The organism is Erythrobacter sp. SN6-5, from assembly GCF_057364945.1.
The window spans coordinates 1,251,208-1,712,580 of the sequence record NZ_CP200282.1; the positions used below are offsets into that span (position 1 = coordinate 1,251,208).

At 56.2% G+C, this 461,373-nt stretch carries 415 protein-coding genes, 4 tRNA genes, 30 pseudogenes and 3 riboswitches (1 of these 452 only partly in view); of the genes and pseudogenes, 246 read left to right on the forward strand and 203 right to left on the reverse strand.

The features are described from left to right. From AC0V6Z_RS06245 to AC0V6Z_RS06255, 3 genes are all read right to left on the reverse strand, one after another. On the reverse strand, positions 1-629 hold the 5' portion of the coding sequence (locus tag AC0V6Z_RS06245; protein ID WP_472640491.1) for a dCTP deaminase. The gene continues 145 nt to the left of window position 1, outside the view; only the first 629 of its 774 coding nucleotides appear in the window; it begins with the start codon at positions 627-629; its stop codon lies off the left edge, out of view. Between the two features lie 181 nt (positions 630-810). Continuing rightward, positions 811-1,347 (reverse strand): hypothetical protein, encoded by a 537-nt coding sequence (locus tag AC0V6Z_RS06250; RefSeq protein ID WP_472640492.1) that lies wholly within the window; start codon positions 1,345-1,347, stop codon positions 811-813. A 1,488-nt stretch (positions 1,348-2,835) separates the two neighbouring features. Continuing rightward, entirely contained in the window at positions 2,836-4,050 is a 1,215-nt protein-coding gene (locus AC0V6Z_RS06255; RefSeq protein ID WP_472640493.1) for an N-6 DNA methylase, read from the reverse strand. 207 nt (positions 4,051-4,257) lie between these two features. Between AC0V6Z_RS06255 and AC0V6Z_RS06260 the strand changes: the two genes are divergently transcribed. Genes AC0V6Z_RS06260 through AC0V6Z_RS06275 form a run of 4 tightly spaced genes read left to right on the forward strand, consistent with a single transcriptional unit; the run spans position 4,258 to position 7,981 of the window. Next, positions 4,258-5,010 carry a phosphoribosyltransferase-like protein gene (locus AC0V6Z_RS06260; protein ID WP_472640860.1) on the forward strand — a complete coding sequence of 251 codons (753 nt, stop codon included), beginning with the start codon at positions 4,258-4,260 and terminating at the stop codon, positions 5,008-5,010. Next, positions 4,982-5,170, forward strand: a complete 189-nt coding sequence (locus tag AC0V6Z_RS06265; RefSeq protein WP_472640494.1) for a phosphoribosyltransferase-like protein — start codon at positions 4,982-4,984, stop codon at positions 5,168-5,170. The genes AC0V6Z_RS06260 and AC0V6Z_RS06265 overlap by 29 nt, the downstream gene beginning before the upstream one ends. Beyond that, entirely contained in the window at positions 5,167-7,023 is a 1,857-nt protein-coding gene (locus AC0V6Z_RS06270) for an ORC-CDC6 family AAA ATPase (protein WP_472640495.1), read from the forward strand. The genes AC0V6Z_RS06265 and AC0V6Z_RS06270 overlap by 4 nt, the downstream gene beginning before the upstream one ends. After that, entirely contained in the window at positions 7,010-7,981 is a 972-nt protein-coding gene (locus AC0V6Z_RS06275; RefSeq protein ID WP_472640496.1) for a hypothetical protein, read from the forward strand. Before AC0V6Z_RS06270 ends, AC0V6Z_RS06275 begins: the two co-directional genes overlap by 14 nt. 971 nt (positions 7,982-8,952) lie before the next feature. On the opposite strand, the gene AC0V6Z_RS06280 is transcribed toward AC0V6Z_RS06275, so the two are convergent. Then, on the reverse strand, positions 8,953-9,519 hold the full coding sequence (locus AC0V6Z_RS06280) for a helix-turn-helix domain-containing protein (protein WP_472640497.1): 567 nt from the start codon (positions 9,517-9,519) through the stop codon (positions 8,953-8,955). Positions 9,520-9,593: 74 nt separating this feature from the next. Between AC0V6Z_RS06280 and tdh the strand changes: the two genes are divergently transcribed. The 6 genes and pseudogenes from tdh (at position 9,594) to AC0V6Z_RS06310 (ending at position 12,944) form a co-directional block, all read left to right on the forward strand. After that, complete coding sequence (gene tdh / locus AC0V6Z_RS06285) at positions 9,594-10,622, forward strand: L-threonine 3-dehydrogenase (protein ID WP_472640498.1); 1,029 nt, start codon at positions 9,594-9,596, stop codon at positions 10,620-10,622. Positions 10,623-10,632: 10 nt separating this feature from the next. After that, a complete protein-coding gene (locus AC0V6Z_RS06290; protein WP_472640499.1) occupies positions 10,633-11,847 on the forward strand; it encodes a glycine C-acetyltransferase in 1,215 nt (404 codons plus the stop codon). 107 nt (positions 11,848-11,954) lie between these two features. Next, a pseudogene (locus AC0V6Z_RS06295) lies at positions 11,955-12,109 on the forward strand (serine dehydratase beta chain); the annotation flags it as partial. 196 nt (positions 12,110-12,305) lie between these two features. Continuing rightward, on the forward strand, positions 12,306-12,494 hold the full coding sequence (locus AC0V6Z_RS06300; RefSeq protein ID WP_472640500.1) for a hypothetical protein: 189 nt from the start codon (positions 12,306-12,308) through the stop codon (positions 12,492-12,494). A 10-nt stretch (positions 12,495-12,504) separates the two neighbouring features. Continuing rightward, positions 12,505-12,645, forward strand: coding sequence for an L-serine ammonia-lyase, iron-sulfur-dependent, subunit alpha (locus AC0V6Z_RS06305; RefSeq protein WP_486176447.1), 141 nt, complete (start codon positions 12,505-12,507; stop codon positions 12,643-12,645). After that, positions 12,630-12,944, forward strand: a pseudogene (locus tag AC0V6Z_RS06310) (L-serine ammonia-lyase, iron-sulfur-dependent, subunit alpha). Before AC0V6Z_RS06305 ends, AC0V6Z_RS06310 begins: the two are co-directional and overlap by 16 nt. Positions 12,945-12,953: 9 nt before the next feature. On the opposite strand, the gene AC0V6Z_RS06315 reads toward AC0V6Z_RS06310, so the two are convergent. Beyond that, complete coding sequence (locus AC0V6Z_RS06315) at positions 12,954-13,193, reverse strand: hypothetical protein (RefSeq protein ID WP_472640501.1); 240 nt, start codon at positions 13,191-13,193, stop codon at positions 12,954-12,956. A gap of 90 nt (positions 13,194-13,283) precedes the next feature. On the opposite strand from AC0V6Z_RS06315, the gene AC0V6Z_RS06320 reads away from it, so the two are divergent. The 3 genes from AC0V6Z_RS06320 (at position 13,284) to AC0V6Z_RS06330 (ending at position 14,556) form a co-directional block, all read left to right on the forward strand. Further along, positions 13,284-13,439 (forward strand): hypothetical protein, encoded by a 156-nt coding sequence (locus AC0V6Z_RS06320; RefSeq protein WP_472640502.1) that lies wholly within the window; start codon positions 13,284-13,286, stop codon positions 13,437-13,439. 192 nt (positions 13,440-13,631) lie between these two features. Beyond that, the gene (locus AC0V6Z_RS06325) at positions 13,632-14,330 is read left to right on the forward strand and encodes a sensor histidine kinase (protein WP_472640503.1); all 699 of its coding nucleotides are present in this window, start codon (positions 13,632-13,634) and stop codon (positions 14,328-14,330) included. Continuing rightward, positions 14,299-14,556, forward strand: a complete 258-nt coding sequence (locus AC0V6Z_RS06330; RefSeq protein WP_472640504.1) for a sensor histidine kinase — start codon at positions 14,299-14,301, stop codon at positions 14,554-14,556. Before AC0V6Z_RS06325 ends, AC0V6Z_RS06330 begins: the two co-directional genes overlap by 32 nt. Before the next feature lie 39 nt (positions 14,557-14,595). Here AC0V6Z_RS06330 and AC0V6Z_RS06335 read toward each other — a convergent pair. After that, positions 14,596-15,275, reverse strand: a pseudogene (locus AC0V6Z_RS06335) (IS5 family transposase). A 2,124-nt stretch (positions 15,276-17,399) separates the two neighbouring features. On the opposite strand from AC0V6Z_RS06335, the gene AC0V6Z_RS06340 reads away from it, so the two are divergent. From AC0V6Z_RS06340 to AC0V6Z_RS06380, 9 genes are all read left to right on the forward strand, one after another. Then, complete coding sequence (locus AC0V6Z_RS06340) at positions 17,400-20,480, forward strand: RHS repeat-associated core domain-containing protein (protein WP_486176448.1); 3,081 nt, start codon at positions 17,400-17,402, stop codon at positions 20,478-20,480. A 17-nt stretch (positions 20,481-20,497) separates the two neighbouring features. Next, positions 20,498-21,079, forward strand: coding sequence for a hypothetical protein (locus AC0V6Z_RS06345; protein WP_472640506.1), 582 nt, complete (start codon positions 20,498-20,500; stop codon positions 21,077-21,079). A 17-nt stretch (positions 21,080-21,096) separates the two neighbouring features. Further along, a complete protein-coding gene (locus AC0V6Z_RS06350) occupies positions 21,097-21,639 on the forward strand; it encodes a hypothetical protein (protein WP_472640507.1) in 543 nt (180 codons plus the stop codon). A 26-nt stretch (positions 21,640-21,665) separates the two neighbouring features. Further along, positions 21,666-22,154: an RHS repeat-associated core domain-containing protein gene (locus AC0V6Z_RS06355; RefSeq protein ID WP_472640508.1), complete on the forward strand. Its 489-nt coding sequence runs from the start codon at positions 21,666-21,668 to the stop codon at positions 22,152-22,154. Positions 22,155-22,236: 82 nt separating this feature from the next. Then, on the forward strand, positions 22,237-22,740 hold the full coding sequence (locus AC0V6Z_RS06360) for an HNH endonuclease (protein WP_472640862.1): 504 nt from the start codon (positions 22,237-22,239) through the stop codon (positions 22,738-22,740). A gap of 2 nt (positions 22,741-22,742) precedes the next feature. Beyond that, positions 22,743-23,225 (forward strand): DUF4265 domain-containing protein, encoded by a 483-nt coding sequence (locus tag AC0V6Z_RS06365; RefSeq protein ID WP_472640863.1) that lies wholly within the window; start codon positions 22,743-22,745, stop codon positions 23,223-23,225. 16 nt (positions 23,226-23,241) lie between these two features. Then, on the forward strand, positions 23,242-23,889 hold the full coding sequence (locus tag AC0V6Z_RS06370; RefSeq protein WP_472640509.1) for an RHS repeat-associated core domain-containing protein: 648 nt from the start codon (positions 23,242-23,244) through the stop codon (positions 23,887-23,889). Positions 23,890-23,914: 25 nt separating this feature from the next. Beyond that, on the forward strand, positions 23,915-24,232 hold the full coding sequence (locus tag AC0V6Z_RS06375; RefSeq protein ID WP_472640510.1) for a TrbC/VirB2 family protein: 318 nt from the start codon (positions 23,915-23,917) through the stop codon (positions 24,230-24,232). A gap of 64 nt (positions 24,233-24,296) precedes the next feature. Further along, a complete protein-coding gene (locus AC0V6Z_RS06380; protein ID WP_472640511.1) occupies positions 24,297-25,211 on the forward strand; it encodes a hypothetical protein in 915 nt (304 codons plus the stop codon). 1 nt (position 25,212) lies between these two features. Here the strand turns inward: AC0V6Z_RS06380 and virB11 are convergent, their stop codons facing one another. From virB11 to AC0V6Z_RS06415, 7 genes and pseudogenes are all read right to left on the reverse strand, one after another. Next, on the reverse strand, positions 25,213-26,190 hold the full coding sequence (virB11, locus tag AC0V6Z_RS06385) for a P-type DNA transfer ATPase VirB11 (RefSeq protein ID WP_472640512.1): 978 nt from the start codon (positions 26,188-26,190) through the stop codon (positions 25,213-25,215). Continuing rightward, positions 26,187-27,224: a TraB/TrbI/VirB10 family type IV secretion system protein gene (locus AC0V6Z_RS06390; protein ID WP_472640513.1), complete on the reverse strand. Its 1,038-nt coding sequence runs from the start codon at positions 27,222-27,224 to the stop codon at positions 26,187-26,189. The genes virB11 and AC0V6Z_RS06390 overlap by 4 nt, the downstream gene beginning before the upstream one ends. After that, on the reverse strand, positions 27,221-27,919 hold the full coding sequence (locus tag AC0V6Z_RS06395) for a TrbG/VirB9 family P-type conjugative transfer protein (protein WP_472640514.1): 699 nt from the start codon (positions 27,917-27,919) through the stop codon (positions 27,221-27,223). The genes AC0V6Z_RS06390 and AC0V6Z_RS06395 overlap by 4 nt, the downstream gene beginning before the upstream one ends. Then, positions 27,916-28,650, reverse strand: coding sequence for a VirB8 family type IV secretion system protein (locus AC0V6Z_RS06400; protein ID WP_472640515.1), 735 nt, complete (start codon positions 28,648-28,650; stop codon positions 27,916-27,918). The genes AC0V6Z_RS06395 and AC0V6Z_RS06400 overlap by 4 nt, the downstream gene beginning before the upstream one ends. Positions 28,651-29,505: 855 nt before the next feature. Beyond that, a complete protein-coding gene (locus tag AC0V6Z_RS06405) occupies positions 29,506-30,696 on the reverse strand; it encodes a type IV secretion system protein (protein ID WP_472640516.1) in 1,191 nt (396 codons plus the stop codon). Continuing rightward, positions 30,696-33,072 (reverse strand): annotated as a pseudogene (locus AC0V6Z_RS06410) (VirB4 family type IV secretion/conjugal transfer ATPase). Before AC0V6Z_RS06410 ends, AC0V6Z_RS06405 begins: the two are co-directional and overlap by 1 nt. Then, entirely contained in the window at positions 33,051-33,338 is a 288-nt protein-coding gene (locus AC0V6Z_RS06415; RefSeq protein ID WP_472640517.1) for a VirB3 family type IV secretion system protein, read from the reverse strand. Before AC0V6Z_RS06415 ends, AC0V6Z_RS06410 begins: the two are co-directional and overlap by 22 nt. Positions 33,339-33,908: 570 nt before the next feature. On the opposite strand from AC0V6Z_RS06415, the gene AC0V6Z_RS06420 reads away from it, so the two are divergent. The 4 genes from AC0V6Z_RS06420 (at position 33,909) to AC0V6Z_RS06435 (ending at position 35,974) form a co-directional block, all read left to right on the forward strand. Continuing rightward, entirely contained in the window at positions 33,909-34,073 is a 165-nt protein-coding gene (locus tag AC0V6Z_RS06420) for a hypothetical protein (protein WP_472640518.1), read from the forward strand. A 571-nt stretch (positions 34,074-34,644) separates the two neighbouring features. Continuing rightward, entirely contained in the window at positions 34,645-35,088 is a 444-nt protein-coding gene (locus tag AC0V6Z_RS06425; RefSeq protein WP_472640519.1) for a hypothetical protein, read from the forward strand. After that, positions 35,089-35,457, forward strand: a complete 369-nt coding sequence (locus tag AC0V6Z_RS06430) for a hypothetical protein (RefSeq protein ID WP_472640520.1) — start codon at positions 35,089-35,091, stop codon at positions 35,455-35,457. Beyond that, positions 35,441-35,974 carry a hypothetical protein gene (locus tag AC0V6Z_RS06435; RefSeq protein WP_472640521.1) on the forward strand — a complete coding sequence of 178 codons (534 nt, stop codon included), beginning with the start codon at positions 35,441-35,443 and terminating at the stop codon, positions 35,972-35,974. Before AC0V6Z_RS06430 ends, AC0V6Z_RS06435 begins: the two co-directional genes overlap by 17 nt. A gap of 151 nt (positions 35,975-36,125) precedes the next feature. On the opposite strand, the gene AC0V6Z_RS06440 is transcribed toward AC0V6Z_RS06435, so the two are convergent. Together AC0V6Z_RS06440 and AC0V6Z_RS06445 are read right to left on the reverse strand one after the other, a co-directional pair. Then, positions 36,126-36,521 (reverse strand): hypothetical protein, encoded by a 396-nt coding sequence (locus AC0V6Z_RS06440; protein WP_472640522.1) that lies wholly within the window; start codon positions 36,519-36,521, stop codon positions 36,126-36,128. 4 nt (positions 36,522-36,525) lie between these two features. After that, positions 36,526-37,011 (reverse strand): hypothetical protein, encoded by a 486-nt coding sequence (locus AC0V6Z_RS06445; RefSeq protein ID WP_486176449.1) that lies wholly within the window; start codon positions 37,009-37,011, stop codon positions 36,526-36,528. 130 nt (positions 37,012-37,141) lie between these two features. On the opposite strand from AC0V6Z_RS06445, the gene AC0V6Z_RS06450 reads away from it, so the two are divergent. The 4 genes from AC0V6Z_RS06450 to AC0V6Z_RS06465 all read left to right on the forward strand — a co-directional run bounded on the left by AC0V6Z_RS06450 (position 37,142) and on the right by AC0V6Z_RS06465 (position 41,704). Further along, positions 37,142-38,302 carry a GNAT family N-acetyltransferase gene (locus AC0V6Z_RS06450; RefSeq protein ID WP_472640524.1) on the forward strand — a complete coding sequence of 387 codons (1,161 nt, stop codon included), beginning with the start codon at positions 37,142-37,144 and terminating at the stop codon, positions 38,300-38,302. Then, positions 38,295-38,840: a GNAT family N-acetyltransferase gene (locus tag AC0V6Z_RS06455; protein WP_472640525.1), complete on the forward strand. Its 546-nt coding sequence runs from the start codon at positions 38,295-38,297 to the stop codon at positions 38,838-38,840. Before AC0V6Z_RS06450 ends, AC0V6Z_RS06455 begins: the two co-directional genes overlap by 8 nt. A 101-nt stretch (positions 38,841-38,941) precedes the next feature. Then, positions 38,942-40,162 (forward strand): hypothetical protein, encoded by a 1,221-nt coding sequence (locus AC0V6Z_RS06460; RefSeq protein ID WP_472640526.1) that lies wholly within the window; start codon positions 38,942-38,944, stop codon positions 40,160-40,162. A 36-nt stretch (positions 40,163-40,198) separates the two neighbouring features. Then, on the forward strand, positions 40,199-41,704 hold the full coding sequence (locus tag AC0V6Z_RS06465; RefSeq protein ID WP_472640527.1) for a lipopolysaccharide biosynthesis protein: 1,506 nt from the start codon (positions 40,199-40,201) through the stop codon (positions 41,702-41,704). A 165-nt stretch (positions 41,705-41,869) separates the two neighbouring features. On the opposite strand, the gene AC0V6Z_RS06470 is transcribed toward AC0V6Z_RS06465, so the two are convergent. From AC0V6Z_RS06470 to AC0V6Z_RS06525, 12 genes are all read right to left on the reverse strand, one after another. After that, a complete protein-coding gene (locus AC0V6Z_RS06470) occupies positions 41,870-42,826 on the reverse strand; it encodes a radical SAM protein (RefSeq protein WP_472640528.1) in 957 nt (318 codons plus the stop codon). A 23-nt stretch (positions 42,827-42,849) separates the two neighbouring features. Next, positions 42,850-43,485 carry a TIGR04282 family arsenosugar biosynthesis glycosyltransferase gene (locus AC0V6Z_RS06475; protein ID WP_472640529.1) on the reverse strand — a complete coding sequence of 212 codons (636 nt, stop codon included), beginning with the start codon at positions 43,483-43,485 and terminating at the stop codon, positions 42,850-42,852. Between the two features lie 51 nt (positions 43,486-43,536). Beyond that, entirely contained in the window at positions 43,537-44,379 is an 843-nt protein-coding gene (locus AC0V6Z_RS06480; RefSeq protein ID WP_472640530.1) for a DUF547 domain-containing protein, read from the reverse strand. Positions 44,380-44,449: 70 nt separating this feature from the next. Then, complete coding sequence (locus AC0V6Z_RS06485; protein WP_486176511.1) at positions 44,450-46,285, reverse strand: glycosyltransferase family 2 protein; 1,836 nt, start codon at positions 46,283-46,285, stop codon at positions 44,450-44,452. Further along, positions 46,167-46,517 carry a hypothetical protein gene (locus tag AC0V6Z_RS06490; RefSeq protein WP_472640532.1) on the reverse strand — a complete coding sequence of 117 codons (351 nt, stop codon included), beginning with the start codon at positions 46,515-46,517 and terminating at the stop codon, positions 46,167-46,169. The genes AC0V6Z_RS06485 and AC0V6Z_RS06490 overlap by 119 nt, the downstream gene beginning before the upstream one ends. A 33-nt stretch (positions 46,518-46,550) precedes the next feature. Next, entirely contained in the window at positions 46,551-46,889 is a 339-nt protein-coding gene (locus AC0V6Z_RS06495; RefSeq protein WP_472640533.1) for a hypothetical protein, read from the reverse strand. A gap of 79 nt (positions 46,890-46,968) precedes the next feature. Further along, entirely contained in the window at positions 46,969-47,532 is a 564-nt protein-coding gene (locus AC0V6Z_RS06500; RefSeq protein WP_472640534.1) for a rhodanese-like domain-containing protein, read from the reverse strand. Beyond that, entirely contained in the window at positions 47,529-48,494 is a 966-nt protein-coding gene (locus AC0V6Z_RS06505; protein ID WP_472640535.1) for a sterol desaturase family protein, read from the reverse strand. The genes AC0V6Z_RS06500 and AC0V6Z_RS06505 overlap by 4 nt, the downstream gene beginning before the upstream one ends. A gap of 204 nt (positions 48,495-48,698) precedes the next feature. Beyond that, positions 48,699-49,415, reverse strand: a complete 717-nt coding sequence (locus AC0V6Z_RS06510) for a hypothetical protein (protein WP_472640536.1) — start codon at positions 49,413-49,415, stop codon at positions 48,699-48,701. Positions 49,416-49,417: 2 nt separating this feature from the next. Then, positions 49,418-50,491, reverse strand: coding sequence for an O-antigen ligase family protein (locus AC0V6Z_RS06515; protein WP_472640537.1), 1,074 nt, complete (start codon positions 50,489-50,491; stop codon positions 49,418-49,420). 293 nt (positions 50,492-50,784) lie between these two features. Further along, the gene (locus AC0V6Z_RS06520; protein WP_472640538.1) at positions 50,785-51,096 is read right to left on the reverse strand and encodes a hypothetical protein; all 312 of its coding nucleotides are present in this window, start codon (positions 51,094-51,096) and stop codon (positions 50,785-50,787) included. Positions 51,097-51,188: 92 nt separating this feature from the next. Next, positions 51,189-51,659, reverse strand: a complete 471-nt coding sequence (locus AC0V6Z_RS06525; protein WP_472640539.1) for a lasso peptide biosynthesis B2 protein — start codon at positions 51,657-51,659, stop codon at positions 51,189-51,191. Between the two features lie 120 nt (positions 51,660-51,779). On the opposite strand from AC0V6Z_RS06525, the gene AC0V6Z_RS06530 reads away from it, so the two are divergent. The 8 genes from AC0V6Z_RS06530 (at position 51,780) to AC0V6Z_RS06565 (ending at position 57,104) form a co-directional block, all read left to right on the forward strand. Beyond that, positions 51,780-52,661, forward strand: coding sequence for a hypothetical protein (locus tag AC0V6Z_RS06530; RefSeq protein WP_486176450.1), 882 nt, complete (start codon positions 51,780-51,782; stop codon positions 52,659-52,661). A 43-nt stretch (positions 52,662-52,704) separates the two neighbouring features. Continuing rightward, the gene (locus AC0V6Z_RS06535; RefSeq protein ID WP_472640541.1) at positions 52,705-53,448 is read left to right on the forward strand and encodes an asparagine synthetase B family protein; all 744 of its coding nucleotides are present in this window, start codon (positions 52,705-52,707) and stop codon (positions 53,446-53,448) included. 31 nt (positions 53,449-53,479) lie between these two features. After that, positions 53,480-54,616, forward strand: coding sequence for an asparagine synthase-related protein (locus AC0V6Z_RS06540; RefSeq protein WP_472640542.1), 1,137 nt, complete (start codon positions 53,480-53,482; stop codon positions 54,614-54,616). Then, positions 54,586-54,792 carry a lasso RiPP family leader peptide-containing protein gene (locus tag AC0V6Z_RS06545; RefSeq protein WP_472640543.1) on the forward strand — a complete coding sequence of 69 codons (207 nt, stop codon included), beginning with the start codon at positions 54,586-54,588 and terminating at the stop codon, positions 54,790-54,792. Before AC0V6Z_RS06540 ends, AC0V6Z_RS06545 begins: the two co-directional genes overlap by 31 nt. 61 nt (positions 54,793-54,853) lie before the next feature. Next, on the forward strand, positions 54,854-55,417 hold the full coding sequence (locus AC0V6Z_RS06550; RefSeq protein ID WP_472640544.1) for a 50S ribosomal protein L11 methyltransferase: 564 nt from the start codon (positions 54,854-54,856) through the stop codon (positions 55,415-55,417). A gap of 286 nt (positions 55,418-55,703) precedes the next feature. Further along, positions 55,704-55,982, forward strand: coding sequence for a hypothetical protein (locus AC0V6Z_RS06555; protein WP_472640545.1), 279 nt, complete (start codon positions 55,704-55,706; stop codon positions 55,980-55,982). Next, positions 55,979-56,818: a hypothetical protein gene (locus AC0V6Z_RS06560; RefSeq protein ID WP_472640546.1), complete on the forward strand. Its 840-nt coding sequence runs from the start codon at positions 55,979-55,981 to the stop codon at positions 56,816-56,818. The genes AC0V6Z_RS06555 and AC0V6Z_RS06560 overlap by 4 nt, the downstream gene beginning before the upstream one ends. A gap of 10 nt (positions 56,819-56,828) precedes the next feature. Continuing rightward, positions 56,829-57,104: a PqqD family protein gene (locus AC0V6Z_RS06565; protein WP_472640547.1), complete on the forward strand. Its 276-nt coding sequence runs from the start codon at positions 56,829-56,831 to the stop codon at positions 57,102-57,104. Here the strand turns inward: AC0V6Z_RS06565 and AC0V6Z_RS06570 are convergent. Together AC0V6Z_RS06570 and AC0V6Z_RS06575 are read right to left on the reverse strand one after the other, a co-directional pair. Further along, positions 57,091-58,746 carry an ABC transporter ATP-binding protein gene (locus tag AC0V6Z_RS06570; protein WP_472640548.1) on the reverse strand — a complete coding sequence of 552 codons (1,656 nt, stop codon included), beginning with the start codon at positions 58,744-58,746 and terminating at the stop codon, positions 57,091-57,093. The two genes, AC0V6Z_RS06565 and AC0V6Z_RS06570, sit on opposite strands and share 14 nt — an antisense overlap. Before the next feature lie 100 nt (positions 58,747-58,846). Further along, positions 58,847-59,914, reverse strand: coding sequence for a nucleotidyltransferase family protein (locus AC0V6Z_RS06575; RefSeq protein ID WP_472640549.1), 1,068 nt, complete (start codon positions 59,912-59,914; stop codon positions 58,847-58,849). A 209-nt stretch (positions 59,915-60,123) separates the two neighbouring features. On the opposite strand from AC0V6Z_RS06575, the gene AC0V6Z_RS06580 reads away from it, so the two are divergent. The 5 genes from AC0V6Z_RS06580 to AC0V6Z_RS06600 all read left to right on the forward strand — a co-directional run bounded on the left by AC0V6Z_RS06580 (position 60,124) and on the right by AC0V6Z_RS06600 (position 63,164). Beyond that, positions 60,124-60,207, forward strand: coding sequence for a sugar phosphate nucleotidyltransferase (locus tag AC0V6Z_RS06580; RefSeq protein ID WP_472640864.1), 84 nt, complete (start codon positions 60,124-60,126; stop codon positions 60,205-60,207). A gap of 31 nt (positions 60,208-60,238) precedes the next feature. Then, the gene (locus AC0V6Z_RS06585) at positions 60,239-61,066 is read left to right on the forward strand and encodes a hypothetical protein (RefSeq protein WP_486176451.1); all 828 of its coding nucleotides are present in this window, start codon (positions 60,239-60,241) and stop codon (positions 61,064-61,066) included. A gap of 63 nt (positions 61,067-61,129) precedes the next feature. After that, entirely contained in the window at positions 61,130-61,948 is an 819-nt protein-coding gene (locus AC0V6Z_RS06590) for a hypothetical protein (protein ID WP_472640551.1), read from the forward strand. Beyond that, positions 61,938-62,324 (forward strand): hypothetical protein, encoded by a 387-nt coding sequence (locus AC0V6Z_RS06595; RefSeq protein ID WP_472640552.1) that lies wholly within the window; start codon positions 61,938-61,940, stop codon positions 62,322-62,324. The genes AC0V6Z_RS06590 and AC0V6Z_RS06595 overlap by 11 nt, the downstream gene beginning before the upstream one ends. 195 nt (positions 62,325-62,519) lie before the next feature. Next, the gene (locus tag AC0V6Z_RS06600; protein ID WP_472640553.1) at positions 62,520-63,164 is read left to right on the forward strand and encodes a lipopolysaccharide biosynthesis protein; all 645 of its coding nucleotides are present in this window, start codon (positions 62,520-62,522) and stop codon (positions 63,162-63,164) included. A gap of 57 nt (positions 63,165-63,221) precedes the next feature. Here the strand turns inward: AC0V6Z_RS06600 and AC0V6Z_RS06605 are convergent, their stop codons facing one another. Both AC0V6Z_RS06605 and AC0V6Z_RS06610 read right to left on the reverse strand, forming a co-directional pair. Beyond that, positions 63,222-65,252, reverse strand: coding sequence for a hypothetical protein (locus AC0V6Z_RS06605; protein ID WP_472640554.1), 2,031 nt, complete (start codon positions 65,250-65,252; stop codon positions 63,222-63,224). Beyond that, positions 65,252-65,521, reverse strand: coding sequence for a spike base protein, RCAP_Rcc01079 family (locus AC0V6Z_RS06610; RefSeq protein WP_472640555.1), 270 nt, complete (start codon positions 65,519-65,521; stop codon positions 65,252-65,254). The genes AC0V6Z_RS06605 and AC0V6Z_RS06610 overlap by 1 nt, the downstream gene beginning before the upstream one ends. A 333-nt stretch (positions 65,522-65,854) precedes the next feature. On the opposite strand from AC0V6Z_RS06610, the gene AC0V6Z_RS06615 reads away from it, so the two are divergent. Then, entirely contained in the window at positions 65,855-66,991 is a 1,137-nt protein-coding gene (locus tag AC0V6Z_RS06615) for an O-antigen ligase family protein (RefSeq protein WP_472640556.1), read from the forward strand. Positions 66,992-66,993: 2 nt separating this feature from the next. Here the strand turns inward: AC0V6Z_RS06615 and AC0V6Z_RS06620 are convergent, their stop codons facing one another. The 5 genes from AC0V6Z_RS06620 to AC0V6Z_RS06640 are packed head-to-tail and all read right to left on the reverse strand — an operon-like array spanning position 66,994 to position 72,603. Beyond that, positions 66,994-67,800 (reverse strand): glycosyltransferase, encoded by an 807-nt coding sequence (locus AC0V6Z_RS06620; protein WP_472640557.1) that lies wholly within the window; start codon positions 67,798-67,800, stop codon positions 66,994-66,996. Then, on the reverse strand, positions 67,797-68,783 hold the full coding sequence (locus AC0V6Z_RS06625; RefSeq protein WP_472640558.1) for a glycosyltransferase family 2 protein: 987 nt from the start codon (positions 68,781-68,783) through the stop codon (positions 67,797-67,799). The genes AC0V6Z_RS06620 and AC0V6Z_RS06625 overlap by 4 nt, the downstream gene beginning before the upstream one ends. Before the next feature lie 2 nt (positions 68,784-68,785). Next, positions 68,786-69,658, reverse strand: a complete 873-nt coding sequence (locus tag AC0V6Z_RS06630) for a glycosyltransferase family 2 protein (protein WP_472640559.1) — start codon at positions 69,656-69,658, stop codon at positions 68,786-68,788. A gap of 16 nt (positions 69,659-69,674) precedes the next feature. Continuing rightward, complete coding sequence (locus AC0V6Z_RS06635) at positions 69,675-71,873, reverse strand: GumC family protein (RefSeq protein WP_472640560.1); 2,199 nt, start codon at positions 71,871-71,873, stop codon at positions 69,675-69,677. Between the two features lie 7 nt (positions 71,874-71,880). Next, positions 71,881-72,603: a polysaccharide biosynthesis/export family protein gene (locus AC0V6Z_RS06640; protein WP_472640561.1), complete on the reverse strand. Its 723-nt coding sequence runs from the start codon at positions 72,601-72,603 to the stop codon at positions 71,881-71,883. A gap of 347 nt (positions 72,604-72,950) precedes the next feature. Between AC0V6Z_RS06640 and AC0V6Z_RS06645 the strand changes: the two genes are divergently transcribed. Further along, the gene (locus AC0V6Z_RS06645; protein WP_486176452.1) at positions 72,951-73,415 is read left to right on the forward strand and encodes a hypothetical protein; all 465 of its coding nucleotides are present in this window, start codon (positions 72,951-72,953) and stop codon (positions 73,413-73,415) included. A gap of 2 nt (positions 73,416-73,417) precedes the next feature. Here AC0V6Z_RS06645 and AC0V6Z_RS06650 read toward each other — a convergent pair whose 3' ends face one another. The 3 genes from AC0V6Z_RS06650 to AC0V6Z_RS06660 are packed head-to-tail and all read right to left on the reverse strand — an operon-like array spanning position 73,418 to position 74,344. Further along, positions 73,418-73,900, reverse strand: a complete 483-nt coding sequence (locus AC0V6Z_RS06650; protein WP_472640563.1) for a glycosyltransferase — start codon at positions 73,898-73,900, stop codon at positions 73,418-73,420. After that, the gene (locus AC0V6Z_RS06655) at positions 73,897-74,106 is read right to left on the reverse strand and encodes a hypothetical protein (protein WP_472640564.1); all 210 of its coding nucleotides are present in this window, start codon (positions 74,104-74,106) and stop codon (positions 73,897-73,899) included. Before AC0V6Z_RS06655 ends, AC0V6Z_RS06650 begins: the two co-directional genes overlap by 4 nt. Then, positions 74,027-74,344 (reverse strand): hypothetical protein, encoded by a 318-nt coding sequence (locus tag AC0V6Z_RS06660; RefSeq protein WP_472640953.1) that lies wholly within the window; start codon positions 74,342-74,344, stop codon positions 74,027-74,029. Before AC0V6Z_RS06660 ends, AC0V6Z_RS06655 begins: the two co-directional genes overlap by 80 nt. Positions 74,345-74,486: 142 nt before the next feature. Here AC0V6Z_RS06660 and AC0V6Z_RS06665 point away from each other — a divergent pair, with 142 nt between their 5' ends. The 7 genes from AC0V6Z_RS06665 (at position 74,487) to AC0V6Z_RS06695 (ending at position 81,668) form a co-directional block, all read left to right on the forward strand. Then, positions 74,487-75,569, forward strand: coding sequence for a CaiB/BaiF CoA transferase family protein (locus tag AC0V6Z_RS06665; protein ID WP_472640565.1), 1,083 nt, complete (start codon positions 74,487-74,489; stop codon positions 75,567-75,569). A 5-nt stretch (positions 75,570-75,574) separates the two neighbouring features. After that, a complete protein-coding gene (locus AC0V6Z_RS06670) occupies positions 75,575-76,024 on the forward strand; it encodes a MaoC family dehydratase (protein ID WP_472640566.1) in 450 nt (149 codons plus the stop codon). A 78-nt stretch (positions 76,025-76,102) separates the two neighbouring features. Next, positions 76,103-78,052: a DUF3604 domain-containing protein gene (locus AC0V6Z_RS06675; protein WP_472640567.1), complete on the forward strand. Its 1,950-nt coding sequence runs from the start codon at positions 76,103-76,105 to the stop codon at positions 78,050-78,052. Next, positions 78,049-78,882, forward strand: a complete 834-nt coding sequence (locus AC0V6Z_RS06680; protein WP_472640568.1) for a peptidyl-prolyl cis-trans isomerase — start codon at positions 78,049-78,051, stop codon at positions 78,880-78,882. Before AC0V6Z_RS06675 ends, AC0V6Z_RS06680 begins: the two co-directional genes overlap by 4 nt. A gap of 47 nt (positions 78,883-78,929) precedes the next feature. After that, the gene (locus AC0V6Z_RS06685) at positions 78,930-79,877 is read left to right on the forward strand and encodes a HupE/UreJ family protein (protein WP_486176453.1); all 948 of its coding nucleotides are present in this window, start codon (positions 78,930-78,932) and stop codon (positions 79,875-79,877) included. A 764-nt stretch (positions 79,878-80,641) separates the two neighbouring features. Next, complete coding sequence (locus AC0V6Z_RS06690) at positions 80,642-80,983, forward strand: hypothetical protein (RefSeq protein ID WP_472640570.1); 342 nt, start codon at positions 80,642-80,644, stop codon at positions 80,981-80,983. Positions 80,984-81,242: 259 nt separating this feature from the next. Further along, positions 81,243-81,668: a phage tail protein gene (locus tag AC0V6Z_RS06695; protein WP_472640571.1), complete on the forward strand. Its 426-nt coding sequence runs from the start codon at positions 81,243-81,245 to the stop codon at positions 81,666-81,668. A 406-nt stretch (positions 81,669-82,074) separates the two neighbouring features. Here AC0V6Z_RS06695 and AC0V6Z_RS06700 read toward each other — a convergent pair whose 3' ends face one another. The 3 genes from AC0V6Z_RS06700 to AC0V6Z_RS06710 form a co-directional block, all read right to left on the reverse strand. Further along, positions 82,075-83,502 carry an H-type lectin domain-containing protein gene (locus tag AC0V6Z_RS06700; protein ID WP_472640572.1) on the reverse strand — a complete coding sequence of 476 codons (1,428 nt, stop codon included), beginning with the start codon at positions 83,500-83,502 and terminating at the stop codon, positions 82,075-82,077. Between the two features lie 107 nt (positions 83,503-83,609). Beyond that, complete coding sequence (locus AC0V6Z_RS06705; protein ID WP_472640573.1) at positions 83,610-87,107, reverse strand: LPS-assembly protein LptD; 3,498 nt, start codon at positions 87,105-87,107, stop codon at positions 83,610-83,612. Next, positions 87,082-87,492 (reverse strand): SdrD B-like domain-containing protein, encoded by a 411-nt coding sequence (locus AC0V6Z_RS06710; RefSeq protein ID WP_472640574.1) that lies wholly within the window; start codon positions 87,490-87,492, stop codon positions 87,082-87,084. The genes AC0V6Z_RS06705 and AC0V6Z_RS06710 overlap by 26 nt, the downstream gene beginning before the upstream one ends. 26 nt (positions 87,493-87,518) lie before the next feature. Between AC0V6Z_RS06710 and AC0V6Z_RS06715 the strand changes: the two genes are divergently transcribed. Both AC0V6Z_RS06715 and AC0V6Z_RS06720 read left to right on the forward strand, forming a co-directional pair. Next, entirely contained in the window at positions 87,519-87,821 is a 303-nt protein-coding gene (locus AC0V6Z_RS06715) for a DUF2924 domain-containing protein (RefSeq protein ID WP_486176512.1), read from the forward strand. Further along, positions 87,814-89,514, forward strand: a complete 1,701-nt coding sequence (locus AC0V6Z_RS06720) for a recombinase family protein (protein WP_472640576.1) — start codon at positions 87,814-87,816, stop codon at positions 89,512-89,514. The genes AC0V6Z_RS06715 and AC0V6Z_RS06720 overlap by 8 nt, the downstream gene beginning before the upstream one ends. Positions 89,515-89,765: 251 nt before the next feature. Here AC0V6Z_RS06720 and AC0V6Z_RS06725 read toward each other — a convergent pair whose 3' ends face one another. Continuing rightward, entirely contained in the window at positions 89,766-90,404 is a 639-nt protein-coding gene (locus tag AC0V6Z_RS06725) for a TetR/AcrR family transcriptional regulator (protein ID WP_472640577.1), read from the reverse strand. 67 nt (positions 90,405-90,471) lie between these two features. Here AC0V6Z_RS06725 and AC0V6Z_RS06730 point away from each other — a divergent pair, with 67 nt between their 5' ends. The 5 genes and pseudogenes from AC0V6Z_RS06730 (at position 90,472) to AC0V6Z_RS06750 (ending at position 95,240) form a co-directional block, all read left to right on the forward strand. Next, complete coding sequence (locus AC0V6Z_RS06730; protein WP_472640578.1) at positions 90,472-91,521, forward strand: phosphotransferase family protein; 1,050 nt, start codon at positions 90,472-90,474, stop codon at positions 91,519-91,521. 13 nt (positions 91,522-91,534) lie between these two features. Continuing rightward, positions 91,535-92,269, forward strand: coding sequence for an SDR family NAD(P)-dependent oxidoreductase (locus tag AC0V6Z_RS06735; RefSeq protein WP_472640579.1), 735 nt, complete (start codon positions 91,535-91,537; stop codon positions 92,267-92,269). 50 nt (positions 92,270-92,319) lie between these two features. Further along, positions 92,320-93,568, forward strand: a pseudogene (locus AC0V6Z_RS06740) (acyl-CoA dehydrogenase family protein). Between the two features lie 27 nt (positions 93,569-93,595). Further along, positions 93,596-94,618, forward strand: a complete 1,023-nt coding sequence (locus AC0V6Z_RS06745) for an NADPH:quinone oxidoreductase family protein (RefSeq protein ID WP_472640580.1) — start codon at positions 93,596-93,598, stop codon at positions 94,616-94,618. A 7-nt stretch (positions 94,619-94,625) separates the two neighbouring features. Further along, positions 94,626-95,240 carry a glutathione S-transferase family protein gene (locus tag AC0V6Z_RS06750; protein WP_472640581.1) on the forward strand — a complete coding sequence of 205 codons (615 nt, stop codon included), beginning with the start codon at positions 94,626-94,628 and terminating at the stop codon, positions 95,238-95,240. A gap of 152 nt (positions 95,241-95,392) precedes the next feature. Here the strand turns inward: AC0V6Z_RS06750 and AC0V6Z_RS06755 are convergent, their stop codons facing one another. From AC0V6Z_RS06755 to AC0V6Z_RS06765, 3 genes are all read right to left on the reverse strand, one after another. Next, positions 95,393-96,025 carry a tyrosine-type recombinase/integrase gene (locus tag AC0V6Z_RS06755; RefSeq protein ID WP_472640582.1) on the reverse strand — a complete coding sequence of 211 codons (633 nt, stop codon included), beginning with the start codon at positions 96,023-96,025 and terminating at the stop codon, positions 95,393-95,395. 520 nt (positions 96,026-96,545) lie between these two features. Then, positions 96,546-96,632, reverse strand: a tRNA-Leu gene (locus AC0V6Z_RS06760). A 118-nt stretch (positions 96,633-96,750) separates the two neighbouring features. Next, entirely contained in the window at positions 96,751-97,752 is a 1,002-nt protein-coding gene (locus AC0V6Z_RS06765) for a zinc-ribbon domain-containing protein (RefSeq protein WP_472640583.1), read from the reverse strand. Positions 97,753-97,906: 154 nt separating this feature from the next. Between AC0V6Z_RS06765 and ftsE the strand changes: the two genes are divergently transcribed. From ftsE to AC0V6Z_RS06785, 4 genes are read left to right on the forward strand one after another with little or no spacing between them, the layout of a single operon-like run. Next, a complete protein-coding gene (ftsE, locus tag AC0V6Z_RS06770; protein ID WP_472640584.1) occupies positions 97,907-98,641 on the forward strand; it encodes a cell division ATP-binding protein FtsE in 735 nt (244 codons plus the stop codon). Continuing rightward, complete coding sequence (locus tag AC0V6Z_RS06775) at positions 98,638-99,582, forward strand: cell division protein FtsX (protein WP_472640585.1); 945 nt, start codon at positions 98,638-98,640, stop codon at positions 99,580-99,582. Before ftsE ends, AC0V6Z_RS06775 begins: the two co-directional genes overlap by 4 nt. Continuing rightward, entirely contained in the window at positions 99,579-100,124 is a 546-nt protein-coding gene (locus tag AC0V6Z_RS06780) for a YdcF family protein (protein WP_472640586.1), read from the forward strand. The genes AC0V6Z_RS06775 and AC0V6Z_RS06780 overlap by 4 nt, the downstream gene beginning before the upstream one ends. 11 nt (positions 100,125-100,135) lie before the next feature. Next, positions 100,136-100,873 carry a lysophospholipid acyltransferase family protein gene (locus AC0V6Z_RS06785; RefSeq protein WP_472640587.1) on the forward strand — a complete coding sequence of 246 codons (738 nt, stop codon included), beginning with the start codon at positions 100,136-100,138 and terminating at the stop codon, positions 100,871-100,873. On the opposite strand, the gene AC0V6Z_RS06790 is transcribed toward AC0V6Z_RS06785, so the two are convergent. Continuing rightward, complete coding sequence (locus tag AC0V6Z_RS06790) at positions 100,821-101,723, reverse strand: prephenate/arogenate dehydrogenase family protein (RefSeq protein WP_472640588.1); 903 nt, start codon at positions 101,721-101,723, stop codon at positions 100,821-100,823. The two genes, AC0V6Z_RS06785 and AC0V6Z_RS06790, sit on opposite strands and share 53 nt — an antisense overlap. Beyond that, a complete protein-coding gene (hisC, locus tag AC0V6Z_RS06795) occupies positions 101,720-102,820 on the reverse strand; it encodes a histidinol-phosphate transaminase (RefSeq protein ID WP_472640589.1) in 1,101 nt (366 codons plus the stop codon). Before hisC ends, AC0V6Z_RS06790 begins: the two co-directional genes overlap by 4 nt. Before the next feature lie 84 nt (positions 102,821-102,904). Here hisC and metX point away from each other — a divergent pair, with 84 nt between their 5' ends. Continuing rightward, the gene (metX, locus tag AC0V6Z_RS06800; RefSeq protein ID WP_472640590.1) at positions 102,905-104,017 is read left to right on the forward strand and encodes a homoserine O-acetyltransferase MetX; all 1,113 of its coding nucleotides are present in this window, start codon (positions 102,905-102,907) and stop codon (positions 104,015-104,017) included. Continuing rightward, complete coding sequence (gene metW / locus AC0V6Z_RS06805; protein ID WP_472640591.1) at positions 104,014-104,601, forward strand: methionine biosynthesis protein MetW; 588 nt, start codon at positions 104,014-104,016, stop codon at positions 104,599-104,601. The genes metX and metW overlap by 4 nt, the downstream gene beginning before the upstream one ends. 16 nt (positions 104,602-104,617) lie before the next feature. Here the strand turns inward: metW and AC0V6Z_RS06810 are convergent, their stop codons facing one another. Further along, positions 104,618-105,307 carry a hypothetical protein gene (locus AC0V6Z_RS06810; RefSeq protein ID WP_486176454.1) on the reverse strand — a complete coding sequence of 230 codons (690 nt, stop codon included), beginning with the start codon at positions 105,305-105,307 and terminating at the stop codon, positions 104,618-104,620. Positions 105,308-105,493: 186 nt separating this feature from the next. Continuing rightward, positions 105,494-105,886: a VOC family protein gene (locus tag AC0V6Z_RS06815; RefSeq protein ID WP_472640593.1), complete on the reverse strand. Its 393-nt coding sequence runs from the start codon at positions 105,884-105,886 to the stop codon at positions 105,494-105,496. Between the two features lie 75 nt (positions 105,887-105,961). Between AC0V6Z_RS06815 and AC0V6Z_RS06820 the strand changes: the two genes are divergently transcribed. From AC0V6Z_RS06820 to AC0V6Z_RS06840, 5 genes are all read left to right on the forward strand, one after another. Further along, positions 105,962-106,345, forward strand: coding sequence for a hypothetical protein (locus AC0V6Z_RS06820; RefSeq protein ID WP_472640594.1), 384 nt, complete (start codon positions 105,962-105,964; stop codon positions 106,343-106,345). 95 nt (positions 106,346-106,440) lie between these two features. After that, on the forward strand, positions 106,441-106,890 hold the full coding sequence (locus AC0V6Z_RS06825) for a hypothetical protein (protein ID WP_472640595.1): 450 nt from the start codon (positions 106,441-106,443) through the stop codon (positions 106,888-106,890). 105 nt (positions 106,891-106,995) lie between these two features. Beyond that, the gene (locus tag AC0V6Z_RS06830) at positions 106,996-107,667 is read left to right on the forward strand and encodes a glutathione S-transferase family protein (protein ID WP_472640865.1); all 672 of its coding nucleotides are present in this window, start codon (positions 106,996-106,998) and stop codon (positions 107,665-107,667) included. A 149-nt stretch (positions 107,668-107,816) separates the two neighbouring features. After that, positions 107,817-108,233, forward strand: coding sequence for a peptide-methionine (R)-S-oxide reductase MsrB (gene msrB / locus AC0V6Z_RS06835; RefSeq protein ID WP_472640596.1), 417 nt, complete (start codon positions 107,817-107,819; stop codon positions 108,231-108,233). Between the two features lie 128 nt (positions 108,234-108,361). Further along, complete coding sequence (locus tag AC0V6Z_RS06840) at positions 108,362-110,602, forward strand: transglycosylase domain-containing protein (protein WP_472640597.1); 2,241 nt, start codon at positions 108,362-108,364, stop codon at positions 110,600-110,602. 158 nt (positions 110,603-110,760) lie between these two features. Here the strand turns inward: AC0V6Z_RS06840 and AC0V6Z_RS06845 are convergent, their stop codons facing one another. From AC0V6Z_RS06845 to hflK, 3 genes are all read right to left on the reverse strand, one after another. Beyond that, positions 110,761-112,305 (reverse strand): Do family serine endopeptidase, encoded by a 1,545-nt coding sequence (locus AC0V6Z_RS06845; RefSeq protein WP_472640598.1) that lies wholly within the window; start codon positions 112,303-112,305, stop codon positions 110,761-110,763. Positions 112,306-112,511: 206 nt separating this feature from the next. Further along, complete coding sequence (gene hflC / locus AC0V6Z_RS06850; RefSeq protein WP_472640599.1) at positions 112,512-113,297, reverse strand: protease modulator HflC; 786 nt, start codon at positions 113,295-113,297, stop codon at positions 112,512-112,514. Further along, positions 113,230-114,450: a protease modulator HflK gene (gene hflK, locus AC0V6Z_RS06855; RefSeq protein WP_472640866.1), complete on the reverse strand. Its 1,221-nt coding sequence runs from the start codon at positions 114,448-114,450 to the stop codon at positions 113,230-113,232. The genes hflC and hflK overlap by 68 nt, the downstream gene beginning before the upstream one ends. Before the next feature lie 178 nt (positions 114,451-114,628). On the opposite strand from hflK, the gene AC0V6Z_RS06860 reads away from it, so the two are divergent. The 4 genes and pseudogenes from AC0V6Z_RS06860 to AC0V6Z_RS06875 all read left to right on the forward strand — a co-directional run bounded on the left by AC0V6Z_RS06860 (position 114,629) and on the right by AC0V6Z_RS06875 (position 120,487). Beyond that, on the forward strand, positions 114,629-115,534 hold the full coding sequence (locus AC0V6Z_RS06860; RefSeq protein WP_472640600.1) for an Mrp/NBP35 family ATP-binding protein: 906 nt from the start codon (positions 114,629-114,631) through the stop codon (positions 115,532-115,534). A gap of 101 nt (positions 115,535-115,635) precedes the next feature. Continuing rightward, positions 115,636-117,912, forward strand: coding sequence for a molybdopterin cofactor-binding domain-containing protein (locus tag AC0V6Z_RS06865; protein WP_472640601.1), 2,277 nt, complete (start codon positions 115,636-115,638; stop codon positions 117,910-117,912). A 34-nt stretch (positions 117,913-117,946) separates the two neighbouring features. Then, positions 117,947-118,983, forward strand: a pseudogene (gene hemH, locus AC0V6Z_RS06870) (ferrochelatase). An 89-nt stretch (positions 118,984-119,072) separates the two neighbouring features. After that, positions 119,073-120,487 (forward strand): annotated as a pseudogene (locus AC0V6Z_RS06875) (cytochrome P450). Positions 120,488-120,614: 127 nt separating this feature from the next. Here the strand turns inward: AC0V6Z_RS06875 and AC0V6Z_RS06880 are convergent. Beyond that, positions 120,615-120,785 carry a DUF1674 domain-containing protein gene (locus AC0V6Z_RS06880; protein ID WP_472640602.1) on the reverse strand — a complete coding sequence of 57 codons (171 nt, stop codon included), beginning with the start codon at positions 120,783-120,785 and terminating at the stop codon, positions 120,615-120,617. A gap of 59 nt (positions 120,786-120,844) precedes the next feature. Between AC0V6Z_RS06880 and AC0V6Z_RS06885 the strand changes: the two are divergent. Beyond that, positions 120,845-122,096: pseudogene (locus tag AC0V6Z_RS06885) on the forward strand (RsmB/NOP family class I SAM-dependent RNA methyltransferase). On the opposite strand, the gene AC0V6Z_RS06890 reads toward AC0V6Z_RS06885, so the two are convergent. Both AC0V6Z_RS06890 and msrA read right to left on the reverse strand, forming a co-directional pair. Next, positions 122,097-122,927 carry a hypothetical protein gene (locus tag AC0V6Z_RS06890; protein WP_472640603.1) on the reverse strand — a complete coding sequence of 277 codons (831 nt, stop codon included), beginning with the start codon at positions 122,925-122,927 and terminating at the stop codon, positions 122,097-122,099. A gap of 14 nt (positions 122,928-122,941) precedes the next feature. Then, the gene (gene msrA / locus AC0V6Z_RS06895; protein WP_472640604.1) at positions 122,942-123,469 is read right to left on the reverse strand and encodes a peptide-methionine (S)-S-oxide reductase MsrA; all 528 of its coding nucleotides are present in this window, start codon (positions 123,467-123,469) and stop codon (positions 122,942-122,944) included. A 155-nt stretch (positions 123,470-123,624) separates the two neighbouring features. Here msrA and AC0V6Z_RS06900 point away from each other — a divergent pair, with 155 nt between their 5' ends. The 12 genes and pseudogenes from AC0V6Z_RS06900 to AC0V6Z_RS06955 all read left to right on the forward strand — a co-directional run bounded on the left by AC0V6Z_RS06900 (position 123,625) and on the right by AC0V6Z_RS06955 (position 139,108). Next, on the forward strand, positions 123,625-124,479 hold the full coding sequence (locus AC0V6Z_RS06900; RefSeq protein WP_472640605.1) for a class I SAM-dependent methyltransferase: 855 nt from the start codon (positions 123,625-123,627) through the stop codon (positions 124,477-124,479). A gap of 23 nt (positions 124,480-124,502) precedes the next feature. Then, a complete protein-coding gene (locus AC0V6Z_RS06905) occupies positions 124,503-125,357 on the forward strand; it encodes a class I SAM-dependent methyltransferase (RefSeq protein WP_472640606.1) in 855 nt (284 codons plus the stop codon). Between the two features lie 44 nt (positions 125,358-125,401). After that, positions 125,402-126,279: pseudogene (gene aguB, locus AC0V6Z_RS06910) on the forward strand (N-carbamoylputrescine amidase). A gap of 49 nt (positions 126,280-126,328) precedes the next feature. Further along, on the forward strand, positions 126,329-126,784 hold the full coding sequence (gene folK / locus AC0V6Z_RS06915) for a 2-amino-4-hydroxy-6-hydroxymethyldihydropteridine diphosphokinase (protein WP_472640867.1): 456 nt from the start codon (positions 126,329-126,331) through the stop codon (positions 126,782-126,784). Positions 126,785-126,828: 44 nt separating this feature from the next. Next, a tRNA-Lys gene (locus tag AC0V6Z_RS06920) sits at positions 126,829-126,904 on the forward strand. Positions 126,905-127,253: 349 nt separating this feature from the next. Next, positions 127,254-129,290 carry an ATP-dependent nuclease gene (locus tag AC0V6Z_RS06925; RefSeq protein WP_472640607.1) on the forward strand — a complete coding sequence of 679 codons (2,037 nt, stop codon included), beginning with the start codon at positions 127,254-127,256 and terminating at the stop codon, positions 129,288-129,290. Beyond that, the gene (locus AC0V6Z_RS06930; RefSeq protein WP_486176455.1) at positions 129,283-131,019 is read left to right on the forward strand and encodes a UvrD-helicase domain-containing protein; all 1,737 of its coding nucleotides are present in this window, start codon (positions 129,283-129,285) and stop codon (positions 131,017-131,019) included. The genes AC0V6Z_RS06925 and AC0V6Z_RS06930 overlap by 8 nt, the downstream gene beginning before the upstream one ends. Positions 131,020-131,327: 308 nt before the next feature. Next, the gene (locus AC0V6Z_RS06935) at positions 131,328-132,752 is read left to right on the forward strand and encodes a 3' terminal RNA ribose 2'-O-methyltransferase Hen1 (protein ID WP_472640609.1); all 1,425 of its coding nucleotides are present in this window, start codon (positions 131,328-131,330) and stop codon (positions 132,750-132,752) included. Then, complete coding sequence (locus AC0V6Z_RS06940) at positions 132,749-133,561, forward strand: nucleotidyltransferase domain-containing protein (RefSeq protein ID WP_472640610.1); 813 nt, start codon at positions 132,749-132,751, stop codon at positions 133,559-133,561. The genes AC0V6Z_RS06935 and AC0V6Z_RS06940 overlap by 4 nt, the downstream gene beginning before the upstream one ends. Beyond that, positions 133,554-136,190 (forward strand): polynucleotide kinase-phosphatase, encoded by a 2,637-nt coding sequence (locus tag AC0V6Z_RS06945; protein WP_472640611.1) that lies wholly within the window; start codon positions 133,554-133,556, stop codon positions 136,188-136,190. Before AC0V6Z_RS06940 ends, AC0V6Z_RS06945 begins: the two co-directional genes overlap by 8 nt. Before the next feature lie 665 nt (positions 136,191-136,855). Further along, positions 136,856-137,770 (forward strand): IS1595 family transposase, encoded by a 915-nt coding sequence (locus AC0V6Z_RS06950; RefSeq protein ID WP_486176456.1) that lies wholly within the window; start codon positions 136,856-136,858, stop codon positions 137,768-137,770. A gap of 600 nt (positions 137,771-138,370) precedes the next feature. After that, entirely contained in the window at positions 138,371-139,108 is a 738-nt protein-coding gene (locus AC0V6Z_RS06955; protein WP_472640613.1) for a hypothetical protein, read from the forward strand. A 43-nt stretch (positions 139,109-139,151) separates the two neighbouring features. Here the strand turns inward: AC0V6Z_RS06955 and AC0V6Z_RS06960 are convergent, their stop codons facing one another. The 7 genes from AC0V6Z_RS06960 to AC0V6Z_RS06990 all read right to left on the reverse strand — a co-directional run bounded on the left by AC0V6Z_RS06960 (position 139,152) and on the right by AC0V6Z_RS06990 (position 145,632). Continuing rightward, positions 139,152-139,496 carry a DUF5681 domain-containing protein gene (locus tag AC0V6Z_RS06960; RefSeq protein WP_472640614.1) on the reverse strand — a complete coding sequence of 115 codons (345 nt, stop codon included), beginning with the start codon at positions 139,494-139,496 and terminating at the stop codon, positions 139,152-139,154. Between the two features lie 3 nt (positions 139,497-139,499). Continuing rightward, the gene (locus AC0V6Z_RS06965) at positions 139,500-140,045 is read right to left on the reverse strand and encodes a ParB/Srx family N-terminal domain-containing protein (RefSeq protein WP_472640615.1); all 546 of its coding nucleotides are present in this window, start codon (positions 140,043-140,045) and stop codon (positions 139,500-139,502) included. An 86-nt stretch (positions 140,046-140,131) separates the two neighbouring features. Further along, entirely contained in the window at positions 140,132-140,335 is a 204-nt protein-coding gene (locus AC0V6Z_RS06970; protein WP_472640616.1) for a hypothetical protein, read from the reverse strand. A gap of 838 nt (positions 140,336-141,173) precedes the next feature. Beyond that, entirely contained in the window at positions 141,174-142,196 is a 1,023-nt protein-coding gene (locus AC0V6Z_RS06975) for a phenylacetaldoxime dehydratase family protein (protein ID WP_472640617.1), read from the reverse strand. Beyond that, on the reverse strand, positions 142,193-143,209 hold the full coding sequence (locus tag AC0V6Z_RS06980) for a carbon-nitrogen hydrolase family protein (protein WP_472640618.1): 1,017 nt from the start codon (positions 143,207-143,209) through the stop codon (positions 142,193-142,195). Before AC0V6Z_RS06980 ends, AC0V6Z_RS06975 begins: the two co-directional genes overlap by 4 nt. A gap of 91 nt (positions 143,210-143,300) precedes the next feature. Continuing rightward, positions 143,301-145,412: a TonB-dependent receptor gene (locus AC0V6Z_RS06985; RefSeq protein WP_472640619.1), complete on the reverse strand. Its 2,112-nt coding sequence runs from the start codon at positions 145,410-145,412 to the stop codon at positions 143,301-143,303. Beyond that, positions 145,402-145,632: a hypothetical protein gene (locus AC0V6Z_RS06990; protein ID WP_472640620.1), complete on the reverse strand. Its 231-nt coding sequence runs from the start codon at positions 145,630-145,632 to the stop codon at positions 145,402-145,404. The genes AC0V6Z_RS06985 and AC0V6Z_RS06990 overlap by 11 nt, the downstream gene beginning before the upstream one ends. 201 nt (positions 145,633-145,833) lie before the next feature. Here AC0V6Z_RS06990 and AC0V6Z_RS06995 point away from each other — a divergent pair, with 201 nt between their 5' ends. Beyond that, a complete protein-coding gene (locus tag AC0V6Z_RS06995) occupies positions 145,834-146,835 on the forward strand; it encodes an AraC-like ligand-binding domain-containing protein (protein ID WP_472640621.1) in 1,002 nt (333 codons plus the stop codon). Between the two features lie 37 nt (positions 146,836-146,872). Here AC0V6Z_RS06995 and AC0V6Z_RS07000 read toward each other — a convergent pair whose 3' ends face one another. The 3 genes from AC0V6Z_RS07000 to AC0V6Z_RS07010 all read right to left on the reverse strand — a co-directional run bounded on the left by AC0V6Z_RS07000 (position 146,873) and on the right by AC0V6Z_RS07010 (position 148,830). Continuing rightward, positions 146,873-147,382 (reverse strand): MarR family winged helix-turn-helix transcriptional regulator, encoded by a 510-nt coding sequence (locus AC0V6Z_RS07000; RefSeq protein WP_472640622.1) that lies wholly within the window; start codon positions 147,380-147,382, stop codon positions 146,873-146,875. Between the two features lie 90 nt (positions 147,383-147,472). Next, positions 147,473-148,123, reverse strand: coding sequence for a 3-oxoacid CoA-transferase subunit B (locus AC0V6Z_RS07005; protein ID WP_472640623.1), 651 nt, complete (start codon positions 148,121-148,123; stop codon positions 147,473-147,475). Beyond that, complete coding sequence (locus AC0V6Z_RS07010) at positions 148,120-148,830, reverse strand: CoA transferase subunit A (protein ID WP_472640624.1); 711 nt, start codon at positions 148,828-148,830, stop codon at positions 148,120-148,122. Before AC0V6Z_RS07010 ends, AC0V6Z_RS07005 begins: the two co-directional genes overlap by 4 nt. Before the next feature lie 93 nt (positions 148,831-148,923). Between AC0V6Z_RS07010 and AC0V6Z_RS07015 the strand changes: the two genes are divergently transcribed. The 19 genes from AC0V6Z_RS07015 to AC0V6Z_RS07105 all read left to right on the forward strand — a co-directional run bounded on the left by AC0V6Z_RS07015 (position 148,924) and on the right by AC0V6Z_RS07105 (position 162,411). After that, positions 148,924-149,775 carry an amidase family protein gene (locus AC0V6Z_RS07015; RefSeq protein ID WP_486176457.1) on the forward strand — a complete coding sequence of 284 codons (852 nt, stop codon included), beginning with the start codon at positions 148,924-148,926 and terminating at the stop codon, positions 149,773-149,775. Continuing rightward, entirely contained in the window at positions 149,711-150,118 is a 408-nt protein-coding gene (locus AC0V6Z_RS07020; protein ID WP_486176458.1) for an amidase family protein, read from the forward strand. Before AC0V6Z_RS07015 ends, AC0V6Z_RS07020 begins: the two co-directional genes overlap by 65 nt. Positions 150,119-150,129: 11 nt before the next feature. After that, positions 150,130-150,588, forward strand: a complete 459-nt coding sequence (locus tag AC0V6Z_RS07025) for an acyl-CoA dehydrogenase family protein (protein WP_472640626.1) — start codon at positions 150,130-150,132, stop codon at positions 150,586-150,588. Positions 150,589-150,697: 109 nt separating this feature from the next. Further along, the gene (locus AC0V6Z_RS07030; RefSeq protein WP_472640627.1) at positions 150,698-151,294 is read left to right on the forward strand and encodes an acyl-CoA dehydrogenase family protein; all 597 of its coding nucleotides are present in this window, start codon (positions 150,698-150,700) and stop codon (positions 151,292-151,294) included. Between the two features lie 30 nt (positions 151,295-151,324). Continuing rightward, positions 151,325-151,699, forward strand: a complete 375-nt coding sequence (locus AC0V6Z_RS07035; protein WP_472640628.1) for a hypothetical protein — start codon at positions 151,325-151,327, stop codon at positions 151,697-151,699. Between the two features lie 11 nt (positions 151,700-151,710). Then, entirely contained in the window at positions 151,711-152,271 is a 561-nt protein-coding gene (locus tag AC0V6Z_RS07040) for a nuclear transport factor 2 family protein (protein ID WP_472640629.1), read from the forward strand. Position 152,272: 1 nt separating this feature from the next. Then, positions 152,273-152,986: an aromatic ring-hydroxylating oxygenase subunit alpha gene (locus AC0V6Z_RS07045; protein WP_472640630.1), complete on the forward strand. Its 714-nt coding sequence runs from the start codon at positions 152,273-152,275 to the stop codon at positions 152,984-152,986. Then, entirely contained in the window at positions 152,970-153,551 is a 582-nt protein-coding gene (locus AC0V6Z_RS07050; protein WP_472640631.1) for an SRPBCC family protein, read from the forward strand. Before AC0V6Z_RS07045 ends, AC0V6Z_RS07050 begins: the two co-directional genes overlap by 17 nt. Next, positions 153,548-154,027 carry an aromatic-ring-hydroxylating dioxygenase subunit beta gene (locus tag AC0V6Z_RS07055; protein ID WP_472640632.1) on the forward strand — a complete coding sequence of 160 codons (480 nt, stop codon included), beginning with the start codon at positions 153,548-153,550 and terminating at the stop codon, positions 154,025-154,027. Before AC0V6Z_RS07050 ends, AC0V6Z_RS07055 begins: the two co-directional genes overlap by 4 nt. Further along, positions 154,024-154,779 carry an SDR family NAD(P)-dependent oxidoreductase gene (locus tag AC0V6Z_RS07060; RefSeq protein ID WP_472640633.1) on the forward strand — a complete coding sequence of 252 codons (756 nt, stop codon included), beginning with the start codon at positions 154,024-154,026 and terminating at the stop codon, positions 154,777-154,779. Before AC0V6Z_RS07055 ends, AC0V6Z_RS07060 begins: the two co-directional genes overlap by 4 nt. Further along, positions 154,769-155,728 (forward strand): PDR/VanB family oxidoreductase, encoded by a 960-nt coding sequence (locus tag AC0V6Z_RS07065; RefSeq protein WP_472640634.1) that lies wholly within the window; start codon positions 154,769-154,771, stop codon positions 155,726-155,728. The genes AC0V6Z_RS07060 and AC0V6Z_RS07065 overlap by 11 nt, the downstream gene beginning before the upstream one ends. After that, complete coding sequence (locus AC0V6Z_RS07070) at positions 155,725-156,867, forward strand: muconate/chloromuconate family cycloisomerase (RefSeq protein WP_472640635.1); 1,143 nt, start codon at positions 155,725-155,727, stop codon at positions 156,865-156,867. The genes AC0V6Z_RS07065 and AC0V6Z_RS07070 overlap by 4 nt, the downstream gene beginning before the upstream one ends. 29 nt (positions 156,868-156,896) lie before the next feature. Beyond that, the gene (gene catC / locus AC0V6Z_RS07075; RefSeq protein WP_472640636.1) at positions 156,897-157,187 is read left to right on the forward strand and encodes a muconolactone Delta-isomerase; all 291 of its coding nucleotides are present in this window, start codon (positions 156,897-156,899) and stop codon (positions 157,185-157,187) included. Between the two features lie 21 nt (positions 157,188-157,208). After that, a complete protein-coding gene (locus AC0V6Z_RS07080) occupies positions 157,209-158,093 on the forward strand; it encodes a dioxygenase family protein (RefSeq protein WP_472640637.1) in 885 nt (294 codons plus the stop codon). A gap of 22 nt (positions 158,094-158,115) precedes the next feature. Next, the gene (pcaD, locus tag AC0V6Z_RS07085) at positions 158,116-158,913 is read left to right on the forward strand and encodes a 3-oxoadipate enol-lactonase (protein ID WP_472640638.1); all 798 of its coding nucleotides are present in this window, start codon (positions 158,116-158,118) and stop codon (positions 158,911-158,913) included. An 11-nt stretch (positions 158,914-158,924) separates the two neighbouring features. Further along, complete coding sequence (locus AC0V6Z_RS07090; RefSeq protein ID WP_472640639.1) at positions 158,925-159,266, forward strand: 5-carboxymethyl-2-hydroxymuconate Delta-isomerase; 342 nt, start codon at positions 158,925-158,927, stop codon at positions 159,264-159,266. A 38-nt stretch (positions 159,267-159,304) separates the two neighbouring features. Beyond that, positions 159,305-159,607, forward strand: coding sequence for a flavin reductase family protein (locus AC0V6Z_RS07095; protein ID WP_472640640.1), 303 nt, complete (start codon positions 159,305-159,307; stop codon positions 159,605-159,607). Further along, positions 159,576-160,478, forward strand: a complete 903-nt coding sequence (locus tag AC0V6Z_RS07100; RefSeq protein ID WP_472640868.1) for a LysR substrate-binding domain-containing protein — start codon at positions 159,576-159,578, stop codon at positions 160,476-160,478. Before AC0V6Z_RS07095 ends, AC0V6Z_RS07100 begins: the two co-directional genes overlap by 32 nt. Positions 160,479-160,710: 232 nt before the next feature. Next, positions 160,711-162,411, forward strand: coding sequence for a solute:sodium symporter family transporter (locus tag AC0V6Z_RS07105; RefSeq protein WP_472640641.1), 1,701 nt, complete (start codon positions 160,711-160,713; stop codon positions 162,409-162,411). Here AC0V6Z_RS07105 and AC0V6Z_RS07110 read toward each other — a convergent pair. The 4 genes from AC0V6Z_RS07110 to AC0V6Z_RS07125 are packed head-to-tail and all read right to left on the reverse strand — an operon-like array spanning position 162,408 to position 167,317. Then, positions 162,408-163,325 (reverse strand): TauD/TfdA family dioxygenase, encoded by a 918-nt coding sequence (locus tag AC0V6Z_RS07110; protein WP_472640642.1) that lies wholly within the window; start codon positions 163,323-163,325, stop codon positions 162,408-162,410. The genes AC0V6Z_RS07105 and AC0V6Z_RS07110 overlap by 4 nt on opposite strands. Positions 163,326-163,333: 8 nt before the next feature. Further along, positions 163,334-164,275, reverse strand: coding sequence for an aldo/keto reductase (locus tag AC0V6Z_RS07115; RefSeq protein ID WP_486176459.1), 942 nt, complete (start codon positions 164,273-164,275; stop codon positions 163,334-163,336). A gap of 15 nt (positions 164,276-164,290) precedes the next feature. Next, positions 164,291-165,370 (reverse strand): Gfo/Idh/MocA family protein, encoded by a 1,080-nt coding sequence (locus AC0V6Z_RS07120; protein WP_472640644.1) that lies wholly within the window; start codon positions 165,368-165,370, stop codon positions 164,291-164,293. A 39-nt stretch (positions 165,371-165,409) separates the two neighbouring features. Further along, positions 165,410-167,317: a beta-galactosidase gene (locus AC0V6Z_RS07125; protein ID WP_472640645.1), complete on the reverse strand. Its 1,908-nt coding sequence runs from the start codon at positions 167,315-167,317 to the stop codon at positions 165,410-165,412. Positions 167,318-167,470: 153 nt separating this feature from the next. On the opposite strand from AC0V6Z_RS07125, the gene AC0V6Z_RS07130 reads away from it, so the two are divergent. From AC0V6Z_RS07130 to gcvPB, 9 genes and pseudogenes are all read left to right on the forward strand, one after another. After that, the gene (locus AC0V6Z_RS07130; protein WP_472640646.1) at positions 167,471-168,457 is read left to right on the forward strand and encodes an ArsR/SmtB family transcription factor; all 987 of its coding nucleotides are present in this window, start codon (positions 167,471-167,473) and stop codon (positions 168,455-168,457) included. Positions 168,458-168,474: 17 nt separating this feature from the next. Next, positions 168,475-169,383 carry a methylenetetrahydrofolate reductase gene (metF, locus tag AC0V6Z_RS07135; protein ID WP_472640869.1) on the forward strand — a complete coding sequence of 303 codons (909 nt, stop codon included), beginning with the start codon at positions 168,475-168,477 and terminating at the stop codon, positions 169,381-169,383. After that, the gene (locus AC0V6Z_RS07140; protein WP_472640647.1) at positions 169,380-170,426 is read left to right on the forward strand and encodes a homocysteine S-methyltransferase family protein; all 1,047 of its coding nucleotides are present in this window, start codon (positions 169,380-169,382) and stop codon (positions 170,424-170,426) included. The genes metF and AC0V6Z_RS07140 overlap by 4 nt, the downstream gene beginning before the upstream one ends. Continuing rightward, a complete protein-coding gene (gene metH / locus AC0V6Z_RS07145) occupies positions 170,426-173,068 on the forward strand; it encodes a methionine synthase (RefSeq protein WP_472640648.1) in 2,643 nt (880 codons plus the stop codon). Before AC0V6Z_RS07140 ends, metH begins: the two co-directional genes overlap by 1 nt. Continuing rightward, positions 173,004-174,311, forward strand: a complete 1,308-nt coding sequence (locus AC0V6Z_RS07150; RefSeq protein ID WP_472640649.1) for a serine hydrolase domain-containing protein — start codon at positions 173,004-173,006, stop codon at positions 174,309-174,311. Before metH ends, AC0V6Z_RS07150 begins: the two co-directional genes overlap by 65 nt. 111 nt (positions 174,312-174,422) lie before the next feature. Next, positions 174,423-174,532, forward strand: a riboswitch (glycine riboswitch). A 2-nt stretch (positions 174,533-174,534) separates the two neighbouring features. Further along, positions 174,535-174,640, forward strand: a riboswitch (glycine riboswitch). 58 nt (positions 174,641-174,698) lie between these two features. Then, entirely contained in the window at positions 174,699-175,856 is a 1,158-nt protein-coding gene (gene gcvT, locus AC0V6Z_RS07155; protein WP_472640650.1) for a glycine cleavage system aminomethyltransferase GcvT, read from the forward strand. Positions 175,857-175,861: 5 nt separating this feature from the next. Continuing rightward, the gene (gene gcvH, locus AC0V6Z_RS07160; protein ID WP_472640651.1) at positions 175,862-176,233 is read left to right on the forward strand and encodes a glycine cleavage system protein GcvH; all 372 of its coding nucleotides are present in this window, start codon (positions 175,862-175,864) and stop codon (positions 176,231-176,233) included. An 87-nt stretch (positions 176,234-176,320) separates the two neighbouring features. Then, positions 176,321-177,686: pseudogene (gene gcvPA / locus AC0V6Z_RS07165) on the forward strand (aminomethyl-transferring glycine dehydrogenase subunit GcvPA). Continuing rightward, complete coding sequence (gene gcvPB, locus AC0V6Z_RS07170; protein ID WP_472640652.1) at positions 177,683-179,278, forward strand: aminomethyl-transferring glycine dehydrogenase subunit GcvPB; 1,596 nt, start codon at positions 177,683-177,685, stop codon at positions 179,276-179,278. Before gcvPA ends, gcvPB begins: the two are co-directional and overlap by 4 nt. Positions 179,279-179,288: 10 nt before the next feature. Here the strand turns inward: gcvPB and AC0V6Z_RS07175 are convergent, their stop codons facing one another. Together AC0V6Z_RS07175 and AC0V6Z_RS07180 are read right to left on the reverse strand one after the other, a co-directional pair. Continuing rightward, entirely contained in the window at positions 179,289-180,578 is a 1,290-nt protein-coding gene (locus AC0V6Z_RS07175; RefSeq protein WP_472640653.1) for a lipopolysaccharide biosynthesis protein, read from the reverse strand. Between the two features lie 18 nt (positions 180,579-180,596). Continuing rightward, a complete protein-coding gene (locus tag AC0V6Z_RS07180) occupies positions 180,597-181,349 on the reverse strand; it encodes an NTP transferase domain-containing protein (RefSeq protein ID WP_472640654.1) in 753 nt (250 codons plus the stop codon). A gap of 145 nt (positions 181,350-181,494) precedes the next feature. On the opposite strand from AC0V6Z_RS07180, the pseudogene AC0V6Z_RS07185 reads away from it, so the two are divergent. Continuing rightward, positions 181,495-182,231: pseudogene (locus AC0V6Z_RS07185) on the forward strand (Nmad3 family putative nucleotide modification protein). Here AC0V6Z_RS07185 and mmsB read toward each other — a convergent pair. Genes mmsB through AC0V6Z_RS07205 form a run of 4 tightly spaced genes read right to left on the reverse strand, consistent with a single transcriptional unit; the run spans position 182,206 to position 186,170 of the window. Further along, positions 182,206-183,087 carry a 3-hydroxyisobutyrate dehydrogenase gene (mmsB, locus tag AC0V6Z_RS07190; RefSeq protein ID WP_472640655.1) on the reverse strand — a complete coding sequence of 294 codons (882 nt, stop codon included), beginning with the start codon at positions 183,085-183,087 and terminating at the stop codon, positions 182,206-182,208. The pseudogene AC0V6Z_RS07185 and the gene mmsB overlap by 26 nt on opposite strands. Positions 183,088-183,134: 47 nt before the next feature. Next, positions 183,135-183,929 (reverse strand): enoyl-CoA hydratase-related protein, encoded by a 795-nt coding sequence (locus tag AC0V6Z_RS07195; protein WP_472640656.1) that lies wholly within the window; start codon positions 183,927-183,929, stop codon positions 183,135-183,137. Further along, positions 183,926-184,996, reverse strand: a complete 1,071-nt coding sequence (locus AC0V6Z_RS07200; protein WP_472640657.1) for an enoyl-CoA hydratase/isomerase family protein — start codon at positions 184,994-184,996, stop codon at positions 183,926-183,928. The genes AC0V6Z_RS07195 and AC0V6Z_RS07200 overlap by 4 nt, the downstream gene beginning before the upstream one ends. Before the next feature lie 28 nt (positions 184,997-185,024). Continuing rightward, entirely contained in the window at positions 185,025-186,170 is a 1,146-nt protein-coding gene (locus AC0V6Z_RS07205; RefSeq protein ID WP_472640658.1) for an acyl-CoA dehydrogenase family protein, read from the reverse strand. Positions 186,171-186,283: 113 nt separating this feature from the next. Between AC0V6Z_RS07205 and AC0V6Z_RS07210 the strand changes: the two genes are divergently transcribed. Further along, positions 186,284-186,676, forward strand: coding sequence for a hypothetical protein (locus AC0V6Z_RS07210; protein WP_472640659.1), 393 nt, complete (start codon positions 186,284-186,286; stop codon positions 186,674-186,676). A 42-nt stretch (positions 186,677-186,718) separates the two neighbouring features. Here AC0V6Z_RS07210 and AC0V6Z_RS07215 read toward each other — a convergent pair whose 3' ends face one another. The 7 genes and pseudogenes from AC0V6Z_RS07215 to AC0V6Z_RS07245 all read right to left on the reverse strand — a co-directional run bounded on the left by AC0V6Z_RS07215 (position 186,719) and on the right by AC0V6Z_RS07245 (position 191,229). Next, entirely contained in the window at positions 186,719-187,249 is a 531-nt protein-coding gene (locus AC0V6Z_RS07215; RefSeq protein WP_472640660.1) for a DUF1254 domain-containing protein, read from the reverse strand. After that, positions 187,246-187,875, reverse strand: coding sequence for a DUF1214 domain-containing protein (locus AC0V6Z_RS07220; protein ID WP_472640661.1), 630 nt, complete (start codon positions 187,873-187,875; stop codon positions 187,246-187,248). The genes AC0V6Z_RS07215 and AC0V6Z_RS07220 overlap by 4 nt, the downstream gene beginning before the upstream one ends. A gap of 18 nt (positions 187,876-187,893) precedes the next feature. Further along, positions 187,894-188,256, reverse strand: a complete 363-nt coding sequence (locus AC0V6Z_RS07225; RefSeq protein WP_472640662.1) for a RidA family protein — start codon at positions 188,254-188,256, stop codon at positions 187,894-187,896. Next, positions 188,253-188,780: a polysaccharide deacetylase family protein gene (locus AC0V6Z_RS07230; protein WP_472640663.1), complete on the reverse strand. Its 528-nt coding sequence runs from the start codon at positions 188,778-188,780 to the stop codon at positions 188,253-188,255. Before AC0V6Z_RS07230 ends, AC0V6Z_RS07225 begins: the two co-directional genes overlap by 4 nt. Beyond that, positions 188,747-189,259, reverse strand: a complete 513-nt coding sequence (locus tag AC0V6Z_RS07235) for a polysaccharide deacetylase family protein (RefSeq protein WP_472640664.1) — start codon at positions 189,257-189,259, stop codon at positions 188,747-188,749. Before AC0V6Z_RS07235 ends, AC0V6Z_RS07230 begins: the two co-directional genes overlap by 34 nt. Continuing rightward, on the reverse strand, positions 189,256-189,726 hold the full coding sequence (locus AC0V6Z_RS07240; protein WP_472640665.1) for a hypothetical protein: 471 nt from the start codon (positions 189,724-189,726) through the stop codon (positions 189,256-189,258). The genes AC0V6Z_RS07235 and AC0V6Z_RS07240 overlap by 4 nt, the downstream gene beginning before the upstream one ends. A gap of 5 nt (positions 189,727-189,731) precedes the next feature. Then, positions 189,732-191,229, reverse strand: a pseudogene (locus AC0V6Z_RS07245) (CoA-acylating methylmalonate-semialdehyde dehydrogenase). Between the two features lie 273 nt (positions 191,230-191,502). On the opposite strand from AC0V6Z_RS07245, the gene AC0V6Z_RS07250 reads away from it, so the two are divergent. Together AC0V6Z_RS07250 and AC0V6Z_RS07255 are read left to right on the forward strand one after the other, a co-directional pair. Beyond that, a tRNA-Gly gene (locus tag AC0V6Z_RS07250) sits at positions 191,503-191,576 on the forward strand. Between the two features lie 407 nt (positions 191,577-191,983). Further along, positions 191,984-192,097: an enoyl-CoA hydratase gene (locus tag AC0V6Z_RS07255; protein WP_472640666.1), complete on the forward strand. Its 114-nt coding sequence runs from the start codon at positions 191,984-191,986 to the stop codon at positions 192,095-192,097. A gap of 88 nt (positions 192,098-192,185) precedes the next feature. Here AC0V6Z_RS07255 and AC0V6Z_RS07260 read toward each other — a convergent pair whose 3' ends face one another. From AC0V6Z_RS07260 to AC0V6Z_RS07270, 3 genes and pseudogenes are all read right to left on the reverse strand, one after another. Then, positions 192,186-192,944, reverse strand: coding sequence for an enoyl-CoA hydratase-related protein (locus AC0V6Z_RS07260; RefSeq protein ID WP_472640667.1), 759 nt, complete (start codon positions 192,942-192,944; stop codon positions 192,186-192,188). Continuing rightward, positions 192,941-193,411, reverse strand: coding sequence for a MarR family winged helix-turn-helix transcriptional regulator (locus AC0V6Z_RS07265; RefSeq protein WP_472640668.1), 471 nt, complete (start codon positions 193,409-193,411; stop codon positions 192,941-192,943). The genes AC0V6Z_RS07260 and AC0V6Z_RS07265 overlap by 4 nt, the downstream gene beginning before the upstream one ends. A 73-nt stretch (positions 193,412-193,484) precedes the next feature. Further along, positions 193,485-194,280: pseudogene (locus tag AC0V6Z_RS07270) on the reverse strand (SDR family oxidoreductase). A gap of 274 nt (positions 194,281-194,554) precedes the next feature. Here AC0V6Z_RS07270 and AC0V6Z_RS07275 point away from each other — a divergent pair. The 4 genes from AC0V6Z_RS07275 to AC0V6Z_RS07290 all read left to right on the forward strand — a co-directional run bounded on the left by AC0V6Z_RS07275 (position 194,555) and on the right by AC0V6Z_RS07290 (position 196,805). Next, positions 194,555-194,959 (forward strand): hypothetical protein, encoded by a 405-nt coding sequence (locus AC0V6Z_RS07275; RefSeq protein ID WP_472640669.1) that lies wholly within the window; start codon positions 194,555-194,557, stop codon positions 194,957-194,959. Between the two features lie 132 nt (positions 194,960-195,091). After that, positions 195,092-195,556, forward strand: a complete 465-nt coding sequence (locus AC0V6Z_RS07280; RefSeq protein WP_472640670.1) for a Dps family protein — start codon at positions 195,092-195,094, stop codon at positions 195,554-195,556. Positions 195,557-195,675: 119 nt separating this feature from the next. Beyond that, the gene (locus AC0V6Z_RS07285) at positions 195,676-196,311 is read left to right on the forward strand and encodes a 6-phosphogluconolactonase (protein ID WP_472640671.1); all 636 of its coding nucleotides are present in this window, start codon (positions 195,676-195,678) and stop codon (positions 196,309-196,311) included. 83 nt (positions 196,312-196,394) lie between these two features. Then, a complete protein-coding gene (locus AC0V6Z_RS07290) occupies positions 196,395-196,805 on the forward strand; it encodes an NUDIX domain-containing protein (protein WP_472640672.1) in 411 nt (136 codons plus the stop codon). Here AC0V6Z_RS07290 and dinB read toward each other — a convergent pair. Beyond that, positions 196,802-197,923, reverse strand: coding sequence for a DNA polymerase IV (dinB, locus tag AC0V6Z_RS07295; protein ID WP_472640673.1), 1,122 nt, complete (start codon positions 197,921-197,923; stop codon positions 196,802-196,804). The two genes, AC0V6Z_RS07290 and dinB, sit on opposite strands and share 4 nt — an antisense overlap. Before the next feature lie 117 nt (positions 197,924-198,040). On the opposite strand from dinB, the gene AC0V6Z_RS07300 reads away from it, so the two are divergent. Together AC0V6Z_RS07300 and AC0V6Z_RS07305 are read left to right on the forward strand one after the other, a co-directional pair. Beyond that, complete coding sequence (locus tag AC0V6Z_RS07300; protein ID WP_472640674.1) at positions 198,041-199,267, forward strand: multidrug effflux MFS transporter; 1,227 nt, start codon at positions 198,041-198,043, stop codon at positions 199,265-199,267. Positions 199,268-199,444: 177 nt separating this feature from the next. Next, complete coding sequence (locus AC0V6Z_RS07305; RefSeq protein ID WP_472640675.1) at positions 199,445-200,020, forward strand: hypothetical protein; 576 nt, start codon at positions 199,445-199,447, stop codon at positions 200,018-200,020. Between the two features lie 32 nt (positions 200,021-200,052). On the opposite strand, the gene AC0V6Z_RS07310 is transcribed toward AC0V6Z_RS07305, so the two are convergent. The 8 genes and pseudogenes from AC0V6Z_RS07310 to crtY all read right to left on the reverse strand — a co-directional run bounded on the left by AC0V6Z_RS07310 (position 200,053) and on the right by crtY (position 209,033). Continuing rightward, the gene (locus AC0V6Z_RS07310; protein ID WP_472640676.1) at positions 200,053-201,627 is read right to left on the reverse strand and encodes an acyl-CoA carboxylase subunit beta; all 1,575 of its coding nucleotides are present in this window, start codon (positions 201,625-201,627) and stop codon (positions 200,053-200,055) included. A 109-nt stretch (positions 201,628-201,736) separates the two neighbouring features. Continuing rightward, a pseudogene (locus tag AC0V6Z_RS07315) lies at positions 201,737-203,639 on the reverse strand (acetyl/propionyl/methylcrotonyl-CoA carboxylase subunit alpha). After that, positions 203,636-204,130, reverse strand: a complete 495-nt coding sequence (locus AC0V6Z_RS07320; RefSeq protein ID WP_472640677.1) for a hypothetical protein — start codon at positions 204,128-204,130, stop codon at positions 203,636-203,638. Before AC0V6Z_RS07320 ends, AC0V6Z_RS07315 begins: the two are co-directional and overlap by 4 nt. Positions 204,131-204,163: 33 nt before the next feature. Beyond that, positions 204,164-205,117 carry a phytoene/squalene synthase family protein gene (locus AC0V6Z_RS07325; protein ID WP_472640678.1) on the reverse strand — a complete coding sequence of 318 codons (954 nt, stop codon included), beginning with the start codon at positions 205,115-205,117 and terminating at the stop codon, positions 204,164-204,166. A gap of 103 nt (positions 205,118-205,220) precedes the next feature. Continuing rightward, on the reverse strand, positions 205,221-205,802 hold the full coding sequence (locus AC0V6Z_RS07330; RefSeq protein WP_472640679.1) for an LOG family protein: 582 nt from the start codon (positions 205,800-205,802) through the stop codon (positions 205,221-205,223). Continuing rightward, positions 205,799-206,227, reverse strand: a complete 429-nt coding sequence (locus AC0V6Z_RS07335; protein ID WP_472640680.1) for a hypothetical protein — start codon at positions 206,225-206,227, stop codon at positions 205,799-205,801. The genes AC0V6Z_RS07330 and AC0V6Z_RS07335 overlap by 4 nt, the downstream gene beginning before the upstream one ends. Then, entirely contained in the window at positions 206,224-207,816 is a 1,593-nt protein-coding gene (locus AC0V6Z_RS07340; protein WP_472640681.1) for a phytoene desaturase, read from the reverse strand. Before AC0V6Z_RS07340 ends, AC0V6Z_RS07335 begins: the two co-directional genes overlap by 4 nt. Further along, entirely contained in the window at positions 207,813-209,033 is a 1,221-nt protein-coding gene (gene crtY / locus AC0V6Z_RS07345) for a lycopene beta-cyclase CrtY (protein WP_472640682.1), read from the reverse strand. Before crtY ends, AC0V6Z_RS07340 begins: the two co-directional genes overlap by 4 nt. 159 nt (positions 209,034-209,192) lie before the next feature. On the opposite strand from crtY, the gene AC0V6Z_RS07350 reads away from it, so the two are divergent. Both AC0V6Z_RS07350 and AC0V6Z_RS07355 read left to right on the forward strand, forming a co-directional pair. Beyond that, a complete protein-coding gene (locus AC0V6Z_RS07350; protein WP_472640683.1) occupies positions 209,193-209,786 on the forward strand; it encodes a DUF2585 family protein in 594 nt (197 codons plus the stop codon). A 54-nt stretch (positions 209,787-209,840) separates the two neighbouring features. Then, positions 209,841-210,809, forward strand: coding sequence for a MipA/OmpV family protein (locus AC0V6Z_RS07355; protein ID WP_472640684.1), 969 nt, complete (start codon positions 209,841-209,843; stop codon positions 210,807-210,809). A 177-nt stretch (positions 210,810-210,986) separates the two neighbouring features. Here AC0V6Z_RS07355 and AC0V6Z_RS07360 read toward each other — a convergent pair whose 3' ends face one another. After that, a complete protein-coding gene (locus AC0V6Z_RS07360) occupies positions 210,987-213,059 on the reverse strand; it encodes a S9 family peptidase (protein WP_472640685.1) in 2,073 nt (690 codons plus the stop codon). A gap of 155 nt (positions 213,060-213,214) precedes the next feature. Between AC0V6Z_RS07360 and AC0V6Z_RS07365 the strand changes: the two genes are divergently transcribed. From AC0V6Z_RS07365 to AC0V6Z_RS07375, 3 genes are all read left to right on the forward strand, one after another. Next, a complete protein-coding gene (locus AC0V6Z_RS07365) occupies positions 213,215-214,504 on the forward strand; it encodes a metal-dependent hydrolase family protein (protein ID WP_472640870.1) in 1,290 nt (429 codons plus the stop codon). An 11-nt stretch (positions 214,505-214,515) separates the two neighbouring features. Then, positions 214,516-215,772 (forward strand): S41 family peptidase, encoded by a 1,257-nt coding sequence (locus tag AC0V6Z_RS07370; protein WP_472640686.1) that lies wholly within the window; start codon positions 214,516-214,518, stop codon positions 215,770-215,772. A gap of 158 nt (positions 215,773-215,930) precedes the next feature. Next, a complete protein-coding gene (locus AC0V6Z_RS07375; protein ID WP_472640687.1) occupies positions 215,931-217,754 on the forward strand; it encodes a DUF885 domain-containing protein in 1,824 nt (607 codons plus the stop codon). Between the two features lie 16 nt (positions 217,755-217,770). On the opposite strand, the gene AC0V6Z_RS07380 is transcribed toward AC0V6Z_RS07375, so the two are convergent. Then, positions 217,771-219,666, reverse strand: a complete 1,896-nt coding sequence (locus AC0V6Z_RS07380; protein ID WP_472640688.1) for a CshA/CshB family fibrillar adhesin-related protein — start codon at positions 219,664-219,666, stop codon at positions 217,771-217,773. A gap of 111 nt (positions 219,667-219,777) precedes the next feature. Further along, positions 219,778-220,884 carry an NAD(P)H-dependent flavin oxidoreductase gene (locus AC0V6Z_RS07385; protein WP_472640689.1) on the reverse strand — a complete coding sequence of 369 codons (1,107 nt, stop codon included), beginning with the start codon at positions 220,882-220,884 and terminating at the stop codon, positions 219,778-219,780. 175 nt (positions 220,885-221,059) lie between these two features. Between AC0V6Z_RS07385 and AC0V6Z_RS07390 the strand changes: the two genes are divergently transcribed. Continuing rightward, positions 221,060-221,923 (forward strand): MBL fold metallo-hydrolase, encoded by an 864-nt coding sequence (locus AC0V6Z_RS07390; protein WP_472640690.1) that lies wholly within the window; start codon positions 221,060-221,062, stop codon positions 221,921-221,923. A 114-nt stretch (positions 221,924-222,037) separates the two neighbouring features. Then, positions 222,038-222,637, forward strand: a complete 600-nt coding sequence (locus tag AC0V6Z_RS07395; RefSeq protein ID WP_472640691.1) for a thiamine biosynthesis protein ThiC — start codon at positions 222,038-222,040, stop codon at positions 222,635-222,637. Between the two features lie 81 nt (positions 222,638-222,718). On the opposite strand, the gene AC0V6Z_RS07400 is transcribed toward AC0V6Z_RS07395, so the two are convergent. The 4 genes and pseudogenes from AC0V6Z_RS07400 to AC0V6Z_RS07415 form a co-directional block, all read right to left on the reverse strand. Then, on the reverse strand, positions 222,719-223,246 hold the full coding sequence (locus AC0V6Z_RS07400) for a hypothetical protein (RefSeq protein ID WP_472640692.1): 528 nt from the start codon (positions 223,244-223,246) through the stop codon (positions 222,719-222,721). Between the two features lie 10 nt (positions 223,247-223,256). Then, positions 223,257-223,775, reverse strand: a complete 519-nt coding sequence (locus AC0V6Z_RS07405) for a hypothetical protein (protein WP_472640693.1) — start codon at positions 223,773-223,775, stop codon at positions 223,257-223,259. A 127-nt stretch (positions 223,776-223,902) separates the two neighbouring features. Beyond that, a complete protein-coding gene (locus AC0V6Z_RS07410; protein ID WP_472640694.1) occupies positions 223,903-224,544 on the reverse strand; it encodes a methyl-accepting chemotaxis protein in 642 nt (213 codons plus the stop codon). A 301-nt stretch (positions 224,545-224,845) separates the two neighbouring features. After that, positions 224,846-225,286, reverse strand: a pseudogene (locus AC0V6Z_RS07415) (hypothetical protein); the annotation flags it as partial. Positions 225,287-225,817: 531 nt separating this feature from the next. Between AC0V6Z_RS07415 and AC0V6Z_RS07420 the strand changes: the two are divergent. The 3 genes from AC0V6Z_RS07420 to AC0V6Z_RS07430 all read left to right on the forward strand — a co-directional run bounded on the left by AC0V6Z_RS07420 (position 225,818) and on the right by AC0V6Z_RS07430 (position 229,323). Further along, the gene (locus AC0V6Z_RS07420) at positions 225,818-226,705 is read left to right on the forward strand and encodes a glycoside hydrolase family 5 protein (protein WP_472640695.1); all 888 of its coding nucleotides are present in this window, start codon (positions 225,818-225,820) and stop codon (positions 226,703-226,705) included. A 36-nt stretch (positions 226,706-226,741) separates the two neighbouring features. Beyond that, a riboswitch (TPP riboswitch) is annotated at positions 226,742-226,868 on the forward strand. A gap of 48 nt (positions 226,869-226,916) precedes the next feature. Further along, the gene (gene thiC / locus AC0V6Z_RS07425; protein WP_472640871.1) at positions 226,917-228,806 is read left to right on the forward strand and encodes a phosphomethylpyrimidine synthase ThiC; all 1,890 of its coding nucleotides are present in this window, start codon (positions 226,917-226,919) and stop codon (positions 228,804-228,806) included. A 13-nt stretch (positions 228,807-228,819) separates the two neighbouring features. Continuing rightward, entirely contained in the window at positions 228,820-229,323 is a 504-nt protein-coding gene (locus AC0V6Z_RS07430; RefSeq protein ID WP_472640696.1) for a RidA family protein, read from the forward strand. Between the two features lie 274 nt (positions 229,324-229,597). Here the strand turns inward: AC0V6Z_RS07430 and AC0V6Z_RS07435 are convergent, their stop codons facing one another. Then, positions 229,598-230,068, reverse strand: a complete 471-nt coding sequence (locus AC0V6Z_RS07435) for a YaiI/YqxD family protein (protein ID WP_472640697.1) — start codon at positions 230,066-230,068, stop codon at positions 229,598-229,600. Between the two features lie 195 nt (positions 230,069-230,263). Between AC0V6Z_RS07435 and AC0V6Z_RS07440 the strand changes: the two genes are divergently transcribed. Continuing rightward, the gene (locus AC0V6Z_RS07440) at positions 230,264-230,626 is read left to right on the forward strand and encodes an HPF/RaiA family ribosome-associated protein (protein WP_472640698.1); all 363 of its coding nucleotides are present in this window, start codon (positions 230,264-230,266) and stop codon (positions 230,624-230,626) included. A 114-nt stretch (positions 230,627-230,740) separates the two neighbouring features. After that, on the forward strand, positions 230,741-231,040 hold the full coding sequence (locus tag AC0V6Z_RS07445) for a GIY-YIG nuclease family protein (RefSeq protein ID WP_472640699.1): 300 nt from the start codon (positions 230,741-230,743) through the stop codon (positions 231,038-231,040). Positions 231,041-231,069: 29 nt separating this feature from the next. On the opposite strand, the gene AC0V6Z_RS07450 is transcribed toward AC0V6Z_RS07445, so the two are convergent. Next, positions 231,070-231,735 carry a lipocalin family protein gene (locus tag AC0V6Z_RS07450; RefSeq protein WP_486176460.1) on the reverse strand — a complete coding sequence of 222 codons (666 nt, stop codon included), beginning with the start codon at positions 231,733-231,735 and terminating at the stop codon, positions 231,070-231,072. A 414-nt stretch (positions 231,736-232,149) separates the two neighbouring features. Between AC0V6Z_RS07450 and AC0V6Z_RS07455 the strand changes: the two genes are divergently transcribed. From AC0V6Z_RS07455 to AC0V6Z_RS07465, 3 genes are all read left to right on the forward strand, one after another. Next, on the forward strand, positions 232,150-232,362 hold the full coding sequence (locus AC0V6Z_RS07455; RefSeq protein ID WP_472640701.1) for a cold-shock protein: 213 nt from the start codon (positions 232,150-232,152) through the stop codon (positions 232,360-232,362). Between the two features lie 305 nt (positions 232,363-232,667). After that, positions 232,668-233,591 (forward strand): hypothetical protein, encoded by a 924-nt coding sequence (locus tag AC0V6Z_RS07460; RefSeq protein ID WP_472640702.1) that lies wholly within the window; start codon positions 232,668-232,670, stop codon positions 233,589-233,591. Between the two features lie 215 nt (positions 233,592-233,806). Beyond that, on the forward strand, positions 233,807-234,034 hold the full coding sequence (locus tag AC0V6Z_RS07465) for a hypothetical protein (RefSeq protein ID WP_472640703.1): 228 nt from the start codon (positions 233,807-233,809) through the stop codon (positions 234,032-234,034). Between the two features lie 63 nt (positions 234,035-234,097). On the opposite strand, the gene AC0V6Z_RS07470 is transcribed toward AC0V6Z_RS07465, so the two are convergent. Together AC0V6Z_RS07470 and AC0V6Z_RS07475 are read right to left on the reverse strand one after the other, a co-directional pair. Then, positions 234,098-235,300: a hypothetical protein gene (locus tag AC0V6Z_RS07470; protein ID WP_472640704.1), complete on the reverse strand. Its 1,203-nt coding sequence runs from the start codon at positions 235,298-235,300 to the stop codon at positions 234,098-234,100. A gap of 121 nt (positions 235,301-235,421) precedes the next feature. Next, positions 235,422-236,654: an FAD-binding domain-containing protein gene (locus AC0V6Z_RS07475; protein WP_472640705.1), complete on the reverse strand. Its 1,233-nt coding sequence runs from the start codon at positions 236,652-236,654 to the stop codon at positions 235,422-235,424. Positions 236,655-236,852: 198 nt separating this feature from the next. On the opposite strand from AC0V6Z_RS07475, the gene AC0V6Z_RS07480 reads away from it, so the two are divergent. The 6 genes from AC0V6Z_RS07480 (at position 236,853) to AC0V6Z_RS07505 (ending at position 240,236) form a co-directional block, all read left to right on the forward strand. After that, the gene (locus AC0V6Z_RS07480) at positions 236,853-237,425 is read left to right on the forward strand and encodes a fasciclin domain-containing protein (RefSeq protein ID WP_472640706.1); all 573 of its coding nucleotides are present in this window, start codon (positions 236,853-236,855) and stop codon (positions 237,423-237,425) included. A 212-nt stretch (positions 237,426-237,637) separates the two neighbouring features. Beyond that, entirely contained in the window at positions 237,638-238,045 is a 408-nt protein-coding gene (locus AC0V6Z_RS07485) for a COG3650 family protein (RefSeq protein WP_472640707.1), read from the forward strand. Beyond that, positions 238,042-238,317, forward strand: coding sequence for a hypothetical protein (locus tag AC0V6Z_RS07490; RefSeq protein ID WP_472640708.1), 276 nt, complete (start codon positions 238,042-238,044; stop codon positions 238,315-238,317). Before AC0V6Z_RS07485 ends, AC0V6Z_RS07490 begins: the two co-directional genes overlap by 4 nt. A gap of 5 nt (positions 238,318-238,322) precedes the next feature. Then, on the forward strand, positions 238,323-238,478 hold the full coding sequence (locus AC0V6Z_RS07495) for a hypothetical protein (protein WP_472640709.1): 156 nt from the start codon (positions 238,323-238,325) through the stop codon (positions 238,476-238,478). 277 nt (positions 238,479-238,755) lie between these two features. Next, positions 238,756-239,838: a PAS domain-containing protein gene (locus AC0V6Z_RS07500; RefSeq protein WP_472640710.1), complete on the forward strand. Its 1,083-nt coding sequence runs from the start codon at positions 238,756-238,758 to the stop codon at positions 239,836-239,838. Then, positions 239,838-240,236 carry a response regulator gene (locus AC0V6Z_RS07505; protein ID WP_472640711.1) on the forward strand — a complete coding sequence of 133 codons (399 nt, stop codon included), beginning with the start codon at positions 239,838-239,840 and terminating at the stop codon, positions 240,234-240,236. The genes AC0V6Z_RS07500 and AC0V6Z_RS07505 overlap by 1 nt, the downstream gene beginning before the upstream one ends. 25 nt (positions 240,237-240,261) lie before the next feature. Here the strand turns inward: AC0V6Z_RS07505 and AC0V6Z_RS07510 are convergent, their stop codons facing one another. Then, a complete protein-coding gene (locus tag AC0V6Z_RS07510) occupies positions 240,262-241,146 on the reverse strand; it encodes a S41 family peptidase (protein WP_472640712.1) in 885 nt (294 codons plus the stop codon). Then, the gene (locus AC0V6Z_RS07515; protein ID WP_472640713.1) at positions 241,052-241,714 is read right to left on the reverse strand and encodes a hypothetical protein; all 663 of its coding nucleotides are present in this window, start codon (positions 241,712-241,714) and stop codon (positions 241,052-241,054) included. Before AC0V6Z_RS07515 ends, AC0V6Z_RS07510 begins: the two co-directional genes overlap by 95 nt. 289 nt (positions 241,715-242,003) lie before the next feature. Here AC0V6Z_RS07515 and AC0V6Z_RS07520 point away from each other — a divergent pair, with 289 nt between their 5' ends. Both AC0V6Z_RS07520 and AC0V6Z_RS07525 read left to right on the forward strand, forming a co-directional pair. Beyond that, positions 242,004-242,594, forward strand: a complete 591-nt coding sequence (locus tag AC0V6Z_RS07520) for a YbhB/YbcL family Raf kinase inhibitor-like protein (protein ID WP_472640714.1) — start codon at positions 242,004-242,006, stop codon at positions 242,592-242,594. A 56-nt stretch (positions 242,595-242,650) separates the two neighbouring features. Then, positions 242,651-242,902 carry an SWIB/MDM2 domain-containing protein gene (locus AC0V6Z_RS07525; protein ID WP_472640715.1) on the forward strand — a complete coding sequence of 84 codons (252 nt, stop codon included), beginning with the start codon at positions 242,651-242,653 and terminating at the stop codon, positions 242,900-242,902. Positions 242,903-242,931: 29 nt separating this feature from the next. On the opposite strand, the gene AC0V6Z_RS07530 is transcribed toward AC0V6Z_RS07525, so the two are convergent. Further along, positions 242,932-243,309 (reverse strand): DoxX family protein, encoded by a 378-nt coding sequence (locus AC0V6Z_RS07530; RefSeq protein ID WP_472640716.1) that lies wholly within the window; start codon positions 243,307-243,309, stop codon positions 242,932-242,934. Between the two features lie 191 nt (positions 243,310-243,500). Here AC0V6Z_RS07530 and AC0V6Z_RS07535 point away from each other — a divergent pair, with 191 nt between their 5' ends. Further along, the gene (locus AC0V6Z_RS07535) at positions 243,501-244,790 is read left to right on the forward strand and encodes a dipeptidase (protein ID WP_472640717.1); all 1,290 of its coding nucleotides are present in this window, start codon (positions 243,501-243,503) and stop codon (positions 244,788-244,790) included. A gap of 41 nt (positions 244,791-244,831) precedes the next feature. Here the strand turns inward: AC0V6Z_RS07535 and AC0V6Z_RS07540 are convergent, their stop codons facing one another. Both AC0V6Z_RS07540 and dapD read right to left on the reverse strand, forming a co-directional pair. Next, complete coding sequence (locus AC0V6Z_RS07540; protein WP_472640718.1) at positions 244,832-244,984, reverse strand: hypothetical protein; 153 nt, start codon at positions 244,982-244,984, stop codon at positions 244,832-244,834. Positions 244,985-245,072: 88 nt separating this feature from the next. Further along, positions 245,073-245,910: pseudogene (dapD, locus tag AC0V6Z_RS07545) on the reverse strand (2,3,4,5-tetrahydropyridine-2,6-dicarboxylate N-succinyltransferase). 224 nt (positions 245,911-246,134) lie between these two features. Here dapD and AC0V6Z_RS07550 point away from each other — a divergent pair. Further along, a complete protein-coding gene (locus AC0V6Z_RS07550; RefSeq protein ID WP_472640719.1) occupies positions 246,135-247,787 on the forward strand; it encodes a S8 family peptidase in 1,653 nt (550 codons plus the stop codon). After that, entirely contained in the window at positions 247,723-248,508 is a 786-nt protein-coding gene (locus AC0V6Z_RS07555; RefSeq protein ID WP_472640720.1) for a hypothetical protein, read from the forward strand. The genes AC0V6Z_RS07550 and AC0V6Z_RS07555 overlap by 65 nt, the downstream gene beginning before the upstream one ends. Positions 248,509-248,603: 95 nt before the next feature. Here AC0V6Z_RS07555 and AC0V6Z_RS07560 read toward each other — a convergent pair whose 3' ends face one another. The 4 genes and pseudogenes from AC0V6Z_RS07560 to AC0V6Z_RS07575 form a co-directional block, all read right to left on the reverse strand. After that, positions 248,604-249,695 carry a phosphotransferase family protein gene (locus AC0V6Z_RS07560; protein ID WP_472640721.1) on the reverse strand — a complete coding sequence of 364 codons (1,092 nt, stop codon included), beginning with the start codon at positions 249,693-249,695 and terminating at the stop codon, positions 248,604-248,606. After that, positions 249,695-250,786 (reverse strand): annotated as a pseudogene (locus tag AC0V6Z_RS07565) (Zn-dependent alcohol dehydrogenase). Before AC0V6Z_RS07565 ends, AC0V6Z_RS07560 begins: the two are co-directional and overlap by 1 nt. A 23-nt stretch (positions 250,787-250,809) precedes the next feature. After that, on the reverse strand, positions 250,810-252,144 hold the full coding sequence (locus AC0V6Z_RS07570) for an acyl-CoA dehydrogenase family protein (protein WP_472640722.1): 1,335 nt from the start codon (positions 252,142-252,144) through the stop codon (positions 250,810-250,812). A 98-nt stretch (positions 252,145-252,242) separates the two neighbouring features. Further along, entirely contained in the window at positions 252,243-253,679 is a 1,437-nt protein-coding gene (locus AC0V6Z_RS07575; RefSeq protein ID WP_472640723.1) for an MFS transporter, read from the reverse strand. A 259-nt stretch (positions 253,680-253,938) separates the two neighbouring features. Here AC0V6Z_RS07575 and AC0V6Z_RS07580 point away from each other — a divergent pair. The 4 genes and pseudogenes from AC0V6Z_RS07580 to AC0V6Z_RS07595 all read left to right on the forward strand — a co-directional run bounded on the left by AC0V6Z_RS07580 (position 253,939) and on the right by AC0V6Z_RS07595 (position 257,907). Then, a pseudogene (locus AC0V6Z_RS07580) lies at positions 253,939-255,119 on the forward strand (acyl-CoA dehydrogenase family protein). Between the two features lie 83 nt (positions 255,120-255,202). Then, positions 255,203-256,342, forward strand: coding sequence for an acyl-CoA dehydrogenase family protein (locus tag AC0V6Z_RS07585; protein WP_472640724.1), 1,140 nt, complete (start codon positions 255,203-255,205; stop codon positions 256,340-256,342). 26 nt (positions 256,343-256,368) lie between these two features. Continuing rightward, on the forward strand, positions 256,369-257,172 hold the full coding sequence (locus AC0V6Z_RS07590) for an SDR family oxidoreductase (protein WP_472640872.1): 804 nt from the start codon (positions 256,369-256,371) through the stop codon (positions 257,170-257,172). 90 nt (positions 257,173-257,262) lie between these two features. Further along, positions 257,263-257,907 (forward strand): hypothetical protein, encoded by a 645-nt coding sequence (locus AC0V6Z_RS07595; RefSeq protein WP_472640725.1) that lies wholly within the window; start codon positions 257,263-257,265, stop codon positions 257,905-257,907. A gap of 42 nt (positions 257,908-257,949) precedes the next feature. On the opposite strand, the gene gmk is transcribed toward AC0V6Z_RS07595, so the two are convergent. From gmk to AC0V6Z_RS07610, 3 genes are all read right to left on the reverse strand, one after another. Beyond that, a complete protein-coding gene (gene gmk / locus AC0V6Z_RS07600; RefSeq protein WP_472640726.1) occupies positions 257,950-258,609 on the reverse strand; it encodes a guanylate kinase in 660 nt (219 codons plus the stop codon). A 66-nt stretch (positions 258,610-258,675) separates the two neighbouring features. Further along, positions 258,676-259,080, reverse strand: coding sequence for a hypothetical protein (locus AC0V6Z_RS07605; protein ID WP_486176461.1), 405 nt, complete (start codon positions 259,078-259,080; stop codon positions 258,676-258,678). A 58-nt stretch (positions 259,081-259,138) separates the two neighbouring features. Then, on the reverse strand, positions 259,139-259,642 hold the full coding sequence (locus AC0V6Z_RS07610; protein WP_472640728.1) for an SspB family protein: 504 nt from the start codon (positions 259,640-259,642) through the stop codon (positions 259,139-259,141). A gap of 122 nt (positions 259,643-259,764) precedes the next feature. Here AC0V6Z_RS07610 and hisB point away from each other — a divergent pair. The 14 genes and pseudogenes from hisB to pal all read left to right on the forward strand — a co-directional run bounded on the left by hisB (position 259,765) and on the right by pal (position 268,726). Continuing rightward, a pseudogene (gene hisB, locus AC0V6Z_RS07615) lies at positions 259,765-260,371 on the forward strand (imidazoleglycerol-phosphate dehydratase HisB). After that, positions 260,364-260,741 carry a hypothetical protein gene (locus tag AC0V6Z_RS07620; protein WP_472640729.1) on the forward strand — a complete coding sequence of 126 codons (378 nt, stop codon included), beginning with the start codon at positions 260,364-260,366 and terminating at the stop codon, positions 260,739-260,741. The pseudogene hisB and the gene AC0V6Z_RS07620 overlap by 8 nt, the downstream one beginning before the upstream one ends. Next, a complete protein-coding gene (hisH, locus tag AC0V6Z_RS07625) occupies positions 260,738-261,364 on the forward strand; it encodes an imidazole glycerol phosphate synthase subunit HisH (RefSeq protein WP_472640730.1) in 627 nt (208 codons plus the stop codon). Before AC0V6Z_RS07620 ends, hisH begins: the two co-directional genes overlap by 4 nt. 142 nt (positions 261,365-261,506) lie before the next feature. Beyond that, positions 261,507-262,235, forward strand: coding sequence for a 1-(5-phosphoribosyl)-5-[(5-phosphoribosylamino)methylideneamino]imidazole-4-carboxamide isomerase (gene hisA, locus AC0V6Z_RS07630; protein ID WP_472640731.1), 729 nt, complete (start codon positions 261,507-261,509; stop codon positions 262,233-262,235). Then, a complete protein-coding gene (locus AC0V6Z_RS07635) occupies positions 262,232-262,489 on the forward strand; it encodes a hypothetical protein (protein WP_472640732.1) in 258 nt (85 codons plus the stop codon). The genes hisA and AC0V6Z_RS07635 overlap by 4 nt, the downstream gene beginning before the upstream one ends. 59 nt (positions 262,490-262,548) lie before the next feature. Further along, positions 262,549-263,332, forward strand: a pseudogene (hisF, locus tag AC0V6Z_RS07640) (imidazole glycerol phosphate synthase subunit HisF). 15 nt (positions 263,333-263,347) lie between these two features. Beyond that, on the forward strand, positions 263,348-263,668 hold the full coding sequence (locus AC0V6Z_RS07645) for a phosphoribosyl-ATP diphosphatase (RefSeq protein ID WP_472640733.1): 321 nt from the start codon (positions 263,348-263,350) through the stop codon (positions 263,666-263,668). Positions 263,669-263,672: 4 nt separating this feature from the next. After that, positions 263,673-264,050: a histidine triad nucleotide-binding protein gene (locus AC0V6Z_RS07650; RefSeq protein ID WP_472640873.1), complete on the forward strand. Its 378-nt coding sequence runs from the start codon at positions 263,673-263,675 to the stop codon at positions 264,048-264,050. A 100-nt stretch (positions 264,051-264,150) separates the two neighbouring features. Next, entirely contained in the window at positions 264,151-264,618 is a 468-nt protein-coding gene (locus AC0V6Z_RS07655; protein ID WP_472640734.1) for a YbgC/FadM family acyl-CoA thioesterase, read from the forward strand. Continuing rightward, positions 264,615-265,325, forward strand: coding sequence for a protein TolQ (tolQ, locus tag AC0V6Z_RS07660; RefSeq protein ID WP_472640735.1), 711 nt, complete (start codon positions 264,615-264,617; stop codon positions 265,323-265,325). Before AC0V6Z_RS07655 ends, tolQ begins: the two co-directional genes overlap by 4 nt. 139 nt (positions 265,326-265,464) lie before the next feature. After that, entirely contained in the window at positions 265,465-265,911 is a 447-nt protein-coding gene (locus AC0V6Z_RS07665) for an ExbD/TolR family protein (RefSeq protein WP_472640736.1), read from the forward strand. A 12-nt stretch (positions 265,912-265,923) separates the two neighbouring features. After that, positions 265,924-266,556 carry an energy transducer TonB gene (locus AC0V6Z_RS07670; RefSeq protein WP_472640737.1) on the forward strand — a complete coding sequence of 211 codons (633 nt, stop codon included), beginning with the start codon at positions 265,924-265,926 and terminating at the stop codon, positions 266,554-266,556. A gap of 174 nt (positions 266,557-266,730) precedes the next feature. Next, positions 266,731-268,137 (forward strand): Tol-Pal system beta propeller repeat protein TolB, encoded by a 1,407-nt coding sequence (tolB, locus tag AC0V6Z_RS07675; RefSeq protein WP_472640738.1) that lies wholly within the window; start codon positions 266,731-266,733, stop codon positions 268,135-268,137. A 61-nt stretch (positions 268,138-268,198) separates the two neighbouring features. Next, the gene (pal, locus tag AC0V6Z_RS07680) at positions 268,199-268,726 is read left to right on the forward strand and encodes a peptidoglycan-associated lipoprotein Pal (RefSeq protein ID WP_472640739.1); all 528 of its coding nucleotides are present in this window, start codon (positions 268,199-268,201) and stop codon (positions 268,724-268,726) included. Between the two features lie 51 nt (positions 268,727-268,777). On the opposite strand, the gene AC0V6Z_RS07685 is transcribed toward pal, so the two are convergent. Next, positions 268,778-268,948: a hypothetical protein gene (locus AC0V6Z_RS07685; RefSeq protein WP_472640740.1), complete on the reverse strand. Its 171-nt coding sequence runs from the start codon at positions 268,946-268,948 to the stop codon at positions 268,778-268,780. Positions 268,949-269,165: 217 nt separating this feature from the next. Here AC0V6Z_RS07685 and AC0V6Z_RS07690 point away from each other — a divergent pair, with 217 nt between their 5' ends. Together AC0V6Z_RS07690 and AC0V6Z_RS07695 are read left to right on the forward strand one after the other, a co-directional pair. Continuing rightward, the gene (locus AC0V6Z_RS07690; protein WP_472640741.1) at positions 269,166-269,699 is read left to right on the forward strand and encodes a J domain-containing protein; all 534 of its coding nucleotides are present in this window, start codon (positions 269,166-269,168) and stop codon (positions 269,697-269,699) included. A 3-nt stretch (positions 269,700-269,702) separates the two neighbouring features. Next, positions 269,703-271,400 carry a serine hydrolase gene (locus tag AC0V6Z_RS07695; protein ID WP_472640742.1) on the forward strand — a complete coding sequence of 566 codons (1,698 nt, stop codon included), beginning with the start codon at positions 269,703-269,705 and terminating at the stop codon, positions 271,398-271,400. A 5-nt stretch (positions 271,401-271,405) separates the two neighbouring features. Here AC0V6Z_RS07695 and AC0V6Z_RS07700 read toward each other — a convergent pair whose 3' ends face one another. The 3 genes from AC0V6Z_RS07700 to AC0V6Z_RS07710 all read right to left on the reverse strand — a co-directional run bounded on the left by AC0V6Z_RS07700 (position 271,406) and on the right by AC0V6Z_RS07710 (position 274,197). Further along, positions 271,406-272,200, reverse strand: coding sequence for an SDR family NAD(P)-dependent oxidoreductase (locus AC0V6Z_RS07700; protein WP_472640743.1), 795 nt, complete (start codon positions 272,198-272,200; stop codon positions 271,406-271,408). A 55-nt stretch (positions 272,201-272,255) separates the two neighbouring features. After that, complete coding sequence (locus AC0V6Z_RS07705) at positions 272,256-272,687, reverse strand: hypothetical protein (protein ID WP_472640744.1); 432 nt, start codon at positions 272,685-272,687, stop codon at positions 272,256-272,258. Positions 272,688-272,847: 160 nt separating this feature from the next. Further along, positions 272,848-274,197, reverse strand: a complete 1,350-nt coding sequence (locus AC0V6Z_RS07710; protein ID WP_472640745.1) for a cystathionine gamma-synthase family protein — start codon at positions 274,195-274,197, stop codon at positions 272,848-272,850. 544 nt (positions 274,198-274,741) lie between these two features. Here AC0V6Z_RS07710 and AC0V6Z_RS07715 point away from each other — a divergent pair. Together AC0V6Z_RS07715 and AC0V6Z_RS07720 are read left to right on the forward strand one after the other, a co-directional pair. Next, positions 274,742-275,482 (forward strand): DNA/RNA non-specific endonuclease, encoded by a 741-nt coding sequence (locus AC0V6Z_RS07715; protein WP_472640746.1) that lies wholly within the window; start codon positions 274,742-274,744, stop codon positions 275,480-275,482. Positions 275,483-275,841: 359 nt separating this feature from the next. Next, entirely contained in the window at positions 275,842-277,401 is a 1,560-nt protein-coding gene (locus AC0V6Z_RS07720; RefSeq protein WP_472640747.1) for an amidohydrolase family protein, read from the forward strand. A gap of 203 nt (positions 277,402-277,604) precedes the next feature. Here the strand turns inward: AC0V6Z_RS07720 and AC0V6Z_RS07725 are convergent, their stop codons facing one another. From AC0V6Z_RS07725 to pdeM, 5 genes are all read right to left on the reverse strand, one after another. Then, positions 277,605-278,543 (reverse strand): SLC13 family permease, encoded by a 939-nt coding sequence (locus AC0V6Z_RS07725; protein ID WP_472640748.1) that lies wholly within the window; start codon positions 278,541-278,543, stop codon positions 277,605-277,607. Continuing rightward, positions 278,450-279,166: an SLC13 family permease gene (locus AC0V6Z_RS07730; RefSeq protein ID WP_486176462.1), complete on the reverse strand. Its 717-nt coding sequence runs from the start codon at positions 279,164-279,166 to the stop codon at positions 278,450-278,452. The genes AC0V6Z_RS07725 and AC0V6Z_RS07730 overlap by 94 nt, the downstream gene beginning before the upstream one ends. Before the next feature lie 207 nt (positions 279,167-279,373). Further along, positions 279,374-279,892 (reverse strand): translation initiation factor IF-3, encoded by a 519-nt coding sequence (gene infC, locus AC0V6Z_RS07735; protein WP_472640750.1) that lies wholly within the window; start codon positions 279,890-279,892, stop codon positions 279,374-279,376. Positions 279,893-280,000: 108 nt separating this feature from the next. Further along, on the reverse strand, positions 280,001-280,474 hold the full coding sequence (locus tag AC0V6Z_RS07740; protein ID WP_472640751.1) for a hypothetical protein: 474 nt from the start codon (positions 280,472-280,474) through the stop codon (positions 280,001-280,003). Beyond that, entirely contained in the window at positions 280,474-281,208 is a 735-nt protein-coding gene (gene pdeM, locus AC0V6Z_RS07745) for a ligase-associated DNA damage response endonuclease PdeM (protein WP_472640874.1), read from the reverse strand. The genes AC0V6Z_RS07740 and pdeM overlap by 1 nt, the downstream gene beginning before the upstream one ends. A 151-nt stretch (positions 281,209-281,359) precedes the next feature. Between pdeM and hemF the strand changes: the two genes are divergently transcribed. Beyond that, on the forward strand, positions 281,360-282,217 hold the full coding sequence (hemF, locus tag AC0V6Z_RS07750) for an oxygen-dependent coproporphyrinogen oxidase (protein ID WP_472640752.1): 858 nt from the start codon (positions 281,360-281,362) through the stop codon (positions 282,215-282,217). Here hemF and AC0V6Z_RS07755 read toward each other — a convergent pair whose 3' ends face one another. After that, a complete protein-coding gene (locus AC0V6Z_RS07755; protein ID WP_472640753.1) occupies positions 282,218-282,796 on the reverse strand; it encodes a Crp/Fnr family transcriptional regulator in 579 nt (192 codons plus the stop codon). 70 nt (positions 282,797-282,866) lie between these two features. Between AC0V6Z_RS07755 and AC0V6Z_RS07760 the strand changes: the two genes are divergently transcribed. Then, entirely contained in the window at positions 282,867-283,613 is a 747-nt protein-coding gene (locus AC0V6Z_RS07760) for an SDR family oxidoreductase (protein WP_472640754.1), read from the forward strand. A 4-nt stretch (positions 283,614-283,617) separates the two neighbouring features. After that, positions 283,618-284,181 (forward strand): hypothetical protein, encoded by a 564-nt coding sequence (locus AC0V6Z_RS07765; protein ID WP_472640755.1) that lies wholly within the window; start codon positions 283,618-283,620, stop codon positions 284,179-284,181. 2 nt (positions 284,182-284,183) lie between these two features. Here the strand turns inward: AC0V6Z_RS07765 and AC0V6Z_RS07770 are convergent, their stop codons facing one another. Then, the gene (locus AC0V6Z_RS07770; protein WP_472640756.1) at positions 284,184-284,366 is read right to left on the reverse strand and encodes a hypothetical protein; all 183 of its coding nucleotides are present in this window, start codon (positions 284,364-284,366) and stop codon (positions 284,184-284,186) included. Next, positions 284,323-285,585 (reverse strand): patatin-like phospholipase family protein, encoded by a 1,263-nt coding sequence (locus tag AC0V6Z_RS07775; protein ID WP_472640757.1) that lies wholly within the window; start codon positions 285,583-285,585, stop codon positions 284,323-284,325. Before AC0V6Z_RS07775 ends, AC0V6Z_RS07770 begins: the two co-directional genes overlap by 44 nt. Positions 285,586-285,710: 125 nt before the next feature. Between AC0V6Z_RS07775 and AC0V6Z_RS07780 the strand changes: the two genes are divergently transcribed. The 3 genes from AC0V6Z_RS07780 (at position 285,711) to AC0V6Z_RS07790 (ending at position 290,140) form a co-directional block, all read left to right on the forward strand. After that, on the forward strand, positions 285,711-287,801 hold the full coding sequence (locus AC0V6Z_RS07780; RefSeq protein ID WP_472640758.1) for a RelA/SpoT family protein: 2,091 nt from the start codon (positions 285,711-285,713) through the stop codon (positions 287,799-287,801). Then, positions 287,801-288,160, forward strand: a complete 360-nt coding sequence (locus AC0V6Z_RS07785) for a VOC family protein (RefSeq protein WP_472640759.1) — start codon at positions 287,801-287,803, stop codon at positions 288,158-288,160. Before AC0V6Z_RS07780 ends, AC0V6Z_RS07785 begins: the two co-directional genes overlap by 1 nt. A gap of 135 nt (positions 288,161-288,295) precedes the next feature. Beyond that, positions 288,296-290,140, forward strand: coding sequence for a methyl-accepting chemotaxis protein (locus AC0V6Z_RS07790; protein WP_472640760.1), 1,845 nt, complete (start codon positions 288,296-288,298; stop codon positions 290,138-290,140). A gap of 21 nt (positions 290,141-290,161) precedes the next feature. Here the strand turns inward: AC0V6Z_RS07790 and AC0V6Z_RS07795 are convergent, their stop codons facing one another. Together AC0V6Z_RS07795 and AC0V6Z_RS07800 are read right to left on the reverse strand one after the other, a co-directional pair. Further along, positions 290,162-290,482, reverse strand: coding sequence for a DUF1905 domain-containing protein (locus AC0V6Z_RS07795; protein ID WP_472640761.1), 321 nt, complete (start codon positions 290,480-290,482; stop codon positions 290,162-290,164). After that, positions 290,479-291,553, reverse strand: a pseudogene (locus AC0V6Z_RS07800) (peptidylprolyl isomerase). Before AC0V6Z_RS07800 ends, AC0V6Z_RS07795 begins: the two are co-directional and overlap by 4 nt. 203 nt (positions 291,554-291,756) lie before the next feature. Here AC0V6Z_RS07800 and AC0V6Z_RS07805 point away from each other — a divergent pair. The 8 genes and pseudogenes from AC0V6Z_RS07805 (at position 291,757) to AC0V6Z_RS07840 (ending at position 298,901) form a co-directional block, all read left to right on the forward strand. Then, positions 291,757-291,846: transfer RNA gene (locus AC0V6Z_RS07805), tRNA-Ser, on the forward strand. A gap of 138 nt (positions 291,847-291,984) precedes the next feature. Continuing rightward, positions 291,985-293,127 carry a tyrosine-type recombinase/integrase gene (locus AC0V6Z_RS07810; protein ID WP_472640762.1) on the forward strand — a complete coding sequence of 381 codons (1,143 nt, stop codon included), beginning with the start codon at positions 291,985-291,987 and terminating at the stop codon, positions 293,125-293,127. A 431-nt stretch (positions 293,128-293,558) separates the two neighbouring features. Beyond that, positions 293,559-294,125: a hypothetical protein gene (locus AC0V6Z_RS07815; RefSeq protein WP_472640763.1), complete on the forward strand. Its 567-nt coding sequence runs from the start codon at positions 293,559-293,561 to the stop codon at positions 294,123-294,125. 76 nt (positions 294,126-294,201) lie between these two features. Then, on the forward strand, positions 294,202-294,495 hold the full coding sequence (locus tag AC0V6Z_RS07820) for a helix-turn-helix transcriptional regulator (RefSeq protein ID WP_472640875.1): 294 nt from the start codon (positions 294,202-294,204) through the stop codon (positions 294,493-294,495). Positions 294,496-295,120: 625 nt separating this feature from the next. Further along, positions 295,121-295,885: a hypothetical protein gene (locus tag AC0V6Z_RS07825; RefSeq protein ID WP_472640764.1), complete on the forward strand. Its 765-nt coding sequence runs from the start codon at positions 295,121-295,123 to the stop codon at positions 295,883-295,885. Further along, positions 295,885-296,721 (forward strand): annotated as a pseudogene (gene mobF / locus AC0V6Z_RS07830) (MobF family relaxase); the annotation flags it as partial. The gene AC0V6Z_RS07825 and the pseudogene mobF, both read left to right, overlap by 1 nt. Positions 296,722-297,283: 562 nt before the next feature. Continuing rightward, entirely contained in the window at positions 297,284-298,732 is a 1,449-nt protein-coding gene (locus AC0V6Z_RS07835) for an ATP-dependent DNA helicase (protein ID WP_472640765.1), read from the forward strand. 34 nt (positions 298,733-298,766) lie between these two features. After that, positions 298,767-298,901 carry a hypothetical protein gene (locus AC0V6Z_RS07840; RefSeq protein ID WP_472640766.1) on the forward strand — a complete coding sequence of 45 codons (135 nt, stop codon included), beginning with the start codon at positions 298,767-298,769 and terminating at the stop codon, positions 298,899-298,901. A gap of 45 nt (positions 298,902-298,946) precedes the next feature. Here AC0V6Z_RS07840 and AC0V6Z_RS07845 read toward each other — a convergent pair whose 3' ends face one another. The 11 genes and pseudogenes from AC0V6Z_RS07845 to AC0V6Z_RS07895 form a co-directional block, all read right to left on the reverse strand. After that, positions 298,947-299,477: a hypothetical protein gene (locus tag AC0V6Z_RS07845; RefSeq protein WP_472640767.1), complete on the reverse strand. Its 531-nt coding sequence runs from the start codon at positions 299,475-299,477 to the stop codon at positions 298,947-298,949. A 242-nt stretch (positions 299,478-299,719) separates the two neighbouring features. After that, positions 299,720-300,205: a hypothetical protein gene (locus AC0V6Z_RS07850; RefSeq protein WP_472640768.1), complete on the reverse strand. Its 486-nt coding sequence runs from the start codon at positions 300,203-300,205 to the stop codon at positions 299,720-299,722. Positions 300,206-300,214: 9 nt separating this feature from the next. Then, the gene (locus AC0V6Z_RS07855; RefSeq protein WP_472640769.1) at positions 300,215-300,913 is read right to left on the reverse strand and encodes an EndoU domain-containing protein; all 699 of its coding nucleotides are present in this window, start codon (positions 300,911-300,913) and stop codon (positions 300,215-300,217) included. A 113-nt stretch (positions 300,914-301,026) separates the two neighbouring features. Further along, positions 301,027-301,479, reverse strand: a complete 453-nt coding sequence (locus AC0V6Z_RS07860; RefSeq protein WP_472640770.1) for a hypothetical protein — start codon at positions 301,477-301,479, stop codon at positions 301,027-301,029. Positions 301,480-301,757: 278 nt separating this feature from the next. Beyond that, complete coding sequence (locus tag AC0V6Z_RS07865; protein WP_472640771.1) at positions 301,758-302,171, reverse strand: hypothetical protein; 414 nt, start codon at positions 302,169-302,171, stop codon at positions 301,758-301,760. 255 nt (positions 302,172-302,426) lie between these two features. Then, the gene (locus tag AC0V6Z_RS07870; RefSeq protein WP_472640772.1) at positions 302,427-302,822 is read right to left on the reverse strand and encodes a hypothetical protein; all 396 of its coding nucleotides are present in this window, start codon (positions 302,820-302,822) and stop codon (positions 302,427-302,429) included. Between the two features lie 2 nt (positions 302,823-302,824). Beyond that, on the reverse strand, positions 302,825-305,740 hold the full coding sequence (locus tag AC0V6Z_RS07875; protein WP_472640773.1) for a deaminase domain-containing protein: 2,916 nt from the start codon (positions 305,738-305,740) through the stop codon (positions 302,825-302,827). Further along, positions 305,733-306,188 carry a hemagglutinin repeat-containing protein gene (locus AC0V6Z_RS07880; RefSeq protein ID WP_472640774.1) on the reverse strand — a complete coding sequence of 152 codons (456 nt, stop codon included), beginning with the start codon at positions 306,186-306,188 and terminating at the stop codon, positions 305,733-305,735. Before AC0V6Z_RS07880 ends, AC0V6Z_RS07875 begins: the two co-directional genes overlap by 8 nt. Before the next feature lie 19 nt (positions 306,189-306,207). Further along, a pseudogene (locus AC0V6Z_RS07885) lies at positions 306,208-306,648 on the reverse strand (hypothetical protein); the annotation flags it as partial. After that, on the reverse strand, positions 306,566-320,827 hold the full coding sequence (locus AC0V6Z_RS07890) for a two-partner secretion domain-containing protein (RefSeq protein ID WP_472640775.1): 14,262 nt from the start codon (positions 320,825-320,827) through the stop codon (positions 306,566-306,568). The gene AC0V6Z_RS07890 and the pseudogene AC0V6Z_RS07885, both read right to left, overlap by 83 nt. Positions 320,828-320,843: 16 nt before the next feature. Next, positions 320,844-322,559, reverse strand: a complete 1,716-nt coding sequence (locus AC0V6Z_RS07895; RefSeq protein WP_472640776.1) for a ShlB/FhaC/HecB family hemolysin secretion/activation protein — start codon at positions 322,557-322,559, stop codon at positions 320,844-320,846. 700 nt (positions 322,560-323,259) lie between these two features. Here AC0V6Z_RS07895 and AC0V6Z_RS07900 point away from each other — a divergent pair. The 4 genes from AC0V6Z_RS07900 to AC0V6Z_RS07915 all read left to right on the forward strand — a co-directional run bounded on the left by AC0V6Z_RS07900 (position 323,260) and on the right by AC0V6Z_RS07915 (position 328,908). Next, positions 323,260-323,847, forward strand: coding sequence for an Ig-like domain-containing protein (locus AC0V6Z_RS07900; RefSeq protein ID WP_472638259.1), 588 nt, complete (start codon positions 323,260-323,262; stop codon positions 323,845-323,847). Positions 323,848-323,876: 29 nt separating this feature from the next. Beyond that, complete coding sequence (locus AC0V6Z_RS07905) at positions 323,877-325,739, forward strand: hypothetical protein (RefSeq protein ID WP_472638258.1); 1,863 nt, start codon at positions 323,877-323,879, stop codon at positions 325,737-325,739. Further along, positions 325,690-328,458, forward strand: a complete 2,769-nt coding sequence (locus tag AC0V6Z_RS07910; RefSeq protein ID WP_472640777.1) for an RHS repeat-associated core domain-containing protein — start codon at positions 325,690-325,692, stop codon at positions 328,456-328,458. The genes AC0V6Z_RS07905 and AC0V6Z_RS07910 overlap by 50 nt, the downstream gene beginning before the upstream one ends. Before the next feature lie 69 nt (positions 328,459-328,527). Then, positions 328,528-328,908, forward strand: coding sequence for a hypothetical protein (locus AC0V6Z_RS07915; RefSeq protein WP_472640778.1), 381 nt, complete (start codon positions 328,528-328,530; stop codon positions 328,906-328,908). A gap of 107 nt (positions 328,909-329,015) precedes the next feature. Here AC0V6Z_RS07915 and AC0V6Z_RS07920 read toward each other — a convergent pair. Continuing rightward, positions 329,016-329,797: pseudogene (locus tag AC0V6Z_RS07920) on the reverse strand (IS5 family transposase). 189 nt (positions 329,798-329,986) lie between these two features. Beyond that, positions 329,987-330,619, reverse strand: a complete 633-nt coding sequence (locus AC0V6Z_RS07925; protein ID WP_472640779.1) for a tyrosine-type recombinase/integrase — start codon at positions 330,617-330,619, stop codon at positions 329,987-329,989. Between the two features lie 689 nt (positions 330,620-331,308). Between AC0V6Z_RS07925 and AC0V6Z_RS07930 the strand changes: the two genes are divergently transcribed. Both AC0V6Z_RS07930 and AC0V6Z_RS07935 read left to right on the forward strand, forming a co-directional pair. Beyond that, complete coding sequence (locus AC0V6Z_RS07930) at positions 331,309-331,584, forward strand: hypothetical protein (protein WP_472640780.1); 276 nt, start codon at positions 331,309-331,311, stop codon at positions 331,582-331,584. A gap of 428 nt (positions 331,585-332,012) precedes the next feature. Beyond that, on the forward strand, positions 332,013-332,204 hold the full coding sequence (locus AC0V6Z_RS07935; protein WP_472640781.1) for a hypothetical protein: 192 nt from the start codon (positions 332,013-332,015) through the stop codon (positions 332,202-332,204). Between the two features lie 1,190 nt (positions 332,205-333,394). Here AC0V6Z_RS07935 and AC0V6Z_RS07940 read toward each other — a convergent pair. Genes AC0V6Z_RS07940 through AC0V6Z_RS07950 form a run of 3 tightly spaced genes read right to left on the reverse strand, consistent with a single transcriptional unit; the run spans position 333,395 to position 335,618 of the window. Beyond that, on the reverse strand, positions 333,395-334,984 hold the full coding sequence (locus AC0V6Z_RS07940; protein WP_472640782.1) for a recombinase family protein: 1,590 nt from the start codon (positions 334,982-334,984) through the stop codon (positions 333,395-333,397). Then, positions 334,981-335,397, reverse strand: a complete 417-nt coding sequence (locus tag AC0V6Z_RS07945; RefSeq protein WP_472640783.1) for a DUF2924 domain-containing protein — start codon at positions 335,395-335,397, stop codon at positions 334,981-334,983. Before AC0V6Z_RS07945 ends, AC0V6Z_RS07940 begins: the two co-directional genes overlap by 4 nt. Then, on the reverse strand, positions 335,394-335,618 hold the full coding sequence (locus AC0V6Z_RS07950; protein WP_472640784.1) for a DUF3489 domain-containing protein: 225 nt from the start codon (positions 335,616-335,618) through the stop codon (positions 335,394-335,396). Before AC0V6Z_RS07950 ends, AC0V6Z_RS07945 begins: the two co-directional genes overlap by 4 nt. A 169-nt stretch (positions 335,619-335,787) precedes the next feature. On the opposite strand from AC0V6Z_RS07950, the gene AC0V6Z_RS07955 reads away from it, so the two are divergent. The 4 genes and pseudogenes from AC0V6Z_RS07955 (at position 335,788) to AC0V6Z_RS07970 (ending at position 338,704) form a co-directional block, all read left to right on the forward strand. Continuing rightward, a complete protein-coding gene (locus AC0V6Z_RS07955; RefSeq protein WP_486176463.1) occupies positions 335,788-337,128 on the forward strand; it encodes a site-specific DNA-methyltransferase in 1,341 nt (446 codons plus the stop codon). Between the two features lie 46 nt (positions 337,129-337,174). Beyond that, positions 337,175-337,654: pseudogene (locus AC0V6Z_RS07960) on the forward strand (DUF5681 domain-containing protein); the annotation flags it as partial. After that, on the forward strand, positions 337,651-338,229 hold the full coding sequence (locus tag AC0V6Z_RS07965) for a DUF5681 domain-containing protein (protein WP_472640786.1): 579 nt from the start codon (positions 337,651-337,653) through the stop codon (positions 338,227-338,229). The pseudogene AC0V6Z_RS07960 and the gene AC0V6Z_RS07965, both read left to right, overlap by 4 nt. A 103-nt stretch (positions 338,230-338,332) precedes the next feature. Continuing rightward, the gene (locus tag AC0V6Z_RS07970; RefSeq protein WP_472640787.1) at positions 338,333-338,704 is read left to right on the forward strand and encodes a TrbC/VirB2 family protein; all 372 of its coding nucleotides are present in this window, start codon (positions 338,333-338,335) and stop codon (positions 338,702-338,704) included. A 428-nt stretch (positions 338,705-339,132) separates the two neighbouring features. Here AC0V6Z_RS07970 and AC0V6Z_RS07975 read toward each other — a convergent pair whose 3' ends face one another. The 6 genes from AC0V6Z_RS07975 to AC0V6Z_RS08000 form a co-directional block, all read right to left on the reverse strand. Next, positions 339,133-339,690, reverse strand: a complete 558-nt coding sequence (locus AC0V6Z_RS07975; RefSeq protein ID WP_486176464.1) for an SEL1-like repeat protein — start codon at positions 339,688-339,690, stop codon at positions 339,133-339,135. 4 nt (positions 339,691-339,694) lie between these two features. Next, positions 339,695-340,615: an RHS repeat-associated core domain-containing protein gene (locus AC0V6Z_RS07980; protein WP_472640789.1), complete on the reverse strand. Its 921-nt coding sequence runs from the start codon at positions 340,613-340,615 to the stop codon at positions 339,695-339,697. Continuing rightward, positions 340,527-341,300: a hypothetical protein gene (locus AC0V6Z_RS07985; protein WP_472640790.1), complete on the reverse strand. Its 774-nt coding sequence runs from the start codon at positions 341,298-341,300 to the stop codon at positions 340,527-340,529. The genes AC0V6Z_RS07980 and AC0V6Z_RS07985 overlap by 89 nt, the downstream gene beginning before the upstream one ends. After that, a complete protein-coding gene (locus AC0V6Z_RS07990) occupies positions 341,219-342,247 on the reverse strand; it encodes a hypothetical protein (RefSeq protein ID WP_472640791.1) in 1,029 nt (342 codons plus the stop codon). The genes AC0V6Z_RS07985 and AC0V6Z_RS07990 overlap by 82 nt, the downstream gene beginning before the upstream one ends. Before the next feature lie 8 nt (positions 342,248-342,255). After that, positions 342,256-344,139: an RHS repeat domain-containing protein gene (locus AC0V6Z_RS07995; RefSeq protein WP_472640792.1), complete on the reverse strand. Its 1,884-nt coding sequence runs from the start codon at positions 344,137-344,139 to the stop codon at positions 342,256-342,258. Between the two features lie 99 nt (positions 344,140-344,238). After that, positions 344,239-344,448 (reverse strand): hypothetical protein, encoded by a 210-nt coding sequence (locus AC0V6Z_RS08000; protein ID WP_472640793.1) that lies wholly within the window; start codon positions 344,446-344,448, stop codon positions 344,239-344,241. Positions 344,449-345,156: 708 nt separating this feature from the next. On the opposite strand from AC0V6Z_RS08000, the gene AC0V6Z_RS08005 reads away from it, so the two are divergent. After that, positions 345,157-347,931 carry a hypothetical protein gene (locus tag AC0V6Z_RS08005; protein ID WP_472640794.1) on the forward strand — a complete coding sequence of 925 codons (2,775 nt, stop codon included), beginning with the start codon at positions 345,157-345,159 and terminating at the stop codon, positions 347,929-347,931. A 257-nt stretch (positions 347,932-348,188) separates the two neighbouring features. On the opposite strand, the gene AC0V6Z_RS08010 is transcribed toward AC0V6Z_RS08005, so the two are convergent. After that, positions 348,189-348,980 carry a hypothetical protein gene (locus AC0V6Z_RS08010; protein ID WP_472640795.1) on the reverse strand — a complete coding sequence of 264 codons (792 nt, stop codon included), beginning with the start codon at positions 348,978-348,980 and terminating at the stop codon, positions 348,189-348,191. 199 nt (positions 348,981-349,179) lie between these two features. Between AC0V6Z_RS08010 and AC0V6Z_RS08015 the strand changes: the two genes are divergently transcribed. The 6 genes and pseudogenes from AC0V6Z_RS08015 to AC0V6Z_RS08040 all read left to right on the forward strand — a co-directional run bounded on the left by AC0V6Z_RS08015 (position 349,180) and on the right by AC0V6Z_RS08040 (position 357,331). After that, on the forward strand, positions 349,180-349,476 hold the full coding sequence (locus AC0V6Z_RS08015) for a hypothetical protein (protein ID WP_472640796.1): 297 nt from the start codon (positions 349,180-349,182) through the stop codon (positions 349,474-349,476). Continuing rightward, positions 349,473-351,707: an EAL domain-containing protein gene (locus AC0V6Z_RS08020; protein WP_472640797.1), complete on the forward strand. Its 2,235-nt coding sequence runs from the start codon at positions 349,473-349,475 to the stop codon at positions 351,705-351,707. Before AC0V6Z_RS08015 ends, AC0V6Z_RS08020 begins: the two co-directional genes overlap by 4 nt. A gap of 426 nt (positions 351,708-352,133) precedes the next feature. Then, positions 352,134-353,399 (forward strand): HlyD family secretion protein, encoded by a 1,266-nt coding sequence (locus AC0V6Z_RS08025; protein ID WP_472640798.1) that lies wholly within the window; start codon positions 352,134-352,136, stop codon positions 353,397-353,399. Further along, the gene (locus AC0V6Z_RS08030) at positions 353,396-355,648 is read left to right on the forward strand and encodes a peptidase domain-containing ABC transporter (protein ID WP_472640799.1); all 2,253 of its coding nucleotides are present in this window, start codon (positions 353,396-353,398) and stop codon (positions 355,646-355,648) included. Before AC0V6Z_RS08025 ends, AC0V6Z_RS08030 begins: the two co-directional genes overlap by 4 nt. A gap of 39 nt (positions 355,649-355,687) precedes the next feature. Beyond that, on the forward strand, positions 355,688-356,290 hold the full coding sequence (locus AC0V6Z_RS08035; protein WP_472640800.1) for a hypothetical protein: 603 nt from the start codon (positions 355,688-355,690) through the stop codon (positions 356,288-356,290). 326 nt (positions 356,291-356,616) lie between these two features. Beyond that, a pseudogene (locus tag AC0V6Z_RS08040) lies at positions 356,617-357,331 on the forward strand (IS6 family transposase). Between the two features lie 169 nt (positions 357,332-357,500). On the opposite strand, the gene AC0V6Z_RS08045 reads toward AC0V6Z_RS08040, so the two are convergent. The 12 genes from AC0V6Z_RS08045 to AC0V6Z_RS08100 form a co-directional block, all read right to left on the reverse strand. Then, the gene (locus AC0V6Z_RS08045) at positions 357,501-358,574 is read right to left on the reverse strand and encodes a M14 family metallopeptidase (protein WP_472640801.1); all 1,074 of its coding nucleotides are present in this window, start codon (positions 358,572-358,574) and stop codon (positions 357,501-357,503) included. A 9-nt stretch (positions 358,575-358,583) separates the two neighbouring features. Continuing rightward, positions 358,584-359,834 (reverse strand): DUF3526 domain-containing protein, encoded by a 1,251-nt coding sequence (locus AC0V6Z_RS08050; protein ID WP_472638012.1) that lies wholly within the window; start codon positions 359,832-359,834, stop codon positions 358,584-358,586. Continuing rightward, positions 359,834-361,270 carry a DUF3526 domain-containing protein gene (locus AC0V6Z_RS08055; RefSeq protein WP_472638013.1) on the reverse strand — a complete coding sequence of 479 codons (1,437 nt, stop codon included), beginning with the start codon at positions 361,268-361,270 and terminating at the stop codon, positions 359,834-359,836. Before AC0V6Z_RS08055 ends, AC0V6Z_RS08050 begins: the two co-directional genes overlap by 1 nt. Next, on the reverse strand, positions 361,267-361,848 hold the full coding sequence (locus AC0V6Z_RS08060; protein ID WP_472638014.1) for an ABC transporter ATP-binding protein: 582 nt from the start codon (positions 361,846-361,848) through the stop codon (positions 361,267-361,269). Before AC0V6Z_RS08060 ends, AC0V6Z_RS08055 begins: the two co-directional genes overlap by 4 nt. 158 nt (positions 361,849-362,006) lie before the next feature. Next, positions 362,007-362,285, reverse strand: a complete 279-nt coding sequence (locus tag AC0V6Z_RS08065) for a hypothetical protein (RefSeq protein WP_472638015.1) — start codon at positions 362,283-362,285, stop codon at positions 362,007-362,009. Next, a complete protein-coding gene (locus tag AC0V6Z_RS08070) occupies positions 362,285-364,189 on the reverse strand; it encodes a TonB-dependent siderophore receptor (protein WP_472638016.1) in 1,905 nt (634 codons plus the stop codon). The genes AC0V6Z_RS08065 and AC0V6Z_RS08070 overlap by 1 nt, the downstream gene beginning before the upstream one ends. A gap of 23 nt (positions 364,190-364,212) precedes the next feature. Further along, positions 364,213-364,569 (reverse strand): MerC domain-containing protein, encoded by a 357-nt coding sequence (locus tag AC0V6Z_RS08075; RefSeq protein ID WP_472638017.1) that lies wholly within the window; start codon positions 364,567-364,569, stop codon positions 364,213-364,215. Position 364,570: 1 nt separating this feature from the next. Next, positions 364,571-365,173: a DUF1826 domain-containing protein gene (locus AC0V6Z_RS08080; RefSeq protein WP_472638018.1), complete on the reverse strand. Its 603-nt coding sequence runs from the start codon at positions 365,171-365,173 to the stop codon at positions 364,571-364,573. Positions 365,174-365,734: 561 nt separating this feature from the next. After that, entirely contained in the window at positions 365,735-367,714 is a 1,980-nt protein-coding gene (locus AC0V6Z_RS08085; protein ID WP_472638019.1) for a hypothetical protein, read from the reverse strand. An 81-nt stretch (positions 367,715-367,795) separates the two neighbouring features. Continuing rightward, the gene (locus tag AC0V6Z_RS08090) at positions 367,796-368,443 is read right to left on the reverse strand and encodes a glutathione S-transferase family protein (RefSeq protein WP_472638020.1); all 648 of its coding nucleotides are present in this window, start codon (positions 368,441-368,443) and stop codon (positions 367,796-367,798) included. Between the two features lie 38 nt (positions 368,444-368,481). Further along, positions 368,482-368,961 (reverse strand): nuclear transport factor 2 family protein, encoded by a 480-nt coding sequence (locus AC0V6Z_RS08095; RefSeq protein WP_472638021.1) that lies wholly within the window; start codon positions 368,959-368,961, stop codon positions 368,482-368,484. An 86-nt stretch (positions 368,962-369,047) separates the two neighbouring features. Then, the gene (locus AC0V6Z_RS08100) at positions 369,048-369,599 is read right to left on the reverse strand and encodes a carboxymuconolactone decarboxylase family protein (RefSeq protein ID WP_472638022.1); all 552 of its coding nucleotides are present in this window, start codon (positions 369,597-369,599) and stop codon (positions 369,048-369,050) included. 128 nt (positions 369,600-369,727) lie between these two features. On the opposite strand from AC0V6Z_RS08100, the gene AC0V6Z_RS08105 reads away from it, so the two are divergent. After that, positions 369,728-370,624, forward strand: coding sequence for a LysR family transcriptional regulator (locus AC0V6Z_RS08105; protein ID WP_472638023.1), 897 nt, complete (start codon positions 369,728-369,730; stop codon positions 370,622-370,624). Positions 370,625-370,669: 45 nt separating this feature from the next. On the opposite strand, the gene AC0V6Z_RS08110 is transcribed toward AC0V6Z_RS08105, so the two are convergent. Genes AC0V6Z_RS08110 through AC0V6Z_RS08120 form a run of 3 tightly spaced genes read right to left on the reverse strand, consistent with a single transcriptional unit; the run spans position 370,670 to position 371,566 of the window. Continuing rightward, on the reverse strand, positions 370,670-370,921 hold the full coding sequence (locus AC0V6Z_RS08110; protein ID WP_472638024.1) for a LysR substrate-binding domain-containing protein: 252 nt from the start codon (positions 370,919-370,921) through the stop codon (positions 370,670-370,672). Continuing rightward, entirely contained in the window at positions 370,918-371,343 is a 426-nt protein-coding gene (locus AC0V6Z_RS08115; RefSeq protein ID WP_472638025.1) for a LysR substrate-binding domain-containing protein, read from the reverse strand. Before AC0V6Z_RS08115 ends, AC0V6Z_RS08110 begins: the two co-directional genes overlap by 4 nt. Next, complete coding sequence (locus AC0V6Z_RS08120) at positions 371,330-371,566, reverse strand: LysR family transcriptional regulator (RefSeq protein WP_472638026.1); 237 nt, start codon at positions 371,564-371,566, stop codon at positions 371,330-371,332. The genes AC0V6Z_RS08115 and AC0V6Z_RS08120 overlap by 14 nt, the downstream gene beginning before the upstream one ends. A 111-nt stretch (positions 371,567-371,677) precedes the next feature. Here AC0V6Z_RS08120 and AC0V6Z_RS08125 point away from each other — a divergent pair, with 111 nt between their 5' ends. The 4 genes from AC0V6Z_RS08125 (at position 371,678) to AC0V6Z_RS08140 (ending at position 373,935) form a co-directional block, all read left to right on the forward strand. Continuing rightward, positions 371,678-372,064, forward strand: a complete 387-nt coding sequence (locus AC0V6Z_RS08125; RefSeq protein WP_472638027.1) for a YybH family protein — start codon at positions 371,678-371,680, stop codon at positions 372,062-372,064. A gap of 69 nt (positions 372,065-372,133) precedes the next feature. Beyond that, positions 372,134-372,568, forward strand: a complete 435-nt coding sequence (locus tag AC0V6Z_RS08130) for a hypothetical protein (protein WP_472638028.1) — start codon at positions 372,134-372,136, stop codon at positions 372,566-372,568. Positions 372,569-372,610: 42 nt separating this feature from the next. Then, positions 372,611-373,003, forward strand: coding sequence for a YybH family protein (locus AC0V6Z_RS08135; protein ID WP_472638029.1), 393 nt, complete (start codon positions 372,611-372,613; stop codon positions 373,001-373,003). A 2-nt stretch (positions 373,004-373,005) separates the two neighbouring features. Further along, positions 373,006-373,935, forward strand: coding sequence for a hypothetical protein (locus tag AC0V6Z_RS08140; RefSeq protein WP_472638030.1), 930 nt, complete (start codon positions 373,006-373,008; stop codon positions 373,933-373,935). A gap of 22 nt (positions 373,936-373,957) precedes the next feature. On the opposite strand, the gene AC0V6Z_RS08145 is transcribed toward AC0V6Z_RS08140, so the two are convergent. The 5 genes from AC0V6Z_RS08145 to AC0V6Z_RS08165 all read right to left on the reverse strand — a co-directional run bounded on the left by AC0V6Z_RS08145 (position 373,958) and on the right by AC0V6Z_RS08165 (position 377,220). Then, on the reverse strand, positions 373,958-374,863 hold the full coding sequence (locus tag AC0V6Z_RS08145; RefSeq protein WP_472638031.1) for a LysR family transcriptional regulator: 906 nt from the start codon (positions 374,861-374,863) through the stop codon (positions 373,958-373,960). 320 nt (positions 374,864-375,183) lie between these two features. Continuing rightward, on the reverse strand, positions 375,184-375,822 hold the full coding sequence (locus tag AC0V6Z_RS08150; protein ID WP_472638032.1) for a cytochrome P460 family protein: 639 nt from the start codon (positions 375,820-375,822) through the stop codon (positions 375,184-375,186). A gap of 24 nt (positions 375,823-375,846) precedes the next feature. Next, complete coding sequence (locus AC0V6Z_RS08155) at positions 375,847-376,503, reverse strand: cytochrome P460 family protein (RefSeq protein ID WP_472638033.1); 657 nt, start codon at positions 376,501-376,503, stop codon at positions 375,847-375,849. Between the two features lie 251 nt (positions 376,504-376,754). Beyond that, entirely contained in the window at positions 376,755-377,024 is a 270-nt protein-coding gene (locus AC0V6Z_RS08160; protein WP_472638034.1) for a hypothetical protein, read from the reverse strand. Beyond that, the gene (locus tag AC0V6Z_RS08165; protein WP_472638035.1) at positions 377,017-377,220 is read right to left on the reverse strand and encodes a hypothetical protein; all 204 of its coding nucleotides are present in this window, start codon (positions 377,218-377,220) and stop codon (positions 377,017-377,019) included. Before AC0V6Z_RS08165 ends, AC0V6Z_RS08160 begins: the two co-directional genes overlap by 8 nt. 115 nt (positions 377,221-377,335) lie before the next feature. Between AC0V6Z_RS08165 and AC0V6Z_RS08170 the strand changes: the two genes are divergently transcribed. The 5 genes from AC0V6Z_RS08170 (at position 377,336) to AC0V6Z_RS08190 (ending at position 384,504) form a co-directional block, all read left to right on the forward strand. Then, positions 377,336-378,322, forward strand: coding sequence for a LysR family transcriptional regulator (locus AC0V6Z_RS08170; RefSeq protein WP_472638036.1), 987 nt, complete (start codon positions 377,336-377,338; stop codon positions 378,320-378,322). Between the two features lie 189 nt (positions 378,323-378,511). Further along, positions 378,512-380,794 carry a TonB-dependent receptor gene (locus AC0V6Z_RS08175; RefSeq protein ID WP_472638037.1) on the forward strand — a complete coding sequence of 761 codons (2,283 nt, stop codon included), beginning with the start codon at positions 378,512-378,514 and terminating at the stop codon, positions 380,792-380,794. A 37-nt stretch (positions 380,795-380,831) separates the two neighbouring features. Continuing rightward, complete coding sequence (locus tag AC0V6Z_RS08180; RefSeq protein ID WP_472638038.1) at positions 380,832-381,677, forward strand: alpha/beta fold hydrolase; 846 nt, start codon at positions 380,832-380,834, stop codon at positions 381,675-381,677. Positions 381,678-381,682: 5 nt separating this feature from the next. Beyond that, the gene (locus AC0V6Z_RS08185) at positions 381,683-382,954 is read left to right on the forward strand and encodes an MFS transporter (RefSeq protein WP_472638039.1); all 1,272 of its coding nucleotides are present in this window, start codon (positions 381,683-381,685) and stop codon (positions 382,952-382,954) included. Further along, a complete protein-coding gene (locus tag AC0V6Z_RS08190; protein ID WP_472638040.1) occupies positions 382,951-384,504 on the forward strand; it encodes an FAD-binding oxidoreductase in 1,554 nt (517 codons plus the stop codon). Before AC0V6Z_RS08185 ends, AC0V6Z_RS08190 begins: the two co-directional genes overlap by 4 nt. Before the next feature lie 158 nt (positions 384,505-384,662). On the opposite strand, the gene AC0V6Z_RS08195 is transcribed toward AC0V6Z_RS08190, so the two are convergent. The 11 genes from AC0V6Z_RS08195 to AC0V6Z_RS08245 form a co-directional block, all read right to left on the reverse strand. Beyond that, positions 384,663-387,434 (reverse strand): M16 family metallopeptidase, encoded by a 2,772-nt coding sequence (locus AC0V6Z_RS08195; RefSeq protein WP_472638041.1) that lies wholly within the window; start codon positions 387,432-387,434, stop codon positions 384,663-384,665. 50 nt (positions 387,435-387,484) lie between these two features. Then, positions 387,485-388,867 carry a sensor histidine kinase gene (locus AC0V6Z_RS08200; RefSeq protein ID WP_472638042.1) on the reverse strand — a complete coding sequence of 461 codons (1,383 nt, stop codon included), beginning with the start codon at positions 388,865-388,867 and terminating at the stop codon, positions 387,485-387,487. A 47-nt stretch (positions 388,868-388,914) separates the two neighbouring features. After that, positions 388,915-389,595 (reverse strand): response regulator transcription factor, encoded by a 681-nt coding sequence (locus tag AC0V6Z_RS08205; RefSeq protein ID WP_472638043.1) that lies wholly within the window; start codon positions 389,593-389,595, stop codon positions 388,915-388,917. A 29-nt stretch (positions 389,596-389,624) separates the two neighbouring features. After that, entirely contained in the window at positions 389,625-392,495 is a 2,871-nt protein-coding gene (locus AC0V6Z_RS08210; protein WP_472638044.1) for a TonB-dependent receptor domain-containing protein, read from the reverse strand. Between the two features lie 331 nt (positions 392,496-392,826). Beyond that, positions 392,827-393,438, reverse strand: a complete 612-nt coding sequence (locus tag AC0V6Z_RS08215; RefSeq protein ID WP_486176465.1) for a uracil-DNA glycosylase family protein — start codon at positions 393,436-393,438, stop codon at positions 392,827-392,829. Positions 393,439-393,592: 154 nt separating this feature from the next. Beyond that, positions 393,593-394,003 (reverse strand): MAPEG family protein, encoded by a 411-nt coding sequence (locus AC0V6Z_RS08220; RefSeq protein ID WP_472638046.1) that lies wholly within the window; start codon positions 394,001-394,003, stop codon positions 393,593-393,595. 97 nt (positions 394,004-394,100) lie between these two features. Continuing rightward, a complete protein-coding gene (locus AC0V6Z_RS08225; protein WP_472638047.1) occupies positions 394,101-394,583 on the reverse strand; it encodes a YHS domain-containing (seleno)protein in 483 nt (160 codons plus the stop codon). Positions 394,584-394,619: 36 nt separating this feature from the next. Beyond that, positions 394,620-395,171 carry a carboxymuconolactone decarboxylase family protein gene (locus tag AC0V6Z_RS08230; protein WP_472638048.1) on the reverse strand — a complete coding sequence of 184 codons (552 nt, stop codon included), beginning with the start codon at positions 395,169-395,171 and terminating at the stop codon, positions 394,620-394,622. A 114-nt stretch (positions 395,172-395,285) separates the two neighbouring features. Then, on the reverse strand, positions 395,286-395,543 hold the full coding sequence (locus AC0V6Z_RS08235) for a helix-turn-helix transcriptional regulator (RefSeq protein WP_472638049.1): 258 nt from the start codon (positions 395,541-395,543) through the stop codon (positions 395,286-395,288). A 22-nt stretch (positions 395,544-395,565) separates the two neighbouring features. Continuing rightward, positions 395,566-396,219 carry a cupin domain-containing protein gene (locus AC0V6Z_RS08240; RefSeq protein WP_472638050.1) on the reverse strand — a complete coding sequence of 218 codons (654 nt, stop codon included), beginning with the start codon at positions 396,217-396,219 and terminating at the stop codon, positions 395,566-395,568. A 184-nt stretch (positions 396,220-396,403) separates the two neighbouring features. Further along, on the reverse strand, positions 396,404-397,600 hold the full coding sequence (locus AC0V6Z_RS08245) for a PrnB family protein (RefSeq protein ID WP_472638051.1): 1,197 nt from the start codon (positions 397,598-397,600) through the stop codon (positions 396,404-396,406). 107 nt (positions 397,601-397,707) lie between these two features. On the opposite strand from AC0V6Z_RS08245, the gene AC0V6Z_RS08250 reads away from it, so the two are divergent. The 4 genes from AC0V6Z_RS08250 (at position 397,708) to AC0V6Z_RS08265 (ending at position 402,083) form a co-directional block, all read left to right on the forward strand. After that, positions 397,708-398,151 (forward strand): Lrp/AsnC family transcriptional regulator, encoded by a 444-nt coding sequence (locus tag AC0V6Z_RS08250; RefSeq protein WP_472638052.1) that lies wholly within the window; start codon positions 397,708-397,710, stop codon positions 398,149-398,151. A 178-nt stretch (positions 398,152-398,329) separates the two neighbouring features. Further along, positions 398,330-398,491 carry a CoA transferase gene (locus tag AC0V6Z_RS08255; RefSeq protein WP_472638053.1) on the forward strand — a complete coding sequence of 54 codons (162 nt, stop codon included), beginning with the start codon at positions 398,330-398,332 and terminating at the stop codon, positions 398,489-398,491. Positions 398,492-398,566: 75 nt separating this feature from the next. Further along, entirely contained in the window at positions 398,567-399,871 is a 1,305-nt protein-coding gene (locus AC0V6Z_RS08260) for a FecR family protein (protein ID WP_472638054.1), read from the forward strand. Positions 399,872-399,902: 31 nt separating this feature from the next. Beyond that, complete coding sequence (locus tag AC0V6Z_RS08265; protein ID WP_472638055.1) at positions 399,903-402,083, forward strand: CHASE2 domain-containing protein; 2,181 nt, start codon at positions 399,903-399,905, stop codon at positions 402,081-402,083. Here the strand turns inward: AC0V6Z_RS08265 and AC0V6Z_RS08270 are convergent. Both AC0V6Z_RS08270 and AC0V6Z_RS08275 read right to left on the reverse strand, forming a co-directional pair. Beyond that, complete coding sequence (locus tag AC0V6Z_RS08270) at positions 402,080-402,601, reverse strand: hypothetical protein (protein ID WP_472638056.1); 522 nt, start codon at positions 402,599-402,601, stop codon at positions 402,080-402,082. The genes AC0V6Z_RS08265 and AC0V6Z_RS08270 overlap by 4 nt on opposite strands. Before the next feature lie 3 nt (positions 402,602-402,604). Further along, positions 402,605-403,312 (reverse strand): response regulator transcription factor, encoded by a 708-nt coding sequence (locus tag AC0V6Z_RS08275; RefSeq protein ID WP_472638057.1) that lies wholly within the window; start codon positions 403,310-403,312, stop codon positions 402,605-402,607. Between the two features lie 308 nt (positions 403,313-403,620). On the opposite strand from AC0V6Z_RS08275, the gene AC0V6Z_RS08280 reads away from it, so the two are divergent. The 6 genes from AC0V6Z_RS08280 to yaaA all read left to right on the forward strand — a co-directional run bounded on the left by AC0V6Z_RS08280 (position 403,621) and on the right by yaaA (position 409,426). Next, complete coding sequence (locus AC0V6Z_RS08280) at positions 403,621-404,784, forward strand: aromatic amino acid transaminase (RefSeq protein ID WP_472638058.1); 1,164 nt, start codon at positions 403,621-403,623, stop codon at positions 404,782-404,784. Between the two features lie 4 nt (positions 404,785-404,788). Next, positions 404,789-405,631 (forward strand): phenylalanine 4-monooxygenase, encoded by an 843-nt coding sequence (gene phhA, locus AC0V6Z_RS08285; RefSeq protein ID WP_472638059.1) that lies wholly within the window; start codon positions 404,789-404,791, stop codon positions 405,629-405,631. After that, entirely contained in the window at positions 405,628-406,575 is a 948-nt protein-coding gene (locus AC0V6Z_RS08290) for a tryptophan 2,3-dioxygenase (RefSeq protein WP_472638060.1), read from the forward strand. Before phhA ends, AC0V6Z_RS08290 begins: the two co-directional genes overlap by 4 nt. Next, positions 406,572-407,210: an arylformamidase gene (kynB, locus tag AC0V6Z_RS08295; protein ID WP_472638061.1), complete on the forward strand. Its 639-nt coding sequence runs from the start codon at positions 406,572-406,574 to the stop codon at positions 407,208-407,210. Before AC0V6Z_RS08290 ends, kynB begins: the two co-directional genes overlap by 4 nt. After that, entirely contained in the window at positions 407,207-408,442 is a 1,236-nt protein-coding gene (gene kynU / locus AC0V6Z_RS08300) for a kynureninase (RefSeq protein ID WP_472638062.1), read from the forward strand. Before kynB ends, kynU begins: the two co-directional genes overlap by 4 nt. Positions 408,443-408,640: 198 nt before the next feature. Continuing rightward, positions 408,641-409,426, forward strand: coding sequence for a peroxide stress protein YaaA (yaaA, locus tag AC0V6Z_RS08305; protein WP_472638063.1), 786 nt, complete (start codon positions 408,641-408,643; stop codon positions 409,424-409,426). An 8-nt stretch (positions 409,427-409,434) separates the two neighbouring features. Here yaaA and AC0V6Z_RS08310 read toward each other — a convergent pair whose 3' ends face one another. Next, positions 409,435-411,096, reverse strand: coding sequence for an acyl-CoA dehydrogenase family protein (locus AC0V6Z_RS08310; RefSeq protein ID WP_472638064.1), 1,662 nt, complete (start codon positions 411,094-411,096; stop codon positions 409,435-409,437). A gap of 184 nt (positions 411,097-411,280) precedes the next feature. Between AC0V6Z_RS08310 and AC0V6Z_RS08315 the strand changes: the two genes are divergently transcribed. The 3 genes from AC0V6Z_RS08315 to AC0V6Z_RS08325 all read left to right on the forward strand — a co-directional run bounded on the left by AC0V6Z_RS08315 (position 411,281) and on the right by AC0V6Z_RS08325 (position 415,212). Then, positions 411,281-411,778: a cupin domain-containing protein gene (locus AC0V6Z_RS08315; protein WP_472638065.1), complete on the forward strand. Its 498-nt coding sequence runs from the start codon at positions 411,281-411,283 to the stop codon at positions 411,776-411,778. A gap of 6 nt (positions 411,779-411,784) precedes the next feature. Beyond that, entirely contained in the window at positions 411,785-413,653 is a 1,869-nt protein-coding gene (locus AC0V6Z_RS08320; RefSeq protein WP_472638066.1) for a DUF5060 domain-containing protein, read from the forward strand. 209 nt (positions 413,654-413,862) lie between these two features. After that, positions 413,863-415,212, forward strand: coding sequence for a GntP family permease (locus AC0V6Z_RS08325; RefSeq protein ID WP_472638067.1), 1,350 nt, complete (start codon positions 413,863-413,865; stop codon positions 415,210-415,212). On the opposite strand, the gene AC0V6Z_RS08330 is transcribed toward AC0V6Z_RS08325, so the two are convergent. Genes AC0V6Z_RS08330 through AC0V6Z_RS08345 form a run of 4 tightly spaced genes read right to left on the reverse strand, consistent with a single transcriptional unit; the run spans position 415,201 to position 418,247 of the window. Further along, on the reverse strand, positions 415,201-415,692 hold the full coding sequence (locus AC0V6Z_RS08330; RefSeq protein ID WP_472638068.1) for a gluconokinase: 492 nt from the start codon (positions 415,690-415,692) through the stop codon (positions 415,201-415,203). The two genes, AC0V6Z_RS08325 and AC0V6Z_RS08330, sit on opposite strands and share 12 nt — an antisense overlap. Positions 415,693-415,710: 18 nt before the next feature. After that, positions 415,711-416,526, reverse strand: coding sequence for a putative glycoside hydrolase (locus AC0V6Z_RS08335; RefSeq protein ID WP_472638069.1), 816 nt, complete (start codon positions 416,524-416,526; stop codon positions 415,711-415,713). Positions 416,527-416,530: 4 nt separating this feature from the next. Next, positions 416,531-417,172 (reverse strand): glycoside hydrolase family 3 C-terminal domain-containing protein, encoded by a 642-nt coding sequence (locus AC0V6Z_RS08340; RefSeq protein ID WP_472638070.1) that lies wholly within the window; start codon positions 417,170-417,172, stop codon positions 416,531-416,533. Continuing rightward, the gene (locus AC0V6Z_RS08345; protein WP_472638071.1) at positions 417,156-418,247 is read right to left on the reverse strand and encodes a glycoside hydrolase family 3 protein; all 1,092 of its coding nucleotides are present in this window, start codon (positions 418,245-418,247) and stop codon (positions 417,156-417,158) included. Before AC0V6Z_RS08345 ends, AC0V6Z_RS08340 begins: the two co-directional genes overlap by 17 nt. A gap of 130 nt (positions 418,248-418,377) precedes the next feature. On the opposite strand from AC0V6Z_RS08345, the gene AC0V6Z_RS08350 reads away from it, so the two are divergent. The 5 genes from AC0V6Z_RS08350 to AC0V6Z_RS08370 are packed head-to-tail and all read left to right on the forward strand — an operon-like array spanning position 418,378 to position 422,958. Continuing rightward, positions 418,378-418,779: an SMP-30/gluconolactonase/LRE family protein gene (locus tag AC0V6Z_RS08350; protein WP_472638072.1), complete on the forward strand. Its 402-nt coding sequence runs from the start codon at positions 418,378-418,380 to the stop codon at positions 418,777-418,779. Further along, positions 418,755-419,432 (forward strand): SMP-30/gluconolactonase/LRE family protein, encoded by a 678-nt coding sequence (locus AC0V6Z_RS08355; protein ID WP_472638073.1) that lies wholly within the window; start codon positions 418,755-418,757, stop codon positions 419,430-419,432. The genes AC0V6Z_RS08350 and AC0V6Z_RS08355 overlap by 25 nt, the downstream gene beginning before the upstream one ends. Positions 419,433-419,445: 13 nt before the next feature. Beyond that, the gene (locus AC0V6Z_RS08360) at positions 419,446-420,825 is read left to right on the forward strand and encodes an MFS transporter (protein WP_472638074.1); all 1,380 of its coding nucleotides are present in this window, start codon (positions 419,446-419,448) and stop codon (positions 420,823-420,825) included. Positions 420,826-420,836: 11 nt separating this feature from the next. Next, on the forward strand, positions 420,837-421,889 hold the full coding sequence (locus AC0V6Z_RS08365) for a LacI family DNA-binding transcriptional regulator (RefSeq protein WP_472638075.1): 1,053 nt from the start codon (positions 420,837-420,839) through the stop codon (positions 421,887-421,889). Positions 421,890-421,917: 28 nt separating this feature from the next. Further along, on the forward strand, positions 421,918-422,958 hold the full coding sequence (locus AC0V6Z_RS08370) for a glycoside hydrolase family 5 protein (RefSeq protein ID WP_472638076.1): 1,041 nt from the start codon (positions 421,918-421,920) through the stop codon (positions 422,956-422,958). 57 nt (positions 422,959-423,015) lie between these two features. On the opposite strand, the gene AC0V6Z_RS08375 is transcribed toward AC0V6Z_RS08370, so the two are convergent. From AC0V6Z_RS08375 to AC0V6Z_RS08405, 7 genes and pseudogenes are all read right to left on the reverse strand, one after another. Continuing rightward, on the reverse strand, positions 423,016-423,873 hold the full coding sequence (locus AC0V6Z_RS08375) for a sugar phosphate isomerase/epimerase family protein (RefSeq protein ID WP_472638077.1): 858 nt from the start codon (positions 423,871-423,873) through the stop codon (positions 423,016-423,018). Next, a complete protein-coding gene (locus AC0V6Z_RS08380; protein ID WP_472638078.1) occupies positions 423,873-424,163 on the reverse strand; it encodes a GMC family oxidoreductase in 291 nt (96 codons plus the stop codon). Before AC0V6Z_RS08380 ends, AC0V6Z_RS08375 begins: the two co-directional genes overlap by 1 nt. Then, entirely contained in the window at positions 424,051-425,583 is a 1,533-nt protein-coding gene (locus tag AC0V6Z_RS08385) for a GMC family oxidoreductase N-terminal domain-containing protein (protein WP_472638079.1), read from the reverse strand. Before AC0V6Z_RS08385 ends, AC0V6Z_RS08380 begins: the two co-directional genes overlap by 113 nt. Positions 425,584-425,610: 27 nt before the next feature. Then, on the reverse strand, positions 425,611-426,174 hold the full coding sequence (locus AC0V6Z_RS08390) for a gluconate 2-dehydrogenase subunit 3 family protein (RefSeq protein ID WP_472638080.1): 564 nt from the start codon (positions 426,172-426,174) through the stop codon (positions 425,611-425,613). A gap of 2 nt (positions 426,175-426,176) precedes the next feature. Then, on the reverse strand, positions 426,177-427,352 hold the full coding sequence (locus tag AC0V6Z_RS08395) for an MFS transporter (RefSeq protein ID WP_472638081.1): 1,176 nt from the start codon (positions 427,350-427,352) through the stop codon (positions 426,177-426,179). Positions 427,353-427,561: 209 nt separating this feature from the next. Further along, positions 427,562-428,552: pseudogene (locus tag AC0V6Z_RS08400) on the reverse strand (sugar phosphate isomerase/epimerase family protein). Positions 428,553-428,590: 38 nt separating this feature from the next. Continuing rightward, positions 428,591-429,790 (reverse strand): Gfo/Idh/MocA family protein, encoded by a 1,200-nt coding sequence (locus tag AC0V6Z_RS08405; RefSeq protein ID WP_472638082.1) that lies wholly within the window; start codon positions 429,788-429,790, stop codon positions 428,591-428,593. A 166-nt stretch (positions 429,791-429,956) separates the two neighbouring features. On the opposite strand from AC0V6Z_RS08405, the gene AC0V6Z_RS08410 reads away from it, so the two are divergent. From AC0V6Z_RS08410 to AC0V6Z_RS08460, 11 genes and pseudogenes are all read left to right on the forward strand, one after another. Further along, positions 429,957-431,498 carry a tryptophan halogenase family protein gene (locus AC0V6Z_RS08410; protein ID WP_472638083.1) on the forward strand — a complete coding sequence of 514 codons (1,542 nt, stop codon included), beginning with the start codon at positions 429,957-429,959 and terminating at the stop codon, positions 431,496-431,498. Then, positions 431,495-432,541 carry a tryptophan 7-halogenase gene (locus AC0V6Z_RS08415; RefSeq protein WP_472638084.1) on the forward strand — a complete coding sequence of 349 codons (1,047 nt, stop codon included), beginning with the start codon at positions 431,495-431,497 and terminating at the stop codon, positions 432,539-432,541. Before AC0V6Z_RS08410 ends, AC0V6Z_RS08415 begins: the two co-directional genes overlap by 4 nt. Continuing rightward, on the forward strand, positions 432,538-434,070 hold the full coding sequence (locus AC0V6Z_RS08420; protein WP_472638085.1) for a tryptophan halogenase family protein: 1,533 nt from the start codon (positions 432,538-432,540) through the stop codon (positions 434,068-434,070). The genes AC0V6Z_RS08415 and AC0V6Z_RS08420 overlap by 4 nt, the downstream gene beginning before the upstream one ends. Further along, positions 434,067-434,510 (forward strand): tryptophan 7-halogenase, encoded by a 444-nt coding sequence (locus AC0V6Z_RS08425; RefSeq protein ID WP_472638086.1) that lies wholly within the window; start codon positions 434,067-434,069, stop codon positions 434,508-434,510. Before AC0V6Z_RS08420 ends, AC0V6Z_RS08425 begins: the two co-directional genes overlap by 4 nt. Beyond that, positions 434,494-435,584: pseudogene (locus AC0V6Z_RS08430) on the forward strand (tryptophan halogenase family protein). Before AC0V6Z_RS08425 ends, AC0V6Z_RS08430 begins: the two are co-directional and overlap by 17 nt. 137 nt (positions 435,585-435,721) lie before the next feature. Continuing rightward, on the forward strand, positions 435,722-436,072 hold the full coding sequence (locus tag AC0V6Z_RS08435; protein ID WP_472638087.1) for a TonB-dependent receptor plug domain-containing protein: 351 nt from the start codon (positions 435,722-435,724) through the stop codon (positions 436,070-436,072). Beyond that, positions 436,032-438,923 (forward strand): TonB-dependent receptor, encoded by a 2,892-nt coding sequence (locus tag AC0V6Z_RS08440; RefSeq protein WP_472638088.1) that lies wholly within the window; start codon positions 436,032-436,034, stop codon positions 438,921-438,923. Before AC0V6Z_RS08435 ends, AC0V6Z_RS08440 begins: the two co-directional genes overlap by 41 nt. Before the next feature lie 138 nt (positions 438,924-439,061). Beyond that, entirely contained in the window at positions 439,062-440,444 is a 1,383-nt protein-coding gene (locus tag AC0V6Z_RS08445) for a sodium:solute symporter family transporter (protein ID WP_472638089.1), read from the forward strand. After that, on the forward strand, positions 440,371-440,646 hold the full coding sequence (locus AC0V6Z_RS08450; protein WP_472638090.1) for a hypothetical protein: 276 nt from the start codon (positions 440,371-440,373) through the stop codon (positions 440,644-440,646). Before AC0V6Z_RS08445 ends, AC0V6Z_RS08450 begins: the two co-directional genes overlap by 74 nt. A 143-nt stretch (positions 440,647-440,789) precedes the next feature. Beyond that, positions 440,790-441,987, forward strand: a pseudogene (locus AC0V6Z_RS08455) (acyl-CoA dehydrogenase family protein). A gap of 27 nt (positions 441,988-442,014) precedes the next feature. Then, positions 442,015-443,151 (forward strand): acyl-CoA dehydrogenase family protein, encoded by a 1,137-nt coding sequence (locus AC0V6Z_RS08460; RefSeq protein ID WP_472638091.1) that lies wholly within the window; start codon positions 442,015-442,017, stop codon positions 443,149-443,151. Between the two features lie 85 nt (positions 443,152-443,236). Here AC0V6Z_RS08460 and AC0V6Z_RS08465 read toward each other — a convergent pair. The 3 genes and pseudogenes from AC0V6Z_RS08465 to AC0V6Z_RS08475 form a co-directional block, all read right to left on the reverse strand. Then, positions 443,237-444,127, reverse strand: a pseudogene (locus tag AC0V6Z_RS08465) (DUF1501 domain-containing protein); the annotation flags it as partial. Positions 444,128-444,143: 16 nt separating this feature from the next. After that, the gene (locus AC0V6Z_RS08470; RefSeq protein WP_472638092.1) at positions 444,144-444,500 is read right to left on the reverse strand and encodes a hypothetical protein; all 357 of its coding nucleotides are present in this window, start codon (positions 444,498-444,500) and stop codon (positions 444,144-444,146) included. 174 nt (positions 444,501-444,674) lie between these two features. Continuing rightward, the gene (locus AC0V6Z_RS08475) at positions 444,675-446,528 is read right to left on the reverse strand and encodes a DUF1800 domain-containing protein (RefSeq protein WP_472638093.1); all 1,854 of its coding nucleotides are present in this window, start codon (positions 446,526-446,528) and stop codon (positions 444,675-444,677) included. Positions 446,529-447,202: 674 nt separating this feature from the next. Between AC0V6Z_RS08475 and AC0V6Z_RS08480 the strand changes: the two genes are divergently transcribed. Both AC0V6Z_RS08480 and AC0V6Z_RS08485 read left to right on the forward strand, forming a co-directional pair. Continuing rightward, positions 447,203-449,734, forward strand: a complete 2,532-nt coding sequence (locus AC0V6Z_RS08480) for a DUF4347 domain-containing protein (protein ID WP_472638094.1) — start codon at positions 447,203-447,205, stop codon at positions 449,732-449,734. Next, positions 449,700-461,348, forward strand: coding sequence for an Ig-like domain-containing protein (locus AC0V6Z_RS08485; RefSeq protein ID WP_472638095.1), 11,649 nt, complete (start codon positions 449,700-449,702; stop codon positions 461,346-461,348). The genes AC0V6Z_RS08480 and AC0V6Z_RS08485 overlap by 35 nt, the downstream gene beginning before the upstream one ends. Positions 461,349-461,373: the final 25 nt, after the last annotated feature.

Sequence of the window (461,373 nt, forward strand, 5' to 3'; positions counted from 1 at the left end):
AACAATCCAATGTTTGTCCAGAACTGAGTAGATTCCATTCGCTGAATTATGGTCGCTGTAGCGGAGGGTAGCAGGTTCAGGGCTTCTACTTTCTCCGTAAACACGCGTGGATCATGTGCCACTTCAGCGTGTGTCTTTTGAAGATGCGTCTTGATTGGCCAGATGCCCATCTGAAAGCCATGTTGCCCCTCGTATAGTCTTTTCGCCGTGCTTGTAAGTTTGCTGAAGTCGGCCTTTGCAATTGGCTCACCTTGCGGGAGTTCGACATACTTGTCGCTGATGTTCTGGGTAACTATGCCGAGGTTTCCTTTGAAGCCTGGGTCGGCATAGGTGGCGACTGGACCTAGGCCGACGGCGAATAGAGAACCTTTGCTAACCACGCGTACGGCGATGTCTGACGGGGTGTCGAGCTCTTCTGCAGTTATTAGGACTACTCTATGGCCTGGCTTGAGTAGTGCTTTTTCGTTCTCCTCCAGTTCGATACGTTTGCCAGCTTCGGTTAAATCATAATATACGTTTCCTAACCGAAGCTCATATGACGAGCCATCTAGCATCTCCATCTCTGGATTTCTTATCAGCCTGCCATGGCTTAGCTCGGTTTCGATCTCATTGTCGCTTAGTGTTGTCATGACACCCCCAAATTAACGGAATCCAAAATTCAAACAGCTTGGGATTTTCCCAGCTACGTCGCAGAATACTGGCGTATGAGGGACCTCTGAGGTCTGTCCGGTTATTGGAGGTATTCATAGAGCTGCCGATAAGCCGGAAACGCCGCGTTGCATTTCTTGATGTCCTTCTGGACAAACTAGCTCATTGAAGCGCCTCGTCCAGGGCTGCCTGCGCATATTCGATGTGGGCGCGGAAGGTGGGATGTACCGTCCCTTGGTGGAAGCGTGGCTCTCCGTCGTAGAAGTGGAACTGCGTCAGAATACTGTCGTTGGGAAGCCTGAACCAGCGGCCCGTTTCTGTCCGTTTGTAGGGCTTGAAAGTCGCTGGTGTCTTACTCGTCCGCCAACTTTCCTTATTCGTGGTCGGTAGAGAGAGGTCTGGTCCGTCGCCAATCTGAGTCAGACCGTGTCCACGGATTGCATTCAGATGTCCGGTGATTGGGCGGAAGCCACTGGCGGCAACTTCGCGGTTCAATCGATAGTGCACCAACATTGCTTGGCAGATCTCACTATCCTGCGGCTCAGGTACGTCGTCACAGAGCACCTCCGGCAATTCCGGGTAAATGATGGGAGGTATGTCACTGGAATCCCGGATGAGATCGTTTTCAGGATAATATTGTAACTCGAAGTTCCAGGTGCGATACCAAATGCCGCGCCCTTTTTTGGGGAAGATTCCCATTAGTGCTTCGAACCCATTAGCCTTTCCAGTTGCACCTTCGCTGGCCCATCCGTTGCGAGGATTGTTGTCACAGGGCTTGCCGTTAGAGCAGACAAGCGGATTCGGATACTGGGCGTGAAAGACCGCTGATGGAGAAACTCCGATTTCAGCGAGTCGTCCAGCCAGGCGATGATAAGACCCATGAAGATCGCGAAGTCGGTCTTCTGCGGATCGCCTGGAGGAGCAGAGCCGAGATAGTGGGCGTCCAGTATTGCGGTATGGACAAATGGCTTGCGCTGCCTTGCCAACAATGCGGGTAGCTACTGGGCCTACTGTGTAACCATTGGGTGGGAGACTGAGAGTGGTAAGAACTCCAACGAAGCCTATATCATTACCACCTATCGAAAGTAAGACTTTGTCGGGGATTCTCCTATTCCAGTCGGGAGGGACGGCATCCAGGAGCGTGACGAGCTGGTCAATCTGATTAGTGGATTGCGACCCTCCACCTGGGAGATCTGTTTGTGGCCTCCCAATTAGGTCTTCGACGATGGCACCAGAACAACCTAGATGCACGAGAGTGATTGCTTTCTTCCGGTGGCGCGCTGCATCCGCAAGCGTAGCAATTACGGGCCATGAAAGAAGCGATCGATGGCAGGGAGTATCCCACCATTCAGCAGGCCGCTGGAGTTCAAAATTCAGACGAGCCTTGTCCCCCCAGCTTGGTCGCGAAAAGGTCTCAAGGGGCTCTTGTGAAATGAGACTAGGGACGTCTGGGTTGCCTTCGCCGGAGATGAAGCTGTCACCGAGCGCTACGACTAGCTTATCGTCGAAAGCGTAGGGGACTTTAGCAGTTGAACCTGCAACTGAGACTGAGATTGTTCCTTTGGCTCCGGCGCTCTGTACTCCCCCTTCGCCATTCGGCACCATTATCTGCGTCCATTCGTTACAGTCTGCCGCAACCACTGCTATCGAGGACCTGTACCTACATTCTCCCTCCATCCGAGAAGTGGAGCGTAGTTCAATGCGGTAAGTCTGAGGATAAAGGTAATTCTCGGCATAGGTTCCTGGTGTCCCTTCCTGGTCCGAGGAGCGGTAATTTGAGTTCCGAAGGGCGGCAGAGTTGTTGAATCCGGTGCTCTCGTCACTAAGAAGCGAAAGCAGTTGGGCGTATGACTGTTCCAAAGGGGCCGTTGGATCCTTTGCGAGAACGTCCATAGTCTGACTAACCTGTGCTCTCACATCAGGGGAAACGTCCTCGAAAAGGCGAAAGTTGTCGGCGACGCGCCATTCGAACCGTTCCTCGTGTCTGTTGTTAACTTCCCCAGCTTGAGATGGCGAAGCAATCACAAAGAAGGCGGCTATAAATAGCTGCAGGTGAGTTTTTATCATAAATGCCCCCTTAACATCGCTAATTATTAGCAAGAGCGGGCTTTAAACTCAACAATTAGTAATTTTTTGTTCTTTCTAGATGCAACATCGAAGATACGACTGACTACTAATGGTTGATAATCAAACTGTGATATCAAGCACAGAGTCAACGCTGATGTGGCGTGCACCAGTCCCCCTAGCTGCAGAGATAAGTTGGGCTTGGCCGAAAGATGAGGCCAGGCCACAAGCAACACGAGGCGCCACGCCAGGAGGGCATCTGAGTCTAAAGACGCAATCGGTCAACCGAGCCATTCCATCAGACACCCGTGCGACTTTCCGCTCGAGGTGACGATCCACTCTGGCTAGCAATACGTCGCCGCTGCTCGCCCAAACATCATCAGACTTAGGCCCTGTCCATCCAGGAAGCGATACTGGAGAACCTGCTTCTGTTGGGAAGTTGGTAGTATGGAATGTTGGAGTCGAGCTGGCCGCAAGCTGGATCGAAGTAAGGTTGCCCCTTTTTACTGTGACACCTAGATCTCGAAGGGTCTGCCTTAGCTGCTGATCTGAGGGTACGACCAAACTATGGTAACCGTAGTCCATGCGATGGGCGGCAGCCTCCATATCTACGCAAATAGGCCCATGCCACTCACCATCTTCGCCAATGCGATCAAGCTGTACTGACGAGGATTGTTTGCCTCTTTGAATGACGACAATATAGGCTTGCGCATCGGTGCCTTTGAAGGCACGCCTAGGTAGCTGGATCACTCGGTCGACCCGGTGCATTCGCAATAGTGTTTTTCTGAAGGTTCGGAGTGATGAGCCGGATATAATTGAATCTGGTAAGATCAAGCCAAGCTTGCCGCCAGATCGGACGAGATGAAGAGCTTGCGCAACAAAAATCACGTCCATCGGCACTTGCTGATGTGACTTGGTCGGCGCTGGTAACCCTGCCCGCTTTAGTATTGACGCAAGCATTGGGGTCCACCTGGCAGTTCGGTAAGGCGGGTTTGAGATGACAAGATCTATTGAGCCGGTGTGCAAGGCATTCGCCCCGCTAGCCTGCAGGCTGGTCACGTCATCGAAGAAATGCTGATGAGTTGCTAGCTGTTCGGGTCGCAATGCGTGCCTTATTTCTTGACCAGCGGATTGGTCGATATCGACGGTCAAGAGTTCTGAGAGTTCCCATCGGGATATTGCAGCTAGTGATAGAGCACCACCGCCGCTTCCCAGATCCAGAACTATGCTAGGAGAAGCGTCGCCGATTGCATCCATTAACGCTCTACCCAGCCAATCTGGGCTATCAAACCTGCCATAGATTTTCTGAGCGGTTGTACGTGAGCTATTGCCGGTCATGGTTTATGTTAGCGCGTGTGCTATTTCGGTACCAGACCTTTTCGTACCGAGGTGATGATGATCTGGGCCATTTTGTCAGTGGCCGGAGTTTTCATGCGTGATAGGGTGTCCAACAACGGGAAGTGAGAATGGACAGTGTAAGAGATCTAGTATCTAGATCGAACAACAGCCTTGCATCGTGGCCAACCAACAGCCATCCCCTTGGAGATGAGATCACCCTCGCAGTACATAGACGAACATCAAGTATTAGACGCCTGCGATCGTCTGATCGACTTTGCAGCGTGGCCGCGGGCTAAGATCGACTATAAGGCCTGGCTGGACAACTTTGACCTAGCCGACCGTTCATTAGCGACAGTCATGTTAAGTCGGTTCACCTTCTTGTCGCACCAGTTGGCAGACAGGATGTTCACTGCCTCCTTCCAGGGCATATCCAATACCCTCGGCGAACCTACTGATGGATTTTCTGCCAAATGCGCAGCCTGGAAGCGTTTCTGCGAGGAGGTCCTCGTTGTGCCTGTCATGGGAGAGTCGCCAAGCCCAGCTGACAGCGGTTGGGGCTTCGCGCGGAAGGCTAGGCAGTTGCTCGGTATCTCTGAGGATCGACTGCTCGATCCGCCTCAAGCTATTGAAAAGCTTCTCCTTGAGCGCAAGCGGCCAGTCGTTTTCGTCGATGATTTTGTGGGCTCAGGAGCACAGTTTCTGCGGACTTGGCGGAGATTGCACCCGACATCCTCTGGGCTGCGATCATTCGAGTCGCTTGGCCACGGAGGTTCGATACACTATTGCAACGTCATGATGACTGAATACGGTCGTAATCGAATAAATAACGAGGCTTCCGACGTAAAGCTAGCCACTGGAAATCTAATCCCTCGCAATCACAATTTTGCGTGCTTTGGTTCTGCGATGTGGCCCGCAGGCCTGAACATACGTGGTGCTGGACTTGCTCGCCGAATTGGCTAAGCAGTTAGGCTACGATAAGCTAGACGGAAGCTTGAGAGACTGGCGCGGCTTTCATCGTCTGGGTCTAGGCATTGCGTTAGAGGACTCGGTTCCCGATGCTAACTTGCCGCTCTTCTTCAGTGATGCGAAAGGCTGGCGTCCTCTGGTTGTGCGATCATGAGTAATACCTCTGACACTGCGGATCTTGTTGAGTTGTTCGGTATTTACCGAGCTGAGTGGCTCAGCGATGCTCTTTTCAAGCTTTTTACAAAACCGACCTACTATCCCGAGCTTGAAACAGCGCGGCCATGTGTGCTTGTCGGAGGTAGAGGGACAGGAAAAACAACGGTGCTTCGATGCCTGTCTTACGAAGGTCGATTTGCTTTAGACGGCGAGGATAACGCTCGCGTGAGTGAGTGGCCATATTACGGTTTTTACTACAAGGTAAACACTAACAGTGTTCGTGCCTTTCAAGGCGAAGAATTGTCGCCACGACAGTGGCAAAAGCTGTTCGCTCACTACCTAAACCTTGTCCTTTGTGGGAGGCTTGTAGAATTTCTTAAGTGGCATTCTGCGCGAATACAGGGGGCATCCCTATTGCCCGAAGCAACCTGTCTTGAGACAGCGTCTGCGTTGTTCTGTGACCCAGCACGATCTCAAGACGAGCTACTAGACTCAATTCAGACCGGGGTGCGGCGTTTTGAGGCATGGATCAATAACATTGATCCGAGCAAACTGCCGAACCTCTCAATGCAGGGAACAGTGCTGGAAGATCTTTGTGTTGCCGCTCTTAGACTTCCACAACTAAGGGCGAAGCGCCTTTTCTTTATCATCGACGAGTTCGAGAACCTGTTGGATGATCAACAAGAGGTCGTAAACACATTGGTAAAGCACTGTGGGCCTGGTTATACTTTCAAAATTGGAGTGCGAGAACTCGGGTGGCGACGGAGAAGTACGCTTCACGACAACGAGCAATTGATTAGCCCTGCTGACTATGAACGCATTGACATTGAACAAAGACTACAAGGTGAGCAGTTCGTCAGATTTGCAACCGAGGTGTGTAGCCTGCGCGCTTCCAGCCGCTTCCCGGATGGATTCGACTTGGACGCCATGCTGCCGTCCATTAGCATTGAGGAAGAAGCCAAACTTCTCGGGGCAGATGACCGAGCGCGGGAGGTGCGTGAGGAGCTCGAGCGCACTGCTCCTGATGCAGCGAGACTGGTGGACGATGCAACCGCACTGGAGCTTGCACTTGTGCAGTACTGGGCCCGAACCAAGCACCTCAGTTTAGAAGAGGTTGTACTGGAGCGTGAAAGCAATCGGCAAACTTGGGAAAACCGTCTTCACAACTATCGCGTACCGCTTCTGTTTACATTGCGAGGAAGCAAACCCGGCCTTCGCAAATACTACGCTGGTTGGCGGACACATACGATGTTGGCTGGAAACAACATTCGTTACCTACTGCAACTTGTTGGGCAGTCGCTTTTACTTCAACGACAGACTAACTTGGCCGCGGATGGTGAGCCGATATCGCCAGCTATTCAGACGCAAGCGGCAATTGCTGTAGGCGCGAAAAATGTCAAAGAGCTTGAGGGTTTGGGGGTTCATGGCGCTCAACTTACAAGACTTGTTCTTTCGCTTGGCCGCCTATTTGAGATGTTGGCCCTCCAGCCTGAGGGGCGTCGCCCTGAGATAACTCGCTTTACACTCCCAGAGGACGAGCCACTTGGCGAAGTGGAAAGCCTGCTTCAAGCGGCGGTCATGCATCTAGCGCTAATTCGTACCGTATCGAGCCAGCGGACAAATTTGGATCTGAAATCCTATGACTATGCTGTCCACCCCATCTTCGCAGCGTTCTTCGGATTCAGTCATCGCGACATGCGTAAGATATCCCTTGACCCCAAAGTTATTTTGCAACTCATGAGTGATCCAAAGGCGGCGATTAAGAAGGTGTTGGGACGAGTGAGCCAAGACCCGGAGCACCCCCTCCCGGACCAGCTTCGACTTTTCGAAGGTTTCTATGGCCGAGATTAGTAGTCGGCCGCTCTTTACAACTGAGTACGAACGAGTTTCTGACTTCGAGCTGCCAGCGAGCGCAAGCTATATCTACGCTGTCACCAGTGAACCTAGAAGTGAGTTTGCTACAGAGCTTCAAGCAAAAACACCTTCAGCCCGCTTTGTGCGCATAACCGAGGGCGAATCTCACGGAGTGTTCGAGACTGACATGATCGGGCACGAACGGTTACATGTGCGAATACGCTCGGCGATTGAGCGTTTCCTGGATGAGCTAGGAACTGGTCCAATCTTTCTCGATGTTACTGGCCTAGGACATGGTGTTTGGGCGCCACTAGTACGAGTAGCCTTGGAGGCAGGTCTCAATCTGAACGTAGTCTATCTTGAGCCTGTGAAGTACAGCTCGACTGCTCATGCGGAACTAGGTACAATTTTTGACCTTAGCGAAAGGACCGATGGTATACGGCCGTTGCCACTGTTCGCCACTCTATTCGACCAGCGGCCTGAGTTGTCATGCTTCGTACCGCTGCTTGGTTTCGAGGGCGCTCGCTTCCTTCAAATGCTGAACGCGGTTGAGCCTGAAAAAGGCAAGGTTTTTCCCATCGTTGGTCTGCCAGGATTTCAACCACACTATCCGCTCGACGCTCTCGTAGGAAACGCTGTTGGATTAGAACAGGACAAGGCAGTAAGAAATCTCAGATTCGCACGATCAAATTGTCCATTCAGCCTTTTCTACGAAGTAGAGGACATCGCTGAACGTATGCCGAATGATAGGATTCGATTGGGTCTGATCGGTACCAAACCTCATGCGCTAGGGGCGATCCTATTTGCGATCGTACACGACGAGCGGACTGAGATCATATATGATAACGCTCGGCGCAAGGTTGGACGCACTTCGGGAATTGCAAAGTGCCTCGTTTACGCGGTGTCAGATTTCTTACCGAGGAACCGCTGGAGTCAAAATCAACCCGAAGAATGAGCCGCCGTGCGAGGTACCTTTGGTTAAGTCGCGAAGACAGCGAGAGCCGATGGCGAAACTTACTCCTGGTCTAATCAGGTAGGACTTTCGGTGGTGGGCTGCTTCTTTCGGGCGTATTGTTGTGCCCGTATAGCCTAGCCTGCAAACATGCCTGCCGAGCATATAGATCCCATCTTTCAAAATCTCGTTCTTTACCGGCGCGCAGCAACTCCCTTGTATATTCACGGGTCGCGTCACAGATCTCGCCATAAGTACCCGTACGCTCAATGATCTCAAGCTGTTCCCTGGGTGTGAGTTCCCTAGGTCCGCAGCCATAAGAAAGTGCAGACAAAGATAAGGACAAATACAATACTGCTCGCATGACAACCGCTCCGCTGCCCGGCTGGAGCCGGGTGGTTGAACACGTGCGAGCACGGAGCAGCACGCCCCGCTTATTCCCCTGACGGGTCTTGTATTTGGCGGGCCGCCCGACATGAGCGGTCCGTGCTCAGCACACAATGTGCATCTGCCAGGCTGTTCAGACCCAACAGACACTTGGGCACTATTCAAAGTTCTGGAGAAAGTCCACGAGTGAATCTCTTTCGCGCGCGCGCGCGCGTGATGAGGTTTCATGGTGCGCGTGAACAAGTACCGTACCCTTAGATTGGAGGCTTGCGCGTCCTCAGGATGCCAGTATGGATAACAGATCCGGTCAAACTGGTTCACATCGTCCTATATCGACTGATTGGGGGCAAATTTGGGGGCATTTTGTTGGATTCTAAAAAGAAATCTATTGATTTCATAATATTATGCGTTTGATATGAAGCCTCTTCTGGCACCATTTACTCATTCATCATTGTTCGCTGACGGTTGCTAAGGCCTAGGGAAACTGCCAAGAATGCGCGGTTTTTCGGTCGCTGACGTCCGCCTTTGTGTCCGGACCCCAAGTTAGCTTCGCCTGTACCGAGCAGGTCTTGGGGTCTGTGCTCGCACTATGGGTAAGACACAACGAGATAGCAGACAGTTTCTGCAGCGGATGCATTAGTGATGCAATGCCGACGGTCTGCTGGGTAGTGCGCAGTATCCCCGCTTTTCAAACCCGTCGGCGGTTCGTTGCTGACGCGCAGGTCCACTTCCCCCTTCGCCACAGTAAGTATTTCTCTCGTCCCGGCAAAATGCGCATCGCTGTCCAGTTCTCCACCGGGGGCAAAGGTCAACTCATAAAGCTCGATATTCTTTTCCATATGCAGCGGAGAAAGCGTGCGTAGGCGGCAGCCATTCTTCTCACTGAAGATCGCCTGCTCGTCATCTGCATCCACGATCTCGATCAACGAAGGGCGCGTCTCGGCTTCGATCAGATGAATGATAGACAGGCCAAAGGCTTCGGCGATGCGTGCCGCCACAGCCAGAGTGGGATTAGCCTTGCCACGCTCGATTTGCGAGAGCATCGACCGGCTGACACCGGAACGCTCTGCGAGCTGATCCAGGGTGATCTTATTCGTCCGGCGCATCACTGCGACACGGTCGCCAAATTCTTTGCTGATCGCGTTTTCCGACATAATGGAATCACTCTTGTATAAGATAATTATGTTATTATAGCGACGCAGTTCTCTTATGGTGAAGGAGCGGTGTTGTGAAGGCGTTGGTCAAGGCAAGGGCGGAAAAAGGGCTCTGGCTACAAGATGTGGCGGAACCTAAGGTTGGCCTCAACGACGTGAAGGTCAAAATTCTGCGGACTGCGATCTGCGGCACCGATATGCATATCTGGAACTGGGATGAATGGGCGCAGCGGACCATTCCTGTACCGATGACGGTGGGCCATGAATTCGTCGGCCGGATCGTGGAGATCGGCGACAATGTCTCCGGCTTTGAGCTCGATCAAATCGTTTCCGGCGAGGGGCATGTGGTTTGCGGGCGGTGCCGCAATTGCATGGCAGGGCGGCGGCATATGTGCGCTGATGCCAAGGGCATTGGGGTTAACCGCGAAGGTGCCTTTGCCGAATATCTGGTTCTGCCTGCGGCCAACTTGTGGGTGCATGATCAGGGTATCGACCTCAACATCGCGTCAATCTTCGACCCGTTCGGAAATGCCGTTCACACCGCCTTGCAATTCGACGTGCTGGGCGAAGATGTGCTCGTGGTTGGCGCTGGTCCGATAGGCATCATGGCAGCGGCGGTGTGCCGTCACGCCGGTGCCCGCCATGTGGTGGTGAGCGACCTTAACGAGGACCGGCTTGCTCTGGCCAGAACAATGGGCGTAACGGCCACTGTCAATCCGACCAAGCGCTCGATCGCGGATGTACAGAAGGAACTGGGCATGGCCGAAGGCTTCGATGTCGGCCTCGAAATGTCCGGATCGCATCCCGGCCTTGCCTCGCTTATCGACAATATGGCGCATGGGGGGCGGGTCGCGATTCTGGGCCTGCCCGCCGGAGCGCCCAAGATCGATATGGACAAGGTGATCTTCTCGATGCTGACCCTGAAAGGGGTCTATGGTCGCGAGATATTCGAAACCTGGTACAAAATGTCGGTCTTCATCCAGTCGGGATTGGACCTCGCGCCGATAATCACCCATCGCCTGCCGGTTGACCGCTTCGAAGAAGGATTTGCGGCGATGGCTTCGGGCGAGGCCTGCAAGGTTGTACTGAACTGGGAAGAATGAAGATCAAGCGATGAGGACACGGTTTTACGAACATCTCGCACAGGAACTGCAATCGATTGAAGATCAGGGCCTGACCAAGTCGGAACAACAGATCACCACCGCGCAAAGCGGCACAGTTTCGCTCGTCGAACGCGAGGTCGTGAACCTGTGCGCGAACAATTATCTCGGCCTCGCCGATCATTCTGAGATCATTGCCGCCAGCCACGCGGCGCTCGATCAATACGGGTTTGGCATGGCCTCTGTGCGTTTTATCTGCGGGACGCAGGACCAGCACAAACATCTGGAGCGCAGCATTTCAGAGTTTGTCGGGTTCGATGATACGATCCTATATCCGTCTTGCTTCGATGCCAATGGCGGTTTGTTCGAAACGCTGCTCGGACCGGAAGATGCGGTCATTTCCGATGCGCTCAATCACGCGAGCATCATTGACGGCGTGCGCCTGTGCAAGGCTAAGCGCTATCGCTACGCCAATAATGACATGGCCGAACTGGAAGCGCGCCTGAAAGAGGCTGACGCAGCTGGCGCCCGGTTCAAGCTCATCACTACCGACGGTGTGTTCTCAATGGATGGTTTCATCGCGCGGCTCGACGAGATTTGTGATCTGGCCGAAAAATATGACGCGCTTGTCCATTTCGATGATTGCCATGCGACCGGCTTCCTCGGCGAAAATGGGCGCGGCACGCACGAATATCGCGGCTGTATGGACCGGATAGACATTACCACCGGCACGTTGGGCAAGGCGCTGGGCGGTGCGAGCGGTGGCTACACCAGTGCGCGCCCGGAAATCGTCAATATCCTGCGCCAGCGTTCGCGCCCGTATCTCTTTTCCAATTCCGTCGCACCGCCTGTGGTTGCCGGATCAATCAAGGCACTGGAACTCGCAGCTCTCCCCGAACAGCGCGCCACACTCTGGGAAAACACACGCTATTTCCGCCAGCGTTTGGAAGAGGCCGGCTTCGATGTCTTGCCGGGCGAACATCCGATCATCCCGATCATGCTCTACGATGCAAAAGTTGCCGCCGAATTCGCGGCTCATGCGCGTGCCAATGGTGTTTATGTCACCGCGTTTTCTTTCCCGGTCGTGCCCACGGGGCAGGCCCGCATACGAACACAGATGTCATCCGCACTTTCCAAGGACGAACTGGACCACGCCATCGATGTCTTCATCGAAGCGCGGCGCAGGGTGAGGATCGACCCCGTGACTGCGAATAGGGTAGATGCGTAGCAGGAAAGAAGGGTCGATGAAGCCAACAAACGGGCGATTGTAATGCTGTCAGTTCTGAAACATTCCGGCCCGGCATTGGCCCTTCCAGCTCCCACACGGTTGGCCCGATGCGGATCGCGCACCGGTTTGCAACTGAATTGCAGAGCGCCAGCCTGCTGGGCCAGACAGGGCGCTCCAGATCCGGCTGATGGGCTCGCTTGCCTTTACAGGTGACGGGCATGCAATGCCTTTGGCAATCATTTACGGCTTGCTTGGTCATAGGCCGGAAGATATCGATATCGGCCGCGTCAGCAAGATTTACAGCATGTCGAGAGCACGAAAAGCCAGCGCATGCTGGGTGAGTTCGAGATCCAATTCGACCTGGGCAAGGATATCGTATTCGATTACGAAACCACCCCGGACCTTCACCCCAACAGCATGTGATTGATCGCCTATGAAAAGGCACCGGCGCGGCGCTGATGGCCGAGAACGAAGACGCTTTTCGCCCGCGAAAAAAGACGCTGGCTGGTTTGGACAGTGTCCAGCACATCATGATGGCCTCGATCTACAAGGGATTGACCACCACCGGCACGCTGCTCGACAGCCTGAAGGTCCAAAGGCGCGCCAGCCCTGTGGGACAAACTCATTTCGACACCGCAAGCCAATGAGAGCGAGCAATTGTTCGATTGGCTGAATGTCTATGCCATGGCTGTTAACGAGGAAAATGCCGCCGGTGGGCATGTCGTCACTGCGTCAACCAATGATGCGGCAGGCATCATTCCCGCACTGCTGTGCCATATTGCATGCAGGAGCCCGTAGACATCGACAATGCCCGGAATTTCCTGCTGACTGCCGGTGGTATTGGCCTGCTTTACAAGCAGCGCGCGTCGATTTCGGGCACTGGAATGGGCTGCCAAGGCTAGGTAGGTGTGGCCTGCTTCATGGGCAACGGAGGTCTGGCTGCGGTCTGGGGTGGGCCGCCAAGCCAGGTTGCCAGTGCAGTCGAAATCGCCATGGAACACAATCTGGGCTTAACCTGTGATCCGGTCGCCGGGCTGGTGCAAATCCCGTGCATAGAGCGCAACGCCATCGGTGCGGTAAAGATGGAATGTCATTGAAACCGCCACTTAGGATTTGCTGAGGTCTTCATGCACAAGAACTTTCAGGCCATTGTCCAAAGTGAAGATTTCGTGCTGGAGGTAATTGGCATAAAGCAGCTCTTCGCCAGATTTCTCTGATTGCACCTCTGATGCGTCCCCATCAGTTTGGCCGTCGGCATCGCGGGCGTCTTGCGCATGCCCGGCTACGCTCCACGAGAATGCCGTGGACACCATAAGCGGCGCGCCAATCAGGGAAGGTTTTCGCATCAACTAATCCTTTCTTATTCGGATGGCTGAGCGATCCTGGCTTTCTATCTCGCGGTCGTGGTTTATATCGCTCTGTCGTTTGCTTGGATCATGCAGACTCCAACCTTCATCCCTCATGATTTCGAACAGGAAGTGGCCAATTTTCTCACGGAAAGCGAATTTGACGGCGAAACCTTGTCGCCCGACATAGAGTCCAAAATCATCGATTTGCGCGCCGCCTATGATGTCGCATGGGTGCGTATCTAAGGCGCAGAGACTGAGTTTTCATTCGGCCCGGTCCCGGATGAGGTCAATGACGCACGCGCGCTCCAGCAATCCCGGAACATCGACTTTTTCGAAGGGGGCAATCCGGACACCGTGCTGCGCATTCACCGACTGAGATATAACAACATACGCTGTGAGGAACGGGGCACATGCGACACAATCCTGATCAGTGGCTTGACAAGAAGCCAGATACCGACCGCCGAAATACCGGATTCTTCGTTCATCCAGCTGTTCAGGGGTTTGATGACCTCACCAAGCTTACCGCCGTTTCTGTTCGGATCGCCGACCATTCTTTTTCTGACGGTCTGGTTGCTCACCTGCCCCTTGCGCAGGGCTGCACAGCAGGCGGAGAAAATTCGTCCGTCGGATATCGATATTCGTCTCGATGAAAAGTCGGTTCCGCTTGAAGCGCTACCGCTTGTGCGCTCGGTTAATCAGGCACTGGAACGACTGGATCGCGGCTACGATACACTCGGCAAATTTACCGCCGCCGCAGCCCATGAACTGCGCACACCGTTGGCTTTGTTTGATGTGCATTTGAAAGATGTACCCGAAGGTGAGCCCCGCAAAAATCTGCGGGCCTTGGTCGTCCGGCTCCAGCAAGTTATCGACCGGATCCTGTATCTGGCGCTTATGGGATGGGCGAATGCGCCGCTGGAAAACTTTGACCTGATTTCCCTCACCTGCGAGGCGATTGCCGACCGCGTTCTGATGCTGGAGGAAAGAGATATCGGGATAGAGCTGGAGCACACGGTTGATGCCTTACCAATGACAGGCATGAAAATGGCAATCTATTCAGCGACTACCAATCTGCTCGACAATGCCGCGAAACATGCGCCCGATGGCGACTGCATTCGTCTTATTTGTTCATGAGAATGGCCTCGACGTGATCGATCATGGTCCGGGTTTGAGTAAGGATTTTGAACCGTTTGCGTTCAACTCGTTTAAAAAGCAGAATTCCCAATCGGTCGGCTTCGGGCTTGGCCTGTCGATCGTCGAAGAGATCATGAAACGTCATGGCGGTTCTGTCACCTATTCGCCAACCGAATGCGGCGGCGCGACGTTTTCGTTGACCCCGTTCGCTTGTTTCCTCAAATAGAGCGTTCAACAGGGGCGGTGTGACTAGTGTCCGGACTCATTAGAGCCACCAGGTGACGAAAGCGGCTATGGCGACGGTTGCCATGAAGGTCTTGATGTTGTGGTCGAAGCGGGTGGCGACACAACGCCAATCCTTGAACCGGCAGAACATGCGCTAGGCGACGTTGCGCTGGCGGTAGATTTGCCGGTCGTGCTCGATGTGCACTTTGCGGTTGGACTTTGATGGGATGACCGGTGTTGTTCCTCGCTCGATCAGCCAGAAGCGCAAGGCGTTGCTGTCGTAGCCCTTGTCGGCGACTAGATACTCCGCGGCGGCACGGCATTGATGGTCTGAATGGCTGCCTTGGCATCATGCGTATTGCCAGGCGTCAGCAGGAGGAGGTGGGGACGGCCTTTCTCGCCGCAGACGGCGTGAAGCTTGGTGTTGCGCCCTCCTTTTTGCGCCACCTGCAGTGCGGTGGACCTTGATGCCGCTACTGTCGATGAACAGCCTGTCCGGGACGCCATCGACCCCGGCGAGGTCGGCGAAGATCCGATCCCACACGCCGCGTTCGGCCCAGCGCCGGAAGCGGTTGTAGAGCGTCTTCTTCGGCCCGTAGAAATGTTCAGGACAGTCGCCCAAGGGCCGCCGCTCGTCAGCGCATGGGCGATACCTGAAAGCACCGGCCGTTGATCGACCCGTGGCATACCGCGCGTATCGGTCGGCAGGAACGGCTCGATACGCGCCCACTGCTCATCCGAAAACTAGAAGAAATCCGCCATCCACGTGCCTTCTTGATCGAGACACGTGATTCACATTACGGCTCTGGTGTGAATCCCGTTTATAGGTCCGGACCCTGGTACTTCGCCTTCATGGTCGACTGCACCCAAAGATAGTGAGCCACACTATTAATCTTTGCGAGCATCTCATTGAGATGCCAGCGCCAATGGCGGAAACTAAGCATGCTATGGATACGTTGTCTTTCTAATATCAGTTACTAACAGCGGGTCGAGCCGGTTCCACCAGAAACGCACGTTTCGTGCGTTATGTCGATCCCCTACTGAGCCAGAGTATTCTCCATGTTTCGAAGTGAAAGTGGGAATCGCACGTACATCAAAGCAGCCAACCGAATAATCTCCGGTGACGAGTTGAAACGTAGAAATGGATTAGGCGGTTTAGCTCTTGATCTGCGGCTCATGCCGCGCGTCCACCGGAGCTAACCAACATCTGCCACATGAGCCTGGCAAGACAAATTTGTATGACAAATTGTTATCAGTTTCTTGAAAGAAAAATAACGCATGCTGAACGGTGATTGCAATTTTTCAGGACTTGACTAACAATTACCTTTTAAGTTTCATGACCCCAATCATAAAATTCTGAGTGGAGGTTCTTTCATTGTCTAAAAAGAATTTTGGATCAATTAATTACTTGAGTATGTCATGCTCGAAACTTGCGCTTTTTGTAATTCTCAGTGTGTTCGCAGCGCCTGTGTCAGTTAGTGCTAGTCCATTGGTCCTACTTGGGCCGCAGGCGGTTACTTCACTGATCTTTGCTGCTCCTTTATCAAGTGACTGTTATCGCTTCGTATATGATAGAAACGGCAATAGATTGAATGGCACCAGTTCCGCCGTGACTGGGGATACAGCCGTTTGGGGTTCTGCGACATATGGTTGCACCGCTTGGGGCGACTGATGCCGTCCAGAGTCAGCTTCAAGTTCAATCCAGTGTATAGGGGGTGTTGTTGAGCGACCTTAGTCGAATGCAGGGGCTCTATTCAAAGCCCTCTGAAATAGTGTTGGTGATGCATGCTCTAGTTGCATTGCTGTGTTCCGCGCTTTCGATGCCTGCCCATGCACAGGAAGATACGGTTCCGATCGGATGGGAGTCCTCGTCCGCGCCTGAGGGCATCTTTCCTTCGGCGTACGAAGCCTGCAAGGCGCAATGGACGGTCTACCAGAGTGACAATGAATCTTCTCGTTTCATTGGGGTGAAGGCGCGCAGCGATGATTGGCGAAGGATGGACTGTGAATGGACGCGGTTCCAATACCTATGTCCAGAACCCGGCCAACAGGGGGGCATTGGGTCCTGTGGGACGATCATTCCCACTTATGTTCAGGTTGTATGTCCACTTAATTACATCGCGACGGTCGATGGTTTTTGCTAAGCTTGAGGCTGCGAGAGAGCAGCCTTGTGATGATGAATGCGCTGACAATGGTAAGCCCAACCCCAAGACTGGAAACCCCATTGTCATATCGACGGGCGCAAAAACTTTAGAGTCGATGGACTACTCTTCTGCCGACGGCTTGTTTCGTATTGGTAGGCAGTACCGCAGTTATCAGGTAGGCCGCCGAATACAGGCAGGCGTATTGCCGCGCGCAAAGGCTCGAGGTCTAAAGGGATCTTGGAATTTTGAATTCAAGCGCGAAATTCAGCTCGGTATTTTTGCTGGAACGCCGAGTGAGCCGGATGCAACTGTAGCTATCTTGATGCCGGACGGCACAGGGTATGGTTTCAGCCTGCAAGCCGATGGCAGCTGGATAGAGGATCCTGGCGCTGCATTTTCAAGCTCATCAGAAAATTTGAAACTTGAGTTTGTCGGCACATTACCAGCAGATCTCGCAACCATTCGCAACGCGCCGAGCGTGTGGCGTCTTACTGACAAGAGCGATACCGTTTGGACGCTTGAGACACGCGTTGGTTTGAATGGAGGTCCGTATGTCTTTGGGTGGCCAACATCCATGTCGGCGCGCTCCGGGTATACTCAAACTTTTTCATATGCGAATGATAGCAGCCTAACATCGTTGACTGATAGCTTGGGTCGAACTGCCACCTTTGAATGGAGCAAACTGAAGCCGACTACCCGTTTGCCTGCTCCCGCGGGTTCGGAAGAAGTGCCGGATGCGATTGAGAGTATTGGCTTGCCTGACGGCACGTCACTTAGGTACGAATACGAAAATATTCCGCTGCCAGATCCAGTTGCGACCTATAGTGGCGTTAAATGGCAAAAGACGTGGCGTGGAGGATCAGCGCCTCGCGTCACTCGATCCTACAGAGCCTTTGTTCCAAAATTTCTGCGTTTGGCAAAGGTAGAACGGCAGTCCGCATCAGGATCCGTCCTTGATTCTGTCAGCTATGTCTATGAGAATAACATCTTTGGCACTAACGTTACAGGCATTGTCGATCATCGCGGCGAGCGAATCTCAACCTATGTCTATGATGGGGCGGGCCGCGTCATTTCGAGTGAAAGAGCGGGCGGAACGGAAGCGAAAACTGTCTCTTACAGCAACAATGGTTCCGATCGAGTTCGAACAGTAACGAACGAATACGGCAAACAGAGTGAATACACTTACCGCGAACGATCGGCCAGCAACCGCGAATATCAATTGACCTCTATCTCCAGTGCGGCCACGGAAAACACGCAAGCGACCTCGACAGCGCTGTCCTATGCGGGTGGCACATTTCTGTCCGATGCAACTGATCCTGAAGGTCGGCAGGTCACCACGGTTCGCGATGCGCGCGGGCGCCCGATCAGCATCATAGAGGCTAGCGGCACGCCAGATTCGCGAACAACGGCGATCACATGGCATGCCGATTTCAATGTCCCGGTCACAATCGTAGGTCCGGGGCTTACAGAAACGCGTGCCTACGATCCGCAAGGTCGCCTCTCGTCGCTGACCCTGACGGATACGACAACGCATACGGTTCCGTACTCAACCGGAGGCGAAACTAGGACGTACTCTTACAGCTGGGATGCCAACGGGCGGTTACTATCAGAAAACGGGCCTCTTCCTGCCAACGGTGCTGAAGATGATCTCACAACCTACACCTATGACGCGAATGGCAATTTGCTCACAATGACGAATCCGCTGGGCCATGTGACAACTTATGCTGGCTATGACGCTAATGGCCGTCCGGGCAGCATGACCGATGCCAATGGCGTGGTGACCGCGTTTGGGTATGATCCACTTGGCCGCGTAACCTCGGTTGCGCTCAGACATCCGAGCAATCCCGCGCTCGATGCGGTGTCTTCAATGGCCTATGACGCGGTCGGCAACCTTGCCCAACTGACTTTGCCGGGCACCGCCCCTCTGATCATGGAGTATGATGCGGCAAACAGGTTGACCGTCATGCGTGCCGCAAATGGTGAGCGTTGGGACTATTCCTATGACGCGATGGGCAATGTCGAACGTGAGACTGTTGCGCGCAGCGATGGCTCAACCTCTCGCCTAGTCCGTCGGCAATTTGATGAACTTGGCCGCCTGATGAGCGAAAGGCTGGGCACGCGACGGCCTGCGGAATGGGGCTATGATAGGGTCAGCAACCTTGTAAGTGCAGCCGATCCTAACGGTTCTATCACCGCCGCATCGTTTGATGCGCTCGACCGGGTGGTCAGCACTGTTGCACCTGATAACGGTGTGATCGCCTCCGTTTATGACGCGCAAGACAACCAAGTCAGTTTCACCGACCCAATCTCCGTCACCACCCAATTCGTCTACAATGGCTTCGGCGAGGTTATCCAAGAGGTCTCGCCGGATCGCGGCACCAACACCTACACCTATGATGCTGCTGGCAGAATGATCCAATCGGTCGATGGCCGAGGTCAGGCGGTGGCATATACGCGCGATTATCTTGGCCGAGTGACCCGCAAAGAGCCGCTCGCGCGCCCGGCTTCTGAAATCATTGATTATCAGTGGGACACCGGAGGGCTTGCCAGCTCATATTCGGTCGGACGCCTTGCGAAGATCACTGATAGCTCTGGCGTGACGCTGTTCCAATATGATCACCGCGGCAATCGCACTGCTCAGCAGCAAGTGATCGGCACCAGCACTGCGTCGCAATTGGCCTATCAATACGATCTGGCGGATCGGATCACCCAGATCACTTATCCTTCGGGTCGCCTCGTTCGATATGGCTATGATGGATATGGCCGCGTCAACCTCGTCGAAACCAAGCAAAACCCCGCATCGCCCAATTGGGAAACCGTGGCCAGCGGCCATGAATACGAACCTTTCGGCCCGGTAAAGTCAATGTCACTTGGCAATGGCCTGATAGCTGCGAACGACTGGGCTGCGGACGGGCGTCTCGCCGGGCGGCGGCTGTCCTCTTCATCCGGCGGACCGGATCTGTCTAATCTCGCCTACCGCCGTGATGAGGTCGGGCGGATCGGCGCGATTGCTGATTATGTGAACCCATCGAAATCGGTGATCTATGGCTATGACGATGTCGGTCGTTTGACCATGGCCGTATCCGAAACGGTCACGGCCAATGCCGAGACTTACACGTACACCAGCGGCACCAACCGGTTGGAAAGCTTCGCTGATAACGGCGGCACCCGTACGATCAGCTATGACGGGCGGGGCAATACGATTGCCGAAACGCGGCCCGGCGGTGTGACCGTGGCGGCGAGCTATGATGGCTATGGCCGCTTGGCGAGTTACGACCGCAGCAACATTGGTTTGCAGAGTTACACCTATAATGGCCTTGCGCAGCGGGTGCGGGTGGATAAGCCGACCGGCACGCGGCATTTTGTCTATGATGGGTATGGCCGGGTTATTGCGGAGTACGGCGCCTCTGCCAGTGATGTGAAGGCGGAGTTTATCTGGGCGATCCCGCCCGCTGCGAATGACAACTCGCCGTTTGGCGGCGCAGACGAGATTGCGGGTTATGCGCCGCTGGCGCTGGTGACGCCCAATGCCTCCAGCCAGCTTGAGCTGTATTGGGTGCATGGCAATCACCTTGGTGTGCCGATTGTCACCAGTGATGCTTTGGGCGGAGTGGTGACGCCTGCGAACGACTTCCTGCGCCCCGGCTTTCCGGGTCAAGCCCAAGTGCTCTCCGATCTCTATTACAATTTCCACCGCGACTATGATCCGGTCACGGGCCGCTATATTCAGGCCGACCCGATTGGGCTGGGCGGTGATGTAAATCCCTACGTCTACGCTTGAGCGCAGACCCGGTCAATATGATCGATCCGTTGGGGTTGAGTGCGGTCGACTGGTTGTCGTCCGGGCAGTTCGGGGCCATCAGAATGGCGGGTGATGCGTTGGGTGCTGTTAATGCTCGCAATGCTGGAAGAGCCTATTGCTTCGGTGAATTTAGTGCTGAAGAAGTGGCTCTTGGACTGGTTGCGGGTTACGGCCTTGGTAAACTAGCCAGCTTCGGCCTCAGACTGGGAGGGCCTTTCTTAGGTAAACTCTGGAGAGATCAGTCGGGGGCAGTGCGTAACCCGTTTGGTCGTCTTGGTAAACCATCGACACGAAAGCATGTGGACGATGTTGCATCCGAGATGGAGAGGCGGGGATACAATATCACTCACGGTGGGAACCGCGGTTCTGAAGAGTACCTGTCTGGGCCGGGTGGTAAAAGGAAGGGATCTTCATATATAGACATCACAGCCAATAAAAATGGTCGGACAGTTCGAGTTAACACCGTTGATACCAGAGCGAATGGCATCACCCCCTCGACTAGAGAAGCCAATAATGCGGCTCGTATCAGATCGCAAACCCCTGGGGATCATCTGTTGTTAGTTCCCAAGCCCAAGTAAATGAGTGGGGAAAACTGGTGAGAAGTGCAAAATCAATAGAAGTGTTCGCCGCAAAATGTGACTGGCATGAATTACTTTCTGTAATCGAAGAGAAGGTTGCTCTCGCCTACGTGCACGGAGGTCACCAAGATGACGATCCTCACCGGTTTACGTCCTTTCGAGATGTAGAGAACTTGGGACTTGCAAGCTCAGGTAGTGCGGTTAACGAGCAAATTTACCTCTGTTTTTCGATCGACTCTGAGCCTCAAGCCCGGTCTGTCACACAACGTCATGGTGATCGAGTCGATATAATTGATCAAATGTCCTTTCCTGATACGGTTACAATAAAATTTGGTGGTGTTTTTGGGCAAAATATCCTAATAGCGGGACAAATAGGTACAATATCCGATTTGGATTGGTCGCTCAGAACGTTCGCAACCTTCAAGCAAGAAGTCCGAAAACGGTTCGAGAAAATTCACTCATACTATGTTGGTCCCAAAGCGCGTGCGATGCTTGATAGCGGGTGGCGCCTGACATCGAACGTTCGTTCTCCAGAAGAATACGATTTAAGTTTGGGATAGACACGGCAGTCGCCAGCAACATTGGTTTGCAGAGTTACACCTATAATGGCCTTGCGCAGCGGGTGCGGGTGGATAAGCCGACCGGCACGCGGCATTTTGTCTATGATGGGTATGGCCGGGTTATTGCGGAGTACGGCGCCTCTGCCAGTGATGTGAAGGCGGAGTTTATCTGGGCGATCCCGCCCGCTGCGAATGACAACTCGCCGTTTGGCGGCGCAGACGAGATTGCGGGTTATGCGCCGCTGGCGCTGGTGACGCCCAATGCCTCCAGCCAGCTTGAGCTGTATTGGGTGCATGGCAATCACCTTGGTGTGCCGATTGTCACCAGTGATGCTTTGGGCGGAGTGGTGACGCCTGCGAACGACTTCCTGCGCCCCGGCTTTCCGGGTCAAGCCCAAGTGCTCTCCGATCTCTATTACAATTTCCACCGCGACTATGATCCGGTCACGGGCCGCTATATTCAGGCCGACCCGATTGGGCTGGGCGGTGATGTAAATCCCTACGTCTACGCTTAGCGCAGACCCGGTCAATATGATCGATCCGTTGGGGTTGAGTGCGGTCGACTGGTTGTCGTCCGGGCAGTTCGGGGCCATCAGAATGGCGGGTGATGCGTTGGGTGCTGTTAATGCTCGCAATGCTGGAAGAGCCTATTGCTTCGGTGAATTTAGTGCTGAAGAAGTGGCTCTTGGACTGGTTGCGGGTTACGGCCTTGGTAAACTAGCCAGCTTCGGCCTCAGACTGGGAGGGCCTTTCTTAGGTAAACTCTGGAGAGATCAGTCGGGGGCAGTGCCAAATAGACCTCCACCTATTAAGCTTGGCTCCGCTGGGGGACTTACAGCTGGACAGCGCTTTCCAGAAAGCGTTCGACGAAAAGCATTTGCTGAGAATCCAAGCAAGACTTGCGTCTTTTGTCGCAGGCCTGAAACCGGAACAAATGTCGACCATGCCAAAACGCGAGCTCAAGGGGGGAATGCTACCATCGACAACGCACAACTTGCGTGCCCACATTGCAATGGCTCAAAGGGAGGATTCAGGAGTTTCCCTAAGAACCCTCCTCCCGGTTACAGGGGGCCTTGGCCGCCTTCGTGGAAACCTAAGTGAGCATGCTGATGGGTGAAAATGGTATGACATACGGTAATGAAGCGACACACAAAGATCCCATTTGGCGTGATCGTGCTGATTTCGTCATTGCGGCTAACCTAGGCAATGATGGCGAAGGTCAAAAATGGGAGCAATTATGGGCTCGGAAGATAGCCGAGTATCGATTTGAATTATGCTGCATTCCATTTTTTGCCTATGATCTATCATTGGGGGATGAGGTTGAGACAGACGCAGACTACACTATAATCGGGGTGTTGAAGAGATCGGGCCGATCTACTTTTCGCATTTGGTTTGGCGAATCCAAGAGATCGAGCGTTAGAGAAGAATTTATCGAACTGATATCTCAGAGAGAAGTATCCTACGAATGGTCGTCAGATAACCTACTAGCAGTCGATATCTCTGCAGATGCCGATGAGTTTGAGCGTGAATTGGAACGATTGCGAGTTGATCTTCAGATTAGTTTTGAGCGAGGCCACATCAGCTGAATGCATGTGCGTCTGCTTGGCGAGTTACGACCGCAGCAACATTGGTTTGCAGAGTTACACCTATAATGGCCTTGTGCAGCGGGTGCGGGTGGATAAGCCGACCGGCACGCGGCATTTTGTCTATGATGGGTATGGCCGGGTTATTGCGGAGTACGGCGCCTCTGCCAGTGATGTGAAAGTGGAGTTTATCTGGGCGATCCCGCCCGCTGCGAATGACAACTCGCCGTTTGGCGGCGCAGACGAGATTGCGGGCTATGCGCCGCTGGCGCTGGTGACGCCCAATGCCTCCAGTCAGCTTGAGCTGTATTGGGTGCATGGCAATCACCTTGGTGTGCCGATTGTCACCAGTGATGCTTTGGGCGGAGTGGTGACGCCTGCGAACGACTTCCTGCGCCCCGGCTTTCCGGGTCAAGCCCAAGTGCTCTCCGATCTCTATTACAATTTCCACCGCGACTATGATCCGGTCACGGGCCGCTATATTCAGGCCGACCCGATTGGGCTGGGCGGTGACATGGATTTTCAAGAGATCCGCATTGTAAATACAGGTGTAATTGCAGCCGACCACTCGGATGAGATAAAGTTCATTATTCGTCTTTCATCAAGAAAGAGTATCGGTGGGGCTGGATCAAAGTCTCAAATGTCGATAAAGTCATACTCAAAATGATGTTCGCTACTGAGTATTATTACAAATGACATCTATTGAGGTTGCCATTGGTTGGATTCTAGGGTTGTTAAGCGGCGCGTTTGTCACATCTCTGCTTGTTGTAGCGATCGCATTCCTGGCTTTTGGGATACTGGTGGGCCGTATTTCTTTCCTTCGTGCTGGGCAGGCTGTGCTCGGCAGTTTTATTCTGGCCGGTTCGGCAACGATTGCTCAATCGGTGTTGAGTTTTGTTCCGCAGGAACGCTTTGAAATAGTCAGTCCGTCACCAGCGCCCGAAGTCCGTCAATTGCCTGAGCCAGTGATTGAGCCGCCTCGCCGAGGTAACCCGTTTGATCCTTATTAGGAAAAGCGATGTGCGACCTTAGTTCAGGCGTGCATGCCAAACACATGATTAAGTGGAGATGTTAATGCTCAAAATTCAAAGTCATCTCGTGAAGCTGTCTAGCTTTCTGTTAGTTACTCTCAGTTTGACTTACTCTGGGCAAGCGATCGCGCAATGTACACCGCCGCATGTGCTGACCAACGGGACGATCGCGGATGCAACGGAAGTGATGGAAAATATCAATGCGATTGCTCAATGTGCTGACGATGCTGCCGATAATTCTGTGACTCAGTCAGGTGCCCCTCAAGCTGGTGAAGTCGCTGTCTTCAGCGGAGACAAAACTGTTACTGGTGGCGACCTTACAGGTGACGTCACAACCTCTGGCGGCACCGTGACGACCTTAGCTTCATCCGGAGTGCTGCCCGGCACTTACACCAATCCTACAATAGCCGTGGATGAGAAGGGGCGAGTGACATCAGCTGCAAGCGGGACTGGCGGAACGGGTAGCGGAGCCTCATTCGTGTTGATTTCCAAGGTCGTCGTCGATGGTTCTGGCTCAAGTGTTACCTTCAACAATATCCCGCAAGTTTATCAGGACCTCGTGCTGGTCGTGACAGGTCAGAGTGTGAACCCTGTCCAAAACCTGCTCGCTTATGCAAATGGTGACACCAACAATGGTAACTACCGGGATTTCACTTGGAACAGGTTTGGTACGGCAAAGATCAATGCTCCGCGAATTGGTACATTCCCTGGTCTGAACCGGCCTAGCGTTGGTACAGCAGCGCATTTCCGCGTGGAGTTTCTCGCTTACTCAAGTTCGGTGTGGAAGAAAAATGCCATGTCGCATTCTCAATTTGAGGATAGCCCGAACTTCTTTCGCAACCAACTTGAATGGAAATGGAATAACACCGCTCCAATCACGGATTTGACTCTGCAAATCACCAGCGGAAATCTAGCAAACGGAACAATTTTCTCATTGTATGGCCGAGGTCAAAGCTAAGCTATTCCGCCGCCAGAATTTGACTGACCCGCCGTTTGCCGCCACGCCGTTCGAGTTGGATGAACACGTCGATGCTCTCACGGACATAATGGCGCACATCGTCCCGGCTGAGCTTGGAGCCTGCCTGAAGCACCAGCAGCGCAAGCTGCTCGATCGCGCGTTGCGGCGTATCGGCGTGAACGGTGGTCATCGAACCAGGGTGACCGGTGTTGACTGCGCGCAGGAAAGTGAATGCTTCCACCCCGCGCAGTTCGCCTAAGATGATCCGGTCTGGCCGCATGCGCAGCGCCGCGATAAGCAGATCCTCGGCTGAGACTTCGGCCTCGCTTAGCTCCCCGCGAGCGGCGATCAGGCCGACAGCGTTTTCGTGCGCGAGTTGAAGTTCGGCCGTGTCCTCGATCAGGATCAGCCGCTCATCCGGCGCGATCTCGGCAAGCAGTGAGTTCAGAAACGTCGTCTTTCCGGTGGAAGTGCCGCCAGAGACCAGAATGTTCTTACGGTCCTGTACCGATTGCCTCAGTATGTTTGCAGCTTGGCGTGCTGGCACTGCGCGAAACTCTCTCTCCTCCGCGAGCACAGTCGCGCCGCCTTCGATCTCTTCAAACGCATCCGCTTCTTCCCAATCACTGAGCGACAGGTTAGCCGACACATGACGGCGGATGGCAAAGGCATGTGCGCCTCTGGTTGCAGGCGGGGCTGCTACTTGCACTCGTGAGCCATCTGGCAGGGTCGCAGCGAGCAATGGCTGAGACCGGCTGATCCCTTGCGAGGAGTGTGCAGCGATCTGGCGTGCAAGCCGCTCTAGCAATTTGCCATCGAGCGAGGGCTCAGTCTGTCTTTCGATGCCGCCACCAATGCTTTCTGTCCAAACCTCGCCGGGTCTGTTGATCCAAATGTCGGTGACATCGGGGCGTTCAAGAAATGGCGCAAGCGGCGCGAGGAAGCTGTCGAGGTAATAGCCAGTGTCAGGTCCGCTCATGGATCGACGCTCGAAAAATCAAGATCTCGAGCAACGAAGACAGATACGCTGGTGCCATGCTTGACCTTGAGCGTGGGTTGAATGGCTTGTTGGTCCGTGATCTGAACGTTTTGGGTGCTGCCGGGTAGTGCGACAAGCACACCGTCACTTGCCTCACGTGTGGCAATGCCTACGCCAATATCGAGTACTGATTGCAGGATCGCTCCGCCAAAGCGTTGCAGGAATTTGCTGTCGACTTTGCCTCGCACTCCGGCGCGTCCGAGCGGATCGGAAGATGGGGAATCGAGCGCTACGGTGACCCCTGCAGGCGTGATGAGCCGAGTCCACTGCACGAGCGCGCGGTTCTGCCCAGGTTGAAGGTTTGCTTCGTACTCGCCGTATAGCCTGCTGCCGCGCGGAATGAGAACGCGTGATCCATCAAACCCCAAGACGTCCCGTTGGACGAGTGCGCGAACACCGCCGGGGCGGGTGGAATCAAGCGCGGTTTCAAGGACCGCGGGGATGACGGTCCCTTGGGGGATTGTACGGGAGGGGTTTTCGAAACGCCCGGCTTTGACGCGGTCGACCGCTCCCTCTTCTGCCGCTTGGACGGGAGCAGGCGTTGTGGCTCCCCGGCTTTCAAACACGACTTGAGAGCCCAATGGCTCGGGCACTGGCAATGGCGCAGGCGGAGGAGCAAAGGTCGGCGGTAGAGGTGGCGGTGTAAACGGAGCAGATGGCGGAGAGGAACGTAGAACCACCGGCGGACGTGTTTCTTCGCTGGTCCTAGGCTCAACACTTACAGGCTCCAGAAACCGTGCGGGAACCCCGATTGGCGGCGGCGCCGAGATTCTGCCAGCATCCGGGGCGCTTGGCACCAAAACCGAGGGAACCTGAGCCGCCTCACGCGAGGCAGCTAGCGTGTTGAAGATGACGAGCCCGCCAATAGCGAGGACCGCAAAGAAGGCCCACATGCCCCAATTGCTAGGCTGCCCGGTTGCGACAATCGGTCTGATATCGCGCGGATCAATGTCTGGTGATGCGGTGTCGCTCATGACGCACCATCTCCGGCGTTTTGACGGCGAGCCGTGGCTTTCTCTTTGTCGATACGAAACACCAATCGTTCATGCACGCGGTCAATTACGAACTTGTCGCCGCGCATATAGCCATCAACCACTTCCTCATCGCCGGAGGCGCCAATTGCAAAGACCGCTGGAAGGGGCTGCCCGTCAGCATACTCTATCACGGTCTTCTCGCCGTCATCTATTATTAAGGCCGGCCTGACCGACTTATCTCCACGAAGGCGGTAGCTGTAGGTCGGCGCATTGGGATCAATTTGAGGACCGAGCGCTGCCTCGTCAGCACGCGGCTGGCCAATGCGAACCAGATAGGCTGCCAGCAGGCTTTGAGACGTTTCCAAGGAAAAGCGATATTCGCGCGTCCCGGTCTCGACAGTAAGGCTTGCTGGCCGCGCACCGACCGCTGGCAGGACTGAAAGACCGTCCTGATCGCTAGATATCTGCACACTCCAGTTCTGCCCATCACTGATAACGGCGCGCTGAATGATCTCGCCAGGTTCCAGCAATATGGTAAGCTGCGTCTGAGGCAATGCGGTCAGGAGAATTGATTGCCCGTCTCGCCACTCCGCCTCTTGGATGCGCGACGATGCCTCGGAGGGTGTGGGCACGACTTGCGCACCAGCTGGGGAGGCGAGGATCAAAGTTAGGCTAGCGATAGCAATCCTTCTCATGGGGTTTCCTCGCCCACTTGGGGTTGCTGGACACCATTGACGATCCCTGCCTCGGGCAGGGTCTCCGCGTCGCGGCGGTAACTGGTCACCTGAAAGCCGAGTGGATTGATGAGACGGTCTGCTTCGCTCATTTGGACGCCGCTAAACTCATAGCTTACGATCGCGGCCCAATGCTGCGCTGATTGCGGCGCACCGCCATTGTCAATTCGCTGGGTCGCAAAACGAACCAAGGCTCTGCCTTCCGCCAGTTGAGATACGCTTTTGACCTCCGTACGGATCGCGGCGCCCCGCGGAAGGTAAGCCAGTGGGCTTGCAGGGTTTTCCGCGTTCATGGCGCTCTGATATTGCCGTCCAACCGTTCCATCAGACCAGAGCGATATCTTGCGATAGTCATCCTGCAGAGCATCTGCGCTAAAGCTCTCACGTGCGATAACATATTGAACCAAGAACGACCTTGTCAGCGCCGCATCAGCAGTGACCACTTGAGCGTCCAGCGGTGCCAGCGCCTCCACATTACCAGTCTGACGATCAACCAATAGCGTGTAGGGTTCGACCTTCTTCAATGGAATGAGCAAGATCAAAGCAACTGCTTCAAGCAGCGCAATTACAGCAGCGATGATGGCAACGATCCAGGCGCGCTTGCTGGAGCGTTCCAGATCAGCAGTGACGCTCTCGGCCCAGCTGTTTGCAACTGGGAGATCGATTGGGTCGATTGGGTTATCCGCATTCATGCAAGTAGAAACCGTATATTGCCAATGTGTCGGACCATGGAGAATTTTTCCAAATGAACGGTACGACCATCCTTTCGCTTATCGCTTGAGTGGAAGTAACTGCTCATCGAATACGGACCACTGTCATACCATTTACTGGAATGACAGCAAAGACAGGTGGGGTGCTGTCAGTACCACTGTCGGATCCCGACCCACCATTGCCGCCTGATTGAGCATTGTTAGTCCTGGCCTCATAATTTGTCCGATTGCCTAGCCGCATCATATTGGATTTCTCGCACCTTCATTTCTTGAGTTTGATTGGGTTCTACCTCTACCTTGATTAATCGTCCAAGCGCGTCGTAACTATACCTTTTCTCTGTTTGAGCAGGCTGGCTAAGGGCCGCTACAGGGACGAGAGCGACGCTTGCGACAATGGCACCGGTCAACAGGCGTCTGGCGGGTTGGCGGGCTTTTCCAACCATATGACGATCAGGTTGATGCTGTGACAAAAGCAATCTCACAAAATTGGCTGCTGCCGCTAGGTTGAGAATAGACGATTACCGTCTTGTCCGCGAGCCAGGCTGACATGAGCAATGATACCGTAGCTTCGTAATTGCTATAAGATACGTCCATGTATGCCCATTGATGGCCTGAGGCGCACATTTCGCCGGGCGTGTCGAGATAGACTCTAAAAGAGTAATTACCCGCTGCAGTGGCGCCGATCTGACTGATTTTACCGGTCTTACTTTGAAGTTGAGCGACTGCAGGCGTGGCCGTTATCCCTAGCATCGCCCCCAAAACCGCTATGAATAAGCCTCTCAATTTACACATTGTTTCTTCCCTCCTTTATCTGCACCGGTACTTAATTGACTGAACTTATCTTCCGTCTCGCCTTTGGCTGGAGCGAAAACTGCTACCGGAAGAACGTCGGTATGAGCTACCCAAGCGCTGAGGCTGTGCAGACATCGCCCGGCCATCAATCTTTCCGCTTGGCGCGGCTAATGCGGGCCCGCGAATATATCGATCTCCTGAGGAGCGTTCTTGGCGTTGGATCGAGGTTTCGATGCTGTTGCTGATGCGTTCGGCGCGAAGCACTTCAACCTGCGGCCGCTCCACAACGGGAGGCACTGTCGTTCCCTCGGATTGATTGGTTTGAGTAAACTTCGGCCAATCGGGCACGGTGATCCAACCGCGATAGAACACCACTCTTGAGAGCAACCAGAGCATAGCCAATTGCACGATGGCGAAAGCGAGCATGATTGCGAACAGCTCTGTTGGTGCGGAAGGCGTGGCATAGCCAAGCTCGCGCACGCTAACAGCATCGGTGAGCCATGGCTCTAAGATCGCAAGCTGCACGCTCAGAACAATCGTTGCACCGATTGATCCGCCAATGGTGAACACCAGGCCTTTCAACCAGCCCGCAAAAATGCCTCGTGATTGGGAGAAGAAGTAAAGCCCCGCCACCACGGGCGCGAGTGCAAGCAGCAGTCCAGCGGCAATCCTGAGCAGCGCGATCGAGCCGATCACACTAGCAAGGTAAGTGAGGCGCGCTGTACCGAATGAGTCCTGATCCTCTAGCGCAGTGCCTTGGAACGTACCGCCCGGCGCCTGGCTATCAATCAGCGCCGCATTGTTCCTACCAGTGCCCAGTTCGGTGAGGCGCACTATCGTGTTGTCAGTCGCTTGAAGCCTTCCCACGACGCCGGCGCTGTTGCCATTGGCGCTGCTTTCCTGAAGCATATTCGCCACCTCAGCAGGGCCTTTGAGCGTAACATCATAGACCACCGTTCGGAATGCGGGCCATGAGAATGCAAGCGTGAGCACTATCCCGATCTTGAGAACATCGAAGACTACATCGCGCGCGCCTGGTGGAGGACCGAACAGCAGGCGGATCGCAAAAAAGGCGATGAACAAAGTCAGCAACCCAGCGACCAGCGTGGATGCGAGTGAGCCCGGTTGCCCTAGAGCTTGATAGCCATAGCTGCCGATCACCTGCGCCTGACAATCGATATGCGTCAGCGTTCGAGTAAGGAACTGATCCCCGGTTATGATCGGAGGGCACGCCATTAGGCCGCCTTTTCCAGCAGCAGATGCAGCCAATTGGCGGGATCTGGTCCAGTTTTCCCGACCAGCTCATCGAACAGCCGAACTGTGCTTTCACGTCCTGACAAGATGGTCAGCAAGTCTTGCTCGCCCGAAAGATCAAGCCGCGCGACAACGCTTTCGCGCCCATGCTTAATCAAAAAGCAGTGCGAGCTGTCAGGCAGTGTTCGCACCAGATCAAATTCATGCCGACTAAGGCCAAAGCCATTGATGTAGTCCTCGGCCCGCGCTTTAGGGTTGATCATAAATATCTGCGTCGCTGCCTGTTCGATAATCGCGCTGGCGATCTTGCTTTCGAGTGCATCCGCTGCGCTTTGCGTCGCAAACCCAACCACGCCGTTGCGCTTACGGATGGTCTTCTCCCAGTCCTTGATACGGCGAACGAAGACTTCGTCATCGAGCGCCTTCCAACCTTCATCGATCACAATGATGGCAGGGCTGCCATCGAGCCGCTGCTCAACCCGGTGGAAGAAATAGAACATGGCTGGCGTCCGCACTGCCGGATCATCCAGGATCGCAGTCATGTCGAACCCAACCGTTTCCGCTGACAGGTCCGTTAGGTCGCGTTCATTATCGAACAACCAGGCGCGTTCACCTTCTCCCCACCACGGCCTTAGCCGAGCGTAAAGATCATCGGCATGCGGGCGGTCATGTCCTCTGAACAATTCTGTCAAATGGCGCAGCCTGCGTTTCTTGATCGGTTGCTGAAAATTGGTCTCGATCGCGTCGCGGATCTGATCCAGCTCTGTGCTCGATGGACTGCCCGCAAGCAAACCAAGCCATTCGATCAGGAATTGGCGATTGGTTGGGTTATCTTCCAATTGAAGCGGGTTGAGGCCAGAGGCAGCATCTGGCCTCAGCCGGTCATACTGGCCTCCGATGGCCCGGATAAACAGCTCCGCCCCGCGGTCCTTATCGAAGAAAATCGTTCGCGGTGCGAAACGGCGGGCCTGCGCCAAGAGAAAGTTGAGCACTACGGTTTTGCCTGAACCGGATGGGCCGATGACCGTGAAGTTGCCCAGGTCTTGCTGATGAAAGTTGAAGAAATATGGGCCTGCCGCGGTTGTCTCAAACAGAGTGACCGCCTCGCCCCAATGGTTGCCCTGTGCGCGTCCAACTGGGAAGTTATGCAGACTAGCAAGGCTAAGCAAAGTTTGTCGTTGAGACCAGGCCGCGCCGTCCGATGTAGCGAAAGTTTGCCGGAAACTGCGCCCAGAACGTGGGTTCCAAAGCGATATCCTCGCGCACCGCATTGATGCCCAGATCAGCGAGAAGAGCGATGACTTCGGCAACATGATCATCCAGACTTGCTAGATCATCAGCATGCACGGCGATGGTTGAATGATGCTCCCCAAATCCCGCACGACCAGCCGCAACCTCATCTTTTGCCACAGCGAGTTCGTCACGCAATGAAAGTGCGTCATCCTCCACCGATTGCATACGCCGCAGCGTCAGGTTCATCGCGCCCAGCGCCTGCGCACGCTCAACAACGGCAAAACTTTGGCTTACATTGAGCTCAAACGGCAGGCGATAGAGCTCGTCAAACATGCCTGGAAAGGTCGTTCCCGGATAATCCTTGATTGAAACAAGAGCGACAAACCGGCGCGGCAATTCGCCCGTTGGAGCGAGCTCAATCGCTTCCTGCCCAAAGCTAATCCGGCGCGAGGGGATAAAGAGTCCCAAGTCACCGTGCGGCAGAGCCACTGGATGCATATCGGCGTTGAATAAGCAGGATAAGAATTCGAGCTGCTCGGAGCGCTTTCCTTCACCGGTATCATAAATAGATAGGACGCGCGGATCATAAGCGCTTAACGCGGCTATCATCGCATCGCGCGCGCGGTCGAGGGCATGCTTTTCGGCCGCGATCCGTCCGGCGTTGCGTTTTGAGCTCCGCGAAACCCAACTGCGCAGCCGGTCTGCAATGCCGATTTTGCCTTGCAGTGGGCGCCGAACAATCGTGAGGAACAGCTCGTTTACGTATAGCTGCTTGCCCGACAGCTTTTCTTGCCAGCGTTCGTCGAGCCGAGCCGAGAAGTCATCGGCAGTCACAGGCTGAAGTGTCGCGTCGGCGCGGCGCCGAATGACATGGTGATAAACTGCAAAACGGGAGCTACCTAATGTACGGAGCATCGCGTCGCGCAGGCTGCCGCGATAATTCAGCTCGTCGCTATCGGCAGTTTCAAACAGAAGCCCGCCAATTCGGATCGTCTGCATGAGCAAACCATCGCGCGTCTCAATCGTCACATCGTCAATGTGCCGCGCATAGGGCAAATGCACGCCAGCGGCTTGTTCACGAGCTATGATTTTAGGATCACGGGTCAAGGGCGGTAGGAATTGCATCGCCACAGACTATAATTTTTGACGCGTGGGCAATTGCGCACACGCGTGATCCAAAGGTCAAAAATGCGCGGTTCATTGAGGCAGGCCAGCATACCGATGCCGTGGATCACCAGCGCAATCAGCAGCACCCACCAGGCACGAAATATCAAGAACAGCTCAACTGCGATAACCGCATTGATAATGAAGAAAGTAAAGGTAACACCAGCGAACATCTGCGGACGCGTTAGTCCCACAAATAGCGTATCGCGGCATAGTTCTTCAGCCATTCTGATCTTCACCTCATAAGCGGACAACGCCCGAATCGTCTGTAAGTAGTGTCAGTAATTCTGTGCTCTTTGCAACTGAAAAGCGGCAGTTATCGAGCTAGTGCAGAGGACGGCGAAGATATCCAGAATGCGAATTCGTTAAAGTTATTGCCGTTCAGAAAACCAGTGCTAACCTCGGATTTACTCGAGGTATTGTCATAACCCCGAGCATCGCGATGCTCTTCTATCAAGGAGAAATCGTGATGAGAATTTTGTCAAAGCGTCAGGTCAAGGAGCTTGTTCTGTATTCACCTCAGCACATCGCACGCCTAAAAAAGGCAGGCCTATTCCCCAAGCGGGTACAGCCAGGCCTAAGCCGGGTCGGATAGGTTGAGGATGAAGTTCTGGATTGGCTCCAAGAACGTCTAAAAGCCCGAGACGAACCTGTCCCGCACTCCTGTTAAAGGAGCGGGTGATTGGGTCTGCAGAAATCGATCGCCCATTTGCTTTGGGGGAAGTAGATGAATGAATGTACATCATGCGGGGCAGAGCTTGATTTTCGTGAGATTTTTTTGTTCAAAATGCAGTCAGGTGACCGAGCGAGGCATGGGCGCAGGTCAACTCGCAGGCCGCTATGTCACAGAGCTTGGTGCGGGCTTAGGTAAGCTCGTCTCAGCAGCAATTGCCTACCGGGCGAATCCACGAAACCGAATGAAGGTCATTGCCACAGCAACCGCCAATGTGAGGGATTACTAACCAGCCAAGGAACAAAAGTAATTCGGTCTCTCAATCAAGGGGAGACTGTCATGGTGCGTGAGTCAAGGCGTTTGATCCGACCTCGCAATGGTTTAAGCTTGCTGCGGGCGGCATGCACGGGGCGCTAACCTCTCGCGCGGCGAGCAGATGGTCCACAAGGACGGGTTGGTGTTCCTGGCCAAAATAAGGGGTCCTTGGTTAGATCGCTCGTCTTGTTATGGGATAAATACAGGCGCAACTGTTGCCATATCGGAAACGGAAATCGACTTTGGGACGAGCCGCTACGCTCTAACCAACATCCTTGAAGCTGGCGAGGAGTGGCCTGCCTACCAACTGAGCGGCGTTGGCCGTGACATGCTGCCTGGCTCGATGGTCACGGTATCTGAGGATGCAAAGTGATCAATTCTTTGGATTGCGAATGGCGACCAAATCACAGGCAACAAATTTCGATATTCTCCTAGCGATCTAGCCTGCTCTGAAGTCAAGGCGATAACCAGCAAATGATTGGTGTGTGATAGGGATAAGAGAGCTGCTTACCCTATCACCATTACGTGCTGTTTTCGATCCCCATTTGCAAAAGAACATAGGTTTTCACTGCAGCCCATTTCCAGATGGGAACGCCGATGACCCCGATCTACGTCGGATTGCTGGCGAGATTGGTATAACAGCGGCAATCACCGCCTTTATTGCGCTTGTGATCGCGTTTCGCGATACCTTCCTGCTCTTTGATTATGTGATCGCCATGGGCCTCAGCCTATTGGTCGGTATTGGCGCTGGGTATTGGTGGTTCAATGAGAAGCGCGAGCGCTTGTTCATGGATGATTTGCTCTTTGGCCGCCGTTTCAAATGTCGCAGCGTGATCGACCTTGCCAAGAAAGAAGCGGAGATTGAGAACATCTGCGGCGTGCTTCGCCAGGTGCTCGAAACCGCCAAGCACTGGGATGGGATCGAGACTATTCCAATATCTGTCCTGCCGCATAATGAGGCCAAAGAAGTCATCCCACGGATCAGATAGATGGCTTCGCGTTTTAGCGCTTGGTTGCATAGCCTTGTGCATGGTCTTTTTCGGCCAAGCGAAAAGCAACTCGTCCAGCAGAAATGGAATGAAATCGCCTCGGCCTTTGATCAGCTTGGCATTCGGACAGTTAAAGGAAGCGAAGGCGTCATCGCGAATATAGCGACCAAGGTGCGTTTTTCGCTCTACGATGACGTGCCGATAAACGATCAAGATGCGGTCGTCCTCAGCCTTGTCTTGGAGCTTTTTGACAACGACGGCCTTTTTGTCCTTCCCAAAGTCGATTGGGATCAGACACGAACCATCGCTGAGCTATGGGGAAATCTGGGAAGAGCTCAGCCACCAGCTAGCTTTGGTTCGAAATTTTGATGTAAATGTCGAGCTGCTCACCCGCGCTGCGACGGCCTTTCTCCTGCCGCTCTACAAGGCCTGCCCGACTCTACTCGATATCGGTCTGTCCGACGAGCTTGCCGGAGCGGGATTGCTACCCAGCCTGCACAGCCGCCTCGCCTACAATTTAATCGCAGCCTCGGGCGGCAATCCGGCTGATCCAGCGAGCTTCAAGCGCGCGCCGAAACTGCCCAGCCAGTTCGATAACAAGACGCCCGAGCAGGTGGTCGAGACCTATCTGAGCGGAACGCCTCTGCTTGATCTGTTCGATCGAGAGCTGATTTTTACCATTCCGACCAAGTCTCGCTTCGTGCATCAGCACATCGTGGCGGGCTCCAGCCTCGGTTCTTGGCGGCTATTGTTCGCCAACGTTCGTCTGCAGTCGCAGTATAGTTGGCCCCCACATATGGCTTTGACCGAGATAGCGCTTCGCAACGCCAAACCATTGGCCAAAGATTGGCGATCATCAGATGGAAAGCAGACGCCTTCGACTTGAATGCATTGACTTCGCACTCATGGAATCTCTTCAGCCGAGTCTTGCTGCAATGTGATTTGATGGCAGCTTTCGGATCCTTTTCCGACCGAGCAGATCGAGGATCCGATTTTGACGCAATAGCGCCCCAGCCTCGAAAGAGGATAGACTCTCATCAGCTCGGCACAGGCGATCGCACGAGGCTGCGCACATAGTCGCCAACAGAGCCGTAGATTTGCGCAGCGCTCACGCCGTTCGTTTGGGCCTCTTTGGGGGCTAGGCGAGACACGCGCTCTTGCTCAATGAAGCAATCCAGTTCGATCGAGGCCAAAGCGTATTGGTACCAATTGTCGGGTTCGCTAACGATGTCATCCAAGGCAATCGCTTTTGGTATGTTTTGCGGTGAGCCATCGTTGCAAAATTCTAGAAACTCCAGAATTTTCTTTGTGCTGCCCGCACAGGCCATCCCATTGAAAGAAATGAAAATGCCGTTCTCATCTGCATAGTCATACAGCACTTGTGCAAGGACAGGCCGGTTTTCTTCTATCAGGCGTTCCGTATTTTCCATCATATGCTCAGCAGATCATGAAGACACCGGAAATGAACTGGAATTGGCTGGTCAGATCATCGCTCACCCTGTTTGCAACTTTGACCTGATGATTAAAGCGCATTTGATAGGCAATAAGGGCGATGCTGGCACGCGCCGTTATGTAAAGATCCCAGATACCCAACGGATCAGCGCTGCCTTTGTGATCAACATGATAGGACTGCACCGCCTTGGTGATCGCTAGTGCAGCATCAAAATTCTGCATCGCGGTCCGAAGAGCTGACATATTGATCAGGCGCCCTCTTCGAGATCCCTCATACTTGCAGGCAATCGTTTCAGCAGGCACATGGTGATTTAATGTAAAGGGTCGGGTGTTCTCTTCGCCCAATTGGCGGCCACTGACCGAATAGAGCGCCGACACGCCATGCCATAGCCCATAGTGGAACTCCATATCTGGAGATTTCCATGGCTTGGGCAGCATAGGCCACAAGGAAGTCTTCATTAACTCGCGCAAGTGCACATTTCCCAAATCAGGACTGGACGATCTTTAAGCTACGCTGGAATTCAGGAATGGCTAGCTCAAAGAGCGTTTAAATTCGATTAGTTTCTTGATCTTACAAGGCTGTCGCTTCGGCCAGAGAATTATGCACTCACCCATTTTGTCCAAGTCAGTGAACACCTATCGCTCGCGTGAAGATCATGCTCTCTCATGGCTGTGTGAAGACTTAACGCTTGATACTTTGTGCGCCTTGGCGCCTGAGTGGGAAGAATTGGCGCAAGGGGCGACTGAAAAGAACATATTTCAGTTCCCTCACTTCATTCGCAATTCCCTCCCCTTGCTGACTGAACAAGAGCCCAAAATTGTGACTGTCCGAGCTTCGGGCTTGCTCATTGGTATCGCGATCCTGCGACGCGATGTAGGTTATGCGAAGCTGCCGGTGCCGTTCTGGAAAAGCGCTCTACACCACGAACAATACCTTGGTTCGCCTTTGGTTCGGGCAGGCTTCGAAGAAGAGTTTGTGGCGGGATTGACCTCGTGGTTGGACCAGGCTCCGCTCCATTGGGGTTTTCTACAATTGGCAAAGATATCGAGTGATGGCCCATTCGCCCAAGCTATGCTGAGGCATTGCGCTAAGACCGGGCGAGGTATCATAGTGGCCAACCGGCATGAGCGCGCCGCAATCGCACCAAAAGTCAGATCGGGAACCAAAGACGACAGTCATCTCAGTTCTTCGCGGCGCAAGAGTATCCGAAGGGCGAAAAAGCGGCTTCATGAAGCCGGTGAGGTATCCATCGAAAGATTGAGTGAGAGGGATGATCTCGACGAATGGACTGACCAGTTTCTGTCCATGGAAGACACTGGTTGGAAGCACGAGGCTGGCTCATCGATCCTTTCGTGTCCTAATGAGACCGCTGTTTACCGGGCAACAATTCGAGACGCGTTTGAGGGAGGGAACCTCACCCTCACAAGGCTCAGTCTCGATGGAAGGCCGATCGCCTACACGCTCGACGTTCTTGCTCCGCCCATGGGGTTCTGCCTGAAATCGGCGGTCCATCCGGATTATCGCAGGTTTTCGCCAGGCGTGTTGATGGAGTTTGAAACGCTCCAATATTATCAGCGGCAAGATGAACTCGATTTGATCGATTCCTGTACGCAGCCGGATAATGCCATGCTCAATGAACTTTGGCCGGACAGGCGGGCAATCATGGATGTGGCAGTTGCGAGGCGCGGTCTGATATATGGTCCGATTTTCGCAGGCACTCGCGCTGCCAAAGCCATTATGCAGATGTTCGCTGATGCCTGAGATGCAAAGCCCTGACACGCCTCTATCACAACAGGCTGCGGAGGTGCGTTCACTTGATCGCAAGAACGCTCCCTTGCTTGAAGCTATGATTGACCTGTTTGGGCAAGGTCAGGAGCCGCACCATCGATCCTTTCCAGAGCATTTTGGTCCAGCAGATAACCTCGTCGCGATTTCTGTTTATCTTCAAGGCTTCTTGAAACCGCGCAATCCGTTTCGCCGACGCACTGGGTTTGCAAAGGGCCTATTTCTCCAAGAGAGTTTGGTCGGTTACCTGCTATACCGGCTCAGCGAAACCAACGATGTCTTCTACGGGAAGCCGCGCTGGCATTGCCATATCGAGGATATCGTCGTCCATAAGCGTGCGCGCGGCCTAGGCGGGGCTTCGGCTTTGATCAGCACTTTGTTGGCCGAGCTTGCCCCTTTGGGCGAGTGCGCAGTTTCTGGTACTGTTTGGCGCGGCAATTCGGCATCCCAGGCGCTGTTCCAGAACCAGGGTTTTGAGCCGCTTTCTCAGAGTTTTTTCAAGGTGATTTCATGAACTCCCTTCGCTTATTCACTTGCTTAGCGCTGCTTGGCAGTGCGTCTTGTTCTGAGCCTGCTCCGCGAAATACCATCGAGCTAACGGGTGCCTCTCCTCACTTGCTCCTGTTGGTCGGCGATCAGGATGAGCAGGACGAAGACTTCATCACAGTCTTGGATGTCGATCCCAGTTCGGACGGGCGCGGGCAGCCCTTGGGTTCAACCTCAATTGGGCACAAGGCGTCAATGGTGCATCACATGGAATATGAGGCGCCGCCCAAGGGCGAACCTATCTTCATGAATGGTCACCATCATGAACTGACATTTGTCGTCGACATTTCCGACCCGGCTGCCCCCACAATTGCGACGACCTTTGGCTCGCCATCACCCCTGCGCTTCGCTCACGACTACGCCCGCACGGCCGAAGGCACGCGATTGGTTGGATTCTTGCGAAGCGCTGGCGAAAGCCCCGACCCTGATGAAACGACCGCTCCAGGAGGCCATGGGGGGATCGCGGAATATTCCATAGCCGGAGAATTGATCCGTTCAGCCTCTGCTGAGGTTCCTGGTTTCACCAAGGCGATCCGCCCCTATTCATTCGCCCAACTTCCCGAAATGGACCGGATCACCGTAACCAGCGCGCCAATGATGGAACAATCGTGGGCTGAAGTCGTCCAGATATACCGCTATTCCGATTTCGAACTGCTGCACACGCTCGATCTTGAAGTGGGTGTGGATCACAAGGGTAGGCCGGTTGACGGGCTCAATGGAGCCAGTTTTGGGCAGCACGTCCTTCGAGACGGGTCTGTCTTCCTCAACTCCTATGGCTGCAATTTCTATCATCTGAGCGCGATAGGTAGCGAGAAACCACAGCTTGATCTGGTCTATTCGGTCGAAACGGATCCCGCTGAAGATCCCACACGCATTCGCGGAGCCTGCGGCGTCCCATTGTTGATTGGTCAATATTGGGTGCAGCCGATTGGCAAGAAGCAGCAAGTGGTCGTCCTCGATATTTCCAACCCACAGTCGCCCAAAGAGGTCTTTCGGTTGGATACGCCGGAGGGTTTTGCACCGCACTGGATGGGTAAGGACCCGGCAGGCAATAGATTGATCATGGGCGCAGAACTTGGCGGAGAACAGGGCTTCTACGTGCTGCGTTTTGACGAAAGCACAGGGCGTATTGAGTTCGATTCAGACTTTGCCGACTACACTAGCGACAGTGCGCTCAACTTTTTCCGCTCCAAAAGTCCTGGCTACATTTCGCTCCATCGGAGCGAGTGGCCACATGGTCCGACGGGGCTGGCCTGGGGCCATGCAGCAGTCTTCTTTGACGGCCGCTAGAGTGGGAGTTGTTGGCTTCTCGGTACGTCTTTTGCGATGAGTGATACGCTTTCCTTCGGCGAACGCGTGCGTAAAGCTTTGATATGGCGTTCGGGCACGCAGGTTCTGGCCCAGCTTATCTCCTGGGGCAGCACACTGGCGGTGATCCGTATCCTTGACCCGTCGGATTATGGTCTGTTCGCGATGACGCAGGTCGTGCTGGTCTTCTTGAGTTTTCTTAATGGTTACGGGCTTGCCAGCTCAATCGTTCAGGGCGAGGAGCTTGACCCGCACCGACTTAAGCAAGCCTTTGGAGCGCTGTTACTGCTCAATGGAGGGCTTGCCGCAGCGCAATTCCTGCTCGCCCCCTTGATCGCCGACTATTATGACCAGCCGATCGTCGGTGATTTGCTCCGCGTTCAGGCACTGATTTTCCTGGCGACGCCCTTTATCGTGCTGCCCGAAGCTGTGATGGCGCGCGAGTTGGAGTTTAAAAAGACTGCAATTGTAAATCTGCTCTCTGCAGTAATTGGGGCAATCGTCGCCCTGAGCTGTGCCCTGTCCGGGCTTGGTGTTTGGACACTGGTTTACGCCGCGCTGGCGATTTTCTGGACTCAGGGCATTGGGCTGTTCTTATCTGCCCGGATGTTCATCTGGCCGAGCTTCGATTTTCGCGGCTCTAAAGATATGTTCACTTTCGGCGGAACCATCCTTTTGGCGCACGTGCTTTGGACGGTTCAAAGCCAATCAGACATCTTCATCGGCAGCCAATCGCTCACGACTTACGAGCTTGGCCTGTATGCAGAAGCGTTGTTCCTGACGACAATTTTCGCGGCGAAGTTTGTCCCACCTTTGAACGAGGTCGCGTTTCCCGCCTATTCGAGAATGCAGGATGACCCAGAAGCCGTGCGCCGTGCGTTCCTTAAGGCCGTCCGCCTCATAATGATGGTCGCTTGCCCCTTCTACCTGGGGATGGCGGTGACCGCGCCAGAATTGGTCTACGTTGTGCTGGGTGAAAAGTGGTTGCCAATGGTGCCTATCGTCTCAGTGATGGCCCTGGTTATGCCGCTGATGACACTACAAATCCTGTTTGCGCCGCTCAACAACGCCATGGGCCATCCCGAGATCTCATTGCGCGCAACTTTGGTGGGCGCGGTCGTAATGTCCCTCGGCTTTCTGATTGGGGCGCAATTCGGGGTTATGGGCCTCGCCTATGCATGGGTTGGCGGCTTCCCACTCGTGACGATCACAACTATTTTGCTTTCACGGCAACACTTGCGGTTGCCAGCCATGGACCTTGTCCAGGCGATCTGGCCAGGTCTGTCTGCCGCTGTGGTCATGGCCGGTACAGTGTATCTTGCGAAAACGGTCCTGCCGCCGCTGCCAGTTTTCGCCAGCCTATCAATAAACGTTCTGCTTGGAGCCTGCATTTGTGCGGCTGTTCTGTACTGGCTCGCGAAACCGACATTGATTGAATTGTTCCATCTGATCTTTCGCCGCAAGCCTAACGAAGGCTCCGAAAGCAACCTTCAACCCGCTCTTCGAGGCGCTGAACCTCGTTGATCGACGGGACTAGAGAAAGCAAATCAGGCCGGAGGATGAGGGCGATTGAGTGAGCGCTTCGGCGAGAACATAACCATCGGCCAACTGAGCATAGCCAGTTTCGAGTGAGTTAGGCTTGGACAACCGGCGAACGGGTGGATTCGCACCAAAGGCCAGCTTTGTTAATTACGCAGTGCAGCTGGCGCCACCAAGGACGCAAAAGCGCGCGCAATGTGGATGATTGAGTTGAACAGCAGAATTTGCCTCTTCAAGCGTTGCCCCTAAGTCGAAACCTTCTTGATAGGGCAAAAGAGTGCAAGCTGCGACGCGCGGTGTCTTCTCACCCTTACGCTTCACCACCATTCGGCTGGATGCGCACATCATGCTTTGCGGGTTGAGATTCAATTTGTCCCAACAGTCACTGGTGATCTCGGCGATATCGGCATCGGCGTCCATTTGCGGGAAAAGCGTCAATTCGATCGGATTGTTCGCATCGACAGGCAAATCATGCTGGGCGAACAAGTCAGCAAATCCTTGGCGTGCAGATGCTTCGGTTTCACCTTCCAAAAGGCGCCCTGCAATCGCCACTTTAAAGCCGTTTGAAGTCAGCCATTCTAGGCCGTCCATTGCCTTGTCCCAGCTTGTTCCGCGTTCTTCCTCGTGAACAGCTTTGGTAAAGTGATCAAGACTGACCCGGATGGTCATTCGCTCGGCACCTTCAAGCTCTAGCAATTCCTGTTCAAATCGCCGCATCGGCCGCATCGCATTGGATAGAACCAAGACATCAAAACCGCGAGCCAGACACAGGCGCAGGATCTCAATAATGTCCGGATTCATAAATGGTTCGCCGCCGGTGAACGCTATCTCGCGGGTGGTAAGGTCTGTTTCGGCGATCTCATCCAGATAGGTCTGTACCTCCGCCAGTGTGAGATAGACCAGCGCATCATTTTTGGGCGAGCTTTCGATATAGCAAGATTTGCACGCCAAATTGCACAAAGTTCCTGTGTTAAACCACAGCGTTTCCAATCGCTGGAGTTCTACATAGGCTCGTTCATCGCCCTTTGCGGTGTGATAGGGATCTGCAAATTTCTCATCCGAAATTTTCTGAATCTTGCTCAAGGCGAATGGGGATTGATCATCCATCGTCTAGCTTTCCAGAGCGGGGGTCATTGTGCTGCATTCGCTTTCCGGCTCCGCCAGAGAATGTCCTGCGCAAGCGAGCTTTGTAAGCTCTGGCCATCGCCTGAGATCTTCTGGCAGATCGCAATCTGAAAGCGGCTCAAGCAAAAGGGGGTAATGCCCATCTGCTTTGCGCGCCGAAGTGTCTCTGGCAAGACTTGATCTGTGCTCCAAGGCATATCGGTAAGCAATTGCGGCAGAGGTTCCCGCATACCAATCAGATAATATCCGCCATCCAGTGCGGGTCCAATCACCAACTCATGCTCGGCCAGTCCAGCAATGGCTGCTGAAACATGTGAAGGACTTAGGTCTGGGGTGTCTGAACCGAAAAAAATAATTGGTGCATCATCGACAAACGCCAAGAGTCGCTGTGAGAGATCGCCTTCGGCTTGCGGAACGAGAGCCGCCCTTTCGCCGAGCCATTGCACAAAGGCGGTTCTGTTACCTCCAGTATAGGCGAGCGTCAGCGGACATCCGGCTTTGGTCAGAACACCAAAAACGTGCTCGGTCAGATGTCGATGGATCGCTGCAGCCCCCTCTGAACCGACAGCTGGGATCAGTCTGGATTTGCATTCTCCAGCCACTGGGTAGCGAGTGAACTGAACAAGGCGCGGGTTTGGCATAGAATGATCAATCACAGTTCGCTGGCAGGTGGCAAGCGCTAAGTGCGCGCATTAGCCATTGTTAAGTGACCAATCATAAGCATAGCCTGCAACATCGGTTGCTCCGTCAAGCAAGGCCGCTGTTGGTCCAGTGGCATATTCGCGGGCATGATCCAAGACATCCTCTACAGATCCCCAATCATCCTGATACCATTCGTAAATGTTGGATGCGATAATACGGCCGTTCTCGCCGCCAAAACCACGTGGGTGGTTTACATATGCGGCAGCTGCTTGTTCGAGCATTGGCTCCAATTTTGCCGCCGTATAGGCTTCGAGAGCCAAATTCGGGCAGCCAATTGAGGCGCAATTCACGGCATAGTGGATACGGACATCCTGCCATTCTGGCCGCAGAATATCATGCTCAATATTGTCGAGGCTCAGTGTGCGACCCGAAACGGTAACGGCATCGTCCTTCCAAGGTCCGCTGCCCAGCAAACCAATATCACGGATAGAGTCCAGCGGCAGATTTTTGAGGATCACGTCTACTGTTACGGCATTGTAGAGATTGACCCAGAACGCGAATTGCTCATCGCTGGAGAAATCTTCGACGGCCACGGCCTGCATTGCATCAAGGTAGGATTTCAGAGCATCGGCGGCTTCGCCCTTCATCCGGTTATAGTCCACCAAATTGACGCCATTTTCGCCCGCGGTCACATATTCGCGCAGCAACGCGTCCCATTCCGAATGGTCGATCATTTTGCTTGAATCCTCATTCGTCGTGAAGCTGTCTTCTCCTAAGCCACCGGGATCGGAGGCTCCGCATGCTGCCAACAGGGCGGTCGCGGGTATCGCGCCGATTATGGTGCGGCGCGACATTTGCATTGATGATTGTATCTGAACTTGCGGAGCCGTCATGACTTCATCCTTGTAACCTAAAAGCGTTCAATTGATGTTCGCCGCGTTACCAGCAATTGTTACATAGAATTCAGTTCTGAGCTGCTGCTTGGCCAGCTTCGCCTCGAGTTGTGGTTCGTGACCCTAGGTGAGAGTGGTCAAAATCACCGAAGGCCTCGCGCCCGATAACGTACAAAATTTTCCAACCAGCGGCGAAAACGCCCTTTATCGTGCCAGATATTTTTGAGCGTCCGACACGCTTTCGGTAGCGTGCCGGACGCTCACATACCTGTAAGCCCATCTTCGCTGCCCTAACCTGCATTTCGATCGTCCAACCGAAGTCTCGATCGGCCATTGCAAGACGTTCCAAGGCATCGCGGCGGATCGCTCTGAAGGGGCCAAGGTCGGTGTAACGTACCCCCCAAATCAATCTTACCAACGCTGGAGCTAGCCAGTTGCCGAGACGCTGCGGTACAGTCATTGCTCCTGGATCAATTGTACCCAAGGGGCGCGATCCAATCACCATATCAGCATCGCCTGCAACTATCGGTGCAATTAAACTTGCGGCTTCCTCAGGAACATCAGACAAATCGGCATCCATAAACAGGATGATATTGCTCTTACGATCAACCTTTCCCAAACCAGCCAGGCAAGCCGCCCCGTATCCTTTTTCTGGTTCGGTAACGAGGACGGCACCCGCTTCTTTCGCGATCTGTGCCGTGCGGTCTTGCGAACCATTGTCGGCAACAATGACCTCTTTTAAGCCATCGGGGTTAGCGCGCATAATGCCGCTGACTGTTTCACCAATGGACCTCTCTTCATTCAGCGCGGGGATCACTACTGAGACTTGCGGAGATGATATAGGCGCGGCAGTGCGCTCTTTCGCTGATCGACTGCCTCTAAGCCGCCAACAATCATAAATGATCGCTGCGGCAATCAAGCTCCATTCGGCATATTGTGCAGCCGGATGGACCTGAAATTCTTCAAGCGCAAAATTCTCCAAATTTAGACCGGTCAGGTATGACAACGGCAAAGCTGCACTGGCAACATACGGCCAGACTTCTTTGCGTCCCACCGCCAAAGGCAATAGCCACATCAGATACCAAGTGTTGACCGCTGGAGCGAAGAGCAAAATCACTCCGAATATTGCCGCCAATGGCACATCATCAAAACTGCGTGATTGGGCGTGCATCCAAAGGACAATCATGCCTGCTACAAACAAGGCGACTAACCGTCCCCAAGTCGGTCCAAAAAGCAGGAAAAGAGGCTGATAAGCAAGCGGGTTATAGTACCAAATTGTCGCGAAAGTCTCGGTGGAGTCGAGCCCCACACCTTGGCCTTGAACTGCAAAGATGCCGTATAGCAGCAGCAATGTTGCCAAAGCCGCAATCAAGGCCCTTGGCCTGAGCCGCAATAAAATCGGCCAAGCGGCCAATGCCACTAACTTAACCCCTGCTGCGACCGCCAAGAGACTGCCAGCCATAAGGGGATGTCGCCGCCCTGCTACGATGGCCGCGAACAGCGCCAATCCAACAAAAATGTCGGAATGCAAATGCAATGTTGTTTCTGCGATTACGACCGGGTTCCAAGCGAACAGGACCACGCGTTCGGGGCGAAATTTGCGAAGTAGCAATCCGCTTGTCAGCAGGCTTGCCGCGGCAAAAACTAACCGCAGGCCAAATTCATCAGTGCCGGCAAAGACACTGGTAATGGCGAAGATGATTTGGAGAATTGGACCGTAAATGGTCGGATACTGAGGATAGTTCACCCACTCTAGCAACGCTAGCATTTGCGGTGGTACGCTCTCATCATCGAAAAAGTCTGCTGAGCGGGATACCGTAAGGTGTGCCGGTTTCCAGAATGCGCCATCCATCCCACATGAAACGATAATAGTCGTCTTCAAAAATCGTGAAGCCGAACAGCGCAATTCCATTGCCGATTAGCGCAATAGCCATAACGGTAACCGGCCTTAGCGGGCCTGATTGCCATAGCAGCGCACTGGTCAAAGCGCTGCCCAGGGATAGCGCCGCAACGTACGCCAGAACCGATGTGTCTGGCTGCCGTGACAGCAAGACCAATGCAAATATAGTCGCCAAACACAAAAACGCCCCGCCTACCAAACGGTAGCGAAGCGTTTTGTGCGAATGTTTTTCGGGCATGATTGTATAGCCCAATGAGGCTAGCGGAGGCTGTTAAACTCCGTAGCGTTGCCGCAGATAGTACAAAACCGCTTCACGGTTTTTGCCTTTCAAATTGAACTGACCGCCTTGAACAGCTTTTGCAACTTCAGCGGCTGTTTGCTGATTCAACTTCCCATGATAACTGCACTTTTTACACGTGATGCGTTTGCGCACTTGGGATTTGCCGCGACGCTCCAATCTTTCAGCTGGTGAGATGCGCGGTGCTGAGGCACCGGAACCGCCACTGAAGCCGCCATAACCGCCTCCACCCCCGCCAGAACCTGACGCGAGAGCTGGAGCGGAACCCAATGCCAAGACGATGGCTGCCGTTGATAAGATTGCGCTTCGCACGATGTTTTCCCTACAATTGAGTTAGACGTTACCCGTCCGTTCGTTGGAAGAGTCGATTGGGTTACAAAATTCTGAAAAATTATTTCGGAAATTTGGATGCGAACGATTTTCGTTCGAGAAGTTGCCCCCAATTATCATCATAGGGATGGATCAGCATAGTTGCTTCACCTCGCTGGTTGACAAGCGGGCGACCATCATTGTGCCAGCCGAACAGGCCGAGCTCTAAATTGACGGTTTTGATGCCCCCATTTGTTCGTATCGCGTTCTGAATTTTGCTTGCGTATTGTGTTGAGCGTACGCCAACCGAGCAATAGAAAACCACCGTTTTGCCCGATATCAAATGCTCAAAATTTCTCATAAAATCTGCAACTGACATCTCTGGCGGGATGCGAATGGAGCCGGGGAGGTGGCTGACGGCGTATTCTTCTGCCTCACGGGTATCAAAGATGATCGTTGTGTCGGGATCGCTGGCCGCAAGCTGCTGCGCCGAAATATGCGCAATTTCGGGTATGTTTGCTTTAATGGTGCTTTGGACACCGGCCAAGTCACTTGCCGGTGTCCAAAGGAATGTTGCTGTCGCCCAAAGCAAAGGTGCGCTGAGAACGCTAGCAAGACCTAGGTAAAGCCATCTGCGTTCGGTCATGTCTTGCCCCGGTTTGTAAAAGGGCGGATCAGATAATCATGCCAGTTTTCCAGCGGCGCGTAGCCGTCAATGCCGGTTGCATGAAAGGTTTCGTCTCGCGGCATATGCTGCGTGCCAAAAATCCGGTCGTAGAAAGAAAAGAACGAGCAATAGTTGCGCCCCCAATGCTCGATGCGGCGCGAATGGTGATAATGATGATAGACATTGTCGGCCAGCACATGTCGAAGAATCGGTGGGAACGACAAGGCCGGATTGTCGGTGTGCATGTAGTAGTTCGAGATCAAATAGAACGTCGTTAGCAATGCGACAAAACCCTGCGGGCTCTCTACCAGAAAGATCAGAGGGACTGTAATAACTGCCAGATATACCGCGTCCTGAGCCCAGTGGGAGTAGCTGCGCGCGGCGTTCATGTCTTCGATTTGGTGATGGATAGCGTGCAGCCGCCAAAGGAAGGGAACATCGTGAAGCGCGCGGTGCAGCCAGTATTCGAAGAAGCCGATTATGACCATGTAGATGATCGGGAATAGCAACGAGACAGGCCCCAAATCTTGGATCTGGAAAACGGGCTCGAAATCCAAGGTTTGCAGACTGGAGAAAGCCGCAGTTTGCAGCATCACCGCGATGACAATAGCTGTGGCTCCATACAGCAAACCCTCGGCATAACGTCGGCGAAAGTCTTTAAAGCCCAGGTGACGCCATTCAAAGAAGGCGAAGAGCGCGACCAAGCCTGTGTAAGTAAAGATCGCATTGACCAAGGCTGCTGCGAAGCCAGCCCAGAGGAGATCAATATCATGGTCGATCAACGCCCAGCCGACCGCGTCTTGAGCCCAAGCGACCAATCGCAAAAGACCCTCTGAAAGAGCGATTAACAGACCGAAGGTAATGACAAACGCCAAGGTCCGTGGGCGACGGATTTCCTGGTCTGTGCTTTCTTTGGCGCGCTTATCAATGGTGTCAGCCATGCTCGCCCCTTACTCGAGAATTTCTGTCCTGCGCCAAAACATTCGTCGACACGATAGTTTCGGTTACAAATTTCGGTGACGTGACCTTGGGCTGGTGGCGGTTGTATCGGCTCAGCCTGATGGAGAAGGGAAAACTAGCTTGAAACGGGCGTGAACGTAAAAAGGCAGTGATAAACGGATGAGGTTTCTCGGCTTGCACCGTTTCTATTCCACGCAGCCTTGATCGATCGAGAGCCTTGTCGGCTGGCTCGAGGCATCTGTTTTGTCATTCAGAACCCGCGCTGCTCGCTGCAATTGCGCGCAATCAAACTTTGCGCCCAGATCTTGTGCTTCCGCAATCAGTTCAGCGAACGTCCGCGGCTTCAGGTTCAGCAACCCGCGCCTTAGGAAAGTTCGATGCCAGCGCTTTGCCGGAGCTAACACAGCGGCAAAGGTGCTGCGACCCTCAGGTGTCTCCAAGGCTGCCCCTCCCAGTTCAGACAGCAGGGCGTTTGACGTGTTTGGCATGGCCATCAAGGCCGCATATCGTCTGGCGGCCTCCCTGTGGTTGCCCGTTTCGATGGCCAGTCTCAAAACTGCTTCTTGCGTGATTGGGTCGCGCCAGCCGCGCTGGCTCGCGGTTTGCAACGTCTGCAGGCTTCCTGTTTCGTTTTGATTGAGGGCTTGGGCGATGGCCAAAATGCGAAGATGCTCGGCGGGGAGCGGACGCCGCGCGACCAATCGCTGAGCTCCAGCATGCGCTTGGTCTGAGTCGCTGGCTGCAAGGGCTCGGGTGGCGAGCCTCTCCTGAGCGAAGGCTCGAAACGGCGTGGGAACCGGCGCCGCGAGATCGCCTGACACGCGGGCCTGCCGGTCCAGCTGCACTCCTGTGGTAACGAGACCGATCAGGACCAAAGCGATGAGCCATAAAGCCTGCTTCATGCCTATTGTTCCTGTCCAAATCTACTAAAGCGCAGCAGCAAGATGAGCGCGAATGCGGCCACCCCCAACATGGTTTGGCTGCGGAGTGGAAAATCCACCAATGACTGAGCCGCGATGCCAACCAATACTACGCTGCCGCCCCAAGCGACCCATTTGTGCGCTGACAGCCGCGCCCGCCATGTCATCCAGGCGATCCAAGCAAGCCATAAAGTGATGAGGAAAATCCCAATTAGGCCTGCTTCAATTGCGACTTCCAAATAGTCGTTGTGAGCGCGCCCAGCTCGCCGAGGTGTCAGATTTTCAAGAGATTCGTCGAGCTGAAAAACCTCGTCGAACGTGCCCATGCCCGATCCAATCGGCCAATATCGACCGGCAGTGTAGGTTGCATCTTCCCAGATATAGATGCGCGCGTCGTCTCTCGCTTCAAACCGATCAAGGCTGTCGCTGATCCGCCCAGGCGCAAAGGCGAAAAGGCTGGCGATCAATGCCACACACGAGAGACCAGCAACAATGCCTTTCTTGCCTCGTCGATGTCCTTTGCTAGCGTTCGCCTGCGCCTCGTTCAGCCTTGCTCCCATGCTCTTCGCAAGCAACATCGCGAGTGGCAACGCGGCCAGGACAATAGCGGTGCGTGAGCGAGTGAGAAGAATGGCTGTGATCAGCATTAGGCAGATCATGGCGCGCCAGAAAAGAAACGATGAGGTGTTGGACGGAGCGGGCAACAGTGCGGCAAGCGCAAGCGCCGAAACCATAAACAGGCCAGTGGAATTGCGATTGGCAAAGGTTCCAAAAAGTACCCCAGGCATTGGGTTCTCTGGATAGAGCAGACCACTTTGACCCTGGCTAACGACCTGTACGGCGCCCAGCAATACGCTAGCCAGTGCCAAGCCCACCAGTGTCCAAGCGATCCAGATCAATTGGCGCCGCGAAAGTTGGTAAGCGACAACGAGTACCGAGAGTGGCAAGATCAGGCCGGCAAAGGCGACCAGCGTTCTGGCCGGATCAACGCTTATGGGAAACCAGGTGTTCACCCCGGCCAGCGAGCGCGCTTCGAGCACAAGGTTCCTGCCGGGCAAGATTGCAAGAATTCCGTTTGGTAAGGGGATGAGCTGTATAGCCGGAAGCAATAAGCACGCACCGACGAGAGCGCGAAGGCCAAACGGTGTCGTGCTCCAAAATTTAACAAAGGCACTGCGATGAAAGCCCAGAACAAAGAGCGCTGCAAGTTGTACAGCCAGGTTTGCCAGACCGTATCTGACGCCGCCTCCACCAATGATCACCGCAATGGTCAGTAGCGCAGCCAGCGCGTAGGCGCTTGATCGAGGAGAAATGCGATCAGCACGCATAGAAAGCGATCAAAAGGCCTGCTTCAATTGGCCCCTGGCGATTGATTGAGGCCTCCATCACCGCGCTGCGCAGGATCATCATCTTCTTGGATAATCAGGATTCCGATGATTATTCCCACACCGCCCAAAAGCGCCAGCCATAGTGCACCGCGATCTGCATCCTCGGTAAACCAGCCTCGATCACTGATAGCGTTAGACGAGGCCCCATCGGTTGAAGCTGCGCAGCAAACAGAATAGTCGCCTGCTCGCGTGTTGGCATGCGCAGAGATTGGCGCGAAAAACAGCCCAAGCGCTGCGGCAAAAAACGCTATCTGAGCTCGTAATGTTGGCACCATCGTCCGCTCCCGCCTTCTGATCTATGTAATACTACTAGGTTGGGAGCAATTTACAAATCGAGCTGGACCGCTGAGAGGATCAGACATGCCGATTACTTGTTATGTGGGGCGATTGGCTTTGAATTGTGCGGAAAGATCGGAGTGTAAAGCTCTTTGCTGCTGCCCAGCACGATCTGGCCTCCCCACAGCAACCAAGCATGCGAGTTTAAGCCATTGGCCTCTTCTCGTTTAACTCCAAGCTCAATCATACTTGGGATGCCTAATTGGCTTAGCCAGTTCTGCCCAGCGATCGCTTGTATCAAGCAATCACTACGCCACGGCAAGCGAGCGGACAAACGAGGCAGAATATAGCCGATGCGGGCGATGGTCTCCGCTCGTTTTGAGCCAGGCTGAGGCTGCTCTTGGTGGGCCAAGGCCGCCTTTTCATTGCGCTGATCAAGTACGCGCATATCCAGTTTCGCGAATGCCAGCCGAGCCTGAACAAGCTCCACCATACAGCGCACGCTGTAGCGCCCAATCCAAAGGACATCCCTCAGTTTGGGTTTCTGGCCCTCTGCAGGCACGGAGGAAACTCTTGCTGTCACTTTGCAATAGATGCCAGACTTGGCCGCTTGCGACAATCTGAGAGCGCATGACGCAGGGTGGTTTATCCGCCTTATAGCCTATGCCTCGCGGTGTGCTATGTGAGCCAAATGCTGAGTGAGGCGATCAAGGACAGGTTGGGTGATCGTGACTATCTCGATCTCCATTTGGCGGCCATCGCGTCGGTCGCAAAGCTCGGCGAAGTGCCGTGGTACGACGCGCATTTCTTGCGCCGGTTCGAGGCAGCAAAGTTGTATATAGGAGAGGTCGCTCCCGAGTATTTGGAGCGATTTGTCGCTGGATTCGCGCCGCTGCACCCAGCCGATAAGTTCGAGATCTGCACTATCGATGCGCCGTTTGATGACGCTGTTCGGCATGAGATCAACTCGGTGGTCCAAAGCCTTCCCGCCGCGCAGCTCGAACGCCACGAGGTAGAGAAATTCGGACGTGATGTAGTCCACGATCATCCATTCTTTCTGCAATTGCAGCAGGGCCTACTGCCTTTTGTGAGCGAGCTTACAGGGTGCGAATTGGTGATGGGATACAACTTCTTGAGCCTATACGGGGGTTCTGGCCAGTGTGCACCGCATCTGGACGAGCCAATGTCGATGTACACGCTCGATTATTGCATCGAGCAAAGCGGCAGCTGGTCGATACACTTCAGCAAGCAAGTGGAATTGCCTGATGCTGATACGATCCAGGCTTGGAACGAGGAAGACCTCAAGGATGACGCCGGGATGGATTGGACATCGCATGAGCTAGAGCCGAACCAGGCGTTGCTCTTCAATGGCTCGTCTCAGTGGCATTACCGTGATCCGATCACGCGCGGAGGGTATTGCAATCTCTTGTTCTTCCACTTTTATCCCGCTGGCTGTGAAAAGCTGGTGAGGCCGCACCTCTGGGCTGAGCATTTCGAGCTCAGCATATTGCAACCATTGTGCGATGTCTTTGCTGCGGAATCCGAAAATGGGCAGATTGGGTGATTGAACTGCGTCACTTGAAATCATGCAGAGTCATTGAGGCCGAATGACCGGGATCGCTGGGCTCTATTGCGCTGATGGTGTGGACCCTGCGACCCTGACAGCAATGACGGACGCCATCGCGGATCGCGGCCAGGATGGCGCCGCCATGTGGTTGTCGAGCGCATTCGACCATGGTCGCTCAACGGGACATGACAGCCTTGTTGGATTGGGTGCCAGCCTACTGCGTGTAACGAGCGAAGCGCAGGACGAAACCCAGCCGCATTGCAGCGAAGACCGGCGGATTGCTCTCGTGTTTGATGGGTTCCTCATCAATTGGGAGGAGCTTCGCGCCGACTTGCTGAGACTTGGCGTGGTGCTGCGCAATCGAACGGACACGGAGCTGGTGCTGCGCGCGTACCAGCAATGGGGCGAGGATTGCGCACGTCATTTAGACGGCGAATTTGCCCTCGCTCTGGCTGATTGTCGGTCCGATCCTAGCAATCCGCTTGTCTATTGCGCCCGCGATCACATGGGTCTGCGGCCCTTGTTTTATCACTTTGATGGCCAGCAATTGCTGTTTGCTTCTGACCTATCGGCACTGGTTCCGCAGATCGAACCAAAGCCGAGGCCAGATTTTGATTATTTGGCTAGGCGTTATGGCGGACAAATGGCATCAGCGCGATGCAACACCTTGGCAGGGTATCAAGCGCTTATTGCCTGCCCATTCGCTGAGTTTCTCGGCAAATCGCCTGACCTTAAAAGAGCACTGGTCGCTGGACCCGGAAGTCACCATTCGGTATCCCCGTGATGAGGACTATTTTGAGCATTACCGGCATCTATTGAAAGATTGTGTCCGCCGAACTTCGCGTTCTCATGGACCCCTTGGAGTGACGGTAAGCGGCGGTCTCGATTCTAGCGCTCTCCATTGTTTGGCATATCAATTGGCAGAGCGAGGCGAACTGCCAGCGCCATCAATCTCAGAGTATACTCTTGCGGGAGCGCCAGGCTCCCCCGCCTATGAATTGCCGTTCGCCAGAGCCGCGGCGGAGCATGTTGGTGCCCAATTATGTGAAGTGCCTCTAACGCAGCCGCCTATCGATTGGTTCACGGAGCAGGCATGCACGCGATATGATCTACCGATCCCTACCAATGGCGCGATGAGTATTGGGTTGGAGAATACGGCGGCGGCAGATGGTTGCAGGGCTTTAATGGGCGGTGACGGGGGTGATGAGTGGCTGCAAGGCAGCCGTCACTACTACCGAGAGTTTACCAAGGCTGGCGACGCTGCGGGGTTTGCGCGGGCCTTGCGCCAGGACGCGGCGGCTGAAGGATGGCGGCAAACGTTGCCCATTGCCTTGCGGCATATGACCATGACGCTTCTGCCGGAAATCATTCGAGTTCGCGGCCGAGACTATAAGCGGCAGAAGGCGAGGGAGCGGAAGGAATATCTCGATTGGTTGACGGAGGAGGCCAGACACCGACTAGCCGAGTTTGAAGACAGCTACATCACCTCACTGCCAAGCGAGCCGGTGCGTTGGAGCAAGCTCAATCTTGTACGCGCGCCGGGCACGGACATGGCAAACACGATGATGCAGGGGCAATATGCGAGGGCTGGTTTGGAACCGCGCAATCCAATGTTGAGCAAGGCCTTCATCGAATTTTCGGCCAGCACGCCGGAACATATTCGTCGGCGAGCTGGTCACAGCAAATATATCCATCGTAGGGCACTGCGAGGAATTGTGCCGGATGTGATCCTAGATCGGACTACCAAAGCGGATTTCCCGTCGCCAGAGCTGGACCGAGAATTCGCTGACTTCGCTCGCAAGAATGCCGATCCTCTGCTCGATAATATGTGCGATGAAGCCGGGTTTCAGCGTCTTCTGCGGCCAGATGCGTCTGGCACAATCCCAGATGAGCGTTCGTGGGAGGTATGGGGAGTTTACGCTTGCGCGGCTTTTTTGTATCATTTCCGCTGATGGTCGCAATGTTTCCTGACGCGCGGCCAAACCAGCAAGGTCGCCTTATGAAACAGCAAGCAAAAAAAGCGAAATATACGCCGCCACGCCTGACCGCATACGGTTCTGTACGAAATTTGACCGGCGGTAGCGCCACCATGATGATGGACGGTATGATCATGATGGCGATGAACTAGCATCCTGCTGTTTTCACGCCGGACGGATAAGGCCCGTGGCTCAAGAGGTGCCTTCGCCTAAATGATCGACATCCTGAACGAGCATCTTGAATATCTCAATCTCTCCGAGCGCCTGACGATATATCGCCAAGCTATCGAAGAGGTTATTCAGCCTGGAGATACCGTAGCGGATCTTGGCTGCGGACTCGGCGTGTTAGGGCTGCTTTGCTTGGAGACAGGCGCTTCAGAGGTGTGGGGCATTGATAGCAGCGATGCGATCCATCTCGCGCGCGAGAGCATGGCGAAGGCTGGTTTGGAAGATCGCTATCACTGCGTTCCGCGATCAACTTTCCACGCTGAATTACCAGAGAAGGTTGATCTGCTGATTTGCGACCACGTTGGCTTTTTCGGGTTCGATTATGGCATCATTGCGATGCTTGAGGATGCGCGCAGGCGGTTTCTAAAGCCGGGCGGCGCAATTGTGCCTCAGTCGATGAATTTGATGGTTGCGGGCGTTTCAAGCGAGGAATGCCGGAGTAAGGCTCGAGCGCATGGCAGGCAGAGCATATTCCGTCAGAATATCGCTGGCTTGATGGCTATAATCGGCACGCAAAGCATCACCACAGCCACTCTGCTGACGAACTGATTAGTGGTGCGGTGCGACTGGGTCGAATATCCTTTTGTGAAGACAGCCCAGAGATCTTCAGGTTTAGCGCTTCGCTATCGATCATTCATTCCGGCGTGTTTGACGGAGTGGCTGGGTGGTTTGATTGTGCATTGAGTCAGGGTGTGCGGATGACCAATTCGCCGTTTGACCCTGCCAGCATTGGCCGCTCGCAAGCGTTCTTGCCAGCAGCCGAGCCTTTCCGGGTTGAAGAGGGCGATGAAGTCGAATTCTCAACCAGCATTCGCCATGCGGAAGAGATGCTGGCTTGGACGATACACCCCCCAATGGTGCGCCCGTTCAGAAGCTCTCAACCTGGCAAGGGACCTTGCTGAAACCCTCTGACTTGGCGGTGTCAAACGGACAAGCGCCTGCCTTATCAGATCATGGCGCGGCGCGTGCGTTTGTCTTGGCCCAGGTTGATGGGGTGCGCACGAGTCAAGAGATTGTGGATCAGGTCTTGAGGGACCGACCAAAGCTGTTTCCAAGTGATCAGGCCGCTCGTGACTTTGTGATGCAGGTGTTAGCCAAGGATTGCACGCTGTGATCGGCCTGGAACTCGCAGAGGTGCGAGCGCAAACGGATTTATCGCCCCAGCCCTATGATCGCTGGGTTGATCCTGACGGCGAGATAAAGGCCGAATTCCGTCGGGACGACGATGGCTTCCACTTGAGGTTCCTGGATGAGGCCGACTTTCAAATCACGAGCAATAGCCAAGGGGTGATCGCTTGGCCTGCGCCCGGCAGCACTGAGCAAACGGCGCAGAACCTGTTTCACAATGCAATACTTCCGCTGCTCACCAATCATTCCGGCGGGCTGTGCCTTCACGGGAGCGCAGTTGTGATTGACGGTAGGGCTGCAGCCTTTTTGGGGCCATCGCGCAGCGGCAAGACGACACTAGCGGGAGCCTTTGCAAAATCAGACGCTCCATTTCTTACAGAAGATGTAGTTGAGCTTGAACGGCGAGAAAGCGATTATTGGGTCCAGCCAAAGGCTACAGCGCTGCGCCTGTTCAATGACAGTGCTGAGTTTCTGCTCGGCTTGCAAGACCACTGGATTGAAGCCGAGGACAAACAAGCTGTTTCAGTGCCTGAGCAATTGCCATTTGCTCAGGAGGCTAAAGGCTTGGACGCAATCTTTGTGCTCGCCAGCGCAGAGCCAGAGAAAGTAAGCATCACCAGGCTCAGCCCACTCAGCGCTCTGACGCACTTGATACCGCATTCATTCATTCTAGATGTCGAAGACAAGCCTCGCCTCAAGGCCCATTTCTCAAGGCTTGTCGATCTGTCGCAGGGTGTTCCGTGCTATGCGCTGGACTATCGCCGCGACTATCGCGAGCTTGAGCATGTTATCGAAGCGGTTCGTGCAGTGAGGAGCAGGTAGGAGGCGTACAATGCAATTGAGTGATGTCATATGTGCGTCTGAAGACGTGGTCTCGCGAGAGGTGAGCGGCGAAATGGTGCTGCTCGATATGGCCAGCGGGACTTATTTTGGTCTGAATGCTGTTGGCACTCGAATTTGGAGCCTGCTCGACGAGAAACCCTATTCGATTGCCGAGCTTTGCGAGGTAGTTGAAGCGGAATTTGATGCGCCGCTTGCGAGTATTCAGCAAGACGTGCTCGGCCTGGCAATAGAGTTAAGCAAGCAAAACCTGATCAGGATTGAGTAGCAACCTCGCATACGGTCTGATCGCTCACCTCGAAAACCCGGTCGGCAAGGGCAAGGCTCGCTATGCGATGTGTTATGATGATGACGGTGCGACCGCTAAGCGCGCTTTCACATTCGGCAATGAAGGCTGCTTCGCTTTCAAGGTCATACATGCTGGTTGCTTCGTCCAGTATGAGGATGGGTGGATCATTGAGCAGTGCCCGGGCCAGCGCAATGCGCTGACGCTCTCCACCTGACAATCGGATACCATTGTCGCCAATTTCCGTGTTCAGGCCATCGGGGAGCTGCGCGATGAATTCCCATGCCTGAGCCTGCCTGGCGGCACGCTCAATTGCTTGCGGTTCTGCTTCTTCGCATCCAAACTCGATGTTGTCGGCTATCGTCCCGTTGAACAACAACGCGCGCTGAGGAACATATCCGATCTGCCTGCGCCAGGCCTGTATTTGCAAATCGGCGATATTGTTCGATCCGTGCAAGATGCGTCCGGCGTCTGGCTCGTAAAAGCGTAAGAGCAATCGGATAAGGGTCGACTTTCCAGCGCCATTTGCTCCGGTCAGCGCAATCACTTGCGCCGGTTCTATCGCAAAGCTGATGCCGCGAAGAATCCGCTCGCGGCTATCATATCCAAAGCTTACATTTTCGAACCGGATGGTCGAAGGTGAGGCGTTTGTGATGTCGTTTCCAGAACCGTCGATTTCAGGCTCCACCGCGAAGACTTTTTCCATCCGCGCGGCCGTTCCACGTGCGATCTGCCACTGGCCGTAGACATTGGCTAAGCCGCCGACAGGACGAGTAAGCAAGGCAGCATAGAGCAGAAAGGCGAACATTTCCGCCGGATCGCGCTCACTGACAGCTTCGCCAGAGGTAGCAAGCACGATAACTGCGATGGTGGCCAATCCAGCGGCAAGGGCGATCACAGGGCCAATTGCGGCCGTTATACGGTCTTCCTGCAAGCTGAGGACACGCGCCGCTTCAACAATCCTAGCGTAGGCTTTGCTGTGCCGGGCTTCGGTTGCAAAGGACTTGATCGCAGGCAGCATCTCTAGGTCACTGTCGGCCACCCACATCACCTTTGCCTCTGTTTCTCTGACCCGCTCGGCCAGCCCTCTGAGCCGCCGACTGAAGAGCTTGAGCACAATGAAGAATACAGGCACGAGTATCGGAACGATGAAAGCGATTGTTGGATCGATGAGAAACAACAATATCACCGCGCCGCCAGCCGTCATTAGCATGGCTGGCACATTGGCGATGGTGGAGGTTAGGAAGTCGCTGAGTAAGCGTACTTCATAAGTCATCATCGCCAGGAGATCGCCCCGCCTGCTTTGTTCGTGAAAACCTATCGGAAGGTTCTGGATGTGGCCGTAGGCATCAAGTCTCAGCCTGGCGAGTATTCGCCCTGATGTCTGAGCGGTTACCATGCTTGCAGCAATATTCATGGCAGTCATAATGACCAGCGCGAGCACCAACAGGCCTGTGATCTTGCCGAGGTTGGTAGGCGCATCATCGGCAAGCCTGCCGAGCAATTGTCCGGCCAACCAAGGCACCGACAGCGTGGCCATGGAACTTAATAGAGTAAGCCCGCTGATAAGAGATAGCTCGCGCTTAAACTCCAGCGCGCGCCGCCATAGGAATGAGCGCTTCATGAAGGCTTTCGTCCAGCCACTAATCTGATGAAGGAGCGAGCCAACCACCGCAAGCGCAGGCCAGCGACTGACCAGTTTTGGGCTGCCCCGGATTTCTCCTTCAGATGTGCTGCACTGGGCCAAGCCTGCGCAAGGGCGAAGTGAGCTTTAGCCGCTGCAGCGAATGCACATTGGCCAGATCGGTTTTGAACCGCGTGACTGGGTCTGTCTCCGCAAGGTAAGCTTGAATTCTGGTGCAGCCAGTCTGCCGTTCCAGTTGGGTTTCGACTTCTTCAGGAATGGGGGTGTGGAAAGCATTTCTCGCGGTTTTTAGGGCCGCATGTACAATTGGCTCTACACCGACCTTTTCGCAGAACTCTGCTAGCATGGACCAATCGCGCTGGCCGAAACTGCGGGCAAGCAAATCGTAATCCTTCGCCCAGATCAGCCGCTCTCCACCATGCACTTTAGTTTCATCGACTGCATAGCCATGTGTTTGGTGCCACGCCTGATTGAGCGCAATTTGGACCAAGGTGAGCATAGGTGATGCTGCCATCGCAGCTTTGCTGAGGTTGGGCAGGGGAACGGCTTCTTCGAAATATAGCTCAGCAGGCAGGATTGCTTGCAATGTGGGACCATCGACCGCTTGCCAATGGAGGTCCAGTTCATGCACGAAATGGGCGCCTGTCTTGAACAGCCATGTTTCCTGATAGACTAAACCGTGCGGCACCTCACGCATGATCCAGCCACTCGATGAGAGCAAGTCTCGCGCTGTCTTTCGGTCACTCGGTTTTACCAGTAAATCCGTGTCACCGCGCCGACGGACCGAAGCATCCTCGTAGAGAGAATAGGCAAGGGCGGTTCCTTTCATGACGACTGTTTCAACGCCTCGATCTGCCAAATGCTGGATAAGTTTCGCCACACAAAGGCGGTGCGTTTCTTCCCATAAAGCGACAATCTGCGCTTCCTGCCTGATGTCATCCAGTATCCGAATGGGCCAGTCCGAGAGTTGGCTGCGGTGTAAATTGAGCGTTCCTGCGATCCCGTGGAAGGCGATCCGGTCCCAAACCTGCGTAACGCCTTCGCCTGTCCATTGCGCAGCCTGGCCGCGCATTGCGCTGGCTAACATTGCATCGATGGTCGCGGTTTCTGTCATCTGTTTGGCGACAAGCCTCTTGGGTTCGGGCAATTACTTCCCGCTGAAGGTGCGTCATTTTTGGCAGATTATCCAGCGTATCAATCAGGCTTTTGACGCGTCCATGGGATTAGCTGCTCTGGCTAGTCCAAGGAGTTTGGTGGAAGCCGACTTTTGTACATTGACCAGGCTAGACTGCACTGCAATGAATCGAAGTTGCAAACGCATGAGGTGTTTGCCCCAGAATTAGGAGCCTCCTTTCTATGACCACCAGCCGTAAAGGCATCATTCTAGCTGGTGGCTCGGGCACGCGTTTATACCCGCTGACGCGACAATTTTGCGCATGACCTATACAACCATATTGAGATATGAGGCGTGGTGGCGCTTTCTGCTGGCGGCTTGAATAAAGCCGTGCCGCAAGCCAAATCCGCTGCGCTGAAGTCTGATGATTTCTGCCTGATCGTGGCGGTCGATAATGATGAGATATTAAGCGAATGCTTGCTGCGTTCTCCTGATGTCGCGAGCGGCGCTCTGACAATCACCGAGATCCGTGGCGCGAGCAATATGGCCGACGCTTACAATCAAGGCCTGGCGAGAACTATGCGGCCCATTTGCGTCTTCGCCCACCAAGATGTCTATTTGCCGCAGGGTTGGCTTGAGCGGGCAGTCGCGGTTCTCAATGGACTCAGCGAGAGCGCACCGGATTGGATGGTGGCAGGCCCTTACGGCGTTTGTCCAAACGGCGAGCATGTTGGCCGGATCTGGGATGTAACCATGGGCAAAGAGCTGGGCAAAAGCGGCTTTCACCCAACACAAGTTGGTTCATTCGATGAACTGGTCTTGATCTTGCGCCGAGAGCCGGGTTTCCAATTCGATCCAGATTTGCCGCATTTCCACCTCTACGGAACAGATCTGGCGCAGAGCGCAATTGCAGCTGGCAGAACGGCTTGGGCAGTGGAGCTGCCTGTGGTTCATAACAACCGCCCAATTGCCTCACTTGGTGGAGGCTATCGCGAAGCTTATCATTACGCCCGAAAAAAATGGCGAGCAAAACTGCCAATTCCTACCTCAATTTGTTCGTTATCGAACAATCCACTGGCGCTTTGGCGTGCACAGTGGAGGCGGAGGAAAGTAAGATCGCGTGGTCCTTACTTGCAAGCTGGCGCTCGGGACATTGCTAGGCAAGCGGGCTATGAGGAGCCATAGTTTAGGTGACTTGGGATGCCTTTACATACGCGGAGCGGTATTCCTGGTGAGGAGGCTAGATCTTTGCCATCATTAGCAGTGCTGGGCATGCATCGTTCCTACACTTCGCTCGCCGCGCGGTGGCTGACCAGTTGCGGGATTGATATGGGCGGCTCCACATTGGGGGCCGGGATTGGTAATGAGCATGGTCATTTTGAAGATGTCGAATTTCTGACGTTTCACACGAAAATTTTGGCGGCGCATGATCTCTCCAGCAACGGCATGGCCGATTGGGGCGGGCGCTCATTCGACTCAACCGCCTATAGAGCGATTGAGGTTGAGGGCGAACTTGCCGAAGAAGGCCGCGCTCTTTTGGAGCGCAAGCGAAGGACAAACGAGCACTTTGGCTGGAAGGAGCCTCGCACTTGCCTGTTCCTCCCGTTCTACCGCGAGGCGCTCGATCCCTTTGCGCTGATCTTGTTTCGCCCCTTTGAGGAAGTCGTGTCTTCATTGCTGGAGCGGGAACGACGCGTCCATGCAGTGACCGGCCATCGCAGCTGGCGCCGGGCGTATTACTGGGCCACGCGATCGCGCAGTGAAGCGTGGTTTGAGCAATTGCGCAGCGACTATCTGGAGGCTTGGATACACTACAATCAATGCTTGCTGGATCATGTCGAGGCAAGCGATTCTGGCCGCTATATGGTGCACGATCTGGCCAGCATGGTGGCAAATGATGGTAATATTCTTGAACGGCTAAACCATTGGGGTTTTGACTGTGAGGCAAGGGGACTTGGGGCGTTGAAGGAGCCTACTAAAACGCGTGAATTGGAGGGGTTGAGTGGTGATGAGTTGGACCGCGCCCAGCATATAACGCAGCGCTTTTTCGAGTTAATTGACCGATAGCGCCGTGACGGTCTGGAAACGCATACGCACGAACGCAGGCTGGTCACTGGTATCGCTGGGTGCGGTCGCCGTGTTCGGATTTGCCGCAATGTATTTCAACGCCCGGTCACTTGGCGTCGACGGTCTTGGCACGCTGGCCGCACTGCTGGCCCTTACGATGATGCTAGAGGCTTTGGCAGGCATGCAATTGTGGCAGGCGGTTTTGGCGTTGTCTGAAGGGCGTGAGAGCCGAATATTGGGCGCGGCTTTGATCTTAAATTTGGTAGCGGCGGCGATTGGTGTGCTAATCGGCCTTTGCGCTCTGCTGTGGCTGAATTGGGAGGGCGGCTGGCTGCACGATCATGCTGATCGGTTCCCAGCTGTTTCGAACCTCTGACCCGCTCACTGGAATTTTGCGCAAGTACGACCGCTTCGATTACTTAGCCTTCGTGCGGTCAGGATCCGCTGCGATCACCTTCCTTGTAGCCGCGGTGTTTTGGTACGCATCGGCTCCGATAGACGCTTACTTGATCGCCTTTGCGCTGGTCTTTGTGGGCACGAACGCCGTTCTGCTCGCAAAGGTATCGCAATTGTGTGTGCCAGAGCGGCGGCGCGCGGCGAAGTTCTTGAGGTCTTGAAGTTCTGCCTGCCGACCGGGCTATCTGGCGCGGTGGGTGCGGTGAGGCAGCGTGGCATAGTAGTGCTGTTGGGGGCAGTTTCTGGCAATTCGATGGTCGGCATTTATGCCGTGGCTGACCGGATCGCCTCAATTATGCAAATGCTCTACCGGGCGGCATTCGAAGCCGTTTTTCGGGAAATGCCAACCACGCCAAATCCGTTGAGATTGGCGGGTGAGATCGCCGCATTCGGATCATTCACTTCCGCAGCCGCCTTGGCGGCGGTCTATTGGTTGGGGGTGCCAATCATAGAGCTTGTCGCAGGGCCAGAATTCGTCGCCGCTGCAGCCACCTTGCATTGGCTAGTCTTGGCCATTTGCTTGAGCCTGATGACCCTGGGTATGAGGGCGCTCACGATCGTCAGAATTGGACCAGGCGCGATGCTGAAATGCAATCTGTTTGCCTTGACCGCACTGCTTGCAGCGCCCTGGATGATTGGACGACATGGCGCAGTCGGGGCAGCTATGATCCAGGTTGTGTTCGAGGTTTTGTGGATCGGCGCGGTCTTGCTGGTTATGCTGCGGAATTGGCCTTCGCTTAGCAGGCCTGCGCAAAGCTAGGCGGCGTGAGAGCCGGAACATACAAGTAGCACCGGCTCTCTTTGCCCACCATAAGGTTCAACCAAAGATCGATTTTCCGACAGCGCCGACTGCGCCGTAGGTTGAGCGTTTTGCGCAGTTCAAATCGCCGCGCAGCACCGGACCCTTGCCATTGATCAGGAGATCGCCGGACGGGCTAAAGTCACCATTGTCAGCGTCCACATAGAGCGAGCCAAAGTCGCCGCCAATGGACGTGCCGCTCGCACCTGTTGGCGGTGACGATCCAGCGTGCAAGTGATTGTCAGCAACAATTGGATCGGGGTCAGCGGCTCCGCCCCACCGCAATTCTTGCGAGATATTGTTTGCAATCAGACAGTAACTGTCCGGATTGAACGTGCTATCGCTGCGCATGGTGATTGTTTGGCTTGCCATGGAATTATGCGCGATAATCACATGGCTATGCGCTGAGCTAAATTGGCTCTGCGCGCCGCTGCTTAGAAAGTTCTCAAACGCATTATTCACAATCATCACATCGCTGAAGCCTCCTGGTGCGGTCAGGAAGATGTTCTGGGCATCGATATCCCACATTCGGTTTTCTGCGATAATGACATTCTCAATCGCTGAATTGCCGCTCAGTTGGTAGATATCGGCGTGGATGTCGAACTTGGTGTGCAGGACAAGCGCCGCTGACTTTACATCTTGCTGGCCGAAGGCCGCCTGCGGAGAACCGCTATCCAAGCACAGCGCAAAAGCGGCAAAACGATTGTCCAGCACGGTTGCGCTCCAACCAGGCTGTGCATTGATCCAGTCGGCCAGATTTTGGACTGTGTAATTGGTGTCGGCGAGAAATGCGGCCTTGTTGGTTCCAGTCACAAACGTTCCGATGCTTGAACCATCTTCTCGGAGGGTGAAGGTTTTAGGACCAATACCGTTTGCTGCGATGGTCGCGCTTCCAGCAGGCCCGGTGTATTCAACACTCAGCGCGGCCATGCCGTTGCGGTAATAGCTGCCATCGAAATCCTGCACGGTGTTGCCGACAAACGCATATGTGCCATTGGCGAGATCCGACCAGCACTGGGTGAACTCGCATCCGCGCACCAGATGCTGACCCGTCGCGCAGTTTGCCAAATTGCTGAAACTGCATTCGGTGATCCAATGGCGGCCGCGCAATATCCAAGCCAGCGTGTTACGAGGCACCTTCAGCGCGGCATCATTGCGGCCGTTGCTATTGGTCAATACGCAGCCATCGAACCAATTGTTCCGCGCCCATCCAGGCTCGAAATAATACTCGCTTGATCCAGCAAAATCGAACTCGCAGCGACGAAAGCAAACTGGCTCAAATCTGGGCCGAAAGAAGTTGAGCGTGCCGTCCGTTCGCAGGCTCTGTGAAAAGCGCACGCCGGGAACAGTGGCTTCAATGACGAGCCATTCAGCGGTCGCGCCTCTGTTCCAATTGCGGTCGGTGAGCGCGTAATCGCCAGCTTTCTTAATTCGCACTCGCAATGCACCGGAGGCACCCTGCTGCTTCATCGCATTGATGGCTGGATTGATGTCATGATAATTTGTGGCTGAAAGCGGCAAGTCGGGATTGACGGTAAAGTCAAGTTCCCACTCGTCGTCATTCGGATGAAACGTATAGGGGCCGATCACGCGGTTCTGCATGCTGGTGTCAGTCGGGACCACCTCGAAATACACGTCGGCAGAGCCATTGCCGGTGTATTCAAGCTCACACCACCAACCCCAATAACATTTGGTGAGGCCATTAGCATCGACGAGGTTTCGCACACTCGGGGCTGCGATATCTACAACATTGCCCTCATAATGGACGCGGACAAATGACAGGCCGTCTGTGTCGAACAAAGTGCCAGAATTGTTCGCCGCCGCCCGGACTCCAACCGTGAGATTGCTTGAAAAGCGTTGCTTGGGAGGGGTGATGAGACGCAGCACTGGCTTGGCGGTTGTTCGAGCCGGATCGACGGGTGTGGAGGCAAAACCGCTCCCCGCTGTTCCAGTCCAGTTTTCGCCCGGCATGATGGTCGCTTTGCTTGATGCAGAGGTTGCATTCAGCAGTCTCGACACCGAGCCAAAGCCATATCCGACGCGTCCCATTAGGCTAGTCCGATAATGTTCGCTGCTGTCGTGCCGGATGCGCTGACTTTCCGGGCGCGGACATCGATAATGCTGCCTGATGGAACGCTGGTGAAGACCACCGGAGCATCGGCGCGGACCGAGGTGATGGCCAAGTCCCCGCCTTCGCCAACGTACAAAGCCTTGGTCGCGCACATCAGATCGTCAGTGTCGCTGGGTGTGATTTCAAAGCAATATTCTGCTGGTGCCATTGGGCTGTCGGCTTGGTTGCGGAATGGATCTTGTTGCATTTCAATGTCCTCGGATTCGCTTTTGGTGAAACTATCTGCAATAGAGAACATAAAAAGAACATGTAGGAAAGTTGTTTGCGAGAACTTGGGTCTGGCAAGAACATGCGCCGTGATGCACAGTGCGAGTATTTCATAGCCTTAGTGTATCGTTCAAGGGTCAAGGGAAGTCGCCGCAATATCGCAATGGGAAATTCTGCAACCCCACCAATCCACTCAATGGCCGCGCCACAAATAGCGAGAAATCACGAGGCTGAGCGATGGCGTGTTTTTGGCGCGGTGGCGCTGGTCTATACTCTACTGATCCCGTTACCTTTCAATTTTAGCGTCGGCACCTTGTTGCTTCCGCCGTATCGGCTTTTCCTGATCGGTGCGGCTTTCGTGATCCTGCGTGATATTCTTAAGGGTCACCTGCGACTTTGCCTGGCCGATTATGTGATCGCCGCGCTTGGGGTTTGGATTGTCATATCATCAATTGTGACGATGGGGTTGGACCAGGCAATGCAGGCCTCTGGTTCTTTGGTTCTGGACATAGTCGTCGCCTACTTCTGGCTGCGAACGAGGATTAGTTCCCTCAGGGATTTGCGCATTCTGCTGGTTTTGAGTGCACCAGGGTTGGCGGTGACCGGGCTATTCATTGGTGCCGAGTCGCTTCTTCAGATGCATCTGGTTATGCCCGCTGCGAGCGCGATCACCGGACAGGTTCACGAACTTGAGCCGTCGATACGACTTGGTCTGATGCGCGGGCAGGGGCCGTTTCCGCATCCAATCCTCGCCGGTATTTTCTTAGGCAGCTTCTTGCCGCTCTATCTGGTGGCTGGTCTGCGCGGATGGCCATTGTGGCTTGGCCTTTTCGGAGGCTTGTGCTGCGTGTTCACATTCAGCTCCGGTGCGTTTTTGGTGCTCGCTTCGGGCCTCGCATTGGTGGCGGCCAATTTCATGATTTCGCGCACCAGCATACTCACTTGGCGGCTCGCGCTTTTGGGGTTGCTGGCGGTGATTATCTTTCTGGAGGTCGCCAGCGACTCTGGGGTTGTGAAACTGATCACCCGATTTGCGGCGCTGAACAATCAAACCGCCTTCTTCCGTCTGCTGATCTGGGACGAAGGCATTAAGACGGTGGTCGAAAACCCCATTTTTGGGATCGGCTTTGGCGACTGGGCACGGCCGCGTTGGATGCCGCCATCGGTGGACAATTACTGGCTGGTCGTGGCAATGCGGCATGGGGTCATCGCCCCAATGCTTGCCTTGCTGGGGGTATTGCTTGCCGTGGTGGACCTCGCCCGCAATTCAGTGTTGTTAGCCACGGTGGATCAGAACACGATCCGCGGCATTGCGATCGCCTTGTCGGTTATGTGCCTTGGGGTGTTTTCAGTGGCCTTGTGGTTGTCTCCTCAGGTCTGGTTTTTTGCCTTGCTTGGTATCGCAGTATCGCTTGCTCAGCACACTGCGCAAAGTGCCGCTGAGGCATAGCGTCAGCGGTTTAGAATTCGCTTTGCCAAGGCAATTGCGCGCTCTCGAACCCATCTCATTGGCCACCAAATCCATCTGTCCGCTTTGGTCGCGAGCACACTCGGAGGGCGGGGCAATCGGTGCTCTGCAATTTGAAAGCTCAAAAGCGTCGTAGGACTATCCACGCGTGGGCCCCTGATACGGTTCGAGACATTCTCGCCATGAATTGTCTGAAGCCAAGCGGGTGGCGATTGAATCTGCTTGTATGGATAGCTGTTTTGCAATTTTCTATGCTGATCGCACCAAACAGTTTTTATGTCGTCCGACCCTTCTAACAGAGACACAAAGGGGCTGTTTGGGTCGCTCGCATGGTACAATTTATGCGCCCTTAAACTGTAGCCCGTTGGAAAGTTAAGCGCCGTCCCAATCGGCATCTGATCTGCTGTTTCATGCAGCTTGGCGATAAAGAAGCGTGCTATCGCATCGTCATTGTCGAGCCGCGTTGTCAGCAGCTTTTCGGTGCTCGCGCTGAGGCGTTTTCTGATATCGTTAGCCGCTCTGCGTGATACGAAATCATCAACAAACAATGCCTCGAACGGCACAATCATACGCCAGTTTTGGATCCGTTTGCGATAGACTTCATCGGTTCTAGCATCGAAATAGATGAGCCACTGGAAATCGTGCACAGTTTGTGCCGCCACACTGGGCAGGCATATTTCTTCAAACAAATCCATTCGTCTGTCGAGCCATCCACTACGGCCTCGGATCGCGGCCTCTCGGCCGTCGCTCGCGATATTGAAACGCGTGAGAAGAAAGTGCTGAAGGCTCACTGCTTCGTTCGATCGGTCAGTGCACCGCGATCAAGCCTAGCCTTCAAACCGGACCTGGGGTGATAGCCGCGCAGCCATAGGTCCGGACGCAATGCAACGTGGCGATATCCCTTGCCAGCAGCTGCAAGCCTATCGCTACACCATCCCAGAAGCGCGCCGAGACTTACCCGCAATATTGCAGCCTTCCAGATCAATAAAGCAGCGATGATCCGCTTAGGCAAAGGCCAGTGTTTCTTCAGAAATTCCATGGTCCCAGCAGCTTGATAGAGGCGGCGGAGTGGCGACTGAAAATTGCCATGTGCGATTTTATGGTGCGCCTTTGCAGCGGCTATCTGCCACAAATCATATCCTGATTTGTGCAGACGCAAACACAGATCGACCTCTTCACAATATAGGAAGAAGCGTTCGTCCAAACCGCTCATCTCTTCCCAAAGATCGCGCCGGATCATGAAGAAACCACCGGACAGGACGTCTGCCCGCCGGTCGCTCATAATGCCTGAAGAATGGGTGTCTTGCGCCCCAGAGAGGCCAATCATGCTGGATAGAAAGCCTCGCAAAGATGGCATTTGAATGGAATTGCCAAAATCTGGCTGCCCATTGCCATCCAGAGTGATCCCGCCCCAGGCACCGGCATCAGGGTGGCGGGCGGCGCCATCCAGCAGCGCATCGAGCGCTCCATATTGCAGAAAAGCATCTGGATTGAGCAGCAGCAAATATTGGCCCTTCGCATGCTGGGCCAGCCGGTTGTTCGCTCGCGCAAATCCGACATTGCCTTCGCTGGCTATTGTCGTGACTTGCGGGAAGTTATCCGAGACATGTTTCTCCGTCCCATCACTGCCATTGTCGATGAGCAGAACTTCAACACTTGCTCGCTCTTTAGCTTTTTCGATGGAGCCCAAACATTCATCAATCAAGCCCCGCGAATTGAAGGCCACAACCAGAACGGAAATGTCGATTGGTGAAGATGTCCGGGGCTGATCCATGTTCACAGTTTGCGCGAGCTGTGATCGCGGACCCAGATTGCTTGTTTCCCGCGCAGCTTGCGCCATTCCGCCAGTAGTTTCGAGGCGAGTTTCATTCCCGTAAAAGTTATGGCGGCTAAGGGTGACGTTCCTCCTGCAAATGCGGATTTGAAGATGGTGCCTTTGCTTGCCTCTCGCAAATGAGGACTTGGGAAATGGCGACGGACCTGTTCGCTACCTATCCGACGTCGCGCTTCGACGCGAACCTGTTCGATCGCAGTTTGGGGCGGGGTTATGGTGCAATAAACTGGCTCACCAGCACTATCTTGCATCACCAACACTCTTTCATGGCCTGCGAACCGAGACAAAGCCCACAAATCATCTGCGATGATCGTGGGGAAGGGGCCGATGCGTTCCAAGCCTTGCTTTGAGATGGCAAAGCATCCCGCACCGCCCAACGCCGAAGACGCAAAGCGCTGCTGTTGCCAGACTTTGTAATAGGCTCGCACGGGTGAGCTGGACTTCGATGTATCGAAGCGCGCTTTGGGTACGGCAGCCAAGACCTCACTATTCTCTAGTGCGTCAGTCAGAGACCGGAGCGTTCCAAAGCTACACATCACATCTGCGTCTAAGAACACTTGAGGGTAGTACGACGCTGCCTCTCGCCCCGCATTCATGGCCGCAGTTTTGGACGTCTCAGCTATTTCCATAACCTTGGCCTGAGGAGCGAACTCGCGCGCTATTTGCGCAGTTTGATCGCTGCATCCATTGGCCACCACGATCACTTCAAAATCGGCGTCTACCGGTGCATCCTTGTACAGACAGGCGAGGCAACGCGCGATCACTGCGGCCTCATCATGAGCAGGAATGATGACTGTAAAGCACGCCGTGTCCATCGGCCTTTGGTCCCGCTCATTTGTCCTCATATTGGTAATAGCGGTATTGGTAATCATAGCTTTGCCCGGCGGTCAGCGCGCGATACTTCGTCAGGACCACGCCCAAGACATTGGCGCCGACGCCTTGCAACCGCTTTACGGCCGCTTTGGCTTGGCCGAATTGCACCTTGTTCGCCTCAAGAATGAAGATTGTCCCATCAACATGTTTGGCGAGCAGCGGGGCATCTGCGATCCCCATAACGGGAGAGGAATCGATCAGGATGATCGAATAGTCTTGCCGCTGCTTTGATAGAAAATTGGCCAGATAATCTGACGACAGTGTCTCAACTGGATTGGGCGGAAGTGCCGCTACAGCCAGTACATCAAGGTTTTCATGAGGCCCTTTGACCACCGCTGTTCCAAAATCAGAATGCCCGAGCAAGACCTCTACGAGGCCCGCCTCGGGCGGTTCGCTGCCCAGCAATTTTGCGATCGAGGGTTTGCGTAGATCCCCGTCAATCAGCAACGTCTTGCGGCCTAGCCGAGCGAACATTTCAGCCAGGATTAGCGCGCTGGTCGACTTCCCTTCACCCGGCTGGGCACTGGTGAATTGCAGTACATTTTTATCCCGTGACATCGCATAGTCGAGCGTCGACTGGATCGACGCATAGGCTTCCATCAATGCCCCATGCTGCTCTGTCCCTTCTTCATGGATCTTGGCCTCATCGACATAGGGCGTGTACCCAAACAGCGGCAATCCAACCTTTGTTTCAACGTCGTCGAGTGAGCGCAAGCGATCATCGAAGGTCTCGCGTATCACTGCCAGTCCGCCAGCCAGTGCGAGGCCGCTTACGAGAGCGATCAGCAGGTTGCGCATAAGATTGGGCGATATCGGCGAGGATGGCACCAAGGCGGGGTCAAGCCGCGTGATGGAGCCGCTTTGCACATTGGCGGCTGTGCTAATCGAGTTTAACCGCTCCAAGAGCTCTGCAAGCTGGCTACGAAGGGCGCCAGCCTCTCGTTCGAGCACACTGTATTGCACCTGGCGATCCTGTTCGTTGAGCGTTTCTTGCGTGACCGAGCGCAATTCGCGCGTAAGCGCACGTTCCTGCTCACGGGCAATCACGAAATCGCTGCGAATGCTTGCTTTGATATCAGCACTGGCGTTTGCGATCTGACGCTCAACTTCGGCGATTTGAGCGTTGATTTCTACGATTGAAGGATATTGGTCGTTGTAACGCTGCTGCAGATTGGTGCGTTCTCCGATCAGCCGTGCTCGAGTGTTTTGCAGATTTTGGACGACCACATTGTCCTGCACCTCCGGCAATTGTGCAGCCGGTATGGAGGAAACGGCTCTCCATCTTTGCTCCGCGGCTATGCGTTTTGCACGGGCCGCGCTGGTGGTCTGGTTTATGCTCGTCAGATTGGCTGCGGTCGTTGTTGTCGCCGCTTCGCCGTCTTCGCTTGCTGGCCTTTGAGTGACGATACCATTGCTTCGGGCATAGGCGTTTGCCGCCTTCTCAGCATCTTGCAGCTGAGCCCGCACATCGGTGACCTGTTCCTGCAAATATGCGCGTGCATATTCGTTGCTGTCGACATTCCGCCGCGCGTCTGATGAGACATAGGCCTCGGCATAAGCATTGGCGATTTCCGCCGCCAATGCTGGGTTTTCCGACTGGTAGCTGATCGTCGCAATGCGGCTGTCATAGGGAATATCCGCAGTCAGCCCGCCCTTCAGCATCGATGCGGCCATGGCGGTTTTGTCTTCAAGCCATTGTTCGTCATTGCGGCCATTGGCGCGGCCGCTGTCTGTTTCCGCGCCGATGAACTCCTGTCGTTCGGCTAGCTTGAGATTTTGGGCAACGACGAGCGCAAGGTTGTAGCTTTCGATGACGCCAACCTGAGTGGCCATGTAGCTGGAAATTTCATTGTTGTAGATTTGCGGGGCGACGTCCTGACCTTCGACGACATAGAGTCCGCGCGGCTCCACTCTCAACGTTGTTTCGGCTTGGTAAACCGGCTGTTGCAGCATTGTGAGGATGAGCCCGGCAACAAGAGCAAGCAGGACAGTGCCGCCAATCGACCAGCGTTGCCTGAAAAGCAGTCCGCGCAAGGCTGTCACGTCGAACAGTGGTCGCCGCTCCTGTGTGCTCGGTTGAGACGGTGGAAGATAGCGATCGTACCAAGCGGGAGGCGGCTGAGGCGCGGGCTGCTGGACTGCAGATGTCTCGTTCATGATCGGCTCAATTGTCCAGGCTTGCGAACACGCCAAAGGCTGGCAGCGCGCGGAGTGTGTCTTGCCAGAACTGCGACAATGTTGAGGTGCCCACCACAACTCTATCGCCGGGTTCTAGCACCGGGTCCAGCATCGTGCCGCGGCTGACCTCGCCATAGTCAAAGCGCGCCGCATAAATGCCATCGGGGCGGGTGCGGAAGACCGCCACTTGCTTAAGTTCAGCAACGCGGGTGACCCCTTTCGCCATTGCGATCGCGGATGACAACCGAGCACCCGGCTGAAACGGGTACACGCCTGCTTCTTGCACGGCTCCTTCGACCGTCACCAAATGGGATGCATAATCGGAGATATTGACGCTGACGCGCGGGCTTTTGAGGCCCAGAGTGTCCAGCCTTTGGGTGAGTTCGCTCTCGATCTCACCAGTTGTCTTGCCGCCAACTTCGTGACGCCCCAACATTGGCAGAGAAACGATCCCATCGACCCCTACGCGTACATCACTGAGCGAAAGGTCAGGCTCACGAAAGACACTGACGGAAATGATGTCCGAAGCGCGCAGCCGATATGTGTCCGGCTTTTGGAAGGTATAGTCTGCCTGTCCCAGCGCTTCATTTGGCGCGGTGACGCTTGCGCCAATGTTGGCTGGAGGTAGAGAGGCGCAGGCCCCCAGGATGGCCGCGACGCCCAAGATTACAGAACTGCGAAGTGCTTGATCAATAACCTGAATTCTCACAATAATGATCCCGAAGGCTCTTCGGTAGAACCTTAAGTATTGGAGACTAGTGCGGCAAATCCTCAGGCGCAACAAGTTACGCAGATTCTTATGAAGTGTCCCGGCGCTACGCGGTGAGTAGAGCCTATTCGTCGATTGCTGGAAGATCGAGCATTGAACGCGATCTGGCTCCTGGACCGGTTGGCGGACGTAAATTATGGCTTGGGGCGAGTTTGATTTCAATCGGCTAAGAAAGGGCAGCGGCAGTGCTTCTGGATGTATCGCTCCTCAATTGGCTTGGCGCAGGCCTCTATCTGTTTGTGGTCATAATGTGCGGCGCGGCATGGAGGGTTTCTGTGCAGCGGGGCATGAGCGTCTCTCTGGCGCGCGCGTGGCGGCTGATGGCCGTGTTCTTTGGTCTGCTCATTGCGTCACGGCTGCTGGGTCTTGAGGACATGTTGCGCGATGTGATGCGCGATCTGCTGCGATCTCAAGGCGCTTATGACGGGCGCAGTTTTTGGCAGCTTCCCGCGGTGATTGCTCTGTTGGTAATCGCGGCAATCGCCGTTGGCTTGATTGTCCGACAGGGGTTTCGTGCCAAATCTGGTGCGGTCAGCGTGAGTGCATACAGGATGCTGCTCACAGCACAGCTATCCGCTTTTGCAATGCTGCTCCTAATCTGTCTGCGCATCATATCGCTGCATTCAGTGGACGCTTTGCTCTACGGTGGACCGATAAAACTGAACTGGATCATGGATATTGGCGCTTCACTGCTCGTCGCTGGATGCGCGGCGCGATACGCAATGATCGTAGCGGGGAAGCAGAGCAGCTAGTGCTAAATCTGGCCTCGCTCAATGAACCCTGCGACCGCACTTAGAAGCTCCGAGGAGGCCTGAGGTTCGACATGTGGCAAGGTGGAGTTTGTCAGGCCCTTTCGGATCGTAACACCTAGCTCATTTGTGCTCCAAGCAACAAGGATCCCAGGCCGGCTACGCAATTGCTTGGCTGTTGCCAGCTGATGATCATTGCGATGCTCGTCCAAGTCCGCTCGCCGGGGGATCAAGACGATTGGCTTTCGAAGCCTTTGGGCGGTTAGAACCGTGCCAATGCCCGCGTGTGAGACGATCAACTTGGAATCGGCTACCAGTTCTTCAAACTGGCCTGCGTCGAGATTGTTATGCAATTCCATATTAATCGGGCGATACCGGCCTCGTCCCGTCTGAGCGATCACGGGCATATCAAGCGTTGGCGCAATTTCGTCCATCGCGCGTATCAGCCGATCAAACCCCAGCTGCATACCAACGGTTACTAAGATCACAGAACCGACCCACGAAAAAGTGGTTTGGTGTCGCTCGCCAAATGGTCCCATTGTGTCAGGCATTCATGGGCCACGTGCTTGGACAGTTTGCCGCACATTGAGAGCTGCTCGGCATTAGCCACACTATCAATCCATAGTGTTTTGGCGCCAATCAATCGTCCGGCAAGAATGCAGAAAAATCCTGGTGCGGCGCCGGTTGAGATCACTGCGGAAGGCCTGGCTTTCAGGACAAGGCGTATCGCCGCAATCAGGCAAAGGAGTGCGCGAGATCGGCGTGTGCTGATTGCAATCCGGCAGTTCTGCTACGCGCTCAATACCATGTGCGGCTGCCATATCCCTTTGGGTTGTCGCATAGCAGACATCGTGCGGATCGAGTGACGATCGCAGCATCATCAACTGCTCCCAATGTCCGCCGCCTGATGCGACTGCCAGGACCTTTTTCATATCGTAACCGGCCCTCACTTGGAAAAATCGCAGACCAAACAATTGCGTGACTTCTGCTTACAAAGTCAATCAATCTCCCTTCGATATCTTGCCACCATAACAAGGGCAGGCCAATGTCGCTGACAAGAGGGAGAAAAATTGCATGACGCAATCCAATGGGCCGCTAACCGGCCTCAAAGTGGTCGAATTCACAGGCATAGGCCCCGGTCCGCACGTTGCGATGCTGCTGGCCGATATGGGCGCTGAGGTCGTTCGGATTGAGCGGCATGGCACACAAATCAGCAATCCGGTGGTCGAGAGGGCGCGCAACCGAGTTGCCGTGGATGTGAAGAGCGATGAAGGCCGCGCATTTTGCCTCGACACCTTGGCCAATGCAGACGTGTTGATCGAAGGGTTCCGCCCCGGTGTGATGGAGCGTTTAGGTTTGGGGCCAGACGAAGTGCTCAGCACAAACGAGCGTTTGGTCTATGCCCGGATGACGGGATGGGGCCAGGACGGCCCGCTCGCAAAGGCGGCTGGCCATGATATCAATTACATTGCAATCACCGGCGCGCTCGCTGCGGTTGGTAGAGAGGGAGAGCCAGCGATACCGCCGCAAAACCTTGTCGGGGATTTTGGCGGCGGGTCGATGTACTGCGCATTTGGCATCCTTGCTGCTCTCTATGAACGGGAGCGGTCAGGCAAAGGGCAAGTTGTCGATGCGGCGATTGTCGATGGCGCGACCAGCCTGATGAGCTTCTTTTTCGGGGCCGGATCGCGGCCAATCCTCTCGACGGAGAAGGGCAAAGGGATGCTCGGGGGGGCGGCGCATTTCTATCGCTGTTTTGAATGCGCAGACGGCTTAGAAGTCTCTGTGGGCGCGATTGAGCCGCAGTTCTACGCCGAATTTCTCGCTAAATCAGGTGCGCCAAGCGAGCTTAGCGAAGGCCAGTTGAACCCGAGCAATTGGGATCACTATGCCAAACAATTGGCGATCATGTTCAAAACAAAGACACAGGCGGAGTGGTGCGCATTGCTGGAGGGAAGCGATGCGTGTTTTGCCCCAGTCCTTCCGGTCGAGAAAGCCCGCGAACACCCGCATTTGAAGGCCCGCGGCGCCTATGTCGAGCACGGCGGCGAGTGGCACACGGCGCCTGCTCCGCGATTTAGCCGCACGCCGGGCGTAATCCGTGACAGCGCGATGGATGGCGCAGACGTCGCCGGAAGCTGGAAAAAAGAAGGCTAAAGCCAATGGCTGGAAAGTACTTTGACGAATGGCAGGTGGGTGAACGGATCGAACACGATATCCGCCGCACTGTGACTGAGACGGACAACCTCCTGTTTTCGACCATGACACACAATCCTCAGCCGCTTCACCTTGATGTCGAGGCAGCGAAGGAAAGCGGGTTTGGGCAAATCCTGGTCAATTCCACCTTCACATTTTCGCTTCTGGTTGGGCTCTCAGTGGGCGACACAACCTTGGGCACATTGGTCGCGAACCTAGGCTTTGATAAGGTCGTGACGCCCAAGCCAGTGTTCATCGGCGACACCTTGCGCGCGGCGAGCGAAGTGAAAGAACTTCGCCCCAGCAAGTCGCGCCCAGAGGCGGGCGTCGTGACCTTCATCCATGAGTTGACGAACCAGCGCGATGAAGTTGTGTGCCGCTGTGAGCGTTCTGCCTTGCTGCAAAAGTCAAGTTGACCATTCCCCTTTAGCTTGACGAAGTGCGCTATCTCGGCCCACATTCTTGGCCATAAAAAGAGGAATGGGAGGGACGCCATGCAGATGACATGGAAAGCGGCAACTTTGGTCGGCATTGCGAGCATTTCGCTCGCTGGATGCGACGCGTTAAGCGGCGTTGATGAGGCACAAAGCGGTGATGGCGAAGGCACTATCGAGCTCGCAGAGTTTCCCGACCGCCCCTATTGGGGGGATACCCACCTGCATACAGACAATTCAGTCGATGCCTTTGGCTTCGGCGTCCGCCTTGGTCCGGAAGAGGCGCTGCGTTTCGCTAGCGGTGAAGAGGTAACGGCGACCACTGGTGCGCCAGCCAAGCTTGCGCGGCCGCTCGATTTTCTGGTTATTGCTGATCATTCCGATGGTCTCGGGGCGACGCGGCGGCTTTACGATGCCCCGCGGATCGGCGTGCAAGCGATGGGCGATGAGACCATGCTGCGTTGGTATGACATGATGCATGAAAGCCCCGAGCAATCTCAGCGCGCAATCGGGGAGCTAATTACTGCGGCAGCCAATGGCACTTTGCCTGAGGCGATGAGCGACCCAGAGCGGCAAAAGGAAAACACGACCGACATTTGGAATACCCAGCTGGAGATCCTTGATCGCTACAATAAGCCGGGTAGCTTCACCGCGCTGGCCGGGTTTGAATGGACGCTCATGCCGAATGGCAATAATTTGCACCGGGTGGTGATGTTTCGCGATGGCAGTGATCGAACCAGCCAAGTCCTGCCCTTCCCGGGCCTGAGCACAACGCCAGAGCAATTGTGGGACTATATGAGCGCCTATGCCGATAAGACGGGCGGGAAAGCGCTGGCCATTCCGCACAACTCGAACCTTTCCAACGGTATGATGTTTGAGATGACCATGCCTGATGGCAGTGCAATGACCGCAGAATATGCAGCCAAGCGAGCGGCGGCGGAACCAGTGGTCGAGGTCACGCAGATAAAGGGGGACAGCGAGGCTCACCCGCTGCTCTCTCCCAATGATGAGATGGCAGGTTACGGCGTGAAAGGTTGGGAGCTTGGCAATTTGCCACTCACCGCCAAAACCGAGCCTGAGATGCTGGGCGGAAATTATGTCCGAGAAGCGCTGAAGCGAGGCCTCTCGCTAGAAGAACAGCTTGGCGTGAACCCCTATGCCTTTGGTATGATCGGTTCGACCGATAGTCATACGTCGCTCGCCACGGGTGATGAGGACAATTTCTTCGGTAAGCATACCGGCAATGAGCCAAGTGTCGAAGATCGTGCTGCTGCCGCGCAGAACCTTGGAACACGCGAAGGACGGTTTGGCTGGCATTATCTTGCAGGCGGTTATGCAGCGGCATGGGCGCGCGGCAACACTAGGGCAGAGATTTTCGACGCGTTTGCCAGGCGAGAGGTTTACGCCACCACTGGGCCGCGCATGTCTGTGCGTGTCTTCGGAGGGTTCGACTTCACCGATGCTGATTGGGACGGCGATTGGGTGAGGGCGGGCTATACGCGCGGCGTACCAATGGGCGGCGAATTGACCGATAATGGCAGCGCTCCGAACTTCATGATATCTGCTCTGAAAGATCCTGATGGCGCAAACCTTGACCGCATTCAGGTTGTGAAGGGGTGGATTGATGCCTCAGGCGAAGCTCAGGAACAGGTCTATGATGTCGTGTGGAGCGATATGGAGAGCCGCGCGCTGTCAGCTGGCAAGGTGCCCTCTGTTGGCGATACGGTAGACCGGGAGACGGCGACCTATAGCAATGACATCGGTGCAGCGGAGCTGCGCACGGTCTGGACGGATCCCGACTACGCCGAGGGTCAGCGCGCATTCTACTACGTGCGTGTCATCGAGATCCCAACGCCGCGCTGGTCGCTGTTTGATGCAGTGCGCTTCGGTATAACTCTGTCAGAGGAAGCGATGGCAGACGCTGTCGCCCAAGAGCGTGCGTATACCTCTCCAATTTGGTTGCGGCCTGCGGTGGTGGCGACGGCCCCTGCCATCATGGAGGAAGGGTGAGCGAGCCTGACGACGGGGCCAGAACCTGGCCCAATTGGACGCGCGAACCGCTGGTCCATTTTCTGGCCGCGGGCGCGCTCGTCTTTGCCCTGTTTGCTTGGCGCGGCGAAGAGGTTGATCCCGCCAGCCGAACGATAGACATCGACCGCGCGGTCCAGGCTGACCTGTCCCTGAGATTTGAGCGGACCTTGGGCCGGGCACCCACCGACGCCGAACTCGACCAGCAAATCGAGCGGTTTGTCCGCGATGAAGTGCTGTATCGCGAGGCGCTGCGTCTGGGTTTTGATCAGGGCGATGCTGTCGTTAGGCGAAGGCTTGCGAGCAAGATGGACCTCGCGGCCAGCGCACGAGCAGAAGCGGCGACACCTTCTGACGAGACCTTGCGCGCTTGGTATGAGGCCAATGCGGAGCGCTATGCTGGCGCGGTGAGCTACAGCTTTGACCAGCTCTATTTCGAGACCGAAGGCGCGGCCAAGTCTGCGATTGCCGGTCTCACCTCGGGCGCTGATTGGAGCGCTATCGGTGAGACCATCAGCTTGCCCGCGTCCGCGCAAGGGATGCCTGCGCGCGAAGTCGACACCCGCTTTGGTGAGGTGTTCTTGAAGGAGCTCGCTAAGCTTGATCCCGGAGATAGTTGGCAAGGACCTTTGCGCTCTGGCTTCGGGTGGCATGTGGTCCGATTGCGAGCGAGAACCAGCGCGGCTGCGCCCGACTTTACCGAGGTCCGCGACCAAGTCCTGAGCGATTGGCGCAGCGAGACGATCGCCTCCCGCAAGGAAGCGGCCTACGAACTGCTGCGCGGCGCCTACACGGTTGAGATCGCTGAGTGAGGTCATGGCTTGGATGGCTGCTGACGTGTGCCGCGGCGCTGCTTGCGGTGCCCGCGTCCGCTGATGAGATCCGCCCCGCCGTTGTTGAACTGTCTGAGCAAGAGGCAGGCGAGTGGCTGCTCGATTGGAAGCTGCCCGTCGCATCGGCCGACCAGGCCGCTGGTCCCGTTCCAGCGCTGGTGATCCCGGAGAACTGCGCCTTTATCGAAGGGCCCGTTCTTCGCGCTGCCCCGCTCGCACATCTTGGCCACGGCCGATTGCAATGCGAGGGCGCGCTTGCGGATCAGCGGATTGGCTTTGCTGCATTGCCCAGCGGTTCGGATGCTCTGCTGCGGGTGGTTCCGATTGGGCAAGCGTCGCAGACCTCTCGGCTGACGTCCGACATGCCAAGCGTTCTCATCGCCGCCGCGCCCACCACTTGGGGCGTCGCGCGCAGCTACTTTGCCATCGGGGTTGAGCACATTGTGCTTGGCTGGGACCATCTGCTGTTCGTCATCGCGCTGGTGCTGCTGGTGCGCGGCGGCTGGTCGGTCGTTAAAGCGGCCACGGCCTTCACGGTAGCGCACTCGGTTACCTTGGTCGCGACCACATTGGGCTATGCCGGATTGCTGCAGCGACCCGTAGAGGCGCTGATCGCGCTGTCTATCCTGTTTCTGGCGGTGGAGCTGCACGGTCGCGGCAAGCCGGATCGCCCGAGGAGCTGGACACAGCGCGCGCCGTGGCTGGTCGCGCTGGGTTTCGGCCTGCTGCATGGGTTTGGCTTTGCGGGCGCGCTGTCGGAGATTGGCCTGCCACCTGGCGAGGTGCCCGCCGCATTGCTGGCCTTCAACATCGGCGTTGAGGCGGGGCAATTGCTGGTCATCGCCGCCGTTCTGTGCCTGCGCTGGCTGGTCCTCCGCTGGGCGCCCCAAGCGTGGCCGATTGCGCTGAAGCTCATCACCTACGCGATTGGTACCATCGCCAGCTTCTGGCTGTTTGAGCGGATTTTGACATAGCTCCGTCCATCGCATGTGAGGCACGCTTGGAACGGCTGGAACACAGTCATGGCCAAAAAACCAATCGATCACAGGCGCGCTGATTGATCGATCTACTCGATTAAGGAGGGACTGGAGAGCACGGGGCAAAAGCATGCCGCAGTCCTAGCGAGCGCAAGCGAAGTAGGAAAATCCTCGGACCCGCTGTCCGTCATGCTGAATTCAGTTCGGCATCCATCTTTAGCTCTAAGCCAAGTTGGCCGCGCGAGGCATGGACCTTGAACCGAGTTCAGGGTGACGTGGGATGTTTAGTGCTGAGGCTAACCAACTTTACTCGAGCGTCCGCTTTGAGGTGTCTCGTATCAGCTATAAAATGATCATCATTGGGGGTAGGAGCGGACGGTGCGTTTCCGCGAAGCCCGTTCCACATAAAATCTCAGATTAGCCTATCGTATTTTCTCAACGGCGACCACACCATATTGTGGCACGGGGGGCAATGCCAAAACAAGATGAGTTCACCTTCAGACGGCAACATCCTTTAGTCCTTTTGCCGTCCTACCCAAAGCACTAAGATAAATCGATTGCCTTTGACAAACTCTGGTTCCTTTTTAGCGGTCACTAAAAGGTCTGTATGCGCCCCATAATCGTCCTCGCCGCGTATGTTGTGAAATTCAGTTTTTACAAAGGTAGTTGTCCTGAGTTTTGCATACCTGCCAACGTCTGGGAGAATACGCGGATACTCGGTGAAGTTAGCTTCGAAACCCAAGCATTTTTCAATTTTTTGAATGAAAATAGAATACTCGGAAAGTAAAGATTCTTTTGAGGAATATGACCATTCGCATGAATATTCTATTGATTGGTATTCATCTAAAATCTCACATCCTCGTGCATTATCAAGAATAAAGCTGGTCTCAAATTTTTCGTCATCTTCTGGATCGGGTACTCAACGGATTGGCGCAAAATTCTGTGACGAAAACTTGCTAACTTCATTCATCGCAGCGCATACGTCTTTTGCAATTGCTGCTGATTGGATCAAACAACCTGCCATTATCGATGATAAGGCAAAACGCTCCTTATATTCTTCATTTCAAGCTCCCATGTCGCAAGATAACTCTAAAGTATGTTGAGTGCGGTTCTTGCACACCGTCTCTCGACGGCATTAACTAAATAGAGGCCGTAAATGCAAATGCTCTTGGTTGGAATTTGGTCCTGAATAGGTGGAGTTTTGAGGGCCATGCGTCGCCTGCCAACGAGTCCGTTTAAACGCTTCAATTCATCGTTTGAAGGCACTTGGTTTCCGGAGATGGTCCGTTCACAGAGCTTGTTTGCAACAGACTAGTTGATGTATGGTTTTTGAGTGTTATTGCTCAAAAGGGAGAGCTCAAATTGGCACTTAAGAATGTATGTATCGTTTTAGCCGCTTCGATGTTTTTGGGTTTAGGGGCCAGCCCAGCTAAAGCGGGCGCTGACCCGTTCATTGGCGAAATCATTACCGTCGGATTCAACTTCTGCCCAAGGGGATTTGCGCCTGCGGATGGGCGGTTGCTTGCTATCAGTAAAAATACGGCCTTGTTTTCTCTATTGGGAACAAAATATGGCGGTGATGGTCGTACAACGTTCGGGTTACCTGATTTGCGTAGCCGAATTCCAGTCGGTGCAGGCAAGGGGCCGGGGCTGGGCCAAGTGGAGGTGGGGCAGAAGGGCAGTCCGAAAGCTGCAAAATCAAAACCCGGCGAAGAAGGGATTATTATTCCGTACACCGGCATTACGTACTGCATAGCAACTCAAGGCATTTTCCCAAGTCGAAGTTAATCGCTCCACGCTTGTAGCAAGATAATCGGCTTGGCAGATCTAGAAGCTCCGAATGAGTAGATAGAATTGGCCGTGGGGAGGAAGCTTCATTAATATGACCTAAACTTCTTTCTTTCCGACGATGCTAGGCAGCGTTCAGTTCGACTAGGACCGGAAACTTGATTCCTGGCCTCGATAGGGCAGCGGGTCAACGACTCGTCGATTGTCTCAATCAGAAGCAACCTCTCAGCGCCATTCCCCATTCATCATGACTGACGTCGGCAGATGGGTCGAGAGCTGAACGTCTGCCTTTGAACTCATTCAGCCCTGAACCAGACAAACAGCTATCGACCCAACTACAGCCGCTCTATTAAAATCTGTTATTGCTCTCAGCTTGATTTCCCAATTTGAAAGTTCTTCCCCTCTCTCAATTAACCGTCGTCCTCAAACGCAGACGGAAGCTGGGGCTGCCGCTTCCGGCATCGGGAGCCATGAAGCCAGACGGGCGAATTCGAATAAAGCGTACGGCCGGGTCTGTGCCATCACCGCTATCAGACGGGACGTAGTTGAAGTCTGTTCCATCGGCTGAGAATTGGTAGCAATCGCTGGTGCTAGCGAAGGAAATGAATGCGCAGGTTAGCGTGCTCGTTGGGGCGCCTTGCTCAAACATAACTGGACCGCTTCCCGCGCCACCATAATCGCTGACCACCAGATTTAGCTCATCAGGAATGACCTCTGTCACGGCCACGCTGTTCTGGTTAGGCGGTGAATTGCCAGTGTTTGATACGGTGATCAGATAGTCGACCACTGCGCCGGGGATCGCGAAGTCGCCGCTTAGACCGTCATTGATCGAGATCCGCGTCTTTGTGATATCCAAATCGGCCTCCAGCAGAGCGTGGAAGCTTTGAGAAAAGGCGATGATCGCCGCCTGCTCTGCGTCTCCTGCGGCAATGGCACGTTCGGTGTCTTGGTCTCTGTCTTCGTCCACGCGTAGTGAAATAGATGTGCCATTGATGGAGCAATAGCGCAGCCAGCCGCCATCATTGTGGTTTCGGCTGATCTTTTTGGCGATCACGATTGGACTGCCCCCACTCAGGCCGTGGGCGTTGTTGAAACAGCCATCATCCCAGCCTCGGATCGTCGCGCCAGTTGTTGTGGTGTTCCACGTTATGGTGGAGCCGCCAGTGTCGGGAAAGCTGCCGGTTGTCCCGGTCGGAAATGCGATCCATCCAATTCGCTCTGACGATGGGAACGGGCCGCTGTTCGCTTGGCTGCGCTCAATCGCCAGATCAAAACCCAAAGTGCTTGGGCTACGAGCAATGGAAGTGATATGCGGGCGTGAGCTCTCATTGGCGACATTGCGGGTTTCGCTGTTCGCGGTTTGCAGCTGATGCAGGACAAGCGGGGTGCCGAAAAGCGGCGCTGAGAACGAGACATTTCGCCAACTTGCGCCGCCGCCCGTGAAGCCGCTGCCAAATTGAACGTTGGTAAGGTCAGTGAACCCCGCCTCAATGACTGTGCCATCCGGCAAAACATGGCGGCCTGGCTCTATTGCGACGTAGTGAATGACCATCGCCAAATGGCGGCCATCCCAATTGTCTGGCTCCAGGATCAATTCGTCAAAGCCGGTCGTGTCGACATTGGTAATCCGGATAGACGCTGAATTGTCACCAGTCTGCGACGGGATACCGATCACGATAGGCGGTGTATCGAAAGGCTGTTGGAAGGTGACGCGATCGGGAGTGCGATTGGTTCCCAGTGTGTCGTGCGCGGTGAATGTCCCCGCCTCTATCCGTGCTGCTTGCGCAGGCCAGGAAAGCGTTAGCAAAACTGGAAGGAACACCGCGCCAGTCATACAAAGTGAAGGCGAGAAATTTGCTTCTCCGAGTTTTCCGAAGAGCTTTCCCAACAATATAGAACCCAGTCCATAACACCGAGAGATAAGAGCCTGAGACAAACTCATTAGAACTTGCCCAGCAAGTTGATGAAGGGACCGTGGCTCGAAAAGCTCTGATCGGTCAGATCATCTGAGAAATCCGACAACGAATAGCCAACGCCGATCTTCACATTGTCATTGATGTGGCGATAGACCGCGCCCAGCGCGCCAAGCCTTAAATCATCCGCAGCGGTCACCCACAACGCACGACCTTCGAGCAGGACATCCCATTCACGCACCAGGTTGTAGTCAGCGCGCATCACGGCCAGGTGCGCGGTTGAGCTAACAAAGTCATCGCTATCACGGCCAAGCGATACGCGCCCTGTGCGATAGCCATATTTGCCACCTAGCGTCAGCTTGCGAGAGACATCATAATTCATATCGACAACGCCGATATGACTGATCTGTTTCGGGCTTTGTGTTTGTCCCGATCCGGTGACTTGGCCAACGGGACCAAGATCTTCAAAATAGGTGAAGCGAACCAGTGCGTTCAAACGCTCATTGTCGACAGGGCGATAGGCAAAGCCAGCCAGCACTTCGGTAAACTCAGCTGCTGAAATCGATCCGTTGGAATTATCCGCATCCGCCAGGTTAAACCGGCCAACAAAGCGCCAATCGGGATTGACCGCATAGCTTATATCATTGCGCAGCAGCCATACCGTTTGATCCAGTCCAAGCGGACTGGTTTCGCGGCGCAGTTCGAGCGAGCTGCCGAACCGTACATCTTCCTCGGTATAGCCGACGCCAAATGACGCAGCGGTCCGGCGAAACAGCCCTGTGGCCGCATCATCGATCTGACCCGTTTCAAAGTTACCGGTCAGGCTGAGGTGCTCGATCGGCTCGAAGGTTACACCAAAATTCCGTGCAATTGATGGTGCTGGACCGCCCACGCCGATGCGATTTTCGCCATAGACCGACAGCGAGTCCGAGAAACGCTGACGCGCGCCAACAACCAATGCTCCGCGATTGGAGCGGGTAAAGATGTTCTGGCTATCAAATCCGGTGTCGGTGCGATCTGCAAACAGGCTGTAGCCAACATAGGCCTCAGAGCCTTCACTTAGACGCCGGTTGAGTTTTACATCGCCGCCAAGGCCGCCATCACCGCCCGATAGCTCTCCGGTCAGCGATAGACGCTTAGTCAGCTCAGCGTTGAGGCCGAGACCAACTCGGTTGTTGCGTGTACGATTGGCATCCCGGTCAAGGGTCACCTGACCAAAGGAATAGGCCGTCCAATTGTCGGAACCTGGGGCATAATCCATTTGCACGGCAAGATCAGTCCGGCTGCCATCTTGAACGCTGTTGAACAATTGACCAGGCACACGGTCTTCATAGCGAAGCCCCAATTTTGTGGTCAAAGCGCCCGTGCCAAGAGCGAAGGCGTTCTGGAAATCAAGCGTCCCTGTCTCGCTAGTCCCTGCATTCTCAGAGGTTAGCGCTTCAAATCCAGCGGAAATCTGGCCGGTAGCGAACGGCACCGAAGCCGACACACCCCAACGTTCAGTCTCCGATGGGGTGAGGCGCCCCGCAGATGAGAAACCCTGGTCTTGATGTTCGAAATAACCACCAAGTACAGCGCCTTTATCCGATTTGCCCATCAATTCATTGACCGATAGAGCCGCCTCTGCGCGGTAAGCCTTCGCTTCGACACCTGCCAAGCCGGGCGTGGCTATATCGGTAAAGGATAGACCGCCATCGACAGAGTTTGACTGGCCAAAGCCTGGACCATCGCTTTGCGCAATTTCAGCCTTTAGATAGGTACCGGCGCTCGCACGGACCAAGACATCTGCTCCAAAGATGGTTTGTGAAGCCTCTTCAACCGTATCACGCTGCACTGTCAGGCCGAAGCGGACATGCTCGCCCAGCCAGCCCGATGCCCGCCCACCAAAGGTGTATCCCTCTAGCGTGCCAACAGGCGGCGTAAATTCATAACGCACCACCAGAACAGGCACATTGCCAGTCGAGGTGCCCTCTCGCACTACGCCCGTGCTGGCCGCTGTCGAAGCGAGAGGTTTGAGCAAGGTAATCCGGCCCTGGAATGGATCGAAATCATAGTCCTGCTGAGCAAAAAGGTCACGTGTTTCCAGCACGATACCTGTCTCGCGATCGCGAATTTCGATGCGTACGCGCTCTGAGCCTACCGACACATCTTGACGGTTTAAGAAGTAGAGCGAACCGCCAGTGCCGCGAAACTCTTCACGCGCTGGCACAGTGCCTGGATCAGAGGCGAAACCAGTGATCTGAAGCTGCCGCTCACCAAATTCAGTGGTCTCCTTGCTGTTCAGATCAATCAGCGCTCCGAACAAGCCGCGATCAAGCTGAGCCAGCTCTGCGCCGTTGATGTTGGTCGTGAAATTACCTAGAACCAATTGGCTTTGGTCCTTCTGCACTCGCAGATAGAAACTGCCTTGGGTGGGAGCATCCTCAATCAGCGTGGAATCATCGCCATAGGTGGGATAGAACTGTTCGCTGTTCAGGCGCCGCAAAAGCTGACGCGGATCTTTACGATCCAGATTGCTGAACAAGTCTTCGAGCCGTTCTTCGCCAGTATCAAGCGACGAGGTGATGCGCCAATCATCGCCAACAATACCCTTTGCGTAGAACGCACCCCGGCCAATCGCATAGCTTCCATCCGCCAAGCTATCGCCTGAAACCGCCCGTGAAGGGCCGCTCCCGAAGCTCTGACCAAGCGTCAAATCGCCTTGGCCCACAATGAACCAGTCATCCTTTTTGATGGCAAAGCTTTGCGCAACGCGTTTGATCTCTTCATCACCGCGCATAATCGATACGACCAGTTCGCCGCCATTGCGTGAGACAATTTGTTGAGCGACAAAAGTTCCATTGTCGCCAACGGGTACTGACTTGCCAGAAACGAGCACTTGCTCTGCCTTCGGATCGGCTTTGCCAGTTACGGTGACCATCAATCCTTCCAGATCGATCGTGCGCCGTGCCGCTTCGTCATAGAGACCAAACTCCGGTTGTTCGGTCGCCGTCTCTTCGCCCACTCGCTCAGCGATTTCTTCCTTGAGCGAAGTGAGTTCGTGAGCCCTAGTTTCATCGAATTTACCATCCGCGCTGTAGACACGGTAGACATAGTAGAGAGCGTCAGGCTCTGCCTCTCCTGCGGTCCACTGAGCATGACCGTTTTCGTCGACATTAAGAACCGCTAGCGGCTCTCCATCCGGCGATACATCTGCTGCAAAGATGCGGATTTCGCTGCGCTCCACAAAGGCAGGATAGTTGTTGTAGGTCTTAAACTTGGCCTGTTCCCCGCGTACAGTGGTGCGAACGGATTCGACCATGCCAACGCTGAGGACTGGACTGAGGATCAGCGTGTCAGCGCGGAAACGAACTTGGTGCCGATCTTCGCCAACGGCATTAACCGCTGCTTCGCTCTTCTCAGAGGTATCCTGAGCTGTACCTGCCACCTGGGCAGACACAGTGGCTGGCATAGCGGCAAGCGCCAATGCGATCACGGCTGCCCCGCTGAATAGACCTCGGTTATATGATGTGAGGGACTGTTTCATTATTTTTCTCCCCCTGATCGACATCTCGTGAAGCGGTGTCCTTGTTGATTTTAGGAGCAACGCCAAAGTTGAGTTCCCCGAATTTACCGCGTGTCAGGCGGATAGAACGTGGGTTGTCGGTAGTGGTGGTCCAGCCGAGCGGAAGCGTTCGTGGATCGACCTTCAGGATAAAATTGGAGCCAATGCGCGAGTCTGGCACGGCAGCACAGGCGATATGGTAACGACCGAATTCATCAGTGGTGATGAGCAAGCCGTTGACGGTTGCCAGACGAACCCCCGGAACACCCGGTTCACCTTCGTCTTGGTAGCCGTTACGATTGCGGTCTTCGAAGACCTTGCCAAGCAGTTCAGAGCAATCAAACACCGCGCTTGGAACGATCCGCACAGTGGCCGTGCCGCGATTTGAGATCGGTGTGCCACTTGGACCGTCAAGAGCGAAAGTACGGACCGCTAAAGGCAGCAACTCGGCGGGAGCTAGAACGGCACGCCCAAGATTTCAAAGACGGATCATTGCCGCAGCTCTCAAGGCCGCGGCTATCGCCAGGCACGCGGCTCATTCGTGAGTGGGGCGGTAAGACCATCCTCGTTGAAGTTATGGATGAGGGACTGCGTTATGACGAGCGGACTTGGAACTCGCTTAGTGAGATTGCCCGCCATGTAACTGGCACGCAGTGGTCCGGTCCGCGTTTCTTTGGATTGACCAAAGATGGTTGAGAAACCGAAACGCTGTGCAATCTACACCCGCAAGTCGACTGAAGATGGTCTGGAACAAGAGTTCAACAGTTTGGATGCGCAATTCGAGGCCTGCGCCTCCTACGCGCTAAGCCAGCGTCACGAAGGCTGGGCGCTCACCGATCAGCGCTATGATGACGGCGGCTATTCTGGCGGTAACATGGAAAGGCCAGGACTTAAGAAGCTGCTTGCGGATGTGGAGGCCGGGTTCGTTGATATTATCCTGCTTTACAAGATCGACTGGCTAACTCGGAGCTTGGCGGATTTTTCGCGCATCGTTGATGTACTCGATCGGGCGGGAGCTAGCTTTGTGAGCATCACGCAGGCCTTTAACACCACCACAAGCATGGGGCGCCTCACGCTCAACATGCTGCTTAGCTTTGCGCAGTTCGAACGTGAGGTCACCGGCGAACGGATCCGCGATAAGATCGCAGCATCCAAGAAGAAGGGTATCTGGATGGGCGGGCCAGTGCCGCTCGGTTACAAAGTTGAAAACCGCAAGCTTGTAGAGGTGCCTCAAGAAGCGGAGCAGGTGCGCCATATCATGGAGCGCTACGTTAAGCTGGGCACCGTCCCCGCTTTGATCGAAGAACTAGCGCGCGAGGGATATCGCACCAAGGTCCAACATCGTGCGAGCGGGCCGCATCGCGGCGGCATCCACTACGCCCGCGGCACGCTTTACCATCTGCTTTCAAACCCGATCTATCGCGGGATGATCGTGCACAAAGGAGAAAGCTTTAAGGGCGAGCATAGCGCGATCGTCGGCGAAGAGCTTTGGAATAAGGTTCAAGCAACTAGGGCAAAGCACACAGCCGGTGCTTCAAAGCGACGCATTGCTGACCAGCCAAGTTTGTTCACCGGCCTCCTCGAAGACCAATATGGAAGGCCGATGACGCCGAGCCATTCTGGCAAAAGCCGAAAGGCGAAGCGCTATCGCTATTATGTAACCCGGCCTGATAGGTGCGGCGGCCGCCAGGCATGCCGTGTTTCAGCAAATGATCTTGAGCAATTGATCTGCGGAGAGCTAGCCGCGAAGCTCAGTCATGATGGATTTTTGCTCGATTGTTTGGGCCGTCAGATCAGTAATGCAGGCGTGCTTAGAGAGCTCCGGAACCAAGCTAAATTGACGGCCTCTCAACTGCGCAGCGATAAACCCACCGACAAAGTCCGATTGCTGCATAGCTTGCTTAACACCGTAAAGTTGGACGAGGGCGAGATCAGACTCACCCTTGATCGTGCTGGCTTAGGCGAAGTGCTGCGTGTTTGCATAAGGGGCCTTCCAGCAAAGGAGCTGAGCCTAACCATAACTGCGGTTCCCACACGCTCTGGTCACCAACTCAAACTTGTGGTGCCGGGCGAAGCGCGCGAGATAGAGGTAGAGCCAAAGTACGATGCCAAACTGATCGCTCTGGTTTTGGAGGCATTTGAAGCAAGAGACCTCGTGCTCGCCAATCCATCGCTTTCAATGAATGCGCTTGCCAAGCAGCAAGGGCGGTGCCGAACTAGGCTCGCCAAATTGGTCGGCATCTCCTGCCTAGCTCCTCATCTCGTCGAAGCGATAGCTGGAGGCAGGCAGCCAGCAGCACTCACAGCAGAAAAATTGCTAGCGAAACAGCTGCCGCTAGCTTGGGCGGAGCAAGCCAGTGGGTTTGAGGGTGAGTCTGCTATGATGTGACCTATCGGTTGCTTCTGCAGCACCTTGAGATCTTCACGAAGCGAGATCCGCTCAACTCGCTTGGCGTTCACAACTGGGACCGTAAGGCTCTTTGCTGGCTAAGATCGGAAAGCAGACAGTCGGCTCTCGATCCAGATGCAGACGTTGAACGATGGCTCGAACTGGGCCGTGTGTGGACAGTCTGCTTCTAGCCGTCCCACTTTGAAGAGCGGACCGGTTAGCTCACTACCAGCTTCAGCCGGTGACCCGTTTTACTCCATTTCCAGCATGCAGGTAATTGTGGCTGCGAAATGTGCTAGCGTGGATTTGTCGTTCCAAGTTGAGTGAGCACGGCTTGTGTCATCCAGCCTTGTTTCACGCGCGCTAAGCACCCCGCCAAGATAGGATTCCAAGAAGATAAAGCGTTGGTTCTGCAAAGCGCGGCTCATTGACGGCATTAGCTTGCGCAGATGTTTGAGGCAGCGCTGATACCCAGAGTTCCAGCGGCCCTCCAGAGCATCGTCAAACAGGTCGCGGTGCGACATAGTGAGCATACGCAGAAAGCGATTGTATGTGTCTGTTTCGCCCCGCGCTGCCAAATTGACGGACGGATAGATCAGGATATCGACGATCTGAGAAATACTGGCCGGGCCGCCGCTATCTTCCAGGGCATCAAGCTGATCGTTTCGGCGGTCATCAATGATTTTAGCGCCATCTACAACAAGCTCGCGGATGAGCGCCTCTTTCGAACCGAAGTGATATCCGACAGCCGCAGGGTTCTTTTGGCCAGCGGCCGCTGCGATGTCACGGACAGTAACGCCGTCGATACCGCGATTGGCAAAGAGGCGCTGTGCCTCGGCCTTGAGCCGTTCAACCGAAGGGCTACGCACTTTCGAAGACAGTTTGCTCATTACAATCGCATATAAACCACAAGCAATTGCGCCTTGCAATAATACAAACGATTAATACATTTGAATTATGACGAATCGATCAAACGAAGAGTCGATACCGGTCGATCTAGAGGCTCTAACAGCTTGGATGGACGATATCGGACTGGAGCGCGGGCCGCTTAGCAAGCTGCAGCTTCTGGCGGGCGGGACACAAAATATCCTCCTTCGCTTTGACCGTGGCGGACAAGAGTTTGTGCTACGCAGACCGCCTCTCCACCTGCGCAAGAATTCCAATGACACAATGAAACGCGAGGCACGTGTCTTAGAAGCGCTAACGGGAACCAGGGTGCCGCATCCTCAATTCATCGCTAGCTGCGAGAATGAGGACAGGCTTGGCGCTTGTTTCTATCTTATGGCCCCGGTTGACGGCTTCAATCCAGCCAATGGGTTGCCGCAGCTTCACGCCAGCGATCCAGCGATCCGCGAGCGTATGGGATATTCCTACATCGAAGGAATGGCAGCCTTAGGAGCGGTTGATTACAAGGCGGTGGCTTTAGAAGGATTTGGCAAGCCTGGCGGGTTTCTAGAGCGGCAATCTGGCCGGTGGATGAAGCAGCTCGAAAGTTACGCCGCTTTTGATGAGTGGACCGGCTTTAAAGAGCTACCGGATGTTGAGAAAATTCGCGTCTGGCTTGAGGATCACCTGCCCGGGGAATTCACGCCCGGCATTCTCCACGGCGATTGCCATTTGGCAAACACGATGTTTGCCCATGACGGTGCCGAACTGGCCGCTTTTGTTGATTGGGAATTGGCCACCATTGGCGATCCCTTAGTCGACCTTGGGTGGGTCATGGCAACTTGGGCGGATGACCACACACCAACCGTCGGTAATATCGAACCTTGGGAAGGCTTCCCAGATCTCGATGAACTCGTTGCACACTATGGCAAACACACGGTCCGCAGTTTGGACGCGGTCGCTTGGCACGGTGTGCTCGCGTGTTTCAAATTGGGAGCAATATTGGAGGGAACCCATGCCCGCGCGAGCGCTGGCAAGGCCTCCAAAGAAACCGGCGATCGCCTACATGCAATGACAATTTCACTGTTCGATCGCGCGCACCGATTGATCGCGAAGAATTGAGAGGGAACCAAGTATGAATGATTTGGACTTTTCGGGAAGGCGGGTGCTGGTTGTCGGCGGCTCCAGCGGTATCGGGAACGGCATCGCTCACGGCTTTAGAGCGCGCGGGGCCGAGGTGCATGTTTGGGGCACGCGCGCCGCAGCAGATGATTACTCGGCTGAAGAAGGCTCTGATCTGGAAGGCCTGCATTATGCGAAGGTCAATGTCGCTGACTTCGACGAATTGGACGCCTACGAGCCGCCCTTCGGCAGCTTGGATGTGCTCGTCCAGTCTCAAGGCTTCGTCCGGTATAAGCAGGCGGAATATGCCAAGCCCGGCTGGGATGAGGTGATGGGTATCAACATCGACTCCGTCATGCATACGGCGACCAAATTCAAGCCAATGCTAAGCGAAGCCAAAGGCTCAATTGTGATTGTCAGTTCGGTTTCTGGTTTGAAGGCGAATATCGGCAACCCCGCTTATGCCGCCTCCAAAGCCGCTGCAATCAGCCTCACGAAAACGCTCGGTCAATCTTGGGCGCGTGACGGGATAAGGGTGAATGGACTTGCTCCAGGCTTGGTGCCAACAAAGTTGACGGCCATCACCACGCAGAATGAGCAGCGCGTGGAAGCCTCTTTGCGCTCGATCCCGCTGCGCCGCATGGGCACTCCGGAAGATATGGCCGGTGCCGCCATGTTCCTGGCATCTCCGCTCGCTTCCTATGTGCAAGGGCACACTCTCATCGCAGATGGCGGGCTTACGCTGTAACGACCTGCCCCAAACCCAGCCCGGTAATCACAATCTAGGACACCCATAGTATGCTCTTTGAATATAGCGAAAAAACGCAAGGCCTGATCGCCAGATTGCAAGCCTTTGTCGATGCGAATATTCTTCCTGTGGATCATGATGTCCATGCATGGAACCACGACCCGGTCAATCGCTGGAAGCCTTGGCCTGGCCTTGAACCGCTCAAAGAAAAAGCAAAAGCAGCTGGCCTATGGAATCTGTTCCTGCCTGAGGAATATGGCGAATACAGCCCTGGCCTGACCAATCTGGAATATGCGCCCTTGGCTGAGATTATGGGCCGCAATGCTTGGTGCAGCGAGGTCTTTAACTGCTCTGCGCCTGACACCGGCAATATGGAGGTGTTCGCTAAATTCGGCACCGATGCCCAAAAAAAGGAATGGCTAGAGCCCCTGCTCGTCGAGCGAAATACGTTCGGTATATATGATGACCGAACCTGACCACGCCTGCTCTGATGCGACGAATGTCCGCACTGAAATTCGTAGTGACGGCGATGATTATGTTATCAATGGCAAGAAATGGTGGATTTCGGGTATCATGGACCCACGCAGCAAAGTCTTGCTGATGATGGGACAGACCAATCCAGAGAACCCACGCCATTCGCAGCAATCAACAGTGATCATTCCGCGTGACACACCCGGTGTTGAGGTGATCCGCGCGCAAACGGTATTCGGCGACGTTCACTCTCCGAGTGGGCATTGCGAAGTGCATTTGAATGATGTTCGCATTGCCAAAGAGAACATCATTCTTGGCGAAGGGCGCGGCTTTGAAATCGCACAAGGGCGCCTTGGCCCGGGCCGCATTCATCACTGCATGCGCTCTATCGGATCGGCTCAGCTAGCTCTGGAATTGATGTGCCAACGCGTGACGGAGCGTAAAACTTTTGGCCGCATGCTCTCGGATCGCTCCAGCATTCGGATGGAAATTGCGAAGAGCTATTGCGATATAGAACAAGCGCGCTTGCTTACCTTAAAGGCCGCTGATGCGATTGACCGTCGCGGTGCGAAAAACGCCAAGGATTTGATCGGAGCGATCAAAGTGGTGGCCCCACAAATGGCGCAAACAGTGGCGGACCGCGCAATCCAGATATTCGGTGGCATGGGTGTTAGCGATGATGTGCCGCTGGCGAATATCCTCGCCACGCAGCGCTTTATCCGTCTCGCCGATGGCCCTGACGAGGTGCACGCGTCACAGCTCGGTAAGTTCAAGATCGGGCAATATGCAAAGCCGGGTGCTGGCTGGAATGATGTTCCGACCGATTGAGCCGCAAGCCAAAAGAGAGAGTGCAAAATGCGTAGATGGGTAGTTGAATCGTTTGGTGAGCCAAACGATGTTTGGACGCTTCAAGAGGATGCTAAGCCTCTTGAGCCCGGCCCCGGTCAGGTCAAAGTCAAAGTCGAAGCCTGCGGCTTGGGACTGCCCGATGTCTTGATGAGTCGAGACAACTACCCATTGACGCCGCGACTTCCTTTTACGCCTTCGCAAGAGGCAGCGGGCGAGGTGATCGCGGCCGGTGAAGGTGTCGATGAAGCATTGATCGGCACGCGCGTGGTTGGTCCCACTCTCTTCCAAGCTCAGGCTGGCGGGTTGGCCGACGAATGCTTGATGGCAGTAGGCGGCATCGAGGCTGGCGTATTGTCTGGTCTATTGCCAATCCCCGATAAAATGAGCGGGGTAGAGGCAGCAGGTCTCTACATTCCCTATCAAACCGCATGGGTCGCACTCGTGCGGCGCGCGAAAATCACGAAAGACGATGTTGTGCTCGTGCTGGGTGCATCGGGCTCCTCCGGCAATGCAGCGGTTCAATTGGCAAAGGCCAAAGGCGCGCGCGTTATCGCGGTTGCGGGCGGCCCGCAAAAAGCCGCTTTCTGTAAGAGCATCGGTGCAGATGAAGTCATCGACAGAAGGCAGCAAGACATTACCGAGGCAGCGCTTAAGCTCACAGGCGGCAAAGGTGTCTCGATCGTCTTCGATCCCGTTGGCGGCAAAGCCGCGCGCGCTGCGTTTAATGCGATCGCTTTCGAAGGGCGGTTTGTTGTGATCGGTTATGCCAGCGGTGAATGGGCGCGCATCGCTCTGGAAGAAACGGTGCTGAAAAACATCTCATTGCTAGGTGCGATGCCAGTCGGATGGAGCGCAGATCAAGTGCTCGAGGCTCATCAGGATTTGGTTCTGCACTGGCGCGATGGCGCAATTGATCTCTCAAGCAGCCAGGTCTTTGATTTCGATGATGCAGTGACAGCGGCAATGCATATCGCGGATGGAAAAGTCGAAGGCAAAGTCATTGTCCAGTTAAATGGAAAGCAATCGTAGGTCGCCTATGTCCTTGATCTTGTTTCACACTCCAAATTCTCGTTCCTTGCGGCCATTATGGTTGTTCGAGGAGATGGGGCTCGATTTCGATTTGAAAACGATGGCCTATGATGCGGAGTATTTCGCATCTGACGCGTACCGCAAGATCAATCCCATGGGAAAGGTGCCAGCCTTCTATGATGGCGATCACCTAGTTTTGGAATCGACCGTTATTCTGGAATACATTCTGGCAAAACACGGTCCATCTCTCCTTAGTGTAGCGCCTGAAGATAGCGATTTTGGGCACTATTTGACCTGGCTCCACATGGCCGAAAGCGGACTATCGCACTATCTTGCCGTCTATCTTGGCCAGATGATGGGCATCGACAAATATGCGGTGTCTGAAGGCTTTGAGGCTTATGTGACGTATCAAGCCGAGAAGGCTTTTGAGATGCTGGATAACCATCTTAGTGCAAGGTCGTTCATCGCCGCAGAACGCTTCACAGCCGCTGATATCTCCGTTGGATACAGCCTGTTTTTAGCAAACACGCTTTGCAGGCTTGCGCTGCCAGATCGCGTGCAATCTTATTTTGAGCGTTTGCAGGATCGCCCAGCTTGGAAGAAGACTGTTTCGGTCAAATAGGATTATTTCTTGGGGCGTTGTCGGACTGACTGCAACTCGCCTCTTACCAACACAAGACTCGTAGATAGGCTAGCCCAAGCCTGCGTTTAGACCGTCCGCTTTCACTCCAAGAAGCGGACGCTGACCGAGGCGAAGCCAGCGCCCAACTCCCGTCAGATTTCAGTCTTCTCTGCAAGGGTGAGAGCGTCTTCTATATCGACGCCAAGGTATCGGACCGTGTTTTCAATCTTGGAATGACCAAGCAGAATTTGGATCGCTCGGATGTTGCCTGTGGCCTTGTAGATAATCGAGGCCTTCGTTCGACGAAGCGAATGTGTGCCATATTCCTCCGGACGCAGGCCAACCGCTTCAACCCACTCATCGACAAGCCGAGCGTATTGTCGCGTGCTCAAATGACGGGTGTGATCCACTCGGCTTGGAAAGACGAAGTCCTCGACGTCACCTCCTCTCAGTTCCAGCCAGGCAAACAGGCTTGCCCGCGCGTCTGCCGCTATCTCGAACTGAACCGGGCGACCTGTCTTGCGCTGTGTGATTGTTGCTCGCGTTCTGATTTCTGGACCACTGACCAGATCGCCGATCTTCAGTTCGACGAGATCACAGCCTCGCAACTTGCTATCAATCGCCAAGTCAAACAGAGCTCGATCTCGGATGCGTTCCTCGCAATCTAAGAAGAAGCGGATCGCCCATATCTGCTTTTGATTGAAAGGGCGCTTTGGGCCGATCTTCGCTCCAAAGTTCCACGGCACTCGATTTTGAGCAGCGGGGTCAAAGTGTGAGTATGTCATTTTCATTCTCCTTGGCCGGAATGGCCTTGGAGAATGTCCGCCTTTGGGGACCAAGATTTCGAACGGCTATGTCCTAGACTAGGGCGCGTTGCCGTCATTCACTCAAAACGCGAGCCGCACGGACTAGCGCGGAGATTTTGTCGCTTGAATTCTCCAGTTGATCCAAGACCGCATTCAGCTCGCCTGAGGGTTCGGAAGAAACTTTAAGCGCTAGGAAGCTGTAGTCTTCCATCTCGGTGCCGATCTGAGTGCAAATGCCGACAATCAACTGTTTGGTGTGTCTATCCACTCCGCAACCAAGCCATCGATCAGCGCACAAGTCCACCCACGAAAACATGGATTTGCAGTCTGGTTCTGCACCAGTGGAGAAAATAAGCCAGCCCTCGAAAACTATTCGCAGACATCGCCTAAGTCTCCGGCTGCAAGCCGGACACTTTTGTCACCATAGCACCGTAGAATTCCGCCTTTGCAGGCAGAAGATGCGTACTCAGATAACTGCAGTCTGAAGATCAGGACTGTTTGGTGCGGTCGAGAAGACTCGAACTTCCACGGGCGTTAGCCCACAACGACCTCAACGTTGCGCGTCTACCAGTTCCGCCACGACCGCACACAGTCAGCAGGGGCAGGCGATGCCTCGCCCCTCGGTAGGAGCGCGCCCCTAGCAAGGGGTATCGGCCACGGCAAGCACTTTGCTGTGCCGCGGCAAAATTGCATCAAAACTGCGCTTAGTTGGGTGCCCAACCGATTTCTGCAAAGCGGGCTGTCGCTGGCACATCGGTAACCGCTTCAGTCACCGTCATGGTCTCACCTGGGGCCAGCTGTGACTGCGGCGGAGCAACATTCCAATCGAACACAATCCGCTCTCGCTCATCGCGCAGGACAATGCGCAGCGACGGCACATCAACCGTTTCGCGGCCAGTGTTGGTGATTGTGCCGCGCGCGCGGAAAATCTCTGTGCCGCTGGGTAGGGTTTCGGTGCGTTGCTCAGCGGCAGGGAAATCCAGCTCAAGGTCTGACTGGCCGATCCCGAAAACGGGCCGGTTGAACGGCGCCCAATCTGGCATGCCGTAATAATTTACTGCGGCGATGGTGCCAGCGGCAAGTAAGGCGAAAATCGCAGCCGCCGCAGTCCACATTTTAAGCGGATTGCGGCGAGCGGTGAAAGGCGGGCGATAGTCAAAACGCGAGCCCTCATCGCTATCATATTCTTCGGTCTCAGCGGGCTCATCAGCAGCGTCACCATCGTAGCTGCTTGAACTATAGGAGGCAGCTGGACCGATATCATGATTGGTGCTTTCTTCGACAGTATCGCTTGGGGGAGCTTGATCATCCGCTTCCGGTTCTTGGTCGAGCGGTGTGCGATCTCGATGAAGGGCCGATGCGGCTGATGCCGCCGCTGCGCTGACCGCATCTGATGTGGCAGCAGGTCGGTCACTTGTGCGCCAATGATTGATCGAAGGCGCGCTAGGCGCTTCTTCCGCGTCCGCCTCAGGTTCTGGGGCAGAGGGGGGCGCTGCCTGGGACGCTGCGGGTGGAGGCGGTGGCGGTGTAGCAGGCTCCGCAGCCGGTTCTGGCGCTGCGACCTCAGCCTGCGGTGGCAAATCAAACACCGCCTCTTGAAACCAACTATGCTTGCACTTCGCGCAGCGCACGGTCCGCCCGTCATCGCCAATGGCGTTGTCCGGGACAACATAGCGTGTGTTGCAGGCAGGGCAGGCTATAATCATGGTTATTACGGCAATACGCGCCCGTAAGTTGCGCACAAGTGCATCAGGACCTTTGGGCCGCAAATGTTGGCTTTTTTCCACATTGCTGCGCTTGTTTCGCGCGCTGAGCACTATGGGCTTTTCCCCTCGGCAGGCATGGGATAGGGGCATAGCCATGAATGAACGCGCAGGCGATACGGTGAATTTCGACAATGTCGGGCTGCGCTATGGAACCGAGCCTGAGGTGCTGAGCGACCTCAGTTTCACGCTCTTTCCGGGCAGTTTTTACTTTCTCACAGGGGCAAGCGGGGCCGGAAAAACCAGTCTGCTCAAACTGCTGTATCTGGCTCAGCGCCCCTCGCGCGGCGGCATCCGCATGTTCGGCAAGGATATGATCACCCTGCCTAGGGAGCAATTGCCGACCTATCGCAGGCGGTTGGGCGTTGTGTTTCAGGACTTTCGTCTGGTGAAGCACTTAACTGCGTTCGATAATGTTGCCTTACCGCTGAGGCTGGCCGGTGTACCCGAAAGCGAGCTGCAAAAGCCAGTTGATGATATGCTCGATTGGGTGGGGCTGTCACACCGGGTGAAGGCCCGCCCAGCAACAATGTCCGGCGGGGAACAGCAACGCGTTGCCATTGCGCGCGCGGTGATCGGGCGGCCCGATATGCTGATCGCCGATGAGCCAACCGGCAACGTTGATCCGGAGATGGCGCTCAAGCTGCTCCGACTGTTTGAGGCACTAAATCGGCTGGGCACGACAGTTGTTGTTGCCACTCACGATGTGCACTTGCTCAAAAAAGTGCCGGAATCGCTGATCATGCGGCTTAACAAGGGCCGCTTGACCGATCCGACAGGCGCGCTGAAATTCCCGCCGCGCAGCACTGGACCGATGGGGGCTGGGCAATGAGCACGCCGCCATTTGCAACAGAGCTGGCCGATAACACGCCTGCAAAAGCTCCGGGGCCGCTCAAGGGCAGCGCCGCTGCGCTGTTGGTGCCGCAGGCGAGACTGTCTGGCCCGATCCCTTGGGTGATCGCGATCATGATCGCTCTGGTTGTGATTGCAGCCGCAGGCGGCTTGGCCCTCAACAATCTGACTGGCAATGCCCGCGCTGAATTGTCCGGCGCGGTGACGATCCAGATTACTGAGGCGAATGAAACGCTGCGGAAACAAAAGGCAGCGACAGCAGCCGAAGTGCTGACGGCTCAAGACATCGTGGCGAGCCTAAGGGTGGTGCCAGAAGAAGAGCTGGACGAGATGCTGCGCCCATGGCTGGGCGATGGAGCGGGCAATCAGGATTTGCCGATCCCGGCGCTGATCGACGTGCAATTAATCAGCGCCAGTGGACCACAGGAAATCGCGCGGCTTCAGGCGGCGCTGGATGCAGATGTGCCGGGTGCCCGGGTCGATGCACAATCAGAATGGCTGCAACCAGTCTATGCGGCGCTGTCATCGCTGCAATATCTGGCGCTGGCACTGATCGCCTTGCTGACGTTTGCCTGCGCGGCAGCCGTGTGGTTGGCGGCGCGCAGCGCCTTTTCCAACCACAAGGAAACGGTTGAAATTATGCATCTGCTTGGCGGAACCGATGCTCAGATCACGCGGATATTCCAGCGTTCGGTTGTGCGCGATGCAGCCTTTGGCGGGCTGGTCGGCTTGGGTCTGGGTGCAGGCGCGGTTTGGCTGCTCGGGCGTCAGTTTGCTGCTCTGGACAGCGGGATGGTGGCTGACGGCGTTCTGGGTATGAGTGATTGGATCATCATCGCGCTGATCCCTCTCGCTGGCGTTGCATTGGCGCTGATCACCGGGCGCTACACCATCCTGATGGCTCTGCGGAGGATGCTGTGATCAAACGCATTCTTTCCGCGATCTTCTTATTTTGGGCGATCGGGTTCCTGGCCTTTGCCACCACCCTGCCTCAGCCCTCGCCAGTAATTGGCGATGCAGCGGCCAAGACCGATGCGGTGATTGTGCCAACAGGGGGCGCAGGCCGGATCGCGCGCGGGCTGGAAGTGCTCGACAGCGGGGCGGCGGAAATGATGTTGGTCAGCGGGGTCGACCGCGAAGTGAAACCGGCAGAGTTCGCAGCGCAGTTCACCGTTGATGACGCGCGCATGGAATGCTGTGTCACGCTTGGCTTTGCCGCTGTCGATACGCGCAGCAATGCCTCCGAAACGGCTCAATGGGTCGAAACCAACGAGATCAAATCTCTGCGACTGGTCACGACCGACTGGCATATGCGGCGTGCAGCAGGTGAATTGTCGCGCAAGCTCCCTGAAGGCGTTGTCGTTGTGCGCGATGCCGTGACCTCCAACCCCAGCCTTTCCAGCCTGTTTCTAGAATATCACAAGTTGCTGGCGAGCTGGGCCGCGGGCCTAGTCAACCTCTAACGAGCGTGGCGATGTTTAGAAGCCTTATCAGCGCATTACGCAGCATGGTGTTCTATCCCGTGTTCTACGGGGTCAGCGCGATGCTGGTCGTGGCCGCTATGCTGGCGCTGACATTCCGGCGCGACGCCCTGCGCGGCATTGTGCGGCGCTGGACCGATTGGCACCGCTGGTGCCTGCGCGTCATTATCGGCATCACAGTCAAGGTCGAAGGCGAACTGGCGACTGGCCCGGTGCTCTATGTGATCAAGCATGAGAGTTTTTTCGAGGCGATTGACGCGCCTACATTGCTCCGCTGGCCCGCCGTGTTCACCAAGCGGGAGTTGTTTAATATTCCCGGCTGGGGGCGAGCAGCGATAATCTATGGCCTCATCCCGGTTTCCCGTGATGGCGGGGCAAGCGCACTGCGCAAAATGCTAAGCGCAGCTAAAGGGATGGTGGCTGAAGGACGTCCGCTCGTGATCTTCCCAGAGGGCACACGCGTGCCGCATGGCGAGAGCCCGCCAATGCGCGCGGGCTTTGCAGGGATCTATAAGCTAGTCAAATTGCCGGTTGTGCCGGTCGCCGTGGACAGCGGGCCGCTCTATCACGGTTGGATCAAGCGTTCGGGCGTGATTACTTATAAGGTGGGTGAGATGGTTCCGCCCGGCCTACCGCGCGAAGAGGCGGAACAGCGGGTCCATGCGGCGATGAATGCGCTTAATGATCCCGGCCAAAATCTGGACTCTCATCGTCCTGACCTTCTTCGATAATCTTGCGCCGGATTGTCCGCGTTCGGCTGAACAATTCCTCCAGCGTTTCACCGTCACCCGATCGGATCGCGCGCTGCAATGCGGTTAGGTCTTCGCTGAAACGGCCCAGCATTTCGAGGACGGCGGCCTTGTTGTTCAAGAACACATCGCGCCACATCACCGGGTCAGAGGCAGCAATCCTGGTGAAATCGCGAAAACCGCCAGCGGAGTATTTGATCACTTCGCCGCGTGTCACCTCTTCTAGGTCGCTGGCGGTGCCTACGATTGTAAAGGCGATGAGGTGCGGGATATGGCTGGTCACCGCCAGCACCAGATCGTGATGCTCGGCATCCATAATCTCGATACGTGCGCCCAGCTTTGTCCAAAAGCCCTTGAGAGCCTCCAGAGCAGCCGCATCCGCGCCATCATGAGGGGTCAGGATGCACCAGCGATTGGTGAACAGCGAGGCGAAGCCAGCCTCCGGCCCGCTTTGCTCCGTCCCTGCAACAGGGTGCGCGGGGATGATCGTGTGACCCGGCAATGCAGCGGCGAGATCTGCCAGAACGCTGGTCTTGGAGGAGCCAACATCGCTGATGATCGCATCCGGCTTGAGCGCACCAGCAAGAGCCCTTGCTGCGCTGGCCATCGCGCCGACGGGGACACATAATATCACGAGATCGGCGCCGCGCACGGCGTCTTCGGCGCTGTCGCAAACTTGGCTGGTTAGGCCGCGCTTGCGAGCGGCGTCGCGCACGGCAGGGTCCGCATCATAACCGAAGGTCGTGATCTCTGGCGCATGTTCACTGGCTGCGAGACCGATGGAGCCGCCAAGCAGGCCAAGCCCGATGATGGCGACCGATTGAATGGTCATGTCGGCTCTCCGCACAGCGCACGCAGAGTGGCGACGACCTGCTCCATATGCTCTTCGCTGCCTATCGTGATGCGCAGCGCATTGGGCAGACCCTGACCCGGCATGTGGCGAACCGCATATCCCGCTTCGCTGAGGGCTTGGAGGGCGCTTTCGGCGCTTACATCGCCTTCAAACAGGACCAGCATGAAGTTGGCCTGGCTTGGAATTGCCCGCAGGCCGTGATTACCAAGCGCGGCAATCGCGCCTGCCAGTTTCGCACGGCCCGCTGCATTCACTTCCCGCGAATGGGCAACGAATTGTTGATCAGCCAAGGCCGCAATCGCAGCGTTCTGCCCCTGCGTCGAAACGTTGAATGCCCCGCGCAAACGATTGAGCGCGTCGATCAGATTGGGTGCGCCCGTGGCCCATCCAATCCGCAGACCGGCGAGCCCATAGGCTTTGGAGAAGGTTCGCGTCACCAGCACATTGTTTGCGCTTGCCGCCAGCTCCAGGCCGCCATCATGCATGTCTTCCTCAACATATTCACCGTAAGCCTGATCCAGCACCAGCAACACGCTGGGCGGAAGGCCCGCATGCAGGCGCCGGACTTCGTTGCGGCCAATTGCTGTACCGCCGGGATTGTTTGGATTGTCGAGCAAGACGACCTTGGTCTTGTCGGTGACACGCTCAAGGATGTTGTCGACCGACGCTACAAAGTCATCGTCCTCGACGAACACTGGCGTCGCGCCAACCTTGCGCGCAATCAGGGGATACAGCGAAAAGGAGTATTTTGAGAAAAGCACTTCATCGCCTGGTCCGGCAAAGGCTTGAACCGCGCAATGCAGAAGCTCGCCAGAGCCGGTGCCACACACAATCTGAGCGGGGTCAATACCGTGCAGAGTGCCGATCGCATCTGCCAGTGGCAGCGCGCCTGGATCAGGATAAAGCTCTGGATGGTCGGGTTCACGCAAAGCCTCCAGCGCGGCCTTGCTGCATCCCAGAGGGTTCTCATTAGCAGACAGTTTGACCAATTCACGCCCATCGTCGGCCTTGGACTTGCCAGGCACATAAGCGCGAATTTCATTGATCCAGGACTTCAGTTCAGGTTGCATTGGCATAGTAGCCGCGCGCATAACCGCTCTTGCCGATAAAAAACAGCGCAATTGACACTCGCGTCATGCTCGCCCAATCCCCGCAGCCCGATGGCCACACCACCCACCTCTAAGAGCTTTGCGCTCCCCAAGGATCTGCCGCTTGATTGCGGACAGGCGCTTAGCAATGTACAGATTGCTTATGAGAGTTATGGCGAACTTGCGCCGGACAAATCCAATGCGGTTCTAATCTGCCACGCGCTGACGGGCGACCAATATATCGCCAGTCCGCATCCTGTGACCGGAAAGCCCGGCTGGTGGGAGCGGATGGTCGGCCCCGGTAAGCCGATCGACACCAACCGGTTTCATGTCATTTGCGCCAATGTCATCGGCAGCTGCATGGGCTCCACCGGACCGATGAGCGAAGGACCAGATGGCAATCCTTATGCTATGCAATTTCCTGTCATCACCATTCGGGACATGGTGCGCGGCCTGGTCGCTTTGCTCGATGGCTTGGGCATTGAGCGGCTTCACACGGTAGTCGGCGGATCAATGGGCGGGATGCAGGCGCTGAGCCTCGCCGCCAATTGGCCGGACCGGGCTGAGCGGGTGCTGGTGATTGCTTCAACCGCGCGTCATTCGGCGCAGAATATCGCCTTTCACGAGGTCGGTCGCCAAGCGATTATGGCTGATCCAGCGTGGCAGGACGGTGACTATTATGCGAGCGACACCTCGCCTGACAATGGCCTCGCCGTGGCGCGGATGGCGGCGCATATCACCTATCTTTCCGAAGAGGGGCTGACGGCGAAGTTTGGTCGGCGCCTCCAAGACCGCTCATCAAAGAGCTTCGGCTTCGATGCTGATTTTCAGGTGGAGAGCTATCTGCGCTATCAGGGCAGCGGCTTTACCCAGCGGTTTGATGCCAATTCCTACCTCTATATCACCCGTGCGATGGACTATTTCGATCTTGCGGAGGACTTCGCCAGCACGCCGGGCAGCGGCAAACTCGCGGATGCCTTTGCAGGCGCAAGCTCGCGCTTTTGCCTCGTCAGCTTCGACACCGATTGGCTTTATCCCACCGCGGAAAGCCGCCATATCGTCCATGCGCTGAACGCGGCAGGAGCCAAGGTGAGCTTTGTCGAGCTCTCCGCCCCGCATGGCCATGACAGCTTTCTGCTCGAACATGCGGCGCTCGACCGTGTGGTACAGGGATTCCTCGAATGACGCTCAGGCCTGATCTCGCCGCGATCGCCGCGCATGTCGCGAAAGGCAGCCGAGTGCTCGATATCGGCTGCGGCGATGGGGCTTTGATGGCGGAGTTGGAGAGCAAGCTAGGCGTGGATGCACGGGGACTTGAGCTTAACCCAGCTCAGGTGGAACGCTGCGTTGGGCGCGGACTTTCCGTGGTCCAAGGCGATGCCGATCGCGATCTTGCCAATTACCCGGATAAGGCGTTCGACTACGCCATCCTCAGCCAAACCTTGCAAACGGCAGAGCGGCCTGATCGGATGCTCGACGAGTTGCTCCGGGTCGGCACAAAGGCCTTTGTCAGCTTTCCCAACTTTGCCCATTGGCGCACCCGCGCGGCGCTGATGTTTGGGGGCCGTATGCCGGTGACCAGTGCACTGCCGCTAAGCTGGTATGAAACGCAGAACATCCACCATGTGACGATTGATGATTTTCGTGAATTGGCCCGAGCCAAGGGCGCACGGATTGAGCGCAGCTGGTTTTTCGCCAATGAAAAACAAATCGGCGCACCAGCAGCTAACTGGCGCGCCGAATTCGCTGTCTTTGAGCTGAGCCGTTAAATCACAGCCGCTTGGATCATGGGACTAGTCGGTTACCGATTGTTTTGGTTCCATCGATTGAGAACTCGGCATATCCATCCCCTTTGATGTCATTTGCTTCGATGCGGCCAGCCACATCGACTCGGATCAAATGAACATCGCTGAATGCGCCAGGCTCAGTCAGGCGAACGCCTGTCCATGCGTGAGTGCTATAGACTTCGTCCAGCTTGGCTTTTTGTTCTTCTAGTTTAGCTGCCAGTCCCGATGTGTTCACATCGGAAAGTTTCACAAGATAATCGTCTAGGTTAAACTCAGCAGCATTCCCGCTAACTGAAATTTCGACCTGCTGTGGCTCTTGAAATTCGCCAGTACTCGAGTCCATCCGCATGCTCAGCAATTTACGCGGATCTTCAGGGTCCTGATAATCGACCGTGCACGTTTGCAACTGCCCTTTCGGTTCGTCTTCGCTTGGGTCTACATCCGGGCCTTCACTAAAGAACGACGCGATTTCCGCAACCTTTGCATCGGCTCCAAGCTTCTCTGCCGCAGCTTTGAAACACACATCTGGTCCATCAGCGAACGTGGGAGCATTGGCGCTGCCAGACAGCTCATCTGCCGCGCCTTCAACTTGAGCGGCTATTGTATCAAGTGCCTCTCCTGCTTCGTCTGTGGCATCGTCTGCGCCGCTGCATGCCGCCAGCCCGATTGACAACGACGTCGCCGCCAACATTGATCTCCATCGCGTATCAAACTTCATCTTCACCCTTCCGTTATTATTAGTGGGGCCGCTAAAGCGCCCTGTGAAGCTATCGTCAACAGCATTAAACCAAGTTGACGCGTTGGAAGGGCTCGATTGAAGCGGACGGCAACATTGTGTTGCGCCCCATCGATCTCGCCTCTCCCTCAACGCTATTTAGCTAGGACGGTGAATGCCGCAGACTTTGTGGCCGTCTGGATCTGTGAAGTAACAAAGGTTCATCGTTCCCATTGATCCTTCACGCGGGCCGGGAGGGTCCTCGATGCTGGTGCCGCCATTCGCTACCGCAACATCATGCAATTCCTGCACTTGCTCCAATGAATTGCACTTAAAACCAACGGTGAAACCGTTTGATGGCAGAGCGGGCTCGCCATTGATTGGTTCACTAATTGAGAATGTGTCGCCATCGTGCATATAAAACAGGCGCGTTTGCCCGGTATCGTTGACATGCGCCATTGGCTCGCCCGCACCAAGCACGCTGAGAACCTTGCTGTAGAAGGCTTTTGACCGTTCAATATCATTGGAACCGATCATGATGTGATTTAGCATTGTAGGTTGTCTCCTCTGTGAGTCTCCACGAAGCTGGTAGCATGGCGTTCAGATTGATTGCTATAGGCAACTGACATGAGCTCTTTTCAAATGTTCGCCGCTTTGCTGCTGGCGCAAGCTGGCCCTGGCGCTGCACTCACACCTATCGCCGATGAAGTGTCCAGCGCTGCTGACCTTTCCAGCGAAAACCGCGCGATTGTGCGGTGTTCAGCGGCATTTTCACTGGTTGCCTATGGACAGGAAAGCGGCAATGCAGATGCGCAAAAATGGCCCGCGATGTCGGAGCGAGGGCGCGAATTCTTCGTGCGTGCGTTGGCAGGATTGATGGATGAGACTGGGCTAAATCGCGACGGTGTGTCGGAGTTGGTGGCTAGTGAAGCGCAGGCGTTGATCAATAATGGCAACCTCAATGATGTTATGCCTGCCTGTTTGCTGATGCTGGAAACCTCCGGGGTTTAGCATGCCTCCGGCTCAGTGCGGCCTCTGCGTTCAGGTTCAAGTCATTGAATATGAACTAATGCATGGGCAACCCAAAAATTTCAGGAGGAATTTCCATGCGCGCTTTGCCTATTGCCGCCGCTGCTGTGTTGGCACTTGCCACCCCGTCCATCGCCTTTGCGCAAGAGGCAGCAGATATCCCGCCAAGCGACGCGGAAAGTTCGCTTTCGCAATTATCGGAGAAACTGTCCGACCCTGCGTTTCAGGATCAGGCCACTGTTATGGCAGAGATATTGTTGGGCACCGTTTTGGAAATGCCGATCGGGCCGATGGCTGAGGCCTTGGACAAGGCAACCGGAGGCCAGGGGCCAGACATTGATCCAGATGCCCGCGTGAGAGACCTCGCGCCAGACGCAGATGAACTGCCTGAGCAATTATCGAGTGAACTGCCCCGAGCCATGAATGCGATGAGCGGGATGGCCGAAGGACTGGAGCTGATGCTACCAGCGTTGCGCGATATGGCGGAGCGGATGAAAGGCGCGCTGGATGAGGCGCGCGTACGCTAAAGCGCGGACAGCGGCTTGCGAATGCAGGCCGCTGGTTCGATTCACAAGACTTTACGCGAAATCCAGTGGACGCGGAGCCTGCGCTGAGGCATGAATCTCTGCGCTATGTACCGCCTTCACCAATTCCCGCTCTGTCCTTTTAGCCGTAAGGTTCGGCTGCTGATGGGCGAGAAGAATATCGCCTATGAATTGGTGCGCGAAGACCCATGGGCGGCCTCTGACATGTTCTTCAACCTCAATCCGGCTGGTCGGACGCCCGTTCTGGTTGATGCAGAGCGCGAGATCGTGATCAGCGACAGCCGCGCAATTGCAGAATATTTTGAAGAAACCGTCGACACCGCGCCGATGATCAATGGCACGGCAACAGGCCGCGCGGAAATCCGCCGTCTGATCGCCTTGTTTGATGAGAATTTCTACGCCGATGTCACTGCGCCGCTTTTGTCGGAGCGGATGAAGAAGCGCATTGTGCTGCGGCAGCCACCGGATTCCAAGGTTTTGCGGGTCGCGATGAAGCTCGCTCATGGCCATCTGGATTATATGGATTGGCTGATCGACAACCGCCCGTGGCTCGCCGGATCGACCATGAGCATGGCAGACCTTGCGGCCGCTGCGCAGATTTCGGTTGCGGATTATCTCGGCGGAATTGACTGGACCGGGCATGAGCAAACGCGCGGATGGTACGCGGTGTTCAAGAGCCGCCCGAGCTTCCGCCCGCTGCTGACGGAGCGAATGGACGTGATCAAGCCGCCAGCGCATTATGCCCTCGTCGATGGGTAGGAAAACGCGCGCTTACTCCTATATTCGGCACCACACGGCCCTGAGGGCCGCAAGGCCGACTGACCACCCGCAGCGACGCGATCTTTGATCGTTTGAGCGAGGATAGCCAAGGGACCGGATGGTCCCGCCAGCGCCCGAGGAGAAAATAGATGAAGTCCGACCCCAAAGCCACCAGCGATGCCGAATGGCGCGAGAAGCTGTCCCCAGAACAATATCACGTGCTGCGCGAAGCGGGCACAGAGCGGGCCTTCACCGGCGAGTACGACAAGCATTTCGAAGAGGGTGAATACACCTGTGCTGGCTGCGGCACCGCGCTATTTGCAAGCGACGCGAAGTACAACAGTGGATGCGGCTGGCCCGCGTTTACGAAGCCAACAGATGCTGAAACCGTCGAGGAAAAGCGTGATGTTTCGCATGGCATGATCCGCACCGAGGTGCTGTGTGCTGCATGCGGTGGCCATTTGGGCCATGTCTTTCCCGATGGACCGCCAGAGGCAGGCGGCCTGCGTTATTGCATCAATTCCGCCAGCCTTGATTTCGCGTCGGATAAGGCTGATTCTGAGTAGCAATAACCCGTTTTGGACGATGCCCACATTGCGATTACCGTTCACGCCGGGTTAGGACAGAACCATGCAGGTCAATCGCGGGTTAAAACGCGCTATTTTTGGCACGAAAGGGATAGGCCAAGCCGGTAATGTCGAAACGGGGAAACCAACTGCAAAACAAGGGCAAGCGCGGTAGCCGCCGCGCGGCCGCGGAGCGTGCGGGCGGTTCCAAACGGACAAGCAGCAAAGGCAAAGGTAAGTCGGCGAAAGACGCAAAACCTCCATCTGCGTTTCGCAAATGGCTCAAGCGGATTGTCCTATGGGGCGGCGGGGTCGCCCTGCTCGGTGTTATCTTCCTTACTGTTGCAGTGGGATTTGCTGCGCGTGAGCTACCAAGTTTCTACCAGTTGAAAGCAACCCAAAACGCGCAAACCATTCTGGTGCGGGCGCGCGATGGGACAGAGATTGTCGAGCTTGGCCCAAGTTTCGGCGAATGGCTGGCCTACGAAGAGATCCCAAAAAATATGACCAACGCGATGATCGCGGTGGAGGATCGCCGCTATCATTCGCATTACGGGATTGATCCAATCCGCCTGACCGGTGCGATCGTCGAAGGTGTTACGGGGTCGAGAGCGCGGCTGGGCGGCACCTCCACCATTACCCAGCAGCTGGCGCGAAATCTGTTTCTCAATTCCAATCGCACTGTTGACCGTAAGGCGCGCGAGGCCGTGCTGGCCATGGCGCTGGAATGGAAATTTTCGAAAGAACAGATCCTCGAACTTTATCTCAACAAGGTCTATTTTGGTGGCGGTGCTTATGGGATCGACAGCGCGAGCCGCAAATTTTTCAGCCATCCAGCCAAAGAGCTGAGCGTGGCAGAGGCTTCGATCATTGCTGGACTGGTGAAGGCACCGAGCCGCTATTCACCGACTGCGGATGTTCAGGCCGCCGTTGACCGTGCGCAAACCGTCCTGCGCCTAATGAATGAGCAGGGCTATATCACCTCAGAAGAAGCCTCGGTTGATGTGAGCGCGGTGAATTTGCGCCAGCAGAGCGGACAGAACTCTGTGCGTTATTTCACTGATTGGGCGCTGCCTCAGCTCGATCTGTTGCTGCCGGAAACTTATGAGCCGATTGAAGTCTGGACGACGCTGGATGTGGGCATGCAGCGCGCGGCGACCGCGTCGATTGATGCGAACACGCCAGACGGCTCGCAGGGTGCCCTGGTTAGCCTCGACCGCGACGGCGCGATCCTGGCGATGGTTGGCGGCACGGATTATGTCGAAAGCAATTACAACCGCGCGACCAACGCTATGCGACAGCCCGGTTCCTCCTGGAAATTATTCGTCTATCTCGCCGCACTAGAGGCTGGCTACACACCGGATGACCGCGTGGTCGACACGCCGGTCACGATTGATGGATGGACCCCGCGCAATTCCAGTGGGCGCAATGTGGGCGAGACGAGCCTGCGAACCAGCTTTGCCTTCTCGATTAACACGGTTGCGGCGCAATTGGGCAATGAGGTTGGCTTTGGAACCGTCGCGTCAATGGCTCGCCGGTTTGGGGTCACGACGCCGATCTCTACTTTCCCTTCAATGGTGCTGGGTTCGTCCGAGGTTCGTCTGATTGATATGACCCGCGCATTCGCGGCTGTCTCCGCACGCGGCAAAGCAATTGAGCCCTATGGCATATTGCGCGTGACCAGCGCCAATGGCGAGGTCATTTATAAGCACGAGAAGTCGACCGAGACGACTTTGGTGCCTGATTACGTGGCCGCTGGGATCACGGACCTGCTGCAAAGCGCGGTGGCAACGGGCACAGGTCGCGCGGCGCAGATTGGCCGCCCCGTTGCTGGTAAGACCGGCACCACCAGCTCTAACAAAGACGGCTGGTTCGTCGGCTTTTCTTCCGGCGTCACCACCGGCGTTTGGATGGGCCGCGATGATGCAAAGCGTGTGTCCGGCCTGCAAGGCGGGCGGGCCCCAGCACAGGCGTTTGCCGCTTACATGCGCTATGCGGTCAAGGATCGCCCAGTTGAGAAGTTTGATACCGATCTGAAACTGCCGGAATGGCAGCTCGAGCCCGATGACGAGTTCCTATATGGTGATCCAGACGATTACTATTTCATCGATGAGCAGGGCAATCTGATTGAGCCGGGAAGGCGCGAAGCAGAGAGTGACGTGCCATTCGGTATCGAGGGCGAGCGTGCTGAACCAAGTGGCGCGGAAGAACCGCCCCAAGCGGCGAGCGATGATTTCCTAGAGCAGGCCACAGGGCAGAACCTGCCACCTGATCCAGGCGTGCCGGGCGACGGGCCTCGGCGGGATCCCCCACCACCGCCACCGCGGCAAGATCGCACCGGGCAAGAAGGTTTTATCTCAATCAACTAGAGATAGCACCGCGTGGCGCGGCAGAGGTCGCGGCAATCGGCGTAGACTCTATCCGCGATCGTCAACCTTTATCGCGCCCCGCTTTTTTGGCCTATACGAAAAGAGGCGCCGCGGTCTGTCCGCAGCGCCCCTCCGTTTGATCGATTTGAATCTTCAGATCAGCGTAGGCGGACCGGCAGGTAACGCGCTGGTTGGCCTGGACGTTGCATACGCAGCAGCAGGGCATCACGGTCATCAGCCTCTGCTTGAGTGATAATCTGCCGCAGATCATCCACGCTGGCGATATCCTGATAATTTGCCGATAGAATGATGTCTCGGCGGCGCAAGCCTTTCCGGCCAGCATCCGAGTTAGGGTCAACGGCGGTGATCGCCACCCCGGTCGTACCTTCTTCCGCACGCAATTGACGGATGATCTCTGGTGTCAGGTCAACAACCTGAAGCCCGAGCTTCTCTTCGATGAAGCCGTCGGAATCGCCCGGTTCCATCTGAGCGTCATCATCATCTTCGCTGAACATCTGCTGTTGGCGAAGCTCAGCCTCTGTCGGGCGCTTGCCTACAGTCGCGTTGACGGTGCGGCGCTGGCCATCACGCAGCAGTTCAATTGGGATTTGTGTGCCCGGCGCGATATTGGCAACGAGGAACGATAGTGACTGTTCGCTCGTCACGTCCTTGCCATCGATCTTCAAGACGACATCGCCCGCTTGAATGCCGGCCGCATCGGCTGCGCCGTCGTCCTGCACACTTTGGACAAACTCACCACGATTGCGTTGAAGCCCGAGCGAGTCTGCCAAATCGTCAGTGATTGGCTGAATGCTGACGCCTAAGAAACCACGTTCAATTTCTTGGCCGCTCTTAAGTTGTTCAACAATCGGTGCGGCGATTTCTGCTGGGATAGCGAAACCAATACCGACACTGCCTCCAGACGGCGAGAAAATCGCATTGTTGATGCCGATTACATTACCTTGCATGTCGAACAACGGACCGCCGGAATTGCCGCGATTGATGCTGGCATCGGTTTGGATGTAGCGGTCATAAGCGCCGCCTTGGCCGGTGTTGCGCAGCACTGCGGAAACGATGCCGCTGGTCACCGTTCCGCCAAGTCCGAACGGGTTGCCGATCGCAACGACCCAGTCGCCGACCCGTGCTTCGGCAGAATTGCCGAACTTCACGAATGGGAAATCATTGCCAGATTGGATCTTGAGCACCGCCAAATCTGATGCGGCATCGGCGCCGACCAGTTCAGCCTCATATTCCGTGCCATCAGGCATGGTGATGGTGATCTCTTCCAGGGTTGCCCGTTCATTGGGGGCGACCACGTGGTTGTTTGTGACCACAAAGCCATCTGCGGAAATGATAAAGCCTGAACCAAGCGATTGTGCTTCGCGAGTTTGCGGCTGCGCCGGACCGTTGCCGCCGCCGCGGCGGCGGTTGAACAGATCCGCAAAAGGTGTGCCTTGGAACGGATTGCGGCTTTGCACCTCGACCCGCTGACGGGTGGCGATGTTGACTACCGCTGGCTGCAATTGCTCGGTTAGATCAGCAAAGCTGGCCGGTGCACCCGCGCGGGGAACCACCTGGCTCATCACCCGGTCATCATTTTGCGCAACTTGTGCGCCAGCAGGCTGGCCAGTCACCAGCGAAATCGTTGCGCCGCCCACAAGCAGTGCACTCGTCAGTCCATAAACATAACGCACTTTGTTCACGTCCTCTCGTTCCTCTTTACAAGTTTGCGCTTAGCAGGCCTTCATGAATACGAGCGAGCCTGCTAAACAGTTACGCCCTTACAATGGCCCAAGACGCACTTAACGCAGTTTGAACGACAAATGTAGTCGGTCAGACCCGCTATGCGGTTCGTCGGAAGTCGTCCGATACCCGATGCGGTTTAGCGTCAGGTGATCGGGCGAAGGTGTTATTGCCCCCGAAATTCGCGAAAATACTCATTGTCCTCCGACAGGACCATGGAGCTGTTGCCCTTGCCGTCGATAAAGGTCCGGCGATAACTCTCCATCGCGCGATAGAAGTTATAAAAGCCAGGATCCTTGCCATAGGCGGCCGCATAGGTGTTGGCGGCATTCGCCTCTGCCTCTGCGCGAATGATCTGCGCATTCTTGCGGCCTTGTGCACGGATTGTCGCGGCTTCTTCCTGCCGGTCCGATTGCATCCGGGTAAAGGCCGCTTGCAGAGGTGTGCCCTCTGGCAAATCGGCTGCCTTAATCCGTACATCGATAATCTGCACACCGTATTGGCGAGCCTGAGCATCGAGCTTGTCGCGGATGTTGTTCATTGCATTGCCGCGCTCTGCGGTCAGCAGGCTGGCAAAGGTCCGGCGGCCCAGTTCCTGACGCAGAACCGAGGTCAAGATTGGCGACAATTGTGAGCGTAAGCGGCTTTCATCGCCAGCGCTCTGAACCATCGTCACCGGCTGGATAATCCGGAAGCGTGCATAGGCGTTCACCTGCAGACGTTGCTGGTCGCTGGTCAGCACTTGCTGATTGTCCATATCGAGGTCGAGCACGCGGCGCTCCACCATCTGAACCCGGTCAACGAATGGAATACGGTACCACAGGCCCGCCTTCGTATCGCCGAAGGGCACATCCGGACGGAAGATGTTCACCACCGAATGCGGTTCACCCGTGCGGATGATGACCGCTTGCTTGCTCTCTGGGACGATGAACAGGCTGGAGGCTGTTGCCACCAGCAAGACGCCAAGCGCGATGAAGGCGAAGCGATATTTTTGCCAAGTTGCATCCATGATCATTGCCCCCTTGCGGTGCGGGTTGCGCCGGTGTTGCGGTTTGCGCGGCAGTCGCGCGGCGCTGCACTTCACTCAGCGGCAGGTAAGAGGTGACCCCATCGGCCTCGATGATGGTCTTGTCAGTGTTCGCCAGAACAGCCTCCATGGTCTCATAGTACAGTCGGCGGCGGGTAACCTCTGGGGCAAGGCGATACTCGCCGTAGATCTGGTTAAATTCGGCCGCATCACCTTCTGCGCGGGCCAGCAATTGCTGGGCATAGCGGCGCGCTTGGTTAATCTCCTGCTCGGCGTTTTGCTGCGCAGCGAGCACGTCGTTAAACGCCTCGATCACCTGCTCTGGTGGATCGGCTTTGTCGATTTCGATACCTTGTACGGCAATGCCGGAGCCATAGGCATCCAGAATTGTCTGCATCCGCATTAGCACGTTCTGCTCAATATCTGCCCGACCTTCACCAGAAATCACATTGTCGAGCGTCATCTCTGCAACAGAGGAACGCATGGCGGTTTCCGCCGCTTCTTGGACCGTCTCAATCGGTTCAGCGAGCTGGAATTCAAACAGTGTCAAATCTTTGATGTTCCAGCGAATAAGGTAGCTTAGATCGACGAGGTTTTGGTCGCCCGTCAGGATCAGCTTCTTAGGCACATCGACGGAGCGAATTTCGCTGACGTCCTCGGCCTTCACCTGCTGGATCGGCCAAGGCAAAGTGAGCTCAGTACCGGGATTGAGCGTTTCAGAATATTTACCGCCAAACCAGGTGACGACCGCTTGCTCGCGGGGTTGGATGAAATGGAAGCTAGTGGAAAACAACCAGATCGCGCCGATACCAACCGCGATGATCGGCAGCCAGCTCTTGCCGCCCTGCCGCTCTGGCAGGCGGAATTTGGGGCCACCCGGTCCGCCGCTGCCACCGCGATTGGGACCCTCTGGACCGCGGTTCTTAAAGATATCTTCGATACTGGCAGAACGCCGTTTGTCGTCTCCGCCGCCCGGCAGCCACGGGTTGCGCGGTCCGCCGCCCTTGTCACCATCACCTGTTTCGTCGCCGCCATCATCGCCGCCGCCTGAACCCCAGGGGTTCTTCTTTCCAGCCATCGCCAAACCGATTGCGCCAAGGCCAGTGGCCGCTCCATCAGAGGAGCGCGAAACGAAACGTTTTTTCAAACCGTCAAAAATTCTCATATGCCTTTTATAGGGTGCACTTTTGCGAAAAACAGGCCCTATGCAAAAACAAGGATTACGCGGGCGATTTTGCTGCTAGAGGCGTGTCACCATGAGCGAGCCTAAAAACGCCACCGATGATCAAGAGCGATTGCTGACCGCTATCAAAGCGGGAGCCGGAGATAACCTGGCCGAACGGGTGACTTCCGCGCGAATGGTCGCGGGCCGAGCCGTTGTTGTGGTCGAAGCGGCGGGGCTTTCTGGCAGCGAGCGCAAAGATGCAGAGCAGCAAATAGACGCTGCCCTCAGCCCTCTGGATGGCGTTAGCGAAGTTCGCGTTGCCCTGATGGGAGAACGGGTGAAGCGCCGGATCATTGCCGTTGGCTCAGGCAAAGGCGGGGTCGGAAAATCGACGCTGACGGCCAATCTTGGCATTGCACTCGCCGTTTTGGGCCATAGGGTTGGCGTGATCGACGCAGATATTTACGGACCTTCTCAGCCCAAATTACTTGGCACCGAAGGCAAGAAACCGGTCGCTGAGAACGAGCAATTGATCCCGCTTGAAAGCCCGCACGGGCTCAAAATGCTCTCAATGGGAAATCTCGCCAAGCCAGCTCAGGCGCTTGCATGGCGCGGCCCGATGGTCGGCAATGCGCTGACGCAATTGGTCGAAGGTGATTGGGGCGACACCGAATTGTTGCTCATCGACTTGCCGCCCGGAACCGGCGATGTGCAACTGTCGATGCTCCAAAAGCATAAGCCCGATGGTGCGGTTTTGGTTTCAACTCCTCAAGATCTTGCGCTGATTGATGCCGCGCGCGCTGGCCAATTGTTTGAAACTGGCAAGGTCCCGATTATCGGTCTGGTTGAGAATATGGCGGGCTATGCCTGCCCACATTGCGGCGAAATGAGCGATCCGTTTGGCAAAGGCGGCTTTGAAACCTTGGCTCAGCGTCTCGACATTCCATTCTTGGGCCGTATTCCGCTCAGCATGGATGTGAGAGTGGCTAAGCGATAAAGGCAGTAATCTGGTCGCGACAGACAGCGACACCGGGGCGGCCTTCCGTTTGATCGCGCAGAAGCTCGCCACCTGGCTAGAGCAAGAGGCGGGCTAGCACGATGGAGCTGACACGCCGCGGATTGCTCACCGGTGCCGCTGCAGGCGGCGGCTTAGTGGTCGCCTGGTGGCTCTATCCGCGTACCTTCCCCAGCCCGCTCATCCCGAGCGAGGGTGAACATGTGTTCGACGCTTGGCTCAAAATCGCGGAGGATGGGGTGGTGACCGTGGCCGTCCCGCAGCTTGAAATGGGGCAAGGGATCACAACACTCTTGCCGCAAATTGTGGCTCAGGAATTGGGCGCAGATTGGCGGCAAATTGCGGTCGAACCGGCCCCGGTCAGCGGCGCCTATGCCAACATTCCGCTGGCGCGCAAATGGTCGGCGCTGTGGGATGGTTGGGGGCAAAGTCTCTCCGAGATGAGCGATGAGTTTTTGGCGGCGAAATTCGCGCGCGATGCCCGTTTTTCAGCGACAGCGGATGGCACCAGCATCGCTGCCTTCGAGGAACCATGCCGATACGCGGCGGCATCCGCGCGGGCCATGCTGGCTCAAGCCGCCGCTGATCGCTGGGGCGCGTCCTGGGAGCAATGCGTGGTCGAAAACGGCTTTGTTCGCTACGGGGAGGAGCGCGTTACCTTTGGAGAGCTTGCCGCCGAAGCCGCAACCAAGGAAGCGCCCGATCCGCCACCCATGCTGACCACGCCCCCTGGCGAGAAGCCAGTCCCGGGCGAGGATGCCACGCCGCTCGCCTTTCCGCGCATTGATATGCCGTCCAAGGTGGACGGAACGCATCAATTTGCCGCTGACGTGCGCTTACCCGGAATGCTCTATGCGGCGATCCGCCATGGTCCGGTCGATGGCGCCACTCTAACCGGCTTTGACAAGCGCCGCAGGCGCGGGATCATCAGCGTGATCGAGGGCAAGCGTTGGCTCGCCGCAGTCGCCAGCAATTGGTGGGCGGCGCAGCGCGGACTGGCCGCGATGAAACCCCAATTCGCAGCGGAGTTTCCCGCCGATAGCGGCGCGATTGCAGCCCGGCTTGAGACAATGGTCACCGGCGGCGATTCCTTTCGCATTGCAACCGAGGGCTTTGGCGAGGAAGGTATCAGCCGGATCGATTTTGCCCGACAATATGAGGTTGAAGCCGCGATCCCCGCGCCGCTGGAGACCGCGAGCGCCACTGCCAGATATGAAGACGGCACGCTGGAGCTGTGGATGGCGACCCAGGCGCCAGAGAGCGCCCGGATTGCAGCGGCTCTCGCGATAGGGATCCAACCTGAGGATGTAGTCCTTTATCCAATGCCAGCAGGCGGCAGTTTTGATCGCCGTCTGGAAAATGATCACGCCATCGAAATTGCTCTCATCGCCCGCGAGCTGGCTGAAAGCCATGGCGCGCCCGTTCAGCTCGTATGGTCGCGGCGCGAGGAAATTTTGCAGTCGCGCCCGCGCACCCCAGCTTCAATGCTGCTCGGCACGCAGCTCTCACCTGATGGATCGGGCCGCATTGATGGCCTGCGCACCCGGATCGCTTGCCCGCCGAGCAATCTGGAATTTGGCAAACGCCTGTTTGAAAACCTCACCCCATCCGCTGCCATGCGAGAGACATCGGGCACAAAAGACGCGCTCGCCTGCGAGGGCGCGATTCCGGCCTATGCCATCCCCAGCGTGATCATCGATCATGTGCCGACCGAGATTGGCCTACCGACCGGGCGGATGCGCGGCAATGCGCATTGCTACACCGCCTTTGCGACCGAGAGCCTGATTGACGAGATCGCGACCGAACATTCGCGCGAGCCGCTGTCCTACCGCATCGCCATGCTGGGTCAGGATGTGAGGCTTGCCGCCTGTCTGCAGCGCGCGGCACAAATGGCGGAATGGGACGGCGGCGCCGATCAAAGCGGTCAGGGCCTTGCCTGCCACCGGATTGGAGATGCGACCACTGGCGGGCGGATCGCCTGCATTGCCACCGCGCGGGCGGGTGAAGGCGGAGTGCGCGTAACGCGGCTAACAGCGGCGGTTGATATCGGGCGGATCATCAACCTCGACATCGCGCGCCAGCAAATCGAGGGCGGGTTGATCTTTGGCATCGGCCTCGCTCTGGGCGCGTCGATCCGATATTCCGAAGGCATGCCAGCGGCACTTGATATGGACGAGCTTGGCCTGCCTGCACTGGCCGATTGCCCCGAGATCGAAGTAGAATTTATCGCCAATGAAGCCGCCCCTGCTGACCCCGGAGAACTAGGAGCAGCGGTAGCCGCTCCGGCGATTGCGAATGCATTGTTTTCCGCCACGGGCTTGAGACTTCGCCGCCTGCCCCTACTTTCAGGCGGCATATGATTGCTCAGCAACGCCTTTTTAGCGCCAAACGCACATGACTTGGCAGCCGCAGTTTCTGCCCAACGACCACCCGCCGGTTTCCAGCGGATCGGTTGGCGTCCTGATGATCAATCTGGGCACGCCAGAGGCCCCTACTCCTGGCGCCGTGAAGGCGTATCTCAAGCAATTCCTCTCAGACCGCCGGGTCATCGAGATTCCGGCCTTGCTATGGCAGCCATTGCTGCGCGGGGTCATTCTCAACACCCGGCCAAAGAAAAGCGCTAAGGCCTATTCCAAGGTTTGGACAGAGCGCGGCTCGCCGCTTGCCGATATCACCGCGCGCCAATCCGAAGCGATTGCCGGGAAAATGGGCGAGATCGTTCATGTCGAATACGCCATGCGGTATGGCTCGCCATCCATTGAAGAGCGCTTGCTCAAACTAACCCAGTCGGGCTGCGACCGGATATTGATCGCGCCGCTCTATCCGCAATATTGCGCTGCGACGACTGCCACTGTGTTTGACGAGGTCGCACGGGTGCTGGGTGAGATGCGCTGGCAACCGGCTTTGCGTTTTTTGCCGCCCTATCATGATGATCCGGCCTACCTTGACGCGCTGACACAAGATCTAACCCGGCAGGTTGAGGCTTTGACATTTAAGCCGGAGGTGCTGCTGCTGTCGTTCCATGGCATGCCATTGCGCACTCTCGAGCTGGGCGATCCCTATCATTGCCATTGCCATAAGAGCGCGCGCCTGCTGCGCGAACGTTTAGAAGTTCTGCCGCAATTTGCTGGCGTGCGGTTTGAGACGAGCTTTCAATCCCGCTTTGGCCCGGCCCAATGGCTTGAGCTGCAGCGACTGACGACACGCTGACCAAAGAGGGCGAGCAGGGCACGAAACGTATCGCTATCGCCGCCCCAGGATTCTCGGCTGATTGTGTCGAGACGCTGGAAGAGCTCGCGCTAGAAGGGGCGGAGATATTCGAAGAAGCTGGCGGGGAAGATTACGCCGTGCTCGATTGCCTGAACACCAGCGCATCCGGCCTTACCCTGCTTGAAAGCATGATGAAGCGCGAACTGGGCGGCTGGATTTAGCGCGCCTTCGCAGATCACGCTGGATTTGATAGCCATCGCTGCTTACAGTGAGGTAAGTTGTAAATCCGAACCTTATCAAGGACGCGCTGATGGCCACGCTCGCCGACACAAACGCCGCCGCTGAAAAAGCGCAAGAGACGCCGCCAACCCATTGGACGGAGGGCAATCCAGAGCCTGAAGATTTGGCGCATATTCCCGGCGATGCTGGGTGGCCCGTGGTGGGCAACACTTTCAAGATGCTGGCCGACCCCCACGCTTTCACCAGCAATATGGTTGAGACCCATGGCCGGGTTTATAAGAACCGCGCCTTTGGCGGCTGGAATGTTGCCTTGGTCGGCGCAGAGGCCAATGAGTTGGTCATGTTTAATAAGGAGAAGATCTTCTCCAGCGAACAGGGCTGGGGCCCGGTGCTCGATCAATTGTTCCCACGCGGGCTTATGCTGCTCGATTTCGATCACCACCGGATCGATCGTCGAGCGCTGTCGATTGCGTTTAAGCCAGGCCCCATGCGTCATTATTCTGGTGCGCTGAACAATGGTATGTCAGCAGAAGTCGCGAGCTGGGCTGGCAAGATGGAGTTTTATCCAGCTATCAAGAAGCTGACGCTTGATCTGGCCGCAGACAGTTTCATCGGGATTGAGTGGGGGCCAGAGGCCGACAGAATCAACGAGGCTTTCGTCGACATGGTGCAGGCTTCGGTCGCACCTGTGCGATCCCCCTGCCCTTCACGAAGATGAAAAGGGGTGTCTATGGGCGCGCATTCCTGGTGGACTATTTCACCAAGGAAACACATCGCCGCCGGGCCGAGGGCGGCGGGCAGGACATGTTCAGCCAGTTCGCCACGGCGACCCGTGAAGATGGATCACTGTTGCCGGTCGATGAAGTGGTCGATCACATGAACTTCTTGATGATGGCCGCGCATGACACGATCACATCAAGCGCAACCTCGCTGGTCTATTTGCTGGCCAAGAACCCGGAATGGCAGGCAAAGCTGCGCGACGAGATCACGGCGGTCACAGGCGGGCCAGATGGCTCGGGCGAGCCGCGACCGCTTGATTACGATGATATGGGCAAGCTTGAGCTGACGGAGATGGCATTCAAGGAATCTTTGCGGATCATGCCGCCAGTTCCATCAATGCCGCGCCGCGCACTGAAGAGCTTTGAATATGACGGCTATCGCATTCCTGCGGGCACGCCGGTGGGTATCAACATCTATTGGACCCATCACAGCACGGATTATTGGGACGATCCCTACACCTTTGATCCGATGCGCTTCACACCCGAACAGGTGAAGGCACGGCACAAATACGCCTGGGTGCCGTTTGGCGGCGGCGCGCACATGTGCCTGGGCCTGCATTTTGCCTACATGCAGGTGAAAGTGCTGATCGCGCAGATATTGCAGCGGTATGAGATCGTGGTTGAGGAAGGCTATGATCCTGACTGGCAGGCCTGGCCAATCCCTCAGCCAAAAGATGGCCTGAAGGTAGAATTTAAGCCTCTTTGATTTGCGCACGCCATCCGGCGTGCGATTTCCTCACTCATGCGATCATAGATCGCATCGCTCCGGGCGGGCAGTCGCCCTTGCGGTTCGCCACGGGCGAACCGTCGATCCTGACCATGAATCTGGAATGTTAAAAATCCCAGGCGATGCCTTCGCGCTCCCAATCGCCATAGCGGGTGGGCGATAATTCGCGTGGCTCGTCCTTCAACGGATCGACCACTTTCGGCTTAGGCACCGGGTCATTGCCCCAATGCGCAGGCTTGGTGAAATTCTTCGCAGCTTCTGATTTCTGTTTTGTCATCGCATATTAGAAATGCGCGAGCTGGCGCTTAGTTTCAAGTGCGGCTATTCGCCTGATCCATGCCAAGTATTTCTGGACTTCCCGCGCGCCGCGCTGCGCTGCAAATGCTCGACGCTGTATTGCGCCGGGGTGAGACTTTGGAGCAGGCCGAGGGCGCGGCCACTCGCAAACTGCACACTGGTGAGGACAAAGCGCTGGCCCGTGCGATTGTCAGCGAGGCTCTGCGCTGGCTTGGCGATTTTGACGCGCTGATCGACAGCGCGACCAAGAAACAGCTGGCTAACGATGTAAAAGTGCGCAGCGTTCTGCGCCTGATGCTGGCTCAGGCTTTACGGCTAAACACGCCGCCCCATGCGGTGATCGCGACGGGTCTGCCGCTGCTATCTGGCGGTCCACGTGCGGCTGGCGCATGGTGTCTTTTCCGCTTTGATTAAACGAGAGCTGACCCTGCCAGATGCGCCAAGCCTGCCTGAGCGAGCGCAGGAGAGGTGGGGCGATAGGGCTGCACAAATTGCGCCTGGATTAGCTGATCCTCCAGAACTTGATCTGCGTTTGAAAGATCCGGCCAGCACGGCCGAACAAGCGGTGGCCATGGGCGGGGTCAGTCTTGCGTCTGGGCATATCCGCTGGCCGCGCGGAACCTCGGTCGAAAAACTGCCCGGCTTTGCCGATGGCAATTGGTGGGTGCAGGATTTGGCCGCGCAATTGCCTGCGCATCTGCTCGGAGATGGCGAAGGTCGTCACGCGCTCGACCTTTGCGCTGCGCCCGGCGGCAAGACCATGCAACTGGCCGCGCAAGGCTGGAAAGTAACGGCGCTCGATATCAGTAAGCGGCGGCTTGGCTTGCTCAAGGAAAATTTGAAACGCACCGGGCTGAAGGCATCCCCCGTCCGCGCCGACGCCGCCAAGTGGGAGCCAAAGCATCACTATGATGCGATCCTACTCGATGCACCGTGCACCGCGACCGGCACCTGCCGCCGCCACCCCGATGTGCTTCATCGTATTGGCGGCGCTCAGATCGAAGAGATGACTAGCCTTCAGATCATGCTGATCGAACGCGCTACCCAATGGCTGAAACCCGGTGGTACGTTGATTTACGCTGTGTGTTCTTTGGAGCCTGAAGAAGGTGAGGCCCAGGCGCGCCGCGTCACCGATGAGCACGGGCTGAAGCAATTGCCAGTGACCGCAGATGAACTGCCCGATGGAATGGAGCCGAGCGAAGAGGGGCACGTCCGCACGCATCCTGGCATGTTGGCCGATAAAGGCGGGGTCGATGGGTTCTTTATCGCCCGGTTCATGAAACCGGAATAATCAAACCTCAATCCATGTCATCTTCAGCACCGCGCAGGACCGGCCAAGTTGGCTGACACGGAGCACAGCAGTTTGGCCTTGTTGCTGCTCAATCGTGATCGAAATCCCTGTGCCCAACTCAATGTAACGGTGCATATCCATCTCACCATGTGCAATCAGTACAGCCGAGCCTTCGCATAGAAGGCTCACCGTCTGCCGGGCCAATTCCGCGAGATGCGGCGCGTTCACATGGTCACCTGATCCGCTGAAGAACGGATGGCCGGGCATCAGGCCATTCTCCCTTGTGACAAGCGCGGTCGCGGCAAGGCCCTCCTGCGATTCCACCAAAGGGCCAATCAATGGCGGCTCGCGCTCCGTCAGGCCCAGTAACTCGCGCGGCGCATAGCCAAACTGCATCGAAGCAGGTGCATCTTGCTTGGCCGAGGCTTTGGAGCCTTCGCGCCATTCCTCAAAGTTGCGGGTTCTGAAGACAACACCCTTGCCGCCCATGCGCGCAATTGGGCGATCCTGCGCATCAAACAACTCGGTTCTAAACGCCAGCTCGCCATCATCCCCGCTGAGGGCAAAGACCCCGCGCGCTGCCTGATCCGCATTAAGATCGTCCAGCGCCCAATCCGTCCAGGTCAGCGCGCTCCATTTGCTGTCATCACGCGTGCCCAGGGCGGCGGTGGCGCCAACACTAGTCCAGAAATTTTGAGTCTGGATTACGAGCGGATGCTGCGCAGGCAGGGCAAGCCAAGGCCATTCGGCCGTATCTTGCGAACATTCAAACGCTACCGAGCCGTCGCTCAGCACCTTGTGATTGGCAGTATATGACCGGGCAAGCTGCATCGATCAGCCGCGCGTTACGCCTTCACCTTGTTTTGAAAGCTTTTGCGCAGCTTCATCAGTTTCGGCGGGATGGTCGCCAGGCAATAAGGGTTTCTTTGGCCTTCACCATCCCAATATTCCTGATGGTAATTCTCCGCTGAATACCATTCGCATGGCCCTTCAATCGTGGTCACAGCTTGACCAGAATTTTCCGTATTCCAGCGCCCAATCGCAGCCTCTGCTTCTTCCCGCTGAGCATCGCTGAGCGGAAAAATCGCGCTGCGGTATTGGGTGCCGACATCATTGCCCTGGCGGTTCAGCTGGGTCGGATCATGGGTGCCCAAAAACACATCATAAATCTCTGGCAGGCTGATTGTCGCTGGATCGAAAGTCACACGGATACCCTCGGCATGACCAGTCGTTCCGCTGCACACTTCTTTGTAGGTCGGGTTGGGATTATCGCCGCCAATGTAGCCGCTTTCCACCTCACTCACGCCGACCACATCGCGAAAGACTGCTTCGGTGCACCAAAAACATCCACCTGCAACAATTGCCTGTTCCATCGATCAAAACTCCTTGTTGGGTGAGGAGATAAGAACACTGAGCCGGTTTGTCATTAGCCCGTTCTGGTCACACGTCGGTCGATGGGCAACTTGTCTTCGCCCGCTCAGCGGCTATTGAAGGGCGCAATCGTTCGATCAAAATGAGGACACCTCCAATGAAGCCCCTATTTTTTGCCCCTTTTGCCGCTCTCGCTGGTCTCGCAGCGCTGTCACCAGTGACACCTGCGATGGCTGAAGATAATGTTGCTGCGCCCAGTCTCGCCGAAGTGCTAGCGCATGAGCGCCGCGATAACGACCGTGCGCGCGATCAATATCGCAATCCGGCCGAAACACTGGCGTTCTTTCAGGTTGAGCCGACCCATACAGTGGTTGAATATGGGCCTGGCGGCGGCTGGTACACCCGAGTGCTCGCCCCTTATTTGATGCCTGCTGGCAAATATATGGCGATCAACCAAGACAGCGATGGCCGCAATTACCGCACACGGGCACAAGAAGCGCGCACCAAGAGCTGGACTGAAAATTTCAAATCAGGCTTGGCTGAGGCGATGGGCATTGAGGCCGATGCTGTCACCGCGTTTGAAACAGATGAAATGCCAGAAGACGTGGCTGGCACGGTCGACCGCGTTTTGATCTTTCGTTCGATGCACGGTCTCGTCAACGGCAACCGCGCAGACGAAGTTCTTGGCGTGATTCGCACGATGTTGGAGGATGATGGAATGGTCGGCGTGGTTCAGCACCGCGCGCCTGAAGGGGCGAATTTTGACGACTATAATCCGGTTCCAGGATATATTCCGACCGAGCGCCTATTGTCGGTCTTTACGGCGGCAGGTTTCGAACTGGTCGCATCGTCTGAAATTAATGCCAACCCGCAAGACCCAGCCAATTGGGAGCGCGGCGTTTGGACGTTGCCTCCGGTCCTCGCCACCGGCGAAGATGATCCCCGCCGCAGCGAGTATCTCAGCATCGGCGAAAGCGACCGTATGACGCTGCTCTTCAAGAAAGCGAACTGAGGCTCACGCCAAGGAGAAAACCCATGATGCGATCTCTGACTTTAGCCGCCGCGGGCGCATTTGCCCTGTCGGCTTGTGCGCCTGATGCGGGTGAGAGCGGCGGCGCTGAAACAGCGGCCCAGGGCAGCGCGCTGGAGACCGTGCTGGCCGCTGATCTGCGCGCGGATGACAAGGCGCGCGATGCCTTTCGCAATCCCTCTGAGACGCTGGCGTTTTTCCAGGTACAACCCGATCACACTGTCATCGAATATGCGCCAGGGGGCGGCTGGTACACGCGTATCCTGGCGCCTTTGATGAGCGATGAGGGCAGCTATATTGCGGTTGGCTTCCCACCAGAGGCGGGCGCCAGCATTGGCGAGGAATTCGTTGCCCGCGTGCGCGAGGGCGGCGAAACTTTCGCGGTGACGCAGTCTGAATCGCTTGGCATTCCGGCGGAGAAATTGCCGTTCTATTTCGGCAATGCGATGCCTGAGGAGCTGAATGGCACGGTCGACCGCGTGCTGATCTTTCGCATGATGCACAACCTCAAACGTTGGGGCATTGATGATAGCGAAATCACTGCCCTCAAAGCGGCTTTGAAGCCCGGCGGCATGCTGGGCGTGGTCCAGCACCGCGCCAAAGCGGATGCGAGCGATGAGTTTGCAGATGGCAATGCAGGTTACCTCAAGCAGGCGGAACTGATCGCCTATTTCGAGGGTCAAGGCTTTGAACTTGTCGATACATCTGAGATCAATGCCAACCCCAATGACACCACCGATCACCCGAACGGCGTGTGGTCCTTGCCGCCCAGCTTTGCTGGCGGTGATGAGGGGCGTGAGGAGCTGACGGCGATTGGTGAGAGCGATCGCATGACGCTGTTGTTCAAGAAGGCTGAATGATCGCTAACAGCGGCGGCAGTAGCAGAACGAGGTAAATCCGCGCGATGACCCAGCTTACCGTCGCCGCCCTTCAGCTTGCCCTTGGACACAAGGACGAAGCTCAGAACATCGCCGCCGTCGGCGCTCTGGTGAAGGAAGCTGCAGCTAAGGGCGCTCAGCTAATTCTGCCGCCCGAACTCTTCTCTGGCCCATACTTTTGCCGTGAGGAAGATGAGGCGCTGTTCGCGCTCGCACGGCCAACGGCAGAGCATCCGAGCGTCATCGCCATGCGTGAGCTAGCGGCGAGCCTCAAAGTCACGATCCCGACCAGCTTCTTTGAGCGTGACGGCCACCATTACTACAATACTCTCGCGGTGATCGACCCCGATGGCGAGATTATGGGGACATATCGCAAGAGCCACATTCCCGACGGCCCAGGCTATGAGGAAAAGTTCTATTTCCGTCCTGGCAATGACGGTTTCAAAGTATGGGATGTGCCGCTGGGCGGCGGAGAAACCGCGCGCATCGGCGTAGGCATCTGTTGGGATCAATGGTATCCAGAGGCCGCCCGCGTGATGGCTCTGAAGGGCGCAGAAGTGCTGCTCTATCCAACGGCAATTGGCTCCGAACCTTACGACGCAGAGCTGGACACCAGCCGCATGTGGCGCCGCGCGATGGTCGGCCATGCCGTTTCCAATTGCATGCCAGTGGTCGCCAGCAACCGTATCGACGTAGAGGGCCCGGCTGAGGCCGTGCAGAATTTCTACGGCCATTCATTCATCAGTGATGAGTGGGGCGATCTGGTGGCGGAATATGGTGCGGAGGAGAGCGGCGTCTTGATCGCAGAGCTCGATCTTGCCCGCGCTGCGAAGCACCGGGCGGGCATGGGCTTTTTAGAGATCGCCGCCCGCAGCTTTATGGCAGAATTGCTGAAGACGTTTGAGGTCGCCGGTTTGAGCGCTCACACTTACCTGATCGCGCTTGGTTCCAATATGCGCGTGCCGGGCATTGGCCCGCCGCGAGAGGTGGTGCGCACAGCATTTTCAGCGCTCGGCGATATTGGCGATATGCTCGCTGTCTCTCCGATCATAGCGAGCGCTCCGATTGGTCCGTCCCAGCGCACTTATGCCAATGCGGCCGCCGTTATCGAATGCGAGCATACACCTCTTGCTCTGCTGGACGCCTTGCAGAATATTGAGCGGGAATTCGGCCGAAACCGACGCGGGCGGCGCTGGCGTGCGCGTTCGCTCGATCTCGACATTATTCTTTGGAGCGGGGGGATATGGGCCAGCGAACGGCTGTCGATCCCGCATCCACGCATGCACGAACGCCGCTTTGTGCTCGGACCCGCCGCGGCAATTGCGCCCACTTGGCGCGATCCCTTAAGCGGACTTTTTATAAGCCAGCTCAATGCACGCTTGACCAGGCAGCGCGCTCTATCTAGGTGAGCGCTCCGGCAGCGCTGCTTGCGGCGCGATTCCATGCCATGTGTGGGTCCTTAGCTCAGTCGGTAGAGCAACTGACTTTTAATCAGTAGGTCGCTGGTTCGAACCCAGCAGGACTCACCACCTTTGCAATAACTTAGGACATTCTGAGTTTCGGTAGTGCTACTCCAGCAATCACGGAGTAAGCACGTGAGCGCTGCTGACTGAACCGAGGGTCCTTCTCAAGAACTTCCTGTCCGCATGCGGTATAGGACCCCACCCTCGGCGGCTCTGGAATTTGCTACCAATGTTGTTAACGGCAACGCATTCCTTGATCACTGCTATAATTACTTGATTGACAAATTAATCAATCGAATACTTGCTACAAAATATTATAAAGCGGTCTCAAGTTTGATGACGTGAAGTTACGATTGAGGAGGCATTCTTGCACGCTTGATGCAGGTCACGCCCCTTCATTTGACAGGGTGCAAGTATGAAAATTGACCGTATCAGAGTTAAGAACTTTCGCCTTCTGTCTGACATAGAATTGGACCTCGAGGACCAGACGACCGTAGTCGTAGGACGAAACAACAGCGGGAAGACTTCACTCTATGAGATTCTCAGGAGATTCTTAGATGATCGAGGTAAGAGTTTCGCGATCGAGGACTTCTCCACCGCATCTTATTCCGACTTTGTTAGCGCGGCTGCGGCCTATGCAGAAGGAAGGCCTGAAGAGGAAGTCAGAGAGCTTCTTCCGGCAATCGAACTAAGACTCTTTTTTAAATATGATCCAACGGTTCCAGACTATGGTGCTTTGTCTCCATTTATAGTCGACTTGGATCCTGCCGCTGATGTGGCGGTATGTGTTTTGCGATTCTCGCTCAAGGATGGGCGAATAGTGGATCTCTTCGCTGACGCTCCTGGTCAACTTGATGTTCTGGAGAACCAAAGGAAGCTCCTGCAACTGATTCGAGATCGACTAAAGGCAAATTTTGGAGTTGAAATGTGGGCTGAGGATCCGAATGATTCTACCAACCGCGGCACGATCTCCCCGTCGAACCTATCTTCGCTGCTCAACACAGGCTTTATCAACGCGCAGCGCGGACTTGACGACGAGTCTCAAGGTGAAGCTGACATCTTAGGGCGAGTCTTGGAACAACTGTTCTTGGCCGCACGAGAACCGAATGCAGATCCAAATGATCGACAACTGGCTGAGTCTCTCGAAGGAGCCATTGAAGATGTCCAAGCAACGTTAGAGGAGAACGTCAGGGGAGAACTCGACAAGCTCCTACCGCAACTAAGCACGTTTGGTTTCGGTGCTTTGAATGACACCGAGTTGCTAACAGAGATCACTCTTGAGGTGGCCCGCCTAATCTCAAACTTCACGACAGTCAGATACAAAGGCCACTCCGGAATTGCGCTCCCGGAGTCATACAACGGCCTAGGCGTGCGCAACCTGATCCTGATTCTCATGCGGATCGTTAGTTTCTTCAAACGTTACCGTTCCGCAGATGAAACTCCGGGCATGCAGGTGATCTTTATTGAGGAACCGGAAGCGCATCTTCATCCTCAAATGCAGGAAGTCTTCATTCGCCAACTGGAGGCACTGGTTACCAACCTAGTCGAAGCCGACGCGACCGCGGAGTCGTGGCCCGTACAATTCGTTGTTTCGACTCACTCGTCTCACATTGCCAATGAGGCGGGTTTTGAGTGCATTCGTTATTTCCTTTGCGCTCAATCCTCAGGCATTGACGGAATTCGGACGGCCACGGTGAAAGATCTTCGCCAAGGACTGAAAGATATCGATCCTGGGGTCAGAGATTTCCTACACAAATACATAACGCTAACTCGTTGCGATCTCTTTTTTGCCGACAAGGCAATTCTTGTCGAGGGAATGAGTGAAAGGCTTATGGTCCCGGTTATGCTTGGCAAACTCGCCCCTCTTGATGATGGCAAACCAGAAGCGACGGCTCAGTACATCACCCTTATCGAAGTTGGCGGAGCATACGCGCACCATTTCTTCGAGTTCCTTCAATTCCTCGAGCTTAAGACCTTGATCGTCACCGACGTCGATGCGGTCGGACAAGACGATGGGGCGGGACAATGGAAGGGGAAAGTGGTCTCTGAAGGGGGCAGAACGAGCAACGTCACGCTCCGCAACTGGTTCGGCGAGGACCCATGCGAGTTGGCAAGCCTCCATTCCAAGAGCGAAGTTGACAAAACTGATGGCAAGCTTCGTATTGCCTATCAAACAATCGAACATCACTCGGGTGCATGCGGGCGGACGTTTGAAGACGCGTTTGTTCTAAAGAACTACGAAAAATTTGAACTCGTTGAGGACAACGCCATCGACGCTGAAAAAGAAGCGCAACGCCTCGCCGGACAAGAGAAAAAATCCGCGTTTGCGTTACACTATGCCGTTTATGACAATGAGTGGGAGACGCCTAAGTACATTGAAGATGGTCTAGTTTGGCTGAGGACAGACGTCACGGGCGGCGATGGGGCTGCTGTTGGTGCTAGCGATGGTTGACCAGGATCTATCTCCCGCTGAAAAAGCGAGTCGAGAGGCATTGACGAAAGTGATCAATCAATTGGAGGCGCGTCACTCCTTTAGATTGGAAGCCGGAGCGGGTGCTGGAAAGACATATTCATTGGTCAGAGCATTACGTTGGCTAATAGATCAGCGCCAAGGCGAGTTTGCCAAAAAACAACAGCGTGTCGCATGTATCACCTACACGAACGCCGCAAAGGACGAGATCGAAGAACGGATCGATAATCATCCTCTAATCGAAGTCGCAACAATCCACTCATTCTGCTGGCACCTTATAAGCCCGTTCCAAAGACAACTGTTGGAAGAAGTGACTAAGCTTCAGGCCTGGGTACCGAAACTCGAGGAGGTCGGTGAGATCGACGATCGACGGATCGAATACAATCTTGGGTTTCGCTTCGTTACAGATGACGTTGTTTCGCTTCATCACGATGATGTGATACCGCTCACTGTTGAAATGATGCAGCATGCGAAGTTTCGCACAATCATGACCGCAAAGTTCCCTGTGATCCTCATCGACGAATATCAGGACACAGACATTCAATGGGCAAACGCAATAGTCGAGCATTTCATTGAAGGGGAAACTGGGCCTCAGTTTGGTTTCTTTGGTGACCATTGGCAGAAGATCTATGGACCTGGATGCGGAAAAATTGATCACCCCAACATCGCCACCATCGGAAAAGAAGCAAATTTTCGATCCACGAGCACGATCGTTGCCAAGCTCAATCAGATGCGGCCAGAACTACCGCAATTTCCAGAGGATCCCGATAGCATTGGGTCGATCAAAGCCTTTCACACGAATGGTTGGACAGGCGAACGGAGAGGGGGGCAAGGCGGAGGACATTGGAAAGGGGATTTGCCAGCCACCGCGGCTCGAGTGGCCTACGAACTGGTTCTCGAAAATCTGACAGATCAAGGGTGGGATTTGAACGACTCGTCTTCAAGAATATTGATGCTCACCCACAAGGGACTAGCGACGGAGCAAGGCTATCTAGGAATAGCCTCCAACTTCACGTTCAACGATGACTTTCTCCTTCCCGATCAACCGCACCTCAAGTTTCTTACACGCACAATAGAACCTGCTCGAATCGCATTCTCAGAGAAAAGATATGGGGGGATGATGGACGCCCTTTCGTCCAAACTTCCAAGCATAAAGGGCGCTGGCGATAAGGTGCGCTGGTCCGAGCATATGGAGCAATTGAATGAGTTGATGACAAATGCATCGATAGGGGAGGTCTTGAGTTTCATAAATGACGCGGAAGTCATTCCACTTCCTGATGACGTGCTGAAGCTTGATCAAATGCTTTTGGAACAGGCTGAAGTTGACGATCCTGATCGGAGAATTGGCGAGCTAAAGTCCTTGAGGATGCTTCCATACTCCGAGGTGGCTGGCCTAACCCGCTATCTGTCTGGACATTCTCCTTTCGAAACTAAGCATGGCGTAAAAGGGCTTGAGTTTGACGACGTTCTGGTGGTCGTTGGCAGGGGCTGGAATAAGTACAACTTTGGGCAGATGCTAGAATGGACCCAAACGGGAGTGCCGGTTGGCAAGCAGGAGGCATATGAGCGGAACCGGAACCTATTTTATGTCTGTTGTTCCAGAGCAAAGAAGCGACTTGCACTCCTGTTTACTCAAGAGTTATCCGCTGACGCCCTCGCGACTCTCGCAAATTGGTTCGGTGATGAGAACATTGATCAACTACATCTTTGAGTCTTTCAGATAGGATGTAGTCTAGCCATTGGCCGCGCGCGCTCAAAGATGAAGCTATGCCGCTTGTCAGACTTCATCTAGACCGCAATCGGTTGACTTTCTGCATTCGCTACGCGAACAGCCCCTATGATTTTGACAAAGCCTCACAGCCCGACAAGCTTTACAATCGCGATTTACTCGCGAGAGTTGCTGTGCGCGCAATTGCCCCGCCAGAACAATTTGGGAGTGGTGGGCGAAGTCTGATCTTTTCTTGGAATTGATGAGTGATTTTCGCCCTTTCGGATACGACAATCCGGAAGGGTTTTTTATTGGGTTTTTTTGGTGACATGCTGCTGACGATTTCAACGACGCACAAACCGGCATCTGATCTGGGCTTCCTACTGATGAAGAACCCTGACAACTTGCATGAGGTTGATCTCTCTTTTGGGAAGGGAACGGTGTTCTTTCCCGAAGCATCCGACGACGCGTGCACGGTAGCCCTGTCACTCGACATTGATCCGGTGCAACTGGTTCGCGGGAAGGGGCGGCACCGCGGCGCTGAAGATCAGTATGTGAATGACCGGCCTTATGCCGCATCGTCCTTGCTTTCTGTCGCGCTTTCCCGAGCGTTTGGGACGGCGCTCAGCGGCAGATCGAAGCATAGGCAGGAACTGGCTGAGACTTCCATCCCACTCAAGGCGACGATTGCTCCGTTACCTGTGCGCGGCGACAGGCAAATTGTCGAACAGCTTTTCGAGCCACTGGGCTATTCGGTTGCGGTAGAACCGTTTGAGCTTGACCCTCAGCATCCTGAGTGGGGAACCAGTCCATATGTGAAGCTTACTATCAGCGGCAGTCATAAGATCGGTGATCTGCTCAGCCACCTCTACGTCCTTATCCCAGTCCTTGATGCCAACAAGCACTATTACATGGGCGATGACGAAGTGGAGAAGCTGCTGCGTAAGGGCGAAGGCTGGCTCGAAGGACATCCGCACAAAGATCTTATCGCACAGCGCTACCTGCGCTTTCGGTCGCTCTCGCGTGCCGCTCTCAGGCGGCTCGACGAGAGTGTTGAGCCGGAACCTGCCGAAGCAATGGCGAAGAAGGATCAAGCTGAAGACGCTATAGAGAAACCAATTCGGCTGAACGAGCAGCGTATACTTTCGATCATGGCTGAACTCGATAGGTCTGGCGCTTCGTCTGTGCTCGACCTTGGGTGCGGCGAAGGTAAGTTGCTCAAGCGGCTGGTTCAGAAGTCTCAGTTCCGCAAAATCCTGGGCTTAGAGGTCGCACCACAAGTTCTCGGCATTGCTGCGGAGAAGCTGAAGCTAGAGCGAATGGGCGATCATCAGCGCGAGCGCATTGAGCTAGTGCAAGGGTCTCTGGTTTACCGTGACGACCGCCTGAAGGGTTTTGATGCCGCGACCGTCGTCGAGGTGATTGAGCATATGGATGCCGAGAGGCTTCCCGCCTTTGCCGATGCGCTCTTCGGTTATGCAAAACCTGGCACCGTGTTGATGAGCACACCCAACAGCGAATACAATGTGCTCTTCGAGGGCATGGAACCTGGCGCGCTACGTCACCCCGACCATCGGTTTGAGTGGACGCGCTCAGAGTTTGAGGATTGGTCGAAGGCTCAGGCGGAGAAGTTCGGCTATGACGTGTCTTTCACTGCCGTCGGCGAAGTCCACGAAGACCACGGCGCGCCGACCCAGATGGCTGTCTTCCGTCGAAGTGATGGAGGCTCGAAATGATGGAGTTTCAGTCTTCGATCTCACCGGAAATCCGCTCCCAAATCATGTCTCAGCTTAGTGACGTTGAGCAGGCAGAAGGCGTGCGCATCCTTTTCGCGATCGAAAGCGGAAGCAGGGCTTGGGGTTTTCCCTCCCCGGACAGCGACTATGATGTTCGCTTCGTCTATGCGCGTCCGGCCGACTGGTATCTGTCCATTCACCCTGGGCGGGACGTCATTGAACGACCCATTGAAGACGATTGGGACGTCAACGGCTGGGATGTCCGCAAGGCGCTCGGGCTTTTGCTCAAGCCAAACCCTGTCCTGCTAGAATGGCTATCCAGTCCGGTCAGATACCTCTGGCATGACGAGTTGTGTGAGAAGCTCATCCACTTCAGCCAACAGGTTGCGCATGGGTTAGCTTGCCTGAATCACTATCGTCGTCTCGGCGAGCGGCAGTGGAACACCTACATCGATGGACGGGATGAGATCAGTCTCAAGAAGTATCTCTATGTCGTGAGGCCTGCGATGGCGATCCGCTGGACCCGGACGCACCCAGAGGTCATTCCTCCGATGAACTTTCAGGCATTGCTCGATGGCTGTGATCTGGATGAGCAAACAACGGAACGGCTGGCCAGCATTCTCGAGGCCAAAAGCAAAGCGAAAGAGCTAGGCACTGGATCGCGAGAACCACTGATCGACGCGCTTGTCCAAACCGAATTTGAGCACGCCCGGAACGCTGCATCAGACATTGAAAAGAGCAGGGTTGATTTGCGCCCGGAAGCGGATCGGCTCTTCAGAGAAATTATCAAAGACACGAACCATGACTGAGACCAAAGAGATTTCCATTCCCGAGTTCGCGCTGGTCCTGCTGATCGGTGCATCAGGCACGGGCAAGTCAACATTTGCGGCAAAGCACTTCTTACCGACCGAGGTTGTGTCTTCAGACAAAGCACGCGGCTGGGTTGGCGATGATGAGACCGATCAATCCGTAACCGGTGATGCCTTCGACATCGTCAAGGCGATCATCGAAAAGCGGCTAAAAAACCGGAAGCTGACAGTGGTCGATGCGACCAACGTCCAGCCGGCTGCGCGAAAGTCTATGGTGGCGCTTGCACGAAAGTGGCACGCTCTTCCTGTTGGAATCGTGTTCAGGCTACCAGAAAGCCTCGCGATTGAGCGCAACAAGCAACGGCCAGATCGGCAGTTTGGGCCGGGTCCTGTTAAACGGCAGATGATCGATCTCAAGCGCTCGTTCCGCAACATGAAGCGCGAGGGTATCCGCGCGACGCATGTCTTGAACTCGGTCGAAGAAATTGACGCCGTGAAGATCTCGCGCGCCAAGCTTTGGAATGACAGGCGCGAAGAGGTTGGCCCGTTCGACATCATCGGCGATGTTCATGGCTGCGCTGACGAGCTTGAGACCCTGCTGGTAAAACTGGGCTACTCAGTTTCATGGAAAGACGGCGAACCCGAGGTGCAAGCGCCTGCAGGACGCAAGGCTGTGTTCGTAGGCGACCTGGTGGATCGCGGCCCCCGCTCGCCCGACGTGCTGCGGATCGCCAAGCATATGGTCGGTAGCGACATCGCCTTGGCGGTCGTTGGCAACCACGATGATAAGCTTAAGCGCTTCCTCGATGGGCGTAAGGTCAAGCTCACCCATGGCCTTGCCGAAACGGCCGATCAGCTTGAATCCGAAAGCGATGAATTCAAACAAGGTATGCGTGAATGGCTCGATGGCCTGATCAGCCACTACGTTCTCGATAGCGGCAACCTCGTTGTCGCTCACGCTGGTCTGAAGGAAGAAATGCAGGGCCGTGCGTCGGGGGCGATCCGCAGTTTCTGCATGTATGGCGAAACAACGGGAGAGACCGATGAATATGGTCTTCCTGTGCGCTATAACTGGGCGGCTGAGTATTCAGGCAAAGCCAAAGTCGTTTACGGTCACACGCCAGTCCCTGAAGCTCATTGGACTAATGGTACGATCTGCATCGACACGGGCTGCGTTTTCGGCGGCAAGCTGACTGCGCTGCAATACCCTGAGATGGAACTTGTCGAAGTTCCGGCAGAGAAGACCTATTACGAGCCTATCAAACCGCTGGACGCAGAGGTCATTGGCAACGATCAGGATGCTGGCAAGCTCAACATCTCGCATGTTCTTGGCAAGCAGGCGATTGAGACCCGCGACATGGGCATCGTCATGGTGCGCGAAGACGAAAGCGCCGCGGCGTTGGAAGTGATGAGCCGTTTTGCGGCTGATCCGCGTTGGCTCGTCCATTTGCCTCCGACCATGTCACCGCCTGAGACCAGTGAGAAAGACGGCTGGCTTGAGCGACCCGAAGAAGCCTTTGCTTATTTCAAAGGCCAGGGTGTCGAGACCGTTGTAGCCGAGAAGAAGCATATGGGGTCGCGCGCACTCGTGACGATCGCTCGCGATGAAGAGGTGGCGGCAAAACGCTTTGACGTGACCGATGGCTCAACTGGCATTGTTGTCAGTCGCACCGGACGGCGCTTCTTCCCCAATACGCAGCACGAGAGGGCTGTAGTGGAACGCTTGCACGCAGCCATGCAGGCATGCGGGATGTGGGATGAACTCGATGCGGACTGGGCGCTCTGGGACGCGGAGATCATGCCGTGGAACCTGAAAGCGAGCGGTCTCATCAGCCAACAATACGCGCCCGTTGGGGCTGCGTCTGTCGCAGGTCTCGGCGAAACGGTGCAGCTATTCGAGGCTGCCAAAGCACGGGGCCTGCCAGTTGATGACTTGCTGGCTCAATCCGCGACCCGGCAAGCCAATGCGCACGCCTATCGCACGGCCTACAACCACTATGTCGGTGCAACAGAGAGCTTCGATGACATCGAAATCGCTCCGTTCCATCTGCTCGCGTCTGGCAATGCTGTGCACTCAGACAAGGATCATGTCTGGCACATGAGCCATGCTCATCGTCTTGCTGGGGCCGATCCAAGCCTGTTCACGGCTACGCCTTATCACGTGATCGACTTGAGCGATGAAGCTCAGGTCGAGAAGGCGATCGGTTGGTGGGAGGAGATTACCGCCAGTGGTGGCGAAGGCATGGTAGTCAAGCCGCTGCAGTTCTCAGTCCGGGGCAAGAGAGGTCTAGTCCAGCTGACGATCAAGGTGCGGGGCAAGGAGTATCTGCGGATCATCTATGGTCCTGACTACGACATGCCTAAGCAAACCTTAAGCGACTTAAGCGTCGCGGGCTTGGTCAGAAACGCCGGATGGCGCTGCGTGAATTCGCACTTGGCATGGAAGGTCTCCATCGATTTGTCGAGAACGCACCGTTCAGCCACGTTCATCAATGTGCTTTTGGTGTGTTGGCTATGGAGAGCGAACCGGTTGATCCAAGGCTTTGATAAGTGGAGACCGTTACGGCCACCTAACACTTCACTCCCTGCATACCGCGTTCTTCGCGTTGTCGTTAGGCGCATTTGCTAAGCGGTTGTCACCTCAGGCAGCAAGGGTATTTCCTCTGTTGTGGCAAGTCTTCTGGGTCTGTTCCATCCACTGCACCAGATGCGACTAGGTCTCTCAAGGACGTTGAATTCGCAGCCATCCTTGCTTGGCTCATTAATGACGCATCGCCTCCGGGCGGGAACTCACCGCCATCAGTCTCAAAGGCGCAAAGCTGGCTGGCTCTAATCACGGCACCGTACCTGTTCTGCGCCTCGTACTCGATACTCACGAACAGGAGACCGGGGTCCTCGTTGGCCAACAGAGGAGGGTTTACTGTGATCTCATCAAGTTCCTGAGCCGATATAGACTCATGCTTGGTCACAACCTCGACACGATCATAGCTTGCTGGTGACCGCAGAGTTTCGTTCAAGAAATGCTCGCAGGCCTGAACTTCAGGTGCATCAAGAGCATTGGTAAATTGATTACAGCCTACGAGCAAAATCGCAGGCCCCAATAACAATGGACGCATATAATACCTCTCATGCTCAGCCCGGCTGGAGCCGGGCGGTTCAAAACGCACGAGCACGAGGCAGTACGCCTCCCTTATTCGCCGTGAGGCTATTTTATTGGGACCTATATACTTGTGTGACCCATTGACTTGGGTCAAATAAACGCCTATAAACTGGGTAACAAAACGGAGATACCCAGTGCTACAGTCTTTCAATTCCCTAATTCAAATGATGGAAGCTATTCCGGATGAGCAGGCTGCGGTTGACCATTTCACGGCTATTCGCTGGAAAAACGGCGCTTTCTGCCCTCATTGCGGCTCGGATCGCATCTACCACTTCTCAAACAAGCGCAGCCACAAGTGTGGTGATTGCCGTAAGCGCTTTTCCATTCGTGTCGGCACCATTTTTGAGGATAGCAAACTCCCGCTTCGTAAGTGGTTGCTCGCAATCTGGCTAATCACTAGCCACAAAAAGGGTATTGCCAGCACCCAACTCGCGAAAGACATTGGCGTAACCCAAAAGTCTGCTTGGTTTATGACACATCGCCTGCGCGAAGCAGCTCGCACACAGTCCTTCAATCGCGACTTGACCGGCGAAATAGAGGCTGATGAAACGTTCATAGGGGGTAAGGAGAAAAATAAGCACGCCAGCAAGCGGACTGGTGGCAAACAGGGTGGCAAAGGCAAAATTGCTGTTCTGGGCATCCTTGAGCGCGGCGGTGAACTCCGCACCGGCACCACGCCAAGCCTATCTGCCAAAAATGTGCAAACGGTCATTCGTGACAATGTTGCCAAAGGCTCTGCTGTGATGACTGATGAGCATGGTTCATTTCTTGGCTTGCAAGGTGATTACAGCCACCACCGCGTTAATCACAGCGCGGGTGAATATGTCCGACATTACATTCTGCATACAAATGGAATTGAAAGCGTCTGGGCAATATTCAAACGCCAGATCATCGGCACACATCATTGGCTTTCGCCTAAGCACATCAACCGCTACCTCGGTGAAATGACTTGGCGTTTCAATCTCCGCGAAATGGATGAAGGCGATAGAGTGAATGCTCTACTCGCCCAGACAGCTGGACGCCTTACCTATAAGGAACTCACGGCATGAACGACAAGCGCGAGAAACCATTGTATCTCGACATGGACTCCGATGAAGCATTCGAAAGATTTTTGCAGACAGACCCCGCAGAATTGAAACGTAGGCTCGACAAGAAAAAGGCCCCGCCGAAGCGGGGCCAAAGTGTTGAAATGAAGTCTAGACCGAAATCTAAACCTTGACGATACCGGTTACTATCAGGGCTGTGAGCGCCAGTGAGAGCGAACGTGCTCTACACGGCCAAACCTGATCCGGTAATAAGCGCAAACATGCACCATTACGCAAAACCCTTGCGTTCAATGGCCAGAAATGCGATTCCATAGGTCTTGACGTTATGGATCGCGGCTTCTGGCCATCGATTTAAACAGGAAGGGTCGGCCTTACGGTCGGCCCTTTTTCGTTCCAGCTATCGTTACTGGCTCCGTAAAATCATCTCTCATCACAAACACCACCTTTCTGCTTGTCGCTCTTTGGGACTCGGCAAAAACGTTCCAGCACAATCTCCGGATGGGGTCAAGCCTTGGTAACCGGAAAATGGGTGTTAGTAGTTATTTTATCTTGACGGAGAAATTTTAACATGCCAATTATGCTTTATTACAAGGAGCATGGATTATGGCTAGACTGCGCAGCCCGAACTACCCCGGCATTAGTCTTGAAAAAGCGGTAGAGCTGGCGGAAGAGATTTATAAGAAGAATCATCAAAATATCATCAGTCGTGAGGCAGCGGCAAGGGATATTGGTTACAGCGGTCTCACTGGCCGCTCTATCAAGCTGATTGCAGCCCTCAATCAATTCGGTTTGCTTGAGAAGTCCGGAAAGGGCAACGTCAAGGTAACAGACAGAGCAAAAAGCCTGATCTATGGTATTGAGGAGGGAGAGAAAATCGAGGCTGCCCAGCTCGCAGCAGCAGCCCCCCAGCTATTTGCCGACATTCTTGAGCGCTTTCCTGATTCAGCGCGGTCTGAAAATTCAATTCGCGCCTTTCTTGCACAAAAAGGTTTCACAGAAAAAGCGATGAAACCCGCAATTGCGAGTTTTCAGGAAACTAACCAATTTGTGGAGTTATTGAAGGATAGCGAAAGTTATAGCAATGAGGAGAAAGTGCAGCCAGAATCTGACTCAGAACCCACCATCAAGGAGACAGACAAGGTGCAAGAGAAACCACAGCCGAAGGGCAAGGGTGTTGAAGGAGATGTGATCTTTTGGAATAAGGACGCGCTTGACTTCAGTTTGTCGTCAGCAGGGCTGGCAGTCACGGGGGCGACTAATTCAGCTGTCGAACTAAAGGCGTTCATCGCCAAGTTGGAAGCGCTTGCAGCACTACTGCCCGACGAAGAAACCGAACACTAACCTAGAACGCCCAGCCATTGTGCTGGGCTTTCTTTTTAATGGGTCACACAAGTATATAGGTCCCTTCGTCTTCAACACCTAAAACATCGACGATCAGGTACACAAGCTGAGAAATGGCTCTGAGGTTTCCTACAGACGCACGCATAGAAAGCGCCTTGAGTGCGAGGCGCTGTTTCGTGCCCGTATATTCCTTGCACCCAACGCTAACGGTTATGACGGAGGTAAGCTCTTCCTTAAGATCAGTTTTGAGCCCCTTGGCTCCCTTGGCGCGTCCATTCGGGTTGCCCGACTTCTCCTTTTTGAAGCGATGTTTCTTTGGAGGTTTGCCGTAGCCAACGCCTTCATCGTTATCTTCATGCTTACGACTGTCTTCGCGGTCCTTGCTCATCGATCAGCCCGCCGCGCCTACGCGGCGTTCGGCCGCGACTTCTGAGAAGGAACGACCATTGGCATCGAGCACAGCCTCGAGTCCGCTGGCTGTGGTTAGGCGATCAATCGCGACATCGACATAACCCGGATCGAGCTCGATCCCGGCGCCGCGCCGCCCGGTGTGCTCCGCCGCGAGCAGCGTGCTGCCAGAGCCGAGACAACAGTCGATCACCAGGTCGCCGCGATTGGAGCAGTCGAGCAAAAAGTCGGCGATCAGCGCGGTGGGCTTTACTGTGCTGTGAGCTGCGAGGTCCTCATCGCTCACGAACTGCGCCTTGATAACCGGGACCTCGCGCAGGCTCAGTTTTTTCGCAGCGAGCCAACGGCCATGGCCCGCAACGATCATTCCGGTGTCGTCAACAATAATCGTACCGAGCCAGCCATACTGCTTGATGCTCGCCGCAATCTGGCCGATCTGCTTCTTCGAATGAGTGCGCGCATTGCGCGGATTGGGCTTGAGAGAGCCGGTGCGGACAATCTCAATGTGCGGGTGATTGTTAGTATTCATTGGTCGCTTCTGAAAAATCAGGAGGCCTATCAATCACAATGCTACTGCCCTGTATGTCCCAAAATTCTTCGTCTTTTTTCATTTTGTTACTCGGAGATGATGTTCTTCAGCCGATCATTCGAAACATGGCCACCGCGATTGATCTTTCGCAACGCCATTGCCGTTATCGTAAGCGCCTTGTCTCTAAGAGGAGCATTCGGCTTCTTGATAGGGAAAGTCCCCAAAATCGGATGGGCGAATTCCTTGGCATCAGGCTCAATTAGCTCCCTTAGTTGGTAATAGATGGCCACGGCCAACATTCCACCAAGGCGCTTGTCATGGGCTTTCTGGGACGCCCAACTAAGCTTGAACTGTGAAACGCCGCTACCGCTCTCAAAGCGAGCAATTAGACTATCTAAAATTTCTGAGGAACGTCTTCCCTCCGAACTGGGCGAAGAGAATTTGCGAGCTCTTGTGGTGACTTTGCCGACCTTGCCTTGCGGCCCCGCTTCTCAGCCTCGGGGGCAATCTCCTTCAGCAGCATCGACATATCTGCCGCGCTGAGGAGCGGAGGATCGGAGTCGAGAATGGCCTTGAGAAACAGTTCGTCTGGAACGCGACCTCCATCGTCAACTACGTCTAGAACAAAGCTGTGTACCGGGCGGTTGAAGAAGGCGAATTCCGTTTTGGACATCTCACATGAGTTAGCACCTTTGCCTGCTTTCAGGCCAATTGTTCCCTGATGATGCTCTGGATTTCCCTGCTCAATTCTTAGGGAAGACTGCGTGTGACCCTAGGAAGTCTGGGACCGTCAATTGGAGAAATTATGATTCTGAGGCCCAATTCCCTGTAAATTCCCTGCATAACAGGGAATTCAACAAGCGAGACTGGTTCGCTGCGAACTGCATGGCGCACCACGTTTTTAAGTGTTTGAAATGCAATGATTGCTAGGAGTCTGCGATACTCTCTGTAGCAGGAGTTGTGCAGAAACTGCTTGGATCAAGCTTACAAGACTCGTCGCTCAGCTGCATTGACTGAGTGTTAAAACCTCACTGCCGGACCCGCGTTTAGCCGTGCCGCGCGACAACTCTGCCATCCCAAGACAAGTTCGCTGTAGCTTCGCAGTGCCATCGGCACTGACCAAGGAAATCAGGCCGAAGCCATCAAAGTGCCATCGGCAGAACAATTCACATAGTCACCGGTCAGCCAGCCTTCTGGAAACACGGAAACCTCGTGCCACAAATGCAGGCCCGGTTGCCCCTGGAATTGCTCCACCATACCGCCGAATTGGGCCATAATATCAAGATGGGTGGGGTGATGGTGAGTCCATTCTTCAAGATGACTCAGCGAAGCAAAATAACCAAGTCCCACAGTGCGTGGTTGCGGGGCCTCCGCACCGCCGATTTCCTCAACAAAGCGCATACCGAAGCAACCGGTATCTGCGCCATGTTCACGAATATGAGTGAGCCCTCGGTGCAAAGCGGGTTCGACATCCTCTTTGTACTTCGCAAACTGCTCGTCATTGATCATGGCAAGATCTTGCGTTGTCTTAATAAGGCACGCATTCGCTGGCGCTTGCACTTTAACCCTGCGGCCTAGCGATGAACCGGCTGGCACGTCAGATACGCCCCCGGTAGCTGTCAACTGATCATCAACTGTTGCAACCATCCTATCGCGGCAGCTGCCCCAATATGCATGGTCAGGCGTGATCTCCATCGCATCGGCCATATTGGCTATACCGCTGACATTCTCCGCACGGGAGCCTGAGGTTTCGTTATGATCGAGCGAGATACGGCAATATTCGCGCCACAGCCCGACAGGACCAGTCAAAAAGGCACTATCCTCGAACAGGGCCTCAATCTCTGAAGCGGCTAGCCATGCGTCATATTGCGATTGGCTCTTCCAATAGGCGAACCAAACTTCGCAATTTGGCCCGAAGCCGGTCTTTACGCGTCCATGCTCTAGCACACTGGGGCCGGTTTCATGGCCCAGTTCAGTCAAGAGGCGGGCCTTTGCACCGGTATCATCGCCGCCGCGATTCTCGATCCCGAAAGTCACCAGAACCAGATCGTCAATATCCCGGAAGCGCGGTTCAAACGCGTCGTATGGAGGCTCAAACCCCTCAGGTTTTGCAACCGGCGGCGCCTTACGACGAGGCCCGATATTGGTCATTCAGAGGCCTCCTGACCACCAATTGTTTCAAACGAAGAAGTGTCTTCGGCCGCATATTCGGCGGGTGAAACGACAGGTCTGATTGGTTCGCGATTGAGCAGCAAACGTGTGGCCTCTGGTTTTGAGTAATGACCGGCCGGGTCCGCGACGGCTTTCGCCATCACAATCTGATCGAAATCGAGCTCTGCCATAATCAACCCTTCCTCAGTTTCAGAAAGGAATTCTGCTAGCTTACGGCCATCCGGTCCGAAGATCATAGATGACCCACCGCCGAGCTCGATGAATGGCGGAACTTCGTCACCAACTTTGAAAAAGTCGAGCGCAGCTTGGTCGATCACACTCGTTGCCGCCACGACAAATGACTGACCTTCGACGGCATATATCTGAGAGGCGGCCATGTTTACTTCGGCGCCCAGCGCATGCGCGTTCTCACGATAGACGACAAAGGCAGGCCAAGCGGAAATGTGAATTTCTTCGTTCTGGCTATACAAGGCATATTTTGAAAGCGGTTGGATGTGCTCCCAACAGCAAAGCTGCCCAACTCTGCCGATGTCTGTGTCCGAAACGACGAGATCTGCGCCGTATCCTTCCCCAAAAACTGATCTCTCGACATGGGTTGGTTTGAGTTTACGGCGCAGAGACACAATCGATCCATCGCGACCGATCAGAACTTGGCTCAGGTACAAACTGCCGCCCGAACGTTCCGAAATTCCGGTCGAAATCATGATATTGGCATCACGCGCCATTTGACACAGACGCTCAAATTCAGGTGTCCCCACCTCAACAGAATTTTCGAAATAGCGAGTGGTAAACTGCATGCCCCACGCGGGTGCACCGAGCCAGATATGGAATGGGTAACCGGGGAACCAGGCTTCTCCAAACGCGATCAGGTCACAACCCTGCTTCGCCGCATCGTCGACGAATTTCTTTGCTTTATCCAGACAGGCATCGAGGTCGAAGAAAATCGGGGCGGCCTGCACGGCAGCGACTTTGATGGGTAATCTCTTGCTCATTGCTTCCACTTTCTAATTCGAACGATCACAGCAATGACGGATCGCAGGTTGCATTTGCTCGCACACCTGACCGATCCGTCACCTCAATTCGTCAAAAATTGACAGTTACGCTCGCGCCCCATTCGGCACCACGCGCGAAGAGTTTCTGTTGGAAACCGCCGGGGTTGAGAATCGATGCACCAGCAACAGCATAGAGTTCATCGGTCACATTGGTCCCAAAAAAGCTGGCACTATACATTCCATCGAGACTGTCCCAAGTCACGCCAATATTCACGGTTGTATAGCCGTCTTGTCCGACCTCGTTGTTTGCATCGAAAAAGAACTCGCTGCGCGTGCTTACGTCGCCGCGGAACGTCAGCGAGCCAAGGTCACCGATCTCGGCGGTATATTGGGCTCCGGCGTTGACCGTCCATTCCGAAGTGCCTGGAAGGGCACTGTCGAGAGTGATGCCAACGACACCTGCGTCCAATCGGTCGTATTTCGCGTCAATATAGCCCGCACCCAAGTTAAACTGGAATGCATCAATCGGCTGAATCAGCAATTCCAATTCCGCCCCGTTGATCGTTGCTTCAGCCGCGTTCTGGGTAGTCGGCGCGATGCCAAGCTGCACATTCACCTGAAGGTCATTGTACTTTGTGGTGTAGGCGGCCGCATTCAACTGGACTGTATTGTCGAGAAGCTGCGATTTCAGGCCAATCTCAAACGTGTCGACGGTCTCTGCATCGAAGGCAGGAATGGCATCAACCGGATCCTGACCAGGTTCAGGGAAGATTGGAGGGAAAACGCGCTGAGTGAAGCCGCCCGATTTGAAGCCCTGAGAATAGGTGAAATAGGTCGAGACATCTGGCGTCCATTCATAACGGACATTGACCATCGGCGTCACTTTTGTGGTGGATGTGGATGCGGTCACAACCGGAAGTATCGGCGTGCCTTCAGGAATGCCTGTTGCGATGTCACGCAGCACGCGCTGTTCGGGGCTAAAATCACGCTCATCCCTAGTCCAGCGTAAACCTGCGGTGAGGCTCAGGCTATCAGTGATTTCGTAGGTCGCTTGACCAAAGGCAGCAATCGACTGGTTTTCGACGGTGCCGCCGCTGAGAATCTCAATGACGGAAAAATTCACGAAATTTTCGTTGGTGCCTTCTTCTGCAAAGAAATAGCCGCCCAATATCCAGTTCAACCGATCATCAAACGCTGTGCCTAGCAATTGCAATTCTTGGCTGAACTGCTCGTAGATGAAACTGTCGACCGTCGAATTGATACTGACAGGTGCGCTGTCTGGCTCGTTTGTGGAATTGCTGTCGAGGTCGCGGTAAGCCGTGATGGACTTTACAGTGATTGCGTCTGACAACTCATATTCAGCGGTGAATGATACGCCGAAGACATCAAGGTCAGAGAAGGAATCTCCAGTGCCCTGATTTATGCCAGGCACGCCGACCGAAACAGACTGCTCGTTGAAACAAGCCGGATTGCTTGCGCCGATAAAGCAGGCGCTCGGCGGCCCCATCATTCCCAATGGAAAGGCAAGAGTGGGGTCGATTGCTGGAGCTACGACAGCATTGTGAAACCCTGCGAAAGGAGCGTCTTGGTCTAGCGCTGTGATAATAAAGGGCGCCGAAGCCTCGCGCCGCCGCGAATAGTCACCAGACAGGGTCAGCTGCAACGGCCCGTTGTCAAAGGCCAGCGTGCCGCGAGCGGAAAAGCTGTTATCATCGCCTAGGAAATCCCCAACATTAGGGCGGAAGACATAACCGTCACGCTTGTGGTAGTTTGCCGCAAAGCGCGAAGACAGGTTTTCACCCAGAGGAATGTTGACCAGCCCTTGAACCTGTAACCGGTCATCGGATCCGGTCGTCACTTTCAAACGGCCACCAAACTCATCGTCCGGCTGTTTCGAAGTGACGTTTACAGCGCCGCCAATCGTGTTGCGGCCGAACAATGTGCCTTGCGGTCCACGCAGAACCTCAATCCGCTCAATATCAACCAGATCAATGAGCCCGCCAACCGCGCGCGATATATAGACACCGTCAACATACAGACCGACGCCGGGGTCTGTGTTGAGCGAGAAGTCAACTTGGCCAACACCGCGCAGGAAGATCGCCGGTGTTGCGGAGCTTCCGGAAAATGCGGCTGATGTATTGATTGTCAAACCCGGCGTAACGTCAGAGATCTGGCCGACATTTGAAATTTGCTTAGCTTTCAAGAGCTTCCCCACCAAACGCAGTGATCGAAATAGGTGTGTCCTGAATGTTCTCTTCACGCTGGCGCGCGGTCACGACGATCGTATTGATGCCGCCTTGTTCCGCTTCTTCTTGAGGCTGCGTTTGATCGGTGCCGCCAATTTCCTGAGCGTGGACGCTGCTTGCAGCAAAACCCAATGCCAATAGTGAGGCGGTTGCCGCTAGATGTGCGTTTCTCGTCATTTAAGTCACTCCCTCTAACCTGCCTGGTAAGCCCGCTGTTGCGCCCTCAATCAATTTCGAAAGTTCGCCGACTTATTTGGACAGAATCGCCAGTGCTTTCGCGATTCTTCATCATCAACCTAGCTCATGCTTTCCGTGAAACTTGACACTGGCGGCGCAAAATGTTGAATATTCACGTAATGAATTTGTGAGGATGGCAACTTGACCGACGCAACCCTATCTCAGCTTGACCGCTTCACCACAGAAGCGGTGGTGCCATCCAGGCGCGGCGACCATTGGAATCGTTTGGTCAACGCGGCTTTCTTGCCGCTGGAAACGGAGTTGTTGCAAGATAACGAGTTCACGGGCCAGATTGAGTTGCTGCGGTCCGGGCGTACCGGCATCGCTCTGGTGCGTGCAGGATCCCAGATTGTCCGACGCAGCCGGAAGGCTATTCGAGCTGGCGATGGCTCGTCATACATTTTTGTCTGCCAAACGGCTGGTAGAGGGGCCATCTGGCAAGATCAGGAAGAAATCAAACTAGCAGAGGGTGACATCACATTTGTCGATAGTGACCGCCCGTATGAGCTGCGTTTCGACACGTTTTTTGAGCAAGCGGTATTTCAGGTGCCGAAAGAAGTCTTTCACGAACGCTGTCGATGGTTGGCGGGCGCAGCTCCTATCCGTCTCAATGGGCAAGATGCGCTGACAAAAATTATTGCCCAGAATATGAAAACATTGCTGTCGGTTGGGCAAAATTTGCCTGAAGGCCTGCGGCCCCAAGTCTTCGGGAGCCTGACCAGTCTTGTCTCGACTGCGCTGGGCGCCAGGTTCGATTCTACCGCAAATGATATCACACAGCCGCGTATCGAGCATCTGCAGCGCGCAAAACGATTTATCCTCGACAATCTGAAGGACGAGGCGCTTAATCCCCAAATGGTCAGCGCGGGATGCAACATCTCCCCTCGCTATTTGAGAGATTTATTTGCGAAGGATGGTCAATCGCTAACTGCTTGGATTAAGGCGCAAAGGCTCGATGCGGCGAGGATGGACATGGAATCAAACCTCGGCGGCAGCGAAACTCTCAGTCAGATTGCCTATCGTTGGGGTTTTGCCGACTACACGCACTTTTGCCGGTCCTTTAAAGCGGCTTATGGGACAAGTCCGCGGGCGTGGGTGAAGCAAAGGGGCTTTAGCAATGGCGGTGGAGGCCAAGCGCATTGATGGCCGTCTTTTAGGTCCGATGTGCGGAAATGCCCACCTACTTCTCAGAGGCGCCCGCTAAGTTGCGCGCGATCTTTTGCAACGTTCCGTTGAGTTGAGCGATCTCTTCGGCTTCGACTCCGTCGAAAGCGATCCCATAGATACGGTCTGCCTGATGCCAGGCCAGCGGCCGTGCCCGCCTGCCATTGCGCGTCAGCAAGACTTCGGTCACCCGCGCATCCGAGGCGCGCTGGCGAGTCTCAACCAACCCTTCTGTCTGCATGCGTTTGACAATCCGTGTCATTGTCGAAAGTTTGATGCAAGATTCCTTGGCGAGGTAGCTGACACTGCGCGCGCGGTCGCCCGACAGCAGCATAAGGACCCGCCAGTGAGGAACATCAAGCTCTACGGTTTTGAGGCCTGCCTCCAGAAACTCAAGATACCGGTCATGCGTGCGAATGAGCCAATAGAATGGCCATGTTTGGACATCGAACTTTGGGTTCTCGGTTCCGTCGGTCGCATATGCATCCCTAGTCGCTGTATCGACATCAGGTGTTGTGTAATTCACGAGGCTTCTCAACTTTAGTTGAAAGATCAACTTGTCTATGGCGGCAAAACTTTAAAAAGAAAAGCGTTGCCAGTCGGTTCGCGCAGGCGGCTATGCCAATTCCTTGTCTGGCCACGCCAGCAAGGCAGCATCCGTCGCCTTCTGGATCTGCTCACGGCTGACGCCAGGCGCTATTTCGGCGACTGCCAATCCTTCGCCCTTCACATCGAAAATGCCCAAATCGGTAATGATCCGCTTCACAACGCCTTGCCCAGTTAGGGGCAGCGTGCATTGCTTAAGCAGTTTTGCCGCGCCTGATTTTGTGACGTGATCGGTGATCACAACCACGCGTTTCGCACCAGCGACAAGATCCATGCCGCCGCCCATCCCTTTGACCAGCTTGCCTGGGATCATCCAGTTGGCGATATCGCCGTTCTGGGCGACTTCCATTGTCCCAAGGATTGCAAGATCGATATGGCCGCCGCGGATCATCGCGAAGGATGTCGATGAGCTGAAATAAGATGTGCGGTCGAGTTCGGTAATGGTTTGCTTGCCCGCATTGATTAGGTCAGGATCTGCCTCTCCTTCAAACGGGAAGGGCCCCATTCCGAGCATGCCGTTTTCGGATTGGAGGATAAGATCTCGGTCCGCCGGAATGTGGTTTGCAACCAGAGTGGGAATGCCAATGCCCAAATTGACATAAAATCCATCCTCGATCTCTTCGGCAGCCTTTGCGGCCATTTCATCACGGCTCCAGCTCATTGTGCGACTTCCTTCGAGCGTTCAGTCAGTTTTTCAATGCGTTTGGCGCGCGTGCTTTGGACCACACGTTGAACAAAGATGCCTGGCGTATGAATGTGATCTGGGTCCAGCGATCCGGCGGGGACGATTTGTTCAACTTCGGCCACGGTAATGCGCCCACCCATCGCCATGTCAGGGTTAAAATTACGAGCGGTCTTGCGGTAGATCAGGTTGCCGTCTTCGTCTGCGATTTCGGCCTTCACCAGCGCCAGATCAGCGACGATGCCCGTTTCCATGACATGAGGGACACCATCAAATTGGCGGATCTCCTTGCCCTCAGCATTGACCGTGCCGACGCCTGTTTTCGTGTAAAAGCCAGCAATTCCGGCGCCGCCTGCGCGGCAACGCTCGGCTAATGTCCCTTGGGGGCAGAACTCCAGTTCGATCGCACCTGACAAATAGAGGTCAGAAAACAGTTTGTTGTCTCCAACGTAAGATGAAATCATCTTTCGGATTTGCCCGGTTGAGAGAAGCAGGGCGAGGCCTTCGCCATCGGTTCCTGCATTGTTGGACACACAAGTCAGCGCGCTAGCGCCTGTATCTCGCAAGGCTTCGATCAATGATGCCGGCATCCCGCACAGGCCAAATCCGCCCGCCATGACAGTCATGCCATCGGTGGCGATCCCAGCCAGTGCATCCGCTGCGTTTCCGAAAACCTTTTTCTTCAAGACACCCTCATTTGCTTCACATCTATTTTTTGCTTGCCAACACGTCTGGATCAATTTACGTGAATAATCAAGTTTTATCTTTGAGGATGCAAATTGACCCAGATTTCCACCCCTATGGCAGTTGAAAACGACTCGCTGCATGGTCAGGCCGACTCGGTCTTGGCTGCAAGGGTTAGGGTTGGTGACGGGCGTTTCTCGGTTATGATCAAAGATACAATTGACCTTGCTGGAGCGGTGAGTGCAGCAGGAAGTGCGGCATTAATATCTGAAAAACCAGCATATTCAAATGCCCAGATCGTTGAAAATCTGCTTGATTCGAATTGCAGTATCACTGGTAAGACGAATCTGCACGAGCTTGCTTATGGTGTGACCGGGATCAACGATTGGTCCGGTACGCCGCGCAATCCTCACTATCCGACTCTGATACCAGGGGGGTCGTCGAGTGGTTCCGCCGTAGCTGTCTCAGCCGGAATGTGTGATTTTTCAATTGGTACAGATACAGGCGGTTCGATCCGAATTCCAGCGGCTTGTTGCGGCATATTTGGTCTGAAGCCGACATTCGGTCGTATTTCCAGAGCGGGCTGCGCGCCCAAGCTTTCTTCGCTGGATTGCGTTGGGCCGTTCGCGCGCGATGCTGGGGTGCTGCACAAAGCGATGCAGTGTATCGATCCTGAGCTTTCTCCACTTCCTCCAATCGACCAAATCCGCTTTGGCTGGCTTGAAACTGCGGCAGAAGAAGCCGTTGCGCAAATGGTTCGGCGCTCGGTCGAGGACGCATTCGGTTCGATCCATGAAGGCATTGCGCTTGATGCTTTTGATGATGCTAACCGGGCTAGGCCTCACGATCATTGCGCGGGAAACCCACAATGCGTTCGGCCATTTGATTTCTACTGGAAAGCTGGGCGCAGATATTGCCCACCGCCTGACAAAGGCGGGGCAGGTTAGCGACGATCAACTGGTGCAGGCCGAGCGTGTGCGCGGCGAATTTACGGCTGAATTGAATGAGGCGCTGGAGGCTGTCGACATTGTCGCGCTGCCTACGCTTGCCGGGCTGCCGCCGCGCCTTGAGGATGCTGGTGATCTGATGAAGATGCTGGCGCTGACAGCCCTGTGCCGACCATTCAATGTCAGCGGACATCCGGCCTTGAGCGTGCCTGTTGGCGAGATCGACGGCGCGCCGGTTAGCCTCCAGCTTGTCGGCCGTAAGGGTGAAGACGAGACATTGATCGCGGCGGCACAGAAATTTGCGCCGCTCCACACCTCCAAAATCAACACAGTTCAAAGCTGAAGGAATCAATCATGCACATTTCCGATGCAAAAGAATTCTCGCCATCAGAGTTCATTGATAAATCACGTTTTGAGGCTCTCCTCGAAGACATTGCAGCTCGGCGCGACGAATTTCGCGATCAACGCCATGTCAGCAAGGATGTGATCGAGGAGCTGCAAGCTATTGGCCTGTATCGCGCTTTCGTTCCGACCCAGTTCGGCGGGAGTGAAATGCCAGCTAGCGATTTCCTTCAAATCATTGAGCGCATCTCTGAGGCTGATGGATCGGTGGGCTGGGTGGCTAGCTTTGCTTTCGCCACAAAATATCTTTCATCGCTCCCGCCAGAGACGCTGTCGAAAATTTACGCGGACACGCCTGATATCGTCTTCGCAGGCGCGGTATTTCCCCCCAACCCGCGAAGAAGGTGGATGGCGGGGTCCGGGTCAGCGGACGTTGGAGCTTCGGCAGCGGGTGCATGGGGGCCTCTCTGATTGGGGTCGGCATCAGTATTGAAGGGCAGGATGGCCCGCCTTTGCCGCTGATGGCGGTTATGCCGCAGCGGATCAGGTCACGATCGATCCAACTTGGGATACGCTGGGTATGACCGGCACTGGCAGTCATGATCTGGTTGTTGAAGATGTTTTTGTGCCGGATGACTGGATTTTGGTGAGAGGCGCGGCCCCCACGATCAATTCGACGGCCTATGATTACCCGACATTGGGGATTTCGGCGCAAGTGCTGGCGGTCTGCAATCTGGGTATTGCGCGTGCGGCAGTCGACCATGTGATTGGCATTGCCGACAAGTCGAAATCCATCACCGGCGCGCCGACACTTGGCGACCGTGACAACGTTCAAATCCATCTCGGCGAATGCGAGGCAAAGCTGTGTGCAGCGCGCAGCTGGTTTTATGAATTGAGCGATGAAATCTGGGCAAAGTCGGAAGCGCGCGAGGAAATGACGCGTGATGACATGATGCGTCTGCGTTTGGCTTCATCCCATGCCGCGCGCGCGGGGGCGGAGGTCGCACGGGCCTGTTTCGAGATGACCGGCACGATGGGTATTTTCAACGCGAATCCTCTGTCCCGCTATCTCGCTGACGCGATGGTCACAGCGCAGCACGCGTTCCTCAATGAAGGATCTTTTATGAACGCGGGCAAGGTTCTGGTCGGGCAACCGCCGATCCCTGGATACGCTTGAGCCAAACGGACCATATTGAAAGGGATTGCCATGACTGAACAGCCTAAGAAAATTCGCACGCTCTTGTGCATTGCCGTGTTGCAACCATTCTTCGATTTGCCTTCCTCAGAGATCGGGAAGGTCTGGAGTGCGTTCGGCGAGATGATGGGACGCATCAACCAGATGGAGGGCGTGGAAGTCCTAGGCATGCTCGACGATGACGAGACAATGGTGGGAACGTCTCCCGACGGCTATCCTTGGACCGCTTACATCATGGCCGACATGCCCGATCGCGACAGCGTTATCGCAGCATGCAATCTGTTCCGCACGATTGAGATCGGCGAATATCGCCTTTGGAAATATTGCCGGGTCGAGGCGCGGATGGGCCGCGCGCTCGAAGTGCCTGAGCAATATGCGAACGGTTGAGCGCACGCGAGATGTCTAGCCCGTCATCTTCTTTAACTGATCATGCCCGTCTGGCTGAGCTGGAGCGCCGGTTGTTTACGCTTGAGGCAGAGAGTGCGATCCGCGGTCTTGTCGCTCGCTATATGGAGATTTGCGACGACCTCGATCCCCATACCGATTTCGATGAGCTCGGCAGTCTCTTTGGCGAGAATGCGAAGTGGCTTGGTGGCGGGGCAAGCTATGAGCAGGCATTTGGCGTGCACAATGGCAGAGCCGAGATAGTCGCATTCCTGCGTGGTTATGCCGAACCACCACATTTTGCCTCCAACGCGCATTTTCTCACCAGTGAAACCATCAATGTTGATGGCGAAACGGCCGAGGGCAGCTGGATGATGTTGCAGATGCCAAGCTTTGCGTGCGGCGAGAGCTTCGTGCTCGCTGCGCAGCTCAAGCTTGGTTTCGTATTTGAGGACGGTGCGTGGCGAATTGATCGTTTCCTAACGACCAATCTGCTCGACCGTCAGATCGAGGGACAATGGAGAAACGACTCCAAAATCCCAACTCCCAATTCAACACCGGAAAAAGGGGACTGAAATGGCCACTGCTTTCACCCGTCAAAACTCTACGGAGTTTGATTTTGACCACCTGGTTCAGCATGACCGTGTGCACACATCCCTGTACAATGATGCAGCCATTTTCGACGTGGAGATGGATAAGATCTTCGGCGAGACATGGGTCTGGGTTGCGCATGAAAGTGAGCTTCCGGGCAAGGGCGATTTCATCACCACCCATGTCGGCATGCAGCCGGTTATCGTCTCACGCGACCGCAAGGGTGTTGTTCGCGTTTTGCTCAATCGTTGTCGTCATCGCGCGGCAACGGTGTGTGAAGCGAAAAAAGGCAATGCGGCAAGCTTTGTGTGCCCTTATCATGGGTGGGGTTATGCGCAGGATGGTTCTCTGCGCGGTGTGCCGATGGCGGATGGCTACGATGCGAGCTTCAATAAGTCCGAATACGGTCTGATTAACCTTCGGACCGAGAGCTATAATGGGCTGATCTTCGCAACGCATAACGATGATGCCCCAAGCCTTGATGATTTTCTGGGCAAAGCAAAGCCGTGGATTGACCTGTTTATGAAACAGGGCGGCGGATATCCCGTTTCCACCGGCGGCGAGCATAAGTTTCGTTTCCCAGGCAATTGGAAAATCCAGCTTGAGAACACAACCGACGCCTATCACTTTCCGGTCGTCCACAAATCGTTCCTGAACTCGCTGGATCTCGCAAGCCGAGGAATTGTTCTCCTTCCTTGATGGCGACGGCTATGTCGAAGATCTCGGCAATGGCCATTCAGTCATGGTGATGATCCCTGAACTGGTAGATCTCGATGCCAATCTGGATGATCCGATACCTGACCGTTTTGAAGAGCTCGCCGAAGAGCTGCGCAAGGAACACAGCGAGGAAGAGGTTCGCCGCATCGTGCGGGCAGTCGGCGGCACCGGGTTCAACCTGAATTTATTCCCGAACATCGCGTGTTCTATGGCATTTTTCCGGGCCCTGCGTCCGATTTCAGTCGAAGAGACAGAGATCCGTCATATTGCGATCACCATGGAGGGCGGGCCTGAGGCAGCCAACCAGATGCGGCTGCGGCTGCACGAACATTTCCAAGGCCCGATGGGTTTTGGCAGCACCGACGATGCCGAAGCGTGGGAACGCGTTCAGCGTGGCTCGCAAGCCGGGCCTGACCTTTGGATTATGCTCAATCGCGGCCTTGACGGCGATGGCAACGGCCCTGGTGGTTCAAACCGGGGTGATGTCAGCGCCGAAACTGGAATGCGTGCCGCCTATGGCGAGTGGAAACGGATGATGCAGGCATGAGCACTTCAATTCAACTCAGCGAAGCGACCGCACTGATCTGGCAAGAGGCAGAATTGCTTGACCGTCAGGATTATGACGAGTGGCTCAAAGTGTGGTCAGATGATGGCCTCTACATCATCCCAATCGAGAAAGACTGCGATGATTTCGCGAACAGTCTGAACTATATTTACGACGATCAGAGTATGCGAGACATGCGGGTGAGACGGCTGAAGAGCAGTTTTTCCATGTCCGCGCTGACGGCGGCCAGCACCGTTAGAACTGTGTCGCGTTTCACAGTATCCAATCAGAGCGATAACGCGATTGAAGTTCGCGCCGCGCAAATCCTGATTGAGCACAAGCGTGATAACAGCCGGACCGTTGCGGCCAATGTCGACTACCGCCTTGTTCGCGGTCCAAACGGCCTTCAGATCGCGCAAAAGGTTGTCTGGCTCGCCAATAGCGAAGATTCAGTCAACGGCATCGGATATTTGCTGTGAGCCTTCCTGATCATCACGATGTCGCGATCGTAACGGGAGCTGGGCGTGGTCTGGGCCAGGTGATTGCTCGAGAGCTGGTTGCTGCCGGATATCGTGTGGCGGCGAGCGACCTGGACCGGACACGCGCCGAGGCGACCTGTACAGCGATTGATCCGTCGGGTCAGCGAGCCATGCCGTTCACTCTCGATGTGTCTGGCAAGAGTGCTTTCGAACAGGCCTTGAGCGATGTGAGCGATCAGTGGGGCGGTGTGGGCGTGCTGGTCAACAATGCCGGGATCACCAAAACTACGCCTTTGTTCGAGATTACGCCGGAAGAATTTACCGAAGTCACCAACGTCAATCTGCGTGGCACATTTTTAGGCTGCCAGGTCTTCGGGCGCGCATTCGCTGATCAGGGCTATGGCCGGATCATCAATCTGTCCTCGCTTGCCGCTCAGAATGGCGGAGCCGCTACCGGAGCGCATTATGCTGCGTCGAAAGGTGGAATTGCCACACTGACCAAAGTGTTCGCGCGGGATCTTGCTGCAAAAGGTGTGACGGTAAATGCCATTGCACCGGGCCCGCTGGATGTGGAGCTGGTGCATGAAATTCTGCCAGCTGACAAATTGGCCGCTGTGACCGCATCAATCCCGGTTGGGACACTCGGTGATCCAGCATTCATTGCCGCCATCGTAAAGCTGATGGCTTCGCCACAAGCGTCCTCGATGACGGGTTCAACTGTGGACTCAAATGGGGGGCTCTATGTCCGCTAAGCCTGTCATCTCGACCAAAGTTGCAAGCCGGATCGACCACCCTTCGGGAGTGATGATCGTCGAGTTGGAACCTGCCGATGGCGCGGTGTTGCCTCCGTTCTCAGCTGGCGCCCATGTCGAGGTTTTGATTGAAGAAGGGCTGACGCGGCAATATTCGCTTTGCGGCGCTCCGTGCTCGGCTGGGTTGTATCGCCTTGGAATTCTTAAAGACCAGAATTCGCGCGGGGGATCTGAGGCGCTCCATGCGCGCCTTTCAAAAGGTGATACGCTCAAAATTAAGGCGCCAGAGAACCTCTTTCCGCTCGCACATGATGCCATGCATGTCACTTTGGTGGGCGGAGGAATTGGTATCACGCCGCTGATCGCGATGGCCTATGATCTCCATGAGAAGGGCACGCCGTTTACCCTGCATTATTGCATCAGCGATCCGAGTAAGGCTGCGTTCGAAAGTGAACTCAGACGGGCACCTTTCGCCGCGCAAGTCCACTTGCATTGCAGTAGATCAGACGCGCATCCTGCTTTTGCCGCAGGCGACATCCCGGCGCATTTGAACGGGCATCACATTTACACCTGCGGGCCCGACGGGTTCATGGACCACGTGTTCGATTTGGGTCGAAAGCACGGGTACGCTGACGACGCTTTGCATAAAGAGTTTTTCAGTGCGGATGTCGACACATCAGGGGACAGCTTCGAAGTTGAGGCATCACAAAGCGGCCAGATATTCGCGATTGGCGAAGACGAAACCATTGCCGAAGTGCTCAGTGCAGCCGGGATTGAAATTGCTGTTTCTTGCGAAGAGGGCATTTGCGGCACTTGTCTGACCGACGTGATCGAGGGTGATATCGACCACCGCGATCAGTATCTATCGGATGAAGAGCGCGAAGAAGGCGAGCTTATGCTGGTCTGCTGCTCACGGGCCAAATCGAAAAAACTAGTGCTCGATCTATGAGCAATCCGCTTGCCTCAAATGGTCCCACGATTGAGCGGGTCGAAAGCTGGATCATCTCCATCCCGACAATCCGCGCGCACGCTTTATCAATGGCGACGACGTCTGAGCAGCGGATCGTTCTGGTAAAAATAACCACTTCAAACGGGGATTTTGGGTGGGGAGAAGCAACCACAATTGGCGGCCTCGCCTATGCAGACGAAAGCCCTGACAGCATCAAGCTAACGATTGATCGCTACTTTGCAGATATGTTGATCGGTCGGCCGATCCTACGCCCTGCGTTGGCGATGGCGGCAATAAACCAAAGCTGCGTCGGCAATTACTTTGCCAAATGTGCGGTTGAGACGGCGTTGCTCGATTGTCTGGGCAAGCACACCGAAATGCCGCTTTCCGAATTGCTGGGGGGCCGTTTGCATGACCGGCTGAGCGTCGCCTGGACCTTGGCCAGCGGCAATACCGAGCAGGATATTGCCGAAGGGCGCGAGATGATCGCAGCGCGGCGGCACAACATCTTCAAACTCAAGATCGGCAAAAACCACTGGCAGGACGACTTGGCGCATGTTCGCAAGATTTGTGATGCGCTGGGCGAGCAGGCCAGCATAAGAGTGGATGTCAATCAGGCATGGGATCTGCCAACAGCGCAGAAGGCTATTCCCGCTCTCATGGAGGCGGGTGTTGAGCTTGTCGAGCAACCGATGCGGGGGCAGACCATGCTGGCGCGCGTGAACTGCGCTCGCTCGGAACCGCTGCGATTATGGCGGATGAAGCGCTGCGCGGCGGTGTGGAGCTTGGCTCTTGCGATCTGCGTCAGCCGCTCTGCTGATGCGATATCCCTAAAGATTGCGCAGGCAGGTGGCCTTACACCTTGCCGGGACGTTGCCAGGATTGGTGTAGCTGCCAGCCTATCACTTTATGGCGGAACAATGCTGGAAGGCAGCGTTGGCACTGCGGCATCTGCTCATCTGTTCTCAACTTTGCCCAACATCACATGGGGCACAGAGCTTTTCGGCCCACTGCTGTTGACGCGAGACTTCCTGACTACGCCGCTCACCTACGACGATTTTTCGCTGGTCGTGCCCACGGGACCAGGTCTTGGCATTGAGATCGATGAAGCCGCTGTTTCGGAATGCGCCGAGACATGAAGCGGCCCCAGTCAAACAAAGGATAAAGTATGCTGTTCATGGTCGAAATGACGGTCAACGTGCCGCACGGTGTTGATCAAACGACATTTCAACAGGAAGTCGCCACCGAAAAAGTACGTGCAGAAGGGCTGCAACAGGCGGGCACCTGGCGGCACCTTTGGCGTGTCGCGGGTCAGTACGCAAATGTCAGTATCTTTGATGTCGAGAGTCCTGGCGCGCTCCACGAATTGCTGATCGGCCTGCCGCTTTACAAATATATGGACGTGAAGGTCACGGCGCTGTGCCGTCATCCGTCCTCAATCCACACCAACGACCAATAGCATTCATCAGGGAGAGAACCGATGGCCAACGTTTACGAGAGCGAGCATGTCCAGAACCTGCTCAAAAGAGTCGCTGGACTTGATCAAGATGGCGGTGACCCGCGCGTTAAGAGCATTGTTTACGATCTCGTGTCTGCGATCTGCGCTACGATTGAAAAGCATGATGTGAGCGAGAGCGAGCTTTGGAATGCTGTGAATTTTTTGGGCGCTGGCGCCGATGAGTACGGCCTGATCGTGCCGGGTATCGGATTGGAGCACTATATGGATGTTCTGATGGATGCTGCGGATGCAGAAGCGGGCCTAAGCGGAGGCACGCCGCGAACCATCGAAGGCCCACTATTCGTGGAAGGCGCACCGCAGTCAGACAGTCACGCCGTTATGAGCGACAGCGAAGACGAAGGGGAAGTGCTGATCGTAAATGGCACCGTGCGCGATTTGGAAGGAAACCCGGTTGCCAATGCTGTGCTCGACGTTTGGCACGCTGACACGCGCGGATTTTATTCGCACTTCGACCCCACTGAACAGCAAGGTCCGTTCAACAATCGCCGCAAGATCAAAACCGGCGCAGACGGCACATACAGTTTCCGTTCGATCATGCCGGTTGGATATAGTGTGCCTCCCGAAGGAACGACGGATCGTTTGATGAAGGCCTTGGGACGTCATGGCAGCCGTCCTGCGCACATCCACTATTTCGTGCGCGCTGAGGGTTTCCGCCACCTCACCACACAGATCAATATCGCTGATGACCCATTGGTGCACGATGACTTTGCCTATGCAACCCGCGATGAGTTGATCCCCTCACTGACGCGCTCTGAAGACGGAGCCGCGATCACCTTTGACTTTGAACTCGTTCCTAACGAGGTTGGCGCATACGCGCTGTCTGACCGCGTTCGGACAGCCGCCTGATGCCAGGTCAGGGGTAAGTCAGGTGAAACCGCCCAGCCATATCGAAACAAGCGACCGGACGAGGATCGCTATCGACTATCGCCCCGTCGCGGGTGCTCCTGTCCTTGTGCTGTCCAATTCGTTGGGCACTGACATGTCGATGTGGGAATCGCAGATAGAGAGCTGGTCATCGCAATTTTCCATTTTGCGTTACGATACGCGCGGCCATGGAGGGTCTGATTGCCCGCCTGGTTCGTATTCCATCGATCGCTTGGCTCTTGATGCGATCGAAATTCTGGATGCTCTCGCAATCGAGCGTGCTCACTTTTGCGGTCTCTCTCTTGGCGGGATGACGGGCCAGCGTTTGGGCTGGCTCGCGCCGGATCGCTTCAAATCGATCACATTGGCCGCGACGAGTGCCTATATGGGGCCTCCATCCGGGTGGCAGGATCGGATTGAAACCATCAACGCAGGCGGGATGCAGGCGATTGCGGACAAAACGCAGAATGTCTGGTTTACGCCAAAATACCAGTCGGAAAGCGGCGATGAGGTTGCCCGCCTTCGCGCCATCTTCCTATCTACAGACGTTACGGGATATGCCGGTTGCTGCGGTGCAATTCGTGATATGGATCTGCGAGCGTCAGCGCGTCTGAACACAGGGCCCGTGCTTGTCATTGCCGGTGGGGATGATCATGCAACCCCTGTCTCCCATTCGGAATTTCTGGTGTCTCAGATGCCTGATGCTCGGCTGGCCGTGCTTCCCGGCGCGCATCTGGTCAATTTTCAACAATCGCAGAAATTTGCCCAGCTCGTATCTGAGTTCATTCACGAACACGACTAGGAGTACGCAGCATGCCTCATCTAACTATAGAATACAGCCGCCCGGCTTTGGATGAAGCGAGGTTAGGGAAACTTATCGATGCACTGATCGGCGTTGCGGACCGATCCGATGTGATCGAACTGCCGAATGTGAAATTGCGGGCGATCCCTCTCGATCATTACCGCGTAGGGGCGAATGTAGAGCCCTTTGTCCATATCGGCCTCGCCTTGATGGCTGGGCGGCCAAAGGCCGACCTGTCAGGCCTTAGTAATCAGATTTTCGATGCCGCTGCCGATCTCTTGCCTGATGTGGATCAAGTGACGGTCGATATCAGGCAAACAGATCCCGATACTTATCGCAAGCGCGCTAGCTAGGCGTTCACGCTTACCATCAGATCCCACAGGAGTGCAGTATGTCTGACACCAAACAGAAAGATGATAGCGTCGAGGCGCTCAAACAGTGCTTCTTCAATGGGATGAGTTTGGCTGCTGCCACGGTCAATGTGGTAACCACCGATGGCCCCGGTGGCCGTGCGGGAGTGACCGTTTCGGCGATGTCATCTGTGTCAGCAGATACGCCAAAACCAACACTGCTGGTTTGCGTCAACGAAGCCAGTGCCGCTGCCCAGATAATTCTTGAGAACGGCGTTTTTTGCGTCAATGTCCTGCGCGATCATCAGTCATATGTGTCGGACGTATTCGCTCAGCCGATTTAATGATCAGCTATCAGACAAGTTCGATTGTGCAGAATGGCAACAATTTGAGACGGGCGCGCCAGCAGCAATTGGCGCGTTGGTGGCATTTGATTGCAAGGTATCTTTGACTGAAAAAGTCGGCTCACACTATGTCATCTTTGGGCAAGTCCAGCATGTCGAAGTCGGCGAATCCGGCAGCGCTTTAACCTACGCCAATCGTGCTTACAGTTCAGCTCAGCCGATCGAAATTGGACAGCCGGACGAAGGAGATAAATTTGCTCCGGTATCGATAGGTTGCTTCCACACCTTTGCGCCAACAATTGTGCCGCCCATCATGAGAAGGCTTAGCGATGCGAATACTCCGGTTTCGCTCAACCTTGTTGAGGGGGACAATCGCCGGTTGAAAACTGCATTGCTTTCTGGCGAAATCGATTTTGCATTTCTGTATGATTATGATCTCGCACCGGAACTTGAGACTGAACAGATTGCGGATCTGAAGCCTTATGTGCTGCTGTCGGCCAATCATCCACTCGCCAAGCTGGATAAACTCCAACCTGAAGATCTAGCCAATGTTCCGATGGTGTCGGTTCGTGAGGAATCGAGTAGAGTGCGGTTGGAAAGCGTCTTGCACCAATTCAATATCGAACCCCAAGTGGTCTACCGATCCTCCTCACTGGAAATGACGCGGGCGATGGTTGCGCAGGGATTAGGGTTCGCAATTGTTATGACGCGAACCGCAAACTCTCGCTCTCATGGAGGTTTGGAATTGGTTTCACGAGAACTCAGCACGACTATACGGGAGAGCCGCATCGTCCTGGCCCGGAAGAAAGGCAGCGCGAGCCATTCGATGGAAAAAAGAATGCTGGAGATAGCCCGTACAGTCTCGATCTAAGCGCAGAGATTTTGTCCGGCGTTACCCGCTAACTGCACCTGATTGACGAAAGAGGCGGCCAGGGAGGGGTACCCTATACCTAACAGAGACGAGTTCGCTTTTGCCTGACAGAACCGGCTGAAAGCATACTGGTGCTCGGCCCAAAAACCAGTCAATATGATCCCGATATGACACCTGAGTTCGGCGAATACACCCTGCGCGATCACCATACCAAATTGCTGGCAACTGCCGCGTGAGCGCAGGAAACCTGCTCTTCACCGCGCTTAGCTGTGTGTTCTTTATGGCGCTGGTCGGTTGGATCAGTTGGCTCAAAACCCGCGGGACCGCTGACACTAAAGACGGTTATTTCCTTGCGGGACGCGGGTTGGGCGCGACCTTTATCGCTGGCTCGCTGCTGCTCACAAACCTTTCTGCAGAGCAGCTGATCGGGCTGAACGGCTCTGCCTATGGCTACAATATGTCGAGCATGGGCTGGGAGGTCACAGCGGCGGTCGCGACGATTGCGATGGCGCTTATCTTCCTGCCGAAATATCTCGCGGGCGCTTTCACCACCCTGCCGCAGTTCCTCAATGACCGATTCGATCCGGTGGTCCGGCGCATGTCAGTGGTATTGTTCATGCTTGGATACGGCCTCGTGACAATCCCCAGCGTGCTCTATTCTGGCTCGGTGGCCGTCTTGCTGTTGTTCGACGTTCCTGCGCTCACGGGCCTTGCATACTTCCCGACATTGGTGATGACGGTGATTGCGATCGGGGTAACCGGCGCTGTTTATGCGATCTTTGGTGGGCTGCGCGCGGTTGCGATTTCCGACACGCTCAATGGCGTGGGCTTGCTGATCATCGGCGTGCTCGTTCCCGTGTTTGGCCTGATCGCGCTGGGCGGGGGCAGTTTCAGCGATGGCTTGACCCAGATCACGACACAAAACCCGGAGAAACTGGACGCAATTGGCGCGGCGGATGATCCTACGCCGTTCGGCACGATCTTTACCGGCATGATCTTCGCCAATCTGTTTTACTGGTGCACCAATCAATATGTGATCCAGCGCACGCTCGGCGCGCAAAGCCTCGCTGAAGGACAAAAGGGCGTGCTGTTTTCCGGCTTCTTCAAGATTCTGGTGCCGTTCATGATGATGATCCCCGGTGTCATCGCGTTCCACCTTTATGGCCCCGGGCTGGGCACAATTGACGAGGCCTATCCGAGGTTGATCCGAGACGTCTTGCCCGTCTATTTGTCCGGCTTCTTCCTTGCGGTGCTGCTGGGCGCGGTGTTCAGTTCGTTCAATTCGCTGCTCAATTCTGCCGCGACTCTGTTTGCCTTGGATGTCTATGCGCCCGCGCGCGGCGGCGAGGCGAGTGACGCGGAGCTGGTGCGGGTCGCCAAGATCGCCAGCCTGGTGATCGCGTTGTTCTCTTTTGTGGTCGCGCCGCTGCTCTATTTTTCGCCAGAGGGGCTGTGGCAAATCATCCGGGTCTTCACCGGCTTTTATAACATCCCGACCGTGGTGATTGTGATCGTCGGCCTGTTCACATCGCGCGTGCCCGCGCTGGGCGCGAAACTTGTGATCATCTTCCACGTGGTCACCTACGGTCTCATCCGCTTCGTGTTTGACGATGTGATCACGCTGCACTTTATCCATCTCTATGCGGTGCTGTTCTGGATCGAGGTTGGCATCATGCTGGCCTGCGGCTGGCTGCGCCCGCGCGCAGAGGCGTGGCAATTTACCCGCAAAGAACAGGTGGATATGACGCCGTGGCGCTTTGCTAAGCCTCTGGCGGTAACGCTGTTCAGCTGCGTCGTGGCGACCTATCTGCTGTTCTCGCCGCTGGGCCTGGCATCAATGGCTGGGCCTGGCATAGTGTTCGGGTTGTTGATTAGCGTTCTGGTGATTGCGAACCTTGGCGTCTGGGGAATGGCCGCGCGGCGAACCGCCTAGGCAATCAGTGAGGCGAGCACCCGGCGCTTGCCCGCGAACGGCCTCCGCCCATGCATCACCTGGTAATTGTCGAGCAAGGCCACATCGCCCGCCTGCCAGGCCAGATCATGGGTCAGCTCATCCGCAATACGGATCGCGTCGGCCATGTCCTCCGGAGTGATCGGCTCTCCGCCGCCAAAAGTAATCGCGCGGTTGGGATCATTGCGGCTGTCGGCCCAGCCTCTGAATGCCGCGATTAGCTGGTTGAAGAAGCTGGTGCCGCCGCCAGCGAGTTCGCGCACAGCGGGCAGGGCCGCCGTGGTGACGCGCAGGCTCTCATCCTCCAGCCATTCCCATGAATAGCCGAGCTCTGACAGCCGCGCCTCAGCGCCCGTCTGGTCGGTCACGCTCAACGTGCTGCGCCAACTGCGCCCTTGGCCAGAGCCTGCATCGTCGCTGCCCGGCATAGCATTGGTGTATCGCACGCCCTCGGCCTTCACGCGCGCGATGAATTCCGGATTGGCGGTGCGCAATCGATCGAGCACCCAGTCGGACCGGCACAGCGGCGTTGCCCCGCCGCTTTCTGCCGCAATTTCGCAGTAGAAGAACAGTTTTGCCGGATAGAGCGGGGTCTGCGCCATTTCGTGATGCAGGAAAATCTCGGTCTCTGGTGGCGCCTCATTGGCGGTGAACACGCGCGGCGTCACGTTGGTGCGCACTGCATTCGAGAGCGAATCCTCATAGGTGAAGCCCGCCTCACCATAGGCTTCAATCGCCGCATCGAACGCCAAGGGATCAGGAACATCGAACCCGCGGAACAACAGTGCGCCAGCATGGTCCAAGGCCGCGTCGACCGCCGGTTTATTCGCGCTGATAAACGCGCTGAGATCGCCGCCGCCGGTGATGATCGCTGGAAATTCTGGAGTTTCAATCATCGCGCCGCTCAATCGTAAATCGGGTGGAAGGTGCCGAACGCCGCCTCTGCAAACACGCCGGGATCGTTAAATCGGCGATCCTGATTGAGCGCACTGATCGCGGCCATTTCGACCTGACTCAGTTCGAAATCGTCAATGCTCAAATTCTCACGCATCCGCTCCGGCTTGGTGGTCTTCGGGATCACTGCCGTGCCGCGTTGCACGCCCCAGCGCAGCACCACTTGCGCCGCCGTTTTGCCATGGGCCTGAGCCGCTACCATAACGGGGGCAGAGCCGAGAACGCTCTCCTCCTTCTTTGCCATGTCGAGCTCGAAATAGCTTTGCGCGCCGAGCGGGGAAAAGGCGGTGACTGGAATGCCATAAGCGCCCGCGCAGCGGACCAGCTTTTCCTGCGTTAGAAACGGGTGGCTTTCCACTTGCAGCATGGCTGGCGCGATCCGGGCATAGCTCATCAAATCATGGATCAGGCAGGTGTTGTAATTGCACACGCCGATTTGCTTCACGAGGCGCTTATCGACCAGAGCCTCCATCGCCGCCCATGTCGCGTGCAGCGGAACCTTGGCCAGTTTCATGCCAGAGTCCGCGGCGGGATCATGCACCCATTCGGGTGGATAGCGGGTTTCAATCGGCACATATTCGAGCGCGATCGGGAAGTGGATCAGATACAGATCAAGCTGCTCGATGCCCAGATCATCCAATGATTTGCGGCATGCCTCCTCGACATGTTCAGGCGCGTGGAATGTGTTCCACAGCTTGGAGGTGATCCACAGCTCGTCGCGCGTCACCAGACCTTCGCTGATCGCCTGCGCGATGCCTTGGCCGGTTTCAATCTCATTGCCGTAATCTGCCGCGCTATCGAAATGACGGTAGCCTGCACGGATCGCTTCAACGACGGTTGCGGCGGTGTCTTCGCGCGGGATTTTCCAAAGGCCAAAGCCAATCGGGGGCATGATCTGCGGCATAATCTAACCTTCGTCTGAGAAATTGAGTTCGACCGGCTGGCCGGTGGCGATGCTTTGTTGGGCTGCGGCGCCGATGACAACGGAGCGATAGCCATCGCGGGCCGTGATCAGCGGATCGCCGCCGCTGAGCAAGGCCGCGTGAAAATCGCGCAGCTGATAATATGTTGCCCCGTGGTGATCACCTGCGGCGAGGGCACCGGCAGGGGTTTCGACAGTCTCGCGGTGCGGGTCAGACTTGTCACGCGGAGACCAGATCACTTGGCCGCGCGGCAGCTTCACTTCCATCTTGCCAATGGGGTAAGCAGCGCTGATTTCTTCCTGCTGCTCAGACCCCTCGGCGAACATGCACAGGTCCAGCACGGCGCGCGCGCCGCCAGCGAAGTCTACCATGACAAAGGCGTTGTCGATAATGTCCGGCGTTTCGCCGCCATATGTTTCATCAAGGTGGTTTACGTCCTGAGCGCCGCTGGCAAAGACGCGCACCGGCTCATCGCGCAGGATGTGCCGCATCAGATCGAAGAAGTGGCAGCACTTCTCCACCAGAGTGCCGCCGGTGTTGCGGTTGAAACGGTTCCAATCGCCGACCTTCTCTAGGAATGGGAAGCGATGCTCGCGAATGGCGAGCATTTTTATATCGCCCGCTTCGCCAGCATGAACCCGCTCAATAAAGCGCGTGACCGGCGGCATGTAGCGGTATTCCAGGCCAACCCAGAAGAGGCCCTCGTAGTCGCGAGTGACTTTGGCCAGCGCCTCGGCATCCACTACGCTGGTGCACATTGGCTTTTCGAGCAGCACAGCGCAGCCCGCCTCCATAACTGGCGCAACGACGTCGTAGTGCGTGAAATTGGGCGAAGCGATGATGACGGCATCGGGCCTCGCCTCGCGCAGCATGGCGGCATTGTCATCATAGCAGGTAATGGTCTGGCCAAGCTCGCTTGCGAGAGCGGCGGCGGCGCTGCGCGACCCAGAATCGGGGTCAGCAATAGCGATCAGTTCCGCACCTGAAACCAGCGGCAAGTTTTGCATATGCTCGCGGCCCATCATGCCGCATCCGATGATCGCATATCTGCGTGTGTCGCTCATGGCTGGCTCATGTCTGTGCGGCGGCGGAATGGCAAGCGATCATGCGCGGCGAGGCGCAATCGCATAGCCAGCGGGCTCAATTTCCTCGCCGGTCTCAGGCCAGACCACAGGCGCGCTGGAATAGTTGAATGCGAAGATGTGCGAGGCACTACGCCGGGTCCGCAAACCCTCTGACATAGCAGTGAGCGAGACCCCCGCTTCACTCGCCATGCGCGCGACGAGCTGATCCAGCAAAGCGCGATCGGGCCAAATGGAGACATAGCGGCGATTGTCTTGTTTGTAGACCATGCCGCAGCCATCAGCGTCGGCAAATTCAGGCTCTAGGTCGCTGGCAATTTCTTCTCGCCAGCGGGTAATATCAAAGCCATCGCCCGGCTCGCTCACGCCATCGCGCAGGCTCTCCACGCGAGTGATTTTGAGCGCGAATAGCTCCTGCAATGCGCCGGGTGCCAGATTGTCAGGAATGCAGAAGCTATCGGTTTTGCTTCCAGAACGCGGGCCGATCAGCACGGGGCATTTGAGTGCTGCCAGCTTCTCCGCAAGGCCATTGGGCACAATCGGCAGGGTCGGGATGACGACCATTTTGTAGTCTGTCAGGTCTGCGGCTGGTGAGACAATATCCACGTCCAATCCCGCACGGCGCAGCGCGGAGTAATGCTCGTACACCAGCTCGAGATAGCGGAAGCTCTTTCCTTGCGGCTGAATACCGCACACCCATGCCGCCTCATAGGAGAAGACCAGAGCGACGGGTGCTTGCGCTGTCTCCTGCGGGCCAATGTTCGCAATCACGCGTGCCGCCTCCCGCACTTCGTCCGCGGCTGGCGCATCTTCGCTGTCTGGCCTCAGCAGGCCTGCGTGCATTTGCTCCTGTGCAAATGGGGCCTGCCGCCAGCGGAAATAGCTGGTGAATTCTGCCCCGTGTGCCATCGCCTCCATGGTCCATAGCGTCACCATTCCGGGCAATGGGGCTGGGTTGAAACGTGCCCAGTTTACCGGGCCGGGTTGCTGCTCCATCACACCCCAGCGGCCGCCAGTGCAGCCGCGATAAAGATCGTGGTGGAAGGCGGCGATATCGGGGTGACCTTGGCGCAGGAAGTCCCGTTTTTCATCTTCGCTGAACCAGAATTGCTCCAGAAATCCGAGTGGGTAGCTGTCCCAAGTGGCGACGTCCAAATCCTGGCCGACGCCGTAGTGATCGAACTCGGTGAAGAACCCCATGAAATTGTGCGTAATGTCTCGGGCATGCGATGCGGCGCGCAGAATATCGACTTGCTCACGGTTGAAGCTGGCAACCTCGTCTGACGCAAACCGGCGGTAGTCGAGCCAATGCGCCGGGTTCGCCTCGGTCACGGTGAGGTGCGGGGGATCGACCTCTGCAAAGGTGCGATATTCCATGCTCCAAAACACATTGCCCCATGCGGTATTCAGCGCATCAACATCACCATAGCGCGCGGCGAGCCATTCGCGGAAACGCTTTGCAGCAGCCTTTGAAAAGCTCAAAACCGTGTCGTGACAGCCATATTCATTGTCGGTTTGCCACATGGTGATCGCGGGATTTGCCCCGTAACGCTCGGCCATGGCGGTGGTTATCCGGCGGCTTTCGGTGCGGTAACCCAAGTGTGAGAAGCAATAATGCCTCCGCGAGCCATAGCCGCGTGGGCGGCCTTGCTCGTCAATTGCGAGCATATCCGGCATTTGATCGACCAGCCATTTGGGCGGCGTCGCAGTGGGCGTACCAAGGATTATCTTAAGGCCCGCATTGGCAAGCGTCTCAATCGCCCGATCGGGCCAATCCCACTCGAACCTTCCCGGCTGTGGTTCAATCCGGCTCCAGGCAAATTCGCCGATCCGCACCAGGGACAGGCCCATTTCGGCCATGTGGCGCGCATCATCAGCCCACATATCCTCCGGCCAATGTTCGGGATAATAGCAGCAACCCAGCTTCATTTGCGCGTCCTTTGGCGTTTTCAAAAGCGGGGTTTCGCGCCCGGTGGATCAGAATGCAAGTCCGCGCGTTGTTACGGCAGTATGCTGAGGGTTAACCCTTATGGCTGCGGACTATTTACACATATATAAATATCTTTATATGTTGCTTCTGTGATGAATATCGACACAATCTTCCGTGCGCTTGCCGACCCCACCCGGCTGCGCATTATGCGCCTGCTTTCGGCGATGGAATTGGCCGTTGGCGAGCTTGCGCAAGTGCTGGGGCAGAGCCAGCCGCGTGTTTCGCGCCATGTTGGAATATTGTGCGATGCGGGTCTGGCGGAGCGGCGACGCGAAGGCAGCTGGGTGTTTCTGCGCATGCAGGGCGGGGCGGAGCAAGCCTCTCCTTTAGTGGAAGCTATTGCCCGTTTGCTGGCCATTGCTGAGGCAGAAGATCAGGACTTTGGCCAGTCCTGCGCCGAGGATATGCGCAAACTGGCCGCGATCCGGACTGCCCGCGAAGAGACCGCGGAGGGTTACTTTGCGCGCCATGCCGGGGAATGGGATGAGCTGCGCCGCTTGCACAGCTCAGACAGCGAGGTTGAAAAGGCTCTGGCGCGCGCTCTGGGCGATGCTCCGCTGGGAACGCTGCTAGATATCGGCACGGGAACAGGCCGTATGGCGGAATTGTTTGCGGATAGCGCGGAACGGATTGTCGCGCTCGACAAGAGCCTTGAGATGCTGCGGATCGCACGGGCTAAACTGCAACATCTACCGACAGAACAGATTGAACTGGTGCAGGGCGATCTGGGCGATCTGCCTTTTGCTGCGGCGAGTTTTGATACGATTGTGATCCACCAAGTGCTTCATTTCGTGCAAGACCCTGCACTTGCACTGCTGGAGGCGGCGCGGGTCACGCGGCCCGGTGGGCGCATCGCAATCGTCGACTTTGCCGCCCACAATCATGAAGAATTGCGTGATCGCCATGCGCACGCGCGCCTTGGCTTTTCCGACGCGCAATTGCGCGATCTGCTGTTTGATGCAGGCTTTGAACCCGAAGCGCCGCAAGCACTTGATGGCGAGCAGCTGACTGTGAAAATCTGGCTCGGCGAACGTCGCAGCAACCCTCTCTCAACCCCCGCTAAGGAACGCACAGCGTGAGCCCGACCCTCGATCAAATGCATGAAGCGCGCACGGCGTTGGATACGCCGCTTTTCTCCGGCTTGCCCGGCGACATTGAAATCAGCTTTGAATTCTTTCCACCTAAGTCGGAGAAGATGGCGGAGACCTTGTGGAGCAGTGTCGACACGCTCTCACCGCTGGGGCCGCGCTTCGTGTCGGTTACCTATGGCGCTGGTGGCACCACTCGCGAGCGCACTCATGAGCAGGTTGTGCGGATCAATCAGGAAACCAATATTCCAGCAGCAGCGCACCTGACCTGCGTCAACGCAACTCGCGAAGAGGTGGATGCGGTGGCGCGGCATTATTGGGAAAGCGGTATCCGTCATATCGTTGCTCTACGCGGAGACCCGCCTGAGGGCGCAGGCGGATACACGCCGCATCCCGGTGGATACGCGAATGCGGTGGAGCTGATTTCGGGCCTAAAAAATGTGGCTGATTTCGAGATATCCGTTGCGGCCTACCCTGAGGTTCACCCGGATTCCCCCGATGCGCAGGCCGATATCGACAATTTGAAAGCGAAGTTTGAAGCGGGGGCGACCCGCGCAATCACTCAGTTCTTTTTTGAACCGGAATGCTTCTTCCGATTTCGTGACAAGGCGGCAGCGGCGGGGATCAATGGCGAAATTGTGCCAGGCATTATGCCTGTAATGAGCTTCGCCGCGGTCCAACGCATGTCCGGCATGTGCGGGACGGCGATACCTGGTTGGATGGAAGGCCTGTTCGACGGCTTGGACGAGCGTCCGGCGGCTCGCCAACTGGTCTCCGCAACGATTGCGGCAGAGCTGTGTCGCAAGCTTTACGCGGGCGGCGTGCGCCAATTTCATTTTTACACGCTCAACCGTGCGGAGTTGAGCTATGCAATTTGCCACATGCTCGGCAAACGCCCGGTCGGAGAAGCAGCGTGAACGCGCGGGAAGCCTTGTTGGAGCAAGCTGGCGAGCGGGTGTTGATCTTTGACGGCGCGTTCGGGACGCAAATCCAGGAACGCAAGCTGACCGAAGAGGACTATGCCGGCGATCTGGGCCTTAAGGCTGATCAGAAGGGCAATAATGACATTCTCGCCCTGACCCGGCCTGATGTGATTGAAGACATTACGCGCGCCTATCTTGATTCTGGATCGGACGTGATTTCGACCAACACCTTTTCAGCCAACCGGATTAGTCAGGCGGATTACGCCGCTGAGGATCAGGTGGCCGCGATCAACATCGCCAGTGGCAAGATCGCCCGAGCGTTGGCCGATGAATATGCGGCGAAGGACGGCCGACCGCGCTTTGTTACCGGAGCGATTGGGCCGACTAATAAGACGCTCTCGCTCAGCCCCGATGTCGAAGATCCTGGCTTTCGCGAGATTGATTTTGATGAGCTGACCGCAGTCTACAAGGAACAGGCGGCGGCGTTGATAGAGGGTGGGTGTGATTTCATCCTGATTGAAACGGTGTTTGACACGCTCAATGCCAAGGCCGGGATTATGGCGGTAAAGCAGTTGGAGACAGATCTGGGGCGCGAAGTTCCGGTGATGATCTCTATGACGCTGACCGACCTGTCTGGCCGCAATCTGTCCGGCCATACGGTCGAGGCATTCTGGTATGCTGTGCGTCACGCCAATCCGATTACCATCGGCCTCAATTGCAGCTTTGGTGCGGATCAACTGCGCCCGCATGTTCAGGTTCTCTCGGGCATCGCGGACACTTTGCTGATGGCCTATCCCAACGCGGGTCTGCCCAATGAGCTGGGGGAATATGACGAAATGCCGGAAACCACGGCGGGACTCGTCAAGCAATGGGCCGAGAATGGTCAGGCGAATATTCTGGGCGGTTGCTGCGGGTCTTCGCCTGCGCATATTCAGGCGATTGCCGATGCGGTTGCGGGCCTCGCCCCGCGCAATGTGCCTGCGCCAGAAACGGCCATGCGGCTTGCGGGCCTCGAACCCTTCACGGTGGCGGCCTGATGGACCAGCAAAATTCGACAGCGCGCTTCATCAATGTTGGTGAGCGCACCAATGTCACCGGCAGCGCTCGGTTCAAGAAGCTCATCATGGCGGATGACTACACCGCCGCGGTCGAGGTCGCGCGCCAGCAGGTGGAAAACGGCGCTCAGGTGATCGACGTCAATATGGACGAGGGGCTGCTTGATGCGGTCCACGCTATGACGACGTTCCTCAAATTGATCGCGGCAGAGCCTGATATTGCCCGTGTTCCAGTGATGATCGACAGCTCCAAATGGGAGGTGATTGAGGCTGGTCTGAAATGCGTTTCCGGCAAGCCGATCGTGAACTCAATCTCGATGAAGGAAGGCGAAGAGCCGTTCCTGGAGCAAGCGCGTAAATGCATGGCCTATGGCGCGGCTGTTGTGGTGATGGCGTTTGACGAGACCGGTCAGGCGGACACCAAGGCACGCAAGGTTGAGATTTGCAGCCGCGCTTATGAATTGCTTACTGACATCGGCTTTCCGCCGGAAGATATCATCTTTGATCCGAACGTTTTTGCGGTCGCCACCGGCATCGAAGAACATGACCGTTATGGCCTCGACTTCATTGAGGCTGTGCGCGAAATCAAGGCTGCGTGCCCGCATGTGAAGACAAGCGGCGGCCTGTCCAACCTCTCCTTCAGCTTTCGCGGGAACGAGACGGTGCGCCGCGCGATGCACTCGGTCTTCCTCTATCACGCGATCCCCGCTGGACTAGACATGGCGATCGTCAATGCCGGGCAGTTGGATGTTTATGACACGATTGATCCCGTCCTGCGCGATGCGTGCGAAGATGTGATCCTGATGCGCCCGGTAGAGGGAGAAGACAGCGCGACGGAGCGGCTGATCAACCTCGCCGAAAGCTTCAAAGGCCAGTCAAAGGAAGACGATAAGCAGGCGGCGGAATGGCGCGGTTGGGAAGTTCGCAAGCGGCTGGAGCATGCGCTGGTCAAGGGGATCGATGCACATATCGTCGATGATACTGAGGAAATGCGCAGCGCCACTGCCGACGCTGGCGGCCGCCCGATCGAAGTGATCGAAGGTCCGTTGATGGACGGCATGAATGTCGTTGGCGACCTGTTTGGCAGCGGAAAAATGTTTCTGCCGCAAGTGGTGAAATCAGCGCGTGTCATGAAGAAGGCCGTTGCGCATCTCATCCCGTTTATCGAGGCGGAGAAGGATCTGCTGCCAGAGGCTGAGCGTAAGGCCAAAGGCAAGATCATCATGGCGACCGTGAAGGGTGACGTGCATGATATTGGCAAAAATATCGTCGGCGTTGTGTTGCAATGCAATGGCTATGAGGTGATCGACCTTGGTGTGATGGTGCCCTGGCCCAAGATTCTGGAAATCGCGAATGACAACAATGTCGATATGATCGGTCTGTCCGGCCTAATCACTCCCTCGCTAGATGAGATGGTGACCGTGGCTGAAGAAATGCAACGCGCGGAGATGACGATGCCGCTGCTGATCGGCGGGGCAACCACCAGCAAGGTTCACACCGCGCTCAAGATCGACCCAGCCTACGAAGGCCCGGTGATCCATGTGCTGGATGCGAGCCGCGCGGTTGGCGTGGCGTCGAAACTACTGTCAGACACCCAGCGCGATGGCTTCGTTGGCGAAACGGCGGGCGACTACACCAAAGTTCGCGAGGCGAGGGCAGGCAAGACGCCGAGCGTGCTGCTGAGTATCGAAGACGCGCGGGCCAATTATTACGACGCTTACCTCAGCGATAAACCTGCACCGCCGCTCAATCCCGGTGTGCATCCGTTTGACGATTGGGATTTGGCGGATCTGCGGCAATATATCGATTGGACACCGTTCTTCCGCGCGTGGGAGCTGCACGGCAATTATCCCGCGATCCTGACGGATGACGTGGTGGGCGAAACCGCCAGCCAGCTGTTCGATGACGCCAATGCGATGCTCGACCAGATCATTGCGGAGAAATGGCTGACGGCGCGCGGTGTTGCGGGCTTTTGGCCGTGTGCACGCGACGGCGATGATGTGACGATCCACAGGGTTCGGCGCGAAGAGCATGTGACGCTGCCTTTCCTACGCCAACAGGTGAAGAAATCGCGCGATCGGGCGAATATGTGCCTTGCCGACTTTATCGATCCCGATGGCGATTGGATCGGCGGCTTTGCGGTCGGTATTCACGGGATAGAGCCGCATTCAGCTCGTTTCCAAGCGGACAAAGATGACTATTCCGATATTCTGCTGAAAGCGCTGGCGGACCGGTTTGCCGAGGCCTTTGCCGAGCGTCTGCACCAGCACACACGCACTGATCTTTGGGGCTATGCACCCGGTGAGCAGCTGACCAATGAAGCACTGATCAAAGAGCAATATCGCGGCATTCGCCCGGCGCCTGGCTATCCCGCGTGCCCCGATCACTCGCTCAAGCCGATCCTGTTTGAACTGCTCGAAGCGGAAAAGAACGTTGGCCTGACGCTGACCGAAAGCTTCGCGATGTATCCAACGGCGGCGGTCTCAGGCTTCTATTTCGGGCACCCGGAATCGCAATATTTCGGCGTGGCGCGGGTTGGGCGCGATCAATTGGAGGATTATGCCACGCGGCGCGGGGTCGATTTGGCAACGGCGGAACGCTGGCTGCGTCCAAATCTGGATTAGGCCAATCTCGATTGATTTTGGGCGGCGCAGCGGCAATGCTCTGGCGATGTATGCTCGATTGCTTGCCCCGCTGCTCCTTGTTTTGCCGATGACATCGGCCTGCGCGACCATACCGGACATCGACGCCGGTCCGCCGCCTGCCACAGTGGTGGTGGCGTTTGACCGAGAGACTATCACGCCGCTGATTGTCGAAGGTGTACGCAATCGGGAGCGGGGCGAGGCGGTCGAGGCCAACGATCCGGTGCGCATTGCGAGCATTTCAAAGCTCATCATGGCGCTGGCAACCTTGCGGCTGGTCGATGAGGGCAAGGTCAATCTGGATGCCGATGTATCGGATTATCTCGGTTGGCAGGTTCGCTCGCCCAAATTTCCCGATGCCAAGGTAACACTGGAGCAATTGCTGTCCCACCGATCCGGGCTGCGCGATAATGCGGGCTACGTCATTCCGCTCGGCGAAAGCCTGGAGGCGAAACTTGGCGAGCCGCAGGCGTGGTATGCGGATAGCCCGCCCGGAGAGGCTCCGTTTGAATATGCAAACTTTGGATCGCCTGTTGTGGCGACCGTGCTCGAGGCGGCAGCGGGCGAGCGATATGACCGCATTGTGGAACGCACGGTTTTTGCGCCGCTGGGGATCAAGGCCTGTCTAAACTGGATCGGTTGCGATGAAGATATGACCTCCCGTGCCGTCACGCTTTACCGCGACACGGGCGAGGTCGCGCGCGATGAACCAAGCGATCTGCCGCCCAATTGCACTGTACCGGTGGCGGAAGGCACTGCATGCGACCTTGAGAGCTATGTGCCGGGCACCAATGCGTCGATCTTCTCACCCCAAGGTGGCGTGCGGATCGGCATGATAGATCTGGCAAAGATCGGGCAGGCACTTGTTCTAGAGAATGCCGGACCATTCCCTCGGAAAATGATGCGTCCTGCGGCAAGGCGCATTTCGTCCAACTCGATCCCCGGTCAAGAATTCTTCTGTTTCTACGGGCTCCATGTCCAAGTGATTGCGATGAAAGGCTCGAATTGCCAAGATGACTTGTTTCGAAACGGTAGCGCTTGGCTTGGCCACGCAGGAGAGGCCTATGGCCTGCGTTCTGGGCTGTGGTTCTCCGAGAATGGGAAGCAGGGCTTCGCCTATTTCACCACGGCTGTTCCTCCGCGCCAAGGGGCCGAGGACGAGGGCGGGTTCTCGCAGCGCGAAATCGACCTGATGAAGCACGCTCAGGCGCTGCTGGCGGAGTAAAACTCCAACTGATCGCACGATTATTTCGTGTTTTCCCGGATAATGCTTGGCGGAGATTGACGCACCCCTTCGCATGCGCAACATGGCGCATGCCCGTCAGAAGTGATTCTGGCATCTTTCGCGGGAGAGATTTGGCCGATGTGCTTGCAAAAGCATTCGGGCAAGGCGCCGAAGGAGCAACCGCCCCGGAAACTCTCAGGCAAACGGACCGCGCTGGAATGGGCACTCTGGAAAGCGCTCTTGCGAGCATTCGCAAGGCCACCGAAGGGGAAGGCTCGCAGCGCCGCAAGGCAAGGCTGAGCTAAGCTCTCAGGTTTCCCGACAGAGGGGGCAGGATGAAACGGCGCTTCAATAGTGGAGCGTCGCACGCCTGTGCGGGGACTGATTTTGAGCGACGATCACACCACTGATGATATGGAAGATGGCGCACCGCCGATTGCTCAGCTGCCGCTGGACGCCTGGCACCGGGCACGCGGCGCGCGCATGGTCCCGTTCGCAGGCTATGAAATGCCGATCCAATATACGGGCGAGGGCGGCGGCATTGTTGCCGAGCACGAATGGACGCGGACCAGCGCCGGTCTGTTCGACGTGAGCCACATGGGGCAGGTGTTGTTGTCGGGCGAAGGACTCGACGAGGCCGTCGAAGCAATCCTGCCGATCGATCTTTCAACACTGAAACTGGGGCGTCAGCGCTATTCTCTGCTACTCGATGAAAATGGCGGTGTGCTCGATGATCTGATGGTCTCGCGCTGGCCGGGTAATCTGTATCTGGTGGTCAATGGCGCGACCAAATGGGATGACATTGGCCATCTGCGCGAACACCTGCCTGATGCAATTACGCTTCACCACATGGACGAGCATGCTCTGCTCGCACTGCAAGGCCCCAAGGCTGTCGATGCGCTCGTACGCCATGCGACGGGCGAATATTCCTTGGCCGATCTGACCTTTATGCGCTTTGGCCGGTTCGAGATCGCGGGACATGTGGTGACAATCGCGCGTGCGGGCTACACTGGCGAGGATGGGTTTGAAATCTCCATCCCGGCAGAGGCGGCGGAAGAGATCGCGACCCTGCTCTGCGCTGAGCCAGGGGTTCGCCCGATTGGGCTTGGAGCACGCGACAGCTTGCGTTTGGAAGCTGGCCTGCCGCTTTACGGCCATGATCTATCGCCGGAAATTAGCCCGATCGAAGCAGGACTGATCTTTGGAATTAACAAGCGCCGCCGCAGCGAAGGCGGCTTTCTGGGAGCAGAGCGCGTCCAGAGCGAGATTGCGAATGGCCCCGCGAAAACGCGCATTGGCCTGAAAGTCGATGGTCGTATGCCTGCGCGCGAAGGTGCCAAGGTTTTTGCCGGAGATGAGGAAATTGGCGTTGTCACCAGCGGCGGGTTTTCACCCACGCTCGGGGTTCCGATTGCCATGGCCTATATCGATCCTGCCCATGCGGGCGAAGGCCAAACACTAGAGATTGAGGTGCGCTCCAAGCGCCTCTCCGCCACCGTTTCACCCATGCCATTTGTACCCCATAATTATTACCGAGGGAGCTGATCAAAATGCCGCGTTATTTCACCGATGAACATGAATGGATTGATGTCGAAGGCGAAACCGCCACGGTTGGCATCACCGATTATGCGCAGGAACAATTGGGCGATATCGTGTTCGTCGAACTGCCCGATGTGGGCGCGACGGTCGACAAGGGCGGCGAGGCTGCTGTGGTGGAAAGCGTTAAGGCGGCAAGCGATGTCTACGCGCCGATCACGGGCGAAGTGACCGAGACCAATTCCTCGCTCGAAGATGAGCCCGCTCTGGTCAACACCTCGCCCGAGGAAGAGGGATGGTTTTTTCGCCTGACAATCAGCGACACTGGCGAACTGGAAGGCTTGATGGATGACAAAGGCTATAAGACCTTCGTCGATAGTCTTTAATCGGCATCTGAATCGCCCACCGCGCCGTAACTGACGGCGCGGTGGGATACTGCTTTTCCGATAGCAAAGCGGTCTGGAGAATACTCAATGCGTTACCTGCCTCTTACCGACACTGATCGCGCAGATATGCTGGCGAAAATTGGTGCCAATTCGATCGATGATCTGTTTGTCGATGTGCCAGCCGTGGCGCAGCTTGATGGCCCGATCCGCGAGCTGCCGATGCATGCCTCCGAAATGGCGGTTGAGCGGCATATGAAAGCGCGCGCAAACAAGAATTTGGCGGCAGGTGATGCGTCATTCTTCCTTGGCGCAGGGGCGTATCGCCACCATGTTCCCGCCAGTGTCGACACGGTGATCCAGCGCGGCGAGTTTCTGACCGCGTACACGCCGTATCAGCCTGAGATCGCTCAGGGCACGCTGCAAATGCTGTTCGAATTTCAGAGCCAGGTCGCGCGGCTCTATGGCTGCGTGGTTGCCAATGCCTCGATGTATGATGGCTCTACTGCATGCTGGGAAGCGGTGGCCATGGCTGGGCGCGTCACGCGCCGCCATCGCGCAGTGCTATCGGGCGCGCTGCACCCGCATTACAGCCAAGTCGTTAAGACCATGGCGCAGTTTACCGGCGACACCATCGCCGATGCGATGCCCGCCATTCAAACCGAGCCAGACAATGCTGGCCTGATCAGCCGGATCGATGAAGACACCGCCTGCGTCGTGGTGCAATATCCAGATATTCTGGGCCGCATTCCGGACCTCACCGAACTGGCCGACGCTGCCCATGCAAAGGGCGCTTTGCTGGTGGTAGTGAACACAGAGCCGGTGGCGCTGGGCGCGATCAAATCGCCGGGCGAGATGGGCGCGGACATAGTAGTGGGTGAGGGCCAATCGATTGGCGTTGGCTTGCAATTTGGCGGGCCTTACCTTGGCCTGTTCGCAGTGCGCGATCCGAAGCATGTGCGGCAAATGCCGGGCTTAGCTGTGCGGCGAGACCACGGATGCAGAGGGCAAGCGTGGCTTCGTGCTGACGCTCTCCACGCGGGAGCAGCATATTCGCCGCGAAAAGGCGACCTCCAACATCTGCACCAACTCCGGCCTGTGCGCGCTAGCGTTCAATGTTCACATGACCTTGCTCGGCGAAAAGGGCCTGCGCGAGCTGGCGGCTGAGAACCACCGCTTGGCCTGCATTGCGGCGGACCGGCTGGAAAAAATCCCCGGTGTGAGCCTGCTCAACAGCGCCTTCTTCAACGAATTCACTCTGCAACTCGGCGGAAAGCCAGCGCGCGATGTTGTGCGCTGTCTGGCTGATCGCGGCGTTCTTGGCGGCGTTTCGCTCGACCGGCTCTATCCCGGTGTTGCGGGGCTGGAGGATGCTCTGCTGGTTGCCGTGACCGAGATGGCGACAGAGGAAGACATCGAAACACTGGCGAGCGAGCTGGAAGGAGTGCTGTCATGAACGCGCCCAACAAATCTGGCTGGAAGCCTGAGATGCAAGTGAGCGAAGACGGTCTCCACAATGGCCCTTCGACCACAACTGGCAACCGCGCTTTGATGCTGGAAGAACCGCTGATCTTTGAGATTGGCCATGCGGAAACAACCGGCGTTGACCTGCCAGAGATTGACCCCGGCGCGCCAAACCGCCTGGGCGGTTTTGATCGCATGGATCCGATTGGTCTCGTCGGTCTGACAGAGCCAGAAACGGTGCGTCATTACACCCGCCTAAGCCGCCAGAATTATGGCATTGATCTGGGCTTCTTCCCGCTCGGCAGTTGCACGATGAAGCACAATCCGCGCCTTAACGAGAAGGTCGCGCGGCTTCCTGGCTTTGCTGATATTCACCCGCTGCAACCGGTGCAAACGGTGCAGGGTGCGCTGAAGGTGATGAATGAGCTGGCGCATTGGCTGCTGACCTTAACTGGAATGCACAGTGTTGCGATGAGTCCCAAGGCGGGCGCGCATGGTGAATTGTGCGGTATCCTGTGCATCCGTGCCGCACTCGAAGCGCGCGGTGATGCGCGTGAAGTCGTGCTGGTTCCGGAAAGCGCGCACGGCACCAATCCAGCAACGGCTGCTTTTGCCAACTACCGGGTGGAGAATATTCCTGCGACGCCTGCGGGCCGGGTTGATCTAGAGGCTCTGAAAGCTCGGTTGGGCCCGGACGTTGCAGCGGTGATGATCACCAACCCGAACACATGCGGCCTGTTTGAACCCGATCTGCGCGAAATCAGCGATGCGGTCCATGCCGCTGGTGGTTTCGTCTATTGCGACGGTGCGAATTTCAACGCGATCGTTGGCCGAGTGCGCCCTGGCGACCTTGGCGTCGATGCGATGCACATCAATCTGCATAAAACGTTTTCGACCCCGCATGGCGGCGGTGGTCCCGGTTCTGGCCCGGTTGTCCTGTCCGAAGCGCTCGCGCCTTTCATGCCGCTACCCTACACGGCGCGCACCGCAGACGGCGTGGTGCATCTGGTTGAAGAAGAGCAGGCGGACGATTTCGCCCGCGAACACTTTGGTGACGAGTTATCCAGCTTTGGCCGGATGACCGCGTTTCACGGCCAGATGGGCATGTTCACCCGCGCGCTGACCTATATGCTCAGCCACGGAGCCGACGGCCTGAAGCAAGTCGCCGAGGACGCGGTGCTCAATGCCAATTATGTGCTGCGCAGTCTGGAAGATATCCTCCACGCTCCGTTCGCAGACAGCGGGCCGTGCATGCACGAGGCACTGTTTGGCGATAAGGATTTCGGCGGCGGCCTCTCAACGCTCGATCTGGCGAAAGCGCTGATCGATGAGGGCTATCATCCGATGACGGTGTATTTCCCGTTGGTGGTGCACGGCGCGATGCTGGTCGAGCCGACCGAGACCGAGAGCAAGGCGAGCATTGATCAGTTCATCACCGCATTCCGCAGCGTGGCCGAGCGCGCGCTGGCTGGCGATGAGAGCATGAAGCAGGCACCGTATTATGCGCCGCGCCGCAGGCTGGACGAGACGCAGGCTGCGCGCAAACCGAAGCTGGCATGGCAGGACCCAGAACTGTCAGCTTAGACTATTGCGCCTAGAGGGCGGGGCGTTCGGGCTTTTTGAGCTCCGCCTCGCCACCGGGCGCAACGGCGATTTTGATCTCGCGTAGGTTCAGCACCACCACGAAAAAGCCCAGCACGGCGAGAGAGCTTGATCCGAGCATGGCAAATGCAGCGCCTTTCGCGCCGTCCCACTCAATCGCTGTGCCGAGCAGGAGCAGCGCGAGGATGGTCGGCACTGCCCGCACGAAAAATGCGGTGTGCGCCTTACCAGCGGAAACCAACAGCGATTCCAGACTCGCCCCGACCAGCTCCACCGCGCCTGCGATAGAGAGGATCACCATCGCCCAGTAAAAGCCGGAGAAATCATCCTCCGCGATGGTCGCGAGGCCCCAGCGGCCAAACAGCAGCGCCATTCCTACCGCCAGCCCGTCGGCGACAACCGCTATATTGGCCATGCGCCGCGCGATCTCGACCGCGTTTTCCTTGTCATGAACCAGCTCTGGCAGGATCGCTTTCGATATGGTTTGCGCCAATGTCACCAGCGCCTGACCCAGCTGAGCCGCGACCCGGAAGCCGCCAGCCAGCGCTGCTCCGCCAAACGTGCCAACCAACAGGATGATCACTTGTTTGCCTGCAATCGTCAGGCTGCCTGACATGTTGGTCGACCAGACAAAGCGCCAAACATCGCGGTGCTTTTTGGGGAGCTTGGTCAGGCTGACCTGCGACAGGTCAATCGGTTCCTTGCGCGTTGCAACGATCCAGAGCGTCACCGCCACGGCGACCTCTGCCGCGGCCCAGGCCATGATAAAGCCAGCGACATTGGGCATGAACATCCAGGCGAGAACCGCGCCTGCCGCGCGGATCGCGGGTTGGACCGCTTCAGCCCCGGTCGCCGTGGCAAACTTAAACCTCAGTCGTAGAAGACCTGTCGGCGTCGTGCGGATCGATAGCAGCGAGACGATGCAATAGCCGAAGGTCAGCCATAACAGCTCGCTGGGCAGAGGTAGCCACATCTGCGCCGTCCATACGACAAAGGCTGCGATCACCGCGCCCATCACAACCGACAGCAGATCAAGCGCGATGGCAAAGCCGGTTGCCTCTCCGGGGCCATCGCCGTTTGCGCCCCAGCGGATGATGAATTGCCAGGTTTGAAAATTGGCGAGGCCGGTGACCGTCTGGCCCAAAGCGACAATGATGGCGAAATGACCAAAGCTCTCAATCCCCAGCGTGTGCGTCGCAAGGTAAAGATACAGCAGGCTCATCGCTGCGTTGAAGCCGCGCCCTCCGAGGAGCCAACCGATGTTTTTAAAGAGGCGCTTCATGGCGGCGTGTCCGTATGTTTAGCCGCGTTTGCCTTCGGTTTTTGCCAGCAGCCGTTCGGTCACTTCAAAGGTCCGTTCATTATCAACGTCGATGGCATATTGCCCCTTAGACAGAACAATCGGCACCATCTTTAATCCGAACCGGTTGGATATTTGAGTGAACAATTTTTCTTTGGAGCCCCAGCCCATGCGGAACCGGATCAGGTTCATAAAACCGAAGGCCTTGATGATGCGGCGTGGGAATTTCACAAATTGCCCACCTTCGCGCATGATCTCGGCGGCTTTTAAAGCGTCCGCACTACCCATCCAATACATGTTGCAATTGGAATAACCGCCGTCCTGGAATTGATAGAACTTCGACTGGCCTTCCGGATCGGCGGCCTGCACGTCTTCTTTGCGCGCGAGACCTGCGGCAGCGCCAGCCTCTTCAGCCAAAGCTTTGTCGATGAATTCGGCGTAGCCTTCCGGAGTGACCAGACAATTGTCAGCGGTGGTGATGAGCATGGGAAACTCCACGCCCTCCGCACCTGAAAACACGCTGTCGACGATGTTGAATTTACCCTCAGCAAAGCTCAGGCGGCCTTCTTCGAGCAGCTTTGCCACGACGGGCTGAGCCGCAATCTCGTCTGGCTCATGCGCCACAATGCGAATTTTGCCGACACGGTCACAGGCCGCGACCTGTTCGACCACGCGTGCGACCATGGGGGTGCCATTGACCGGGACGACGCATTTCTGCGCCACACCAGCGCGTTGAGCCAAGGGGTCAAGCACGCCAGAGCGTTTGCTTAGCCATGATGAGAGCTGTTGCTTTGATTGATCCGTCCATGCACGCGCCTTTAGCGCTTATCGTGGGAGTGCGCAAAGTGGAGTGCGATGAGTGTTGTGCAACAATGGTTTGCACGCCATGGACCAGCACATGCGGATTATCTTCTCTCGCAAAGGGTTTGACAGCGCGGCGGGCGGCGGACCGTCTCCGATAGTGGATGGCCAGCCGATTAGCCTGCCGATCCCGGCTAGCGCGGCCAGCAGCACGCGCTATGGCGATTTGGGATTGGGGGATCTGGTCTCAGTCGCGAGCAAGGGTAAGCTGGGCGCAGGCGATTTGTGCCACCACGACCCCATGTTTCGGGGGATGGTACATGCTGGTTCGGTCAATGCGGCGCTGCGCAAACCCATCTGGAGCGGCAAGGCGTGGGCCTGGGCGATGTGTTTGTGTTCTTCGGGTTATTTCGCGAGGAGCACGCAGACGGCACACGCGGCGATCCACACCACCGCATCTTTGGATATTTGCGCGCTGAAGAGATGGTGGCGCTCACCCAGGACGTCCCAAGCGAGCTTGTCAAAGAGGGGCATCCTCATGCGCTCGCGCTGCACGGTTCGAACGATGTGATCTGGCGCGGGGAAGGCCGCACGGCAAACAATGCGAGCGATATGCTGCGGCTGACGATCCCCGGCGCCTCGCCCAGCGTGTGGCGCAGGCCCGACTGGCTGAAACGCGGCGGGCTATCCTATCACGACCGGCCATCTCGCTGGGCCAAGCGCGGCCAATTGCAAAGCGTTGCGCGCGGTCAGGAATTCGTCGCCGATATTGGGCGCAGGCAGGCTCCGCGCGAATGGCTGAAGCGGATTATTGTTGAGATAAATAGGTCTTGATGATGGCGGAAAAATCCTTGCCGCCATTGCCCGCCCCGTCGAAATCTTCGTAAAGCGCGGCTGCTCGCGAGCCCATAGGAACGGCGCTGTCCGAAGTGTCCGCTGCATCCATCGCCAGACGCAGATCCTTCAGCATCAATGCCGTAGCAAAGCCGCCTTCGTAATCATTGTCAGATGGGCTTTGCGGGCCGACGCCGGGGACCGGGCAATAGCTGGTCATCGACCAGTTCTGGCCGGATGAAACCGACGAAATATCGTAGAAGGTTTGCGGGTCCAGACCGAGCTTTTCAGCCATCGCAAAGGCCTCGCATGTGCCCGCCATATGCACCGCGAGCAGCATGTTATTGCAGATTTTCGCCGCTTGACCATTACCGGCGTTGCCCGCGTGGATCACGGCTTTGCCCATCGCGGAAAGGATCGGCTCTGCGCGGTCAAACGCGGCCTTCGTGCCGCCGACCATAAAGGTGAGCGTGCCGCCATTCGCCGCCGCAATCCCGCCGGACACTGGCGCATCGACCATGTCATAGCCCTCGGTTGTGGCGAGCTCGATCACGTCGCGAGCGGTGGCGACATCGATGGTTGAGCAATCGAGGAAGACGGCGCCAGCGGGCGCTTTGTCGATGACATCTGCGGCAAAAACCGATTTCACGATTGCGCCATTGGGCAGCATGGAGACAACCGCCTCGGCATCGGCGCAGGCTTCAGACGCGCTGGTAAAGGTCGCGCAGCCTGCGTCCTTTGCAGCGTCCAAAGCGGCCTCGGATAGGTCAAAGGCGCGCACATCATGGCCCGCCTTAACGAGGTTGGCGGCCATCCCGCCGCCCATATTGCCAAGGCCGATAAATGCGATTTTCATTATACTTGTCCTCTCTGATGGTGCGGGTGGTCCGGTTCAATCCAGATCTACCGCCCCTTCCAAGTACCCTCACGCTTCTCAATGAAGGCGGCCATACCCTCGGCCTTATCCTCGCTCGCGGTGAGGATTTGGAAGATCCGGCGCTCCATGATCAGGCCCTGATCGAGCGTCATTTCAAACGCGGCGTTGACCATTTCCTTGTTCGCGATCGCGGCCATTGGCGGCATGCTTGCAATTGTGCTCGCGGACTTCAACGCGTCGGCCAGCAGGTCAACCTGCGACACGACCCGCACTATCAAGTTCGCACGCTCGGCTTCTTCCGCGCTCATCATCCGGCCGGTCAGGCACATTTCCATCGATTTCGATTTGCCGATGGCGCGGGTGAGACGCTGTGATCCGCCCATCCCGGGTGCCACGCCCAGCTTGATTTCGGGTTGCCCGAATTTCGCATTGTCCGATGCGATGATGAAGTCGGCCATCATGGCAAGTTCGCACCCGCCGCCCAGCGCAAAGCCGTTTACCGCCGCAATCCAGGGTTTGCGGGTTTTCTTCACGATCTCGCTGGTCCAGGGTGAAAAGAAATCGTCGAGATAGAAATCGGCCGCCGCCTTGTCCGACATTTCCTTGATATCCGCGCCAGCGGCAAAGGCCTTCTCGCCAGAACCGGTCAGCACCGCGCACAGCTGGCTGTCATCAGCCTGATAGGCAGCAAATGCCTCAATCAATTCTGCCAGTACAACCGAATTGAGAGCGTTCAGCGCTTTGGGCCGGTTGAGCGTCATCAGTGTGACGCCGGTGTTCCCTTGCGCATTGGCTTCAACGGTTATGGTTTCATAGCTCATAGGGGTTTCCATTCCTCGTCTTCGGGGAGGGTAGCAAAGATGCTCTCGATCAATTCGTCAGACACGCCCTCTGGCGTCGCCGGGTCCCATTTGGGATCGTTGGTCTTGTCGGTGATGACCGCGCGAACGCCCTCGGCAAAATCGGGCCGGGTCAGCACGCGCGATGCGATGCGATATTCCATGCGCATATTGTCCGCAAAATCGGTGAGGCCTGCGCTGTCCGCCAATTGCCGCAGCGCCACCTTGCAGGTCTGCGGGCTCTTGGTGCCCAAAGTATCACGCTCTTTCGCGGCCCAATCCGCGCCGCCATTCTCATCGGTCTCGATCTCAGCCTCCAAGCTGGCGAGGATCTCTTCATAGCTGTCGCTGGCGAAATGCTTGGCAATGCGTAGCGCGTTCTTTTCAATCCGCGCATCAGGCGGCGTGCCCACGGGTTCAGACAAAATACCAGCGATCCGGCCAGGCCGCTCAATAATGCGCGCCTTTAGGTCATCGAGCATGTCGCTCGGCACGTAATGGGTCGCAAGGCCGGTCCATGCGCATTCTGCGCCATCTAGCCGCGCGCCGGTCAGCGCGAGAAACTGGCCGATCCGCCCGCCCAGGCGCGAAAGATACCATCCGCCGCCGACATCGGGGAACAATCCGATCCCGGTTTCTGGCATGGCAAAGCGGGTGTTTTCGGTCGCTACGCGGAATTTCGCAGGCTGAGAAATGCCAACCCCGCCGCCCATGGTGATCCCATCCATGAAGGCCACAATCGGCTTTTCATAGGTGAACATCTGATGGTTGAGCTGGTATTCGTCGTGAAAGAACTTGCGGCCCGATATGCCGCCATCATTCAGCGCTGAGTCCCGCAAGAACGCGATATCGCCGCCTGCGCAAAACCCGCGTGTGCCCTCTACGTGGTCGAGGATGACAGCTTTGACCGTGTCGTCATTGGCCCACTCCGTAAGAGCAGCGCTGATCGCATGGCACATCTCCAGTGTCAGCGCGTGCAGCGCCTTGGGCCGGTTCAGCGAGATATGGCCAACAGCGCCAGTTTTGCGGGTGAGGACGTCTTGAGTCATTAGGAACTTTCTAAACGCAGGTTTGGGGTTACTGGCGCAGCAGATCGCGGCCCACGATCATGCGCATTACCTGATTGGTGCCTTCGAGGATTGAGTGCACGCGCAGATCGCGCCAGAACCGTTCAATCGGGTAATCCCTGAGATAGCCGTATCCGCCGAACAATTGCAGTGCATCGTTCACGACCTTGCTGCCGTTGTCGGTTGCAAGCCGTTTTGCCATCGCTGAGAAGCGCGACTTGTCCGGCGCATTGTCTGTCACCTTGGCTGCTGCGAGATAGAGCAGCGCGCGGGCGCTCTCGAGGTCGGTTGCCATATCGGCCAGCATGAACTGCGTGTTTTGAAAGTCCGCAATCGGCGTGTCAAATTGCTTGCGATCCTTGGTGTAGGCAATCGCCTCATCGAGACAGCGCTGCGCCCCGCCAAGCGAACACGCACCAATGTTCAAGCGTCCGCCATCTAGCCCCATCATCGCAAAACGGAACCCTTCGCCTTCATCGCCGACACGGTTCGCGACCGGAATGCGTGCATCTTCGAAGACCACCTGCGCCGTGGGTGAAGCGTTCCAACCGAGCTTCTTCTCAGGCGCGCCGAACGAAACGCCTGGTGTGTCTTTGTCGATCACCAGGCATGTGATGCCCTTGGTTTTATGCTCGCCCGTGCGCACCATGGTGACATAAATATCATTGACCCCGCCGCCGGAGATGAACTGCTTCGTGCCGTTGAGTACGTAGTGATCACCGTCCAGCACGGCATTGGTCTTCAGACCTGCAGCGTCCGATCCGCTGCCCGGTTCTGTCAGGCAATAGCTGGCGATCTTATCCATCGTGACGAGGTCAGGTAGATAGCGTTCCTTGATCTCCGCCCCGCCAAACTGGTCAATCATCCAAGCGGCCATATTGTGGATCGAGATGAATGCGCTGGTGGTGGGGCAACCGTAAGACATCGCCTCCATAATCAACGCTGCTTCAAGTCGGCCAAGCCCGATACCGCCGCTTTCTTCTGAGACATAGATCGCGCCAAAGCCCAACTCTGCGGTGCTTTTGATCACGTCTTTGGGGAAATGGTGTTTCTCGTCCCATTCGCCAGCAAACGGCGTGATGTTATCGGCGGTGAAACGCTGCGCCATTTCTTGGATCGCGAGTTGATCGTCTGTGAGCTGAAATTGTCCTGTCATGGATGATCTCCTACCCGGCTTAAGGGCGCGAGAAAAGGCGTGATCGGCTGCGAATTTTGCTGGGACCATGCAATTTTTTGTAACTATTTGCTCGCGTGCGCGTAACTATTGGTATGACCCAGACAAAGCCCAAGCTGTTGATCGTGTACAATGCCGATGGCGGTATCCTCAACGCGCTGGTCCACGCGGTGCACAAAACCGTCTTTCCCGCGACCTATCCGTGCTCCCTATGCGCGGTCACATACGGCACCGTGTCGATGCGCAAGGTGTGGCGGCAGTTCCTCGATGGCTTGGATATGGAGAAGGTGTTTCATCACCGCGATGATTTCGCCGCTGATTATCCCGGGCATGAATTTGTGCTGCCTGCGATCTTGATCCGCGAGGGTGATGGACAGCCGGAGCTGCTGCTTGGCCCAGAGCAATTGGATCAAATGACCGATGTGGCAGAGCTGATCGCAGCGTTGGAGCTGGCCTTGTCTCAACGCCAGAAGTCTGCCGCTGCTTAGGCGCTTGCCGAAGCTTTGACAGAAGGTATTTAACCCTTCGTTTTAGGGCTGAACCATGGTGCAGGAATCTGCATTCGAGGCCGCTTTCGCTTCTTCAAACAGAGCCTGGGTCGGTGCCAGTCTTCGGATCAGAACTACGCCGCGCAGAGTTGGGCTGACAACATCGGCCGCGTCCTCACCGGGCGCCGCCATGCTTGAGATCATTCTGACTTTTTGGGCGCTGCCCGCTGTCCGAATAGTTGCAAAATTGTTTGTGTGGGCGTCGAAGAACGAGAGAGATTGATATTCCGGCCATTCGCCGATCGTTACGTCGAGCCATGCCGAGCTTTCCCCATTAGTGCTGAGGTCATAGCGACATAGCGAATAGAACAGATCGGGTGAGCTCCTGACCACGGCCTGACTTTGCGGAGTAATGCGCTGCGGGGTTGTGAAGGCGTGTTCGGCAATACCGCGATTCTTGAGCGTGGCCAGAGTGCGGTCCATAATGACGCCTGGCGCATAATGCAGCGCTGCCCAATGCGTGGCGAGTGCTGTTACGATCAGCATTGCAATCGGGCCAAGCCAGCGGTTCATGCTTCATCCTCACAAGAAAGCCGCTCGACGGACGGCGACTCAAGCGCGCTCTGCGGGTCGGCCAGCAAGGCTTCGTCAGGCATGTACAGCCGCAGTGTAAGGTCGAAGTTGCCTGCACCGCGGCTCGAAATCCAAAGGCGGTTTTCCTGCGGTTTTTGCGGTGCGATAATGGCTGTCATCACTGCGCCAACAGCCTCTTCATTGGCCTCTGCGACGACGTTCTGATCTGCATTGATAGACAGCGCCTCATCCTCATTCATTGGCAATTTGCTGTCAGCATCATACAAAGTGACCGACCACCATTCAGCAGGCATTTCGGCCACTTTCAGGCGATAGGTGCACTCTTCGCGCAGGCGTTCACCCGAACTGTCAGTCGTGCGAGTGAAATAGACGGCTTCACTCTTTGCAAGCGCTAACAGGCCATGGCGAGCGACCCTTGCGCGGGTGTAGGGATCGGCGGCGTTCGACCCGATGGCGAAATCTGCCCGCCAACCGCGAACCTCAATATCTCCGAAATCGAGCGGTTTCATCCCTGGCCAAAGCCCGGCCATGTAAAGCATGCTGGCAATGCCAATCGCAGCGCCTAGGATCAGTGCCAGGCCATAGCGTAGTGCTGTGCCGATCACGCTAGGATCGCCTCGGCCTCAATCTCGACTTTCCATTCTTCCCGGCACAGCCAGGCTACGCTCAGCCATCGTTGCTGCAGGAGGGGTCTCGCCGAAAAAGCGGGCATGAACCTCGCCAACGGCGCTCTGATCGGCGGGATCGGTCAGCAGCATTCGAGTGCGCACAACGTCGCGCGCGCTGCCGCCCAAATCCTCAATCGCTTTCACGATCAGAGTAAGACAGCGCTCAGCTTGTTCAGCGGCCCCGCCCAGCGTTGTCTCACCATTCTCCTCAATCGGGCCAGTGCCAGCGACAACGATACGATTGCCGGTCCGCACCGCGCGGCAAAATCCGAATTGCGCCTCAAAAGGCGAACCGGATGAGGTGCGTTGACGTGTCATTGCGCAGGCTCCTTTTTCAGCTCTGTTTCGCCTAGTACTTCGCGATTGAACCTCTCGCCGAGCTTGGTCGTATCATTGCCAGGATACCAGCGCTGCGATCCGATCCCCTTGTGCCATGCGGCGAGTTCCACCAAGGTCCCCTGCGCCGACGGGACGTCGGGGGCAGCGAGATAGGCCGGATCGGCGAAGGCTGCATCGGCGGTAATAATTGTCCAGCCATTCGCCTTTAGCGCGTCGACCAAATCGCCAATGAACATCGCTGAAAGGTCGGTCTCATGCAGCAGCATATTGTGGGCAATCGGGCGGCCATAGGTCTCGCGGGCAAGCCGGTCATAAAACTCGGCGGCCTCGACGTGGCTCTCAATGAATATGCGCCCGGCAGCGTCCAAATCAAAGAGTTCGCCGCTGCGCTTGGCACGGTTCAATTCGTTATCGGTAAACCAGTCTGAGGCGTCTACGGTTGGGCTGGCGTTGAGCAGTCCGCGCGATTTTAGCGCCGCACGAACGGCGTCGCGCTTGGCCACATCTTCGCGGCCCTCGTCGAGATAGGGGTAGCGGAACCAGGCGCGGTAACCGCGCCGGTCTTTGAGCCATGCGCCTGAGCGCGGTCGATCTCCGCGATGTACTCGGAGGTTTCAGTTTGCGAGAGGCGCGGGTGATCCGCGGTATGATTGGCGATCACGTGCCCGGCGGCAACATAGGCGGCGATACGCTTTTCCGCGCCGGGACGTTCAGCGATTTTTGCCGGATTGAGGAAGAATGCTGCCTGAGTAACGCCCGCCTCGTTCAATTGCTTGATCAAACGCTCCGTGCGCTCATCTTCATCGAAAAACGCACCAGGATGACGCGGTGTATCATCGAATGTCAGCGCGATGCGCTTGTCGCCATCCACTTGCGCTGCGGGTGCTTCCTGCACCACGTTTGGGCCGGTACAATTGACGAGCAATATGCCCAAGAGAGCCAGAAGGCCCGTCTTCACGATTTGGGCCACGTTCCCCTTCATTCGCAGCGCTTGCGCGGCATCGGCGTGCCTGCTTGCTCACCGTCCGCATCGGCTGGCGTCAGAATATCGCCGCCATCCGTCAGCGTCAGGCGGGTGCGTTCCGTCCAGCTTTCGCCTTCGCCAGACATCGAGAGCGCAACCACCACTTGGTTGTCATTCTCCACCTCGACGCTCTCGACCTCGCCGACGCTTTCGTAGAACATCAGATCGCCAGCGGTTACCTCTAGGCGTAAGTCGGATTCGGGTGCGCAGCTACCCTCAATATAGTCCCATACACCGCGAAATTGCTCTGGGATTGCGGCGATGGCCGGAGCCGACGGCGCTTCCGGCGCCGTTGCTGACTTAGGGGATGCGACGATCGGCGCAGCGGGCGCTTCTGCGTCCACTGGCATGCTCTCTTGCGCGCCCTGATCCGCCTGGGAACAGGCAGCCAGAAGAAGAACAGTGGATCCAATCAGCAGTCGCATAGGCCTTACCCCATGGTTGGAATGACAAAGGCGTTCCCGCCATCCGGTGAGCCATCGGGCCAGCGCTGGGTGACTTTCTTGACCTTAGTCCAGAACTTCAGACCTTCCATGCCATATTGATCGGTGTCGCCAAAGCCGGAGCGTTTCCACCCGCCAAAGCTGTGATAGCTGACCGGCACTGGGATCGGCACGTTGATGCCGACCATGCCGACGTTCACGCGGCTCGCGAACTCGCGCGCGGCATGGCCATTGCGGGTGAAGATCGCGACGCCATTGCCATATTGATGATCACTCGGCAGGCGCACAGCCTCTTCAAAATCATTGGCCCGCACAATCTGCAGCACTGGGCCGAAGATTTCTTCCTGATAGCTTTCCATTTGGGGGGTGACCCGGTCGATCAGGGTCGGGCCGATGAAGAAGCCTTTCTCATGACCTTGCAAAGTGAAGCCGCGGCCATCCACGACGATTTCGCCGCCTTCGCGCTCCGCCGTGTCGATCCAGCCCTCGACCCGCGCCTTGTGCTCAGGTGTCACAACCGGGCCGTAATGCGCGTCGGGATCGTTCGAGACACCAATGTTGAGCGCATGGATCGCCGGGATCAGCTTCTCTTTAAGGCGCTCGGCGGTGTCTTCGCCCACTGGCACAACCACTGGTAATGCCATGCAACGTTCGTCGAGCGGAGCCGAAGGCTGCGCCTGATAGATCATTCACGACCTGATCGAGGTCCGCATCGGGCATCACAATGCCGTGGTTCTTCGCGCCGCCCATGGCCTGCACGCGCTTACTGGCGGCAACGCCGCGCTTATAGACATAATGCGCAATATCGGATGATCCGACAAAGCTGACCGCGCTGATATCTTCATGGTCGAGGATCGCATCGACCATTTCTTTATCGCCATGCACGACCTGCAGCAGACCCTCTGGCGCGCCCGCTTCAACGAACAGTTCCGCGAGGCGAACCGGCACAGATGGATCGCGCTCCGATGGCTTCAGGATAAAGGCATTGCCGACCGCAATCGCCATGCCGAACATCCACATCGGGATCATCGCGGGGAAGTTAAACGGGGTGATCCCTGCGCCAATGCCCAACGGCTGGCGCATGGAATAGACATCAATGCCCGGGCCTGCGCCCTGAGTATATTCGCCCTTCAAGACTTGCGGGATGCCGCAGGCAAACTCGATCACTTCCAGTCCGCGCTGAACATCGCCCTTCGCATCGTCGATCACTTTGCCATGTTCGGAGGACAGGAGCTCTGCCAACTCCTGCATGTTCGCCTCGATCAGCTCCTTGAACTTGAACATCACGCGGGCACGCTTTTGCGGATTGGTCGCCGCCCATGCCGGCTGCACTTCCTTTGCGGTCGCGACAGCTTTTTCGAGCAGCGCAGCATCGCCCAGTGCAACCTCGGCCTGGATCTCGCCGGTTGATGGGTTCCACACTTGGTGCTTACGTTCGGCAGCGGTGTTTGGTCCGCCAACCATGAAGTGATCAATCTGACGCATGGGGTTGGATGCTCCTCTATTGCCGGATCAATTGCAGTTGGACGCGCGCTGCGCAAGCTCTGCAAGCCTCACAAAAGCTGGTGGGAATTCTCGCCCCCACATTGCGACACGATCTGTCCTGCGTTTGAGCCTTTATGAAATTTTGTGCACGCAGATTGTACAATGCATTTGTCCGACGCCCCTATGGCGGTGCCGGTTGCGACTGTTTGTTTGGACGCCGCGTACGGATGTTGACGATTACGTGATCCTCGTGTTTATCGCGCAGCGCTCAATGCGGGTGTAGCTCAATGGTAGAGCAGCAGCTTCCCAAGCTGACGACGAGAGTTCGATTCTCTTCACCCGCTCCATCCCCGCCATCGCCGAATCCGCCCTGCTACGGCTCCATTTAGGAGTGGGTTGGGTGATGCGTCTAAGGCGGCCTAAATACCAATCCTAACTGTTGGTGTCATTTCCCAATCATCTGCAAGAGATGTTGTGTGGGAAATCGGTCATCTCTCTCAAAAGCTCAGAATTCTGCCATTTTTCAAGTTTGGCACGACTCCTGCAGAGTTATTTTCATCCAGCGGGGTCGCCCCGCCAGATACGAAACAGACCAATAGGAGACTTCAAAATGTTCGCTACCGAAACCAACAACGCTGTCCTCGCAGCTGTATTCTCACTGACCATTTCTGCCGCTCTGTTCGCCACAGCGATCATCCCAGCCAGCCCGACTCTCTTCGCTTAACAGCGCCAACCCACCCAAAGGAATTCAATCATGTACGCCGACGCCAACAGCACCACGATCCTCGCAGCCGTCCTCTCCGTCGCTATCTCAGCTGTCTTGTTCGCAGGCGCCATCGTTCCAGCCAGCCCCGGTCTGTTCGCTTAAGAGCCGTTTACATGAACACCGACCGCTAAGGGCCCTAAGGCCAGCGCCCGGTCTCAACCTTGGAGGCTGGGCGGCAAAGAAGCGGAATTTACGGGTAGACCGCCGGACGCTTCGCCATCATCGCAGCCACGCTTTCGCCGAACTCACTCGATTTCAACTGCGCCGCGAAAATCTCACCTTCGACATTCATACATTCGGTGATCGCCTCGTTCTGAGTGCGGACCAGCGCCTTGGAATGCCGCATTGCATTCGGCGCAGCATTGGCAACCAATTGCGCCAGCGCGCGGGTTTCCGCCGCAAATACATCATCTTCAAACACCCGTGAGACCAGCCCCATGCGCAATGCTTCTTCAGACGTCAGCGTGCGCCCGGTCATGAACACATCGTTCGCCGCCGCCATGCCGATGATCGCTGGCAGCAGCATCGAGGACGCCGCCTCCGGCACCAGGCCTAGCTTTACGAACGGTGCGGCAAAAGTCGCCGAGGTAGCGCAATAGACCAGATCGCAATGCAGCGTCAGCGTCAGGCCGACGCCAATCGCGGGGCCATTGACGGCGGCAATTAGTGGCTTTGGACAATCCTTGATCGCGTGGAGAAATTGCACGACCGGCGGCAAGCCGTCGCCGCGAGGGCCCATAGCGAAATCTTGCAAGTCATTGCCCGAGGTGAAGTAATCGCCAATACCAGTGAACATCAGCGCGCGCGCACTGTCGTCGCTGGCATAGCCGTTCACTGCATCGGCCATCGCCTGATACATATCCTGCGTGATCGCATTCTTCTTTTCCGGACGGTCGAAGGACACCGTCGTCAAACGGTCGGCGGTTTCAATGCGAATATGATCGGTCATTGGCTTGGTTCCTTTGATTGAGGGGCATTCACATTGCGTGCGACAATTGTTTGTGAATGCGATGTCACGTGGTCGAGAAAGCGCGCGATTGTGCGACGCTCCTGCTCGGAAAATGGCTTAAGCAATTCGGTGTTGATCGCCTTTGTGATTGGCGATGTGTGCTGCGCAATTGCGCGCCCAGCCGGCAAGATCGTGAGGGCAATGCGGCGGCGGTCCTGCTCGTCCGGCGTCCGTTTGACCAGATTGGCTGCCTCCATCCGATCAATCAGGCCGCTGAGGCCAGATTTGCCTAGGTGCAGCGCTTGCGCAATTTCGCCCAGCGATAATCCATCCTCTTTTGCCAGCATAAACAGGATTGCCTGCTGCGCGCTGCCAAGTCCGATCTGATCGCGCAAATGATGATTCGCTGCCCGGAAAAGGGCGGCATGGGCAGCCTGAAGCTGGTGGAAGATGCGAAGTTTGGACATTTGATTGTTCGCATACGAACTAATATCGGGCGATTGTCAAGCTGTGGGTTACCGGATGCAGCGCTCAAACTAGCTATTTGAGTGGCATGCGGATCGCGCCGTCCAAGCGGAATTGGTGGCCATTGATATAGGTGTTGCGAGCGATCTCCACGATCAGCGAGGCAAATTCCTCCGGCTCTCCGAGGCGCTTGGGGAAGGGAACGCTGGCGTTCAGCTGATCCCACATTTGCGGATTACGATCCTTCATGCCCAGCATCAGCGGCGTCGCAAAAATCCCCGGCATGACTGAGTTCACCCGGATGCCCAAGTCCATCAGGTCGCGCGCCATCGGCAGAACCATGCCGTTCACGCCGGATTTGCAAGAACCGTAGATCGTCTGGCCGATCTGGCCGTCTTGCGCCGCGACACTGGCGGTAAGGGTTATGGAGCCGCGCTCCCCATCATCGTTGACCGGTTCAGAATTGGCCATGCCCAGTGCAGAGATGCTCGCCACCCGGTAGCTCGCGACCAGAATGCCCTGCGCGCCGAATTCATAATCTTCGGTGGAGAGACGCTTGTATCCGCCCTTTTCCTTGTCCCAGCCGATGGTCTTGCCGCGCTAGGCTGGCCATGGCGCAGTGGACGGTGACACGTTCTTGGCCATTGGCTTCGCGCGCAGCGGCAAAGCCCGTCTCGACCGAGGCTTCGTCCATGATGTCGACATGGTGAAAGGTGCCGCCAATCGCCTTTGCATGCGCTTCGCCGTCTTCATCATTGATGTCGAAAATCGCGACCTTCAGCCCGGCCTCTGCCAAAGCCGCTGCGCTTGCCCGGCCCAGACCCGATGCGCCGCCGGTAACAACTGCGGCCATGCCTTTTGTCAGTTTCATATGCTCTCCCCGTTTTTCCTGGTTGCTCAGACTTGTAAGCGAGCGGCGCGTAGCTGCAAGTCTCAGCCGCAGGAGGCGCTGGCGAAACCGCTGTGGCATAGCTAGGGCGGAGCTATGGACTCGTTTCTCTTTGCTATGCTGCTGGTGTTTGCGATCGCGCTGGGCGGGCGTGATCAGCTGATCATTGCGCAGTTTTCCGAAGTGGAGGAACGCAATTTTGGTTTGCTGATTGCGGGCGCGGCCTGCGCCGTGATGAGCGCGGGCGTGATGGCCTATGCCGAGCTCAACCATGGCCGCAATCTTGCCGCCGCGTGCCGCAGATATGCTGGTCGCCTTCGCGCTGGCCATCGCCGCGTTCGAACTGTGCTGGCGGGTCAAGGTCAAACCGATGAAGGAGCCGACCCGATCTTACATTGCGATTGGCGCGGTTTTGCTCGCGCGCCAGATCGGGGATGCGGCGCGCTTTGCGATCTTCGCGCTCGCGGCCGAGGCGGTCTACCCAACCACGGCCTTTATCGGCGGAGCGATTGGCGGCATCGCGGCCATTGGTCTCGGTTGGTCGCTGGGACTCAAACAATTGCAGCGGTTTCCGCTGCGTACCATCCGGTTTGGCTTTGGGTTTTGTTTGATTGTCGCGGCTTTGGTGATTGGATTGAACGCTCGTTACATGTTTCTGTGATTGGCTCGAATGATCGTTGTAACTTCAATTTTCTCGGAACTGATGCAGCGGCTTGGCGATTGATTGGATGCAACTTTACGACGCGCCGACACACCGTTCAGGCGCCCCACACGAGAATAGGAGAGCCTTTCAATGCTCGACCCAAATGACAATTCCAAAACCGCAATGGTAGCCGCAATCAATGGTCTGTTGGCCGATCACTTTGCCCTCTACGTGAAGACCAAGAACTTTCACTGGCATGTAAAGGGACCGCGCTTTCGCGACCTGCATTTGTTGTTCGACGAACAGGCGCTGGCCATCCAGGGCCAGATTGACGCGATCGGCGAGCGCGCCCGTAAGCTGGGCGGCGATACGATCACCTCGATTGGCATGATCGCACAGCATACTCAGGTTAAAAACCAGGACAGCGCGTCCCTGTCTGCTGAGGAGATGATCGCCGAGTTGCGCGATGATAACCAGCGTATGGTTGATCGCCTCAAGTCGATGAAAGAAACCGCAGAGCAGGCCGGTGATAACGCGACCGATGGCCTGATCGACGATTGGACCGATATGGCCGAAGAACGCGTCTGGTTTCTTAACTCACTGCTCCAAGGATAAATGCGCCTGCATCCCCGGCATTGCCGAGCACCGGCGAATACGATTGCAAAGATCAAGAAGGGGCCGTTTCCGCTAGCCGGAGGCGGCCCTTTTGCTATGCGGGTGGAATGAAAACACACATGATCGAAGCCGCCACGCCTGAGACCATCGCTGAATGTGTCGCCGCCCAGCTCAGCGATGCATTGAACTCGCCATTGTGCCGTGGAGGCGAAGTGGGAAACTTGCCAATTTCAATCACCGTACCCGGTGGTTCAACTCCTTTCCCGATATTTGAAGCGCTGGTAAAACATCCGCTCGATTGGTCGCGCATTATCGTGTGGCCCAATGATGACCGGATCGTGGCAGAGGATCATGCGGCCTCCAACACTGGAAAATTGCGCAGCATTTTTGAGTCGGTTGGCGCGCAAGTTGTCGCCCTACCTGATGCGGAGGAACCGCCGCGTTTCGCGCTGGCATGGCTCGGGATGGGGGCGGACGGCCACATCGCCTCACTCTTCCCCAACACTGATCCGCAGACTGATGACGCGCAGCTGATCCGCCGCCTGACGCCCGATCCGCTGCCGCCAGAGGCTCCGTTTGATCGTATAACGCTGACCATTCCCGCTCTGCTAAACAGCGGGCAGTTGATGTTTACGCTCGGTGGCTCGGCGGAAAAACGGAGCGTATTTGAGGCGGCCCTTGCCGGTGAGCACAATCTGCCGGTTGCACGTTTGATTGGCGCAGCGGGCGAGCAGACGCTAACCTGCTTCGCATGAAGCTGACCGCACTTATTCCTGCTGCGCTCCATCGGGCTGCGTTGCCCCTTGCACACAAAGTGCGGCATCGCTGGCGCGGGCTTATGAAACACCCGCTGGCTGGTTGTTCCGTAATCATTACCGACTTTAACGGCAATTTGCTGTTGCTGAGGCACAGTTACGGCCCGCAGGGCTGGGCGCTGCCTGGCGGCGGCCTAAGCAAGGGCGAGGATGCTAGCGAGGCTGCGCTGCGCGAAGTGCATGAAGAGCTGGGTCTGGAGCTAAGTGCCGTGACCCTCATCGGGACAATCGACGAAGTGATTTCAGGCGCGCCGCACACGGCCTATCTGTTCACGGCTGTTTGTGATGACCACCCGAAGCCGGACCAGCGTGAGGTGCTGGAGGCGCGGTTCTTCCCCTTGCATTCATTGCCAGAACCGCTGAACGAGCGAACCCGTGCACGACTGGAATTTTGGCGCGGGAAAAAGGGCGACGGTAGCGCGGTCGCCGACTAAAGCAGCGACAATTGCGCGGTGTCCTTAGGCGGCGACTTGTTCTCTACGCCCTCCAGATTGGACAGGGTGAGCCCCATCAACCGGATCGGCAGCCTAAGCGGCAAAGCCTCCTCCAGTAGCTCCCGGCCAATGGCCGCAAATTCTTCCTTGTTTGCAACCCAATCCGGCAAAGACTTTGAGCGGGTCATATTCTGAAAATCGGTGTATTTCATTTTTAGGGTCACCGTGCGCCCGCGCGCCTTGGCGTTTTCAATCCGTTCCCACACGATGTCGGTGATATTGGCCAGAGTTTCGCGCAATTGCGCGCCGCTAGAGATATCTTCGCTAAAGGTCCGTTCTCCGCCAACCGACTTGCGTTCCCGGTGAGCGCTGACCGGGCGCAGGTCGATGCCGCGCGCGGCGCGGTAGAGATAATCGGCAAAGCTGCCAAAATTTTCACGCAGGAATGCGATGTCTTTCGCGGCCAGATCCGCGCCCGTCGCTATGCCAAAGCGCTTCATTTTCTCCTCCGCCTTTGGTCCGACGCCGTGGAACCGGCGGATCGGCAGGCCAGCGACAAAGTCTGCGCCTTCGCCCGGCCGGATAACGCACATGCCGTCGGGCTTGTTCTGATCACTGGCAATCTTGGCGAGAAATTTGTTGTATGAAATGCCCGCGCTAGCGGTCAGCTCGGTCTTGGCTTTGATTTCCTGCCGGATCAGTTGAGCAATGCGCGTGGCCGATCCAATGCCTAGCCTATCCTCGGTCACATCGAGATAGGCCTCATCCAAGCTGAGCGGTTCGACATGCGGCGTGTGGTGTTCAAACACTTTGCGGATGGTCCGGCTGGCCTCTTTATAGGCATCAAATCGGTGGCGCACGAAAATGAGATCGGGGCACAGCCGCTTGGCCGTGACCGATGGCATGGCGCTGCGCACGCCGAATTTGCGTGCTTCATAGCTGGCGGCGGCGACAACCCCGCGCCCGCCAGATCCGCCCACCGCCACCGGCTTTCCGCGCAGTTCAGGGTGATCGCGCTGCTCAACGCTGGCAAAAAACGCATCCATATCGACATGGATGATCTTGCGCAGGCCAACCGCCTCTTCGTTTCCGCCGCCGGTTCCTGCGTTGCCTTCCATAGCGCTGTATTACGCGATCACTTGGCCAAGCGAAACCTTCGCTGTCCTCCACAAAAACCAAGCTCGATCAAATCGCTGCTTTCCTTCTTGTACGCTTACGCCCAATGACCGCAGACCATGTCAACAACCACAGCCGCCACAGCTCCCAAAGCCTTGGGTGAGCGCGAGATGATCGTGCTCATGGCGCTGCTGATGAGCCTGCAGGCGTTTGGCATTGACGCAATGCTGCCCGCTCTGGGAGAGATCGCGAGCGATTTTAATGCTGATGGCAATGACCGGCAGCAGGTGATCGGCGCGTATTTTCTTGGATCAGGGCTGGGCGCGTTGTTTCCTGGAATGTTTGCTGATCGTTTCGGGCGCAGGCCAGTGCTGGCCGTGGGCCTGTTCGCATACATCGGATTTTCGGCCGCCTGCGCCTTAGCGACCAGTTTTGATATGCTGATTGCGATGCGTCTGGTGCAAGGTTTTACCTGCGCTGGGCTCAGCGTCGTACCGGCGGCGATTGTGCGTGATCAGGTGGGCGGCGATCGAATGGCCCGGCTGATGAGCCTTGTCATGATGATTTTTCTGATTGTTCCGATTATCGCTCCGGCCATTGGTCAAGTCATTCTGATCTTCGCAGGTTGGCAGGCCATTTTCATCGCGATGGCGGTGGTCGGAACTTTTGTGGCTGCGTGGACATGGCTGCGCCTGCCGGAAACGCTGACGGATGAAACTCGGCAGAAAATCGATGTTGCCACTGTTGCGCAAAATATGGGCCAGGCATTGTTTAACCGTCAGGCAATCGGTTACGTCATTGGCAGCGGGCTAGTGTTTGGATCACTGTTTGGCTTTCTCAATTCGTCGCAGCAATTGATCGGCGAGGCGTTCGGAATGGGCGAATACTTCGCGCTGATCTTTGGCGGAGCGGTGCTGGGAATGGTGGCGGCCAATTTCCTAAATTCGCGGATCGTAGAACGCTTTGGCGCGCGCCGGGTCAGCCATACGGCATTGTTTCTGTTTATAGCCGCCTCCTTGCTGCAATTGTGGTCGGCTAGCCAACCCAATCAGACGATCTGGCAGTTTGTCCCGCTCATGAGCTTCAATATGGCGATGCTCGGCTTTGTGGGTGCGAACTTCAGCTCAATTGCGATGCAGCCATTCTTCCATATCGCAGGGGCTGCCAGCTCCGTTCACGCTGCGCTCCGCATGACATTGGGCGCGCTGCTGGGCGTGGCGATTGGCGCGTCTTATGACGGAACAGCGGTGCCGCTGGCGATAGCAATGCTTGTCTGTTCTTTGCTGTCGCTGGGCATCGTGTTGTTCAGCGAGCGGGGCAGGCTATTCACGCGGCCAAATGGGTGAGTGAAGTAATTGTTCTTGCACGCCCCTCCGTCGGCGATCAGATCAGTGAACCTTTGACCTATCCAGTTCCATAACGATCACGGTCGAAACGTCTGACTTTGATATAAGGCCAAGCGATTTTTACTTAACCGCAACTAGTTTTATATAATGGAACCGTGCATTTTTTGGAGAAGACTGATGCGCGAACTGATTCTTGGTATGGTGCTTGTCCCGGCAGTAGGTCTGGGTGTGTTCTTTTTCCCATCAAGCGAGCCTGCCAAGGTCTATCCTTTGACCAAACAAGAGGCTGTGCGCCTGCTTGATGGTTCAGACAATAAACTTAAGCGCGTTAAGCTGGGCGGTTGGAGGCCATATTCCTACAGCCCTAACCCGGGTCTTGTTGAGTACATTGATCGCAAATCGGGATCAGATGCTGTCTGTATCGCAGAACTTACCACTGTCCGTTCTGAGGGTGTGAACGTCGAAGTATCTTGCCCGGGTGCACAGTTCGAAGGAAAACTCGCGGACCGCAAAAAAGCGGTCGCAGAAATCGCTTTGCGTGAAGTGGTTGATGCCACGCTTTCAAGTCGCCCATTGGATCAGAGCCTAGTGGACGAAGCCTTTGCAAAACTCGATCTCGACGGTTTGGCGAAGGAAGAAGTGTTGGTGCTGGAAAGTCAGTCACAATTTGGCAACAAGCTTAGCCAATGTGGGCGAGCAAAATCGCTTAGATGCGCGGGAAACCTACGCAAATCACTACAATTCAGAAGGTGAAGGCGATGGTGGCTGGAGCGCTGATGGTGCGTTCAACGCCATCGAAGACTAGTCGGCTCGCGATCCGTTTCGAGACGCCGCCAGGCCAGCTCCGCAAATTCGCACAACAGTGGCCGCGTATCGCGCGGGTCGATAATATCCTCTACATTGAAGCGTTCAGCGCTGCGGAATGGCGAGGTGACCTTGTCCAGCCTCGCCTTGATCTCTTCAAGCATCGCGGCGGGATCATCGGCCGCCTCCAGCTCGGATTTGTAGGCAACCTCTAGACCGCCTGCGATGGGCAGGCTGCCCCAATCGCCCGAGGGCCAGCAATAGCGATATTGGAACTTTTCGGCATTGCTCATCGCGCTGCCCGCGATTCCATAGGCGCGGCGCATCACAATGCTGGCGAGAGGGACGCTGGCCTTATAGATCGCGTTCATCGCCTGCACGCCGTAGCGGATCGTGCCCGCCATTTCCGCCTCGCGGCCGATCATAAAGCCGGGATTGTCAACGAGATGCACGATCGGCAGGCGGAATTGGTCCGCGAGCTTCACGAAGCGCTCAACTTTTTCAGAGGTTTTCGCTTCCCAAGAGCCGCCGAGATAGCTCGGATCGCTCGCCACCACTGCGACTGGATAGCCATCCAGCCGGGCAAGCGCGGTGATCGCGGCGCGGCCCCAATTCTTGCCGATCTCAAACACGGTGCCTGTGTCCAGGATCAGATCCATCGCGCGGCGCATCGAGTACACCTGCTTGTCATCGCGCGGCACGAGCGACAGCAGCGCCTCCTCGCGGCGGTCCACCGGATCGCTCGGCTGCGCACGGCGGGCATGCTGACCGACATGTTCGGGCATGAAGCTCAGGAAATGGCGCGCCCGGGCAAAGGCTTCAGCCTCGCTCGCGACCTCATCATCGACCACGCCGTTGCGGGTGTGAATATCGACACCGCCGAGCTCTTCCTTGGCCTGTGCGTGATCGGCCGAGCCCTTGTAGCTCTCGCCCAGCCCATCGACCACGGCGGGGCCAGCGGCGAACAATTGCGAGAGGCCGCGCACCATGATCGAATAATGGCTTGCGACCGTGCGCGCCGCGCCTAAGCCTGCGGTCGGTCCCAGCGCCAGCGCCACAACGGGGACAGTGTCGAGGTTCTCCACCACATCGCCCCAGCCGGGCACGGCGGGGATATAGGTCGCGCCGATCTGCTCCAGTGTTTTGACACTGCCGCCGCCGCCCGTGCCATCAATCATGCGGATGATCGGCAGTTTCAGCTCATGCGCCATCTTTTCCGCCTGCACCATCTTGCGCGAAATGCCCGCGTCCGCTGCGCCGCCGCGAATGGTAAAATCATCGGCTGTGGCGACGACGGGGCGGTCATTGATGGTGGCTTTGCCGAACAGGAACGGGGCGGGGGTGACACCGGCTAGGTCGCCGTTTTCGTCATAGTGACCTTTGCCAGCGATCTTGCCGATTTCACGGAAAGAGCCTTCGTCAACCAGCGCCGCGAGGCGCGCGCGAGCATCCATCTTGCCCCGGCCATGCTGTCGCGCGACTTTGTCTGGCCCGCCCATTTCCTCGGCCAGCGCCTCGCGTGCGCGCAGTTCTTCGAGTTCAGATTGCCAGGTCATTTTCGTTTCGTGCCGGAGCCACCCGCGCCCTCCACCCTTCCACCCGGATTATCACGCCGGGTTACGATCCGGGTGGAAGGGTGGAGGGCGCGGGTGGCGCGGCCGCAAATCATTCGGACGGCTCCACCACGCACAGCACCGCCTCGACCTGCACCTGCGCATCCTTACTGGCGGAAAGCTCGGTTACGGTCCCGTCAAACGGCGCGGTGAGTGCATGCTCCATCTTCATCGCCTCCAGCACCATAAGGCGGTCGCCCGCTTTGACTGTTTGGCCCTCACTTACATCCACCGCGATAACCTTGCCCGGCATGGGCGCGAGGATCGCGCCGTCGGCGGCGGAGGCGGAGCCGGAACCCTCGTTCCGAACCTCGCCGAATGCAAACACTTGACCCTTCTCATAGTAGTATCCGTCGCCAAATAACCCTTGGAATTCGATGTCTTCGTCCGAGTCACCGTCGTAGATCTCAACCAAGTGAGTTTTGCCAGCCACGTTGATCGCCGCACGCATCAGTTTAGGAGCATTCAAGCGAAACCCATCCAAGCTCACGGCTTCTAGTCTTTTGCTCCAATCAAGGCTCAGTCCGCCAAACACTACGCGGCATGCCATACTATTCAGGGCACCTTGTGACGGCTCTGGCTCTTTACAAAGCTCATCAGAATTACGCTCAATTGTGCCTGTCGTCATTGAACCAGCAAGAAACTCTTCGAGCGCAAGCAGTCTATGAAGGAACCACGCGTTGGTTCGTATCGGCGCAATGGCCGTGTTGCCGCATGACCTCCAGAGAGCGTCGATTGCCTCTTCGCGCGTATCTCTGTGGCTTATGATCTTAGCGATCATAGGATCATAAAAAGGTGTGATTTCAGAATCTTCCTTCACACCGGCGTCAATCCTAGATGGATTCGACCATGAGTCTGCTATATCGAACCCGGTCAACCGCCCCGTACTTGGCAAAAACCCCTTGGCCGGGTCCTCCGCATAGAGCCGCGCTTCGATGGCGTGGCCGTTGATGCTCAGCTCCTCCTGCTTCAGCGGGATCGGCTCTCCGCTCGCTACGCGCAGTTGCCATTCCACCAGATCTACACCGGTGATCTCTTCCGTCACGGGATGCTCGACCTGCAAACGCGTGTTCATCTCCATAAAGAAGATGCGGTCCGCGCGCAGGCCTTCGCTGGCGTCGGCGATGAATTCGATTGTGCCAGCGCCCTCATAGTCGACTGCTTTGGCAGCGCGCACGGCGGCGGCGCAGATTTGTGTCCGAGTGGCCTCATCCATGCCGGGGGCGGGGGCTTCCTCGATCACCTTTTGGTGGCGGCGTTGCAGCGAACAATCGCGCTCAAAAAGGTGGACGACATTGCCGTGGCTGTCGCCGAACACTTGCACCTCGATATGGCGGGGCGAGGTGATCCACTTCTCGAGCAGCACCTCATCATTGCCAAAGCTCGCCTTGGCCTCGCGCTCGGCAGCTTTCGAGGTCAGCTGCGAAGTCCTCTGGTGCGCCAACTTTGCGCATACCCTTGCCGCCGCCGCCCGCAACCGCCTTGATCAGGACAGGGTATCCGATCGCGTTCGCTTCTTTGGAAAGACGCTCCACCGATTGATCCTCGCCGAGATAGCCCGGAGTGACGGGCACGCCCGCATCCATCATCAGCTGCTTGGCCGCATCTTTCAGGCCCATCGCGCGGATACTTTCCGGCTTTGGCCCGACCCAGATCAGGCCCGCGTCCAGCACGGCCTGCGCAAAGTCTGCGTTCTCCGACAGAAAGCCATAGCCAGGGTGGATTGCCTCGGCTCCGGTCTCTTTCGCTGCCGCGATAATCTTCTCACCGATCAGATAGCTTTCGGCGGCGGGTGAGGGGCCGATATGGACCGCCTCATCGGCGCTTCGCACATGCAAAGCCTTGGCATCGGCATCGGAATAGACCGCCACTGTGGCGATCCCCATGGCCCGCGCGGTGCGCATGATGCGGTAGGCGATTTCGCCGCGATTGGCGATCAGGAGTTTTTTGATCATTCTTTCAACCAATGCATTCCATATTGATAACAATCGGATGGCGGCATCATCGTGAAACTGGTGTTGGCGACTTTCCAACCGGTTTCAGTTTTCACCATGCTGAGGGAATTGACCCCGCAATGGGTCAGCTCGCCATCGACTTCGAAACTGTATGGCCCCCAGACCTGCGCCATGTCACCATCAACATTGATCCTGCGAAAATCCATGCGTTCAGTCGTTTTGCGCTTGCTCTTGCCCCACCGTTCAAGGTGATCGGCGACAGAGACGATATCAACGCGCGGATTATCTGGATCCATGCGATTGTGAATGAAGATCATGCCTTCCGGGATCATGTGCTCGGCAAGCGCAGATTTATCATCGCTGCTGATCGCATCTATGAAATCTGCCGCCGCGACCATGACGATGCCTGCAGGTGCAGGGGTGAGGGTGGGCTGCGCAGAAGCGGCCGTTGAAGTGACGGCTAGCATTGTAACAAGAGTGGATTTGATCATGCCTATGAGCGCTACGCCAGCGCAGCGTGCGCTTCAAGCGTTTGGCCGGAAATCCTTTATCCCCCAGGTGATCGGGCCATCGGGGTGCCTTTCCCGGTTGATCACGGCGGACAGGAATGCGCGTGCGCCATAGAGTGCCTTTTCGGAGCGGGGCACATAGGTGCGGCTGTTCCACGCCTCTGTGCCACGTGCACGAACTTTGCGCCCGATCGCGCCGTAAATCCGCGCTGCCGACAGCACGGCCCAGCGGCTGCGGAAGGGCAGGCGAGCGGCGCCCACGCGGGCGGCGGCTTCGTGTTTCTCAACCAAGGCGACGAGCCGCGCGGCCATATCGGCGAGCTCCTCGCGGTGGTGCGGCTTGGTGTGTTGGCCAGGCTCGATATCTTCCTCGACCAGCCATTCCGCTGGCAGATAGCACCGGCCCGCGGCGTCATCCTCGACAATGTCGCGGGCAATGTTGGACAGTTGAAAGGCGAGGCCGAGGTCACACGCCCGATCGAGCGTGTCCTCATCATCTGGGGCGACGCCCATGACCACCGCCATCATGACGCCAACCGCACCCGCCACGTGATAGCAATAGCGCAGCATGTCGGCCTCGCTGCGCGGGCGCCAATCCTGCGCATCCAATGCAAAACCCTCGATCACATCCTCGGCCATTTGCGCGGTTAGCCCGCATTCTGCCGCCACCACGCCGAGTGCATCGAAGGCAGGATCGCCGGTCGGCTCGCCGCTTAGCGCTTTGTCGGTAAGCTTGCGGATCAAGGCCAAGCGTTCCTCAGCGCTGGATTGATCGCCCAACGGTCCGCCCATGTCCTGATTATCGGCAATGTCATCCGCGCGGCGGCACCAGGCATAGAGCAGCCAGGCGCGCTCGCGCGTTTCCTGGTCGAACAATTTTGAGGCGGCGGAGAAGCTTTGCGATCCGTACTTGATCGATAGGCGGGCTTGTTCGACCAAAGCGGCGCGTTGTTCGCTTGTAGTGTTCATACTGAACGAACTTCGCCGACCTGCGCCCTCCATCCTTCCACCCGGAGCCTACCGGGATACCATCCGGGTGGAAGGGTGGAAGGCGCGGGCTGGCAAGGAATCATCAAAGATCAGACGCCTTCATCCGAAAGATCGGCGTATGCGGCTGGTAAGCGGCCATTTTGTCCAACAGATCAGGCATGGTGTCTGCGTGGATCAGGATGTTTTGATGGGCCTGGCGGACAAAGCCGACATCCGCCATTTTGGCGTTGAATGCGATCAGATCATCGTAAAAGCCAAAGGCGTTGAGCAGGCCCACAGGGTCGGAGTGGTAGCCAAGCTGGGCCCAGCTCATCGCCTCCCACAGCTCGTCCATCGTGCCGACCCCGCCGGGGATGGTCACAAAGCCATCGGATAGATCGGTGAAACGCTGTTTGCGCTCATGCATGCCTGTAACGGTGATCAGCTCGTCGCAATTGTGATTGGCAACCTCGGAATTGACCAGCGCCTCTGGGATCACGCCGATCACTTCGCCGCCCGCGTCCTTCGCGCCGTTCGCCACAGCGCCCATCAGGCCCAGCCGCCCGCCGCCATAGACGACTCCAATGCCCCGCTCCGCAAGGCCAGCCCCTACTTCGCGGGCGAGTTCGATATAGCGCGGGTCTTCGGGAGTGGCCGATCCGCAATAGACGGCGAGGCGTTTCATGAGGACCAATCCTCGCCGCATACAGCCTGCATCATGGATTTAACTTCGGCCTTTTCTGGATCGGGCAACGGACCGAATTTAGGCGCCTCTCGCACATCAGCCCAAGGGTCATCAACGCGCTGACCATTCCTGATTTCATCAATCTCAGCTACCTGACTGTTGTCGCAATCAACCGCTGTAATGATGTCTTGATAAACAAAGAGCTGACTCATCCAGTGATCTTTATTTGCAATGACTCGCAGCAAGACCGTGGGATAGTCTTGATCCTCAATCACAGTATTGCCAATTGCATGGCGATCCCACCAAACCTTGCCGGATTCCTCTTCGCCTAGAAATTCCCATTCATGAGTATGGGGATCGTCGACAAAAAACGAAGCATTGAAGTCTGCGGGTCCAGATGCAGCAAGGAGTAGACTTAGAATCATGCGGTCGCTTTGGCCGCCAAATCCTCCAGCATCAAGCCTGCGGTGGCTTTTGCGCTGCCGACCACGCCGGGGATGCCTGCACCCGGGTGGGTGCCTGCGCCAACGAGGTAGAAATTGTCGATCACATCATCGCGATTGTGGCCGCGCAGATAAGCGCTCTGCCATAGGACGGGTTCAAGGCTGAAGGCGCTGCCCAAATGCGCATTGAGATCTTGCTTGAAGTCCTTCGGGGCATAGCTGAACTTGGTCACGATCCGGTCGTGGATGTCTGGGATCAGGCGGCGGCCAACCTCATCGAGGATGGCCTTTTCCAGCTTGGGCCCTTCGACATCCCAATTAATCGGCATTTTGCCCATATGGGCGACGGGCACAAGCGCGTAAAACGTGCTCTTGCCCTTGGGCGCCATGCTCGGATCGGTGACGGTCGGATGGTGCAGATAGATGCTGAAATCCTGCGGCAGCACGCCGTTTTTGTAGATGTCGTCCAGCAGGCCCTTATAGCGCGGACCGAACAGGATCATGTGATGCGGGATGCCCGGCCATGCGCCCTCCAGCCCGAAATGCACCACGAACAGCGACGGGCTGAAACTCTTGCGGGACAGTGACTTTGCCGCCTGTGGTCCGCGCGGTGAGCTCGACAGCAAGTCGCGGTAGGAATGCATGATGTCTGCGTTGGAAGCGACCGCATCGAAGCGCTGTTTCCAGCCGCTCTCGGTCTCCACCTCGGTGGCGCGATTGCCGATCGTGTGAATCTGTTTCACGCCGTCGCCAACGCGCATTGTCCCGCCCAGCCGCTCAAAATGGCGGATCATGCCCGCGATCAGGCGATTGGTGCCGCCGCGCGCCCACCACACGCCGCCGTCTTTTTCCAGCTTGTGAATGAGCGCATAGATCGCGCTGGTGTTCATCGGATTGCCGCCAACCAGCAGCGAGTGGAACGATAAGGCTTGGCGCAGTTTCTCATTCTTCACATAGCTGGAGACCATGGAATAGACGCTGCGCCAGGCCTGTTTCTTGACCAGCGCCGGGGCGGCTTTCAGCATGCTTTTGAAATCGAGGAATGGCTTATGACCTAGCTTGAGATAGCCTTCCTCATGCACGCCTGCGGAATACTCCAGAAAACGTGCATAGCCGACCACATCATCGGGATCGAGCTTGGCGATTTCGGCGTTGAGTTCCGCCTCGTCGTTCGAGTAATCGAAATTTGTGCCGTCGGGCCAATTTAGCCGGTAAAACGGCATGACCTTCATCAGTTCAACGTCTTCAGAGATGTCGTGCCCGGTTAGTTGCCACAGCTCCTCAAGACACGGCGGATCGGTGATGACGGTGGGGCCAGCATCAAATGTGAAGCCATCCTTTTCCCAGAAGTATGCACGGCCACCGGGCTTGTCGCGCGCTTCGACCACGGTGGTCGCGATCCCGGCCGATTGCAGCCGTATGGCCAGTGCCATGCCGCCAAACCCCGCACCAACAATGCAGGCGGTGCGCCCCTCATAGGTTTCTGCCAAGGCCGGGTTGATACCCTGTTGGCCAGACGCAGGCGGAGAGCCGAGGTCGAGCTTGGCGGTCTGCGACTCGGGGGCATTCATACCGGCTTCTCCGATTGAGTTTTGGTTGTCAGCGGCTGGCCGCTTTTGATCATCGCGGCGAGTGCACGCGGAATAGCTACGGGCGGCCTGCCCCAAAGGACGCGCAGTTTATCGCGCCGGGTGGAGCGCGCGGCATAGAATCGTTCAATCAGGCCTTCGCGAAGGGTGTAAAAGCGCTGAAATATGTCGACCCGGCGGTGCGGCTTTGCCGCGAAGAACAGCATGCGCGCGAGCGTCCGGTAATATCTAGTCTTACGCCAGTGCCGCGCAGCCCGTGTTTCAAACAGGGCGGCTAGCTGCGCCCCTGCTAGGTCGGCCTCTGCGGCAATGGTGAGGGCGTTATCGACCGCGATCGCCATGGTATAGCTGGTGAGCGGGTGGACGAAGCCGCCGCGCGCGCCGACAATGGCTACGCCGGGAATGCGCATTTCGGCTTGATAAGCAGCGAAATTGCCGCCGGTCAGAACGGGCAGCAATCCTGCTTCACTGCCAACAATCGCGCCGTCATCCCAGCCATTCTGGCGGGCGTAGGCATCAATGCGAGAGGATAGCGCGCCGCGGTCCATCTCTGGCTCGTCGGCGTAATAGGTATCCTCGACAAACACGTCATGCGCGCCCAGCGGCAATGTGTAGACGAAGCGGTAGGCCCCGCCATTGCCTTGCGGGGCAAGCTGATCAACGGCGGCGTCCATGATCACCGGGCGTTCCAGCCCATGTGCCGCGTCCAGCCGCATCTGGCGGCCCATGAAAATCTGCCAGCCCCCGCGTAAATGCGAGCTGGGTGAAAAGCTGCGGCAATCGATGACGGCGCGGGCATTGATCCGCTCCCCATCCGCCAAGGTCACACCGCGCGCGTCGATTGCCTTTGCCGCGCAGCCTAGGCGCAGTGCCCCCTCCGGCAGCAGCCGCACGAGACCTTCGTGAAAATCGCCGCTGGCCATAGAACGATAACCGGTTCTCAGAGTGCGGCGATATTTCGGGAACGCGACGTCATAACCGCTGTCCCATTCGGTCTGACGGAAGGCGGCGAGCAGCTCTCGGCCTGTCTCTGACAGGTCGCTGTTGAACCAGCTCCAGCGGTGATTGCCGCCAAAGCTTTTGCCGTTCTCGATGATGGATAAGCGCAGTTCGGGCCGTTCGCGGAAAAGCGCCAGCGCAATCAATCCGCCAGCTAATCCGCCGCCAACAATGGCCACATCGATTATGTTTCCGCTCATCCTGACCTCGCCCTAGGGAAAGCGTGAGGGATCGGCAATGGCGCGTTGTAATAGCAGGTATAATGCCGTGCGGCTGCCCTGTTCTTTCCGCTGTGATTATGGGCGCTTGCGGTGATCTTTGCTTGCAAGTGCGCGCGCGCTGATTCACACTCAGGTGTGATGGAAAAACTCATTCCCAACCGCACCACTGTGTTCGTCTCTATCGGCATTACGATTGCGACAATCGTAATCCTGCTGGCGATGGATCGCCCGCCAATCTGCGAATGCGGTGATATCAAGTTGTGGCACGGGGACATCAATTCCTCTGGCAACAGCCAGCACATCTCCGATTGGTACACGCCCAGCCACATCATCCACGGAATGATTTTCTATGGGTTTGGTTGGCTGCTTTTCAGCAAATTGGGCCTGGGCGGCAAAAATGCCGTGCGTTGGGGGTTGCCGCTCGCGGTGTTTCTTGAGGCAGCTTGGGAAGTGCTAGAAAACACCCCGATGGTGATTGCTCGGTTTCGCTCGGTCACGGCCAATTGGGGCTATTCTGGTGACAGCGTGCTCAATTCCTTCGCAGACATCGGCTGGATGAGCTTCGGCTTTTACCTCGCGCTTAAGCTACCCGTGAGGGTGACCGTCATATTGGCGGTCATCATGGAGATACTCGCTGCCTATGTGGTGCGCGACAATCTGACGCTGAATGTCATCATGCTGTTGTTCCCGGTTGAGGCAATTGCTGAGTGGCAAGCGGCAGGTTCCGCCTGAGCCTTGGGAACTGACCCAAGGACGGTCGGTTGAATGGCTGAAACGGAGCTTCAAATGTCACGAAAAACAATTGCGTGGGCGCTGGTCGCCGCCGCTGGCCTGTGCAGCACGCCTGCCTATGCAAACGGCAATAGTGAGGGGGATGCATCTCAGCCGAGCGAGCGCGATCCTGTTGGCGGCCAAGCTCAGCCTTCAGAGCGGCAAGGTCCGCCAAGCGGGGCTGGAGGCCCGCCTCCCGGTGTTTTGAACGGCGAAAACGTCTTTGATGAAACCTGGGTGACGATTGGCATCGGCGCGGGATTGGTGCCGAGCTATTCCGGGTCGGATGACTACAACGTCTTTCCGTTGCCGCTGATCGTTGGCCGCGTTGGCGGGATCGGGATCAGCCCCAACGGACCCGGTTTCGCGCTTGATGTGCTATCGCAGCCGCCCAGCGCAGGACCGTCTGAGACAAGCGTTTCCTTCGGCCCGGCCTTCCGCCTGCGCAATGACCGGGATGGCGATATCGAAGATCCTGTGGTTGCGCTGACCGAAGACTTAGACACCGCGTTTGAGATCGGCGTGCAAGGCGGTGTGCGTATCCCCGGCGTGTTGGGAGGCTTCGATGCGGTTACTTTGTCGACGCAGGTGCGATGGGACATATTGGGCGCGCATGACGGCATGCTGATCGAGCCCAGTGTCGGCTATTTCACCCCAGTTGGACGCGGAGCTGTGGTGCAGGTCAGCGCCAGTGCGAGCTTTGTCGATGATAGCTTCGCCGATTATTACTACACCGTCACGCCTCAACAGAGTGCGGACAGCGGCCTGGCAGAATTCACTGCGGATGGCGGGCTAAACAGCCTTGGCCTGACGGCGATTGTCACCTTTGATTTGGATGGCAACGCTTTGAACGGTGGCCTGAATATTTATGGGATTGGCGGCTACAGCCGCTTGGTCGGTGATGCCGCCGATACGCCGTTTACGTCTGTCCGCGGCAACGCGGATCAATTCCTGGTTGGCGCGGGCGTGGGATACACGTTTTAGTCTTTCGCACGCTATCCAGCGTGCGGTATCCTCGCGGTTTGCGGACAAGTCCGCACCGCTGTGGGCGGCCACTTGGCCTTGCGGTCGCTGCGCGACCGATTGGTCCATCGACTGTCAAACATAAAAAGGGCCGCCGTTAGGGCAGCCCTTTTCTATTTGTAGTGCTGACGAACCAAATCAATCTTCGCTGTCGTCGTCCACATCATCGGCGCTCGCGCCTTTGGCGCCTTCGGCCAATTGTGGACGCGCGGCAGGCAGCGCCGCCTTGCGATCGCCCGTCATCAAATAGGTGTCGAACCATTCGAGCATCCGCAGGCTGTAATCATAGCGGCTGCCTGCGCGGCGATTGCCGTGCCCTTCGCCAGGATACAGCACAAAGCGCACGGGCGTCTCTGGCTTGCGGATTTTCAACGAGCGATAAAGCTCAAACGACTGGCCCGGATCAACGCGGGTGTCGCTGTCGCCGTGCATGATCAGGATTGGCGTCTCTGCCTTGTCGACGTGGAAGATCGGGGAAACCTCCAGCATCGCCTGCCAATCATCCCATGGCCATTTGCGGCTGTGCACATTGTACATCTCATAAGGGATGTCGCCGGTGCCAAATTTGCTGACCTGGTTGGAGATGCCGACGAACATCACGCTGGCGGCATATTCCGCTGAATGCGCGGTTGCGCCCCATGCGCTGGCATAGCCGCCGTATGATCCGCCGGTGATGCCGGTGCGGTCTGCATCGGTGATGCCTTCTGCGACCAGCGCGCGTTTCGCATCAACGATGTCGGTGAACTCTGGATCGGTGTAATTGCCCTGATGCTGCTTAGAAAAAGTAGTGCCATATCCTGTTGACCCGCGATAATTCGGCAGGAACACGGCATAGCCTTTGGCTGCGGCCATTTGGCCCGGCTTCGAATAGCCGGTTTGCCAGCCATTGCTTTCGTGTGCTTCCGGCCCGCCATGAATATTCATGATGGTCGGCGCACCGCCTTCTGGAGCGCCGCCAACCGGTTCAATCAGCACGCCTTCGATCTCTTGACCATCGCGCGCGGTATAGGTGTAGGTACGCTGATTACCGAAGGAGATATCGGCCAGCCATGGGTTGTGGGTGGTCCAGCGGGTGAAGGTGCTGCCGTTTACGGCGAACACTTCATTCGGGTGCTTGGGGCTGTTCGCAGCGACAACCATCTGTCCGCCAGCGGCCTCAACCCGTGTCAGGATCAATTCGCCCGGATCAATCTCGCCTGAAATCTTGCCGTTCGAATTGTAAATCCGCAGCACGCTTTGCGCACCGGTGTGAATGACGGTGGCAAGGCGGCCATTGGCAAGCCATTCCGCGTCGACGGCGGCTTCTTCAGCGCCCGCGTTGAGCGCGCGGTACGCGCCGGTGGCGGTGTCGACGAGATGCAGCGTGGTTGCCGCCGGATCGTTCATATCGACGCCCGCGATCAGCGCAAGCTGTTTGCCATCTGGGGAAATTTCGACATCGTCGATCTTGCCCGGTGTTTCTACGACTGCGCGAACATTGCCGGTGTTCAGATCAATGATGTTCACACGCTTGCTGGTGAGGCTATCATCGACCAGCGGGGTCGGTGCGGTTTCGACGATGCCGAATGCATTACCGGGCGCAATGTCGAATGCGCTAACGAAACCGGGCAAAGCAATCTCGCGCGGTTCTTCGTCTACTTCATCGCCGACTTTAGCGGCGAACATGCGTGCTGGCCTGAATTCTTCTTCGTAAACTCGCGCGTTAAAGCCAGCCTTGCGCTGCTTGGTGCGCTGCTTGTCTTCTTCAGCATTGGCGAGCAGGAACAAGGTTCTGCCATCATCGCTCCAGCGGTAGCTGCGGACGTTTGCATCTTCGACTTCGGCGAGCTTCTTATAGGTGCCGCCGTCCACTGGAACGCCCCAAACGGCGCGTTTCTCGTCCTTCTTCGTCCATAGGAAGCTGACCATCTGGCCGTCTGGCGAAAACGCGACGCCGCCCGGCGAGACATCATCGGGCAGATAAGCGCGTGCATCGCCCGGTGCGCTTGCCACTTTCAATTCCTGCGTGAACGATCCGTCCTTCTCGCCCTCGGTCACATCCGGCAGGCTAGAGGTCGTGAAGGCAATGCGCTCTCCATCGGGCGAGACGGCCACCGCGCCGACGCTTTCCAGCTTGGCAACGTCTTCAGGCGTCATCGGGCGGGCATGGGCGGCCGCAGTCAGCGAGACGGATGCGAACAATGTGGCGGAAATTACGGAAAGCCGGTTCATAGGAAAATTGTCCCCTGTGGGTGGATTATTACGCGCCTGTCATAACGTTCAACTCGCCTTTGGCAAATGATGAGCGCATTCATATCTTATCTGGTGGGCTTGCGGCGCGGCTTAAACCGGGCCTATCAGGGCCAAAACGTAAGAGAGGTTCAATGATGAAATTGCTATCTAAGCTCGCGGTTCCCGCGATGGCTGCTGTGACACTGCTGAGCGCGCCTGCGGCGGCTGAAACGATTGCGATCCGCGCAGGATCTGTGATTGTTGATGCGGATAGCGAACCGACAGGACCGGCGGTCATCTACATTGAAGATGGGCGTCTGGTCGCGGTTGATACGGCCCCCGCACCCCCAGGACCAATCAAGGCCGACCGGGTAATCGACCTCTCGGACAAAACCGTGCTGCCCGGTATGATCGATCTGCACACGCATTTGTCCGGCGATCCCAGCGGCGAGTTCTGGCGCGCGGCCACCACGCCGCCAGAATATTACACGCTGATCGCGGCGAAGAACGCTCGCATCACCGCTCTGGCTGGGTTCACCACCGTGCGTGATCTTGGCTCGCGGACAGATCAAGTCACGCAAATGCTGCGCCGCGCCACGGCAGAGGGTATTGTGGCGGGTCCGCGTGTCGTCACCTCCGCCCGCACGATCAGCATTGTTGGCGGGCACGGCGACACCAACGGCTTTCACAAGCATGTGAACGATGTGCTGGATTCTGGCTTTACCTGCACCGGGGCGGTCGAGTGCTCGCAAAAGGTGCGTGAAGCATCCAAATATGGCGCCGACCTGATCAAGATTACGGCCACTGGCGGCGTGCTCAGCCAGCAGGGCCGGGGCCTAGAGGCGCACTTTACTGACGCTGAAATGAAGTCGATTGTCGACACAGCGGAAACGCTCGGTCTGAAAGTCGCCGCGCACGCGCATGGTGCGCGCGGGATCGAGGCGGCGGCGCGCGCCGGTGTGCACACGATTGAGCATGGCACCTATATCGACAAAGCCGCAGCGGACGCGATGAAGGCGAATGGCACCACGCTGGTTCCCACTCTGATGGCGTTCCAAGGGGTGAAGAATAATCTGGGCAAAGGGGTCTATACCCCAGTGGTAGAAGAGAAAATTGTCGCCGTGAGCGAGATTGCTGGCTCGATTGTGGAGCGCGCCAGTGAATACGGCGTGAAAATCGCGTTTGGCACGGATGCGGGTGTCTTCCCGCATGGTCAGAACGCGGGCGAACTCGCCTTGATGCGCAGCGGCGGCATGTCAAACCGAGCAGTGCTGGCGTCGGCCACCACGGTCGCGGCAGAAGTGCTGGGCCTAGAGAATGAAATCGGCCGGATCGCGCCGGGCTTCTCAGCCGACATTATTGCCGTCGATGGCAATCCGCTGGCTGATGTCAGCGTGCTGGAGGATGTCGATTTCGTGATGGTCCGCGGGCGGGTCATCGATTGATGAGAGCAGCAATGCGCGCGTCAGTGGCCGCGCTCGGGCTTGTCTTTGCGGTGCCAGCACAGGCGCAGCAAGATGAGGAATTGTGCGCCGCCTGGGCCAATTCACCAGCGGCCTTGGCCGAAATCGAAGGGCGCATCCGCCGCGACTATGCCTACACCGACCGTGTGGAGGATATCGACGCGTTGTTTGCGGCCTTTCGTGTCAGCGCTGCCCAGGCCACTAGTCTTGCGGAACTGGGCAGTGTGACCGAAGCGCTTGGTTATGCCTTTCGTGACGGGCATTTTCACATTCGCCCCAGCGTAGGGCCGGAGCGTGCGTGGATTCCATCCTCGTCAGATTTCTGGATTGAGCGCAAAGAGGGGCGCTGGATTGTCTCCGACGTAAAGCAATTGAGCGAGGCGCGGGCGCGCGGCATTCGACCCGGCTGGGAAGTGCTGTCGATGGATGGTGCGCCGATTGAAGACCTCGCCAGGGCCGCGCTCAAGCCGGTTGCACCGCAGCCGAGCGATGAGCAGATCGAGTATGGCGTGAATGTTGTGCTAACCGGACGCCTCAACCAGGCGCGCCAGTTTGTGTTTACTGATGGTACGCAGCAGCGCCAGATCGAGCTGCCACCGGCCCAGCAATCATTCGGCGATCGGCCATCCGGCACGATGCAGGTTATCGATCACGAGGGGATCACGCGGATCCGATTCAACAATTCGCTCGGCAATAATGCACTGATTGCTGAATTTGATGCGTTGATGAAACAGCGGGCTGACGCCCGCGCCATCATTTTGGATTTCAGAGATACGCCGGGCGGCGGCAACACCACTGTTGCGCGCGCGATTATGGGGCATTTCATCTCTGAATCGTCCCCCTATCAGGCGCACCGGATTATCTCAGAGGAGATGCAATTCGGGGTTCGCCGCCAGCATATGGAATATGTTTTCCCGCGCGGCACCACTTTTGAAAAACCAGTGGTTGTCCTCGCTGGACGCTGGACAGGCAGCGTGGGTGAAGCCTTAGCGATGGCGTTTGACACCGCGATCGGTGCGCACACGATTGGTACCCCGCTTGCGGACTTGCTGGGAACTTTGAACCGCAGCCGGGTGGACAATAATTGCATGTCGTTGGACTTTGCATGGGACAAGCTGTTGTCGGTCGATGGGACACCGCGCGAAGACTGGGTTCCCGCCGAGCAGATGGCGTCGGGCGACACAGGCCGCGATGGCGGAGATCCAGCGTTGGCGCAGGCGCTCGTCTATCTTGCTGGCCGCTTCAAATAGGCGCTCAGACAACAGTTGAACCGAGCATCCGCTCGACCAAAAGTAACAAGGCGCTCATCGAAACGTCTTGCGCACCCATCGGGCTTGTTCTTGCCGAGTCGTGACAAATTCCTTAGCGCTCACCGGCAATCAAATTTGGTTAATGGGACTTACGCATCATGCATATTCGCGCTGCACTTCTCGCTGCGACAGCTTTCGCCTTACCGGCTGCACCAGCTCTGGCTGATAATCATAGCGGAGCGGCAGAGGCCGTCGCTGAGCAGCCTCAGTCTGAGCAAGAGAAGCTGTTTGCGTTATTCGCCGATTCTGACCGGCGCCAATTGGCCCTCAACCCCCTGTCGCGCCTGTTTCGCGGGGATGACAAGGACGCGGGCAAACTCGGTGATTTCCTAACCGATGCGCAGTTCCTGGCAGGCCGTACAGACACGCAATTGAACATGGCGCTGCTGGCGCAGATCGACCGGTCACGGCTCTCCGCCACCGATCGGCTCGCCTATGATGTGTTCAAGTACAATCAGGAGCAATCGCTGAAGGCCAGCACAGACCGCATTCGTGCGCTTACCGAAGTGCGCCCGGTCAACCATTTCAGCGGTTTTCATACCTTCTATCCCAACTTTGCCAGCGGTACGGGCGCTGCCCCGTTCCGAACGCTCGCCAATTACGAAGATAATCTGTCGCGCCATGATGATTACATTGCGATCACTGACCGGGCGATTGAGAAATTTCGCGAAGGCATGGAAAGCGGCGTGTTTGAAACGAAGCTGACGATTGGCAATGTCATTTCTCAGCTCGACACTCAGATCGCCATTCCCGTTGCTGAGTCGCAATTTATGGGTCCAGTGAAGAATTTTCCGGAGGACTTCTCTGAGGAAGACAAAGCGCGCCTGACCGCTGCTTACGAAGCGAAGACCCAGGAGATCTACGCCGCGCATACGCGGATGCGGGACTTCCTGCGCGATGAATATCTGGCCGTTGCTCGTGACAGTGTCGGGCTCAGCCAGATGAAGGGCGGCGAGGAGCTTTACGCCCAGCTGATCGAGGGTACGACTACGCTGCCGCTTGATGCGAACACGATCCATGAGCTTGGCCTCAAAGAGGTCGCGCGGGTCAAATCGGATCTGGAAAAGGTGCAGGCCGAGGTTGGGTTTGAAGGTACGCTCAACGAATTTTTCGACTATGTTCGAACCGATGAGCAGTTCAAACCGAAAAGCCGCGAGGCGCTGACCCAGAGCTATTACGATCTGGGCAAAGAGGTCGATAAGAAGATCGGCGAATATTTCTCGCTGCTGCCGAAATCAGAGCTTCGGATCGAGCCGTATGATCCCTCGATTGAGCAGTTCAGCGCGGGCGGTTCTTACCAATCGGGCACTCCCGATGGATCGCGCCCAGGTACATTCTATTTCAACGCCTATGACCTGCCGAGCCGCCTTACGACCGGCAATATGACGCTGTACCTGCACGAGGGCGCACCGGGCCACCACTTCCAGATCAGCCTGGCCCAGGAAAATGAGGCGTTGCCCGCCTTTATGCGGTTTGGCGGAACGACCGCGTTTGTTGAGGGCTGGGCGCTCTATGCCGAGACCTTGGGCTATGAAATGGGCTTTTTCGAAGACCCATGGAACCGCTATGGCACGTTGCAGGATGAGCAGCTGCGCGCGATGCGTCTGGTGGTTGACACCGGCCTTCACGCAAAGGGATGGAGCCGTGAGCAGGCGATCGAGTTCATGCTGGAAAATTCTGGCATGACGCGGACCGAAGTGGTCTCCGAGGTTGAGCGCTACATCGCCATTCCGTCGCAAGCCTTGGCTTACAAGATCGGCGCGCTCAAAATTCAGGAGCTGCGCGCGCGGGCTGAGGAACAGCTCGCTGGTGACTTCGACATCAAGGAATTCCACGCTCAGGTGCTGAACACTGGCGGGCTTCCGCTGGCCGTCTTGGAGGCCAAGATTGACCGCTGGATCGCGGCGCAAAAGGGCGGTTAAGACACCTTGTGCAGCTCTATTCGATTTGCATCCGGTAGGTGATCGTGAAGCCGGGGTGGTTGGTCCCGTCAGATGCGGCCAATTGCCCGGTTGGCTGGATTTGAATTGCACTCACATCCGGATCAAATGTGCCTATCGGTGAATAGCCGAACGGGGCGGCCCCGCCGGGTTGATCGGAAAATCCAACCATCGTCGAGGCATTGAAGGTGTCTAGCCCGCTAGCGGTGGTGGCTTCGGTAAAGGACACGCCAAATGCGGCACCATAAGCCATATCGGCTGGCACAAGATCGATCATATCGAGCGTGTTTGCATCGACCGGGGCATCCCCTTCGTTGCGCACGCTGATAGTGTATTCGATCAGGGCGCCCGGGATAGCCTTAAAATCGCTTGTCTCGGCATCATTCGTGATAATCGCGGACGCTTTGTCGACCACAATAATCGCGTCCGGCGGCCCCCGTGTGTTGGTGACCACACAGGTAATAACATCGCCCAGTTGCGGGATGAGGTCGACCCGCCTGCCTCCTGTTGGCAGACTGGTGGACGAGCTGGAGTTGGTGTTCGTGCACACCGTGCCTGAGGTGTAGCGCGAAATGACCGTTGACCCCCGCGCAAATTCAACCAGGCGGATGGTATTTCCTGCTGTCACTTCAATCGGGCCTGCACCATCCACTGTGAATGCCGAGCCAGTGCCCTCGGTGTCGATTTGTACCAGATTTGTGCCTGTGGTGAGATCGCGCGTGCGCAGCCGGAATTGGTCGGTGTCGAAAATCCGTCCGCCTGCGCCAAGCTCTTTCCGATAGGTAACATGTGGCAACGGCGTATTGGTGAAGCGGCATTCGATTGCATCGCCAAATTGCAAGGGACCAAAGTTGAAGCTTGCCGTCTGCACACCCGCAGGCAAGGGCGTGGACGAACCGCTGTTTCCGTTGGTGCAGGTTAGTTCGGAACTATAGCTGGTGATCGCGCTGGTGCTGCCAGCGGCCATTTGTTCGCTGATCGTCAGCGGGATGCCTGATGCCGTGGTTAGAACAGCGGCATCAAAGGGACCAAGCCCGCTGCCGCTGGTCGATCCAGTGGCAAAGATGGCCCCTGAAGAGGTTGAGCTGATCATGAAATCAAACTGATCAGCAGGGTCCAGCCGGGTGCCGCCGATCACCTTGTCCAGGCTGATCGAGGCAAAGCGGACTGCGAACATGATCCCCTGCAGGCCCGCACCGTTCATTTCAGCAGACACGTTTGTGGGTGTGTTCGACCCGACAATATAGGCGCCCACGCGGCCGCTCTGACCTAAGCCGTCGCTGCGGAATGTGCTTGTTCCAACGCCAGCAGCGCCCGGCATTTGTGTGCCGCTGATCGGAGGCACGTCATCGAGCAGTTCCCACGCACCGCCATCAGTGGTGTATTCCAGATATTCGGCATTGTCGGTGGATTCTGCATCGGCCACCACAAAGGCATAAGTCGTGACGGTCGCAACCCCCGGCGGCGGCGTGATGCTGATATTGCTAAAGTCGAACCTGACCGTTGAACCGCTGTTCGCCATGTAGAGGATTGGACGCCCGGGAATACCCAAAAACGCCGTATTGCCCACGGCTGCTCCGGTCCAGCTTGGCGCGGCGCGCGGGTCCGCCCCGGTCGCGGCGCTGCTGGTGGTGCGCAAGGTGAAATTGAGGACTGATCCGTCGGACAGGCCAACGGCGAAGGTTTGACCTGCGGCGGATCGCGCGACGGTATCGTCATAGCCGTCCATATCTATCCAGCAATAGGTTCGCCACGAGGCAGGTGCGGTGCCTTGGCTTGTGGCCGCGCCGCAGCTGCTCGATTGTGCGCTTGCGCTGGGCGCGAGCAGGATCGCAGCAAGCAGCAAAACTGCCAGCTGGATGATCAGCAGAAATGGTCGCGCCAAAGTGGCCACGCGCTGCAGTTCCCCCTTTCTTTTCATAGGTAGAAATACTGCAGCCGGGTTAGATTATGGTTAACCAGTTTTCATGGTTGCGATTGGTTGGGAGGCAGTTTTGCCTAATGCCTATTCGAGCGCGCTGGCGAGCGTCTCATAGCCGCTAGCGAATTCCTGTTTGAAATCCTGCACCACACCGCCTGCGCTTCGTACCTCTGTGACGAGGCCAACGCCCTGACCGACAAAGTAAGAGCATAGCGCGCGCGCGTCTTCATTGCCGTTCACTGCGGCGTTGTCGATCGCGCGCAGCACCGGCTCAGACAGTAACATCATAAGCGGCATGGGCAGGGCAGGCAGGCCAGCCTCTTCCCAGCGCGCGTGCCAGCCAGATCGCAGCTGGCGGCTGAATTTACCCGTGCGGTGTTTGGAACGTATGGTGTCGCGGCTGGAGGCGGCGATCATCTTCTCGCGGAAAACCTCATGCGTCTCGGCCTCCCCTGTGGCGAGCCACACGCTGCCGCACCATGCGCCCGCCGCGCCCATCGCCATCATCCCGGCCATTTGCCGCCCGTTCATGATTCCGCCCGCTGCAAGCACGGGAATGTCCGCGCCTGCCCGGTCAATCGCTTCGATCACCTCGGGCACCAGCACGATTGTGCTAACCTCGCCGCAATGCCCGCCGCCTTCGCTACCTTGGGCAATGATCAGATCAACGCCCGCCTCGATTTGCTTCATCGCGTGCTCTTTTGCCCCGACCAATGCCGCCACCGGAATGCCGTGTTTCTTCCCCGCTTCGATCATCGCGGGCGGGGCCGTGCCCAGCGCATTGGCGATCAGGCGGACCGGGTGGTTGAAGCTGACCTCCAGCAATTCCTGACCCAGCGAGGTGTTGGGTGCCTGGCTGCCGCCCAATGGCGCTGTGCCATCCAGGCTGACGCCTGCCTCGCGTAGAATGGTGGCGGTCATATCGCGATATTCCGCTGGGATCGCGGCGACGATATCATCCGCGCTCACCGAATGATCGACCGCCTGCACCTCTGGGATCAGCACGTCGATGCCGTATGGTTTGCCCTCGACATTGTCATCGATCCATTTGAGTTCTGTTTCGAGCTGCTCCGGGGTGAAGCTGACCGCGCCGAGCACGCCAAATCCGCCCGCGCGGCTGACCGCGGCGACCACATCGCGGCAATGCGAAAAGGCAAAGAGCGGGAATTCACATCCCACCATATCTGTCATGCGAAATGGCATTATCGGGTCTTTCGTAAGGGTTGCGATGTCGGTTCAGGATTGCGGCGCGCGGCGCGTGTGGTCAAGGCTGTGTTCTGCCAAGCTTGCCACGCGCTGACTGGACCTGCTGCGGATTGAGGCCTAACCTTAGCGTGCAAATGCATGGATGGAAGAGGAATTGGGCATGGCTTACCGCGCGATAATTGCAGCGGCTTTTGGAGCGCTTACGCTGGCGGGATGCTCTGCCGCGCCAGCTTCTGAGGTTCCGGCTGTTGAGAGCAGCGGTGAAGGCAGTGTCACCTCGATCCTCAACGCCGGGGTCAGCGCCAGAATGGGCGGGGCGAAGTTTCTGTTCGACCCATTGTATGACAACCATTTTGGATCGCTGGCTGAAATGGGTGAACCCCTGATCGAGGCGATTATCAATGGCAGCGCGCCGTATGATAATGTCGATGCAGTCTTCGTCAGCCACGCGCATGGCGACCATTTCTCTGCCGAATATCTCAACCGCATGATGGCGGCGCAGCCGGGTGTGCAATTGATCGCACCCGCCCAGGCTAAAGAGGCGATGCAGGGCCATGCGATGTGGCAGGATGGCTTTGCCGAGCGGATCACTGGCGTTGAGCTGAGCAATGGTGAGGCAGCCGAACAGATCGAGGTCGCAGGGGCGGTGGTGGAGGCTCTGCGCACGCCGCACGCAGGCTGGCCAGAGCGGCATAGCGAGGTGCACAATATCACCTTCCGGGTCTCCGCGACCAATGCCGCTGGAGCGCCTATTCGCGTGATGCATATGGGCGATGCCGATCCCGCCGCGCAGCATTTCACGATGAATTCAAAGTTCTTTTGCTGCGCGCGGACGAATTTGGTGATGGTGCCGTTCTGGTTCTTCCAACAGGATGATGCAGGACTGTTGATTGATCGAACGCTTAACGCAGAGGAAGCCGTTGGCGTGCATGTGCCTGCTGAAACGCCTGCATTTTTGACGAGCAGCGAATGGGATTACTTCACCAAGGTGGGTGAGGAATTGCCGATCAAAGAGCTGCCCTAATTGCTATTTATTCGCTGGCTAGCGCGGTATAAGCTCGGCGATTTCTGGCAAATGTGTAACTGACGCTACCAACTTCGCGAACCGGTATTTAGACAAGAATCAAGGGGACTTTCAATGAATTTCACATTGTCACGCACCGTGCAGATCACGGCCTTACTGTTACTCTTGGCGGCTGTGACACAGGCGCTCTACACCGGGCTTTATATCGCTGAGGTTGATGTTCCGCGCCAGCTGCTGTGGGGTCTGGAAGGGTTGATCTTCGTGCTGCTCGCGGCCTTTGCTGGATCCGCGATGGTTCAGGCCAAAAACCTCCATCTTGGCTGGTCGGCGATCGCATTTAGCGCGGTGCTCAACGTCGTTCAGGTTGGTGTCGGTCTAACGATGTTTGGCCCCTTCCGCGAAGCTGCGGAAGCATCCGAAGCGCTCGCTCCGGCGGCGGGCGCGGTCGTGGCCTTCTCTTTCATGGTTTACAATGCGGCCAAGGTCTTGCTGGCGCTTGCGGCGATTGTGTTTGGCATGGCCAAGATGAATGACGGCGCAAAGGCGTTGGGCGGTCTCACCGCTGCTATTGGCGCGGCCGCGCTGATCGCTAACACGCTTTCAATGGCCCTGGGTCGCGGCTTCTCTGGCGAATTGCCGCTGGCAGGTGGCACCGGCGTTCTTGCAACATTGCTGCTTGCATTTTGCCTGTCGAGCGCCGTCAAAGAAGACTGATTTTGTCCGCCATGGCGCCCCTGCGTTTAGCTTAAATGGCTTAACGCGGGGGGAGCTTGCCAAGGCTTGCAGAGCTGCGCCCTATCTCCAGCTGGGGCTGTGCGCGGTCAGATAGCTGTGCAGATCGCTGCCGCTTTCCTGCGCGGCCAAGGCGGTGTCATATTCCGCTGGCAGCTCCATACAGCGATATTGGGTGATTTTCTCCGCAATCTGCGCGTTGCGCTCGGCATTCTCGCTCGCTTCGCCTGCAAAGTGATTGCAGACGGTGAGGCGGCTAACCAACAGCCCAAGGTCCTTTGCAGATTGAGAGGCAAAGGCGCTTAGAATTTCGGGATCGGCGATAAAGTAGGCCTGCGGCTGGGTAATACTGGCATCGTCGCTGCCCGAGGCTGTCACTCCGAAACCATCGGCTTGCCCGTCTCTACTAAGATCGATTGTAATGCGGTCGCCGCCTTTTACGAAATGCAGCTCTTCAAAATTGCCGTCTTGGGCGAGCAACCCACCGCGCGCTTCAAACGTGTTTTGCCTGCCGTCTGGCGTCTCTCTGAGCACCAATTCGCCATCTTCGATAAGAACAGTGATGGCTTCGGTTCCAAAGGTAGCCACCATTACAATTGTATCATTGTCGATGCAGTCGACCTGAAAATCCTCTTCTCCCGAGATGCTGAGCAGGCTGAGCCGTTGCGCTGGGCAATTCCATCTCGCGCGCGCCGTGAGCGATAAAATTCATCATCAGATATTCTTCGGTATTGTCAGGATTGCTGATCCGATAGTGCCGCTTGCTCGCGCTTGCATCGACAGGGGCCAGGGTTATGGGCACCGGGCCGTCTTCAGTCCGCGCGATTGCTGGTTCTCCGCCTGAGGCTGGCTGAATGCCAAAAAAACGTTTGCCATCCTGGGTGATGCAGAGGTTTTCGACCTTTGTGTAGCTGGCTGGTGTCGTGCCTTCATCGGTGGTGCGTGCTTCATTCAGCACCCAATAGCTGCCAGCGCGGGCGGTCTGCGTTTGCGCGGCTGGGGCGACGGCCGTGTTTGTGTTTGCCGGGTTTTCAGCGGTGGCTGGCATCGCAAGCGATACCACTAAAACAGCGAGTGAGGCTGGAAATCTGATCAAAACCGTATCCTCTTCATGCTTCATGGGCGGCGCCAGGCGCCGCGCTGAAAATAGCATACAGCAATTTGCCGATAAAGCTGAGCGATAGATTATCTTTATCGCTAGAAGGGGGAAGAGCCGGCGATTAACACGCGGCCAGATCATGTTTGTGCTAGTCTTTACGGATGCGTTCCAGGAAAGATCTGGCCTGATCTGTCAGACGTTTTGCCTGACTTTCAAGGTCTGTCGCAGAGCCTAACAACTCATCTGCCACTGCCCCGACTTTGCTCGCCTGTTCCAGCATTTCTGCCGTATGGACGGTCACATCCTCTGTCCCTCGCGCGGACAGATCAATGCTATGCGCCAAGTCTTTGCCAGCGACAGATTGCTGATCAACCGCAGCAGCAATCGAAGTCGATGTCGTCTCAAGCTCACGGACGCGTTCGGCAATCGCTTGTAGTTCGGAGACACCTGCACTGGTCGAACCTTGCATGGTTTCGATCTGAGCTGACACTTCGCTGGTCGCTGTGCTGGTCTGATTGGCGAGTTCTTTTACTTCTGAGGCCACAACTGCAAAACCGCGTCCCGCTTCACCGCCACGTGCGGCCTCGATGGAGGCGTTGAGTGCAAGCAGATTGGTGCGGTTGGCGATCGATTGGATCAGCTCGACCACCTGAGTAACTTGCTCTGCTTCGCTGGAGAGGGTCGAAATCGTCTTGTCGGTTCCCTCTGCAGCGCGTGATGCATTTCGGGCCAATTCCTCGGAGCGTGCCGCCTGCCGCGCTGATTTCGTCGATCGAAAGGGCAAACTCATCTGAGGCCGCAGCGGCAGAAGCAACGCCGTTTGATGCGCGGGTCATTGCATCCACCACCATTTGTGCCTTTTCTGAAGAAAGGTGTGCGGAACCGGCAAGGTCGTGCGCTCTTGAGTTTAGCTGTGATGCGGCCGTGGCGACGTTGCTTGTGACTTCACCAACCATCTCTTCAAATTGCTCGGCCAGTCTCAGGAATTCTTGGCGCTGATTGTCTTCGGTTTCCAGCCGCAGTTTATCGGCAATATCACGTTCAATTACCAATTGATCCAAATGCGTATAGGCTGTTTTGAACGCGTCGAGAGAACGCGCCAAATCGCCAATTTCATCCTGCCGGGCTTGGCCTGAAATCTCGATATCGCGCGCGCCGCTTGAAAGCCTGCTCATTTCGCTTGCGATTGTGCTGATCGGATCAATCAAGTCGCGTGTCATGCCGCGTTTTGCCAGAGCAACCCAACTGAGGCCCAAAACGCCGATAATAATTGCAACAAGGGTTGGGATCCAACTCCAGTTACCCATAAACAATGATGCGGCATTGCTAACTAATATTACCGCAAGTATTATTAGCAGGCTGTCGTTATACAGCCCCATCTTTGCAGTCATGCGCATCGCATTGACACGGCGTGCCATCGCGTTGGCGCCGGCGTCGTCAGGCGGTGAGTAATCTGCATCGACGTCCGATGATCGCACCTCTTGCAGCGGGTGCTGATGATCTTCCGATAGAAAATCTTGCGAGAAATTCATGACAATTGCGTCCCTTTGAGAACGATGGTGTAACCAAAAAGCCCTAATTTCTCGTGAAAAGGGCGTTTAGATTTTCTTGCACGTCATTGTACGGCTGCAATGCTGCCGATCATGGATTTGTTCTGGGACGGAAATGCGCAATCGCTAACCGCGCGCGGCCAATTCGGTTGGAAGTGGGTGTTCGCTTCGCCTGCTATGTCGCAGCAGTGGCCGCATCTAACTTGAAGAATCCCCTTAAAAATGACGACCTTGGCAGCGTAAGGTAGGGGAGAAACGATGATGAGTTTAGCATCGGGTTGGCGCAGACACTGGCATAGCGGAGCCGCGCTTGCGGTCGTGGCCATGGTGACAGGTCTTACAGGGTGCGGCGAAGGTTCCGGTGGCAGCAGCAATGGACCGGCCGTTACGCAGCCAGCCCCGACACCCACGCCAACGCCAACGCCAACACCGACGCCCACAGCAACACCTGTGCCCCCGAGCCCTGGTTCCCAATTGACGCAGTCTGACGCGCGGATTGGCGCATGCATCAACATGTCGAACCAGTTGGAAGGCAATCCCACCGAAGGCAGTTGGGGCCGCCCGATTGCCAATGACGACTTTGCGCAAATCAAAGCCCAGGGCTTTGAAACCGTGCGCATTCCTGTGCGCTGGTCGACCCATGCGCCGGCAACGGCACCCTATACGATAGATGCAGCCTGGATGGACCGGGTGGAAGAGGTCGTTACTCTGGCCCGCGCATCTGATCTGCGTGTTATACTGAATGTCCATCATTATGATGAGATCTTCGTCGATCCTGACGGCCATAGGGATCGTTTCGCTGCCTTCTGGTTGCAGATTGCCGAGCGTTTTCAAAATGCCGATGACATGGTTTGGTTCGAGCTGCTGAATGAGCCGCACAATCAGCTTACCGATGCCAATCTGCTCTCGATCTTGGAACCCGCGCTGGCCAATGTGCGCGCCACAAACCCAACTCGCCCGGTGGTGATTGGCGGCGAGAACTTCAGCGGGATCAATTCGTTGGCCACTCTGCCATTGCCTGATGATCCCTATCTGATCGCCACATTCCACTATTACGATCCGTTTGACTTTACGCACCAGGGCGCAAGTTTTCTGGCCAGTCCGCCTCCGTTCGGCCGCGTGTTCGGCACCCCGCAAGATTTAGGCGATGTCGATAACAGTGTTGCGAAGGTGCAAGACTTTATGACCCGTACGGGCCGCCCTGTGTTCATGGGTGAATATGGCGCGATCCAAACCATCCCCTCGGCCAATCGCGCGCTTTATTATCAGACCGTGACCGATGCGTTCCGCGCGGCGGATGTCGATGGCTGTGTCTGGGGATACATCAGTTCGTTCAACTTCCGCGAAGATGCTCTGGGCGGGGCATGGGATACCGAGATGCTAAACGCCATCGGCCTTTAGCGCACTGGACGCAGGCGCCCGCGTACACTAATCGTGATCGCATCCCCGGGGAGCCAGCGAGTCTGATTATCAGGCGCAGGCTGAGAGGGGCGCATCGCAGCGCTCGACCCGTTGAACCTGAACCGATTAACATCGGCGGAGGGAGCGGGCTGGTCTTATGTCTAAGGCATTGTCCGAAGTCCCATCCGCCATTCTTGGAGACTTCGCAGCCATGGCAGACATCAACTCACCGGTCGAAATCGGCGTAACCACCGGTCCCATCCGTGGCAGCCGCAAGGTTCATATCGGCGCACGCACCGGTAGCGGCATTCAAGTCGCCATGCGTGAGATTGATCTGGAGGGCGGCGAGGCGCCAGTGCGCGTCTATGACACCTCCGGCCCTTACACCGATACGAACATCAACATCGACATCAACGCTGGCCTCGCTGCGAAACGCCGTGACTGGATCATGGCGCGCGGCGATGTTGAGGAATATGACGCGCGCGAGGTAAAGCCAGAGGATAACGGCCAACTCGGCCCGGACCGCAGTGGCGGCGTTCCGCAATTCCCGAACGCGGTGAAGCGTCCGCTGCGCGCGAAGGCAGGCCAGAACGTCAGCCAGATGCACTATGCCCGCAAAGGCATCATCACGCCGGAGATGGAATACGTCGCCGAGCGGGAGAATCTGGGCCGCGAGATTGCCGCTGATCTGGTCCGCGATGGTGAGAGCTGGGGCGCGGAAATTCCAACCGTGATCACGCCGGAATTCGTGCGCGATGAGGTCGCCCGTGGCCGTGCGATCATTCCGAACAATATCAACCATCCGGAAACCGAGCCGATGGCGATTGGGCGCAATTTCCTGGTTAAGATCAACGCCAATATCGGCAATTCCGCCGTCGCCTCAGACGTCGCCAATGAAGTCGATAAGATGGTGTGGGCCACCCGCTGGGGTGCGGATACGATCATGGATCTGTCCACGGGGCGGAACATTCACGACACCCGCGAATGGATCATCCGCAACTCCGCCGTGCCGGTTGGCACCGTGCCAATTTATCAGGCGCTGGAGAAAGTTGGGGGCGTCGCAGAAGACCTCACCTGGGACATCTTCCGCGACACTCTGATCGAGCAGGCCGAGCAAGGCGTTGACTATTTCACGATCCACGCTGGCGTGCGCCTGGCCTATGTGCCGATGGCCGCAAACCGCGTGACCGGCATCGTGTCGCGCGGCGGCTCTATCATGGCGAAATGGTGCCTCGCGCATCACAAGGAAAGCTTCCTCTACGAGCATTTCGACGACATCACCGAGATCATGAAGGCCTATGACATCGCCTATTCCCTCGGCGATGGCCTGCGCCCCGGCTCCATCGCGGACGCCAATGACGAGGCGCAATTTGCCGAGCTTTACACCCTGGGCGAGTTGACCCACCGCGCGTGGAAGCATGACGTGCAGGTGATGATCGAGGGGCCGGGCCACGTGCCCATGCACAAGATCAAAGAGAACATGGAAAAGCAGCTACAGGTTTGCGGCGAGGCGCCGTTCTACACCCTCGGCCCGCTCGTCACCGATATCGCGCCGGGATATGACCACATCACCAGCGGCATCGGCGCGGCGCAGATCGGCTGGTACGGCACGGCGATGCTTTGCTACGTCACGCCGAAGGAGCACCTTGGCCTGCCCGACCGCGACGATGTGAAAGTCGGCGTTGTGACCTATAAGCTCGCCGCGCACGCTGCCGACCTTGCAAAGGGGCACCCGGCGGCGAAGGTGCGCGATGATGCCCTGTCAAAGGCGCGCTTTGAATTCCGCTGGAGGGACCAGTTCAACCTGTCGCTCGACCCGGAAACGGCAGAGCAATATCATGATCAAACCCTGCCAGCAGAGGGCGCGAAGACGGCGCATTTCTGCTCCATGTGCGGGCCAAAATTCTGCTCGATGCAGATTAGCCAGGAAGTGCGCGATTTCGCCGCAAAGCAGAATGAAAGCCCCGAGACGTTCCTCGCAGCGGAGAAGCTGGGCGCAGACACCGCAGAGGCCAGCAAGCAGGCTGCGCTTAAAGGCATGGAAGAAATGAGCGAGAAATATAGGGATATGGGGCAGAAGCTGTATTTGCCGGACGAATGAAGGAGGTTGTGTCATGAACGATAAACTATCAATTGCCGCTGTGGCTTTGGGTGTTCTCTGTGCGGGGTGCAGCTCAACATATGCGCCGGTTGATGGCCGCACGAGTGCTCAAACGGCCCCTTATGCAGCGCCCGCTGCACCGCAATTCCGTCCGCTGGGTGATGATCGTTTCCCCCTCTCCGAAGCAGTGCAGGTGGGCGATATCCTTTATCTGTCAGGACAGCTTGGCCTCGCCAAAGACGGGAGCGGCATCGTGAGCGGCGGCATCGAACCAGAAACCCGCCGAACAATGGATCGGATTGGCGAAACTTTGGCGGAATATAATCTCACCCATGACGCGCTATTCAAGTGTACCGTCTGGCTGGCGGATATGAGCGACTTTGGCGCGTTTAACGCGGTCTATAAGACCTATTTCGATCCGAGCCGTTATCCCGCGCGTTCCGCTATGGCGGTAAAGGGACTGGCCGCTGGCGCGTTGGTCGAGGTGGAATGTATGGCGTGGAATCCGCAGGGGTGAGGCTTCAAGAATAAGCGCGTGGGATAGAAGCTGTACTTGTCGGAGGCGTGAGCCGAGAAACGTCTGGTTTCTGTAAGAAATCGGGTGCCGTTTCGAAGCTCGAGCATGCCACTTGGCGCTGTGCCAATTTCGATGCCAAGCAGGGTGAGAGTGATGGTATCGTCCCGGCTTCGTCATCCTGAACTTGTTTCAGGATAACTCTATCGAGCCAGCATTACTTGTCCGGCTAAAGTGAGTTCAGCATGGCGATGCGGGAGGAAGTCCAAGCCTTCTTCTAACCCCGCCCCAGTTTTACCAGCACTCGGTCCAGCTCCTGTAGGAAACGCGAGCGGTCGGCCTTTGAGAATGGCGGTGGGCCGCCGCCGATGCCGTCCATCCCGGCGCGCAGGTCTTCCATAATTGCGCGGGTCGCTATTGCGCTGCCGATGCTGGCCGCATCGAATGGTTTGCCATTGTGCGCCAGCACCGCCGCGCCCGCCTTTAGGCACCGCTCGGCAAGCAAAATGTCGGCAGTGATCACCACGCTTCGCGGGTCCGCATTTTCCGCAATCCAGTCATCTGCTGCGTCAAAGCCATCGTCGACAACGATGCGCTTTATGCGTGGGTGATCGGGGATGCGGAATGGCGAATTGCTGACGATGCGCACCTGCGCCTTAAACCGCTCTGCGACGCGGTAGACCTCGTCCTTCACCGGACAGGCATCGGCATCGACCAGGATTGTGATGGGGGTTTGTGCTTCAGACATTGCCGAGGTTGTAGCGCCAAGATCTGAAAGAGTCTTTGTTTGGCTTCAAGCGCCCGGCGCCTGAGGGCGTAAACAAAAAACCCGTGCTCCGCGACCAAGCCTCGAAACTCCCCCTCGGAAATCCCTCGAAATTCCCGCGCGGCTCCCCATATCCATTACCACAACAAACCCCCTAAGAGAGGAGCGTCGCCCCCGATGCCAAACACCGAAACCATGCAGTTCCAGTTCAATTCTGACAGCAGCGTTATGGGCACAGAGAACGTCGCAGAGCGGATCGAGGTCGCCGTGCGTCACAAGCTTGCCCGGTTTGAAAATCGCCTCACCCGGTTGGAGGTTCACGTGCGCGATGACAATGCGCGCAAGGGCGGTGATGATGACAAGGCCTGTATGATCGAAGCGCGCCCGCGCGGGGACAAGCCGATTGGCGTCACCGAACATGCAGGCGATGTGGACACGGCGGCTCGTAAAGCGGCGAACACTATGGCTCAGCGGCTGGAACGCGTGCTGGGCAAGATGGAAAAGCACAAGCACGATCCGCGGCCTGATAAAGAGATGTGATGTTTGTGTTTTGGCTCAACAAACACACTCGTCATCCTGAACTTGTTTCAGGATAACCGTCTCAGAGAGGCTTCACTTGTTATGCTGGAGTGAATTCAGCATGAAGGTGGGCATATGGCCAAACAACCTTGCGTCTATATCTTAGCAAGCGGTCGCCGTGGCTACATCTATGTCGGCGTTACTTCCAATTTCGCCCAGCGCATGTGGCAACATCGCACTGGCGCACTCGAAGGGTTTGCCAAAGTGCGAAATTGCAAACGTCTCGTCGGGATTGAGATGTTTGAGAGCATGTATGACGCGATCTCGCGCGAGAAGCAGCTGAAGAATTGGCACCGAGAATGGAAGATCAATCTGGTGGAGGCAGAGAACCCCGATTGGATTGATCTGAGTGTGGAGCTGGGTTTGCGAGAGTGAGGCTTGTGGCTTGTTATCCAGAAACAAGTTCAGGATGACGGGGTGGCGGGGCCCTGTTCTGTGATCCTGACCAAGCTCCAGTCATAGCCAAGCTCGCGCACCCGGGCCTCTAGCGCGGCGCGCAATTCTGCGCTGGGTTGGGTCTCCCGGGTGAGCATCCAGAGGTATCGGCCTGATGGCTCGCCGACGATCGACCACGGGTATTGTCCCTGTGCGTTTGGCTCGCCGCGGTCCAGCACCCAATAGTTGCCGTAAAACGGGCCGAAGAAGCTCACTTTCAGCTTGGCACCGTCTGATCCCTCGACCACTTTGGCGCGGCCCTTGGCTTCGCTGAGTTTGCCATCAAGCCCGCCTTTGCGGCAGGAATTGAGCACCGCGATCTTGCCATCATCGCGCTCCGAATAGGTCGCAGTGACGCCTTCGCAGCCCTTTTGAAATGGCGCCTCATAGCGGGCGTATTCGTGCCAGGTGCCAAGGTATGATGCGAGCGCAACCGGCTTTGCGGGCTGAGGCACGGCGGTGTTGCCGACCGGGCCGGGAGAGCCAGCGCATGCGGCGAGTGCTGCTGCTCCGAACAGTGTGGTGAGGATACGTGAGGTGTGTTTGAAGATCATACTGGTTGAACGCGGACGAGGGGGCAGTTGTTCCGCTTTCCTACTTGCGATGCGTAAGACTATCGTAAGCCGATGCGTCATTTCTTTATGCCTAATCTTGCCTTCCTGAGCGGCGTTCAATCGATTTTTTCGATCAATAGGCGTGTCTGTGATCGGATGGTTTTTGGCCCTAGACTGTGTTCCAGCTGTTCCAAGCGCCCTGTGCGTGCGGCGAGTGGAGGAATGGGGCTTACGGGGCTGCGAAAAGCGACCTTTCATGGCGGCGCAGAAATGGCGGCTAACTCCTTCAAATTAGGTGATTGCCCAAATGTCTGCTAGTTGCGCCTTGCTGACGTCGAGATTTGCGACGGACTTCGAGATTTGCCTTCCGCCGTTTGGCCCCTGTGGCCCCCGGCGTAAACCAGACGACGACTTCCTTTCATTTGACGATTTGACGCACAACCATGCCTCGCATTGGGGCATGGCAATTACCGTTTCGCTTGAAAGGAAACGACTATGTCTAAGACTGGAACCGTAAAGTTCTTCAACACTGACAAGGGCTATGGCTTCATTCAGCCAGACGATGGCTCCAATGACAGCTTCGTCCACATCAGCGCAGTGCAAGCCGCCGGCATGCAATCGCTTGATAAGGACCAGCGCGTCAACTTCGACCTCGAAGAAGGCCGTAATGGCAAAGAAAGCGCTGTGAACTTGTCAGCTGCTGACTAAGCGATCCGTGGCGGGGCGGGGCTGTGATGGCTCTGCCCCGCTGCAATCCCTCTGCGCGGGAAAACGCGCAAATGGGCTCCGACAGATGTGAGCCAAGATATGAAGCGCTTATGACGCTGGCTATGGCCGCCGCAGCGCTTTCCTACTCGTACTGACCGTGGTTAGAAGCGAGAGGATGGGCCACAGTAACCTCAGTATTAACCCTATAGTAGCCATGCGCGGTTAACGCGCTGGAAGGATTACGCTGCATGACAGCGGGGCTGGCCTTTGGCGCCAGTGCGGATCGTGACTAAGGGGTTTTGAAAATGCATCAATTGCAGGAAGTCTTTGCGACTGCCGAGGGGGAAAGGGCCTTTGAAGAGCGCTTGCATGCGCTGTTCGCCGCCTCTGATTTTGATGCTGTGGAGACAATCCTTTCAGAGCATATTGCGACCATGGACAGCCCAGTGGCTGAACTGTGCCGCCAGCTTGATCATGATGCGATTGAGATCAATGGGCTCGAAGACGTGTTCGATTGCGTCGATGGGCTTGAAGGCGAACCCGTCAGCACGGTGATCATCGTCGCGGCGAACCCGCCAGACCTCGCCTTTGAAAAGGGCAAGACGCATGAGCCTTTCCTCGCAGCCATGCTCTATACGGATGAGGATTATGCCTTCTCTGGCACGCCCGCTGACCAGATAATCGCGGAATGCGGCAATGAAGAGGGTCCGGCCTGGGCTGGCAAAGAAGAAGACATTGAGCTCTATCTAGAGATTGAGGGCTTTGGCCCGCTCAACACCGCTTTGCTGTTCCACAAACAGCGCCACTTCTTCCGCGATGACAACCCGCCGCAGGCGCCACTGCGCTACGTCGAATATGTTATTGGCTGTTGGTGGCGAGCGCTGAGGTGTCAGCAAGCGATCGCGGCCCGCGTGAAAGAGCACCTCCATCCCATCGGCATTGGTGCCGTTGTCGCTGTTGAGGACATGCGCCCTGAGCTGATCAGCGTTCTAGCCAAGCCTGCGACTGAGCAGGTGGCGGAACGCCGTCCGGTCGTGGAGCTTGCATCGATTGAGGCAGAGACCTTCATCCAACGCAAAGTGGTTGAAGAGGAGAAGGAATTCTCCGGTGCAGATCTGCGCCGCAAAGTTGATGAGATCATGGAAGAGACGCCTGAACCTGAGCCGAAGAAGCGAGGCTTCTTCAGCCGTTTGTTTGGGCGCGGGCGCTCCGTCGACAAGGCGGCTTAGTCTCAGCGCGCGAGCATTGTCTCTGTACGGCGCGAGTGCTTGTGCGTGTATTTACCACGAAAGCCGCATAAATTAGGTGTTTGGGTATAAATCTGCTAACCTTACGGTCTATCCAAAGAATCTGGCGCCGCTGCGCTTAGTTTGCGGCAAGACATGCCAAGTGCTTGCATGCACTCTGACCCCTGCTGAGCCAGAGCATAAAGAGAGACCATTACATGGCCCAAACTTACGAATTCTACAGCGAGCGCGCTGACGAAGCGGCGGCGCAAGCAGAAAAGTCTGATCTCGCCAATGTGCGTGAACGGCATCTGCGCGCTGAGAAAACCTGGCGTGGTTTGGCTGAGCAGGCTCGCAAGACTGTGCAAGACCGCGCCCGCGCCGATGAAGAGCGTGCCGCGCGCCGTGCGGCAGAGGCCGAAGCAGCCGAAGCGGCCAGCGCTTAAGAACGTACGAACGCTTTGTAGTGTGACCTCTCAGCCTATGCTGAGGGGCCAAACTTGCGCCCGCTAAACACCTTTCCGGCCAAACACTTTCGCGCGCAATCCCTTGCCGCTTAGGCTTGGCATGCCTGGATTACTGGGCGTTGACTGGCTGACTTGGGCGGGCTTTGACGGGTCGGGATCAGGGTGCGGGACACCTCCGTCTCCAATCGCACGCACTTCGAACCTTCCGCCTATACCCTCGGCCATGGTGCGTTTCTCGGCCCACTCATTCGCAAGTTCGGCCTTCGCGTCCTGTTCCCCAGGCATGAGGTCAGCTGGAAAGGATCGGTCGTTGAAGGCGTTTTCGTCAGGGACGTGATCCTCAGCGAGAAAATCATGCTCCACATGTTTAAGCGGAGTGAGTTCATAAAACGCCAATCCAGCTTCGCCATCTTCCGGGTCAGCATCGCGCCAGTTCACTCGGTATGATAGGCTGCGGTCTTCCGGCCCGAATGTATCGCCATCCGGGATGACATAGCCGTTCTCGGCCGTGCAGATATTCATAAAACCAATGATGGTTTCGAAATTGACAGCCCAAGGCAGCACATTGGGTTTGATCATGATTTCGCGGCCCAGCCAATGACGCGCGCCATAGGTGCGAATGCCCAACTCTTGATCTTCGCTGGGTCCTGCTCGCGGCCCAAACAGATACGGGTGGATGTGAAGCGGGCTCGGCGCATCCATAGCGGCAAAGCTGTCAAACATCTCACCAGAGATTAGCTGCTCTGACTGCGTCCAATGCACGGCGGATGGGCTGGCATGGTCAGTGATAATCCGGCTCATCAGAGCCAAAACTTGTAAGCGCCGGTCAAATTGCTCCCGCGTCGCGCCTGCTTGTGTCACGCCGATCTGCTCAAACATCGCGGCGATTTTGGGATCGTTTTCGACACCGCCCATCACCCCATGCGACACCTCCAGCAGGATGTGGCTGCGCGAGCGGGCAATGCGATCTCGAATATCCGGGCACAGAATGCCGGTGACGGTCGACGACAATGCCGCGGCGAACACGTCTGGATTGGCCGGACCATCGACATATTCAAAGGTCACCATCAGCTCTTCAGAACCGTTGAATAGCCGATAGAATTTGCCTGGATTGGCCTCAGGCACGTTGAAAATCGCACCCGATTTCATCTCTTCGATCCGAGCGAAATCACGCACAGCCGCCTCTAAGATGTCGTGCGGCTGGTCGAACAGCAAAGCGGTTTGCAAACGGTTCGGATATTTCATCGTCTTGGGTCCCGGTTTCCAATCCGGGGACGGTAATGCAGCAGGCGTAAGTTTCCGGTTAACTATGCACCGCGTGCAGCGTGGCTGTAGTGCGTGCAAATGCGCATTTTACGCGCTCGTGTCAGCCGACGCCAAGCTCTCCCAGAATGCTCTCGATCTGCTTTTTGACGCCAAAGAAGCCAGCCTTAGCATGCGGCCACGTGGCCCGATCAAGCTCTGGCAGCAGGGTGACGAGATTGCCCATAGTCTCCAATTCGGACAGCTCCGGCCATAGCGCATCACGGGTCCAACCAATAGGCAGATACGGCGTCACGACCCGCGTGACCCCGGCATCTGACAGCAGGTTAGCAAGGCATTGTTCGCTGTCCCACACGGTGGTTTTACAGCCAAACGCATCGGCCGCCTTGCTAAGCGAACCCGCGACGGCCTCTTCTGCGAAACTCAGCGCCTTATCGCTCATCTCGCGCGGCGACCGCGCGGCGGGACGGGCTGCGCCAATCACTAGGCTCGGCACATTGGGTAAGGTTAGTGGGGCGTGGCTCGCCGCTTCATCATGCAGCAGTAGCGCAAACGGTTCTGCAAAAGCATCTTCGCTGGGAACATCGGGCAGGGACAATGGCTGCCTCGGGTGGTCGTGGGGTTCTTCGAGGGCTGTCGCTTCCATTGCCAAACCTTCTGCCGGCAGCGGGCCATTTGGGTGATTGACGGTGTAGGTGGCGATATTGTCCTGGCGAGCAAGGTAAGCCTTACCCTTAGTGTGCAGACCCGCAACCCAGCGCCAGCTAAGCGTGTTTGAGGCTGCATCGCCGTCGATCAGGTTTCTCAAAAAGAGGTCCGCACCGAGCTGCCAATCAAGTTTGAGCGTGAAAATCCAAATGCTGGCGAACCACATGCGGGCGTGATTGTGTAGATAGCCTGTTTCAATGAGTTCACGCGCCCACACATCAAACGCTTCGATCCCAGTGCGGCCATAGATCGCCTCGCTATAGGCTCTTTCGAGGCGAGTATTGGTTTCCAAACGGCTGAAGGCCGCGTCACGATCTTTGCAATATTCCGCCCAAACACTTGGGTGCTGTTCGAGATAACCTTTGAAATAGACGCGCCAGAACACCTCAGCGATGAATTTCTCCGACTTTTGCGGGCTGTGCTTGGCAAGCACGGAGGTGCAGACTTCGGTCTCGTTCAACAGCCCTGCGTGCAGCCAAGGTGACAGCAGCGAGACATTGCTGCGGCCCGTTCCATCGTCAAAATTGCGCGCATCGGCATATCGTCTTCCGGCTTTTGGTAAAAAGGCGGCAAATTGCTCAAGGCCAGCGGCGCGAGTGGGTGTCCATTGCATGGAAAGAACAACCAAAGGCGCCTCCTAGAGTTCCAACAAAGTGCGAGCCACCGCCCCTGAGTTGTGTAATTTTCGTGCTCAAACGCACAACAAATTTCGGAACATCTAATCTGGGGACTCGTTCGTATCTGTGAGCGAGCAAGCAAAACGGCTTGTTCCCATTCCCCCGCGAATGACTCTAAAATTTCTTGAAGATTACAAGGATGATCCCCTATGAACACCCTTAAATTGGCCTTGGCCTTGGCCTCGACCATCGCATTGTCGATTGCAGCCTGTTCGCCAGAAGCGGCGACCGATGACGTTGCAACCGAAGATGCAATGGCGGCGGAAGACGCGGCACCTGGCACGATTGTTGATGTGGCCGTTGGCGATGACAACCTCTCAACCCTTGTGGCTGCGGTGACGGCCGCCGAACTTGGCGACACTCTATCTGGCGAGGGTCCGTTCACGGTGTTCGCGCCAACCAATGAGGCATTCGCGAAGCTGCCAGAAGGCACAGTCGAAACGCTCACGGCCGAAGACACCGAGACCCTCGGTACGATCCTGACATATCACGTCATCGCGCAGGCGGTTGATGCGGCTTCGCTGACCGGCGCAATCGAAGGTGCGGGCGAGGGCGGATATGAAATCCCAACCGTGAATGGCGGTACGCTGACGGCCAATGTTGTCGATGGTGCAGTGGTTCTGACCGATGCCGCTGGCGGCACGGCGACCGTAACAGCTGTCGATGTAGAAGCATCAAACGGTATCGTCCACGTCATCGATTCGGTGCTGATGCCTCAGTAATTCAAGCATTCTTCAATAAAGCTTGGAAGGGGCAGGCTCCGTAAAGGGGTCTGCCCCTTTTTGTGGATGGAATACACCTTTACATCCCACCGGGAATGAATTTGTCGACTGTCCGCGGTCAGATAGTGACGCTGGGGTTAGTTACCCCTATTGTTAGCGAGAGGCAGCGCAAAGGTAGATGTGAAATGATTGGCTTAAGGCAGGTTTGCTTGATGATGCTGGGAGTATTGAGCCTTTCCGCGTGCACTGCCAGTGGTGATAACCGCGCCGATACGCCTCAGAACTTTGCCGGTATTGCTGATGATGAAACGATCAATTTGAGCGGGACAGAGCCGTTCTGGAGCATGGCAATCGAAGGCAACAAGCTGACCTATACAAGCCCAGAGAACCTTGAAGGCGAGGTTGCCGAGGTCAGTCGATTTTCTGGCAATAATGGGCTTGGATTTTCTGGCGAGCTTGCTGGAGAGAGCTTGCAGATTGCCATCACACCAGGTGAATGCAGCGATGGCATGAGCGATTTCGAATATCCGTTTACAGCGACCGTCAATTTGGGTGATGCGACACTGCTTGGATGCGGTTACACCGACAGCAATCCGATTACTGGGGAAGAATCCGAATGAGCGATGCGCATGATGTCCAGATGGTCGAGGATCAGGCCATTACAGAGAATGAAGATGCTGGTGTAGCAAGCGCTTATTCCGTCTCGCGTTATTGGCGGATGTTCTTCTGGGCAGCTGCGGTCTTCAACTTGATCGTCGGCTTGGCTGGCATGCTCAGCCCAGAGGCAACGATCGATGCCCGGATCATCGGCTTGTTTATCTTCAGCTTTGGCATCGTGTATTTCCATGTAGCGCGCGAGCCGATGCGCTTTGGCCCGATTTTGTGGGCTTAGGCATCTTGAGCAAGATTGGCATTTTGACGCTGCTCGCACCTCAAGTGTTTGGCGTCGCTGTTGTCGATCCGATGGTGGCGGGCGGATTGGTCGCGGACGGGATATTCGCGGTTGGTTTTCTGGTGTTTTTGATGAGCGTGATCGACGATTACGAGATTTGACAGAATACGCTCTAGACCGTCACAGGGAAGCCTAAATTGGGCTACTGAGCGCCCGTGACCAGCATTATCTAGATCCTCAAGAAACGCAGTTTGCCGCAGGGCTAGAACGAATAATTGCGCCGGAATTTCACCTAAAACCTCTATAGTGCAATGGCTTATCAGTCTACATGCCTATGGCACCCGAATTTCTTGGAACGCACGCGTCCGATTGTCGTTTGGATGGCAATGAACAGATATGGTCGTTGCATTGATCACTGCGGCGGGAAAGCGGACTATAGTGAGCACCGACGAAGAACGCGATCCTAAGCGATCCGAGCAAGTATCTTTGAGCTTTGACGACGCGCCCGACAGGTTTCGGGCGGGCCACAAAGGCGATCAGTTTTCTGGCGCATCTGGCGTGCTGTTTGAGCAAGCCATGGCGCAAACCCGCATGGCGATCTGCCTGTGCGATCCGCACCAGCCAGACCTGCCGATAGTTTTTGCAAACCGGGCGTTTCGCCGCCTGACCGGCTATGGCGAGGATGAGATATTAGGGCGGTCATGCCGGTTCCTACAAGGCCCTGATACCGATCCGGAGCCGGTTGCGCGCATTCGCGAAGCGCTGGTCAATGAAGACGTCGTGGTGGTTGAGCTGCTCAATTACCGGAAGAACGGCACAACTTTCTGGAACGCTTTGCACCTCGGCCCGATCTACAACAGCGACGGCGAACTCGTCTATTTCTTTGGCAGTCAATGGGACGTGTCTGACGTGCGCGCTGCGCGGTCTGAGGGTCGCCATGCAAAGGAAATGGCGCGCGAGTTGTCGCACCGCATGAAGAATATGTTCGCGGTGATATCGGGGATCGTGAATGTAACCGGGCGCGTGCGGGGCATTCGCGCCGAGGCGGCTGAGATCAATTCCCGCATTCAGGCACTTGGCCGCGCTTACGAAACGACCCTGGATGGTGCTTCATCCGGCAGCATCGATATCGGGCAAGCGATCAAGGCCGTTCTGCTGCCTTATGACCGCGATGAGGAACGTTTGATCTTGCAGGGGAACGGTGTGCGTATGCCGTTTACCATCATCTCTATTGTCGGCCTAATCCTGCACGAGCTTGCTGCCAATGCGACCAAGCACGGCGCGTGGGCCACCGAAGAGGGCAAAGTCACCGTCAGCTGGATGTTGGCGGAGGATAAAGAGGGCCTTGTCATCACCTGGGCGGAAGAAGGCGGCCCTCTCGTCATCCCGGATCAAATCATCGCGGGAACGGGCACTGCAATTGTCGACCGGATGCTTGCCACGACTGATGGAACGATAGAGCGCGATTGGAACGAAACAGGCCTCAAGGCCGTTATCACTCTGCCGGTTGGGAGCGTGTGATGGCCAAGAGCTACACCATATTGCTATTGGAAGACGAGCCTTTGATTCTGATGGATATGGAGTTTGCGGCTGAAGATCGCGGCTGCGAAGTGTTAACTGCGACAAATTGCGATACTGCCCAGCGCCATATTCAAAGGCATGGGGCAGGCATAGACTTGGCGATATTGGACGTATCGCTGGGTGAGGGGTTGACTTGCTTCCCCGTGGCGCGTGAGCTTGATCGTCTGAAAATCCCTTACATCCTGCACTCAGGCGATCTGGATCGCCACAATGAGCGCATTCGTGAGCTGGATGCCGAACTGATTGCCAAGCCAGCCTCAGCAGACAAAGTCATCGCTGCTGCAATCGCGCATTCGCAAGGTGCGGACGCTCAAGCTATTCGCTTCGCCGCAGAGTAGAGTCTCTGGCTGCAGGCCGTCTGCCTTAGAACAGTCCTGGGATCTCAAACTGCGCTGCATTCGGGCGTTCTGGTTGCAACATCGTTTGGCGGGCCGAGCCTTGCGCTCGCTGAACCCCAGCGGCGCCTATGGCAGTGCAGGTGCGTCCGCCAAGAAAGTCTAGCGCCGCGGCGATTGAGGCTTCGTTCGGATCGCCAAACGGAGTGAAAATATCGTCGTCCGCTTGGCAGGTGTTGGGAACCTCGCTCGCTAACCCAGTGAAATATTCGCCATTCCCATCGGCATTGTTGGTCTGGAACGTCACGGCGCGAACCCTGAGGTCGCAGGCCGCCAGGTCAAAGCCAAATTGACCCACTGGCTTGCCCGAGGTGTCATCCCCGACCAGGGCCAGATTGTTGCCCAAATAGGGGATCATCGAATTGATCACGAGCTCGCTGGCAGAGGCTGTGCTTCTGCGCCCGATGAAGGCAATTTTCGTGGGCTGGATCGCATTAGCTTCTGATTGGAACAGCTCGGTGGAGTTTTCCGCAGATTTCGAGGGGCGCAGGACCGTCTCACTGAACACCTGACCGGTGCGTCCTTGACCCAAAAGGTCGCCGAGCAGGTCCGCGACATCGACCAATCCGCCGCCATTATAGCGGAAGTCGATGATCAGTTCGGTCACACCTTCGCTCTGGAACAGGGCAAAGGCATCGCGCAGCTGGTCAGAGGCGCTGGCAACGATAAAGGTGCGCAGGTTCAGATAACCAACCTTCTTGCCCGCATCATCCAGGATCAGCGCACCATATCGGTCAGACACTGGATCAAGCGCGAAATCAGCCTTCGTAATGCTCGACTCGCTGGTCGTATTTGTCGCTGTGCGGAACTGAATGACCCGGGTCGTGCCGAGCTGTTGACGGGCCGAGCGCATCGATGACTGCTTGCGGACCGCCCGATGACATTAGTGTAGAGACGTTCTGCAAATTGCCGCTGCTGGTGCCAATCGCCAACAATTCTGTTCCGCGATCGATCCCGGCGCCAAATCCGGGCGCATTCTCAAATGCTTCAAGCACGAACACGCGATTGTTGACCGTGTCATAGGCAAGCCTGATCCCAAACCCGGCGTTCGAGCCGGAGTTAATCAGCGCGTTTTCTTCGGCGATGGATGTTGCGAAGGTAAAGCCGCGGTCACGCTGCTGGGCGCGGGCAGGGGCGACCAATGCATCCAGATAACCTTGAAGGTCGTTGAAGTTGCTCGCCACGACCGTGTTGTCGACGAGATTGGGGAACAGGTACCATTCGTCGATTACGTCTTTGGCGAAATCTTGCTGATCAGCGAGCGCGCATCCCGCCGTGCCTCCGCCGCCGCCGCTGGCTCCTCCTCCAGTGCCGCCGCCTGCGGTGCCACCACCAGCTGCTTGGCCTGATCCTCCACCACCCCCGCAAGCGGCCAAGGAGATTGCAAGGAGGGTAGAAAGGGTAATGCGACCAATGGTCATGCGGTGCGACTCCGACTTACAAAAGCGTCTTTGATGTGTGTTTTCTATACAATCAGCATCGCTGATGAACCCCTAGTGAGCAAGATTACTCTCCTGTTAATGAGAGAATGCCGGGCACGCCTGCTTGCGATGTGCATCTACGAAAGGTGAGGATTCTGCCATTTGGATACAACTTTTCACAAATTTGGCTGAGTTTTCCTCAGAAACCGGGGCAAAGCTCAGCTAAAACTCTCGTCTTGACGATCCGATGCGCCTAGTTTGCAAAGAGATTTAGGAGGAAATTGCTTCGATGACTGGTTTGCCCGATTGGCTTAGAACTGCACTGCCTGCTTCTGCGCAGCATGCGGGCTTGGCGATTGCGCAATTGGGAAGCGAGCGCAATTTTGCCCGCGGTGGGTTTAAGCTAACCAGCCCCGCGTTTGATCCAGGTGAAGAACTGGACCCTTGCTTCAGCGCTGAAGAAGAGGACGCCGTCGCTCCGCCGCTTGAATGGAATGCGCCGCCGCCAGGGACGCAAGAATTGGTGCTGATTGCGGAAGACGCAACAAGCGCCAGCGATGAGCCGGATTGCCATTGGCTGGTCTGGGGCCTGAAGGGGCAAAAGGGCATGCTGCTGGAAGGCGAAACGCCTCCGCGTGCCGGAAAGAATTCCAAAGGCAATTCGGAATGGTTGCTGCCTAATCCGCCAGAGGGTGAGACGCGGCAATATGTGTTCCAATTGTTTGCAACAGAATTGCCGCTGACATTGATGCCCGGGGCAACCCGCGCCGATTTGTTGGCGACATTAGAAGGGTCGATAGTCGCCAGCACATTGTTGGTCGCCCCATTTACTGGTTCTGCCGCTGAAGATGAGGGCGACTGGGCCGAAGACGATATTTGAAGTTGAATACGTGACTTTGATTTTTGAAACCTGCCACCACTGAGAAGGAGAGGATCATGGCTGGAAAGACTAATGCACTGCAGAAACCGGTGCAGCTTTCGTCTGAACTTGAAGCTGTCATCGGCAAAGGCCCGATGACGCGCGCGCAAGTGACGTCAAAGATTTGGGAATACATTAAGGGCAACAGCCTGCAAGACAGCAAAGACAAGCGTCAGATCAATCCTGATGGCAAGCTCAGCGCTGTGATCGGTAAAGACCAGATCTCAATGTTCAAAATGACGGCTGCGGTGTCTAAGCACCTCACCTAAGAGTGATTGCTGGCGGCGTCGCGCAGGTTTTATGTGCGGCGTCGCCAGCCCACTTCTCCAGCGAACAGGGCCAGCCAGATCAATATCGGTTGAGCGATCATTCGCGGAACATGATAGCCAAGCCCGAAACCGCCATCAGGGTTCGCCATGTCCATGGCAAAATGATTGATATTGGCGGGCCATACACACAAAGCGTACAGAGCAAGGCCGATACCGCCTGCCCTCCTTATTGGTTTGGAGAAGGGCTGTAGCAGGGCAATTGCCCCGGCGACCTCCGCAATACCCGTCAAGTAAACGACCGTTTCTGGTGCTGGCACAAAGCGCGGCATGATCGCCAGAAATGGCCCCGGCGTGGCGATATGGGCATAGCCAGCATAGCCGTAAAACACGGCCAAGATGATGCGCACCAGCGCGAAATTGAAGCGCTTTAGGCCGCCCTCAGCGGACTTCGATGCGCTGGTCGCGCCAGACCGCTGCTCAGTCGAATTGTTGATTGGTCATTCCCCGCCGCTTTGTAGAAAGCCGCTTCCCTTCGTCCTACTGCTTGCTAAGACAAGGCATAGCTGATCTGGTCCATGCTTAGGAGCTGTTATTTGTCATGAAATACGCCGCCGCCTTGCTCGCCGCTTCCCTGTTGATCTCGCCGCTTGCCGCGCAAGAAGCTGGGAGTGATGCAGCCGTGCAGGATCCTGCAGAAGCGCTTGCCACGGCTGCGCTTGAGGCAGCGCCTGTGTTTGACGGGCACAACGATGTGCCGATCCAACTGCGCTCGCGGTTCGACAACCAGATCAATGATTTTGACTTTGTCGATACGACAGGCACTGGCGTGACCCATCCAGAGGGGCGGGCGATGCATTCTGACCTGACCCGCCTGGCCGAAGGTAAAGTCGGCGCGCAATATTGGTCGGTCTATGTGCCAACCGGGATCAGTGAGCCAGAAGCCGTCCAGATGACGATGGAACAGATCGACGTGATGAAGCGTCTGATCGCGCGTTATCCCGATCAATTGCAGTTTACACTGACTGCTGACCAAGCCGAAAGCGCCATGGCGGAGGGACGGATTGCTTCATTCTTGGGAATGGAAGGCGGGCATTCGATTGGCTCCAGCCTAGCAGTCTTGCGGCAAATGTATGCGCTGGGCGCGCGCTATATGACGATTACCCATTCCAAGAACACACCGTGGGCAGACAGCGCGACCGATGCGCCTGAACATGGCGGCTTGACCGAGTTCGGCAAAGACTTGATCCGTGAGATGAACCGCATTGGGATGCTCGTCGATCTGAGCCACGTCAGCGAAGACACGATGATGGATGCGCTTGATACGACTCGCGCTCCGGTGATCTTTAGCCATTCTGGCGCGCGTGCGATTAACGGTCATGCGCGCAATGTACCCGACAGCGTGCTTGAAAGATTGCCTCAAAATGGCGGTATTGTGATGGTCGTTGGTTTGCCTGGCTTTCTCAACGAAGAACGCCGCCAGTGGTATAGCCAGCGCGAGGCAGAGCTGGCGCGGCAGGAATCGCTCAACCAGGGGCAGCCGAGCATTGTTGGGGCGGCAATGACAGAGTGGGATGCAGCCAATCCAGAGCCGCAGACGCCGGTTAGCCAGATGGCCGACCACATCGATCATATCCGCTCCGTCGCGGGCGTTGAGTATATTGGTATCGGGGCGGATTTTGATGGTATGCCAACCGGGCCGATCGGGATGGAAGATAGCGCAGGCTATCCTGCGCTCTTTACTGAACTGGCCCGCCGCGGCTACTCGCAGACAGAGCTGGAACTCATCTCAAGCCTCAATGCGATGCGCGTTCTGCGCGCGGCCGAACGTTATTCGAGCAGTGTTTCAAATATGCCGCCGATTGAAACACTGATTGAGCCTGGCGAGTGATCCTGTAAGGTGCCCGCCAGGGCGAAGTGCAAAACTGGTAATTAGCCGTAGATTGCGGGAATGACCCAGACGAGGGTCATTGCGACAACCGCTGCGGCCAAGCTGATGCCCAGAACCCAGCGCATCACACCTGTCGTTTGCGCGCCACGTGCGTCATCATCTTCGATGTGAATTTCATCGCCTTCTTTATGCATAAAACTCTCCGCAAAATGAGACTATAGGGAAATTAACGGAGAGAGTCAGCAATCGTTCCGGGTTCGCTGGGCTGGCTAGGTCTGTAAATTACTCGCGTAGCAGCTCATTGATGCCGGTCTTGGAGCGTGTTTGCGCATCCACCGTCTTCACGATCACCGCGCAATAGAGCGACGGGCCGGGGCTGCCATCAGCCAAAGGCTTACCCGGCAATGCGCCTGGGACAACCACAGCATAGGGTGGGACTTCGCCGCGGTGAACCTCGCCTGTGGTGCGGTCGACAATCTTGGTCGATGCGCCGAGGTAGACACCCATGGATAGCACCGCACCCTCTCCAACGCGCACGCCCTCTGCCACTTCGCTGCGTGCACCAATGAATGCGCCGTCGCCAATGATCACGGGTTCCGCCTGCAAGGGTTCCAGCACGCCGCCAATTCCAGCGCCGCCGGAAATATGCACGTTCTTGCCGATTTGCGCGCATGATCCGACGGTTGCCCACGTGTCGATCATGGTCCCTTCGTCAACAAATGCGCCAATGTTTACAAAGCTCGGCATCAGGACAACGCCCTTGCCGATATGGCTGCCGCGTCGAACGACTGCCCCGGGGACGACGCGAAATCCAGCGTCGTTGAAACGGTTCTCGCCCCAACCTGCAAACTTGGTTGGGACTTTGTCATAGGCTGCTTCGTCAAGCAGAGCCTCCCTCCATGACGTGATTGTCACGCAGGCGGAATGAGAGAAGCACTGCTTTCTTGAGCCATTGGTTGACACGCCAACTGCCATTGCCATCAGGTTCCGCCACCCGGGCTTGGCCATTGTCGAGCAATGCCAGGGCATCATTCACCGCATGACGCACATCGCTACCTGGCGTGATGTCGGCGCGTGATTCCCACGCAGCTTCGATTTGGGTGATCAACTCTTGTGACATAATTTCTCCAAAATGATTGCTCTTGAATTTGCCTTAAGCCGGAAAATTCGCCGCAGTCTTCATCGGTTTTCAAGGTTGGTGTGCTGCTAGCCCGGTGGGGTCTTAGTCACAAGGGCTCTCAACGCGGGACTGTTATTTTGGGGTCTTTGCCGCATTCGTCTTGCGTTGTCATTTGCTTTGGTTTTAAGCCCTACAGTTAGAAGGGTATATGAAGGATAATCTTGATGGAAAAGAGTCCCAATTGCCCGATCAGCTGGAAAATTGTTGTCGCTGCAACCGCTTGCGCCGCACTAAGCGCTTGCGGTGGCAGCCCAGGCGGTGCTGGCGGAGGCGGGCCAGTTTCTGCCCCGGCTCCCTCTCCTCCGCCTCCACCACCGCCGCCGCCACCACCTCCTCCGCCTCCGCCGCCACCACCGTCGACCACCAATTTCAATACAGCCGAATTCCGTCGCTCCGACGGACCTGAATTTCACGGGGCTATCTCAGCCTGGGAGCAGGGGTTCACCGGAGCCGGAGAGATCATTGCTGTTATCGACACCGGTCTGGACACTGACAGCCCCGAATTCGCAGGCCGAGTGAATGCAAACTCTGCTGATGTCGTCGGAAATCGTGGGGTCGATCCAGAGGATGACCACGGCACAAATGTTGCATTGGTCGCCGCGGGTGGGCGCGATGGCATCGGCGTGCTTGGAATCGCGTTTGATGCAGAAGTGCTAGCGGTTCGTGCCGACAATGTTGGCTCTTGCGGTGTAGACACGCCTTCAGATCCGTCGCTCGGGTGCTTGTTCAGCGACAGAAATATAACGGACGGCATTGATCTCGCGATCAGTTCTGGCGCTGCTGTGGTCAATATCAGCCTTGGAGGCGGGCGGGCTTCTGGTGGTTTGCTCAATGCAGTTGGGCGAGCGGCGAACGCGGGATTGGTCATTGTCGTATCGGCGGGCAATTCAGGCGATGGCTCAGACCCCGATATTGACCCGGATCAGCCTGATCCCTTTGCTGCTGATTTACAGCAAGCGGGAAATGGCAATGTGATCATTGTCGGTTCGGTCGACGAAAATGGAGCGATCTCTGATTTCTCAAACCGTGCCGGTAACTTTGGCAGCTCATTTATCAATGCGCGTGGTGAAGCTATCTGCTGCGTGTACGAGAATGGAGAGGTGTTCATTGAAAACATCAATGGGCAGGACTTTGTTACATTGTTCTCTGGGACGAGCTTCTCTGCTCCACAGGTATCCGGTGCGGTCGCATTGCTGGCGCAAGCCTTCCCAAATCTGACTGGTCCAGAGATTGTCCAAATCCTGCTTGATAGTGCACGCGATGCTGGTGCGACCGGCGTTGATGCGGTCTTCGGTTCAGGCATTCTTGATATCGGAGCTGCTTTTGCTCCAGCAGGCACGACGACATTGGGGGGAACCCAAACCAGACTGGCGCTAGCCGACGATGTGGTGATTGGCTCGGCTGCGATGGGCGATGCGCTTAGCGGGATCAGTCTTAACGCGGTTGTGACCGACAGATTTGATAGGGCCTACACCGTTGATCTAGGGGCACGCACGCGTAACTCTGCGCAGATTCAAAGACTTCGCGGTGTGGTCGAGCGGAACGGGATCAGTCGCGGCGGGACAAGCGGCGCTTTATCGATGGCGTTCACCATAGCGGACACTGCACGCTCGGGCGAGATTAGCTGGACTCAGCAATTGCAGCTCACGCCAGAAGAAGCGCAGGGTGCACGGGTTCTGGCGGCGCGGGTTGCCGCCAAGATCGCGCCAGATATCCAGCTTGGCTTTGCTCTATCGCAAGGAGCCGCATGGTTTGGTCGCGCAGTTACAAGGCACCGACCGCCCGGCATTTCGCATCGCACCGCAAGCAAGCGGTGATGACGGCTTTTTCCAAAACAGCGAGTTTTCCCTGGCTGCGCGCCAGCAGCTTGGGCCTTGGGGACTGACTGTGTCCGCTGATCGCGGCGATGTGCTGCTTGGGGCGGATAGACAAGCAGATACTGTTCTGAGCGGAGTGCGCGAACAGAGGCCAACGCAAAGTTTTAGCCTTGCTGCGGATCGCTCCATCGCCGACGTGGATGCAGTCGTCTCTCTCACTTGGTTGCAGGAAACAGATACATTGCTGGGGGCGCATTTCCACGACGCACTTAGTGTGAGCGGAGCCGATACGGTCTTTCTTGATACCGCATTTGGTCATGAATTTGCGCGCGGTTGGCGGATGGGCGCCGCTTACCGTCAGGGGATTACGCGGCCTCGAGGCGGCGCGCTGATCGGTGACGGTTCACAATTGACGAGTGAGGCCTGGTCGTTTGATGTGACCCGCTACGGCGTTCTCACCAATAGCGACAGTTTGGGCCTTCGTTTCAGCCAACCCTTGCGGGTCAGCGGCGGCGGGTTGAACCTCGATCTGCCAGTGGCGTATGATTATGTGACCGAGAGTGCGATTTTCGGAACACAGCGGCTCTCGCTGTCTCCGGAAGGGCGCGAGGTCATGGGTGAACTCGCTTGGCAAGGGCCGCTATCGTTCGGATATGCTTCAGCAAGTCTGTTTTATCGCCGTGATCCTGGGCATTTCGCGGCATCGCGTGATGATGCTTAGGCGCAGTGGTGAGCTTTAGTGCGGAGTTTTGAACGCTCAGACTGGTAAGTACGAGGGGCAAACGGCGCAGATGCCGCAAGCCTGTATTGCTGAACTTACTCAGGCATTCCCGCTTCGAGAGCGAATTGATACGCGCGCTCAACCAGTGGTGCGACCCGGTCGCTCATTGCCTTGGCATGGGCGGATGAAGCGGTGCCGTCGATCACGCGTTTCTTGATGCCCTGCATAATTCCGGCAAGGCGGAACAGATTGTAAGCGAAGTACCAATCCATCGGAGGAACGGGATAGCCGGTGCGCGCAACATAACGTTCCACTGCTTCCTCTACTGTCGGAATGCCCAATGCTGGCAGATCAAGGCCCAACAAACCCGCACGGCCATCATCGGAAGGCTGGAACCAGTTGAGCATCAGGTAGCTGAAATCAGCGATTGGATCGCCCAGAGTCGACAACTCCCAGTCCAGCACAGCGATGACGCGGTTCTCAGTCTTGTGAAAGATCACATTATCGAGGCGGTAATCGCCATGAACGACACTGCTCTCGTGCTGCGGTGGGATGGTTTGCGGCAACCATTCAATCAGCCGCTCCATTTGCGGCATATGTTCTGTTTCCGATAGCTTATACTGCTTTGACCAGCGGGCGATTTGACGCGCGCAGTAATCGGTCGGCTTGCCATAATCGCCAAGGCCAATTTCATCGGGCTTGTTAAGGTGCATGTCCGCGATCGTGTCGATCAGTGCGTTGTAAAGTTCGCGGCGTTCCTCTGGCGATCGGCCAGGCAGCGCGCCGTTCCAGAGCGAGCGACCATCGGCCATGCTCATCACAAAGAACTTCGAACCCAGAACCTCTGGATCTTCGCACAGTCCATATGTTTTCGGAACGGGGAAACCGGTCGGGTGAAGGCCCGTCATCGCCTTATACTCGCGATCGACCGCATGGGCCGACGGCAGCAATTTGCCAAACGGCTGACGGCGCAAAACATAGTTCGCGCCAGGGGTCTCAATCTTATAGGTTGGGTTCGATTGCCCGCCTTTAAACTTGGTGTAGTTGATCGGTCCGACAAAGCCTTCGACATTGGCTTCAAACCATGCCGTCAGCTTTTCCATATCGAGCTTGTCGGCGTCCGCCACTTCAACCGTGCCGACCATTTCCTTGTCGAAATCGATTTGCGGAGCAGAATTGTCAGTCATCAGTCAAACACCACAACACTGCGCGCGGAATGGCTAAGCGCGCATTTTGTCAAAACCAGCATTAATATCATCGAGCGCGATCCTCTCTGCGATGATCGTGTCGAGATCAAGCAGCCCGCGCATATAGAAATCGACCAGCCGCGGCAGGTCGACTGGGAAGTGGTTGTCGCCCATGATCGCACCTGTCAGTTTTTTGCCGCTGAGCAGATCCATTGCACCAAGCCCCACTTTGCAATCCAGTGGCATCATGCCGAGTATTATCGCTGTGCCGCCGCGTCGCAAAGACGCAACCGCCAGGTCAGCTGATGCTTGACGCCCGACCGCTTCGATGCCGAAGTCGACGCCGCCATTTGAGATCATCGTGATCTGCTTGGCAGCATCATCAGCGGTGGCATCCACCGTGTGGGTCGCCCCCAGTGCTTCAGCCAGGGCTCGCTTTTCAGGGAGTGGATCAGCAGCAATGATTTGGCCTGCGCCGACAATCATGGCGGCATTCACAACCGCCAGGCCAACCCCGCCGCAACCGATGACCGCCACGGTTTGACCCGGTGTTAGCTTACAGGTGTTGAAGATCGTGCTCAGGCACCAGTGGTGACCGCACAGCCGATGACGGCGGCCCGGTCCAATGGCATATTTTTATCAATCGAGACGCATGCGTTTTCATGGATGAGCATCTGCTCAGAGAAAGCCGACAGATTGAGCATCTGATTGACGCTTTCCCCGCCAGCGCGACTGATGCGCATCGCATCGCCTTCGCCCCGCCGAGTGTCTCCACCAAGGCAAAGCGCCATACGGCCGGTAACGCAAAATTCGCAGGTCCCACAAAAGGCGCTGAGGCAGGATACGACGTGATCACCGGGTTTGACGGTGCGCACCTCGCTGCCCACGGCGCGGACAATGCCCGCCGCCTCGTGCCCCGGAATGGCGGGGAGGGGATGCGGATAGGCTCCATCAATGAAGTGCAAATCTGAATGACACAGGCCGCAGGCCTTGGTGTCAATCAGCACTTCGTGCGGCATCGGATCTGCCAGTTCTACCTCGCCAATGACGAGGCCCTGTCCCGGCGTCTCCAGAATTGCTGCCTTTGCCATAACTCGCTCTTCCTTTTGCCTGCTTAGCGTGTCGCGCCCATATCGCCGGAGCTGAATCCACCAGCGTCATTTGCGGCCGCGCCGCCTTTGCGCAATGCGTTGGCAGTTGGCCCCTCTTGCGGAACGTGCTTACCAAATTCCATCCGAGCAATTGAGCGTGCGTGGACTTCATCAGGACCATCGGCGAGCCGCAAGGTGCGCTGATGGGCATAGGCCGACGCAAGACCGTAATCGTTCGAAACGCCGCCGCCGCCATGGGCCTGGATTGCATCGTCGATGATTTGTAGAGCCATGTTCGGCGCCTGAACTTTGATCATCGCGATCTCTTGCTTGGCGGACTTGTTGCCAACCTTGTCCATCATATCAGCGGCCTTGAGGCACAGCAGACGGGTCATGTCGATATCGATGCGCGCGCGCGCAACACGCTCTTCCCAGACGGAATGCTTGTAGATCGGTTTGCCGAAGGCTTCGCGTTCTTGCAGGCGCTTGCACATTTTCTCCAGTGCTTCTTCAGCGACGCCGATCGTGCGCATGCAGTGGTGGATACGGCCAGGGCCTAGGCGACCCTGCGCAATTTCGAACCCGCGTCCTTCGCCCAGCAGCATATTGGTGACCGGGACACGAACGTCCTTCATTTCCACTTCCATGTGGCCATGGGGTGCATCGTCATATCCGAACACCGGTAGATGGCGGATGATGTTCACGCCTGGCGCATCGTTCGGCATGAGCAGCATGCTTTGCTGCGCGTGGCGGCCCGCAGAGAAATCGGTCTTACCCATTACGATCGAGACTTTGCAGCGCGGATCGCCCAGGCCTGAAGACCACCACTTGCGGCCATTGATGACATATTCATCGCCGTCGCGCTCAATCCGGGTTTCGATATTGGTCGCATCGGATGAAGCGGTGAAAGGCTCTGTCATCAAGAAGGCAGAGCGGATTTCGCCATTCATCAGCGGACCGAGATAGGTCTCTTTTTGCTCGCGGGTGCCGTAGCGGTGGAACACTTCCATGTTGCCGGTGTCAGGCGCAGAGCAGTTGAAGACTTCGCTGGCCCAGCCAATGCGGCCCATTTCTTCGGCGCATAGTGCATATTCGAGATTGGTGAGGCCCGGACCTTCAAATTCGAACGTGTCATCGACATGATGATGGCTCTCATTGCGCGGCGGCATGAACAGATTCCAGATGCCAGCGTCCTTCGCCAGCTTCTTCTTATCTTCGATGATTTGGATGACCTTCCAGCGGTCGCCCTCGGCATCCTGTTCGTAATAGGTGCCCATGTTCGGACGTACATGCGCTTCGATGAAATCACGCACGCGGTCGCGCCAATAGACCTGGCGTTCGGTTGGCTGAAAATCCATGAGGTTTCCTCTCTAGTCCTTAATCGCAATCGAATCTGCTTGGCGCGACCGTGGCAGTTCGCAGCGCACCCGCCAAGCTCTCATTTGTGTCTGTCAGGTCAATTTTTCGCTGCGGCCAAGGCGTTGACGCGCGCTTCATGATCTTCCCGATTGATCGGAAACCGGCCGAGCCAATATGCCGCGATCCCCATTAGGACAGACGTGGCCAGCGCATAAAACAGGATCAGACTGCCGATGGTCGTATCAGGCACCTCGCCAGGCGCAGCATCGCGCGAAAAACTGATGAAGGACAGAACCTGGCCAGTCAGAAAGATGCCAAGCCCGGTCGCGCATTTCTGGATCAGCCAGTTCCCGGAATAAAACGCACCTTCGGCGCGCCGACCAGTGCGCTCCAAATAGGCTTCGACGATTTCTGCAATCATCGAGCTTGCGGAAATCAGGACGACTATGCCGAGCGTGTTGCCGATGATCAGCAAGCCCAGCAGCATAAGGCCGGAAAGGGCGGTATCGAGCGGTGGCCAGATCCCGGCATAAAGCGCCATGTATGGGATCAGCGTAAACATGACTGTTCCAATTGCCGAAAGCGCGGCGCTTTTTGGTTTGCCGAAATGTTTGTGCATTGGTCCGACGATAAAGAACATCAGGATCGCCGAAAGGAAAAGCGCCAGCGGATAAATGCTAAGCGCGGTCACACCTTCTGGCAGCAACGGCATTTGCGCGGTGTCGAGCCTCCACACATATAGCGTCAGATAATTGGTGAGCGAGAAGGTCAAACCCTGGTTGACATAGGCCGCCAATCCGCCTGCGGCGAAGATCAGAAACGCCCGCTCTCGAAACGCCTCAAAGATTTCCTCGAAACATCCCTTAATTGTAAACGGCGCAGGTTTTGTCTCAGGCAGATGGGCGACCAGTTTATGCTGTCCCCAAGCCGATCCCATCACCGACAGCACGATCAGGCATCCGCCAGTCATCGCCCAGCCGACGTAACCCTCTCTGTTCAGCAAACCGCCCTCTCCTGGCATAAAGACGGTATACGCGAGCACCATCATCAAAATGCCGCCGAGCCAGCCGGAAATATAGCGAAAGCGGAACAGGGTTGTGCGCTCGTCATAATCGCTTGTGATTTCAGGCAGCAGAGAGATGGAGGGCACTTCGCACGCAGAAAGTAGAATGCGCACGACAACCGCAATTCCCAACAAACCCATGAATGTCGGTGCCTCTCCGCCGGGCGGGGACCACATCATCACCCAAGCAAAGGCAAGCGGAATCGGTGCGACGTAGAGCCAGGGCAATCGCCTACCCCATTTGGTATAGGTCCGGTCGGACAGATTGCCGAGTATTGGATCAACCACCGCATCGATCAGCAGGGCGCATAACAAAGCGAGGCTTACCAGCCCTGCATCCATGCCCATCACTTGACTGTAAAAGAACAGCAGGAAGAACTGGAACCCGGTATCCTTTACGCCGAATGCCACCGCGCCAAAGCCGTGGATCAATTTCAGCCGCAAAGGCAGCGGCCCCTTTACAAGGCTCACGCAGACACCTCTTTCTGGCTGCTATTTCCAGCGAATCTTTGCATTGCAGCTCTCCCAAGCTCTTGACGCAAACGTAAGCGAAGCAGGCGGCGCGTCAATGCAAAGCTGGGCTTTCCACGTCGACCCAGTGACTTGACGTTACGGCATTCGCGATTGGCGCTCTGATCCTTTGAAGCCTAGCATTTGAGCGCTTGCAGCGGACGCGCAAATGACCATAACGTAAGCGTCAAGTGGGAGCGATTAGAGGAGAGTCGGCACCATGCCTGATCTAGATACATTCCGCCAAGAAACCCGCGCGTGGCTGGAGGCGAACTGCCCGGCTGAGATGCGTGAGCCTGTTCGCGATGAAGGCGACATTTACTGGGGCGGCCGCCGGGCGACCTTCAAAAACGACCCGCAAAAGGCGTGGTTCGAAGCATGTCTTGCAAAGGGCTACACAGTCCCTGCGTGGCCAAAGGAGTATGGCGGGGCGGGACTGGGGCCAGCGGAGGCCAAGGTTCTGCGTCAGGAAATGAACCGCATAAATGCGCGCCCACCGCTCTCCAGTTTTGGTATTTGGATGCTTGGCCCGGCATTGCTGCACTTCGGCACTGAAGAGCAAAAGAAGCACTTCCTAGGCGAAATTGCGCGCGGTGAAATCCGCTGGTGCCAGGGCTATTCAGAGCCGGGTTCGGGAAGCGATCTCGTCAGCCTGCAAACATTTGGCGAGGATCAGGGCGATCACTGGGTCGTGAACGGTCAGAAGGTTTGGACCAGCTATGCTGACCGAGCCGACTGGATTTTCTGCCTCGTGCGCACGGACAAAGAGAACAAGTATCAAGGCATTACCTTCATGCTGTTCGACATGGAAAGCGAAGGCTGCTCGACCAAGCCGATCAAACTGATCAGCGGCAACTCGCCGTTCTGCGAAACCTTCATGGACAATGTCAAGGTGCCTAAGAGTTATGGCGACGGCCTCCCTGCGCAAGTGGGTGAAGTGGGTCGCGGCTGGGACGTGGCCAAATATCTGCTTGGCCATGAGCGTGAGATGATTTCCGGCGCCGATGGCGGCAACACCGGCACGATCGGTGCGGCGATGAAACGTCACGCTGGTGAACTTGACCCGGTCCTGCGCGCGGAGCTGGCCATGTTTGACGTCGATGCGTTGGCTTATGGTGCAATGGGCGAGAAATTTCTCGATGAAATCAAGGTTGGCAAGGGGCATCCCGCTCAGCCGAACATGATGAAATATGCTTAAGCACGGAGCTCAACAAGCGGCGCCACGAGCTGATGATGTCAGCCGGCGGCTCGCGCAGTCTGGAATGGGAGAGCGAAGAAACGGGCGGCGGCAAGCCTTCTCGCAACTGGCTTCGAACCAAGGCAAACTCGATTGAGGGCGGTACATCTGAAGTCATGTTGAATGTGATTTCTAAGCGCATTCTTGACCTGCCCGGCTCCTAACCGAACGCTCAAGCACATATGACCAATCCGGCAAATTGCATGGGTTGCCCGCACGAATAAACGTATGAGAGGATCAAGGGACAATGCCCCTTTACCACAATGACGATCAGGCCATGCTGGCCGACAGCGCCCGCCAATTTATGGTTGAAGAAGGCAATATCGCCAAGCAGTTGCGCCATTGGCGTGACCGTGATTGCCCGGATGGTTTTGGCCACGCCCTGTGGGAGCAGTTTGGCGAAATGGGCTTCACCGGCATTCTTGTTGGCGAGGAAGACGGCGGGCTTGGCATGGGCCATGTTGAGGCTGGCATCGTTCTGGAAGAGATCGGCCGCAATCTGTCGCCTTCGCCTTTCCTGATCAGCTCTGTTTTGGCGGCCACGGCTCTTGGCCATGGCTCCAGCGATCTGCGCGGGCGCTATCTGCCGAGCCTTATCGAAGGCAAGAGCGTGTTTGCCGTTGCGATTGATGAAGGTGCAAAGCACCGCCCAGAGCGGATCAAAATGCGCGCTGAAAAATCTGGCAATGGCTTTAAGCTCTCCGGTCAGAAAGATTTCGTCATCCACGGCGCAAGCTCTGACATGATCGTTGTCGCGGCGCGCACCAGCGGCGGCGATGATGACGAAGATGGCATCACTCTGTTTGCTGTGCCTAAGGACGCAGCGAATATGAGCCATGACTCGGTCCGTCTGGTCGACAGCTCAATGGCGACCCATACCAAATTCAACGGTGTGGAGCTGGATGGTGACGCGGTCATTGGCGAAGTTGATGGCGGACGTGAAGTGCTGAACGCTATGCTCAAGGCGGGCCGGGTTGGCGCAGCGGCAGAAGGTGTTGGCGTGGCCAGCGGTGCGATGGATATGACCGTCGAGTATCTCAAACAGCGCAAGCAATTCGGGAAGCTGATCGGCGAATTTCAATCGCTGCAACACCGCGCCAGCCACCTCTATTCCGAGGTTGAGATCGCGCGCGCCTCTGTGATCAAGGCGCAGCAATTGCTTGATGGTGACAGCGAAAAGGCTGATCTGATGGCATCGGTTGCCAAGGCGAAAGTCTCACAAACCGCTGGTCTAGCCGTGCGCGAAGGCGTGCAAATGCACGGCGGCATCGGTATGACCGACGAATATGATATCGGCCTCTATATGAAGCGCGACCGTGCGCTCAACGAATTCCTTGGTGATGCCTATTACCATGCTGGCCGTGTGGCTGAAATGAGCGGCTACTAAGCCTGCCAATTGGAGCAAGAATTATGATGGATATGAACGCCCTGTTTAGCCTTAATGGCCGCGTTGCTCTGGTGACCGGTGGCAGCCGCGGCATTGGCAAAATGTTTGTTGAGGGGCTGCTGTCTGCGGGCTGCTCTCGGGTATACATCTCGGCGCGCAAAGTGGAGCAGATGCAGGAAACCATCGCCGAGTTTGGCGAAGACAAAGTGATCGGCATTCCTGCTGACCTCAGCCAGATGGATGGGATTCAGAGCCTCGCCGATGAGATGACGAAGCGCGAGGACAAGCTTGATATTCTGATCAACAATGCAGGCGCTGCTTGGGGCCAGCCTTATCTGGAGTTCAGCGAGGCGGGCTGGCACCGCACGATGGACCTGAACGTCAAAACACCGTTCTTCCTCACGCAGAAGCTGCACGATCTGCTGGTTGCAGGCGGCAAGGGCGATCACCCGGCAAAGGTGATCCATGTCTCATCAATTGATGGTCAGCGGATCAATCCGTGGGAAACCTATCCGTACCAGGCATCGAAGGCCGCCGTTATTCAGCTGACCAAGCGGATGGCCGCGCGTCTGATCCAAGACAATATCATTGTCACTTCGATCGCGCCTGGCGCGTTCCCGAGCGAGATGAACAAAGCCGCCAAGAATGCGCCAGATGCATCGGCGGCGATGATCCCATCCAAACGTGTCGGCACGAAGGAAGATATGGCTGCCGCTGCTATCTATCTGTGCAGCCGCGCTGGCGATTATGTCGTCGGCGACACAGTGACGGTTGATGGCGGGGTCGTAAACGCGTCGCTGCCGAGTATGTTCAACGATCCTGCTGGCTAGTCGCGGCCTTTATGGACCCGAAACTTGTAACCTTCGGCACGCCCCTTTCGAATTGAGATGTAAGAGATGCGCCTGCCGGAGGATTACACCATGCCCAAACACAAACGCCGCTATCAGCTTATCCAAGCGGCTTCGCTCGCGATCTTTCTAGGGCTGGGCATTGCAGCGGCTCCCTATGCCGATGCACAAGATGTTGAACCGGCCCCTGATTTTAGTGAACCTGCGCCAGAGGAGGGTGAGGCCCCTGAGGCAACTCCAGAGGTCAGCGAAGAGCTCAAAGCAGTGCTCGACCAGATGGATGAAGTGATCGGCGCGCTAGATGGAGATGCGCAGCGTACCGGCAATTCTTGGCAGTTCACCCTCCAGGAGCGGACAATCCTGGTGGTGACCGATACCAGCCAGGGCCGCATGCGAGTGATCACTCCCATCGCCGCTGTTTCGGATTTGCCAGAGGGCGCGATGCAGCGCCTGATGCAGGCGAACTTCGATACTGCTCTCGATGCACGTTACGCGGTGGCGCAAAATCTGGTGTGGAGCGCTTACATTCATCCGCTCGACACGCTGACAACGCGCGATTTCGCCTCTGGCGTGTTGCAAACACACGCTTTGGCCGACACATTTGGCACCACTTTTTCAAGCGGTGCGTTGAATTATGGCGGCGGCGATAGCGGCGCAATTCTTGGCGAGCAGCTGAGGGAATTGCTGGAACAATTGGAAGACCGCAATACGATCTAGGCCTGTGCTTGCTTGGTCGTTTGCGGCCAAGCGGGAACGCATTTACCCCATCAGTTCGCGCACAAACGGGATAAGGCCCGTCTGCCGTGTGCGGCGCATGCGCTCTGCGTCCAAAATCTCGCGAACCTTGGCAAAGCATGCATCGACATCATCGTTGATCACTACATAGTCATATTCAGCCCAATGGCTGATCTCGCCGCGCGCGCGCTCCATCCGACCATCGATCACGTCGCCGCTATCGGTGGCACGCTCCTCCAGACGGCGACGCAGCTCTTCGAGACTTGGCGGCAGGATAAACACGCTGACCACGTCTTGTTGGTCCTTTTGGTAGAGTTGCTGCGTGCCTTGCCAATCAATGTCGAACAGAAAATCCTGCCCCTCTTTCAAAGCGTTGCGGATCAGCCCTTTGGGCGTTCCATAGCGGTGATCGAACACCGGGGCCCATTCGTAAAAGTCGTCCTCTTCGACCATTTGATCGAACTTCGCGTCCGAGACGAAGTGATAGTGTACGCCGTCAATCTCTCCCTTGCGCGGCGGGCGCGTTGTGGCCGAGACGGACAAGGCGATTTCCGGATCCGCCTCCAGCAGCATGCGTGACAAAGTCGTTTTGCCCGCGCCCGACGGCGAGGAAAGAATGAACATTAAGCCGCGGCGATTGAGGTGGCCGGGATCATTATTGGTATGCTGTGGTGTGTCGCCCATGCGGCCCGATGCCGCAAACTGGGCGGTTAAATCAAGTCTTGTGACCGCGCACGGGCAAGATTGGCCTTAGTCCAAGGGTTCGTTTGCACTCTCTTTTGAGCGTGCGCTGCGCCGCAGTTCGACCGATTTTCCACGATCATACAGCGTCTTGGCCAGCAACCCGCCCGCCACAATCGCAAGGCCCGGCACGGAACGCGTGGCGAGTTTGCTGGCACCGTAAAGCGCCAAAGTGGTCAAAATCCCGCGCCCGTCCAGCATGTCACGTGCGCCTTGCTCGTCCTCGCTGGCGCTAACGATGCCCTTTTCCGCTTGCTTGCGAAACAGGGTGGAGGCCCCGCGCAGCACAACATCCGCGATCAGCAGGTTTGTCGCCGGGTTGGTGCTGGGGCCGAGCACGCGAACCTCTCCGTTCTCATCATCGGATGACGAAGCGGGGACCAAGTTCCGTGATGGTTCTTTTAAACTGCTCATCATTCACTCAATGCACGGGTGTGCGCCATTGATCCGCCTTGCCCTTTGGACAGAGCTGCTATTTCTTGCGCCCGAAATCCACTGTGACCACGTTAGAGCCATCATCTGCGCCCTCGGCCGCTTCCTCGCCATCACTTTCGATGAGGTCGTTTTCGGCGTCCTCATGCTCTTCAGGAGCCATATCGGCGACCGTCGCCTGGAATTGCAGGCCGAAATCCACGGCCGGATCGACAAATGCGGTGATCGAGGCAAATGGTACGGACAGTTTGGCCGGGATCTGATTGAATGACAGTCCCACGGAGAAACCTTCGTCGGTGACTTCCAAATCCCAAAATTTGTTTTGCAGCACGATGGTCATTTCATCCGGGAACCGTTCGTGCAGGTGCGGCGGTATCGAGACCCCAGGCGCCTCGGTTTTGAAGGTGATGTAGAAATGATGCGTGCCAGGAAGCTCGCTGCCTCCAGCGACAATTTCGCCAAGCACGCGGCCAACCACGGCGCGCAGTGCCTCTTGGACGATCTCATCATAGGGGATCAGGCTATCGGGGGTATCTTCGGTCATTATGCTTAAAGGGTGGCGAGGCGCGCCGCGCTGGTCAAGCAAATTGGTAACTTAACTTGGCAGTTACGCCCAGTAGTGTGCGAGCGCTTGCTTCAATTTGCGGTGCGCCTATAGCGCGTTTTATGCAAAAAACAGCTCGCACAGGCACGATAGAGCGCAAAACGGCGGAAACCGAGATTGCCATTACGGTCAATCTCGATGGCACTGGCGCTTATGACATCTTCACCGGCATTGGGTTTCTCGATCATATGGTCGAGCAATTTGCCAAGCATTCCCTGATCGATGTGTCGATGAAGGTGGTGGGCGATCTGCATGTGGATCAGCACCACACGACGGAAGACAGCGCGATTGCGCTGGGTCAGGCATTGTCCGATGCGCTGGGCGATAAGGCCGGAATTGGCCGTTATGGCAGCGCCTATTCCCCTATGGATGAGACATTGGCGCGCGTTGCGCTCGACATTTCTGGCCGACCATTTCTGGTTTGGAACGCTGGCTTTACTCAGGAAAAATTGGGCGAGTGGGACACGGAACTGATCGAGCACTGGTTCCAATCGGTCGCGCAGACCGCTGGCATCACGCTGCATGTGGAGCTGCTCTATGGCAGCAACAACCACCACATTTGCGAGGCGGTCTATAAAGGCTTTGCCCGCGCTATGCGGGTCGCGGTGGAGCAAGACTCGCGCAAGGCTGAGCGCAATCCCTAGCACCAAGGGGCAGCTCGGTGGGTGAGAAAGAACGTGATTGGTCACGTCTCTTAAAGTATCCGTTGGCGTCTTGTTTTCTGGGCTTGTTAATCGGTCAGACTGCAATTGAAAATACGAGTTCGACAGAGGAGTATGTTATGGCAAGGTTCGTCCTTCCTCTTGCCTTCGCTGCTCTTGGCGCGTTGCTCGCAATCTTGAAAATTGCTCTAGCTGACAACCGCACTTCAATACGGTTTCCATGGCAAGCGGAAGAGATCTGGGTCGGCAAAGTGAGCAGCGTTCTGGCTTTGGGTACGTTACTATCATTGCCGCTAGGTAGTGCAATTTTGACCTTTGGCCTTGCGATTGTTCCACTGAGGATCATGCTTTGGTCGCCGGATAAGCATCCGGCATGAGCGAGATTACAGCTCTTATCGATTACGGCGCGGGCAACCTTCACTCTGTTCACAATGCTTTGAAAGCGGTTGGGGCAACGGTCGAGGTGACTGCCAACCCAAACGTGGTGCGCGCGGCGGATCGGATTGTCCTGCCCGGTGTTGGCTCGTTCAAAGCCTGCGCTGAGGGCTTGCACGCCATTCCCGGCATGGTGGAGGCGATGACAGAGCGCGTGCAAGTGGGCGGCGCGCCGTTCCTGGGCATTTGTGTCGGCATGCAGCTACTCTGCAATCGCGGACTTGAGCACGGGACAACCGCTGGACTTGGCTGGATTCCCGGCGAAGTGCGGCTGATCGAACCGACTGACCCGACGATCAAAGTGCCGCATATGGGCTGGAACGATGTAGCATTGCTGCCGCATGCGCGCAGCCATCATGTAGTGGAGGAGGGCGAGGCCTATTTTCTCCATTCCTACCACTTCGCCGCGGAAGACCCGCAGCACATTGCCGCTCTGACCGATCATGGTGAAGGGCTTGTGGCGGCGGTTGCCAAGGAAAATATGCTTGGCGTGCAATTCCACCCGGAAAAGAGCCAGTCTTATGGGCTGGAGACATTAGAGAGGTTCCTGCGATGGATGCCTTGAATCTTCTGTGGCTCGATAAAACTCGTAACCTAGCCACCCGCGCCCTCCACCCTTCCACCCGGATAGTGACCCGGCGTGATAATCCGGGTGGAAGGGTGGAGGGCGCGGGCTGGCTGCGGCAACGCCCAAGAAAGCACCTCCAATGATTATCTTTCCTGCCATCGATCTTAAGAACGGCGAAGTCGTGCGTCTGGCCGAGGGCGATATGGATCGCGCGACCGTCTATGGCGATAACCCTGCCGCTCAAGCGCAGCTGTTTGCCGAAAGCGGCGCGCAGCACCTGCATGTGGTCGATCTCGACGGCAGTTTTGCCGGGCGGACGGAAAACCGCGAAGCGGTCGAAGCCATCATCGCAGCCTTTCCCGGCCATGTGCAATTGGGCGGGGGTATCCGCGATGCGGTCGGCGTGGAAGGCTGGTTCAAGCTCGGCGTCTCGCGCGTGGTGATGGGCTCTGCTGCGCTGAAGAACCCCGAATTTGTTAAAGAGATGGCGCGGGAATGGGAAGGCGGTATTGTCGTCGCGGTGGATGCCAAAGACGGCATGGTCGCGACCGAAGGCTGGGCCGATGTCTCCGATGTGCCCGTCGTTGATCTCGCTCGCCGGTTTGAGGACGCAGGCGTCGCTAGCCTGCTGTTCACCGATATTGGCCGCGATGGCCTGCTCAAAGGCGCGAATATCGACGCGACGCTGGAACTCGCGCGGCAGGTGGATATTCCTGTGATCGCCAGCGGAGGCGTGAAGGGCTTAGACGATATTCACGTCCTGTCGCTGCATGCACAAGAGGGTATCGAAGGCGTAATTACAGGCCGTGCCCTGTACGAAGGTAAGCTTGATCTTGCAGCAGCTATTGCGATGGCAGAGCGGGCATGACCTTAACTTTACGTGAAATCGCTCTGGTGATGCTTGTTTGCGTCGGGTCGGTCATCCTGATCGGGCTAGATCAAGTTTCGTATTTACCCGCTTTGCTGTTCGTTTTGATGATAGCTAAGAGCGTTTTCGCAAGGCGAATTTTCAGTTTGACAGAAGATGAAAGGCCGGTCGCCTTTTGGTCTATGATTGCCGTGTTTGCCGCGCTGACGGTGGTTTGGATTTATGGTGTTTCTGTTGTGTTAGAGCGGGCCTAGACCATGAGGTTTATGAGTCTTCTCTCTCTATCTCTCACGGCACCTGCGGAGAATACTCAATGACCGTCCGTATCCGCGTCATACCCTGCCTTGATGTGGCAGACGGCCGTGTGGTTAAAGGCGTCAATTTCGTCGATCTCAAAGATGCCGGCGATCCCGTTGAGCAGGCGCGCGCCTATGATGCGGCTAGGCGCGGATGAGCTGTGTTTTCTCGACATTTCTGCCAGTCATGAAGGGCGCGGCACGCTGCTCGATATGGTGCGCCGCACGGCAGAAGTGTGCTTCATGCCATTGACCGTTGGCGGCGGGGTTCGCAGCGTTGAGGACGCGCGTGAATTGCTGCTCGCAGGTGCAGACAAAGTCGCGATCAATTCTGCCGCAGTTGCCCGGCCAGAGCTGGTGAGCCAGATAGCCGCACGGTTTGGCAGCCAATGCGTCGTTGCCAGCGTGGACGCGCGTCGGGTCATCCTGCCGATTGGCGAGGCGGTGCCGCAGTGGGAGATTTTCACCCATGGCGGGCGCAAACCAACCGGCATTGATGCAGTCGCTTATGCCCAGAAAGTCGCTGATCTCGGCGCAGGTGAACTGCTGGTCACCAGCATGGACGGCGATGGGACCAAGGCCGGGTATGATCTGGAATTGATCCGTACAATCGCGGACAAAGTCAGTGTGCCTGTGATTGCAAGCGGCGGGGTGGGCACACTCGATCATCTGGTGGAGGGCGTGACCAAAGGCCATGCGAGCGCCGTTTTGGCCGCATCAATCTTCCATTTTGGCGAGCACACCGTCTCTGAGGCGCATGAGGCGTTAAGAGCCGCTGGCTTGCCCGCACGCGGCGTTTAGGCAAAAGGATAGCGTATGGATACGCCGAGCACTCTTGACCGCCTGGAGCAGACGATTGCAGCGCGTGCAGACGCCGCGCCGGATGCGAGCTATGTCGCCAGCCTCAATGCAAAGGGGCTGGGCAAGATCGCGCAAAAGCTGGGCGAGGAGGCTACCGAGACGATCATTGCCGCGTTGAGCGAAGGCGATGATGCGCTGGTTGGTGAGGCGGCAGATCTGCTGTTCCACCTTATGGTTCTGTTGGATCATAAGGGCATTGCGATTGGCGATGTGATGGCTGAGCTCGACCGGCGCGAAGGTGTCTCTGGCCTCGATGAAAAAGCCTCTCGGGAGTAGTCATATGCCGATTGATGCGACCTTGCCGTATGATGATGCGAACATCTTCGCCAAAATCCTGCGCGGCGAAATCCCCTCGACCAAGGTTTATGAGGATGAGTGGGCCTTTGCCTTTGAGGACATCAATCCGCAGGCAGAGATCCACACGCTGGTGATTCCAAAAGGGCGTTATGTCAGTTGGGACGATTTTTCGGCCAAGGCGTCAGACCCAGAGATCGGCGGATTTGTCCGTGCGGTTGGCACAGTCGCTCGGGCCAAGGGGCTGGTGGAACCGGGATACCGCCTACTCGCCAATATCGGCGCGCATGGTGGGCAAGAGGTTCCGCACCTGCATGTGCACATTTTTGGCGGTCAACCGCTGGGCCGGATGATCAGCGCGTAACCAATTCTGTCGCAGATAAGACTCGTTTCACCGCCATTCATCACCGAGGTTGAAAAGCCCACTTCCCAGCGAATCCCCGCTGCGTTAGACGGTTTGCACCATGGTTAACCCCAATCCGCAGTCTTTGAATCTTCCGGGCGGCGTCTTTGATGGGCCGCGCCACCTTTATGCGGTGCGCGTCTATTACGAGGACACAGACCTGTCGGGGATCACTTATCACGCGAATTATCTGCGCTGGTTTGAGCGTGCGCGTTCTGATTTGCTGCGTATGCTCGAAATCGATCAGCGCGCCGCGATCGAAGCGGACGAGGGCGCCTATGCCGTGTCCGAGATCAATCTGAAATATCTGCGCCCGGCCAAGCTAGATGATGATGTGGTGCTTGTCACCATATGCACAGAACTGGGCGCGGCGAGTTGCCGCATGCATCAACTGGCAAAACGCGGCGAAGAAACCCTGTGCGAGGCGCATTTGCGCGTCGGCTTTATCTCGCTCGAAGGTCGTCCAAAGCGCCAGCCTGATGCTTGGCGAGCGGCCTTTCAGAACTTCATGGACAAAGAGGCTAAATGACGATTTTCTCATCGCTTGCGGCGAGCGCCGCTGCTGCCGCACCCACCCGGCTCGATCCGGTTGAGCTGTTTCTGGACGCCGATATTGTTGTGCAATTGGTGATGGCTGGTCTGATCCTTGCCAGCATCTGGGTATGGATGATCATCGTCTCCTTCAGCCTGCGGATCGGCGGGATGGAGCGCAAGGCGCGCGGCTATGAAGAGGATTTCTTCGAGACCAGCGACCATGAGGCGGTGCTGGGTAAACGCACTCAGAAAGAGGTCGCCTCCGCCCGGGTTGCCGCCAAAGGCCTGCGCGAATGGAAGATGTCGACCCAATCCTCCAACGTTGACCGGGATGCTGCGCGCCAGCGGATTGGCGCGGCGATGGAGAGCCAGGTTGCATTTGAAGCAGACGAGCTTGCTGCGCGGCTTAACTTCCTCGCCACGACCGGATCGGTCGCACCATTTGTTGGTCTGTTCGGCACGGTCTGGGGCATCATGAACAGCTTCTTCCAAATCGGCGCTCAGGAAAGTTCGTCGCTGGCTGTGGTCGCGCCGGGCATTTCCGAGGCGCTGTTTGCAACCGCGATAGGCCTGTTCGCGGCGATCCCGGCAGTGATTGGGTACAACCGTTTCAGCAATAGGGTGAATCGGTTTGAGGCGCGATTGCAGCGTTTTGCGGACCGCTTCCATGCGGGCCTGAGTAGGGAACTGGATAAGGCATGACGGAGCGGGGTTTGCGATTGGCGATGTTCGGCTGCGCAGCAGCCGCAAGGGCGACTGCCCGCCCGCAGCGACGCGGCCTATGGCCGCATGAGCGAGGAGTTCGCGCGCCCGGATGGGCGTGCGGAAGGAAAATAAGCTAATGGGGATGGGGCTAGCCGCTAACTCTCGCGGCGGGCGTCGTTCGCGGCGCGCGCCCATGGCGGAGATCAACGTCACGCCGTTCGTCGACGTCATGCTTGTGCTGCTCATCATCTTTATGGTCACAGCGCCGCTGCTCGCCTCTGGCGTGCCGATTGAACTGCCGGAAAGTCGTGCCAATCCGATCGATCAAACGCCGGAGCAGGTGACTATTTCGGTCGATGGCGCGGGTGTGATCTACATTGATGATGCAGCGGTCGAACCGGGTGCTTTTCCTGAGGCTTTGGCCCGGATTGACCGCGGCGGTGACGGTCAGCAGTCGGCTATTGTGCTACGCGGCGACCGCACGCTTGATTACGGCAGAGTGATGGCTGTGATGGGTGAATTGAACCGAGCGGGCTTTTCTTCGATCTCGCTGGTCACCAGCGGTTCAGTTTCGCCGCCATAGCCCGGTACAGTGATGAGCGAGCAGACCATGCAGCCAGCGCAGTTTAGCAGCGAGGAACGGATCGGCCTTCTGGTCGCTCTGGCATTGCATGTGGGCGTTGTCGCGGTGATGCTGCTGCAGCCGGTACGCGATGATGCAATGCCGATCCCAGAGCGGATGACGGTTAGCCTGGCCAGCGAAGTGAGTCTAGAATCGACCGCGCCGGATCCCGTTGCAGACAGCAGGGCTGCGATTGCGCCGACGCTCGCGGAAGATCCCGCGCCTACGACGGCAGAGGAGCTGCCCAGCGAGGCGCAGAGCGACCCCGAACCGACGCGGCCGTCCGTGCAGCCAACAACGCGTCCGACATCCCGCCCCACCACCCGCGCGACACAAACACCGCGCACCCGGCCTTCAGCTACCCCGACCCCGCGCGGTGGCAGCCGGATTGGCAGCGATTTTCTCCCCGGTTCAGGTAGCTCAACGACCACGGACGACACCCGCATCCCGGCTTCACAGATCGGCGCGAGTGCGCAGGCGTCCTTGCGATCTGCGATCACTCGGCAATTGCGCCCTCATTGGACCGCGCCGCAAGGTGTCGATGCCGAGAAATTGGTCTCGGTCGCCTCTTGGCGGCTCAATCCGGATGGCTCATTGAGTGGCTAAGCCCAAATGCAATACCGTTGGCAGCAGCATAACCCCGTCCAATCGGCCACAGGCAAATTTGCATTGCGAACGTGTGATTCGAGCAATTCAGCTTGCGGCCCCTTTCGATCTGCCCGATCAGTTCTACAACGGGTGGAAGACCATTTCCGCATGGCGTTTCGACAGAAGGCTCTAATGATTATGAGATCTTATCTCGCACTTTCCTTGGCTCTTTTCGCAGCCCCACTCGCCGCTCAAAACGAGGATTTGGGTGAGCCAGTGGGCGAAGGCGGCAATGTTGAAACAGCTTTCGAAGAAAACGCCTCTGAAGAAGGCGGGCTGACGGGCTCTGTCACCGATGAAAGCGATTGGCAGGATCTTGGCATTGCGATCCCTGCATTTGCCACAGATCGGGAGCGTTCGACACCGGCCAACGCCAGCGGCACAGGCGCATTGGGCGGAGAGATCGCCCGCGTCATTACGGCCAACCTGCGCAACAATGGTATCTTCAAGCCAACAGGCCCCGATGCTTTGCCCAAGCCGAGCTTTGCCCAGATCACTGCACCATCATGGAGCAGTTGGAACGGGCGCGGCGCAGAGATGCTGGTGAAGGGATATGTGAGGGCCCGCGATGATGGCCGCTTGGTCGTCGGGTGCTACCTCTATGACGTTGCCCTGCAAGACGAGCTGATCCGTGAAGGCTGGGTCGTGCGTCCAGCGGATTGGCGCCGCGCTGCGCACAAATGCTCTGACCTTATCTATGCCCGTTTGACGGGAGAGAACCCGTTTTTTGACAGCCGCATCGCTTACATCGCTGAGACTGGCCCGAAGGATAAACGGGTCAAGCGGCTCGCAATTATGGACAGTGACGGCGCAAACCACCGCTTCCTGACCCTGGGCAGTGCAACTGCGCTCACACCGCGCTATTCGCCGGATTACTCTCAGCTGCTCTATTTGTCTTATGTCGACGGCAATCCGCGCATCTATGTCTATGACATTGGCACCGGTAAGCAGAAACTGGTTGCGGATACGGGCAATCCCACACTTGCGCCCCGCTGGTCGCCGGATGGCCGCTCGATCCTCTATTCGATGGCGGTGAATGGCAACACGGATATCTACCGCGTGTCGGCCAATGGCGGGCGCAGCGTGCGGCTTACCAACACACCCGGTATTGATGTGGGGGGATCCTATTCCCCCGACGGGCAAAAGATCGTTTTTGAGAGCGATCGTTCCGGCTCGCAGCAATGCTATGTCATGAATGCCGATGGTTCTGGCCAGCGCCGCATCACCTTCTTTGGCGGTCGCTGCGCCACGCCAGAATGGAGCCCGCGCGGAGACCAGATTGCCTTCACCCGGATCGCAGGCGACTTTAATATTGCTGTTATGACGCCTGCTGGTCGTAACCTTCGGGTGCTTACCAACGGATGGCAAGATGAGGCACCAACTTGGGCACCCAATGGCCGCATCATCCAATTCTTCCGCACGGCGCGCAATTCGGGCCGGTCGGGACTGCATCAGGTTGATCTGACCGGGCGCAATGAACGGCGCCTGCCAACCCCGGTTGACGCTTCAGACCCTGCTTGGGGACCCATTCGTCCCTGAGGTATGTTATTCACCATCCGCCGGGCTCCCCGACCCGCTCGGCAACCAGAGAGGATTTGCCATGACTATCCCTAATACTCGTATTATCGCGATCGCTGTGCTTTCATCGACCGCCTTGCTCGGCGCCTGCGCCAAAAAGGCACCAGAGGAACTGCCACCGACCCCGCAAGCAACGGCTACGCCAACTACGAGCGGCCCCTCCACCGCTCCGTCTGGTCCAGGTGTTGGGACACAGGCGCATTTCGAACAGGCCGTTGGCAGCAATGCCGTGGTGTATTTCGACACGGACCGCTTCAACATCGACAGCACCGATGCGGCGGCCCTGCAAACACAGGCACAATATCTTGGTCAGTACTCGCAAGTAACCATCACGATTGAAGGCCATGCGGATGAGCGCGGCACACGCGAATACAACGTCGCGCTGGGCGAACGCCGGGCCAATTCAGCCAAGAATTATTTGGTCAGCCTGGGCATTGCCGCAAACCGGATCAGCACGGTCAGCTTTGGTAAGGAGCGCCCGATTGCGCTTGGATCCAACGCAGAGGCATGGGCGCAGAACCGCCGTGCGGCCAGCGTCGTAATTAACTAATTTGAAAATTGCATAGAGGTGGCTGCCCGGCTCCGCGCCGGGCCAGCGCCTTTATGGCAGCAAGTAATCCAGAGCTGGCAGGTCGAGCGAAGGAAGCTCGGCCTGGACCGGTGCGAGGACTGTGCTTGGCCCACTGCTCATCTCGCCGCCTGCCGACAATACGCACAGCGCAGCCATCGCGAATGTTGCGAATGTGCTCGAGATGGCGAGTTGTGGACTCATAACGGTCTTGGGTCTCTTGCTTGCGTTTATCTTCGGCTGCGCTCTAGCGCTTACATATGAACGATTTATTGCGATGCAACATTGCGATACGCAACTGATTTCAAAATCTTCCTTCATATGCGATCTACTGGCTTTGCTTTGTGCGCCAGCGCGCCTAGGTTAAGCGGATAATGGCATCGACAAACAACATTGGTCGCGCCGCTGCAGGGCAGCTGGCATGAGCGGCAAAGGACGATCAAACGACTGGGGTTTTCCGCGCTGGAGATCTTACGATTCCTCACGCGAGGCGGTGACTCAGCGCGAATGTGATCGACATGGATGCGGCGATCCGGGTCTATGCCCGGCGCCGAAATCACCGAACAGCCCAGACCGCTGGCATTTTTGCCAAAAGCATGCGGCGGAATACAACCGCAAGTGGGACTATTTCGAAGGGCTCGACAAAGAAGAAGCCGCGAAGCGCGCGAAAGACGAACGGCGTGAAAGTTCAGGTTATGCTGAGGCAAGCCATTACGGCTGGACTGGCTCTGGCGATGGCAGCCGCAGCGATGATGAAATGCGCGCGCTGGAATTGTTAGGGTTAGAGGCGGACGCCGATTTCGCGGCAATCAAGAAAGCCTACCGGGCGAGGGCGAAACTGGTCCATCCTGATGTGATGCCAGGCGACGAAGAGGCTGCGCAGCAATTCCAAGCGATCCAGGTTTCCTATGAAGTGCTGCGCCAGGCGGAAGAACGGCGGGAGTGGAAGGGGTAGAATATGCGATTTGTTGGGTGGGTGCTGTGCGGGCTGATAGCTACTGGCCTTTATTTTGGGGTGGCCCCCACAGCTAAGGCGCAAGAAGTCACTGATGCGTCGGCGAAGGGGGACGCCGCAAGGGACTTACTTGCGAAGTGGGATGATCCCGCGAACCCGGGACTTGCCGTCGCCATTGTCGCCGATGGCCAGACAGTCTTTCAAAGGGGATATGGGGCGGCCGATCTGGAGCATGATGTAGCGATTTCGGAAAAGACGGCATTTCATGCTGCATCCCTTTCGAAACAATTTACCGCCTTCGCGATCTCAACCCTTGTTGATGAGGGTAGACTTAATCTGGACGACGATGTCCGAGAGATCCTGCCAGACCTCAGCGCTTTGCCAGAAAAGATGACTATCGCGCAGTTACTCGACCACACGAGCGGCCTGCGAGAAGTCGGCACATTGCTGCTCATGGCAGGTTGGTTGGAAGACGACATTGTAACCCAGGATCAGCAGTTCTCGATGATTGCGCGGCAGCGAGATCTCAATTTCTCACCCGCGGAGCAGATCGAATACAGCAATACGGGCTATGCCCTGTTGGCAAAGGTCGTTGAGAAGGTCTCTGATCAAGCGTTTGATGCCTATCTGGAACAGGTGATATTTGCGCCGCTTGACATGGATAATACGGTGGTTCAAACCAACCGGTCCGCCTTGGTGCCGAATGTTGCCTATTCCTATAACGTGTCTCGCCGGGGGACTTCAAAAAGCATTCTCAACCGCGAGATTGTCGGGTCCACTGGGGTGATCACGACGATAGCTGATCTGATGAAGTGGTCGGCGAATTTCAATTTGATGACCGTCGGAAATGAGCGCGTCTTTGCGTTAATGGAACAGCGCGGCGTCACCGCAAGCGGCGAGGTTTCTTTGCTGTCTCGCGGGCAGGAATCGCGCGTGCACAATGGCCTCGAAACATGGTCGCACGGTGGGCGTATCGCCGGGTTTAGATCGTTCCTTTTGCGCGTGCCTGATGCGAATTTTTCGGTCGCTCTGCTTAGCAATCGCAGTGACTTCGATGCAGCCGGGACGGCCTTTGCACTCACGGATATCTATTTGGCAGACAATGCTGACTTTGAAAAAACGCCGGAGCCGGAATGGAGCGAGGCAACGCAAAGCGAGCTGGACAGCTATGCTGGCTATTATGAGCTATTTCCCGGAGCGGTGTTCGATATATCTAACGCCGAAGGCAAGCTGCAGTTCTCGCCCTATGGAACGGGTCAGCAACTGACGCTTGCTCAATCTGGGAAAGGGGAATTCGTTCTGAACTCAGCAAGCCAGCTCTCGATAAGGTTTGACAACGAGCCCGGTGAGCAAGCGCAGGAAGTCAAATATGTGATTGGTTTGAACGGTGAGCTGACTGCTCACAAGACGACCGTCACGCCGGTCGATACAGAAACGCTAAACTTGCAGGAATTCACCGGGGTCTTCTTCAGCGAAGAATTGCAGACACAATATGAATTTCGTGTTGTCGAAGGCACGCTCACGGCCCTTCATTTGCGATTTGGGCCAATTGCCTTGTCTGCCTTTGCCCCGGACACGTTTACAGGGCCCGGCTCTGGCCTGCAGGAAGTCGTTTTCCAACGTGACGGCGATGGCCGAGTGACAGGCGCATTGGTATCCGCCGCTCTTGCGGAAAATGTGATTTTCGAAAAGCTACGGTAACCAGCTTACTTCCGGTCAATCGCCGCAATTGGGTTGTCATTCCACCACGGAGTGTCGGTCCATGGCCGCGCGTCAATCTCATGCGTCCAGCAATTTTTCGGCTGCTGCGCGAGGTGCCAATATGTCTCCGCCAGCGCTGCCGGATCGATCACGCCGTCTTCGCCCTTTGACGCCTTATAGGCCTCAAACTTGTCGCCCAGCAGCTTGCCCAACGTGTCGGGCGCATCAACCGAGCCATCGACCACGATGTGCGCCACATGCACGCCTTGCGGACCGAACTCTGCGTTGAGCGTTTGGCATAACATACGCCGTCCGCCCATTGCCGCGGCGTGGCTGTGCTGGCCTGTGTTGCCGCGCACGGCTGCGGTCGCCGAGGTGACCAGTAGCGTGCCTTTCCTTCGCTCTACCATCGCGGGGAACATCGCATGGGCGAGCCGGAACAGGCCATAGGTGCCGAGCCTCCAACCGAGCTCAAATGTGCGGTGCGGCGTGTCAGCAAGAGAGCGATTGCCGATTTGCGCGCCGAGATTGTAGAGCGCGGTGTCGATCGGGCCTATGTCGCGTTCGATCCGCTGGGTCAGTTCTTCGATTGAACCATCCTCGGTGCCGTTGAGCAGGACGCCACTGGCTGAGCCGCCCGCTTTCTCGATCTGGTTGACCAACTTTGCAAGGCCTTCCTCGTTGCTGCGCCGCGCAAGGACTGTGTGATAGCCGCCAGCGGCAAAGCGCATCGCCGTGTGCCCGCCGATCCCAGCGCCCGCTCCGATTACGAGGCATACGGGTTTACGTGTCTCACTCATGTCCCTCTCCCTAGTTATCCAGTCTTACCACTGCGGGCCGAACAAGGGAACGGCGTCATTGCCTTAGGAATATTCCGCGAGACAGATTTCGGAGTTCTTTGCTTTCGATTTTGGCTGCGGAATTTGCACTGTTTGCCGCGTCGATTTTGGACTGCACCGCCGCGCGTGATTGCTCGAATTGCTGCGTCGGCGCGGCTACCGGTTGCTCATCGAGCGCAGCGAAGCGATCATTAACTTCCTCGCGATAGCTGGCGAATGCCTCCTGGGAATCGGTCAGCGCGGTATTGATCGCCGAAATTGCTTCGCTGTTCTTCTCTGATGCTTTCAGCATTGCATCGGCAGCTTCGGCTGATTGGTCCGCCACTTCCCGGACCAGCTTCACGCTCCCGCCGCCTGGCAGGCTCGCACTGACTTCATCGGCGGCAAACATGAACGCACCGATCAACGCCAGCACAATTGGGAAAACCACCCGGCCGGTGTCCTTCAAGTAACAGCCTACAGCAGCGAGTAACAACAGTCCTCCTGCAATATACAGGACTATCTCCAGCGTAAACATGGTCCGTCTCCTCAATGATGGCTTGAAGAAGTACCACGGAATTCAAGCTATGAATTGCTGAAACCCGCCAATTTTCGAACCAATGCGCGCTCTATACGTGCTCCAATGCCTGTTCGAAGTCTGCGATCAGATCGTCGGCATCCTCGATCCCGATGCTGATCCGCACGAGGTTGTCTGTAATGCCCAGCGCGTCTTTGCGTTCCTGAGGGACAGACAGATGCGTCATTGCCGCCGGATGGCTTGCTAGCGTCTCTGTGCCGCCCAGGCTGACTGCGAGTTTCGCGATTGTCAGGTTGTCCAGAAAGCGGAAGCTCTCTGCCTCGCCGCCTTTGATGAACACGCTGAACGTGCTGCCTGCGCCCTTGCAATGGCGATCATATATGTCTTGCTGGCGCGGGTCGTCGATAAAGCCAAGATAGCCGAGCCCCTCTACCTTCGGGTGTGCTTTCAGGAAGGCGCAGACCTTGGCCGCATTCTCGCCCGCCCGCTGCATCCGTAGCTCGACCGTCTCCAGGCTGCGCAGCAGCATCCAGGCGGTGTTCGGATCGACAATGCCGCCCATGGTGTTGCGCAAGGCGCGCACGGGGTCCATCCACTTCTTCGCACCAGCAATCGAGCCAGCAACCAGGTCCGAATGGCCGCCGACATACTTGGTCAGCGAGTAGACCACGATGTCCGCACCGTGATCGAGCGGGCGCTGCCACAACGGACCCAGGAAGGTGTTGTCGATCGCGATCGGGCAATCGCTTTCTTGCGCGCTACCGCCTGCTGCTTGAGCGCCGCCGAGGTTCGCATCGCGTGCGTCCTTCACCGCCTCGATATCGACCAGAGCATTGGTCGGGTTGGCCGGGCTTTCGAGGTAGATCATCGCGACCTTGCCGCCGCCTACATTGGCTTGGGCTTTGGCGCGTTTCAGCACCTCGTCGAGTTCCTCTCGGCTCGCACCCGCTGGGAAGTCGACATAGGTCACGCCGAACTTTGCTAGCACTTTCGCGACGAAGCCCTCGGATGCGGCATAGAGCGGGCCGGAGTGCACGATCACATCGCCTTGGCCAACGCTCGCCAGCATCAGGATGCAGATTGCGGTCATTCCGCTGGAGAAGGTGAGCGCATCCTCCGCCCCGTCCCAGATCGCCAGCCGGTCCTCCAGAATCTCCTGATTGGGTCCGTTGAAGCGGGAGTAGACCAGGCCCTCTGCGCCGCCGGGGCGCTGGCCCGTGATGCCTTCGAAATGCCGCTTGCCCGCCGCCGCGTTCTCAAACGCGAAGGTGGAGGTGAGGAAGATCGGCGCCTTCAGCGACCCTTCCGACAAGGCCGGGTCAAAGCCATAGCCCATCATCTGGGTCGCCGGCTTCATCTCGCGCCCACCGATCATGGTCTTGGGCTGCTTGGGCTTGCGCCGCGGGGTGGGGGTCTCAGTTGCGTCGATTGCGTCGGTCATGATGGCTAAGCATCCTTCCTTAGTCACACTCCCAGGAAGGCAGGAGCTAGTCTGAGCAGTCCGAGCAGCTCCCGTCCCTAACCTCCGCAGGAACGCCTCTCCACTCGGCCCATACAATGCGCCTTGATTATCGCGCGATGGTTGCCCTTGCAACCGGTTCGGAGTTTCAGTTTGTGGACCGTAGCCGCCCGCACCCTCCGCCCTTCCACCCGGATGGTATCCCGGTATGTTCCGGGTGGAAGGGCGGAGGGTGCGGGCGGCTACGGCACAGCGAGAGGGCGCGCTCAACTCATCGCTGGTGGGGCACGCTTGGAACGGCTGGAACACAGTCTTAGGCGGAAAATCCATTCGATCAAAACGCGGCCTGTAATCGATTTTTCCGATCAAAGGCGAGGGTCGGTTCATAGCCCCCTGATAATCTATTTGCTGCATGTAGGAAATTTACAATCACGCTTCCCGTCCGCATGCTAGTGTTGCACGATCATAGAGTATTGCGCCGATTGATATTTGCTCAGTTCAGGCGTTTCATTGTGGGGGTGCCTATATGATCAACGATCCATTCCAAATGCAGCGAGAGCTGCGCTACGGTGCGCCGCCATGCGACCAGATCATGACGGGGCGGCATTTCACCATCGGTTATTCCTGGTATTTCCGCCAAGCCAAATGGACGCTGGAGATCATTAATCGCGACCGTGAATTGGTGAACAGTCTGGAGGATGTCGAGCGGCTCGATAATTTCCGCGCCGACACCCGCATTCCAAAGCGGTTTCGTGCGGGTCTAAAGGCCTATCAGGGCAACGGGTTTGACCGCGGCCATCTGGTTGCCAGCGCCAATCAGGATTTGCAGGATATCCAAAATTCCGAGACGTTTCTGCTGTCCAACATGTCGCCGCAAAGGCCGATGTTCAATCGCGGTATCTGGCGCCAGCTGGAGGAGGAAATCCGCGAGCTTGATGCCCGTGATAGCACGCTGGAGACCTATGTTCTGACCTGCCCCGTTTTCTACTTTGGTGAGAAGGTGGAGAGGATCGGGAAGGATCAGGCGGACTTTGGCATCAGCGTGCCGGTGCCCCACGCCTTTATAAAAAGCGTGCTGGTGGAGAACAAACGCGGGCGCTTTCGCCTGTGGACCTTTGAGATACCGAACAAGAAACAGACCGATCCGCTGGAGAGCTTTCTGGTCAAAACCTATGATGCGGAACAGGTCGTCGGCGGGTGCTTCTGGGACCGGATTTCCGGCGGCGACCTGCACAGCGACAAAAGCCGGACCCGCAAGATGTGGTGAGGGCTTTGTTTGGCGGTGTCATTCAACCTGGCTCGTTATGGCATATAGTAAGCCGTGAGCTCTGAAATTGGGGGGTGGAGTTGAACGGCAGCCAATGGGAAACGGAACCGCAAAAGCGGACGCTACTTCTCCGAGATTAAGGCTTCTGCTAACGACCCATAAGCAGCCTCTCAGTGACTTATTGAATTGTTCTGCTAGCAGAACTGGCAGCCAGATCGATTTTAGCACTGAGCGCGGACTGACATGCAACGACCCAATTGTGGGCATTGGTGCTGCCGTCATCTAACGCCTGCAAAGAACGCAAAATGCGAACATCGTAACCTTGCATCTCGCATCACTCTATCTATGTGGGAACGCTTATGGCTCCAGAAAAAATTAGGATAATAGAGATGGTTGGCAGGCTGCGAATTCTCGTCATGGTTTCAATGGTGATAACGTCGGTTTGCCCCACTTCTGCTGAAGACGTTCCTGCAAAAAAACCTCTTTATGATCTTGTTCTTCAAGGCGGCCGGGTCATGGATCCAGAAACGGGTATGGATGCTATCCGCAATGTTGGAATTACCGACCGGACAATCACGGCAATATCCGCTGACGAGATTACTGGCGTGGAGACCATTGATGTAACCGGAATGATTGTTTCCCCTGGGTTCATCGATGTTCATAATCATAGTCCGTCGCCTCTCGGTCAGATGTATCAAGCGCGTGATGGCGTGACAACAAGCCTCGAATTAGAGGCGGGTTCCTATCCGGTAGCTGCTCATGGTGCATATATTCGGCGCAATGCCCGTATAAATTACGGTGCATCAGCGAGTCATACGCAAGCACGGATGGTCGCTATGTCGGGCGGACACCATGCTGGGGTGCAGGATATATTGGGCGCTACACGGGATAATATCGACAAAGATAGCGGTGAGGCGCGAACACGATATGTCGTGGCGGACGCAGACGAACGCAAAGAGATAAGACGCACCGTAGAAGATGGTCTTCGGCAAGGTGGTATCGGTATCGGGTTACTGCTGGATTACATCAGTGACGCTGTCGATGAAGATGAACTGCGCGTAATTTTTGATCTGGCAGCGCAATATCAATCGCCAGTTTTTGTCCATATCCGCCGAGGAGCAGCTGGAGACCCCACTGGTCTTGATGAAGTGCTTACTTTGGCCAAGGCGACGGGCGCCAAGGTTCATATTTGCCACCTGTCCCATAGTGCCATGAAGAATGTCGCGCTATTTCTGGACAAAATTCGAGCAGCGCGAAAAGACGGTGTTGATGTCACTACCGAAGTTTTACCGTATAATGCTGGTTCAACGAGCATCGGCGCAGCCGTATTTGGCCGTGACTGGCAGAAGATATTCGATATCAGTCCCGAGGATGTTCAACTTGCGTCTACCGGCGCGTATTTTACGCAGGAGAGCTTTGATCAAACGCGCAGAGACAATCCGGATGCAGCGATTATTCATCATTACGTGAAAGAAGAATGGACCCGACATCTAATCGCGGCACCCGATGTCATATTGTCATCCGACGGTCTGCCGGTCATCAGTTTGGACAAGAAAACCCCTCCTCAAGGCATAGGTTCATTCGCCAAATTACTGGGCACATATTCTCGTGACGAGAAACTGTTGCCGATGATGACGGCTCTTTCAAAGATTACACTGCAACCGGCTCAGCTTCTCGAAAAATCAGCGCCTGCCTTTCGATTAAAAGGTCGACTACAAATTGGTATGGATGCTGATATCACAGTCTTTGATCCTGCGGTGATAAAGGACAAGGCAACCTACAAAAACCCTCATCAGCACTCAATCGGTGTTACCTATCTGTTGGTAAATGGCGAATTTGTGATCAAGAACAGTGATCTAGAAGGTCGTGCATTCCCTGGGCGTCAGATATTTGCGAGTCCGCTGGCCGCGCAAAAGTAACACGGCCAATTTTCGTGACCCGCAGTAACAGCGAATGTACGTTTCCACCTCCAATTTGTGAAGTATCGGAGCAATGCGAATTCCATCCGCTTTTGGGAAAGCAGGCAAGGAGTTCTAGCGTCCGTGTTTGGAGCGCTAAGCGCCCATAACGAGCACCGTCACTTCGATTGTTTTGCTCGCCATCAGGTGTGTGATTTCCTTGCTTATCCGACCCGAAGGTCGCGTAGTTGCGGGTGGCTACGGACACCTAAACTAAAGCCGCAATTCCCCACACCATCCCTACAATCAGGAATATCCCGGCAATATCGAGCACCAGGCCTGCGCCGACCATTCGCTCGATCTTGATCCGTCCGGTGGACCACGCAATCGCGTTTGGCCCGGTCCCGGCGGGCAGCATAAAGCCCCAGCTGGCGGCCAGCGCGGCTCGGCATTGCGAGCAGCAGCGGGTCTGCGCTAAGAGCCACCACCAGCGCCGCGATCACCGGGATAATCCCGGTGGCGGTCGCAACATTGCTGGCAAATTCGGTGATCACCACGATCATCGCGACTACGCATAGTGCCACCACGATCAGCGGCAGGTTTTCCAGCGGCAACAACGCCTCGCCCAGCCATGTTGCTAGGCCCGAGGCCTGCATCCCGCCCGCCAGTGCCAAGCCGCCGCCAAACATCATGATCACGCCCCATGGCGCGCGGTCGGCCTCTTTCCAATTCAGCAGCGCCCGCCCGGTGCCATCGGGTAGCAGGAACAGCGCAAAGCTGGCCAGGATCGCAATCGTGCCATTGGTCCATGATCCTTCCGGCAAATACGGTTTGACCAACGGCAATGTCATCCACGCGAAGAAGGTGAGGACGGCGACCGGGATCAGCCGTTTCTCCGGTGTGGTCCAGGCAGTGCCGGTCTCGATCGCATCGCGCGCGGCGGCGACATCAAACGGGTGCTGCGACACCTTTTGAAACTTGGCAATGATCAGCGCGGCGAGCGGTACGCCGACGATCACAATCGGCAGGCCAAACAGGGTCCACTGGGCAAAGGTGATCTCCACCCCGATCATCGTGTCGAGCAGGCCGACGGCAATCGCGTTGGTGGGCGATCCGACAATGGTGCCGAGCCCGCCAATGCTGGCGGCAAAGGCAATGCCCATCGGCAAAGCGCCGGAGAGGCCTTCTTTGTCGAGTGCGGTTTCGGCATCCGCCGAAACCTGGGGCTGGCCTCCCGCTCCCTCCGCCCTTCCACCCGGATCGTATCCGAAACTGTTCCGGGTGGAAGGGCGGAGGGAGCGGGAGGCTCGGCTGCGCGCGAAAGCGCGCCTCCAGAAAGCACCGCCAGCGCCATGGGCATCATAATCAAGCTGGTCGAGGTGTTGGAAATCAGCATTGAGAGCAGCGCGGCGGAGATCATAAATGCGAGCAGCAATTGCGTCTGCCCGCCGCCTTTGCCGACGACGCGTAGGATCGCCAGGCTTAGGCGCTTGTGCAGGCCGGTGCGTTCAATCGCCAGCGCCAGAAACGCGCCGCCCAAGATCAGAAACAGGATCGGCGAATAGTACGTGCTGGCCGTCTCGCGCGCGGTCGACACCCCGCCAAAGGGTAGGATCACAAACGGCAGCAGCGCCGTCACCGTCAGCGGCACAGCCTCCGTCATCCACCAGGCGGCCATCCACACCACCAGGCCCGCGACCAGCCACGCTTCGCCCGGCATGCCGGCGGGCGGGGCGGTGATCGCGGTGATGGCAAAGACCAGCGGGCCAAGGATCAGGCCAATCATGCGCGCGCTCATACTGGCTATCGGTCCCCGTGCTGTGGCCGCGCGCTGGAATGCTCGCGGCGATCTCGCATTACTCGCGCGCAAAGCCCGCAAGTGCAAGCGGGATCAGAGAAATGCGGCGCGCCGGGGTGAAGGTAAGCTGGAAAAGCAAAAGGCGAGCGCTCTTTCGAGGGCCCGCCTTTGCGTGTCTGTATCGAGTGTTCGTGCCTATTTCGGGGCGAGCACCATCAGCATTTGCCGGCCTTCTAGGCGCGGAAATGCTTCGACCTTGGCAATCTCTTCGACGTCAGCCTGCACCTTTTTGAGCAAGTCCATGCCCAGATGTTGGTGCGCCATTTCACGCCCGCGAAAACGCAAAGTGACCTTCACCTTGTCGCCGTTTTCGATGAACTTGTTCACATTGCGCATCTTCACGTCATAATCATGCGTGTCGATGTTGGGACGCATTTTGACTTCTTTAATATCCTGCGTTTTCTGGGTCTTACGCGCAGCATTGGCCTTTTTCTGGGCCTCATACCGATACTTACCGACATCCAGAAATTTGCACACGGGCGGGTCTGCATTGGGCGAAACCTCAACCAAGTTGAGACCAACTTCATTGGCCTGCTCGGTGGCTTCAGCCGTGATCATAACGCCGAGATTCTCGCCGTTTTCGTCGATCACGCGGACCTTGGGAACTTGAATGAAATTATCGTAGCGAGGGCCGCTTTTGATTGGCGGGGCCATCGAACGCCGAGGTGGACGGGCTATGTGTGTTCTCCTGTAATAGCCAAAGTGTGCAGCGCGCTATGTAAGAGCAAACGCGCAGGATTGCCAGATGAGTCTGAGGGTTGATCAGAGTTTCACGGCCCAGTCGTATTTTGGTAACTCGACGACGCCCCATCCGACCATACGTGGCAGCAGCCACAGAAAGCAATTCAACACAAGGCCCAAGAATACGGAGAAAAATAGAAAGGCGAAAACTGCAAACCCAATCTGTTCGCCTGAGGCCAATTGGTCGCTTTGGGAAAAACCAAAAGAGACAAAAGCTGCCGACATAGTCAGTCCAAGGACGATTGAGCTGAGCCAAACTTGAGAGAAGGTAAATTTGTCGCCGAAGACCTGGCCAAATGTCGGTGCGAATAGGAAATAAGCCCAGCACAGCATGAAAGTAAGGAACATGACGCCGGATGCCGACGATCCGATTGCGCGGTCGCCTGCTGTGCCGGTCCAATAGCTCCAAACCGTCGGTAGCATGAAGGCTACCAAGGCCAGGAAATGCCAAATGGTTATGGCATTCCAAGCATATTTGAGCGGCGCAAAGCTCATCACGCCGCTTCCCGAAACAGCGCGAAACTAATCAATTTCCCCTTTGCAGGCAGCACAGCGTCGATCTGGCTTGCGGGTTTCAGCGCATCCAAAATCACCGGATCGCCAGCATCCATACCGCCCGTGTAAGCGCCAAAGGCGGGCAGGATCATCCGGTCCGCGCTCGCTTCTCCGCGGCTCACGACGCCGCAGGGGCGGGCGATGTGGCGGCCGCGCACCCTTAGGCGCATCTTGGGGTGATAATGTCCGGACAGCTCCGGCTGCGTCTCGCCTGCCTTTGCCTCATGCCTCAGCACAATACCGCCGACCTCCAGCTCCTCGGTCAATTGCGCGCCAAACGCGTTGATGAATTCCTTGGGCAAATTCTCGTCGTGATTGCCGGTGATCCACACCCAATCGAGCGCGCGGATCAGCGATTCCAGCATGCCAGTGGCGTAATCATCCAGCCGGTGTGTGCCATCATCATCGTGGAAATTATCACCCAGAGTGATCACTCGCTGCGCGCCGGTCGCCTTCACGCTATCTGCCAGCCGTTCCAGCGTCTCTCGGCTGTCATAAGGCGGCAGCATCTGCCCGTGCTGCGCATAGAAGCTGCCCTTTTCCAGGTGCAGGTCCGCGACCAGCAAGGCGCGCTCCCGCGGCCAATACAGCGCATTGTTCTTCAGCAGCACCATTTCCTCACCGGCAAATTCCATTGCGGCAAAATCAGATGGTGCGAACGAAAGGTGAACCATGCGTCTCATCTGGCGGGCCTAGCGCGATAATGCAACCGCGATGATTGCATTCGCTGTGCCTATTTGATTTACGTCAAAGCGGGTGGACAGCGGCGTTGTCATCGCGCAGTTGACGCGGTGTAGGTGACAGAGCGGCAAGAGAGCGAGATTTATGAGCGAGAGGCAATCCAACACAGAGCAAGCACGCATGTGGTTTGAAAGCCTGCGCGACCAGATTTGCGCTGAGTTTCAAGCGATCGAGCGTGAAGCCGGATCCGATGCAAGCTTTGCCTACACGCCGTGGGAACGGGAAGAGGAAGGCAATTCTGACCCCGGCGGCGGCACGCAAGGCCTGATGAAGGGCACAGTGTTTGAGAAGGTTGGCGTCAATGTCTCCACCGTGCGCGGCAGCTTCAGCAAGGAGTTTGCGGGCCAGGTGAACGGCGCGAGCGCGGAGAACCCCGGATTTTCTGCGACCGGCATTTCGCTGGTGGCGCATATGACCAATCCGCGCGTGCCCGCCGTGCATATGAACACACGCTTCCTCACCACGGGTAAGGCCTGGTTCGGCGGCGGGGCGGATCTCAACCCGCCGATCCCTAATGAGGAAGACACCGAGGCATTCCACGCCAGCCTGCGCGCTGCATGCATGGCCCACAATCCGACCTATTATGAGAAGTACAAGAAATGGGCGGATGACTATTTTTACATTCCGCACCGCGATAAACACCGCGGCGTTGGCGGGATTTTCTACGATCATCTGGAATGCGAGGACGAGGCGGCGTTTGATCGCAATTTCGCCTTCACTCAGGACGTCGGCAAAGCCTTCCTCGACATCTATCCCAAGCTGGTGCGCGCCCGCATGAACAGCGAATTTAGCGACGAGGACGTCGCCCGCCAGCTTGAGTATCGCGGGCTCTATGCCGAGTTTAACCTCGTCTATGATCGCGGGACATTGTTTGGCCTGAAGACCGGCGGGAATATTGATGCGATCCTGATGAGCCTGCCGCCCAGAGCCACTTGGAGCTGATCAAGCTGGGATCTTGCGATCCTGCTTTAGCCGCTTTCTGATCCGGCTAAGGGCCACCGGCGTCACGCGCAGGAACGATGCAATTTCACGCTGTTCCAGGCGGTGGGCCAGTTCCGGCTCGCTGTTCAAGAAATTCAAATACCGATCCTCTGCGGATAGGCAGAGGAGGTCCTCTTCGCGTTTGCGTTTGCGCTCAAACAGCCAGTTTTGAAACTCACCTAGGGCACCTGCCAGTTGCTCATCCCGCTGCAATTGCTGGCTCAACCAGATGAGCGAAATGTGCCCAATCGTGCAATTCTCCAGCGCGCTCGCACCAAATTGTGTGAACTGTGCACTTGCGGAGGTGGGGCCAAACACGCCCGCGTCGATGATGTAGCTTTTGGTCCACTGGTCGCCTTCGGCCACCAAATAATACAGCTTTACCAGTCCGCCTTTGAGAACGCAGATCGGGGGTGTTTCCGATTGCGGTGCGAAAACGTCAGACCCGAGGGAATATTCGCGCAATCGCCACTCATCCGCCTCGATCGCGCGGGCTTCAAGCAATGCGGCAAGGCGCGTTCCAGGATTTTTCTGTTCCAATAAACCTCGATCAATCGGTTTGCACACAAAGCCTGCCAAAGGTTACGCAACTTGGAAAGAGGAAGAACTGATGAATTTTCAAAATCGAACCATTTGCATCACGGGTGCGAGCCGGGGAATTGGCCGGGCAATGAGCGACCAACTGGCCGAGCGGGGGGCGGCGGCAATCATATGTGCCGGGCGCTCTCGTGGTGACTTGCCAGACAAGATTGGCGAGACGTTGATAAGCTTCATCGAATGCGATTTGTCGCAATCTGGCGGCGCGGTCAATCTGGCGCAGATTTTGATCGCTGAGCACCCGGAATGCTCGGTGCTCATCAACAATGCGGGCATGCAGGTGATGAACGATTGCGTCGCGCCCGATGCTGGCGAGCATGCAGGCGTTATCGCGCAAGAGATCGAGCTCAATTTTGCCAGTCCCATTCTGCTTGGCCTACATGTCATGCCAATGTTGCTTCGCCACAAGGAGGCAGCGATCTGCAATGTTACATCCGGCCTTGCATTAGCGCCGAAGCAATCTGCACCAGTCTATTGCGCGACGAAGGCAGGGCTGGGCTCGTTTTCGCGTGCGCTGCGTTATCAGGCGGCAGCTCGCGCAAAAAACCTGAAGATATTTGAGGCGCTGCCGCCGCTGGTTGACACCGCCATGACGGAGGGGCGGGGGCGCGGAAAATTGACTGCCCGCGAATGTGCCGCCCAAATCATTACTGGGATGGAGCGCGATAAGCCGGTGATCGATGTCGGCAAGACCCGTCTTTTGCGTGCGATCATGCGGCTGTCACCGTCGCTTGGCTATCGGATTTTGAGCCGTGGGTGAGGGGATGCGCAAACCGCTCGCTTTGAGATTGGGTACCTGGGCAGCGGCGCGAGCACATAAGCCGTGGCTGCCGCCAGCCGTTTCGGTTTTTCCTGCGGCGGATTTCCTTGTCCCGATCATGCCCAACCAATTGCTGCTCGCTGGATTGTCGATGCTGGCCCCGGCGCGTTGGTGGATATTCACCCTTGTCTTTGCTGCTGGTACAGCGCTGGGTGCGGGGGCCGTCGCCTTGGCGCTGCAAAGTTTGGGAATGGACCACAGTCTGTTTCTTGCTGCTGATGAAACAAATGGTCCACTAGCGCAGGCGACCGATCAATTCAGGCGATATGGCCTGTGGTTTCTGGCCGGTATGGCCATGCTGCCATGGACACCGCGCCTAACCGTTGTCGCTTGCGCGCTGCTCGGCTTTGGCCCTCTTGCGCTGCTTGCGGTGGTGTTCACCGCCAGATTGGTTCCGTGCACTGCGCTGGCTTTGATCGGGGCATATGGTTTGCCATTGGCTGCGCGAGTCCCACTGATTGGCAGGATCCGTGATAGGATCGGAGCCGCAATTGGTGCGCGCGGCTAGCCCTAGCTTTTGCCCCAACCAGCCACACTCACCTTTTCCTCCCCATAGGAAATGAGGCAGCGCATATAGCGCTTGTGAAATTCGATCGGATCGTCGATTTCGATGTCGACCTCTTGCCATTCTGGGCAGGTCAGGAACTCTTCAAACCCATCGCCCGCTGGCATGCCATAGATGAAATCGTTCACGTCCTTCTCGATCCGCAGGAAGTTGAAGCAGCTCGGCTTCTTCGCACGCGTTAGCCTCCACCGCTAGGGCGGAGAAGCGGTAGACCTCGTTGACCAGAATATGCTCCGAAGTGAGCGCGAGATCGAGGATGTTCCAATCCTTATGCGCGCCGTCCTTGCCGCCCATTGGTTTGTCTTTGGTGCACAGGCTCTTGTCCTTTTTCGGGCAGTGGCGCTTGGAGAGATCGAGTGTTCCGTCGATCACCGCATAGACAACCGGGGCGAGCGATTGGACTGGCGTCGGGACGTCATCCTCTTGCTCGGCTGCTATCTCTTCCTCCAGCTCATAGGCATCGGTCAGCCCATTCTGGCGGCGGAAGAATGCTTCCAACACGCTGTCTGAAAAGAGCCCGAAACGGGTGCCGCCATCGATATACATGGTGTTGTCGATAAAGGCGGGCGGGGCGGCGATTGGCGAGGATGAGCTGGCGATGATTGCGCTGACATAGCAATCCTGGATCGCCGATTGGTCCGCTTCCTCTGCATTGACATAGCGGGTCGCCATATCGCCCAGATCAAACGCCACCGCATCGCCGGTGTCGGCATCGGTCGCGCCGACATAGAGACGCGCACCAGCGGCGTAGCGGCTGGCTACCTTGGCCAGTACGTCGCCGTCTATGAAGCTCTTAAGCCGGGCGCGCAGCGGCTCCAGATTGGCGAACGACCCATGCTCAACCAGGCTGGCGAAATTTGCCGGGCCTGGATTGCCATGGTCCGGCTTGGCATAGACAGTGATAAGTTCGCTTTCGGAATTGATCGTGTAGCCTTCAACCGCGCCCTCTGCATCGTTCACAAAGGCAAAGGTGGCCAGGATGGAGCCAGTGCTGATCCCGGTGACGACTTGAAAGTCTGGCAGATCGCCTGTGCCGCCCCATCCGGCCAGAATGCCTGCGCCAAATGCGCCATGCTCGCTGCCGCCTGACAGTGCGAGCAGGCTGGCCGTTTCGCCTTCTCGCAGGCGGTCATGAGCGCGCAGGCTGGCCTCAATCTCTCCGGCTAGCGGGGATGGCGTGCGTTCGGCAAGGTCCGCCGGGCGTGATACTGGCACGCCTACACTCATGCGGATCGTCTTGAAATCGCACATCTGATTGGCTGGTGTGATCGGCGCCTTTTGACAGCCAGCGGCGGCGGCCGCGCCCAATACCAGCGCCGTGGCGCTCAGTTTTACTGCGATGCTCATGCGTCAATTCCCTCAATCTCGTCACTGTGCCAGGGCCTTATGACGCTAAGAGTTTGATATTTACTTGCTCGATTGCGGAATTGTTTTGCAATATTGAGCGTTTTCGCCGCATCATAGAAACCGGTATGCTGAGGCAATATGAACTGGTGGAACGGGTCAAGGAATATGACCCAGAGGCGGATGAGGCAGCGCTCAACCGTGCCTATGTCTACACCGTTCAGAAACACGGCACGCAAAAGCGCGCGAGCGGCGATCCCTATTTCTCTCATCCGGTCGAGGTTGCCGGTTTGATGACCGATCTTCAGCTGGATCAGGAAACGATCATCACCGCGTTGTTGCATGACACGGTTGAAGACACGCTCGCCACGATTGAGGATATTGAGAAAAACTTTGGCACCGACGTTGCGCGGCTGGTCGATGGCGTGACCAAGCTGTCCAAGATCGAGGCCATGCCAGAGAATGAACGGGCGGCGGAGAACCTGCGCAAATTCCTGCTCGCGATGAGCGAGGATATCCGAGTTCTGCTGGTCAAGTTGGCGGACCGGCTGCACAATATGCGCACGCTGCACTTCATCAAAAAACCTGAGAAGCGCCAGCGGATCGCACGCGAGACGATGGATATCTATGCGCCGCTGGCCGAGCGGATTGGCATGTATGAATATATGCGCGAGATGCAGGCGCTGGCGTTTGAGCAATTGGAGCCAGAGGCCTTTACGACCATCACCAACCGGCTGGAGCAATTGCGCAGCCAGGATGGCGGACAGGTTGATGCAATCGCGTTGAAGGTGAAGCAGGTGCTGGCCGAGGCGGGCCTTCAGGTCGAGGTGATGGGGCGCGAAAAGCATCCCTATTCGATCTGGAAAAAGATGGCGGAGCGTCATGTCAGCTTCGAGCAGGTCACTGATATTATGGCATTTCGTGTGATCTGCGAGAGCGAGACGGATTGCTACGCCGCGATGGGCGTGCTGCACACCACGTGGCAATTTCTGCCCGGCCGTTTCAAGGATTACATCTCAACGCCAAAGTCGAACGGCTATCGTTCGCTCCACACCTCGTTGATGTATGAAAACTCAATGCGGGTGGAGGTGCAAATCCGCACCCGCGAAATGCACAGCCGCAATGAATTTGGTTTGGCGTCGCATTGGGCCTACAAACAGAGCGACAGCGCCGATGGCCAGGTGGCTTGGTTGCGCGATCTGATCGAGATTGTCGATGCCAGCCATGATGCGGAGGAATTGCTCGAGCATACGCGCATGGCGATCTATCAGGATCGGATTTTCGCCTTCACGCCCAAGGGCGCTTTGTTCCAATTGCCCAAGGGTGCAAGCTCCGTCGACTTTGCCTTTGCAGTGCACACCGATCTGGGCGCGCAAACGGTCGGCGCGAAGATCAATGGTCGGCACATGCCGCTGCGCACCACGTTGAATAATGGTGATGTGGTGGAGATTATCAAAGGCAAGAACGCGGAACCACAGCTATCCTGGCTTGGCTTTGTGGTGACCGGTAAGGCGCGTGCGTCGATCCGCCGCTCCGTGCGCCTCAAAGAACGCGCGGAGGTGGCGGCCATTGGCAGCAAATTGTTCGATGAAATTGCCGCAAAAGTGCCCGCCAGGATTGGCAAGAAAGCCATACGCGAAGCGGTGAAACGCCTCCAAATGGAGGAGCCGGAAGATCTGATGTTCGCGATTGGTGCGGCCAAAATCACCGACCGCGAAGTGATGGAGGCGTTGGTCCCCGGATCGACCGCCGATTTCGAAGATGACGCAGAATGGTCCAAGCGCGAGCGGGTGATCTCGATCCGCGGGTTGACGCCAGAGGTTGGTTACACGCTGGCAACCTGCTGTCATCCGGTGCCTGGCGACCGGATCGTCGGCTTACGCCGCAAGGATGAGCGGGTGGAAGTGCACGCGATTGACTGCCTGGAACTTGCCAGCGGGATCGATGCCGATTGGCTCGATCTGTCCTGGGGCAAGCGTTCGGTTGGCGCCGTTGGCCGCCTGAGAGTGACGCTGTATGATCGGCCCGGCACTCTGGCGGAAATGGCTGGGATCTTCGCGCAGAACAAGACGAACGTGACCAGCCTCAATCAGGTCCAGCTTGACCATCCTTTCACCACCTATGAGATCGATTCAGAGGTGCAGGATCTAGCCCACCTTACGCGAATATTGAGCGCACTGCGCGCCAGCGATGCAGTGGCACAGGCAGAGCGGATTTAGTGGGAATAGTTGGTATTGATCACGTTCAACTGGCCATTCCGACTGGTGGAGAGGATCAAGCGCGTGCGTTTTTCGTCGGCTTGCTGGGCATGCGCGAGGTGCCAAAGCCAGCTAACCTATCAAGCAGTGGATGTTGGTTTGAGGCGGGCGGAGTGAGCCTGCATATCGGAGTCGATCCGGATTTCTCTCCAGCGCGAAAAGCTCATCCCGCTATGCTGGTTGACGATCTTGCGGGCCTTCGGGAAAAACTGATGGAAGCGGGCATGGATACGCTCGATGACAAGCCGGTTGAAGGCTACTCACGCTTTTTCACCAGCGACCCCTTCGGCAATCGGATTGAGCTGATGCAGCGCGGTTGATCAGCGCCTCAATCGTTGGCTTCTCGCGGGCTTTGATGGTTAAATTGGCGTTTACCACTCCTTAAACCCGCCCTCGTATTACCCCTCATGTAAGAAACCACAAACGCCCGCAAGCGGCGGTATGAGGAAAATACATTGAGCTTTTCAGCGCATGATTTCGTGCCCGCCACCGGCGAGGAACTGGCCGCAGATGACGCGGATCTGAGCGCAGGTGAAGATCGCCGCAGGCGCTGGCTCGATCGTTTTTCTCTGGTCGGAAATCTGCGGATCGCGATTTTCAGCAACGCGGCCATGGTGCTGATCGTTGCCTTCATTATCCTGAGCGGATTTGCCTACATTGGCAATCAAGGCGAACGGCAAACCGTGCTTGCCTCTGCAGAGGTACGCAGTGGTCATGCTGCGCTGGCGCTGGGCGATGCCTATGTGTCATTGCGCGATGTGACCGAGCGCGGCGAACAGGCCGGGTATGAGCGCGCCTCTGATAAGCTCGAAGACGCTGCTGAGGATATTGCAACAGCGCTCAACTACGGCGGCGAAATGATGCCAACTGACATTCGCTTATCGCTTGAGGATTACCGTGAGCGGATTGAGAATGCGGATGCACGCCTTGATGCGATTGCGGCCGGTGCTGGCGCTGATACGTCCGCAACCCGTGAAGTCGAAAAAGAGGTGGGCACTCTCTACAGCGAGATGCGTGTCTATGTTGATGACCTTCACGTGTTTGTCAGCGGAAAGGCTGGCGATCTGCTGAACATTGTCGGCAAGACAATCCTTGCCTTTATGGCCCTATTGGCCGTCACCGTAATTGGTTCCTTCTTTGGCGGCCGCGTTATCATTCGCAATGTGGTGCGCATGGTGCGCAGCATTACCGATGCGATGGAGCGTATCGCGAGCGGTGATGACCAGACCGAGATTCCCCACGCCCAGCGTGAAGATGAAATTGGCGCTATGGCCCGCGCGCTTGCGGTGTTCCGCCAGGATGCTCTGGAGCTAAGTCAGCTAACCGCTGAACGCGCCAGCGCCGCAGAACGCGAGCTTGCTCAGCAGCAAACGCTCGCACGGGAATCGAACCGTCTGCGCACCGATAAAGGTGAGCTGTTAGAAAGGCTTGCTGGAGGTTTTGAAGTTTCAATCGGGGAAGTGATTGATGCCGTTGGTGCAGCCTCTGCGCAGCTCAAAGAAACCTCGGAAAGCATGGTGAGGCTTGCGGAGAGTTCCGCCGAGCAATCGCAAGAGGCCTCCACCTCTATGCAGGAAACCACCCGCAATGTGACGGCGGCGGCGGCGGCAACGGATGAGTTTGCACTGTCGATTGCAGAGATCAGCAAGCAAGCTAGCGCTTCTGCCACTCTGGCGCGCGAGGCCAGCGAACTGGTAACCGCAGCCAACCTTAAGATGACGAATCTGTCGAGTGCAGCCGATGAGATTGGCAGCATCGTCGAGATGATCCAGACCATTGCTCAACGCACCAATCTGCTCGCGCTCAACGCTTCTATTGAGGCTGCACGCGGCGGCGAGGCGGGACGCGGGTTTGCCGTTGTCGCCTCCGAAGTGAAAGAGCTGGCGACCCAGACCAGCAATGCGACCAACAGCGTGACTGAGAAGATCGGCGCGATGCAAAGCTCCACCCAGTCGAGCGTGGCAGATCTCAATTCTATGGTTACGCAGATCAACGAGCTTGAACGCGCCTCGGTCGTGATTGCGACCGCCGTCGATCAGCAGTCAATTTCTGGCGAAGATCTGGCGCGCAATATCGACACCGTTGCCAATGGCACTTCGCAAGTGGATGCGCAGCTGGGTAATTTGCGTGAGGCGTCGCTGGCGACCGGATCCGCCTCTGCCCAGGTTTTGGCATCCGCCAGCGAGCTTGACATTCACGCCGATGCACTGCGCGAAAAAGCCACGAGTTTCCTCGGGGACGTGCGCCGCAGCGCGAGCGATCTGAATTCTCAGGATACAGAGCTTAAGGTGGTGGGCTAAGCGCGCTGGACCCCTCGGCGCTCAGATTAGCGCCAGAGTGACCTGAACTTGGCTGCCTTCCGCCAGCCCCTCAACCTTCCGCACAGGCGCCTTCACAGGCAGCAACCAGGTGCCATCATCGCTGGGAAAGCACGAGGTCGTCCAGATCGTTTCGCCGATCTTGGCCTCCACCTTTTGCGAACGGAACCCGCGTTTTCGCCCTAGCTCGAGACGCCGCATTGCCTCATTGGCGGCGATGGTCTCCCCCGCCTCGCCATTAATCGTGATAAAGTGCCAGCTGACCCCGTTGGAGGCAGTCCACAGCCACAACGGGCCTGTTTGCGTGATCTGCGCCTCGCTCATTCGCCAGCAGACATTGGCCGCACTGGTACCGGGATGTTGCAGATGTCCGCGCCGCCAGCGGGGACGATAAAGAACGGATCGCGTCGATCTCGCGCGCGCCTCGGCATATTGGGCGAAGGTCTCACCTTCCGTGGAGAGATATTCGAATTGAGGACGCTCCTCTTGCGGCAGATCGGATGCGACGCGAACCGATAGGATCGGTGTGCGCTTATCGGCTTCCTCTGCGGTGTAGAAGCCCAGAGCGCCGCTGCCGCGTGGCAACGAGGAGAGGTGCTCCATGCCGGAAATGATCCGGCCCACCAGCGCGATATTGCGATCAAGGTGGCGCGGCGCATGGCCGATCACAGTGTAAAGCTCCGCGCCTGAGCCAGTGTCCGGCGAGTACCCGCGGCCCACGCCGACCATGCCGTAGCAATGGGCGGGCCACATAAGTGAAGCCCAATCTGATCCCGCAAAGCCAAAAGGGAAACCCCCAAGAAATGAAGTGCGGGCAGCATAGGAATCTCTCATGAGCATATGGACAAGATCCCGATTGGGCGCGACCTCAGCATCCGTATATGCTTCTTTGACTTGCTGATCCAAATCATCGGTTGTTTCTGCTTCGAGCAACTCAAGCAAAACACTTGAGGTGGGTTGCCCATATTCGCTTTCCCCCATCACGCTCAGCCCCTCTGGCAGCGGCTTTGCTTCGCCTTCGCCTTCGCCTTCTGGGTTGTCATAATTGGGATCGCCCCATTGCACGACATAATTGTCCTGCACGCGGTTGACGGTGATATCGTCATACCACTTTGCGCGGGCGAGCTTGCGGATATTGCCGACCCAGCCCTGGGAGAATGGCGCAGGCATCAGCTGGATCACCACTTCGCGCGCGGTCCCTTGCGCATCCGGGGCGAGCGTCATCACCAGCAAATCCTCCGGCGTGATCGCCACCCAGTCAGCCTTCGGCGCGGCATCAACAATCTGGTTCGGGGAGGGCGCGCCTTCCGGTGCTTCTTGAGCGAGCGCAGCGCTCGTGGGTATCGATATGGCGGCGGTAAGAAGGCTCGCGCAGAATAGGATGTGTGACTTCATAAATGCCACCGTGCCACTTCGCCGCTTGCGCGGCAAGCAGAGGGCAGCTAGAGGCGCGAGCCTGCCTAATTGAGGTGGGCGTAGACGGGCGCGCATGCGCCCTATGCGCACGCTTCTTTGTTTGTGCTAACACTTTGTTGTTTGAGCACGGTTGCGAAGCAAATTTCGCATCGCTAGGGGCATCCTGCTCGGATAGAGCATGCGGAGACGTGGCCGAGTGGTCGAAGGCGCACGCCTGGAAAGTGTGTAAAGGGGCAACTCTTTCGTGGGTTCGAATCCCACCGTCTCCGCCACCAACGTGTTTCGCTCTGTTTCCGGGTGCATCAAAATTACTTAAAATCATAGGGATGCTTGACAGGAGCGTTGCTATCTGTTTCGATCACTTCCGTTCTGTTTCATCGATGTGTGGGTAAGGATGTGGGTAAGAAGTGATGGGAAATCTTTCCGCCACTATGCTGCGCAGCTCTCTGGAAAAAGGGCGCTATCATGATGGCGACGGACTTTTTCTCAGTGTGACCGCCAAGGGGAGCCGGTCATGGATTTGCCGGGTCCAGAAAAATGGTCGCCGTAGAGATATAGGATTGGGCAGCGCAAAGAAAGTTTCTTTGGCTCAAGCTCGACAAAGAGCGGTGGAGGTTCGCTCGCAAGTTGAAGTAGGTCTAGATCCTGTGACCGAGCGCAAGAAGGCTGAGGGAATTCCGACTTTTCGAGAGGCGGCAGCGAAGGTCTTCGCCGAAAACCAGAAGAGCTGGCGAAACAAGAAGCATCGTGCTCAGTGGCTGACATCACTCGAGACCTACGCATTTCCAACGATTGGCGATATCTCGGTGAGCGAGATCGAAGGGCCAGAAGTGCGTGATGTGCTGGTTGCGATTTGGCTTGATAAGAACGAAACCGCTTGCCGGGTTCGCCAACGCATCGTTTCAGTGATCGATTGGGCCATCGCCCAAGGATATCGTGAACATCCTTTGCCAATGCCTGCGATCAACAAGTCGCTCCCACGTATCAAAAAGAAAACAAAGCATCATAGAGCGCTCCCTTTTACGGAAGTCCCTGGCTTTCTCGCGAAATTGAGAAAACGTGAGAGTGTTGGCCGCTTTGCGTTTGAAGCTTTGATCCTGACAGCCACTCGATCTGGAGAGATCCGCGGTGCGCGGTGGTCTGAGGTGGATTTGAAGCAGAGGGTATGGACCATCCCTGCGGAACGCATGAAAGCAGAGCGCGAGCATGTGATCCCCTTGTCTGACGCTGCCGTTGCGACCTTTCAGAAAGCTGCCCAACACCGCGAGACTGGCAATGATCTAGTCTTCCCTGGCACCCGCCGCAACAAGCCGATGTCGGACATGACTCTCACAAAGATTTGCCGGGACGCTGAAATTGCCGCTGTACCGCACGGGTTCAGAAGCAGCTTTCGCGACTGGGTGGCTGAAGAAACTGATTTCGATGGTGACATAGCCGAGATGGCCTTGGCCCACGCCATTTCGAACAAAGTGGAGGCTGCATACCGTCGCGGAAACCTCTTGGATAAGCGCCGCAGGCTTATGGATGCTTGGGCGGAGTATTGCGGCGGATAAATGACCTGGCAAGGTCGAGTTTGGGGGCGTGATGGCAGTTGATACAGAGCGGAGCGATAACATAGAGGTCATACCGATATTCGGCAGCTATCTCTCGTTGATAGACAGCAAACCGAACCAAAGCCCCGTATTTTTTTGGTCAGAGTTCTTTTGATTTGATGACCACACCGAAGCTAACACTAGATCCACCACGCGTTAGTACGCGAGGTATTAGCCTAGGGCTGGCGGGCGCCAGTGCAATTCTAGCTGGTCTAAAGTCGAGAAACTCGCAAGTTGCGGCACGAACACTACCTATTCTTGGAAGCGCGATAGCTGGATTTGCTCTTTGGCCACACCTTCGTAGTGCATTTCGTCGCAACCAAACAAGGCTGGAGGCAAGCCGTGAAGATCTGTTGGATGCACAGTCTAATCCAGCCAAGCAGCGGCAATTGATGGCCCTCGAAGAATTTAGGGAAAGGCTAGCAGCGCATGAATTCGAAGTGTTTGAACGCAAACCTGATGGGACGATGCGCAAACTCTCCGCAAACGAGCTTCGTGCCTTTCAAGCAGACTTCGGGCGCAATTTGATTATCTGCTCTGAACCAGACCAGCGTGAACTTGTACGCTCAACTGCCCGGCCCATAGGGGAACTATTTGTCAAAGCCAGTGATGCAAAAGCAGTCTCCATGTTTAGCTCCATCACATTGATCAACGAGCCCGATGAAGAGGTGTTCTCGGACCGTTTGAAGTGGTTGCGAGAGCAGGCGAGAGTCGCGGGAATTGACAGTGAGGGTTTCATCAGGAGTCTCGAACTGATCGAAGGTCTCCGTCATCCCGAGGTTCGGGCGGTGAAGACGGCAGCGGTCTGTGCCAAACTCAGCGAGTTAAACTTGAAGATTGCTAGCATGAGCGTGATTACAAAACTGCAATCAGGCAGCTACCCACCGTTTGAAACAGTTGTGCACAAGCTGCCCCTAAAAAGCTTACCTGGACCGCGAATGAAACGGCGTGAAAAATGATTGAAATGCGCAAAGCCTAGTTATCCACAATCGTTGAGTCCTCACTTTATAGGAGGATGATTCGATGACTGATCAAATGAATGATGGGTTACTAAAGACCGTTGATGTGGTCGCAATAACGCGGTTAAGCCGCACAACCCTGTATCGAAAGCGCCGCACTGACGCATTCCCTAAGCCATGCCAAATTGGCCATGGCCAACTACGCTGGCGCCGGTCTGACATCGATCAGTGGATCGAGCAATTACCTACTTTTGATCGGGCAGATGAAACTCTGGACTCGTCAAAAGCTATAGCAAAAAGCTCTTCACGCGCACGACGGTCAGTAAAGACCAAGGATCAACCGTCTCCCGAGCAAGGGAGGCTGTTGTGAGCAACTTTAGCTTCGGACAAATGGCGGTCGCGTTAAGTCCATCATTGCCGTGCTATTGCTTCAGTGTCAGAGGCAATTTCTCCGAGTTGTATGTCTATTTCGACGTTCTCGCTGATGGAAGCCGCCACTGCTGCGGCGGCAGTCTGCGGATGGCTGGCTCTACAATCGCACTACGTCCAGACCATGCATCGAATATTGCAGAGAGGATGCGCTACGGCATTGATGATCTGCTGTTGGGCTCAATGCCTCTTCCAACGCCAGGAGGCATACAATGACGCCTCCGAAGGACTACAGCCAGGGAACTCTGACACGGCCTTTGGTTCGGCCTATCGGCCTAGCTCCGCCTAACTGGAAATCCAGATAGGTTTTCGAGGCAGACATCGCGGTTGTCCGATGGTTTCGGGATGGGGGAAGTAGGAGGGCACGCACCACGCTACGGTGTAGCCTGTTCCCAGGCTGCTGAAATCCGCAGAAATCTGCGGTTCTATGCTCGACGTAGAATTGTAGGTTGTCGCCAAAAGCTTGCTGAGTTGCAAGCGTATCGTAGAGCACCTGCCTATTCCCGCCGTAGAACGGCAGAAAACTGCGGTTTCGTTCCTAGGCCCTCACTTTTGGGAGGAACGGCATGGCCCAGGTAAATGTTGCTTATGACGATGCGCTTCTCGCCCATATCGACGCGGTCGCCGAGGACCGAGGAATGCCTCGGCCAGAGTTCTTGCGCGCGATTGCGGAAGAGACAGTTCGAGCGAATGAGCAGGGGCGTGCGATGTTCGAACCGCCCGAACTGCCGATCAATCCTGATATGGCTCTAACGCTGGCGACAAAGGTAGAGCAGATCAGCATTGATCTCGATCGGATCCTGCGTGCGGCCGAGCGGCGCGAGCACAAGATGCTTAAGGCTTTCAATGCGACTGAGGAAGCCAATCGCAATGCTGCGAAACGTCTTGGCGATGAGCTCAGCACGCGCTTTACCAATGGCGCCACGCCTTTTGCCGAGATGCTTTCCGAGCATCTCGAAGAGGTCGAACAGCTGCGCAAGGACATTCTGGCTGCTGTGCGTTCACCTGAATGGCTCACAGGAATTGAAGCAAAACTCGACGTCATTGAGGCCGCCGCGAAAGAACCACGCAGCGTGAACCGGTATGAGATTGCGCCCAATTGGAGGCTGCCCGCTTGGCAATGGTGCGCTGTCGCTGTCATTGGTCTGTTCGCTGCCGCCATGGTCATCACGACGCTGGCGCGGCTAACTCCTGACAGCTTGATCGCCACACCCATGTCGCGCGCGATGTATGGCTCAGCTGATAGAGGCATGTGCGAACTCTGGAAGGCGAAGAACAACTTTGATGCGTGCCCGGTATTGGTTGCACTGCCTGAGGAACCTGCGCCATGATGTCTCTGGGTAAAGTCGCTTCCTCGGGCGCGGCAGAGTATTATTCGCGTGATAACTACTTCTCGGTTGAGGCTGGCACCGATCTGAGCCGTTGGGAAGGCACTAGCGCGCATATGCTCGGGCTAGATGGAAAGGTCGATACCGCTGAGTTTGAGCGCATTCTGGAGGGCAGACTGCCCGACGGCAGCGAACTGGGTGCAGCGCGCGGCGACAGACGTCGAGGCCTCGACTCGACCTTTAGCGCTCCCAAATCGGTCAGCTTGATCGCGCTATTGGGCAAAGATGAGCGGGTAGTTCAGGCGTTCCGCGCTTCAGTGTCGCAAACGATCGCTTGGGCAGAGAAGAACCTTGCGCAAGCAAAAGTCTGGCAGGATGGTCGGCAGGTCACCGAGAATACCGGCAATCTGCTCGTTGCGAGTTTCTTGCATGATGTCAGTCGTGAACTCGACCCGCAACTTCATGTGCACGCGGTTCTCAACAACGCGACTCTTGCCAGCGATGGGAAATGGCATGCGCTGAAGAACGATCAGATTTATCAGCACCAGCGCACGCTTGGGGCGGTCCACAATGCTTATCTGCGCGGAGGACTCGAAAAGCTCGGTTACGAAACTGTGGCAGCCAAGAATCCGGTTTTGGGCGAGTTTGAAATTAAGGGCATCTCGCGTCAACAGATTGAGGCGTTCTCTGACCGCCGCGCGCAGATCCTTAGTGCGCTTGAGAATGATGATCGCTCAAGTCCTCGTGAACGGGAGATTGCAGCTCTGGCAACCCGGCGTGAAAAAGAGTCCGACATGGACCGCAAAGAACGCGAAAAAGTGTGGGAGGCGAAAGCGACAAAGGTTGGGCTGAATCTGCAGCCGATCATTGCGGCGGCGGTAGAAAGATCAGCACGTGGGGAGACAATCTGGTCGCGGCTGATTGGTGGCGTCCGCGGTATTCACAACAAGGGCCTGGCAATTGCGGCAGCGATGGGACTGACACCGCGCTCGGGCGATGAATTGATTCCAGAACGTAAGGGCGCGCTTGCTCCGACCGCATTTGCCGCCGCGCAGGCAGTTGCTTCCGCCGCACGCGATCTGGGCGAGAACGAAGCTGGCTTTAACCGGATTGATCTTGTGCGCAGCGCGCTGGGACGGCGCGGGCCGATTAATGCAGATGCTGTTGAAGCGCGCATTGCGCATTTGCAGGACAAAAGTCTGCTTCTCGGCAATGAGCGAATGGTAACGCCCGCCAGCATGCTGGCGCTAGAGCTGCGTGCCGCGCGCGAGGTTGAGGAGGGGCGCGGCACGGTTGGGGTGTTTGCCGACCGGCTCGACAGCGGCCTTGCAGACCCAGCAGGCGGCCATGGATCGTGGTATGCGGCCACTCAACAGCGGCCAGTTGCGCGCCGCAGTAGATATGCTTTCGACAAACGACCGCGTTCACCTCGTGCAAGGCGGTGCTGGAACGGGCAAATCGGCGGCGCTAATTCCGGTCGCCTCGCTGCTCCACGAAAAAGGCAGGCAGGTGCATGTGCTGGCCATTGCCACGCGGACCGCCCGGGAGTTCGGGGAGAAACTGGGTGTCGAGGGAAAGTCTGTTGCCGCCTTCTTGGCGCGGCATCGTCCGCTGCTCGACGGCACTGCTACTCCAGAGCAGGCTGAAACTTCCAAACAGGAACTACGCAGCGCATGGATCATGGTCGACGAGACTTCGCTGGTGGGTACCGAACAGTTCGAGAAACTCGTACGCCTCGCTAATCTGGCAGAGGCCGAGCGTCTCGTCATGATCGGCGATACTAAACAGCTTCAGGCGATCGCAGCGGGCAAGCCATTCGAGCAAGCACAGCAGCGCGGAACGCCGACTTCTCCTGTTACTGAGAACCTACGCGCGGCGTCCCCGCAGATGAAGGAGGTCGCTGAGGCGCTTAATCGTGAGGACCTGCCCAGAGCCTTTGCTGCGCTCAAAGACCGCACGCTTGAACTGCCGCGTCTCCAAGGGGTTGAGACCGCGGCCGCGTTGTGGGTCAACCGGTCGCCTGAGGCACGTGAGCAAACACTGCTTCTCACCATGAGCCGCGCGATGCGCAGCGCGCTCAATCAGTCAGTACAGGAGCAGCGCGCCGAAAAAGGCGAGCTTGGCAAGCGGGCCTATCACAAGACCGTCCTGGACCGTGTGACTGTCACCAAAGAAGGTGCGCGCCAGATGCGCGCCTATCGCGAGGGCCACATTGTCACCTTCAACAGTAATCTGCGTGTCCAAGGGATTGAACGTGGCGAGCGCGGCTGCGTCATCGAACATGACGGCAAAACGGTGAAGCTGCAGATGCAAGATGGCCGAACGCAGAGCTTCACGCCGGATAGGTTACCGCACAATCTCAAATATGATGCAGTGTCGGTCTTCGCCGAGAAGCGCCTCGCCTTGCACGCGGGCGATCCAATCCGCTGGACTGCCAACGATCACGATCGTGGACTGGCCAATAGCGATGTGGCGAAGGTGGAAGGCGTCAACAAGAACGGCATCAGCGTTTTGAACAAAGACGGCGAAGTGATCGGCCTCAAACATGGCGATCCGATGCTTGAGCGGCTCGATCTTGCCTATGCTGTCAACGCTCACATCGCCCAGGGCATGACCGCCAAGGACGGCATCATGGTGCTGAGTGAGAATGAAAAGATGCTCAACAGCGCGCGGGGCTTACTGGTTGCCGCAACCCGGTTCACCGGCGAAGTCACCCTGATCGTCGACAATGCCAGCAATATCGAACGCGATGTCAGTCGCAACGCTGGGGACAAAACCAGCGCGATGGCGATTGCCGTGCGGCGGAGCCAGGTTCCCCGAGCACTATCCTGGCTTCAAGGAAGACCTTAAGAAGCTCTCTGAAAAGCTCGGACCTGATCATACGATGTCTGTTTTGCAGAACCGTGAACGCGACATCACGCTTGAAAAACCACTTGAGCGCAGCGGTGAGCCGACGCGGGACAAGGCTGAGCCAAAACGCGAGCTGGAGCGCGAGCGCGATTTCGACCACGGGCGATAAGTTTGAGCGCCGCGTTGCAAAGAGGTGGTCACGTTAAATCGCTTCCTATTCCTCTTGGACCTGATTGGCGAAGAAGGTGCTGGTCTGCTCGATCAGCTCGCGCGTTACGGCAAAGCCTTGCGCGATCTCCTCGCGCCGTGCGGCGTCAAACGCCTGCACCAATGCGCCGTCATTTGCGGCGTCGGTATCGCGGTTGATCGTCTGGGTGAGCGCTGCGCTGTCTTCATCGCCGCTGGTGATGGTAATCCCGCCCGCTGCAATCGCGCTGAGCGTGGTGCCGGACTGATCGCCCGAGGCCCCCAGCACGGACGGTGCGCCCGCAGACAGAGTGCCGCCATTACCCAGAGCAATCCCGCCCGTACTGCCGCCGGAACGGCTCGCATCGGCTTCTTGATTGTCATTCCGGCCAGCAGAACCCCGGCTGTTATCGCCGCCGCCAAGGCCAGCGAGAGAGCCAGACAGGTTGAGCGAGGAGGCATCATAGCTCTCGCTGTTCTCAATATCGCTAGCGGTCAGAGTACCCGTTGTCAGCTGATTATCAGCCGGATCAGCAGCGGAGGCGATGACGCCGCCCACCAGATTGGTGTTACCCGTTACATTGATATCAAAGCCACCATCGCCAGCGTTAATACCGGCCTGCTCGGCGACAGAGGCAAAGGAACCATCTTCCCGCGTCCGGCCAACCGAAACAGAACCGCCAATGCCTTGGGATTGCTTACCACTACCGCCCTCTGCCGAGCCAGTGTTGCCAAAGTCGGCGGAGACGGTAACGCCAATATTGCTCTGCCGCGCCTACATCAACTGGGGCAGCGCCAAAATCACCAAACCGTTATCTGAAACTCTCTTGCCTCTTTTGTAACGCGCACATCGCTATAGTTGCGGTAGAAAAGCGCGAAGTCTTCAAGTGTCATAGAGAACGAAATCAGATTATAAGGCTCAGGCCCCATGTAGGAATAATCGGCCTGAAACCAGAATATACCGTCATCTATTCGGTAACTCCAATACTCCACACACTGTTCTTCAAGATTGCGCGGCAAATTGTCGATGTGGTTTTCAGGGAAATCACGAAATTCCCGCCGGTTGGGCTGATCCACCGGGTCCATTCTGATCGGGAAAATATAGGGCTCAAAGACCCATTCATCGCCGACCTTCCGGCTAGCGTGCCCGATATCGAAAAAGTTCAGAAGCTCGATAGCTTCTTTTGGGCGGTCCTTTATCTCGCCACTAAGGTTTACCCCACCACTCACAGTACTATCACTCGGATATACTAGCGAAACCAGGATTTGCTTTTTTGCTTCATCCACTTTCAGCTCCTATTGCGGCCAAGCCGGAAACGCCGAGACAATTTCTCCAGAATCTTCAGCTCTCCGAATTCTGATTTTAACACCCGATGGTGAAGTTCGGACATGTGTCTTGCCATCAGCTGGGACCGGATTTCTTGTGTCAGCTGCACTCACTTCACCCAATATCCTCTCTGGCGTCCACGAAGGTGGGAAGAAGGTTGCCGGGTTCGACAAGCCAGTGGCATTCTTCAAAGAAGGTGGCGCATTGGATTTGGGTACAAAGCCCCCATTTCCATCTGCGACCCTCACATTGGCAACAAACACACCGTTGGCATTGCGTTGCGCGGTAGACAAGTCGATATCTAGATTAGGCGAACCTGGCCAATGTGCGCCGCTGGCCTTTGATCCGTTTACATTCCCGTTAATGATATGTTGCTGGGTTGAGGTTGTGAGGGGAATGTTCGGATCGGGAGTAAATTCCGATGCATTGGGCGTAGCGCCTCCATTAGCGTTATTGGCTTCCGGTCCTATTCTCGGGAACTCATCAGTCGTTGTATCAACATTCGGATCGGATGTTTCAGCGTCACGCCCGCCACGTTTGTTGGGCGCGTCAACATCCGGGCTGCGCGTTGCGGCGCGAATTGCCGCGCGGGCTGTTAAGGCTGTGCCGCCGGTAGTTACGGCTGCTGCCACCTCAAATGTGGCGCGGCCCTTGATTTCGCCGAGCACGCGCGCCTGCTCGTCGTTTGGTAACGCAGCGAAAGCTGCAAGCTCGGCTGAGCCTGCGCCATAGACGTCGGTGGCAATTTCGATTGGAGTGCGCGTCTCAAGGAAGACGGCCCCTAGTTGCGGTGTGAGTTCTTATAGCGAGGGTTTTCTGAATAGGGCAGCATGGGATCATGTATATTAACTCCCTCAGAAATTTCCTTGAGACGCACACCAACATATGGGAGCATTTCATCCTGTTCTTCTTTAGGTTTTTGATACCTTAGTCTGCCTCTGAAAAATTCGCGTACAAGATCTAACCGATCAGGCCGCGGTAAGGTAATTTGTTCATTTCGAGTTGGCTCACCGATCAGATAGGACTCATCTAATATCCTAAGTTCATGACCAGCATGCTTGGCCATAAAATGTTCCAGAAAAGCCAGTTCTGATCTATGCGACTCGCCACCTTCTACAAAAATTGTAAATTTACCTTGCTCTGGCCATTCAGTTTTATGTTTGCCTTCAAATTTTTTACCAAGTGAAAACCACTCACCGCAGTCCATACATACCAGCATATGATAACTGCTCATCGTTCTGGCCTCCAAATAACTGTACCTTGAGACGTAACCACACGTACTTCCTTCACTTTCGCCAGAGTACCATTACCCGGACTAGAGAGTCGACGATATTCTGCCTCCAGCAGAGCTGAATTGTTGTCCCAGTAAGAATTACCTCGTAAATCGATTATTACTCGTGAATCATTTGGGTTGGATCACCGGAGTTTCGTTGCGCAGAACGCCTTCATCAAACCCACGGATCAGCGCCTCTGCTGTCGCTGCATTTGTATCAGTTTGAATTTAAAGTGCCGCTACTCAATAGTGCTTTCTTTAAGGCGCTTGATTACATCATCTGGCAACTGATCTGCATCGATTTGAGCCTGATCGGCGATGGTATCCATATCTCCCGATGCGAAAAAAGCAGATCGGTTGGTTAATGGATCATTGCTATCGTCATCAACGGGCCATGCGAACTCGATAGCCGGTTCACGCTTCTGCACGGTATCGGGTATGACGCGTAGTTCGTGCCCTCTATGAATGAATAGAAAATGCTGCATTTCTTCGCTTCCTGTTTGGGCTAGCCTCCATCCATCCTCATGATTATCGCCCAAAGCTGTAAACCCCAACTTTGTACCGGGAATACCTTTATAGTCGGCGTATACAGTTTTTCCTAGAATCACGCTCAAACCGCAATCCAAGCAGGTCAAGAAATAAGCATCACTCACCAGTTTTTCTCCAGGTTATTGGGCCTTCAGTGGTAATTACACGCACTTCGCGTACGTTGTCCAAATCACCATTTTTTGACAGTCTATCAAGTTCCACCCGTATTGCTGCTGGATTGTTCCAAACGCTGTTCCCTCTGACATCTATTATAGCGCGAGTGTCCGACCGCGACAGACCAAGACCTGCGGCACCATCATTACTAAAGTTCTTTTGAGCCGCAATCGCCGGTGCCATTGCCTAGAATGGCTTGAAGAAAGTCAGCTCTTAGCAAATTGTGGTTTGGTAATATCTGGCGGGAGGAAGCCCAGGATTTCCAGATCATAGCGTAGCTCGCGCTGCTCATCTTCAGGAATGTCTGCGATCAATTCATCAAGATCGTGCTCACGCAGCAGTTCCTCGATTCTCGAGGTCGCGTTAGTGCGTCCTGGTTCCGGAGCGAGCCCTGCACAAAGTACCAGAAAAATGGTTTCTGTCATCAATCGTGTGAGTGGTTCTAGGGTAACGCCAACTTCTTCCCAATCCATAAACGCGACGCCAACATCTTCAATCGGGTGCAGCCATTCGCGTTGTTGTTTGACTATTCGCTGACGTGCCATATACATCAACTTGAAACGGCCGCTTTTAAGATCATCATAGTTTCTGCGTGCAGTCAAAATCATTCTCCTACAGGCGGGAGCGGTGAGCTTGGCTCTTGTCTACCCACCCTTTTTACATTCACCGTAATATTGGGATAGCGCTTTCTAAACTGCTCTATAACCTTCAAACAACTGGCACATGGGGGAAGTTCTGTGAACAGATTGATGCTACCACTGGCATTTCTGTTATCGCCCAACCGATCCGCAATGTTATCAAGAATTTTGAATTCCGCATCGGCGCTCCGGTTGATTGGGAAGCTATTGGCCCCTGGAATTGTGTCAGCGTCAAAATTGCCACCGCCATCGCCAACCAAACCGTTGCCCGGCTTATCAACTTGGCTATGCGCTGCAAAACGCGTTTCCACAATCCCTTCAATATTTACATCGGCTAATGCAACATTGCCCGGTTCGATCGAATCCCTCAGCGGCACACTTGCGCGGATATCACTGATGCTATCCTGTGCCCTCGTCAAATCCGCTGCTTCTTGACCCGTCAACTGATCATTGAGGCGTTGTTGATTTGCTGCTGACGATGCTTGGCCATCATTCGGCGCTTCAGTCCGCGCATTAGGCGCATCAGGGGCTAAGCGCCCCAGTCCTTTCGAGCCGATTGTTTCGATACCGAGTATAGCGCCCGCTGCCAGCGCCTGTGCTTCGATCCGACCCTGTTCTTCGGGGCTGGCGTTGAGATAATCCTCATAGCTTTGCCCGGCGCGTTCCAGATATTCGCGCACCGGAGTTTCGTTGCGCAGAACGCCTTCATCAAACCCACGGATCAGAGCCTCTGCCGTCGCCGCGCCGACTTCAGCCGGGTCAGCGCCCAAATCGCCGAAGAATTGCACCGAGCCGAGAATGGCCTCGTCAAGCAGGCGGTTGACCTCAGCCTCGCGTGTTTTTTCCCTGACAAAGGCATCGATATCTGCCTGCGATGCACCCTCGGCGCGAAGCTCAGCAACGCCTTCTTCGATATTCGCACTGGCTGCAGCAAAGCGTTCATCTACGCCCTCTTGAAGAGCGGCAACCGTTTCGTCGAAGATGCCAGTACGCGGCAATTCTCCTGCACGCTCCGCATCCTCATAGAGATTGCTGACATACAGGCTTACGATCTGCTCTTCGCTTAGAACGCTTTCCAGCGCCGAGATGCCAAGATCCGTTAGCGCACTGTTCTCGCCATCAGAGGTGTTGAGATCAGCCAAAGCGCGTGCGCGCACTGCATCTGGCGCATCGGCAAGTCTTTCACCCAATTCGCGAGCCAGAGGATCATCGCTATTGCGCAGTGCATCAATTTGAACTTTGGCTTGTTCCCTGCCGACGAGGTTCTGCTCGATGGCAATCAGCTCACCGATCTGCGTCGTTTCCTGAATCCGAGCGATGTCCTCTTCGCTTGCACCCAGCTCTTTCTCTCGCTCGATCAGCGTCTCTTTAAGTTCCGAAATCTTAGCATCGCAGTTTGCGTTGCCGCGGAAGCATTCTTCAAGGTCTGCTGTGGTGAAGCCAAACCGTTCCTTGAATTCCTGAACGTCTGGACGCGCTAGGAGCGCATCAAGAGCCTCTCTTTGTGTCACGCAATTTGGCCCGTCGGGTGACGAACAAGGCTGTAGAACGATACCAAGAACTTGATTATTCTCGGTTTCGATCTGCGCAGCGGTCACAGCGGCGGCGGCGTCGATGCCGGCGGCGGCGGCGATACCGCCAATGATGGTTGCGACCAGGTCTACGCGGGCCTGCTGGTCCGACAGCGTCGCATCATCGATAATCCGGCCATTCTCATCCAGCTTGACCGTATCTGGATCATACGTCGTGCTGTCTGCGTCCAGCGCGCTGTTGATCAGCGCATTGACGACCACGCTGGCCGATGCGCCCAAAGCGGCACTACCGCAATCGCCCTGACCGCTGGCCTGCGCGCCGCCGCATGCGACAATCCCTTGCAACACAGTCCGAACAGTCTCGCTCGTCTCATTGGCCGAGACCGTGACTGTACCGTCTTCATTGCGCGTTCTGGTCAGCAAGCTGTCGGCGATATCCTTCACCTCACTCACCGCCAGCGACTGAATCACATTGACCGCAGCGGAGCGGGCCAGATCGGTCAGACCGCCAGCGACATTGCCGCCAGCTGCGCCGTTAATGGCGGTGGCCGCGATCCGCGCAGGGGAGCCTGCACCGAACGTGTCTTTGATCGCATCTGCATCGCTGCGCAGCTTGTTGGCCCGATCGGTGTCGCCCGCCGCTTCTGCAGCGTCCGCTTCGGCGCGCAGGTCCGCCTCATCACTCGCACGATTGGCGAAGAAGGTGCTGGTCTGCTCGATCAGCTCGCGCGTTACGGCAAAGCCCTGCGCGATCTCCTCGCGCCGTGCAGCGTCAAACGCCTGCACCAATGCGCCGTCATTTGCGGCGTCGGTATCGCGGTTGATCGTCTGGGTGAGCGCTGCGCTGTCTTCATCGCCGCTGGTGATGGTAATCCCGCCCGCTGCAATCGCGCTGAGCGTGGTGCCGGACTGATCGCCCGAGGCCCCCAGCACGGACGGTGCGCCCGCAGACAGAGTGCCGCCATTACCCAGAGCAATCCCGCCCGTACTGCCGCCGGAACGGCTCGCATCGGCTTCTTGATTGTCATTCCGGCCAGCAGAACCCCGGCTGTTATCGCCGCCGCCAAGGCCAGCGAGAGAGCCAGACAGGTTGAGCGAGGAGGCATCATAGCTCTCGCTGTTCTCAATATCGCTAGCGGTCAGAGTACCCGTTGTCAGCTGATTATCAGCCGGATCAGCAGCGGAGGCGATGACGCCGCCCACCAGATTGGTGTTACCCGTTACATTGATATCAAAGCCACCATCGCCAGCGTTAATACCGGCCTGCTCGGCGACAGAGGCAAAGGAACCATCTTCCCGCGTCCGGCCAACCGAAACAGAACCGCCAATGCCTTGGGATTGCTTAGCCACTACCGCCCTCTGCCGAGCCAGTGTTGCCAAAGTCGGCGGAGACGGTAACGCCAATATTGCTCTGCCCCGCACGGAAATCAGAGCTGTCTTGCAGGCTTTCAATGGCGAGCGAGCCCGCATCAATCTCAACCCGATTTCCGCTTACTTGAGAACCGATGATCTCCAGCGCATCTGGCGTCGCGATAGTGACCGTCTCACCAGCGCCGACAATGCTCTCAATATTGGTGACATCACTGCCAGAGCTGTTGCCCTTGCCAAGATTGAGCGACGCATTGGGGGTGATCCCTTGCGGACCGAAGGTTACGCCGACGCTGACGCCGCTGCTGGAGTTGCTTGATTGCAGCGTGTCTATTTCTTGCGCGGCTTCGATCGTAATTGGACCTTGCGCAACGAGGCTGAGATCGCGGCTTAGCCTCGACTGAAGAACCGGTGATATCGATCGTGCCATTTGCGCCTTCGCCAGTCGCGATGATCGCAACATCCCCGCCGCTAACCTGCGAGCCGATAACGGTTTCATCAACAGTGTTCGTTTCGCTCTTCGACTTCGAGAAGCCAACTGAGACGGACACGCTCGGAGCAATTTTTCCACCAGCGAGCACATCTTTGGCGGCATCAACGGTGTTCGCCGCTGCCAATCCGCCAGCAAGACCGGCGACGGCCTTGGTTCGGTCGCTTTCGCTTGTTGTGATAGCTTGTGCAGTGTCAACAATCGCTTGGACGCCGGAGAGAACCGGAATGTTGGCAGAAGCTGTCACCCCAAAAGAGGAAGACTTGCTCTCTGTCCGGCCGATGGAGACGTCGGTAACGTTGGTGATGCCGACGCTTTCACCAATCAGCGCGACTGATCCCGGTACCGCAACCTGACTGCCGCACGATCGATAGCGCTTCACCCGCGTTGATCGTAACATCGCCAGCGGCTGAACCGATCAGCGAGCCGAGGTTGGTTGTGGCAGTGTTTTCGGACGTATTGCGATTTTTCGATACACCGAGGAACAGCCCGCTGCCGCTGATTGACAGGCCGGATTTCTTCACCTTGACGCTCTGATTGGTAATATCCACCGTCGCCAGCGTTCCGATATCGATGGCGCCAAGAGCGGACAGATCGACATCATTGGTCGCAACGATGTTGCTACCGCGCACGTTGATATCACCGCCCGCGTTGACGACAACTTGATTGCCTTCAAGGGTAGACGCGATGGCCGTTTCGTCGATGATGTTGGTGGTCGTCGTAGTCTTCTTCGACGAGAGGAAACCGGACTTTTTCTTGCGAACGGTGCTGTCCTGCGTGGCCACATCAATGACGCCGGTAATGTTCACATTATTGGCACCAATGGCCGCAACGCCCCCAGCCGCCAGATTTGCACCGACGATATCGACGTCGCCAGGTGTAGTGACGACCAGATTGCCGCCAGCGCTCAATTCGGCGAGCTGATTGGTGACGGTGGTTTCGCTGGAGCGTGTTTTTGTCTTGCGGATATGTGTGCGCAAGTTGCTACTGCTGGTTGATTGAGCGGCCTCCAGCGTCACGCCGCCGCCTGCATCAATCGACAGATCGCCAATGGCCGCAATTTGCGAGCCGGTTACGCTCAGCTGATCACCAGCCGAGATCGAGAGATCTCCGCCAACGGCCACAGTTGAGCCGACGAATTGCGTCGTTTCCGTGGTGATCTCACCATTGTTGCGCCGCTTGCCGAAGAGCTTCTTGCGGTCCTTGTTCCATTCCTCGCTTAAGCTGCTGCTTTCGTTCGTGCCGGTAATATCGACATTGCGGCCCGCCTGAAGCACAGCGTCACCGCCAGCACCGATGGTTGCGGAAACCACATTGATGTCGCGCTGCGCATTCAGCAGCAGATTGTTTTCTGCGACGATTGAGCCGCCGGTGACAGTGGTTTGGCTGCTAGAGCTGCTTTCAAAACGGCGCTTACTCAGGCGTGTGTAAGAACTGTCGCTGGTCGTCTCGGTAACCGGCACGACCGAAATGTCGCGGCCAGCGGACAGCAGAATGTCCCCGCCTGCGATAGATGACGCACCGTTATTGATAATATCGCGAGCAGCGCTGGCGATGACGGTGCCCCCGCGAATGAGGCCGCCTTCTGAATTTACGATGTCATTGCCTGCTGTGAGGCTGACGACATTACGCGCCGAAATTTGTCCGGTATTGCGAATGTCGCCAGCAATATTGGCAACCACATTGGTGCCGGCAATGAGATGGCCGTTTTCAAGCGATTTCTGATCGCTGGCAGCGAGATACAGCACTGGTACAAGAACATCGCGGCCGTTGAGGTCAACATTGACCCACCAGACCAGGCTGGATGTCAGGTTCTCAAGTTGATCGTTGGTAAGTGCAATGCCCAGCTCAAGGCCAAGCGCGGCCTGCTGATCTACAGCGGACTGCATTAGCGCTTCGGCCTGTTCCAGAGCGCTGCCATATTGTGGAAGCTGCGCCTGGTTGGTTGCTTCCTGTACTTGTTGACTGATCAACTGCGTTTCAAAGAAACCATCACCAAGCCTTACGAAATTGGTTTCGCGGTCGATGTTCAGTTGGTCGAAGAAGAAATCGCTGTCGAATAGGCCTGCAAGATCGCCGAAACCTCGGTTGGTGGTGAACAGCACATCCGCGTCCGGCGCATCATTGAAAGTGAACAGGCCGTTCCCATTGGCGAAGCCGGAGTCGCCATTGTCGTCCACAAGATCGAACTGGCCCAGGAAGCCGAGAAGAAAATCGCCTGCCAATCCATCGGCGCCAAGAATGGAATTGATTGCAATGCCGCCAAACCCGTCGAGCACCATCGCTTCAGACGCCGACTGGCCGGTAGCAAGCATGCCTGCGTCGATCTGACCGAGAGTCATTATCCCCGTTTGAGACAGGTCCGCCATATCCGCTGACAGAATATCCGCCGCACCTGCCTGAGGGGCGGCAGCTGTAATCAACACCGCAACCGGATTGTTGCTTTCTGTTGCGCCCTGAATTGTACCGCTAACTCCTGCGGTAGCGCCCAGAGCATCATTGGCAATAAGCGCCATTGATGTGCCCGAAACGTCAGCCTGTCCGGCAAGACCGCCAGTTGCAGATCGGTCACCAATGCTCTCGGGAGCGGTAGTCGTCACACCTAGCGGGATCTGATTTGCGCCGCTGGTCGCGAGCGATACCGCATCTGGACCCACATTCCCGATGCCGCTGACATTGGCGATATTCACCAAGTCAGCGTCCGCCACGGTGTTGCCAGTCGCGCTCCCGCCAGCAGCAACAGCGTTGGTGCCCCCTGTGAACGCCTGAGCACCCTGGCCATTGGTTTCGGTTGATCCAACTGCCCCGCCACCCAGCGCGCCGCCAATTGTCGGTGCCATGTTGCCAAGCGCTGTCACCGCGCCCGCACCATTGCCAGCGATTGCCGCTGCCTCACCGCTCACAAGCGGGTTAGTTTGGCCAGTAAAGTCAGGGCGGTTCCCCTGCGCGCTCGCAGCAGGTACGGACGTATCAGGCGAGGTATCGCCTCCGCCAGCAACCGTTGTGCCTTGAACAACTGTGCCATTGCCCAGTTCATTGGCCGTGATGGTGACTGTACCACCCGCCTGAATGATGGTGGGTAGCGGAACCTCTTCGGTCACAGTTTCCTGACCGGTTACTTGTCGCTCAATGAGACGGTAGCGAGTTTGTATTGCTGGCAGAGGTGCGTTGAAGCAAGAACCCGGCACGTATCCAGCATATTGAGCGACTTCGGCGCATGATATGAATGCGTCTTCGACGTACGCCACCTCGACGTCCTCAATGATGTCGCGCAACATCGTTTGTGTAAGCGTGCTAGCTACATTGTTCAGCGTGCCGGTGGTAATCGCAATGTTCCGGCCAGCGAGAATTGAGCTATTGCTATTCGTGACCGCGCCAGTTGCGCCGCCATTGATTGTTACATCACGCGCCGCGATGATTTGCGAGGCTCCAGAGCTTTGAGTAACTGAGTCATTGCCAGAGCCATCAGGTGTGATCACCAGATTTCTAATCCGATTCGTAACATTGCCACTGTTAATCGTAACGTCGCCTGCCAGCGCCTCTATGCGGGCGCTGTCATTCAGCAGCTCTGTCGCGCTTAGCGTGATATTGCCGAACGCTGACAGGATTAGGCCTTCGTCATTGTGGATCAGCCCGCCAGCGTTCACTGAGAGATTGTCACCGGCAAACAAAGTGCCTGTATTGATTACATCGCCAGTGGTGTTAAGCGTGAGATCAAAACCTGCTCCGATAAGGCCGCTGTTGGTGATGTTGGGCGCATCGATCAGCAAGCTGCCATTGGCCAAAAATGCGCCAGTATTATTGAGGTCTACGGCCTGGAAAATGCCCAGCGATCCCGCAGATACATCGCCATCATTCACAAAGCCGAACTGGTCAGCCTGAGTGATTACAGTACCGGCTGCAGTGATACTTCCGCTGGCCCGGTTTGTTATGGTGGAGTTTGCGCTTCTTAGGACAACCGACCCGGTTGAGAAGATGGTTCCGTCATTGCTCAGTGAGCCAATGGTTTGCAGGTCGATATTCGCCGTCGCACCCTGATTGCGGTCCAGCGAAATAGCCTGAGCATTGCCCAGTGTCTCAATCTGTCCGCTGCTCAAGATAGTGATGGAGTTTCCAGCATTGGCCGCAACGCGCCGACCCGATTGGATCAGCCCGCCGACAATGAGATCACGGCCTGCATCGAGAGCAATAAGGTCGCCCGCTGCGACAGTGCCTTGCGCGGTGATATCTGTCGCGGCGATAGCGATGCTGGTGTCGGAAACAAGCAGACCAGTTTCGCTGATCAGAGCAGTGCTATTGCTGTTAGCTCCTGTGGTAGAGGTTATGGCAATCGCGCCGCCTGCTTGGACGCTGCCGGACAATGCAAAGGCGGGGAGGCCCGCATCTGGCGTGGTGAACTGGGCGCCATTGTTGATGGTCAGTGTGCCCGCGGCGAACACATCGCCCGCAACATACTGATTGAAAGCTGTAATGCTAGCATCCCCGCCAGCGTATAGATATCCGCGATTGCCCGCCGAGCTCTCGACAATAAATCCGCCTAGCACATTGAGGGATACGTCGCCGCCAGCTGCCACGAAGCCGGTATCTTCAATCGTCAGACTGATGGGTGTTCCAGTCACGTCAGCAACAGGCAAACCGAAGGAGCCCGCATTGCTAAAATCGATCGTGCCCAGCTGGTATGACTGGGTTGCAATCATCAGATCACCCTCAGCAAAAATCAGCCCGCCGACCGTAGTCGCGCCGCCCAAAAGGTCGATATTGTTGCTGGCCACGACTTCACCATTGATGGTGGTCGTGAGGCCGGTATTGCTCGCAGCGCCTGTGAAATTGAGCGTGACATTGCCCTCGCCAGGTGCGGCGCTGATCGCTTCGATCCTTCCGGTAGCGCCGACAATCAGGGAGCTCGCATAATCCGCGGTCACCGCATCACTTGCGGAAATCAAGCCATCGACCGACAGGTTGGAAACGCGATTGAGCGTCACGTCACCGCCGAGGGCTTGCAGCGACCCAGCACTGCCCAGGGTCAGGTCTGCGTTCGCTGCGAGACCGTTATTAAAGGCGATGCCACCATCGGCAATGACGGCGCCATTGATAGCTGCATTTGTGGCTGCGCTAAGCGTGATATCGCCGAGCGCGCGTAATACACCGCCATCGACATTCAGGTTGTTGGATGACGCGCTGATATCTCCGCCATCGACACGGCCAGCAACCACGATGGTTTGACCCGCAGCGGTGCCCGTGGACAGATCAACTGCGGTCAAACCAACGACATTACCGCTAATATCGATCGAGCCGTTGTTGGCGTTGATATCTACTGCAGCCCGGCTCACCAGATCGCCCGCGATGTTGACATTTTGGGCCGCGAGAACCGCATTGTCAGCAGCATAAAGACTGCCGCTGTTCGCAACCGTGATCGCGCTATCGGCTGCCGAAACAGAAAGCGCACCTGTGCCATCGGATCCTGCGTCTACTGCGCCGCCAATCGTGATATTGCCATTGTTGGCCGAGAGAGTAACATCGCCGTTGGCAAGAATATCACCCATCGCTGTGATCTCGCGCCCGGCAATAAGAGCATTGGTACCAGCCAAGGCGCTACCCGAGATAGCCACCACGCCATTGGCGCTTTGCACGTCGATGCTAGCATTGCTTTGCAGCGCGCCGCCGACGGTCACGCCGTCGCGCGCGGTGATAGTCGCATCGCCGACCGATTGAATCGTGCCATTTGCAGTGATGGACTGCACCGCGCCTGTATTGGCGGTAAGGGTCAGCGCGCCTAGCGTTCTCAGAACGCTACTATTGTCAAAGGTGAAAGAGCCGCCCGAAATCGCCAGGGCCCCAGCGCTTTCAATTGTCCCCGCGACCGCGCCCCCTGACGCAGAGGCAATCGCCACACCGCCATTGATCGAGGCCAGTGCACCTGCCTGGTTGAAGCTATTGGTTGTGATATCGACCGCCTTGGCTGCGACAACATCGCCCGCAAGATCGAGCGAGCCAGTCGTGACTAGGTTTAAGCCGCCGCCGACTTCGAGTGCACCAGTTGCAGCAACCACACCCGTGGCTACATTGATATCGGCATTGCCGATAGAGCGCAGAGTTCCCGCTATTTGAAAACTCTGGATATCGAGATCGAGCGCCCCATCTGACTGCAACAACCCACCGTTGCTGATGGCAAGATTGGCTCCCGCACGGTTGAGCGCAATAGAGCCATCGCTAACGACTTGGCCGCCGATATTGATCACGTTACTCTCAAGGTTCAGACCGGTCGCGCCTTGCGCGTACACTGCGCCATTCAGATCCAGTTGCGTGCCTGAGAGGCCGAGCTGTCCCCCCGCTGCAAAGACGGTCCCGATATTGCTCAGCGACTGGCCGCTGGTGAGCGAAATAGTGTTCGTCGCGGCAATCGTGCCTGCATTTGTCAGATCGCCAGCCGCGCTGACGGTGACAGCCGAGAACTCGCTGCGCAGGGCGCCACTAGCATCAATCCGAACGAGCCCGCTGTTCGCATTTGCCGCGACTGCACCGCTAGCATTCACTTCGCCGGTGATTGAGACTGAGCCAGCTGCGCTCAGGTCAACGCGTCCATCGGTAAGGATCTGACCGCTGGTGATCCCGCCGCTCGCGGTTGTGATGGCGACATCGCCAAGTGCCTCGATGCCCAAGGCGTTGCCTAAGCCATTCACCCCATTGCCGAGATTGATGAAATCGGTTGCTACATCCGCCGAGAGGGTGCCCGTGGTCGCGACTCGGGCTGGTGTGCCGAGCGTGATTGAGCCATTGCTGGCGGTCAGACCGATCCCGACACCAGCATCGTTGCCAGCCAGGATCGAGCCATCCAGCGTAATGTCATCACGCGCCGATAGCCTTGTATCAAGAGTGCTGCTGATCGACCCGGTAGCACCAAGTGTAACGGTGCCCGTCGCTGCATCCATCTCGACCGTACGGCCCGAAACTGCGCCATCAAGTGCGAGGCCGCCGACATTGATCGTAACATCATTCGCGCTTCGGACGGTGCCGGTGATAAGACCGTTTGCACCAGCCAGATCAAGCACGCCATTCGCCTCCAGAACGCCGCCAATGGTGAGATTGCCGCCAGGGTTGAGGCCTAGAGTTTTACCTGCGCTGACAAGCCCACCTGCCGTTTGGACAAAGTCACCGACACGGCGCAAAGTGATCGAGCGATTGGTCGCAACTGTTCCGCCGATGGTGAGCGCTGCGCCGCTGTCGATCACAATCGCATTGTCGCTGAGCACGCTGCCGCTAAGCGATACTCCCAGCCCAAGTATGTCCACCGCTTCAGCGGATGAAATAATGCCAGCGAGATCAACGCTACCATTGCCATCTATCCGGGTTGTGCCGCCCGCAAACAGGCTACCCAGAGCGGATTGCGTGATATCAGTCCCGGCAAGCGACAGCGCGGCGTTGGTCTCAATGGTTCCGTCGAGATCAAGATTGCCGAGCGCCGCGACCGAAATCGCACCGGTTGATGCGATCAACCCGCCAAGGGAAACGGCTCCTGCGCTGTCCAGCGTGATCGAGGTCGCTGACAGCATTTCGCTGGTGTCCGCAGCGTCAAGCGCATTGACGTTGAGGAGCAGCGCGTCTTGCGATGACAGCAGGCCAGTGAGGTTGAGATTATCGGCGGTCAGCGACAATGCAGCGGCGGTGCGGATATCGCCGGAAACAGTCGTCGCTCCGCCAGTAAGGGTAATTGCCTGCAAGGCTGTGAGGTCGCCGCCAATATCGAGAGCGTCACCAGCAACTGTGCTCAATCCGCCAGCCGCTGACACACTGCCACCAAGGGCGAGGTCAGTGTCCGCATCAAGCATGACATCGGCATTGCTTTCAATCCGGCCAAGCACATTCTGATTGGCCGCGGATACAGTGATCGCGCCATTCGCGCTCAGCGTTGACGCAGAGCCGAGGGTGAAGTCGCCCGCCAAATCAAACATTTGCGTCAGGTCTGAAAAAATCAGCCCGTCAGCCTGCACATTGCGACCCGTAAGGCTCGCCGAGCCACCAGAAATCAACTGGCCTGACTGGGTAAAATCGCGGAACTGTGCATCGATATTACCAGCGGCAGAAACCACACCTGCCAGCGAGAGATCATCAGTCAGTGTAAAATTAATCGTTCCGCCCGACAGTGTCTCGCCAGCCAAATTGCCAGATGCCGCAGCAATCGTGATGGCGCTGAGCGCCTCCAATCCAGTATCCGCCGTCGCAACAATCGCGCCATCGCTCGACAAATCGAGAGCATCGCGGCTCACGATCGAGCCGGTGCCCACTAGGTTAATCCCGCCAATGCCGGACAGCGTTGTGTCGCCCAATGCGAGCACACCGCCATCGATCTGCAAGATGTCGCTCGCCGTCAGGGTGAGCGCAACACCGCTTTGTACGCTGCCGCTATCGGTGATCGTGATCGCCCGTCCGGTTGCATCGAAGCCGGTCTGGCCGACCAGAATTCCAGCAACAGAAATGTCGCGCGCATTGAGATTGATCGCGCCGCCCGAAAAGAGGTTGCCTGTGAGAGCCAGGTCACCTGCTGTGCTGATGGCAAAATCGTCACCTGATGCGAGAGTGCCAGTGTTATTGAGCGCGCCAACAAAGCTCAAATTGAGGGCGTTGTCGCTGCTGATAACGCCCGTATTGGTTATGTCAGATGCAGAAGTGACTGTGAGGTCGCCAGTCGTGGCCAATGTGGCCGGATCTGCGCCCGCCAGCGTCTCAATGGTGACGGACCCCGCCGAGATGACACCTTCTGAAAGACCGGTCAGACGCCCGGTTACATCGAGCGCGCCGGGTGTAGTCACGTTTAGCAAGCCATTGGCCGCAACCGAACCAGCAATGCCGATCTGCGCGGCGTTCAATTCCGTGCTGCCAGCGCCCTCGACACTTCCGCCAATAGACAGCAGGTTGTCACTGCTGATTAGCAAGGCACCGTTGCTGCCAGCCAGACCATCAATGGCGATGTCGCCCATGGCGTGCAGTGTTTGCGCGCCGCCCGAGAGCAGCTCGCCTGAGCCCGCGATCGTGAGGTCTTGCTGCGCTTCAACGGTCAGAGTTAAGTCCGACTGAATACCGCCCGAGAGCGACAGATTCCGGCCGGTGATGGTCAGGTTTTCGCCCGCGAGAACCCTCCCGCTGAGGCTACTGTCGTCCGAGCTTGTGAGAGCGATCGCAGCGTTGGTTTGAATAAGGCCAGCCAGATCAATGGCACCCGCATCAATGGTGATGTTTGCATTGCTCAGGACTTCTCCCGCTACGCCGCCTGCAAGGCCACCAGCAACCGATACTGCAATCGTGTCAAGCGCAGCCACACGCCCATCAAGTGATGAGCTTTCGGCTGTGATGCCAATCGCGTTGTCAGACTGGAGCGTACCAGAAAGCAGCAGACTGTTCGCCGCCGCCGCATCTACGTTGCCAACCGCAAAGAGATTGGCTGAAAGGTCAATGTCGCCCGCAATTGCGCTGAGCCGCGCCGCGCCATTGGAGACAACATCTGCCGCAATCGCGATCTCACCAGCCGTGAGCGCAAGGTCGCCCGTGGCTTCGATATTGCCGGTGACGTCAATCAGCCCGCCAGCGTCTACTGACAAAGTATCACCTGCCCTCAGGGCACCGCTGACCGCTGCATCGCCGATAGCGTTGAGGGTCAGTTCACCCACCGATATCACACGCGAGCCGAGCGCAACTGAACCTGCTGCATCAATCGTGGTGGCACCGCCGCTCAGCAATTCGCCTGATGCGCCAGTGCTGAGATCCGTGACGGCCAGCGACACACCGCCCAGTCCCAAAACGCTGCCCGCAACGGACAGATTTCTGGCTGAGGCATCGAGCGCTCCTGCCGTCTCGATAGTGCCAGGAACCGAGATGTCTTCGGTCGTCGTAATGCTAATTGCGTCGGCGGAAACGAGTTCGCCAGCATTGCTCAAATTGACAGCCGAAAGCGCGATTGCTCCATCCGCGTAAATGGTGCCGAGATTGTCGAAAGACGCGGCGCTGTCTGCTGTCAGTGCCGCATTCGTGACCAATTGCGCAGTGGCGCCAAGCGCAATCGATCCTGCTGAGACATCAACTGCATCGACCACCGAAACGCTGCCATCAATCACAATCTCATTGAGCGCGGTGACAGTGAGGCCCGAGAGGCTGACGCTTGTCCCATCGATCAGGACTGAGCCGCCGTGCCAGTGCTGTGGGCCGCCGCTCTGGACCGTACCTGTGCTAGCCAAAGCACCGCCACTTTCCAGACTGATGCCCCGTTGGCTTGATACGACACCTGCATTGCTGAGTGTGCCCGAGCTCAGCAAGGACACATCGCCGTCGCTGCTCAGCTGAGCAGTGCCTGTGACCGTAATCGTATCGAGCGCTACTACGTCCAGCGCGCCAGCACTTTGAACGAGCCCTGCCAGGCTGATTGCGGCTGCATCAAGCGCAAGATCGCCGCCAACCGAATGCTGCCCTGCAAGCGAGAGCGTTTGCCCCGCAGCGACGCTCAGATTTCCGTCGCTTTGCAGGATGCCAGGGCTGGTAAAGTCTGCGCCTGATGTCAGGGCCAGACTGCTCGAACTGGCAATCGCGCCATTGGTGACAAAATCACTGGCGGTGCTGATCACCGCGTCACCCACGGCAAAGATAGTCCCGTCATTGACGAGAGAGCTGAGGTCCAGTGACAGGCTCGATCCGCTGGTGAGGCCCGCGTTGCTGCCGATAGCCAGGGCAGATCCAACTGAGGCACTAACGCCCGCTACGCCCAGCACATTGCCGCTTATGCCGATAGTGTCCGCCAACAGGGCAAGTTGAGCGTTGCTTTCAACTGATCCAGCAAGGGTTATGTTACTTGCCGATGCAAGCGTAATGTCGCCTTGCGCAGCTATAGAGCCGGAGTAGTCGATGCCGCCAGCAGCCACATCAACCAGAAGGTCAGCATTGCTGGTGATCGTGCCTGCGCCAGTTAGGGCATTGGCGGTAAGCAGAACGGCACCATCGGCCAGGATCTGACCATCTTGAACCAGAAGATCCTGCGCGGAAATAGAGCCCGCTGCGCCCAGCTTAATCGTGGCATCGGTCAGCAAATCAGTGCCAACGTCCAAAGTGGCAACATCAACGGACACAAGCGAACCGGAAAGGCTTGCGGAACCAGTTGTGCTCAGCGCGAGCACGCCCCCGCTTTGCACATCACTTGATGCCGCAAATTCCAGCGTATCCGCGCTAATGGCAATGCCAGTGCCGCCGATGACACTGCCAGAGTTCTGCACACCGCTAGTGGCCGTGATAGTGAGATCTTCAATGCTTTGAAGGATCGCTGCGTTATTGAGTTCACCAACAGTAAGGCGCAGCGTATTGGCATTGAAAAGGCCGTCCAGATTTGCCGTGCCATTGGCTGATACCGCGATGTCGCCACTGGCAACAAGACGGCTGTCTCCACCGGTGCCTAGCAACGCCGTATCGACCAAAATCGAGCCAGCACTTTCAACAGTGCCATCAATAGTGATCGCTGAAACGGTATTGAGCGAGATCGATTGGCTAGCATTAAGATCGCCGCTAACAGTGAGGGTGTCGGCGCTGATATCGAGCGTGCTGTTGGTGGCGAGCAAACCGGGAAGCTCGGCATTCTCTGCATCCACCGACACAGCGCCAAGGGCGGTGACAACGCCGTCCAAACCGGCGCTATTGTCGGCAACCAGCGAAAGACTTTCATTCGAGGCAATCACCCCGCTGCTTGTCAAATCAGTGGCAGCGATTGCGACTTGTCCACCCGCCAAAATGCTGCCGGTATTATCCAGCGCATTATCTACAGTGATCGTCAGTGCGTCGTCCGCAATCAAATCGCCTGCGAGAGATGCCATTTCAGCTTGCAGGGACAAAGCACCGCCAGCCTGCACCGCGCCGTTACCACCAAACGCGCCCAGGACCGTTAGATCGAGAGCCCCGTCCGAGGCAATCTGACCAAGGTTCTGAAAATCACCATTGATCGCCAGTGACAGCGCCTCTCCGGCAAAAAGAAGACCAGCATTGTCGAACTGATCGAGATCAAGCGTGATCGCCTGGGCAGACAAAAGCGCGGCATTTTCACTGATTGACAATCGATCAAGGTCATTGCCGGTGAGTGGGCCGAGCGCACTCACGGTGCCATTTACAAGCAGCGCGCTGGCGGCGAAATCAATCCCGTCATTGCTCTGTACAGTGCCGCCTACGGTCACTTGATCGGCGGCAAGCGTAACTGCGCCGTTGGCCGAAATTGTTCCATAGTTGGATAGCGTGCCGGCTGCAGTCAGCGATCCTGAAGCACCAAACGCGATCGTCGCGTTCTGAACAAGATTGCCAGCTGTCTGGAGGGTTGCATCCCCGACCGAGAGGATATTGCCCGAAAGTGTCAGGTCGTTATTGGTAGCAATGGACAGCGCCCCGCCGCTTTGCAGCTCGCTGCTTTCAGCAAGTGCGAGTGCCGATGCGATCAGCGCGAGGTTTTCAACTGCGAAAACACCCCCGCTGTTGGCGATGCTGTCCGCGCCGATTTCAACATTGCGGCCGCTCAGCGTGCCCGAAATATCCACGAAGTCCTGCGCTGTAATCATGAGCGCATCATTCGTGGCGATAAAGCCTGCAATGTCGGTTTGCGTGCCACCTAGGCCAATTGTGCCGTTGGCCTGCAATTCGCCTGCCACCGAGAGGTTCTCGCTCGCGGTTAGCGTCGCCTCGCCGCCAACCGAGGTGACACCTGCAAGTGCAATATTTGTGGCCGCGAGATCGACATTGCCATCGGCCACTTGCACCGAGCCAGCATGACTAACAATGCCGGTGGCGCTCTGCATCGACAAATCGCCACTGGTCGAAATCTGACCTGAAAGAGCCACATCAGCGGCCATAAGATCGACATTGCCAACGGCTGCAACAGCACCGCCAAGGTTGGCTGTGCCATCGGTTTCGAGCGCAATCGCGCCATTTGCGCTGATAACACCGTCAGAAGACAGCGCCGCTGCCGCATCAAGCACAATATCGCTACCCGAAAGCACAGCACCGGCATTGCTCAGCTGACCTGTGGTCGTAAGGGCTACCCCTCCAACACCGAGCAGAGTGCCCTCATTGGCAATACTATCCGCGCTGCCATTCAGAACGCCGTTTGTCTGAGCCGACGCGCCATCAGCAATATCAAGAGATGTGCCTGCGCTAAGCGAGATAGATTCGAGTCCGATCGCATCGCCGGTAAGGGCGATGGCATCGCCGGAAATCGCGAGATTGCCATTGCCGGTGACTGCGCCCGCAAGGGTGATTTGATTGCCTGTCAGCGTCAGATCACTCTGCGATTGCAACTGGCCACTGATCGCCAAGTCGCCATCCGCGCTCAGCGCCAACGTGTTGGCAGACAATATGGCATTCTGACTAAAATCAATTGCGCCTGCGTCGACTACGGCGGCACCCGTTGCGAGAATCCGAGTCGCATTGACCGTAAGCGCCCCGCCAGCGGAGATGTTCAGCGCGCTTGTTCCATCGAGCTGACCCGATGGGTTGAGGCCTGCGTAAAGCCCTTGAGCTGCCAGATCAGTATTGCCGCCAGAAACAAGCGCAATGTTGCCACCAGCACCGACAAAACCGCCGCGCTGGGCAATATTGTCCCCGGCATTCAGCGTTAGATTACCAGCGCCGTAGAGGCGCTCGTCAATAGTGATGTTGCCGTCTGTCGACCTTAGTTCCACGTCACCAGCACTAACCGCATTGCGTACAGCGATCGTGCCGTCAGCGGTGATCTCAAGCGGGCCGTCAAGCGCAGTCAGCGTTCCGCGAAGATTGATACCCATGCCATCGCCGGTACCGATCAAACGGATACGGTTGGCAAACATACCGCCAAGCAGGCTGGAATCGATCACTACTCGGGGCTGGCCAGTGCCGTTGCCAGATGCGGTGCGAGCATCGTAGTCAAATTGGCCATTCCCTGCCGCGATCACGAGATCTTGAGCAAACAAATCGGCGTTGAGGCTACTTGACGCGGTAACAATATCGAAAAAGTCAATATTTCCAGCCAGCAAACCGTCCCCTTCGATAAGCACGTCGCCGCGAGACGTCACAAATCCCGTAAACGATCCGTTCTCATCAAAGGTAATTCGACCCGTAGATAGAGAGACACGATTGATGTTGATAAAGCCACAGCCATTGCACGTGATGCCTGCTTCATTTGCCAAAACAAATGCGGCGGTCGGTCCAAAAATTTCGATCGGCCCGAACAGGTCAGAGCGATTGGAGCTGACAACCTCGCTCAGGATTAGTGAGGCATTATCGCTGCCGCGCAGATTTGGGTTTGCCAGCAACTGGCCACCCAGAACAGTATCGCCAATCTGCTTGCTATTATTGAGGATCAGCCCTTCGCGGTTGACGTTGAAACGATCAAACCGGTTGTAAGAGGTGCCGTCGCCATCTGGGGTCGCGATGTTGACAATTGGTGTGCCGGTCGGCGTGACATCCAGCGTAGTAGAATCATCGGCCGGTGCCACTGGCGGAGTAGCAACCGGAGGCGTCGACTGCGCACTGAGGCTGGCGCCCAGTCCAAGTACGAGGCCCATGGCAGTTGATGTTTTGAGAAACTTCATTGGTATGTAGCCCCGTTCAAATTCCAAGCCGCGCCGAAAACGCGAGTTCGACGTCTTTGCGCTCGACAAAGACAGGTGCGCTCAACGGTCGCGATGCAGAAAACTCCAAAATGACCCAGCGGCTCGCGTAGCGCAGGCCCAGGGTCGCAGAGTGGAGGAAGCCGCGCTCAAAACTGTCTTCGCCGCGACTGAATATGCCGCCCGCGTCGTAGCCGACATAAGTCGACAAACGTCCCTCCCAATCAGCGTTGTCAACAAAGGCAGTAATCACAGGCACTTCGGCTTGCTGGCGCACGGTGATGCCGCTGCGCCCGCTCAATCCGTCATCGCGAAAGCCGCGCACGGTTGAGCTGCCGCCCAGGTTGAAACGGTTTGCAGAGAACACGGCGTCCAACGCCGTTTGCCCGCGTGCGAAAGCCGAATAGCCAACTCGCAGATTGCCGATTTGAAACGGCTGGCGATAGCCGAGTGAGGCGTCGAGCACGGTAAAAGTCAGTCCCGGTCCGCTAGATCCAGTATCCGCGGCATTGGCGCCCAGAACGTCGAGCCCGCGCGTGATCCCCACACTCGCAGTTAACAGGCCGCGCTTGAGGAGCTGTTGTAGGCGCGCATCGACTGATCCAGTTGCCAAGCGAAATGAGCTGGTTGACAGGCGAATGCCCTGAATACGGTTTTCAGTGTCGGTGACCGCCAGCGTTGCAGAAACCGACGCTTTTGTGTCGGCGTCGCGGTAGACTAAGCGGTCAAGAGTGGCGGATGCGTTCCAGCTATCACCATCGCTCACAAAGCTTTGGCCGTTGGCATCGAGCACGCTTTCATATTCGAACCGTCCGGCATTGGCACTGAGCGTCCAATAACCATAGGGCACCGATACAAAGCCGCCGAACCCCTTGCTCCCACGGTTGCGGTCATCTTCGACAGATCGGGTCACATACAAAGACCAGAAGTCGGCAACTCCAAGAATGTTGTCGGCATCAAGGGCGATATTGCCCTGTATTCTGCCAGTCGCGATTGAACCGTCGTTGTTGGCAGATACGGATGGACGAATGATCGGCGCGAGCGCTTGTCGTGCTACTTTGACAGCGCTCGTACCTGGTAAGTTTCCGGGTTCGATATCGATTTTCGCTTCGTACGAGGGCAGCCGCGCGAGCTGGTCTACGCCTTGCTCAAGATCGCGCAGGTTGAGCAGATCGTTTTTGCGGCTTGGGAAGGCCGCACGCAGAGCAGCATCGCCATATCCATTGGCCTCTGCATCGCCAATGCCATCAAGCGTGCCCTCAACCACGGTGATGTCGAGCACGCCATCATTCAGATCTTGCGGGCCGACCACTGCTCGCGAGGTGATGTAACCATCCTCGATATAGGTGTTAGTTATGACGCGAAGAGCTTCGTTGATCGTGCCAAGGCTGGTGCAATCGCTGATCATCTTGGCCAGTTCTCTGGCAAACTTTGCCTCATCGTAAATCGTCATGCCGACGATGTTGACTTTGGTAACGGTGATGCACTGTTCGTTGTCATCAGTCGCAACGTCCGGCTGAGTAATTAGTTGTCCAGAAGGCGCCGTTTGTTGTCGCTCAAGTAGATCCTGCTCGCGCGCTCTCTGGCGCTCCAATTCGCGTTCTTGCAGCCGCTCAGCCTCGCGCACAACCGCGTCCGGCTGCGCCTGCGCAAGGGCTGGCCCTGAAAATAAAAAAAGCGCGCCAACCGGCAGAAAAATCCCAATAAAACGCACAGCGACCTCGAATTACTTTTATAACTCGAGCTATGCCGTTTTCAGTCTAAGAATTCGTAAATAGTTTTACGTGGATCTGTGTTTACCTGAATTAAACTATGATAAACGGGATCGGCCCATGGAGCGGCCCCTGTCATATCTCGGATTTCTTGGCGTTTGTGTGCAGCCTACCAGATATGAAGATGGTACTATGTGTACAAGGCGGACTCTTCTCTTGAGGGTTTCGAGGCCCCTACCTTTACCACGTCTCCAGTCGAGGGGTTCTGCCATTCAGCAAATTTGGCGGCTGACTAGGCTCAGAATTCGTAAAACTGTCTGCATAGCAGTGTTATTATTGATTCAACGGCTTTTCATATGAGTGCTGATTCCAGCCAACTTGACTCGTGTGCCCAACCGAGATTGCCTGGCCCTCTTTCCTACCTGACCGGTTTTTCACCGATCAGCCCCAAAAGCTGACAGTCCGGTTACGACCCAAGTCCAGACATTGGTCACCGCACCGATTGTTGAGGCCTATTGTTTGTGCAGAATGCAGGTTTTGCCCTTAAGTTTTTCTGTAGGTTTACTAGCGGCGAGCGTGGTTGTGTACAGAACGCTCTTGCTTAGTGTGCCTTCAATGTGTTGTTTTTCGGCTGGGTATGCGCTCGATTCGAGTGCTCGAACAGGGTGGGGGAATATGCACAAATCGTTGTTGAGACGCTTAATGGTCGGCGCCTCCGCTGGCGCGATCAGTCTGGCGATAGCAAGCGCAGCCAATGCTCAGTCAAGCACCGAAACATACAGTTACGATGAACTCGGAAGATTGGTGAAGGTCGAAACGAGTGGCGGCCAGAACAATAATGAAACTCGGGCTATCTGCTATGATGATGCGGGCAATCGCACGACTTACGAAGCAGTAACCGGCAGTCAGACGCAAAACTGTCCTGTGCCGCCCCCGTCTTCTCCGCCTTCACCGCCGCCTCCACCTCCACCGCCTCCACCTCCAAGCAATTCGCCGCCCAATGTGGTGAGTGAGAACTTCGGCGTTTCATGCGCAGGTGGCACTTATAACGTCCTTAGCAACGACAGCGATCCGGATGGAGATCCGATTAGCTTTGTCGTCAATGGCGGCGCTCCGGTGGGAGCTTATAAATCGAGCGCAACGAATATTACGGTAAGCGGCGTAACTCAGCCTGGCACCTACACGGTCGGATACACGGTGAGTGATAACCAAGGTAATTCGGCGGTCGGGGGGCTGAATCTCACTTGGGTGAATAGCTCGTCGTGCGGCGGTGGAGGTCCTGAACTATGACCAATAGACTTTCCCTTTTTGGCGTTACGTTGGCTACGCTTTCCTTCGCAGCTGCTTCGCCGCCCGCTTTGGCGCAACAAGACGATCCGCTTCGGACATTCCCTCAAGTTGACGCGATGTCACCGCTCGGTGTTGATATGCAATCGGGGCAGTTTACCCAGCAGGGCACCGACATGCAGATGGGACCAATTACGGTTGACCATTACGTCCGTTCCAAAGGGCCTGGCGCTCCGCTAGGAGATAAGCCCCCGTCCTCGTTTGCGACGAGTTTGCACGGGTTTACCGATGTTTACACAGTCAATGGCCCGGGCGGAACCACAGCGACCGTCTACATCGGCACGCTAAGGATCTCGTTCAAGACTCTATCTGGCGGCGGCTTCTTCCCATTGGATTCCAGCAATACGGGTTGGAAGATGGTATCGAGCGGTGGGCAATGGGTGCTGACCAACAAATCAGGCGATGAATATCGGTTCGATCTCCATCCTGGGCTTTCACAGTTCGAACGGAGGCTAACCTCGCGCCTCAGTGCTGATGGTCATAAAATGACCTACAGTTATGACAGCTCAGCCCGGCTCACCCGGGTGAGTAGCAATCGCGGCTACAGAGTGAACCTTCAATATTCTGGCAACACCGTCACTGCATGCGGTTTTAACTTGTCGATTAACTCTAATCCAACAAGTTGCTCTGGCGCGCTGCAACGCGTTGTATACGGGCGTGACAGCTCGTTGAGGCTTACATCGATCACTGGTGTCGACAATACCGTCGTCGGCATCCAATATCTCACTGATATAGGGGGCGTATACCCTACCTGCGTAACACTTCCAGATAGCAGCACTTGCCGGGTTCAAAACACCTACTATCGGCTGCCTCCAGGTCAGACCCTCGTGCCAGGCCATACTCGGTTTTATCACGTTGTGGAGCAAACCACGGCAGAGGGCGAGGTTTGGAAATACAACCACGCGGCGGTCGAGAATTTTCCAGAAGATTATACGCCGTATGTAGGTGAGATCCAGCAATCCTACTCAGGGATAACTCCACCTGGAGCCACAAGCATCCAGACCGGCAGAACTGCATTCACATTTGGTAATGGCTTCATGGAGCGCGTGACTAGCCCTGCTGGACAAACAGACTATTCCTATTCCTCGAATGCCTCCTATTTGGTCCAGATCAACACACCGCTGAACGGATCGGTGTATTCTACCATCCACTATTACAGCCTCTACCCTTCGAAGGTGACCTATCCGGAAGGCAATTCAATTTCTTTCACGCGCGACTGGGCCGACAATGTCACCTTGCGCACAGAAACACCTAAGCCAGGGTCAGGTCTAGCCAGTAAATCGACAGGATGGGTTTATCCGACCAGCTATAAGTGGTCTTCGCCCAGCATTTGCGCTGCTGCTGATGTGCTGTGTGATAAGCCAACAAAGATCATCGATCAGCGCGGCAACGAAACAGATATTACCTATGATCCGGCACATGGCGGCGTGCTTACGCGGACCAGCCCGCCCGATGCCAGCGGCATAAGGCCCCAGACACGCTATTATTACGTGCAACGCAACGCCCGCAATGCCAGCGGCACGGCGCTGCAACCGCCAATTTGGGTGCTTGATCGCGAGGAATATTGCGTCAGCACATCTGCCTCGGGCAATGGATGTACCGGCGGAGGCGCGGATGAGGTTGTGACGACCTATGATTACGGGCCAACGACTGGCCCGAACAACCTGTTCTTGCGGGGCACCGCAGTAACCGCAGATGGTGAGACTCTGCGGACTTGCTACCAATATGACAACCTCGGTCGAAAGATTGCTGAGACACAGCCCAAAGGGACCGGGGGAGCTGCCCATGAAGCGTTCGGCAATCAGCCCCATCGATCTGGCGATACTCTCGCTTAGCGTCGCTGCATCGCTTGGAGCGGCGAGTGCTGCATCTGCTCAGTCATCGGCATCTGATTACACCTCAGCCGCGCGTTATGACGCTAAGGGCCGCGTAACTGGCACGATTGCGCCTGATCCCGATGGCACAGGGCCATTAAAGCACCAGGCCACCCGCACGACTTATGATGCCCGCGGCAATGCTATCAAAGTGGAAACAGGTGAGCTCTCCGTTTGGAAGAGTGAGAATATCGCGCCTTCAAACTGGGGCGGTGACTTTACGGTCCTTACCACCGCTGAGACCACCTATGATTTGATGAGCCGTAAGCTCACTGACAAAGTGATTGGTGCCAACAATGTAGCCGTCGGTCTTACTCAATACAGCTATGATAGCTGGGGCAGGCTTGAATGCACGGCGGCCAGAATGAACCCCGCTGCCTATGGCTCATTGCCTGCGAGTGCCTGCGTGCAAGGCACACCGGGTTCTGACGGCGGGGACCGGATTACCAAGACAGTTTATGATGCTGCAAGCAGAGTGGTGCAAACGCGCAAAGCGGTGGGCGCGCCGATTGAAATTGCGGACTCGACCTATTCCTACACGCCCAATGGCCAGCTGGAATATGTAATTGATGCCAACGGTAACCGCGCGAAGTTGGAATATGATGGCTTTGACCGTCAGACGAAATGGATATTCCCGGCCAAGACGCGGCCTGCCGCGTTCAACAATGCCACGCCTGCAACCGCGCTCAGCACAGCTGGTTCGCTCAATACAAGCGATTACGAAGCCTACACTTACGACAACAGTGGCAACCGCCTATCCTTGCGCAAGCGCGATGGCTCGGTCATCAATTACGAATACGATGACTTGGGTCGCATGACCAAGAAGGTCATTCCCGATAGGGCTGGTCTATCCAGCGCGCATGAGAAGGACGTCTATTACTCTTACGATCTGCGCGGGCTGCCGATCAAAACCCGGTTCAACTCACTCAATAGTGTTGGCCAGACCAACACCTATGACGGGTTCGGCCGCCTTGACTACACCACTGACAGCACAGCAGGCCAAGGTGCGCGGCGGATATTCTTCGAGTATGACGCCAACGGCAATCGGACGGAGATCAAGCACCCGGATGGACTGTACTTTGGCTACGAATACGATGGCCTCAATCGCCCAACGCGTATCCTGCAAACTACCTCTCAAATTGCCCTTTTTGAGTTTAATGAACGGGGTCTGCCAGAGGGCGCCGATTTTGGATTTGGCTCGTATGACAACACGCGCGCTTACGGCTATGACGCGGTAGGGCGCCTGAACCAGCTCGACCTGAACCTCCATGGGCTCACCGGGGATGTCACATGGGATTACACCCGCAATCCGGCCTCGCAGATCCTGACCGAGACGCAGAGCAACGATACTTACAGCTGGGACGGTCACGTCAATCTCAACCGCAGCTATCAGACCAACGGCCTTAATCAATATGAGGGCGCAGGTTCTACGGCGTTTTGTTATGATGCCAATGGCAATCTGACCTTTGATGGTACAAACGTCTATCTTTACGATGTTGAAAATCGCCTGGTTGCACGGCGCGCTAAGGTCAATGCTGACTGCAATAACCTCAGCTATACTGGCCGTTTGATCGCGGAACTCTTTTATGACCCGCTAGGGCGCTTGTATAGATCACAGGGCGACTACGAGGCGCGGCGTTTCTATCTCTACGATGGCAATGCGCTGATCGCGGAATACGATATCAATGGCGTGATGATCAATCGCTATGTTCACGGCGCCAACCCAGGCGCGGACGATCCGCTGGTCTGGTATCCCAGCGATGGACAAGCCTCACACTTGCGGCGCTATCTTCACTCCGATCCTCGCGGCTCGATCGTTGGAGTTACGACGTATTATGGCCTTCCCATGGCTAAGAACACTTATGACGAATATGGCATACCTGGTTCATCAAACGAGGGCCGGTTCCAGTACACCGGCCAGACCTGGCAAAAGAACGTCGGCATGTACTATTACAAGGCCCGGTTCTACTCACCGACCCTGGGCCGCTTCCTCCAAACCGATCCTATCGGGTATGACGATGGCTACAATATCTACGCCTATGTCGGAAACGATCCGATAAATGGCGTCGATCCGACGGGGCTTGCAGTATGGATTACTGGCACCGAAGGCTGCAGCAGGGCATACGGAGGGGATTGTCCCGGATCATACAATGGAAGCTCGGGAACCAGTGGTCAAACTGGATCGCAGAATACAAATAGCGGAAGGGTCTCACCGAACGACGCAAGAACATCGCCGGGATTCTTGAACGGCACAGATGGAAATGATGAAACGTTAGACATCGATCAAGACCTCGCGGATTCACAACAAATAGTGCAAGATCGCGCTTTCAGGATGTTCGCTAAACACAAAGGAGAACGTGAGATAACCTATAGTATTTTTGAAAATCCTAAAAATGGTGATAGGTTAGGAGTTATACATCCTGGAGAAGACGGTGAGGTTGATCCTGTTGGCTCAATTACAGCTGGACCAAACAAGGGATGGAAGCTGATTCTCCAAGGTCATATCCATAACAATCCCGTTGGAGCTAACAGGCTTATCTTCGGTAGACGTCTCGCGACGCCATTTCGACACACGGCGGGCCCATCATACGCAGATCTCACTCATCCGATCCGAACAAGTGGGACTCCTGTAATTCTTCATGAGTATGTACGGGGCAGCTGGGACCGTTACAGATATTAACCCAAATTCTGGAGCACAATGATGCGTCGGGCACTTAGAAAGATACATCCTCTAGTGAACTTTTTCTGCGTGATCATCGCATCGATTTTCATCGTTTTTTCGGTTGTCTCTTTTGATAGTGCACTGCCCTTCGGAAAGGAAGATCTTACGTTTCTCTTGGCAAACGCTAGCGCTTTATTGGTAATTTTCTCCTTATTAGGTCGAAAAAGATTTCGTTTTTTTGTTTCATTTATTGGATCTTCCTTTGTTTTGACCAGCTTAGTTATGGAAAGTTATGAGCTTTGGTATGAATTTTCAATTGGAGCTGTCGTTTTGGATAACACTGTATTCGGATTAATTTCATTGATCTTCTGGGTTTTGCTTATCTTTGCCTTTTCTTTGTTGTTCACAATCAACTGTATCGCGATACATGACGGCTTTCCCCAACATGATAGTGCTGTCTTTGAATGAGAATTCCGGGCATTGAAGATTGTGGGTGTTGTCAGACTAAGTGTACCTGATTGAAGTTTGGCGCTGATTGGGTAGGGCGGGGACCATGCCCAGACGTAAGAAACTTCCTAGGCTGTGTTGACAAAAGGCTTCAGCCATAGGTGGGTGGCGGCGAGGTTGAGGAAGCTCTCGAAGGAGAGGATGGTCTTGTCGTAGCGGGTGGCGATCCGGCGCTGTTGCTTGAGCTTACCGAACATGCGCTCGACGCGGTTGCGGTCACGGTAGCGGCGGTAATCGGGATGCTCTGGCACCTTGCGGTTCGAACGGGGTGGGATGATCGGCAGGATGCCCCGGATCAGCAGGCTCTCCCGGAAGCGGTCGCCATCATACCCTTTGTCCGCCAGCAGCGCCTTGGGCGCGACTACAGGGATCGCCATCAGTGGCTCAGCAGCGGTGTAATCGGAGGCCTCCCCGCCGGTCAGGATGAAGCCGAGAGGCAGTCCCTGATTGTCGCAGCGGGTGTGGATCTTGCTCGTAAAGCCGCCGCGTGATCGACCAAGAGCGTTCTTAACTGCCCCCCTTTTCCGCCCGCTGCCGAGACGTGGCCGCGAACGCTGGTGCTGTCGATCATATGCTGCCAATCGTCGGTGAGGCCCAAATCGACCAGCGTTTGCAGCAGGGCATCCCAGACGCCCTGTTCGGCCCAGCGCCGGAAGCGGACATAGACCGAGTTCCACTTGCCGTAGCGCTCGTGCATGTCGCGCCAGGGACAGCCCACTCTCAGCACGTGGAGCATGCCATTGAGAAAGCGCCGGTTATCGCCCGCCGGTCGCGCCCAGCGACCACGCTCAGGCGGCAACAGCGGCCCGATCAGCTCCCACTCCGCATCCGACAAGTCCCCACGACCCATGACTGCTCCTCAAAAAGCAGTCTTGAATCAGAACTCGGGGGCTTTGGGAATCCCTTTTGTCAACACGGCCTAGTCCATTTCACCGTTTAACTCATCGCTTGAGATCATCCGATTGGTTGTGATGCTGTATGTCCGCATTCACCCTCAAAAGCGGACGCTGGGTCATGCGAGTCCAGCGCCCAACTCCAGTCAGATCTCGGTCTTCTCAGCAAGTGTGAGAGCGTCTTCAATATCGACGCCCAGGTATCGGACCGTATTTTCAATTTTTGAATGACCAAGCAAAATTTGGATCGCTCGGATGTTACCTGTGGCCTTGTAGATGATCGAGGCCTTCGTTCGACGAAGCGAATGTGTGCCATATTCCTCTGGACGCAGGCCAATCGCTTCAACCCACTCGTCGACAAGTCGAGCGTATTGCCGGGTGCTCAAATGACGGGTGTGATCAACACGGCTGGGGAAGACAAAGTCCTCGACGTCACCACCCCTAAGTTCCAACCAGGCAAACAGGCTTGCACGCGCGTCTGATGCGATCTCAAACTGAACAGGCCGACCGGTCTTTCGCTGGGTAATTGTCGCTCGCGTTCTGATTTCCGGACCACTCACCAAGTCAGCGATCTTAAGCTCGACGAGATCGCAGCCTCGCAGCTTGCTATCAATCGCCAAGTCGAACAGCGCCCTGTCTCTGATACGCTCTTCTCGATCCAGGAAGAAGCGGATCGCCCATATTTGTTTCTGATTGAATGGCCGCTTGGGGCCGATCTTCGCGCCAAAGTTCCACGGCACTCGGTTCTGAGTAGCAGGGTCAAAGTGTGAGTAAGTCATTGTCATTCTCCTTGGCCGGAATGGCCTCGGGGAATGTCTGCTTTCGGACGCTAAGATCTCGAATGGCTATGTCTTGGACTGGGGCGCAAAGCGGACGTATCTGAGAACAGCGAGTTAGTTGGCGAAGAGCAAGCGTTGCATTTGATGGCCATCGCTTGGTTTCGGTCATCTGCCTACTATCAAAGTATGCGTATAAATTCGGACAAGTCGCGTGCGGTTGCCCGTAAAGCTTTTGAGCTGTTCGGTCGCAGTTGGACTGAGATACGTAAGCACGCTGTCCGTAAAGATGGTGTGCTGATTATCAACAGCTCAAAAGCACCAAAAAGGCGCAAAAGGAACCCATAGTCTGCACCAGTAGGATGGCGTGAACAGGTCAATAGAGGCCTGCGCTTTTGAGGCGGCTAGGCGCATCTTGATCTCTAGCCAGTGAGTAACGCCATACTAGTGTGCGTTCTCTGATTGCCACTTGCCCATACAATTGTAATCGGACATGGAAGCACTGCCTGCTGGTCTGTCCCGGCAGGTGAGGCGTGGAAACCTCAGATCGTCATCGCCGTTCAGCAAGTATGCTGGCCGGGTGGCCGTCGCGTATGTCCAAGGTTCCGCCTAAAGGTGGCGGCGCCTTGTGGTGACGCAGGGTTTCCAACACCCGGCTTCGGGCCGCCTCCGATCCTTTATGGAGGTTGTTAATGAACGAGACGCCGGTTTTTACACGCATCACTTATGCGCCTGAAAGGCCATCCACCGAACCTCTTCGCCAGGTTCACGCAACGAAAGAAGAAAACGCGCGTCTAGATCGGTCTTTGAGGAAAAAACCGGGTCGAAAGCCGAGCCCGCGCACGTATCAGATTCACCCGAAGCTGGTTCCTGAAGTAGGCGAAGCTATCGTAGAGGAAGCAGCGAGGAGGGGGATTACTCAAGGCCATCTCATAGAGATGCTCTGGCGCGGCGAACTGGAGCGCTAAATACGAGAACTAAAACCTAGGGAGCCAAGGTCACATCTTATTTCATTCCAAAGGCTTGATGCGGCAGTAGTTCGCGGACCGCGCCCTTTAGAAAAGGGGACGCAACCGTTACAGCGGTGCGTCCCCCGATGATTACCTAAGCAACCTCTAATGCATTTTTCTGTTGGCGTGAAATCGATTGCATTGCAATCAAATTATAAGACTCGACAAGCTCTTGCGTGAGTCAGTCATCTGATTAGAACTGTAACTGGAGTTTTCCAAGCAACCCACAGGGATGGCCTTCCCAGCGCTTCAAGCAAACTAGGTTGAATTGGCCTCTAAAGGCCTTGTGAAGGCACAAGTGTGCTTCAGCAGCATATCCCGACTTCTTCAATCGGCCCCTTTCTCATCTTGTCAGTGAGGACTATTTGACTAACTTGGATTCTGATATGCCCCCACAGATCGATCCAGAAGAAATGACGCCAGAAGAGCAGATGGCAAGCATTCGGCGATGGATGGCTGAAATCAACCATCGATGGACCGAGGAAAATGAGGAACCGTGGAAGTTCTATGCTTGGGGCTTGATATCCGGTGCTGCTCTTGTTGCGGCGTCGGTGATCTTAACAAAGCTGTTCTTATAATGGACTATCCGACGAAACTATGGAGAACGGCGCGGGAGTTCTCAGCTTCCTTCTAGCGCAGTTTCTTTCGGCGCAAGTTTGTCATCCGATTATTTGGCTGAGGTGCGGCCTAGTGGCCAACCAAGCCGCGACGGTAGGACCGGATCTTGAATTTGGGCACAACGTCTGGAGATTGTCCGCTGCTTATCAATCGATGGAAGCAGCTAAAGCTCGACGCTCAATGCAGTGAAGCGACTCGTGTTCATTAGAGCCTGTTTCGGTAAGAGTCGTCAGACAGGCTAGAATCAAACGGTGATGGACGCTTATGCACAGGTAGAGAAGTGGAGCCTATAGGGAGCCTAATTCGAGATATTAGGCTCCACAAATCAATTGGGCAGCTAAGAAGGTGTATAACATTTTGAAATTATAAGAGTATTTGGTGGACGCACTAGGGTTCGAACCTAGGACCCGCTGATTAAGAGCCAGAGCAGCAGTGGGCCCAGATATGTAACGAGACATCATCGCAATTCTATGAAACTGCTTGAAACATGTTGGGGCAATTACGAGCTCCTTGGATCTCGATTGCGTGAAGTTTGAAAGCCTATGTCGCATAGTTTTGACGAAACAATGCAAACCCGCTGATTGCGATTGGCACGTTAACTGACGCACTTGCTACCGCCTTGGGAAAGTAACTCAAGGCTCTTGTGCGAACGAGCCATGGCGCAATGTGGGGAAATTCGTGGGTTAAAAAATAAAAGATATCGAAATTCAGCTATAATTCAATTTATTAAAAGACATATTAGGAAGACACCGTCTCCGCCACCCACCCCCAGCACTAGTCTCAGCTTGCAGGGCGCGCGCGCAAAGCCGCGGTGTGCAGGCGCTTGAGCAGGCTAAAGCGCCGTTCGCGGGATATTCAGCATCAGTCTCTGCAGGTATCAGGCGAAGTTTACGCAGCCAGTCTCTGCGCCGATCGTAATCAGTGCGGTTTGCCTGTTTAACAGGGATAAAACAGGGAAAATCGTGCATTTGAGGGCAAAAACAGGCCAAGTCGATAAAAATTGACTCGATTACGTCCGATAGAAGCGCGTGATTATAGAGGTTTATGGGTTCCAATGGGTGTTTCCCTGTTATTCGACATAACAGGGTATTTATCCGCCCATAACAGGGTGCAACTTAGGCAGAACAGGCCTGTTACTCGCCGGAACAGGCTAGTTCGTGTTTGGCCAATTCAGTGCCTTGCGCTGCTCTTTCCAGCTCACCGGAAAGCTCATCTTGATAAGCTGCTGAAGATTGAGCGAAGGCGGTTGGCGTCCTGCCAGGATATCGCACTGGAAATCCGGCGCGAGAAAAGCAAGCCGAACCAGATTGCGATTGTAGGCGGAGGGAGGCGACACTTCGAGCATCGGCATCCCCTTGCGGTCGCGGCCGAGCAGGGAATGCGCGCGGCGAAGCGCAGCAATTAGGGTCGGGTCTGGGCGGATATCGGGCTTGCCGGATGGGATGATGAGACGCTTGCCGCCGCGTAGTGGTAGTGCGACCGGTACGTGGATCCGGCAGAGCTTGGCAGAGGTATGGATCATCCGCTCACCGCCCTCCAGATGCTGCGCTATGTCGTCGGCTAGCTTTGCGGGGCACTCGAAGACCAATCCTTCATCGGCGATCCGAACGGCCGTTGTATGATCGAGGGGATGCTCCTCACGCGGCAGCCAACGCGATGTTATGTCGGCGACGAGCTTTTCAATTGCAGGCGCTGGCAGTCTTTGAACGATCTGGTTCTGGCTCTGGCTGCCTCCCTGTTGAAGCGAAGCGGAGACGTAATAGCGGTAGACCCGATTTGATCGCCCACGCGAGAATGATGGGCTCATGATCTCGCCGTTTGCATCAATCAGCTTGCCAGTAAGCGGTGCTTTGGTGACGCGGGTGTCAGCAGCGGCGCGGTAGCGGCGAGCATTGGCATCTAGCTTGCGTTGCACTCGCTCAAACAGGTCCGGATCGACGATCCCGTCATGCTCGCCTTCAAACACCTGGTCCTTATGGACAATCTGCCCAAGGTAGATGCGGTTGCGCAGAAGATGGAAAAGCGCCCCGCGGCTGAACGGGGTGCCGCCCGATGTTCGCCCGTTGGAGTAGGTACGATGCTTGGAGACAATGCCCTGCGCTGTGAGTTCGCGCTGGAGAGCATGGACCGAGCCGATCTCCAGGTAACGGCTGAATATACTTCTCACTCTGGCAGCTTCAGTCTCGTTCACCAGCAATTTGTGCGTGCCCTCTTTGGGCCGGTCATAACCCAACGGCGGATTGCCGCCCATCCACATGCCCTTGGCTTTGGAAGCAGCGATCTTGTCGCGGATACGTTCTCCGGTCACCTCGCGCTCGAACTGCGCAAATGAGAGCAGCACGTTGAGCATGAGCCGTCCCATCGAGTCCTTGGTGTTGAACGATTGGGTGACAGATACAAAGCTGGTCCCGGCCCCATCAAAGGTCTCGATGATGCGCGAGAAGTCTGTGAGCGAGCGGGTGAGCCGGTCGATCTTATAGACCACCACCACGTCAATCCGCCCCGCTTCAACGTCACTCAGCAGAGCCTGCAGGCCGGGCCGCTCCAACGTGCCACCAGAGTAGCCGCCGTCATCATAGAGAGTGGGGATTATGTTCCAGCCTTCGCTGGCTTGGCTAGTGATATAAGCCTCGCCAGCAGCGCGCTGAGCATCCAGGCTGTTGAACGACTGCTCAAGGCCTTCTTCCGAGCTTTTGCGGGTATAGATCGCGCAGCGGACCGCTTGTTTGATTTTGGTCATGTCGCATCCCTGAGGCCAAAGAAGCGCGGACCGTTCCAGCGGCTTCCAGCAATCGCAGTCGCTGCCGCTGAAAGGCTGGGATAAAGTTCGCCCTCCCAGCGGAACCCATCCTCCTCAACCACCACCTTGACCTCTCGGCCCTTCCAATTGCGGGTAAGGACTGCACCGAGGCCGAGCTTGCGCCCTTCAGGCTGGGGTGCGCCTGTTCGGGCCAGCGCTTTGCGGGTCTCGGTATCGATCCCTCCATAGGCCTCGGCCTGCACCCGCCATGCCAGCAGCATCCGCATGAGCGGCTCGGACCGCAGGGTTGGAGGGATGCCGTGGCGCCGCCTCCATGTGCTGCGCAGTGCCTCAAGGTCCATCATCTCAATGGCGCGGACCAGTTGCTCGGGATCGTTCTGTGCAACGCTCACGCCGATTGCTCAGCGCTGTAGCGGCGGACATCATCCACCTTCTGTGAAGTGATGATAAGCCCGCGTTTCTTAAGCGCGCCTGCCATAGCCCCGCGCACTGAGTGCTGCTGCCACCCTGTTGCGGTCATCATATCGGCAATAGTGGCGCCGTTCTTGCGCTTGAGACGCTTATCAAGCGTATCAAGCTTGGTTGGTTTTTGGGCCTTTGATGACTTTGTCATGCGTGTTCTCCGGTTGCTTAGGCCGCCCAAAGTGGCGGCCGCTACCGGCACGAGCCCGAACAGGCCGGGCACCTGCACCAATGCTCAAAAGTAGAAAGAAGTCCAGCGACTCAGTTTTTGCACGATTTGTCCCCGCTTGAATCAATTTACCCCCTTTGGGATACCTGCTTTGTTCCTATATATTTTCAGCATGACACCAACACCAACAGAGGCAGCCCCTACTGCCGATCGCCCGCTCGAAGTGGTCTACAAGGCCCTCTCAGCGCTGACCCCTGACCCCCGCAATGCGCGCACGCATTCCAAGAAGCAGATCGAGCAGATTGTCGCTTCGATAAAGGCGTTTGGGTTCACCAATCCGATCCTCGCTGATCCAAGCGGTAATCTCATCGCTGGACATGGCCGATTGCGAGCCGCCAAAGACATGGGGCTTGCCGAAGTTCCAGTCATAGAACTTGGCGGGCTATCCGAAGCGCAGAAAAAGGCACTGCGGATCGCTGACAATAAGATCGCGCTGAATGCTGGTTGGGACATGGAGATCCTCAAACTTGAACTAGCCGAGCTCTCGCTGCCTGAGATCGATATTGATCTGGGTCTTACAGGGTTCAGCTCAGGCGAGATCGACGTCGTGTTGGCGGACAGCCCGGACCCGGATGATGAGGTTATTCCGGAAGTGCCCAGTGCGCCGCGGGTTCAGATAGGCGATATCTGGCAGCTGGGCGAACACCGCATTGGCTGCGGCGATGGCCGCGACACAGAGTTCCTGTCCCAGCTGGTTGGCGAAGGCGCGCAGATCGACTGCGCGTTCCTGGACCCGCCTTACAATGTGAAGGTCAATGGCCATGTCAATGCAGCAGGCCGCCACCGCGAGTTTGCGATGGCGTCTGGCGAGATGAGCGAAGATGAGTTCCAAACCTTTCTCACCGACACGCTTGGCGCCTGCGCCAAAGTATCGCGCGATGGTGCGGTGCATTTTGTCTGTATGGACTGGCGCCATATGGATGATGTGACCGCGTCGGTTGCCGAGCTTTACAACAAGCTGCTCAACATCTGCGTGTGGAACAAGAGCAATGCCGGGATGGGATCGCTGTACCGCTCCAAGCATGAAATGGTGTTTGTTTACCGAGTGGGTGATGCGCCGCACACAAACGCGGTCGAGCTTGGTAAGCATGGCCGCAATCGCACCAATGTCTGGGACTACGCCTCGGTCAACTCGATGCGCGGGTCGCGGCGTGAGGACCTGGAGCTGCATCCCACGGTAAAGCCGGTAGCCATGGTTGCCGACGCGATCTGCGACGTCACCCGCCAAGGCGAACTGGTACTGGATATCTTCCTTGGTTCCGGCACTAGCTTGATCGCATCTGAGCGGGTTGGACGCGCGTTCCGCGGGCTCGATATCGATCCATCCTATGTTGATGTGGCGATGACGCGCTGGTCACAGATCACGGGCAAAGAGCCGCAGCTGGTCCACCGTTCGGGAGATGAGTCCAGCGTGCAAGAGGCTGCTGAATGAGCCGGGGCGGTGATACTCGCTTTAAGAAAGGCCAGGCAACCCTGCCGGGCGCCCCAAGAAGCGCCGTCCCAACGTCTCTGCGTTCGATATCGTGTTCGACAAGGTTCTGACCGTTAATCAAAGCGGCAAGGAACGTGAGCTGACCGTCGATGAAGCACTTCAGCTACAAACCTATCAGGCAGCGCTGGACGGCAGCAAGATGGCTATCCGGCAGGTGCTCAAGATGATCGAGAAACGCGAGGCGGCGCTTGCTAAACGCAACAAGCCGGCCGCTGGGCAAGTCAGCACGGTGCATGAACAAAGCTCTGACAACGCGCGCGAGGCTCTCACTACTCTGGGCATCCTCGAACCAGAACCAAGTCTGAGCGACGACGCCGAACCTCGTATGAAGGTGGCAACCTGGGCTGCTCAGGCTGGATTGAGCCGCCCGGGCAAACGCAAACTCGCTGCGAAAGATGTGAGCGACATAAAGTTCTTTACTAAAGATTCTGACAAGCTGCGCTGGCCGCGAGGAAGCGGGATATGAGCCGGTTCAAGAATGAAGCCCAAGGTAACACATTTGCGCCAATCGGTTACGGCAAGCCGCCGAGCGCTACTCGGTTCAAGAAGGGCCAATCCGGCAATCCCAAAGGACGGCCCAAGGGTAAGCGCAACTCGCAGATCCCCTATGATCATGTTCTGGGGCAAATGGTCACGGTACGTGAGGATGGACGTGAGCGCCGCATTACAGCAGCCGAGGCTTTTATCCTTCAGCTCACGCAGAAAGGACTGGTTGGAGACAGCGCAGCGGCTCGCTCATCATTGGCCGCCCTCGAAACTGCGCGTGCTAAGAACGCGGATGCGGAAGGCCTTGGGATTACGAAGATCGTGCTGGTACCCATGCAGATCGAGTGCGTTCTGCGGACGCTTGGCGTTGCGATCAAGAAGTACCCGACTGACAAAGAGCGTGTGCGTTGGGAAATCAATCCTTGGGCGATTGAGGCCGCACTTGCGGGGCTTGGCGACCGGCAACTTACTGAGGCCGAGCAGCGCGAAGTGTGGAGCTGCACCCGCATGCGGCACAAAGTGAACTGGCCAGAGTGGTGGACGGTCACCGAGTGAACGGCAGCTTTGCGCCCCAGTTCGAGCCGTTGTCTTACGGCCAACATTGGGGGTGGAAGCAGCCATTGCAATTCTGTGATCTTAACTGCAGAGCGATGACGTGATGACACGCACACAAACCAGCCTATTCGAGCCCGCACCGGAGCCGGTGGTGGGAAGCTCTGTGGGCTGGGTTGGCGATGTGATGTTTGGCGAGCTTGCACTGGGGTTATGCGTGCTGGCGGTGGCGTTTTTGGGGCTGATGTTGCTCACGGGACGGTTGCCAGTGCGGCATGGTATGCGCGTTGTGTTGGTGTGCTTTGTACTGCTGGGCGCGCCGGTGATTGCGAGCGGGTTTATGCAAATCGGTGACAGCTCTCCAGCCTATGCACCGGTCAGTCAAGTGATCGAGGCGCAGCCGGGGCTTGGCGCTCGGGGCGATCTGCCGCCCTCGGACCATGATCCCTATGCCGGGGCGTCACTAAGGCGCGATTGATTGGAGGCGGCGCCGGAGCGCTGGAACGCCTATGCGTTTTTCCAAAGTGTGACTTTTGGGCGTGCCGGACGAGTGGTCTGTGCGCATGGCTGGGTTTGCGAACAGCGCACGGAGGCGCACTCGCTGTGAGCGAACGGCTTTATGTACGGTGTGAAAGAGCCGCCGCAGATTTAGCGCAAGGCCGCTTAGTAGGAAAACCAAGGCATCTGCGGCACTCGGTCAATTGAGGTTGTCCCTTCGCTCATCACCTGAACAGAACATCGGCAGTAGGCGATTGCTGCGCTGACCTAATGTGGGAGGCAGACCTGAAAATGATGAAGCGTGCACGTCCGATAATTACAAAGACGCTAGGGTCTGAAGCTAGCAACATCAATTAGGCTTACTGTCCCCGGACCTTCCGGAACTACAATATTGCAAGAAGGTGGCGTTTAGCAAATCTTCTCAGAATATGGATCAGTTCGAAAAGTCCGGAAAATTTCAATGGCAGTTTCTATTTTGCTTTTGTAATACCCGAAAATCCTTAGAAAAGATGGATCTTCTTGATACTGTCGTGTTATCAGCTCTTGCGTTGCGTAAAGGTGGCCCCGATGCGAAGCTTGTTCGAGAAACAGCCGACCTTGTAATCGGTGCTCTTCATCTTCGTGACGGAGCAAAACGATGGACAAATGATAAAGAGCTGACAAGTTGCCATCGTTAGTCGCTTTTCGAAGGACTGGAATGGCTTCCGAGTCCCTAGCCGCTCCCGACAAGACTATTCCAAGATCTACGATGGCCCGCTTTGAGCCAGCGTCGATTGCTGACTGATAGTAAGTAATGGCTTTTTCGGTATTTGAATTTGACGCTACCCCAGTCTCATTCATCCAACCTAACGTGCGCAAGACGTATGGGCTACCGTTGGTTTCTAACTCCAAAAGTATCTTTTCAGCATCGTCATAGCGCTGCTGAAGGATTGCAGACTCAGCCTCCTTCTCGCTTTCGCTTTTCATATTGTCACCTACGGTTTTGCGATTCGTCAATAGTTTCTTCTTGCGGTAGGTTATCGTCTATAAGTTCCGTCAGTCCTTCAGCTACGGTTACAAACAATACCAGACCTGGAAAGAGGATCTCTACAGACTCACGGCTTGCAGAAGAGCCTTCTCCACCATTAGCTTTATCGTCGCCCTTCTCGCCCTTCTCGCCCTTCTCGCCCTTCTCGCCCTTCTCGCCTTTTCCACCTCTCCCTGATCCGGCTCCGCGTGCGGGCGCCTCTGGGGCTGGCACCTCGATCTCGTCACTCCGACGCGGAGGAGGTCGCTTGGGTCCCTGGCCGGTCAAAGAACAATAGGCCAATAGTACGCCAGAAAATACCACCCCAAAGAGGCCGGGCTTTTTTCCGCCGCCTTTGCAGGTGCTCATCCCAGTCGGATCGACGTTATTAATCGGATCGTTTCCGACATATGCGTAGAGGTTGTACTGGTCTTCGTATCCGATGGGATCGGTTTGGAGGAACCGGCCGAGGGTCGGTGAGTAGAACCGGGCTTTGTAGTAGTAGAGGCCGATCTCTGGAATCCACGCCTGGCCGGTGTATTGGAACCGCCCGGTGTTGGCCGAGCCCGGGATGCCATATTCGTCGTAGGTATTGGTACCGACCGAGACCCCGCGGTAATCGGTGATCGCGACGATGCTTCCTCGCGGGTCGGCATGGATGTACCTACGCTCAAGCGCGACGCTTGGCCCGGCATACCAGATTAGCGGATCGTCAGCGCCCGGATCAGCTCCGTGCACATAGCGATTGGCAACATAGCCATTGCTGAGATATTCCGCGATTATCGCATTGCCATCGTTAAGAAAGAAGACCGCGCCATGGCCTGGCTTGCTCGAGATAGTGGCATAGAGCCGAGCCGAGAGGGTCGTAGTAAAGGTTGGTCGCATAGCTGCTGTTGGCAGCACGTACCAAACGGTTCTCAATATCATAGGTGTAAGTGTTGGTGCCGTCAGAGGTCAGGTTCCCATTGGCATCATAGGTAAAGCTGGCTGATCCTGCGCTCTCATATTGGTTGAGGCCGTTGGTCTGATAGCTGCGGTTGAGATTGACGTGGCCATCCCAGCTGTACGCATCATTGCTTTGCGTCTCTGTGCGGATTTGAGAGGCCGCATTGCGGGTGTAGTTCCAGGTTACGTCAGATGAGGAGCCATGGAGATTCAGGCCAATCTCATCTAGCCGCCCAACCGGGTCATAATCGTAAGACTGAGAATTGTCGGACAAAGTTGCAAAGTGCCAGCTTCGGCCAGACATTAGGCCTCTTTCATTATAGCTGAGCGTGCTGATATTGGTGACATTGCTCCCGATATCGGTCATCCGGTTGAGCTTGTCATAGTCAAAGAACCATGCATGCCCATCCGGGTGCGTAATACGCGTGCGATTGCCATTGGCATCGTATTCGTAGGAGAGAACACGGCCTGTACCATCCGTGTTGTCAAACGTGGTTTTGAGGCGGCCAAACCCGTCATAAGTGTTGGCCTGCCCCCGGCCGTTCAACGAGAGGAACCGTGTGAGGATCGGCAGCCCGCGCAGATCGTAGGTGTAGAGGACATTCCTGGTATGTCCCGCAGACAAGCCTGCGCGTGCCTAAGCACGATCTTTTTGGTCATACGGTTCAGCGCATCGTACTCATAGGTGAGCACGGAGCCGTCGCGCTTGGTCAGCGACGTGCGATTGCCATTGGCATCATAGGTGTACTCTTCAACATCATCAGTCGCAGCGATGCCGTCATCGGTTGAGAGCGCGCCCGCCGTGCTGAGCGCCGTGGCTGGGTTCGTATCGTTGAACGCAGTAGGCCGGGTCTTCGATGGAAAGATCCATTTCGTCTGACGGTCGTGCCCATCATAGACCATCTTTGCGCGGTTGCCATTGGCATCCACGACCTGCTCAAGCTGGCCATTGGGCGTATAGGAATAGGTCGAGTCCGCGATCTCAACATCCGTACCCACACCTTTACGCACCTGCAGCACCTGACCCGCGGCATCATAGACCGACTTGGTGATGCGGTCAGGGCCTTGCGTGCCCTCAGCCCCAAGCGTGCACGCACTGGCCGGTAGATTGCCATAGATCGCTGGGTTCATGCGAACCGCGGTGCACTCCAGGCGGCCAACATTGTCGTAGCTGTACTGCGTTAAGCTGACGACCGCATTGTCCAAGCCCGTAACCTTGTCGGTTAGCTTGCGGCTGAGCGCATCATAGGTCGTCTCAGCCGTGGTCTGGACGGTAAAATCGTTCCACTGCGTATGCGGGTCCTTGGTCTCATCCTTCCAGCTTGCAAGCTCGCCTGTCTCCACGCGAACAACATTGCCGCGCGCATCGTAGGTGGTGCGGGTTGCCAGATGCTTCAGCGGCCCTGTGCCATCGGGATCAGGCGCAATCGTGCCAACCACCCGGCCCAACGCATCATAGCGCGTGGCCGAGGTGTAATCCGACGGCGACGACTGCGCGCTTGCTGCGTGCGGGGCCAGCAAGGCTGCACCAGTTAGGCTCAAGGCGGCGATGGTGAGGAGCTGCTTCATCATCCCGCCCCTCACTGACACGTCGCCAGGCCAGCCTTGGGCTGGGTCTCTGAGATCTGTCGGCCATACTCATCAATACCGTAGCACGTTCGCAGCGTTTCACCGTCCGCCGTCACCGCCATGCCCACGCGGAACACATTGCTGCCCTTGCTCGCATTGCCTTTCTGATACTCGTAAGTGGTCACCACCTTATCAGCAGCCCCGCCAGCGCAATTGCCGTTCGCCAACATCGCGCTCGTGTTGCAGCTGAACTGTGATGTCTGAACCCACACCGGCGTCGCAGCGCGCGTAAACCCGCCACCTGCATTCTTCAGCCACGCATACTTCTGAGAGTAGGCATAACGCGTCTCTGGACGAATGCCGCTCGCATCCGCTGGCAATGTCCGCTTCAGCAATCCGCCATGAACCGCGTCGTAGACAAAATCTGTCGTGTTGCCTTCAGCATCCGTTGTCGACAAAGGCTTGTTGCAGGTCTTGCGTGTCGCGCTTGTGCAGGATGATGGATAAGATGCGGTGGTGACAATATCAGCCAAGCCAGCGGTAGGCTTTGCTTTGCGGACAGTTTGCGCCAGATTGCCTCCGACGTAGGTGAACTCAATGCGTTGACCGTCGGGCAACGTCTGGGCTTCAGGGAGCGGGTCAACAAAAAAACCTGGCTCACCCGCCATGAATTCTCGCGTTGTTATCCGCCCGAGCGGATCAGTAATCTGTGTGACTCGACCTAATTGATCGCGCTCCAGGGTGGTCACACCACCGTCTGGTCCGGTGACGCTCAAAACTTGCTGTGAGCTCGGGGAATTATTTGGTTCGATTGGGCAAAAGGGGGTGGCGTCGAAACTCAGAGAGTATGTTTCACTGGTGGCCAAAGTCTGGGAAACCACTTGATCAAACCTTTTGACATTGGCGTTTGGTGTAGCCGGACGCGGTTGGCATACGTTGTAGGTATTGCTCACGAAGCAACTCGATTGCCCCGCCTGTTTGATGCAGCTTATATGATCGCGCGAGGAGTACTGATATTGCACCGTATCGCCAATGGCGTTGGTTGCAGAGACAAGCTGGGGCGGCTTGCCGCTGGGGAATGTGTAGCCATAGTTCACCGACTGCGTCCCTGAAGGGCAATTCGACGCTGGCAGAACATAATGCTCCGCCAAATTTACCACGCAGGCTTTTGACCAGGTATTAGCTGTACCTTGCTCAAACAGGATGGCTTGGCCGCGACTGGAGAAGACTGCCTTTGGCTGGCCGTTCGATGAGTAGTGGTAAGTAAGCTTCGTTCCATCGGCAGCAAGCCAACTCTCGATCCTATAAGCGTTGCTTGCAGTCGCAAACATGAGTTCTGCGCCATCGCTAGCTACATAACGGTGCTTACCATTCGATAGGTATGTCAGCGTATCGCGCCTTCGCGAATCCGGCTCATAAGGCCCTGGCGATTGGACGGTAGAATCAAGAAAGCCGATTGAACCCGTCCCCAAGACTACATTGGTATTGACCCAACCCGGCTGACCCGGAGGATCTGGAAAACCATCATCATCAAGGTCAATTGCACCTTCGATTTCAGCAGCCCTGGCAGTGATCCGTCCATAAATGCTCGTTGACCAGCCCTGCGTACGAACGCCCGATGCATTGGCCAAACCGATATCTGCATCACTCCTGTAACTTCGGGTCAAAGTGAGAGCTTGAGGCCAATCGCCCTGGCCAATGGTGAGATCAGTTTCGCTGTAGTTATAAGCACCGCTGTCAATGCTAACACCTGTTGCCGTTTGCGTATCGAAAGACGGTGGCGGCTCGGGACCATCAGCTGCGCCAGAATTCTGGGCTAAGGCGTAAGTCGGGCACAAAATAAGTGCCAGAAACGATGTGGAGACATATGCACTTTTCTTAACTCTGTTTCGCATAGCAACCCAAGCAAATTAGATGGAACAATTTTCGGCGATCAGCCGCTCAAGCAAGTGAATGGTCTCCAGTGCGCGGTTCATGCGCCCAAGATCACTCAATCAATTGCTGGGAGGAGGCGGTGGAGGCGGACAAGTTGGCGTGGTGGAGCCAGAGGCCGCTTTGTGCTCTGTTCGATTGCCCGCCTTGTCGTAGCAAATAACCCGTTTCTCGGTGTCATTCTGCCCGCCGCTTGTCTCGACCTTAATCAACCGGCCAAGCGCGTCGTAAGTGCAGGTCTCTGTGCTTGACTGGGCATTAGCAGCGCTCATTTGTCGCTAGACTGATAGCGCCAGCGGACGCGCCCACCAGCAAATGCCTCAACAACGACTTGTGCATATTTTCCCACCCTAGTTTAAGCGTTCGAATCGAATGCTTCCCCAAGCAAAAAACAGCACATTGAGGGCGCACCAAGCAAGGGCGTTCTATGCACAACCACACTCTCGCACCCGGCAGGCCTACAGAAAAACTTAAGGGGAAAATTCGTTGATCTTCGCGAAAGTAGCAAATCCGCAAGCGGCATATTGGCCAAATGTCCACTTTTGGGTCGTTAGTGGACTGTCCGGTTCTTACAGACCAAACGCGAAAGGCCGCCATTCGGCTCACGACCCAATATTTGCCATCTGACTAAGCAAGTTCGACAATGAGTGGTGGCTACGCTGGAGACCCATCGCTCCGCGATGGGTCTGGATGCCAAACCTCCGTGTTGCACTCAGGAATGGTCATCACAGCAAGTGTGTGACTGGCTTCGGGTAGGATTTTCCTTGCTTTTCTCGAACTTATCCTAGTATCAATGCAAACACATTGATTTTTATTAGTGTTGGTGGTTTGAAGTCAGTGGTCTGGTTTAGACGCGAGGTGGATGCGGTCTCCTCGTATATCGTGGGTGTCGGCTAGATCATCAAAACAGGAGTATCTTACGCGCTGATCTCTTTGCGCAGTGCATTCATGCCAACCGAAATTTTCAAGGGAGAATACACATGAATAAGACCCGTTTGTTTTCGAGCGCATTTCTCACGGTTAGTGCAACCATGTTCTTTGCATCATCTCAGGAAGCGCGCGCCGATGATTGCCTGCTCGACCGTGACGACGATGGCGTCGTCGACGCCGCTACCGACAACGATGGCGGGGCCGACTCATCTGACAATGATACATCAACAGCCTGCGGTGTCGGGGCATCGACGATTGGCGGTAACGCAACGGCGTTTGGCAATTCAGCAAGTGCAGGAGACGATGGCACGGCAATTGGTCGAGGCGCGACTGCGTCGGATATCGAAGGAGTAGCTATCGGATCGAATGCAAATACCGGTTCAGTCGCAACCGGCGCGGTCGCAATTGGCTTTAACTCTTTTGCAGGTGAGATGAGCAGCCTCGCTGTGGGCAACGGCGCCAGCGCAACAGGGTTTGAGTCATCAGCTATCGGGGCCAGCGCCAGCGCGACAGCTGACGCGGCTGTGGCCCTCGGCGCCGGCTCTATCGCTGACCAGGCAGGCACGGTTTCCATCGGTAGCGGGTCCAACCAGCGGCGGATCGTCAATCTGGCTGCTGGTGTTGCGGATACGGATGCCGTCAATGTGGGACAGCTTAATGCTGCCTTGACTGGTGCCAGCAATGACTTGATTGCAGGGAGTTCAATTGGTGGTCCAGCTTCGGCGAGCGGTGACGAATCCTTAGCCGTAGGGGGAGGTAGTGTAGCCAATGGCATTGGCACAACCGCATTGGGTCCATTGACGACTGCAACAAATGGTAGTGTCGCAGTTGGAGGTGGTGCGACAGCGACTGGTCAGTTCAGTTTTGCCGGTGGGATCACCGCGAGCACAAGTGGAGCCAGATCAGTGGCACTGGGCTTCCGAAGTCAAGTTGATAGAGAGGATGGCATTGCAATAGGCCGCGATGCATCTAGCCAGGACACAGCCGCGATCGCGATTGGTGCTGGATCGGCAGCGACCGGCATAAGCGCGTTAGCGATTGGTGATTTCAGCAATGCGACAGACGGTGCAATTGCCCTGGGTCAGTCAGCGCAAGCTACAGGTGGAAACGCTTTCGCGGCCGGTGCTGGCAGCGCTGCCGCTGGTGGTAGTTCGATTGCGCTTGGGATTGGGGCCAGCGCAACAACGCAAAGCAATGTTGCGATAGGTGAGTTGAGCAGCGCAACGGGTCAGTTCTCGGTTGCCCTCGGAGCGTCCGCTGCCGTGTCCGGAAATAATTCTGTCGCTCTGGGCGGAGGTTCAAATACGGGTAGGGATAATGCTGTGTCAGTCGGTAACACAGACTTTGGTGGTCAAAGGCAGATCGTCAATGTCGCAGCTGGTACGCAGGATACGGACGCGGTTAATTTGGCGCAGTTAAACTCCGCTATAGCCGATGTCAGCGGAAGTGATTTCTTGGAAGTCAACTCTACAGGTACAGGCGCTACCGCCTTTGGTTTGGACGCCACGGCCATCGGCGTTGGTGCTAGCGCGGGTGGTTCACTTTCAATTGCGCTTGGTGCATCAGTACTTGCTGGAGAAACAGGTTCGATTGTGGTCGGATCGCAGGGTACGTCGACCAACCAATTTGGCACCGCTATTGGCTTCAGTGCAGATGCAACAGCTGATTTCGCGCAAGCTCTTGGTTCCTTCTCTACCGCTAGCGGAGAAGCGGCCACAGCGGTTGGCGTAGGATCGGATGCCACAGGCGAAGGAGCTGCTGCGCTGGGTGAAGCCGCCCAAGCGACTGCGACAGGCGCGATCGCGATTGGCGGTGACGGTGATGATGACGATACCGGTGGTCTCTTTGGAGCGCAGGCAACGGGCATTGCCTCCATCGCTCTCGGCTCTGATGCGTTGGCGAGCAGTGATAGCGCGACCGCTGTGGGGGATCGGACGATCGCGATTGGCCAGGAGGCGTCTGTTTTTGGCGCAAGGGCTCGGACCAATGGCGCTTTGACGACGGCTGTGGGCGCGCGCTCTGTCGCAACCTCAAACGGAACATCGGCTTTCGGGACAGGCTCTCAGGCACGGGCGCTGAACGCAACGGCGATTGGTAACTCAGCCCGGGTTGAGGGGGCTTTCTCTACCGGGATCGGGACAAGTGTGAACATCGCTGCGACAGCCAACTCAGCGGCAGCAGTTGGCTTTCAAGCAAATGTCAGCGGCAGCGCTGGTACAGCAGTGGGCAGCGCAAGCGAGGTGACCGCGCAGTTCGGAACAGCCGTAGGCCGCGAGGCGAGCGTGACACATAACAATTCGACAGCGCTTGGCTTTCAGGCGGCGTCCACAGCGAACAATCAAGTTGCTCTTGGCGGAGACGGTAGTTCGGTTCGCATCGGCGATATCGATGCATCTACAGCCGCTCAGGTAGGGCCAGTGGATGCGGTGACGGTAGACGCCAATGGCACACTGGGCCGGAGGAGTGTGGCCACCGCCGCATCAGTCGACAACGTTCGTGTCGCACTCAATGCGGTTGCCCAAGTCTCCACAGCGCAGTTCGATGCGCTTAGCGGACGGGTGCAGGACCTTGATTTCCGTCTCGAAGAGCTGAGCGATAGCACCAGCGGCGGGATTGCGGCAGCCGCCGCGCTTGGCAGCGCCATTGCCATGCCGGACAAGGCCTTCACCATCGCTGGCAATATCGCCACCTATCGCGGTCAGCAGGGTTTTGCAGCGAGCTTTACCGGCCGAGTGAACGACAGTTTTGCAATAGGCGCCGGGGTTGCTGGCAATACAGGGGATGGCTCCGTCGTGGCCCAAGCTGGCGTGGCGTTCGGGTTCTAATCGCCAAATTATCTTAAGGGCGGGTCGGGCAATAGCTGGCCCGTCCCAAAATCTGCACGCCTACCCATCCCACTGCCGACCAAAACCATTAGTACGAGGTACGAGCTAACATCTAGCAGTCGAATCGCAACTCAGGTTGTGCACCAACGACCAGGTCTGAGATTGGCGCCTAAACTGCGCGGGTAGCGTGTCTAATAGATCGAGAAGGGCTCTAGCGAACCACGGCAACCTACCAAAACAGCCTACAGAAAATTCTATCAGGCAGTGCGCTCAGCTAGAGACGAGTTAGCCTTTGCGAGCCAAGTTTCGAGATCGATCGTGTCGCTTTGAAATGGCGAGATCGGCGCCGAAATTCCCACAATTTCCTCAGGCGCAGCGAGGCTAACAACCGGATAAGCTTTGTGTGCCTCAAGCAATTGAGCTCGCTCGATTATCTTTCTACGCATAGTTTCTAGAACTAACGATAACGCGGCATTCAAATCGCGCGAATTCCCCGTTTCAAATGCCTCTCCCATTTGACCGATTATATTGCATAAGTGTTTGAGCTCACCATCGTTCATGAGCGCGAGAGCAATCCTCTGAGTGGCGATTGGGAAGAGTCCTGAAAAGGCCGCCTCTAGTTTTGCAACAGGCGCCAGCGCCGCGATTGCGGCGAAAGCATGCACGCAATCCATTACGTGCGCATCCAAGTCTTGCGAACCTTTAACGCCATCTTGCGCTACGACTATCAAGCGTCGCGCCAAACACAGGCGCTCGGATTTTGATCCGCGTGCTATTAATGTTTCAGCTGCAATTCCAAGAAGCGACGATCCTAGTCGAAATTGATCGTCAATTCGTACCTCGTTCCATGAATAAGCAAGGAAGCGACCGCGCTCATCTTGATCCAAATAGCCCAGACCCCCAAGGGTCTTGATGGCGGCAACCACAGTGTTTCGAGATGCTCCATAAAACTCGACGCAGTCGGAAATTTGAATGATTGAATTATGACGGAGCGACCCATTCACCACTTTTGACCGAAGGTGAGTGACTATTCGTTCTTGCTCAGACACGCGAGACTCCTTTTCGCGAGCATGTGAATGCATTGACAGCCGCATCTCGCGGTCTCATGACACGGCTATCCAACAGCGTCAATGACAGCAAGGAATGCTAAAGTTGCAAGAAAGGCGGAGCTATCGACTGGAGTTCTCGAAGCCGGAGTTTCTCTTAGCCCTAGAGGCCAAGACTCTGTTCGAGAGGCGAAGTCTAAAAATGGTGACATTGAATGCGCTAACAAAGGGGCTTTTACAGGCGCATGACCTTTACCGCCAAGGGAAGCTTGACTTTAGAGCTCTTGAGACCGTTAGAATGTTCACAGATCGGGATTCTGGCCCTTCGATTGCTCCGTCCTTAGTCGCCGCCAGCATGACTCTCTTTGAATCAGATGTAGCCGATTTTGCGAAACTCAAATCGGCGATAGCCGCCGAGGATGCCGAGATATCTTCTATCAAAGCAACTGTCGTATATTTGTGCTCTGCCTACATCAACAATTTCGGCGACGAAGTGTGATATCAAGAGTATTCAATAGAATTAAGTTTCAACGGAAAAATCGCGTAAAAATTTCCGATCTGGCAATCTTAATAGCAGTTCTATTTTTTGCCGTAACTGGTTTTTTCAATCCTTTTGATAGACTTCTTCAGAATACATTTTCCGAAGTACATGAAATAAATGTTGCCGATGATGACACTATTATTATAAATAGATCTGACATATCTAGGTCTTCATCAAAAATTCAACAAAGGAAATCACTGACCAGTATTCTAGAAAAAATCTCACCTGAAGGCGTTGAGGCAGTTATTGTACTCGATCCACTTTATGAAGAAACCACACCTCAAATCGACAAGGAACTTGCTGACGTTATTGCGAAATTTGATGATAAGATAATCTTGAATTTTGACCCCAAAGGACGTTACCTAAAGCCAAGTACGGCCGACTTGTTACCTCTAGAAAGATTTCGAAATCTAGGTCGATTTGGACACCATTACCAGGTAGCAGCATTGGGGCTCACAAAGTGGCAGATTTTCGGAGTTGCAGAGGTTGAAGGTTTCGGGAAGGTCAGGAATATTTCAGTAGAAGCAATTGATCCGAAACTATCACCAGAGAAAGCGTATTCGCTCGCTGAAGAATCCGAATTTCCATATGTACCTTATTTTTTTCTCTTTGCGATTTATTCGGTTGATGAGAGAGTAACACATTTAGAAGTTTCAAATATCGAAGAAAACAATCTATTGGCTTTGGGGCCTACGTCAGAGCTTTTCCGTGACAAGATCGTGATTGTTGAGCCGACTTCAGCTCCTCCGGCATCAGAACTAGTCAAGTCCCTGAATGCGACTGAGCTCGCGGAGCATATTGCGCTTGAGCTCTACACCCTCAAAGGCTCGCCCTTCCCTTACATCTCAAACTATTTTATGAGCTTCTTTGCTCTCTTATTTGGGTTGAGCATTTGGCGCTTCAGAAAACTCGCGCTCAGTTACGGATTTTTTCTGGCTTTTTCAGCTTTATGGTTGATCCTCGCATTTGTTGCGTTGCGATATCAAATCCATTTCTCGATTTTTGGCCCTCTTGCCATTCTTCTTGCATTGACTGGCGTTTCGACAAGGATATCGGCAGAGCGACGCGGGATGGAAATCGCAGGAGAAATTCATCCTGTTTCCAAACTACCAAATTCACTTGCATTCAGGCGTGTTCGAATTGGGGCAAATGACCTTGTTTTTGCGATCAATTCCGATCTGTTTGCAACCAAAGAGTTGAAGCCGAGAACTTGCGTCGAGCGCCTTTTGAAATCGAAGTTGACCATTCCGATTTTTCAAACTTCAGACACAACCCTCATTGCTTTAGTCGATCAAATACAAGCATTGGAAATGGCAAAAAACCTGATTCAGGCCGACCTTGCCAATGAGAGTATGCGTGGATTGGCGCTCAGTCCGGCTGCGAACTCGACTCCCGACAGGATGGCAGCGGAATTGGAAGCTCACTTCGCGGAGCTGAGAGCCAAGGACCTACCTTTCAAATTCATAGATTCTCATGTCGATGATAGCCGTGATCTCGGTATTGATCGGATTGCTCATTCACAGCAATTATTGCGAGAAACGTCCGTCTACGACCTAGAGTCCAGGCTGCCAGTAGGCGCAGTGCTAGAGATCCCAGAGTCGCTTACCGACCTCTCACAAATTGAAAAATCGATCGCTCATTATTCGAAGAGAGAGGCACACCGGAATGAACGCGGTGATGGAGGGCGAAGCTTGGGCCTGAACGTTGATCAGCGATTATTGGGCGACCAATCGACTATCGAGTTCTTTTGTCGGATCTTGCCACAGCTTAGCAAGGATGGCTTCAATCCCATTGTTCAGATTCGCAGTTTTTCATATGCCGACGCCACCGGCCTTAAACTCGATTCCGTCCGACGTATGACTATGAGCGGAATAGAAATCGCATATGCTGGATTGGATGAAGAGGGGCGGACCCTATCTGAGTTGATACGAGCACCCGTACAGATTTTGACCCTGGACCTCTCAGATTTAGAAGCCTGTGTAGAAACGCAAAGTATGCTGACGGCTGCAAAGCAACTCTGCGATGCGTTGGGGCGTGAATTGTATGTCGAGCATGTTGATTCCGCAGCTTTGACACAAATGTTGGTGGACGCAGATGTGAAGCTTGCAAGTGGTCCAGGCGTCGCTGAGTTCATTCTTGGCAGTCATCACGTAACCTCGACCCAGCAGGCGCAAACTAGCCTATTCTGACTGCGCTGGTTTCGCGCCGAGTGAGGCCAAGCGCGCACGCTGCAATTCAATGTAGAATTCCAAATAGGTGACCTGCAGTTGGGCAAGGCCATCATCCTGACAACCTTCTTTTTTTTCTTACTCATGAGCTTCTCTCTAAAGTGTGCTCTAGATTATCGTTTTTGCCGTAACGCCGCAATGCCGATTGCGACGATCGCATCCTCCAAGCTGCCAGCATTTTTGTAGTGCGAACTACGAATTTTTTTGCTTTGCGGCTCAGGCTGGTTCGATAGCCCAGACCAGATTGTTCGAATACCATTCTCTAGGCACCTCCGGAAAATTGGATTGTTGACACTGTCAGTTCTTTGGGCATAAATGGCAATGCAAATGCATTGACACTATAATACCGACACTGGTTTTCTCAAGTCAGTGGTATGATTCGGGGATTTGGAAAGTTTGAACGTGCATCCGTCATTGTTTCGCAAAGAAGTGATCGAGAGCAGCACTGACCGGCTGCATGGAGAGGTTGTGTTTTCGCAACCTCTGACCACGAAGGTTATGGCTGGTTCGCTCTTTGCGATCATCGCCATCGCGGCGATTTGGGTGAGTGTCGGAACCTATGCCCGCATTGAAACCGTTCCCGGTATTCTCAAAACAGATGCACCCAGCGCGAAGGTGATGGCGCGCCAAGCAGGGATAGTTTCTTCGCTTGCAGTTAGTGAAGGCCAGATTGTCCGAAAGGGCGACAAGCTTCTCGTTATCAATTCAGACCGGGAAACGGCAGAGGGTGGCAATGTCGCAGGGCGCAGCCTTGGTGCGCTTGATGCAAGGCGAGAGCTGACGGAAGCTCAAGTGGCTATGGCAAGCAGCCGAGCTGATGCGGAGCGCAGCCGGCTGGTAGCAGTGATTGCCTCCGCAGAGAGCCAGGCCCTAAGCATCACTGACCAGATCGCCCTCCAAGAACAGGTTGTCACATCCAACCAGCAGATCTTTGATCAAATATCGGAAGTGGTGGAACGCGGCTTCGTCAGCAAGATCGAGTATGAGCGGCGCAGACAGACTTTGCTCAGTTCCCAGCAGCAGCTCGCCAGTCTTCAGCAGCGACGCACTGCCAGTCTGTCAGAGGCGAGCCAAGCGCAAAGTCAGCTCGCCAGCGTAAGGATCGATGCAGCACAAGGCATATCGCGCCTGCAAGGCAATCTGCAGACCCTTTCCGGTGAACAGGCCCGGCTGCAGGGGGAGCAGAGCTATGTGATTACTGCGCCTATCGCTGGCCGGGTCACAGCACTAGCAACCGGTGAAGGCCGCCCAGCCAATCCCAATCGTCCGATGATGGTCATTGTGCCGGAAGGATCGAAGCTAACTGCAGAGCTTTACGCACCGACTAGGGCGATTGGCTTTGTCGAACCCGGAAAAGAAACGCGGCTGCTGTACGATGCATTTCCTTACCAGCGCTTTGGTAGCTTTGAGGGGCGGGTCGCTTCAATCTCCCGCATCGCGGTTGATCCGCGCGAGACAGAGATACCCTTCCCGTTCGAAGAACCGGTCTACCGTGTGAAGGTCGAACTCAGTGAGCAGACCGTCGAGGCTTTCGGAGAGCCGACACCGCTCCAAGCAGGAATGACCTTGCAAGCCAACGTCGTGCTGGAGCGGCAGAGCTTCCTTGCATGGATACTTCAGCCCCTTAACGCGGTGCTCAATCGCAACTCATGAACTCACCGCTTGATCTTGTTGAGTTTAGTGGGCGGCAGAAAACGCCTTACATCCCGCAAGGGGAAGCAAGTGAATGTGCGCTTGCTTGCCTTGCAATGGTTGCCGGTTACCACGGCTATCAAACTGATCTGATCACGCTGCGACAGCGTTATGGCATGTCCTTGAAGGGCGCGAACCTGAAGCAGGTGATGCAGGTCGCTGAAGACATTGGCTTCAATGCTCGCCCTTTGCGCGGAGAGATTGAGGACATGCCGCATCTCTCGATGCCGGCAATCCTGCATTGGAACCTCAATCACTTTGTCGTTCTCACCGCAGTGACCGGCGGTGTGCGTGGCAAACGCTACCACATCAATGATCCGGCTCGCGGCGCAATTGTGCTCACTGAAGAGGAAGTGTCGCGCCAGTGGACTGGGGTCGCGCTTGATCTACTGAGATCAGAGAGCTTCAAGCCTAAGATAGAGCGCAAACAGCTCAACATCACTCAGCTTTGGTCGAAGATGAGTGGGTTCTGGGGCACCATCCGTCAGGTCGTGCTGCTGTCGCTTGTGCTACAACTGGTGGTGCTGGCGACCCCGTTCTTCTTGCAGATATCAATCGATACGGTGTTCCCGGCATTCGATACCGATTTGCTGCTCATGCTCGCGCTTGGCTTCGGCGGACTGACTGTCATCAACTTCATGGCGAGCTGGCTGCGCTCGCTGATCCTGGTCACGCTTAGCAACTCTCTGTCCTATCAGGTGATCGTCAACCTGTTCCGTCACTTGGTGCGCCTGCCGCTCGACTATTTTGAGAAGCGTCATGTCGGTGACATCATCTCGCGCTTCGGTTCCACTCAACCGATCAGCCAGCTCATCAGTGAAGGCATGATTGCGGCGTTCATAGACGGATTGATGACGCTCCTGACGCTTGCACTGATGTTCGTTTACGCACCGACTCTCGCGTGGGTCGCTATCGGAGCGCTGGCCATCTATGTCGCTCTGCGCTTTGCATTTCTGCAGGCGCTCCGCCTTCGTAATCTCGACGTTATTACGACAGCTGCCAAGGAAGAGACCAACTTCATTGAGTCGGTGCGCGGGATCGCGGCGATCAAAGCCTTCGGCCAAGAGGGCAATCGTCAGCGGTTTTGGCAGAAGAGCAAGGCGGATGCGGTCAACGCTCAAATCAAGCTGGGCCGACTGTCCGCCGGATTTGATGCCCTTGGACAGTTTGTTATCGCCGTCGAGCGCGTGATCTTTGTCTATGTCGCGATCCAACTGGCGTTCGACTCGCTCCTTACAGTGGGGATGATTTTCGCGTTCCAAGCCTACAAGCAGCAGTTCCTTGATGCGGGCATGCGGCTGACTGAGCAGACGATCAATTTCCAGATCGTCAAGGTTCATCTCACGCGCATCGCCGATATTGCGTTGGCCAAAACCGAGGACTCTCAGGACGACAAGAGCAGCGATGAGCCTGACTTCGTTAAGCCGCTGATCCTTGATCGGGTGTACCATCGCTACGGCACCAATGAACCAATGGTGCTACAGGGTGCTAGCCTTCAGATAGAGCCGGGTTCATTCCTTGCCATCACCGGGCCATCGGGCGGCGGGAAGACGACCTTCGCCAAAATCCTCATGGGCCTGCTTGAGCCAACGCAGGGATCAGTCAGGCTAGGCGACCGTCCTATCAGCTCGCTTAAGAAAAGCCATTATCGCCGTGCCATCGGATCAGTTGCTCAAGGCGATATGCTCTATGCAGGATCGCTAGCTGAAAACATCGCGTTCTTCGATCCGCAAATCGACATGGAGCGAGTACGCGAAGTAGCCAAGCAGGCCCATATTCACGCTGAAATCGAGGCGATGCCGATGGGTTATGAAACACTCGTTGGTGATATGGGGTCAGTGCTCTCGGGTGGTCAGCTCCAGCGTGTATTACTTGCCCGTGCCCTCTACCCTGATCCCAAGGTCCTTATTCTTGACGAAGGCACTGCCAATCTTGATGCTGGAAACGAGGAAAAAATCCTCGCAACGCTCGAGAGCTTAAACATCACTCGTGTTGCGATTGCTCATAGGCCCGCGACGCTCAAAGCAGCACATCAGACAATCGCGATTGAGGCTGGGAAACTCCGACAAATCGATGTGCCGGGTGCACGCGAGATATCAAGGCCAAGTGAGGTGAGAACCGTGAGCTCCACGCTCACCGTCCCATCGGGGCAACCTCTCTTTGGTACCAACATCAATTCTAGTTCTGAAAAACAAACCAATACGGTATAACCGGAGGTTTTCTGCGCCGCCGCCGGTTGAAGACAATTGGTGCAGGACAATGCAACATGGAGAAAAAAGTTGCTTCATCCAAGCGTAGTAGAAAAGAACGGCTTTCGGGCGCTGGACAGCGAAGAGCTGGACCTGGTGAGTGGTGGTACAGATGATTTTATCGTTGTAGAGCGTAATCGTCTAACTGTCCCAACGGCACCAACATACGTGAACTTTGGCCCTGGCGGCGGCGGTGGCCAAGGCGGCTACGCCGGTGAAGGAGACTTTATTGAACCTGCGGGTGAGGAAGTTGCTCCTGGTGTGTTCGACACAGATGGTGACGGAGAGGGAGATGTGATCGTTGTTACGCCAAACTCGACCCAAGATGCTATTAATAACTTTAACATACCACTGATCGATTTTAACCTCGCCAACTTTATCTCCTTTGGAGGTTTCTCTCTAGAACCAGAACTAACGGATCCAATCACCGATGAACTCACCCTCAGAGCAGTTGAGGGGCAGGGCAATCTGGGCATGGGTCAAATGCAAGCAGCTGGTGGAGGCGCAGACGTGATTGACGTTTTTGCCGATACATTGAATGGTTTATTGTTTGGAGATCCAGGTAATCCAGTAATGCGAGTGGAGCTTCCACAACCTAAGTAAGTTATCGCAACTTGAGCGCACGGTTATCTAGCCGTGCGCTCAAACTGCGCATTGGGATCATTACAATGGAAAAAATGCTCGTAGTATTTATTGTACTTTTTTGTAACTCATGCACGGAAACACCTGTAGTGAGAGCCTCAGGGGATACAGTGGGTCTTGTCAGACTAACTGTACCTATTGCGGAATGAGGCGGCGAGGGTAGGGCGGTTTGATGCCCAGACGCCGCAAACCAGACAGCCCATTCAAACGCTTTAACTCATCACCCGGGTACTGTCAGAGCAAATGCACCGGTTAGCGGAACGCGCCTGATCGGGTAGGGCGGTGCGATGCCGAGGCCTCGCAAACCAATCAGCCCCTTCCGCTATTTCAACTCATCGCCCGAGATCATCCGATTGGTCGTGATGATGTACGTCCGGTTCCCACTTTCGCTGCGGAACGTTGAGGACCTGCTTGCAGAGCGAGGGATCGACATTTGCCACGAGACGGTTCGGCTGTGGTGGAACCGATTTGGGCCGTTGTTCGCTGCCGATGTGCAGCGCCAGCGGGTGAGTAGAATGCGCGTTCAGGCAGTGGAAGTGGCACCTCGACGAGGTCTATGTGAAGATCAACGGAGAGCTGCACTACCTGTGGCGCGCGGTCGATCAGGAGGGTGAGATCCTCGAGAGCTACGTGACGAAGACGCGTGACAAGAAGGCAGCGCTGCGGTTCATGAAGAAGGCGCTCAAGCGCCACGGTTCGCCGGCTGAGATCACCACCGACGGTCTCACCTCGTACAAAGCTGAGATGCGAGAGCTTAGTAACACCGGCAAACAGGAGGTGGGGCGCTGGGCGAACAACCGGGCCGAAAACAGCCATCTTCCGTTCCGACGAAGAGAGCGGGCGATGCTGCGTTTCCGAAGAATGAAATCGCTACAGAAGTTCGCTTCCGTCCATGCCAACGTCCACAACCACTTCAACTCCCAACGTCACCTAGTCGATCGCGAAACTTACAAGACCTCCCGCTCAGCTGCCTTGGCTGAGTGGCAAAACCTTTTGGCCTGAATTGCGGCTGGGTAAGGGATAGCTGCGCTGGTCGGAGACGAGTTGCGATTAGACTGACAGCACCGCCATTTCTCTATGAGTGTCCAAGAGATACAAAGCACCCATTCCGCATTCGACGCAATTTTCGGATCCTCAACCGTACCCTTGGCAACGAGCAAAGAAGGGCATTTCAAAAGTCATCTACAGGGTTCCCGATAGTAATGACGCCATCGCCCGCGCGGACGGGTGGTCCTCGGAGGCCATAAAGAGCATATCCGTCTATGGGTGAATGTAGGCGTTCGACTTCGCGCCCTGAATAGTCGCGGATCGTGCCGATCAGATCGCCTTCAAAGAAATAGCGACGTTCCGGGTCGGCCGGATAGAAGAGACCAGAATGTGACGCGCTAACACCGGTCGTGCTCTCAAACAATCGCAACACCGGCGGCACGTTTTGGCGCGGCTTGTTCCAGATGCCCAAGGTCCCGAGTGCATTCTCAACCCCGGTCACAATCGCCTCAATATGCTCTTCTTTACGGCTGCCATTCTGTCCGATCTCCACCAGGATTGTTGGAATGCCGGTGGCGACGCCCTGACGGTTAAGCGTGCGGCGTGTGTCGACTTGCTCCTGCGTGTTCATTTTGTAGCGCACGACATTTGGAAAGCCAAAGCCACGCGCCACTTCCAGCGCTTGCTCGAAATCGGTCGATAGAGGACCTCCATAGACACCGATGAACGCCTCCAGGAATTCTGCGCCGTCACCGCTGTGTATGTCCATTAGGAAGTCGGCGCGCGCGACGACCTCGCGCGACAACATATCCGCGATCCGTTCGGTTGAACTGCCTTGTGCGCTGCCGGGAAAGGAGCGGTTGAGGTTTTTTCGGTCGATCGGGTTCACATAGGGTGATCGCGCTTCAAAAGCGGGGATATTGGCGATGCGAACGATGACCAGCGTGCCGGAGAGGTCTTTGGGATCAATTCGATCGGCCAAGCGGTCCGCCGCAAGGATCGGCGCAAACTCGTATCCATGCACACCGGAAACTGCCGCGAGTACAGGCCCGTCTTCGTTGCCATGAATGACCGTGATGGGGATGAAAGTTGCTGGCTCATCCTCCGCAGCACCGATTGCCAATCGCAGGTCCACCCGCGATCCTGGCTGGACTTCTTCTTGCCCAATCATAAATGGAGCCGCCGGAGCAGCCAATGCGACCGATGCATAAAGCGCTAAACCAGCGGCAGCGACCAATCGAAAGACAAAACCAATCATGGTGACCCGTTACGACGCAGGAGTATAACTGGGCAAGTCATCCAGTAGCTCGCTATCATACGGCTCCTCAGGAAACATCAACGGATAGTAGAATGCCCGCAGATCAGCGTGGTAATCGCGAACGCGGTCTTCATATGCGATCATGGAGCGGGCATCGGTCTCGGCCAGCTGCTCAAAAGCGCGCTCGACCATCGACGTTGGGGACAATAGCGAAGCGGTCCCGGCCTGCCGGTCCCGCGCAAGGCGCGCATCGCGGTATTCCTTTACGAGCGGTTCTGTCACTTGGTCGCCGACTTGTTGAAAGGCGTAGTACCACTTCCATTCAAAGCCTTCTTCGATCTCGGTGTGATCAGCGAGTTCTGGGTGCCGCTCAACGAAGGGCTCCATCGTTGCTTTCTTGGGCAAATCCCACGCATCATTCACCGTCTCGCGCTGTAGCAGCAGGATTTCGCCGCCGTCGGGCACAGGGTTGCCCGCTTCGATGGCCGCCTTTGAAACAGCAGGAATAACGATCGCGAGTGCAAGCCACAGGCCGATCAGTGACGTCAGAAGGATGGATGGCGACGCGTCTACGCGGCTAACCAGATCAACAATCAGCCACCAGATCAGCAGCGAGCCGACCACTATGGCCGTCGCCTGCAGAGCAAGCCCCATTGCAGCCCCTTCGATCAAGGTTCCTATCCAGAGGGGTATGAGCAGCAGCAATGCCAGCGCAGCGACACGCACCAGCGCGCGCGGCAGCCAAAGCGATCGCGGTGATCCGGCTGTCGCCACCAGCAGGTCGTGGCGACGCATGGTTCGCTCCGATGCGCGCAGGTCATAGAGCAGTAGGATCAGCAGCAGCGGCGCAACCGATGCCGCAAGGAAAGCGAAATCGAACCGTCCGACGAGTCCAAAATCCGCATTGCGTGTATCGGCCTCATGGATTTGCCCTTCCAATGCGAGCATGCGCACGCGGTGCTTCCACGGGCTGCTATCGCGCTGCCCCATCGCTGCAAATGCAAAGTCAGATGGTGGCGCATAGGTCAGGTGGAACGCGTAATAGGCGGCGCTGCCCCAATCTTCTTGCCCTTCGAGTGCATTTGCGCGGTCGGCCGCGTCCTCTTCGAGCAGGGCCGCGATGGTTTCACGTTGTTCACGAACCTCTGCGACGCCGAAAGACACCGCCACGACCGAGAGGAGGAAAGCGAGAAACAGCCAGAAAATTGCGCCGCGATCCTTTGCGAGGAAGCGGGTTTCGCGGATGAGATTTCTAACCATCAGAGCCTCACTCGGCGTGCTGCACCATACACGATCCCGCCAGCAGCGGTGAGCCAGGCGAGCAGTATGACAAACGATAGCAATGCCCGTTCCAGGCGCGCGTCTGCGCCGTCCGGCTCAAAACGGAACTCGTCGAGTACCTGCCATGCACCGGCATTAACGCGCGCCCGGCGGGAAGCCTCAGCGTCAGCGTTGCGGTTTATGTCTGCCGCATAATCGAGCTCTGTCGCGTGCTTTTCATTGAGCGCCTGAACAAAGCCAAATCGCAGCGCCTCGCTTTCGCGCAGAAACCGGTGGTGGGTGGCGAGATCAGTTCCAGCCAGTGTGCGCGAAGCCGAGCTGATCGCAATGGTCGGCGACGCTAGCCCGAACAGTCCGAAGATGCGCGACTGGCTCGCCTCTAGCCCCATGCGCTCCTCAGCGTAGGAATTGAGCAGATCGGTCAGTTCAGCTTCCGAATAGGAGGCGACGACACCGCGCCAATTAATCGGCAGTTCCTCAATGGTCTCCACTTCATATTGCTCCAGCACTTCGGCCTGAAGCTGCATGAAGGCAGGGTCTGCGGCATTGTGCCCGTCACCCAGCTTTCGCTGCTCGGCGAGCATCACGAGGTCACTCTCGATCTTGCCGGGAGCATCGATAGCAGCGCTGCTGGCGTTGATTGCGAAGCGCGGCACGATGAGCGCAGCAAACAGCCACACAAAAATCAGAGCGCCAAGCGAAACCGAGCGCTGTTTGAGCAGGATTGAGGCGGCAAGGACAATCGCGCCCCAAATGCAGAGGTAGACGAAGTATCCAGCGACCATTGAGCCTGCCGCGAGCGCGCTTTCGCCGAAGCTGATCGAATAGACAGCCACAAAAACCAACGGGACCATGAATATGGCGATCACGGCAAGCAAAGCTGCGGCCTTACCCAACGCAAGCTTCGTACCTGATTGCCCCTGAGCGAGCATGACCGCCAGCGTCCCGCTCTCCCGCTCGCGCAGGAACATGGCGTGCCCCAAGACAATCAGCAGCAAAGGTAGGAGCAGTTGATACAGGCTTGCCGGGGTCAGTGCAGCAAACCCGCCCATATCGGCCGCCGCCTTGGTGTCGGCGAACATGGCGGTGTTCTGGCGGTGTCCTTCGAGGAAGATTGATTGACCTGTTACCGCATCCACGCCCGGCTCGAACACCGCGAGTGGGGGCGGCGGACGGAATGCATAGTGGCCGTAGTGGACCATGCGGTGCGGATGGCGGTCCGGTTGCGCGAAGAATGTTTGCTCCGCTGCGATCTGTTGCTGGATGCGCTGAGACTGCTCATCGGCGATGCGACCTGCCGTTAACATGCTGGTGGCAGCAATCAACACCGCGACAATCAGCGCGGCAGCGACCACAACCCGTGAACGCAGCCATAGCCGCCATTCCTCGCGCGCTATGCGCGTGACCGTGCTCATACCGCTTGCCTCTCTGCGAATGCAGCATGCACCGTTTCTGTATCGATCCGCTTGCCGTTCTCTGCCGCGAAGCTGCCGACCAGCTTGCCGTGGCGGAGCAAACCAACCCTATCGGCAACCTGGCAGGCCCCATAAACATCGTGGGTCACCATCAGGACGGTCTGCCCGCCCTCGGCCAGTGTCTTCACCAGATCGTGAAATTCATCGATCGCGACAGGGTCGAGGCCAGACGTCGGCTCATCAAGGAGCAGGATCGGGGTCTCACGAAGCAAGGCGAGGGCGATGGCGGTCTTTTGGCGCATCCCCTTGGAATAGGATTGCAACCGGCGGGTGCGAGCCTCTTGCGGTAGAGCCACGCGATCAAGCGCTGCGTCGATCTCATCCTTACTCGCCGACTTCCCCGCAAGATCAAGGAAGTAGTCGAGATTTTCGTAGGCTGTCATATGTCCATAGAGCGACGCGGCCTCGGGGAGGTATGCGATCGCATTCCGGGCGGCGGCAATGTCACTTGTCACGCTTGTGCCATTCACCAACACTTCGCCGCCGGACGGGTCAAGAAAGCCGAGGAAAGTGAGCAATGTGCTGGATTTGCTCGAGCACCATTGCCGCCGAGCAGAGCGAAAATTTCGCCTTGCTCGGCTGTGAAAGAGACACCGTCGAGCACGGTGTTCCCCTCACGCACCAAGACCAGTGAACGGGCTTCAAGCGGAGATGTCATGGTCAACCTTACCTGTGCTTAGAACGAGAACCGTGCCGAAACGCGCGCCGTAGTAGGGGCGCCAGGCTGTACCCACACATCGGCGAATGAATTGGTGAAATAGGTTTCATTAAACAGGTTTTCGATGTCCCCGCGAATAATGAAGCCATCGGCAACCTCGACTTCTCCGAACAGGCCGAAGATCGTGTAGTCAGGCAGGAAGAAATCGAAGCCGGTGAAGCCAAGGCGTTCGCCCACATGCAGCATCCGGCCGCCGATCGTGACTGGCACGTCCGAAACGTCAAAGTCTTGGCTCATCAGAATGCTGAGCTGGTGATCAGGGAGTTGATCAGCGGGTCCCCAGCCTCAATCAATGCGCCAAAATCGGCGTCGGGCTGCGACGTCTGGAAATCGGCGTCGGTGTAGGCATAGGACAGGAAGAGATTGAAACCGCTGTCAAAGGCGAGATTGGCATCGAATTCGATGCCTCTGCTGCGTGCTTCACCGGCGTCGATGGAAAAGAAGCCCGCTGCGGTCGCCGCCGGACTGTCATCATTCACCAAGATATTGCTCTGATCGACTTGGAATGCAGTCAACGTGACAATTCCTTGGATGTTATCGAGATAGGTGCCGAGCTCGGCCTTCACGCCGAATTCGAACGATTCGGTGATGTTCGGCGCGAACTGATTGCCTTCAAAGTTCGAGCCGGTCTGTTGGCGGAAACCCTCACCGTAAGACGCGTAGATGCTGAACCCGTCGTCGACTTGATAGACCGCGCCAACTTGCGGAGAAAAGCGATCATCATTGGTCGTGATTGTGGTTGCTGGTGTCGCCCGCAGATTGGTCAGGTCCTGCTCAAAATCATCGAAGCGCCCACCGATACGGATCTGGAAGCGATCGGTAATCTCAATCTGATCCTGGATGTAGAAACCAAAGCCTTTGAGCACTTCCTCTCGGTCCGTGTTCGGTCCCGGCATGGGCGTCGGAAACTGGCCAAAGACCGGGTTAAAGGCATCAAGTAGCAGGAATTCTGCCGGATCAAGATCGCTGATTGGTCTTCCACCGATGCTGCCAGACCGGAAACGCAGGATAAACAGGCTGTTCTCGAAGCGGTCATAATCCGCACCAACGATAAGGTTGTGGCGGAGCGAGCCGGTGTCGAATTGACCGGCCAGCTCCGCCCGCGCGACGAAGTATTCGGAGTCGAAATCACGGAATCGGAAGAAACGCGAAATCGTCTGCCCATCGATGAAAAAGGTTTGACGGCCACCGAAATTGTTTTCAGAGGCATTCCCGGTGAGCGAGGTGTCGCGATAGCCAATACCTGCCAGCAAGCTCCAATTGTCCGAGAAATCGTGTTGCAATTCAAGCTGATGGCCGAGGACTTCGGTCTCAATCGGACCGTCACCGGGTTCGCCTGTGAAGGTGCGGCGCGGGCTAAAACCGAACTCATCTGAGAAAACGACGCCTCGATCAAATGGAATGTCCTGCGCGGTGTATTCCAGTTCGTATGTCAGCGCGGTGCTCTCGCCCAGACGTGCTGTGACCGACGGATAGATGCCAAAGCGTTCGGTCTCCACTGTCTCGCGGAAACTGCCCGCATCCTCGTAAAAGCCCGCAACACGGACGCCGACATTGTCACCCAATGTCGTTTGCAGATCGATATCGCCGCGATAGAAATCGAACGAGGCGCCTTGGAACTGCACGTATCCAGACGTCTCAAACTGTGGGCGCTTGGTGATCAGATTGACCGTGCCCCCCGGTTCGCCGCGGCCATACAGTGCAGAGCGTGGCCCCTTGAGGACTTCAACCGCTTCGATACCGGCAAGATCACGCGGACCACCAAATCCGCGTCCGGCATTAAAGCCATTGACCAGGAAGCCGCTCGGCAGATTGATGTCACCCTGGAAGCCGCGAACAGAGAACGAATTCCACAGCCCGCCGAAATTGTTTTGACGCGCGACTGAGGCCGATAGATCGAGTGCCTGGCTTAGGTCGAGCGCGTTGGCATCCCTCAGCAGATCTTCATCAATGATCTGGTCCGCATTTGGCGTTTCCAGCGGCTCAAAATCGCCGCGATACGCCCGGCGATCGGTGACGATGATCTCGCTGCCTTCCGCCTCGGCACCTTCTGACGTCTCAAAGTCCTGAGCAATCGCCGGAGCACTGGCCACGCCAAGGATGATGAACGAGCAGGAGGTAAGAAGTCGATTGATACGCATGAGAAAATCCATTCAGAATTGAACTAGTGATTTCGGGAAAGTCGATAGAGGTGCGCGCCAGCCAAAAGCGTGGCGCCGGAAACTGTTGGAGCGGTTTCACCTAGGCCCAAAGATTCTGAGACAAGCGCAAGCAGCAGCAAGCCAATCCCGATAGATGCTGGGATCATGAAGGACGGCGCGCGCGCATCGTGCGCGATTAAGGCAATTGTGATCGCTGCAAGGATTGAGAGCGACACAAACAACCAATGGACCCACTCTGCGTCCGCCAGCAAGCCAAGCATTGGCAGGCTGATTGCGGCCACGGGTAGGAGGGCGCAATGCACTAGACAGACCAAGCTAAAGCCTATCGCCGCCCGGTCGATCCTTGCTGTGCTGTCCATGTCAATTGCCCTCTGTGGGATTGAGGACTAAAAGGAGGCGCTTCTCGCCCGTTCCGGCGATCGGTGGCGAGCGGTGAATGGCTGCGTTGGTCGTTGCGAGCTTGCCCTTGAAGATGCCAACATCGCCCGCCGACATGGAGTTGATACGGACGGGCTCCGCTGCGTTCTTGACCCGGTCAGAATCTGCAGAGTTCAACCATTGAGTGCCAGAGCCAACATAGGTCGTGATCAGGCGTGCTTTGACATAGTCAGCATGCCATTTGCGGCAGGAATTGGTGGTTACAACCTCAAGCCTCACCTCGAGGTCACTGAGGTTAAGGACGCTGCAATAGTGGCCTGCCAATATCACAATGTCGGCAATCAATTCATCTCGCTCAATCTGATTTACATATCCGGCGTCGCTCAAGGCTTGTTCGAGGCGGTCGCGTAAATGCGACAAGGATGCTTCGAAACGCACATCGTCCAATTCATCCGACAACAGGTTTGCTAAGCTGCTTGAGGTTTCGCGTTCCCAGATCGCCAGATTGCACTCGGGGTCACGCACCGCGCTAAAAACGTCGCAGGAGGCAGAAACCGCCGCGCAGGATTCCAATATTTCGGACAATTTGGAGACTAGCTCTTATGCAGAATGTTACAACGTATCATTTCAGTTAACCCAGAGAATTGTTCCTTGCAAATGGTTTCTTGGCAGGATTGTCCTTTTGTCATCGCGAAGGGCGATCTCTCCGGGTGAGAGCGCACTTGAAGTCAGCCAATCTGACCGGCCCAATCGCATTGTATTTCTCTGGGCATGCCTCTGGTCTCGCCCCTCACAGTTAAACAAATGAACTGGTGGTGTTGGCCGCGCCTACACTCCATCACTTGCTAATGCAAGTGATTCGCATTTGCGGTCCTGAAAGAGGGGGTGGTGCAAACGAATGGCGGTCAGGGTATCGATAATTGATGGAGCTATTTATGCTTGATGGTGGGGCAGCGGGCAACGTGGCGACGGACAATCCGTTGCGTGCAGACTGGCATTTAAGTTAGGTTTGAACTTAAGCCTGTCGGTGCTGGTCATCGATCGGGCTTGGTCGTTAGATTGAAACTGGACTAGCCTATTCGTCTCACTGCAGATGTCCAACGCCACACACTCTCGCGATATCTTTGTTGTCACCCCTGCCCATCATCAGAAAGCAAATTGCTCTTGATGCATATTTGTTTCGTTGACGCCGAGCTCGCGAAGTGCGTCCTTGCTCCAGTCCATCAAGGGATCCGGCCCGCACAGAAATACCTCTGTATCGGTTAAGCCCTTGATTGCTTCTAAGTCAGAGAGTTGAACACGCCTTTGTTCAATGTTCAATGCAGCGCCCGGGAAGTCCTGGATTAGGGTATCCAGCGCAGTTTCATCCTCGGACGAGGCATGGTCCGCGCTTTGGAAAGCGAGGATGCGAAGGTTGAGGCTTTCTGGCACTGCGCTGCTGGTCACCAGAAAATGCCTCAAGACGTTGATGTCATCGCCGCGGCCGGAGAACACCAAAACGATTTCGGAAGACAGCTGATCAGGGAGCACTTTTGCGATCTTCGTTATGCCTTCCCACATAGCCATGAACGGGGTTATACCAACACCGCCTGCGACCCAGAGCATCTTCGCCGGAATAGTCGGAGGGCCTCCTGCTGCATCTGGAGTAAGGCAACTAAACCCCACGCCAGCGCCTTTAAAGTCCACCTGCATTGGTTGCTCGATCTGTTGGGCCACGTACTCGTGTAAGAAGTTGGACATGAGGCCGCCGCGTTTGCGTTTGACCGTGACGCTGACCTGATTGGCCCGCCGGAACAGGTTTTTCTCTGCATCAAACTCTGGCGCGCTTGAGAGGGTCCAGGTGCGAACAAAGTCTTCATTCACCAATTGGGGATTGGCCTCATTCATATGGCTATACCCAGAATCCAGCATACCCGAGAAATCGAAGATGCCGAATCCGCCCGGCATGGGCGCCTCAATCGTTTCCGACAATTCAAAGGTGAATGTGCGAATAGTAGCGGAGATCTGCTCGGTTGAGACGAGCGTTGCTCCTATCGGGTTAGACGTTTCGAGCGCGTCAACCGCATGCCCCATCGCGTCCAATTCAGACCGAAGATATCGTACTGGCGGGTTGTAAGGAGAATACTGTTCTTCTGACACTAGTCGCAAGTTGAGCGCGCCTTTTACAAAGACCGCCCCGGTCACTTGGATGCGGGTCAGGAGGCCAACCCTCGGCATGATTGCTTCTGCTTCTGTATCGTACAGATTCTCAGCATCTCCGGTGATATAGAGAACATCGCCCGTGGTGAAATCCGGGAACGCCAACCCGACCTGTTTGTCAGTTTCGATATTGCCCAATGACTGATAAAAACGGTTTCCAGAGTGGTCTGGTAGGATCAGATAGGTGGTGACGCCGTCACCGCTCGTTTCTTCATACATCCGCACAAAACCTGGCGCCCCGCCGCGGTGATTGAGGCCCATATCGCCTTGGTCCAGGGACGGATCCTCATCGTTCTCACTGTGTTTTGTCGCCAGAAACACGGTGCTTGCCCGAGCAATCAGGTCTTTTGAAGCCTGTAGCAAAACCGCTGTGAGCGCATCAAAGCTATCGAGGGCCAGCTCAGCCTCCCAGCTTTCATGCACCAGCGAGCGAACCGTGATATATTTGGGGCAATTGCCCAGATGCTGATCGGAGGTCAGTCGCAGGCTAACTTTGCCGATAGTGCTGAGTGAAATGGGCTCGATGAGTCCTGCCAGTTTGTTGCGGCGACGATTGGAGAAATCGACCCCGACTCCAGCAAAAAGACGGCGATCATCGTCGGTAGGTTTATGGTTTGGTCCGAGCGCTCGAACGAACGGATCATAAGGGTTTACCTCGGCGATAATATCGGTCCGGTCGGGGCCAGATGTTGTGATGCCAATTGAAGGATCACTATCGGACATGGTGACCAGAACACTCACCCACGGCCGCCCCCGCTTATCCAGCGTCGCCAATGGCAGGTAAGGCAGTCCAGCAAAGAACTCCGCGTGCTGTTGCGGCATATCCCTTTCGATATAATCTGGCACCGAGAGTACAATGTTGCTCGGTGTGCCACGGCGCTTTTGAACCAGCGCCTCGCCATTATGCCATGGATGCCCTGCGGTCATTTTCGATCCTTTCATCGGCGATGTTGGGCGCGGCTGACCGTGCGATCAGCTGCGCTCGCGAGGAAATTAGCCCTGATTGGCTTAAGCCGCCACAGGAATGGGCGACGTTGCCATTCCGACGAAGCGATCCTGGGCTTCAATCCTGCCAAGCCAGGTGCGGATGTTGGGGTAGGCATCCAAGCTGACACCACCTTCGGGTGCATGCGCGATATAGCTGTAACCAGCGACATCAGCGAGCGTCAGGCGTTCGGCGACGAGGAAGCTTTTGCCTTCAAGATGCTTTTCCATGACCTCAAACAGGGCATGGGACTTTGCAATGCAGGCCTCATGATCGAATGGCGCTCCAAAAACGGTGACGAGACGGGCACAACATGGGCCAGCGAAAATCTCACCTGCTGCGACGGAGAGCCAGCGCTGGATCTGGGCCGTCTCGACCGGATCGCGCCCGGCCCATTCAGCGGTGTCGCCATAGCGGTCTGCCAGATAGGCAATGATCCCGTTGGAATCCGACAACATTGTGCCGTTATCGTCGATTGCTGGAACTTGCCCGAATGGGCTGATGGCAAGAAATTCAGGTGCTTTGTGAGCGCCATTCGCCATGTCCACTTCAACCGTTTCGTATGGCAGGTCGAGAAGGGCAAGCATCAGTTCGGCCCGGTGGCTGTGGCCAGATTTGGCCACGCGGTGAAGCTTGATTGGGGCTGCGTTGGCAGGGAAGTTGGTGTTCATAGGTAATTCCTTTTTCAAAATGTTGATTAGTTGACTGGTTAAAGGCCAAGATCGGACAGGCCCGGATGGTCGTCGGGTCGACGGCCAAGTGGCCAGCGAAACTTGCGATCTTCTTCGGCAATCGGATGTTCGTTGATGCTGGCGTGGCGCACGGCCATGTATCCGTCTGCATCAAACTCCCAGTTCTCGTTGCCGTAAGCGCGGAACCAGTTGCCGCTATCGTCGCGATATTCGTAGGCATAGCGGACAGCGATGCGGTCCGTATCGAACGCCCAGAGTTCCTTGATCAGACGATAGTCGAGCTCCTTGGCCCATTTTCTGGTCAGGAACTCCTGGATTTCCTTGCGACCTTGCGGAAACTCGGCGCGATTGCGCCATTTGCTGTCGGATGTGTAGGCAAGGGCAACCTTGGCCGGATCGCGTGAGTTCCAGCCATCTTCAGCAAGCCGGATCTTCTCGATTGCGGTCTCACGCGTAAACGGTGGCAGCGGCGGGCGAGGTGCTTCATTCTGTTCCATGGTTTCACTCCTGCATTGGGCGAAAGGGGGAGGGAGGTCCGCGGTGGAGGGTGAGGGATGGGAATACCGCGAACCTCCCAACGGGGTCAGGCCGCGCGGGCCGCCTCGACAACAGGGAAATCGATCTCCGTATCGAACACTTCGTTGAGGTAATTGGTCAGAATATTGTATCCAACGTGACCAACGATCTCGACGATCTCGGCATCGGAAAAGCCGGCGAGCCGGACTGTGGCAATATCGCCTTCGGTCACACGGCCGCGCTCTTCCGCAATCTTGAGCGCGAACTGCACAGCAGCATCGGCTTTGGCGTCCGTAGATCGGCCTGAGCGATTGGACGCGATCTCAGCTTCATCGAGCTTGGCGACGTTCTTGGCGAGATAGGTGTGCGCACTGTTGCAATAGCTGCAGCCATTATAGTTGGCGATGGCCAGCGCGATGCGTTCACGGGTCGCCGCGTTAAGCGAGCCCTTGGAAAGCGCGCCATTCATACCGAGCATGCCCTCAAGCGTGATGGGGCTGTTGGCAACCAGGCGGAAAAGGTTCGGCACGGAACCGAGAGAGACCTCAACCGCTTCAAGAAGTGGGCGAGCAGCCTCTGGGGAGTCTGCGATCGTAGCGGGGGTGGGGATGCGTGACATGTATATTCTCCATTCAATTGAGCAGATGATCTGCCGATGCCGATGGAAATAAGTTCATCCGGCTGAGAGAAGAATGGCCTATTTTGGAAATGGATTATTTCATATTCCTGCTATAATAGGATTGCCATATGGACAGGATTCAGGCTCTCGAAGTGTTTGTAGCGGTGGCCGAGGCGCAGAGCTTTGCTGGTGGCGCGCGCAAGACAGGCCTCAGCCCACCCTCGGTGACGCGCGGGATAAACTCGCTCGAAGAACGCCTGGGCGCACGGTTATTCACGCGCACCACGCGGCGCGTGCGGCTTACCGATGTTGGTCAGGCCTATCTGGAGGATGCACGGCAGATATTGGAGCACTTGCAGGCGGCAAATGATGCTGCTGCGGGCGCGGCAACCAATCCGGTTGGGCAGTTGCGGCTAACCTGTTCGCATGAATTCGGCCGCATCTATGTGATGCCTGTGCTCACCGAATTTCTCGATCTTTATCCTGATGTCTCCGTCGATGTGGTGATGGTCGATCGTATCGTAAATCTGGTGGAGGAAGGATTCGATATCGCCGTTCGGATTGGGCATCTGCCCTCGTCCGATCTGTCTGCAGTACGCGTGGGCCGTGTGCGCCGGGTTGTGTGCGGGGCACCCGGCTATTTCGCGGAAAACGGCATTCCTCGATCTCCTGAGGATCTAAAGATGCACCGCACCGTGGCAATCAGTCCAGTCAGCCCGTCTCTTGAATGGAAGTTCGGATTTGCGATGGAGCAATCCGTTCGGATCAATTCTCGCCTTGTAGTGAGCAGCGTGGCATCGGGCATTGAGGTGGCGCGGAAAGGTTGGGGCCTCACGCGATGCCTATCGTATCAAATCGGACCCGACCTTGAGAATGGAGCGATGCAAACCGTTCTTGAAGACTTCGAACCGGAACCCTTGCCCATCAATCTGGTGCATGTCGAAGGCCGCAGGGCGGCTGCAAAGGTTCGAACTTTCATCGACCTAGCATCCCGGCGGCTGCGTTCGGTTGCGGTGCTGAACTGAGCGAGAGCCGGATCGCACACCAAAATTGCGCCAGTTGCGCGAAAGCTAGACGGGTGTTCCTTTCGCGAAATCTATAAAGGCTCGTAATCTGGAAGGCATGTGTCGCTTCGTGCGGTAGTTGAGCGAATAATGCGGCAACTCAGGCACCATATCTTCGAACAGGCTCACCAACGTGCCATGCTCCAGCGCATCTCTGGCGGCCTCATGATAGACATAGGCAAGGCCGAGGCCGCTGGCCGCGAATTCGACCATGGATCGCAGATTGTTGATAGTCATCCGGCGCTTGGGATTGATCACGCGCGATCCCCCTCCTCTTGAAAGGTCCAGGGTGCAACATTCCCCGAATTGCCAAAGGCAAAGAATATCCCATCGTGATCGAGCAGATCGTCAGGGCGATCAGGCGTGCCTTTCTCTGCGAGATAGCCGGGCGATGCGATCACGGCCATCTTGAGTTTTGGTCCGAGAGGTACGGCGTGTGTATCCTGTTCAAGAAGCGTGTTGGACCGGATTGCTGCGTCGATACCGCTTGTCACCAAATCGACCTTGGCGTCCTCATAAATAAGCTCGACTTGAACGTCCGGGAATTCCTTGGCGAACTGAGCGAGAAGTCGATCAAGGAAGAATGGTCCGGCGCTGTATGGCGCGCTGAGTTTCAATGTGCCAGCAATCGCATCCTTGTCATCATCCAGTTCCTGAATGGCGACCTCAAGGTCGGACAAAGCCGAGCAGGCTGCGCGAATAGAGCCTTTCGCCAGCAGTCGTGAGCGCGACCGAGCGAGTGGATCTTTCAAACAACCTCACACCCAGGCGGTCTTCGAAACGCTGCACGGCTTCGCTGATCGAACCCGCCTGAAGGTTCAGGCGGGACGCAGCGGCCCGGAATCCGTTTGAACGTGCAACCTCGGCGAAGATTGTCAGGTCGCTCAATTGTTGGCGTTCCATTGTTTGATATTCCTTACAGTGTGTTTGTTAAAATACGGATTATCAGATCAATCTAGCGAGCCTATCTGTCTTTGCAAGCCGAAACTGAAACTGAAACACAGGAGAATGATTATGACTGAACGTGAAGAAATCGAAGCTGTCGTTAACGCTTGGAACAATGGCCTGGATGCTGGTGACATCGAAGCGATGGTCGCAACCTGTCATCCGGACACGATGACTGTGAATGAGCGTCAGCCCGTCACAATCGGCACGCAAGGTATCCGCGATAAGTATAACCCCCGCATCGCAGCCGCCGAAATCACCTCGGGATATGACATTGAAGACTTGCAGTTCTTTGGTGATGTTGCCGTCGTTTCGGGTCGTTTTTACGGTACGATGAAAATGCGCGACACCGGAGAAGTCCGTAACCCTGAAGGCCGCCTGGTTCTGGTCTACCAACGTGACGACACGGGCGCCTGGAAGATGATCCTCGACATCGACAATAACGGCCCAGCCTGATCCCTTGCAGGCCGCGTCATACCGGCGCGGCCTGTCTCCCACTTTGAGCTGAGTACCGGGGCGTGAATCATGACAACCTTGGAAACCGTCACCAACGAAATTGTGGGTCTGCACGATTTCTTCGCCGCATGGTTTAACGGCACTGCCGATCGCGATCAGCTTGATCCACGTTTTCTGTCGCGCTTGCATCAGGATATCCAGTTCATCCCGCCAGAAGGCCAGGTAATGAACCGGGCCATCCTGCAAGCGGGCTTTGACAACAGTTACGGATCAAACCCTGATTTTCGCATCGCAATTCGCGATGTCGATATTCGCTATGAGCATGGCGACCATGTTCTTGCCACCTACACAGAATGGCAAACAGGAGCGACGCGGTCCGCCTTGGCCAACAACGCGCGGTTCACCACAGTTCTGATGGAGATGACCAAGCCGGTGACTTGGCTGCACCTACAGGAAACATGGTTGCCTGAGGCTGTGCGTAGCGCAGGTTCGTTCGACTTTTAATGCCATTCATATTGCCCAACTCAAACTGATCGAGGTTCCCAAATGACAAAGCACATAGCCCATCAACCGCGCGAAATTGCCGACTGCGTCAGCGCTTATCTGCAAGAAGGCGACCTGGATGGGATCGTTTCGATGTTCCACCCCGATTGTCTGGTGTTCTTTCCACCTGACGCCCCGCCAAGTGTAGGCCTGGAGGGCGCCAGAAAGGCCTTTGAAGGCTTCTTGGAAGTGCGCCCCAGGATCGAAAGCAAGGTCTTCAGCGAAATCATCACTGGCGACACGGCCATGCTCCGCGCGAACTGGCGGGTTATCGCGCCCGACGGGTCGGTCATGGCGGAAGGCCAATCGACTGAAGTTGCCAAGAAACTGGACAATGGTGGCTGGGGCTATCTAATTGATTGCCCCAACGGCCCGCCCAATCTTGAGGATGCGTAGCCATGGCTGATCAGAATTTCCATGAGCATGAGATGCGCCTCCAAAACAAGATGGGGATGCGCGACCAGATCGACATGCTCACGGAAAGGCTGATGCACGATGAGATGCCTAATCAGCATCGCGAATTTTATGCTGGTCTTGAATACATCTTGGTCGGCACGGTCGGCGCAGATGGGAAACCATATGCTTCAATGCTGACCGGCTCCGTTGGCTTTGCGTCGTCACCTGATCCCAAAATCTTGAGTATTCGCAATACGATTGACGGCGAAGATCCCGCATTTGCTGAGCTGAAAGTGGGTGCCCCGGTTAGCGTTCTGGGCATTGAGCTTAGCAATAGGCGCCGTAACCGGATGCATGGCCGGATTGCTCGCATCGACCCGAATGGTTTCGATATTGCGGTCAGCCAGAGCTACGGCAATTGCCCCAAATATATCAGCACACGCGCGATTATCGATCGTGTCGGCACGCCAGTAAGTCCGATTGTGGCAGAGCGAGATGAGCTGTCGGTGCAAGACGTCGATCTGATAAAGAGGTCCGATACGTTCTTCATTGCCAGCCATCACCTTGATGGCAGCGGCCAGCCATATGAGGGCAGTGATATGTCGCACCGCGGCGGCAACCCGGGCTTTATCCACGTCGAGGGGAACGGCCGATTTGTTGTCCCTGATTATAGGGGCAACAATCTGTTCAACACGATTGGCAATCTGGTCTCGAACTCCGCTGCCGCTGTGCTCTTCGTCGATTTTGAAACGGGCTATCTGCTCCACATCAATGCGGCAGCGAAGATTATCGAAGATGAGGCCGCGATTGCAGTATATCCCGGCGCAAAGCGATTGATCGCTTTCGATGTGTTAGACGTCCGCGCCACAGACGCTGGCATCGGCTTGAGGTGGCAGCTGCTTAAACCATCACCGGTCAATCCGGCGCTTTGAGGGTCTCGGCGTCGACTGTATTTTAGGCGATCTTCGCTGCGGATATAGCGGCTGCCTTCCAGTCATAGCCACGCGCCAGCTGTTCCAGACCTACAATCGACTTTGCAGCGCCAGATCCGAATATGAATGACATAGAGACCATGCGTTTAAGGTCGATGCCTTCAATGGGGCGCATATTGATGCCCGCCACAACCGTTGAAAATTCACCCAGGGTGCAAACGCCCTTGCCTGCGGCCACCAGTTGCTGGATCCAGTCTTCACGATCAGATTGCACCTTTGGGCGTATGTCCAATCTTTTTTCAGTCACCATCGCCAGAAAATCTGATCGGAATTCGCAGTTCAAACGATCAAAATAGCTTTCCTTGGAGAATTCTTCCAAACTGATCTGAGACTTGTCTGCAAGTTCAGGTTTGTCTCCAAAGGCCATTAGAATTCGCTCTTCGAAAAGAGGGGTGGTTTTTATCTTATGATTTTCAGACGGCCGCTGTGTACAAATGCAGGCATCGAGGAAACCCGACAGTATCGCCTCTTCAGAAGTGGATTGGTCGATTTGGTGCAGAACGATGCGTGTGTTGGAATTCTCGTTCATGAATTGCGAGAAAAAATCTGCAAACTTCGCTGGCCCCAGAGAGTTAGCGATGCCGATGTTCAACATGCAATGGCCAGATTGCAAATGCTCTTCCGCAAGCATTTTTGCACGCGCTTCGCTCTCCGCAATGCTTGAGAACTCCTGGCGAATTTTCTGACCCAGTTCTGTCAGTCGCGTGTTCTTGCCATCGCGAATAATCAGCAGACCGCGAAATTCATCCTCCAGTTTCTGGATGGATTTGGTCAAGGCGGGTTGCGAAATATTGTGCTGCTGTGATGCCTGCGTAAAGTTCAGCGTCTCAGCTACCGACAGAAAGTATTTTATCTGACTTAGCTCCACGTGATCCCTCCTAAGCTATGATTTTATCGCCGTCGTAAAAGAGCATCGATCACGCATCGCAACCGATGCCATCATTCTTCAAAAAACTGCCCTAGGGCAGAGTTCTGATGGAGGACGCGAGATATGGTCTTCAGGTTGAACACAGTCGATTTTCATCTCAGGTGTCTAGGTGTGGCTTGCAATATTTGCAACCTTGCACCGCAACATGCCAGCCCGACTTAGGCCGATATTGATCTTCACATTTTCAACCGGATAGCAATTCGTGCGAACAAGCAATGGTAGCTGGCCTCTCATCGCCAGCCGCCATTGCATTGCCGCTTTTAGGAATCGTCTAGTGAAGCCTCAACTTCGCCGAGCCATTTGGGGACGGGTGGGTTTCCATCTTCCCATAAGACCGGATATGCTTCCACGTAGATCCAATCGGTGTCTTCTGCCGGAACATGGCAAGCCAGACAGTCTCGTTTGTAATCCGTGGCCACTTGTTTCGTGGGTTCTTTGGCCTCGAATAACGCCCAACCCCAGCCATCTCCCCAGAGCGGGTTGTCGCCAAAACGCTGCTGAGCGTCCTTGACCATAACAAACCAGACGCCCTTGTCTGTGGCATAACTGGCCGCACCTGTAGACAATTGTGCGGTCGCCGCGCTCCTCACTTCCTTGACGAGGACAGCGCCATCAGGGAACTTGCCCGTGCTTCGATAGGCGTCAATCGTGCCTGGCGAAACATACACTTGGTGCATGCCATTGGTGGTCCCGGCCCCGTCAGCTGTCGACCAAGCTCCCAGAGTTTGCCATTCCAAGAAGTCTTCCGGAAAAGAAATGTCTCCACTGTCAGATACAATATCTGACGGCCAAGCCACCTCTCCATTTGCTAGCTCGGAACCCTCAGGAGAGGATTCCGAGCCGCACGAACCGAGGGCCAATGCTAAGGCAGCCACGGCGCCTAATTTTGCTTTTCTCATGGAGTGCCTCCCTCCGCTTTTTGTTCACTTAGTTGGGTTTGGCAGCTCGCAAAACTGGATAAAACTGCGTGAAAACGAAATCGTCAGCAGCAGACGCCGCATGGCAAGCATTACAAGATGCTGTTGGCATGGCGGAAGCCGTTTGCTCATACGGGGGGCTGAGTGACCAAAGCTGAAATAGGCCCATCCGCCAGGCTCGTCCTTAAAACGCTCAGTATCCTTCACAGTCAGTTCCAGACCCTGAAACTCACCTTCGAAGTAACCAACTCCGCTGACTTCCTGAGTGGATCCGTTTTCCGCATTGTTGTTGCTGCGAACGCTTGTAAGTTCTTTGGCGATCTGAGTTCCTTCGGGGAACTCTCCCGTGGCCGAATATGCGGCGAATGCGGTGGGCTCAATATAAACATTGTGGAATTCCGGGAATGGAGCTTCCCCGCCATTGAGAGCATTTGGCGTGAGAGGTGCCCCGATGAAGACCCATTCGCGCCAATTTTCCGGCTGGTTCACCGAACCATCATCATTAAAGGATGCGCGGATTATCTCACCCGACGCCTCAGAGGACGCTGTGGCTCGATCACCCTCACCAGCTCTATCTGCTCCCTGCGTACAAGCGGCAAGAGCAAGTGATCCTGCGGCAATGAATGTCCACTTTGTTCGATTGATAAATAGGTCTTTGGCCATGGGGCACCCTCCGTTGCTTTAGTCCTTCACAGGACAGCCTATGGCAAAGTTCCGCCGCCGATTACATTTATTGATTCGATAAGTTCTGGTAATGCGAATGAAACCATCGATTGATGGTATGATGCCTATGTTTGGCACACGGAGCGCTCAGACCGCAGCAAGGGCAAAGATAGAGGATGTAGCCGATCGGCGCGCTGGCGCCGCTTCGCCAGGCTCGCCTCTCTCCTTAGAGATTGGGCATCGGCAGCTCTTTAGGCCTGAACCAATTCTTCATTGCAAAGCGTGCGGCGGATCAATTCCCCATCTTTAAACCACTGCCACGTTCGCGCTCGCTTTTTTCCGGTAGATCCAATGGTAATCATCTCGAAGAAGTTGGCGCCTGGTTCATCTTTGCGATCCAGATTGAGCAGGATGATTCCATCATAAGTTTCCCATCCCCAGCCCGAAAAGCGGTCATTTTCCCACCACAGGCGGTCTTCGCGAAGTTCGCCGTTTAGGGTCGCACGATATTGCTTAGCCATCGGACCAAGTGAATTCGTTGTGCTGGATGTAGGCATAAGGACCGGAGGTTGGAAAGACGCATTCAACTTTCGTCTCGTGTTCATCGATCAAATTGCCAACCGCGTCGACATGCCGATAAATCCCTTTCCAGACCCCTGCATGGCGCAACATGCCTGGCATGATACCGTCAAGAATAGGCTTTTGTGATGAACTCATAAGACGACTACCTCTCTCATTTGGCCTTTCCGATAGGAACCTTGGGTGCCATCGAATAACAACTCGTTGGGTTCTTGACACAACGATTGATTGTTTTCAGACTGGTGTCGCTAATATGAAAAAGCCCGATATCCGCGCACGGTTCATCCGTCCTTCGCTCGACCCTCAGAAGTTAACGCACTTTATGGCGGTATATGAAACCGGCGTATTTTCTGTCGCCGCAGCGGATGTTGGCGTCACTCAGCAGGCAATTTCGAAGAGCATTGCAAGGTTGGAAGACAGCCTGGGTGTCGTTCTGTTTGAACGTCGGCCCACAGGCGTCGCTCCGACGATCTTCGCCCACACTCTGGCGAAACGCGCGCGCGCCATCATTTCCGAAAGCAAACTCGCTGCGGCCGAATTGATCGCGTTGCGCGGCGCGGGACAGGGCTTCGTCCGAATTGGTCTGGGCTGGACGTTTTTACCGCGTCTGGGGCCTGAATTGATCGAGCGATTCAAGCGGTCGAACCCCGATGTGACCGTTTCTATCGTGACCGGCGAGTCGCGCCAGCTTTATGCTTCGCTGCTGATCGGAGATGTTGAATTCGTCGCCAGCGCGCCACCCGCCGATATGGTTGCCGATCCGATGATCCAGCGACACCCCCTGTTTGTTGATCGTGATCAGCTGGTCATGCGTGCGGGCCATCCTTTGGCGAAACGCGACAGCCATACGCTCGAAGATTTGCGTACACAGACTTGGATGATCTCGCTCCAGCTCAGTCAGCAATGGAAGAGCATTTGCGATACCTTTTTGAAGCAACAACTGGAGCCGCCAGCCAATTTCGTCGATCTCAATTCGGTCATATTATTGAAATCTATGCTGTTATCTACCGACGGGGTTGCGCTGTTATCGCCCGAGCTCGTCTCTCTGCCGCATGAGCAGGCGTTGTACCATACGATCGGCGACAACCCCTTTGCCCTGCCGCGCAAAGCGTATCTTGCCACGCGCAAAAATGCCGATCAGCAGGCGCTGACACGGCAGATGATAACGATCTTTGACCAGGTATGGCGCGAGATGATCGATGAGCGGTTACATTGTGCTCCACCCGCGTCCAAATTCTAAGAGTGTTGCCTCTTCATCATAACAACCAGAAGTTGTGGTGACAGGCGAACGTTTTGTTGGCGCCTCACTCTCCAAGCGTTATTTCTCAATCAAATTTGTCCGGACAAATTGACAAATTGCCCATCGAGCGCACACCGGGGAACAATGTGCCGAAGGGATAGTCACAATTGCTGCTTGGGAGGCCCATTTATGTCTAATCGTCTTACCGCCAGAACTGCTTTTCTGTTTGCAGCGTCGGCACTCGCACTGAGTTCTGGCGCAACGGTGTCCGCGCAAGAGGCGGATGACAGCGCCGCATCGAGCGGTGCTGATGGCAGTCAGTCAACTATCATCGTGACCGCGCAGCGGCGCGCACAAGACATTCAAGATGTCCCATTGGCCGTTACCGCTTTGGACCAAAGGACGCTGGACGTTCTGGCAGTGAAGAACACGATCGACCTTGTCGATTCCATTCCAAACCTGGTGGGTAGCAACAACACCACATTGGGCAGCGCGAACGTCTATTTCATCAGGGGCCAGGGGCAGGACGAATCCTTCCCAACATTCGATCCGGCGGTTGGCACATATATTGATGAAATCTTCGTCGCCCGCCAAAACGCCAACAACATCGCCCTGTTTGATGTTGAGCGGACCGAAGTCTTGCGTGGGCCGCAGGGAACGCTGTTTGGTAAAAACACGACTGGCGGTGCGATTAATATCGTTCTTGCCCGCCCCGCTGATGAATTTGGCGGCTTTGTCGAGGCCAGCTATGGCCGGTTCGACGAGGTCATCGTCCGCGGTACGGTTGATCTGCCCGCGTCCGAAAACGTCCGGATAAAGGCCAGCGGCTTTTATGTTGATGACAATGGTTGGCTACCCAACCCTGTATTGGGCCGCAATCTGAACGATCGTCAGGCTTGGGGTGTTCGCGGGGCTGTTGATATTGATCTCACTCCCGACCTGAATTGGTATCTGACCGCTGACTATATTGATGACGATGTCACGAACCTTACGGGCCGCGACACCATCGCCGGGGACAACAATCTGACAACCGGCAACTTTGGTGAGGTTGAACTCGAATCCATCTCGATCCTTCCCAATGGTCTCGACGCGATCTATCCGGGTGTGCAATCCAAGGCAGACCCGGGCAGTGTGAGCCGCTCGCTGAATTTCTCGTCCAATTTGAGCTACGAGCTTGATAATGGTCAGATCAGTCTGATTGTCGGCTATCGCCAGCTTGAGAATGATTTCCTGACCAACTTCCCGCTGCCGAACTTCGATTTTCTCGCTGTTCCTGGTGCTGAAGATGATATTTTCGTCATCGATAACCTTGGCGAGTTTGATCAGTTTTCTGCTGAGCTGAAATACAATGCTCAACTGTTTAACGATGCAGTCAACCTTACCGTCGGCCTCTTCTACCTGAGGGAGGAGAACACTAGTGATGTGGCCGCCTATTTCGGTATTTTTGGCGCGACACGTGACCGGATCATTGCCAACGATACAGAAAATATCGCAGTCTATGCTCAGGCCGATATCTCAATTACGGATCAGCTAATCGCTACGCTCGGTGGACGCTTTACTGATGAGAGCAAAGACTTCTCAGTGTCTGACAACGCTCCGGTTGGTGACATCACCGACCTGACTACGGCGAACCTGATTGCATTGGGTATTCCGACAACGATTTCGGAAAGCATTTTCACCCCGCGTTTTGCACTTCAGTACTTCATCAATGATGATTTGAACGTCTTTGCGTCGGCCACACGCGGCTTCCGGTCGGGCGGTTGGAATGCGCGGGTTGATAATGCTTCAGGCCTTACGCCATTCCTTGCAGAGCGTGTTTGGTCCTATGAGACTGGAGTGAGGGCGAGCATTGGTCCGGCGTTGAGATTGGCTGTCACCGGCTTCTTCCAACGCACTACTAATTTCCAAGCGAACACAGCCCTAGAAGGCGGAGCCTTTGCGGTTGGTAATGCTGGCGCGCTAGAGAATTTGGGTCTGGAGGCTGAGGCATTCATCAGTCCTACCGATAACTTGAATTTCTATGTTGCACTTGGCCTGCAAGATGCCGAGCTGTTGCCAAGCGATGAAGAGTTTGCGGCCTGTGCGGCTCCAAACACGCAGCTATCGTCTTTCGACATCGATTGTAACATTGCGCGGACACGGCGAACACCATCATCGCAGGTCACATTTGGTGGGTCTTGGGATATCGATATGGGTCCGGTGACCATCACGCCGCGCGGAAGCATACGCGTGTCATCTGACCTTGATATTGCGACCAGAAGCTTGGGTCCGGTTGATGGCTACACGCTTGTTAACGCGGGCATTGACATCACACCGTCGAACTCAAATGCGATCACACTCTCGGTCGAATGCAGCAATTGCACAGACGAGCGTTATCTGGTCTCTACATTTGGCCAAGGCGATCAATACTTCAACCGTCCGGGTCGCTGGGCCATTCGCGTCCGCTACAATTTTGGTGGTCGTGCGTTCTAAGCGACGATCCTTACAAACAAGCAACGGCGGGCCGCCTATGGCCCGCCGTTCATTTGTGGCAGGCACAGCCGGGCTTGGAGCTGGTCTTATGATGAGCGGGTGTACGAATACCCTTGAAGCAAGCGCTGGCACCGCCGGTCAGGACATGGTTTTGGTGCACGGTGCCTGGCATGGGGGCTGGTGCTGGGAATTGGCGGAGCCGCTGCTTGAGCAGGCGGGATACCGCGTTCATTCCGTGACACTGCCTGGGCTTGGTGATCGCGCTGCCGAACTTAAAGATGGTCTAGGGCTTGATGATCACATTGCCGCTGTCACGAAATATATCGCTGACAATGGACTGACAGACCTGGTTTTGGTCGGCCACTCATATGGCGGTATGGTCATAACCGGCGTCGCCGATCAATTGCGCGATAGCCTTGCGCATGTGGTGTATCTTGATGCCGCCGTGCCAAAAAATGGCGAGAGTATGATCAGCTATGGCGAACCGCGCCCAGCGGAGGTGATCGCTGCGAGCGAGGCCGGTTTGGCGCAACTTGCCACCGACGGAATTGCAATACCCCCATTCCCGCCTGAGCTGTTCGGCGTTCCAGTATCGCATCCTTCCTACGAGTGGGTTAGTGAGCGGCTGACACCGCACCCGCTAAAGACATGGCTTGATCCGATTTCACTTAAGCAAGGCGGGGCTGACGGATTGCCACGTACATATATTCATTGCGTCGATCCTATTCTGCCACAGACCCAGTTTCCGTATATTGCTCAGCAAGTGTCGGGCGATCCCACATGGCGCTATTTCGAGCTCCAAACCGGTCATGATGCCATGATAACCGATCCCGTCGGTTTGACGCGACTTTTGGCAGACCTCCATATTTCGAAGCGAGCATAGAGCCGATGACACAAGCGTCCAAAACTGGTGAGTTTCGCCTCGGTACCAAGCCATTGATTGCCGCTCTTGTCGGGGTGGCGTTAGGCGCATCTCCGATACCCTACAATTCTATCGGACTTGTCATTGATCCGATTACGAAAGAATATGGTTGGAGCGTTGAGCAGGTTGCCAACGGCATCACCATTTTCGGCGTTGTTGCCGCGCTTCTTGCGCCGTTGTTTGGCGCTTTTGCCGATCGCATAGGGTCGCGCAAGGTGGCGATCTGGTCATTGGCTGCCTTCATCGTCACCTTCTCCCTTCTTTATTTTACGCCGCCAAATGTCTGGTGGTGGTATGCAATCTGGGTCTTGATCAGCCTGTTCGGTATCGGCTCTACACCGGTCACCTGGAGCCGCGGGATCAGCCAATGGTTTGTTGAAAATCGGGGGCTGGCGCTTGGGATCATGCTGCTGGGCACCAGCGTTACTGCGATCATCCTGCCCCGGCTTGGCACTGCGATTATCGAAGAATTCGGATGGCGCATGTTGTTCCCGATGCTGGCCGGACTGTCTGCCATTATCGCCCTGCCTCTGGCGATTGCCTGGTTCCGTGAACCTAAACAGGAGGAGCGACCACCGGCGCTGGCGGATGAAGGGGGAGAACTTCTGGGCATCACAATCGGCGAGGCGCTGCGTAATTATCGCTTCTGGATTCTTGTCGCATCGACGGTGCTCATATCGATCGCCTATGGCGGCGCTCACGTCCACATGGTGCCGATGGTGCGTACACACGGGTTTACCACGGTCGATGCTGCCGGCGTGGCGACGCTGATCGGAGTGGGTATTATCCTCGGGCGCGTAGTTGTCGGCCTACTATTTGATCGGTTCTGGGCGCCCGGTGTCGCGTTTCCCGTCCTGCTCTTACCGGCGATTTCCGCCTATATTCTGATCGGCCAGGATGCGCCGCTCAGCCAGCTTCATATCGCTGCCTTCCTGCTTGGCCTTGCCGCCGGAGCAGAGAGCGATGTGATCGCATTTATGGTCGCGCGCTATTTTGGTATGAAGAATTACGGCAAGATATTCGGTGCCGTATACCTTTTCTTCGGCCTTTGCGCTGGCGTCTCGCCAAAGCTTTATGCGCGCGCGGTTGACCAGACTGGAAGCTATGATTCCATGCTGCAAATTGCGATGGTCCTGTTTCTTATCGGCGGTTCATTGCTGTTGCTGCTGGGCCGTTATCCCGATCTCAAAGCAGCGGACACGGGAGGGTCCGCCCAACCCAGTGGAGCTACTGCATGACAACCACCCTCCTTGAAAAGTCTCTCGCCGATCAGCTAACCCAAACAGGGGCTGAGGTTCTGTCCGGTGCAGATGACCTCGAATTCTATGCGCATGACATCTATTCGCGCGGGGCCGATCTTTCTGCGGTTGTTAGACCGGTAGACAAGCATCAACTTGCCGCGGCGATTAAGGCTGCAACCGATGCCGGGCACGCCGTTGTGCCGCGTGGTGGCGGCATGAGCTATACGGGCGGATATACGGCGGGAACACCTGGTGCGGTGCTGTTCGATCTGGCCGGGATGGACCAGATCATTGAAGTCAATGAAACCGACATGACCGTGACGGTTGAGGCTGGTTGCACCTGGGCCAAGCTGCGTGAAAAACTGGAACCGCTGGGTCTGCGGACTCCGATGTGGGGCACCCTGTCAGGGCTAAAAGCCAGCATTGGCGGCGGGATGAGCCAGAATGGCATCTTCTGGGGAACGGGCCGTTATGGCACCGCCGTCCAGGGCTGTCTGGCGCTGGAAGTGGCGCTGGCCGATGGCTCCTTACTTTCCGTGGGTAAAGGTTTCACCCGTCCCTATGGCCCTGATCTGGTTGGGGTGTTCCTGAGTGACACGGGCGCTTTGGGTATCAAGGCGACTGTCACACTGCGTCTGATCCGCGAAGCAGACGCCCATGGCTATGCCAGTTTTGCCTTTGACGATCACGCCAGCTGGCTGACCGCAGCAAGCGAGATTGAACGGCGCGGGATAGCGACCGAATGTTTCGGTTTCGATCCGTTTCTCAATGCGATCAGGATGAAACGCGATAGCCTTGCAGGGGATGCCAAACAGTTGGTTGGCATGATGAAGAAGCAGGTCAGTGTGCTGAAGGCACTGAAAGAAGGCGTGAAGGTTGTCGCTGCTGGCCGGGACTTTCTGAAAGACGCTAATTTCTCACTTCATGTGCTGGCCGAGGGACGCATTCAGGCGGCCGCCGATGCCGATGTCGCGATTGCTCGCGAGATTGTTACGGCCAATGGTGGACGTGAGATTGAGAACACCATTCCTAAGATTATCCGCGCCAATCCCTTTGGCCCGCTGAACTCAATCCTGGGACCCGATGGAGAACGCTGGGCACCGGTTCACGGGCTGGTTTCGCACAGCAAGGCGAACGCTTGTTTCCAGGCGTTTCTAGACTTGTTTGCACGTCATCAGGATGAGATGGACGCGCATGGCATGCATTATGGGACTTTGGTGGCCAATGTTGGCAATTCGGGCATGATTGTCGAACCATGTCTGTATTGGCCCGATGCGCGCAATCCGTTGATCGAGGATACGGTTGAGGATGCGCATCTCGGCAAGCTGCCAGTGCTAGCAGCAAACTCAGATGCCTGGGCGCTCTGCCAGAAAATGCGCAAAGCGATTGCCGACGTCTTTTTTGAGCATGACGCGGCTCACTTTCAGATCGGGCGGACTTATCGCTATCGTGACAGTCTCGCTCCGGCGGCCGACGATTTGCTTGTCACCATCAAGCGGCACCTTGATCCGCGAGGCCTTATGAATCCAGGATCACTCGGTTTGTAAACTTCGCTGGCCTTGCAAATACCCGCGTTACGTTATCGAGGATGTTTGCTCTGGCTGGGCCTTGAAACGGGAAATGCCGCTCCGCCATTTGGGCGGAGCGACATCTCCTTTGTTGCACCATGGGGGTATTGGTGCATGGTGCGATGAATTCGTGGGACTTACCGAATTCGATCGCCTGAAAGGTCATAGACCTCGACATCGCCAAGACCGGATGCCCGCAATTCGTCCTCAAAATTGTCAAGATCACCAACAAGCACCCATGTGAGGTCGTCGGTCGCCATGATGGTTGGCGCAACGGCTTGAATCTCGTCGACAGTGACTGACGCAAGCCGATTGACCTCTTCGTTCAAATACGCATGCGGTTTGTTGAACAATTCGTTGGTTGTATACTTGCCCAGCAGGAACGCATTGTTGCCCATGCTGTTTGAGATTCCCCGTATAATCGGTTCGTTGGTCTCGGCCAGTTCCGCCGCATCGATGGGGCGCTCACCAAGATACTCATCCACTTCACGCACAATTTCGCGCAATGCCCCCATCGTATGTTCGCCAGTGATGGTTCCGCTTACTCGCCATTGCGAAATATGAGGACGCGGGATGATGCCGGAGCTAATTCCGTAGGTCCAACCCTTATCCTCTCGGATATTGAGGTTCAGCCGCGAGGTGAAACCACCGCCGAACACCTGATTGGCAAGCTCTTCGGTATAATTGTCATCATATTCCAACGGGAATAGTCGTGTTGCGTAGACCAGAGTTTGCGAGCTGCCTTCTTTGTTGACCAGCACGAAACGTGGTCGCTCAGGGTTCCCAGGAACGTCTTCTCTTATCGGCGCGAGTTCTGGCACCGCGCCGCGCCAAGAACCTAGCTCTTGTTCAAGAGTTGCTTCTAATGCCGCTTTAGTCACATTGCCGACCGCGAAAATGCGCGCATTACCCGGCCTGAAAAACCTAGCGTGATAGTCGCGCAGTTCGTCAGGATTTGCGCTTTCAAAATACGCGATCTTGTCTTGCAGAGTTTCGTAGTGATCTGCCCCGAACAGACCAACTCCAGCTTGATCGAATGCGACACCTTCGGGTGTTCTGCTCTGAACCAGATTTTCCTCGGTGTTGCGCTCTGCAAAGAAATCATAATCCGCCTGCGAAAAATTGGGTTGGCGCAGCGCAAGCGCCCACAGGCTGATCGCTTTTTCGAAATCTTCGACATTTGTGCTGAGGCCAACGCGCGTCTGCATGCGTTCGACTAGCGCATAAATACGGGCGCCATTCAGCGCGGAGCGTTCTTCCGTTTCTTGACGCGATAGCCCTCCAGCGCCTCCGGAACTTATCATTTCGGCTACATGCCGGGCAGTTCGTGCATCCCTCATATTGTGATGAGACCGTCCAACTGGGGTAACAAAAGCCATTTCAACAGTTGGAGAATTGGTTCTTTGGACAAATACAACTTCGGTGCCATTGCTCAGTGTAAAGCGTTCTGGCTCTGGGAAAGGTTTTGCCTCTGTCGGTAGGACAGGGGGCATTTCTGTCAGCGTGTCAGCTTCTACAGAGGTAGGCGCTTCGCGAAGCGCTTCCTTGCGCTGTTCGTGATATCCATTGTTGAGCCATTCTTGAGCTGCATTGTGTAACTCGCCTTTGGTCATCTCTGCCGCCCACACTCGGGAACGCAGCCCGAAATTCGGATCCCCCCTCAGCAGCAGATTTTCTCCCAGGGCTCCGCCGATCAGGCCAATCGATTCTGCGGCCCGAAACACATTGTTTCTCCTCCGCGCGGCCAAACGTTCACGATCTGCCTCGGTTGGACCGGCCTCCCGGTATTCCGCCATGACTTCGTCCAGAGCTGCGGATAAACGCTCCAGAGATACGCCTTCCCTTGGAACAAGGGTGATGATGAAAACGGTATCCAGCGCCCGTGCATCTACGGAACCGTATGCGCGAGTGGCAAGCTCCATGTCTTCCACCAAGCGCCTATGCAAAAGTGAATTTTCGTCAAAGCCAAGCAGGTTTGCCGCTGTTGTTGGCGTGTATGTATCTTGATCGGTGATCTTCGGTAGCATGTAATAACGCTTCAGCTCGGATTGTGGGGCAATGTCGGTTACATGCTGAAGAGTGTTCGTTTCCCGTTTTACCGGATAGGCTACGACACGATCGATTCCAGGACCGGGCTGTAGTCGCGAGAAGTATTTTCTCACCAATGGTTCGGCCGTTTGCTTATCAACGTCACCTGACAGCACGAGTACCATGTTGCGCGCGCCATAATAGTCGCGGAACCACTGCCGAACATCGTCAAGCGTAGCGCTTTCCAGATCTTCGATGGAGCCGATCGTCGAATGCGCATAAGGATGCCCTTCGGGATAGAGCATTTCCAGCAGGGTGTATTGAGAGCTGCCAAATGGCCGGTTGTCCGAAAGGCCTTTTTCGTTTTTCACCACTTCGATTTGATTTTTAAGAACCTCTTCGCTTAGTCCGCTGAGGAGGTTGGCCATCCGATCACTTTCCAACCACAATATTCCTTCGAGCGAACCTGTCGGAACGGTCTGAAAATAATTTGTTCGGTCGTTGTTGGTCGTCCCATTGGCGCCCGTCGCACCAAGCCTCTTCAGGTGCTCGAAATATTCACCCGGCGCATTGACTGTGCCGTTGAAAAGCAAATGTTCAAACAAGTGCGCAAAGCCACTTTTCCCTTCCGGTTCATCCTTTGAACCGACGTTGATAATGTTGGTGACCGAAATTGCCGGGGCAGAGCGATCTTCATGGACGATCACACGCAACCCGTTTTCAAGGGTGAAGGTCTCGTATTGAAAGTACTCGGAGAACGGCAGGCTCTCCTCCGCTGCGCGCTCTTCTGAGATGATTTGCACGCTCGCTTCTTCGCTGGCCAAGGTTACGCTATGCAAACCGAGCAGGGCGGACGACCCCAGCAACAAGAACTTATTCATGATCAGGCTTCCCATTGTTTCGGGAATGGCACTACGGGTGCGACTATGCGCTAAGATTGCGGCCCAGATTTTTTTGCCAGCGGCAGTGTGATGGTGAACATTGTGCCAAAACCTGGCTCACTCTTGCATGTGATGCTGCCGCCGATGAGTTCGATTACCTGAATGGTAATCGATAGCCCTAATCCGCGTCTCCCTTTGCGTTCTGCAGCTGCCGTGTCCTGGCCATCTTCGCTCAATCCGAACTTCGACGCATCGAACCCCATGCCATGATCACGGATTGTAACCGTCCCATTGCTATCCACCCTTACGTCAATCGGTTTCCCGGTCTGACTGTGATGGATGGCGTTGTTGATGATATTGTTGATCGCAAGAAACAGTGCAGTTGCATTTGCCCGTATCAAGACCGTGTCCACATCGTGCGGCAGGGCCAATTCAATAGTAAGGCCATGTGCACGGGCCGCAGATCGCAATGAATCGCAGGTTGTGCTGATCTCCGCCACCAGGTCGATTTCCTTGATATTGATCGCCTCTGCCGAGATGCTCGCAAATTCGAGTAAGCGTCTCACAAGTTCGCTCATCCGGCGGACATCACCAACCAGCTTGGTACGCAGTTTTTCGTCTTCGACATTCTCAAGACGCGCTCGCAAAACAGTGAGCGGCGTGTTCATTTCGTGCGCGATTGCGTTGCGGAATTTCTGTTCGCGGACATAGCCGACATCAAGCCGGGCAAGCGCTTTATTGATCGCCTCAACAAACCCGTGCACCTCGGAAAACATCCCTTTGACGGGCAGTTTTGCACCGCGAGTTGAAGGTGAGATGTCTCGTGCAATGTTGGCGGCGCGCTTGATTGGCCGCATTATGGCGAAGATCAACATCGGCGTGAGGATGATGAGCAGGGCATAACTGACAAGGATAGGTTCGAAAGCAAACTTAAGCGGCGTGCGCAGCAGATGCGCATCGTTGATCGGTGTATATCCCGGCTCAATACCCGCGACTTCACCGGCACTTTCGACGCCATTGCACTGTCTCACAAATGCGTAGATCTGGTCTGAATCGTAAAACAAAGTGGGGCAGGTTCGCGACAGCACGTCTTTCGCCGACAACCCGTCTTGCCGCAATTGCTCACGCAAGCTCGGTAAAATTTTCGGGGGTTCGCCATAAGATGAAGAATGCCCGTCACGCTCGACAAAATATCGAAACTGAGGGTTCTTAAGTTTTATATCTTCGACTGAGGCTCGCAGTTTGGGAATGTCTTCAGGCTCTAACGGTCTTTCCAAAGAACTGGGATCTTGCTCATAGGCGTTGAGTGCGGAGATCATGTGAAAGGCAAACACGTCATTAAGCGGAATATCCCGCTGCTGCTGATCAGCCTGCCATTGCAATACAGTGAAGATAGCCAGCATCGCCAATTGGGATACGATGAAGACCAGCATGATCCTCGACGAAAGGCTGTTGAATGCGCTTCTGGCGAACTTACCAATCATTTTTCGACAAGGATGTAGCCAACGTGCCGCATCACGCGAATATGCAGCCCGGACCCGCTGTTGGCCAGGGTCTTGCGCAATCTAGATATTTGCGAGGACACGGTGTTTGACGCTATCTCATCGTCGAAGCTGTAAATCGAATTTTCGATTGCTTGATGGGAGACAACCTCTCCCTTGCGGCGCACCAGTAGATCGAAGATTGCCAGCTCGCGCCGAGGCAAGGCCACCGCTTGGCCATCCACGGATAATTGCCGCGAGTTGAGATCATATTGGGCGTTCGCGACGTTTATGACCTTGTGCTGTGCGGACTGTTTCGAATTGCTGCATATCCTGAGCCGCAAGAGCAATTCATCAGGCTCATAAGGCTTGGCCAAATAGTCCAGCGCGCCGGCGGACAGGCCATGAATTCGGTCGCTTGCCTGCCCGTGCGCCGAAAGTATCAAGAACGAGGGCAATTCCTCGCTTGGCAATTCTCGCTTCAGTTGCTCAATCAGATCAACCCCATCACCATCTGGCAGGCCGCGATCCAAAATCACGCATGCGTAATCCGCGCCCTTGATCGCTTCAATTGCTAGTTCAATGCTGATTTGATGATCGACGATGTAGCCGTTTGCCTCAAGCAGTCCGACCAGCATTTCCGCGATTTCATTGTCATCTTCGATCACCAATATTCGCATGCTGGTAAGCCCTCAGAACGTGTTGCCTCTTAGAAGCTCTTCCTTAGCCCAACAAAGACCGTGCGTCGTCTCAGGTCATACCCGAGAGAGGAAAAACCGTTGGCAAGGTTCAAGAACGGTGGATCCTGATCAAACACATTATCGACTGCCAGTGTCACTCTAGTGCCTCCAATGGGGCCCAGCGACTTTGGCAAAGTGTAGGCGAGGTTGAGATCGACCAGAGTCAGGCTGTCGACCGGGATTTGACCCATGGTCAGAACCCCATCGATAAAGCCGACCGATTCAACACTGTACCCACCATTGTGAATGACGACGCCAGTGAGAGACCAATTGTTGTAGGTTAGCTGCGAGCGGAAGTTCCATCTGGTCGATGGTTGATCCTCGCCGCGAGTGCTCTCGAATGGCGAGCCTTCTGTTAGCCGCTCTTCATTGTCCAGTATGCGGCTGTATGTGAACAGGCTGTCGATCTGCAGCTCGCCCAAGGATACAACATGATTGAATTTCACATCTAGGCCAGCCGTGAATTGGCTTGCCAGGTTTACAGGGCCGCTAAACAGGAATTCAGGATTTCCGGCTGCATCGCGGACGATCGCTGGTTCTGACAGGTCTCTTTGCGGGAAACTCGCCCCCAGGAATGGGGCAGAGGATGAAATCCGGTTGCTGTAATCGATTGCGAAATAGTCGACATCGACGCGAAAATTGCTGCCCAATGCATCGAAACGATACGTACCGCCGACGTTCAGTGTTTCGGCTGTTTCGTTACCCAGGTCGGGGTTGCCGCCTGAAACCAGCGGCACCAATGTTGGATCAAGCACTACGCCCGATACTGGGTCCACCTGCGGATCAAAGGGGCTTGCGACTATGCTTGCCTGACCAATCTCGGTGGCATTTGGTGCGCGGAATGAACGCCCGATTGTCGCACGGATAGTCAGATCGTCCGTCGGGTACAGAGCAATTCCCAGCCGCGGGCTAAATCCATCGCTCGATCCGCTATATTCGGCCAGCTCACCTACGGGCGTAAACTGATTGATCCCGTTCTCTCGGAACAGGTCCAATGCGCTCTGCCGGGTTACTGAGGTTCCGTTGTTTTGAATATCTTCATAGCGCAGCGCGGCGTTGACCACGACCGAGGAATGAATTGGGAAACTCAATTCTGCAAAGAACGCCGTTGTTTCGCGGTTTGAATCGAGATCAGGTTGAGTCACTTCTACCCCGAGAGTGTCCGTGCTGGTCCGGATGAAATTCAGACTTTCTTCGCGATACTCGCCGCCAACCACCACTTCCAAAGCGCCTGACGCGCGCCCCGTAAAGAGCTTGCCGCGAACAAAACCCTGAAAGGTCAGCAGGTCTGTTTGGCCATCGTTCAATTGAACCCGGCGAGCATTCTGCAGCGTCTGCGCAATCTGATCGTTCACCAGGAAATCGGCACGTTGCAAATTCACAGGCGGCGTGAATGTGAATGTGTCAAAATCGAACCTGCCCGTAAGCAAATCCCCGAGGACCAGTTCATCAAAGATCCCGCGATCTTCATTGCGCGAGAAACTGGCCGATGCCTCCCATCCCCAATTCTTACTAAGGTCTCCAGTAATCCTGCCCCCGATATCGAAATTCTCGCTTTGCGTATCGATAAATTCGTTCGCAAGAATGCCGGCGTTCACGACCTCTGTAAGGTCAAGCGAGAAATCTACGTCGGTGCGGAATGGAAAGGGAAACGGCGACCCGCTTGGGAATGGCGAGCCAAAGCCGTTGAAGCTCGCAATGAAACCGGCGACGTCGATCCGCGGTGCCTCCACTTCCGTCACGGTGTCACGCTGAGAATAAGAAGCATCAAGCTGGATATTGTTGATAATCCCTAGCGGAATATCCTGACTCGCGCGAAAGCTGACGCCCCAGGTCTCAAACCCGGGGGCCAAGTTCACAGGCAGAAATTCACTGAGATCGTCCCGCGCCACCACATCGAATGTTGACGGGTCAGTGTCGGCACCAACTGGCCCTGAATCGACAGGTAGAAGCAGCCCGCTCGAAGAAAAAACATCGCTCGCCGGAAGAAACGGTAGTGCGCCTGATGTCGCCAGAAACACGCCGCGAGTGGATGTCAGCGTGCGGCGGTCTGTCCCGCCAAGATCGCGAAAATCGCGGGTCGTAACGCCAAATCCGTTGGCAGTGATGGTGTCTTGTTCGAGATAGCTACCGGACAGGTTAATGTTACCGCTTCCCCAGCTCACGCCGAGCGTTCCGCCCAGACGCAGTTCGTCACCGCCTGACTCGCTAAAGCCGTACTGACCACTAAGACTAAGGCCGGTGTAGTCGCTTTTCTGAATGATATTGATCACGCCAGCGACAGCATCGGCACCATAGATGGCCGACGCGCCAGCACTCACAATCTCAATACGCTCAATCGTTTCGATAGGGATTGCCGAAATGTCGGCAAAGTCAGCGTTGGCAACACCTTCACCGGCAAGACGTCGTCCATTGAGCAGAACCAGTGTTGATCCCGCGCCAAGCCCGCGCAGATCGACGACTGAGCCGCCTTCAAGATTGCTCACGACACTAGAACGGTTGAGCGGTGCTCGGCCGTTTATTGCGCCTGTGTTCGAGGCCGAGATAGCAGGGGTATTGTTAGAGACCTGACGCAGCAATTCGTCGATACTGGTGATGCCGCGTGCGGTTATCTCTTCGGCGGTTATGACAGTTACTGGCTCGGACGCGGCGCCTGCGGACAGGCGGCTGCCGGTGACGACAATGGCATCCGTGCTTTCTTCGCCGATCGCCGTGGTGCTTGTGCCAACTTCCACAATTTCGCCTTGTGGTTCGGCACCCGTCTCTTGTGCTGAAACGGCCCCATGCATCGCGATGCAAATCAACGACGATGAAACATAGACCATAGACCTAGTTGTCATATATTCCCCCTCAAATCCTCAATTGTTCACTCGGCTTGAAGCCTACCAACTTTTTTGATGATTTTATAATGGGGGCGAATGATGCGCGAACATTGCGCGGCGTAATCGCCCGTCCAAATGCTCTTGCCAGTGTATCGTATTATGGTGAGTGTGTCCCGCTGCCTGTGCGGTCGGGGATCCTGATATTGCGCGCTGATGGCACTATGCCAAGCATATGAGTACTCAGTCTATCTTGCCGCATTTTGCCTCTGGGCTCCTAGACTGAGCAGCAGCGCTTTCACCGTTCATTGCATCGCTGGGAACATGGCCTTTAGAATTGGTCCAAAGGCAGTCATGTGTCTTGCAATATGCGGGCTGTTGCTTTGCGGAGCTGGGGCAGGACGTCGGCTTCGAACCAAGGATTGTTCTTGAGCCATCGAGTGTTACGGGGGCTGGGGTGAGGCAAGGGCATAACCCGTGGCCAAAAAGTCCGCCAATCCCTGACCGTGTCCGTTAGCGTTTTTCCCTTCGCGCCTCCTAAGTGCCAGTCCATCGCATATTTGCCGATGACCAACGTCAATTCGATGTTCGTCAGTTGGTCTAGCACTTTCTTGCGCCAGGCTTGCTCGCATTCGCTTCGTGGAGGCAAATCGCCGCCCTTTCCCGTGCCTGGAAAGCAGAAACCCATTGGTACGATGGCGAACAAATCTGCATCGTAGAAGGCCGTGCGATCTACACCCAGCCAGTCGCGCAGCCGATTGCCCGAAGGGTCATCGAAAGGTTTGCTTTTGAAGTGTGTGATCCGTCCAGGCGCTTGCCCTGCGATTAGGATTTTGGCCTTTGATCCTATCTGGAATATGGGGTTTGGCCCCAGTGGCAGTCCGGTGCAGATCTGGCACGCGCTGATTTCCTTGATCAGTGGATCAAGGTTTTGTGCAATGTCGGGGCTAGAGCTCTTTACCATGCGTGTGTCCGTCACCTTTGGGACTGAGTCCTGGAATGCGTCATGGGATTGACTGTTGCATGTCTTGGCGAGAGTCATGGGCTCGCCTGAGCAGCCGATCGATCAGGAACCGGGTTCCAAACCGCCAGACCCTCACCAAGTGCAATGCGGATGCCTAGCCGATGGCCGTGAAACCGATCACCAAGATGGCGGCCCAAGACACCAAATAGACCGGGGTCCGGAGGCCTGGCACACCCAGTATATAAACCACCGCATGTGCGATCCGGGCAAAGAAGAACACGGACGCCCATGTTCCAATTGTGCTCGCCGTGGATGCGTCGCCAATCAGTCCTGCTGCAACGACCACAGCGATAAACGCTGGCATGGTCTCCACCATATTGAGGTGCGCGCGCTTTGCCCGATCAACCCACAATGGTGTTTCGGGCTCCCTGGCTGGGAAACCTTCAGGATAGTTATGCAAGAAGGTTGGCAGGCCCCAGATAAACAGACGTGCAGTGATATACGGCACCCACAACAGGACGGTGAGAATGCCGCTTAATGCGAGATATGTGTATGCAGTTTCCATTGGATCGACCCTCCTCAGGTCGTTTATCAATCAGTTCAGTGTTCGCAGTCGAACATGAATGAGGAGGAGCATCGCCCCTCCTCAAATCCGATCGGGTTTACAAGTCGGTGGCCGCTGTGCTGCGAATTTGCTGCCAATTGGTTTCTGCCTTGGCGATCGTTCCCTCTGGGTCTTTTTGATATGCGTTGAAGATGGCCTCGTTCAGGAAAACGTAGAGTTTGCCATCGCGGACATCAGCCCAGCGGGGATCGCCATCGAACTTCTTGCCTACCGCTACGCCAAAGGTGCAGAATCCGCCATTCTGTGGGATATAGCTGGCTGGGTTTGCGTTGAAGGCGTCCAGGTTTTCCTGGGTGGCGAAATAATATGCAACGCCATCATGAACAGCGGCAAATCTGGCCGCGCCCTGGATGCGGTTACCCGTGCTAATGAAGGCCACGGTGTCAACGCCGTGTAGGCCAAGTGGCGCATTGGCTGCGGTTAGCCCTGCCGACACATTGTATTCATCAGCAGCGATAGCGACGCCCGAGGTTAAAGCTGTAGCAGCAACAAGTGATGCAATAAGGGTTTGTTTAAGCATGATATTTCCTTCTCTTCTGTTGGGTTTTGATGGGGGTTAGGCAGCTTGTGCAGCCGGGGTTGTCACGACTGGGAAGTCGATTTCAGTTTCAGCCAAGTGGTTGAAATAATTTGTGAAAATATTAGCCATGACTTGACCAAAAATTTCCAGCATCTCACGGTCAGAAAAGCCGTTTTCGCGCAGCTCTGCGATGCGATCATCGCTCACGTGGCCTTTGGTACTGACGATCTCTGAGGCAAAATTGAGCACCAATTGTGTGCGAGGATCATCCGATTGACCGGAAAGGTTGCGGGCCATTTCGTCGGCATCAACACCGGCCATTCCGCCGAGTGCCGTGTGTGCCGATGCACAATAATCGCACTGATTGGCGCCAGCGACGACGAGAGCGATCTGTTCATTGAGCTTGCCTGAGAGGCTGGAGGCGCCGAGCGCACCTGAGAGGCCCAGATATCCCTCCAGCAACGATGGGGCGTTTGCCATCGTGCCAAAGATATTGGGCACCATCCCCAGGCTAGACTTTACGTTGCCGAGAAGTTCGGCGGCCTTTGGATCGGCTTGTTCCGAAGTGATTGGTGGTATGCGTGACATGTTTGCTCCTTCGTTAGTTTGACGATGGAGCGGATTTGCTCGGATCGGACGATATGACAATACTACGCGATTAAATCGCGACAGAATGCAAATTCATCCGGACGATATGCAAATTTAGGTCATGGATTTCCGATAGTGTGTCGGTGTTTCACCAAATTTTGTGGCAAAGGCGCGTGTGAATGCCGCGGGCGAACGGTATCCCGTCTGAGTCGCAACTTGCTGAACATTTTCCGTACCTGTTTCGAGCAAGGCTAGTGCCTTTTGCAGTCGCCAATCCGACAGGTAGGACATCGGTCCTTGCCCCATCAATTCAGCAAACTTCTCTGCGAAACTGCTGCGCGACATCCCCACCTCATGCGCTAGGCTGTTCACGGTCCAGGGGTCCGACAATTCTTTATGAATAATCGCCAGGGCACGCCCGATCTGGGGGTCCTGAAAGCCTCTTAGTGCCTAGCTGGATCCCACCTTGCTCCCCAGATTCAATCCCGATCCGCATCAATTCGATGAACATCACTTCCGATAAACGCCTGACCGACGCCTCCAGCCCGGATTTGTCGGACAGCATATGGCGGCTGATCAACCGCAGTATGTCGTCTAACCATGGGTTCTTCGCCCGCATTGAAGAGGTGGTCAGCAGTGTTTCCGGCATCGCACGCAGCATCGCATGATCGGCTTTCTGACGGAATGTGAAGTGGCCGCAGATCAATTGCGTGCTCGCATTGGCATCGCCATCACCAACCTTCAGAAAACCGTTCCCGTCATATCCGACCTGGTCCAGCACTGTTTCGAGCGGCGGAGCCGTTTCCACTGGCGTGTCAGACAGAATATGCGTTTGGCCGCGCGGGATCAGGATCAAATCACCGGGGCTGAGCACCCACGGCTCTTTGTTGGGAAGCGTGACCGTACATTGGCCTTGGACCACCAGATGAAATCGAGCGGCGCCCGGGAGTACCGGTACGGTGACCGACCAAGCTCCCGAAAAATCTGTGCGGAAGTAGAGCGCGCCCTTAAGGTCAAGCGTATCGAGAACGTCGTCGAGAATATCCATGTCGGCAGCATACGAAAATGCACAGCGTCCGACTACCCAGTGAAATTTGACTGTCACATCAAATAAGTTTGCCAATCGTCCGAAGGTGCCAATATTCTACTGCAACCCAGCTTTCCTGGTGCCTCCAATTGAGCCAGCAACAGCCTTGATCCCGGTCGTGTCACGGCGCGTTATGCCAATTGGGCTACAGCAGGTTTGCCTGTGTCTCATCACGGTGCTTCTTGAGATAACGCATAAACGGGGTGCCTCCAGTGCCAACCTCCGTATCATTGCCAGCGTTCCGCTTACCCTGCTTGTTGATGTAACTGGCGGCATATTCGAGATGGCGCGTTCGAAAATCGGCCACGGCCTGAATATTGGCGTTGTAGGCGTCGGTTAGCGCAGCTGAACCTGCATCTTCGACAAATCCACGTAGCCCGCTGTTTGAACGCACGTCATCGACAAACCGGCGATGAGGCTGGGGACGATATGCGTGCAATTGATCTAGAAACGCTCGCAGTGGATCAGCAGCATGTCCCACACCCAGCAACGCATCCATGCTTGGGACAATTGAGGATTGCGATCCTGTTTGCCCGCGATAGGCCTGTGCCGCTGTGCCAAAGCGCTCAACACCCTCGTAAATCACCCCATTGGGAAGGGCGGGATTGTCCTTCCAACCATGAATGTAGGGCCGGACCCGCTCAAAATAGATATAGGGATCACACCGTTCCGGCATTCTATCAAACAGCGCGTTGATTTGCGACCAAGTCTCGGCTGTTTTCTCAAGCAGTTCGCGTGCAACCGCTGTGTCTTTGCGGGTGGCGGCTTCATGAATGTCTGCAAAGCGTGCGAAGACTTCGCCTGCGCGCGCTTCGATCGCCACATGCACCAATACAAACCACGCCTCATCCTGACCTCCAAGAAAATTCTGGATCATCTGGATATTGTCGAGTCCCAATGGCTTAGACGGATCGATCAAAGCCCAATTGTCCAGAACATAAGAGGCATAGGTCAGCAGCGGCTGCTGCCCCAATCGGTCAGCCAGCGTGACCATCGGCACTGCCAGAGCAGCGGGGAGCCGGTCCGTGTGGGCCGTCTCGCCCCAGATATAGGATTGCACCATGAAGGTGTAATGCACCGTCGCCATGCGCGCCTGTGCATCGGTTAGAGCGGACACGTCTGAGAGGTCCTCTGGGTGCGGGAGGCATGACTGAAGAAAGGCGCGCACACGGTTCGAAGGTAAGACTTGCGGGAGCTTGCGAGCCACAGATGCGGCATCGCCCCAAGCACCTGTTAGTTCGACCTTTGCGGCGTCATATCGGCACAAGAAACCACCGTTTGTAGACATGTCATATTCGCTAAGCGGTTTGATCGCGAGGTTGGAATTGGATGTGTTCGCCATTCTTGATTTCCCATTGTTTTAATTGGACACAACAATAACGTGCAATTCGATGCGAATGGTTGCAAATCACATTGACAAATCGCGTTATAACAGTGAATAATTGTGTAATGGATCAGATTGACGAGAAAATATTGCGCATTTTGGAATGTGAAGGCCGAATCAGCAATACCAATCTGGCGGACAAAGTTGGCCTTTCTGCCTCTGCCTGTTTGCGCAGAACTCAAGAGTTGGAACAGAGTGGCTACATCAAGGGCTATCGCGCGATCCTAGACCGGCACAGGCTAGGCGGAGAGATCACAGTATTCGTTATGGTTGGGCTTTCCGCCCATCTTGCCAAGGATGCAAAAGAGTTCGAAGTCGCGATGGAGCTGGCCGATGAGGTCCGCGAATGTCACAATATTACTGGATCAGTGGAGTATCTGCTGCGGGTCGAAGTCGGCAGTTTGGCGCGCTATAAATCCTTTCACGCTGATACGCTGGGCATTCTGCCACAAGTCGCCCGTATAACCTCACATATCAGCCTTGGATCATCGAAAGATATGAGAGCCTAGCGTTCGCAGCGATCAATAGCGGCCAAGTGGTTTCAAGCGGCTGCTTTAAAGAGCGACGTCATTAAGCGTCGAGCTCGATGAACCTAATCCATCAACGGGCGGTCTGGTCACTAGATGAAGGATCCACCAAACTCGAACGCCGGGATCACCTTGTTGAGGTGCTCGCGGTTGAGCATGGTTGGTAAAGATCGCGGCAGGCCGGGTCTACACCGCGAAAGACATGCTGGAGGACCCACATTTCAAAGAGCGCGAGGCGATCATCGAGCGAGAAACCGAGGGTCGCGGCAAGCTGAAGATGCAGAATGCCTTTCCGCGCTTTCGCACCGCTCAAAACATGTAAAATTTGATTGCGGCGAGCCGATACTGGTTTCGCGGCCCTTCAAGGTGTTATACCTGAAGGATCGGAGGATTTTGCATGAAGCACGCTGCGCTGAAAATATTGATTGCGGGGGCGTTTTTCGCCTCGGCGACGACCCAAGCCGTTGCCGCGCCCGAGGGCGAGATCCGCTATGTGGTGAAGCCGTCGGACACTTTGTACGAGCTGACCAAGCGTTATCTGGTCAACCCGGCCGCGCTGGAGCGTGTTCGCCGCGCCAATGGGGTTAGGAACCCTCGGTTGATGCAGGTGGGACAGACCTTAAAGATCCCGCGTAGCCTGTTGAAATATCGCCCGGTTCCGCTGACCCTGCAGAGCTTTTCAGGCAGCGTCAGCCTAACCACGCGTGGCCGCAATGTCGCACCTCGCGTTGGCTTGTCTGTACGCGAGGGCGCAGAGATCACCACCAGCGCAAACAGCTTTGCGGCGTTTTCCGGCGATGGTAATTCGCGCCTTTCCATCCCCTCCAATTCTCGGGTGCGTATTGTCGATGCGCGCCGCTATCTCATCAATGGTCAGATTGATGTCCAGATAAAGGTTCTAAAGGGGCGTAGTGAGGTGATCGCGCCCAAAGTGAACGGTCAGGGACGTTATCGGATCGGCACGCCTTTGGCGGTGACAGCAGTACGCGGCACAGAATTTCGCGTCGGGTTTGAGCCGAATGGAGAGGTCAGCCTGACCGAAGTGCTAGAAGGCGAAGTCGCGGTTAGTGCGGGCGAGAACGAGGCTGCGACTGCTGCTGGTTTCGGTGTTGCCTCAGCCAAAGATCAATTGGGCGCGCAGGAGCGCCTGCTTGCTGCGCCAGAACTGGTCGATCCAGGCCGGATCCAAACTACCGAAATGGTCGAGTTCGCGATTAATGAGCTGAGCGGGGCGGCGGGCTATCGCACGCAAATCGCCAAGGATGCCGGCTTTGTCGAAGTGGTGACTGAGCGGCTCGGCAATGAGCCGCTTGCCAGTTTTGATGGCCTTGAAGATGGCCGTTATTTCGTGCGTTCCCGGGCGATTTCTGCCTCGGGCCTTGAAGGGCTGTCGCGAACATTCTCTTTCCGCCGCAAGCGTGCAGGCGTGGAGGGCGGGGTCGAACCATCGCCATTCGACGATGCGTTCAAATTCGCCTGGCGCACGCAGGGCAGCGGCGATACTCTCAGCGCTTTCCAGCTTTGGAATGCAAAGACGCCGGGCCAATTGCTGGTCGACGAAGTCGCGCTCGAAAATTCTGCCATTATCATCTCCAACCTTGAGAATGGAGATTATCGTTGGCGTGTGGCGACATTCGAAATTGATGAAGGCGACGTCATAAAGGTGTGGAGCCCGACGCAAGAGCTGTCTGTAACCGAGTGAGCCGGTTCTTGCAGTACAGGCGAGCGCGCGCATGAAGAACTTTCGTCTGTTCGGCGAATGGCTGCTGCTGTTTGGCGCGACCATCGCCTTGGTGCTGACCGCCTGGCAGCAGGAATGGACACACCGGATCGATTACAGCCTGCTCGATTTTGCCTCGCAATACCGCCTGGCAGAGCCATCGGACGAGATCGTCATTGTCGAAATTGACGACCGCGCTTTGTCGGAAATCGGCAATTGGCCGTGGGACCGGGCGCGCCATGCAGAACTGGTCGATCAATTGGCGACCTATGGTCCAAAGCTGACCGTGGTCGATATTCTGTTTGTCGACCCGACCCAGGCAGAGAGCGACGCGCAATTGAGCCGCGCTGTCGCGGAGGCTGGCAATGTGATCTTGGCCCATGCATTCGCCCGGTCATTGGGCGCATCGACCGATCCGGCCCCGGTATTTCCAATCCCTGAGTTAGCCAACGCCGCGCAGGATATTGGGCATGTTTCCGTTGGTGCGGACAGTGACGGCGTGGTGCGCCGCTTCGCGCTAGAATTTGAAGCTGGCGGCCAGCAATATGACCATCTGGCCAAGGTCGCAGCCCTGAGCGCCGATGCGGAAGCCTTAGAATTGCCGCGAGACACTGCCGAGCCGATTGTACCCATGCATCCTTATGGCTCGTTCGTGAGCTATTCTGCTGGCGACGTAGTGTCTGGCCAGGCCTCCCGCGAGTTTCTGGCTGATAAGATCGTGCTGATAGGCTCCACCGCGCAAGGATTGGGAGACCGCTATACCGTGGCAGATCATGCTGGGCGGATCATGAGCGGTGTTGAAATGCAGGCCAATCTTTTGAGCGCCATTCTGCAAAACGAACTGATTACCGAGCTGGACGATTGGATCGTTGGCGGCGCACTGATCGTGGCGATTGCGTTGCTGTTTCTTACCTTCTGGCAATTGCCCCCCGTTTGGGGATTGCGGCTGTCGCTGGCGCTGATCGCTGCGCTGGTGGCGTTGTCCACCGCGTTGGTCGTGTCTGGGCAATGGATGCCCGTATTCCCCGCGATCCTGGGCGTGGTCGTTGCCTATCCGCTGTGGGGTTGGCGGCGGCTCAGCGCGGTCAGCCGGTTTCTGGAGGTTGAGGCGCAGGCGCTTATGCCGCGTGCAGGCAAAGAGGTGGCCGATGGCAGCTCCGGCTTTGACACGGTTGCGCGCCAGGTATCCCTGATGCGCAATTTGATCGGGGCGACCCGAGAACGGCTGGCCTTCCTGCGCAAGACGCTGTCGGCCTCGCCCGACCCCATGATGGTGTTCGATGCAGAGGACCGCGCGGTTCTGATGAATGAGCAGGCGGTGGCTATCTTTGGTGAGGAGACAGACTGGTCTGGCCTGACCTTGTTCCAACTGCTGGCAGAAAACCGCGCACAGTTCGACACCAAGATGGAAGAGATCACTACCGCGGATGGACGGGAGTTTCTGGTCGCATCATCAGAGGTTGAGATCGACGAGCAGACCAAAATTATCACCATGCGCGACATCACCAAGATCCGCGAGAGCGAGCAGCAGCGCCGCGAGATGCTGGAGTTTCTTTCGCACGATATGCGATCTCCACAGGCCGCGATTGTGGGTCTGGTCGGGGCAGCGGGCAAACACCTGCCTGAGGACGAACGCATGGAGCGAATTGAGAGCCAAGCGCGCCGCACGCTGAAGCTGACCGATGATTTTGTGCAGATCGCCCGGTTGGAATATGAAGGCATTGAGCCGGTCGAGACCGATATTGGTGCTCTGTTGCACGAGGCGTCAGACCGCGCCTATCCACTGGCCAAACGTAAGAATATCAAGCTGGAAACCAGCCTGCCGATGGACCCGGTGTTCTGCATGGTGGAGGCTTATTCGCTGTCGCGCGCGATTGACAATCTGATCGGCAATGCGCTCAAATTTTCGTCCAAGGGCGAAACTGTCAAAGTGGCTTTGAAGAGCGATGAGAACAGCAGCCCGGTGATCGAGGTCGCCGACGAAGGCCCTGGTCTGCCGCCCGAACGCGTAAGCAATCCCTTTGCTCGTTTTGGCGCGCGCACAAAGGGGGCAGGGCCCAGCGCTGGTTTAGGTCTCGCTTATGTAAAGAAGGTGGTCGACGAGCACGGGGCAGAGATCAGAGTGCGCACCAAATCGGATGGCGGAACTTCGTTCGAAATCACTTTGAATTGCGAGCAGATGATCAGCGACTAATCGCTGGTAAGCTTGCTCACCAGAACTTCGGCAAACTCATCCATTGGCGGCTCTTTGCCTTCGCAAATGGTGCCCTGTGCCTTGCTCTGCTGGACCAATTCACCACTCGCCCGGTCAAACAGGGCCAGGTTCGCCTCCACTGCTACAGCCTCGCAAAGGTCGAGCAATCTTGCTTTGCGAGGCTCGGCAACAGGGCGGGGCGGCTCTGTATTTGCTCCGGCTTCACCGGCAAATACACCCAGGGTGGCTGGGCGCTGAGATATGCCCAATTCAGCCACGACATCGGCGTCCTCTGCCAAGAGGATGCCTTTACCAGCCAAGCTTTCTTTTAAGGCTGAATGCAGGGCGAGCAGCTGCGCCTGATCCTTGTCCGGTTCGAGCAGGTGCACAGATTGCGCCCGCGGAGCAGCGCCGGTGCTAGAGCTGATCTGCGGCGCTTCTGTTACCGCGCAAGCGGCGGCGAGGCCGCAAGATGCGGCCAAAACTGTGCTGCTGAGGAACCGTTGATTGCGGATCATATCTCACTCTTCATCGGAGGACTCATCATCATTATACGCATCCATCCGGTACCCAAATCCAAAAACGGTGCTGATCACAAAGCCATTGGCTGGCTCCAGTTTCAGCTTGGCGCGAAGCCGTGAGATGTGAACATCCACCGTGCGTGTTTCGAGGTCGGCATTGCCGCCCCAAACCTTTGACAGCAGATAGCCGCGTGAGAGAGGGCGGTCAAAGTTCCGGAAGAACAGATCAATCAAATCAAACTCGCGAGAGGTAACCTGCACGTCCTCGCCATCAACGGTTATCGCTTTCGCTTTGCGGTCGAGCGAATATTTGCCGTAGCTGGCTTGTGTGTCTGGCTTGGCGGTCTCGTTGCGCCGAGCAGCGGCTTCCATCCGCGCTTTGATCACTTCGTCGGATTCCGGCTTGATGATATAGTCCACCGCGCCAGCTTCCAGACCGTGAACCACGTCTTCTTTCGCCGCGCGGCTGGTCATCACGATGAATGGCGGCGGCGTGTCCATGTTCTCCGCTGCCCAGCTGACGACCTCTGGTCCGGTCAAGCCTGGCATGTTCCAATCCAGCAGCACTATGTCGTAGGTTTCGCGCTGCAGCGCCCGTTGCAGGGCAGAGCCATCGAGAAATGTTTCCACTTCGTGCCCCGCACCCACTACAATGGCCGAAACCTGTTCGAGCAGTTCCTTTTCATCATCTGCTAGAGCCACGCGCATATGCTAGTTCCCTCTCAAACTATTGGCCTCAATAACTTGCTATCACACGATTTGTGTAATCCATAGACATTCTCGATTATTGGGTTTGACCGATTGTATTTGGCGGGACGAGGCTTGTTTGGCGCTGTGTAGACTGCCATCATTCCCAGTCTTAGAGACGGACGATCAGCGGATCGCGGCTTCATGGCAAAATGTTTGTCTGTCACGGAAAATTGTCGCAATTGATCAGCTTAACACCGATTAGTGGGGTTGCTTAGATGTGCATGTCTCGCTTGTCATGACCCATTCAACAATAAGGCTTCATTTTCATGCTCGAAAAACTCCAGGCACCTGAGCTTGACGTTTTGTACCGGACGGCCAACGCATTTCGGGCCGATCAACGCGCTGATAAGCTCGACCTGGGGGTGGGCGTTTACCGAGATGAAAGCGGAAAATCGCCGGTTATGGCTTGCGTACGTGAGGCGGAAGAGAGGCTGGCCAAGACTAATGATAGCAAAGCCTATTTGCCGCTTGCGGGTGAGCCCGGCTTTCTTGCCGGGATGAGTAAGCTGTTGTTTCAGGAGGTATTGCCATCAGATATTGCGCAGGTGCAATCGGTGGGCGGTACCGGCGGCGTGCGGCTCGCATTGGAATTGGCGCAGGCGGCAAACCCTTCGTTGACGGTCCATTTGGGCGTTCCAAGCTGGCCCAATCATCAAGGCATCTGCAACCGTCTCGGCATTCCTGTCCGCACTTATGACTATTTAGACAATGGTGCTGCGAGTGCGGCAAATACGCTTGCCGCGATTGATGCCGCGCAGCCGGGCGATGTCTTGATCCTTCACGGCCCATGCCACAATCCAACCGGGCTCGACTTGAGCGATAATGCTCTGGATGAGATCATTCAGACCGCAGGCAGAAAGGGTGTCGTCCCGCTGATTGATGCGGCGTATTATGGGCTCGGCAACGAACTGGATGCTGACCTTGCCAGGCTGAGGGGATTGCTGATGGATACGCCTGAGTGTTTCCTGACGATGTCTGGATCAAAGGCGTTCGGATTATATCGTGACCGTATCGGCGTGTTGTTTGCCAAATGCCCTTCGGCAGATATTGCCGCCGGTGTTCAGGCCAATGCAGAGAGTCTCGCGCGGGTAAATTACTCTGCGCCCGCTGCGCATGGAGCGCAGGTCATCGGAACAATTCTGGCAGATAGTGCGCTTGCTCAGGCTTGGCGCGATGAACTAGGTGAAATGCGTGCTCGTATGACTCAGCTGCGCACCCAGATTCGCGAATTGAGCGGCTCCAATCCGGCACTTGCCACCATTTGGCAGACCAAAGGTATTTTTTCACTGCTTCCGATCGACGCCGCGGTAACTGACCGCCTGGCTGAGGATCATGCCATCTATATGCCGCCTACCGGGCGGATCAATCTCGCTGGATTGTCTTCGGTCACTGCGCCGCGATTTGTGTCTGCTCTAGAAGGGCTGATCTGAACGCATGGAACAGCTTCTTATCAATGACACACCGCCAGCGGGCGCTGCCGAGGATTGGACGATTGCGCAGGATTGGGCGCAGTTTTCTGATCAAGATCACGCGCGCTGGCGCGATCTCGTCACCCGGCAATCGGCCGGATTGCGAGGGTTGGCGTCCGAGGCATTCCTAGACGGCCTTGCCGCCTTGCAGCTCGCGGAAAATGGCATCCCGGACTACGCCGAGTTTAACCCGCGTTTCCTTGCGGCCACCGGTTGGCAGGCGATTGCTGTTCCTGGGGTCATCCCCACCGATGTGTTTTTCAAACATTTGTCGCAGCGCCGCTTTCCCGTTTCAAACTTCCTGCGCCAGCATTCATCGCTCGATTACAATGACGAGCCGGATATGTTTCACGATGTCTTTGGCCATCTGCCAATGTTCGTCGATCGCACCTTTGGCGATTTCATGGCCGCCTATGGCCGCGCTGGGCTGCGCGCGAAAAACAAGGGCGTGTCTGATCTGCTTGGTCGGCTGTATCTGCATACGGTCGAGTTTGGCCTGATCCATGAGGGCGCCGGAGTGAAGGCTTACGGCGCGGGTCTGCTGTCCAGTTATGCTGAGACGGTTCATGCGGTGAGCGGTGACATCGCGCGCAGACTGCAGTTCAATCTGCCGCGTATGATGCGCACGGATTATCCGTTTGATACGTTTCAGCCGACCTATTTCGTGATTGAGAGCTTTGCAGCTTTGCTGGAAGAAATGGAAACGACCAGCCTTGGCGCCGTCTATGACGAGTTGAAGGACTTGAAAATCCTAACGCCGGGCGAGTGCGATCCGAGTGATGTTGAGTTTGAGGTGAGCGGGGCATGAGCGACAAGAAGCCAGGCAGCGACTTGCCCGATGGTTCGCCGATCACGCGCCGAATCGAGGACGGCGTGGAGACCTTTGAAGCGGCGATCCAAGGCGAGACGATCCAGTGGGATAAGGGCCTCACATACAGTCGGCATTTGCAGACCGATCAATTACTCAGCAGCCAGATCCCGGTGTCAGACGAGCCGGATGAGATGCTATTTATTATCATGCATCAGACCATGGAGCTGTGGATCAAGTTGATGCTGCATGAGGTGCGCGAGGCGATCTCTGCCCTGCGCGCAGACGAGCTGGGCAGGGCGGGCAAGACGCTCGACCGGACCGCGACCATCATGCGCCATATGATCCATAGCTGGGAGGTGTTGGCGACCCTAACCCCACATGATTTCCTGACCTTTCGCGGGTTCCTGCGCAAGGCATCAGGCTTCCAATCGCACCAGTATCGCGAGCTGGAATTTCTGCTGGGCCTCAAACGCCCGGACCTGATTTTGGTCCACCACGACAATGGCGAGGCGACTGAGAGGCTCACGCAGGTTCTGGAGGAACCCTCGCTCTATGATGAGGTGCTGGCAGCGCTGGCACGCAGCGGGCTCGATATTCCTGAGGGCAGGCTAGAGCGTGATTGGAGCGAGCCTTATGAGCCGAGCGATGCCGTTGAAGACGCATGGCTGAAAATCTACGGCAACCCGGATCAGCATTGGGAGCTGTATACCCTCGGCGAGAAGGTCACAGCGCTTGAATATTACTTCCAGGAATGGCGGTTCAAGCACATGAAAACCGTCTCTCGCGTGATTGGGCACAAGCATGGGACGGGCGGTTCGTCTGGCGTCAATTACCTCGTCAAAGCGCTCGATCTCAATTTCTTCCCAGAGCTGTGGTCGATGCGCACGCGCATGAATGCCCCGAAAGAGGGTGGTGATTATTCGCAGTGTCCTGTTTCATGAGTGGGCGCCGGATCTGGGACATCTCTCAACGTATTCATGCTGGCATCCCGCTGTGGCCGGGCGAGCCACCGGTTGCGATCAAGCGCAATGTCGAGATCGGGCCGGATTGCCCGGTGAACATCGGGGAACTGTCGCTGCCTTTGCACACTGGCACACATGGCGATGCGCCGCTTCACTATGATCCGGTGGGTATTGCGAGCGATGAATGCGATCTTGAGCCATATCTTGGCCCATGCCTTGTGGTGGACGCGCGCCATGCCAGTGGCAGTGTGCAGGAAGATGACCTGGATTGGCAGGCGATTGCGGGTGAGAGCCGCGTGATCATGCGCACTTATGAACGCTTTCCGCATGAGGTCTGGGATTCCAACTTCACCGCGATTGATGCCCGGGTGATTGCGCGTCTGCGTGAGGTTGGAGTGCGTCTGATCGGCACCGATGCGCCCTCGCTCGACCCGGAAACCTCGAAGACGATGGACGCCCATCACGAAGTGCGCGCAGGCGATATGCGGATTTTGGAAGGGCTGGTGCTCGACGATGTGCCGCCCGGTCAATATGAGCTGATCGCCCTTCCGCTGGCGATTGCCGGGGCCGATGCCAGCCCGGTGCGCGCGATACTAAGGGAGCTGGCGGCATGACATCTGTGACCGATCAGGTTGCCGCGCTCGACGCGAATGATCCATTGCGTGGGTTTCGCGATCAATTCCAGTTGCGCGATGGCCTGATTTACCTCGATGGCAATTCGCTTGGTGCCCTGCCCAAGGCGACGATCAAGGCCATGCAGGATGCGGTCAGCGAGCAATGGGGCGAGGGCCTGATCACCTCGTGGCTGGGCGCGGATTGGGTGAACGCGCCCCGACGGATCGGCGACAAGATTGCCGCACTGATCGGCGCAAATCCGGGGGAAATTATCGCCGCGGACAGCACATCGGTGAACATCTTCAAGGCTCTGGGTGCGGCATTGTCCTTGCAAACGGGACGCTCTGTGATCCTGACAGAGGAAGGTAATTTCCCGACCGATCACTATATGATGCAGGGGCTGGAGCGGCTCAGTGGTGGCGGAGTGCGCTCGCTTGCGGTGCCTGCTGACGACGTGCTTGACCGCTTGGATGACGACGTTGCCGTACTGCTTCTGACGCAGGTGCATTATAAGACCGGCGCGATGCGCGATATGGCGGCGATCAATGCGGCTGCGCACAAGCATGGTGTTCTCGTGATCTGGGATCTCAGCCATTCGACCGGCGCGATTGAAGTGGATCTCAACGGCTCAGGAGCGGACTTCGCGATCGGTTGCGGCTATAAGTTCTTGAATGGCGGGCCGGGCGCGCCCGCTTACATCTATGTCGCGCAGCGCCATCATCACGCCGATGCTGTGCTGGCCGGATGGTTTGGCCACGCGCGCCCCTTTGCCTTTGAAGAGAAATATGATGCGGCCAGCGGAATTGAGCGCTTCTTGTGCGGCACGCCGCCGGTGCTGGGAATGGCCGCGCTGGAAGCTGGTGTTGATCTGATCGCACAGGCGGACATGCGCGATGTCCGGGCGAAATCGGTTGCGCTCGCCGAGCTGCTGATTGAGCAGATGGAGCCGCTGTGCGCGCAATATGGCTTTGAGCTGGTCAGCCCGCAAAACCGGGAGGAAAGCGGCAGCCATGTCTCTTTCTCGCACCCAAATGCCTATGCGATTGCGCAGGCACTAAAGACCCGCGATGTGATCGGCGATTTCCGTGCACCGGATGTGCTGCGGCTGGGCCTGACCCCGCTGTACTTGCGTTATGCAGACATCGTCGAGGCGGTCCGCCGCCTCAGCGAGATTTGCGAGACGCGTAGCTGGGACAGACCAGAGTTCCACGCGATGTCAGCGGTCACCTAAAACGCGCATCGGCCCAGGCGCGCAGCCAATTAAGCGAGGCAATCGATCTGTGTGGCCGCAAATTTGCCGATGATTGCCGCGCATCATCGCTTGCCATCAGGTGTTTAAAGCTGTTTCATCGTCCCCACATTTCCACACGCATTCCAGCCTTTGTATGCGCGCATTCCCGCCGCCAATGCTGATAGGACATAACGACCGATGATCACTTTGCTTTCGCCTGCTAAGAAGCTGAACTTTGATCCGCTGGACACCAGCCTGGAGATTACGCAGCCGCGCCTAGTCGAGGATACGCGTGAGATTGCCCGCGTTGCAAAGCAGCAATCCGCCGCCGATCTCAAACGCCTGATGCATATTTCGGACAAGCTGGCTGAGCTGAATGAAGAGCGCTTTCGCGTGTTCGACCTGGAAGGGCGCAGCAATTCGGCAAAGCCTGCGGGTCTGACCTTTGACGGCGATGTTTATTGGGGGCTGGAGGCGAGCAGCATGGATGAGGCGGCGCTCAGCTATGCTCAGGAGCATATGCGCATTCTATCGGGCCTTTATGGCTTGCTGAGACCTATGGATGCGATCCAGCCGTATCGCCTGGAAATGGGCACGAAGATGGTCAATGATCGCGGCAAATCGCTGTATGATTTCTGGGGCAGCCGGATCGCTGAGACACTGAATAGCGATCTTGCGGATCACGCCGATCAGACCGTCGTCAATCTGGCGTCGAATGAATACTTCAAGGCGGTTGATCAAAGCGCGCTGGGGGCGCCCGTGGTCACCGCGAGCTTCCTCAATGTGAAGGATGGTGAGGCACGGCGGCTGATGTATCACGTCAAATTCGCGCGCGGGCTAATGGCGCGCTGGATCATGGATAATCGGATCGACCGGGCGGAAGGTCTCAAGGACTTCAACGCCGAGGGTTATGCCTATGATGCGGCGGCTTCCAGCGAGGGCGAGCTGGTGTTCACGCGCGAGCAGCCACCAGTGAAGAAATAACGGCTAGCTTAGTTGGAGGCGTCCTTAAGCCTGTTGGCCACAAGGCCGCGCCCGATCACATGAGCCTGGATCTCGCCAGCGCCTTCAAAAATGTTGAGAATGCGCGCGTCACACAACACCCGGCTGATCGGATATTCCAGCGCATAGCCATTGCCGCCATGCACTTGCAGCGCGTTATCCGCATTGGCCCAGGCCACGCGCGCGGCGAGCAGTTTCGCCATGCCCGCTTCGATATCGCAGCGCTCGCCCAGATCTTTGTGACGGGCGGCCGAATAGGTCAGCTCGCGCGCCATAACCGTCTCTGCTGCCATCATCGCTAGCTTATCCGCGACCCGCGGAAAGGCGGTGAGGCATTTGCCAAATTGCTTGCGTCCCAATGCATAGCTGAGCGCGAGGTCAAAGGCGTTCCAGGCAACGCCGATGGCGCGGGCGGCGGTTTGAATGCGGGCGCCCTCAAAGGTGCGCATCAATTGCTTGAAGCCCTGGCCCTCTGCCCCGCCGAGCAGGGCGGCCTTTTCGACGGCGAAATTGTCAAAGCCCAGCGCATATTCCTTCATCCCGCGATAGCCGAGAACTTCGATCTCGCTGCCATCGAGACCCGCGTCGGGGAAGGGCGCTGCGTCGGTGCCGCGTGCCTTGCGCGCGAGCAGCATGGATAGCCCGCCATAACCGGGTTCATCCGGATTGGTGCGGCACAGAACCGTCATCAGATCGGCGCGCGCGGCGTGGGTGATCCAGGTTTTCGCCCCGTGAATGCGCCAGCTACCATCCGTTTGCCGGGCCGCGCGGGTGCGCACGGAGGCGAGGTCTGAGCCTGTATCCGGCTCTGTGAAAACGGCAGTTGGTAGGATCCGCCCATCGGCGATTTGCGGCAGCAGCTCGGCCTTTTGCGCATCCGTGCCGTTCTCTCCGATCAGCTCGCCCGCAATCTCAAACCGGGTGCCGAGCGATCCGGCACAGATCCAGCCGCGCGACAGCTCCTCAGACACGAGCGACATTGCCAGCTTGCCCAGGCCAAGTCCGCCATATTCCTCGGCAATGCACACGCCGAAAACGCCCAGTTTGGCCATCTCATTTACAATCTCAAGCGGGATGAGATCATCTGCCAAGTGCCAGGCGTGGGCATGCGGCGTGATCCGGTCGGCGGTAAAGGCGCGAAATTGCGTCCGGATCATGTCTAGCGTTTCATCGCCCAGCCCTTCGTAGGGCCGCTCACCCTGGCTCAGCCGCTCGGTTAGCTCAGCGCGGGTCTCTGCCGTATTGCCCTCTGCGATCATCCGAGCGGTGCCGGGATTGGCTGCGAAGGCGTGTGCGGCATCCTCCAGGCCAAATTCGGCCGGGCGGATCACTTCATTGGCGCTCATCACAATACCGCTGGCCAATTGAGCGCAATATTCGCCAAAGCCGATGCGTAAGACCAGCTCGTCGACCGCTTGGAATGCGCCTGCAGACTGCGCCGATTTCGCCCAATCGGCGGTCGCCTCCAGCGCTTGAGCCGTGGTGGAGGTCCAGGCAAAGCCGTGAACCAGGCGCTGCTCGCGCTCAGCCAAGGCGGCATCCACCCAGCCACCCGGCGCAATGACTTTGGCGGTCTTGTCCGCGACGGCGGCTGTGTATGAGCGGGCGGCCTGCGTTGCCTCTTCAGCCAAAGAAATCCAGTCCATCGTCATTTGGCCAATCCTATCATGCCCCGGTGCCGCCCTGCGAGCGTCCTCTCTCTTTGCTAGTCGAAGCAGCCAGGTAAGTCAGCCGGTCGATCGTGGATGCCCACCAGATGTTTACTCGCACGTATCAGGTGATCTTGCGCGCGCTCTTTGACAACGTTATCAGTATTTCCAAAGTGAGGAGGGATTGATGAAGTTTCATACAGCATTACTCGGGTTGGCGGCTTGCAGCCTGGCCGCTTGCGGCGCACCGCAGGCGAGCGAACCGAACGAAGAGGCCCCGGCAGAGGCGGGCGGATCGCTATTGGCGACCGCTGTTCTAACGACCCAAACCGCCAAATCCACCGAAGAGGAATGGGGCACCTTTGCCGAATATTTCGCCGGGACAACGGCTGGCACGCGCGATCTTTTGTCGGGCACAGCGACGATCAAACCCGGTCTCGAAATCCATCCGCCGCATCGCCATGCCGAGGAAGAATTCCTGATGGTGCTGGAGGGGCAGGGTGAATGGACCGTCGGTGAACAGGTCTTCACCGCAAACAAGGGTGATATGCTCTACGCCGCGCCGTGGGATGTGCACGGCGTCAAAAATACAGGGGACACGCCGCTGACCTTTGTGTTCTGGAAATGGAATTCTACTGGGCTGCCAACACCGCCTGATCCGCTGGAGGCGGCAGGCGAAGAATAAGTGACAATGCGCAGCGCCCAGGCCACTCGCGCTGCTGCTATGGCGGCGGGTCTGCTGGTGCTTTCTGGTTGCGCTGCGCCGCCGCCGCTTCAAAACGCGGCTGCTGTCTCTGCTACACCGGAAGTGCTCGCTGTGCATCAGCAGTGGCAGCCGGTGACGCTGGATTTCGCCGGGCCGCAACTGAGTGAGACCGGCGCGCTTAACCCCTTTACCGATACACGGCTGATCGTCACCTACACCAAGGGGACGCGCGTGGTTTCGATCCGCGGGTTCTTCGCCGCCGATGGCGATGCAGGCGAGACAGGGGCGGATAGTGGCAATATCTGGCGAGCGCGCTTTATGCCGGATGAGCCGGGTGAATGGAGTTATTCCGCGCGACTGGAGCAGGGGCCTGATATTGCATTGGCCACCGGCACAACCAGTTCTACAGGGGGCACACCCAAAAGCCTCGGCCAATGGCAGGGGCGTTTTGCCGTTGCACCGCCAGAGAGTGATGCGACAGGTTTCTACGCGACTGGAAAGCTTACCCAAGATGGGCAATATTTCCGCACCGCACAGACCGGCAGAAGGTGGCTGAAGGGCGGAGCCAATAGTCCGGAAAACCTGCTCGCATTTGCTGATTTCGATGGCACCTACCGCATGTCTGATAATGCCCGCGATGGTGAGGCGGATGCGGGCGGGGACATTCACAGTTTCGCCCCGCACATCCGCGATTGGCGGGCGGGCGATCCCACCTGGCAGGACGGCAAAGGCAAAGGCCTGATCGGGGCGGTCAACTACCTCGCCGATCAAGGTATGAACGCCGTCTATTTCCTCACCTATAATGTTGCGGGTGATGGCAAGGACGTGTGGCCCTGGGCCTCGCCCGATGATCCCGCCCGGTTTGATGTTAGCAAGTTGGCACAATGGGAGACAGTTTTTGCGCATATGCAGGCGCGCGGCGTCGCTTTGCATATTGTGTTGCAGGAAACCGAGAACGAGCTGCTGCTGGATGGTGGTGACACGGGGCCGCAGCGGCAACTCTATTTGAACGAGTTGATCGCCCGCTTTGCGCATCATCCGGCACTGTTCTGGAATCTGGGTGAGGAAAATGGCCCGGTTCATTGGCGCCCAGAGGGGCAGAATGACGCACAGCGCAAGGCGATGGCGCAGCATATCGCCGCGAATGATCCCTATGGCCATCCGGTCCTGCTCCACACCCATTCGGAAGGGGCGGATAAGGATACAATCCTCACTCCCCTGCTTGGCGAGCTATCGCTGGCTGGTCTGTCGTTTCAGGTTTCCAAACGAGAGACGGTGAATGCTGAGGTGCGCAAATGGATCGCGGCCTCGCGCAAGGCGGGGCGGTCATGGGCGATCACCATGGATGAAATTGGTGAGTGGCAGATCGGCGCGCGGGCTGACAAGCACGATCCCGTGCACGACAGCCTGCGGCAGCACGCGCTGTGGGGTACATTGTTGGGCGGGGGCGCTGGAGTGGAGTGGTATTTCGGCGCGCATCAGGATGGCAATGATTTGACGACGGAGGATTGGCGCAGCCGCGCCGAGCTGTGGCGGCAAACGCGTATCGCGCTGCGCTTCTTTGAAGAGAACCTTGAATATTGGGACATGCAGCCATGCGCGGGCGGTGCCTATTGCCTGACTGACGCGGGACGCAGCTATGCGATCTATTGGAGTGACGCGGCCCCTAAACCGGATAAGGACGTGGTTGTGCCGGGCCTTTACCGGGTGCGTTTGTTCGATCCCGTTGCTGGCATATTTGTTGGCGACAGGCATGCGGCGAAGCTGACGAGTTCAAATGACCTAAAAAGGCTTATCGGGTCATCCATCAAAGAGGACCGAGTTTTTCTCCTGGACCGGGTTGATGTGCAATGATTGCTGCGTGCCACAGGTTAATGATTTTCCTACTCTTTGTGCCTGAAGTAGAATGCGCGTGATCGCTGGAGCGTACATTTGAAAAGTCACACATCCAACATAGTTATGCGGTGTAACATCATGAAAGGTATTACTTGTTCGCAAAAGTCACAGTTTTGCAAATGCTGTCTGTGTTCCAACGCCGCTCTGCACGGGAAGGCCAGTATAGCATGAGTGATTTTGCGCAGTTCGTGGCTGAGTGGCGGCCACTGATCGCAACCGCGATTGGTGTCGCTGGATTGCTGATCCTGATCCTGGTGCGGCGGGTGAATGCGTTTGCGGCCTTGCTGGTCGCGGCCTTGGCAACCGGCCTGATGGCGGGCCTGGCGCCGGACGCAGTGATCGATGCGGTGACAAACGGCTTTGCCGGCGTGCTCGGCTTTATCGCCGTGATTGTCGGACTTGGCGCGCTGCTGGGCGTCTATCTGGAGGCAAGCGGCGGAGCAGCGGCGCTGGCGCGTTCGCTGATCGGCAATCGCCCCGCGGGGCCAGCGGGCATTGCGATGGGTTTTGTTGGGCTGGTGATCGCGATACCGGTGTTTTTCGACGTTGGACTGATCTTGCTGTTTCCACTGGTGCAAGCGCTTGCGATGCGCGCTGGCAAACCGGCGCTGTTCTTCGGATTGCCGCTGCTCGCCGGGCTGGCGACGGCGCATGCTTTCATCCCGCCAACCCCGGGACCGGTCGCCGTGGCGGAGATTCTCTCGGCTGACCTGGGCCTGGTGATCATCTGTGGGTTGGCGGCTGGTATTCCGGCAATGTTGATCGCGGGGCCGTACTACGCGCGCTTTGCTGATGCGCGCGGCTGGTTGCCAATGAGCGATACGGGCGCTGGGGCAAATGAAGAGGCCGCTGCGAATGCTGGTCTGGCAATGCGTGCCGCTCTGGTCGTGGCGCTGCCGATTGTGCTGATCGTTGCCGCTGCGCTCGCGGGGCAGTTCGGCGTTGAAAGCCCGTTCTTGGCCTTTGTAGGGCATCCGTTCACTGCGCTGCTGATCGGCTGCGCGGTCGCCGCAATGGCGCTGAGCGCGGATGATGAGGCTGGGGCTGAGCGGCTTAAAGACGGGCTGTCGCGCGCGTTTGAACCGACCGCTGTGATCTTGTTGGTGACCGGGGCAGGCGGTGCGTTCAAACAGGTCTTGGTTGATACCGGCGCGGGCAAGATGCTCGCAGAAAGCTTTGCGGGCCTGGGCATTGGCCCGATTGTCGCAGGCTTTGTGCTCGCCGCGATTGTGCGAGTGGCGCAGGGATCGGCAACGGTGGCGATGCTGACGGCGGCGGGACTATGCGCGCCATTGGCGCTCGCTGCCGGGCTGGAGGGCTGGGATCTTGCGCGCATGGTGATCGCCATTGCAGCCGGGGCAAGCGTGGTCAGCCATGTGAACGACAGCGGCTTCTGGCTGGTGTCGCGCTATTTTGGCCTGACTGAACGCGAAACGCTTAGGACATGGACTGTCGCCTCGACGCTCGTCGGCCTTGTCGGTTTTGCGATGGTATTGGCGCTGGGTTTAGTGCTCTAGAGCGGCAGAGAGCTGCTGCACGATCGCACTGACTGGCTGCTGGGCATCCACGCGGATCGCGCTGTCAGGGGCATTGAGCGCGTCAAGCTGGCTATCGAGTAAGCTGACCGGCATGAAATGATCTTCGCGATCGCGCATCCTCGCGGCCAATGTCTCACGCGGGGCATCGAGCAAGACGAAGAGCGTTTCGCGATTGGGGACGGCTTGCAGGCGGTCTTGGACGTATCGGGTGAGGGCGGAGCACGCGAGCGCAACCAGCGGCTCTTTGTGCTGCGCAATTGCGGCAAGCATGGCGTCGATCCATGTCGCGCGGTCGCCATCGGTTAAGGCCTCGCCAGCCATCATCTTGGCGCGGTTCTCAGGCGGGTGAAAATCATCACCCTCCAGCATGGGAGCCGCGATTGCCTCTGCCAATGCGCCCGCAATCCGTGATTTGCCGCAGCCGCTTGGCCCCATGATAATAACGAGCCGAGCGGTCATGTCAGAGCGCAGCTTGGCTCAAAACGCGCAGGACCGCGTGGCGTCGATATCAGGCTCCAGCCGGATGTCCGACAGACCGATGGACGCGGGGCCTTCGGATCGAATGATCATGCCGGTGCTGAGTGCACCGAGATCAGCACCAAGGTCCGCAAAACATGCCAGCGACAAGCGCACTTCACGCCACTCGTCCGAGGTCACGCTGACCGGCAGGCCTCGGCCACATGTGCTGTCATCGTCACAGCCCATGGCGACCCGCAGGTTAGCAGGCGCATTGCCAGTGTTCCGCACAAAGAAGGCCAGCTCCATTGCGCCGTTTGACTGCCGTTTGAAATCTACAGGCACATGACTGCTGAACCGAACATAGGGTTCGTCCGAACCCCAAGTGATCCGCAAGGAGTCCTCTTGGGCCAAACGGTCAAGCCCGGCGAACGACAATGCGCCGCCGTCCCAGTCGCTGGAATTAAGGCGTGTTTGCGCAGTATCCACCACCCCATAGAGCGACCATGGGTTTGGCGCGCGGCCGCCCGCATAGAGAACATCGCCGACCGAAGAGCCGCTAGCATTAATGCCAGAGCGTTCAGAAAGCTTCGCTAAGTTCCCCTTGCTCGCATAAGACAGGCCATAGCCATAGGCGAACTGCGGGTCATAATCCTCATCACCGACGTTGAGCTCCGATTGACTCGCGAGTTTGGGCCAGGAAAAAGAAAGCCTGCCGGTAAAGTCATACGCAGGATTGGTGCGGAACAACAGGTCGCTGATACCCGCGCCTTCGCTGCCCGGCAGCCATGCGGCGACGAACGCATCAGAGGCGTTGATCTCTGGATTGACCCACATCGGCTTAGCCGGAAAGGAACACCGAGACCACTGGCGTGCCCGCCGCTTGATAGCTTGCAAGCAGGCTCGTATCGAAGCCATCTTCGGAAAAATCGAGATGCGCACGGTCGCCCTGGAACTCGGCATAGGCATCCTCGCCATAAACCGCGATCACGACATCAGCAGAATGATTGCCGGTGCCGTCTTTGTCAAAGATCACCGTGCCGCCCGCTGCGCCAACAGCTTCTTGAATACCGCTGAGGATCGACTGGCCATTGGGGAATTCATCATTGGTGTGAGCACCGCCTTGCCATGACAGGGTCCAGCCGCCGGAAGCCTTGGCTATGCTGTCCGCGCCGTCACCCACTACGAGCACAGTTTTGCCCGGATCAAGTGGCAGCAGAGACTTGTTGTTTTTGAGCAGGACCAGCGATTTACGGACCGCTTCTCGGGCCAGTGCGCGGTGCTCCGCATTGGCTAGCAAGCTCACATCGCCAGCATCTTGCCGAGTGCTCGGCGCGCCTCGATCAAACAGACCATATTGCAGCTTCACCCGCAAAATCCGGCGAACCGCATCATCCAACCGTTCCATCGGTATCCGCCCCGATTTCGCATGGGCCAGCGTGCTTTCATACAGCCCACGCCAACTGTCAGGCGCCATGAACATATCGATGCTTGGCGTTGAATGCCTCTGGGCAATCGGTGTTTGAACAGCCCGGAATTTGTCCGTGCGCGTTCCAATCGCTCACTACGAAACCGTTGAAGTTCAGGCGATCTTTCAAAACATCGGTGATCAGCGCCTTATTGGCGGTCATCTTGACGGTCTGCCAGCTGGAAAAAGACACCATCACAGTTTGGACCTGGGCCTCAAGAGCGGGGAGATAGCCTATTGCATGGATATCGCGCAGCTCCTCTTCGCTGATGCTGGCATCGCCTTGATCGCGGCCGTAATCGGTCGCACCGTCGCCGATATAGTGTTTGGCCGCCGACAGGATCTTGCCGGACGCCATAAAATTAGCCTCGCCGTATGTGCCTTGAAGACCCTCGACGATCCGGTCTGAATAAGAGACGACGACTTCCGGGTCCTCTGAAAAGCCCTCATAACCTCGACCCCAATTGTCATTGCGGGGTACAGCCAATGTTGGCGCAAAGGTCCAATCGTGGCCTGAGACGACCAATTCGCGAGCGGTCGCTGCCATGATGCGTTCAATCAGATCGGGATCACGCGCCGCGCCAAGGCCGATATTGTGCGGGAAAATCGTTGCGCCGATCAAGTTGGCGTGGCCGTGGACTGCATCGATCCCCCAGATCACCGGTATAGCGACCTCTACCCCTTCCGGATCGGTCGATGCCTCCCAATATTTGTCAGCCATCTCTAGCCAGCTAGAGGTGTCGGCGTAGGGCAGGGGCCCCGGCGCGGAATTGCCGCCGCTGAGCACAGATCCGAGCCGGTATTTCTTCACGTCCTCGGGCGTCACAGAAGCGGAATCAGCTTGCATTGTTTGGCCGACTTTTTGTTCCAAAGTCATCTTGGCCATGATCGTATCAATGCGTGCTTCGATCGCCGGATCGAGCGGGGTGGCGGGCAATTGCGGCCAGATTTCCGGGTTGATCACGCCCTGCGTGCTGACCGCATTGGTCGATACGACTTCCGCCTGATCGCCAGTATAGCTTTGCGCGCAACTGGCCGCGACAAGACTCAGCCCCAGCGTGAAGGCCGGTTTCACTAAATTCAACTGCATTCTGGCTCTCCCCCGCCGACACACCTTTGCGCCGACGAATCCTTATTCGTCAATCTTGTCCTATTAGCAGCGTTTTTTGACAAGGTTGTCAATATTGGAATATCAAGACTCTAGAAGGGATTGATTCACTATGCAGGTTACGCGTCGGACAACATTGCTGGGCCTTTCGGCCAGTGCGCTCGCCGCATGCGCTGGCGATCACGATAGCGCGCAGATCGCAGCCAGAGGCTCCGCAGCAGACGCAAATATTATCTTTGATGAATTTGAAGCCGGCTTCGCCGATCTTGTGGACATCGCGGCTCCATCGCGGCTCCTTTCAGAAGGGCACCAATGGTCCGAGGGGCCAGCATGGGACACAGAGCGCCAAAGGCTTTATTTCACAGACGTTCCGAAAAATCGCGCTTACGCGTGGAGCGCGCAGGAGGGCATCTCGATCTTTCTTGATCCCTCGGGCGTTGCGCCAGATCAAGCGGGGGACTGCGTGAGCCGGGTGCCAATGGCTTGCTCATGGGGAAAAGCGGCGAACTGCTGATATGCAACCACGGCAAGCGCGGTGTCGAAGCGCGCGATATGGGTGCTGGCAGCCGCCGGACTTTGGTGAGCGAGTATATGGGCAAGCGCTTTAACAGCCCCAACGATCTGATCGAAGCGAGCGATGGAACGATCTATTTCACCGACCCGCCCTATGGGCTGGAAGGGCTGAATGCTTCACCGATGAAAGAGCAGGATGCCAATGGCGTTTATCGCCTAGGTAGCGATGGCGCGCTTTCCCGGCTTGCGGATGACATGACCTTCCCCAATGGCATTGTGCTGTCTCCGGACGAGAGCTCTTTGTACGTGAGCCAATCTGATCCAGACGCTCCGCTTATCCGCCGGTTTGACACTCCCGCGTCTGCCGATAGTGAGATTGGCGGGGGAGAAATATGGTTCGATGCGAAGCCGTTTATGCACGAGGTTGGCGGGCTACCCGATGGGATGGCGGTCGCGGTCAGCGGGCACATCTTTCTGGGCGGGCCAGGCGGAGTTCTGGTTATCGATCCTCAGGCGCGTTGTATGGGCCGGATTGGAACGAGGCGCGCGACGGCCAATTGTGCCTTTGGCGAAGATGGACGCACCCTGTTCATCACTGCTGGCGACCGCCTGGTCGCAGTGCGCACCAAAGTGGCTGGAGTAGGTCGTTTTTGAATCGCCCTGAGTCATGCCGAACACTGCTACATCTGAGCCGCGTAAGCTGATGCTCGGCAGAAAACTTGTGCGCCTAGCTGGCTATGGCATTGGCGATTTTGGACTCAATATCTACTGGCACAGCCTCTCGCTGATCCTCGTATTTTGGTACGCAGAGGTGGTTGGACTAGATCCAAAGCTGGCTGGTTGGATCTATGCGCTTGGTCTGTTGTGGGATGCAATTTCTGATCCCTTGGTCGCCAGTTTTGCCGCTGCCAATCGCAGCAAATACGGGGTGTACCGTCCGTTTATCTTGTTCGGCAGTTTTGGATTGGGTGCCTCTTTCTGCCTGCTGTTTTGGTCACCTCCATTAGAAGGCTGGCTGCTGTTCGTAGCGCTTTTGGCGTCAGCGATCATCTTCCGCACATTCTACACTATTGTGGCTGTGCCTTACTCGGCGCTGTCAGCGCGCTTGACCTTCAGCTCCGTTGAAAGAGCCGAGCTTTCTGGCGTGCGTATGTTCTTCGCCTTTTGCGGCATGTTGTGTGTTACGTCGTTCTTCTTTCCGCTCAGCCGCGCATTGGAAACGCAAGGCGAGTTTGCAGGGCAGGGCTCTTTCTTCGCCGCTCTTCTGGGTGCGTTTGTGGCCACAATTGCGCTCATTGCATGTTTTTTGTTCACTCGTGAAAAGCCTCCCCTTGGCGGTGACGATCTGCCGGTCGGTTGGAGCATGCGTTCGTTCCTTGATGCTTTCTCGCAGAACGATGCGCTGCGTATGCTCTTACTAGTGCTGCTGTTGAATTCAGCGGCTGGGGCGAGCATCAGCATACCGATAGCCTTTTATATCGAAGCGAATGCGGGCGACTTCGCAAACAAGGAAGTCATCCTGTCAGCCTATGCATTTTCCACGCTTGTCGGGACACCGATCTGGACATTGATAGCGCGCTCGCTTGGCAAAAAGAAATGCTGGTATTTGGGAACCCTGTTGACGGCCATTGGCGGTATATGGCTGTTCGCATTTGGACCATTTCTGGTCAGCGGTGTGCCGGTTCAGTTGATTCTTTACGGATTTGCGGGCTCTTCCTTTGCCATCATCATTTGGGCACTGATCCCCGACACGGTTGAATATGGCCAATACAATTACGGACGCCGCGACGAAGGCGCGGTGTTTGGCTCAAGTCTGTTTGCTCAAAAGGCGTCTAGCGCGCTGACCGGTTTGGGAGTTGGATATCTGCTTTCAGGTATTGGCTATCAGCCTGAGCGCGATGTGCAAACTGCAGAGACGGCGGTTTCACTCGGCCAATACATTGCAATTGCTCCGGTTCTCTTTTTGATCGCCGCTTCAATTACACTGTTTCTTATGCCACTGAGCAGTGGTCTGCACGCTCGCATTGTTGACGAGTTGTCGCAGTGACAGGGGGGCGAATGGCAAAGGCGAAATCTGAAAATTCAGCGAAGATGAAGGACGTTGCCGATTTGGCGGGCGTCTCGATCAAGACAGTATCGCGCGTCCTCAATAATGAGCCGCACGTGCAGGAAAAACTGCGCCGTAAAGTGCGCGAGGCAGCCGGGGCGCTCGATTATGTCCCTAGCCAGTCCGCGCGTTCGCTGCGCGGTAGCCGCTCCTACGATATCAACCTTGTTTGCCACCATGCGGGCAGCGTCTATGTCAATGCGATCCAATTTGGCGCGGTGATTGCGTGTCAGGAGCTGGGTTATCAATTGTCGATTAGTCTCGTTGAGGACCTCGGCGAAATGGCGATGGCCGATATCCGTACCGCGCTAGAGACTGTGACACGTCGTCGCCGTCCCGATGGGGTGATGCTGCTCGCGCCCTATGCTAATGACGAGAAGGTCGCCTTCGTACTTGACGAAATGGGGATACCGGTGGTGCGTGTCGGCCCTGTCGATTTGCAAAACCAGGGACTGTTGGTTGAGATAGACGATTACAAGGCGTCAATCGAAGTCGTCCAGCATTTGACGGGCCTGGGGCACAAACGAATTGGATTTATTCGCGGGAGCGAGAATCAACGTTCATCGCATGTCCGTTTTGCTGGATTTTGTGTTGCAATGGAGGCTGCGGGACTGAAGATTGATCCTGATTTCGTGCGGCCCGGCGCGTTTAGTTTTCAAACGGGCTATGATGCTGGACAGTTCTTTCTCGGCCAATCCAATCCGCCAACGGCCGTCTTCTCTTCCAACGATGACATGGCGGCAGGTCTAGTTGCCGCCCTCATCGAAGGCGGAATGAAAGTGCCGGAAGATATATCGGTCGTCGGATTTGATGACGCCGATATTGCAACGCGGATGCGCCCATTCCTAACCACTGTACGCCAACCGCTAAGTGATCTGGGCAGCACCGCAGTCCGCGAACTGGTAAAGGGCTTAAGCGACAGTAAAGGGCCGGGGCCGCATCGCATTGTCCTGGATCATGAATTCATCCTCAGAGGAACAACGGCGCCGCCAAGGCGCCCATAAAAGCTACGTGAATAGAAGGGATCTTAACGTGACACATTTGAAAAACTCCAAACTTGCAATTGTGGTCGCAATGGGCCTTTCCCTGTCGCTGTCGGCAAACGCGCAGGTGCCCCCTGCAGCGCAGGCAGGGGCCGTTCCGAGCACACCGATCGCACCCGATTTTCAAATGAAACGCTGCGTCAATATGGGCAATGCGCTGGAAGCGCCGAATGGAAGCTCTTGGGGTAAGCTCTATGCTAAAGCCGACTATCAGAAGATCGCTGAGGCAGGTTTTGATACGGTGCGCATTCCAATACGTTGGAGCGATTACACGGGCCCCGCACCAGAATATCGGCTCCATCCAGATTTCGTTGCAATAGCTGACAATAATATCAAATGGGCTTTGTCGAGCGGGCTCAATGTAGTGATTAACATCCATCATTTTGAAGAGATGATGGAGCAGCCAGGCGAACAAATGGAACGATTCCGAGCGATCTGGGATCAGCTTTCGTTGCGTTATTCCAAGCTGCCCGGCAATGTCTGGTTTGAAGTGCTGAACGAGCCCACCAAGAATTTGAAGGGCAAGGAGATGCGCCAAGCTCAGGCGCTTGCGCTTGCAACCATTCGCCGTGATAACCCTGACCGGATCGTTATTCTTGGCGGGGAAGAATGGTCTGGCATTCGTACGTTAGCGACCAACCTAGCGACCGATGATCCCAATGTTGTTTACACTTTCCATTATTACGACCCGTTCAACTTCACCCACCAAGGAGCGGCCTGGTTGGGTGAGAATATGCCCAAAGGTAAGCGTGGATGGGGTTCGGCTGCAGATAAAGTGGAATTGGCGAACGCAGTCGAAATTGCCACCACATTCCGCAAAGCCGTGGGACGGCCCGTATTCCTTGGCGAGTTCGGAGCGAATGACCCGGTCGATAACAAGGAGCGAGTGAAATGGGCCGGTGCCGTCAAAGAGGCGATGGAGGAAGCCGACATTCCTTGGTGTCTATGGGCCTACGCGAACACCTTCGCGCTCCATACTGAAGAGAATGGTTGGGACGAAGACATGCTTGCCGTTTTGACTGGAGAATAGCCGTAGGCGGAAGGGATGCGGGGGCGGGGCCGCGATCGCGGTCACCCGCATTCGCTTCTACTGATCAAGGTAAGCGAAGCTCGCTTTGGCAAAACCTTCGGCATCTTTCGTATCGTCATTTTCGACGTAGAAACACTCCAGTCCAGCGGTCTCTGACTCTGCCAAGATGGCAGAAAAATCAATTACGCCGTCGCCGATGTTGACCATTTCACCATCTTTAGATGCATCCTTGATATGGCAGGCAGAGAAACGGCCTGGTGCTTTCGCGAATAGCTCTAGAGGGTCAACATTGGCCTTGTGCGCCCAGAAGAAATCCAGCTCCATCGTTACTGCGTCGGCCTCTGTGCGCTCCAGCAAGATGTCGTAAGGCACTTCACCGTCAATCGTTTCAAATTCAAACTCATGGTTGTGATAGCCAACCATCATGCCCGCCTCTTTTGCGGGGCCAGCGCGTTCATTGAGCAGGTCTGCAATGGCTTTGTATCTGTCAAGATTGCGATCTTCTGGGGCAAGCCAGGGAATGATCAGCTTGGTTTGTCCCATCAGCGCCGCACGCTCTATGACCGCATCGAAATTGTCTTGCATATCAGCCAGCTGCACATGAGTGGAATTGCTGACCAAACCAAGATCATCCATCCGCGCTTTAATTGCGGTGGCATCGTGATCATAATAACCAGCAAACTCTAGGTCCTTATAACCGATCTGAGCCAAAGTGGTGAGGACACCGTCGTAGTCTTGCTCAAACTGCTCGCGAAAAGTGTACAGCTGAATACCGAGCTTGCCTGTGTAGGGACTGGTCTTTGCCGCTGTTTCCGGCGTGGGCGCTACGCCATTGCAGGCGGCGAGCAATCCGATGCTACCGAGCAAGCCGCCTTTTAAAACATCGCGGCGATCAAGTGATTGAAGTGCTTTCATCAGATCAAATCCTGTTTCATTTGGGTGGCGGCATAGTCGACCGCACGCGCTGTTAGAGCCATGAAAGTGAGCGATGGGTTCTGGCATGCAACCGAAGAGAACGAAGATCCGTCGGTGATAAAGACATTGGGCACATCGTGGCATTGGTTGCGGCCGTTAACGACAGAGGTTGCCGCGTCATATCCCATGCGTGCGCCGCCCATTTCGTGAATGCAATCTCCCGGAACGGGTTCTTGTTCGAATGTCTGAATATCCGTGCAGCTTAGCCGCCTCCAGCATTGCAACGGCATCGCGCTTCATCGCAACGCGCATCTTGCGTTCGTTTTCAGACCAGCTGACATCCAGGTGGATTTGCGGAATACCGTTTGGATCGCTCTTGGTTGGGTGCAGCACCGCCATGTTCTCTTCGCGCGGCAGCATTTCGCCAAAGGCTTGCAAGCGAATGCGCCAGCTGTCGGCTGGTTGTCTGAGTTCGTTCTTCAGATCCTCACCAAAGCCCTGGCCGCCTAAGGCGCGGGTCCAAGAGGCACGCGAGCTTTGCCCTTGATAGCCGTATCCGCGCAGAAACTCTCCATCGGTTTCATTGCCGAGATTGGTGAAGCGCGGAACGTAAATGCCATTGGGCCTGCGCCCTGCAAAATAGCTATCCTGAAAACCTGGATAAGCCGCCTCTGCGCCGATCCGTGTGTGATGATCCATCAGATATTTGCCAACCGTGCCGCTGTTATTGGCGAACCCGTTTTGGAAAGCTTCTGATGTGGAGTTGAGCAGCACCTGCACCGTACCCAATGTGGATGCGCACATGAAGATCACTTTGGCCTGATAATCCTGACGCTCTTTGGTGGTGCGATTGACAGTTCGCACACCGGTCGCCTTGCCGCTTTTCTCGTCATATAGAATGCGTTCGACTACCGTGTCTGGCAGCAGGGTCATATTCCCGGTCTTCTTCGCCGCTGGCAAAGTGGCCGAAACGCTCGAGAAATAGGCACCGAACGAGCATCCACGCTCGCATTGGTTGCGGAATTGGCAAGAACCGCGGCCCAACGCCAATTGCTCTTCGGTTGGCTGCGTCAGATGTGCCGCGCGGCCGGGGATCATCTTGCGTCCCGGAAAGGCTGCCTCAACCTTGGTTTTTGCGTCTTTCTCTACGCAAGTGAGGTCCATCGGTGGCTGGAACAGGCTGTCGGGTAGCTGATCTAGGCCTTCTTCTGAACCGCTGATGCCAACGAATTTCTCAACATAATTATACCACGGTTCAACATCGGCATAGCGGATCGGCCAATCCGTACCATACCCATCGGCCTTGTTGGCGGCGAAATCCATCTCGCTCCAACGATAGCTTTGCCGTGCCCACATCAATGATTTGCCGCCGACCTGATCGCCGCGCAGCCACGAAAAGGTCTTGCCGTCCTCAACCGAGTAGGGATTTTCCTTGTCGTTGATGAAGAAATTGCGCGTGCTCTCGCGGAAGGCATAGCAGGTCTGCTGCACCGGATATTCCGCATCGGCCAGTTTTGGGTCGACCCGGTCGCGGTGCTTCATATCCCACGGATTTTGGTTCTCACCGACATAATCCACGCTGTGTTCTGTTTGTTTGCCGCGTTCCAGCACCAGGGTCTTGAACCCTTTTTCGCTGAATTCCTTTGCGGCCCAGCCGCCCGACATTCCAGAACCAACAACAATCACATCGAAAGGGGTGTTCTCAGACATTCTCTTGTTACTCTCTTTCGATTCTATTTAAACGCCGCGGTTCAGCCAGGCTCGACCGACCTCTTCCAAGGGTGCGCAGGCTTCATAACGGCCAGGGATCTCTTCAAAACCGAGTTCCTTGGTGGCTTCCTCTGACGTGTAAAAGCCGAAGATCGTCATATCGCGCAGCTGCTGCCACGTGCCCTTGCCGGTCATGTCACCCGGCCCAGTGTCCAGCTCGTTCAAGATCGTGCGCTGCTGATCCGCCGATGCGCTGGCAAAGCTGTCGGCGCCCGCGTCCTTTGCCATGTCGTCAAACACGGAAAGACCAGCGCCAAAATCATCTTGCTGTTCTGTGGTGAAATGGTCGGTGAAGACTGCCTCGATATAGGCTGGCACCTTGGCGAGCCGCGCACCAGGAGTATCGGTTTGCGGGATCACCAGATCGCTGACAGCATCGATTAGCTCGAGCTTTCCAGCTAGGCTGCCGCCTGCACCATTGGAACAACCTGCGATACTGCCCATGGCAGGCAGCACAATCGCTGCGCCTGCCACCGTTATGGAGCCGCGCAGCATCGTGCGGCGGCTGAGCTTGGCCCGTGTATTTGTCATATTCATGCCTGCTCCACTTGCACTTGAGGCGCGTTTGCCTCTGATTGTTTGCGTCTGCGATCAAGGAACCAAATTACGCCGAAGATCAGCAGGAGGGGGATGGGCATCATCGCCACAAACTCAAACGCTTGCGGTGCGGCCTCAGCTTCGATCGCTTGCAATTGTGCGGCTGCCTCTGGCGTACCCGCGTCACGCAAGGCCGCTAGCGCTTCCGCAGTGCCGGCCTCTACAACCATCGCTGCGTCATACATCCGACCAAGCTGGGGCAAGAGGAAGTAGATCGCGAGCGCGCCGAATGATCCGATCAGACCGATGAACCAGCTGCCACCGCGCGGATAGCGTTCTGATACGGTCGCCATCATGGTCGGCCACAGCAGAGCAACGCCCATGCCCCAGATCGTGGTTGCGGCAATGATAAGGACCGGGCTTGATGCCTGCGACATGGCATACAGGCCAATCATTGCAGTAAGGCTGGAAACCCACAGGACGCCGGCATTGGATAGCTTGTTCGCTAGCGCGCCAGCGAAGTGACGCATTACGAACATCAATCCAGAGACGTAAACCAGCAACAGCACAGCATTGAAACCGACCTTTGCTGACAAGGCGGTGTTAATCCAGCTTGCCGGGCCCAGTTCGAGCGATGTCGTAAGCAACATTGCACCGAGCCAGACGAGAAATGTCGGTGCACGGACAATTTCAAGCATCATATCCTTAAACGATACGCCGTCCGCTGCACGCTCGGTTGGTGGGAAACGGACACCGATTGAAAGGATCAACACCAAAAGCGCTGGCAGGAACGCGACCGACATCGCCATGCGCCAAGGAATCTCCAGCCCGCTGACCGCAAAGCCGATGAGCCCGCCCGCGATTAAGCCAGCAGGCCACCATGCGTGCAGCACATTGAGCCGGTGAGTCTTTTCCTCGGGATAGAGCGCGGTTGTCATGGGATTGACCGCTGCCTCCATGGCGCCCCAGCCAATGCCCTGGATTAGGAAGCCGACTGTAAACAAGGTACGCGCTGTGTCTGGTCCAACAAAGCTAGCCGCACCAATCGCCAAGACGGTGCCTGCGACGAAGCATGTCGCTGCAATACGAATGACATTGCCAATACCCAACGCATCAAGCAGCGGGCTTGCGACAAAAAGAGTTATGCCAAAACCAAAGAAAGCCGCTCCCAAGGCGCTACCAATAGCTTCGCCTGGGTTACTGAGCCCGGCAAAGATATCGGCCTGAATGTCGCTTAGCCAACCCTACTCTTAAGGAAAATAGGAGGGCAGCAGTAAACAGGGTCAAAACCCCGATCCAAAACAGTTTTTGGCGTGGATATTCGCTCGCCTGCATCAATTTTCTCCTGAACCCTTGGGCATTATGCCCAGGGTTGTTGCAATCATCGCGGGATCAATGTCCCCGCTTCAGCAAAATCGTCAAATGCGTATTCGGTTGGGCGGATGATATGATCCGCAATGAACGGCGCGCCTTCGGCGGCGCCTTGCTCGGGATGTTTATAGCAACACTCCCATTCCAGAACTGCCCAACCATCAAACCCGTAATGAGTCAGCTTGCTGAAGATCTGGCGGAAATCGACCTGCCCATCACCAAGCGAACGGAAACGGCCCGCGCGATCTTGCCAACCCTGATAGCCGCCATAGACGCCGGTGCGTCCATTTGGCTGAAACTCCGCATCCTTCACGTGGAAGGCTTTGATTCGGTCATGATAGCGGTCGATAAAGTCGAGATAGTCGAGCTGTTGCAGCACGAAATGACTCGGGTCGAACAGGATGTTGGCGCGCGGATGATTGTCCACCGCCTCAAGGAACGCCTCAAAAGTTGCGCCATCGTGCAGGTCTTCACCAGGGTGAATTTCAAATGCGACATCAACGCCATTGTCTTCGTAAACGTCCAGGATCGGCCGCCAACGCTTGGCAAGTTCGGCAAAGCCAGCGTCAACCAATCCAGCTTAGCCGTTGAGGCCAAGGATAGACGAGGTGCCACATCAGCGCACCAGAGAAACTCGCGCATGCCTTCAGGCCGAGCCTGCGCGAGGCAACGGCGCATTTCTTCATTTGGTCGACTGCCCATTCCTGACGCTCGGCTGGTTTGCCATGCAGCGCCTCGGGGGCGAAGGCAGCGAACATTTGATCATAGGCCGGATGCACTGCCACCAATTGGCCTTGCAAGTGGGTCGACAGCTCCGTTATGGTGAGGCCATGCTCGGCGCAGCGTCCGGCTAGCTCGTCGCAGTAATCCTGACTTTCTGCAGCAAGATCGAGATCCATGCAGCGCGGATCGTTAGAGGGAATTTGAACGCCCTTATAGCCCAGGTCCGCAACCCATTTCGCGATTGTATCTAGCGAATTGAACGGCGCGGTGTCGCCCATAAACTGGGCGAGGAAAATGGCCGGTCCACGAAGTTCCTTCACGTGAGAAGACCTTTCAAATCGGAGCCCGCCGAGGGCGCTTTGATATCGTGCCAGGCGCCATTGGCGGCGTTGCTGGCCACTGCTGCCTCGAGGAAGGCCATGCCGCGCAAAGCCTCTGCAATGCCGGGCACTCCGAGCGATAAAGGCGCCACCCCGTCGCGCAATGCCTGCGCGAAATGGCGGTAAAGGTTAGCAAATGCCTCAAGATACCCCTCTGGATGACCAGAGGGCAGGCGGCACCGGCTAAGTGCCTCAGCGCACAGCGGTTTGTCGACACCAGCGCGGTGAATGACGCTCTGACCGCTGGCGAGCCGCTGTGTAAGTGTGTTTGGCTCCATTTGCCGCCATTCTAGGCTCGAATGTTCGCCATAAATACGAATCGTCAGATCATTCTCATCGCCCGCGCAAATCTGGCTAGAGATGAGTTGTCCGGTTGCGCCGTTTTCCAGCGAGAAACTGATCTCACCATCATCATCGAGTGGGCGGGTCGGATAATGACTGCGCAGCCGCGCAGACAGCCGAGCCATCCGTGAATTGGCCATAAATTCCGCCAGGCTATGGGCGTGGCTGCCAATATCACCAAGCGCGCCAGCGGGGCCGGACCGCTCTGGATCGACCCGCCATTCCGCCTGCTTGCTGCCTGCGCTTTCCGTCTCGCTGGCAAGCCAGCCTTGGGTATAATTCACCAGCACTTTACGGATCGGGCCAAATTCCGGCTGGGTTGCCAAATGCCGTGCCTGCCACACCATGGGATAGCCTAGATAGGTATGCGTTAGGCCGTAATACACGCCAGTGGTTTGCAGAGTTTCGGCCAAAGCCTCAATCTCAGCCAGGCTTATGCCCGCCGGCTTGTCCGACATAATGTGAAAGCCCGCCTCCGCGGCCGCTTTCGCCATCGGTGCATGGGTGTGATTAGGGGTGACAATCGATAGGAAGCCCATCGGATCGCGTTCGCCAGTGCTTCCGCCTGCAATCTGCGCTTCGCGGGCGAGCAAGGTTGAGACATCTTGATAGCAGCGTTTTTCAGAGAGTCCCAATGCCTTGCCGGTCGCCAGGTTGTTGGTAAAGTCGCGGCTGAATGCACCGCAGACCAGATCAATCTGGCCATCAAGTGCTGCTGCCATACGGTGGACGCCGCCAATAAAGGCGCCCTGGCCGCCGCCAGCCATTCCCATCCGCACACGTGCAGAACTCACAAAAACCTCTCCCCGAAGACCTCTATTGTCTTACGTTGTCAATTTGTATTACTGTTTTGACAGAGGCGTCAAGTGATTGTGCGTATTGGCGTCCTCAGCCGATCGGTGCGAATGTTGCAATGCTTGCGATTGACAGCGGGCAGGCAAATGCGATCTTGGCGGTGGGATGGAGGAACGGCCTGTGGGCGCGAATGAGGGCAAGCGAGCGATAAACCGCGTGGTTGTGGTTGGCGGGGGAACCGCTGGCTGGATGACTGCGGCTGGTCTTGCCAGCATGCTTGGCCAGACAGGCCTGGAAATCACATTAGTCGAATCAGAGGCGATTGGAGTTGTCGGCGTGGGCGAGGCCACACTGCCGCATATAAAAAATTTCAACGATACGATCGGCGTCAACGAAGCGGAGTTTATGGCCGCGACCTCGGCGACCTTTAAGCTGGGCATTGAGTTTGTGAACTGGGGCCGCAAGGGCGATAATTATATCCACCCTTTCGGTGAATTTGGCCTGCCCAATGCCGGTGTCGCCTTCCACCAGTATTGGCGCAAATTTGCGGGCCAGCCGGGCGTTGGCGCGCTCGATGAATATTCACTTCCTGTCATCGCCTCGCGCATGGGCAAGTTTCAACCGCCTAGCGAAGATCCCCGTTCGGTCATGTCGACCTATCGTTACGCCTATCAATTCGACACGCTGCAATATGCGCCCTTCATGCGCACCCACGCAGAGGCGCGCGGGGTCACACGGATGGAAGGCAAGGTGGTCGATGTCACGCTGGAGTCGGAAAGCGGACTGGTGAGCGCGCTGACCATGGATGATGGGCGCGTGGTAGAGGGTGATTTGTTCGTCGATTGCACCGGCTTTTTCGGCCTGCTGATCGAGAAGACGCTGAACGCTGGTTATGACGATTGGAGCGAGTGGTTACCCGCCGACCGTGCGGTTGCTGTGCCATGCGAGAGCGACGGGCCGCTGCTGCCATACACTCGGGCCACTGCGCATGAGGCCGGGTGGAGCTGGCGCATTCCGCTGCAGCATCGCACCGGTAATGGCCATGTATACTCCAGCCAATTCCTAAGCGATGATGCGGCGTGCGACACCTTGCTGGACGGGTTGGAGGGGGAGCGGTTGGCCGATCCGCGCTTCTTGCGTTTCGTAACAGGCAAGAGGCGCAAATTGTGGAGCCGCAACGTCGTGGCGATTGGCCTGTCCGGTGGTTTCCTGGAGCCGCTTGAATCGACCAGCATTTATTTAATCCAAGAGGGTATCACCAAGTTACTGGAGCTGTTTCCCGCGAATCAGGACTGCGATGTGGAAGTGGCGGAATACAACCGCTGGATGGACCTGCAGTTTGAGCGGGTGCGTGATTTTCTGATCCTGCACTACCACGCGACAGAACGCGACGATTCCGATTTCTGGAATCACATGCGCACGATGAATGTGCCCGACAGCCTGGCCGAACGGCTAGAGCTGTTCACTGCACATGGCCATGTCGGCGCCTATGATCACGGGCTGTTTCTGGTGCCAAGCTGGGTTGCGGTGCTGATCGGTCAGCGTGTATTACCCAGCAGTTTTGATGTCCGTGTTTCTAGGCAGGCTGATGCGGAGGTTTTGCGTCATCTTGCGGGGCTAAAAGGCCATATGGAAAAGGCCGCCGGTTCGATGGAAGACCACGCGGCCTATCTCGCGCGTAACAATATGATGGGGGCAGCGGCATGAGCACCGAGCGCATCCTTGTTCGCGGCTCGCCGTTGCAGGCGGGAGTTGTTGGCGCCTATCTAGCCAGCCGTTGGCTAGGGCCAGGGCGCTCTTTGGAGTTGGCAGTCGGCACCGAGGATAAGGCTACCGGCTCCTTCGAGACCCGGCCCAGTGTTCACCGCTTCCACGCTGAGATGGGCCTGCCAATTGATCAGTTGTTTGCCCGTTGTGGAGGCTCTCCGATTTTAGCAGCTGAGACGCGGACGGCAGATGGCGCGGCAGTGCAGCTGCCGTTTTCTGCCTTTGGCGTGCCGCGCGGCGGGGTTGAGTTTCACCAATATTGGCTCCGCGCCAGCCGCCTGTCTCAGCAAGCTGATCTCACGGAATTTTCCCTGTCGCTGGCGCTGCAAAACGCCGCGCATAAGCCGCCACTGGCACAATTGGAGCAGTTGCCAGTCGACTTTGGCATCGCATTTGACCGCAGCGCTTATGGCAATGCACTGTTGTCTTTCGCCAAGGCGGGTGGTGCGAGGGTGATCGAGGCGGGCAGTGAACAGGCGCAGAGTGCGAGTTTGGTGATCCAATGTTCGTCAGATGCACAGGCGCCCAAGTGGCAGGGGCAGGAGCTTAATATTGCGCAGCAAAGCGGCATCTCCGGGCTTGAATGGCACGCGTTGAGTAGTGCGGCGCGGCGATTTGCCAACTTAGCAGCGCCCTTGTCTGATTGCGTGCCGGAGCAGGCCGAATGGACCCGATTGGCCCTAGCGCAGCGAGAGCGGATGGCTGATATGCACGAACTGCTGAACATAGAGGATCCGTTGGCGAGCACACGCCCTGCGTTGCAGCGTAAGGCAGAGGTTTTTGCAGCATGCGGGCGGATCCCAACTGAGGATTATGAAGTGTTCACGCCGCCAGAATGGCTTGCGGCGCTATGGGCGCGCGGTGTTCGCCCGCGCCGGTCTGATCGGATGGCAGAGCGCCTCACAGATGCGCAGCTTTTGGATTGGCTGGATCAATTGCGCGGGCAGATCGCCAGTCTAACTCGGCAGGTGCAGGCGGCATGACAGAAAGATCGATCAAGCGCGTCGTAATCGCTGGCGGTGGCACCGCTGGTTGGATGACGGCAGCAGCTCTGGCAAAAATGGTGATGCCCGCTGGTGTCTCCGTAACTCTTGTCGAGTCTGAGGCAATCGGGACGGTCGGCGTTGGCGAGGCGACCATTCCGCCGATCACAAAGTTCAACACCCAGCTGGGCATTGATGAGCACACCTTTGTGCGCGAGACCCAGGCAACTTTTAAGCTAGGGATCGAATTTGCCGATTGGGGCGGTTTGGGAGAGCGTTATTTCCATCCCTTCGGCCGATATGGCTTTGACCTGGAGGGGGTTGAATTTCATCAATATTGGTCGCGGCTAAAAAGCCTGGGCGATGCGCATGGTCTGGCTGATTATTCGCTCAACACTTGCGCGGCCTATGCGGGCAAATTCCTGCGGCCAGAACCTGATCACGGGGCAGTGATTGGCCAGCTAGGTTATGCCTATCATTTTGATGCCGGGCTTTACGCAGCATTCCTGCGCCGCTTTGCCGAAGGGTTGGGGGTAACCCGGATCGAAGGACGGATTGAAGAGGTTGAGCAAGACAGTGATAGCGGCCTGATCACGGCGCTGTCGCTTGACCATGATCGCCAGATTGAGGGCGACTTGTTTATCGATTGCACCGGCTTTCGCGGATTGCTGATCGACGGAGCAATGGGCTCTGTCCATAAGGATTGGAGCCATTGGCTGCCCTGCAACCGCGCCGTAGCCGTGGCCTGCGAGAAGCAAGGCAATCCGGTACCTTACACTCGCTCAACCGCGCGCAAGGCGGGGTGGCAATGGCGCATCCCCCTGCAACATCGTACCGGCAATGGCTATGTCTATTGCGATGAGTATCTGAGCGCGGAAGAGGCCGAAAAAACCCTGCTGGCGAGCCTTGATGGCGCGCCGGTTTCCTCGCCCAATCATCTGCGCTTCCGCACTGGCCACCGCGAAGAATTCTGGGCCGGAAATTGCGTAGCGATTGGGCTGTCTTCCGGCTTTCTGGAGCCGCTCGAATCGACCAGTATTCACCTAATCCATATGGGCATTGCGAAACTTGTGACGCTGTTCCCAAGCAGGGTCGATGCTCCAGTGGAGAGGGCGGAATACAACCGGTTGATGACTGATGATTTCACCCATGTGCGTGACTTTCTGATCCTGCATTACAAGGCGACCAAGCGCGATGACGCGCCGTTTTGGAATTATGTGCGGGAAATGGATATTCCAGGCAGCCTGGCGGGCAAGTTAGAGTTGCTCAAGTCGCAGGGCCGCTTCTTCAAATATGATGCGGAATTGTTTGATGTGACCAGCTGGATCGCGGTTGCTGAGGGGCAGGGGTGGGGGCCGCAGGGCTTCAACGCAATAGCTAGCGGATTGTCAGAGGCGAACCTGAAGGGCAGTCTTACGAACATGCGCGCCAGCTATGCCAAGGCGGCCCAGGCCATGCCGACTCACCAAGCCTATATTGACCGCTTCTGTAAGGCGGTGCCCATTTCATTTGTGACGGAACCTGCATGAACCCTCATTTGCTCGACCGTGTTGTGATTGTTGGCGGCGGGACCGCTGGCTGGATGACGGCTGCCGCGCTCGGTCACCTGCTCGAAGGATCGCCAACCAAGGTGACGTTGATCGAATCCGAAGCCATCGGAACCGTGGGCGTGGGCGAGGCCACCATTCCGCCGATCATTGCGTTCAACACCATGCTGGGCATTGATGAGAACGAGTTCGTTCGTGAGACCAATGCCACCTTTAAGCTTGGGATTGAGTTCGTTGATTGGTTCAAAAAGGGTGAGAGCTACATCCACCCTTTTGGCGATTTTGGTCGCGATTTCGATGCTATTCCGTTTTACCAATATTGGCTGCACCGCAACCTGGCCGGGTACAAAGACGATCTGTTTTCCTATTCGCTGATGGTGGAGGCATGCTTAGCGCGAGAAGTTCATGCGGGCAACCCCTGAGCGGCCGCAATCGGCCTTTGCAGGGATTAATTACGCATTTCAGTTTGACGCCTCACTTTATGCCGCGTTTCTGCGACGCTTTGCAGAGGGTAAGGGCGTTGAACGGATCGAGGGACGGATCAGCAATGTCGCGCAAGACAGCGAGAGCGGCCATGTGCGTTCGCTTGAATTGGAATCTGGCCAATCTATCAGCGGCGATTTCTTCGTCGATTGTTCTGGGTTTCGCGGGTTGTTGATCGAGCAAACACTGGAAACCGGATATGAGGATTGGCGCAAATGGCTGCCGTGTGACCGGGCCGTGGCGATCCCCTGTACCCGTGATGCCTTCCCCATCCCCTACACTAGGGCCACGGCCCGTGAGGCCGGATGGCAATGGCGCATCCCGCTGCAACATCGCACCGGCAATGGCTATGTCTATTGCAGTGAATTTCTTGACGATGATGCCGCAGAGAAGACTCTGCTGAGCAATCTGGATGGTGAGCCTTTGGCCGAACCTAATCGGCTGCGTTTTGTCACGGGGCATCGCAAGCAATTCTGGAGCGGCAACGTGCTCGCGCTTGGGCTGGCGGCCGGGTTCATGGAGCCGCTCGAATCCACCAGCATTCACCTAGTTCAAACCAGTATCGCCCGGTTGCTGACGCATTTCCCGGACAAGCGCTTTAGCCAGCCCGATATCGATGCGTTTAACGCGCGCACTCTCAAAGAGTACATCCGTGTGCGCGATTTTCTGGTTTTGCATTACACCGCGACTCAGCGCGACGACACGCCGTTTTGGCGGCATTGCCAAACGATTGAGCAGCCCGAGGAGCTGCGCCGACGGATCGCGCAATTCGAGCAGGGGGGCGGATTTTTGAAGAGCCGAACGATATTTTCGGCACTGCCAGCTGGCTCGCGGTGATGTATGGTCAAGGTGTCGAGCCGCAGGCCAGCAATCCGTTAATCGCAAAGCTGCCGATGGAGCGGATTGATTCGATCTTGCACAAGGTCCGAGCAACAATTGATAACGCGGCCAACGATATGCCGACGCACCGATCGTTTATTGAGGAAAATTGTTCTTCAAATACAATGAGTTAAAATTTGGAGTGTCATGGAGGTCACGCCTTCCACAAGATTTGACAATCTCAGTTGACAAGGTTGTCAATTTGGGATTGAATTAAGGAATAAGTTATTGTGACCTCCATAAAGTGGGGGCTCTAAGGGGAGGAAATTTAGTGAAACAGATCCACACTCGTGCCGTGAGTGGTGCCGTGTCCAAAACGCTTTTGACGAGCGTCTCGTCCTTAGGGCTGTTGGCGGCTGCGCCTGCGATTGCTCAAGACGAGGCCCCGCAAGATGGTGCCGAGGCGACCGAGCCCGCTGAAGATGATGGCAATGCCATTATCGTCACCGGTATCCGCGCTTCGCTCGAAAGTGCGCAAGGGATTAAGCGCAACGCGGACACTGTTGTTGACGTTGTAACTGCATCAGATATCGGCGCTTTGCCTGATCGGTCTGTTTCTGAAGTTTTGCAGCGGGTGCCAGGTGTTTCTATTATTCGTTTCGCTCAGCCCAAGCGATCCTGATCACTTCGCCATCGAGGGTGCCGGAGCGGTTATTCGCGGATTGCCGTTGGTTCGTTCAGAATTGAATGGTCGTGATGTGTTTGGCGCCAGTTCTGGTGCGGTTCTTGGTTTTGATGACGTCTCTCCAGAATTGCTGAAGAGTGTTGCTGTGTTCAAAAACTCGTCAGCAGATCTAGTTGAAGGTGGCGCGGCAGGTACGATTGATCTGCGCACCAGATTGCCGCTAGATTCCGCAGGTCAGACTTTTTCTGTTTCTGCCGAATTGAATTATGGTGACATTCGAGAGGAGGTTTCACCGACTGTATCGGCGCTTTATTCGAACAATTGGGATACTGGTGCCGGTACTTTCGGTTTTCTTGCCAACGTTGCCTATTCTGAACTGAAGTCGCGTGCTGATGGTACTGCGTTTGGCGACCCGCTTGATCGCGACGCGGGTCCTGATGGAACTTTGTTCAATGCGGATGATAATTTAATCACCGACGCGAATGGAAATGCGCTATTTATCCCGTCGGGTGGCAGTATACGTCAGCAGGAATTTGACCGTGAACGCCTTACGATTGCGGCGGCGGCACAGTATGAAAGCAGCGATGGTCGCTGGCTTGCAACCGCCCAATTCTTCCGTTCAGATTCGGATTTGGTATGGGGCGAGAACGTTCTTGAGACTGTCGCTGACGGGGCTGGCCCGCGAACTGGGCTAGACCAGAGTGATTTCGTTTTCGATGGCGATGGCGTCTTTGAAAGCGGCACGATTACGGACAACTCGCAATGGCGTGGACCAAATGGGACGGCGGCTTTGGTTGGTGGTGCTGGGCCTAATGGCGGTCAGCAACTTAACACTTTCCGGACTCGCCGAGAGGAGGATAGGACAGAGGATTACGGTTTCAATCTGAAATTCGCGGCGAGCGATAGCCTTCGGTTCAATTTCGATGCGCAATACATTACAACTGAAGCTGAAGTCGTCGACTTGTCGCTTTTTGGATCGTTCTTCTCCCCAGTTTCGATTGATCGTTCAATTGGGACCGTTCCAGAAGTGAACTTTGTTGCGCCCGATGGTTTTTTTCAGGATCCGAGCAACTTTTTCCTCCGTGCATTTCTTGATCAAACCAGCCAGAATGAAGGGGACTCGCTCGCATTCCGTGGCGATGTTGAGTATGATTTCTCTGGTGACGGCTGGTTGAAATCTGTACGTGGCGGCGTCCGCTACAATCAACAAGACTTGGAATTGCGCCAATCAGACTTCAACTGGGGCGCGATCTCAGAAGTTTGGACCGGAAACGATATCCAAGGCTTGTCAGGCGGGAACTTCAACGACTTCCAATCAGTCTTACTATTCGGCGGCAATCCGAACTCAGCCTTGGATGCACTTACTGCGCCGTTCTTGGGTTCCTTTGAATTCGATAACTTCCAGCGCGGAAATGCTGCCGTTCCTAGCGGCGTTATTCCCTCGCTGAATGGGCTTTCGGCAACCGACTTTGATGGCTTTCAGGCGGCAGTTTCGAACATTCTTTCTACCATTGGTGGTAGCCCGTCCGGTGCCAACGTACTGACAGAACGGGGCGGTGTGATAGCTGGAACGCCATTCCTGCCAAGCGAAATTGGTAGCATCACTCGCGACAATATTGCCGCTTATCTTCGCTTTGACTTTGAAGGGCCGGAAAGTGATTCTGGGGTCAAATTGAGCGGCAATGTCGGTCTACGTTATGTTCGAACTGACCGGACAGTTGATACGTCAATTACTGTAGATCCATTTGACACATTCTTCTCTCCAGCGCTGCTTGCCTTGTGCGATCCAACAAATCCGGCAACGATGACACCTGGTTTCCAAACTCCGGCTGCTTGCTCGCTTGACCTGGCTGCATTTCAGACTGCTTTTGGTGACGGCCGGTTCATAGAAACCACGGTTGACACCTCGTATGATGAGTGGCTGCCAAGTTTGAACTTGAAGCTCGATCTGCCAAACTCGCATCTGCTTCGCGTTGCGGTGTCACGGACGTTGTCGCGTCCTGGCGTTGATGAGCTCAATGAGCGGATTGATATCCAGCAACTGCCGGGACCGGTTATTCCCGATGGAGCAGGTGGCACGATCAGCACTTTTGGTGGCTTCCAAGGTAGCGCAACCGGCAACGCTGCGCTCTTGCCGCAACTTTCATGGAACTTTGATGTCGCCTGGGAATGGTACTTCTCTCGCGCTGGATCAATAACTGTGACGGGTTTTCATAAGGAAATTGATAATTTCATCGCGACCCAGCCAGTGCCCGTGCCCATCACATTCGATGGATTGGATCTGCAGGTACAGCGTAATACTGTAGTGAATACTCAGGAGAACGGGTCGGTCAGTGGCCTCGAGCTTGCTTATCAGCAGTTCTTCGATTTCTTACCCGGTGCGCTTGGTGGTTTGGGTATGCAATTCAACTACACTTACATTGATGCAAAAGGGGTTTCGAACGAAATTGATCCCACACTTGCAAGTGATGATCCGCCTACCGCACGTTTTGATATTGACGATGGCATCTTCCCTCGTATTTCCGAACACAATATCAATCTCGTAGGTCTTTATGAGAAGGGACCAGTGCAGGCTCGCCTCGCATACAATTGGCGCAGTGCGTTCCAACTCACAGAGCGTGATGTGATCTTCCCATTCGCTTCGATCTATCAACCTGCTACAGGTCAGTTGGACGCTTCGATTTTCTTTGACGTTACCGATAACATCAAGATCGGTGTGCAAGGTGTAAATTTGCTTGATGACGTTACTGTCACAGAGCAATCGATCTCGGCATCGGGTCAGCGCGCCTTGCGCAATGCTTTCCGTAATGATCGACGTTTCACATTCATTGCCCGTGCAAACTTCTAGTACGAGGTGCAAGCTTCTTACTAGGATCTCCCGAGACCCCCGGATGGCCATGCTATCCGGGGGTCTTTGGGTTTAGGCCATGGATATGATCTCTGAAACACGGCATGGATGGCTTGGGATCAATAGGGAGAGAATTTTGTGACGCTTGAGACGATCGATATCGTGATCATTGTTGGGTATGCGGTGGCGTTGCTGGGGATCGCTTTGGCTGTGAGCCGGGAGCCTAAGGGCCGCGATAAGAACACCGAGGATTACTTTCTTGCCGGTCGCGCTCTGCCGTGGTGGGCAATCGGTGCCTCGCTGATTGCATCGAATATCTCAGCGGAACAGATTATCGGTCAGTCGGGCCAGGGCTTTGCCGTGGGCATGGCGATTGCGGCCTACGAATGGCAGGCGGCGCTGGTCCTGATCATTGTTGCAAAGTACTTCCTACCGATCTTTTTGAAGCGGCGCATTTATACGATGCCGCAGTTCCTTGAGCAGCGGTATGGCTCCGGCGTGAAGACGCTGATGAGCGTGTTCTGGGTCGCGCTGTATACTGCGGTTAACCTCACCACGGTGCTGTGGCTTGGCGGCCTTGCGGTGGAAAGCCTGACGGGGTGGGGCGTGCTCACTTCTATGGCGGCGCTGGCTGCCTTTGCCGCACTCTATTCGCTCTATGGCGGGCTGAAGGCGGTTGCGCTGACGGATATCATTCAGGTTGTGATCCTGATCCTGGGCGGCTTTGCGATCACTTGGTTTGCGCTTGATGCTCTGCCAGCGGATGGCGCGCTGGGCGGACTGGGTTACCTTATGGGCGAGATGCCGGGCCACTTTGAGATGATCCTCGATAATGATCATCCCGCCTATAACGATCTTCCGGGCATCTGGACGCTGCTGGGCGGGCTGTGGGTGCTGCACTTTAGCTATTGGGGTTTTAACCAGTACATCATCCAGCGCGCGCTTGGCGCAGAGAGCCTGGGTGAGGCGCAAAAGGGCCTAGCGTTCGCTGCGTTCCTAAAACTGGTGGTGCCGTTCATCGTTGTGATCCCGGGTATCGCCGCGGTCATTCTGGCTCAGCAAGGCGCGCTTGACGGCGCGGCTTTGGCGGAGCGTTCAGACCGCACTTACGGCGAACTGATGGGCTTTGCGCCCGCTGGGCTGCGCGGCCTCGTGTTTGCAGCCCTAATCGCAGCGGTGGTGAGCTCGCTCGCCTCGATGATGAACTCGATCTCGACCATCTTCACAATGGATCTCTATCGCAGCGTGAAGCCCGATGAGACCGAGCAGCATTATGTGACCGTTGGCCGCGTGGCAGCCTTCACTGCAATGGCGCTAGCACTGGTTCTGGCCCGGCCGTTCCTCGGCGGGTTTGAAAGCGCGTTTCAGACGGTTCAGGAATACACCGGCTATATCGCGCCGGGCGTGGTGATCGTGTTCTTGCTCGGCTTCTTTGATAAAAGGGCCAATGCGGCTAAGCGCCTTTACCGCGCTGATTGGGTCGGTTGCGCTGAACTTCATCGTCAACGCGGTTCTGCCTGATCTGCCATTTGTGGTGCGGATCTGGATCGTGTTCCTGGTTGGCCTTGTTGCCGCAGCCATCGTCTCACGCATGACGGCAGCACCGGATGAAGAGCAGACCGTCAAGCTGGGTGATATCAGCTTTATGACCACCGCATTGTTCAACACGCTCGCAACCATCACCATCGCTATCCTCATCGGCCTCTACGCATACCTATGGTAAGCGTGGAGGTCAGATAGCTCGCATTCAGAGATTGCGACGGTCCGGGTAAAATAAATCGCCCACTTGCCGCAACGTCACCCCTTTTCAGTCCTTCGCAGTGATGCCACTGTCACCTGTGTGGGACCGATCAGGAGTGAGAGAGAATGAATCTGGAGTTTAGCCCCGAAGAGCTGGCATTTCGCGACGAAGTGCGTGCCTTCATCGAAGAGAATTATCCCAAGCAGTTAGAAGGCCTGTCACAGCGGGACGATCTCGATCCAGAGGACATGGTCGCTTGGCACAAAATCCTCGGTGAAAAGGGCTGGTCCGTGCTAAGCTTGGCCAACCGAATATGGCGGGACCGGATGGTCCCCGACGCAGCGCTATATCTGGTCGGAAGAAAACGCGCGGGTAAACGCGGTCATGCCTTTGCCGTTTGGCGTATCCATGGTTGGTCCCGTGATCTATTCCTTCGGCAATGAAGAGCAGAAGGCTCAGCATCTACCCGGTATTCGCAGCGGCGATGTGTGGTGGTGCCAGGGCTATTCAGAGCCAGGTGCTGGTTCGGACCTTGCCTCGCTGAAGACCACCGCAGTGCGCGATGGCGATCACTATGTTATTAATGGGCAGAAAACCTGGACAACCCTGGCTCAACACGCCGATTGGGGATTCTTCCTGTGCCGCACCGATCCGGATGCGGCAAAGCCGCAGCAAGGCATCAGCTTCATTCTGGTTGATATGAAATCGCCGGGTATTGAAGTGCGTCCGATCAAGCTGATCGACGGCGGATATGAGGTCAATGAGACCTGGCTAACCGATGTTCGGGTGCCGGTCGAAAACCTCGTTGGGCAAGAAAACATGGGCTGGACCTATGCCAAATTCCTGCTCGCGCATGAGCGCAGCGGAATCGCCGGTGTTGCCCGCTCCAAACGCGGTGTTGAGCAATTGCGCGATATCGCCAAGTCAGAGCAGCTTGATGGCGCGCCGTTGATGAGTGATTTCGATTTTGCACGCAAAGTCAGCCAGCTTGAGATTGACCTATCGGCGCTGGAAATCACTGAGCTGCGCACGCTGGCCGGTGAACAGGCGGGCAAGGGCCCCGGTCCAGAAAGCTCGATTCTCAAGATTAAGGGTACGGAAATCCAGCAGCGCCTGACCGAACTCACTTTGGAGGCAGTCGGCCATTATGGCACCCCGTTCTATCCGAGCGTTTCCGATGCAGGATCGAACGAATATCCGGTGGGCCCGGCCTATGCGGAACATTCCGCTGCGAACTATTTCAATATGCGCAAAACCTCGATCTACGGGGGATCGAACGAGATCCAGCGCAACATTATCACCAAGATGATCCTGGGCCTTTAAGGCCTCAGGACACGCGGGAGACATTACGTGGATTTCAACTTCACTGAAGAACAAGACATGGTGCGCGACAGCCTGACCCGGTTGGTGCGCGAGAATTATGATTGGGAAACGCGGCAGAAAGCGATCACCAGCGACAGCGGATGGCAGCCAGAGATCTGGGCGCAGCTGGCTGAGCTGGGTCTGCTCGGAATGCCATTTGCTGAGGCCGATGGCGGCTTTGGCGGCGGCGCGGTTGATGCCATGATCGTGATGGAAGAATTCGGCAAAGGCTTGGTGGTGGAACCGTTTGTTCCAACCGTGGTTTGCGCTGGCGGATTATTGAAGCACGCTGGCACGGACGCACAAAAGGAAGAACACATTGGCGGGATCGTCGATGGCAGCCGCATCTTTGCCTTTGCCTATGCAGAGCCGCGCGGGCGCTATGATTATGCGAACCTGGAAACGACGGCGAAGAAGGACGGCTCTGGCTATGTCCTTAATGGGCATAAGGCGGTCGTGATCGGCGCGCCTTGGGCGACGCATTTGGTTGTCACTGCGCGCACATCGGGCGAGCGGACAGACCGTGAGGGCGTGTCCGTCTTCGTGATCGATAAAGGCGCCGCTGGCGTGGTTACGCGCGATTATGCAACGGTTGATGGCCGCCGCGCATCAGAGGTGTTCTTTGAAAACGCCAGCATCCCGGCCGAGGCTTTAATCGGTGAAGAGGGTGCAGGCCTGCCGCTGATCGAACTTGTCACCGACGAGGCGATCGCTGCGCAATGCGCTGAGGCTTGCGGCGCAATGAAAGTCGCGCATGCCATGACGGTGGAATATTCGCGTCAGCGCAAGCAGTTTGGTGTGCCAATCGGCTCGTTCCAAGTTCTGCAACACCGCATGGTCGATATGTTCACCGAATATGAGCAGGCGGTTTCGATGACTTATCTGGCGACGCTGAAGCTTGATGCCGATGAGAGGGAGCGCAAGCTCGCCGTTTCAGCCGCCAAGGTGCGGATTGGCCAAGCGGCGCATCATATCGGCCAGGAAGCGATTCAGATCCACGGCGGCAACGGCATGACCGACGAATATGCGATCGGGCACTATTTCAAACGCCTGACGATCTTCGACAATGAGTTTGGCAATGTCGATCATCATATGAAACGGCATGTCGCGCTCGCCAACGCTTAAACAAAGGGCAGATTGCCGAGAAAGAAAAGGGGGCTCTACGCAGCAGCGCAGAGCCCTCTTTCTCGTCTGATTTAGAGGTCTGACCCTAGGCCATGAAGCCAAGGTCGGACTGAGCAAACCGGCCAATGTTCGGCGCGATTGATGGCAGTTCTGAATTCTCCACGCCAAACCAGCGCGCCAGGGTTGATGAATATTCGTCAACCGAGACAGTCGGCAACAGGCGGCCGCGGCCCACCTGGTCGTCGCTCTCGACGGACACCTGAGGTGCGGTGCCATAGAAGCGTCCGCCATTGACGCCGCCGCCAACGATGAAGTGGTGGCTGCCCCAGCCATGGTCTGAACCGTCGCCATTGGAGGCTAGCGTCCGGCCAAAGTCGGATGCGGTGAACGTCGTCACCTGATCTTGGATGCCGAGATCGAGCGTTGCCTGATAAAACGCATCGAGCGCGAAATCGACCTGGCTGAGCAGACCTTCATGACGTCCGATGAGGCCATCGTGATTGTCAAACCCGCCCATGCCGACCAAGAAAACCTGTCGCGTGACGCCCAATCGGTTCCGCGCAGCAATCAGCCGGGCCACGACCGACAATTGCGCAGCGAGCCGGTTGTTCTGGCCAAAATCGGTCGTGACTGTCGTGTTTTCCAACGCCTCAGCGATGAAACCGCCATATTCAATCGAGCGGGCATTCACCATCGAATAATCGGCCTCAAGAACATTACCATTGCTGCTCTTAAGGATGCTGTCCAATGCCGCTGAGGCCGACTGCGAGCGATAAACCCGGCCGCGTTCAAGCCCGCGGAACTGGGTCGCGCCATTGTTGGAAATCTTATACGGCACGGCATCTTCGCCGGTCATAAAGACCGCGTTGTCTGCGGCATTTATCAGCGTGAACATAGAGTTGGTGTTGCTTGACTGGGCTAGGTCACCCATTCTCCCGCCCCAGCCAGAGGTGGAACCCTCCGGCTGTGAGCTTTGCCAGGTTGATTGCTGGTCATTGTGGGAAAAGAGCTTGGCTTAGCCGTGGAAATTGCGAATTGTTGTCGCTTTCGAATTGCGCTTTCGTCAAAGGAACGATCAGCGGGCCAACGTTAAGGAGTGGTGCCATCGCACCTTGATCAAAGCGCGCCTTCAGGCGCGGCATTGAGGGTGCGAGCGCATAACGAATGTCGTCTGTTAGCGTCTGATTGCCGGTGGGATTGAGCACGGTGGCCGACAGGTTTGAACGTGGCAGAGCGATCCCGCCGCCTGCATCGCCTTGACCGCCGCGAATGGCGGCATAGCGATTGTAGTTCGTCTGATCGAACGGGATCAGCGTGTTGCCATGGTCGTTGCCACCATAAAGGAACACGCACACAAGCGCTTTATACCCGCTGCAGCGGATGAAAACGCTGCGGCCTCACCAATCCCGGCAAGGCCCAGCGCATAAGATGATGCCACACCTGCCCCTGCAAGCTGGCTAGAGCGGCGCATGAAGGCGCGGCGTGAAAGTTCATTTCCTTTGCCAATATACATGATGCTGCCCTTATTTCTGGATGAGGTAGTCGTTCGACGCCATGATCAGCAGGATCGCGAGATGGATCCGGCTGAGCTTGGTTTCGTCATCGCTGGTGGCAGTGACCGTGATTTCGTCGAGTACGGGAAGGATCAATGAGCGCGTGTTGTCGCTCAACTGACCCGCTGTCAGCAGCAGGTCGAGCCGATCCAGCAGAGCTGTGCTGTCATCAGCAACCGCGAGCTCATCAGTGTATTGCGGCTGGATATCGCGTGACCAGAACACCGAACCATCGATCACCCGCTCCATCTGATTGACGTAACCAGCGACTGAGGTCTCATTGACCAGTTGAAATTCTGGTGCGAGCAAATTTCGCTCGGCAGCCTGCGATCCTGCCGGAACATAGCCGGGGCGGAAGAAGTTAAACACCGACGGTGATCTCAAAGGTGACTGGCCGATCCGATTGACTGTGTCGGACGTGTTGCTCACCTCGTAATTGCCTGAAACCGACTGTGCCCCAAAGGTGCGGGCCCACTGTGCATAGCGCAGCATAGGCTCGCGCAACTTGCCGAAGTTGGCATTGGTGATGTTGGTGTTGGAAAGTGCTTCATCGTCGAGCAAGATCGCTTTGAACACAGCGCGAAGATCACCGCGTGTGCCGTTGCCATTGTCATTGAAGACGGAAGCCACCCGATCGACATAGGCTGGCGAGGGATTGCTGGTCACCAAACGCTGAATCATTTGCTTGCCGAAAAATGGTCCGACATTGGGATGATTGAACAGGGTGTCGAGCGCAATGCGCAGCGATTCCTCTGCCCCCGTATTGGGCGCGATCGTAATACCGAGGAAGGCTTTCTCAGCGTCGGAATGAAACGACTCGTTCCTTGGAAAGCGCCATTTTGATGGGTCGGCTGTCATTGGCTGACGGGTGTAATCCGGATCGGGAATATCGAACCCACCGCCCTGCGCATCAGGCGTAAGGCCAATCCCGGTGTAATCGTAGTCGTAGCCTGTAAAAACTTTCGAGATGCCGGTGACGTCTTCGTTTGTGTACGTCTCAATCGGTTCGCCGCCGCTGGTGCGAACGGTGCCGTCGTTATTGAGCTCAAACAGGCCAATCGTGAACAATTGCATGATTTCACGACCGAAGTTTTCATCCGGGACGCGGCCAGAATTGGGGTCAGCTTTGCGGTTGCCGAGCGTGTTGAGGAAAATTCCCATCGACGGGTTGAGCGTGACTTCTTCGAGCAGATTGCGAAAATTGCCAAACGCGTTGCGGTTGAGAATGTCCCAATATTCGCCGATTGCGAGCGCACGCCAAGTGTTGTTGATGCTGTTTAGAGAGACAACAAAAAACTCAGACATCGCTAAGGCAGCGCGTTTGCGAACGCTGCTGCCCCCTTGCAACAATTGAGCCCAGAGCATGTTATCGCCAATGGTCGAGTTGAAATAGTACCGCTCAGTGGTGACTTGATCATATCCGCGGTCGGCGAAGAACTGTCGGGCGGTTTGATCATTGCTACGGTTCATCTGGCTGTCCAGCCAAGGCTCAAAGCCATCGGAACGCAGCGCTGAAATCTCTGCAGTGGAGGCCGAGAGGGAGGCTTGAAGCAGAAAGCGTGATGCCTCATCGTCTGTCTGCGGAGTGACAACAGCAACAGGCGGAGGGGTGTCCCCGCCCGTTGGGGGAGCGCCGCCAGCGGTTGAGCCGCCTCCACCGCTGCCACCGCCGCCGCCACACGCAGCCGTCGCAACAGCAAGTGCAGATACCGCCGTGCCTTTAGATATTGCGGGGATTGGGCTGGCTTCGTCTGCCTCAGGCATTGGCGGGCTGGCTATCTCCGCTTCTGGGCGCACCGGCACCTCAAGCAGCTCATCACTCATACTGGAATCCCTCCCAAGGTACCGCCGAAATGGCGGGTAATGTTGCAACTGGACAGATCGCTATCACCAGCGATGAAACCAGTTCCTAATTATAAAGGCTAACGCGGTTTTCATGACTTCAGATGCTAGGCTTTACGCAAGATGTCCGAACAGGCCGTAACTTGTCACTAGGCCAAAGGTTCGCCTCATCGCGCTTGCTGCACCACACGGCTTATCAAGAGAGGTGTGCGGTAAGCATCTGGCAAGAAATGAGTTTTTTGTCGGCGCGACACGTTTGTGAGGTGTTTTGACCAACCTGAGACTAACGCAATCTGGCGTGCGATGAGCCGAGTTTTGGTGCGGCCTGCTGGTTTTTGCGTGAGTTATACGCTGGCAGTCCTGCCATGCGAACGGCCCGCCTCGCTCGCCGTAACGTTAGTGTGGCTGACCGAAGTTTGAAAAATAGCCAGAATGCCGGGCTAACTATAAACTAACTGTCTGCGTTGTACTTGGTTGCGTTAAGATTTTCGTAATCAGATTGGCCCGGCTTAACGCAATTTTACAACTTCTCACCCCTGTTTGCTGGTGCCAAAGTTGTTTCAGTATGATACTGTTTTTTTTATAAAGTAACAACTGCTTTGCGATGTTTCTCTTGAATTTAAGGGTGAAATTGCGAATATGGGGTCAGGTCGCGCATGACAAAAAAACAGGCTGCAAGTCGTCACATTCTGGCGCTTGAACCACGGATGATGTTCGATGGTGCGGGGGTGGTGACGGCTATCACTGCCGACATTGGTCTGATGGCTGTCGCTCCCGGCGGATATGCTTTTAACGAGGCGAGCGTTGCGCCTGTCAATCTCGACATACGCAGCGACGTCTCCTCAAGGGCTGGCGATTCCTCAAGGGCTGGCGATTCCTCAAGGGCTGGCGATGTCTCTGGCTCAAACCTCACGGCTCAGCCAGTAGGGTTCTTGTCCGGTGGTCGGTCCGAAATTGGGGCTGAGTTGCATCCGCAAATTGAAGTCGATGATGGGGCGCGCGAAGGCGGCGCACAGCGCGCCCTTATTGATGCGATGCGCGATGACCAGGCGACTGCCATGTTTGGCATGGAGCGTGCGCTGGCAGATGGTTTTTTTGCAGAACCATTTGAAGAAGCGAATACGGACACCGCTAGCGAAACTCCCAATGATTTCATTTTTATCAACACTGATGTCGAAAACTATGAGCAGCTAGCGGAGATCTGGGAGGGGCGCGGCACAATCGTGTTCATCGACAGTAACAGCGACGGTGTCGATCAGGTGCTCGCTGCGCTGGCTGGCGTAAGCGATATTGGTGCAATCCACATAGTCAGTCACGGCGAGGACGGTCTGTTCTGGTTGGGTGACACTCTGATTGATAATGAGTCGCTCAATGGCGAACTGGCCTCGGCCTTTGCATCGATTGGTTCGAAGCTGTCAGCCGATGGCGACATCCTTATTTATGGCTGTGACGTCGGTGACGATGCAGAAGGTCAGGCCCTGCTTAGTAGTCTCGCGGCCATCACAGGCGCGGATATTGCGGCGTCGATTGACGATACAGGCAGCATTTCTCGCGGTGGTGACTGGACACTCGAAAACCGCCTTGGCGTGGTTGAAACCGCGTCGCTTGTGGCTCGCGAATGGGATGGTTTGCTGGCGCCGACCAATATTTCTGCTCCGGCAGATTCGCTTACGGTGCGCGACAACAACGGGAATATAATAGCGCAAGGGGCGACGGGTTTTGCTTTTGTCGGTCGGTTCTCGAATCCTGTCCCGGAAGGTGGAACAGCCACTTGGGCAAATGTGGGAACGCTAAACGGTCAGTCAATTAGCATCCGGGCTACAGTGGTCGACTTGGGTAACGGCGATGCGGTCAGGTTTGAGCGCCCTGGGGTGCTTAGCGATGACCCGACGTTGTTGCTCGACGCAGGTGGTCCAACGACCGAAAATGCCACCGTGGTGATCCAATGGGATGTATTTTTTACGGCGACAGGTGCGCCAGCTGAGATCGATGTTTCATATACGGTTGCTGATATTGATGGGGTTGGTAACCAGCCGCGCAGCCGCGAATTTGTGACGGTTGATACAGATACCCTCTCCTCGTTCGAGGCTGCCAACGGATCGCGTGTTCTGTTTGATACAACGGTGTCGGGAGAGGTGACTGCTTCAGGTTCGGCGAATGAGGGGGGCGGGGTACCATCGGCTGCGCGCTTCAACTGGCTGGATACCAGCAGTTTCACCATCACTTACAATCTTGTTCCAACCGCAGCTGGCCTTGCTGGCTTTAGCCACGACGGTGATCTTGATTTTGATCTTGGCAATGGCGGAACCACGGTTTCAATTCCGCGGCTTGATCTGGATGGCAATGATAGTGCGGCCAGCGGATCAGCTTACACAAACACTTACGTTGAAAATGGCGCGGGCGTGTCAATTGTCGACAATGACGTTGATGTGCAGAACCCGAATGGATCAGTGCGCGGCGCAACCGTCACTTTGACCAATGCGGAAGCTGGTGATGAGTTGCTCGTCAATGGTTCCAATGCGGCTTCTGGATCTTTGGGCGGCGGGCTCAGCTACACTCGCACTGCTACTGAGATCATCATTACCGGAAATGGCAGCGCTAACTCCTATGAAAACGCGTTGCAGGCGATAACATTCCTGACGGCGGGGGAGCGTCCGGTCGAAACGCCTCGCACAATTGATATCAGTTTTGAAAACGCTTCATTGAGCTCGAATGTGGCCACGGCAACGATCAACGTTGTAGAGGTCAATGATCCGCCGACTGCGGTCAATGACACGCAGATAACGACCGATGAGGACACCCCGGTCAACAATATCAACGTGCTAGGCAATGATAGCGATGGCGATGGCGATCCACTGACCGTGATCAGCGCCAATGCCGGCAATGGCAGCGTGACGATTAACCCTGATGGTACGCTGAACTATACGCCGAATGCGGAGTTTAGCGGAACGGATACCATCACTTACACGATCAGTGATGGTCGCGGCGGAACGTCCACCGCGACCGTTCCGATTGTGATCGATCCGGTCAATGACAATCCGACCACCAATGGCAATCTGCCGCCGCAAACCAACATTGATGCGCAGCAGGGTATCTTCGTCAATGCGGCCAGTGGTTTCAGTGATGTTGAAGATCCCAATGGATTGACTTTCAGTGCAACCGGCCTGCTGTACTGGGCTCTCGATTGATCCCAATACCGGATTTATTACGGGCAATATTGATAACTCTGCGAGCCAGGGCGGCTCTGGCGGGGTGTATAATGTCGCCGTGACTGCTACCGATTCCGGCGGTCTGACAGCGACTCAGAACTTTAGCTGGACCGTCACCAACCCAGCACCTCAGGCCAATAATGACGGTGGTTCCACCCTAGAAGATACGCCAGTTACTTTTGACGTATTGGCCAATGATCAAGACCCCGATGGCGACGATATCAGCGTCGCCTCGGCTAGCGCGCCGAACGGCAGCGTGGTCATCAATGCAGACGGTACGATTACATATACGCCGAATGCCAATTTCAGCGGCCCCGAGACGATCACCTATACCATCAGTGATGGAGAGGGTGGCACAAGCACGGCCACCGTCAGCCTGTTTGTGAATGCGCAGAATGATGATCCGGTCGCTGTTGGTTCGTTGCCGCCGCAAGTGAACGATGATGCTGATGCCGGCATTAGTGTGGATACTTCGGGCGGTTTTGATGACGTCGACAGCGCCAATCTGACCTATTCGGCAACTGGCCTTCCGCCGGGGCTTAGCATCAACGCCGCGACCGGTGAGATTGCCGGCACGATTGACAACTCGGCGAGCCAAGGCGGCACGGCTGGCGTTTACAATGTTACCGTCTCCGCGACGGACAATATGGGCGGAACACCAGCCACCCAAAGCTTCAGCTGGACGGTTAGCAATCCTGCGCCGATGGCAGCCAATGATACGGCCACCACCGACGAAGACACGCCGGTCGACATCCTGGTTCTGGCCAATGACAATGATCCCGATGGCGATGATCTTAGCGTTGTTTCGGGCAGCGCGCCGAATGGCACGGTTGTGGTCAACGCAGACGGCACGATCACTTACACGCCGAATGCGGATTTCAACGGCACGGACACCATCACCTATACGATTAGCGATGGCGAAGGCGGCACCTCGCAGGCGACCGTCACGGTCACTGTGGGTGCGGTCAATGATCCGCCTGTTCCTGTTGGAACATTGCCAGCGCAGACCAATCTCGACGCGGATGGCGGGATCTCTGTGGCGACCGCTGGCGGCTTTGTTGACAGCGATGATGCCACTCTCGTCTACAGCGCGGCTGGCCTGCCACCAGGTCTGTCGATTGATAGCGCCACGGGCGAGATCACCGGCACGATAGATAATTCTGCGAGCGTTGGCGGCACCGGCGGTGTTTACAATGTCACCGTTACCGCGACCGATCCATTGGGTGAAAGCGCGGATCAGGACTTCACGTGGACGGTCACCAACCCTGCGCCCGTTGCAGTGGATGATACCGCCAGCACCACTGAAGATACGCCAGTTCTGATCGATGTCTTGCCGAACGACAGCGATCCTGATGGTGATGTGCTCACTGTAATCTCGGCGTTTTCGTCTGTCGGGCAGGCCACGCTGGTCGGCAATCAGATCAACTTTATTCCACCTGCCAATTTCAACGGTACGGCGACCATCACCTATACCATCAGCGATGGCGAAGGCGGTACGTCAGAGGCGACCGTTACGGTCACGGTTGATCCGGTCAATGACGATCCAGATTCGATGCCGATCCCGCCAGTTGACGTTGTTGATGGTGAGGTGGTTTCTGTCCCTGTTGCGGGCGCATTCAGCGACGTTGACGGCGACACGCTGACCTTTAGTGCGGCTGATCTGCCGCCGGGCCTGACGATTGACCCTGATACAGGTGTTATCTCTGGTACGATCACGCCGGATGCCAGCCAGACCAATGGCGGCGTTTACACCGCGACCATCACTGTTGACGATGGTATGGGCGGCACCACCACCGAGACGATCACGTTCAATGTAGCGAACCCTCCCCCAGAGGCGATGAACGACAACGCCACGACCGATGAGGATGTGCCGGTCACCATCGATGTGCTGGGCAATGATAATGATCCGGACGGCGATCCGTTAACGGTGACATCGGCCGATGCGCAAAACGGCACCACGGTGATCAACCCCGATGGCACGGTCACCTACACACCAAATCCGGGCTTCAATGGCACGGACACGATCACCTACGAGATTTCGGACGGCAATGGCGGCACGTCGATTGCGACCGTCACAATTGTGGTCAACGACATTAACGATACGCCAATGGTCAGTGGCTCGATCGGTGATCAGAGCAATCTTGATGCACAAGACATCAATCTGCCAGTCGCGGGCGCGTTCAGCGATCCAGACGGCGATGCGCTGAGCTTTACGGCCACCGGCCTGCCTGCGGGTCTGACGATTGATCCCGATACGGGCGTGATTTCTGGCACGATTGATAACAGTGCGAGCCAGGTCAATGGCGGCAGCTACAGCGTCACGGTGACTGCCGATGATGGACGTGGTGGTACCATCTCACAGAGCTTCACCTGGGACGTTGCAAACCCTGCGCCGATAGCGGCGAATGATGCAGTAACGACCGACGAAGATACGCCGGTCAATGTCGATGTGCTTGCCAATGATGTCGATCCCGACGGTGATGATCTAACGGTGACAGAGGCCGAGGCGGGCAATGGCACGGTCACGATCAATCCCGATGGCACTTTGGTCTACACGCCCAACCCAGATTTCAATGGTACAGACACAATTGTCTACACCATTGACGATGGCGAAGGCGGCGTCTCAACGGCCAGCGTTGATGTAACCGTCACTCCTGTCAATGATGGGCCGACGACTGTCGGACTGCCCAATCAAAGCGGCGAAGACAGCCAGACTGTATCCATCCCAACGGCAAGCGCGTTTAACGACGTTGATGGCGATGTCCTGACATTTAGTGCGGATGGCTTGCCACCGGCACTGTCGATCGATCCGGATACTGGCGTGATCTCTGGCACCTTGGCCTCGGACAGCTCGCAAAATGGCCCGTTCGTGGTGACTGTGACCGCGACCGATCCGTCGGGTGAAGAGGTCAGCACGACCTTCATCTACTCGATCCAAAACGTTCCACCTATCGCGCAAAATGACACTGCGACCACCCCGGAAGATACGCCGGTAACTGTGGCGGTTCTAGCCAATGACAGCGATCCGGATGGTGATGCGCTGACCATTACCAGCGCGAGCTCTGATAATGGCACGGTTGTCGTCAACTCAGATGGCACGGTTACATTCACGCCAGACCCCGATTTCAACGGTGAGGCGAATGTTACCTACACCGTCAGCGATGGCCAAGGCGGGGTTGCGACTGCAACACTGACCGTCACGGTTACGGCTGAGAACGACGCCCCTGTTGCAGTTGATATCCCTGACGTCACCAATGAAGACAATCAATCGGTTTCCATTGCAACCGAGAGTTTCTTTAGCGACGTCGATGGCGACGATCTGACGATCACAGCCGCAGGCTTGCCTCCGGGCCTTTCGATCGATCCAGCGACTGGCATCATCTCCGGTACGCTCGACATTGATGCGAGCCAGGGCAGCCCATACACGGTCACTTTGACCGCAGATGACGGCAATGGCGGCACAGTGTCGCAAGACTTCGTCTGGACGGTCACCAACCCGGCGCCAACTGCCGTCAATGACAATGCGAGCGTTGATGAGGACAGCAGCGTCAATGTCGATGTGCTCGGTAATGACAATGATCCAGACGGCGATCCGCTAACCGTTACCAGCGCGACTGCGCCCAATGGCACCGTCGTGATCGAGGCCGATGGCACGCTGACTTACACGCCAAACCCTGATTTCAACGGCGAAGACACGATCACTTACACGATTGATGATGGCAATGGCGGCACCTCAACCGCCGCGGTTGTTGTCACCGTCAATCCGGTGAATGATGATCCGGTGGCCGTGGACGATGCGGTCACAACCGATGAAGACACGCCGGTCACCATCGGCGTGCTGGGCAATGATAGTGATGTTGATGGCGATGATCTGACCGTCACCAGTGCGACATCGCCCGATGGGACGGTTACGATCAATCCAGACGGAACGCTGGAATTCACCCCTGACCCGAATTTCAATGGTACGACCACAATTTCTTACGAGATTTCGGACGGCAATGGCGGCACGGCCACCGCGACTGTCACCGTTACTGTCAATCCGATCAACGATCCGCCGGTTGCCAATCCCGATGCGGCCACCACAGACGAGGACACTCCGGTCAATGTGCCGCTGATCGGCAATGACACCGATGCCGATGGTGACGCGCTGACTGTGACAGCTGCAACAGCGGCGAACGGTACGGTTGTGATCAACCCGGATGGCAGCGTCGACTACACGCCCAACCCCGATTTTAACGGCACTGATACAATCACTTACACGATCAGTGATGGCAATGGCGGGTTCTCAACCTCAACCGCCACGATAACGGTGAACCCGGTCAATGATGATCCAGTGGCGGCTCCTATCGCGCCACAAACCAATGATGACAGCACTCCTGTCATGCTCGATGTCAGCGGTAATTTCTCCGATGTTGATGGCGATGATCTAACGTTCAGCGCCACCGGTCTGCCGCCTGGCCTCAGCATTGATGCCGACGGCAATATCACTGGCACGCTTGATCCAGACGCCTCGCAAGGCGGCCCAGCAGGCGACGGTGTCTACGAAGTGACCGTGACGGCCGATGATGGCAATGGTGGTACGGTCGACACTACCTTCACCTGGACGGTAAACAACCCGCCGCCAGAGGCCGTGGATGACACCGCGACAACCGATGAAGACACGCCGGTCAACATCCCAATTCTCGCCAATGATAGCGATCCGGACGGCGATCCGCTGACGGTAACGGCGGCGGATGCTGCCAATGGCACGGTTGTGATCGAGGCTGATGGCACAGTTACTTACACGCCGAACCCCGATTTTAACGGCACCGATACAATCACCTACACAATCAGTGATGGTAATGGCGGAACCTCCACTGCGACCGTGACTGTCACGGTTGATCCAGTGAACGACGATCCGGTTGTTACGCCGATTGCACCGCAAGACAACATTGACAGCGCGGATGTATCGCTGCCGACGGCGGGCAATTTCAGCGATGTCGATGGGGACACGCTCACCTTCAGCGCTAGCGGTCTGCCAGCGGGCCTCTCGATCGATCCCGATACGGGCGAGATCACCGGAACGATTGATGCGGATGCCAGCCAAGGCGGCCCGGCGGGTGACGGTATCTATTCCGTCACTGTGACGGCTGACGATGGCAATGGCGGCACGGTCGAGACGACCTTTGCCTGGACCGTCACCAACCCGCCACCAGAGGCGGTGGATGACGCGGCGACGACTGATGAAGACACTCCGGTCAACATTCCGGTACTGGCGAATGACAATGACCCAGACGGTGATCCGCTGACGGTCACTTCGGCCACTGCGCCAAACGGTACGGTTGTGATCGAGGCTGATGGAACGGTCACTTATACGCCGAATGCGGACTTCAACGGCACCGATACGATCACCTACACCATCAGTGATGGCAATGGCGGCACTTCGACCGCGACGGTCACGGTAACAGTCGATCCGGTGAATGATGATCCGGTCGTTGACACGCCGCTCGCCAACCTCGCCAATATCGACAGCGCGACTGTGAATGTTCCGGTTGCGGGCAACTTCAGCGATGTCGATGGCGATATGCTGACCTTTACGGCGGTAGGCCTGCCTCCAGGTCTCAGCATTGATGCGGCCGGTAATATCACCGGCACGATTGATCCATCTGCCTCGCAAGGTGGGCCAGCGGGTGATGGCATTTATACCGTCACCGTTACGGCGGACGATGGCAATGGCGGCACTATCACCAGCAGCTTTGCCTGGACCGTAACCAATCCTCCGCCAGTGGCCGTGGATGACGCAGTAAACACGCCAGAGGACACGCCGGTCAATATCGACGTGCTCGCCAACGATAACGATCCCGATGGCGATGCGCTGACGGTGACATCGGCAATCGCGCCAAACGGTACGGTCGTGATCGAAGCCGATGGCACGGTCACTTATACGCCAAACGAGGACTTCAACGGCACCGATACGATCACCTACACCATCAGTGATGGGGAGGGCGGCACGACGACTGCAACAGTCACCGTCACGGTTGATCCAGTGAATGATGATCCGGTGGCTGATCCGCAGCTGACCAATCAGACTGATGATGATGCCGATGTCATCTCGCTCGATGTGTCTGGCAATTTCTCCGACGTTGATGGTGATACGCTCACCTTCACCGCCACCGGCCTGCCAGGCGGGTTATCGATTGACGCCAATGGTTTGATCACCGGTACGTTGGATGCGGACGCATCGCAGGGCGGACCGGCAAGTAATGGCCTCTACACCGTCACCGTCACCGCCGATGATGGCGCTGGCGGCACGACGACCTCGACCTTCGTGTGGACCGTTAACAATCCGCCGCCAGTCGCGGCGCCTGATACGGCAAGCACGACTGAGGATACCCCAGTCAATGTTGCGGTTCTGGCGAATGACAATGATCCGGACGGCGATACGCTGACCGTGACCGAGGCGAATGCCGCCAATGGCAGCGTTCTGATCAATGCCGATGGCACGATCACCTACACGCCGGATGCGAATTTCAATGGTACTGACACGGTGATCTACACGATCAGCGATGGTGAGGGTGGAACCTCAACCTCCACCGTGACGATCACAGTTGGCGCGGTGAACGACGACCCAGTAACTGTTGGTTTGCCAGACCTGACCGATGGCAATAACGAGGCGATAAACGTGCCTCTTGCCCCGGCGTTTAACGATGCGGAAGGCGACACGCTCACCTTCTCGGCTATGGGCCTGCCAGATGGTCTGTCAATTGATCCGGCCACGGGTGCAGTTACCGGCACCACCACTGGCACAGCCTCGAGTGGCGGACCATTGGGTGATGGTGTCTACACCGTCACGATCACCGCCGATGATGGCAATGGTGGAAGCGTCAGCACGACCTTCACCTGGACGATCAACAATGAGCCACCAACGGCCGTCAACGACAGCTTCGTCGGTACGGAAGACACCCCGCAGGTGCTTGACGTGCTGGCCAATGACAATGATCCTGATGCCGATCCGATGACTCCGATCGTCGTGATCGATGCACAGGCGACCAATGGCACCGCTGTAGTCAATGCAGATGGCACGATAACCTTTACGCCGGACCCCGATTTCAATGGCACGGCGACCGTTACCTATACGATTGAAGATGCGAACGGCGATCCAGCGACCGCGATTGCGACCATCGTTATCGCACCAGAAAATGACGCACCTGCTGCGACACCGCTGCCCGATCGCGGCGATGAAGACGGCGATGCTGTTTCAGTCGACGCAGGCGCCCTGTTCTCTGATATTGAAGGCGATACGCTGACATTCAGCGCGACGGATCTGCCAGCAGGCCTGACGATCGATTCTGCCACTGGCGTTATCAGCGGGACGATTGATCCCGATGCCAGCCAGGTGAACAATGGTATCTATCAGACGACCATTACCGCCGATGATGGTAATGGTGGCACGACCGATGTGACCTTTGTCTGGACCGTTACCAACCCAGGTCCGACAGCCGTGGATGATACCGCATCAACCACGGAAGACACGCCGATCCCTGCGATTGACGTGCTCGGCAATGATAATGACCCGGATGGCGACACGCTGACCGTGGTTTCTGCCAGTGCGCCAAACGGCACGGTTGTGATCAACGCTGATGGTACGTTGGCCTATACGCCGGATCCCGACTTTAATGGCACCGATACGATCACCTATCAGATCACTGATGGTCAGGGCGGCACGTCCACAGCCATCGTCACAGTGACGGTTGGCGCGGATAATGATGATCCAACCGCGCCGCCTCTGCCCGCGATCATCAATGATGACGCCGATGTCATTGCTTTGGATCTCTCGCCAGGTTTTGCAGATGTCGATGGTGATCCGCTGACCTTTACGGCGACTGGCCTGCCTCCAGGCCTCAGCATCGATGCAGCGGGCAATGTCACAGGCACCATTGATCCGGACGCTTCGCAAGGCGGGCCGAACGGCGATGGTATTTACGAAGTCACTGTGACCGCTGATGATGGCAATGGTGGCACCGTGGATGTCACCTTCACCTGGACTGTTGGCAACCCAGCGCCGCTCGCGGCGGATGACACAGCGACAACCGACGAAGATACGCCGGTCAACATTCCAGTGCTGGGCAATGACAATGACCCAGACGGTGATCCGCTGACTGTCACTCAGGCTAGTGCGCCCAATGGCACGGTTGTGATCGAAGCTGATGGCACGGTCACCTACACGCCAAACGAAGATTTCAACGGCACGGACACGATCACTTACGAGATTTCGGATGGCAATGGCGGTACGTCGACCGCGATGGTCACCGTTACGGTCAATCCGATCAACGATGATCCGGATGTGACACCGCTCGCCCCGCGCGAGAATGTCGATAGCGCAGTTGTAAGCGTGCCGACCGCTGGCAATTTCAACGATGTCGATGGCGATACTCTGACATTTGCAGCGACAGGCCTGCCCACCGGGCTCACGATTGATCCGGCCACAGGCGTTATTTCTGGCACGATTGATCCATCTGCCTCGATTGGTGGGCCGAATGGTGATGGCGTCTACGAAGTCACCGTGACAGCCGATGATGGCAATGACGGCACCACGCCCACCACCTTTAACTGGACGGTGACCAATCCAGTGCCAGTTGCGGTGAACGACACCGCGACCACCACGGAAGATACGCTGACCAATATCGATGTGCTGGGCAATGACAGCGATCCTGATGGCGATCCACTGACTGTGGTTACTGCCTCTGCGGCGAATGGTACGGTCACGATCCTGCCTGATGGCACGATTGATTACACGCCGAACCCGGATTTCAACGGTACGGATACGATCTCTTACACGATCAGCGACGGCAATGGCGGCACGGCTTCGGCTCTCGTCACCGTAACGGTTGATCCAGAGAATGATCCGCCAGTGGCCGTTAACGACACCGCCACCACCGATGAAGACACGCCGGTCACAATCCCGTTGCTGGGCAATGACACCGACGTGGACGGCGATGATCTGACTGTGACGGATGCTACCGCGCCAAACGGCACGGTTACGATCAACCCAGATGGCACGGTGACTTACACGCCGGATCCTGATTTCAACGGGACCGACACGATCACCTACACCATTGATGATGGCAATGGCGGCACCGACACGGCAACAATCACCGTTGTTGTTGCGCCGGTCAATGACGCGCCGATCGCGGCGCCTGACACCGCGGATACGGATGAGGACACGCCTGTCACCATCCCGGTCCTCGCCAATGACAGTGATGTTGATGGCGATCCGCTGACGGTTACTGATGCGACCTCGCCCGATGGCACGGTCACTATCAATCCGGATGGCACCATCACTTTCGTGCCGAATCCTGACTTCAACGGGCTTACCACCATCACCTATACCATTGATGATGGTATGGGCGGCACCGCAACCTCGACTGTCACGGTCAATGTTGCGCCGGTCAACGATCCGCCTGTTGCAGAGGATGACACAGCCACAACCGAGGAAGATACGCCGGTCACCGTGCCTGTGCTCACCAATGATAGTGACGTTGATGGCGATCCGCTGACCATTACGGAGGCAACCGCGCCAAACGGTACGGTTGTGATCAACCCGGATGGCACGGTCACCTACACGCCGAACCCGAACTTCAACGGCACCGATGTGATCACTTACACCGTGTCTGATGGCAACGGCGGCTTTGACACGGCGACGCTGACGATCACGGTTGATCCGGTGAACGATGTGCCGGTGGCCGAAGACGACACGGCAAGCGGAACTGAGGACGAGCCGCTCACGATCCCTGTACTCGCCAATGACAGCGATGCAGATGGCGATCCGCTGACGGTGACGGCGGCGACCTCGCCAGATGGCACGGTCACGATCAATCCGGATGGCACCATCACCTTCGTGCCGAACCCTGACTTCAACGGGCCGACTACCATCACCTATACCATTGATGATGGCATGGGCGGCACGGCAACGGCGACGGTCACAGTTGATATTGTCGCAGTGAACGATCCACCTGTGGGTGAGCCGGATACGGCAGTCACGGATGAAGACACGCCTGTTACCATTCCGGTGCTAGCCAACGATAATGACCCGGATGGCGATCCGTTGACGGTAGTCTCGGCCAATGCGCCCAATGGCACGGTCACGATCAATCCAGATGGCACGGTTACTTACACGCCAAACCCGAACTTCAACGGGACCGATACGATCACCTATCAGGTGAGCGATGGCATGGGCGGGTTTGACACGGTGACGGCAACCGTCACGGTCAATCCAGTCAATGATCCGCCGGTTGCGGCCAATGACGTGACCAGCGTGGACGAGGACAGTGAAGTCACCATTCCAGTGTTGGTCAATGACACCGATGCTGATGGTGATCCGCTGACCGTAACGAGTGCAACCGCAACCAATGGTACGGTCACGATCAATCCGGACGGCACGATCACCTATGTGCCGAACCCGGATTTCTTCGGCCAGGATACGATCACGTACACCATCACCGATGGCAATGGTGGCACATCTACGGCGACCGTCGCGGTTGAGGTGATAAACACCAACGAGCCGCCGGTTGATGAACCTGAGGACGTGACCGTGATCAGCGGCACCGACACGATTATCAACGTGCTAGATAATGCCACCGATCCAGAGGGCGATCCGCTGGAAGTGGTAATTGCACTCGTCGACGTTGGCGAGGTGGTGATCAACCCAGACGGCACGCTCACATATTCTGCGCCGCCTGATTTCTTCGGCGAAGTGACGATCCGCTACTTCATCTCTGATGGTCAGGGCGGCTTTGTAGAGAGTTTCGCAACGATCACTGTGGTTGAGGCTGCGGCTGATATCGGCTTCCTGATCGGCAATGAGCCTGCACCAGGTATTCCTAATGCTTATCCGGTTGACCGTGTGCTGGATCAAAGTGACGCCTTTATCACGACACCGCTAATCATCCTCGATACGGTCAATGATTTCCGCTCGCTTGGCGGCATGGGCACGCTCAACGTCGATCAGCCATTGCTGAGCGCCGTGAACGGTCTGCGCTCCTTGAACGGTATTGGCGGATTTGATGCCAATGGCAGTCCGATTGACGATGTGGTTGGTTATATCGATCATATCCGCGATCTGCGCTTTGGTGTGGACCGTCTGTTTGATCCACGCTTTGGCGACTTCCTGCCAGAGATGCTGACCGGCTTCTCCGTGCGGCAGCTCGATACGGGCAGCGATCAAGTCATGATTGAGAGCATTTCGCGCGACCGTGTGGTCTATGTCGAAATGCGCGACATTGGCGCGGACGATGCCCCTCGGATTACCGAATATCAGCTGGTGACGCGCGATGGTGCGCCGTTGCCTGATTGGATCCGGATGGATGCTCGCGGTTTGGCGATCATTGAACGTCCGGTTGATGCAGAGACGATCAGGCTGATTGTTCGCGCAATCCGGGCGGATGGAGAAGTGATTGAGATCCCTGTTGTTATTCAGGGCGCAACCGGTGAAATACAACTCGACGAGGCGATTGCAGAAGCGGTGGCCAAGGCTGAAACACTTGATACGATGATGGCACGCGCCAGTGGCGAAGCCGATGACGAAGCAAGCAAACTGCTTGCAGCTTTTAGTTGAAAATAGAACGGATGAAGGTGAGCCA

Excerpts from the sequence above, each read along its gene's own strand:
- AC0V6Z_RS06250 (WP_472640492.1), bottom strand. The coding sequence starts at position 1,347 with ATGGGAATCTTCCCCAAAAAAGGGCGCGGCATTTGGTATCGCACCTGG.
- AC0V6Z_RS06255 (WP_472640493.1), bottom strand. The coding sequence starts at position 4,050 with ATGACCGGCAATAGCTCACGTACAACCGCTCAGAAAATCTATGGCAGG.
- AC0V6Z_RS06260 (WP_472640860.1), top strand. The coding sequence starts at position 4,258 with ATGAGATCACCCTCGCAGTACATAGACGAACATCAAGTATTAGACGCC.
- AC0V6Z_RS06270 (WP_472640495.1), top strand. The coding sequence starts at position 5,167 with ATGAGTAATACCTCTGACACTGCGGATCTTGTTGAGTTGTTCGGTATT.
- AC0V6Z_RS06275 (WP_472640496.1), top strand. The coding sequence starts at position 7,010 with ATGGCCGAGATTAGTAGTCGGCCGCTCTTTACAACTGAGTACGAACGA.
- AC0V6Z_RS06280 (WP_472640497.1), bottom strand. The coding sequence starts at position 9,519 with ATGTCGGAAAACGCGATCAGCAAAGAATTTGGCGACCGTGTCGCAGTG.
- AC0V6Z_RS06290 (WP_472640499.1), top strand. The coding sequence starts at position 10,633 with ATGAGGACACGGTTTTACGAACATCTCGCACAGGAACTGCAATCGATT.
- AC0V6Z_RS06300 (WP_472640500.1), top strand. The coding sequence starts at position 12,306 with ATGGCCGAGAACGAAGACGCTTTTCGCCCGCGAAAAAAGACGCTGGCT.
- AC0V6Z_RS06315 (WP_472640501.1), bottom strand. The coding sequence starts at position 13,193 with ATGCGAAAACCTTCCCTGATTGGCGCGCCGCTTATGGTGTCCACGGCA.
- AC0V6Z_RS06320 (WP_472640502.1), top strand. The coding sequence starts at position 13,284 with ATGCAGACTCCAACCTTCATCCCTCATGATTTCGAACAGGAAGTGGCC.
- AC0V6Z_RS06330 (WP_472640504.1), top strand. The coding sequence starts at position 14,299 with ATGGCGACTGCATTCGTCTTATTTGTTCATGAGAATGGCCTCGACGTG.
- AC0V6Z_RS06345 (WP_472640506.1), top strand. The coding sequence starts at position 20,498 with ATGATCGATCCGTTGGGGTTGAGTGCGGTCGACTGGTTGTCGTCCGGG.
- AC0V6Z_RS06360 (WP_472640862.1), top strand. The coding sequence starts at position 22,237 with ATGGCGGGTGATGCGTTGGGTGCTGTTAATGCTCGCAATGCTGGAAGA.
- AC0V6Z_RS06365 (WP_472640863.1), top strand. The coding sequence starts at position 22,743 with ATGCTGATGGGTGAAAATGGTATGACATACGGTAATGAAGCGACACAC.
- AC0V6Z_RS06375 (WP_472640510.1), top strand. The coding sequence starts at position 23,915 with ATGACATCTATTGAGGTTGCCATTGGTTGGATTCTAGGGTTGTTAAGC.
- AC0V6Z_RS06380 (WP_472640511.1), top strand. The coding sequence starts at position 24,297 with ATGCTCAAAATTCAAAGTCATCTCGTGAAGCTGTCTAGCTTTCTGTTA.
- virB11 (WP_472640512.1), bottom strand. The coding sequence starts at position 26,190 with ATGAGCGGACCTGACACTGGCTATTACCTCGACAGCTTCCTCGCGCCG.
- AC0V6Z_RS06390 (WP_472640513.1), bottom strand. The coding sequence starts at position 27,224 with ATGAGCGACACCGCATCACCAGACATTGATCCGCGCGATATCAGACCG.
- AC0V6Z_RS06395 (WP_472640514.1), bottom strand. The coding sequence starts at position 27,919 with ATGAGAAGGATTGCTATCGCTAGCCTAACTTTGATCCTCGCCTCCCCA.
- AC0V6Z_RS06400 (WP_472640515.1), bottom strand. The coding sequence starts at position 28,650 with ATGAATGCGGATAACCCAATCGACCCAATCGATCTCCCAGTTGCAAAC.
- AC0V6Z_RS06405 (WP_472640516.1), bottom strand. The coding sequence starts at position 30,696 with ATGGCGTGCCCTCCGATCATAACCGGGGATCAGTTCCTTACTCGAACG.
- AC0V6Z_RS06415 (WP_472640517.1), bottom strand. The coding sequence starts at position 33,338 with ATGGCTGAAGAACTATGCCGCGATACGCTATTTGTGGGACTAACGCGT.
- AC0V6Z_RS06430 (WP_472640520.1), top strand. The coding sequence starts at position 35,089 with ATGGCTTCGCGTTTTAGCGCTTGGTTGCATAGCCTTGTGCATGGTCTT.
- AC0V6Z_RS06440 (WP_472640522.1), bottom strand. The coding sequence starts at position 36,521 with ATGATGGAAAATACGGAACGCCTGATAGAAGAAAACCGGCCTGTCCTT.
- AC0V6Z_RS06450 (WP_472640524.1), top strand. The coding sequence starts at position 37,142 with ATGCACTCACCCATTTTGTCCAAGTCAGTGAACACCTATCGCTCGCGT.
- AC0V6Z_RS06455 (WP_472640525.1), top strand. The coding sequence starts at position 38,295 with ATGCCTGAGATGCAAAGCCCTGACACGCCTCTATCACAACAGGCTGCG.
- AC0V6Z_RS06465 (WP_472640527.1), top strand. The coding sequence starts at position 40,199 with ATGAGTGATACGCTTTCCTTCGGCGAACGCGTGCGTAAAGCTTTGATA.
- AC0V6Z_RS06470 (WP_472640528.1), bottom strand. The coding sequence starts at position 42,826 with ATGGATGATCAATCCCCATTCGCCTTGAGCAAGATTCAGAAAATTTCG.
- AC0V6Z_RS06475 (WP_472640529.1), bottom strand. The coding sequence starts at position 43,485 with ATGCCAAACCCGCGCCTTGTTCAGTTCACTCGCTACCCAGTGGCTGGA.
- AC0V6Z_RS06480 (WP_472640530.1), bottom strand. The coding sequence starts at position 44,379 with ATGACGGCTCCGCAAGTTCAGATACAATCATCAATGCAAATGTCGCGC.
- AC0V6Z_RS06490 (WP_472640532.1), bottom strand. The coding sequence starts at position 46,517 with ATGCCCGAAAAACATTCGCACAAAACGCTTCGCTACCGTTTGGTAGGC.
- AC0V6Z_RS06500 (WP_472640534.1), bottom strand. The coding sequence starts at position 47,532 with ATGACCGAACGCAGATGGCTTTACCTAGGTCTTGCTAGCGTTCTCAGC.
- AC0V6Z_RS06505 (WP_472640535.1), bottom strand. The coding sequence starts at position 48,494 with ATGGCTGACACCATTGATAAGCGCGCCAAAGAAAGCACAGACCAGGAA.
- AC0V6Z_RS06510 (WP_472640536.1), bottom strand. The coding sequence starts at position 49,415 with ATGAAGCAGGCTTTATGGCTCATCGCTTTGGTCCTGATCGGTCTCGTT.
- AC0V6Z_RS06520 (WP_472640538.1), bottom strand. The coding sequence starts at position 51,096 with ATGGTGCCAACATTACGAGCTCAGATAGCGTTTTTTGCCGCAGCGCTT.
- AC0V6Z_RS06535 (WP_472640541.1), top strand. The coding sequence starts at position 52,705 with ATGACCGGGATCGCTGGGCTCTATTGCGCTGATGGTGTGGACCCTGCG.
- AC0V6Z_RS06550 (WP_472640544.1), top strand. The coding sequence starts at position 54,854 with ATGATCGACATCCTGAACGAGCATCTTGAATATCTCAATCTCTCCGAG.
- AC0V6Z_RS06565 (WP_472640547.1), top strand. The coding sequence starts at position 56,829 with ATGCAATTGAGTGATGTCATATGTGCGTCTGAAGACGTGGTCTCGCGA.
- AC0V6Z_RS06570 (WP_472640548.1), bottom strand. The coding sequence starts at position 58,746 with ATGAAGCGCTCATTCCTATGGCGGCGCGCGCTGGAGTTTAAGCGCGAG.
- AC0V6Z_RS06580 (WP_472640864.1), top strand. The coding sequence starts at position 60,124 with ATGACCACCAGCCGTAAAGGCATCATTCTAGCTGGTGGCTCGGGCACG.
- AC0V6Z_RS06605 (WP_472640554.1), bottom strand. The coding sequence starts at position 65,252 with ATGGGACGCGTCGGATATGGCTTTGGCTCGGTGTCGAGACTGCTGAAT.
- AC0V6Z_RS06610 (WP_472640555.1), bottom strand. The coding sequence starts at position 65,521 with ATGCAACAAGATCCATTCCGCAACCAAGCCGACAGCCCAATGGCACCA.
- AC0V6Z_RS06625 (WP_472640558.1), bottom strand. The coding sequence starts at position 68,783 with ATGGATCAGCCCCGGACATCTTCACCAATCGACATTTCCGTTCTGGTT.
- AC0V6Z_RS06630 (WP_472640559.1), bottom strand. The coding sequence starts at position 69,658 with ATGGACACGGCGTGCTTTACAGTCATCATTCCTGCTCATGATGAGGCC.
- AC0V6Z_RS06635 (WP_472640560.1), bottom strand. The coding sequence starts at position 71,873 with ATGAACGAGACATCTGCAGTCCAGCAGCCCGCGCCTCAGCCGCCTCCC.
- AC0V6Z_RS06645 (WP_486176452.1), top strand. The coding sequence starts at position 72,951 with ATGAGCGTCTCTCTGGCGCGCGCGTGGCGGCTGATGGCCGTGTTCTTT.
- AC0V6Z_RS06660 (WP_472640953.1), bottom strand. The coding sequence starts at position 74,344 with ATGAAAAAGGTCCTGGCAGTCGCATCAGGCGGCGGACATTGGGAGCAG.
- AC0V6Z_RS06665 (WP_472640565.1), top strand. The coding sequence starts at position 74,487 with ATGACGCAATCCAATGGGCCGCTAACCGGCCTCAAAGTGGTCGAATTC.
- AC0V6Z_RS06670 (WP_472640566.1), top strand. The coding sequence starts at position 75,575 with ATGGCTGGAAAGTACTTTGACGAATGGCAGGTGGGTGAACGGATCGAA.
- AC0V6Z_RS06675 (WP_472640567.1), top strand. The coding sequence starts at position 76,103 with ATGCAGATGACATGGAAAGCGGCAACTTTGGTCGGCATTGCGAGCATT.
- AC0V6Z_RS06690 (WP_472640570.1), top strand. The coding sequence starts at position 80,642 with ATGAAAATAGAATACTCGGAAAGTAAAGATTCTTTTGAGGAATATGAC.
- AC0V6Z_RS06700 (WP_472640572.1), bottom strand. The coding sequence starts at position 83,502 with ATGACTGGCGCGGTGTTCCTTCCAGTTTTGCTAACGCTTTCCTGGCCT.
- AC0V6Z_RS06705 (WP_472640573.1), bottom strand. The coding sequence starts at position 87,107 with ATGAAACAGTCCCTCACATCATATAACCGAGGTCTATTCAGCGGGGCA.
- AC0V6Z_RS06720 (WP_472640576.1), top strand. The coding sequence starts at position 87,814 with ATGGTTGAGAAACCGAAACGCTGTGCAATCTACACCCGCAAGTCGACT.
- AC0V6Z_RS06725 (WP_472640577.1), bottom strand. The coding sequence starts at position 90,404 with ATGAGCAAACTGTCTTCGAAAGTGCGTAGCCCTTCGGTTGAACGGCTC.
- AC0V6Z_RS06730 (WP_472640578.1), top strand. The coding sequence starts at position 90,472 with ATGACGAATCGATCAAACGAAGAGTCGATACCGGTCGATCTAGAGGCT.
- AC0V6Z_RS06735 (WP_472640579.1), top strand. The coding sequence starts at position 91,535 with ATGAATGATTTGGACTTTTCGGGAAGGCGGGTGCTGGTTGTCGGCGGC.
- AC0V6Z_RS06745 (WP_472640580.1), top strand. The coding sequence starts at position 93,596 with ATGCGTAGATGGGTAGTTGAATCGTTTGGTGAGCCAAACGATGTTTGG.
- AC0V6Z_RS06750 (WP_472640581.1), top strand. The coding sequence starts at position 94,626 with ATGTCCTTGATCTTGTTTCACACTCCAAATTCTCGTTCCTTGCGGCCA.
- AC0V6Z_RS06755 (WP_472640582.1), bottom strand. The coding sequence starts at position 96,025 with ATGACATACTCACACTTTGACCCCGCTGCTCAAAATCGAGTGCCGTGG.
- AC0V6Z_RS06765 (WP_472640583.1), bottom strand. The coding sequence starts at position 97,752 with ATGATTATAGCCTGCCCTGCCTGCAACACACGCTATGTTGTCCCGGAC.
- ftsE (WP_472640584.1), top strand. The coding sequence starts at position 97,907 with ATGAATGAACGCGCAGGCGATACGGTGAATTTCGACAATGTCGGGCTG.
- AC0V6Z_RS06775 (WP_472640585.1), top strand. The coding sequence starts at position 98,638 with ATGAGCACGCCGCCATTTGCAACAGAGCTGGCCGATAACACGCCTGCA.
- AC0V6Z_RS06785 (WP_472640587.1), top strand. The coding sequence starts at position 100,136 with ATGTTTAGAAGCCTTATCAGCGCATTACGCAGCATGGTGTTCTATCCC.
- AC0V6Z_RS06790 (WP_472640588.1), bottom strand. The coding sequence starts at position 101,723 with ATGACCATTCAATCGGTCGCCATCATCGGGCTTGGCCTGCTTGGCGGC.
- hisC (WP_472640589.1), bottom strand. The coding sequence starts at position 102,820 with ATGCCAATGCAACCTGAACTGAAGTCCTGGATCAATGAAATTCGCGCT.
- metX (WP_472640590.1), top strand. The coding sequence starts at position 102,905 with ATGGCCACACCACCCACCTCTAAGAGCTTTGCGCTCCCCAAGGATCTG.
- metW (WP_472640591.1), top strand. The coding sequence starts at position 104,014 with ATGACGCTCAGGCCTGATCTCGCCGCGATCGCCGCGCATGTCGCGAAA.
- AC0V6Z_RS06815 (WP_472640593.1), bottom strand. The coding sequence starts at position 105,886 with ATGCTAAATCACATCATGATCGGTTCCAATGATATTGAACGGTCAAAA.
- AC0V6Z_RS06820 (WP_472640594.1), top strand. The coding sequence starts at position 105,962 with ATGAGCTCTTTTCAAATGTTCGCCGCTTTGCTGCTGGCGCAAGCTGGC.
- AC0V6Z_RS06825 (WP_472640595.1), top strand. The coding sequence starts at position 106,441 with ATGCGCGCTTTGCCTATTGCCGCCGCTGCTGTGTTGGCACTTGCCACC.
- AC0V6Z_RS06830 (WP_472640865.1), top strand. The coding sequence starts at position 106,996 with ATGTACCGCCTTCACCAATTCCCGCTCTGTCCTTTTAGCCGTAAGGTT.
- msrB (WP_472640596.1), top strand. The coding sequence starts at position 107,817 with ATGAAGTCCGACCCCAAAGCCACCAGCGATGCCGAATGGCGCGAGAAG.
- AC0V6Z_RS06840 (WP_472640597.1), top strand. The coding sequence starts at position 108,362 with ATGTCGAAACGGGGAAACCAACTGCAAAACAAGGGCAAGCGCGGTAGC.
- hflK (WP_472640866.1), bottom strand. The coding sequence starts at position 114,450 with ATGGCTGGAAAGAAGAACCCCTGGGGTTCAGGCGGCGGCGATGATGGC.
- AC0V6Z_RS06860 (WP_472640600.1), top strand. The coding sequence starts at position 114,629 with ATGAGCGAGCCTAAAAACGCCACCGATGATCAAGAGCGATTGCTGACC.
- AC0V6Z_RS06865 (WP_472640601.1), top strand. The coding sequence starts at position 115,636 with ATGGAGCTGACACGCCGCGGATTGCTCACCGGTGCCGCTGCAGGCGGC.
- AC0V6Z_RS06880 (WP_472640602.1), bottom strand. The coding sequence starts at position 120,785 with ATGACAAAACAGAAATCAGAAGCTGCGAAGAATTTCACCAAGCCTGCG.
- AC0V6Z_RS06890 (WP_472640603.1), bottom strand. The coding sequence starts at position 122,927 with ATGCAGCTTGCCCGGTCATATACTGCCAATCACAAGGTGCTGAGCGAC.
- msrA (WP_472640604.1), bottom strand. The coding sequence starts at position 123,469 with ATGGAACAGGCAATTGTTGCAGGTGGATGTTTTTGGTGCACCGAAGCA.
- AC0V6Z_RS06900 (WP_472640605.1), top strand. The coding sequence starts at position 123,625 with ATGAAGCCCCTATTTTTTGCCCCTTTTGCCGCTCTCGCTGGTCTCGCA.
- AC0V6Z_RS06905 (WP_472640606.1), top strand. The coding sequence starts at position 124,503 with ATGATGCGATCTCTGACTTTAGCCGCCGCGGGCGCATTTGCCCTGTCG.
- folK (WP_472640867.1), top strand. The coding sequence starts at position 126,329 with ATGCGCGTGCCGGGCATTGGCCCGCCGCGAGAGGTGGTGCGCACAGCA.
- AC0V6Z_RS06925 (WP_472640607.1), top strand. The coding sequence starts at position 127,254 with ATGAAAATTGACCGTATCAGAGTTAAGAACTTTCGCCTTCTGTCTGAC.
- AC0V6Z_RS06930 (WP_486176455.1), top strand. The coding sequence starts at position 129,283 with ATGGTTGACCAGGATCTATCTCCCGCTGAAAAAGCGAGTCGAGAGGCA.
- AC0V6Z_RS06940 (WP_472640610.1), top strand. The coding sequence starts at position 132,749 with ATGATGGAGTTTCAGTCTTCGATCTCACCGGAAATCCGCTCCCAAATC.
- AC0V6Z_RS06945 (WP_472640611.1), top strand. The coding sequence starts at position 133,554 with ATGACTGAGACCAAAGAGATTTCCATTCCCGAGTTCGCGCTGGTCCTG.
- AC0V6Z_RS06955 (WP_472640613.1), top strand. The coding sequence starts at position 138,371 with ATGGCTAGACTGCGCAGCCCGAACTACCCCGGCATTAGTCTTGAAAAA.
- AC0V6Z_RS06960 (WP_472640614.1), bottom strand. The coding sequence starts at position 139,496 with ATGAGCAAGGACCGCGAAGACAGTCGTAAGCATGAAGATAACGATGAA.
- AC0V6Z_RS06965 (WP_472640615.1), bottom strand. The coding sequence starts at position 140,045 with ATGAATACTAACAATCACCCGCACATTGAGATTGTCCGCACCGGCTCT.
- AC0V6Z_RS06975 (WP_472640617.1), bottom strand. The coding sequence starts at position 142,196 with ATGACCAATATCGGGCCTCGTCGTAAGGCGCCGCCGGTTGCAAAACCT.
- AC0V6Z_RS06980 (WP_472640618.1), bottom strand. The coding sequence starts at position 143,209 with ATGAGCAAGAGATTACCCATCAAAGTCGCTGCCGTGCAGGCCGCCCCG.
- AC0V6Z_RS06990 (WP_472640620.1), bottom strand. The coding sequence starts at position 145,632 with ATGACGAGAAACGCACATCTAGCGGCAACCGCCTCACTATTGGCATTG.
- AC0V6Z_RS07005 (WP_472640623.1), bottom strand. The coding sequence starts at position 148,123 with ATGAGCTGGAGCCGTGATGAAATGGCCGCAAAGGCTGCCGAAGAGATC.
- AC0V6Z_RS07025 (WP_472640626.1), top strand. The coding sequence starts at position 150,130 with ATGCACATTTCCGATGCAAAAGAATTCTCGCCATCAGAGTTCATTGAT.
- AC0V6Z_RS07030 (WP_472640627.1), top strand. The coding sequence starts at position 150,698 with ATGACCGGCACTGGCAGTCATGATCTGGTTGTTGAAGATGTTTTTGTG.
- AC0V6Z_RS07035 (WP_472640628.1), top strand. The coding sequence starts at position 151,325 with ATGACTGAACAGCCTAAGAAAATTCGCACGCTCTTGTGCATTGCCGTG.
- AC0V6Z_RS07040 (WP_472640629.1), top strand. The coding sequence starts at position 151,711 with ATGTCTAGCCCGTCATCTTCTTTAACTGATCATGCCCGTCTGGCTGAG.
- AC0V6Z_RS07045 (WP_472640630.1), top strand. The coding sequence starts at position 152,273 with ATGGCCACTGCTTTCACCCGTCAAAACTCTACGGAGTTTGATTTTGAC.
- AC0V6Z_RS07055 (WP_472640632.1), top strand. The coding sequence starts at position 153,548 with ATGAGCACTTCAATTCAACTCAGCGAAGCGACCGCACTGATCTGGCAA.
- AC0V6Z_RS07065 (WP_472640634.1), top strand. The coding sequence starts at position 154,769 with ATGTCCGCTAAGCCTGTCATCTCGACCAAAGTTGCAAGCCGGATCGAC.
- AC0V6Z_RS07070 (WP_472640635.1), top strand. The coding sequence starts at position 155,725 with ATGAGCAATCCGCTTGCCTCAAATGGTCCCACGATTGAGCGGGTCGAA.
- catC (WP_472640636.1), top strand. The coding sequence starts at position 156,897 with ATGCTGTTCATGGTCGAAATGACGGTCAACGTGCCGCACGGTGTTGAT.
- AC0V6Z_RS07080 (WP_472640637.1), top strand. The coding sequence starts at position 157,209 with ATGGCCAACGTTTACGAGAGCGAGCATGTCCAGAACCTGCTCAAAAGA.
- AC0V6Z_RS07090 (WP_472640639.1), top strand. The coding sequence starts at position 158,925 with ATGCCTCATCTAACTATAGAATACAGCCGCCCGGCTTTGGATGAAGCG.
- AC0V6Z_RS07095 (WP_472640640.1), top strand. The coding sequence starts at position 159,305 with ATGTCTGACACCAAACAGAAAGATGATAGCGTCGAGGCGCTCAAACAG.
- AC0V6Z_RS07100 (WP_472640868.1), top strand. The coding sequence starts at position 159,576 with ATGTGTCGGACGTATTCGCTCAGCCGATTTAATGATCAGCTATCAGAC.
- AC0V6Z_RS07110 (WP_472640642.1), bottom strand. The coding sequence starts at position 163,325 with ATGATTGAAACTCCAGAATTTCCAGCGATCATCACCGGCGGCGGCGAT.
- AC0V6Z_RS07115 (WP_486176459.1), bottom strand. The coding sequence starts at position 164,275 with ATGCCCCCGATTGGCTTTGGCCTTTGGAAAATCCCGCGCGAAGACACC.
- AC0V6Z_RS07120 (WP_472640644.1), bottom strand. The coding sequence starts at position 165,370 with ATGAGCGACACACGCAGATATGCGATCATCGGATGCGGCATGATGGGC.
- AC0V6Z_RS07125 (WP_472640645.1), bottom strand. The coding sequence starts at position 167,317 with ATGAAGCTGGGTTGCTGCTATTATCCCGAACATTGGCCGGAGGATATG.
- AC0V6Z_RS07130 (WP_472640646.1), top strand. The coding sequence starts at position 167,471 with ATGAATATCGACACAATCTTCCGTGCGCTTGCCGACCCCACCCGGCTG.
- metF (WP_472640869.1), top strand. The coding sequence starts at position 168,475 with ATGCATGAAGCGCGCACGGCGTTGGATACGCCGCTTTTCTCCGGCTTG.
- metH (WP_472640648.1), top strand. The coding sequence starts at position 170,426 with ATGGACCAGCAAAATTCGACAGCGCGCTTCATCAATGTTGGTGAGCGC.
- AC0V6Z_RS07150 (WP_472640649.1), top strand. The coding sequence starts at position 173,004 with ATGCCACGCGGCGCGGGGTCGATTTGGCAACGGCGGAACGCTGGCTGC.
- gcvH (WP_472640651.1), top strand. The coding sequence starts at position 175,862 with ATGCCGCGTTATTTCACCGATGAACATGAATGGATTGATGTCGAAGGC.
- gcvPB (WP_472640652.1), top strand. The coding sequence starts at position 177,683 with ATGAACGCGCCCAACAAATCTGGCTGGAAGCCTGAGATGCAAGTGAGC.
- AC0V6Z_RS07175 (WP_472640653.1), bottom strand. The coding sequence starts at position 180,578 with ATGAAGCGCCTCTTTAAAAACATCGGTTGGCTCCTCGGAGGGCGCGGC.
- mmsB (WP_472640655.1), bottom strand. The coding sequence starts at position 183,087 with ATGAAAATCGCATTTATCGGCCTTGGCAATATGGGCGGCGGGATGGCC.
- AC0V6Z_RS07195 (WP_472640656.1), bottom strand. The coding sequence starts at position 183,929 with ATGAGCTATGAAACCATAACCGTTGAAGCCAATGCGCAAGGGAACACC.
- AC0V6Z_RS07200 (WP_472640657.1), bottom strand. The coding sequence starts at position 184,996 with ATGACTCAAGACGTCCTCACCCGCAAAACTGGCGCTGTTGGCCATATC.
- AC0V6Z_RS07205 (WP_472640658.1), bottom strand. The coding sequence starts at position 186,170 with ATGACAGGACAATTTCAGCTCACAGACGATCAACTCGCGATCCAAGAA.
- AC0V6Z_RS07210 (WP_472640659.1), top strand. The coding sequence starts at position 186,284 with ATGACCCAGACAAAGCCCAAGCTGTTGATCGTGTACAATGCCGATGGC.
- AC0V6Z_RS07215 (WP_472640660.1), bottom strand. The coding sequence starts at position 187,249 with ATGAACCGCTGGCTTGGCCCGATTGCAATGCTGATCGTAACAGCACTC.
- AC0V6Z_RS07225 (WP_472640662.1), bottom strand. The coding sequence starts at position 188,256 with ATGACACGTCAACGCACCTCATCCGGTTCGCCTTTTGAGGCGCAATTC.
- AC0V6Z_RS07235 (WP_472640664.1), bottom strand. The coding sequence starts at position 189,259 with ATGAAGGGGAACGTGGCCCAAATCGTGAAGACGGGCCTTCTGGCTCTC.
- AC0V6Z_RS07240 (WP_472640665.1), bottom strand. The coding sequence starts at position 189,726 with ATGCGACTGCTGATTGGATCCACTGTTCTTCTTCTGGCTGCCTGTTCC.
- AC0V6Z_RS07255 (WP_472640666.1), top strand. The coding sequence starts at position 191,984 with ATGTACGCCGACGCCAACAGCACCACGATCCTCGCAGCCGTCCTCTCC.
- AC0V6Z_RS07260 (WP_472640667.1), bottom strand. The coding sequence starts at position 192,944 with ATGACCGATCATATTCGCATTGAAACCGCCGACCGTTTGACGACGGTG.
- AC0V6Z_RS07265 (WP_472640668.1), bottom strand. The coding sequence starts at position 193,411 with ATGTCCAAACTTCGCATCTTCCACCAGCTTCAGGCTGCCCATGCCGCC.
- AC0V6Z_RS07275 (WP_472640669.1), top strand. The coding sequence starts at position 194,555 with ATGCCGAGCTCAACCATGGCCGCAATCTTGCCGCCGCGTGCCGCAGAT.
- AC0V6Z_RS07280 (WP_472640670.1), top strand. The coding sequence starts at position 195,092 with ATGCTCGACCCAAATGACAATTCCAAAACCGCAATGGTAGCCGCAATC.
- AC0V6Z_RS07285 (WP_472640671.1), top strand. The coding sequence starts at position 195,676 with ATGATCGAAGCCGCCACGCCTGAGACCATCGCTGAATGTGTCGCCGCC.
- AC0V6Z_RS07290 (WP_472640672.1), top strand. The coding sequence starts at position 196,395 with ATGAAACACCCGCTGGCTGGTTGTTCCGTAATCATTACCGACTTTAAC.
- dinB (WP_472640673.1), bottom strand. The coding sequence starts at position 197,923 with ATGGAAGGCAACGCAGGAACCGGCGGCGGAAACGAAGAGGCGGTTGGC.
- AC0V6Z_RS07300 (WP_472640674.1), top strand. The coding sequence starts at position 198,041 with ATGTCAACAACCACAGCCGCCACAGCTCCCAAAGCCTTGGGTGAGCGC.
- AC0V6Z_RS07305 (WP_472640675.1), top strand. The coding sequence starts at position 199,445 with ATGCGCGAACTGATTCTTGGTATGGTGCTTGTCCCGGCAGTAGGTCTG.
- AC0V6Z_RS07310 (WP_472640676.1), bottom strand. The coding sequence starts at position 201,627 with ATGACCTGGCAATCTGAACTCGAAGAACTGCGCGCACGCGAGGCGCTG.
- AC0V6Z_RS07320 (WP_472640677.1), bottom strand. The coding sequence starts at position 204,130 with ATGATCAAATCCACTCTTGTTACAATGCTAGCCGTCACTTCAACGGCC.
- AC0V6Z_RS07325 (WP_472640678.1), bottom strand. The coding sequence starts at position 205,117 with ATGAACACTACAAGCGAACAACGCGCCGCTTTGGTCGAACAAGCCCGC.
- AC0V6Z_RS07330 (WP_472640679.1), bottom strand. The coding sequence starts at position 205,802 with ATGAAACGCCTCGCCGTCTATTGCGGATCGGCCACTCCCGAAGACCCG.
- AC0V6Z_RS07335 (WP_472640680.1), bottom strand. The coding sequence starts at position 206,227 with ATGATTCTAAGTCTACTCCTTGCTGCATCTGGACCCGCAGACTTCAAT.
- AC0V6Z_RS07340 (WP_472640681.1), bottom strand. The coding sequence starts at position 207,816 with ATGAATGCCCCCGAGTCGCAGACCGCCAAGCTCGACCTCGGCTCTCCG.
- crtY (WP_472640682.1), bottom strand. The coding sequence starts at position 209,033 with ATGAGCGGAAACATAATCGATGTGGCCATTGTTGGCGGCGGATTAGCT.
- AC0V6Z_RS07350 (WP_472640683.1), top strand. The coding sequence starts at position 209,193 with ATGGAAAAACTCATTCCCAACCGCACCACTGTGTTCGTCTCTATCGGC.
- AC0V6Z_RS07355 (WP_472640684.1), top strand. The coding sequence starts at position 209,841 with ATGTCACGAAAAACAATTGCGTGGGCGCTGGTCGCCGCCGCTGGCCTG.
- AC0V6Z_RS07360 (WP_472640685.1), bottom strand. The coding sequence starts at position 213,059 with ATGAACCGGCTTTCCGTAATTTCCGCCACATTGTTCGCATCCGTCTCG.
- AC0V6Z_RS07365 (WP_472640870.1), top strand. The coding sequence starts at position 213,215 with ATGAAATTGCTATCTAAGCTCGCGGTTCCCGCGATGGCTGCTGTGACA.
- AC0V6Z_RS07370 (WP_472640686.1), top strand. The coding sequence starts at position 214,516 with ATGCGCGCGTCAGTGGCCGCGCTCGGGCTTGTCTTTGCGGTGCCAGCA.
- AC0V6Z_RS07375 (WP_472640687.1), top strand. The coding sequence starts at position 215,931 with ATGCATATTCGCGCTGCACTTCTCGCTGCGACAGCTTTCGCCTTACCG.
- AC0V6Z_RS07385 (WP_472640689.1), bottom strand. The coding sequence starts at position 220,884 with ATGACAGATATGGTGGGATGTGAATTCCCGCTCTTTGCCTTTTCGCAT.
- AC0V6Z_RS07390 (WP_472640690.1), top strand. The coding sequence starts at position 221,060 with ATGGCTTACCGCGCGATAATTGCAGCGGCTTTTGGAGCGCTTACGCTG.
- AC0V6Z_RS07395 (WP_472640691.1), top strand. The coding sequence starts at position 222,038 with ATGAATTTCACATTGTCACGCACCGTGCAGATCACGGCCTTACTGTTA.
- AC0V6Z_RS07400 (WP_472640692.1), bottom strand. The coding sequence starts at position 223,246 with ATGGTGGCTACCTTTGGAACCGAAGCCATCACTGTTCTTATCGAAGAT.
- AC0V6Z_RS07405 (WP_472640693.1), bottom strand. The coding sequence starts at position 223,775 with ATGAAGCATGAAGAGGATACGGTTTTGATCAGATTTCCAGCCTCACTC.
- AC0V6Z_RS07410 (WP_472640694.1), bottom strand. The coding sequence starts at position 224,544 with ATGAGTTTGCCCTTTCGATCGACGAAATCAGCGCGGCAGGCGGCACGC.
- AC0V6Z_RS07420 (WP_472640695.1), top strand. The coding sequence starts at position 225,818 with ATGTCGAACCAGTTGGAAGGCAATCCCACCGAAGGCAGTTGGGGCCGC.
- thiC (WP_472640871.1), top strand. The coding sequence starts at position 226,917 with ATGGCAGACATCAACTCACCGGTCGAAATCGGCGTAACCACCGGTCCC.
- AC0V6Z_RS07430 (WP_472640696.1), top strand. The coding sequence starts at position 228,820 with ATGAACGATAAACTATCAATTGCCGCTGTGGCTTTGGGTGTTCTCTGT.
- AC0V6Z_RS07435 (WP_472640697.1), bottom strand. The coding sequence starts at position 230,068 with ATGTCTGAAGCACAAACCCCCATCACAATCCTGGTCGATGCCGATGCC.
- AC0V6Z_RS07440 (WP_472640698.1), top strand. The coding sequence starts at position 230,264 with ATGCCAAACACCGAAACCATGCAGTTCCAGTTCAATTCTGACAGCAGC.
- AC0V6Z_RS07445 (WP_472640699.1), top strand. The coding sequence starts at position 230,741 with ATGGCCAAACAACCTTGCGTCTATATCTTAGCAAGCGGTCGCCGTGGC.
- AC0V6Z_RS07450 (WP_486176460.1), bottom strand. The coding sequence starts at position 231,735 with ATGACGCATCGGCTTACGATAGTCTTACGCATCGCAAGTAGGAAAGCG.
- AC0V6Z_RS07455 (WP_472640701.1), top strand. The coding sequence starts at position 232,150 with ATGTCTAAGACTGGAACCGTAAAGTTCTTCAACACTGACAAGGGCTAT.
- AC0V6Z_RS07460 (WP_472640702.1), top strand. The coding sequence starts at position 232,668 with ATGCATCAATTGCAGGAAGTCTTTGCGACTGCCGAGGGGGAAAGGGCC.
- AC0V6Z_RS07465 (WP_472640703.1), top strand. The coding sequence starts at position 233,807 with ATGGCCCAAACTTACGAATTCTACAGCGAGCGCGCTGACGAAGCGGCG.
- AC0V6Z_RS07470 (WP_472640704.1), bottom strand. The coding sequence starts at position 235,300 with ATGAAATATCCGAACCGTTTGCAAACCGCTTTGCTGTTCGACCAGCCG.
- AC0V6Z_RS07480 (WP_472640706.1), top strand. The coding sequence starts at position 236,853 with ATGAACACCCTTAAATTGGCCTTGGCCTTGGCCTCGACCATCGCATTG.
- AC0V6Z_RS07485 (WP_472640707.1), top strand. The coding sequence starts at position 237,638 with ATGATGCTGGGAGTATTGAGCCTTTCCGCGTGCACTGCCAGTGGTGAT.
- AC0V6Z_RS07490 (WP_472640708.1), top strand. The coding sequence starts at position 238,042 with ATGAGCGATGCGCATGATGTCCAGATGGTCGAGGATCAGGCCATTACA.
- AC0V6Z_RS07505 (WP_472640711.1), top strand. The coding sequence starts at position 239,838 with ATGGCCAAGAGCTACACCATATTGCTATTGGAAGACGAGCCTTTGATT.
- AC0V6Z_RS07510 (WP_472640712.1), bottom strand. The coding sequence starts at position 241,146 with ATGCGCTCGGCCCGTCAACAGCTCGGCACGACCCGGGTCATTCAGTTC.
- AC0V6Z_RS07515 (WP_472640713.1), bottom strand. The coding sequence starts at position 241,714 with ATGACCATTGGTCGCATTACCCTTTCTACCCTCCTTGCAATCTCCTTG.
- AC0V6Z_RS07520 (WP_472640714.1), top strand. The coding sequence starts at position 242,004 with ATGACTGGTTTGCCCGATTGGCTTAGAACTGCACTGCCTGCTTCTGCG.
- AC0V6Z_RS07525 (WP_472640715.1), top strand. The coding sequence starts at position 242,651 with ATGGCTGGAAAGACTAATGCACTGCAGAAACCGGTGCAGCTTTCGTCT.
- AC0V6Z_RS07535 (WP_472640717.1), top strand. The coding sequence starts at position 243,501 with ATGAAATACGCCGCCGCCTTGCTCGCCGCTTCCCTGTTGATCTCGCCG.
- AC0V6Z_RS07540 (WP_472640718.1), bottom strand. The coding sequence starts at position 244,984 with ATGCATAAAGAAGGCGATGAAATTCACATCGAAGATGATGACGCACGT.
- AC0V6Z_RS07550 (WP_472640719.1), top strand. The coding sequence starts at position 246,135 with ATGGAAAAGAGTCCCAATTGCCCGATCAGCTGGAAAATTGTTGTCGCT.
- AC0V6Z_RS07560 (WP_472640721.1), bottom strand. The coding sequence starts at position 249,695 with ATGACTGACAATTCTGCTCCGCAAATCGATTTCGACAAGGAAATGGTC.
- AC0V6Z_RS07570 (WP_472640722.1), bottom strand. The coding sequence starts at position 252,144 with ATGGATTTTCAGCCAACCGAACGCCAGGTCTATTGGCGCGACCGCGTG.
- AC0V6Z_RS07585 (WP_472640724.1), top strand. The coding sequence starts at position 255,203 with ATGCCCCTTTACCACAATGACGATCAGGCCATGCTGGCCGACAGCGCC.
- AC0V6Z_RS07590 (WP_472640872.1), top strand. The coding sequence starts at position 256,369 with ATGGATATGAACGCCCTGTTTAGCCTTAATGGCCGCGTTGCTCTGGTG.
- AC0V6Z_RS07595 (WP_472640725.1), top strand. The coding sequence starts at position 257,263 with ATGCCCAAACACAAACGCCGCTATCAGCTTATCCAAGCGGCTTCGCTC.
- gmk (WP_472640726.1), bottom strand. The coding sequence starts at position 258,609 with ATGGGCGACACACCACAGCATACCAATAATGATCCCGGCCACCTCAAT.
- AC0V6Z_RS07605 (WP_486176461.1), bottom strand. The coding sequence starts at position 259,080 with ATGAGCAGTTTAAAAGAACCATCACGGAACTTGGTCCCCGCTTCGTCA.
- AC0V6Z_RS07610 (WP_472640728.1), bottom strand. The coding sequence starts at position 259,642 with ATGACCGAAGATACCCCCGATAGCCTGATCCCCTATGATGAGATCGTC.
- hisH (WP_472640730.1), top strand. The coding sequence starts at position 260,738 with ATGAGCGAGATTACAGCTCTTATCGATTACGGCGCGGGCAACCTTCAC.
- hisA (WP_472640731.1), top strand. The coding sequence starts at position 261,507 with ATGATTATCTTTCCTGCCATCGATCTTAAGAACGGCGAAGTCGTGCGT.
- AC0V6Z_RS07635 (WP_472640732.1), top strand. The coding sequence starts at position 262,232 with ATGACCTTAACTTTACGTGAAATCGCTCTGGTGATGCTTGTTTGCGTC.
- AC0V6Z_RS07645 (WP_472640733.1), top strand. The coding sequence starts at position 263,348 with ATGGATACGCCGAGCACTCTTGACCGCCTGGAGCAGACGATTGCAGCG.
- AC0V6Z_RS07650 (WP_472640873.1), top strand. The coding sequence starts at position 263,673 with ATGCCGATTGATGCGACCTTGCCGTATGATGATGCGAACATCTTCGCC.
- AC0V6Z_RS07655 (WP_472640734.1), top strand. The coding sequence starts at position 264,151 with ATGGTTAACCCCAATCCGCAGTCTTTGAATCTTCCGGGCGGCGTCTTT.
- tolQ (WP_472640735.1), top strand. The coding sequence starts at position 264,615 with ATGACGATTTTCTCATCGCTTGCGGCGAGCGCCGCTGCTGCCGCACCC.
- AC0V6Z_RS07665 (WP_472640736.1), top strand. The coding sequence starts at position 265,465 with ATGGGGATGGGGCTAGCCGCTAACTCTCGCGGCGGGCGTCGTTCGCGG.
- AC0V6Z_RS07670 (WP_472640737.1), top strand. The coding sequence starts at position 265,924 with ATGAGCGAGCAGACCATGCAGCCAGCGCAGTTTAGCAGCGAGGAACGG.
- tolB (WP_472640738.1), top strand. The coding sequence starts at position 266,731 with ATGATTATGAGATCTTATCTCGCACTTTCCTTGGCTCTTTTCGCAGCC.
- pal (WP_472640739.1), top strand. The coding sequence starts at position 268,199 with ATGACTATCCCTAATACTCGTATTATCGCGATCGCTGTGCTTTCATCG.
- AC0V6Z_RS07685 (WP_472640740.1), bottom strand. The coding sequence starts at position 268,948 with ATGAGTCCACAACTCGCCATCTCGAGCACATTCGCAACATTCGCGATG.
- AC0V6Z_RS07690 (WP_472640741.1), top strand. The coding sequence starts at position 269,166 with ATGAGCGGCAAAGGACGATCAAACGACTGGGGTTTTCCGCGCTGGAGA.
- AC0V6Z_RS07695 (WP_472640742.1), top strand. The coding sequence starts at position 269,703 with ATGCGATTTGTTGGGTGGGTGCTGTGCGGGCTGATAGCTACTGGCCTT.
- AC0V6Z_RS07700 (WP_472640743.1), bottom strand. The coding sequence starts at position 272,200 with ATGAGTGAGACACGTAAACCCGTATGCCTCGTAATCGGAGCGGGCGCT.
- AC0V6Z_RS07710 (WP_472640745.1), bottom strand. The coding sequence starts at position 274,197 with ATGACCGACGCAATCGACGCAACTGAGACCCCCACCCCGCGGCGCAAG.
- AC0V6Z_RS07715 (WP_472640746.1), top strand. The coding sequence starts at position 274,742 with ATGATCAACGATCCATTCCAAATGCAGCGAGAGCTGCGCTACGGTGCG.
- AC0V6Z_RS07720 (WP_472640747.1), top strand. The coding sequence starts at position 275,842 with ATGGCTCCAGAAAAAATTAGGATAATAGAGATGGTTGGCAGGCTGCGA.
- AC0V6Z_RS07725 (WP_472640748.1), bottom strand. The coding sequence starts at position 278,543 with ATGGGCATTGCCTTTGCCGCCAGCATTGGCGGGCTCGGCACCATTGTC.
- AC0V6Z_RS07730 (WP_486176462.1), bottom strand. The coding sequence starts at position 279,166 with ATGATTGGCCTGATCCTTGGCCCGCTGGTCTTTGCCATCACCGCGATC.
- infC (WP_472640750.1), bottom strand. The coding sequence starts at position 279,892 with ATGGCCCCGCCAATCAAAAGCGGCCCTCGCTACGATAATTTCATTCAA.
- AC0V6Z_RS07740 (WP_472640751.1), bottom strand. The coding sequence starts at position 280,474 with ATGAGCTTTGCGCCGCTCAAATATGCTTGGAATGCCATAACCATTTGG.
- pdeM (WP_472640874.1), bottom strand. The coding sequence starts at position 281,208 with ATGGTTCACCTTTCGTTCGCACCATCTGATTTTGCCGCAATGGAATTT.
- hemF (WP_472640752.1), top strand. The coding sequence starts at position 281,360 with ATGAGCGAGAGGCAATCCAACACAGAGCAAGCACGCATGTGGTTTGAA.
- AC0V6Z_RS07760 (WP_472640754.1), top strand. The coding sequence starts at position 282,867 with ATGAATTTTCAAAATCGAACCATTTGCATCACGGGTGCGAGCCGGGGA.
- AC0V6Z_RS07765 (WP_472640755.1), top strand. The coding sequence starts at position 283,618 with ATGCGCAAACCGCTCGCTTTGAGATTGGGTACCTGGGCAGCGGCGCGA.
- AC0V6Z_RS07775 (WP_472640757.1), bottom strand. The coding sequence starts at position 285,585 with ATGAGCATCGCAGTAAAACTGAGCGCCACGGCGCTGGTATTGGGCGCG.
- AC0V6Z_RS07780 (WP_472640758.1), top strand. The coding sequence starts at position 285,711 with ATGCTGAGGCAATATGAACTGGTGGAACGGGTCAAGGAATATGACCCA.
- AC0V6Z_RS07795 (WP_472640761.1), bottom strand. The coding sequence starts at position 290,482 with ATGAGCGAGGCGCAGATCACGCAAACAGGCCCGTTGTGGCTGTGGACT.
- AC0V6Z_RS07810 (WP_472640762.1), top strand. The coding sequence starts at position 291,985 with ATGGGAAATCTTTCCGCCACTATGCTGCGCAGCTCTCTGGAAAAAGGG.
- AC0V6Z_RS07815 (WP_472640763.1), top strand. The coding sequence starts at position 293,559 with ATGGCCCTCGAAGAATTTAGGGAAAGGCTAGCAGCGCATGAATTCGAA.
- AC0V6Z_RS07820 (WP_472640875.1), top strand. The coding sequence starts at position 294,202 with ATGAATGATGGGTTACTAAAGACCGTTGATGTGGTCGCAATAACGCGG.
- AC0V6Z_RS07825 (WP_472640764.1), top strand. The coding sequence starts at position 295,121 with ATGGCCCAGGTAAATGTTGCTTATGACGATGCGCTTCTCGCCCATATC.
- AC0V6Z_RS07835 (WP_472640765.1), top strand. The coding sequence starts at position 297,284 with ATGCTTTCGACAAACGACCGCGTTCACCTCGTGCAAGGCGGTGCTGGA.
- AC0V6Z_RS07840 (WP_472640766.1), top strand. The coding sequence starts at position 298,767 with ATGTCTGTTTTGCAGAACCGTGAACGCGACATCACGCTTGAAAAACCA.
- AC0V6Z_RS07860 (WP_472640770.1), bottom strand. The coding sequence starts at position 301,479 with ATGAGCAGTTATCATATGCTGGTATGTATGGACTGCGGTGAGTGGTTT.
- AC0V6Z_RS07880 (WP_472640774.1), bottom strand. The coding sequence starts at position 306,188 with ATGGCACGATCGATATCACCGGTTCTTCAGTCGAGGCTAAGCCGCGAT.
- AC0V6Z_RS07890 (WP_472640775.1), bottom strand. The coding sequence starts at position 320,827 with ATGAAGTTTCTCAAAACATCAACTGCCATGGGCCTCGTACTTGGACTG.
- AC0V6Z_RS07900 (WP_472638259.1), top strand. The coding sequence starts at position 323,260 with ATGGTCGGCGCCTCCGCTGGCGCGATCAGTCTGGCGATAGCAAGCGCA.
- AC0V6Z_RS07910 (WP_472640777.1), top strand. The coding sequence starts at position 325,690 with ATGAAGCGTTCGGCAATCAGCCCCATCGATCTGGCGATACTCTCGCTT.
- AC0V6Z_RS07925 (WP_472640779.1), bottom strand. The coding sequence starts at position 330,619 with ATGACTTACTCACACTTTGACCCTGCTACTCAGAACCGAGTGCCGTGG.
- AC0V6Z_RS07930 (WP_472640780.1), top strand. The coding sequence starts at position 331,309 with ATGAACGAGACGCCGGTTTTTACACGCATCACTTATGCGCCTGAAAGG.
- AC0V6Z_RS07935 (WP_472640781.1), top strand. The coding sequence starts at position 332,013 with ATGCCCCCACAGATCGATCCAGAAGAAATGACGCCAGAAGAGCAGATG.
- AC0V6Z_RS07940 (WP_472640782.1), bottom strand. The coding sequence starts at position 334,984 with ATGACCAAAATCAAACAAGCGGTCCGCTGCGCGATCTATACCCGCAAA.
- AC0V6Z_RS07950 (WP_472640784.1), bottom strand. The coding sequence starts at position 335,618 with ATGACAAAGTCATCAAAGGCCCAAAAACCAACCAAGCTTGATACGCTT.
- AC0V6Z_RS07965 (WP_472640786.1), top strand. The coding sequence starts at position 337,651 with ATGAGCCGGTTCAAGAATGAAGCCCAAGGTAACACATTTGCGCCAATC.
- AC0V6Z_RS07970 (WP_472640787.1), top strand. The coding sequence starts at position 338,333 with ATGACACGCACACAAACCAGCCTATTCGAGCCCGCACCGGAGCCGGTG.
- AC0V6Z_RS07975 (WP_486176464.1), bottom strand. The coding sequence starts at position 339,690 with ATGAAAAGCGAAAGCGAGAAGGAGGCTGAGTCTGCAATCCTTCAGCAG.
- AC0V6Z_RS07980 (WP_472640789.1), bottom strand. The coding sequence starts at position 340,615 with ATGCGACCAACCTTTACTACGACCCTCTCGGCTCGGCTCTATGCCACT.
- AC0V6Z_RS07990 (WP_472640791.1), bottom strand. The coding sequence starts at position 342,247 with ATGATGAAGCAGCTCCTCACCATCGCCGCCTTGAGCCTAACTGGTGCA.
- AC0V6Z_RS07995 (WP_472640792.1), bottom strand. The coding sequence starts at position 344,139 with ATGCGAAACAGAGTTAAGAAAAGTGCATATGTCTCCACATCGTTTCTG.
- AC0V6Z_RS08000 (WP_472640793.1), bottom strand. The coding sequence starts at position 344,448 with ATGAGCGCTGCTAATGCCCAGTCAAGCACAGAGACCTGCACTTACGAC.
- AC0V6Z_RS08005 (WP_472640794.1), top strand. The coding sequence starts at position 345,157 with ATGAATAAGACCCGTTTGTTTTCGAGCGCATTTCTCACGGTTAGTGCA.
- AC0V6Z_RS08015 (WP_472640796.1), top strand. The coding sequence starts at position 349,180 with ATGGTGACATTGAATGCGCTAACAAAGGGGCTTTTACAGGCGCATGAC.
- AC0V6Z_RS08030 (WP_472640799.1), top strand. The coding sequence starts at position 353,396 with ATGAACTCACCGCTTGATCTTGTTGAGTTTAGTGGGCGGCAGAAAACG.
- AC0V6Z_RS08045 (WP_472640801.1), bottom strand. The coding sequence starts at position 358,574 with ATGATTGGTTTTGTCTTTCGATTGGTCGCTGCCGCTGGTTTAGCGCTT.
- AC0V6Z_RS08050 (WP_472638012.1), bottom strand. The coding sequence starts at position 359,834 with ATGGTTAGAAATCTCATCCGCGAAACCCGCTTCCTCGCAAAGGATCGC.
- AC0V6Z_RS08055 (WP_472638013.1), bottom strand. The coding sequence starts at position 361,270 with ATGAGCACGGTCACGCGCATAGCGCGCGAGGAATGGCGGCTATGGCTG.
- AC0V6Z_RS08065 (WP_472638015.1), bottom strand. The coding sequence starts at position 362,285 with ATGAGCCAAGACTTTGACGTTTCGGACGTGCCAGTCACGATCGGCGGC.
- AC0V6Z_RS08070 (WP_472638016.1), bottom strand. The coding sequence starts at position 364,189 with ATGCGTATCAATCGACTTCTTACCTCCTGCTCGTTCATCATCCTTGGC.
- AC0V6Z_RS08075 (WP_472638017.1), bottom strand. The coding sequence starts at position 364,569 with ATGGACAGCACAGCAAGGATCGACCGGGCGGCGATAGGCTTTAGCTTG.
- AC0V6Z_RS08085 (WP_472638019.1), bottom strand. The coding sequence starts at position 367,714 with ATGACCGCAGGGCATCCATGGCATAATGGCGAGGCGCTGGTTCAAAAG.
- AC0V6Z_RS08090 (WP_472638020.1), bottom strand. The coding sequence starts at position 368,443 with ATGAACACCAACTTCCCTGCCAACGCAGCCCCAATCAAGCTTCACCGC.
- AC0V6Z_RS08095 (WP_472638021.1), bottom strand. The coding sequence starts at position 368,961 with ATGGAACAGAATGAAGCACCTCGCCCGCCGCTGCCACCGTTTACGCGT.
- AC0V6Z_RS08100 (WP_472638022.1), bottom strand. The coding sequence starts at position 369,599 with ATGTCACGCATCCCCACCCCCGCTACGATCGCAGACTCCCCAGAGGCT.
- AC0V6Z_RS08105 (WP_472638023.1), top strand. The coding sequence starts at position 369,728 with ATGGACAGGATTCAGGCTCTCGAAGTGTTTGTAGCGGTGGCCGAGGCG.
- AC0V6Z_RS08120 (WP_472638026.1), bottom strand. The coding sequence starts at position 371,566 with ATGGAACGCCAACAATTGAGCGACCTGACAATCTTCGCCGAGGTTGCA.
- AC0V6Z_RS08125 (WP_472638027.1), top strand. The coding sequence starts at position 371,678 with ATGACTGAACGTGAAGAAATCGAAGCTGTCGTTAACGCTTGGAACAAT.
- AC0V6Z_RS08130 (WP_472638028.1), top strand. The coding sequence starts at position 372,134 with ATGACAACCTTGGAAACCGTCACCAACGAAATTGTGGGTCTGCACGAT.
- AC0V6Z_RS08135 (WP_472638029.1), top strand. The coding sequence starts at position 372,611 with ATGACAAAGCACATAGCCCATCAACCGCGCGAAATTGCCGACTGCGTC.
- AC0V6Z_RS08140 (WP_472638030.1), top strand. The coding sequence starts at position 373,006 with ATGGCTGATCAGAATTTCCATGAGCATGAGATGCGCCTCCAAAACAAG.
- AC0V6Z_RS08150 (WP_472638032.1), bottom strand. The coding sequence starts at position 375,822 with ATGAGAAAAGCAAAATTAGGCGCCGTGGCTGCCTTAGCATTGGCCCTC.
- AC0V6Z_RS08155 (WP_472638033.1), bottom strand. The coding sequence starts at position 376,503 with ATGGCCAAAGACCTATTTATCAATCGAACAAAGTGGACATTCATTGCC.
- AC0V6Z_RS08160 (WP_472638034.1), bottom strand. The coding sequence starts at position 377,024 with ATGGCTAAGCAATATCGTGCGACCCTAAACGGCGAACTTCGCGAAGAC.
- AC0V6Z_RS08165 (WP_472638035.1), bottom strand. The coding sequence starts at position 377,220 with ATGAGTTCATCACAAAAGCCTATTCTTGACGGTATCATGCCAGGCATG.
- AC0V6Z_RS08170 (WP_472638036.1), top strand. The coding sequence starts at position 377,336 with ATGAAAAAGCCCGATATCCGCGCACGGTTCATCCGTCCTTCGCTCGAC.
- AC0V6Z_RS08175 (WP_472638037.1), top strand. The coding sequence starts at position 378,512 with ATGTCTAATCGTCTTACCGCCAGAACTGCTTTTCTGTTTGCAGCGTCG.
- AC0V6Z_RS08180 (WP_472638038.1), top strand. The coding sequence starts at position 380,832 with ATGGCCCGCCGTTCATTTGTGGCAGGCACAGCCGGGCTTGGAGCTGGT.
- AC0V6Z_RS08185 (WP_472638039.1), top strand. The coding sequence starts at position 381,683 with ATGACACAAGCGTCCAAAACTGGTGAGTTTCGCCTCGGTACCAAGCCA.
- AC0V6Z_RS08190 (WP_472638040.1), top strand. The coding sequence starts at position 382,951 with ATGACAACCACCCTCCTTGAAAAGTCTCTCGCCGATCAGCTAACCCAA.
- AC0V6Z_RS08195 (WP_472638041.1), bottom strand. The coding sequence starts at position 387,434 with ATGAATAAGTTCTTGTTGCTGGGGTCGTCCGCCCTGCTCGGTTTGCAT.
- AC0V6Z_RS08200 (WP_472638042.1), bottom strand. The coding sequence starts at position 388,867 with ATGCTGGTCTTCATCGTATCCCAATTGGCGATGCTGGCTATCTTCACT.
- AC0V6Z_RS08205 (WP_472638043.1), bottom strand. The coding sequence starts at position 389,595 with ATGCGAATATTGGTGATCGAAGATGACAATGAAATCGCGGAAATGCTG.
- AC0V6Z_RS08210 (WP_472638044.1), bottom strand. The coding sequence starts at position 392,495 with ATGACAACTAGGTCTATGGTCTATGTTTCATCGTCGTTGATTTGCATC.
- AC0V6Z_RS08215 (WP_486176465.1), bottom strand. The coding sequence starts at position 393,438 with ATGGTAAAGAGCTCTAGCCCCGACATTGCACAAAACCTTGATCCACTG.
- AC0V6Z_RS08220 (WP_472638046.1), bottom strand. The coding sequence starts at position 394,003 with ATGGAAACTGCATACACATATCTCGCATTAAGCGGCATTCTCACCGTC.
- AC0V6Z_RS08225 (WP_472638047.1), bottom strand. The coding sequence starts at position 394,583 with ATGCTTAAACAAACCCTTATTGCATCACTTGTTGCTGCTACAGCTTTA.
- AC0V6Z_RS08230 (WP_472638048.1), bottom strand. The coding sequence starts at position 395,171 with ATGTCACGCATACCACCAATCACTTCGGAACAAGCCGATCCAAAGGCC.
- AC0V6Z_RS08240 (WP_472638050.1), bottom strand. The coding sequence starts at position 396,219 with ATGGATATTCTCGACGACGTTCTCGATACGCTTGACCTTAAGGGCGCG.
- AC0V6Z_RS08245 (WP_472638051.1), bottom strand. The coding sequence starts at position 397,600 with ATGGCGAACACATCCAATTCCAACCTCGCGATCAAACCGCTTAGCGAA.
- AC0V6Z_RS08250 (WP_472638052.1), top strand. The coding sequence starts at position 397,708 with ATGGATCAGATTGACGAGAAAATATTGCGCATTTTGGAATGTGAAGGC.
- AC0V6Z_RS08260 (WP_472638054.1), top strand. The coding sequence starts at position 398,567 with ATGAAGCACGCTGCGCTGAAAATATTGATTGCGGGGGCGTTTTTCGCC.
- AC0V6Z_RS08265 (WP_472638055.1), top strand. The coding sequence starts at position 399,903 with ATGAAGAACTTTCGTCTGTTCGGCGAATGGCTGCTGCTGTTTGGCGCG.
- AC0V6Z_RS08270 (WP_472638056.1), bottom strand. The coding sequence starts at position 402,601 with ATGATCCGCAATCAACGGTTCCTCAGCAGCACAGTTTTGGCCGCATCT.
- AC0V6Z_RS08275 (WP_472638057.1), bottom strand. The coding sequence starts at position 403,312 with ATGCGCGTGGCTCTAGCAGATGATGAAAAGGAACTGCTCGAACAGGTT.
- AC0V6Z_RS08280 (WP_472638058.1), top strand. The coding sequence starts at position 403,621 with ATGCTCGAAAAACTCCAGGCACCTGAGCTTGACGTTTTGTACCGGACG.
- phhA (WP_472638059.1), top strand. The coding sequence starts at position 404,789 with ATGGAACAGCTTCTTATCAATGACACACCGCCAGCGGGCGCTGCCGAG.
- AC0V6Z_RS08290 (WP_472638060.1), top strand. The coding sequence starts at position 405,628 with ATGAGCGACAAGAAGCCAGGCAGCGACTTGCCCGATGGTTCGCCGATC.
- kynB (WP_472638061.1), top strand. The coding sequence starts at position 406,572 with ATGAGTGGGCGCCGGATCTGGGACATCTCTCAACGTATTCATGCTGGC.
- kynU (WP_472638062.1), top strand. The coding sequence starts at position 407,207 with ATGACATCTGTGACCGATCAGGTTGCCGCGCTCGACGCGAATGATCCA.
- yaaA (WP_472638063.1), top strand. The coding sequence starts at position 408,641 with ATGATCACTTTGCTTTCGCCTGCTAAGAAGCTGAACTTTGATCCGCTG.
- AC0V6Z_RS08310 (WP_472638064.1), bottom strand. The coding sequence starts at position 411,096 with ATGACGATGGACTGGATTTCTTTGGCTGAAGAGGCAACGCAGGCCGCC.
- AC0V6Z_RS08315 (WP_472638065.1), top strand. The coding sequence starts at position 411,281 with ATGAAGTTTCATACAGCATTACTCGGGTTGGCGGCTTGCAGCCTGGCC.
- AC0V6Z_RS08320 (WP_472638066.1), top strand. The coding sequence starts at position 411,785 with ATGCGCAGCGCCCAGGCCACTCGCGCTGCTGCTATGGCGGCGGGTCTG.
- AC0V6Z_RS08325 (WP_472638067.1), top strand. The coding sequence starts at position 413,863 with ATGAGTGATTTTGCGCAGTTCGTGGCTGAGTGGCGGCCACTGATCGCA.
- AC0V6Z_RS08330 (WP_472638068.1), bottom strand. The coding sequence starts at position 415,692 with ATGACCGCTCGGCTCGTTATTATCATGGGGCCAAGCGGCTGCGGCAAA.
- AC0V6Z_RS08335 (WP_472638069.1), bottom strand. The coding sequence starts at position 416,526 with ATGTGGGTCAATCCAGAGATCAACGCCTCTGATGCGTTCGTCGCCGCA.
- AC0V6Z_RS08340 (WP_472638070.1), bottom strand. The coding sequence starts at position 417,172 with ATGTTCATGGCGCCTGACAGTTGGCGTGGGCTGTATGAAAGCACGCTG.
- AC0V6Z_RS08345 (WP_472638071.1), bottom strand. The coding sequence starts at position 418,247 with ATGCAGTTGAATTTAGTGAAACCGGCCTTCACGCTGGGGCTGAGTCTT.
- AC0V6Z_RS08350 (WP_472638072.1), top strand. The coding sequence starts at position 418,378 with ATGCAGGTTACGCGTCGGACAACATTGCTGGGCCTTTCGGCCAGTGCG.
- AC0V6Z_RS08355 (WP_472638073.1), top strand. The coding sequence starts at position 418,755 with ATGGGGAAAAGCGGCGAACTGCTGATATGCAACCACGGCAAGCGCGGT.
- AC0V6Z_RS08360 (WP_472638074.1), top strand. The coding sequence starts at position 419,446 with ATGCCGAACACTGCTACATCTGAGCCGCGTAAGCTGATGCTCGGCAGA.
- AC0V6Z_RS08365 (WP_472638075.1), top strand. The coding sequence starts at position 420,837 with ATGGCAAAGGCGAAATCTGAAAATTCAGCGAAGATGAAGGACGTTGCC.
- AC0V6Z_RS08375 (WP_472638077.1), bottom strand. The coding sequence starts at position 423,873 with ATGAAAGCACTTCAATCACTTGATCGCCGCGATGTTTTAAAAGGCGGC.
- AC0V6Z_RS08380 (WP_472638078.1), bottom strand. The coding sequence starts at position 424,163 with ATGCCGTTGCAATGCTGGAGGCGGCTAAGCTGCACGGATATTCAGACA.
- AC0V6Z_RS08385 (WP_472638079.1), bottom strand. The coding sequence starts at position 425,583 with ATGTCTGAGAACACCCCTTTCGATGTGATTGTTGTTGGTTCTGGAATG.
- AC0V6Z_RS08390 (WP_472638080.1), bottom strand. The coding sequence starts at position 426,174 with ATGACAAATACACGGGCCAAGCTCAGCCGCCGCACGATGCTGCGCGGC.
- AC0V6Z_RS08410 (WP_472638083.1), top strand. The coding sequence starts at position 429,957 with ATGGAGGAACGGCCTGTGGGCGCGAATGAGGGCAAGCGAGCGATAAAC.
- AC0V6Z_RS08415 (WP_472638084.1), top strand. The coding sequence starts at position 431,495 with ATGAGCACCGAGCGCATCCTTGTTCGCGGCTCGCCGTTGCAGGCGGGA.
- AC0V6Z_RS08420 (WP_472638085.1), top strand. The coding sequence starts at position 432,538 with ATGACAGAAAGATCGATCAAGCGCGTCGTAATCGCTGGCGGTGGCACC.
- AC0V6Z_RS08425 (WP_472638086.1), top strand. The coding sequence starts at position 434,067 with ATGAACCCTCATTTGCTCGACCGTGTTGTGATTGTTGGCGGCGGGACC.
- AC0V6Z_RS08450 (WP_472638090.1), top strand. The coding sequence starts at position 440,371 with ATGCGGCTAAGCGCCTTTACCGCGCTGATTGGGTCGGTTGCGCTGAAC.
- AC0V6Z_RS08475 (WP_472638093.1), bottom strand. The coding sequence starts at position 446,528 with ATGAGTGATGAGCTGCTTGAGGTGCCGGTGCGCCCAGAAGCGGAGATA.
- AC0V6Z_RS08480 (WP_472638094.1), top strand. The coding sequence starts at position 447,203 with ATGACAAAAAAACAGGCTGCAAGTCGTCACATTCTGGCGCTTGAACCA.